This window comes from Nocardioides sp. Z24_21, from assembly GCF_058134345.1.
Map to the genome: position 1 here is coordinate 671,420 of NZ_JBYTTH010000001.1, position 445,251 is coordinate 1,116,670.

432 protein-coding genes, 4 tRNA genes and 1 riboswitch (2 of these 437 only partly in view) are annotated in these 445,251 nt (G+C 72.5%); of the genes, 170 read left to right on the plus strand and 266 right to left on the minus strand.

Annotated elements, in window-relative coordinates; all coding sequences use genetic code 11:
- The 3 genes in view from AC3X7Z_RS03270 to AC3X7Z_RS03280 are tightly spaced (at most 53 nt apart) and all read left to right on the plus strand, a layout consistent with a single transcriptional unit that may run on beyond the window.
- Window positions 1-541: the 3' portion of a GlxA family transcriptional regulator gene (locus tag AC3X7Z_RS03270; RefSeq protein ID WP_489974990.1), read on the plus strand. Its footprint begins 458 nt before the window's first position; only the last 541 of its 999 coding nucleotides appear in the window; the start codon falls outside the window, past its left edge; its stop codon occupies window positions 539-541.
- Window positions 542-594: 53 nt separating this feature from the next.
- On the plus strand, window positions 595-1,803 hold the full coding sequence (locus tag AC3X7Z_RS03275) for a DNA recombination protein RmuC (RefSeq protein ID WP_489974991.1): 1,209 nt from the start codon (window positions 595-597) through the stop codon (window positions 1,801-1,803).
- Between the two features lie 23 nt (window positions 1,804-1,826).
- Window positions 1,827-2,267, plus strand: coding sequence for a DUF6542 domain-containing protein (locus AC3X7Z_RS03280; protein WP_489974992.1), 441 nt, complete (start codon window positions 1,827-1,829; stop codon window positions 2,265-2,267).
- 15 nt (window positions 2,268-2,282) lie between these two features.
- Here the strand turns inward: AC3X7Z_RS03280 and AC3X7Z_RS03285 are convergent, their stop codons facing one another.
- Window positions 2,283-2,906: an L-threonylcarbamoyladenylate synthase gene (locus tag AC3X7Z_RS03285; protein ID WP_186340536.1), complete on the minus strand. Its 624-nt coding sequence runs from the start codon at window positions 2,904-2,906 to the stop codon at window positions 2,283-2,285.
- 13 nt (window positions 2,907-2,919) lie between these two features.
- Window positions 2,920-3,918: a 4-hydroxy-3-methylbut-2-enyl diphosphate reductase gene (locus AC3X7Z_RS03290; protein ID WP_489974993.1), complete on the minus strand. Its 999-nt coding sequence runs from the start codon at window positions 3,916-3,918 to the stop codon at window positions 2,920-2,922.
- A 70-nt stretch (window positions 3,919-3,988) separates the two neighbouring features.
- Between AC3X7Z_RS03290 and xseA the strand changes: the two genes are divergently transcribed.
- Window positions 3,989-5,242 carry an exodeoxyribonuclease VII large subunit gene (gene xseA, locus AC3X7Z_RS03295; protein ID WP_489974994.1) on the plus strand — a complete coding sequence of 418 codons (1,254 nt, stop codon included), beginning with the start codon at window positions 3,989-3,991 and terminating at the stop codon, window positions 5,240-5,242.
- Window positions 5,235-5,435 carry an exodeoxyribonuclease VII small subunit gene (locus AC3X7Z_RS03300; RefSeq protein ID WP_186340533.1) on the plus strand — a complete coding sequence of 67 codons (201 nt, stop codon included), beginning with the start codon at window positions 5,235-5,237 and terminating at the stop codon, window positions 5,433-5,435. Before xseA ends, AC3X7Z_RS03300 begins: the two co-directional genes overlap by 8 nt.
- A 43-nt stretch (window positions 5,436-5,478) precedes the next feature.
- Here AC3X7Z_RS03300 and AC3X7Z_RS03305 read toward each other — a convergent pair whose 3' ends face one another.
- Complete coding sequence (locus AC3X7Z_RS03305; protein ID WP_186340532.1) at window positions 5,479-6,015, minus strand: DUF4245 domain-containing protein; 537 nt, start codon at window positions 6,013-6,015, stop codon at window positions 5,479-5,481.
- A gap of 141 nt (window positions 6,016-6,156) precedes the next feature.
- On the opposite strand from AC3X7Z_RS03305, the gene AC3X7Z_RS03310 reads away from it, so the two are divergent.
- Genes AC3X7Z_RS03310 through glpX form a run of 5 tightly spaced genes read left to right on the plus strand, consistent with a single transcriptional unit; the run spans window position 6,157 to window position 10,078 of the window.
- Entirely contained in the window at window positions 6,157-6,564 is a 408-nt protein-coding gene (locus AC3X7Z_RS03310; RefSeq protein WP_206054412.1) for a TOBE domain-containing protein, read from the plus strand.
- Window positions 6,561-7,301, plus strand: a complete 741-nt coding sequence (gene modA, locus AC3X7Z_RS03315) for a molybdate ABC transporter substrate-binding protein (RefSeq protein ID WP_489974995.1) — start codon at window positions 6,561-6,563, stop codon at window positions 7,299-7,301. Before AC3X7Z_RS03310 ends, modA begins: the two co-directional genes overlap by 4 nt.
- Window positions 7,298-8,089 carry a molybdate ABC transporter permease subunit gene (gene modB, locus AC3X7Z_RS03320; protein WP_489974996.1) on the plus strand — a complete coding sequence of 264 codons (792 nt, stop codon included), beginning with the start codon at window positions 7,298-7,300 and terminating at the stop codon, window positions 8,087-8,089. The genes modA and modB overlap by 4 nt, the downstream gene beginning before the upstream one ends.
- Window positions 8,086-9,063, plus strand: a complete 978-nt coding sequence (locus tag AC3X7Z_RS03325) for a sulfate/molybdate ABC transporter ATP-binding protein (RefSeq protein WP_241005190.1) — start codon at window positions 8,086-8,088, stop codon at window positions 9,061-9,063. The genes modB and AC3X7Z_RS03325 overlap by 4 nt, the downstream gene beginning before the upstream one ends.
- A 10-nt stretch (window positions 9,064-9,073) precedes the next feature.
- A complete protein-coding gene (glpX, locus tag AC3X7Z_RS03330; RefSeq protein ID WP_186340530.1) occupies window positions 9,074-10,078 on the plus strand; it encodes a class II fructose-bisphosphatase in 1,005 nt (334 codons plus the stop codon).
- On the opposite strand, the gene AC3X7Z_RS03335 is transcribed toward glpX, so the two are convergent.
- On the minus strand, window positions 10,043-10,879 hold the full coding sequence (locus AC3X7Z_RS03335) for an alpha/beta hydrolase (RefSeq protein WP_186340529.1): 837 nt from the start codon (window positions 10,877-10,879) through the stop codon (window positions 10,043-10,045). The two genes, glpX and AC3X7Z_RS03335, sit on opposite strands and share 36 nt — an antisense overlap.
- Before the next feature lie 87 nt (window positions 10,880-10,966).
- Between AC3X7Z_RS03335 and AC3X7Z_RS03340 the strand changes: the two genes are divergently transcribed.
- The gene (locus AC3X7Z_RS03340; protein WP_489974997.1) at window positions 10,967-11,896 is read left to right on the plus strand and encodes an alpha/beta fold hydrolase; all 930 of its coding nucleotides are present in this window, start codon (window positions 10,967-10,969) and stop codon (window positions 11,894-11,896) included.
- A gap of 170 nt (window positions 11,897-12,066) precedes the next feature.
- On the opposite strand, the gene galK is transcribed toward AC3X7Z_RS03340, so the two are convergent.
- A complete protein-coding gene (gene galK, locus AC3X7Z_RS03345) occupies window positions 12,067-13,203 on the minus strand; it encodes a galactokinase (protein ID WP_489974998.1) in 1,137 nt (378 codons plus the stop codon).
- A 157-nt stretch (window positions 13,204-13,360) separates the two neighbouring features.
- On the opposite strand from galK, the gene AC3X7Z_RS03350 reads away from it, so the two are divergent.
- The 4 genes from AC3X7Z_RS03350 to AC3X7Z_RS03365 are packed head-to-tail and all read left to right on the plus strand — an operon-like array spanning window position 13,361 to window position 17,705.
- Window positions 13,361-14,647 carry an extracellular solute-binding protein gene (locus tag AC3X7Z_RS03350; protein WP_186340526.1) on the plus strand — a complete coding sequence of 429 codons (1,287 nt, stop codon included), beginning with the start codon at window positions 13,361-13,363 and terminating at the stop codon, window positions 14,645-14,647.
- The gene (locus AC3X7Z_RS03355) at window positions 14,644-15,594 is read left to right on the plus strand and encodes a carbohydrate ABC transporter permease (protein ID WP_489974999.1); all 951 of its coding nucleotides are present in this window, start codon (window positions 14,644-14,646) and stop codon (window positions 15,592-15,594) included. The genes AC3X7Z_RS03350 and AC3X7Z_RS03355 overlap by 4 nt, the downstream gene beginning before the upstream one ends.
- 1 nt (window position 15,595) lies before the next feature.
- On the plus strand, window positions 15,596-16,435 hold the full coding sequence (locus AC3X7Z_RS03360) for a carbohydrate ABC transporter permease (protein ID WP_186340525.1): 840 nt from the start codon (window positions 15,596-15,598) through the stop codon (window positions 16,433-16,435).
- Between the two features lie 7 nt (window positions 16,436-16,442).
- Entirely contained in the window at window positions 16,443-17,705 is a 1,263-nt protein-coding gene (locus AC3X7Z_RS03365; RefSeq protein ID WP_489975000.1) for an ABC transporter ATP-binding protein, read from the plus strand.
- A gap of 85 nt (window positions 17,706-17,790) precedes the next feature.
- Here AC3X7Z_RS03365 and AC3X7Z_RS03370 read toward each other — a convergent pair whose 3' ends face one another.
- From AC3X7Z_RS03370 to AC3X7Z_RS03380, 3 genes are all read right to left on the minus strand, one after another.
- On the minus strand, window positions 17,791-18,873 hold the full coding sequence (locus AC3X7Z_RS03370; RefSeq protein ID WP_186340523.1) for an ABC transporter ATP-binding protein: 1,083 nt from the start codon (window positions 18,871-18,873) through the stop codon (window positions 17,791-17,793).
- Between the two features lie 146 nt (window positions 18,874-19,019).
- Complete coding sequence (locus tag AC3X7Z_RS03375) at window positions 19,020-19,667, minus strand: DUF1707 SHOCT-like domain-containing protein (protein WP_489975001.1); 648 nt, start codon at window positions 19,665-19,667, stop codon at window positions 19,020-19,022.
- A 45-nt stretch (window positions 19,668-19,712) separates the two neighbouring features.
- Window positions 19,713-20,837, minus strand: a complete 1,125-nt coding sequence (locus AC3X7Z_RS03380; protein WP_186340521.1) for an NAD(P)-binding domain-containing protein — start codon at window positions 20,835-20,837, stop codon at window positions 19,713-19,715.
- A gap of 79 nt (window positions 20,838-20,916) precedes the next feature.
- Between AC3X7Z_RS03380 and AC3X7Z_RS03385 the strand changes: the two genes are divergently transcribed.
- Entirely contained in the window at window positions 20,917-21,687 is a 771-nt protein-coding gene (locus tag AC3X7Z_RS03385; RefSeq protein ID WP_489975002.1) for an isocitrate lyase/PEP mutase family protein, read from the plus strand.
- A 4-nt stretch (window positions 21,688-21,691) separates the two neighbouring features.
- Here the strand turns inward: AC3X7Z_RS03385 and AC3X7Z_RS03390 are convergent, their stop codons facing one another.
- The 4 genes from AC3X7Z_RS03390 to AC3X7Z_RS03405 form a co-directional block, all read right to left on the minus strand.
- A complete protein-coding gene (locus AC3X7Z_RS03390) occupies window positions 21,692-22,741 on the minus strand; it encodes an ABC transporter ATP-binding protein (RefSeq protein ID WP_186340519.1) in 1,050 nt (349 codons plus the stop codon).
- The gene (locus AC3X7Z_RS03395) at window positions 22,738-23,526 is read right to left on the minus strand and encodes an ABC transporter permease (protein ID WP_489975003.1); all 789 of its coding nucleotides are present in this window, start codon (window positions 23,524-23,526) and stop codon (window positions 22,738-22,740) included. Before AC3X7Z_RS03395 ends, AC3X7Z_RS03390 begins: the two co-directional genes overlap by 4 nt.
- The gene (locus AC3X7Z_RS03400) at window positions 23,523-24,284 is read right to left on the minus strand and encodes an ABC transporter permease (RefSeq protein WP_489975004.1); all 762 of its coding nucleotides are present in this window, start codon (window positions 24,282-24,284) and stop codon (window positions 23,523-23,525) included. The genes AC3X7Z_RS03395 and AC3X7Z_RS03400 overlap by 4 nt, the downstream gene beginning before the upstream one ends.
- Before the next feature lie 119 nt (window positions 24,285-24,403).
- Window positions 24,404-25,528: an ABC transporter substrate-binding protein gene (locus AC3X7Z_RS03405; protein WP_186340517.1), complete on the minus strand. Its 1,125-nt coding sequence runs from the start codon at window positions 25,526-25,528 to the stop codon at window positions 24,404-24,406.
- 251 nt (window positions 25,529-25,779) lie between these two features.
- On the opposite strand from AC3X7Z_RS03405, the gene AC3X7Z_RS03410 reads away from it, so the two are divergent.
- Both AC3X7Z_RS03410 and AC3X7Z_RS03415 read left to right on the plus strand, forming a co-directional pair.
- Window positions 25,780-26,208 carry a PLD nuclease N-terminal domain-containing protein gene (locus AC3X7Z_RS03410; RefSeq protein ID WP_489975005.1) on the plus strand — a complete coding sequence of 143 codons (429 nt, stop codon included), beginning with the start codon at window positions 25,780-25,782 and terminating at the stop codon, window positions 26,206-26,208.
- Window positions 26,209-26,219: 11 nt separating this feature from the next.
- Window positions 26,220-27,914, plus strand: coding sequence for a fumarate hydratase (locus tag AC3X7Z_RS03415; RefSeq protein WP_489975006.1), 1,695 nt, complete (start codon window positions 26,220-26,222; stop codon window positions 27,912-27,914).
- Between the two features lie 21 nt (window positions 27,915-27,935).
- On the opposite strand, the gene AC3X7Z_RS03420 is transcribed toward AC3X7Z_RS03415, so the two are convergent.
- Window positions 27,936-28,814 (minus strand): MerR family transcriptional regulator, encoded by an 879-nt coding sequence (locus tag AC3X7Z_RS03420; protein ID WP_489975007.1) that lies wholly within the window; start codon window positions 28,812-28,814, stop codon window positions 27,936-27,938.
- Window positions 28,815-28,925: 111 nt separating this feature from the next.
- Here AC3X7Z_RS03420 and AC3X7Z_RS03425 point away from each other — a divergent pair, with 111 nt between their 5' ends.
- The gene (locus AC3X7Z_RS03425) at window positions 28,926-29,174 is read left to right on the plus strand and encodes a hypothetical protein (RefSeq protein WP_186340513.1); all 249 of its coding nucleotides are present in this window, start codon (window positions 28,926-28,928) and stop codon (window positions 29,172-29,174) included.
- Window positions 29,175-29,178: 4 nt separating this feature from the next.
- Here AC3X7Z_RS03425 and AC3X7Z_RS03430 read toward each other — a convergent pair whose 3' ends face one another.
- The gene (locus AC3X7Z_RS03430; protein ID WP_186340512.1) at window positions 29,179-30,048 is read right to left on the minus strand and encodes a MerR family transcriptional regulator; all 870 of its coding nucleotides are present in this window, start codon (window positions 30,046-30,048) and stop codon (window positions 29,179-29,181) included.
- 139 nt (window positions 30,049-30,187) lie between these two features.
- Between AC3X7Z_RS03430 and AC3X7Z_RS03435 the strand changes: the two genes are divergently transcribed.
- Window positions 30,188-30,916 carry a spermidine synthase gene (locus tag AC3X7Z_RS03435; RefSeq protein ID WP_489975008.1) on the plus strand — a complete coding sequence of 243 codons (729 nt, stop codon included), beginning with the start codon at window positions 30,188-30,190 and terminating at the stop codon, window positions 30,914-30,916.
- Window positions 30,917-30,942: 26 nt separating this feature from the next.
- On the opposite strand, the gene AC3X7Z_RS03440 is transcribed toward AC3X7Z_RS03435, so the two are convergent.
- The 3 genes from AC3X7Z_RS03440 to AC3X7Z_RS03450 all read right to left on the minus strand — a co-directional run bounded on the left by AC3X7Z_RS03440 (window position 30,943) and on the right by AC3X7Z_RS03450 (window position 33,897).
- Entirely contained in the window at window positions 30,943-32,862 is a 1,920-nt protein-coding gene (locus AC3X7Z_RS03440; RefSeq protein ID WP_489975009.1) for a penicillin-binding transpeptidase domain-containing protein, read from the minus strand.
- Between the two features lie 109 nt (window positions 32,863-32,971).
- Window positions 32,972-33,514, minus strand: coding sequence for an SRPBCC family protein (locus tag AC3X7Z_RS03445; protein ID WP_186340509.1), 543 nt, complete (start codon window positions 33,512-33,514; stop codon window positions 32,972-32,974).
- Window positions 33,511-33,897 (minus strand): ArsR/SmtB family transcription factor, encoded by a 387-nt coding sequence (locus AC3X7Z_RS03450; protein ID WP_186340508.1) that lies wholly within the window; start codon window positions 33,895-33,897, stop codon window positions 33,511-33,513. The genes AC3X7Z_RS03445 and AC3X7Z_RS03450 overlap by 4 nt, the downstream gene beginning before the upstream one ends.
- A 93-nt stretch (window positions 33,898-33,990) precedes the next feature.
- Here AC3X7Z_RS03450 and AC3X7Z_RS03455 point away from each other — a divergent pair, with 93 nt between their 5' ends.
- Both AC3X7Z_RS03455 and AC3X7Z_RS03460 read left to right on the plus strand, forming a co-directional pair.
- Entirely contained in the window at window positions 33,991-35,382 is a 1,392-nt protein-coding gene (locus tag AC3X7Z_RS03455; protein ID WP_489975010.1) for a class II fumarate hydratase, read from the plus strand.
- Between the two features lie 20 nt (window positions 35,383-35,402).
- Window positions 35,403-35,993: a GNAT family N-acetyltransferase gene (locus AC3X7Z_RS03460; protein WP_489975011.1), complete on the plus strand. Its 591-nt coding sequence runs from the start codon at window positions 35,403-35,405 to the stop codon at window positions 35,991-35,993.
- 7 nt (window positions 35,994-36,000) lie between these two features.
- Here AC3X7Z_RS03460 and AC3X7Z_RS03465 read toward each other — a convergent pair whose 3' ends face one another.
- From AC3X7Z_RS03465 to AC3X7Z_RS03485, 5 genes are all read right to left on the minus strand, one after another.
- Entirely contained in the window at window positions 36,001-36,321 is a 321-nt protein-coding gene (locus AC3X7Z_RS03465; protein ID WP_489975012.1) for a hypothetical protein, read from the minus strand.
- A 422-nt stretch (window positions 36,322-36,743) separates the two neighbouring features.
- Window positions 36,744-37,775: a serine hydrolase domain-containing protein gene (locus AC3X7Z_RS03470; RefSeq protein ID WP_489975013.1), complete on the minus strand. Its 1,032-nt coding sequence runs from the start codon at window positions 37,773-37,775 to the stop codon at window positions 36,744-36,746.
- Entirely contained in the window at window positions 37,772-38,008 is a 237-nt protein-coding gene (locus AC3X7Z_RS03475; RefSeq protein WP_489975014.1) for a hypothetical protein, read from the minus strand. Before AC3X7Z_RS03475 ends, AC3X7Z_RS03470 begins: the two co-directional genes overlap by 4 nt.
- Before the next feature lie 286 nt (window positions 38,009-38,294).
- Window positions 38,295-38,597 carry a hypothetical protein gene (locus tag AC3X7Z_RS03480; protein ID WP_186340499.1) on the minus strand — a complete coding sequence of 101 codons (303 nt, stop codon included), beginning with the start codon at window positions 38,595-38,597 and terminating at the stop codon, window positions 38,295-38,297.
- A gap of 727 nt (window positions 38,598-39,324) precedes the next feature.
- Window positions 39,325-39,591 carry a DUF7660 family protein gene (locus tag AC3X7Z_RS03485; protein WP_186340497.1) on the minus strand — a complete coding sequence of 89 codons (267 nt, stop codon included), beginning with the start codon at window positions 39,589-39,591 and terminating at the stop codon, window positions 39,325-39,327.
- 145 nt (window positions 39,592-39,736) lie between these two features.
- Here AC3X7Z_RS03485 and AC3X7Z_RS03490 point away from each other — a divergent pair, with 145 nt between their 5' ends.
- A complete protein-coding gene (locus AC3X7Z_RS03490) occupies window positions 39,737-40,069 on the plus strand; it encodes a hypothetical protein (RefSeq protein WP_489975015.1) in 333 nt (110 codons plus the stop codon).
- Between the two features lie 197 nt (window positions 40,070-40,266).
- Here the strand turns inward: AC3X7Z_RS03490 and AC3X7Z_RS03495 are convergent, their stop codons facing one another.
- The 3 genes from AC3X7Z_RS03495 to AC3X7Z_RS03505 all read right to left on the minus strand — a co-directional run bounded on the left by AC3X7Z_RS03495 (window position 40,267) and on the right by AC3X7Z_RS03505 (window position 43,571).
- Window positions 40,267-41,004 (minus strand): aggregation-promoting factor C-terminal-like domain-containing protein, encoded by a 738-nt coding sequence (locus tag AC3X7Z_RS03495; protein ID WP_489975016.1) that lies wholly within the window; start codon window positions 41,002-41,004, stop codon window positions 40,267-40,269.
- A gap of 244 nt (window positions 41,005-41,248) precedes the next feature.
- Window positions 41,249-42,574, minus strand: coding sequence for an RNA 5'-3' helicase PhoH2 (gene phoH2, locus AC3X7Z_RS03500; protein WP_186340494.1), 1,326 nt, complete (start codon window positions 42,572-42,574; stop codon window positions 41,249-41,251).
- A 217-nt stretch (window positions 42,575-42,791) separates the two neighbouring features.
- Window positions 42,792-43,571, minus strand: a complete 780-nt coding sequence (locus AC3X7Z_RS03505) for an isoprenyl transferase (protein WP_186340493.1) — start codon at window positions 43,569-43,571, stop codon at window positions 42,792-42,794.
- An 80-nt stretch (window positions 43,572-43,651) separates the two neighbouring features.
- Between AC3X7Z_RS03505 and trhA the strand changes: the two genes are divergently transcribed.
- Entirely contained in the window at window positions 43,652-44,392 is a 741-nt protein-coding gene (gene trhA, locus AC3X7Z_RS03510) for a PAQR family membrane homeostasis protein TrhA (protein WP_489975017.1), read from the plus strand.
- Window positions 44,393-44,421: 29 nt separating this feature from the next.
- Here the strand turns inward: trhA and AC3X7Z_RS03515 are convergent, their stop codons facing one another.
- The 8 genes from AC3X7Z_RS03515 to AC3X7Z_RS03550 are packed head-to-tail and all read right to left on the minus strand — an operon-like array spanning window position 44,422 to window position 53,884.
- Window positions 44,422-45,345: a DUF1353 domain-containing protein gene (locus tag AC3X7Z_RS03515; protein WP_489975018.1), complete on the minus strand. Its 924-nt coding sequence runs from the start codon at window positions 45,343-45,345 to the stop codon at window positions 44,422-44,424.
- Between the two features lie 32 nt (window positions 45,346-45,377).
- Entirely contained in the window at window positions 45,378-46,649 is a 1,272-nt protein-coding gene (locus AC3X7Z_RS03520) for an FAD-binding protein (protein WP_489975019.1), read from the minus strand.
- A complete protein-coding gene (locus AC3X7Z_RS03525; RefSeq protein WP_489975020.1) occupies window positions 46,646-47,317 on the minus strand; it encodes a polysaccharide deacetylase family protein in 672 nt (223 codons plus the stop codon). Before AC3X7Z_RS03525 ends, AC3X7Z_RS03520 begins: the two co-directional genes overlap by 4 nt.
- On the minus strand, window positions 47,314-49,668 hold the full coding sequence (locus tag AC3X7Z_RS03530) for a beta-glucosidase family protein (protein ID WP_489975021.1): 2,355 nt from the start codon (window positions 49,666-49,668) through the stop codon (window positions 47,314-47,316). The genes AC3X7Z_RS03525 and AC3X7Z_RS03530 overlap by 4 nt, the downstream gene beginning before the upstream one ends.
- The gene (locus AC3X7Z_RS03535; protein WP_489975022.1) at window positions 49,665-50,693 is read right to left on the minus strand and encodes a LacI family DNA-binding transcriptional regulator; all 1,029 of its coding nucleotides are present in this window, start codon (window positions 50,691-50,693) and stop codon (window positions 49,665-49,667) included. Before AC3X7Z_RS03535 ends, AC3X7Z_RS03530 begins: the two co-directional genes overlap by 4 nt.
- A gap of 14 nt (window positions 50,694-50,707) precedes the next feature.
- Window positions 50,708-51,580, minus strand: a complete 873-nt coding sequence (locus AC3X7Z_RS03540; protein WP_489975023.1) for a carbohydrate ABC transporter permease — start codon at window positions 51,578-51,580, stop codon at window positions 50,708-50,710.
- A gap of 5 nt (window positions 51,581-51,585) precedes the next feature.
- A complete protein-coding gene (locus AC3X7Z_RS03545) occupies window positions 51,586-52,578 on the minus strand; it encodes a carbohydrate ABC transporter permease (RefSeq protein ID WP_206054415.1) in 993 nt (330 codons plus the stop codon).
- A 25-nt stretch (window positions 52,579-52,603) separates the two neighbouring features.
- Window positions 52,604-53,884: an ABC transporter substrate-binding protein gene (locus tag AC3X7Z_RS03550; RefSeq protein ID WP_186340487.1), complete on the minus strand. Its 1,281-nt coding sequence runs from the start codon at window positions 53,882-53,884 to the stop codon at window positions 52,604-52,606.
- A gap of 160 nt (window positions 53,885-54,044) precedes the next feature.
- Here AC3X7Z_RS03550 and AC3X7Z_RS03555 point away from each other — a divergent pair, with 160 nt between their 5' ends.
- Window positions 54,045-55,034: a YihY/virulence factor BrkB family protein gene (locus AC3X7Z_RS03555; protein WP_186340486.1), complete on the plus strand. Its 990-nt coding sequence runs from the start codon at window positions 54,045-54,047 to the stop codon at window positions 55,032-55,034.
- 22 nt (window positions 55,035-55,056) lie between these two features.
- Here the strand turns inward: AC3X7Z_RS03555 and AC3X7Z_RS03560 are convergent, their stop codons facing one another.
- The 4 genes from AC3X7Z_RS03560 to AC3X7Z_RS03575 are packed head-to-tail and all read right to left on the minus strand — an operon-like array spanning window position 55,057 to window position 57,507.
- Window positions 55,057-55,728 carry an HAD family hydrolase gene (locus AC3X7Z_RS03560; RefSeq protein ID WP_186340485.1) on the minus strand — a complete coding sequence of 224 codons (672 nt, stop codon included), beginning with the start codon at window positions 55,726-55,728 and terminating at the stop codon, window positions 55,057-55,059.
- Window positions 55,725-56,207: a PTS sugar transporter subunit IIA gene (locus AC3X7Z_RS03565; RefSeq protein ID WP_186340484.1), complete on the minus strand. Its 483-nt coding sequence runs from the start codon at window positions 56,205-56,207 to the stop codon at window positions 55,725-55,727. Before AC3X7Z_RS03565 ends, AC3X7Z_RS03560 begins: the two co-directional genes overlap by 4 nt.
- Window positions 56,204-56,437, minus strand: coding sequence for a PTS sugar transporter subunit IIB (locus tag AC3X7Z_RS03570; protein ID WP_186340483.1), 234 nt, complete (start codon window positions 56,435-56,437; stop codon window positions 56,204-56,206). Before AC3X7Z_RS03570 ends, AC3X7Z_RS03565 begins: the two co-directional genes overlap by 4 nt.
- 29 nt (window positions 56,438-56,466) lie before the next feature.
- Window positions 56,467-57,507, minus strand: coding sequence for an SIS domain-containing protein (locus AC3X7Z_RS03575; RefSeq protein WP_489975024.1), 1,041 nt, complete (start codon window positions 57,505-57,507; stop codon window positions 56,467-56,469).
- 95 nt (window positions 57,508-57,602) lie between these two features.
- Between AC3X7Z_RS03575 and AC3X7Z_RS03580 the strand changes: the two genes are divergently transcribed.
- From AC3X7Z_RS03580 to nagA, 3 genes are read left to right on the plus strand one after another with little or no spacing between them, the layout of a single operon-like run.
- Entirely contained in the window at window positions 57,603-58,382 is a 780-nt protein-coding gene (locus tag AC3X7Z_RS03580) for a GntR family transcriptional regulator (RefSeq protein ID WP_489975025.1), read from the plus strand.
- Complete coding sequence (locus AC3X7Z_RS03585) at window positions 58,382-59,632, plus strand: PTS transporter subunit EIIC (RefSeq protein ID WP_186340481.1); 1,251 nt, start codon at window positions 58,382-58,384, stop codon at window positions 59,630-59,632. The genes AC3X7Z_RS03580 and AC3X7Z_RS03585 overlap by 1 nt, the downstream gene beginning before the upstream one ends.
- A 1-nt stretch (window position 59,633) precedes the next feature.
- Window positions 59,634-60,764 (plus strand): N-acetylglucosamine-6-phosphate deacetylase, encoded by a 1,131-nt coding sequence (gene nagA, locus AC3X7Z_RS03590; RefSeq protein ID WP_489975026.1) that lies wholly within the window; start codon window positions 59,634-59,636, stop codon window positions 60,762-60,764.
- A 119-nt stretch (window positions 60,765-60,883) separates the two neighbouring features.
- Here the strand turns inward: nagA and AC3X7Z_RS03595 are convergent, their stop codons facing one another.
- Complete coding sequence (locus AC3X7Z_RS03595; protein WP_186340479.1) at window positions 60,884-61,810, minus strand: carbohydrate ABC transporter permease; 927 nt, start codon at window positions 61,808-61,810, stop codon at window positions 60,884-60,886.
- On the minus strand, window positions 61,807-62,058 hold the full coding sequence (locus tag AC3X7Z_RS03600; RefSeq protein ID WP_489975027.1) for a hypothetical protein: 252 nt from the start codon (window positions 62,056-62,058) through the stop codon (window positions 61,807-61,809). The genes AC3X7Z_RS03595 and AC3X7Z_RS03600 overlap by 4 nt, the downstream gene beginning before the upstream one ends.
- Here AC3X7Z_RS03600 and AC3X7Z_RS03605 point away from each other — a divergent pair.
- Together AC3X7Z_RS03605 and AC3X7Z_RS03610 are read left to right on the plus strand one after the other, a co-directional pair.
- Window positions 62,057-62,542, plus strand: a complete 486-nt coding sequence (locus AC3X7Z_RS03605; protein ID WP_489975028.1) for a GH36 C-terminal domain-containing protein — start codon at window positions 62,057-62,059, stop codon at window positions 62,540-62,542. The two genes, AC3X7Z_RS03600 and AC3X7Z_RS03605, sit on opposite strands and share 2 nt — an antisense overlap.
- A gap of 60 nt (window positions 62,543-62,602) precedes the next feature.
- A complete protein-coding gene (locus AC3X7Z_RS03610; RefSeq protein ID WP_489975029.1) occupies window positions 62,603-63,211 on the plus strand; it encodes a class I SAM-dependent methyltransferase in 609 nt (202 codons plus the stop codon).
- 24 nt (window positions 63,212-63,235) lie between these two features.
- Here the strand turns inward: AC3X7Z_RS03610 and AC3X7Z_RS03615 are convergent, their stop codons facing one another.
- Window positions 63,236-67,990 carry a 3-keto-alpha-glucoside-1,2-lyase-like domain-containing protein gene (locus tag AC3X7Z_RS03615; RefSeq protein WP_489975030.1) on the minus strand — a complete coding sequence of 1,585 codons (4,755 nt, stop codon included), beginning with the start codon at window positions 67,988-67,990 and terminating at the stop codon, window positions 63,236-63,238.
- A gap of 140 nt (window positions 67,991-68,130) precedes the next feature.
- Between AC3X7Z_RS03615 and AC3X7Z_RS03620 the strand changes: the two genes are divergently transcribed.
- The gene (locus tag AC3X7Z_RS03620) at window positions 68,131-70,287 is read left to right on the plus strand and encodes an MMPL family transporter (protein ID WP_489975031.1); all 2,157 of its coding nucleotides are present in this window, start codon (window positions 68,131-68,133) and stop codon (window positions 70,285-70,287) included.
- Between the two features lie 13 nt (window positions 70,288-70,300).
- On the opposite strand, the gene AC3X7Z_RS03625 is transcribed toward AC3X7Z_RS03620, so the two are convergent.
- Window positions 70,301-70,537, minus strand: coding sequence for a hypothetical protein (locus tag AC3X7Z_RS03625; RefSeq protein ID WP_186340471.1), 237 nt, complete (start codon window positions 70,535-70,537; stop codon window positions 70,301-70,303).
- Window positions 70,538-70,560: 23 nt separating this feature from the next.
- Window positions 70,561-71,475 (minus strand): mycothiol conjugate amidase Mca, encoded by a 915-nt coding sequence (gene mca, locus AC3X7Z_RS03630; RefSeq protein ID WP_186340470.1) that lies wholly within the window; start codon window positions 71,473-71,475, stop codon window positions 70,561-70,563.
- A 37-nt stretch (window positions 71,476-71,512) separates the two neighbouring features.
- On the opposite strand from mca, the gene AC3X7Z_RS03635 reads away from it, so the two are divergent.
- Window positions 71,513-71,911, plus strand: a complete 399-nt coding sequence (locus AC3X7Z_RS03635) for a DUF4307 domain-containing protein (protein ID WP_186340469.1) — start codon at window positions 71,513-71,515, stop codon at window positions 71,909-71,911.
- Between the two features lie 179 nt (window positions 71,912-72,090).
- On the plus strand, window positions 72,091-72,582 hold the full coding sequence (gene greA, locus AC3X7Z_RS03640) for a transcription elongation factor GreA (RefSeq protein WP_186341193.1): 492 nt from the start codon (window positions 72,091-72,093) through the stop codon (window positions 72,580-72,582).
- A gap of 260 nt (window positions 72,583-72,842) precedes the next feature.
- On the opposite strand, the gene ilvA is transcribed toward greA, so the two are convergent.
- From ilvA to AC3X7Z_RS03665, 5 genes are all read right to left on the minus strand, one after another.
- Window positions 72,843-74,054, minus strand: a complete 1,212-nt coding sequence (gene ilvA, locus AC3X7Z_RS03645) for a threonine ammonia-lyase (protein ID WP_489975032.1) — start codon at window positions 74,052-74,054, stop codon at window positions 72,843-72,845.
- A complete protein-coding gene (locus AC3X7Z_RS03650; protein ID WP_241005196.1) occupies window positions 74,051-75,424 on the minus strand; it encodes an AI-2E family transporter in 1,374 nt (457 codons plus the stop codon). The genes ilvA and AC3X7Z_RS03650 overlap by 4 nt, the downstream gene beginning before the upstream one ends.
- A gap of 5 nt (window positions 75,425-75,429) precedes the next feature.
- Window positions 75,430-76,851 carry a glutamate mutase L gene (locus AC3X7Z_RS03655; RefSeq protein WP_489975033.1) on the minus strand — a complete coding sequence of 474 codons (1,422 nt, stop codon included), beginning with the start codon at window positions 76,849-76,851 and terminating at the stop codon, window positions 75,430-75,432.
- Between the two features lie 3 nt (window positions 76,852-76,854).
- Window positions 76,855-78,015, minus strand: a complete 1,161-nt coding sequence (locus tag AC3X7Z_RS03660) for a cystathionine gamma-synthase (protein WP_489975034.1) — start codon at window positions 78,013-78,015, stop codon at window positions 76,855-76,857.
- Between the two features lie 81 nt (window positions 78,016-78,096).
- Entirely contained in the window at window positions 78,097-78,855 is a 759-nt protein-coding gene (locus AC3X7Z_RS03665; protein WP_489975035.1) for a hypothetical protein, read from the minus strand.
- A gap of 154 nt (window positions 78,856-79,009) precedes the next feature.
- Between AC3X7Z_RS03665 and msrA the strand changes: the two genes are divergently transcribed.
- Window positions 79,010-79,660 (plus strand): peptide-methionine (S)-S-oxide reductase MsrA, encoded by a 651-nt coding sequence (gene msrA, locus AC3X7Z_RS03670; RefSeq protein WP_489975036.1) that lies wholly within the window; start codon window positions 79,010-79,012, stop codon window positions 79,658-79,660.
- Window positions 79,661-79,689: 29 nt separating this feature from the next.
- Here the strand turns inward: msrA and AC3X7Z_RS03675 are convergent, their stop codons facing one another.
- Entirely contained in the window at window positions 79,690-80,703 is a 1,014-nt protein-coding gene (locus AC3X7Z_RS03675) for an NAD(P)-dependent alcohol dehydrogenase (RefSeq protein WP_489975037.1), read from the minus strand.
- Between the two features lie 193 nt (window positions 80,704-80,896).
- Between AC3X7Z_RS03675 and AC3X7Z_RS03680 the strand changes: the two genes are divergently transcribed.
- Window positions 80,897-81,631 carry an alkylmercury lyase family protein gene (locus AC3X7Z_RS03680; protein WP_489975038.1) on the plus strand — a complete coding sequence of 245 codons (735 nt, stop codon included), beginning with the start codon at window positions 80,897-80,899 and terminating at the stop codon, window positions 81,629-81,631.
- A 7-nt stretch (window positions 81,632-81,638) separates the two neighbouring features.
- Here the strand turns inward: AC3X7Z_RS03680 and AC3X7Z_RS03685 are convergent, their stop codons facing one another.
- Window positions 81,639-82,052 (minus strand): DUF6220 domain-containing protein, encoded by a 414-nt coding sequence (locus tag AC3X7Z_RS03685; protein WP_489975039.1) that lies wholly within the window; start codon window positions 82,050-82,052, stop codon window positions 81,639-81,641.
- 127 nt (window positions 82,053-82,179) lie between these two features.
- Window positions 82,180-83,244 (minus strand): FAD-dependent monooxygenase, encoded by a 1,065-nt coding sequence (locus AC3X7Z_RS03690; RefSeq protein ID WP_489975040.1) that lies wholly within the window; start codon window positions 83,242-83,244, stop codon window positions 82,180-82,182.
- A 169-nt stretch (window positions 83,245-83,413) separates the two neighbouring features.
- Here AC3X7Z_RS03690 and AC3X7Z_RS03695 point away from each other — a divergent pair, with 169 nt between their 5' ends.
- From AC3X7Z_RS03695 to AC3X7Z_RS03705, 3 genes are all read left to right on the plus strand, one after another.
- Window positions 83,414-84,964 carry a multicopper oxidase family protein gene (locus AC3X7Z_RS03695; RefSeq protein ID WP_489975041.1) on the plus strand — a complete coding sequence of 517 codons (1,551 nt, stop codon included), beginning with the start codon at window positions 83,414-83,416 and terminating at the stop codon, window positions 84,962-84,964.
- A gap of 61 nt (window positions 84,965-85,025) precedes the next feature.
- Window positions 85,026-85,400 carry a PaaI family thioesterase gene (locus AC3X7Z_RS03700; protein ID WP_489975042.1) on the plus strand — a complete coding sequence of 125 codons (375 nt, stop codon included), beginning with the start codon at window positions 85,026-85,028 and terminating at the stop codon, window positions 85,398-85,400.
- Window positions 85,401-85,477: 77 nt separating this feature from the next.
- A complete protein-coding gene (locus AC3X7Z_RS03705) occupies window positions 85,478-85,819 on the plus strand; it encodes a YciI family protein (protein WP_489975043.1) in 342 nt (113 codons plus the stop codon).
- 6 nt (window positions 85,820-85,825) lie between these two features.
- Here AC3X7Z_RS03705 and AC3X7Z_RS03710 read toward each other — a convergent pair whose 3' ends face one another.
- Together AC3X7Z_RS03710 and AC3X7Z_RS03715 are read right to left on the minus strand one after the other, a co-directional pair.
- Window positions 85,826-86,371, minus strand: coding sequence for a hypothetical protein (locus tag AC3X7Z_RS03710; protein ID WP_489975044.1), 546 nt, complete (start codon window positions 86,369-86,371; stop codon window positions 85,826-85,828).
- A gap of 82 nt (window positions 86,372-86,453) precedes the next feature.
- Window positions 86,454-87,083, minus strand: a complete 630-nt coding sequence (locus AC3X7Z_RS03715) for a GNAT family N-acetyltransferase (RefSeq protein WP_489975045.1) — start codon at window positions 87,081-87,083, stop codon at window positions 86,454-86,456.
- A 142-nt stretch (window positions 87,084-87,225) separates the two neighbouring features.
- On the opposite strand from AC3X7Z_RS03715, the gene AC3X7Z_RS03720 reads away from it, so the two are divergent.
- Both AC3X7Z_RS03720 and AC3X7Z_RS03725 read left to right on the plus strand, forming a co-directional pair.
- The gene (locus AC3X7Z_RS03720) at window positions 87,226-88,353 is read left to right on the plus strand and encodes a sensor histidine kinase (protein WP_186340454.1); all 1,128 of its coding nucleotides are present in this window, start codon (window positions 87,226-87,228) and stop codon (window positions 88,351-88,353) included.
- Entirely contained in the window at window positions 88,350-89,012 is a 663-nt protein-coding gene (locus tag AC3X7Z_RS03725; RefSeq protein WP_489975046.1) for a response regulator, read from the plus strand. Before AC3X7Z_RS03720 ends, AC3X7Z_RS03725 begins: the two co-directional genes overlap by 4 nt.
- 28 nt (window positions 89,013-89,040) lie before the next feature.
- Here AC3X7Z_RS03725 and AC3X7Z_RS03730 read toward each other — a convergent pair whose 3' ends face one another.
- The 3 genes from AC3X7Z_RS03730 to AC3X7Z_RS03740 all read right to left on the minus strand — a co-directional run bounded on the left by AC3X7Z_RS03730 (window position 89,041) and on the right by AC3X7Z_RS03740 (window position 92,182).
- On the minus strand, window positions 89,041-91,197 hold the full coding sequence (locus AC3X7Z_RS03730; protein WP_489975047.1) for an MMPL family transporter: 2,157 nt from the start codon (window positions 91,195-91,197) through the stop codon (window positions 89,041-89,043).
- Between the two features lie 177 nt (window positions 91,198-91,374).
- Window positions 91,375-91,842, minus strand: coding sequence for a hypothetical protein (locus AC3X7Z_RS03735; protein WP_186340451.1), 468 nt, complete (start codon window positions 91,840-91,842; stop codon window positions 91,375-91,377).
- 52 nt (window positions 91,843-91,894) lie between these two features.
- A complete protein-coding gene (locus tag AC3X7Z_RS03740) occupies window positions 91,895-92,182 on the minus strand; it encodes a DUF1905 domain-containing protein (protein ID WP_489975048.1) in 288 nt (95 codons plus the stop codon).
- A 206-nt stretch (window positions 92,183-92,388) separates the two neighbouring features.
- On the opposite strand from AC3X7Z_RS03740, the gene AC3X7Z_RS03745 reads away from it, so the two are divergent.
- Window positions 92,389-93,735 carry an ABC1 kinase family protein gene (locus tag AC3X7Z_RS03745; protein ID WP_489975049.1) on the plus strand — a complete coding sequence of 449 codons (1,347 nt, stop codon included), beginning with the start codon at window positions 92,389-92,391 and terminating at the stop codon, window positions 93,733-93,735.
- A gap of 49 nt (window positions 93,736-93,784) precedes the next feature.
- The gene (locus AC3X7Z_RS03750; RefSeq protein ID WP_186340448.1) at window positions 93,785-94,189 is read left to right on the plus strand and encodes a nuclear transport factor 2 family protein; all 405 of its coding nucleotides are present in this window, start codon (window positions 93,785-93,787) and stop codon (window positions 94,187-94,189) included.
- Here AC3X7Z_RS03750 and AC3X7Z_RS03755 read toward each other — a convergent pair.
- The 3 genes from AC3X7Z_RS03755 to AC3X7Z_RS03765 are packed head-to-tail and all read right to left on the minus strand — an operon-like array spanning window position 94,186 to window position 98,151.
- Window positions 94,186-96,183, minus strand: a complete 1,998-nt coding sequence (locus tag AC3X7Z_RS03755) for a VWA domain-containing protein (RefSeq protein ID WP_489975050.1) — start codon at window positions 96,181-96,183, stop codon at window positions 94,186-94,188. The genes AC3X7Z_RS03750 and AC3X7Z_RS03755 overlap by 4 nt on opposite strands.
- Window positions 96,180-96,749: a GNAT family N-acetyltransferase gene (locus tag AC3X7Z_RS03760; RefSeq protein ID WP_489975051.1), complete on the minus strand. Its 570-nt coding sequence runs from the start codon at window positions 96,747-96,749 to the stop codon at window positions 96,180-96,182. The genes AC3X7Z_RS03755 and AC3X7Z_RS03760 overlap by 4 nt, the downstream gene beginning before the upstream one ends.
- Window positions 96,742-98,151 carry a sigma 54-interacting transcriptional regulator gene (locus AC3X7Z_RS03765; protein ID WP_489975052.1) on the minus strand — a complete coding sequence of 470 codons (1,410 nt, stop codon included), beginning with the start codon at window positions 98,149-98,151 and terminating at the stop codon, window positions 96,742-96,744. The genes AC3X7Z_RS03760 and AC3X7Z_RS03765 overlap by 8 nt, the downstream gene beginning before the upstream one ends.
- 117 nt (window positions 98,152-98,268) lie before the next feature.
- On the opposite strand from AC3X7Z_RS03765, the gene AC3X7Z_RS03770 reads away from it, so the two are divergent.
- The 4 genes from AC3X7Z_RS03770 to AC3X7Z_RS03785 all read left to right on the plus strand — a co-directional run bounded on the left by AC3X7Z_RS03770 (window position 98,269) and on the right by AC3X7Z_RS03785 (window position 101,640).
- Entirely contained in the window at window positions 98,269-98,526 is a 258-nt protein-coding gene (locus AC3X7Z_RS03770; protein WP_186340444.1) for a hypothetical protein, read from the plus strand.
- 71 nt (window positions 98,527-98,597) lie between these two features.
- Window positions 98,598-99,530 carry an SPFH domain-containing protein gene (locus AC3X7Z_RS03775; protein ID WP_186340443.1) on the plus strand — a complete coding sequence of 311 codons (933 nt, stop codon included), beginning with the start codon at window positions 98,598-98,600 and terminating at the stop codon, window positions 99,528-99,530.
- A 72-nt stretch (window positions 99,531-99,602) separates the two neighbouring features.
- Window positions 99,603-100,043, plus strand: coding sequence for a pyridoxamine 5'-phosphate oxidase family protein (locus AC3X7Z_RS03780; protein WP_186340442.1), 441 nt, complete (start codon window positions 99,603-99,605; stop codon window positions 100,041-100,043).
- A gap of 16 nt (window positions 100,044-100,059) precedes the next feature.
- The gene (locus AC3X7Z_RS03785) at window positions 100,060-101,640 is read left to right on the plus strand and encodes a GAF domain-containing sensor histidine kinase (protein WP_186340441.1); all 1,581 of its coding nucleotides are present in this window, start codon (window positions 100,060-100,062) and stop codon (window positions 101,638-101,640) included.
- A 63-nt stretch (window positions 101,641-101,703) separates the two neighbouring features.
- Here the strand turns inward: AC3X7Z_RS03785 and AC3X7Z_RS03790 are convergent, their stop codons facing one another.
- Both AC3X7Z_RS03790 and AC3X7Z_RS03795 read right to left on the minus strand, forming a co-directional pair.
- Window positions 101,704-102,297, minus strand: coding sequence for a hypothetical protein (locus AC3X7Z_RS03790; RefSeq protein ID WP_186342514.1), 594 nt, complete (start codon window positions 102,295-102,297; stop codon window positions 101,704-101,706).
- Window positions 102,298-102,427: 130 nt separating this feature from the next.
- Complete coding sequence (locus tag AC3X7Z_RS03795; RefSeq protein WP_186342743.1) at window positions 102,428-103,078, minus strand: response regulator; 651 nt, start codon at window positions 103,076-103,078, stop codon at window positions 102,428-102,430.
- Between the two features lie 284 nt (window positions 103,079-103,362).
- Here AC3X7Z_RS03795 and AC3X7Z_RS03800 point away from each other — a divergent pair, with 284 nt between their 5' ends.
- Window positions 103,363-106,089 (plus strand): beta-glucosidase family protein, encoded by a 2,727-nt coding sequence (locus AC3X7Z_RS03800; protein WP_489975053.1) that lies wholly within the window; start codon window positions 103,363-103,365, stop codon window positions 106,087-106,089.
- Between the two features lie 47 nt (window positions 106,090-106,136).
- On the plus strand, window positions 106,137-107,591 hold the full coding sequence (locus AC3X7Z_RS03805; protein ID WP_489975054.1) for a right-handed parallel beta-helix repeat-containing protein: 1,455 nt from the start codon (window positions 106,137-106,139) through the stop codon (window positions 107,589-107,591).
- Here AC3X7Z_RS03805 and AC3X7Z_RS03810 read toward each other — a convergent pair.
- Genes AC3X7Z_RS03810 through AC3X7Z_RS03820 form a run of 3 tightly spaced genes read right to left on the minus strand, consistent with a single transcriptional unit; the run spans window position 107,577 to window position 109,193 of the window.
- Entirely contained in the window at window positions 107,577-108,095 is a 519-nt protein-coding gene (locus AC3X7Z_RS03810) for a GNAT family N-acetyltransferase (protein ID WP_489975055.1), read from the minus strand. The two genes, AC3X7Z_RS03805 and AC3X7Z_RS03810, sit on opposite strands and share 15 nt — an antisense overlap.
- Window positions 108,092-108,628, minus strand: coding sequence for a DinB family protein (locus AC3X7Z_RS03815; protein WP_186342739.1), 537 nt, complete (start codon window positions 108,626-108,628; stop codon window positions 108,092-108,094). The genes AC3X7Z_RS03810 and AC3X7Z_RS03815 overlap by 4 nt, the downstream gene beginning before the upstream one ends.
- Before the next feature lie 22 nt (window positions 108,629-108,650).
- Complete coding sequence (locus tag AC3X7Z_RS03820) at window positions 108,651-109,193, minus strand: hypothetical protein (RefSeq protein ID WP_489975056.1); 543 nt, start codon at window positions 109,191-109,193, stop codon at window positions 108,651-108,653.
- Window positions 109,194-109,245: 52 nt separating this feature from the next.
- Between AC3X7Z_RS03820 and AC3X7Z_RS03825 the strand changes: the two genes are divergently transcribed.
- Window positions 109,246-109,608 (plus strand): YchJ family protein, encoded by a 363-nt coding sequence (locus tag AC3X7Z_RS03825; RefSeq protein ID WP_489975381.1) that lies wholly within the window; start codon window positions 109,246-109,248, stop codon window positions 109,606-109,608.
- Window positions 109,609-109,658: 50 nt separating this feature from the next.
- Here the strand turns inward: AC3X7Z_RS03825 and AC3X7Z_RS03830 are convergent, their stop codons facing one another.
- From AC3X7Z_RS03830 to AC3X7Z_RS03870, 9 genes are all read right to left on the minus strand, one after another.
- Window positions 109,659-112,031, minus strand: a complete 2,373-nt coding sequence (locus AC3X7Z_RS03830) for a transketolase-like TK C-terminal-containing protein (RefSeq protein WP_241005198.1) — start codon at window positions 112,029-112,031, stop codon at window positions 109,659-109,661.
- A 42-nt stretch (window positions 112,032-112,073) separates the two neighbouring features.
- The gene (locus AC3X7Z_RS03835) at window positions 112,074-113,027 is read right to left on the minus strand and encodes a fumarylacetoacetate hydrolase family protein (protein ID WP_186342736.1); all 954 of its coding nucleotides are present in this window, start codon (window positions 113,025-113,027) and stop codon (window positions 112,074-112,076) included.
- A gap of 16 nt (window positions 113,028-113,043) precedes the next feature.
- Window positions 113,044-114,237, minus strand: coding sequence for a CaiB/BaiF CoA transferase family protein (locus AC3X7Z_RS03840; protein WP_489975057.1), 1,194 nt, complete (start codon window positions 114,235-114,237; stop codon window positions 113,044-113,046).
- A complete protein-coding gene (locus tag AC3X7Z_RS03845) occupies window positions 114,234-115,013 on the minus strand; it encodes an enoyl-CoA hydratase (RefSeq protein ID WP_186342734.1) in 780 nt (259 codons plus the stop codon). Before AC3X7Z_RS03845 ends, AC3X7Z_RS03840 begins: the two co-directional genes overlap by 4 nt.
- Window positions 115,014-115,033: 20 nt before the next feature.
- Window positions 115,034-116,536 carry a tripartite tricarboxylate transporter permease gene (locus AC3X7Z_RS03850; protein ID WP_186342733.1) on the minus strand — a complete coding sequence of 501 codons (1,503 nt, stop codon included), beginning with the start codon at window positions 116,534-116,536 and terminating at the stop codon, window positions 115,034-115,036.
- 3 nt (window positions 116,537-116,539) lie between these two features.
- Window positions 116,540-117,136 (minus strand): tripartite tricarboxylate transporter TctB family protein, encoded by a 597-nt coding sequence (locus AC3X7Z_RS03855; protein WP_186342732.1) that lies wholly within the window; start codon window positions 117,134-117,136, stop codon window positions 116,540-116,542.
- Window positions 117,133-118,101: a tripartite tricarboxylate transporter substrate binding protein gene (locus tag AC3X7Z_RS03860; protein WP_489975058.1), complete on the minus strand. Its 969-nt coding sequence runs from the start codon at window positions 118,099-118,101 to the stop codon at window positions 117,133-117,135. Before AC3X7Z_RS03860 ends, AC3X7Z_RS03855 begins: the two co-directional genes overlap by 4 nt.
- Window positions 118,102-118,145: 44 nt before the next feature.
- The gene (locus AC3X7Z_RS03865) at window positions 118,146-118,538 is read right to left on the minus strand and encodes a thioesterase family protein (RefSeq protein ID WP_489975059.1); all 393 of its coding nucleotides are present in this window, start codon (window positions 118,536-118,538) and stop codon (window positions 118,146-118,148) included.
- 61 nt (window positions 118,539-118,599) lie between these two features.
- Window positions 118,600-119,889 (minus strand): CaiB/BaiF CoA transferase family protein, encoded by a 1,290-nt coding sequence (locus AC3X7Z_RS03870; protein WP_489975060.1) that lies wholly within the window; start codon window positions 119,887-119,889, stop codon window positions 118,600-118,602.
- 235 nt (window positions 119,890-120,124) lie between these two features.
- Here AC3X7Z_RS03870 and AC3X7Z_RS03875 point away from each other — a divergent pair, with 235 nt between their 5' ends.
- The 9 genes from AC3X7Z_RS03875 (at window position 120,125) to AC3X7Z_RS03915 (ending at window position 128,385) form a co-directional block, all read left to right on the plus strand.
- Complete coding sequence (locus AC3X7Z_RS03875; protein ID WP_186342729.1) at window positions 120,125-120,922, plus strand: GntR family transcriptional regulator; 798 nt, start codon at window positions 120,125-120,127, stop codon at window positions 120,920-120,922.
- Window positions 120,922-121,362 (plus strand): FAS1-like dehydratase domain-containing protein, encoded by a 441-nt coding sequence (locus AC3X7Z_RS03880; RefSeq protein WP_186342728.1) that lies wholly within the window; start codon window positions 120,922-120,924, stop codon window positions 121,360-121,362. Before AC3X7Z_RS03875 ends, AC3X7Z_RS03880 begins: the two co-directional genes overlap by 1 nt.
- Window positions 121,359-121,766 (plus strand): MaoC/PaaZ C-terminal domain-containing protein, encoded by a 408-nt coding sequence (locus tag AC3X7Z_RS03885; protein ID WP_489975061.1) that lies wholly within the window; start codon window positions 121,359-121,361, stop codon window positions 121,764-121,766. Before AC3X7Z_RS03880 ends, AC3X7Z_RS03885 begins: the two co-directional genes overlap by 4 nt.
- Window positions 121,763-122,683 (plus strand): hypothetical protein, encoded by a 921-nt coding sequence (locus AC3X7Z_RS03890; RefSeq protein WP_489975062.1) that lies wholly within the window; start codon window positions 121,763-121,765, stop codon window positions 122,681-122,683. The genes AC3X7Z_RS03885 and AC3X7Z_RS03890 overlap by 4 nt, the downstream gene beginning before the upstream one ends.
- Complete coding sequence (locus tag AC3X7Z_RS03895; RefSeq protein WP_186342725.1) at window positions 122,680-123,222, plus strand: gamma carbonic anhydrase family protein; 543 nt, start codon at window positions 122,680-122,682, stop codon at window positions 123,220-123,222. The genes AC3X7Z_RS03890 and AC3X7Z_RS03895 overlap by 4 nt, the downstream gene beginning before the upstream one ends.
- On the plus strand, window positions 123,219-124,589 hold the full coding sequence (locus tag AC3X7Z_RS03900) for an FAD-binding oxidoreductase (RefSeq protein WP_186342724.1): 1,371 nt from the start codon (window positions 123,219-123,221) through the stop codon (window positions 124,587-124,589). The genes AC3X7Z_RS03895 and AC3X7Z_RS03900 overlap by 4 nt, the downstream gene beginning before the upstream one ends.
- 82 nt (window positions 124,590-124,671) lie before the next feature.
- On the plus strand, window positions 124,672-126,132 hold the full coding sequence (locus AC3X7Z_RS03905; RefSeq protein WP_489975063.1) for an NAD-dependent succinate-semialdehyde dehydrogenase: 1,461 nt from the start codon (window positions 124,672-124,674) through the stop codon (window positions 126,130-126,132).
- Window positions 126,129-127,163 (plus strand): Ldh family oxidoreductase, encoded by a 1,035-nt coding sequence (locus AC3X7Z_RS03910; RefSeq protein ID WP_186342722.1) that lies wholly within the window; start codon window positions 126,129-126,131, stop codon window positions 127,161-127,163. Before AC3X7Z_RS03905 ends, AC3X7Z_RS03910 begins: the two co-directional genes overlap by 4 nt.
- A gap of 1 nt (window position 127,164) precedes the next feature.
- Complete coding sequence (locus tag AC3X7Z_RS03915; protein ID WP_186342721.1) at window positions 127,165-128,385, plus strand: iron-containing alcohol dehydrogenase; 1,221 nt, start codon at window positions 127,165-127,167, stop codon at window positions 128,383-128,385.
- Between the two features lie 12 nt (window positions 128,386-128,397).
- On the opposite strand, the gene AC3X7Z_RS03920 is transcribed toward AC3X7Z_RS03915, so the two are convergent.
- Genes AC3X7Z_RS03920 through AC3X7Z_RS03940 form a run of 5 tightly spaced genes read right to left on the minus strand, consistent with a single transcriptional unit; the run spans window position 128,398 to window position 132,737 of the window.
- The gene (locus AC3X7Z_RS03920) at window positions 128,398-129,027 is read right to left on the minus strand and encodes a YigZ family protein (protein WP_186342720.1); all 630 of its coding nucleotides are present in this window, start codon (window positions 129,025-129,027) and stop codon (window positions 128,398-128,400) included.
- Window positions 129,024-130,091, minus strand: coding sequence for a YhjD/YihY/BrkB family envelope integrity protein (locus AC3X7Z_RS03925; RefSeq protein WP_489975064.1), 1,068 nt, complete (start codon window positions 130,089-130,091; stop codon window positions 129,024-129,026). Before AC3X7Z_RS03925 ends, AC3X7Z_RS03920 begins: the two co-directional genes overlap by 4 nt.
- A 35-nt stretch (window positions 130,092-130,126) precedes the next feature.
- Complete coding sequence (locus AC3X7Z_RS03930; RefSeq protein WP_186342718.1) at window positions 130,127-130,906, minus strand: TSUP family transporter; 780 nt, start codon at window positions 130,904-130,906, stop codon at window positions 130,127-130,129.
- A 14-nt stretch (window positions 130,907-130,920) separates the two neighbouring features.
- On the minus strand, window positions 130,921-131,328 hold the full coding sequence (locus AC3X7Z_RS03935) for a hypothetical protein (protein WP_186342717.1): 408 nt from the start codon (window positions 131,326-131,328) through the stop codon (window positions 130,921-130,923).
- 17 nt (window positions 131,329-131,345) lie between these two features.
- On the minus strand, window positions 131,346-132,737 hold the full coding sequence (locus tag AC3X7Z_RS03940) for a cystathionine beta-synthase (RefSeq protein ID WP_489975065.1): 1,392 nt from the start codon (window positions 132,735-132,737) through the stop codon (window positions 131,346-131,348).
- A 60-nt stretch (window positions 132,738-132,797) separates the two neighbouring features.
- Here AC3X7Z_RS03940 and AC3X7Z_RS03945 point away from each other — a divergent pair, with 60 nt between their 5' ends.
- Window positions 132,798-133,880: an SGNH/GDSL hydrolase family protein gene (locus AC3X7Z_RS03945; RefSeq protein ID WP_489975066.1), complete on the plus strand. Its 1,083-nt coding sequence runs from the start codon at window positions 132,798-132,800 to the stop codon at window positions 133,878-133,880.
- An 80-nt stretch (window positions 133,881-133,960) separates the two neighbouring features.
- On the opposite strand, the gene AC3X7Z_RS03950 is transcribed toward AC3X7Z_RS03945, so the two are convergent.
- Entirely contained in the window at window positions 133,961-134,845 is an 885-nt protein-coding gene (locus tag AC3X7Z_RS03950; RefSeq protein WP_489975067.1) for a Bax inhibitor-1/YccA family protein, read from the minus strand.
- A 188-nt stretch (window positions 134,846-135,033) separates the two neighbouring features.
- Between AC3X7Z_RS03950 and AC3X7Z_RS03955 the strand changes: the two genes are divergently transcribed.
- Both AC3X7Z_RS03955 and AC3X7Z_RS03960 read left to right on the plus strand, forming a co-directional pair.
- Complete coding sequence (locus AC3X7Z_RS03955) at window positions 135,034-135,249, plus strand: helix-turn-helix transcriptional regulator (protein ID WP_489975068.1); 216 nt, start codon at window positions 135,034-135,036, stop codon at window positions 135,247-135,249.
- Window positions 135,236-135,631 carry a hypothetical protein gene (locus tag AC3X7Z_RS03960; RefSeq protein WP_489975069.1) on the plus strand — a complete coding sequence of 132 codons (396 nt, stop codon included), beginning with the start codon at window positions 135,236-135,238 and terminating at the stop codon, window positions 135,629-135,631. Before AC3X7Z_RS03955 ends, AC3X7Z_RS03960 begins: the two co-directional genes overlap by 14 nt.
- 39 nt (window positions 135,632-135,670) lie before the next feature.
- On the opposite strand, the gene AC3X7Z_RS03965 is transcribed toward AC3X7Z_RS03960, so the two are convergent.
- From AC3X7Z_RS03965 to mfd, 11 genes are all read right to left on the minus strand, one after another.
- Window positions 135,671-135,747 (minus strand) — tRNA-Leu (locus tag AC3X7Z_RS03965).
- A gap of 17 nt (window positions 135,748-135,764) precedes the next feature.
- Complete coding sequence (def, locus tag AC3X7Z_RS03970; protein WP_489975070.1) at window positions 135,765-136,322, minus strand: peptide deformylase; 558 nt, start codon at window positions 136,320-136,322, stop codon at window positions 135,765-135,767.
- Between the two features lie 11 nt (window positions 136,323-136,333).
- Window positions 136,334-136,852, minus strand: a complete 519-nt coding sequence (locus tag AC3X7Z_RS03975; protein ID WP_186342711.1) for a glycine cleavage system transcriptional repressor — start codon at window positions 136,850-136,852, stop codon at window positions 136,334-136,336.
- Window positions 136,853-136,865: 13 nt separating this feature from the next.
- Window positions 136,866-137,699, minus strand: a complete 834-nt coding sequence (locus AC3X7Z_RS03980) for a uracil-DNA glycosylase (protein ID WP_489975071.1) — start codon at window positions 137,697-137,699, stop codon at window positions 136,866-136,868.
- Complete coding sequence (locus tag AC3X7Z_RS03985) at window positions 137,696-138,625, minus strand: Ppx/GppA phosphatase family protein (protein WP_186342709.1); 930 nt, start codon at window positions 138,623-138,625, stop codon at window positions 137,696-137,698. The genes AC3X7Z_RS03980 and AC3X7Z_RS03985 overlap by 4 nt, the downstream gene beginning before the upstream one ends.
- Before the next feature lie 44 nt (window positions 138,626-138,669).
- Window positions 138,670-139,209, minus strand: coding sequence for a DUF501 domain-containing protein (locus AC3X7Z_RS03990; RefSeq protein WP_186342708.1), 540 nt, complete (start codon window positions 139,207-139,209; stop codon window positions 138,670-138,672).
- Window positions 139,206-139,850: an FtsB family cell division protein gene (locus AC3X7Z_RS03995; protein ID WP_206054419.1), complete on the minus strand. Its 645-nt coding sequence runs from the start codon at window positions 139,848-139,850 to the stop codon at window positions 139,206-139,208. Before AC3X7Z_RS03995 ends, AC3X7Z_RS03990 begins: the two co-directional genes overlap by 4 nt.
- 19 nt (window positions 139,851-139,869) lie before the next feature.
- Window positions 139,870-141,147: a phosphopyruvate hydratase gene (eno, locus tag AC3X7Z_RS04000; protein WP_186339024.1), complete on the minus strand. Its 1,278-nt coding sequence runs from the start codon at window positions 141,145-141,147 to the stop codon at window positions 139,870-139,872.
- A gap of 639 nt (window positions 141,148-141,786) precedes the next feature.
- Window positions 141,787-142,215 (minus strand): MazG nucleotide pyrophosphohydrolase domain-containing protein, encoded by a 429-nt coding sequence (locus tag AC3X7Z_RS04005; RefSeq protein ID WP_489975072.1) that lies wholly within the window; start codon window positions 142,213-142,215, stop codon window positions 141,787-141,789.
- Window positions 142,216-142,219: 4 nt separating this feature from the next.
- Window positions 142,220-142,888 (minus strand): hypothetical protein, encoded by a 669-nt coding sequence (locus tag AC3X7Z_RS04010; protein WP_489975073.1) that lies wholly within the window; start codon window positions 142,886-142,888, stop codon window positions 142,220-142,222.
- 4 nt (window positions 142,889-142,892) lie between these two features.
- The gene (gene mfd, locus AC3X7Z_RS04015) at window positions 142,893-146,474 is read right to left on the minus strand and encodes a transcription-repair coupling factor (RefSeq protein ID WP_489975074.1); all 3,582 of its coding nucleotides are present in this window, start codon (window positions 146,472-146,474) and stop codon (window positions 142,893-142,895) included.
- Window positions 146,475-146,667: 193 nt separating this feature from the next.
- Here mfd and AC3X7Z_RS04020 point away from each other — a divergent pair, with 193 nt between their 5' ends.
- The 3 genes from AC3X7Z_RS04020 to AC3X7Z_RS04030 all read left to right on the plus strand — a co-directional run bounded on the left by AC3X7Z_RS04020 (window position 146,668) and on the right by AC3X7Z_RS04030 (window position 149,758).
- On the plus strand, window positions 146,668-147,381 hold the full coding sequence (locus AC3X7Z_RS04020) for a hypothetical protein (RefSeq protein ID WP_489975075.1): 714 nt from the start codon (window positions 146,668-146,670) through the stop codon (window positions 147,379-147,381).
- A gap of 87 nt (window positions 147,382-147,468) precedes the next feature.
- Window positions 147,469-148,146, plus strand: coding sequence for a hypothetical protein (locus AC3X7Z_RS04025; RefSeq protein WP_489975076.1), 678 nt, complete (start codon window positions 147,469-147,471; stop codon window positions 148,144-148,146).
- 79 nt (window positions 148,147-148,225) lie between these two features.
- Window positions 148,226-149,758, plus strand: coding sequence for a M28 family peptidase (locus tag AC3X7Z_RS04030; protein WP_489975077.1), 1,533 nt, complete (start codon window positions 148,226-148,228; stop codon window positions 149,756-149,758).
- Window positions 149,759-149,768: 10 nt separating this feature from the next.
- Here the strand turns inward: AC3X7Z_RS04030 and AC3X7Z_RS04035 are convergent, their stop codons facing one another.
- Window positions 149,769-150,179 (minus strand): VOC family protein, encoded by a 411-nt coding sequence (locus tag AC3X7Z_RS04035; protein ID WP_186339032.1) that lies wholly within the window; start codon window positions 150,177-150,179, stop codon window positions 149,769-149,771.
- A gap of 85 nt (window positions 150,180-150,264) precedes the next feature.
- Window positions 150,265-150,329, plus strand: a riboswitch (guanidine-III (ykkC-III) riboswitch).
- Between the two features lie 12 nt (window positions 150,330-150,341).
- Here AC3X7Z_RS04035 and AC3X7Z_RS04040 point away from each other — a divergent pair.
- Entirely contained in the window at window positions 150,342-150,656 is a 315-nt protein-coding gene (locus AC3X7Z_RS04040; protein ID WP_489975078.1) for a DMT family transporter, read from the plus strand.
- A gap of 41 nt (window positions 150,657-150,697) precedes the next feature.
- Here the strand turns inward: AC3X7Z_RS04040 and AC3X7Z_RS04045 are convergent, their stop codons facing one another.
- Together AC3X7Z_RS04045 and AC3X7Z_RS04050 are read right to left on the minus strand one after the other, a co-directional pair.
- Complete coding sequence (locus tag AC3X7Z_RS04045) at window positions 150,698-151,468, minus strand: 3'(2'),5'-bisphosphate nucleotidase CysQ (RefSeq protein ID WP_186339034.1); 771 nt, start codon at window positions 151,466-151,468, stop codon at window positions 150,698-150,700.
- A gap of 66 nt (window positions 151,469-151,534) precedes the next feature.
- The gene (locus tag AC3X7Z_RS04050) at window positions 151,535-152,413 is read right to left on the minus strand and encodes a helix-turn-helix transcriptional regulator (protein WP_489975079.1); all 879 of its coding nucleotides are present in this window, start codon (window positions 152,411-152,413) and stop codon (window positions 151,535-151,537) included.
- A 437-nt stretch (window positions 152,414-152,850) separates the two neighbouring features.
- Here AC3X7Z_RS04050 and AC3X7Z_RS04055 point away from each other — a divergent pair, with 437 nt between their 5' ends.
- The 6 genes from AC3X7Z_RS04055 to AC3X7Z_RS04080 all read left to right on the plus strand — a co-directional run bounded on the left by AC3X7Z_RS04055 (window position 152,851) and on the right by AC3X7Z_RS04080 (window position 159,900).
- Window positions 152,851-154,329: a sensor histidine kinase gene (locus AC3X7Z_RS04055; protein ID WP_489975080.1), complete on the plus strand. Its 1,479-nt coding sequence runs from the start codon at window positions 152,851-152,853 to the stop codon at window positions 154,327-154,329.
- Complete coding sequence (locus AC3X7Z_RS04060; RefSeq protein WP_186339037.1) at window positions 154,307-154,990, plus strand: LuxR C-terminal-related transcriptional regulator; 684 nt, start codon at window positions 154,307-154,309, stop codon at window positions 154,988-154,990. Before AC3X7Z_RS04055 ends, AC3X7Z_RS04060 begins: the two co-directional genes overlap by 23 nt.
- A gap of 349 nt (window positions 154,991-155,339) precedes the next feature.
- Window positions 155,340-156,806: an exopolysaccharide biosynthesis polyprenyl glycosylphosphotransferase gene (locus tag AC3X7Z_RS04065; protein WP_489975081.1), complete on the plus strand. Its 1,467-nt coding sequence runs from the start codon at window positions 155,340-155,342 to the stop codon at window positions 156,804-156,806.
- A 46-nt stretch (window positions 156,807-156,852) separates the two neighbouring features.
- Window positions 156,853-157,599, plus strand: a complete 747-nt coding sequence (locus AC3X7Z_RS04070) for a hypothetical protein (RefSeq protein ID WP_489975082.1) — start codon at window positions 156,853-156,855, stop codon at window positions 157,597-157,599.
- 4 nt (window positions 157,600-157,603) lie between these two features.
- Complete coding sequence (locus tag AC3X7Z_RS04075; RefSeq protein ID WP_489975083.1) at window positions 157,604-158,887, plus strand: MFS transporter; 1,284 nt, start codon at window positions 157,604-157,606, stop codon at window positions 158,885-158,887.
- On the plus strand, window positions 158,884-159,900 hold the full coding sequence (locus AC3X7Z_RS04080) for a hypothetical protein (RefSeq protein ID WP_489975084.1): 1,017 nt from the start codon (window positions 158,884-158,886) through the stop codon (window positions 159,898-159,900). Before AC3X7Z_RS04075 ends, AC3X7Z_RS04080 begins: the two co-directional genes overlap by 4 nt.
- Here the strand turns inward: AC3X7Z_RS04080 and AC3X7Z_RS04085 are convergent.
- The 6 genes from AC3X7Z_RS04085 to AC3X7Z_RS04110 all read right to left on the minus strand — a co-directional run bounded on the left by AC3X7Z_RS04085 (window position 159,897) and on the right by AC3X7Z_RS04110 (window position 167,223).
- Window positions 159,897-161,639, minus strand: a complete 1,743-nt coding sequence (locus AC3X7Z_RS04085) for a hypothetical protein (protein WP_489975085.1) — start codon at window positions 161,637-161,639, stop codon at window positions 159,897-159,899. The two genes, AC3X7Z_RS04080 and AC3X7Z_RS04085, sit on opposite strands and share 4 nt — an antisense overlap.
- An 83-nt stretch (window positions 161,640-161,722) precedes the next feature.
- Window positions 161,723-163,027, minus strand: a complete 1,305-nt coding sequence (locus AC3X7Z_RS04090; protein WP_489975086.1) for a DUF4082 domain-containing protein — start codon at window positions 163,025-163,027, stop codon at window positions 161,723-161,725.
- 323 nt (window positions 163,028-163,350) lie between these two features.
- Window positions 163,351-164,778 carry an AMP-binding protein gene (locus AC3X7Z_RS04095; protein WP_489975087.1) on the minus strand — a complete coding sequence of 476 codons (1,428 nt, stop codon included), beginning with the start codon at window positions 164,776-164,778 and terminating at the stop codon, window positions 163,351-163,353.
- A gap of 3 nt (window positions 164,779-164,781) precedes the next feature.
- Window positions 164,782-165,042 (minus strand): acyl carrier protein, encoded by a 261-nt coding sequence (locus AC3X7Z_RS04100; RefSeq protein ID WP_489975088.1) that lies wholly within the window; start codon window positions 165,040-165,042, stop codon window positions 164,782-164,784.
- Window positions 165,043-165,061: 19 nt separating this feature from the next.
- Complete coding sequence (locus AC3X7Z_RS04105; RefSeq protein ID WP_489975089.1) at window positions 165,062-166,351, minus strand: pyridoxal-dependent decarboxylase, exosortase A system-associated; 1,290 nt, start codon at window positions 166,349-166,351, stop codon at window positions 165,062-165,064.
- A 17-nt stretch (window positions 166,352-166,368) separates the two neighbouring features.
- Window positions 166,369-167,223 (minus strand): hypothetical protein, encoded by an 855-nt coding sequence (locus tag AC3X7Z_RS04110; RefSeq protein ID WP_489975090.1) that lies wholly within the window; start codon window positions 167,221-167,223, stop codon window positions 166,369-166,371.
- Between the two features lie 242 nt (window positions 167,224-167,465).
- On the opposite strand from AC3X7Z_RS04110, the gene AC3X7Z_RS04115 reads away from it, so the two are divergent.
- Entirely contained in the window at window positions 167,466-168,143 is a 678-nt protein-coding gene (locus AC3X7Z_RS04115) for a polysaccharide deacetylase family protein (RefSeq protein WP_186339046.1), read from the plus strand.
- A gap of 9 nt (window positions 168,144-168,152) precedes the next feature.
- Here the strand turns inward: AC3X7Z_RS04115 and AC3X7Z_RS04120 are convergent, their stop codons facing one another.
- The 3 genes from AC3X7Z_RS04120 to AC3X7Z_RS04130 are packed head-to-tail and all read right to left on the minus strand — an operon-like array spanning window position 168,153 to window position 171,351.
- A complete protein-coding gene (locus AC3X7Z_RS04120; RefSeq protein WP_186339047.1) occupies window positions 168,153-169,085 on the minus strand; it encodes a glycosyltransferase family 2 protein in 933 nt (310 codons plus the stop codon).
- A complete protein-coding gene (locus AC3X7Z_RS04125) occupies window positions 169,072-170,475 on the minus strand; it encodes an O-antigen ligase family protein (RefSeq protein ID WP_489975091.1) in 1,404 nt (467 codons plus the stop codon). Before AC3X7Z_RS04125 ends, AC3X7Z_RS04120 begins: the two co-directional genes overlap by 14 nt.
- Before the next feature lie 3 nt (window positions 170,476-170,478).
- Window positions 170,479-171,351 (minus strand): YveK family protein, encoded by an 873-nt coding sequence (locus tag AC3X7Z_RS04130; RefSeq protein ID WP_489975092.1) that lies wholly within the window; start codon window positions 171,349-171,351, stop codon window positions 170,479-170,481.
- A gap of 175 nt (window positions 171,352-171,526) precedes the next feature.
- Here AC3X7Z_RS04130 and AC3X7Z_RS04135 point away from each other — a divergent pair, with 175 nt between their 5' ends.
- Complete coding sequence (locus AC3X7Z_RS04135) at window positions 171,527-172,651, plus strand: glycosyltransferase (protein WP_489975093.1); 1,125 nt, start codon at window positions 171,527-171,529, stop codon at window positions 172,649-172,651.
- Here the strand turns inward: AC3X7Z_RS04135 and AC3X7Z_RS04140 are convergent.
- From AC3X7Z_RS04140 to AC3X7Z_RS04205, 14 genes are all read right to left on the minus strand, one after another.
- Entirely contained in the window at window positions 172,587-174,809 is a 2,223-nt protein-coding gene (locus AC3X7Z_RS04140; protein WP_489975094.1) for a glycosyltransferase family protein, read from the minus strand. The two genes, AC3X7Z_RS04135 and AC3X7Z_RS04140, sit on opposite strands and share 65 nt — an antisense overlap.
- Window positions 174,810-174,838: 29 nt before the next feature.
- Window positions 174,839-176,323, minus strand: a complete 1,485-nt coding sequence (locus tag AC3X7Z_RS04145) for an oligosaccharide flippase family protein (RefSeq protein WP_489975095.1) — start codon at window positions 176,321-176,323, stop codon at window positions 174,839-174,841.
- 107 nt (window positions 176,324-176,430) lie between these two features.
- Window positions 176,431-181,182, minus strand: coding sequence for a DUF4082 domain-containing protein (locus tag AC3X7Z_RS04150; protein ID WP_489975096.1), 4,752 nt, complete (start codon window positions 181,180-181,182; stop codon window positions 176,431-176,433).
- A 108-nt stretch (window positions 181,183-181,290) separates the two neighbouring features.
- The gene (locus AC3X7Z_RS04155) at window positions 181,291-182,256 is read right to left on the minus strand and encodes a glycosyltransferase (protein WP_489975097.1); all 966 of its coding nucleotides are present in this window, start codon (window positions 182,254-182,256) and stop codon (window positions 181,291-181,293) included.
- On the minus strand, window positions 182,253-183,371 hold the full coding sequence (locus AC3X7Z_RS04160) for a DegT/DnrJ/EryC1/StrS family aminotransferase (RefSeq protein WP_186339055.1): 1,119 nt from the start codon (window positions 183,369-183,371) through the stop codon (window positions 182,253-182,255). The genes AC3X7Z_RS04155 and AC3X7Z_RS04160 overlap by 4 nt, the downstream gene beginning before the upstream one ends.
- Window positions 183,368-184,042 carry a NeuD/PglB/VioB family sugar acetyltransferase gene (locus AC3X7Z_RS04165; protein WP_489975098.1) on the minus strand — a complete coding sequence of 225 codons (675 nt, stop codon included), beginning with the start codon at window positions 184,040-184,042 and terminating at the stop codon, window positions 183,368-183,370. The genes AC3X7Z_RS04160 and AC3X7Z_RS04165 overlap by 4 nt, the downstream gene beginning before the upstream one ends.
- Entirely contained in the window at window positions 184,009-185,160 is a 1,152-nt protein-coding gene (locus AC3X7Z_RS04170; protein WP_489975099.1) for a DegT/DnrJ/EryC1/StrS family aminotransferase, read from the minus strand. Before AC3X7Z_RS04170 ends, AC3X7Z_RS04165 begins: the two co-directional genes overlap by 34 nt.
- Window positions 185,157-186,164, minus strand: coding sequence for an NAD-dependent epimerase/dehydratase family protein (locus AC3X7Z_RS04175; RefSeq protein WP_186339057.1), 1,008 nt, complete (start codon window positions 186,162-186,164; stop codon window positions 185,157-185,159). Before AC3X7Z_RS04175 ends, AC3X7Z_RS04170 begins: the two co-directional genes overlap by 4 nt.
- Window positions 186,161-187,261 carry a Gfo/Idh/MocA family protein gene (locus tag AC3X7Z_RS04180; RefSeq protein ID WP_489975100.1) on the minus strand — a complete coding sequence of 367 codons (1,101 nt, stop codon included), beginning with the start codon at window positions 187,259-187,261 and terminating at the stop codon, window positions 186,161-186,163. The genes AC3X7Z_RS04175 and AC3X7Z_RS04180 overlap by 4 nt, the downstream gene beginning before the upstream one ends.
- A complete protein-coding gene (locus AC3X7Z_RS04185; protein ID WP_186339059.1) occupies window positions 187,258-187,899 on the minus strand; it encodes an acyltransferase in 642 nt (213 codons plus the stop codon). Before AC3X7Z_RS04185 ends, AC3X7Z_RS04180 begins: the two co-directional genes overlap by 4 nt.
- Window positions 187,896-188,738: a glycosyltransferase family 2 protein gene (locus tag AC3X7Z_RS04190; protein ID WP_489975101.1), complete on the minus strand. Its 843-nt coding sequence runs from the start codon at window positions 188,736-188,738 to the stop codon at window positions 187,896-187,898. The genes AC3X7Z_RS04185 and AC3X7Z_RS04190 overlap by 4 nt, the downstream gene beginning before the upstream one ends.
- A gap of 111 nt (window positions 188,739-188,849) precedes the next feature.
- On the minus strand, window positions 188,850-189,560 hold the full coding sequence (locus AC3X7Z_RS04195; RefSeq protein WP_489975102.1) for a hypothetical protein: 711 nt from the start codon (window positions 189,558-189,560) through the stop codon (window positions 188,850-188,852).
- Window positions 189,561-189,636: 76 nt separating this feature from the next.
- On the minus strand, window positions 189,637-190,230 hold the full coding sequence (gene pth, locus AC3X7Z_RS04200; RefSeq protein ID WP_489975103.1) for an aminoacyl-tRNA hydrolase: 594 nt from the start codon (window positions 190,228-190,230) through the stop codon (window positions 189,637-189,639).
- A 129-nt stretch (window positions 190,231-190,359) separates the two neighbouring features.
- A complete protein-coding gene (locus AC3X7Z_RS04205; protein ID WP_186339062.1) occupies window positions 190,360-191,031 on the minus strand; it encodes a 50S ribosomal protein L25/general stress protein Ctc in 672 nt (223 codons plus the stop codon).
- Window positions 191,032-191,266: 235 nt separating this feature from the next.
- On the opposite strand from AC3X7Z_RS04205, the gene pepN reads away from it, so the two are divergent.
- On the plus strand, window positions 191,267-193,687 hold the full coding sequence (pepN, locus tag AC3X7Z_RS04210) for an aminopeptidase N (protein WP_489975104.1): 2,421 nt from the start codon (window positions 191,267-191,269) through the stop codon (window positions 193,685-193,687).
- Window positions 193,688-193,765: 78 nt separating this feature from the next.
- On the opposite strand, the gene AC3X7Z_RS04215 is transcribed toward pepN, so the two are convergent.
- From AC3X7Z_RS04215 to AC3X7Z_RS04225, 3 genes are all read right to left on the minus strand, one after another.
- A complete protein-coding gene (locus AC3X7Z_RS04215; protein WP_489975105.1) occupies window positions 193,766-194,737 on the minus strand; it encodes a ribose-phosphate diphosphokinase in 972 nt (323 codons plus the stop codon).
- 109 nt (window positions 194,738-194,846) lie between these two features.
- On the minus strand, window positions 194,847-196,283 hold the full coding sequence (gene glmU / locus AC3X7Z_RS04220; protein WP_489975106.1) for a bifunctional UDP-N-acetylglucosamine diphosphorylase/glucosamine-1-phosphate N-acetyltransferase GlmU: 1,437 nt from the start codon (window positions 196,281-196,283) through the stop codon (window positions 194,847-194,849).
- Between the two features lie 45 nt (window positions 196,284-196,328).
- A complete protein-coding gene (locus AC3X7Z_RS04225) occupies window positions 196,329-197,729 on the minus strand; it encodes a glycosyltransferase (protein WP_489975107.1) in 1,401 nt (466 codons plus the stop codon).
- Between the two features lie 197 nt (window positions 197,730-197,926).
- On the opposite strand from AC3X7Z_RS04225, the gene AC3X7Z_RS04230 reads away from it, so the two are divergent.
- A complete protein-coding gene (locus tag AC3X7Z_RS04230) occupies window positions 197,927-199,417 on the plus strand; it encodes a DUF4389 domain-containing protein (RefSeq protein ID WP_489975108.1) in 1,491 nt (496 codons plus the stop codon).
- Here AC3X7Z_RS04230 and AC3X7Z_RS04235 read toward each other — a convergent pair.
- Together AC3X7Z_RS04235 and AC3X7Z_RS04240 are read right to left on the minus strand one after the other, a co-directional pair.
- The gene (locus AC3X7Z_RS04235; RefSeq protein ID WP_489975109.1) at window positions 199,414-200,007 is read right to left on the minus strand and encodes a uridine kinase family protein; all 594 of its coding nucleotides are present in this window, start codon (window positions 200,005-200,007) and stop codon (window positions 199,414-199,416) included. The two genes, AC3X7Z_RS04230 and AC3X7Z_RS04235, sit on opposite strands and share 4 nt — an antisense overlap.
- A gap of 47 nt (window positions 200,008-200,054) precedes the next feature.
- Window positions 200,055-200,133 (minus strand) — tRNA-Gln (locus AC3X7Z_RS04240).
- A 172-nt stretch (window positions 200,134-200,305) separates the two neighbouring features.
- Between AC3X7Z_RS04240 and AC3X7Z_RS04245 the strand changes: the two genes are divergently transcribed.
- Genes AC3X7Z_RS04245 through AC3X7Z_RS04270 form a run of 6 tightly spaced genes read left to right on the plus strand, consistent with a single transcriptional unit; the run spans window position 200,306 to window position 205,517 of the window.
- Complete coding sequence (locus AC3X7Z_RS04245) at window positions 200,306-201,265, plus strand: ABC transporter ATP-binding protein (protein WP_241005203.1); 960 nt, start codon at window positions 200,306-200,308, stop codon at window positions 201,263-201,265.
- The gene (locus AC3X7Z_RS04250) at window positions 201,258-202,151 is read left to right on the plus strand and encodes a diguanylate cyclase family protein (RefSeq protein WP_186339069.1); all 894 of its coding nucleotides are present in this window, start codon (window positions 201,258-201,260) and stop codon (window positions 202,149-202,151) included. Before AC3X7Z_RS04245 ends, AC3X7Z_RS04250 begins: the two co-directional genes overlap by 8 nt.
- Complete coding sequence (locus AC3X7Z_RS04255; RefSeq protein WP_186339070.1) at window positions 202,148-203,059, plus strand: ABC transporter ATP-binding protein; 912 nt, start codon at window positions 202,148-202,150, stop codon at window positions 203,057-203,059. Before AC3X7Z_RS04250 ends, AC3X7Z_RS04255 begins: the two co-directional genes overlap by 4 nt.
- 13 nt (window positions 203,060-203,072) lie before the next feature.
- The gene (locus tag AC3X7Z_RS04260) at window positions 203,073-203,771 is read left to right on the plus strand and encodes an ABC transporter permease (protein ID WP_489975110.1); all 699 of its coding nucleotides are present in this window, start codon (window positions 203,073-203,075) and stop codon (window positions 203,769-203,771) included.
- Window positions 203,772-203,808: 37 nt separating this feature from the next.
- Window positions 203,809-204,930 carry an ATP-dependent DNA ligase gene (locus tag AC3X7Z_RS04265; RefSeq protein WP_489975111.1) on the plus strand — a complete coding sequence of 374 codons (1,122 nt, stop codon included), beginning with the start codon at window positions 203,809-203,811 and terminating at the stop codon, window positions 204,928-204,930.
- Window positions 204,927-205,517, plus strand: a complete 591-nt coding sequence (locus tag AC3X7Z_RS04270) for a hypothetical protein (protein WP_489975112.1) — start codon at window positions 204,927-204,929, stop codon at window positions 205,515-205,517. The genes AC3X7Z_RS04265 and AC3X7Z_RS04270 overlap by 4 nt, the downstream gene beginning before the upstream one ends.
- A gap of 212 nt (window positions 205,518-205,729) precedes the next feature.
- On the opposite strand, the gene AC3X7Z_RS04275 is transcribed toward AC3X7Z_RS04270, so the two are convergent.
- Window positions 205,730-206,872 carry a sulfotransferase family protein gene (locus AC3X7Z_RS04275; protein ID WP_489975113.1) on the minus strand — a complete coding sequence of 381 codons (1,143 nt, stop codon included), beginning with the start codon at window positions 206,870-206,872 and terminating at the stop codon, window positions 205,730-205,732.
- Window positions 206,873-206,979: 107 nt separating this feature from the next.
- On the opposite strand from AC3X7Z_RS04275, the gene AC3X7Z_RS04280 reads away from it, so the two are divergent.
- Both AC3X7Z_RS04280 and AC3X7Z_RS04285 read left to right on the plus strand, forming a co-directional pair.
- Entirely contained in the window at window positions 206,980-209,736 is a 2,757-nt protein-coding gene (locus AC3X7Z_RS04280; RefSeq protein WP_489975114.1) for a stealth conserved region 3 domain-containing protein, read from the plus strand.
- A 120-nt stretch (window positions 209,737-209,856) separates the two neighbouring features.
- Window positions 209,857-210,240, plus strand: a complete 384-nt coding sequence (locus AC3X7Z_RS04285; protein WP_241005204.1) for an aromatic ring-opening dioxygenase LigA — start codon at window positions 209,857-209,859, stop codon at window positions 210,238-210,240.
- A 6-nt stretch (window positions 210,241-210,246) separates the two neighbouring features.
- On the opposite strand, the gene AC3X7Z_RS04290 is transcribed toward AC3X7Z_RS04285, so the two are convergent.
- Complete coding sequence (locus AC3X7Z_RS04290) at window positions 210,247-211,329, minus strand: DNA polymerase domain-containing protein (RefSeq protein ID WP_489975115.1); 1,083 nt, start codon at window positions 211,327-211,329, stop codon at window positions 210,247-210,249.
- Window positions 211,330-211,380: 51 nt separating this feature from the next.
- Here AC3X7Z_RS04290 and msrB point away from each other — a divergent pair, with 51 nt between their 5' ends.
- A complete protein-coding gene (gene msrB / locus AC3X7Z_RS04295; protein WP_489975116.1) occupies window positions 211,381-211,779 on the plus strand; it encodes a peptide-methionine (R)-S-oxide reductase MsrB in 399 nt (132 codons plus the stop codon).
- Window positions 211,780-211,781: 2 nt separating this feature from the next.
- On the opposite strand, the gene AC3X7Z_RS04300 is transcribed toward msrB, so the two are convergent.
- Genes AC3X7Z_RS04300 through AC3X7Z_RS04310 form a run of 3 tightly spaced genes read right to left on the minus strand, consistent with a single transcriptional unit; the run spans window position 211,782 to window position 214,742 of the window.
- A complete protein-coding gene (locus AC3X7Z_RS04300; protein WP_489975117.1) occupies window positions 211,782-212,627 on the minus strand; it encodes a hypothetical protein in 846 nt (281 codons plus the stop codon).
- Between the two features lie 38 nt (window positions 212,628-212,665).
- Window positions 212,666-213,385, minus strand: coding sequence for a hydrogen peroxide-dependent heme synthase (hemQ, locus tag AC3X7Z_RS04305; RefSeq protein ID WP_186339080.1), 720 nt, complete (start codon window positions 213,383-213,385; stop codon window positions 212,666-212,668).
- 4 nt (window positions 213,386-213,389) lie between these two features.
- Window positions 213,390-214,742 carry a protoporphyrinogen/coproporphyrinogen oxidase gene (locus AC3X7Z_RS04310; RefSeq protein WP_241005205.1) on the minus strand — a complete coding sequence of 451 codons (1,353 nt, stop codon included), beginning with the start codon at window positions 214,740-214,742 and terminating at the stop codon, window positions 213,390-213,392.
- A gap of 54 nt (window positions 214,743-214,796) precedes the next feature.
- Between AC3X7Z_RS04310 and AC3X7Z_RS04315 the strand changes: the two genes are divergently transcribed.
- Window positions 214,797-215,849 carry an NYN domain-containing protein gene (locus AC3X7Z_RS04315; protein WP_489975118.1) on the plus strand — a complete coding sequence of 351 codons (1,053 nt, stop codon included), beginning with the start codon at window positions 214,797-214,799 and terminating at the stop codon, window positions 215,847-215,849.
- 6 nt (window positions 215,850-215,855) lie between these two features.
- Here AC3X7Z_RS04315 and AC3X7Z_RS04320 read toward each other — a convergent pair whose 3' ends face one another.
- The 6 genes from AC3X7Z_RS04320 to AC3X7Z_RS04345 all read right to left on the minus strand — a co-directional run bounded on the left by AC3X7Z_RS04320 (window position 215,856) and on the right by AC3X7Z_RS04345 (window position 220,097).
- Window positions 215,856-216,200 carry a DUF202 domain-containing protein gene (locus AC3X7Z_RS04320; protein WP_186339082.1) on the minus strand — a complete coding sequence of 115 codons (345 nt, stop codon included), beginning with the start codon at window positions 216,198-216,200 and terminating at the stop codon, window positions 215,856-215,858.
- Window positions 216,201-216,226: 26 nt separating this feature from the next.
- On the minus strand, window positions 216,227-216,586 hold the full coding sequence (locus AC3X7Z_RS04325; protein WP_206054424.1) for a YidH family protein: 360 nt from the start codon (window positions 216,584-216,586) through the stop codon (window positions 216,227-216,229).
- Window positions 216,586-217,680 (minus strand): AI-2E family transporter, encoded by a 1,095-nt coding sequence (locus tag AC3X7Z_RS04330; RefSeq protein WP_489975119.1) that lies wholly within the window; start codon window positions 217,678-217,680, stop codon window positions 216,586-216,588. The genes AC3X7Z_RS04325 and AC3X7Z_RS04330 overlap by 1 nt, the downstream gene beginning before the upstream one ends.
- Before the next feature lie 157 nt (window positions 217,681-217,837).
- On the minus strand, window positions 217,838-218,440 hold the full coding sequence (locus tag AC3X7Z_RS04335; protein ID WP_186339083.1) for a flavin reductase family protein: 603 nt from the start codon (window positions 218,438-218,440) through the stop codon (window positions 217,838-217,840).
- Window positions 218,437-218,958: an NADPH-dependent FMN reductase gene (locus tag AC3X7Z_RS04340; RefSeq protein ID WP_186339084.1), complete on the minus strand. Its 522-nt coding sequence runs from the start codon at window positions 218,956-218,958 to the stop codon at window positions 218,437-218,439. The genes AC3X7Z_RS04335 and AC3X7Z_RS04340 overlap by 4 nt, the downstream gene beginning before the upstream one ends.
- Window positions 218,955-220,097 (minus strand): LLM class flavin-dependent oxidoreductase, encoded by a 1,143-nt coding sequence (locus AC3X7Z_RS04345; protein WP_186339085.1) that lies wholly within the window; start codon window positions 220,095-220,097, stop codon window positions 218,955-218,957. The genes AC3X7Z_RS04340 and AC3X7Z_RS04345 overlap by 4 nt, the downstream gene beginning before the upstream one ends.
- 299 nt (window positions 220,098-220,396) lie before the next feature.
- Between AC3X7Z_RS04345 and AC3X7Z_RS04350 the strand changes: the two genes are divergently transcribed.
- On the plus strand, window positions 220,397-221,377 hold the full coding sequence (locus tag AC3X7Z_RS04350) for a LysR family transcriptional regulator (RefSeq protein ID WP_186339086.1): 981 nt from the start codon (window positions 220,397-220,399) through the stop codon (window positions 221,375-221,377).
- Here AC3X7Z_RS04350 and hemE read toward each other — a convergent pair.
- Window positions 221,343-222,389 (minus strand): uroporphyrinogen decarboxylase, encoded by a 1,047-nt coding sequence (hemE, locus tag AC3X7Z_RS04355; protein WP_241005206.1) that lies wholly within the window; start codon window positions 222,387-222,389, stop codon window positions 221,343-221,345. The genes AC3X7Z_RS04350 and hemE overlap by 35 nt on opposite strands.
- A gap of 71 nt (window positions 222,390-222,460) precedes the next feature.
- Here hemE and AC3X7Z_RS04360 point away from each other — a divergent pair, with 71 nt between their 5' ends.
- Both AC3X7Z_RS04360 and AC3X7Z_RS04365 read left to right on the plus strand, forming a co-directional pair.
- Window positions 222,461-223,081 (plus strand): DUF3000 domain-containing protein, encoded by a 621-nt coding sequence (locus AC3X7Z_RS04360; protein ID WP_489975120.1) that lies wholly within the window; start codon window positions 222,461-222,463, stop codon window positions 223,079-223,081.
- Window positions 223,082-223,085: 4 nt separating this feature from the next.
- On the plus strand, window positions 223,086-224,420 hold the full coding sequence (locus AC3X7Z_RS04365; protein WP_489975382.1) for an HRDC domain-containing protein: 1,335 nt from the start codon (window positions 223,086-223,088) through the stop codon (window positions 224,418-224,420).
- A 23-nt stretch (window positions 224,421-224,443) separates the two neighbouring features.
- Here the strand turns inward: AC3X7Z_RS04365 and AC3X7Z_RS04370 are convergent, their stop codons facing one another.
- The 5 genes from AC3X7Z_RS04370 to AC3X7Z_RS04390 all read right to left on the minus strand — a co-directional run bounded on the left by AC3X7Z_RS04370 (window position 224,444) and on the right by AC3X7Z_RS04390 (window position 231,830).
- Window positions 224,444-225,856 (minus strand): ABC transporter substrate-binding protein, encoded by a 1,413-nt coding sequence (locus AC3X7Z_RS04370; RefSeq protein WP_186339088.1) that lies wholly within the window; start codon window positions 225,854-225,856, stop codon window positions 224,444-224,446.
- A 9-nt stretch (window positions 225,857-225,865) separates the two neighbouring features.
- A complete protein-coding gene (locus AC3X7Z_RS04375; RefSeq protein WP_489975121.1) occupies window positions 225,866-226,345 on the minus strand; it encodes a type II toxin-antitoxin system PemK/MazF family toxin in 480 nt (159 codons plus the stop codon).
- Between the two features lie 134 nt (window positions 226,346-226,479).
- Window positions 226,480-227,076, minus strand: coding sequence for a hypothetical protein (locus tag AC3X7Z_RS04380; RefSeq protein ID WP_241005208.1), 597 nt, complete (start codon window positions 227,074-227,076; stop codon window positions 226,480-226,482).
- Window positions 227,077-227,105: 29 nt separating this feature from the next.
- Window positions 227,106-230,972, minus strand: a complete 3,867-nt coding sequence (gene hrpA, locus AC3X7Z_RS04385; RefSeq protein ID WP_489975122.1) for an ATP-dependent RNA helicase HrpA — start codon at window positions 230,970-230,972, stop codon at window positions 227,106-227,108.
- 54 nt (window positions 230,973-231,026) lie between these two features.
- The gene (locus tag AC3X7Z_RS04390; RefSeq protein ID WP_489975123.1) at window positions 231,027-231,830 is read right to left on the minus strand and encodes a hypothetical protein; all 804 of its coding nucleotides are present in this window, start codon (window positions 231,828-231,830) and stop codon (window positions 231,027-231,029) included.
- Window positions 231,831-232,220: 390 nt separating this feature from the next.
- On the opposite strand from AC3X7Z_RS04390, the gene AC3X7Z_RS04395 reads away from it, so the two are divergent.
- The 4 genes from AC3X7Z_RS04395 (at window position 232,221) to AC3X7Z_RS04410 (ending at window position 236,066) form a co-directional block, all read left to right on the plus strand.
- Window positions 232,221-232,937 carry a response regulator transcription factor gene (locus tag AC3X7Z_RS04395; protein WP_277395300.1) on the plus strand — a complete coding sequence of 239 codons (717 nt, stop codon included), beginning with the start codon at window positions 232,221-232,223 and terminating at the stop codon, window positions 232,935-232,937.
- Window positions 232,934-234,370 carry a sensor histidine kinase gene (locus tag AC3X7Z_RS04400; protein WP_241005209.1) on the plus strand — a complete coding sequence of 479 codons (1,437 nt, stop codon included), beginning with the start codon at window positions 232,934-232,936 and terminating at the stop codon, window positions 234,368-234,370. The genes AC3X7Z_RS04395 and AC3X7Z_RS04400 overlap by 4 nt, the downstream gene beginning before the upstream one ends.
- A 20-nt stretch (window positions 234,371-234,390) precedes the next feature.
- Window positions 234,391-235,224, plus strand: a complete 834-nt coding sequence (locus tag AC3X7Z_RS04405) for an SDR family NAD(P)-dependent oxidoreductase (protein WP_489975124.1) — start codon at window positions 234,391-234,393, stop codon at window positions 235,222-235,224.
- A gap of 272 nt (window positions 235,225-235,496) precedes the next feature.
- Window positions 235,497-236,066 carry a ribonuclease FAU-1 family protein gene (locus tag AC3X7Z_RS04410; RefSeq protein WP_186339093.1) on the plus strand — a complete coding sequence of 190 codons (570 nt, stop codon included), beginning with the start codon at window positions 235,497-235,499 and terminating at the stop codon, window positions 236,064-236,066.
- Here the strand turns inward: AC3X7Z_RS04410 and AC3X7Z_RS04415 are convergent.
- Window positions 236,044-237,504: a threonine/serine exporter family protein gene (locus AC3X7Z_RS04415; protein ID WP_489975125.1), complete on the minus strand. Its 1,461-nt coding sequence runs from the start codon at window positions 237,502-237,504 to the stop codon at window positions 236,044-236,046. The genes AC3X7Z_RS04410 and AC3X7Z_RS04415 overlap by 23 nt on opposite strands.
- 79 nt (window positions 237,505-237,583) lie before the next feature.
- Between AC3X7Z_RS04415 and AC3X7Z_RS04420 the strand changes: the two genes are divergently transcribed.
- Together AC3X7Z_RS04420 and AC3X7Z_RS04425 are read left to right on the plus strand one after the other, a co-directional pair.
- Entirely contained in the window at window positions 237,584-238,717 is a 1,134-nt protein-coding gene (locus AC3X7Z_RS04420; RefSeq protein ID WP_489975126.1) for a glutamate--cysteine ligase, read from the plus strand.
- 103 nt (window positions 238,718-238,820) lie between these two features.
- Complete coding sequence (locus AC3X7Z_RS04425) at window positions 238,821-240,239, plus strand: WS/DGAT/MGAT family O-acyltransferase (protein ID WP_186339096.1); 1,419 nt, start codon at window positions 238,821-238,823, stop codon at window positions 240,237-240,239.
- A gap of 41 nt (window positions 240,240-240,280) precedes the next feature.
- Here AC3X7Z_RS04425 and AC3X7Z_RS04430 read toward each other — a convergent pair whose 3' ends face one another.
- Window positions 240,281-241,483: a site-specific DNA-methyltransferase gene (locus AC3X7Z_RS04430; protein WP_489975127.1), complete on the minus strand. Its 1,203-nt coding sequence runs from the start codon at window positions 241,481-241,483 to the stop codon at window positions 240,281-240,283.
- A 102-nt stretch (window positions 241,484-241,585) separates the two neighbouring features.
- On the opposite strand from AC3X7Z_RS04430, the gene AC3X7Z_RS04435 reads away from it, so the two are divergent.
- Entirely contained in the window at window positions 241,586-243,025 is a 1,440-nt protein-coding gene (locus AC3X7Z_RS04435) for a phosphodiester glycosidase family protein (RefSeq protein WP_489975128.1), read from the plus strand.
- 45 nt (window positions 243,026-243,070) lie between these two features.
- Here AC3X7Z_RS04435 and AC3X7Z_RS04440 read toward each other — a convergent pair whose 3' ends face one another.
- Entirely contained in the window at window positions 243,071-243,676 is a 606-nt protein-coding gene (locus AC3X7Z_RS04440; RefSeq protein WP_489975129.1) for a hypothetical protein, read from the minus strand.
- A 100-nt stretch (window positions 243,677-243,776) separates the two neighbouring features.
- Between AC3X7Z_RS04440 and AC3X7Z_RS04445 the strand changes: the two genes are divergently transcribed.
- Window positions 243,777-244,775: a GTP pyrophosphokinase gene (locus AC3X7Z_RS04445; RefSeq protein WP_277395301.1), complete on the plus strand. Its 999-nt coding sequence runs from the start codon at window positions 243,777-243,779 to the stop codon at window positions 244,773-244,775.
- 24 nt (window positions 244,776-244,799) lie between these two features.
- Here the strand turns inward: AC3X7Z_RS04445 and AC3X7Z_RS04450 are convergent, their stop codons facing one another.
- From AC3X7Z_RS04450 to AC3X7Z_RS04480, 7 genes are all read right to left on the minus strand, one after another.
- A complete protein-coding gene (locus AC3X7Z_RS04450; RefSeq protein ID WP_206054426.1) occupies window positions 244,800-245,627 on the minus strand; it encodes an ABC transporter substrate-binding protein in 828 nt (275 codons plus the stop codon).
- A 16-nt stretch (window positions 245,628-245,643) separates the two neighbouring features.
- On the minus strand, window positions 245,644-246,240 hold the full coding sequence (locus AC3X7Z_RS04455) for a GTP-binding protein (RefSeq protein WP_241005211.1): 597 nt from the start codon (window positions 246,238-246,240) through the stop codon (window positions 245,644-245,646).
- Entirely contained in the window at window positions 246,221-246,589 is a 369-nt protein-coding gene (locus AC3X7Z_RS04460) for a DUF742 domain-containing protein (protein WP_186339101.1), read from the minus strand. Before AC3X7Z_RS04460 ends, AC3X7Z_RS04455 begins: the two co-directional genes overlap by 20 nt.
- A 13-nt stretch (window positions 246,590-246,602) precedes the next feature.
- A complete protein-coding gene (locus AC3X7Z_RS04465) occupies window positions 246,603-247,040 on the minus strand; it encodes a roadblock/LC7 domain-containing protein (RefSeq protein WP_186339102.1) in 438 nt (145 codons plus the stop codon).
- Window positions 247,037-250,402, minus strand: coding sequence for a sensor histidine kinase (locus tag AC3X7Z_RS04470; protein ID WP_489975130.1), 3,366 nt, complete (start codon window positions 250,400-250,402; stop codon window positions 247,037-247,039). Before AC3X7Z_RS04470 ends, AC3X7Z_RS04465 begins: the two co-directional genes overlap by 4 nt.
- Before the next feature lie 342 nt (window positions 250,403-250,744).
- Window positions 250,745-251,428, minus strand: a complete 684-nt coding sequence (locus tag AC3X7Z_RS04475) for an AIM24 family protein (RefSeq protein ID WP_186339104.1) — start codon at window positions 251,426-251,428, stop codon at window positions 250,745-250,747.
- A 123-nt stretch (window positions 251,429-251,551) separates the two neighbouring features.
- Window positions 251,552-252,112, minus strand: a complete 561-nt coding sequence (locus AC3X7Z_RS04480; protein WP_489975131.1) for a helix-turn-helix domain-containing protein — start codon at window positions 252,110-252,112, stop codon at window positions 251,552-251,554.
- 65 nt (window positions 252,113-252,177) lie between these two features.
- Here AC3X7Z_RS04480 and AC3X7Z_RS04485 point away from each other — a divergent pair, with 65 nt between their 5' ends.
- Window positions 252,178-253,746, plus strand: coding sequence for a methyltransferase domain-containing protein (locus tag AC3X7Z_RS04485; protein WP_489975132.1), 1,569 nt, complete (start codon window positions 252,178-252,180; stop codon window positions 253,744-253,746).
- A gap of 11 nt (window positions 253,747-253,757) precedes the next feature.
- Here AC3X7Z_RS04485 and AC3X7Z_RS04490 read toward each other — a convergent pair whose 3' ends face one another.
- Window positions 253,758-254,276, minus strand: a complete 519-nt coding sequence (locus AC3X7Z_RS04490; RefSeq protein ID WP_186339107.1) for a gluconokinase — start codon at window positions 254,274-254,276, stop codon at window positions 253,758-253,760.
- Window positions 254,273-255,640 (minus strand): GntP family permease, encoded by a 1,368-nt coding sequence (locus AC3X7Z_RS04495; RefSeq protein ID WP_489975383.1) that lies wholly within the window; start codon window positions 255,638-255,640, stop codon window positions 254,273-254,275. The genes AC3X7Z_RS04490 and AC3X7Z_RS04495 overlap by 4 nt, the downstream gene beginning before the upstream one ends.
- A 168-nt stretch (window positions 255,641-255,808) precedes the next feature.
- Here AC3X7Z_RS04495 and AC3X7Z_RS04500 point away from each other — a divergent pair, with 168 nt between their 5' ends.
- Window positions 255,809-256,129: a hypothetical protein gene (locus tag AC3X7Z_RS04500; protein WP_186339109.1), complete on the plus strand. Its 321-nt coding sequence runs from the start codon at window positions 255,809-255,811 to the stop codon at window positions 256,127-256,129.
- A 51-nt stretch (window positions 256,130-256,180) separates the two neighbouring features.
- Here AC3X7Z_RS04500 and AC3X7Z_RS04505 read toward each other — a convergent pair whose 3' ends face one another.
- Window positions 256,181-256,936: an MOSC domain-containing protein gene (locus AC3X7Z_RS04505; RefSeq protein WP_489975133.1), complete on the minus strand. Its 756-nt coding sequence runs from the start codon at window positions 256,934-256,936 to the stop codon at window positions 256,181-256,183.
- 96 nt (window positions 256,937-257,032) lie between these two features.
- Here AC3X7Z_RS04505 and AC3X7Z_RS04510 point away from each other — a divergent pair, with 96 nt between their 5' ends.
- On the plus strand, window positions 257,033-257,764 hold the full coding sequence (locus AC3X7Z_RS04510; RefSeq protein ID WP_489975134.1) for a matrixin family metalloprotease: 732 nt from the start codon (window positions 257,033-257,035) through the stop codon (window positions 257,762-257,764).
- 50 nt (window positions 257,765-257,814) lie between these two features.
- On the opposite strand, the gene AC3X7Z_RS04515 is transcribed toward AC3X7Z_RS04510, so the two are convergent.
- The 10 genes from AC3X7Z_RS04515 to AC3X7Z_RS04560 all read right to left on the minus strand — a co-directional run bounded on the left by AC3X7Z_RS04515 (window position 257,815) and on the right by AC3X7Z_RS04560 (window position 265,570).
- Complete coding sequence (locus tag AC3X7Z_RS04515) at window positions 257,815-258,036, minus strand: hypothetical protein (RefSeq protein ID WP_186339112.1); 222 nt, start codon at window positions 258,034-258,036, stop codon at window positions 257,815-257,817.
- Window positions 258,037-258,166: 130 nt separating this feature from the next.
- Window positions 258,167-258,982 carry a carbohydrate ABC transporter permease gene (locus tag AC3X7Z_RS04520; RefSeq protein WP_489975135.1) on the minus strand — a complete coding sequence of 272 codons (816 nt, stop codon included), beginning with the start codon at window positions 258,980-258,982 and terminating at the stop codon, window positions 258,167-258,169.
- Window positions 258,983-258,989: 7 nt separating this feature from the next.
- Window positions 258,990-259,886, minus strand: coding sequence for a carbohydrate ABC transporter permease (locus AC3X7Z_RS04525; RefSeq protein ID WP_186339114.1), 897 nt, complete (start codon window positions 259,884-259,886; stop codon window positions 258,990-258,992).
- On the minus strand, window positions 259,883-261,181 hold the full coding sequence (locus AC3X7Z_RS04530) for an ABC transporter substrate-binding protein (RefSeq protein WP_489975136.1): 1,299 nt from the start codon (window positions 261,179-261,181) through the stop codon (window positions 259,883-259,885). Before AC3X7Z_RS04530 ends, AC3X7Z_RS04525 begins: the two co-directional genes overlap by 4 nt.
- 78 nt (window positions 261,182-261,259) lie before the next feature.
- Window positions 261,260-261,769 (minus strand): mycothiol transferase, encoded by a 510-nt coding sequence (locus AC3X7Z_RS04535; RefSeq protein WP_186339115.1) that lies wholly within the window; start codon window positions 261,767-261,769, stop codon window positions 261,260-261,262.
- Between the two features lie 4 nt (window positions 261,770-261,773).
- On the minus strand, window positions 261,774-262,013 hold the full coding sequence (locus AC3X7Z_RS04540) for a hypothetical protein (RefSeq protein ID WP_186339116.1): 240 nt from the start codon (window positions 262,011-262,013) through the stop codon (window positions 261,774-261,776).
- Between the two features lie 60 nt (window positions 262,014-262,073).
- A complete protein-coding gene (locus AC3X7Z_RS04545) occupies window positions 262,074-263,240 on the minus strand; it encodes an ABC transporter permease (RefSeq protein ID WP_489975137.1) in 1,167 nt (388 codons plus the stop codon).
- Window positions 263,237-264,412: an ABC transporter permease gene (locus tag AC3X7Z_RS04550; protein WP_489975138.1), complete on the minus strand. Its 1,176-nt coding sequence runs from the start codon at window positions 264,410-264,412 to the stop codon at window positions 263,237-263,239. The genes AC3X7Z_RS04545 and AC3X7Z_RS04550 overlap by 4 nt, the downstream gene beginning before the upstream one ends.
- 2 nt (window positions 264,413-264,414) lie before the next feature.
- Window positions 264,415-265,362, minus strand: a complete 948-nt coding sequence (locus AC3X7Z_RS04555) for an ABC transporter ATP-binding protein (protein WP_206054427.1) — start codon at window positions 265,360-265,362, stop codon at window positions 264,415-264,417.
- A gap of 61 nt (window positions 265,363-265,423) precedes the next feature.
- Window positions 265,424-265,570 carry a hypothetical protein gene (locus AC3X7Z_RS04560; RefSeq protein ID WP_186339119.1) on the minus strand — a complete coding sequence of 49 codons (147 nt, stop codon included), beginning with the start codon at window positions 265,568-265,570 and terminating at the stop codon, window positions 265,424-265,426.
- 55 nt (window positions 265,571-265,625) lie between these two features.
- On the opposite strand from AC3X7Z_RS04560, the gene AC3X7Z_RS04565 reads away from it, so the two are divergent.
- Window positions 265,626-266,306 carry a nucleoside/nucleotide kinase family protein gene (locus AC3X7Z_RS04565; RefSeq protein ID WP_489975139.1) on the plus strand — a complete coding sequence of 227 codons (681 nt, stop codon included), beginning with the start codon at window positions 265,626-265,628 and terminating at the stop codon, window positions 266,304-266,306.
- 27 nt (window positions 266,307-266,333) lie between these two features.
- Here AC3X7Z_RS04565 and AC3X7Z_RS04570 read toward each other — a convergent pair whose 3' ends face one another.
- The 5 genes from AC3X7Z_RS04570 to AC3X7Z_RS04590 form a co-directional block, all read right to left on the minus strand.
- Entirely contained in the window at window positions 266,334-266,573 is a 240-nt protein-coding gene (locus AC3X7Z_RS04570) for a type II toxin-antitoxin system antitoxin (RefSeq protein ID WP_186339121.1), read from the minus strand.
- A gap of 12 nt (window positions 266,574-266,585) precedes the next feature.
- Complete coding sequence (locus AC3X7Z_RS04575) at window positions 266,586-267,566, minus strand: SPFH domain-containing protein (RefSeq protein WP_186339122.1); 981 nt, start codon at window positions 267,564-267,566, stop codon at window positions 266,586-266,588.
- Between the two features lie 58 nt (window positions 267,567-267,624).
- A complete protein-coding gene (locus AC3X7Z_RS04580) occupies window positions 267,625-268,041 on the minus strand; it encodes a VOC family protein (RefSeq protein ID WP_186339123.1) in 417 nt (138 codons plus the stop codon).
- Between the two features lie 149 nt (window positions 268,042-268,190).
- On the minus strand, window positions 268,191-268,817 hold the full coding sequence (locus AC3X7Z_RS04585; RefSeq protein WP_489975140.1) for a VC0807 family protein: 627 nt from the start codon (window positions 268,815-268,817) through the stop codon (window positions 268,191-268,193).
- Window positions 268,814-269,404, minus strand: a complete 591-nt coding sequence (locus AC3X7Z_RS04590) for a TetR/AcrR family transcriptional regulator (protein ID WP_489975141.1) — start codon at window positions 269,402-269,404, stop codon at window positions 268,814-268,816. The genes AC3X7Z_RS04585 and AC3X7Z_RS04590 overlap by 4 nt, the downstream gene beginning before the upstream one ends.
- Window positions 269,405-269,579: 175 nt before the next feature.
- Here AC3X7Z_RS04590 and AC3X7Z_RS04595 point away from each other — a divergent pair, with 175 nt between their 5' ends.
- Entirely contained in the window at window positions 269,580-270,512 is a 933-nt protein-coding gene (locus AC3X7Z_RS04595) for an acyl-ACP desaturase (protein ID WP_186339126.1), read from the plus strand.
- A 10-nt stretch (window positions 270,513-270,522) separates the two neighbouring features.
- On the opposite strand, the gene AC3X7Z_RS04600 is transcribed toward AC3X7Z_RS04595, so the two are convergent.
- On the minus strand, window positions 270,523-271,542 hold the full coding sequence (locus AC3X7Z_RS04600) for a DUF2804 domain-containing protein (RefSeq protein WP_489975142.1): 1,020 nt from the start codon (window positions 271,540-271,542) through the stop codon (window positions 270,523-270,525).
- A 64-nt stretch (window positions 271,543-271,606) separates the two neighbouring features.
- Here AC3X7Z_RS04600 and AC3X7Z_RS04605 point away from each other — a divergent pair, with 64 nt between their 5' ends.
- Together AC3X7Z_RS04605 and AC3X7Z_RS04610 are read left to right on the plus strand one after the other, a co-directional pair.
- Window positions 271,607-271,993 carry a DUF2237 family protein gene (locus tag AC3X7Z_RS04605; RefSeq protein WP_489975143.1) on the plus strand — a complete coding sequence of 129 codons (387 nt, stop codon included), beginning with the start codon at window positions 271,607-271,609 and terminating at the stop codon, window positions 271,991-271,993.
- A 34-nt stretch (window positions 271,994-272,027) separates the two neighbouring features.
- Window positions 272,028-272,831, plus strand: a complete 804-nt coding sequence (locus tag AC3X7Z_RS04610) for an alpha/beta hydrolase (protein WP_489975144.1) — start codon at window positions 272,028-272,030, stop codon at window positions 272,829-272,831.
- A gap of 33 nt (window positions 272,832-272,864) precedes the next feature.
- Here AC3X7Z_RS04610 and AC3X7Z_RS04615 read toward each other — a convergent pair whose 3' ends face one another.
- Window positions 272,865-273,596, minus strand: a complete 732-nt coding sequence (locus tag AC3X7Z_RS04615) for a helix-hairpin-helix domain-containing protein (protein WP_489975145.1) — start codon at window positions 273,594-273,596, stop codon at window positions 272,865-272,867.
- Window positions 273,597-273,691: 95 nt separating this feature from the next.
- On the opposite strand from AC3X7Z_RS04615, the gene AC3X7Z_RS04620 reads away from it, so the two are divergent.
- Both AC3X7Z_RS04620 and AC3X7Z_RS04625 read left to right on the plus strand, forming a co-directional pair.
- Window positions 273,692-274,810 (plus strand): glycerate kinase, encoded by a 1,119-nt coding sequence (locus AC3X7Z_RS04620; protein WP_489975146.1) that lies wholly within the window; start codon window positions 273,692-273,694, stop codon window positions 274,808-274,810.
- 154 nt (window positions 274,811-274,964) lie between these two features.
- The gene (locus AC3X7Z_RS04625) at window positions 274,965-277,769 is read left to right on the plus strand and encodes a DEAD/DEAH box helicase (RefSeq protein ID WP_489975147.1); all 2,805 of its coding nucleotides are present in this window, start codon (window positions 274,965-274,967) and stop codon (window positions 277,767-277,769) included.
- A 294-nt stretch (window positions 277,770-278,063) separates the two neighbouring features.
- On the opposite strand, the gene AC3X7Z_RS04630 is transcribed toward AC3X7Z_RS04625, so the two are convergent.
- From AC3X7Z_RS04630 to nrdR, 3 genes are all read right to left on the minus strand, one after another.
- Complete coding sequence (locus tag AC3X7Z_RS04630) at window positions 278,064-278,492, minus strand: ATP-binding domain-containing protein (RefSeq protein ID WP_489975148.1); 429 nt, start codon at window positions 278,490-278,492, stop codon at window positions 278,064-278,066.
- Window positions 278,493-278,666: 174 nt separating this feature from the next.
- Entirely contained in the window at window positions 278,667-281,564 is a 2,898-nt protein-coding gene (locus tag AC3X7Z_RS04635) for a vitamin B12-dependent ribonucleotide reductase (RefSeq protein ID WP_489975149.1), read from the minus strand.
- A 124-nt stretch (window positions 281,565-281,688) separates the two neighbouring features.
- Window positions 281,689-282,165, minus strand: a complete 477-nt coding sequence (gene nrdR / locus AC3X7Z_RS04640) for a transcriptional regulator NrdR (protein WP_489975150.1) — start codon at window positions 282,163-282,165, stop codon at window positions 281,689-281,691.
- 353 nt (window positions 282,166-282,518) lie between these two features.
- Here nrdR and AC3X7Z_RS04645 point away from each other — a divergent pair, with 353 nt between their 5' ends.
- Window positions 282,519-282,860 (plus strand): hypothetical protein, encoded by a 342-nt coding sequence (locus AC3X7Z_RS04645; RefSeq protein ID WP_186339137.1) that lies wholly within the window; start codon window positions 282,519-282,521, stop codon window positions 282,858-282,860.
- A gap of 49 nt (window positions 282,861-282,909) precedes the next feature.
- Here the strand turns inward: AC3X7Z_RS04645 and AC3X7Z_RS04650 are convergent, their stop codons facing one another.
- The 4 genes from AC3X7Z_RS04650 to AC3X7Z_RS04665 form a co-directional block, all read right to left on the minus strand.
- Entirely contained in the window at window positions 282,910-283,407 is a 498-nt protein-coding gene (locus tag AC3X7Z_RS04650) for a hypothetical protein (RefSeq protein WP_489975151.1), read from the minus strand.
- 266 nt (window positions 283,408-283,673) lie between these two features.
- Window positions 283,674-284,192: a hypothetical protein gene (locus AC3X7Z_RS04655; RefSeq protein WP_489975152.1), complete on the minus strand. Its 519-nt coding sequence runs from the start codon at window positions 284,190-284,192 to the stop codon at window positions 283,674-283,676.
- Between the two features lie 201 nt (window positions 284,193-284,393).
- On the minus strand, window positions 284,394-284,747 hold the full coding sequence (locus tag AC3X7Z_RS04660) for a LysM peptidoglycan-binding domain-containing protein (RefSeq protein ID WP_489975153.1): 354 nt from the start codon (window positions 284,745-284,747) through the stop codon (window positions 284,394-284,396).
- 191 nt (window positions 284,748-284,938) lie between these two features.
- A complete protein-coding gene (locus tag AC3X7Z_RS04665) occupies window positions 284,939-285,757 on the minus strand; it encodes an SDR family oxidoreductase (RefSeq protein ID WP_186339142.1) in 819 nt (272 codons plus the stop codon).
- Between the two features lie 128 nt (window positions 285,758-285,885).
- On the opposite strand from AC3X7Z_RS04665, the gene lexA reads away from it, so the two are divergent.
- Window positions 285,886-286,608: a transcriptional repressor LexA gene (lexA, locus tag AC3X7Z_RS04670; RefSeq protein ID WP_489975154.1), complete on the plus strand. Its 723-nt coding sequence runs from the start codon at window positions 285,886-285,888 to the stop codon at window positions 286,606-286,608.
- A 1-nt stretch (window position 286,609) separates the two neighbouring features.
- On the opposite strand, the gene AC3X7Z_RS04675 is transcribed toward lexA, so the two are convergent.
- Complete coding sequence (locus AC3X7Z_RS04675) at window positions 286,610-287,491, minus strand: LysR family transcriptional regulator (protein ID WP_489975155.1); 882 nt, start codon at window positions 287,489-287,491, stop codon at window positions 286,610-286,612.
- A gap of 82 nt (window positions 287,492-287,573) precedes the next feature.
- Here AC3X7Z_RS04675 and AC3X7Z_RS04680 point away from each other — a divergent pair, with 82 nt between their 5' ends.
- From AC3X7Z_RS04680 to AC3X7Z_RS04700, 5 genes are read left to right on the plus strand one after another with little or no spacing between them, the layout of a single operon-like run.
- Window positions 287,574-287,987: an NAD(P)-binding domain-containing protein gene (locus AC3X7Z_RS04680; RefSeq protein WP_489975156.1), complete on the plus strand. Its 414-nt coding sequence runs from the start codon at window positions 287,574-287,576 to the stop codon at window positions 287,985-287,987.
- Window positions 287,988-288,004: 17 nt separating this feature from the next.
- The gene (locus AC3X7Z_RS04685) at window positions 288,005-288,391 is read left to right on the plus strand and encodes a hypothetical protein (RefSeq protein ID WP_489975157.1); all 387 of its coding nucleotides are present in this window, start codon (window positions 288,005-288,007) and stop codon (window positions 288,389-288,391) included.
- Complete coding sequence (locus AC3X7Z_RS04690; RefSeq protein ID WP_206054431.1) at window positions 288,388-288,747, plus strand: nuclear transport factor 2 family protein; 360 nt, start codon at window positions 288,388-288,390, stop codon at window positions 288,745-288,747. The genes AC3X7Z_RS04685 and AC3X7Z_RS04690 overlap by 4 nt, the downstream gene beginning before the upstream one ends.
- Window positions 288,748-288,790: 43 nt before the next feature.
- Complete coding sequence (locus tag AC3X7Z_RS04695; RefSeq protein WP_489975158.1) at window positions 288,791-290,008, plus strand: NAD(P)/FAD-dependent oxidoreductase; 1,218 nt, start codon at window positions 288,791-288,793, stop codon at window positions 290,006-290,008.
- Window positions 290,009-290,050: 42 nt separating this feature from the next.
- A complete protein-coding gene (locus AC3X7Z_RS04700) occupies window positions 290,051-290,782 on the plus strand; it encodes a sulfotransferase family 2 domain-containing protein (RefSeq protein ID WP_489975159.1) in 732 nt (243 codons plus the stop codon).
- A 160-nt stretch (window positions 290,783-290,942) separates the two neighbouring features.
- Here the strand turns inward: AC3X7Z_RS04700 and AC3X7Z_RS04705 are convergent, their stop codons facing one another.
- The 3 genes from AC3X7Z_RS04705 to secD form a co-directional block, all read right to left on the minus strand.
- Window positions 290,943-292,937: an ATP-dependent DNA helicase gene (locus AC3X7Z_RS04705; RefSeq protein WP_241005215.1), complete on the minus strand. Its 1,995-nt coding sequence runs from the start codon at window positions 292,935-292,937 to the stop codon at window positions 290,943-290,945.
- A gap of 56 nt (window positions 292,938-292,993) precedes the next feature.
- Complete coding sequence (locus AC3X7Z_RS04710) at window positions 292,994-293,125, minus strand: hypothetical protein (RefSeq protein WP_260988491.1); 132 nt, start codon at window positions 293,123-293,125, stop codon at window positions 292,994-292,996.
- 196 nt (window positions 293,126-293,321) lie between these two features.
- Entirely contained in the window at window positions 293,322-295,607 is a 2,286-nt protein-coding gene (gene secD, locus AC3X7Z_RS04715; RefSeq protein ID WP_489975160.1) for a protein translocase subunit SecD, read from the minus strand.
- A gap of 164 nt (window positions 295,608-295,771) precedes the next feature.
- Here secD and AC3X7Z_RS04720 point away from each other — a divergent pair, with 164 nt between their 5' ends.
- A complete protein-coding gene (locus AC3X7Z_RS04720; RefSeq protein ID WP_206054432.1) occupies window positions 295,772-297,931 on the plus strand; it encodes a M14 family zinc carboxypeptidase in 2,160 nt (719 codons plus the stop codon).
- 30 nt (window positions 297,932-297,961) lie between these two features.
- Here the strand turns inward: AC3X7Z_RS04720 and hflX are convergent, their stop codons facing one another.
- The 7 genes from hflX to miaA all read right to left on the minus strand — a co-directional run bounded on the left by hflX (window position 297,962) and on the right by miaA (window position 305,543).
- Window positions 297,962-299,491, minus strand: a complete 1,530-nt coding sequence (gene hflX / locus AC3X7Z_RS04725; protein WP_489975161.1) for a GTPase HflX — start codon at window positions 299,489-299,491, stop codon at window positions 297,962-297,964.
- A gap of 73 nt (window positions 299,492-299,564) precedes the next feature.
- A complete protein-coding gene (locus AC3X7Z_RS04730) occupies window positions 299,565-300,251 on the minus strand; it encodes an NYN domain-containing protein (protein WP_489975162.1) in 687 nt (228 codons plus the stop codon).
- A 191-nt stretch (window positions 300,252-300,442) separates the two neighbouring features.
- Window positions 300,443-301,219, minus strand: coding sequence for an SDR family oxidoreductase (locus tag AC3X7Z_RS04735; protein ID WP_186339149.1), 777 nt, complete (start codon window positions 301,217-301,219; stop codon window positions 300,443-300,445).
- A 65-nt stretch (window positions 301,220-301,284) separates the two neighbouring features.
- Window positions 301,285-302,082: a diaminopimelate epimerase gene (gene dapF / locus AC3X7Z_RS04740; protein ID WP_489975163.1), complete on the minus strand. Its 798-nt coding sequence runs from the start codon at window positions 302,080-302,082 to the stop codon at window positions 301,285-301,287.
- A gap of 28 nt (window positions 302,083-302,110) precedes the next feature.
- Window positions 302,111-303,982 (minus strand): gamma-glutamyltransferase, encoded by a 1,872-nt coding sequence (ggt, locus tag AC3X7Z_RS04745; RefSeq protein WP_489975164.1) that lies wholly within the window; start codon window positions 303,980-303,982, stop codon window positions 302,111-302,113.
- Between the two features lie 82 nt (window positions 303,983-304,064).
- Window positions 304,065-304,583, minus strand: a complete 519-nt coding sequence (locus tag AC3X7Z_RS04750) for a dihydrofolate reductase family protein (RefSeq protein ID WP_489975165.1) — start codon at window positions 304,581-304,583, stop codon at window positions 304,065-304,067.
- Between the two features lie 45 nt (window positions 304,584-304,628).
- Window positions 304,629-305,543 (minus strand): tRNA (adenosine(37)-N6)-dimethylallyltransferase MiaA, encoded by a 915-nt coding sequence (miaA, locus tag AC3X7Z_RS04755; protein ID WP_489975166.1) that lies wholly within the window; start codon window positions 305,541-305,543, stop codon window positions 304,629-304,631.
- 33 nt (window positions 305,544-305,576) lie between these two features.
- On the opposite strand from miaA, the gene AC3X7Z_RS04760 reads away from it, so the two are divergent.
- Both AC3X7Z_RS04760 and AC3X7Z_RS04765 read left to right on the plus strand, forming a co-directional pair.
- Window positions 305,577-306,086, plus strand: a complete 510-nt coding sequence (locus tag AC3X7Z_RS04760; RefSeq protein WP_489975167.1) for an NUDIX hydrolase — start codon at window positions 305,577-305,579, stop codon at window positions 306,084-306,086.
- 14 nt (window positions 306,087-306,100) lie between these two features.
- Window positions 306,101-306,406 carry a hypothetical protein gene (locus AC3X7Z_RS04765; protein ID WP_489975168.1) on the plus strand — a complete coding sequence of 102 codons (306 nt, stop codon included), beginning with the start codon at window positions 306,101-306,103 and terminating at the stop codon, window positions 306,404-306,406.
- A 119-nt stretch (window positions 306,407-306,525) separates the two neighbouring features.
- On the opposite strand, the gene AC3X7Z_RS04770 is transcribed toward AC3X7Z_RS04765, so the two are convergent.
- Together AC3X7Z_RS04770 and miaB are read right to left on the minus strand one after the other, a co-directional pair.
- A complete protein-coding gene (locus AC3X7Z_RS04770; RefSeq protein ID WP_489975169.1) occupies window positions 306,526-307,503 on the minus strand; it encodes a type IV toxin-antitoxin system AbiEi family antitoxin domain-containing protein in 978 nt (325 codons plus the stop codon).
- A 200-nt stretch (window positions 307,504-307,703) separates the two neighbouring features.
- Window positions 307,704-309,206 carry a tRNA (N6-isopentenyl adenosine(37)-C2)-methylthiotransferase MiaB gene (gene miaB / locus AC3X7Z_RS04775; protein WP_489975170.1) on the minus strand — a complete coding sequence of 501 codons (1,503 nt, stop codon included), beginning with the start codon at window positions 309,204-309,206 and terminating at the stop codon, window positions 307,704-307,706.
- A 90-nt stretch (window positions 309,207-309,296) separates the two neighbouring features.
- Between miaB and AC3X7Z_RS04780 the strand changes: the two genes are divergently transcribed.
- From AC3X7Z_RS04780 to AC3X7Z_RS04800, 5 genes are all read left to right on the plus strand, one after another.
- The gene (locus tag AC3X7Z_RS04780; protein ID WP_489975171.1) at window positions 309,297-309,794 is read left to right on the plus strand and encodes a 2'-5' RNA ligase family protein; all 498 of its coding nucleotides are present in this window, start codon (window positions 309,297-309,299) and stop codon (window positions 309,792-309,794) included.
- A 59-nt stretch (window positions 309,795-309,853) separates the two neighbouring features.
- On the plus strand, window positions 309,854-310,630 hold the full coding sequence (locus AC3X7Z_RS04785) for an amino acid ABC transporter ATP-binding protein (protein ID WP_489975172.1): 777 nt from the start codon (window positions 309,854-309,856) through the stop codon (window positions 310,628-310,630).
- Between the two features lie 102 nt (window positions 310,631-310,732).
- On the plus strand, window positions 310,733-311,617 hold the full coding sequence (locus tag AC3X7Z_RS04790; protein ID WP_489975173.1) for a glutamate ABC transporter substrate-binding protein: 885 nt from the start codon (window positions 310,733-310,735) through the stop codon (window positions 311,615-311,617).
- Between the two features lie 105 nt (window positions 311,618-311,722).
- Complete coding sequence (locus AC3X7Z_RS04795; RefSeq protein WP_186339160.1) at window positions 311,723-312,412, plus strand: amino acid ABC transporter permease; 690 nt, start codon at window positions 311,723-311,725, stop codon at window positions 312,410-312,412.
- Between the two features lies 1 nt (window position 312,413).
- The gene (locus AC3X7Z_RS04800) at window positions 312,414-313,280 is read left to right on the plus strand and encodes an amino acid ABC transporter permease (RefSeq protein ID WP_489975174.1); all 867 of its coding nucleotides are present in this window, start codon (window positions 312,414-312,416) and stop codon (window positions 313,278-313,280) included.
- A 72-nt stretch (window positions 313,281-313,352) separates the two neighbouring features.
- On the opposite strand, the gene AC3X7Z_RS04805 is transcribed toward AC3X7Z_RS04800, so the two are convergent.
- Together AC3X7Z_RS04805 and AC3X7Z_RS04810 are read right to left on the minus strand one after the other, a co-directional pair.
- Window positions 313,353-313,730, minus strand: coding sequence for a VOC family protein (locus AC3X7Z_RS04805; RefSeq protein ID WP_186339162.1), 378 nt, complete (start codon window positions 313,728-313,730; stop codon window positions 313,353-313,355).
- A complete protein-coding gene (locus AC3X7Z_RS04810; protein ID WP_489975175.1) occupies window positions 313,730-314,530 on the minus strand; it encodes a trans-aconitate 2-methyltransferase in 801 nt (266 codons plus the stop codon). Before AC3X7Z_RS04810 ends, AC3X7Z_RS04805 begins: the two co-directional genes overlap by 1 nt.
- Window positions 314,531-314,711: 181 nt before the next feature.
- Between AC3X7Z_RS04810 and AC3X7Z_RS04815 the strand changes: the two genes are divergently transcribed.
- A complete protein-coding gene (locus tag AC3X7Z_RS04815) occupies window positions 314,712-315,197 on the plus strand; it encodes a MarR family winged helix-turn-helix transcriptional regulator (RefSeq protein ID WP_186339164.1) in 486 nt (161 codons plus the stop codon).
- Window positions 315,198-315,296: 99 nt separating this feature from the next.
- On the opposite strand, the gene AC3X7Z_RS04820 is transcribed toward AC3X7Z_RS04815, so the two are convergent.
- The 8 genes from AC3X7Z_RS04820 to rsmI form a co-directional block, all read right to left on the minus strand.
- The gene (locus tag AC3X7Z_RS04820; RefSeq protein ID WP_489975176.1) at window positions 315,297-317,123 is read right to left on the minus strand and encodes an ABC-F family ATP-binding cassette domain-containing protein; all 1,827 of its coding nucleotides are present in this window, start codon (window positions 317,121-317,123) and stop codon (window positions 315,297-315,299) included.
- Window positions 317,124-317,214: 91 nt separating this feature from the next.
- A complete protein-coding gene (locus AC3X7Z_RS04825; RefSeq protein WP_186339166.1) occupies window positions 317,215-318,756 on the minus strand; it encodes a flotillin family protein in 1,542 nt (513 codons plus the stop codon).
- 57 nt (window positions 318,757-318,813) lie between these two features.
- Window positions 318,814-319,311, minus strand: a complete 498-nt coding sequence (locus AC3X7Z_RS04830) for a hypothetical protein (protein WP_489975177.1) — start codon at window positions 319,309-319,311, stop codon at window positions 318,814-318,816.
- Window positions 319,312-319,422: 111 nt separating this feature from the next.
- Window positions 319,423-320,442, minus strand: coding sequence for a 4-(cytidine 5'-diphospho)-2-C-methyl-D-erythritol kinase (locus tag AC3X7Z_RS04835; RefSeq protein WP_489975178.1), 1,020 nt, complete (start codon window positions 320,440-320,442; stop codon window positions 319,423-319,425).
- The gene (rsmA, locus tag AC3X7Z_RS04840) at window positions 320,439-321,323 is read right to left on the minus strand and encodes a 16S rRNA (adenine(1518)-N(6)/adenine(1519)-N(6))-dimethyltransferase RsmA (RefSeq protein WP_186339169.1); all 885 of its coding nucleotides are present in this window, start codon (window positions 321,321-321,323) and stop codon (window positions 320,439-320,441) included. The genes AC3X7Z_RS04835 and rsmA overlap by 4 nt, the downstream gene beginning before the upstream one ends.
- Before the next feature lie 29 nt (window positions 321,324-321,352).
- Window positions 321,353-322,492 (minus strand): resuscitation-promoting factor, encoded by a 1,140-nt coding sequence (locus tag AC3X7Z_RS04845; RefSeq protein ID WP_277395302.1) that lies wholly within the window; start codon window positions 322,490-322,492, stop codon window positions 321,353-321,355.
- Between the two features lie 288 nt (window positions 322,493-322,780).
- Window positions 322,781-323,692 carry a TatD family hydrolase gene (locus tag AC3X7Z_RS04850; protein ID WP_489975179.1) on the minus strand — a complete coding sequence of 304 codons (912 nt, stop codon included), beginning with the start codon at window positions 323,690-323,692 and terminating at the stop codon, window positions 322,781-322,783.
- Window positions 323,679-324,509: a 16S rRNA (cytidine(1402)-2'-O)-methyltransferase gene (gene rsmI, locus AC3X7Z_RS04855; RefSeq protein WP_489975180.1), complete on the minus strand. Its 831-nt coding sequence runs from the start codon at window positions 324,507-324,509 to the stop codon at window positions 323,679-323,681. The genes AC3X7Z_RS04850 and rsmI overlap by 14 nt, the downstream gene beginning before the upstream one ends.
- A gap of 190 nt (window positions 324,510-324,699) precedes the next feature.
- Between rsmI and AC3X7Z_RS04860 the strand changes: the two genes are divergently transcribed.
- Together AC3X7Z_RS04860 and AC3X7Z_RS04865 are read left to right on the plus strand one after the other, a co-directional pair.
- Window positions 324,700-326,280: a dolichyl-phosphate-mannose--protein mannosyltransferase gene (locus tag AC3X7Z_RS04860; RefSeq protein WP_489975181.1), complete on the plus strand. Its 1,581-nt coding sequence runs from the start codon at window positions 324,700-324,702 to the stop codon at window positions 326,278-326,280.
- A 156-nt stretch (window positions 326,281-326,436) separates the two neighbouring features.
- Window positions 326,437-326,664 (plus strand): hypothetical protein, encoded by a 228-nt coding sequence (locus AC3X7Z_RS04865; RefSeq protein WP_186339173.1) that lies wholly within the window; start codon window positions 326,437-326,439, stop codon window positions 326,662-326,664.
- A 35-nt stretch (window positions 326,665-326,699) separates the two neighbouring features.
- Here the strand turns inward: AC3X7Z_RS04865 and AC3X7Z_RS04870 are convergent, their stop codons facing one another.
- A complete protein-coding gene (locus AC3X7Z_RS04870) occupies window positions 326,700-327,311 on the minus strand; it encodes a hypothetical protein (protein WP_186339174.1) in 612 nt (203 codons plus the stop codon).
- A gap of 91 nt (window positions 327,312-327,402) precedes the next feature.
- On the opposite strand from AC3X7Z_RS04870, the gene AC3X7Z_RS04875 reads away from it, so the two are divergent.
- Both AC3X7Z_RS04875 and AC3X7Z_RS04880 read left to right on the plus strand, forming a co-directional pair.
- The gene (locus AC3X7Z_RS04875; protein ID WP_186339175.1) at window positions 327,403-328,011 is read left to right on the plus strand and encodes a sulfite oxidase-like oxidoreductase; all 609 of its coding nucleotides are present in this window, start codon (window positions 327,403-327,405) and stop codon (window positions 328,009-328,011) included.
- A 1-nt stretch (window position 328,012) separates the two neighbouring features.
- Window positions 328,013-328,720: an FAD-binding oxidoreductase gene (locus tag AC3X7Z_RS04880; RefSeq protein ID WP_241005217.1), complete on the plus strand. Its 708-nt coding sequence runs from the start codon at window positions 328,013-328,015 to the stop codon at window positions 328,718-328,720.
- A gap of 198 nt (window positions 328,721-328,918) precedes the next feature.
- On the opposite strand, the gene AC3X7Z_RS04885 is transcribed toward AC3X7Z_RS04880, so the two are convergent.
- Window positions 328,919-330,199, minus strand: a complete 1,281-nt coding sequence (locus AC3X7Z_RS04885; protein WP_489975182.1) for a S8 family peptidase — start codon at window positions 330,197-330,199, stop codon at window positions 328,919-328,921.
- Between the two features lie 182 nt (window positions 330,200-330,381).
- On the opposite strand from AC3X7Z_RS04885, the gene AC3X7Z_RS04890 reads away from it, so the two are divergent.
- Window positions 330,382-333,003, plus strand: coding sequence for a CHAT domain-containing protein (locus AC3X7Z_RS04890; RefSeq protein WP_489975183.1), 2,622 nt, complete (start codon window positions 330,382-330,384; stop codon window positions 333,001-333,003).
- Window positions 333,004-333,069: 66 nt separating this feature from the next.
- On the opposite strand, the gene AC3X7Z_RS04895 is transcribed toward AC3X7Z_RS04890, so the two are convergent.
- The 7 genes from AC3X7Z_RS04895 to AC3X7Z_RS04925 form a co-directional block, all read right to left on the minus strand.
- Window positions 333,070-333,145: transfer RNA gene (locus AC3X7Z_RS04895), tRNA-Ala, on the minus strand.
- Between the two features lie 157 nt (window positions 333,146-333,302).
- Entirely contained in the window at window positions 333,303-334,298 is a 996-nt protein-coding gene (gene sepX / locus AC3X7Z_RS04900; protein ID WP_489975184.1) for a divisome protein SepX/GlpR, read from the minus strand.
- Between the two features lie 60 nt (window positions 334,299-334,358).
- Complete coding sequence (locus AC3X7Z_RS04905) at window positions 334,359-334,916, minus strand: GNAT family N-acetyltransferase (protein WP_489975185.1); 558 nt, start codon at window positions 334,914-334,916, stop codon at window positions 334,359-334,361.
- A gap of 44 nt (window positions 334,917-334,960) precedes the next feature.
- Window positions 334,961-335,437: a MogA/MoaB family molybdenum cofactor biosynthesis protein gene (locus tag AC3X7Z_RS04910; RefSeq protein WP_186339179.1), complete on the minus strand. Its 477-nt coding sequence runs from the start codon at window positions 335,435-335,437 to the stop codon at window positions 334,961-334,963.
- 13 nt (window positions 335,438-335,450) lie between these two features.
- Complete coding sequence (gene moaC, locus AC3X7Z_RS04915; protein WP_186339180.1) at window positions 335,451-335,924, minus strand: cyclic pyranopterin monophosphate synthase MoaC; 474 nt, start codon at window positions 335,922-335,924, stop codon at window positions 335,451-335,453.
- Complete coding sequence (glp, locus tag AC3X7Z_RS04920) at window positions 335,924-337,153, minus strand: molybdotransferase-like divisome protein Glp (protein ID WP_186339181.1); 1,230 nt, start codon at window positions 337,151-337,153, stop codon at window positions 335,924-335,926. Before glp ends, moaC begins: the two co-directional genes overlap by 1 nt.
- Complete coding sequence (locus AC3X7Z_RS04925) at window positions 337,146-338,576, minus strand: UTP--glucose-1-phosphate uridylyltransferase (RefSeq protein WP_186339182.1); 1,431 nt, start codon at window positions 338,574-338,576, stop codon at window positions 337,146-337,148. The genes glp and AC3X7Z_RS04925 overlap by 8 nt, the downstream gene beginning before the upstream one ends.
- A gap of 22 nt (window positions 338,577-338,598) precedes the next feature.
- On the opposite strand from AC3X7Z_RS04925, the gene AC3X7Z_RS04930 reads away from it, so the two are divergent.
- A complete protein-coding gene (locus tag AC3X7Z_RS04930) occupies window positions 338,599-339,186 on the plus strand; it encodes a 5-formyltetrahydrofolate cyclo-ligase (protein WP_489975186.1) in 588 nt (195 codons plus the stop codon).
- A 24-nt stretch (window positions 339,187-339,210) separates the two neighbouring features.
- Here the strand turns inward: AC3X7Z_RS04930 and AC3X7Z_RS04935 are convergent, their stop codons facing one another.
- Window positions 339,211-341,859, minus strand: a complete 2,649-nt coding sequence (locus tag AC3X7Z_RS04935) for a penicillin acylase family protein (RefSeq protein ID WP_489975187.1) — start codon at window positions 341,857-341,859, stop codon at window positions 339,211-339,213.
- A gap of 120 nt (window positions 341,860-341,979) precedes the next feature.
- Here AC3X7Z_RS04935 and AC3X7Z_RS04940 point away from each other — a divergent pair, with 120 nt between their 5' ends.
- From AC3X7Z_RS04940 to AC3X7Z_RS04950, 3 genes are read left to right on the plus strand one after another with little or no spacing between them, the layout of a single operon-like run.
- On the plus strand, window positions 341,980-342,336 hold the full coding sequence (locus tag AC3X7Z_RS04940; RefSeq protein WP_489975188.1) for an FmdB family zinc ribbon protein: 357 nt from the start codon (window positions 341,980-341,982) through the stop codon (window positions 342,334-342,336).
- Window positions 342,337-342,388: 52 nt separating this feature from the next.
- The gene (locus AC3X7Z_RS04945; protein ID WP_489975189.1) at window positions 342,389-343,021 is read left to right on the plus strand and encodes an SAF domain-containing protein; all 633 of its coding nucleotides are present in this window, start codon (window positions 342,389-342,391) and stop codon (window positions 343,019-343,021) included.
- A 60-nt stretch (window positions 343,022-343,081) separates the two neighbouring features.
- Window positions 343,082-343,432, plus strand: a complete 351-nt coding sequence (locus AC3X7Z_RS04950; RefSeq protein WP_489975190.1) for an MscL family protein — start codon at window positions 343,082-343,084, stop codon at window positions 343,430-343,432.
- 40 nt (window positions 343,433-343,472) lie between these two features.
- On the opposite strand, the gene AC3X7Z_RS04955 is transcribed toward AC3X7Z_RS04950, so the two are convergent.
- From AC3X7Z_RS04955 to AC3X7Z_RS04965, 3 genes are all read right to left on the minus strand, one after another.
- Window positions 343,473-343,691 (minus strand): hypothetical protein, encoded by a 219-nt coding sequence (locus AC3X7Z_RS04955; RefSeq protein WP_489975191.1) that lies wholly within the window; start codon window positions 343,689-343,691, stop codon window positions 343,473-343,475.
- 13 nt (window positions 343,692-343,704) lie between these two features.
- Window positions 343,705-344,979: an LCP family protein gene (locus tag AC3X7Z_RS04960; RefSeq protein WP_489975192.1), complete on the minus strand. Its 1,275-nt coding sequence runs from the start codon at window positions 344,977-344,979 to the stop codon at window positions 343,705-343,707.
- A 206-nt stretch (window positions 344,980-345,185) separates the two neighbouring features.
- Entirely contained in the window at window positions 345,186-345,752 is a 567-nt protein-coding gene (locus AC3X7Z_RS04965; protein ID WP_489975193.1) for a hypothetical protein, read from the minus strand.
- Window positions 345,753-345,799: 47 nt separating this feature from the next.
- Here AC3X7Z_RS04965 and AC3X7Z_RS04970 point away from each other — a divergent pair, with 47 nt between their 5' ends.
- A complete protein-coding gene (locus tag AC3X7Z_RS04970) occupies window positions 345,800-346,246 on the plus strand; it encodes a MarR family winged helix-turn-helix transcriptional regulator (RefSeq protein ID WP_489975194.1) in 447 nt (148 codons plus the stop codon).
- Between the two features lie 230 nt (window positions 346,247-346,476).
- A tRNA-Arg gene (locus tag AC3X7Z_RS04975) sits at window positions 346,477-346,552 on the plus strand.
- 436 nt (window positions 346,553-346,988) lie between these two features.
- On the opposite strand, the gene AC3X7Z_RS04980 is transcribed toward AC3X7Z_RS04975, so the two are convergent.
- The gene (locus tag AC3X7Z_RS04980) at window positions 346,989-347,606 is read right to left on the minus strand and encodes a hypothetical protein (RefSeq protein ID WP_489975195.1); all 618 of its coding nucleotides are present in this window, start codon (window positions 347,604-347,606) and stop codon (window positions 346,989-346,991) included.
- 259 nt (window positions 347,607-347,865) lie between these two features.
- Here AC3X7Z_RS04980 and AC3X7Z_RS04985 point away from each other — a divergent pair, with 259 nt between their 5' ends.
- Window positions 347,866-348,666, plus strand: a complete 801-nt coding sequence (locus AC3X7Z_RS04985; protein WP_489975196.1) for a hypothetical protein — start codon at window positions 347,866-347,868, stop codon at window positions 348,664-348,666.
- A gap of 23 nt (window positions 348,667-348,689) precedes the next feature.
- Here the strand turns inward: AC3X7Z_RS04985 and AC3X7Z_RS04990 are convergent, their stop codons facing one another.
- The 7 genes from AC3X7Z_RS04990 to AC3X7Z_RS05020 all read right to left on the minus strand — a co-directional run bounded on the left by AC3X7Z_RS04990 (window position 348,690) and on the right by AC3X7Z_RS05020 (window position 354,909).
- Complete coding sequence (locus AC3X7Z_RS04990; protein WP_489975197.1) at window positions 348,690-349,580, minus strand: RNA polymerase sigma-70 factor; 891 nt, start codon at window positions 349,578-349,580, stop codon at window positions 348,690-348,692.
- A gap of 5 nt (window positions 349,581-349,585) precedes the next feature.
- Entirely contained in the window at window positions 349,586-350,167 is a 582-nt protein-coding gene (locus AC3X7Z_RS04995; protein ID WP_489975198.1) for a carboxymuconolactone decarboxylase family protein, read from the minus strand.
- Between the two features lie 69 nt (window positions 350,168-350,236).
- On the minus strand, window positions 350,237-351,010 hold the full coding sequence (locus AC3X7Z_RS05000) for an ABC transporter ATP-binding protein (RefSeq protein ID WP_489975199.1): 774 nt from the start codon (window positions 351,008-351,010) through the stop codon (window positions 350,237-350,239).
- Window positions 351,007-351,981, minus strand: a complete 975-nt coding sequence (locus AC3X7Z_RS05005; RefSeq protein ID WP_489975200.1) for a FecCD family ABC transporter permease — start codon at window positions 351,979-351,981, stop codon at window positions 351,007-351,009. The genes AC3X7Z_RS05000 and AC3X7Z_RS05005 overlap by 4 nt, the downstream gene beginning before the upstream one ends.
- Window positions 351,982-352,022: 41 nt before the next feature.
- The gene (locus AC3X7Z_RS05010) at window positions 352,023-353,012 is read right to left on the minus strand and encodes a FecCD family ABC transporter permease (RefSeq protein ID WP_489975201.1); all 990 of its coding nucleotides are present in this window, start codon (window positions 353,010-353,012) and stop codon (window positions 352,023-352,025) included.
- The gene (locus AC3X7Z_RS05015) at window positions 353,009-353,893 is read right to left on the minus strand and encodes a siderophore-interacting protein (protein ID WP_186339196.1); all 885 of its coding nucleotides are present in this window, start codon (window positions 353,891-353,893) and stop codon (window positions 353,009-353,011) included. Before AC3X7Z_RS05015 ends, AC3X7Z_RS05010 begins: the two co-directional genes overlap by 4 nt.
- Entirely contained in the window at window positions 353,890-354,909 is a 1,020-nt protein-coding gene (locus AC3X7Z_RS05020) for an ABC transporter substrate-binding protein (RefSeq protein ID WP_489975202.1), read from the minus strand. The genes AC3X7Z_RS05015 and AC3X7Z_RS05020 overlap by 4 nt, the downstream gene beginning before the upstream one ends.
- A 164-nt stretch (window positions 354,910-355,073) precedes the next feature.
- On the opposite strand from AC3X7Z_RS05020, the gene AC3X7Z_RS05025 reads away from it, so the two are divergent.
- Window positions 355,074-355,889, plus strand: coding sequence for a helix-turn-helix transcriptional regulator (locus tag AC3X7Z_RS05025; protein WP_489975203.1), 816 nt, complete (start codon window positions 355,074-355,076; stop codon window positions 355,887-355,889).
- Window positions 355,890-355,902: 13 nt separating this feature from the next.
- Here the strand turns inward: AC3X7Z_RS05025 and AC3X7Z_RS05030 are convergent, their stop codons facing one another.
- Together AC3X7Z_RS05030 and AC3X7Z_RS05035 are read right to left on the minus strand one after the other, a co-directional pair.
- Window positions 355,903-357,348: a DHA2 family efflux MFS transporter permease subunit gene (locus AC3X7Z_RS05030; RefSeq protein WP_241005221.1), complete on the minus strand. Its 1,446-nt coding sequence runs from the start codon at window positions 357,346-357,348 to the stop codon at window positions 355,903-355,905.
- A gap of 88 nt (window positions 357,349-357,436) precedes the next feature.
- A complete protein-coding gene (locus AC3X7Z_RS05035) occupies window positions 357,437-357,967 on the minus strand; it encodes a DNA-binding protein (protein WP_489975204.1) in 531 nt (176 codons plus the stop codon).
- Window positions 357,968-358,042: 75 nt separating this feature from the next.
- Between AC3X7Z_RS05035 and AC3X7Z_RS05040 the strand changes: the two genes are divergently transcribed.
- Window positions 358,043-360,043: a vWA domain-containing protein gene (locus AC3X7Z_RS05040; protein ID WP_489975205.1), complete on the plus strand. Its 2,001-nt coding sequence runs from the start codon at window positions 358,043-358,045 to the stop codon at window positions 360,041-360,043.
- A 31-nt stretch (window positions 360,044-360,074) separates the two neighbouring features.
- Here AC3X7Z_RS05040 and AC3X7Z_RS05045 read toward each other — a convergent pair whose 3' ends face one another.
- Together AC3X7Z_RS05045 and AC3X7Z_RS05050 are read right to left on the minus strand one after the other, a co-directional pair.
- Window positions 360,075-361,109: a serine/threonine-protein kinase gene (locus AC3X7Z_RS05045; protein ID WP_489975206.1), complete on the minus strand. Its 1,035-nt coding sequence runs from the start codon at window positions 361,107-361,109 to the stop codon at window positions 360,075-360,077.
- Between the two features lie 30 nt (window positions 361,110-361,139).
- Window positions 361,140-362,321 (minus strand): saccharopine dehydrogenase family protein, encoded by a 1,182-nt coding sequence (locus AC3X7Z_RS05050; RefSeq protein ID WP_489975207.1) that lies wholly within the window; start codon window positions 362,319-362,321, stop codon window positions 361,140-361,142.
- A 52-nt stretch (window positions 362,322-362,373) separates the two neighbouring features.
- Here AC3X7Z_RS05050 and AC3X7Z_RS05055 point away from each other — a divergent pair, with 52 nt between their 5' ends.
- Genes AC3X7Z_RS05055 through AC3X7Z_RS05065 form a run of 3 tightly spaced genes read left to right on the plus strand, consistent with a single transcriptional unit; the run spans window position 362,374 to window position 365,363 of the window.
- A complete protein-coding gene (locus AC3X7Z_RS05055) occupies window positions 362,374-364,233 on the plus strand; it encodes a beta-propeller domain-containing protein (protein WP_489975208.1) in 1,860 nt (619 codons plus the stop codon).
- Window positions 364,234-364,263: 30 nt separating this feature from the next.
- Window positions 364,264-364,530 carry a DUF2277 domain-containing protein gene (locus AC3X7Z_RS05060; protein WP_186339204.1) on the plus strand — a complete coding sequence of 89 codons (267 nt, stop codon included), beginning with the start codon at window positions 364,264-364,266 and terminating at the stop codon, window positions 364,528-364,530.
- Window positions 364,527-365,363 carry a Sir2 family NAD-dependent protein deacetylase gene (locus tag AC3X7Z_RS05065; protein WP_186339205.1) on the plus strand — a complete coding sequence of 279 codons (837 nt, stop codon included), beginning with the start codon at window positions 364,527-364,529 and terminating at the stop codon, window positions 365,361-365,363. The genes AC3X7Z_RS05060 and AC3X7Z_RS05065 overlap by 4 nt, the downstream gene beginning before the upstream one ends.
- Here AC3X7Z_RS05065 and AC3X7Z_RS05070 read toward each other — a convergent pair.
- Window positions 365,360-366,040: an iron-dependent transcriptional repressor DtxR gene (locus AC3X7Z_RS05070; RefSeq protein WP_186339206.1), complete on the minus strand. Its 681-nt coding sequence runs from the start codon at window positions 366,038-366,040 to the stop codon at window positions 365,360-365,362. The genes AC3X7Z_RS05065 and AC3X7Z_RS05070 overlap by 4 nt on opposite strands.
- Window positions 366,041-366,102: 62 nt before the next feature.
- Between AC3X7Z_RS05070 and AC3X7Z_RS05075 the strand changes: the two genes are divergently transcribed.
- Both AC3X7Z_RS05075 and AC3X7Z_RS05080 read left to right on the plus strand, forming a co-directional pair.
- A complete protein-coding gene (locus AC3X7Z_RS05075) occupies window positions 366,103-366,912 on the plus strand; it encodes a hotdog family protein (RefSeq protein ID WP_489975209.1) in 810 nt (269 codons plus the stop codon).
- A gap of 12 nt (window positions 366,913-366,924) precedes the next feature.
- Complete coding sequence (locus AC3X7Z_RS05080) at window positions 366,925-368,520, plus strand: glycoside hydrolase family 13 protein (RefSeq protein WP_186339208.1); 1,596 nt, start codon at window positions 366,925-366,927, stop codon at window positions 368,518-368,520.
- Window positions 368,521-368,541: 21 nt separating this feature from the next.
- On the opposite strand, the gene AC3X7Z_RS05085 is transcribed toward AC3X7Z_RS05080, so the two are convergent.
- The 7 genes from AC3X7Z_RS05085 to AC3X7Z_RS05115 all read right to left on the minus strand — a co-directional run bounded on the left by AC3X7Z_RS05085 (window position 368,542) and on the right by AC3X7Z_RS05115 (window position 376,694).
- Window positions 368,542-369,000 carry a MarR family winged helix-turn-helix transcriptional regulator gene (locus tag AC3X7Z_RS05085; RefSeq protein ID WP_489975210.1) on the minus strand — a complete coding sequence of 153 codons (459 nt, stop codon included), beginning with the start codon at window positions 368,998-369,000 and terminating at the stop codon, window positions 368,542-368,544.
- Window positions 368,997-370,583: an MDR family MFS transporter gene (locus tag AC3X7Z_RS05090; protein WP_489975211.1), complete on the minus strand. Its 1,587-nt coding sequence runs from the start codon at window positions 370,581-370,583 to the stop codon at window positions 368,997-368,999. The genes AC3X7Z_RS05085 and AC3X7Z_RS05090 overlap by 4 nt, the downstream gene beginning before the upstream one ends.
- A gap of 401 nt (window positions 370,584-370,984) precedes the next feature.
- Entirely contained in the window at window positions 370,985-373,009 is a 2,025-nt protein-coding gene (locus tag AC3X7Z_RS05095; RefSeq protein ID WP_489975212.1) for an ABC transporter ATP-binding protein, read from the minus strand.
- Window positions 373,006-374,739: an ABC transporter ATP-binding protein gene (locus AC3X7Z_RS05100; RefSeq protein WP_186339210.1), complete on the minus strand. Its 1,734-nt coding sequence runs from the start codon at window positions 374,737-374,739 to the stop codon at window positions 373,006-373,008. Before AC3X7Z_RS05100 ends, AC3X7Z_RS05095 begins: the two co-directional genes overlap by 4 nt.
- A 153-nt stretch (window positions 374,740-374,892) precedes the next feature.
- Complete coding sequence (pdxH, locus tag AC3X7Z_RS05105; RefSeq protein WP_489975213.1) at window positions 374,893-375,531, minus strand: pyridoxamine 5'-phosphate oxidase; 639 nt, start codon at window positions 375,529-375,531, stop codon at window positions 374,893-374,895.
- Between the two features lie 63 nt (window positions 375,532-375,594).
- Window positions 375,595-376,242 (minus strand): VldE C-terminal domain-containing protein, encoded by a 648-nt coding sequence (locus AC3X7Z_RS05110; protein ID WP_186339212.1) that lies wholly within the window; start codon window positions 376,240-376,242, stop codon window positions 375,595-375,597.
- Between the two features lie 86 nt (window positions 376,243-376,328).
- Window positions 376,329-376,694, minus strand: a complete 366-nt coding sequence (locus AC3X7Z_RS05115) for a thiol-disulfide oxidoreductase DCC family protein (protein WP_186339213.1) — start codon at window positions 376,692-376,694, stop codon at window positions 376,329-376,331.
- Window positions 376,695-377,119: 425 nt separating this feature from the next.
- On the opposite strand from AC3X7Z_RS05115, the gene AC3X7Z_RS05120 reads away from it, so the two are divergent.
- Window positions 377,120-379,279 carry a DUF5005 domain-containing protein gene (locus AC3X7Z_RS05120; RefSeq protein ID WP_489975214.1) on the plus strand — a complete coding sequence of 720 codons (2,160 nt, stop codon included), beginning with the start codon at window positions 377,120-377,122 and terminating at the stop codon, window positions 379,277-379,279.
- Between the two features lie 7 nt (window positions 379,280-379,286).
- Here the strand turns inward: AC3X7Z_RS05120 and AC3X7Z_RS05125 are convergent, their stop codons facing one another.
- Window positions 379,287-379,820 carry a GNAT family N-acetyltransferase gene (locus AC3X7Z_RS05125; protein ID WP_489975215.1) on the minus strand — a complete coding sequence of 178 codons (534 nt, stop codon included), beginning with the start codon at window positions 379,818-379,820 and terminating at the stop codon, window positions 379,287-379,289.
- 99 nt (window positions 379,821-379,919) lie between these two features.
- On the opposite strand from AC3X7Z_RS05125, the gene serC reads away from it, so the two are divergent.
- Window positions 379,920-381,041: a phosphoserine transaminase gene (gene serC / locus AC3X7Z_RS05130; RefSeq protein ID WP_489975216.1), complete on the plus strand. Its 1,122-nt coding sequence runs from the start codon at window positions 379,920-379,922 to the stop codon at window positions 381,039-381,041.
- A 24-nt stretch (window positions 381,042-381,065) separates the two neighbouring features.
- Here the strand turns inward: serC and AC3X7Z_RS05135 are convergent, their stop codons facing one another.
- From AC3X7Z_RS05135 to AC3X7Z_RS05145, 3 genes are all read right to left on the minus strand, one after another.
- Complete coding sequence (locus AC3X7Z_RS05135) at window positions 381,066-382,061, minus strand: DNA topoisomerase IB (RefSeq protein WP_489975217.1); 996 nt, start codon at window positions 382,059-382,061, stop codon at window positions 381,066-381,068.
- 66 nt (window positions 382,062-382,127) lie between these two features.
- A complete protein-coding gene (locus AC3X7Z_RS05140; protein ID WP_489975218.1) occupies window positions 382,128-382,637 on the minus strand; it encodes an O-acetyl-ADP-ribose deacetylase in 510 nt (169 codons plus the stop codon).
- Window positions 382,638-382,641: 4 nt separating this feature from the next.
- Window positions 382,642-383,988 carry a protealysin inhibitor emfourin gene (locus tag AC3X7Z_RS05145; protein ID WP_489975219.1) on the minus strand — a complete coding sequence of 449 codons (1,347 nt, stop codon included), beginning with the start codon at window positions 383,986-383,988 and terminating at the stop codon, window positions 382,642-382,644.
- A 219-nt stretch (window positions 383,989-384,207) separates the two neighbouring features.
- Here AC3X7Z_RS05145 and typA point away from each other — a divergent pair, with 219 nt between their 5' ends.
- Together typA and AC3X7Z_RS05155 are read left to right on the plus strand one after the other, a co-directional pair.
- On the plus strand, window positions 384,208-386,100 hold the full coding sequence (gene typA, locus AC3X7Z_RS05150; RefSeq protein WP_489975220.1) for a translational GTPase TypA: 1,893 nt from the start codon (window positions 384,208-384,210) through the stop codon (window positions 386,098-386,100).
- Between the two features lie 8 nt (window positions 386,101-386,108).
- A complete protein-coding gene (locus AC3X7Z_RS05155) occupies window positions 386,109-386,729 on the plus strand; it encodes a hypothetical protein (RefSeq protein WP_186339221.1) in 621 nt (206 codons plus the stop codon).
- A gap of 37 nt (window positions 386,730-386,766) precedes the next feature.
- Here AC3X7Z_RS05155 and AC3X7Z_RS05160 read toward each other — a convergent pair whose 3' ends face one another.
- Window positions 386,767-388,128 carry an MFS transporter gene (locus AC3X7Z_RS05160; protein WP_186339222.1) on the minus strand — a complete coding sequence of 454 codons (1,362 nt, stop codon included), beginning with the start codon at window positions 388,126-388,128 and terminating at the stop codon, window positions 386,767-386,769.
- Window positions 388,129-388,223: 95 nt separating this feature from the next.
- Here AC3X7Z_RS05160 and AC3X7Z_RS05165 point away from each other — a divergent pair, with 95 nt between their 5' ends.
- From AC3X7Z_RS05165 to AC3X7Z_RS05175, 3 genes are all read left to right on the plus strand, one after another.
- Entirely contained in the window at window positions 388,224-388,721 is a 498-nt protein-coding gene (locus AC3X7Z_RS05165) for a DUF1707 SHOCT-like domain-containing protein (RefSeq protein ID WP_186339223.1), read from the plus strand.
- 42 nt (window positions 388,722-388,763) lie between these two features.
- A complete protein-coding gene (locus tag AC3X7Z_RS05170; RefSeq protein ID WP_489975221.1) occupies window positions 388,764-389,924 on the plus strand; it encodes an acyl-CoA dehydrogenase family protein in 1,161 nt (386 codons plus the stop codon).
- A 76-nt stretch (window positions 389,925-390,000) separates the two neighbouring features.
- Window positions 390,001-390,525 (plus strand): type 1 glutamine amidotransferase domain-containing protein, encoded by a 525-nt coding sequence (locus AC3X7Z_RS05175; protein WP_489975222.1) that lies wholly within the window; start codon window positions 390,001-390,003, stop codon window positions 390,523-390,525.
- Window positions 390,526-390,528: 3 nt separating this feature from the next.
- On the opposite strand, the gene AC3X7Z_RS05180 is transcribed toward AC3X7Z_RS05175, so the two are convergent.
- Complete coding sequence (locus AC3X7Z_RS05180) at window positions 390,529-391,206, minus strand: dihydrofolate reductase family protein (protein WP_489975223.1); 678 nt, start codon at window positions 391,204-391,206, stop codon at window positions 390,529-390,531.
- 31 nt (window positions 391,207-391,237) lie between these two features.
- On the opposite strand from AC3X7Z_RS05180, the gene AC3X7Z_RS05185 reads away from it, so the two are divergent.
- Complete coding sequence (locus AC3X7Z_RS05185; protein ID WP_489975224.1) at window positions 391,238-392,140, plus strand: dihydropteroate synthase; 903 nt, start codon at window positions 391,238-391,240, stop codon at window positions 392,138-392,140.
- Between the two features lie 43 nt (window positions 392,141-392,183).
- Here AC3X7Z_RS05185 and AC3X7Z_RS05190 read toward each other — a convergent pair whose 3' ends face one another.
- Window positions 392,184-392,447, minus strand: coding sequence for a hypothetical protein (locus AC3X7Z_RS05190; protein WP_489975225.1), 264 nt, complete (start codon window positions 392,445-392,447; stop codon window positions 392,184-392,186).
- A gap of 69 nt (window positions 392,448-392,516) precedes the next feature.
- A complete protein-coding gene (gene galE, locus AC3X7Z_RS05195) occupies window positions 392,517-393,530 on the minus strand; it encodes a UDP-glucose 4-epimerase GalE (protein WP_186339229.1) in 1,014 nt (337 codons plus the stop codon).
- Window positions 393,531-393,570: 40 nt separating this feature from the next.
- Between galE and AC3X7Z_RS05200 the strand changes: the two genes are divergently transcribed.
- Together AC3X7Z_RS05200 and AC3X7Z_RS05205 are read left to right on the plus strand one after the other, a co-directional pair.
- Entirely contained in the window at window positions 393,571-394,551 is a 981-nt protein-coding gene (locus AC3X7Z_RS05200) for a GDP-mannose 4,6-dehydratase (protein WP_489975226.1), read from the plus strand.
- Entirely contained in the window at window positions 394,548-395,483 is a 936-nt protein-coding gene (locus tag AC3X7Z_RS05205) for a GDP-mannose 4,6-dehydratase (protein WP_489975227.1), read from the plus strand. The genes AC3X7Z_RS05200 and AC3X7Z_RS05205 overlap by 4 nt, the downstream gene beginning before the upstream one ends.
- A 173-nt stretch (window positions 395,484-395,656) precedes the next feature.
- On the opposite strand, the gene AC3X7Z_RS05210 is transcribed toward AC3X7Z_RS05205, so the two are convergent.
- Genes AC3X7Z_RS05210 through rfbA form a run of 5 tightly spaced genes read right to left on the minus strand, consistent with a single transcriptional unit; the run spans window position 395,657 to window position 399,772 of the window.
- Window positions 395,657-396,172 carry a hypothetical protein gene (locus AC3X7Z_RS05210; RefSeq protein ID WP_489975228.1) on the minus strand — a complete coding sequence of 172 codons (516 nt, stop codon included), beginning with the start codon at window positions 396,170-396,172 and terminating at the stop codon, window positions 395,657-395,659.
- Window positions 396,173-396,183: 11 nt separating this feature from the next.
- Window positions 396,184-397,959: an alpha/beta hydrolase gene (locus tag AC3X7Z_RS05215; protein ID WP_489975229.1), complete on the minus strand. Its 1,776-nt coding sequence runs from the start codon at window positions 397,957-397,959 to the stop codon at window positions 396,184-396,186.
- Entirely contained in the window at window positions 397,956-398,270 is a 315-nt protein-coding gene (locus AC3X7Z_RS05220; protein WP_489975230.1) for a hypothetical protein, read from the minus strand. Before AC3X7Z_RS05220 ends, AC3X7Z_RS05215 begins: the two co-directional genes overlap by 4 nt.
- On the minus strand, window positions 398,267-398,845 hold the full coding sequence (locus tag AC3X7Z_RS05225) for a hypothetical protein (RefSeq protein WP_489975231.1): 579 nt from the start codon (window positions 398,843-398,845) through the stop codon (window positions 398,267-398,269). The genes AC3X7Z_RS05220 and AC3X7Z_RS05225 overlap by 4 nt, the downstream gene beginning before the upstream one ends.
- Before the next feature lie 60 nt (window positions 398,846-398,905).
- A complete protein-coding gene (gene rfbA / locus AC3X7Z_RS05230) occupies window positions 398,906-399,772 on the minus strand; it encodes a glucose-1-phosphate thymidylyltransferase RfbA (protein WP_186339236.1) in 867 nt (288 codons plus the stop codon).
- A 74-nt stretch (window positions 399,773-399,846) separates the two neighbouring features.
- On the opposite strand from rfbA, the gene AC3X7Z_RS05235 reads away from it, so the two are divergent.
- Genes AC3X7Z_RS05235 through AC3X7Z_RS05245 form a run of 3 tightly spaced genes read left to right on the plus strand, consistent with a single transcriptional unit; the run spans window position 399,847 to window position 404,157 of the window.
- Complete coding sequence (locus tag AC3X7Z_RS05235) at window positions 399,847-401,730, plus strand: DUF4012 domain-containing protein (RefSeq protein ID WP_489975232.1); 1,884 nt, start codon at window positions 399,847-399,849, stop codon at window positions 401,728-401,730.
- A gap of 10 nt (window positions 401,731-401,740) precedes the next feature.
- Entirely contained in the window at window positions 401,741-402,739 is a 999-nt protein-coding gene (gene rfbB, locus AC3X7Z_RS05240; protein WP_489975233.1) for a dTDP-glucose 4,6-dehydratase, read from the plus strand.
- A complete protein-coding gene (locus AC3X7Z_RS05245) occupies window positions 402,736-404,157 on the plus strand; it encodes a sugar nucleotide-binding protein (protein ID WP_489975234.1) in 1,422 nt (473 codons plus the stop codon). The genes rfbB and AC3X7Z_RS05245 overlap by 4 nt, the downstream gene beginning before the upstream one ends.
- A 22-nt stretch (window positions 404,158-404,179) precedes the next feature.
- Here the strand turns inward: AC3X7Z_RS05245 and AC3X7Z_RS05250 are convergent, their stop codons facing one another.
- The 4 genes from AC3X7Z_RS05250 to AC3X7Z_RS05265 form a co-directional block, all read right to left on the minus strand.
- Complete coding sequence (locus AC3X7Z_RS05250) at window positions 404,180-404,473, minus strand: DUF2516 family protein (RefSeq protein ID WP_186339240.1); 294 nt, start codon at window positions 404,471-404,473, stop codon at window positions 404,180-404,182.
- Between the two features lie 111 nt (window positions 404,474-404,584).
- Complete coding sequence (locus AC3X7Z_RS05255; protein WP_489975235.1) at window positions 404,585-405,319, minus strand: hypothetical protein; 735 nt, start codon at window positions 405,317-405,319, stop codon at window positions 404,585-404,587.
- Between the two features lie 41 nt (window positions 405,320-405,360).
- Entirely contained in the window at window positions 405,361-405,939 is a 579-nt protein-coding gene (locus AC3X7Z_RS05260) for a helix-turn-helix domain-containing protein (protein ID WP_489975236.1), read from the minus strand.
- Between the two features lie 133 nt (window positions 405,940-406,072).
- Window positions 406,073-407,059 (minus strand): asparaginase, encoded by a 987-nt coding sequence (locus AC3X7Z_RS05265; protein WP_489975237.1) that lies wholly within the window; start codon window positions 407,057-407,059, stop codon window positions 406,073-406,075.
- A 41-nt stretch (window positions 407,060-407,100) separates the two neighbouring features.
- On the opposite strand from AC3X7Z_RS05265, the gene cysC reads away from it, so the two are divergent.
- The 4 genes from cysC to AC3X7Z_RS05285 all read left to right on the plus strand — a co-directional run bounded on the left by cysC (window position 407,101) and on the right by AC3X7Z_RS05285 (window position 411,297).
- The gene (gene cysC, locus AC3X7Z_RS05270; RefSeq protein ID WP_489975238.1) at window positions 407,101-408,279 is read left to right on the plus strand and encodes an adenylyl-sulfate kinase; all 1,179 of its coding nucleotides are present in this window, start codon (window positions 407,101-407,103) and stop codon (window positions 408,277-408,279) included.
- Complete coding sequence (locus tag AC3X7Z_RS05275) at window positions 408,272-408,808, plus strand: arsenate reductase/protein-tyrosine-phosphatase family protein (protein ID WP_489975239.1); 537 nt, start codon at window positions 408,272-408,274, stop codon at window positions 408,806-408,808. Before cysC ends, AC3X7Z_RS05275 begins: the two co-directional genes overlap by 8 nt.
- Window positions 408,801-409,811, plus strand: a complete 1,011-nt coding sequence (locus AC3X7Z_RS05280; RefSeq protein WP_489975240.1) for a sulfite exporter TauE/SafE family protein — start codon at window positions 408,801-408,803, stop codon at window positions 409,809-409,811. Before AC3X7Z_RS05275 ends, AC3X7Z_RS05280 begins: the two co-directional genes overlap by 8 nt.
- Before the next feature lie 97 nt (window positions 409,812-409,908).
- Window positions 409,909-411,297, plus strand: a complete 1,389-nt coding sequence (locus AC3X7Z_RS05285; protein ID WP_489975241.1) for a tyrosine-protein kinase domain-containing protein — start codon at window positions 409,909-409,911, stop codon at window positions 411,295-411,297.
- Between the two features lie 22 nt (window positions 411,298-411,319).
- On the opposite strand, the gene AC3X7Z_RS05290 is transcribed toward AC3X7Z_RS05285, so the two are convergent.
- Window positions 411,320-412,156 (minus strand): beta-keto acid cleavage family enzyme, encoded by an 837-nt coding sequence (locus AC3X7Z_RS05290; protein ID WP_489975242.1) that lies wholly within the window; start codon window positions 412,154-412,156, stop codon window positions 411,320-411,322.
- Between the two features lie 17 nt (window positions 412,157-412,173).
- Between AC3X7Z_RS05290 and dtd the strand changes: the two genes are divergently transcribed.
- On the plus strand, window positions 412,174-412,602 hold the full coding sequence (dtd, locus tag AC3X7Z_RS05295; RefSeq protein WP_489975243.1) for a D-aminoacyl-tRNA deacylase: 429 nt from the start codon (window positions 412,174-412,176) through the stop codon (window positions 412,600-412,602).
- Window positions 412,603-412,620: 18 nt separating this feature from the next.
- Here dtd and AC3X7Z_RS05300 read toward each other — a convergent pair whose 3' ends face one another.
- Window positions 412,621-413,802 carry a glycoside hydrolase family 16 protein gene (locus AC3X7Z_RS05300; protein ID WP_489975244.1) on the minus strand — a complete coding sequence of 394 codons (1,182 nt, stop codon included), beginning with the start codon at window positions 413,800-413,802 and terminating at the stop codon, window positions 412,621-412,623.
- A gap of 101 nt (window positions 413,803-413,903) precedes the next feature.
- Here AC3X7Z_RS05300 and cysD point away from each other — a divergent pair, with 101 nt between their 5' ends.
- The 4 genes from cysD (at window position 413,904) to AC3X7Z_RS05320 (ending at window position 418,614) form a co-directional block, all read left to right on the plus strand.
- Entirely contained in the window at window positions 413,904-414,818 is a 915-nt protein-coding gene (gene cysD / locus AC3X7Z_RS05305) for a sulfate adenylyltransferase subunit CysD (RefSeq protein WP_186339250.1), read from the plus strand.
- Complete coding sequence (cysN, locus tag AC3X7Z_RS05310; RefSeq protein ID WP_186339251.1) at window positions 414,818-416,119, plus strand: sulfate adenylyltransferase subunit CysN; 1,302 nt, start codon at window positions 414,818-414,820, stop codon at window positions 416,117-416,119. Before cysD ends, cysN begins: the two co-directional genes overlap by 1 nt.
- Window positions 416,120-416,314: 195 nt before the next feature.
- Entirely contained in the window at window positions 416,315-417,253 is a 939-nt protein-coding gene (locus tag AC3X7Z_RS05315; RefSeq protein ID WP_489975245.1) for a glycosyltransferase, read from the plus strand.
- Between the two features lie 554 nt (window positions 417,254-417,807).
- Window positions 417,808-418,614 (plus strand): O-antigen ligase family protein, encoded by an 807-nt coding sequence (locus AC3X7Z_RS05320; RefSeq protein ID WP_489975246.1) that lies wholly within the window; start codon window positions 417,808-417,810, stop codon window positions 418,612-418,614.
- A 1,306-nt stretch (window positions 418,615-419,920) separates the two neighbouring features.
- Here the strand turns inward: AC3X7Z_RS05320 and AC3X7Z_RS05325 are convergent.
- The 3 genes from AC3X7Z_RS05325 to AC3X7Z_RS05335 form a co-directional block, all read right to left on the minus strand.
- Entirely contained in the window at window positions 419,921-421,204 is a 1,284-nt protein-coding gene (locus tag AC3X7Z_RS05325) for a rhamnosyltransferase WsaF family glycosyltransferase (protein WP_489975247.1), read from the minus strand.
- Window positions 421,204-422,487 (minus strand): glycosyltransferase family 4 protein, encoded by a 1,284-nt coding sequence (locus AC3X7Z_RS05330; RefSeq protein WP_489975248.1) that lies wholly within the window; start codon window positions 422,485-422,487, stop codon window positions 421,204-421,206. Before AC3X7Z_RS05330 ends, AC3X7Z_RS05325 begins: the two co-directional genes overlap by 1 nt.
- A gap of 761 nt (window positions 422,488-423,248) precedes the next feature.
- On the minus strand, window positions 423,249-424,763 hold the full coding sequence (locus tag AC3X7Z_RS05335) for a sugar transferase (RefSeq protein WP_489975249.1): 1,515 nt from the start codon (window positions 424,761-424,763) through the stop codon (window positions 423,249-423,251).
- A gap of 320 nt (window positions 424,764-425,083) precedes the next feature.
- Here AC3X7Z_RS05335 and AC3X7Z_RS05340 point away from each other — a divergent pair, with 320 nt between their 5' ends.
- Entirely contained in the window at window positions 425,084-426,445 is a 1,362-nt protein-coding gene (locus tag AC3X7Z_RS05340; protein ID WP_489975250.1) for a helix-turn-helix domain-containing protein, read from the plus strand.
- A 63-nt stretch (window positions 426,446-426,508) separates the two neighbouring features.
- Here AC3X7Z_RS05340 and AC3X7Z_RS05345 read toward each other — a convergent pair whose 3' ends face one another.
- From AC3X7Z_RS05345 to AC3X7Z_RS05380, 8 genes are all read right to left on the minus strand, one after another.
- A complete protein-coding gene (locus tag AC3X7Z_RS05345; RefSeq protein ID WP_489975251.1) occupies window positions 426,509-426,631 on the minus strand; it encodes a hypothetical protein in 123 nt (40 codons plus the stop codon).
- A 285-nt stretch (window positions 426,632-426,916) separates the two neighbouring features.
- Window positions 426,917-428,410 carry a sensor histidine kinase gene (locus AC3X7Z_RS05350; RefSeq protein WP_489975252.1) on the minus strand — a complete coding sequence of 498 codons (1,494 nt, stop codon included), beginning with the start codon at window positions 428,408-428,410 and terminating at the stop codon, window positions 426,917-426,919.
- 174 nt (window positions 428,411-428,584) lie between these two features.
- The gene (locus tag AC3X7Z_RS05355; protein WP_489975253.1) at window positions 428,585-428,890 is read right to left on the minus strand and encodes a DUF1416 domain-containing protein; all 306 of its coding nucleotides are present in this window, start codon (window positions 428,888-428,890) and stop codon (window positions 428,585-428,587) included.
- 1 nt (window position 428,891) lies between these two features.
- Window positions 428,892-429,740: a sulfurtransferase gene (locus AC3X7Z_RS05360; RefSeq protein WP_186339262.1), complete on the minus strand. Its 849-nt coding sequence runs from the start codon at window positions 429,738-429,740 to the stop codon at window positions 428,892-428,894.
- Between the two features lie 85 nt (window positions 429,741-429,825).
- Window positions 429,826-430,299: a DUF4395 domain-containing protein gene (locus AC3X7Z_RS05365; RefSeq protein ID WP_489975254.1), complete on the minus strand. Its 474-nt coding sequence runs from the start codon at window positions 430,297-430,299 to the stop codon at window positions 429,826-429,828.
- Between the two features lie 286 nt (window positions 430,300-430,585).
- Complete coding sequence (locus AC3X7Z_RS05370) at window positions 430,586-431,068, minus strand: thioredoxin family protein (protein ID WP_489975255.1); 483 nt, start codon at window positions 431,066-431,068, stop codon at window positions 430,586-430,588.
- A gap of 115 nt (window positions 431,069-431,183) precedes the next feature.
- Window positions 431,184-433,382 (minus strand): carboxypeptidase-like regulatory domain-containing protein, encoded by a 2,199-nt coding sequence (locus tag AC3X7Z_RS05375; protein ID WP_489975256.1) that lies wholly within the window; start codon window positions 433,380-433,382, stop codon window positions 431,184-431,186.
- Window positions 433,383-433,491: 109 nt separating this feature from the next.
- Window positions 433,492-433,791: a MoaD/ThiS family protein gene (locus tag AC3X7Z_RS05380; RefSeq protein ID WP_186339265.1), complete on the minus strand. Its 300-nt coding sequence runs from the start codon at window positions 433,789-433,791 to the stop codon at window positions 433,492-433,494.
- 78 nt (window positions 433,792-433,869) lie between these two features.
- Between AC3X7Z_RS05380 and AC3X7Z_RS05385 the strand changes: the two genes are divergently transcribed.
- Window positions 433,870-434,586, plus strand: coding sequence for a response regulator transcription factor (locus tag AC3X7Z_RS05385; RefSeq protein ID WP_186339266.1), 717 nt, complete (start codon window positions 433,870-433,872; stop codon window positions 434,584-434,586).
- Window positions 434,587-434,607: 21 nt separating this feature from the next.
- A complete protein-coding gene (gene mshD, locus AC3X7Z_RS05390; RefSeq protein WP_489975257.1) occupies window positions 434,608-435,423 on the plus strand; it encodes a mycothiol synthase in 816 nt (271 codons plus the stop codon).
- 26 nt (window positions 435,424-435,449) lie between these two features.
- On the opposite strand, the gene ygfZ is transcribed toward mshD, so the two are convergent.
- The 3 genes from ygfZ to AC3X7Z_RS05405 all read right to left on the minus strand — a co-directional run bounded on the left by ygfZ (window position 435,450) and on the right by AC3X7Z_RS05405 (window position 437,399).
- Entirely contained in the window at window positions 435,450-436,397 is a 948-nt protein-coding gene (gene ygfZ / locus AC3X7Z_RS05395; RefSeq protein WP_489975258.1) for a CAF17-like 4Fe-4S cluster assembly/insertion protein YgfZ, read from the minus strand.
- Window positions 436,398-436,478: 81 nt separating this feature from the next.
- Window positions 436,479-436,898, minus strand: coding sequence for a Fur family transcriptional regulator (locus tag AC3X7Z_RS05400; protein ID WP_489975259.1), 420 nt, complete (start codon window positions 436,896-436,898; stop codon window positions 436,479-436,481).
- Window positions 436,899-436,904: 6 nt separating this feature from the next.
- Complete coding sequence (locus AC3X7Z_RS05405) at window positions 436,905-437,399, minus strand: heme-binding beta-barrel domain-containing protein (protein WP_489975260.1); 495 nt, start codon at window positions 437,397-437,399, stop codon at window positions 436,905-436,907.
- 22 nt (window positions 437,400-437,421) lie between these two features.
- On the opposite strand from AC3X7Z_RS05405, the gene AC3X7Z_RS05410 reads away from it, so the two are divergent.
- From AC3X7Z_RS05410 to AC3X7Z_RS05430, 5 genes are all read left to right on the plus strand, one after another.
- Window positions 437,422-437,784 carry a DsrE family protein gene (locus tag AC3X7Z_RS05410; RefSeq protein ID WP_489975261.1) on the plus strand — a complete coding sequence of 121 codons (363 nt, stop codon included), beginning with the start codon at window positions 437,422-437,424 and terminating at the stop codon, window positions 437,782-437,784.
- Between the two features lie 45 nt (window positions 437,785-437,829).
- The gene (locus AC3X7Z_RS05415) at window positions 437,830-440,007 is read left to right on the plus strand and encodes an RNA degradosome polyphosphate kinase (RefSeq protein ID WP_186339272.1); all 2,178 of its coding nucleotides are present in this window, start codon (window positions 437,830-437,832) and stop codon (window positions 440,005-440,007) included.
- Between the two features lie 106 nt (window positions 440,008-440,113).
- On the plus strand, window positions 440,114-440,731 hold the full coding sequence (locus AC3X7Z_RS05420; RefSeq protein WP_186339273.1) for a DUF47 domain-containing protein: 618 nt from the start codon (window positions 440,114-440,116) through the stop codon (window positions 440,729-440,731).
- A 5-nt stretch (window positions 440,732-440,736) separates the two neighbouring features.
- Window positions 440,737-441,732 (plus strand): inorganic phosphate transporter, encoded by a 996-nt coding sequence (locus AC3X7Z_RS05425; RefSeq protein WP_186339274.1) that lies wholly within the window; start codon window positions 440,737-440,739, stop codon window positions 441,730-441,732.
- A 258-nt stretch (window positions 441,733-441,990) separates the two neighbouring features.
- Window positions 441,991-442,617 carry a hypothetical protein gene (locus tag AC3X7Z_RS05430; protein WP_489975262.1) on the plus strand — a complete coding sequence of 209 codons (627 nt, stop codon included), beginning with the start codon at window positions 441,991-441,993 and terminating at the stop codon, window positions 442,615-442,617.
- A 67-nt stretch (window positions 442,618-442,684) separates the two neighbouring features.
- On the opposite strand, the gene pstB is transcribed toward AC3X7Z_RS05430, so the two are convergent.
- The 3 genes in view from pstB to pstC are tightly spaced (at most 37 nt apart) and all read right to left on the minus strand, a layout consistent with a single transcriptional unit that may run on beyond the window.
- A complete protein-coding gene (gene pstB, locus AC3X7Z_RS05435; RefSeq protein ID WP_186339276.1) occupies window positions 442,685-443,464 on the minus strand; it encodes a phosphate ABC transporter ATP-binding protein PstB in 780 nt (259 codons plus the stop codon).
- 37 nt (window positions 443,465-443,501) lie between these two features.
- The gene (gene pstA, locus AC3X7Z_RS05440) at window positions 443,502-444,674 is read right to left on the minus strand and encodes a phosphate ABC transporter permease PstA (RefSeq protein WP_489975263.1); all 1,173 of its coding nucleotides are present in this window, start codon (window positions 444,672-444,674) and stop codon (window positions 443,502-443,504) included.
- A protein-coding gene (pstC, locus tag AC3X7Z_RS05445) for a phosphate ABC transporter permease subunit PstC (protein WP_489975264.1) crosses the window boundary here: on the minus strand, window positions 444,671-445,251 show its 3' portion. The gene runs 370 nt beyond the window's last position; only the last 581 of its 951 coding nucleotides appear in the window; the start codon falls outside the window, past its right edge — the gene reads right to left on this strand; the stop codon is at window positions 444,671-444,673. The genes pstA and pstC overlap by 4 nt, the downstream gene beginning before the upstream one ends.

A 445,251-nucleotide genomic window follows, 5' to 3' on the forward strand; every position in this document is an offset into this window, starting at 1 on the left:
GGACGTGCTGTTCACCGACGACGGGCGGGTGCTCACCTCCGCCGGGCTGAGCGCCGGCATCGACCTGTGCCTGCACCTCGTGCGCCGCGACCACGGCACCGCCGTGGCCAACGCCGTCGCGCGCCACATGGTGGTGCCACCCTGGCGTGACGGCGGGCAGGCGCAGTACATCGAGCGCACCGTCCCGCAGCGCGCGGACGAGACCACCGCTGCTGCGCGCGCGTGGGCCGAGGCGCACCTCGACCAGCGCCTCGACGTCGCGACGCTGGCCGAGCACGCGTCGATGAGCGTGCGCACCTTCACCCGCCGCTTCCGGGAGGAGACCGGCCAGTCGCCCGGCGCCTGGGTGACCCAGCAGCGCGTCCGGCACGCCCTGCACCTGCTCGAGGCGAGCGACCTCGGCGTCGACGAGGTGGCGTCCCGCGCCGGGATGGGCACCGCGGCCTCGCTCCGCCAGCACCTCCGGGCCAGCGTCGGGGTCTCGCCCTCGGCCTACCGGCGCACGTTCCGAGGCGCACCTCCCGCGACCACGGACGCCTGAGCGCGGGCCCGACCTCGGCGGGGGTGTCGGTGCCGCGGTCCATGCTGGGGGCCATGGACACCTTCCCCCTCGTGCTCACCCTGGCGACCGTCCTCGCCGTCGGCCTGGCCCTGGGCGCCGTCATCGGTGTGCTGTGGTCGCGCAGCCGTCCTGCCGACGACCCCGCCATCGCGGCGCTCCAGCAGCGGGTGGCCGACCACGCGGTCGTCCAGGACGGGCTCGAGCGCCTCCAGGACCAGCTCAGCGACCTCGCCCACGACCGCACGGCATGGCAGGCCCAGCTGCACGAGCAGGTCGCCGACATGCGACGGTCCACCGAGACGCTGCGCCGCGAGACGACGACGCTCGCGACCGCGCTGCGCAAGCCGCAGGTGCGCGGGCAGTGGGGTGAGCTCCACCTGCGCCGTACGGTCGAGCTCGCCGGGCTGGTCGACCACTGCGACTTCGCCGAGCAGGTGCGCGTCGACGACGGCCGGCTGCGTCCCGACCTCGTCGTCACCCTCGCGGGCGGACGCACCATCGCGGTCGACGCCAAGGCGCCGCTGGCCGCCTTCCTCGACCTCACCGCCGCCGACGACCCCGACGAGCAGGACCGGGCCCTGGCCCGCCTCGGCCAGCACGTCCGCACGCACGTCGCCGACCTCGGCTCGCGACGATACTGGGAGGCGCTGGCCGGCACCCCGGAGTTCGTCGTGCTGTTCCTGCCCGGTGAGGCGATCCTCCAGGCGGCGCTGCAGGCGGTGCCCGACCTGGTCGAGCAGGCGGCGGCGCGCAACGTCGTGCTGGCCACCCCCTCCACCCTGATCGCCCTGCTGCGCACGGTCGCCCAGGGCTGGCAGCACGAGGTGCTCAACGCGCAGGCCGCGCAGGTGCAGCGACTCGGGCAGGAGCTGCACGCCCGCCTCGCCTCGATGGCCGGTCACCTCGACCGGGTGGGCCGCTCGCTCAACGCCAGCGTCGTCGCCTACAACCAGGCGATGGGCTCGCTCGAGGGCCGCGTGCTGGTCTCGGCCCGTCGCTTCGCCGACCTGGGCGTGACCACCGAGCAGCTCGACGGCCCGCGCCAGGTCGAGACGGTGCCGCGCTCGGCCGCCGCCCCTGAGCTGACGACCCACGAGACCGGGGCCGGCGACCTCAGCCTCCTCGACGACGTCCCCGGGGCCACCGGCGACCCCACCCTCGACGACCTGCTCGACGAGCAGCCGTCCGGCCCCGTGCCCGGCTCGGTCCCCGACGCGGCGCGCCGCGCGCGGGGCGCCTGAGATCGGTCCTAGGGTTGAGCCTCGTGACACGGGCCGGCGCGTTCTGGCAGGTCGGGCGGGAGCCGGGCCGGCAGGTGGCGTGCCTCGGGGTGGCCCTCACGCTGAGCGCCGTGGCCCTCGACGTGCTCGTGGCCGGGCGACTGACGATGTTCTTCGACCTGTGCTTCGTGGCGCTGTGCCTGGGCCTGGCCGCGCTGGTGCGCCGCCAGGACTTCTACCTGGTCGCACTGCTGCCGCCCGTGCTCATGCTCGCCGTGTTCGGGTTCGTCGCCCTCGTCGCGCGCGGCGCGCTCGCCGACCCCCGCGACAGCGTCCTGCAGGCGGTCGTCTCCGGGGTCGCGACCCACGGCATCGCCCTGTTCGCCGCCTACGCGGTGTGCCTGGGCTGGCTCGGCTGGCGCCTGCACCGCAGGGGCCACCTCGCCTCCGAGCTCGAGCGCGAGCTCGGGCAGTCGCCCGGCTGAGCGGCGCCCGCCCGCTCAGGCCTCGAAGCGCTCCGGGTCGCCCGCCCCGCGGCGTACGACGACGGGCTCGGGCCCCGACCAGTCGATGACGGTGGTCGGCTCGGCGGTGACCTCGCCCGACTCGACGACCACGTCGACGACGTGGTCGAGGTCCTCCTTGATCTCCCAGCCCATCGTGCGCGCCTCGGTCTCGCCGGGCAGGATCAGCGTGCTGGTGAGGATCGGCTCGCCGAGCTCCTCGAGCAGCGCGCAGACGAGCGGGTGCTGGGGGATGCGCACGCCGACGGTGCGCTTCTTGGGGTGCATCAGCCGCTTGGGCACCTCGCCGGTGGCGGGGAGGATGAACGTGTAGGGGCCCGGCGTGGCCGCCTTGATCGCCCGGAACGCCGAGTTGTCGACGTGGACGAACTGGCCGAGCTGGGAGAAGTCCTTGCACATCAGCGTGAAGTGGTGGCGTTCGTCGAGGTCGCGGATGCGCAGGATCCGGTCGCGACCGTCGCGGTTGCCGAGCCGGGCGCCGAGGGCGTAGCCGGAGTCGGTCGGGTAGGCGATGAGCTGGTCGTCGCGCAGCGCCTCGACGACCTGCCTGACCAGCCGCGGCTGCGGGTTGTCCGGGTGGATGTCGAGGTAGCGGGCCATCTCGTCGCTCCGGTCAGGCCCGCTGCGCCGCGCGGAGGTCGCGCCGCAGCTCGGGGGGCAGCGCGAAGATCAGCGACTCCTCGGCCGAGTGGACCGCCCGCGCGTCGGGGAAGCCCCGCTCGGAGAGGAAGGCGAGCACGCCCTCGACGAGGTCCTCGGGCACCGAGGCGCCGGAGGTGACCGACACGGTCTCGACCCCGTCGAGCCACGCCTCGTCGATCTCGGTGTGGTCGTCGACGAGGTAGGAGGCCTTGGCGCCGGCCTCGAGCGCGACCTCGACGAGCCGCACGGAGTTGGAGGAGTTGCGCGAGCCGACCACGATCACCAGGTCGGCGGCCGCGGAGATCTCCTTGATGGCGAGCTGGCGGTTCTGGGTGGCGTAGCAGATGTCGTCGCTCGGCGGGTCGAGCAGCAGCGGGAACCGCTCGCGGATGGCGGCGACCGTCTCGAGGGTCTCGTCGACGCTGAGCGTGGTCTGCGAGAGCCAGGCGACCCGTGCCGGGTCACGGACCTCGATGCGGGCCACGTCGGCGGGGCTCTCGACCAGCTGGATGTGGTCGGGCGCCTCCCCGGCGGTGCCCTCGACCTCCTCGTGGCCGGCGTGGCCGATCAGCAGGATGTCGTAGTCGTCGGAGGCGAACCGCTTGGCCTCGTGGTGCACCTTCGTCACCAGCGGGCAGGTCGCGTCGATGGTCTTGAGGCCGCGCTCGGCCGCCTGGGTGTGCACGGCGGGCGAGACGCCGTGGGCGGAGAAGACGACCGTGCGGCCCTCGGGGACCTCGTCGAGCTCCTCGACGAAGATCGCGCCGCGCGCCTCCAGGTCGGCCACCACGTGCTTGTTGTGCACGATCTGCTTGCGGACGTAGACCGGGGCGCCGTAGAGGTCGAGCGCCTTCTCGACGGTGATGACGGCCCGGTCGACGCCGGCGCAGTAGCCGCGGGGCGCAGCGAGCAGCACGTTCTTCGCGGTCTCGGGATCGAGGACGGGAGGAAGGCCGAGGTCGGTCGTCATGCGCCGAGTCTACGGGCCGCGCGAGGCCCGCCCGCCCGGCCGTGTCCGGGCCCTCCCCTATCCTCGCCGCGTGCCCTCACTCCGCGACGCCACGGCCGAGTCACCGGCCCCCGTGCGGGCCGTCGCCAACGCCGTCGCCCAGTGGATCGACCGGCTCGGGGGCGTGTGGGTCGAGGGCCAGATCGCGCAGGTCAACCGGCGCCCGGGCGTCAACACCGTCTTCATGACGCTGCGGGACACCGTCGCCGACATCTCGGTCACCCTCACGTGCGCGCGCTCGCTCTTCGACTCGATGAACCCGCCCCTCGTCGAGGGCGCGAGCGTCGTCGTGCACGCCCGGCCCACCTTCTACGCCAACCGTGGCTCGTTCTCGCTGGCCGCCCGCGAGATCCGCATGGTCGGCATCGGCGAGCTGCTGGCCCGCCTCGAGCGGCGCCGCCAGCTCCTGGCCGCCGAGGGCCTCTTCGCGCCCGAGCTCAAGCGCGACCTGCCGTTCCTGCCGGGCTGCGTCGGCCTGGTCACCGCGCCCAACAGCGCCGCCGAGCGCGACGTCCTCGACAACGCACGGCGCCGCTGGCCGGCGGTGCGGTTCGAGGTGGTCCACGCCGCCATGCAGGGCACCCGCTCGGCCACCGAGGTCATCGAGGCGCTGGAGCGGCTCGAGCGCCATCCCGACGTCGACGTGGTCGTCGTCGCCCGCGGCGGTGGCTCCATCGAGGACCTGCTGCCCTTCTCCGACGAGGCGGTCCTCCGCGCGGTCCACCGCATGCGTACGCCGGTGGTGTCCGCCATCGGCCACGAGCCCGACCAGCCGCTCCTCGACCTCGTCGCCGACGTGCGGGCCTCCACGCCCACCGACGCCGCCAAGCTGGTCGTGCCCGACATGGCCGAGGAGGTGCAGGGCGTCGTCTGGGCCCGCGAGCGGCTGCGTCAGCTGGTCACCCAGCGCATCGCGCGCGAGCAGGAGTGGCTGGCCCAGGTGCGCTCGCGCCCGGCGATGGCCGACCCGCGCAACCTGCTGACCGCCCGCTCCGACGAGCTCGACGAGCTGCTCGCCCGCGCCCGCCGCACCCTGTCGCACCGCCTCGACCGCGCCGCCGACGACATCGGCCACCAGCGCGCCCGGGCCCGGGCGCTGTCGCCGCTCGCGACTCTGCAGCGTGGCTACGCCGTCCTGCAGGACGCCGACGGCCACGTCGTCACCTCGGTGGCGCAGGCCGCGGTCGGCGCCACCGTGTCGGTGCGGGTCGCCGACGGCCGCATCCACGCCACGACGGACCGCGTCGAGGCAGCCACCCTGTCCGAGGAGGACCCCGATGAGTGACGCCCCCAGCTATGAAGAGGCCCGCGAGGAGCTCATCGAGGTCGTGCGCACCCTCGAGGCCGGCGGCACGACCCTGGAGGAGTCGCTCGCCCTGTGGGAGCGCGGCGAGGCCCTCGCCAAGGTCTGCCAGCAGTGGCTCGACGGGGCGCGCCAGCGGCTCGACGACGCCATGGGCGCCGAGACCGACGGCTGACGCCGCGTCGTCGCCCCCGCGGGAGGTGGTGGCGGCGAGACGGTCAGCGGGTGAGCAGGCCGATGAAGGTCTCGATGTCCTCGACCGGCGCGGAGCCGTAGACCAGGAGTGCGTCGTCGCCGACCTCGGTCGAGTAGCCGTGGTCCCCGCCCTCGTCCGACCACGTCTGCCACGTGTCGGTGACCTCCGAGTCGACGGTGGCGTCACCCTCGGGCTCGGCGTCCTCGTCGATGTAGCGCTCGACCAGGTCGCGCACCGAGGCGTCCTGCTGGCGGAGGCCGACGAACGTGCCGTCGTCGGTGAGCACGCCCATGCCCCAGCGCGGCTCGTCGCCGGCGACCAGGTCGGTGCTCGTCGCCTTCCAGCCCGCCGGCAGCTCGCGCGGGCGGACCACGTCGAGGTCGGCCCGGTCGGCGATCTCGACACTCTCCTGCCAGTCGACCGTGTCGACGGTGTCGTCGACGTCGGCGCGCCACAGCCCACGCCAGGCCACGAACGCCAGCACGGCGATGACGGTGACGATGAGGGCGCCGGTCATGCCGCTGAAGGAGCGGGTGTAACGGCTCGGCTGCTCACTCACGTCGACCATTCTCCCAGCCCGCCGGTCACCCCGCGTCGCCGGGTCGCGAGCTGTCACGCCGCGCATCGACGACGGGTGCGCCGGTTCCGCGCGTGCGGACGATGCTGTCCCGAACGTCCGCAGATGCGCCATACTCCCCGCATGACCACCTACCGAGTCGCGGAGGCAGCCGAGATCCTGGGCGTCAGCGACGACACCGTACGCCGCTGGGTGGACGCCGGTCGGCTGCCCGTGCAGCGCGACGGTGGGCGTGCCATGGTCGCCGGCCGCGACCTGGCCGACCTCGCCGAGCAGCTGGCGGAGTCGGGCGAGCTGGCCGAGCGCGACCGCACCCGGGCGGGCAGCGTCAGCGCCCGCAACCGGATGAGCGGCATCGTCACGCGGGTCAGGCGCGACACCGTGATGGCGCAGGTGGAGATGATCTGCGGCCCCCACCGCGTCGTGTCCCTGATGAGCAGCGACGCCGCCGACGAGCTGGGCCTCGAGCCCGGAGTGCGTGCCATCGCCAGCGTGAAGTCGACCAACGTGGTGGTCGAGGTGCCCCGGTGAGGCGGCTGGCCGCCCTCGCCCTGCTGCTCCCCCTCGCCGCCTGCGGGGGTGGCGACGAGGGGGACGCCGCGGACGGGGGCGAGCTGACCGTCCTCGCGGCCGCGTCGCTCACCGACGTCTTCGCCGAGCTCGCGGTGCCCTTCGAGGAGGAGCACGACACCGAGGTGGGCTTCTCCTTCGGCTCGAGCACCGACCTCGCCGGCCAGGCCGCCGACGGGGCGCCCGGCGGCGTGCTGGCCACGGCCGACGACGCCTCGATGGCCGTGGCGCAGGACGCGGGCGTCACCGGCGACGTGGAGACCTTCGCGACCAACGTCCTCACCATCGTCGTGCCGGATGGCAACCCCGCCGGCATCGCGTCCCTCGACGACCTGGCCGACGCCACGTGGGTGCGCTGCGCCGACGAGGTGCCGTGCGGCAAGGTCGCGGCGGCCGTGCTCGACGCGGCCGGGGTCGAGGCGGACCCGGTCAGCCTGGAGGACGACGTGCGGGCCACACTCGACAAGGTCGCCTCGGGCGAGGCCGACGCCGGACTGGTCTACGCCAGCGACGCCGTCGCCGCGGCCGACGACGTCGACAGCGTCGAGATCCCGGCCGCCGACGACGCGCTGACGTCCTACTCGGTGGCGACGCTGGACCAGTCGCAGGACCCTGCGCTGGCAGCCGACTGGGTGACGTGGGTGACCTCCGACGAGGCCCGCGCGATCCTCACCGACGCCGGCTTCGGCACCCCGTGAGGGACCGGCTCGGCCGGCCGCCGGCGCTGCTGGTCGCACCCGCGGCCCTCGCCACGCTGCTGCTCCTCGTCCCGCTCGTGGCGATGGTGGCCAGTGCCGACTGGCAGGCGCTGCCCGGGCACCTGACCTCCCGCACCGCCGTCGACGCGCTGCGGCTGTCGCTGGTGACCTCGACGGTCGCGATCGCGTTCTGCCTGCTCCTGGGCCTCCCCCTCGCCTGGCTCCTCGCCCGGGTCGACTTCCGCGGCCGCGGCGCGCTCCGGGCGCTCGTCACCGTGCCGCTGGTGCTGCCCCCGGTGGTCGCCGGCGTGGCGCTGCGGGCGGCGTTCGGCCGCGCCGGGCTGGTCGGCGAGCCGCTGCTCGACTGGACGGGCTTCGCCTTCCCCTTCACGACGTACGGCGTGGTGCTGGCCCACGTGTTCGTGTCGATGCCGTTCGTGGTGATCGCGATCGAGGGCGCGCTGCGCTCGGCGGACCCGAGGTACGACGACGCGGCCGCCACGCTGGGCGCGACCCGGTGGACCACCGTCCGGCGGGTCACCGTGCCGCTGGCACTGCCCGGCGTGATGGCCGGGACCGTCCTGGGGTGGGCGCGCTCGCTCGGCGAGTTCGGCGCCACCATCACGTTCAACGGCAACTACCCCGGCACCACGCAGACGATGCCGACGCTGATCTACGTCACCCGGCAGGCCGACCAGGACGCCGCCCTGTCGCTGAGCCTGGTGATGCTGCTCGTCTCGATCGGCGTGCTCGTCGCGCTGCGCGACCACTGGCTGGGGACGCCGTGAGCGCGGCCCCGAAGCAGCTGGTGGCCGACCTGCGGGTGGCCGACCGGGTCGAGGCCGCGTTCACCGCCGAGCCGGGCGAGGTGCTCGCGGTCATCGGGCCCAACGGCGCGGGCAAGAGCTCGCTGCTCCACGCGCTCGCGGGCCTCGTCGACGTCGGGGGGACCGCCCACCTGGCCGGCACCGACCTGCTCGCCCTGCCCGTGCGCGAGCGCCGGGTCGGTCTGGTGTTCCAGGGCCAGCTGCTCTTCCCGCACCTGTCCGCGCTCGACAACGTGGCCTTCGGCCCGCGCTCGCGCGGGGTGCGGCGGGCGACCGCGGAGGCGGTGGCGCGCGACTGGCTCGAGCGCTTCGGCATCGCCGAACTCGCCGGCCGCAGGCCGCGCGAGCTGTCGGGCGGGCAGGCCCAGCGGGTGGCGATCGCCCGCGCGCTGGCCACCGATCCCGACGTGCTGCTCCTCGACGAGCCGTTCACGGGCCTCGACGTCTCGGTGCAGATGGCGCTGCGGATCGAGCTGGGCCGGCACCTGCGCGACTTCCCCGGCATCGCCCTGCTCGTCACGCACGACGCGATCGACGCGCTGACCCTCGCCGACCGCGTGCTCGTGCTCGACGGGGGGCGGGTGGCCCAGGCGGGCCGTCCGGCGGAGGTGGCCGCCGAGCCGCGCACCCCGCACGTCGCGCGCCTCGTGGGCCTCAACCTGGTCGCCGACGGCGACGAGCTCATCGCCTTTCCCCCCGACTCCGTGGTGGTGTCGCTGCACGAGCCGGAGGGGTCGACGCGGCTGCGGTGGCACGGCCCGGTCGGCACCCTGGCCCCGCACGGCGACGCCGTACGCGTGCTGGTGCACGCCGGACCGGACCTGCTGGCCGACCTCACGCCTGCCGCCGCGACGGAGCTGGGCCTCCTGCCCGGACTCGACGTGTGGCTCTCGACCAAGGCGACCGCGGTGAGCCGCTACCCCGCCCGTCGATAGAGTTCCCGGCATGAGCACCAGTGCCCCGAAGCCCGAACGCAACCTCGCCCTCGAGCTGGTGCGGGTCACCGAGGCGGCCGCCATGGCGGCGGGCCGCTGGGTGGGCCGCGGCGACAAGAACGACGCCGACGGCGTCGCGGTCGAGGCCATGCGGGTGATGATCTCCACCGTCGAGATGCGCGGCACGGTGGTCATCGGCGAGGGCGAGAAGGACAACGCCCCGATGCTCTTCAACGGCGAGGAGGTCGGCGACGGCACCGGTCCCGAGTGCGACGTGGCGGTCGACCCGATCGACGGCACGACCCTCACCGCCAAGGGCATGAGCAACGCGGTGTCCGTGCTCGCGGTGTCGCCGCGCGGCACGATGTACGACCCGAGCGCCGTGTTCTACATGGACAAGCTCGCCACCGGCCCCGAGGCGGCCGACGTGGTCGACATCCGGCTGCCGGTGAAGGAGAACATCGCCCGCGTGGCCAAGGCCAAGGGCATCTCGGTCCACGACGTCACCGTCGTCCTGCTCGACCGGCCCCGCCACGCGCGGCTGGTGGAGGACATCCGCGAGACCGGCGCGCGCATCAAGTACATCACCGACGGCGACGTCGCGGGCGCGATCATGGCGGCCCGCCCCGACACCGGCGTCGACCTGATGCTGGGTGTGGGTGGCACCCCCGAGGGCATCATCACGGCCTGCGCGATGAAGGCCATCGGCGGCACGATCCAGGGCCAGCTGTGGCCGCAGGACGACGACGAGCGGCAGCGGGCCCTCGACGCCGGGCACGACCTCGACCCCGACTTCGTGCTCGGCACCGACGACCTGGTCACCGGCGACGACGCCTTCTTCGTGGCCACCGGCATCACCGACGGCGAGCTGATGCGCGGTGTCCGCTACCGCGGCGACGGCGTCACCACCCACTCGCTGGTGATGCGCTCGCGCAGCGGCACGGTGCGTTCGATCACCGCCGAGCACCGGCTCTCCAAGCTACGCGGTCTGTCCTCGATCAACTTCGACAGCTGACGCGGCGGCGACGCCCGGTCGCAGTGCGGCCGACACCGCGGCGATGACGACGGGGTCGAACGCCATCCCCACGTGGGACGAGCGCACCTCGACCGCCTGCGCGGTGGGGTCGAGGCAGGCGCGCCAGTCGACGATGCCGTCGCGCCGGGAGAAGATCGCGGTGAAGTCGACGCCCTCCGGCATCGGCGCGCGGGCCCGGTCGAAGCTCTCGCGGGCGCACGGCCCGGCGACGCAGTCCTCGGCCATCAGGCCGCGCACTCCGGCGCGGTGGAGCCGCACGAGCACCTCGACGCTGCGCGCGAGCGAGACGTGGTGGGCGCCGGGCGCCAGCACCGGGCTGCCCATGGTCACGATGCCCGCGACCAGGTCGGGGCGCCGGGCGGCCACTCCCCTGGCGAGCATCCCGCCGAGGCTGTGGCCGACGACGCGCACCCGCGCGCCGCGGCGCCGGGAGACCTCCTCGAGCCGCTCCTCGAGCTGGTCGGCGGCCGACAGCGTGCAGCCCACGTTGGCACGCACGTCGGCGCGGTAGGTGCGGAAGCCCAGGTGGCGCAGCGTCCGGCTCATCGGGCCCAGCGAGGAGTCGCCGGCCAGGAACCCCGGCACCAGCACCACCGGCTCCCCCGACCGCTCGGGTCGGGCACCCAGCGGCGTACGACGTCGCGCACCGCGGGCGCCCCAGGCCGACGCGGCGTAGCGGCCGGCCTCGGCGAGCGCGGAGCCCTCGCGCAGCACCGCCACCACCGGGGGCTGCGAGAAGCCCTCCGGGGTGAGGAAGGCGGCCAGTGTGCGCTGCGTCACAGTGTCGAACCTAGCCCACCCCGACCTGCGGGTGCGGGACGTCGGCGCCTCGCCTGCTCGTCGCGGGCCGTCGTGTTCACTGGGGCCATGTCCGAGCCCCGTCCAGACAGCACCCAGCCGCCCGTCGCGTCCGACGAGCTCCGCGCTCCGGTCGGCAACGAGGTCGAGCTCTGCTACCAGACCTTCGGCGACCCCGACGACGAGCCGCTGCTGCTGGTGATGGGGCTGAGCGGTCCGATGACGTGGTGGGACCAGTCCCTCTGCGAGCAGCTCGCCGCGGCCGGCTTCCACGTGGTGCGCTACGACAACCGCGACACCGGGAGGTCGACGCGGGTCGACGCGCCGGTGCACCCCGGCCAGCTCGTGCGTGCCTTCGTCACCGGGCGCGCGGACGCGCCGTACTCGATGTCCGACCTCGCCGGCGACGCCGTCGGGCTGCTCGACCACCTCGGGATCGACTCGGCCCACCTGGTCGGCGTCTCGATGGGCGGCATGATCGCCCAGACCGTCGCCGTCGAGCACCCCACCCGGGTCCGGTCGCTGACCAGCATCAGCTCCACGACCGGGCGGCGGACGGTCGGCTGGCAGCACCCCTCGCTCCTGCCGCGGCTGATCGCGCCCCGCCGGGCCGGGCGGGAGGCCTACATCGAGAGCAGCCTGGCCATGTGGTCGCTGATCGGGTCGGCGGGCTATCCCACCGACCCCGACGCGCTGCGCTCGCGCGCCGCCGAGACCTTCGACCGGGGCGTGAGCAACCCCGGCGCGCTCCGCCAGATGCTGGCCATCCTGACCCAGGACGACCGCACGCCGCGGCTGCGACGCGTACGCGTGCCGGCCCTCGTCATCCACGGCACGGCCGACAAGATGGTCCACGTCAGCGGCGGCCGCTCGACCGCCGCCGCGATCCCGGGCGCCGAGCTGCTCACCATCGACGGCATGGGCCACGACCTGCCCCCCGGCCTCTTCCCCACCTTCGTGGACGCCATCCGGCGCACCGCCGACCGCGCCTCGGCCTAGCCCGTACGCCCCCGCCTGAGGCCGGCGCCCGCACGCCCCCGGGGTCGGAGTCCCCGCTCGAGGCCGGCGTCGGAGTCCCCGCTCGAGCGGGGACTCCGACACTTGGAGGGGGTTGCAACGGCCTCCAGGTGTCGGACTCGCCCACCAAGTCGGGTGAGTCTCCCGGAGACTCAGCTGCCAAGGGCCCTACCGCGGACACCGCCGGGGAGGCGGTGGGCGCCGCGGGTGGGCCGGGCGGTGAAGAGGGCGGGCTCGGTGAACGCCGCGTCGGCGAACGCGGCGCGTACGGCGTCGGCGGCGCGCGCGACGTCGGGCCCGGGCACCAGCCCGATCACGCACCCGCCGAACCCGCCGCCGGTCATCCGGGCGCCCAGCGCGCCTGCGTCGAGCAGCGCGTCCACCGCCGTGTCGACCTCGGGCACCGTGATCTGGAAGTCGTCGCGCATCGAGGCGTGCGAGGCGGTCAGCAGGGGGCCGATGTCGGCGAGGCGGTCGTCGTCGAGCAGCCGCACCACCGAGAGCACCCGGTCGTCCTCGGTGACGACGTGGCGCACGTAGCGGCGCAGCTCGGCGTCGTCGAGGCGGGCGAGCGCGTCGTCGAGGTCGTCGACGGCGACGTCGCGCAGCGCGGGCACGCCGAGCCGGCGGGCGGCCTCCTCACAGCCGCGCCGGCGGGCGCCGTACTCGCCGTCGGAGTGGCGGTGGGGCGCGCGGGTGTCTGCCACGAGGACCGCCAGCCCCTGGCCGGCGAGGTCCAGCGGCACCGGGCGGGTGTCGTGGCTGCGCATGTCGCAGAAGAGGGCGTGCCCCTCCTGCCCGCGCAGGCTCACCAGCTGGTCCATCCCGCCCGTCGGCGCGCCCACGGCGTCGTTCTCGACGTCGCGGGTCAACGCGAAGAGGGCGTCGTCGTCGAGCCCGAGGCCGAGCTGGTCGTCGACGGCCCGGGCGACCGAGCACACCAGCGCCGCCGACGAGGACAGCCCCGCCCCGGTCGGCACGTCGGAGTCCACCTCGATCGCGAGCGGGGGGACGTCGACCCCGCGGTCGGTGAGCAGCCACAGCCCGCCGAGGACGTAGCGCGACCAGTCCGGCACCTCGGGGGCGTCTCCCAGGCCGGTGCGGGGCACCGTGACGGGCTGCGCCTCCTGCGCCGAGCGCACCCGCCACCCGTCGTCGCCGGACGCGCCCGCCGTCACCGTCGCGGTGCAGCCCACCTCGAGGGCGAAGGGTAGGACGAACCCGTCGTTGTAGTCGGTGTGCTCACCGACCAGGTTGATGCGCCCCGGGGCGCGCCACACCGACGTCATGTCGTTCCCCTTCCCCACCCTGCCCCAAGGAGTGGGATCTGTTGCCAAATGGGTCGTGGGCCACTAGACCAGAGACTCAGACTAGGCATGAGGAGGGGCGCGGATGTCACGAGCATCGTCGATCCGGCAACGAGGTCGGCCCAGGCCGATACGGAGAGTGGCATCGCTCGCCGCCCTCGCCCTCGCGGGCGGGCTGCTGTCCGCCTGTGGCGGCGACAGCGGGAAGGCGACGCTCAACTGGTACGTCAACCCCGACGGCGTGGACACGTTCCGCACCTGGGCGGAGAAGTGCAGCACCGACCAGTACGACATCGAGGTCCAGCAGCTGCCCTCCAGCGCGACCGACCAGCGCACCCAGCTGGCGCGGCGCCTCGCGGCCGAGGACTCCTCGACCGACATCATGAACCTCGACCCGGTCTTCGTCGCCGAGTTCGCCAACGCGGGCTGGCTGCAGGAGGTCCCCGAGGAGCTCGCCACCGAGATCACCGACGGCGGCGACTACCTCGAGGGCGCGGCCGACACGGTGGTGTGGGACGACACGGTCTACGCGATCCCGCTCTGGGCCAACACGCAGGTCCTCTGGTACCGCAAGTCGATGGCGGAGGCCGCCGGCCTCGACATGGACAAGCCGGTCACCTGGGACCAGATCATCGACGCGGCCGCCAAGGAGGGCGGCACCGTCGGCGTGCAGGCCAACCGCTACGAGGCCTACGTCGTGTGGATCAACGCCCTCATGCAGGGCGCGGGCGGCGCCATCATCACCGACACCGAGGCCGGCCGCGACGCGACCGTCGAGCTCGACACCGATGCCGGGCGCGAGGCCGCGGCGATCATCGAGAAGCTCGCCAAGAGCTCCGCCGCGCAGCCGGACCTCACCGTGTCCAACGAGGGCACCAGCCTCGGCCAGATGTTCCCGGCCGACGGGCCGGGCGAGTTCATGGTCAACTGGACGTTCGTCTACGCCAACTACAAGGGCCTGATCGGCAAGCCGGGCGGCCCCGCCGACGAGCAGGAGTTCGAGGACCTCGGGTGGGCGCGCTACCCCGAGACCGTCGAGGGCGAGCCGTCCAAGCCGCCGATCGGTGGCATCGACATCGGCGTCGGCGCCTACTCCGAGCACCCCGACTGGGCCATGGAGGCCGCGCAGTGCATCACCTCCACCGACGTCCAGGTCGATCTCGCCATCAACGACGGCCTGATGCCGTCGACCAACACGGCCTACGACGAGGTGGTGGCCAGCGGGGAGTTCCCCGAGAGCCTCATCGAGCTCTACCGCACGAGCGTGGACGAGGGCGGGCCGAGGCCGAAGAGTCCCTTCTACAGCCAGATCTCCAGCGCCGTGCAGTCGGTCTGGCACTCACCGACGTCGGTCAACCCTGACTCGACACCCCGGGAGTCGGAGAAGTTCCTGTCCGACGTCCTCGCCGGAAGGAGCCTGCTGTGACGCACACGACCGTGGCGCCCGACGACAAGCGTGACGTGCGGCGGGCCGAGAAGGCCGCCGCCAGCGACCGGTTCAAGGCGGAGAACAGCCTCGGGATGAAGCTGGTCGCGCCGGCCATCGTCCTGATGCTGCTGGTGACCGCGTTCCCGATGCTGCGCGCGATCTACCTCAGCCTCTTCAACTACAGCCTGACCGCCCCCGACGACCGCGAGTTCATCGGGCTCTCCAACTACTGGACCGCCCTGACCGACTCGCTGTTCTGGGAGACGACGCTCAACACCGTCTTCATCATGGTCGTGACCGTCGCGTTCGAGCTGGTGATCGGCTTCGCCTTCGCTATGGTGATGCACCGCGTGATCTTCGCGCGCGGCATCATCCGCACCTCCATCCTCATCCCCTACGGCATCATCACCGTCGTCTCGGGCTTCGCGTGGCAGTTCGCGTTCAGCAACAACAACGGCTTCGTCAACGAGTGGCTGCCCTTCGTCGAGGACGGCTTCAACTGGTTCGGCCAGTACGGCTCGGCGATGGCGGCGATCATGGTCTCGGAGATCTGGAAGACCACGCCGTTCATGTCGCTGCTCCTGCTCGCCGGGCTGGCACAGGTGTCGGAGGACATGCTCGAGGCCGCCAAGGTCGACGGAGCGACCTGGTGGCAGCGGCTGTGGAAGGTGATCCTGCCCAACATGCGCTCGGCGATCATGGTGGCGGTGCTCTTCCGCGCCCTCGACGCCTACCGCATCTTCGACAACATCTACGTCATGACGGCGGGCGCGCAGGGCACCGAGTCGATCTCGTTCCTCACCTACCGCCAGGTGATCGAGCAGTTCCAGCTGGGCATCGGCTCGGCGTTGTCGGTGCTGCTGTTCCTCTCGGTGCTGCTGATCGCCTTCCTCATCGTCAAGATCTTCCGCGTCGACCTCGCCGCGGCCCGACAGGAGGGATGACATGTCCGCGAAGAACAAGGTCGGCGTGGTCGTCGGCGCCATCCTCATCCTGGTGTGGTGCCTGCTCCCGGTCGCGTGGATCATCTCGCTGTCGTTCAAGAGCCAGGCGTCCATCACCAACGGCAGCCCGGGCTTCCTGCCCGCCGAGGGCGGCGGCGCGGGATGGCAGAACTACCGCGACGTGCTGGCCGACGACCAGTTCCTGCGCGCCATCCTCAACTCCGTCGGCATCTCGCTGATCGCGACGCTGCTGTCGGTCATCATCGCCACGCTCGCCGCCTACGCCATCGCCCGCCTGGAGTTCACCGGCAAGAAGTTCGTGCTGACGCTCGCCCTGGTGATCGCGATGTTCCCGGTGGTGTCGCTGGTCGGGCCGCTGTTCGACATGTGGCGCACCTTCGGCATCTACGACACCTGGCCGGGGCTGATCATCCCCTACATGTCGTTCACGCTGCCGCTGGCGATCTGGACCCTGTCGGCCTTCTTCCGCGAGATCCCGTGGGAGATGGAGCAGGCCGCCCAGGTCGACGGCGCGACCTCGTGGCAGGCGTTCCGCAAGGTGATCGTCCCGCTCGCCGCCCCCGGTGTGTTCACCGCGGCGATCCTGACGTTCTTCTTCGCCTGGAACGACTTCGTCTTCGGGATCTCGCTCACCTCGACCGAAGCCGCACGACCGATCCCGGCGGCCCTGTCGTTCTTCGTCGGGTCCGACCCGTTCAACCGGCCGGCGTCGCTGCTGGCCGCGGGGGCCGTCGTCTCGACGATCCCGATCATCGTCATCGTCCTGCTGTTCCAGCGCAAGATCGTCGCCGGCCTCACCTCCGGCGCAGTGAAGGGGTGATCAGCTCATGGCTGGCATTCAGATGAAGAACATCGTCAAGGAGTACGGCGACGGCTTCCCGGCCGTCAACGACGTGAGCATCGACGTGGACGACGGGGAGTTCCTGATCCTCGTCGGCCCCTCGGGCTGCGGCAAGTCCACCCTGCTCCGGATGATCGTGGGACTCGAGGACATCACCTCCGGCGACATGATCATCGGCGACAAGCGGGTCAACGACCTCGCCCCGCGCGAGCGCAACCTGGCGATGGTGTTCCAGAACTACGCCCTCTACCCGCACCTCACCGTCTACGAGAACATCGCGTTCCCGCTGCGGCTGGCCGGGAAGTCCGACGCCGAGGTCGACGAGAAGGTCCGCGCGGCGTCCAAGACGCTGGAGCTCGACGAGCACCTCGAGCGCAAGCCGGGCAACCTGTCGGGCGGTCAGCGCCAGCGCGTCGCCATGGGCCGCGCGATCGTCCGCGACGCCGAGGCGTTCCTCTTCGACGAGCCGCTGTCCAACCTCGACGCCAAGCTGCGCGGCCAGATGCGCACGGAGATCTCGCGCCTGCAGAAGCGGCTGGGGATCACCACGGTCTACGTCACCCACGACCAGACCGAGGCGATGACGCTGGGCGACCGGGTCGCGGTGCTCAAGCGGGGCGTGCTCCAGCAGCACGCGACGCCGCGCGAGCTCTACGAGAACCCCGCCAACCTCTTCGTCGCGGGGTTCATCGGCTCGCCGCCGATGAACTTCCTGCCGGCGAAGGTCGACGGCAACCGGGTGGAGCTGCCCTTCGGCACCGTGACGGTCCCCGAGGACCGGGCCACGCGCGCGCAGGGCAAGGGCCTGCTCATCGCCGGCATCCGCCCCGACCACTTCGAGGACGCCAGCGTCGTCGACAGCGACAAGGTGACCGACGAGGCGACGTTCAAGGCCACCGTCGACGTGGTGGAGTGGCTCGGCAACGAGGCCTACGCCTACATCCCCTTCGAGGCGCCGCCGGAGGTGCGCGAGCAGCTCGCCCAGCTCGAGAAGGACCTCGACGGCGAGTCGCTGCGCACCCAGCTGGTGGTCTCCCTCGACGGCTCGAGCCGGATCCAGGAGGGCGACGAGGCGACGATCTGGGTCGACGCCCGCAAGATCCACCTCTTCGACCCGGCCACCGGCGAGAACCTCACCATGGACGCCGAGCACGCCGGCATCATCCCGGGCGAGAACGCGATGGCGAAGGCGGAGCAGGTCGGGGAAGCGCAGGACGACGTGCAGCCCACTGCCGACCCCGCCACCTGAGCACGTCGGACCGAGCACGACAGAGCACGACAGAGGCCCCGGGAGCAGCGCTCCCGGGGCCTCCGTCGTTGGTCGGACTGGCCCGTCAGTCGGAGAGCCGCTCCCCCGACTCGGTGTCGAACACGTGCACGTGCTGGGGGTCGGTCGTGACGTGGAGCATCTCCCCCTTCTGCGGGTGCTGGCGCCCGCTCAGGCGGACGATCACGTTGGAGGGCGTGCCCTCCACGTCGCAGGTGCCGTAGACGAAGCTGTCGGCCCCGAGCTCCTCGACGACCGTCACCTTGACGGGAAGGCCGCCGTCGGCGGCGCCGACCAGGCGCCAGCTCTCCGGGCGGACCCCGACGGTGACGCGGCCCGACATCTTGCGCTCGGCGGCCGGGTCGACCGGAACGGTGTAGCCGCCGACCTTGACGTCGCCGTCGACCGCCACGCCCTCCATCAGGTTCATCTGGGGCGAGCCGATGAAGCCGGCGACGAACAGGTTGACCGGCTTGTCGTAGAGCGCGAGCGGGGTGTCGACCTGCTGGAGCACCCCCAGCTTCATCACCGCGACCCGGTCGCCCATCGTCATCGCCTCGACCTGGTCGTGGGTGACGTAGACCGTCGTCACGCCGAGGTCCTGCTGCAGCCGGGCGATGTCGGTGCGGGTCTGCACGCGCATCTTCGCGTCGAGGTTGGACAGCGGCTCGTCCATGCAGAAGACCTGCGGTGCGCGGACGATCGCGCGACCCATGGCGACGCGCTGGCGCTGACCGCCGGAGAGCGCCTTGGGCTTGCGCTGGAGGAACTCGGTGAGGCCGAGGAGCTCCGCGGCCTTCGCCACGCGCTCCTTGCGCTCGGCCGCGGGCACCTTGGCCATCTTGAGCGAGAACGCCATGTTCTCCTCGACCGACATGTGCGGGTAGAGCGCGTAGTTCTGGAAGACCATCGCGATGTCACGGTCCTTGGGCGGGACGGTGGTGACCTCACGGTCGCCGATGTAGATGTGCCCCTCGTTGACCTCCTCCAGCCCGGCGAGCATCCGCAGGGTGGTGGACTTGCCGCAGCCCGAGGGGCCGACGAGCACCATGAACTCGCCGTCCTTGATCTCGAGGTCGATGCCGGGCACGGCCGGCTCGTCGGTGCCGGGATACCAGCGCTGCGCCTTCTCGAACGTCACTGATGCCATTTTCTGCTCCTTCACCGGCAGGTACGTGCCGGACGATCCGTAGTGAAGTGACCCGGGTCACAGTAGGGGCCGGAGCAGGGTGGGGCAATCGAGCGTCCACGGGCGCTGCCCGCGGGCGTCGAGCGGCCGGGACGCGGCCGGGCGGCTCAGTAGGTGCCGAGGTACTTCTTCGGCGTGCCCGGGGCGGGCTGGCGCTGCACGGTGACCGAGCCCATCAGCGCCATGCCGCGCACCCGCACGATCGGCGAGCCCGGGCCGAGCTCGGCGGGCACCTTGTCCTTGGCCTGGCTGAACTCGCCCATGATCGGGGTGCCGTCGAGCACGACGTGCATGTCGGCGGGGACGATCACCTTGACCTCCCCCATGATCGCGCTGGCGTTGATGAGGGTCTCGTGGGCCGAGAGCTGGGCCTGCCGCAGGTCGATGACGACGGCACCCATCAGCGCGAACGCGCTGTGGTGCTCGGGCACCGCCCAGACCCCCTGGCGCGCGGTCTCGCTCATGATCGCGACCGAGGAGTTGTGGCCGACCGCGGGCAGCCCCGGATCCGGTCGGCGCACCGGGGACGCGGCGGCGTGCGGCGCCGGACCGGGCGCCTGCAGGTCGAGGGTGATCGGCACGAGCTCGCCGTAGGTCTTGGCCTGCCAGGTCAGCTCCAGGCGCTCCTCGAGCTCGTCGAGGTCGAGGCGACCGTCGCCGGCCGCGTCCCGCAGCACGTCGGCGACGCGCTGGCGGTCGGCGTCGGAGATGCGCATCTGCGACGGGTCGTGCGGGCGGTTCTCTAGCTCCCCCATGGGGCCAGCCTAGCGAGGTCGCGGCGCACCGACCCGTGACGGGCGTCAGGCCGCGACCGAGCCCAGGTGCCGCGACACCGCGAGCGCCGCCTGCCGGCCGGCTCGCGAGACGCCCAGCGTGCTGGCGGACGGCCCGTAGCCGACGAGCTGCACGCGCGGGTCACGTGCGGCCGTGGTCGCCGCCTGCACGTTGCCGGGCACGGGGACGAGCGCGATCCCGCCCGACGACGAGCGCAGGCCGAGCGGTGCCAGGTGGTCGACGGCGGGCCGGAACCCGGTCGCCCAGATGATCGCGTCGACGCGCTCGAACCGCCCGTCGGCCCACCGCACGCCGTCGGGCTCGATCCGCTCGAACATCGGCAGCCGGTCGTAGGCCCCGAGCCGGGCCGCCTCCTGCTCCTGGGGGCGCACCAGCAGCCCGGTCACGCTGACCACGCTCGCCGGCGGCAGCCCGCGGCGTACGCGGTCCTCGACGGCGGTCACGGCCGCGAGCCCGGCAGCGGAGTCGAAGTCGTCCTCGCGCCACACGGGCGGGCGACGGGTCACCCACAGCGTGTCGGTCACCGGTGCCAGCTCGCCGAGGTGCTGGACGGCCGACGCGCCGCCGCCGACGACCAGGACGCGCCGGCCGCGGAAGTGCTCGGCAGCGGGGTAGCGGGCGGTGTGCACCTGCTCGCCGCGGAACGAGGCGGCGCCCGGGTAGTAGGGCACGAACGGACGCGTCCAGGTGCCCGTGGCGTTGACCAGGGTGCGGGTGCGCCACACGCGCTCCCCCGCGTGCACCACCAGCAGCCCGCCCTCGCTGTCGACGCGGTCGACGCGGACGGGACGCACGACGGGCAGGTGGTGCCAGCGCTCGTAGCCGTCGAAGTAGTCGGGGACGACGAGGTTGGCCGCGCGGTCCGAGCCGTCGGGCGCGCTCGAGCCGGGGAGGTCGGACACCCCGTGCACGTCGCGCATGGTCAGCGACGCCCAGCGGTGCTGCCAGGCGCCGCCGGGCTGCGGGTTGGCGTCGAGGACGAGGTGGTCGATGCCGCGCCCGCGCAGGAAGTAGGACGTGGCGAGACCGGCCTGGCCGGCGCCGATCACGACCGCATCGAGCACCGGACCGGGCTCGACTCCGGCCTTCAGGACGGGCTCGGGGACGCGCGCGGTGTCAGGAGCCTGCATGCCGGGTGAACGCCCGCGGGCGCGAACCTATGCCCCCGCAGGCCTGTGCCGGGAGGCCCGCGCGTGGCAACCTCGGGGCATGGCCTCCGTCCCCGCCCTCGCCACCCGGCTCCTCGAGCTCCACCACACCGGCACGACGCTGGTCCTGCCCAACGTCTGGGACGCCTGGTCCGCGACGGTCGTCGCCGGCGCCGGCTTCGAGGCGCTGAGCATCGGCAGCCACCCGCTGGCCGACTCGCGCGGCCAGGGCGACAACGAGGACATGACGCTCGACGACGCCCTCGACGGCGTACGCCGCATCTGCGCGGCCGTGCCCGACGTGCCGGTCACCGCCGACATGGAGGCCGGCTACGGCGCCGAGCCCTCCGAGCTGGTCGAGCGGCTGCTCGAGGCCGGAGCGGTCGGGCTCAACATCGAGGACACCGTCCACTCCGAGGGCGGGCGGATGCGGTCGGTCGCCGAGCACGCCGACTACATCGGCGGCCTGCGCCAGGCCGCCGACGCCGCGGGCGTCGACCTCGTCATCAACGCACGCACCGACGCGTTCGTCGCCAAGGGCCGGTTCGACGACCCGGTCGCCGAGGCGATCACCCGGCTGCTGGCGTGCGAGGAGGCCGGCTCGCGCTGCAGCTATCCGGTCGCCGCGCCCGACGCCGACTCGCTGCGTCGCATCCTCGACGCGCTGTCCGGCCCGGTCAACGTGATCGCCGACCCACGACAGGGCTCTGCCGCGGGCTCGCTGGAGGACCTGCAGGCGATGGGCGTGCACCGGGTGACGTTCGGACCGCTGCTGCAGAAGGCACTGGCCCCCGACCTCGCCGCGCTGGTGACCCCCTGGAAGCAGCGCTGACGGCTCAGGCCACCACGAGCACCGCGGTGGGCGCGATGTCGAGGCGCACCGCGTCGCCCGGCGAGAGCCGCAGGGCGTCGGAGCTGGCGAGCTGGGCGACCACGTCGGTGCCGTCGGCCAGGGTGCAGGTGACCCGCGACGTGGCCCCGAGGAACATCACGGTCGCGACCCGGGCGTGACCGTCCGCGTCGGCGACCACCGAGACCGACTCGGGCCGCACCAGGGCGAGGCCGCGGTCGGTGGCCGATCCCGGCAGCACCGGCACGTCGTGGCCCAGCACCGAGGCGACCCCGGCGCGCACCTCGGCGGGGAGGCGGTTGCTGAGGCCGACGAACTCGCCGACGAACGGGGTCGCCGGCGCCTCGTAGAGCTCGGCCGGGGGCGCGATCTGCTCGAGCCGGCCGGCGTTGATGACCCCGACCCGGTCGGCGACGGCGAGCGCCTCCTCCTGGTCGTGGGTGACGAACAGGGTGGTGGTGCCGACCTCGATCTGCACGCGCCGGATCTCGTCGCGCAGCTGCACGCGCACCTTGGCGTCGAGGGCCGAGAGCGGCTCGTCGAGGAGCAGCACGGACGGCTCGACGGCCAGGGCGCGGGCCAGGGCGACGCGCTGCTGCTGGCCGCCGGAGAGCTGGTGGGCGTAGCGGTCGGCGTGCTCGGAGAGCCCGACGAGCTCGAGCATCTCCCCGGCCCGCGCCCGCCGCGTCGCGCTGTCGCGACCGCGGAGCTTGAGCCCGAAGGCCACGTTGTCCATGACCGTCATGTGGGGGAACAGGCTGTAGGCCTGGAACACCATCCCCATGTCGCGCTTGTTGGCCGGCACCCGGGTCAGGTCGCGACCGCCGACCGACACGGTGCCGGACGTCGGCTGGTCGAGCCCGGCGAGGATCCGCAGGGCCGTGGTCTTGCCGCACCCCGACGGGCCGAGGAGCGCGACCAGCTCCCCCGGCGCGAGGTGCAGGGTCAGCCCGTCGAGCGCCCGCACCGCGCCGTAGACGCGGGTCAGGTCGGACAGCTCGACGGCGAGACCCCGCTCGCCCGGGTGGTCGCTCATGAAGAGGCTCCTTGCTTGTGCCGGTCGCGGCCGAGGAACGTGAGCCCGACGAGGAGCAGGGCCACGAGGATCATGGAGGCGAGCGCGGCGGCCATCGCGGCCGGCCCGTTGTTCTTGTAGAGCGCGGCCATCGCGACCGGCAGGGTGTCGAAGTGCAGCAGCGAGGCGAAGACGTACTCGCCGAGCACGAGGGCCACGGAGATGAACGCCGCCCCCAGGACGCCGCCGGTGATGTTGGGCAGCACGATGCGCACGATGACGGTGAACCACCCCGCGCCCAGCGAGCGCGCCGCCTCGGCGAGGGTGGCGACGTCGATCGCCGACAGGGCGGCGTCGATCGCCCGGTAGGAGTAGGGCAGCACGAGCACCACGTAGGCGAACGTCAGCACCAGCGGGGAGTCGCCCAGCAGGTAGGTCACCCACGAGTAGACGTTGCTGATGCCGACCACGATCACCAGCGCCGGGATGGTCAGCGGCAGCAGGCACAGGAACTCGATCAACCGGCGGGCGCGCGGCACGCGCAGGCGCACCCACACCATCGTGGGGACCAGGATGGCGACCATCAGCACCACGGTGAACAGCGCCAGCAGCAGCGAGGCGATGATCGAGGAGCGCAGGTCCTCGTCGGTGAACATGAAGCGCCAGTTGTCCCACGTGCGCCCCGGCGCGCTGCCGCGCACCTGGGTGGAGAAGTCGAACATCGCGAGCAGCGGGACGAGGAAGTAGGCCGCGAACGCCACCAGCAGGACGGCGCGGGCGGTCCGGAAGCTCCGGGTGGGGGTCATCGCATCCACCTCGACGTCCGGCGCAGCAGGAGGTTGTAGGCCACCATCACCAGGGTCACCACGACGATCATCTCCAGCGCCAGCGCGAACCCGACGTTGGCCTGGCCGAGGAGCACCTCGCTCGTGATCGCCTGGCGGATGAGCAGCGGCAGGATCGGCTGGCCCTGGCTGACCAGCACGGCCGCCGTGGCGTAGGCCGCGAAGGCGTTGGCGAACAGCAGCAGCAGCGCGCCGAGGAAGGCCGGGGTGAGCAGCGGGAGCGCGACGTGGCGCCAGTAGTCCCAGGTGCTCGCGCCGAGGTTGACCGCCGCCTCACGCCACTGGGGACGCAGCCCCTCGAAGGCGGGGGCGAAGACGATCACCATGAGCGGGATCTGGAAGTAGGCGTAGACGACGACCAGGCCGGGCAGTGCGAAGAGCCAGCCCGAACCGTAGAGGTTGGCGCCGGCGAGCTCGAGCACCGCCTTGGTCACCACGCCCACGGGTCCGATGGTCGCGATCCAGGCGAACGCGAGGACCACCCCGCCGAACTGCGCGAGGACACCGCTGACCGCGAGCGTGGCGCGGCGCAGCAGGCTCTGCGGGGGCATCGAGACCACGAGGTAGGCCAGCAGCGCGCCGAGCACGGCGCCGATCAGCGCCGTCGACGCCGCGAGGATCAGCGATCCCCGCAGCGCGGTGAGCGCGGCGTCGCTGGTCAGCGCGTCCAGGTTGCCCAGCGTCGGGCGGCCGTCCCCGTCCTGGAAGGCGCCGACCACCACGGTCAGCGTCGGGATGACCAGGAAGATCAGGACGAAGACGAGGAACGGCAGCAGCGCGAGGGCCGGGCCGACGGAGAACCGTCGGGCCCGGCCTGCTCCGGTGACCGCCGCCGTGCTCAGCGGATGGCCTTGGACCAGTTCGCTGCGAGGTACTCGCCGGCGGCCTCCGTCTGGGCGTTGGTGGGGATCACCGGGTCGCCGGTGACCTCCGGTAGGGCGTCCCACAGCTCGGCGTCGATCGTGCCGTCCTCGGCCATCTGCTCACCGCGCACCGGGCGGGCACCCCCCGCGAGCCACAGGTTCTGGCCCTCGTCGCTGTAGAGGAACTCCTGCCACAGGCGGGCTGCGGCCGGGTGGGGCGCGTCGGCGTTGATGGCCTGGAAGTAGTAGCCCGCGATGACCGCCTCCGACGGGACGACGGTCTTCCAGGTGTCGACGTTGGCCGCCGCGGCCGCACCGAGGTAGTCCCAGTCGATGACGACCGGCGTCGTGCCCTGCTCGATGGTGGTCGAGTCGGGGTCGACGGTGAGGAAGTTGCCGGCCTTCTTGAGGTCGGCGAAGAAGTCGACACCCGGTGCGATGTCGTCGGCGGACCCGCCGTTGGCGACGGCCGCCATCATCACGCCGCTGAACGCGGCGCCGGCCTGCGTCGGGTCGCCGTTGAGCGCGACCTTGCCCTTGAACTCGGGCTTGAGCAGGTCGGCCACCGACGTCACGTCGGGGACGACCGCCGAGTCGTAGCCGATCGACATGTAGCCGCCGTAGTCGTTGACCCACGCCCCGTCCGGGTCCTTGAACTCGTCGGGGATGTCGTCCCAGGTGTCCACCTTGTAGGGCGCGAACATGTCGGTGTTGGCCAGGGCGACGGACTGGCCGAGGTCGAAGACGTCGGGCGCGCGCTCAGTGCCCTTGAGGTCGTTGGCCGCGTTGATCTCGTCCTGCGAGGCCGCGTCGGGCTGGGCGGAGTTGACGTCGATGTCGTACTTGTCCTCGAACGTCGAGATGATCTCGCCGTAGTTGGCCCAGTCGGGCGGCAGCGCGATCACGTTGAGCTCGCCCTCGTCCTGGGCGGCCTTGACGAGCTCCTCCATCCCACCGAAGTCCTCGGCGGTGGTGGCCGACGACGCGTCGACCCCGCTCTCGGTGGTGGTGTCGTTGTCCTTCTCCGGCGCGGCGCAGGCCGCGAGCGAGACGAGGGTGGCCGTCGCGGTGAGCGAGGCGAGCATCGTGCGGGTGTTCATCTGACCTCCAGGGGAGCGACTGCTGCGGGTCGGGGGGATGTCTCGCGCGCGAAGCCTCGTCGATCCCGTCCATTCGGAGGCTACCCCCGAATGGACGGGGCGCGTCCGGGGGGTGAGCACCTGTCGGGACGCCGCGCCGGTGCGGCAGGCGATCTGCATGCCCGCGCGTGCCCTCGCGCTACTCTCCCGACACGCCGGGTCGCGTCCCGTCGTCCGCGGCCCCGGCAGGGCCCACCTGCGGGGGTCCTGACGTGCGGATCGTGCTGTACCTCGTGCCTGTGGTGCTGACCGTCTACTGCCTCATCGAGGCGATCTCGAGCCGCGACGACGAGGTGCGCCACCTCCCCAAGCTGGGGTGGATCCTCCTCGTGCTGTTCTTCCCCTTCGTGGGCTCGATCGCCTGGCTCGTCGCGGGACGGCCCCAGCGCCGGCCGCGACCACGGGGCCCCCACGAGGGCAGCGCACGCGCGTTCCCGGAGTACGACCGGCCCGGGCGCTACGCCGCGTCCGACCCCGCTGCCGACGAGGCCTTCCTCAAGCGGGTGCGAGAGCGCGCGGAGGAGCAGCGCCGGATCGCGCGGGAGCAGAAGGAGCGGGAGGCGGCGGCAGAGGAGGCGGCGCGACCGGTGACGCCGCCGGACGCCGAGGCCGGATCGGGCGAGGAGCCCGACCGGGCGTAGCATCTGCGGCCGTGAGCGCCGCCGACTTCCACTACTCCGACCTCCTCCCCACCGCCGGGTCCAACGGCGCGCCGGCCACTCCCTACCGGCTGGTGACCACCGAGGGCGTGTCGACGGTCGAGGTCGGGGGGCGGACGTTCCTCCAGGTCGAGCCCGAGGCGATCCGGCGGCTCACCGAGGAGGCGATGCACGACATCAGCCACTACCTCCGGCCCGGCCACCTCGCCCAGCTGCGCAGGATCATCGACGACCCGGAGGCCTCGGGCAACGACCGCTTCGTCGCCCTCGACCTGCTCAAGAACGTCAACATCTCCGCCGGCGGCGTGCTGCCGATGTGCCAGGACACCGGCACCGCGATCGTGATGGGCAAGAAGTCCGAGGGCGTGCTCACCGGTGCCGACGACGGCGAGGCGATCAGTCGGGGCGTGTACGACGCCTACACCCGGCTCAACCTCCGCTACTCCCAGCTCGCGCCGCTGACGACGTTCGAGGAGAAGAACACCGGCACCAACCTGCCGGCGCAGATCGAGCTCTACTCCACCCCCGCGCAGGACGTGCCGGAGTACAAGTTCCTCTTCATGGCCAAGGGCGGCGGGTCGGCCAACAAGTCGTTCCTGTTCCAGGAGACCAAAGCAGTCCTCAACCCGACGCGCCTGATGGAGTTCCTCGACGAGAAGATCCGCTCGCTCGGCACCGCCGCGTGCCCGCCCTACCACCTCGCCGTCGTCATCGGCGGCACCAGCGCGGAGTTCGCCCTCAAGACCGCCAAGTACGCGTCCGCGCACTACCTCGACGACCTGCCGACCGAGGGCTCGATGAGCGCCCACGGCATCCGCGACGTCGAGCTCGAGGAGAAGGTCTTCGAGCTCACGCAGTCCTTCGGCATCGGCGCCCAGTTCGGCGGGAAGTACTTCTGCCACGACGTGCGCGTGGTGCGGCTGCCGCGCCACGGCGCCTCGTGCCCGGTCGCCATCGCCGTGTCGTGCTCGGCCGACCGGCAGGCACTCGGCAAGATCACGCCCGAGGGCGTCTTCCTCGAGCAGCTCGAGACCGACCCGGCGCAGTACATGCCGGACGCCGGGATGGCCCACGACATCGAGGGCGGGGCGGTCGTCCCGATCGACCTCAACCGGCCGATGCCCGACATCCTCGCCGAGCTGACGAAGCACCCGGTGAAGACGCGGCTCTCGCTGACCGGGCCGCTCGTCGTGGCGCGCGACATCGCGCACGCCAAGATCAAGGAGCGCCTCGACGCCGGCGAGGAGATGCCGGCCTACCTCAAGGACCACCCCGTCTACTACGCCGGACCGGCCAAGACGCCCGAGGGGATGCCGTCGGGCTCCTTCGGCCCGACCACCGCGGGGCGGATGGACTCCTACGTCGAGCAGTTCCAGGCGGCGGGCGGCTCGATGGTGATGCTGGCGAAGGGCAACCGGTCCAAGCAGGTCACCGACGCCTGCGGCACCCACGGCGGCTTCTACCTCGGCTCGATCGGCGGTCCGGCCGCGCGGCTCGCGCAGGACTGCATCCGGTCGGTCGAGGTCGTGGAGTACGAGGAGCTCGGCATGGAGGCGGTGTGGAAGATCGAGGTCGAGGACTTCCCCGCGTTCATCGTCGTCGACGACAAGGGCAACGACTTCTTCACCGACCCGTCCGGGACGGTGACCGTGCCCGTCTCGGGGATCCGCGTCCGCTCCGCCCAGTAGGCGCGAGCAGCCCCGGCGAGCTCAGTCGGCGAGCTCAGCCGGTGAGCCGGTGAGCCGGTCGGCGAGGCGGGCGGCCGCCTCCCCGATCCGGTGCCCGAGGGCGTCGGCGCCCTCGACGCGCGACTGGTGGGCACCGCCGAGCAGCACCGGGGCGATCGGGCGGATCGCCTGCGCCGCCTCGCGGACCGCCGGGAGGTCCTCCACGGTCGGCACGGCCAGCACCACGGCGTCGGGCAGCAGCGCGCGGACCGTGTCGATCCAGCTCTCCACCGGCAGGTCGGCACCGAGGTAGGTGACGTGGACGCCCCGGCTGCGCAGCACCATCGCGAAGGCCATGATGCCGAGCTCGTGGCGCGAGCCGCGGGCCAGGCCGACCATCACGTGGGGTGCATCGGGAGCGGGGTGCGGGAACTGGTGGAAGGCCTGCGCGAGCCGGCGCAGCACGGCCCCGCTGACGAAGTGCTCACCGGCGACGCCGACCGTACCCCGCTGCCACGCCTCGCCGAGGCGTACGAGGGACGGCATCAGCCACTCGTCGACCGCGACGGCGAGGTCGGCCTCGGCGAACGCCTTGGCGAGCATGCCCTCGAGCCGCACCACGTCGAAGTCCTCGCCGCACGAGGCGAGGTCGTCGATCCGCGTGAGCGGCGATCCCTCCGGCCCGGCCGGGGTCGTCGAGCGGTCCGGCTCGGCGAGCACGCGTCCCGCCGCCTCCCGCGGCGACCACCCGGAGTCCACGAGGTCGCGCATCACCGACAGGCGGCGGACCGCCTCGTCGTCGTAGAGGCGGTAGTTGCCCTCGGTGCGTGCCGGTGCCACCACGCCGTATCTCTGCTCCCACTTGCGCAGGGTCTCGCGTGGCACTCCGGTGAGCTGGGCGGTGCGTCCGACGGTGTACACACCCCGAGGGTAGCGAACTTTGGACAAACTGTGGACAAGGTTCTAGTCTCGGCATCACCACCACCAGTGGACAAACTGTGGACAAGCCGCAGGGGTGCCCCAGGAGGCCCGATGACGACGATGGCGATCACTGCACGGCCCTCCCCCCGGCCCGGCCTGCGTCGCCGCGACCGCACCGGCCGGCGCCTGCGCGTCATCGGGGTCACGGTCCTTGCCGCGGCGGCCCTCGGCTCCGTCCTCAGCGCCTCGCCGGCGGCGACCGACGCCCCGGCGACCGACACCGCGTGCCGGATGGACATCGTGGGCAGCTACTGGTTCAGCAGCGGGTGCGCGGACGAGTCGGGGCGCACGGCGCGCTGACGCGTCAGCTCACCGCGCCGAGGCGGGTGGCGAGCGCCGCCGCGGCCGCGCCGGCGGCGTGGCCCAGGTGCTCCCCGCCCGCGACCCGGTCCTGGAAGGCGCCGCCGAGCAGCACGTCGGTGAGGGGCGCGAGGGCGCGGACCGCCTCGCGGACGGCCGGGAGGTCCTCGAGCGTCGGCGCCGCCAGCACGGCCGCCGCGGGCCGGACGAGGCTGACGGCGCTCACCCACGCCTCGAGCGGGAGGTCGGCGCCGAGGTAGGTCACCGCGACGCCGCGCGAGCGGAGCACCGTGGCGAACGCGAGGACGCCGATCTCGTGGCGCGACCCGCGCGCGAGGCCGACGACGACGCGCGGGCCACCGCTGGGCGCGGGGGCCACCGACTGGAAGGCGAGCGCGAGGCGGCGGTGCACGGCACCGGTCACGAAGTGCTCCCCCGCGACCGAGACGAAGCCGCGCTGCCACGCCTTGCCGAGGTGGACCAGCGACGGCAGCAGCCAGTCGTCGACCACCGACACCACGTCGTTGTCACCGAAGCTCTCCTCGAGCAGGCGCTCGAGCCGGGGCTCGTCGAAGTCCTGGGCGCAGCCGAGGAGCGTCTCGAAGCGCTCCTCGTACGGCGGCTCCTGCGGTCGTACGACCTCCGCCTCGGCCGCGCTCGCGCTCTCCACCACGTGGCGGGCGGCCTCCTGCGCGCTCCACCCGGCGTCGACGAGGCTGCGCATGACGCTGAGCCGACGCACCGCCTCGTCGTCGTAGAGGCGGTAGTTGCTCGGCGATCGCAGGGGCACGACCACCCCGTAGCGCTGCTCCCACTTGCGGAGGGTGCCGGTCGACACCCCCGTCAGCTCTGCGGTGCGCCCCACGGTGTACACGGAGCCACCGTAGACGCGGACCGGGCGGCCGGGCGTCATTTCACCCAGCGTCTCGCCGCGGCGACCGTCCGGGCCCTGCCTCCGCGGCCGACCGGCAGCCCACTTCCATCGGCGCGGGCACGGTTGGCAGGATGGCGCCATGGCCGGCCCCCTCAGTCCCGAGAGCACGAGCACCGGGATCCCCGAGAGCCCCGAGAGCTCCGAGAGCCCCGAGATCGCCCGGGCGGAGTCGGCCCGCGGGGAGGTCGTGCTGCGGCGGCGCAGCTCCGGCGCCGGGGCCGACGTCATCGAGCTGCGGGTCAACGGCGTCTTCGTGATGGACACGCTGGAGACGACCAGCGAGATCGAGCTCGCCGCCCAGGCCCTCGACCTCGTCGAGCAGCCGGCCTCGGTGCTGGTGGGCGGGCTCGGGCTGGGCTTCACGCTCCAGCGGGTGCTCGCCGACACGCGGGTCGAGCGCGCGGTGGTGGTGGAGATCGAGGAGTCGCTGATCCGGTGGATGCGCGACGGGACGGTGCCGCACGGGCCCGCGCTGCTCGCCGACACCCGCGCGACCGTGGTCAACGCCGACATCGCGATGGCGATCGCCGAGGCCCGCTCGACCTACGACCTGGTGCTGCTCGACGTCGACAACGGGCCCGGCTACCTCGTGCACGAGCGCAACGAGGCGGTCTACGAGGAGGAGTTCCTCCAGCGGTGTCGCGCCGTGCTGTCGCCCGGAGGCGTGCTGGTCGTGTGGTCGGCGAGCGCCGCCCCCGAGCTGCTCGCCGCGCTGCGCACGGTGTTCGGCGCCGCCGAGGAGCAGGCCCACGACGTGCTGCTCCAGGACCGGCCCGAGGAGTACTTCCTCTACCTCGCGCACCGCTGAGCCGGCGCGCCGCGCGGCGGGCAGGCTCAGCGCAGGAACGCCTCGAGCAGCGGACCCGCGGTCTGGGAGCCGGAGACGCCGGTCTCGACGAACACCGCGACGGCGAGGTCACCGCGCGTCGCGATCATCCACGCGTGCGTCGGCAGCTCGCCCGACGCGTCCGGCTCGCCGTGCTCGGCCGTGCCGGTCTTGGCACCCACCCGGCCCGGCACGTCCTGGAGGAAGCGCCCCGACCCGGCGGTCACCACGCTGCGCATCAGCCGGCGCAGGGCCCCCGCCTCGCCGCCGGTGAGCGGCCGCTCGGGGGCGACCTGGTCGACCTCGTGGTCGGGCAGCAGGACCGGCAGCACCGCCCGTCCGGCCTGCACCGACGCGGCGACGGTGGCCATGGCGAAGGGACTGGCCAGGACCGTCCCCTGGCCGATCATGTCGGCGGCGGCCCCGGTCTCGGTCTCGGGCGGCGGCACCTGGCCGAAGTAGACCGGGAAGCCGAGGTCGTGGTCGGTGCCGAGGCCGAGCGCTCCGGCCGCAGCCGCCAGCTCACCCTCGGCCACCCGGTCGGCGTTGCCGATCAGCGCGGTGTTGCACGACTGGGCGATCGCCTGGGTGAGGGTGATGTCGCCCAGCGCGGCGGCCGGGTAGTCGTCGTAGTTGGTGAACGAGCGGCCGTCGACGACGGTCGAGGCCGGGCACGAGACCACGTCGCCCACACCCATCCCGCTGCGCAGCAGGGCGAGCGCGGTCACCACCTTGAAGGTGGAGCCGGGCGCGTACTGCCCCGTCATGGCCAGGTCGGCGCCGCCCGCCCCGGCCCCGTTGGCGCTCGCGAGCACCGCGCCGTCCGAGGGACGGATCGCGACGAGCGCCGTCGCCGGGGCCTGGTCGCCGAGGTCGCCGAGGACGTCCTCCGCCTTCTGTTGCAGCGCGGGGTCGAGGGTGGTCGCGAGGTCGGCCCCGTCGGTGGGCGCGACCTCGACGAGGGTGCGCAGCCGGTCGTCGGCGTCGCGGGCCACGATGGCCGTGCCGGGGACGCCCCGCAGCTGCTCGTCGTAGCGGGCCTGGAGCCCGGACAGGCCGACCTCGTCGCCGGCGGCGATGCGGCCGCCGGACTCCTCGACGAGCTCGGCGGTGGCCGGACCGACCCGCCCCAGCAGGGCCGCGGCGAACTCGCGGGTCGGGGCGAGCGGCAGCGTGTCGCGCACGGCGAGCGCACCGCGGATGTCGGCGAAGGCGGGCAGCACGTCGAGGGCGTCGTCCTCGCGCAGCACCACCGCCTCGACGAAGGCCTCCGGCCCCATCGCCTCCGCCCGCTCGACGAACGAGGCCGCGTCGACGTCGAGCACGCGGGCGATCCGGCGCGCACTGCGAGCGACCTGCGGTCCGCTGACCTTGGTCTTGTCGAGCCCGTAGCGCAGGACCGGTCGCTCGGTGACCAGCACCTGACCCTCGGCGCCGGTGATGTCGCCCCGGCTCGGCGGCAGGGTCCGCAACCCGAGGGTGTCGCCGTCGGCGAGGTCGGGGGCGAGCGCCCCCGGCGACCAGTCGACCACCCACCCGCTCCCCTCGCGTACGAGCGTGGCGGTGGTGTCGTACTCCCACGACTCGGCGTCGGTGAGCTCCCACCGCCACGCCAGGGTGGCGGTGGCGGTGACGCGGTCCTCGCCGGAGGCGGCGTCGCCCTCGACCTGCTCGTCCTCCTCGACGGCGGCGACCCGCACCGCGACGGGCACCTCGTCGAGCGGGGCCACCAGCTCGGCGAACGTCGCCCGGTCGGCCTCGTCGGTCAGCGGCACCTCCCCCAGCGAGTGTCCGGCGAGGGCGGCGGCGAGGTCGCCGGCCACGCCCTCCGGGGGATCGGCATCGTCGCCGCCGAGCACGGAGCAGGCCGAGGCGGCGACGAGCACGACGGCCGTCGCGCAGACGGACCCGAGGCGCAGTGGACGCATCGGACCATGCTGGCGAGCCGGGGCGCCGGAGCCAAGCCGCAACGCCGGGTCGGGCGGGACCAAGCCCGCTCAAGCGGGGTCAGGCACGCTCAAGCGGGATCAGGCACGCTCAGGTGAAGAGCCGCCGGTAGTGCGAGGACCCGCCGACGTAGGCCTCCCAGTCGACGGCGCCCACCGGGTCGCCGGACAGCGCGGCCCCCAGCCGGTCGAGGTAGTACTCCCAGCCCGGGCCCACGCTCGCGGCCATGTCGACGCGCGGCCCTCCGGGATCCAGCACCTGGACGAACCGGAGGGACGTGACGCCGTCGGCCTCCGTCAGCTCGAGCTCGAGCTCCCAGTGGGCCGTGTCCCCCGAGCCGTCCTCGCTGAAGGGCTGCGGGTCCCGGCCCCGTGCCACGAAGCGGCGCGGCGGCTCGCACACCAGCACGTCCCACTCCTCGCCCGCGACGTCGTCGCCCTCCGCGGTCATCCAGAACGTCACCGGACCGGCAGCCGGGTCGCCGCGCCACGTCCCGATCCACCGCTCCATGCGGGTCGGGTCGGTGCAGGCCGCCCACACGTCGTCGACGGGGGCCCGGAACTCCCGCTCGATCACGAGCAGGGTGCTCCCGTCGCGCTCCTCGCGCCGGCCGGTCATCACGGTGCTGCTCATGCGGTGTCCTCCTGCTGTGGGGTGGATGTGCCGGTCGCGGCATCGCCCGCCCGGCGGTCGCGTCCGGCGCGGCGGACCTCGAGGTCGAGCCCGTCGAACGCCGACTGGGCGAACCGCGGCGGCGGCGCGCCGGTGGGGTCGAGCGCCGCCAGCCACTCGGTGACGGCGGCCAGCCCGTCGGGCCGGAGGCGGTAGTGCCGCTCGCGCCCCCGGTCCTCGGCCTCCACCAAGCCCGCCTCGCCGAGCACCCGGAGGTGGCGGCTGATGGCCGGCCGGCTGACGTCGCGGCCGGCAGCCAGGTCGACCACCCGCGACGGCCCGTGCGACAACCGGGCCACGAGGTCGCGGCGCAGGGGGTCGGCGAGGGCGACGAACGGGTCCATGCCTCTATTGGTAACTGTTGGGTTACCAATTCGTCAAGGACCCCCCACCCCTCGCCCGTCGCTAGAACCCGGCGAACTGGGTACGGTCGGGCCGTGAGCGAGACACGCACCGAGCACGACTCCATGGGCGAGGTCGAAGTGCCTCGCGACGCCCTGTGGCGGGCCCAGACGCAGCGCGCGATCGAGAACTTCCCGATCAGCGGCCTGACGCTCCAGCCCCGGCACGTGCAGGCGCTGGCCCACGTGAAGGCCGCCGCCGCCACGGCCAACGCCGCGCTCAGCGTCGTACGCCCCGAGCAGGCAGAGGCCATCGTCGCGGCCGCCGACGCCATCGTCGCCGGCACGCACGACGCCGAGTTCCCCATCGACGTCTTCCAGACCGGGTCGGGCACCAGCTCCAACATGAACGCCAACGAGGTGATCGCGACCCTGGCCTCCCGCGCGGGCGTCGACGTGCACCCCAACGACCACGTCAACGCCTCGCAGAGCAGCAACGACACGTTCCCGACCAGCATCCACGTCGCGGCGACCCTCGCCGTCGTCGACGACCTGCTCCCCGCGCTCGACCGGCTGGCGACGTCGTTCGAGGGCAAGGCCGAGGAGTTCGCCGACGCGGTGAAGTCCGGGCGCACCCACCTGATGGACGCCACGCCCGTCACCCTCGGGCAGGAGATGGGGGCCTACGCCGCCACCCTGCGCCTGGGCGTCGAGCGCCTCGAGGCGGTGCTCCCCCGGGTGCGCGAGCTACCGCTCGGCGGCACCGCCGTCGGCACCGGCATCAACACCCCCGCCGCCTTCGCCGAGCGCGCGATCGCCGCGCTCAGCGACCGGACCGGGCAGGAGTTCACCGAGGCGCGCGACCACTTCGAGGCGCAGGGCACGCGCGACTCGCTGGTCGAGCTGTCCGGCGTGCTGCGCACCGTCGCCGTGGGCCTGACCAAGATCTGCAACGACCTGCGCTGGATGTCGTCCGGCCCCACCACGGGCCTCGCGGAGATCCGCCTCCCCGACCTCCAACCCGGGTCGAGCATCATGCCGGGCAAGGTCAACCCGGTGCTGCCCGAGGCGACGCTGATGGTCTGCGCGCGGGTCGTCGGCAACGACGCGACCGTCGCCTGGGCCGGGGCGTCGGGCAGCTTCGAGCTCAACGTGATGATGCCCGTCATGGCGCACGCGCTGCTCGAGTCGATCCACGTGCTGTCCACCTCGACGGTCCTGCTCGCCGAGCGGTGCGTCGACGGCATCACCGCCGACACCGAGCGGATGCGGCGCTACGCCGAGTCGTCACCCTCGGTGGTGACCCCACTCAACGCCCACCTCGGCTACGAGCAGGCGGCCAAGGTCGCCAAGAAGGCGCTCGCCGACGGGGCGACCATCCGGGAGACGGTCATCGCGATGGGCTACATCGAGCGCGGCGACCTGACCGAGGAGCAGCTCGATGCCGCCCTCGACGTCGAGTCGATGACCGGACGCCGATCGTCCTGATCTCGTCCTACCGTCACCGGATGAGCGACGACACGACGTACGAGGTCCGTCCCCTCACGCCGGAGACCTGGCCCGCCTTCGAGGCGCTGGTCGAGCGGCACAACGGCATCTTCGGCGGCTGCTGGTGCATCTGGTTCCATCCCGACGGCCCCGAGCGCGGCCAGGGGGCCGAGGCCAATCGCGCGCTCAAGAGGTCCTACGTCGAACGGGGCGAGGCGCACGCCGCGCTGGTCCTCGACGGCGACGAGGCGATCGCGTGGGCGGAGTACGGCACGCCGCTCGAGCTGCCCAGCCTCCACCACCGCAAGCAGTACGACGCCGAGAAGACCACCGATCCCGACTGGCGCATCACCTGCGTCTTCGTCGACCGCCGCCACCGCCGGCTCGGCGTCAGCGAGGTCGCGATCCGTGGGGCGCTGGACCTCATCGCCGAGGCGGGCGGCGGGGTCGTGGAGGCGTACCCCCACGACCTCACCGAGCAGACCAAGAAGATGTCGTCGTCGTTCCTCTACAACGGCACCCGGCGACTCTACGAACGGCTCGGGTTCGCCTACGACCGGCCCAAGGGACTCAAGAACTGCGTGATGTCGACCGTGGTGCGCCCCGCCTGACGCGTGCTCAGGGGTGTCCGGCCTCGCCCCCGACGGTCTCCTCGAGCACCGTGGCGAGGTCGTGGGGCGGCTGCTCGCGCAGCCGCAGCGCCAGCAGCGCCGCCGCCCAGACCAGCACGGCGGAGACCACGAGGCCGGCGTGCAGGCCGCTCGTGAACGCCTCGGCCGCCTGCGGCAGGCCGGGGATCGGGACTCCGGCCGACGCGGCCTCCTCCGTCCCGGCGGGCGCGGCGGTGCCGTGCAGCGAGGTCGACACCTTGCCGGCCACGACGGCCGACAGCACGGCGGTGCCCAGTGCGCCTCCGAGCTGGATGCAGGTGGTCTGCACGCCGCCAACGGCAGCGGCTGTGGCCTTGGTCGCACGAGCGACGGGCCTGTGGCCGCGGGCAGGCGGTGCGGATCAGGCGGTGCGGCGGCGAGGCTGCGCACACAAGCCGAGCCCACGGCGTTCTGTCGCCACCAGGACGACTCTCAGGGACCCGGGTTCGTCGGTTGGTCATTGCCCCGCAGCAGGAGCGCCCCGCTGATCGCAGCTGTGACTACCCCGATCAGCTGCACGATCTGGCCCAAGGCCACATCGGCACCGTTGCGGCCGAGCAGATTGTCGAAACCTGAGACCGAGCGGTGGCCTGTCGCTGTCAGTCCGAACGTCAGGGGGCGCGGCCGGTCCGACCCACCACCCCTGCGCCAGTGCGGCGACCTGACAGGACTTTCGGCACGGTGTGACGTTGACCATCTGGGACCGGTCGATCAGGCGACGGCGGCGACCGGGACGGTGTTGGGGCCTGGCCCGGAGTCGATGATCTGTTTGAGCAGATTAAGGCCGGGACGGTCCACGGATCGGTTGTTGGCGTTGAGGATGACGACCGCGGCGTGGTGTTCAGGAGCGATGGCCAGCAGGCTGCGGTAGCCGCCGGTGCCGCCGTTGTGGAACATGACTCGATGCTCGCTGCGGGGCGGGGTGGCTGCGATCCAGCCGGGATGGATCGCAGCTCTCGCGTTGATGCGGTGGGAAGTGGCCCGGTTGAGAGCGATGGCTTCCGCGAGCTCGTCAGGTGCTGAACCGAGGTGAGCACGCGCGAACTTGAGCAGATCGGGCACAGTGGAGTGCAGACCACCGGCGCCGGCGAGGGCGCCCAGGTGCCAAGGTGGGCGTGGGCGTCCCAGGCGGGAGTGGCCGGTTGCCAGTCGGGCCGTCCCTTCGGCGTCGAGCACCACGCGGGTATCGCTCATGCCCAGGGGCCGGCAGATCTCGCCCTGAATGAGGGTGTCGTAGTCGGTACCGATGTGGCGTGCCAGAACAAGTCCCAGTAAGCCGGCACCGAGGTTGGAGTAGTGAACGCGGACACCGGGCACCGATCGCAAACGGGTGCGCCGCAGTCCGTCCATCAGGAACTCGCCGGTGCATCCGGCGTAGGGATCTGATCGGAAGAGCCCCCGCGCCAGGAGTCCTTTGGGCAGGCCTGGAAGGCCAGAAGTGTGGGAGGCCAGGTGCCTCAGCCTGATGACCTCGCCGCCGCGTTCTGGGGCCGTGATGTCGCGCGGCAGAAGGTCGTTCAGCGGTTGGTCAAGTTCCACGACACCGCGCACGACGAGCCGGGCCAACGCAAGGGCGGTGAACGTCTTGGTGACGGAACCGATCTCGAACTGCGTGCCGGGATCTGCGCCGTGCACTGCCGACTGCCCGTGGTGTAACGCCCCCACCATGACGACCCCCCGCTGTGTGGCGCCGAGGCGTTCCGCTGATCGTCCCGCCAGATCATCGAGGAGCGAGTTCGTCACCGTCCTGCCTCCGTCCGCCCGAACAGGCGTCGGCCGCCGTACTTCTTGTGAACGGCCTGCTTCGTCACACCGAGCGCTTCAGCGATCTGCGTCCACGTGGTCCCTGACACCCGAGCGCGGTGCACCAGGACTTCCTCCTGTCCCTCCAGTCGGCGGCGCAGCGCGGTTGTATCGCGCAGGGCTTGGAGCGGATCAGCGTTCTCGGTGATGCGGGCAAGATCGACCTCTGTCATGCGGTCAACCGTAGTTGACTTCTCCCGTGATAGTCAACTCATGTTGACGCAACAGACGCCACTCTGCAGGGCAGCGGTCATGCGTCGAACTCTAGGTCGGCAAGCCGTTCTACGACGCGAGCGCAGCCCCGACGGGATCGTGCCGAGCTCTTGGCGCGTCGAACGCGCCCCACTGCACCTGGGGACGCGAACGCTGGCGGCCACCCCGCTCGCCCGGCGCCCTCATCTCGGCAGATCCGCACGCTCATCGCGGCAGATCCGGGCGTCTGGGCAAGTGATGTAGTGACTACGCGCCGCCCTCAGCATCTTCGTCGTCGGTCATCTCGAACGATCGGAGGGCATCGGGATCGTAGTCATCACTTGCCTGCAGCCCCAGGGCGGCGAGTGCCTCCGACGAGGGCAGTACATCGTCAAAGATCCCGACCGGGTGGCTCGGTTCCTCAGGCGTCCACAGCACCCCGTCGAGACGCCCGGCGCGCATTAGTTCCTCCACTGTGGCCCGGGCGAGACCGGTGCTTCGGCAGAAGTCCTCGATCCGCAACATGCCGCGACCACTGATAAGCGGCTTGGGACCTGAGGGCTCATCCATGGACGCAGCATGGCACCGTCAACCGCTCATCGGCAGATCCGCGCATGTCAGCGGCAGACCCCGGACGTTCTCCGTCAGCCGAGGTCTTCGTAAGAGTCAGGGTCATCGAAGCGGTTGGGCTCACGTTCGCGATGAGGCCCGTCGTAGGGCCGGTGCCCGACGAGCCAGTCGTAGCCCTTCCACTCGATGGTTCGATGCGCGGCTTCAAGGTTGCCCACGCAGAAGTGCAATCGACCACCGAAAAGAACGACTCCACGGCGCCACAGAACGCCCGGAAGCATGTCAGGCAAGCGGCTACGCGTGACCCATCTCGGAGTCAGGCGGTGACCGTTGTCAGTCCGCACTACTCCCCGCCAACCCATGGTCAGATTCTGGCGCATCGGCGTCAGGACATCGGTGTGGGCTCAGGCGGCATGAGCGGACGTTCGACGAAGCCAGTCGGGGTCGTCCGTGGACTTGGGCCGCCGCAGGAACTCAGCGCGTACGCCCGGTCTCAGCTGCCACCAACCGGCGACCAAGAAGGCAACCGCCAGGAAGAGGAGTGCCAGCCGGTGAAGGAGCGAGTGCCAGCCATCGCTCAGCAGTCCCGTCGTCATGAGACCCGAGACGGCTGCGCCCGGGGACTTCACGCGCAGCAGGTCAACGGTGACCACGCGACTGCAACAGCGGCCTGGGAGACGGACTCATCGACGTGAGCGGACGCACGGGTCGCGGCAGATGCGGGTGCCTACTCGTAGCCAGTGGCCGCGCGGACCATCTCGGCGAACAGACGCCCTGAGGGTGCCTCTTGGTCGTAGTCCACATCGGTCTCCACCGGAGCGGTTGAGAAGGCGGTCAACGCATCCAGAAGGCGTTCGACGGTCGAGTTCTCCCACTCGACGCGTCCCGCATCGACATAGTCGCGGAGCACCTCCTCCACGAACCATCCGAACTCGTCGCGCGTCGTCACAACGGACGGGTCGGCGATCGTGTCGCGCCCTGTCTCGTGTGCCATGGCCGCAGACTGTCATGCCCGACGCCGCGAGAACGCGTCCTCACATCGGCATGAGCCGCCCCCGGCCAGGGCATGTCAGGACGTCGAGTGCAGCCGCCGGCCGCGAGGTGCTCGTGCCGGCCGGCGTCTTGGGGTACGGGACCGGATGGCTGAACGTCACTGGACCCGCCTCGGCATCGTCGCGATCGCCGGTCACGTCTGCTACGAGCTCGTGGCGGGCGTCGCGGTGCCGCTGGCGCCACATGTCGGCGTACGAGCGGCTGCCGGGACGTTCGCGCTCTCCGCCGCTGCCGCGTACGTGCCCGCCGGTCGGCTCGTGAGCCCGCGCGGTGACCGTACGTACGCGATCGCGAACGGCTTGTTCCTCGCAGCGGTCGTCGGGCACTACAGCAGCTGGCCTCGCAGGTGGCGCGCCGGCCTGCCGTGGTTGACCGAGCACGAAGGGCTCGAGGGGCCGGTCGTCGGCCCTACAACGTGATCCTCCAGGCGCCGGCTGTCGCCGGGGTCGCGGGACTCTGGAGAACCGCAGCAAGTGGCGGTGGGGCGCTGTGACGGCACTCGCGGTGGCGCCCGTGCTGCGGTGGGCCACGCCTCGCGAGTACGCCAGGCTGCGGCAGCAGGCAGCAGAGCACCCCGGATGGTGGAACCGGCGGCTGGAGTCAATCGAACGGGGGATCAGTACCAGCCGTTGGCCTGCTTGAAGCTCCACGCGCTGCAGGGGGTGCCGTAGGTGTCGCGGATGTAGTCGAGCCCCCAGCGGATCTGCGCCTCGGCGGAGGTCATGTAGTCGTCGGGCAGGTCGTGCAGCTGCGTGAGGGCCTGCGGGATGCCGTAGGCCGAGGACGTCGGGTTGTCGGCGTCGACGCGCCAGTTGGACTCGCTGACGTAGAGCGAGTCCAGGCACGAGAACTGGTCGGCGGAGAAGCCGTAGGCCGGCAGCAGGGCGCGGGCGATGTCGCGCGGGTCGCCGTCGGACAGCTTCTCCGAGCGCGTCACCGCCGCACCACCGGACATCTCGAGCGCCGTGGCCTTGACGCGGTCGGTGCGGCGGGCCGCGCGCGAGACGACGGCCCGCGAGGAGCGCCGCTCGAGCTCACCGGCGCTCGACTCGGTGTCGGCGACCGTCTCGGCACCGTCGGTGGTGCCGCCAGCGGTGGTGGTGCCAGCAGCCGTGCCGGCGGTCGTGCCGGTGGCACCGGACGCGCCGGCCGCCGAGCTCGCCGGGTCGGCGGCGATCGGAGAGGGCACGCGCGGCTCATCGAGCGCGAGACCGCCGGTGACGCTCATGCCGGTCACGGCGACGGCCAGGCCGGTCAGCGCCACGCTGGTGCGCAGGGGTCGACGCGGGGCGCGCACGGACTTGTGCCGGCCGGGCGCGCGGTGCTTCGGGACGTGCTTGTCGGACTTCGACACGGGGGCTCACGGGGTAGACGACGGGGTGCCACGCCCCGGTGGAGCCGGGCGTGGAGCGACCGCGCGGACCCGGGCCCAACGGCCCAGGTCACGAAGCGGTCACGAGCCACCATGCAGGAGCCTCAGGAGCCGTGCAAACCAAACGCCACATCCGGTGCTGTCCCTTTCGTCACATGAGACACGCCTGACCTCAGGGGTCACACCAGCACCGGCACGCCGGTGTCTTCTCCGCCACAGCGCGAGGTCAGAGGGTGACGTCCTCCAGCATCTCGGTGACCAGGGCGGCGATGGGCGAACGCTCCGATCGGGTCAGCGTGACGTGGGCGAACAGCGGGTGGCCCTTGAGCTTCTCCACGACCGCCACGATGCCGTCGTGGCGCCCCACCCGCAGGTTGTCGCGCTGGGCCACGTCGTGGGTGAGCACGACCTTGGAGTTGGCGCCGATGCGCGAGAGCACGGTGAGCAGCACGTTGCGCTCGAGCGACTGGGCCTCGTCGACGATGACGAAGGCGTCGTGGAGCGAACGGCCGCGGATGTGGGTCAGCGGGAGCACCTCGAGCATCCCGCGGTCCATCACCTCGTCGACGACCTCGCGCGAGACCAGCGCGCCGAGGGTGTCGAAGACGGCCTGCGCCCAGGGCGACATCTTCTCCCCCTCCGAGCCCGGCAGGTAGCCGAGCTCCTGGCCGCCGACGGCGAACAGCGGCCGGAAGACGACGACCTTGGTGTGCTGGCGACGCTCCATCACGGCCTCGAGGCCCGCGCACAGCGCCATCGCGGACTTGCCCGTGCCGGCGCGCCCGCCGAGGGAGACGATGCCGACCTCGGGGTCGAGCAGCATCTCCAGCGCCACCCGCTGCTCGGCCGAACGCCCGTGGATCCCGAAGGCGTCGCGGTCGCCGCGCACGAGGTGCACGCGCTTGTCCGCACCGACGCGGCCCAGCGCCGTGCCGCGCTCGGAGAGCAGGACGAGGCCGTTGTGGCAGGGCAGGTCGCGCGCCTCGGCGAGGTCGATCACCCCGTCCTCGTAGAGCTCGTCGAGGTCGCCCGCGGGCACCTCGAGCTCGGCCATGCCGGTGTAGCCGGTGTCGGAGCTGCTGACGGCCTCGGCGCGGTACTCCTCGGCGTCGAGCCCGACGGCCGAGGCCTTGATCCGCAGCGGGAGGTCCTTGCTGACCAGGGTGACCCGGTGCCCCTCGTCGGCGAGGTTGCGCGCGACGGCGAGGATGCGGGTGTCGTTGTCGCCGAGCCTGAACCCGGACGGCAGCGAGTCGGCGTCGGTGTGGTTGAGCTCGACGCGGAGCGTGCCGCCCTCGGTGCCGACGGGCACCGGCTGGTCGAGGCGCCCGTTGACGATGCGCAGCTCGTCGAGGGCCCGCAGCGCGGAGCGGGCGAAGAACCCCAGCTCCGGGTGGTGGCGCTTGCCCTCCAGCTCGGTGATGACGACCACTGGCAGCACCACCTCGTGCTCAGCGAAGCGCTTGGTCGCGGCCGGGTCGGCGAGAAGGACGCTCGTGTCCAGGACGTAGGTGCGGCGGGTGGTGCTGGGTGAGGTCTTGCTGCTGGCCACGACTAACCCCTTGCTGCGGGTCGGCGCGCGCACTCCTCGCCCGGCCCGATGTCATTCAACGGACCGGAGAGCTCCCCTCTGAGTGCCCACGGTGTGCCTCCCGGTACAGCAGGCTTCCCCACCTGCCGATATCGCGAAAGTACGCTTGGTCACACCGCGATCCGGGTCGACACGCCCGAACGCGAGGTCACGACGAGGCAACGGCCGGGGGCCGCGGTCAGCCGCCGAAGCGGCGCTCGCGGGCGGCGTACGCGCGGATCGCGCGCAGGAAGTCGACCCGGCGGAAGTCGGGCCAGAGCGCCTCGCAGAAGTAGAACTCCGAGTTGGCCGACTGCCAGAGCAGGAAGCCGCCGAGGCGCTGCTCGCCCGAGGTGCGGATCACCAGGTCGGGGTCGGGCTGGCCCTTGGTGTAGAGGTGCTCGGCGATGTGCTCGACGTCGATGCTGTCGGCCAGCTCCTCGAGCGAGGTGCCCTTCGTGGCGTGGTCGGAGAGCAGCGCGCGGACCGCGTCGGCGATCTCGCGGCGCCCGCCGTAGCCCACGGCGACGTTGACCAGCAGCCCGTCGATGTCGCGGGTCGCCTCCTCCGCCGCCTTGAGCTTCGCGGCTGTCTCGGGCGGCAGCAGGTCGAGGGCACCGACCGGGTGGATCCGCCAACGGCGTGCCTCGGCCAGCGACTCGACCGCGCCCTCGATGATCGTGAGCAGGCCGGTGAGCTGCTCGGCGGGACGGTTGGTGAGGTTGTCGCTCGAGAGCAGCCAGAGCGTGACCACCTTCACCCCGACCTCCTCGCACCAGACCAGGAGGGGACGGATGTTGTCGGCGCCGGCCTGGTAGCCCTCGGCCGTGTCGAGACCGACCGCCTTGGCCCATCGCCGGTTGCCGTCGAGCATCACGCCGACGTGCTGCGGGATCTGGTCGTGGGGCAGGCGCTTCACCACCCGGGACTCGTAGGCCGGGTAGAGCACCCGTCGCACGACGTCCTTCACGTTGATCACGGACCGATCGTAACGCCGGGTGTGCCGGCGCTTGTCGCCGACGACTGCGCGCCTCTCGCCCTACGGGGTAGTTTTTCCGTATGGACCACCCCGCCATGACCCCCCGCGACCGCGTCGAGCACGCCGTGGACCGTGCCGGCGAGGTGATGGCCGACAAGATGGCCGAGATCAAGCCGCGCCTGCGCGGCTGGCTGCACGCCGCGACCGCTCCGATCGCCGGCGCCGCCGGCATCGTGCTCGTGGCGATGTCTCCGACCGCCTCGACCCGCATCGGATCGGCGGCGTTCGCCCTGTCCGCCCTCCTCGTCTTCACCGTCTCCGCGATCTACCACCGCGGCACCTGGTCGCCGCGCACGTGGGCCTTCCTGCGGCGCTTCGACCACGCCAACATCTTCGTGCTCATCGCCGGCACCTACACGCCCTACGCGCTGCTGTTCCTCGACGGCACCGCCCGCACGACACTGCTCGTCGTGGTGTGGTGCGCGGCCGTGGCCGGCGTGGTGTTCCGCGTGTTCTGGACCGACGCGCCCCGCTGGCTCTACACGCCGATGTACATCGCGCTCGGCTGGGCCGCGGTCTTCTTCATCCCCCAGTTCATGGAGGGCGCCGACCGGTTCAGCAGCGGCGTCGCGGTCGCGACGCTCGTGCTGGTGGCCGTCGGCGGCGTCCTCTACACGCTGGGCGGCCTGGTCTACGGCCTCAAGCGGCCCAACCCCTCGCCGCAATGGTTCGGGTTCCACGAGGTGTTCCACTCGTTCACCGTCCTGGCGTTCGCCGCGCACTACATCGGTGTGGCGCTCGCCACCTACTCGCTGCGCTGAGCGCGACCCAGGCCGAGTCCGGGTCGTGCTCAGCCGAGGTTGAGCAGCGCGAACAGCACCAGCGCGGCGCCGGTGACGGCCCCCGCCAGGGCCCAGGCCGCCACCGGCGAGCGGCGCGCCAGCCACTCCGCCGTCCGGTAGGTCGCCGCGATGGCGGCCAGGGCGACGGTGACGTGGAGCAGCACCGCCAGCATCATCCCGGCGATCGCGCCCGCCGTCCGCAGCCGTCCCCAGAGCAGGCTCAGCGCCAGCGGCAGCACCACGGCCCCGGCGAAACCGCCTGCGAGCTCGACCCACCACGTCCGCTCCCCCATCCACGGCAGGTCGACCGCGCCCCACCACGAGCGGTCGAGCAGGTCGCTCGTGGCGCTGTAGCCGAGGGAGACGATGACGGCGATCGTGAGGGCGGCGGCCACCCGGTAGGACCAGTGCCGAGCCGTCGACCAGGGCACCGCGCGGCCCACGAAGACGGTGGCCACGGTCACCGCCGACCACACGATCCAGCGCCGGACGACGCCCGTGCCGGTGTCGGCCATCGCGTCGCGGAAGACCCGGTCGGCCTCGACCCGGTCGACCACGTGGCCCTCCGTGGAGACGTAGGACGTCGGGTCGTCGCGACCCGCCACGAGGGCGTCGTGGAGCAGCGCGGCCGGCAGGTGGGCGCCCGTCTTGGGCACCAGCCAGGTGAAGAGGGCGGGCACGGACGTCAGGTCGGTGCGGAAGTCGGGGCGCGCCGGCACGAGCAGCTCGCCGAGGTGGCGGTCGCGGTAGGCCAGGCGTCGCGCCAGCGCGAACGTCTCGACCCCCTCGTCGGAGTGGCGCTCGAGCACGATGCGGGGGTCGGAGCCCGGATCGGGCGGCTCGCCGGGCCCGGTCGGCGTCGGCAGGGTGCCGCCGTCGTAGAACCTGCGCGGCTGCACCGCGACCTGTCCCCAGCGCTCCCGAGTGCCCATGGCCCCAGTGTGGCGCTGCCGACCGACAGGCGTCAGGGGTCGAGCAGGTCGTTGCGGAACGCTCCGGCGGGGTCGAGGCGCGCACGCAGCGCCTCGAACGCAGCGCGGTCGTAGGCGCCGCCGGGGTCGCGCAGCGCCGGGGTGGCCGTGATCTTGCCCCAGTGGGCGCGCGGCTCCCACGGCGCGAGCGCGTCCTCCACCGCACGCAGTGCGGGGCGCACCAGCGCCGCGTCGGGGCGCCACGTGAAGTGCGCGGCGACCGTGTCGCGGCCACGGAACGGGCTCAGCCACAGGTCGTCGGCGGCGATCGAGCGGATCTCGTGGACGAGGAGGGCCGGGGCGACCAGCGGGGCGATGGCCGTCATCGTCGGCAGCAGGTGGGGTGCAGCGGCCCTCGGCAGGAAGAGCTCGCTCTGCAGCTCCTCCCCCACGCTCGGCAGGTGCGCGGCCCGGAAGTGCGGCAGCCGCTCGTGCCACGGACCGGGCACGCCCTGCTGCGGCGACGTCGCGAGCGGGTCGACCCCCGGCACCGGGTGCAGCTCACGGTCGGCCGGGGCGCGTGAGGCCAGGCACGGCGCGAGCGCGCGAGGGCTGTCGAGGCGCTCCTTGACCCACACCGAGGTGACCCGCTCCGGGTCGGACAGGTCGGTGAACACGCTGACGCTGTCGCCGCTGGCCAGCACGGCCGGCAGCTGCTCGGCCACCTCGGCTGCGGGAAGGTCGGCCCAGACCCGCTGACGGACGTCGTAGGTGGGCTCGGTCCGCAGCCACAGCCGGGTCACCACGCCGAGCGCGCCGAGCGAGACCACGGCCCCGCGCAGGTCGGGGTCGTCGGCCCCGATGCGGACGAGCTCGCCGGCGGAGGTGACCAGCTCGAGCGCGGTGACCGCGGTCGCCAGGGAGCCGTTGTCGTCGCCGGACCCGTGGGTGCTGGTGGCGCAGGCGCCGGCCACGCTGATGTGGGGCAGCGACCCCATGGTGTGGAGCGCGCGGCCCGCGCCGTGCAGCACCGGCGCGACCTCGGCGTAGGTCGCCGCCGCCGGCACCACCGCGACCGGCCCGTCGGGGCCGTCCTCGATCTCCACCGGCAGCCCGAGGTCGCGGGCGCTGACGTGGAGTCCGTCGGTGTCGGCGACCGTCGAGAACGAGTGGCGCGAGCCCAGGGCACGCACCCGCATCCCATCGGCCGCGGCCGCCGCGACCACCTCCTGCAGCTCGGAGGTGCTGCCGGGCGCGACCAGCTCGCGGGCGCGGTAGGTGACGTTGCCCGCCCAGTTGATGCGGGCGGGGTCGGAGGTGGTCACGGGTGCTCCTCGGCGCCGCCACGCGGCAGGGTGAAGTGGAATCCGTCGGCGACCTTCTCGGCGACGACGAGGGCGACGGCGTCGACGGTCGTGGCCCGGTCGCCACCGCCGTCGTGGGCCAGGACGACGGCGCCCGGGGCGATCGCGGCGCGCAGGTGGTCCGCCAGGGTGGCCACGCTGCGATCGTCGCAGTCGTCCCAGTCGTGGATGACGTTGCCCAGCCCGAGCGGCTGCATCCCGAGCGACGCAGCCACCTGCCCGGTGCGGCCGAACGAGCCGTTGGGCGCGCGATACCAGGGCACCGCCGCGTCCGGGTCGCCCAGCGCCTCACGGATGATGCGGAGGGTGGCCAGCAGCACGGCGGCGGCCTCCTCCTCGGTGGCCGACCCGAGGTCGGCGTAGTCGAGCGAGTGGTTGCCCAGCGCGTGTCCCTCGGCCACGATGCGGCGCAGCAGCTCGGCCCCTCCGGGGGCACGTACGCGCTGTCCGACGACACAGAAGGTGGCCGTGACGCCCAGCTCGGCGAGCACGTCGAGCAGGCGGCCGGTCTGGCGGGGGTCCGGGCCGTCGTCGAAGGTCAGCGCGGCCACCCGGCCGGTGCCCCGCGCCGCCTCGACCGGGACGGCCGTCGGCGCGGTGGCCCCGCCCGGCACGAACCCGTCGCTCACGGTGCCACGTCGACCTCGACGACCTCGACGACCTCGGGCTCGAGCACGCGGTCGGGACCGACCGTCCGCTCGGAGCCGACCAGGCTCAGCGCCAGGACCGCCTCGTGGTCGGCGCTGGAGCGACCGACCCGCAGCTCGACCGCTCCGGGCTCGACGAGCCGGACGTGGTCACGGCCGGTGAACGACGTGAGGTCGGCGTGCAGCCGCAGGTCGAGTCGGCGACGTGCGCCGGGTGCCAGGTCGACCCGGACCGCCGCCACCAGGCGCTGGACCGGGCGCACCACTGAGGCGGCGCAGTCGTGGAGGTAGACCTGCACGACCTCCGAGACCTCGCGGTCGGTCTCGTTGGCCAGCTCGACGCGCACCTCGGCCACGCCGTCGGTGGGCCAGGTCGGCCCCGACAGCAGCTCCACGCCGCGCCAGGTCGCCCGCGCGTAGGCGAGGCCGTGCCCGAAGGGGAACAGGGGCGTCGGGTCGAGGGTGGTGACCTCGGTGCGGTGCGCGAGGGGCGAGCCGAGGTAGGTCGACGGCTGGACGGAGCCGGCGCCGGGGAAGCTCACGGGCAGCCGCCCGGACGGGTTGGTGCGGCCCGAGAGCACCTCGGCGACCGCCGTCGCGCCCTCCTCGCCCAGGAAGAACCCGCACACGACGCCGGCGAGCCGGTCGGCATACGCGCTGAGGTCGTAGGGCCGCCCGACGAGCAGGACGGCGACGACGGGCGTGCCGGTCTCCAGCAGCCGGCCCAGCAGCTCCTCCTGCCGCCCGGGCAGGTGCAGGTCGGCCGCGTCGCAGCCCTCGCCCGAGGTGCCGTTGCCGAAGAGCCCGGCCCGGTCGCCGAGCACCGCGACGCACACGTCGGCGTCGCGCGCCGCGGCCACCGCCGCCTCGAGGGCGGCCTCGGGGTCGTCCGGCTCGTCGTCGACGAGGCGCGCCACCCCCACCGCGCAGCCGCGCACGTGTACGACGTCGTAGGACCCGGCGAGCACGTCGCGCAGGGTCGGGATCGCAAGGCCCACCTCGGTGCCCGGGTGGTGGGCCAGCACGTGCATCGGGAAGGAGTAGCAGCCCAGCATCGCCTCGCCGGTGTCGGCGTTGGGCCCGACCAGCGCGACCCGGGTGCCCTCGGCGAGCGGGAGCGTGCCGTCGTTGGCCAGCAGCACGACAGAGCGCCGCGCCATGTCGCGCGCGAGAGCGCGGGCCTCCGGGGGGTCGAGGTCGACCGGACGCGCCGGGGCCGGCTCCCAGTCGGCGTCGAGGAGCCCGAGCTCGCACTTCTGCCGCAGCACGCGCCGCAGGGCGCGGTCGACGACCTTCTCGTCGACGCGGCCGTCGGCGAGCGCCTCCAGCAGCGGGGCGCCGTAGGCGTCGACCGTCGGCAGCTCGACGTCGATGCCGGCGTCCAGCGCGAGGCCGGCCGCCTCTCCGAGGTCGGCGGCCATCCGGTGCAGGGTGTGCAGGAACGCCACGGAGAAGTAGTCGGCGGCCAGCGTGCCCTCGAAGCCGAGCTGGTCGCGCAGCAGCGTGGTGAGCAGGGCCGGGTCGGCGGCCGACGGGATGCCGTCGATGTCGGTGTAGGCGTTCATCACCGAGCGGGCGCCCGCGCGCAGGGCCATCTCGAACGGCGGCAGCATCACGTCGTGGAGCTCGCGGGTGCCCATGCCGACGGGGGCGAGGTTGCGCCCGCCGCGGGACGCGGAGTAGCCGAGGAAGTGCTTGAGGGTGGCCACCACGCCGGCGGACTGCACGCCGCGCACGTAGGCCGAGGCCATCGTCCCGACGAGGTAGGGGTCCTCCCCCATCGTCTCCTCGACGCGGCCCCAACGGAGGTCGCGGGTGACGTCGAGCACCGGCGCCAGGCCCTGGTGGATGCCCAGCCGCGCCATCAGCGTGCCGATCTGCGCCCCCATCCGCTCGACGAGGTCGGGGTCGAACGCCGCCGCCCAGCTGAGCGGCGTCGGGTAGATCGTGGCGCCCCAGGCGTTGAGCCCGGTCAGGCACTCCTCGTGCACCTGCGCCGGGATGGCGAAGCGGTTGGCCGCCCGCACCTGGTCCTGCCGCTCGGCGAGCGTGCGGAGCCCGTGCTCGACCTCGACGGGCGCGGTCCCGAACGGCCGGGTCAGCTGGCCGAGGCCGTCGGCGACGATGTCCTCCCACGCCAGGTCGGGACCCGACTCGTGCAGCATCGGCGCCATCTCGCCGGCGTCGGCGGCGAGGAGCCACACCCCGGAGAGCTGGGCGACCTTCTCGGCGGGCGTCATCCGGGCCACCAGGTCGTCGACCCGGTCGTCGATGCCCACGGTCGGGTCGCGCCATGGCTCGTGCGGGTCGGTCGGGGAGAGCGGGGCGGTCACGGGGCGACACCTCCGGGGGCTCGGGTGGAACGCCGCAGCACCAGCTCGGTGCCCAGCGTGTGGTGGGGGTCTGCGGGCTCGCGGCCCTCGATCAGCCCGAGGAGCATGGAGACGGCGTCGCGTCCCATCTCGCGGATGGGCTGGGCGACCGTGGTCAGCGGCGGCTCCGACAGCGCCGACTCGGGGATGTTGTCGAAGCCCACGAGCGACAGGTCGCCGGGCACGTCGATGCCGAGCTCGCGGGCGACGTCGAGCACCGCGAGGGCCATCTGGTCGTTGGCGGCGAAGACCGCCGTGGGCCGGTCGCTGCGCCCGAGCAGCTGGTGCGCGACCTCGCGGGCCACGTCGGTCTCGAACGCGCCGCGCACGACCAGCGACTCGTCGACCGGGACGCCTGCCTCGCCGAGCGCGTCGCGGAAGCCCTGCTCGCGCAGCTGTGCCGAGACCAGGTCGGCGCGGCCCGTGACCATGCCGATGCGGGTGTGCCCGAGCTCGAGGAGGTGGCGTACGCCCGCGCTGGCGCCCTGCAGGTTGTGGGCGGTCACCGTCGGGATGGTGGTGCTGCCGGTGTGCGGGTCGATGGCGACGACGGGCCCGTCGGCGTCGACGTCGGTGACCGTCGGCGTCACCAGCACCGCCCCGTCGACCAGGGTGCCCATCAGCCGGGAGAGGTAGCGACGCTCCCACCCGACGTGCTCGTCGACCCGACCACCGGCGGAGTAGGCGACGAGCTCGAAGCCGGAGCCCCGGATGGCGTCGGCCGCTCCCTTGAGGACCTCGGTGCTGAAGGGCTCGAAGTCGGCGACCAGCACGCCGACCACGTGGGTGCGCTGGTTGCGCAGGCTACGCGCGACGAGGCTGGTCTCGTAGCCGAGCCGCTCGATCACGCCGCTCACGTGAGCGGCGGTCACCGCGGAGATGCCGTAGCGGCCGTTGATCACCTTCGACACGGTCGAGACCGACACCCCCGCCTCGGCGGCGACCTGCTGCATGGTCACCCGGCGGGCGGTCCGCTGCCCGGTCATCTCCACCATCCTCATCAGCCCTTCACCGCACCCTGCAGCCCGTTGACGATCCGACCCTGGAGGGCCAGGAAGAGTATGAGTGCGGGCAGGGTCGCCACGGTCGTGAACGCGAGCACGCCGGCCGTGTCGGCGGAGTACTGGGTGGAGTAGTCGGCGACGCCGAGCGGGAGCGTACGCATCTCGCCCTGCAGCAGGAGCAGCGGCAGCAGGTAGGAGTTCCAGGACCCGACGAAGGCCAGCACGCCGACGGTGACCAGGGCGGGCAGGCTGAGCGGCAGCGCGATCCGCCAGAACACGCCGACCCGTGAGGCGCCGTCGATCAGGGCCGCCTCCTCGAGCTCGCGCGGCAGCGCCATCAGGAAGGGGCGCAGGATCACGACGGTCACCGGCAGCGCGAACGCCGCCTGCGGCAGGGCCACGCCCCACCAGGTGTTGGACAGCTGGAGGTCGCGGCTGATCAGGATCGAGAGCGGGATGATCGCGGTGGCGAGGGGGAAGAGCAGGCCGAGCACGAACACCATGAACAGCGGCTCGCGCAGCCGGAACTCGTAGCGCGCCAGCGGGTAGGCCGCCATCACTCCCGCCCCGACCGCGACGAGGGTGGTCAGGGCCGCCACCACCAGCGAGTTGGTGGCGTAGCGCCAGAAGTCGGGGTTGGTGAGCACCGCGGTGTAGTTGTCGAGGCGCCACGGGCTCGGCAGCCCGGCGGGGTCGCTGGCGATCTGCTCGTTGGACCGGAAGCCGTTGAGCGCGCCGTAGACGACCGGGCCGACGCTCACCGCCACGACGGCGAGCGCGATCACGTAGACGGCGGGGTTGGCGCGGCCGATGGACCGGGGAGCCGCCCGGGGGGCAGCAGCACGAGGGGCTGCGCTGGGAGACGTCACGGTGCTCACCTCAGGTCTCGGGTGTCGCGCCGCAGCACGAGACGCTGGTAGAGCGCGGCCATGGCCACGCCGATGACGAAGAGCACGACGGAGGCGGCCCCGGCGATGCCGTAGTTGCCGCGCTGGGTGCCCTGGGTGACCAGGTAGGTCGCCATGGTCGTGGTGGCGTTGGCCGGGCCGCCGCCGGTCAGCACCCAGACCATGTCGAAGAGCTGGAGGGAGCCGATCATCGACAGGAAGCACCAGGTGCGGATGGTCGGGCCGAGCAGCGGAACGACCACGCGCCACTGGGTCTGCCACCACGACGCGCCGTCGAGCTGCGCCGCCTCGTAGACCTCCTCCGGCACCGACTGGAGCCCGGCGAGGAGGAGCAGGATCGCCAGCCCGAGGTACTTCCACGTGAGCACGGCCATGACGGCCCACAACGCCAGCCCCGGGGTGCCGAGGAAGCCCTGCTCCGGCGGGACGACGCCGACCCCGCCGAGCAGTCCGTCGACGACCCCGGTGTCGGGGATCATCAGCTGGAACCAGATGACGCCGGCGATGACCTCGGCGACGACGTAGGGGACGAAGATGAGCGTGCGCACCACCCCGCGCCCTCGCATCCGCCGGTTGAGCAGCAGCGCGACGCCGAGGCCCAGCGGCAGCTGGATGGCGATGCTGAGCACGACGATCACCAGGTTGTGGGTCACCGCCTGGGTGAACACGTCGTCGGTCAGCACCCGGCGGTAGTTGGCCAGGCCGACGAAGTCGTCCATCGGCCCGAACCCGCGCCACCGGTAGAGCGACATGCGCACCGCCGAGAGCACCGGCCACGCGACGAACAGGCCGAGCAGCACCAGGGCGGGCAGGACGAAGACCACGATCTCCAGCCGCTGGCGCGCGGTGGGTCGGGTCCCGCCCCGGGGGCGGGCCGACCGCACCATCTCGGCCCGATCCCCCGGGGCGGGGTCGCCGGTCCCCAGATCGGGGGCGGCGGTCAGTGGAGGCAGGGTCACGGAATCTTCCTGGCCGGCTTCCCGCTCAGCCCTGGTCGTCGGCGGCCTGCTGCATGGCGTCGACGACGTCCTGCGGCGTGGCCTTGCCGGCGAACATGAGCGCGATCGCGTCGTTCATCGCACCGCCCACGGACTCGCCGAACGCGGTGTCGAAGTAGAGCTGGACGTAGGGCGCGCTGTCGCGGACCTCGATCAGGTCGGCGAGGACCGGGTCGCTGACCGCGTCGGTCGCGGAGGGCACCGTCGGCAGGCCCATGTCGTTCTCGGCGAACTCACGCTGCACGTCCTCGCTGAGCAGGTGGGTGACCAGGTCGACGGCCGTGTCGGGCGCCCCCTCCGCGACGGCCCACGCGTCACCGCCGCCGAGGGCCGCGGCCGGGTCGCCGGCACCACCCTCGACCGCGGGGAACGGGAACCAGCCGGTCCGGTCGCCGAGCCCCTCGCCGCTGTCGGTGAGGCCCTGCATGACGCCGGGCTCCCAGTGGCCCTGCATCTCGCTGGCGACCTTGCCGGTGGCGAGCAGGCCGGACGCCGAGTTGGCCCCCTCCTGCGCCGGCGTCGCCAGGAAGCCCTTGTTGAACGGCTCGGTGGCGACGATGTCCTCGACCACCTCGCCGGCCTCGACGAAGCAGGGGTCGGAGAAGTCGAGGTCGGCGACCGCCTGGGTCAGGACGTCCTCGCTGCAGGTGCGCACGGCCGCGTAGTACCAGTAGTGGGCGGCCGGCCACTTGTCGCCGGCGCCGAGGGAGAGGGGCGTCATGCCGGCGGCCTTGAGGTCGTCGTTGGCCTGCTCCCACTCCGCCATGGTGGTGGGCGGCGTGACTCCGGCCTCCTTGAACTGCTCGGTGTCGTACCAGACGCCGACCACGCCGAGGGAGAAGGGAAGCGCGTAGGTGCGGCCGTCGACCTGCCACCCGGCGACCGAGCCGCCGATGGCCTCGATCTCCTCGGCGGCGTCCTCGGTCAGGTCACGGGTCAGGCCCGCGTCGACGTGGGCGGCGAGCTCCCCGCCGCCGCGCTCCATGTAGACGTCGGGGAGGTCGCCGCTCTGGAAGGCGGCGGCGAGCTTGTCGACCATGTCCTCGTGGGCCATCGCCGTGACCTCGACGGTGACGCCCGGGTTGTCGTCCTCGAAGTCGGACGCGACCTTCTCGTAGAAGCCCTTGCCCGGCTCGTTGTTGGAGTTGTGCCACCACGTGATGGTGTTGTCGTCCCCGTCTGCGGTGCTGTCGTCGGCGCCGCAGGCCGTCAGGGTGGTCCCGGCGCACAGCAGGGCCAGCGCTGCGACTCGTGTCTGCTTCCGCATCTCGATCGATCCTCTCCGACCCCGCCGCCTATGACGTGGATCACACCCGAGCAGGGTGCCCGAGGTGCATCTGCGGTGTCAATCGTTGTCGATAACGATTTCTTCGACCTGTTCCGGGCCGACAGGGCCGCCCCGCGGGTGGCCACCTAGGGTGCGGCGCATGACCACCGCGCGCACCGTGCCCGTCACCACGGAGATGGACGGTGACGAGCTCGACGCCCTCGACGCGTGGCACCTCGCCCGCGAGCACGGGCTGCGCCGGATCGCGGTGGAGTCGTTCGTGCGGTTCCGCTACGGCGACGGGTTCACCAACTCCCGGGCCCTCGCGCTGCAGGCGTGCCTCGCCGTCGTTCCCTTCCTGCTGGCCCTGACCGGCCTGGCCGCCGACCTCGACGAGGAGCGGCCCGCTGCGGTCGTGGCCCACGTCGTCGACTCGATCTCCCCCGGCGCCGGCGAGGGCGACGCGCTCGCCTCGGCGGTGGACGGGTCGGACGCCTCCGAGCTGGCCGGCGAGATCGCGCTGTTCCTCGGCCTGGGGTTCGCGCTCGTGTCGATGACCACGGCGATGGCCCAGGTCGAGCGCGGCGCCAACCGCATCTACGGCATCCGGCGCGACCGCCCGGCGCTCGCCAAGTACGGCCGCGCGGCGGTGCTGACGGCCGTGCTCGCCGCACCGGTCGGCATCGGCTTCGTGATGCTCGTCGGCGGTGGCGCCTTCGGCGACGCGATGGCCGACAGCTACGGCTGGTCCGATCGCACGGTCGACTGGTGGAACGTGCTGCGCTGGCCGGTCGGCATCGCACTGCTCGTGGTCGCGATCGCCGTGCTCCTCGACCACGCGCCGCGCCGCCGGCAGCCGGGCCTCACCTGGCTCGCGCTGGGGTCGGGCATCGCGGTCGTGCTGAGCGCGGTCGCCACGGCCGGGCTGGCGGCGTACGTCTCGCTGAGCGGGTCCTTCGGCAGCGTCTACGGCCCGCTCGCCGGCGTCTTCGCCCTGCTGCTGTGGGCGCTGCTGTCGTCGGTCGCGTTCTTCTACGGCACGGCCGTCTGCGCGCAGCTCGAGGCGCTGCGCGCGGGAGAGGTCGCGCCCGCCCTCGACGACCCGGGCCGCCCGCACGCGCGGACCGTGGGCGACCGGGGCGACCGCTGAACCGCGGCCGGGCGCGGGTGCCTCAGCCGCGGGCGACGAGCCCCAGCAGTGGACGCAGGTCGTCGTGCACCTCGGTGGCGCCCGCATCCTCGAGCCGGGCCGCGAGGTGGGTGGTCGCGACGCCCACCACGCGGCGTACGCCGGCGCCGCGCGCCGCGCGCACCCCGGCCGGCGAGTCCTCGGCTGCGAGGGCGTGGGCCGGATCGATGTGGAGCCGCTCGCAGGCCAGGGCGTAGCCGGCCGGGTGCGGCTTGCCGTCGGCGACGTCGCGGGAGGTGACGACGACGTCGACGCTGTCGAGGTCCAGCGCCATCGCGCGCAGCGAGCGCTCGACCCAGTCCGGACCGGCCGAGGTGACGATCGCCAGCGGCACACCGGTGGCGCGGGCGCCCAGGAGCAGGTCGCGGGCACCGAGCACCGGCGTGGGCGGCTCGTCCGGCACGAACGGCACCACCTCCCGGGCCAGCGCCACGGGGTCGTGCCCCGACCAGGGACCGGGCTCGACGGCGAAGACGTCCTCGGCGCGCCGCCCCGTGAACATGGCCAGGTCGGGCAGCTCCCAGCCGCGGTGGGCGAACCACGCCTCGTACGACGCCCGGTGCAGCGACTCGGAGTCGACGAGGGTCCCGTCGAGGTCGAGCAGGAAGCCCGAGAGGGCGGAGCCGGTCGTGGAGCCGGTCGTGGAGCCGGTCATGGAGCCACGAAGAGGAGGTCGCCCGCCGCGACCGAGGTGCCGATCGCCTCACTGGTGACCGAGCCCTTCGCCGCGTCCATCAGGACGACCGGCACGACCGGCGAGACGTCCTGCCCTCCCGCGCTGGCGGGAAGCGACGAGGGGTCCCAGGCGATCATCGGGTCGCCCGCGGCCACCTCGCTCCCCTGCGCGGCGAGGACGTCGAAGCCCTCGCCCTCGAGACGGACGGTGTTGATGCCGAGGTGCACCAGCACGCCGACGCCGTCGCCGAGCACGACGAACGCGTGCGGGAGCACCTTCACGGCGGTCCCGGCGATCGGCGAGACGACCGTCGTGGGTCCGCCGTCGGGCTCGATGGCCGGCTCGATGGCGATCCCGGGGCCGACCATCTCCTCGGCGAACACCGCGTCGGGCACCTCGGCGATCGCGACCACCCGCCCCGGACAGGGGGCCAGCACCTGCACGGACCCACCGCTCACATCAGGTCCTCGATGTCGTCGGCGAGGTTGTCGGCCTCGGGCCCGACGACGACCTGGACGACGGTGCCGCTGGCCATCACACCGTGGGCTCCGGCGGCCTTGAGGGCGGGCTGGTCGACGAGCGACCCGTCCTTGACCTCGGTGCGGAGCCGGGTGATGCACGCCTCGATCTCGACGACGTTGTCGGCGCCGCCGAGGCCGGCCAGGATCTTCTCTGCCTTGCTGCTCATGTGGATGTCCTTCGGTGGGTGGGTCGGGGTCAGCGGTCGGTCCGGGTGAGCTTGCGGAGTCCGCGGGGATTGTCGGGGTCGAGGCCGAGCCGGCGGGCCGTCTGCTCGACCATCATCTGCGCCGGGACGATGGACGCGATCGGCTCGAGCGTCTCGGGCAGGTCGGGCCCGGCGAGGTGCAGGTCGCACAGGTCGGCGAACGTCGGCGTCCCGCCGATGCCCAGGACACGCGCGCCCCGCTCGCGGAGATCGCGGACGAGGTCGGCCATCGGCTCGGCCAGCGGGCCGCTCGCCGAGCCCATCAGCACGGCCAGCAGCCCCTCCCGCACCACCGAGATGGGACCGTGGCGCAGGTCGGCGTAGGAGTAGCCCCGCACCGGCCGCAGGCAGGTCTCCTCCATCTTCAACGCCGTCTCCAGGGCGGTGCCCAGCAGGAGCCCGCGACCGGAGACGACGACCTGCTCGGCGGCGGCGAGAGTCTCGGCGGCCGCGGCCACGTCGGACTCGAGCAGCCGGGCCACCGCTGCGGGGACGTGGGCCAGGCCGTCGGCCAGCGCGTGGTCCGGTGCGAGGGCGTCGGCCAGCAGGGCGAGCGCCACGAGCTGGGTCAGGTAGGTCTTGGTGGCGGGCACCGCCGTCTCGGGGCCGGCGCGGGTGACCAGGCTGAGGTCGGCGGCGTCGGCGAGCGGTGACCCGTCGACGTTGGTGATGGCGACGGTCGCGGCCCCGCACGACCGGGCCCAGTCCTGGGTCTCGACGATCTCGGCGGTGGCGCCCGACTGCGAGACCGAGACGACCAGGCAGTCCGAGAGGTCGAGCCGCGAGCGGTAGTGGGTGGCCACGCTGGGGGCCGCCAGCGCCGCCGGCACCGCGGCGGCGACCTCGAGGAGGTAGCGGCCGTAGATCGCGGCGTTGTCGCTGGACCCGCGCGCGACGAGGAGCACGCGGCGCCTGTCCTCCGCGAGCTCGCGCAGGCGGGGCTGGAGCGGCACGAGGTGCTCGAGGGTGCGCGCCGCAGCCGCCGGCTGCTCGGCGATCTCGGCGGCCATGCGCGTCGGTGCTGTGCTCATGAGCGGTCCTTGACAACGGGGGCGCCGGGACCCATCCTCCCAACTGGTACGGACCAGACCGTACCAATGCAGGCGCCCGGCGTCGAGAGGTGGAGATGGCCCGCAGGATCGACGACGGCCCCCGGCCCAAGCACGCCCAGCTGAGCGACGTGCTGGCCGACCTGGCGACCCGCGAGCTCGGCCCTGACACGGCCATCCCGTCCGAGCGCGAGCTGATGGCGACGTACGACGTCTCGCGGGCGACCGTCCGCAGGGCGATCGAGAGCCTGGTGGCCGGCGGGCTGCTCCGCCGGATCCAGGGCAAGGGCACCTTCGTCGCCGCGCCGCGCGTGGAGAGCCACCTCCACCTGGCGTCGTTCTCCGAGGACATGCGCCGTCGCGGGCTGGTGCCCTCGACGCGCCTGATGCTCGTCGACGAGGAGCGGCCGCCCGGTGACGTGGTGGGCTCACTGCAGCTGGGTGAGAGGGGCACGGCATGGCGCATCGACCGCGTGCGCCTGGCCGACGGGCGCCCGATGGCGATCGAGCAGGGGTGGTATCCCACCGACCTCCTGCCCGGCCTCGACACCGCCGACCTCACCGGCTCGCTCTACACCCTCTTCGCCGAGCGCTACGGCCTCGTCATCGACAACGCGGAGCAGACCGTGTGGGGCGAGAGCGCCGAGGGGGCCACCGCGCGTCGCCTCGAGGCCCCCGTCCACACCCCGCTCCTGGTCTTCCGTCGCGTCTCCAGCGCCGCCGGGCGCCCCGTCGAGCACGTCGTCTCGCGCTACCGCGGAGACCACTACCAGGTCCACATGAGCCTCCGCGCGGATCCACGCGCGAGCAGCACCGACAGCACCACCGACAGCACCACGAGAAGGGAACGATCCTGATGACCACCCAGGAAGCCGCGTCGAGCGGCACCACGTCGGACAAGCGCAGGTGGAACCTCGCGCCGGTCCAGAGGTTCGGGCGCAGCCTGATGCTCCCGATCGCCGCCCTCCCCGTGGCAGCCCTGCTGCTCCGGCTGGGGCAGCCCGACCTGCTCGGGGCCGACGGCCTGGGCTGGGACAACGTCGCCGCGGTCATCGGAGCCGCCGGCAACGCCCTGTTCGCCAACCTGCCGCTGCTCTTCGCCGTCGGCATCGCGATCGGCATGGCCCGCAAGTCCGACGGCTCGACGGCGCTCGCGGCGGTCGTCGGCTACCTCGTCTTCAAGGGCGTCGGCGACGCGATGTCGCCGGTCATCCTCGAGGGCGACGAGCTGATCAACTACGGGGTGCTGGGCGGTATCGTCTCCGGCCTCGTCAGCGCGTGGCTGTGGCAGCGCTACCACCGGATCACCCTGCCGCCCTACCTCGCGTTCTTCGGCGGGCGCCGCTTCGTGCCGATCATCACCGCGTTCGCGATGCTGGTCGTCTCGGTCCTGATGAGCTTCGTCTACCCCGCCTTCGACGCCGGCATCACCGGCCTCGGCGAGTGGGTGACCGACAACGCCGTGCTCGGCGGGTTCGTCTACGGCACCCTCAACCGGCTGCTCATCCCGCTCGGCCTGCACCACATCCTCAACAACCCGCCGTGGTTCATCTTCGGCGAGTACTCCGCCAACGGCGAGGTCTACCACGGTGACATCGCGCGCTTCCTCGCCGGCGACCCCACCGCCGGTGCGTTCATGACCGGCTTCTTCCCGATCATGATGTTCGCCCTCCCGGCCGCCGCGCTGGCGATCTGGCACGAGGCGCGCCCGGAGAACAAGAAGCTCGTCGGCGGCATCATGCTGTCCGCCGCGCTGACCGCGTTCCTCACCGGCGTCACGGAGCCGCTCGAGTTCGCGTTCATGTTCGTCGCCTTCCCGCTCTACGTCATCCACGCCCTCCTCACGGGCACGTCGATGGCTCTCGTGAACGCCCTCGGGATCAAGGACGGCTTCGGCTTCTCGGCCGGCCTGTTCGACTACGTGCTCAACTTCAACATCGCGACCAGGCCACTGCTGATCATCCCGATCGGTCTGGCCTACGCGGCCGTCTACTACTTCGGCTTCCGCTTCGTCATCCGCAAGTGGAACCTCAAGACGCCGGGGCGCGAGGACGACACGGACCCCGCCAGCGGCGGGTCGATCCTCGTGCAGGACAACAAGGCCTGACGTGATCGTCAGCGCAGCCCAGGTGGTCACCCCGGCGCGGGTCCTCGCGCCGGGGTGGCTGCTCCTGGAGGGGGCGAGGATCGTCGAGGTGGGCGAGGGCCCGCCGCCCCGCTCCCCCGACGTCGCCCTCGGCGACGTCACCGTCGCGCCCGGCTTCGTCGACATCCACGTGCACGGCGGGGGCGGCGCGTCGTTCGACGCGGGCACGCCCGACGCCGCCGAGGTCGTCGCAGCCGCCCACCTCGCCCACGGCACCACCTCGATGGCCGCCAGCCTGGTCACCGACACCACCGACCGGATGGCGGCCGCCGTACGCGAGCTCGCCGGGGTGGTCAGGGCCGGCCGGCTCGCGGGGATCCACCTCGAGGGCCCCTGGCTCAGCCCGCGACGCTCGGGCGCCCACCAGCCCGGCGCCCTCGCGCACCCCGACCCCGCCGCGGTGGAGGCGCTGCTGGGCGCCGGCGACGGAGCCGTCCGGATGGTCACCCTCGCCCCCGAGCTGCCCGGCGGGCTCGACGCCGTGCGCCGGCTGGACGCGGCGGGGGTGGTGGTCGCGATCGGGCACACCGACGCGACGTACGACCAGGCGCGCGCCGCGCTCGACGCGGGCGCACGCCTGGGCACCCACCTCTTCAACGCCATGCGAGCGCTCCACCACCGCGAGCCCGGGGCCGCCGGGGCGCTCCTCGACTCGACCGCCGCCGTCGAGCTGATCGCCGACGGGGTCCACCTGCACCCCGCCGTTCTGCGCGCCGCCTTCGCGGCGGCGCCCGGGCGCTGCATCCTCGTCACGGACGCGATGGCGGCGGCGGGGGCACCCGACGGCGACTACCGCCTCGGCCCGATGGACATCGAGGTGCGCGACGGCATCGCCCGACTGGCCGACAGCACGGGCGACGGCGCGATCGCCGGCTCGACGCTCACCATGGACGCAGCGGTGCGGTTCGCCGTCCGGACCGCGGACCTGCCGCTGGTCGACGTCGTACGCGCGGCCAGCACCGTCCCGGCCGCCGCGTGGGGGCTCGACGACGTGGGCGCCCTCGCGCCCGGCCGCCGCGCCGACCTCGTGGTCCTCGACGCCGGGCTCGAGGTGGTCCGGGTGATGCGGTCCGGCGCCTGGGTGCGCCGCTGACCCGCTGACCCGTGCTGACGGTTCATCAAGGTATGCAGCCCAAACCGCACTTCCCTCGGCGAGCTCACCATGGGAGGTGCAGGTCCAGCGACATACCTTGATGAACCGTCGGAGGGTGGTCAGCCCTTGGTGGAACCCAGCGTCAGCCCGGACACGAACTGCTTCTGGAGCGCGAAGAAGACCACCAGCACCGGCAGGGCGACGATGATCGACCCCGCCGCGACCAGGTTGGTGTCGGTGAAGAACTGCCCGCGCAGGTTGTTGAGCGCCGACGTCACGGGCAGTTTGTCGCCCTGCTGGATGAGCACGGTCGCCCAGAAGAACTCGTTGTAGACCCAGGTGACCTGCAAGGTGGCCAGCGCGGCGAGCGCGGGACGGACGAGGGGCATCGTCAGCTGCCAGTACTGCCGCCACACGCTCGCCCCGTCGAGCTCGGCCGACTCGTAGATCTCGTGGGGCAGCGTCTTCATGTAGTTGCTCAGCACGAACGTGCAGAAGCCGAGCTGGAAGGCGGTGTTGACGAGGATGAGCGCCCAGAAGCTGTTGAGCATCGACTCCGAGTCGCTCATGAAGTAGGGCAGCGGGATCTCGCGGAACATTCGGAACACGGGGATGAGCAACGCCTGCGGCGGGAGCAGGTTGGCGGCGAGGAAGACGCCCAGCATCGCGAGGTTGAAACGATAACTGAACCGGGCCAGCACGAAGGCCACCATCGACGAGAGCCACAACGTCAGGACCACCGCCGGGACGGTGATGAGGAGCGAGTTGCGCATGTGCCGCCCGAAGTTGCCCTGCTCCCACGCCTGCTCGTAGTTGCTGGTGGTCCACCCCCCGAAGGACAGGTAGCCGTTGGCCTGCGTGTACTCGTACTCCCGGAACGAGTTGATGAGCGCCCAGAGCAGCGGGAACAGCCACACGAGGGCCAGGACGGCGACGATGACCGTCGCCACGGCACCGCGGCGCTTGCTGAACACCCCACCCTCCGTGCGGGCCGGCACGGACCCGAGCGGGGTGGGCGCGGTGGCGACCGGGGTCTCGTAGGTCATCGGGAGCGCTCCTCGCGGAAGACGGTCCGCAGGTAGAGGGTGATGAACACCGAGGAGATGACCATCATGATCACCGCGAGCGCCGAGCCGAAGCCGTAGCGCGTCGCCTCGCCGACGACGTTCTGCGCGACGAGGGCGCCGATGACCTCCAGCCCGTTGCGGCCCTTGTTGATCACCCAGACGAGGTCGAAGGCGCGCAGCGACTCGATGACCACGATGACCACCACGACCAGGTTGATCGGACGCATGACCGGGAAGATGACGTGGAAGAAGGTCTTCACCTCGCCGGCGCTCGGTGTCGAGTGGGACCTCACCCGCGTGGACGACGCCGGGCTCGCCGAGCTCCGGTCCTGGATCTCGTTGCACAAGCAGGTCCGCCCGCTGATCGGCACCGGCACGCTCGTGCACCCCGACCACCCCGACCCGTCGGTGATGGTGACGGGCGTGGTCGCCGCCGATCGCTCGGAGGCGTGGTACGTCGTGGCCACCGTCGGCGTGACCGCCACCCAGCACCTCGCGCCGCTGCGGCCGACCGGCCTGGACCCTGCCCGCATCTACCGCCTCACCGAGCAGCTCCCGCCACCGCCCGGTGGGGCGGACCTCACCGACGCCTGGGCGCCCGATGGTGTCGAGCTGCCCGGCAGGGCGCTACAGGAGGCGGGGGTGGCGCTGCCGGTGCTGGGCCCGGAGGAGGCGCGGGTGCTGCGGGTGGCGACCACGGTCGCTCGCTGACCGGGTGCTTCACGTGGCGGCCGCAGAAGACGAGAGGCCCGACGGATCTACGCTGACCCCATGGACGCACAGGCGTGGGACGAGCGGTACGCGGCCAGCGAGCTGGTGTGGTCACGCGAGCCCAACCGGCTCGTGGCGGCCGAGCTCGCCGACCTGCCACCCGGCACGGCCGTCGACCTGGCGGCGGGTGAGGGGCGCAACGCGATCTGGCTGGCGAGCCGCGGGTGGTCGGCGACCGCGGTGGACTTCTCGCAGGTCGCCCTCGACAAGGGCGCCCGGCTGGCCGAGGGCCTCGACGTGACGTGGGTCTGCGCCGACGCCACCACCTGGCAGCCGCCCGCCCCGGTCGACCTGGTGGTCGTGGCCTACCTCCAGCTCCCGGCCGCCGACCGCCGCCGGGCGGTGCGCAACGCGGTCACCATGCTGCGGCCCGGCGGGACGTTCCTCCTCGTCGCCCACGACTCGACCAACCTCACCGAGGGGACCGGTGGGCCGCAAGACCCGTCGGTGCTGATGACGGCGGAGGACGTCGTGGCCGACCTCGCCGGCTCCGACGTCCAGGTCCTGCGCGCCGAGCGGGTCGACCGCGAGGTGACCACGGCGGAGGCGCACCGCCGGGAGGAACGCCGCACGGCGCGCGACTGCCTGGTCCGGGTGGTCAGGCGCTGACCCGCGCCCGACCACCCGGCACGCTCACCGCGTCAGGCGCACCTTCACGCGCTGCGTGGAGCCGTCCTCGTGCCGGACCACGAGCACGGCCTTCACCGTCGCCTTCTTGCCCAGGAGCGCACGCGCCCGCTGGGTGAGCCGGAAGGTGACGGTGCCCTTCTCCCGCGCGTCCAGGTCGAACGCGCCGGCGCCGAGGCGCGTGCCCGTCGCGCCGCGGGTGCGCAGCACGACCTTGCCCTCGCAGGGAGCCGACCCGCAGCTCAGCACCATCCTGGCCCGGCGACGGTCGCGCGTCGCGTCGACCTTGCCGCCCTTCTTCACCGCGACCACGGGATCGACCGAGGGCGGGACGACGGGCGGGACGACGGGCGGGGTCGGCCGTACCACCTCGAGCCGGGTGCTGCCGCGCCCGGCGTCGACCGCCAGGTCACCGGCGTAGGACGCCACCAGCTCGACGGTGCCCGCGGCCTGGAAGGGGCCGACCTCGATGGTCGCCTTCCCCTCCTTGAGCTGCGCGGGCGGCAGGTCGCTGCCGTTGACGGACAGCACCACCTCGCCGGTCGGGACCTCCGGGGCGGCCGAGGACACCGCGACCTGGACCTGCGTCTTCCGTCCGGTCTCCACCTGCGCGGGTGCCGTCACCGTCACCGTCGACGGCACGTTCTCCGGATCGGCGAGCTCCTTGACCTGCACGTCTCGGTAGAAGACGTTCTCGCCGCCTCCGTGGTTCTGCAGCCCGAAGTAGCTGGGCCACGTCAGGCGGTTGTCCTCCGCCTCGGGGCTGGTGAAGTCGTTGACGAGCACGTCGTTGAGGTAGACGCGGATCCGCTTGCCCTCGACCCGGATCTCGTAGTGGTTCCACTCGTTGAGGCCCTTGAGCGCCGAGTCCCGCTGGGCGTTGGCGCCCTGGAACGTGTAGACGGCACCGGTCGTGCGGTCGGGCAGGTCGGAGGCGTCGATCTGGATCTCGTAGCCGTTGTCGACCGCGACCCACGGGTCGTTGCCGGGATCGGGGAACCCGACGAACACACCGCCGTTGTCGTCCTTGGTCAGCTTCCAGTCGAGCTGGAGGGAGTAGTCACCCTCCAACGGCTCCGAGTGCCACAGCAGCCCCATCCCGCCGTTGGTCTTCAGCGAGCAGTCGGCCTCGCGGGTGAACAGCCCGGGGCCGGCCATGTTCCAGTCCTCGAGGCTCTCGGCGGTGCCGTCGAAGAGCGTCCGGTATCCCGGGTCGGCCGTCGTCGGCTCGCAGGTGTCCGGCGCGACGACGGGGTCGCCGCTCACGCGGAACCAGTCGAACGCGCCGACCTGCCGGCCGGTGCCGTTGTAGGCGGCGACGCCGATGTCGGGGTCGACGAGACCGGTGGCCGGGTAGCCGGCGCCCATCGACGACCAGGTGGCGCCCTGGTCGGTCGACCACCGCGCCTGGATCGCGCTGCCGGTCGAGACCAGCTGCAGCTGCAGGTCCTCGGGAGCGGTCCCGCCGGGGAGGTCGGCGTTGGTGTAGACCATCTCGCCGTTGATCCGGCGGCCCAGCTCGAGCACCCAGTCGCCGTCGGGCGTCTCCATCGCCACGACCTTGGCGTAGTTGTCGGCGTCGGTCCACGCGACGAGGCCGCCCTGGAGGTAGTCGTCGGTGCCCGTCATCGTGAGCTGCGTGGTGGCGGCCCACGGTCCGTCGGCAGGCGCGTCCTGCAGCACCACGTTCCTGGCGTCGACGGCGCCACCGGACAGGTCGCCGGCCTGGGCGTTGATCCTGAGCCGGCCACCGGAGACCTCGAGCCCGCCGGGGGTGCGGTTGCGGATCGTGGTCCAGCGGCAGGCGTCGAGCCGGTCGCCGTCGAACTCGTCGTCCGACGCGACCTCGGCCTCGGGGTCGCAGACCTCGCCTGGCAGTCCGATGTCGAGGTAGTCGAGGTTGACGCGACCATCGGTCGGACCGCCCGCGGCGGGGACGGTGTAGGACAGCGTGTTGGCGCCCTCGTCGAGCTCGACGGTGTCCGTCGACGTGCTCCAGGCGTTCCAGGCCCCGGTGTTGGCGAAGGTGACCGCCTCGACCGGACCGTCGTTGACGGACAGCTCCAACGTCTTGGTGAGGCCCGGCGAGGGGTGCGGGCCGTTGGCGTAGCCCAAGGTGAGGGCGTGCTCCCCCGCCTCGGCGGCGTCGACGGTGAACGTGACGCTCGCCCCGGGCGTCTCGAGCCCGCCGACGTAGCCGGTGCCGCTGAACCCGGCGTGCTCGGTCTGCACATTGGCACCGCCGGACCTCCCCGCGGTCTCGGCCTCGTAGCGCCGCGTCGTGGGCTCGAGGACCTGGACGTAGTCGAGGTTGACGTGCCCGTCGTCGCCCGGGTCGCGGACCACCCGGAGGCTCGTCGGCCCGGCCGGGAGCTCGATGCGCCGGGTGATCGACCCCCAGGTCTTCCACGTGCCCGTCGAGGGCAGGGTGAGCTCGGTGCGCTCCCCGCCGACGTAGAGGCTCAGCGTCTTGTCGCCCTCGAACGGGTTGGGCCCGTTGGCGTAGCCGAGCGTGAGGTCGTACGCGCCGGCCTCGTCGACGACCACCTGCACCTCGGAGCCGGCGCCGTCCTCGCCCATCCCGGCGACGAAGCCGCTGCCGCTGTAGCCGGCGTGCTCGGTGTCGATCCGGGCAGAGCCGGACAGCTCGCCGTCCTCGAGCTCGTAGAGGCCGAACGGGGCGGGCGTCGGCGGCGGCTCGACGTAGCCGGGGTAGCTGTTGAGCGTGTACCAGGCCTCGGTGCTCCACAACGTCTGGCCCGAGGCCGAGTCGAAGGGCCGGGGCGAGCGCAGGTGCACGACGCGGTCGGGCTTCATGCCCTCGACCTGGAGGGTGACCGTGCGGCCGTCGTCGCTGGCCGTCGCGCTGGTGACCTCGAGGCTCTCCTCGTCGAGCTTGGGGCCGCCGTACTGCGCCGTGGCGCGGTAGCGCCACTGCTCGAGCTGGTACTTCGACGCCAGGTCGGTCAGGGTCTGCGCCGACAGCGGCTCGGTGTAGGTGATCTCGAAGCCGCCCTCGACGACGTCCATCGACGCCATGTCGAAGGGCACGTCACCGCTCAGGTCGAGCTTCTGCAGGCCGTAGCGCAGCTTGCCGGTCTGGCCCCAGTTGCCGCCGGCGCCGAGGCCTCCGACGATGAGTGAGCCACCCGGGGCGGCGAGGACGCGGCTGACGCCGGCCTCGAGTCCCTGGGTCATCCGGAACAGCGCGCCCTGGTGGCGGCCGTCCACCTTCTCCAGGTCGGCGCGCTGCAGGCCGCCGTAGGTCACGTCGCCGATGAACATCTGGCCGGCGTAGGGGCCCTCCTCCACGACGATGGGGGTGCTCGGGGAGTTGGCGATCTCGTTCTGCGGCATCCACAGCACCGGCTTGGTCACCGGCTGGTCGTCGAACCGACCCGGGCTGCCGTCCGGCTCGGTGGTGTAGTGGTTGTAGAACTCGCCCGGCTTGATCTCCAGCAGCTTGGACGCGGGCAGCCAGCCGCCCTGGTTGTCGGTCACGAAGATCTCGCCGTCGGCACCCCAGCCCATGCCGTGCGGGGTGCGGAGGCCACCGGCGACGACGTCGATCGCGCCGGTCTCCCTGTCGATGGTGATGTGGGTGCCGCGGTCGTGGGAGCCCTGGGGCACCGTGGTCGCGCCGCCGAGGTTGATCGACACCGACAGGTTCACGTGGAACTTGCCGTCGCGGTAGAGCATCCCGAAGCCGAACTCGTGGAAGTTGCCGTCGAACGGGTAGTCCGCGATCTCGTCCCGGGTGTGGAAGACGCCCTGGGGGTCCTCGCCGGTGAGCCTGACCAGGCCGGTCTTCTCCGAGACGTAGATCTCGCCGTCGACGACCGCGATGCCCTGCGGCTCCTTGAGCTCGCCGGCGATCCGGGTGCGGGTGACGTCGGCCGGGGAGGTCGCGTCCTCGACCCCCTCGAGGCGCCAGAGCTCGCCGAGCTCGACGTTGCCCTGGTCGTTGCCGTTGCCGCCCCACGTGAGGACGAGCAGGTCGTCGCCGTCCCACTCCAGGCCGGTGACCTGCGGCTCGAAGCCGGCGGGGCGCAGGTCGACGAGGTCGTAGGCGGGGTTGAGGCCGTCGAGCTGGAGCCCGTCGCCGGCGGAGTCGCTCTGGCCCTCGCAGTACTTGAAGCCAGGGGCCGTCACCCGCGTCACGTTGGCCTCGGTGCTGAGGGCGGAGGTGGGAACGACCGTGAAGCCCGGCTCGCCGGGCTTGCGCCACGACAGCGTCAGGCGCTCGCCGCCGCCGGCCTCGAAGTAGTCGATCCGCAGCGGGTGGGCCCCGGCGCCCAGGGTGATCGAGCCGTCCTTGGCCGTGTCGCCGTGCAGACCGTCGTGGTCGACGACGACCTGGTCGCCGATGGTGAGCCGCGAGCCGTCGTCGCTGACCAGCCGGAACTCGTAGGTCCCCGCCTCCTCGATGGAGAGGTTGGCCAGCACCTCGACGACGAAGTTGTCCTCGAGGCCCCCGAAGTCGGCCGGGCTCGCCCAGTCGACGACCGGCTCGAGCTGGTCGACGTTGGGGGTCTGCCCCGACTTGAGCGTGCACAGCTCGGAGATCGACTGGCCGAGCTGGAAGGCGCGCATGGTCACCCCCGCCTCGTCGCCCGGGGGCACCGCCGACGCGCTCGGCATCGCGGCCGTGAGGCCGGCCGCCACGGTGACGGCCAGGGCGCCGGCGCCCCAGCGGGAACGGCGACGTGAGCCGGTGCGGGCGGCGCGCGAGCGCGGGTGGAGCACGACGGACTTCGACACCGGGACCTCCTGGGCGCCCGACGGCACGACGCACGCCGGGAGAGCTGTGACGTGGCTCACCCTAGGGCGCATCCGACGCCTTGTGAACAACTTTTGACCGGCAATCGTCAGAAGCGCGGCGGGTGGCTACAGTCGCGCTCGTGCTCGCGGACCTCGGACGGCTGCTCCACCGGTGGCGACGTGTCGTCCTCGCGGCGTGGGCGGCCCTGGCCGTCGCGGGCGCGATCCTCGGGGGATCGGTCTTCGACCTCGCGCGGACCCCCGACCCGCTGCGCGCCGAGGCCGAGTCGGCGCAGCTGGAGCGGCGGCTCGCGGCCGACGACCCGGAGGGCGAGCTCGTGGTCGCCGTGCTGTCCGGGGCGGACATCTACGGCATCGACCTCATCGACCAGGCCAGCCGCGTCCTGCACGACGTGCGCGACCTGCCCGACGTCGTCGAGGTGCGCGACCCGTGGACCACCGGGGCCCAGGACCTGGTGGCGCCCGACCGCACCGGCACGGTCGTCACCGTGGAGATCGATCCCACGGTCGACGACGAGCGGGCCCGGGCGGCGGTCCAGCGGGTGGAGGACACGCTGCGGAAGGTCGCCGTGCCGGAGGTGCTCGTGGGCGGCCCACTGCTGGCCGAGGAGGCCTTCGCCGAGCAGGCGATCCGGGACGCCGCGCGGGGCGAGGGCGTCGCGGTGCTCGTGCTGCTCGTCGTGCTGGCGCTCGTCCTGGGCGGTCTCGTGGCCGGCCTGCTCCCGGTGGTCACCGCGCTCGGCACGGTCGCCGTCGCGTTGCTGGCGCTCGCCGGCCTGGCGCGGGTCAGCGCGGTGAGCGAGTACGCCGTCAACGTCGTCACGCTGCTGGGCCTCGGACTGGCCGTCGACTACGCCCTGCTGGTGCTCGGACGCTTCCGCGAGGAGCGGGCCGCGGCGCCGGGACGCACGGGCACCGCCGACCTGCTCGGCACCACCCTGGCCACGGCAGGACGCACCGTGCTCGTCTCGGGCCTGACGGTCGGCACGGCGCTGGCGGGCCTGCTGCTGGTCGGCGATCCGGTGCTCTCCCCCATGGCCGTCGGCGGTCTCGTCGCCGTCGCGGCGGCGACCCTGGCCGGGCTCACCCTCGCCCCCGCGCTGGTCGCGGTCGCCCACCCCTGGATCGCCGCCCCGGCGCCCCGCCGGGTGCTCGGCGGGACCCCGAGCGCGCACGCGCTCCTGCCGCGGCTGGCCCGGCTCGCGCTGGCCCGACCGTGGCCGGTCCTGCTGGGCGCCACGGCCCTGCTGCTCCTGCTCAGCACACCCCTGCTGTCGCTCGACCTGCGCAACTCCGACGCCCGCTCACTGCCCGCGGACAGCGAGCCGCGGCAGGTCCAGTCGGCGATCGAGCGCGGCTTTCCCGAGCAGGTCGCGACACCGGTCACGGTGCTGGTCGACGCGCCCTACACGTCCCAGGAGACGGCCGACGCGATGGCGCGCATCGTCGGCCTGCCGGGCGTGGCCGACGTGATGCTGCTCGACCCCGTGCCCGGCGACCTCAGCCGGCTGGTCGTGGAGCCGGAGCCCGACGGGGCCGGCGACTACGACGGGCCCCTCGCCCAGGACCTGGTCCGGCGGCTGCGCGCCGCCGACCTCGGCTCGGACGTCCTGGTGGGCGGTCCGACCGCTGAGCTCGTCGACACCCGCGACGCCCTCGCCGAGCGCGCGCCGCTGGCGGTCGCCGTGGTCGTGCTGCTCACGGCGCTCCTGCTCGGGCTGCTCACCCGCTCGGTGGTCGTGCCGGTCAAGGCGGTGCTGCTCAACCTGCTCTCGCTGTGCGCGACCCTCGGCGTGGTCGTCGCGGTCTTCCAGTGGGGGTGGGGCTCCTCCGTGCTCGGCTTCGAGCCGTGGGGCGCCCTCGACGTCACCACCCCGCTGCTGCTGTTCATGTTCGCGTTCGGGCTGTCCATGGACTACCACGTGTTCCTGGTCGCCCGGATCCGCGAGGCGTGGGACGCCGCCGCCGGGGAGCGTCCGACGCGCCGCCGCGCTCGGCCCGTCGACCCGCGCACGGTCACCGACCGCGCGGTGCTGGAGGGCATCACGGCCTCGGGCCCGGTCGTCACACTGGCCGCCGTCGCGATCGGCATCGTCTTCCTGGGCTTCGCGATGGGCGAGCTCGTCGCGGTCAAGGAGATCGGCGTGGGCATGAGCGTGGCCGTGCTCCTCGACGTGACCGTCGTACGCGGCCTGCTGCTGCCGTCGACGATGACCCTGCTCGGGCGGTGGAACTGGTGGCTGCCGAGCCGACGGTCGGGTCGGCGGCAGGGGTGAGCGGCCGGGTGGGTCAGCGCTCGTCGGTGGCGGCGGAGGAGTCCGTCGCGTCGCGCTGCGCGGGCTCGTCGCCGTAGACGCCGGCGTCCTTGGCCGCCTGCGCCTTGCGCAGCTGCTTGACCAGGCTGAACGCGATGACGACGACCGCGAGGATCATGAAGATCCACACCGCGAAGCCCAGCGGGCCGGCTTTGACCTCGGTCGGCTCGGGGGTGGGGTCTTCGAGGAGGACGATCAGCAGGTCGAGCATGCCCCCAGTGTCCCACCTCCCCCCTAGGGAGCGGGTGTCGGGATCCCCGCGAACAGGTCGTCCTCCGGCAGCGAGGTCTCGACCGTCGACTCGACCAGCTCGTAGTCCTCGGTGGGCCATACCTTCTGCTGGATCTCGCGCGGGATCGCGAACCACATGCCGTCGGGGTCGATCTGGGTGGCGTGGGCGAGCAGGGCCTGGTCACGCACGCCGAAGTAGTCGCCGCACGGCACCCGCGTGGTGATGCGGTCGTCCCAGTCGGGCTCGCGCTTCCACGTGGCCAGCCGCTCGGCGTAGGGCGACTCGAGGTCGTGGGCGAGCATCGCCTCGTGCAGGGCGTTGGTCTTCGCCCAGCTCCAGCCGTGGTGGTAGTAGAGCTTCATCGGCTGCCACGGCTCCCCCGCGTCGGGGAACCGGTCAGGGTCGCCGGCCGCGCGGTGGGCGGCCACCGAGACCTCGTGGCAGCGGATGTGGTCGGGGTGCGGGTAGCCGCCGCGCTCGTCGTAGGTCGTCAGCACGTGGGGGCGGAACTCGCGGATCAGGCGCACCAGCCGCTCGGTCGCCTCCTCCAGCGGCACCAGGGCGAAGCAGCCCTCGGGCAGGGGCGGCGGCGGGTCGCCCTCTGGCCAGCCGGAGTCGACGAAGCCGAGCCAGTCCTGCCGGATGCCGAGGATGTCGCGGGCGCGGTGCATCTCCTCGCGACGGATCTCCGTGATGTTGTCCCAGACCTCGGGGCGGTCCATCTTGGCGTTGAGCACCGAGCCGCGCTCGCCGCCGGTGCAGGTGACGACGTGGACGTCGACACCCTCTGCGACGTACTTCGCCGTGGACGCCGCGCCCTTGCTCGACTCGTCGTCGGGGTGGGCGTGCACGTGCATGAGTCGGAGACCGGCGCGGGGCGTCTCGCGGGGGTGCCGGTCTGCGGGGGGCTGGGCCATGCGAGGAGTCTAGGAGGGGGGACTTACCCTTCTGTGCGTGACCACCGACCTCACCGACCTCAGCGATCGCTATGGCGCGCCGGCCCGCTGGGGACGACCCGTGGCCATCGCGCTGACGGTCGTCCTGGCGGTCGTCGGGCTCACCTGGCTGGGGTGGGCGGCGTGGTTCCACGGCAGCCCCGACGTCCGCTCAGACGTCGTCACCTTCGAGGTGACCGACGACCACGAGGTGCGGGCCCGCGTCGACGTCGAGCTCGAGGACGGCGTGCAGGCGAGCTGCCGCGTACGCGCGCTCGCGGAGGACAAGACGGCCGTCGGCGAGCTGGCCTTCACCCCCGTCGACGGCGTCAACGAGGTCGTGATCCGCACCGAGCGCCGGGCGACGTCGGTCGAGAAGCTCGGCTGCACCGCGCCCGGCCAGCCCCGGCCGCGCTGACCGTCGGCCTGCACTTTTGCGCCAGTCTTGCTAACCTGAGCGTTCTGCCCGTCCGGGTGCGCTGGCCGACGTCCGTCGCCGCGCCCACTCCGATCGGACGGAAGACCCACCACACCGACCCCATGCAGGGCGGCTGAGGCACACCCTCGTCCAGTTACCACGTGAGCAGGAGCACCGACATGACCGACCAGGGCACCATCTGGCTGACCCAGGAGGCCTACGACAAGCTGCAGGCCGAGCTCGAGGACCTCAAGGGACCCAAGCGCCAGGAGATCATCGAGCGCATCTCGGCCGCCCGCGACGAGGGTGACCTCAAGGAGAACGGCGGCTACCACGCCGCCAAGGACGAGCAGGGCAAGCAGGAGGCCCGCATCCGCCAGCTCGAGGACATGCTGCGCAAGGCCGAGGTCGGCGAGACCCCGCCCAACGACGGCGTGGTCGAGCCCGGCATGGTCGTCACCGTCGACTTCGGTGGCGGCGACCACGAGAAGTTCCTCCTCGGTGCTCGCGAGAACCTCAGCGAGGGCGACGAGCTCGACGTCTACTCCCCGCAGTCCGCGATGGGCGCGGCGATCAACGGCCGCTCGCGCGGCGACGAGGTCACCTACACCGCGCCCAACGGCAAGGAGCTCAGCGTCACGATCGTGGACGCGGAGCCCTACAAGGCCTGAGCGCGTCGCCACCGCCCGCCACCCCGGCGCACCGAGGCGGGCGGTGGCGCGTACTCCCGTGGTGCCCGCTGCCGCGGCCCGGCCGCACTGCGGGCGTTGCTGCTGCGCTCCGCACGTGCTCCGGCCAGCTCCGTGGGGTAGTCCGACACCTGGAGGGGGTTGCAACCGCCTCCAGGTGTCGGAGTCCCCGCTCGAGCGGGGACTCCGACCGACCCACGCCGAGGAAAGACGCGGAGCCCTACAGGGCCTGACCGGCCCGCTCAGGAGTCGACGCGGTAGCCGCGCTCGCGCAGCCGTTGCACCAGGTGCGCGGCGTGCGGCTCGCCGCGCGTCTCGAGCTGGATGCGCACCTCCACCTCGTTGAGGTGCAGCGAGGGCGAGAGCCGCTCGTGCGCCACCTCGAGCACGTTGGCACCCTCGGCGCCCACCTCGGAGAGGAGGGACGCCAGGCCGCCCGGCAGGTCGGGGATGCACACGCGCAGGTAGAGGTAGCGCCCGGCCGAGGCGAGGCCGTGGCGGATCACCTTGCCGAGCAGGAGCGGGTCGATGTTGCCGCCCGAGAGCACCGCCACCGCCGGCGTCTCGAAGCCGGCCGGGTTGTCGAGCAGCGCGGCGACGGCGGCCGCGCCGGCCGGCTCGACGACCTGCTTGGCGCGCTCGACGAGCGCGAGCAGCGCACGCGAGAGTGACTCCTCGGTGACCGTGACGACCTCGTCGACGTGGTGGCGCACGGCCGCGAAGGTGATGTCGCCGGGCATCCCGACGGCGATGCCGTCCGCCATCGTGCTCATCGACTCCAGCGGCACCGGGCACCCGGCCGCGAGCGACCCGGGGTAGGCGGCCGCCCCCTCGGCCTGCACCCCCACCACCCGGACGTCGGGGCGCAGCGCCTTGATCGCGATCGCGACCCCGGCGAGCAGCCCGCCGCCGCCGGTCGGCACCAGCACCGTGCGTACGTCGGGCGCCTGCTCGAGCACCTCGAGCCCGAGGGTGCCCTGCCCGGCCACGATGTCGGCGTGGTCGAAGGGGTGGATGAGCACCGCCCCGGTCTCCTCGGCGAACCGGCGGGCTGCGACGAGCGAGTCCTCGAGGTAGCGGCCGTGGAACACCACCGCCGCGCCGTAGCCGCGGGTCGCGTTCTCCTTGGGGATCGGTGCCCCCTCCGGCATGAAGACGGTCGCGGGGATGCCGAGCTTGGCGGCGGCGAGCGCCACGCCCTGGGCGTGGTTGCCGGCGGAGGCCGCGACGACGCCGTTGGCCCGCTCCTCCGGGGACAGGCGGGCCATCCGCACGTAGGCCCCTCGTGACTTGAACGAGCCCGTGCGCTGGAGGTTCTCGCACTTCAGCGCGACCGGGCCGCCGACCAGCGCGGAGAGCCAGCGTGACTCCTCCATGGGCGTGGTCACGGTGACGCCGTCGAGCATCTCGCGCGCGGCGACGATGTCGGCGAGGGAGACCTGCGGGGCGGTCATGACGGGTCCTTCTCGTCGGGGTCGGGCGCTTCGGGGCCGGCGAGCGGGCTGTCGTCGTCGGGGACCTCGTCGGCCTCGGTGGGCGGTGGCCCGATGTCCTCGTCGAGGGCCTCGTCGTGGTCCTCCTCACCGATCTCGGTGTAGGACGCGAGGTGCTGGGCGACCGCGTTGCCGGCCGCGGCGAGGGGGACGGCGATGAGCGCGCCGGCGACGCCCGCGACCAGCACGCCGCACCCGATCGCCACGATCACGCCGAGGGGGTGCAGCGAGACGAAGCGGCCCATCAGGAACGGCTGCAGGACGTGGCCCTCCACCTGCTGCACCAGGATCACGCCGCCGAGCATCAGCAGCGCCGTCCACGGGCCCTGGTCGACCAGCGCGACGAGCACGGCGACCGTGCCGGCCACGGTGGCGCCGATCATCGGTACGAACGCGCCGAGGAAGACGAGCACGCCGATGGCCACGACGAAGGGCACCTGCAGGAAGTAGGCCACGATCATGATGCCGATGGCGTCGGCGAGCGCCACCAGCACCGTGGCCCGCACGAACTGCGTCAGCGACACCCAGGCGACCCGTCCCGAGGCGTCGACGCGCTCGCGCGCGGCCCGCGGGGCGAGGCGGACCAGCCACGACCAGATGCGCTCGCCGTCGGCGAGGAAGAAGTAGGTGGAGAACAGCACGATGAACAAGCCCGCGACGACGTGTCCGAGTGCCGTGCCGACCTCGGTGGCGCGGGTGACCACGCCGTCGGCGCCGGTGCTTCCGGAGACGGCGGACTGCACCTGCTTGATGTAGCCGTCGAGCTGGGAGTCGGAGACGTTGAGGGGCCCGGTGCGCAGCCAGTCGCGGACCTGGCCGAGGCCGGTGACGACCGAGTCGGCGAGGTCACTGGCGCCCTGCGCGACCTGCTGGCCGACGAAGGTGAGCAGCAGGGCGACGGTGCCGATCCCGACGATCATGACCATGCCCGTCGCGAGCCCACGTGGCACCCCGACCCGCCGCAGCCACACGACGAGCGGCGACGCCATCGCCGCGAACAGCAGCGCGATCGCGATCGGCAGGGTGATCACGGCGAAGTAGCGCAGCGTCCAGAGCAGGCCGAGACCGGCGACCACGATGACGATGAGGCGCCAGGACCACGCCGCGGCCAGGTCGAGCCCCCACGGCACCTGGGCGCGGCTGAAGTTGGACGGCCCGGTGGTGAAGGCGGGCTCGGACCGGCGCTCGGCGCGTCCCTGCGCCCACTGGCTGACGATGCGCTCGGCGAGACCGTCCTCCTCGCGAGCCAGCGCGGCGAAGAAGCGGCGTCGCCCCGACTCGACCTCGGTGTCGCCGGGGACGTCGGACGCGGGCCTGCCGTGATCGCTCACGTCGCTCACGCTACCGATCCCCCCGTGGCCCTGAGACCACCCAACAGTCGGTGTGCCGCGACCGGGTGGTCCGCGGCGAGCAGACCGGCGGCCGCGAGGACGTAGTCGTGGTCCACCACGACGCGTGGCGCGCGGGGCAGCTGCCAGCCGCCCTCGAAGGCGTCGCCGGTGGCCGGCACCAGCACGCGTCGTACGGCGTCGGGCCCGCCGTGGCGCAGCACCCCGCCCGAGCCGACGAGCAGGTCGACCTCGCGGAGGTCCTTCCCGCTGCGCTCGACCACCCGGCCCTCGGGGCTCACCACGACCTTGCTCCGCCCCGCGTGGCGCTCGAGCGCGATCCGGACCGCGGCCGCGGCGATGGCGAGGTCGGCCTCCTGCTCGGCGTCGCTGTCGGGCAGGAGGTCGGGGCGCTCGCGACGGCGTACGGCGGCTTCGTGCAGGTCGTCGCGGCCGGCCGCCTCGACCGTCGAGATCGCCGACCAGCGCATGCCGAGGTCGCCCTCGACCGTGCGGGTCACCGGGGTGGTCGCGACGACCTCGCGGGCCAGGCCGCTGTCCTCCGGGTCGAGCTCGACGACGCTGTGGACGTCGGTGGTCGCGCCGCCCACGTCGACGACCACGACGTCGCCGGCGCCCGGGTGCTCGTCGTCGAGGCCGCGCGCGAGCAGCTCGACGCCGGTGAGCACGACGTCGGGCGTGGCGCCGCGCACCATGTCGGTGAAGGTGCGCCCGCGCGCGTCGGTGCGGCTGCTGAGGTGCTTGCCGCCGATGACGTGGCTGAGGAAGATCTCTCGGATGGCCCGGCGCGCGCCGTCGGGAGCCAGGACCCCGATGCGCGGCACGACGTTGTCGGCGAGGACGTGGGGGGTGCCCGAGGCGGCGAGCAGCTCGGCGACCACCGGCTGCGACTCGACGTTCCCGGCCACCACGACCGGGCCCGGCCACGGGACGTCGGACAGGAACCGGGCGTCGCCCTCCAGCACCTCGGCGTTGCCGCCGTCGGTGCCGCCGACCAGCAGCACGACATCGGGCTCGGCGGCCCGGAGCCACTCGAGCCCGGTGGCGTCGAGGCCGCCGTGGAGGACGAGCACGACCTTGCCGCCGCTGGAGAGGGCGACCCGCCGGCCCGCCTCGGCGGTGACCAGCTCCTCGTTGCCCACGACCGCGATCCGCAGCCCGCCGCCGGCCGACGAGCAGGCGAGGACGTCGGCATCGATGGCACCGGGGTCCTGCTCGGCCAGCGCCGCCAGGCAGGCGTCGTAGCCGTCGAGGACGTCGCCGTCACCCCCGGCGTCGGGGAGGGTGGTGGGGTGGCTCGCGGTGGCGAGCAGCTCCCCCGTCGCGGCGTCGACCAGCGCCGCCTTGGTGAAGGTCGACCCGAAGTCGACGCAGACGACGCGGGTCTCCGCCGCGACGGGAGGGGGCACGCCTCAGCCCAGGGCGCGGTCGAGGTCGGCGAGCAGGTCGGCGACGCTCTCGATGCCGACGCTCAGCCGCACCAGGTCGTCGGGCACCTCGAGGTCGGTGCCCGCGACGCTGGCGTGGGTCATCCTCCCGGGGTGCTCGATGAGCGACTCGACGCCGCCGAGGGACTCCCCGAGGGTGAACACCTCGGCGCGCTCGCAGACCGCCAGGGCCCGCTCGACGCCGCCGGCGACGCGGAAGGAGACCATCCCGCCGAAGCGCCTCATCTGGCGGGCCGCGACCTCGTGGCCGGGGTGCGCGGCGAGACCGGGATAGATCACCTGGTCGACGCGCTCGTCGCCGTCGAGGAAGTCGACGATCCGCTCCGCGTTGTCGCAGTGGCGGTCCATCCGCACGCCGAGGGTCTTGAGGCCGCGGTGGGTGAGGAACGCGTCGAAGGGGCCGGCCACCGCACCCATGGCGTTCTGGTGGAAGCCGATCTTCTCGGCGAGCTCGAGGTCGCGCACCACCACCGCTCCCCCGACGACGTCGCTGTGCCCGCCGACGTACTTGGTCGTGGAGTGCACCACCACGTCGGCGCCCAGCGTCAAGGGCTGCTGGAGGTAGGGCGAGGCGAAGGTGTTGTCGACCACCAGCAGCGCGCCGGAGTCGTGGGCGACCCGCGCGAGCGCCTCGATGTCGCCGACGGTGAGCATCGGGTTGGTGGGGGTCTCCACCCACACCAACTTGGTGCGGCCGGGCTCGATCGCCGCGGCCACGGCCTCGGTGTCGGCGACCGACGCCGAGCTGTGGTCGGTGCCCCACACCTTGGCGACCTTGTCGAACAGCCGGTGGGTGCCGCCGTAGGCGTCGTCGGGGATGACGACGTGGTCGCCGGGCCGGGTCAGCGCCCGGATGATCGCGTCCTCCGCGGCGAGGCCGGAGGCGAAGGCGAAGCCCCGCTCGCCGTCCTCGACGGCCGCGAGCGCGCCCTCGAGTGCCGTACGCGTGGGGTTGGCGGAGCGGCTGTACTCGTAGCCGCCGCGCAGTCCTCCGACGCCGTCCTGCTTGTAGGTGCTGCTGGCGTAGATGGGCGGGTTGACCGCCCCCGTCATCGCGTCGGGCTCGTAGCCGGCGTGGATCGCACGCGTCTCGAACCCGGCCTTGTTGGCGCGTTCCTGGGTCACCCGGCGAGCGTAGTCCCCGCGCGGGGATGGGGCCCCGCCCGGGGACTGCGGAGCTGGGTGTGGTGCCGTCCTGCTGGTCGTTCAGGGAGCCGCGGCGTCGCCCTCGACGCCGCGGTTCACCGCTGCGGGCGCCGACGCAGCGAAGCCCGCGCTCACGACGGGCGAGCCCGGGCGCATCGCCCAGGTCCCGCGGAACCACGCCGTGGTGGCGCTGTTCGTCTGCGAGCCGACGATCGTCGCCCCGTAGGCGGCGGACCCAGCGGTCACGGTCCCCGGGTTGAAGACGTCCTTCCCGCCCACGTTGGCCGAGCCGCTCTCGAAGACGCACAGGTGGCCGGGCGCCGCGTTGGGGGCCGCCACGGATCCCGAGCAGCCTGCCGGCACCGGGGCCCCGACTCCGATGTAGTGCGCCTCCGGCGGAGTGGCGAGGGTGAAGCCGAAGTCGACGGACTGACTCAGCAGGGTCGTGCCCGGCGCGACCTGGTGCAGGTAGACGCCGCGGAGGAGGCCGGGCGCCGCGGCGTACCGCGCGTCGCTCTCCGCCTTCGTGTAGGACGCCCCCGCGCCGGCGTACCTGGCGTCGCTCTCACCCTTGGAGTAGCCCGAGCCGGCGGGCTCGTAGGAGCCCTTCGGCTGGTAGGCCGCGTCGCTCTGCTTCTTGGTGCGGTAGCGCTTGTCGGCCAGGGGCCGCAGCTCCTTCTTCCAGACCTTCTTCCACTGCGTGGCGACCGCGCTGCTGACCTCGGCGCCGGCCGGAGTGACGGCCATGAGGCCGCCCCCGACCAGGATCCCGGCCAGGACGGCGACGAGGAGCGGCCTGGCTGATCGACGTGACGACATGACGATTCCCTTCGGCGGGTGGTGCTGACGCCTCCACACCGTCCTCCGCCGCCACGGACCGCGCATCGGTGACAGCACGACGTCTAGACCGCGTGGAACTACGTACGCGGCTCCCCGGCCCGAGCGCGCTTGCCCGGCGCGCGACACTTGAGCCATGTTCGGATTCGGCAAGCCCACCACCCTCCCCACCCCCGACCAGGCGCTCCCGGGGCGTGAGCAGCAGCCCTGGACCCTGGGCGAGCACGTGGTGCTGCACACCCCCGTCGTCAGCGACGAGGTCCCCGAGGGGCACGAGGTCGCGATCCTCGGCCTGGGCTGCTTCTGGGGCGCGGAGGAGGTCTACTGGCAGATCCCCGGCGTCTGGTCGACGTCGGTCGGCTACGCCGGCGGCAGCACACCCCACCCGACCTACGAGGAGGTCTGCAGCGGACAGACCGGCCACACCGAGGCGATCCGCGTCGTCTTCGACCCCTCCGTCGTCTCCTACGCCGACCTGCTGAAGAGGTTCTTCGAGATCCACGACCCGACCCAGGGCATGCGCCAGGGCAACGACGTCGGCACCCAGTACCGCTCGGCGATCTACTGGACCACCCCCGAGCAGGAGCAGACCGCCCGCGAGCTGACCAAGGTCTACGGCGACGAGCTCGCCCGCCGCGGCCTGGGCGAGATCACCACCGAGATCCGCCCCGCCAGCGAGACGCCGTACTACTACGCCGAGGACCCCCACCAGCAGTACCTGGCCAAGAACCCCTTCGGCTACCGCTGCCACGCCAACACGGGCGTGAAGTTCCCCGAGACCGCCTGAGGAGCAGCTGCGGCGATCGACGCCGTGCCTCAGTCGTCGATGCGGAGGACGACTCGTCCCACCGGCTGGCCGGACATGAGGTGGCGCATCGCTCGGGCCGCCTGGTCCAGGGGGAAGGTCCGGTCCACCACCACCCGCAGCTGGCCCGCCTCCAGGTAGCCCGCGAGCGTGCCCATCAGCGCCCTCTTGTCGGGTGCTGCGAAGGACCCGCCGCGCAGCTGGGGGGACACCGCCGAGCGTGCCACCAGTCCGAGCACGCGCGGGATGCTGCCGAGCCAGCGGTGCTCGGTCGCGCCGAACGCGTCGTGCGCGATCAGGACGTAGCTGCCTCGCGGGTCGAGTGCGCGGCGGATCTCCCGGAAGGAGTGGTTTCCGGGCACGTCGAAGACGAGGTCCCACCGCTCGCCGCTACGCGTGAAGTCCTCGGACGTGTAGTCGATGACCCGGTCCGCGCCGAGGGAGCCCACGAGGGCGAGCTTGCTCGTGTGGTCGACCCCGGTGACGTGGGCGCCGTACACCTTGGCGAGCTGCACGGCCATCGCGCCGACGCCTCCCGCGGCGCCGTTGACCAGGACTCTCGACCCGGCCGGCACCCGACGTCGGGGCAGGTTGCTCAGCGCGATGAGGCCGGCGGTCGGCACGGCGGCCGCCTCCTCGAAGCTGACGTTGGATGGCTTGAGCGCCACCCCCTCCTCAGGGGCGGTGGCGTACTCGGCGAACGCCCCGCCGTTGCGCCACTGGACACCGCGAACGGTCTCTCCGAAGACCTCGTCGCCCGGCTCGAACCGGGTCACCGCGCTGCCCACGGCCTCCACCACCCCGGCGACGTCGGTCCCCGGCACCTGCTCGCGAGGCGTCCTGATCCCGGAGCCCATGAGGCGGAGCACCGCGGGTCGGCCGGCCACGACGTGCCACACGTCCGGGTGCACCGACGCCGCCCGGATCCTGACCAACACCTCGTCCGGGGCCGGCTCCGGCACCGGCACCTCGCCCAGGGTGAGGTCGTCGACAGATCCGTAGCCGCTCTGGACGATCGCTCTCATGCCCGGAACGTACTGGAACGGCCTCACCCCGGAACGACGAATGCCGAGGGCTGTCGGTCCCGACGAAGCGCGGGGACGCGCGGCTGCGACGCGCAGGTCGCCCCACGACGACTCCGGGAGTCGTGCGGACGACCTAGCGTCGGCGGGGTCGGCTCGTGAGACCGGCAACGACGACGAAAGCGCAGGACCGTCCATGGAGCAGCACCGTCGACCCGACCCGATGAGCAGCGCCGAGGGCCGCCGCCTGCGCCTGCTCGCGCTCGAGGCGTTCGCGCGGGAGGGGCGCGCCCCGACGCTTGCCGAGCTCGCCCGCAGCACCGCTGCGCCGCCCGGGCAGGTGCGAGAGCTGCTCGGCGACCTCGCGGACGCCCACCTGCTGGTCCTGGACGGGGCCGGCGACTCCATCCGGATGGCGCACCCGTTCGCCGCCTCCCCGATGGGGTTCGTCGTCACCCCCCTCGGCGAGGGGGACGACCGACGGTGGTGGGGCGGATGTGCGTGGGACTCCTTCGGGATCAGTGCCGCCCTCGGCCTCGACGTACGCGTCGACACGACCTGCCCGCACTGCTCCGCCTCCCTGTCCGTCCCGGCCGGCCCGGCCACCCCTCCCCCGGAGCACCTCGTGGTCCGCTTCCCGCGACCGGCGCCCGAGTGGTGGGACGACGTCGTCGCGACGTGCTCGGCGATCCGGATGTTCTGCTCGCGCGACCACGCCGACCGGTGGACGGTGGCCCACGCACCGGGCCGCGGACGGGTCGTGTCCGCCGTCACGGTGTGGGACCTCGCCCGCGACTGGTACGCCGACCGGCTCGACCCCGACTTCCGGCGGCCCACACGCGAGCACCAGCAGGCCCTGCTGGACGAGCGGGGGCTCGACGGGGACTTCTGGCGGCTCCCGCCCGGCCCCCGTCGGGAGGACGACGCCTGACAAGTGGCTACGACGCGGCACCCTCCCGCGCCCGGGCCGACTCCTCCTCGGTCGGCCGCCGCCGGGGCGACGGCTGGCGCAGGGCGACGACGAGCAGGGACACCATCACCACGGCGTTGAGGGCGTGCAGCCCGAAGAAGAGGCCGCCGCCGGCGTCGGCTCCCGCCGACTTGCCCAGGTGGACGAGCACCGGCTGCAGGAACATCAGGGCGAACGCGCCGGCGGTGCACGACACCGCGCGCCGGGGCGCCCGGGCCACCAGCCCCGCCACCGTCGTCACCAGCGCGAGCACCAGGACGCCGTAGGCGAACCCCCGGTGGGGCGCGAACGAGCCGGTGCCGATCCCGCGCCCGGCAAGGAAGATCTGGACGGCCACCGACCCGAGGAGGGCGGCGGACAGGATCCGGTAGGTCGCGCGCATCATCGTGCTCCTTCGTCATCGTGGGTGTGGAGGTGCTGGTCATCCATCACGGCACCGTAGGGAGGGCGCACCGACCCGGACCATCCACTGGGGAGGACGGACGTGACGCCGTGGATCGACTCCGCCGTCACGCCCAGCGCGGACTCACCGGGGCCGTGACGCGGAGCGCGAGGTCGCGCACCGGTGACCACCGCGGCGACAGCTGGAGCGCCAGCAGCCGCCTGGACCGGCGCACGAGCCGCTCGCCGACGGGCCGCTGCACCCGGTCGTAGCGCACGAGCGCCGGGACCACGTCGTCCTCGTCGAGGAGCCTGGCCAGGGTCAGGGCGTCGAGGACGGCCTGGCACGCGCCCTGGCCCAGGCTGGGCGCCATCGCGTGCGCGGCGTCGCCGACCAGGACGAGCCGGCCGCGCGAGTAGGCCGGCAGGGGCGGCAGGTCGTGGAGCGGGTGCCGCAGCAGGGCGGGCGGGTCGGTCCGGGCGACGGCGTCCCTGATCTCTGCCGGCCACCCGGCGAGCCGGTCCTGCAGGTCGCGGAAGGAGGACACGGGCGCGCTGTCGGCGACGGGCACGTACCAGTTGGTCCGGCCGGTCCCGGCCGGCGTGACGCCGGCGAACATCCCGCGCCCCCAGATCTCGCCCCAGTGCCCGACGGTGCCGTCGCAGGAGCCCCGCCACACCTCGGCTCCCAGGCTCCGCGGGCGCACGACACCCGCCACGTGACCACGTACGACGCTGTTGATGCCGTCGGCCCCGATCACCACGTCGTGGCCGGCGATCCGGTCGGGTCCGCCGAACGCCGTCCCGAGGGCGAGGTCGACACCTGCGGCCCGGGCGCGGGACACGAGCTCGGCCATCAGCGCCGGCCGCGTCACCAGGCGCACGGGCGCGCCGGCCCTCTTCTCGATGCGCCCGAGCGGCAGGTGGCCCATGACCCGCCCGTCCACCGAGCGGATGGTGGCGGCCCGGTAGGGGTGGGCCTCGCCGAGTCCGGGCGTGACGTGCACGTCCTCGAGGCCACGCCAGGCCGCCGGCCAGAGGCCCAGCGCGGCCCCGCGGGAGTCCACGGTGTCGCGCACGTCCTCCACGCGCACGTGCCAGCCGCGGGCGGCCAGGGCGACGGCCGCCGTCAGGCCGCCGACGCCCGCCCCGACGACGAGCGCGGAGCGCGAGGGAGTGGGTGCAGGGCTCATGGGGCGACGCTACGGAGCGGGAGCGGGCGGCGGAGTCCCCGCAGAGCGTGACCACGGACGCCGGGACGCGACGCGTACGGGACCCGCGGTTGGACAGTCGCCCGGGAGCGAGGCAGGTGTCGCCCCGGCCCGCATGGCCGCGGGCGCGGTCGTCCCTAGCCTCGAGGAGATGTCGCGTCCACACCGCCCCAGCCCGTCCCGTCCCCCTCGCCTCCCCGGCCGGCGGCCGGTCCGCCTGACCCGCCGGCGGCTGCTCGAGGCCGGGCTCGCGGGGTTCGCGGTGACGACCCTCGCCAGCGCGTGCGGCGGACCGGACGTCTGGGAGCCGCCCGTCGAGTTCGACACCCCGCTCCCGATCCCACCCCTGGCCGACTCCCGGCTGGAGGACGGGACGCGCGTCTTCTCGCTGACGATCCAGCAGGGCACCCACGAGTTCCGCCCGGGCGTGCGGACCCCGACGTGGGGCTTCAACGGCAGCTACCTCGGGCCGACGCTCCGGGCGGCCGTCGGCGAGGACGTGCGGGTGGACGTGGTGAACGAGCTCGACGTCGAGACGACCGTCCACTGGCACGGCATGCACCTGCCGGCGGAGATGGACGGGGGCCCGCACCAGCCGATCGCCGCCGGCGGCGGGACGTGGAGCCCGTCCTGGCAGGTCCGGCAGGCCCCCGCCACCCTGTGGTACCACCCGCACCCCCACGGGGAGACCGAGGAGCACGTCTACCGCGGTCTCGCCGGGCTGTTCGTCCTCGACGACGCGGGCGCTGAGGGCCCCGCGCTGCCCAGCACGTACGGGGTCGACGACGTCCCGATCATCGTGCAGGACAAGAAGATCGATGTCGACGGACGCCTCGTCTTCGACGACGGGGGCAACGAGATCGGCCTGCTCGGCAACCTCATGCTCGCCAACGGCGTCGCGGGCGCCACCTTCACCGTCTCCGCCGCCCGGACCCGGCTGCGGCTGCTCAACGGGTCGACCGCCCGCACCTACGACATCGGCATGTCGGACCGGCGCACCGTGCAGCTGGTCGCCTCCGACGGCGGCCTGCTCGAGGCGCCCGTCGCGGTGGAGACCGTCCGGCTCTCGCCGGGCGAGCGGGCCGAGCTGGTGGTCACCTTCGAGGCCGGGGAGACCGTGCACCTGCGCACGTTCGGGGCCGAGCTCGGCGACGTCGCCGCCCCCCAGGCGTTCGGGGCCGAGGACGAGGCCGACCTCGTGGAGTTCCGGGTGGCCGCCCGGCCCCACGCCGGGGTCTTCGTCCCCGGCACCCTGGCCGCGATCGAACGGCTGGAGGAGTCGAGTGCCGACGTCCGGCGCACGTTCGAGCTCGAGGGTCGTGACATCAACGGCCGGCAGATGGAGATGGATCGCGTCGACGTGACCGCCCACCTCGGCGCCGTCGAGGTCTGGAGCGTGCACAGCCGCAACCTGTTCCCCCACAACTTCCACGTGCACGATGTGCAGTTCCAGGTGCTCGCGATCGACGGCTCACCGCCGCCACCGGAGCTGGCCGGGCTCAAGGACACCGTCTACCTCGAGCCGCTGCGCACCTACGACCTGATCATGCGCTTCGACGACTACGCCGACCCCACCCGCCCCTACATGTTCCACTGCCACCTGCTCCTGCACGAGGACGACGGCATGATGGGCCAGTTCGTCGTGGTGGAGCCGGGCGACGACGACCGGGTCGAGCTCGGAGGCGCCGACCACGACCACTGAGCCCGGCGCCCACGCGCGCGAGGGGCGGGGATCAAGCGCCGGGTCAGGGGTACGGCGACACGTGACCCACACCCAGCACGACTTCCTGGCGACGGTCGGCGCAGACACCCCCGAGGCGACGGACGGACGCTCGACGCTCACGGTGGAGGCGGACGAGCGGCACCTCAACGCGGCCGGCACGGTCCACGGCGGCATGCTCGCCACCCTGGTCGACGCGACGATGGGCGCCGCGATCCGGAGCGCCGTCGACGGCGAGACCCCCGCCACCAGTCAGCTCACCCTCACCTACCTGCGCCCCGGCAGGCCCGGGCAGCTCGTCGTCACCGCCCGGGTGCGCAAGCGGGGGGACAGCCTCACCGTCTGCGAGGCCGACGTCGAGCAGGAGGGGAGGACGCTGGTGCACGCGCTCGCCACCTTCGCCCTCCTGGCGGACTGACGCCTGTCGATCTCGGCCCTGCTCGTCCGTCAGAGTGGTGACCGGCCGCACGGGGCGGCCGCAGGAGGAGGATCGACATGACGAAGTACGCCATCTACTTCCAGCAGCACTGGGTGGGCGACCACCCTGCCGAGTGGTTCCAGGGCCGGGTGGCGCCGAGCAAGGCGGTCATCGAGGAGATGAAGGACGCCGGGGTCCTGGTCTTCGCCGGCGGCCTCGAGGAGGACATGGCCGAGGCGTTCACTGCCGACGCCACCAGCGGCACCATCACCATCACCGACGGGCCCTACACCGAGAGCACGGAATACCTCGGGGGGATCACCATCGTCGACGTGCCCGACATCGATGCGGCCAAGCTGTGGGCCGGCAAGGTCGCCGAGGGGTGCGGCTGGCCCCAGGAGGTCCGCGTCGTCACGTAGCGCCGGCTACCGAGCGACCCAGTCGGTGAAGCTGCGCGGCTCGCCGAGCCAGTCCGTGCCGGCGTTCGAGCCGTCGTGGCGCGTCCCTGCCACGTGCACGGCGACGCGGACCTGATCCGGCGAGCCGAGCGCCGCGCGGGCGACCCGCATCCGCACCTGCTCGCGGTCGTAGTCGATGCGCAGCCGGTAGCTGCCCTCGACCGGCTCGCCCCACTTCTTGGCGGCGAAGCCGTCGACCGACAGCAGCTGGTAGTCGGTGCCGTCGAAGTAGCCGCTGGCGAAGACGTACTCGGGCCCCGGGTCGGCGGGGTCGGTGTCGAGGAAGACCGATCCCGAGGAGCCGCTGCGCCAGGTCTTGCGCAGGTTGGCGTGGGTGGTCGTCACGACGATGTTGCGCGCCTTGTGCTCGACCCGCACCGCGCGGAGGTCGACGCCGTGGCCGAGGTCGGCGGGGTCGGTGACGTCGATCACCGCGGCGCCGGCCGGGGCGAGCGGGCTGAGGGTGAGGGCGGCGACCGCCAGGGCCGCGGTGCTCAGGAGGGTCGTACGCATGGGGTGTCCGTTCTCATGTCAGGTGCCCGGGCGGGACGAGAGGGAGACGCACGGTCCGGCCCCGAGGTTGCCCCCCGGGAGGTCAGGCGGTCTGGACCGGCGCCGCGGAGGGGCGACGCATGAACCAGTTCTCGACCCCGATGACCGGGGCCGAACCCACCACCTCGAAGCCGCAGCCCTCGTAGAAGGGCACGTTGGCGGCCTTGTCGGTCTCCAGGTAGCCCGGCAGCCCCGAGGAGTCGAGCTCCGCGCAGACGGCCGCCATGAGGCGGGTGCCGAGCCCGCGTCCCTGCAGGTCCGGATGCACGGCGACGGGACCGACGTGCACGTGCGGCTCGCGCAGGTCGTGCCGGGACCACTCCCCGAGCCAGCCCGCCACCCGACGTCCGGCCCGGGGTCCCAGCCTCGCCAGGACCGGCAGCAGCCGGAGCCGTTGTCGCGCCGTGGGCCGGCAGCGACCGGCCGGGACCATCCCGGCGACCCCCACGACCCGGCCGCGGGACCTCAGCGCCAGGACCTCCAGCGCGTCCATCACACCGATGGCGCCGCCGACGAGCCTGCGGTGCGCGACGAGGCGCACGTCCGGGTCGCCGCCGTAGGCGGCCACGTGCAGCGGGTTGTCGACCATCGCTCGGGCGACGAGGTCGACGGCCGCGCTCCGCTCGGCCCGCGCGAGGCGTCCGACCGCTGGTGAGGCGGGGGATGGTTTCACGTCCCCCACCGTAGGAACGCCGAGGACGGGCGCCCATCGACGGGAGGCGACACCCGTCCGCTCGTGTCCATCGAGAGAGTCGCCTGCGAGCGACGCCGCGCGACGCGATGTCGTCCTAGCATCGAGCAATGGACGGTGCGAGGTGAACGCCCGCAAGGTCGACGTGCTGCTCGCCGTCGGGGTGATCGTCATCCTGGCCACGATCGTCACCTCGGGGCAGGGCGGCAGATTCACGGGACCGATCAACCCGTTGGCCTACGTGTGGACGGTGGGCCTCGGGCTGCTCATGCTGATCCGGCGGGCCCACCCGCTGCTCGTGCTGGTGCTGACGACGATCGGCTACTTCAGCTATCACGCGGCCGGATTCCCCGCCATGGGCGTCGCCGTGCCGGTCGCGGCCGCCCTCTTCTCCGCGGCCGAGATGGGGCACACGCGGGCCGCGGTGGCGACCGGCGCCGTGACCCTGCTCGGGTCCACCGGCTACCGGGTCGCCTCGAACCAGAACCTGGCCTACGTCCTCGCCTACGAGCTCGCGTCCCACGTCGCGCTCATGGCCGCGGTGATCGCCCTCGGCCACAGCCTGCGCACCACCCGCCAGCTGCGCCTGAGGCGCGACCAGGTGACCCGACTGCTGGCGCGTCAGCGCCACCTCGACGCGGAGGTGACGAAGCGCGACGACCGCCTCACGCTGGCCCGCGACCTGCACGACTCGATCGGTCACTCGCTGACGGTCGCGTCGATCTACGCGGGGCTGGCCCTCGAGCGCGACGTGGGACCCGAGCGCAGGGACCAGAGCCTCACGATGGTCAGGACGGCGGTCTCGGAGGCCCTGTCGCACCTGCGACGGACGGTCCGGGTGCTGCGCGAGCAGGACGCCAGCCTGGCCGGGCCGGGCCTGGAGGACATCCGTCACCTCGCCGAGGCACCGCGCGCCGCCGGCTACGACGTACGCGTCGACGTGCCGGACGTCGCCGTGCCGGTGCCCGTCGGCGCGGCGATCTACCGCCTCGCCCAGGAGGGGATCACCAATGCGCTCAAGCACTCCTCCGGCCGCCGCATCGAGGTCCGCGTCTCCTGCGCGGGCTCGCACACGGTGGACGTGAGCATCTGCGACGACGGCGCCGGCCACCGGACCGCGCCGGTCGAGCTGGGACACGGGCTGAGCGGCATGCGCGAGCGGGTCGCGGACCTGGGCGGCGTCCTGACCGTCGACACCGCGAGCAGCGGCTGGCGCGTCCACGCCACGATCCCCTGGGAGGCGGCGACGTGATCAAGGTGCTCCTGGTCGACGACCAGCGACTGCTGCGCGAAGGGCTTCGGGCCATCCTCGACGTGGCCGACGACCTGACCGTGGTGGCACAGGCCCGCAACGGGCGAGAGGCCCTCGCCCTGGGGCGCGAGCACTCCCCCGACGTGTTCTTGATGGACCTCCAGATGCCCACGATGAACGGCCACGAGGCGATCAGGGAGATCCGGAGGGACCCGTCCCTCAAGAGCGCGGCCGTGCTGGTCCTGACGACGTTCGACGAGGACGACGACGTCGTGGAGGCGCTCGCCGCCGGGGCCGACGGCTACCTGCTCAAGGACATCGACGCCGAGGATCTGAGGCGCGCCGTCCGGAGGGCGGCGGCCGGCGAGGCGGACATGGCGCCCGGCGTGCTGCGGCAGATGATGGACCGGATCGCGCGGCTCCCGACGAGGCGCAGCCGCGAGGAGCAGCTGGCGGGCCTGACCGAGCGCGACCTCGAGATCCTCACCCACGTCGGCCTGGGCCTGTCCAACGAGGAGATCGGGCGCGCCCTGTTCCTCAGCCCGGAGACCGCCCGCACCTACGTGAGCCGCCTGATGACCAAGCTCGGCGCGCGCGACCGGGCCCAGCTCGTCGTGCTCGCGCACCGCGCGGGCCTGGTCGACCCGACCGTCGACTGAGGGCGCACCTCGGGCACGGGGACGCCGGTCATGCCGGCTCCCCCTGCCGGGGCTCCGGCGGCTCGATGTCGAGCGTGGGCAGCACGCGGTCGAGCGGTCGCGGCAGCCACCAGGCCCGGTCGCCCAGCAGCTGCATCACCGAGGGCACGAGCACCAACCGCACGAGGGTCGCGTCGACGAGGACGGCGAAGGCCAGTCCGAAGCCGAACAGCTGCAGCTCCCTGCTGCTGCCGAGGACGAAGCTGCCGAAGACACAGATCATGATCGCGGCCGCGGCCGTGATCACGCGAGCCGTGCGGGCCACGCCTTCCACGACCGCTGCGGAGCTGTCGCCGGTGCGGTGACGCTCCTCCTTGATGCGCGACAGGAGGAAGACCTCGTAGTCCATCGAGAGGCCGAACACGATGGCGATCAGCATCATCGGTGCCCAGGCCTCCACCGGCGCGCTGGCCCCCAGGTCGAGCAGGTCCACCCCCCAGCCCCACTGGAAGACCGCGACCGTCGCCCCGAAGGCAGCGCCGATCGACAGGAGGTTCACGACGACCGCCTTCACGGCGACCGCGATCCCGCGGAACACCGCCACCAGGAGCAGGAGGGCGAGACCGAGCACCACGGCGAGGAACACCGGGAGGCGCTCGGCGGTGTAGTCGGCGAAGTCGACCGCCGCCGCTGTCGTGCCGCCGATGGCGACCTCCACGTCCTCCCCGGCGACGATCGAGGGGACGACGTCCTCCCGCAGGCGGTGGACTAGGTCGGTGGTGCGCTCGTCTCGCGGTCCCGTCCCGGGGACGACCTGGAGCACCGCCACGTCCCCGGCCTCCCCCACCGCCGGGGGGCTGACGGCGGCGACGCCGGGCGTGCCTGCCAGCTCCTCCCGCAGCTGGTCGAAGACCGCGGGCCCGGACCCCTCGCCGGTCCGGACCGCGACGACCAGGGGGCCGCTGGAGCCCGCGCCGAACCCTTCCGCCATCAGGTCGTAGGCACGCCGGGCGGTGTCGCTCGGCGGCTTGGTGCCGGCGTCGGAGAAGCCGAGGCGCATGTCGAGGACCGGGATGCTCATCACCAGCAGCACGGCGGTGGACGCCAACGCCCACGGCAGCGGGTGGCGCTGCATCCGCCGGCTCCACCTCCGCGCGATCGCTCCGTCGGCCGCTCCGTCCGCCGCTGCGCCACCCCGCCTGCGGAGATGGATCGAGTACCGGTCGATGCGGCGCCCGACGACGGCCAGCATCGCCGGCAGCAGCGTCACGGCGGCCAGCATCGTCAGGAGCACGGAGACCGCGATGCCCAGCGCCACCCCGGTGATGAGCTCGAGGCCCATCAGCACCAGGCCCAGGGACGCGATCACGACGGTGACCCCGGCGAAGAGCACCGACCGGCCGGCGGTGGCCTGCGCCGACACGACGGCCTCGGCCGGCTCCTCGCCGCCGGCGAGCGCCTCGCGGTAGCGCGTCACGACGAGGAGCGCGTAGTCGATGCCCACCCCGATCGCGATCATGGCGCTCACCGGTGCCGCGAAGCTCGGCATGTCCACCCACCGCGCTCCGATGCCGACGGCCGCGATGCCGCTCGCCGCCCCGATGACGCCCACCAGGATGGGCAGGCCCATGGCGATGACGGAGCCGAAGGCGAACAGCAGGATGACCACGGCGGCGAGGATGCCGATCAGCTCGCTCGGCGGGCCGCCCTCGGCCTCCTGCTCGACCGCGACCCCGCCGACCTCGAGGCGCAGGTCGGGTGAGGTCTCGCGGATGCCCGAGAGGGTCTCCTGCACGTCGGCGAGCTCCGCCGCGTCCATGCGGGGGAGGTCGACGGCGACGTAGCCGATCGCCCCGTCCGGCGAGAGCTGGCGGGCCCCCTCCGGCTCGTACGGGCTGACCACCCGCGCCTCGGGGACCTCGTCCCGGACCCGGTCGGCGATCGCGTCGACCTCGGCGCGCAGGCCCTCATCGTCCGCCTGGTCGACGCGGAACACCAGCTGTGCCTGCGTCCCGGCGCCCACGTCGAACCCGGCCTCCTGCAGGATCTGGGCGGCACGCTCGCTCTCCGAGCCCGCCAGGGCGTAGTCGTCGCTGGTCTCCCCGGCCACCGCTCCCGAGAGCACCGACACCGCCACCACCAGGACCACCCACGCGGCCAGCACCACGAACCGTCGGCGCGCACACGCTCGCGCTAGTCGTTCCACCTCACGCTCCTCCGCTCAGCTGCTCGAGCCCACGACGCTAGGCACGAGCCGGGACCCGCACAGGCCGCGGCAGGCGAGAGCAGCGTCGTCACCAGGCGACGGTCGGATCGGTGAGGAGGGACGGGTGCGCCCCGCGTGGGGCTCGGTGAGCCCGGCCGGCTGAGCGCCGGTCCGAGATCACGAGGACGACACCGCGCAGTCGTGGAGGAGGTGGTCCGCACGCCTGTAGACCCGCCAGCTCGGCCAGGGCTTGCCGGGGATCTTGACCTTCATCTCGACCACGATCCCGAGCGGATCCCTGGCCGGCGCGCAGGGCAGCGCGCCCTCGGTGGTGAAGATGAACTTCTCGCCGACGCCGAGCTCGACGACGTCGGTGTAGCGGTAGCGACTCCACCGGAAGGTGCCCGGCAGCTTGTGCCGCTCGCCCACCCGCACATGGCGCTGCCCCCGCCCACCGACCCGCCTGAACTTCACGCGGACGCGATGGTCGACGAGCGAGGGCTCGCTGACGCCGATCAGCACGCCCGAGTAGGGAATCACGCCGTACGGGATCGCGTCGCTGCGATCCTTCCGGGCCTGGGCAGGGGCGGGTGCGACCAGGGTGGCCAGCACCGCCACGACGACGCCGAGCACGAGTCGCTGCACCCGATCGAGGCTACGTGCCCCGGCGCCCCGGCGGCACCCCCGCGGCCGCGGCTCAGTCGCGGCCGACCTGCAGCCGCACCTCGACGACCTCCCCCAGCTCGATGCCCTCGGCGCGGCGGACGGCCACCTTCAGCGGCAGGAACCACGTGCCCTCTCGCGGGAACATCGCGGTGGCGAAGCCGGTGTCGCCGATCCGGGCGCGGACGGGGACCACGCCCCAGTAGACGACGTCGGCCTTCACCTCGTCGACGAGCCCGGCTGCGTCCGGAGGCAGAGCCGCGAACACGTACGGCGCAGGGCCGCGCCACTCGACCACCTCGCCGGCGAAGTCGATCTCCATCGCCCCACCCTGCCAGCAGTCCGGCCGTCCCGGGCCGAAGGTGGGGTGCGGGCGGGGGACCCCACGGCCCTCGCCCGCACTCCGCCACCGCCCCCCTGCCGCGGTGGCTTCCTCCTGACGGGTCGTGCTCTCGTCACCTGTGTCAACGAGCGGACCGGCGGCAGGTCACGGCGCAACGCGATTGCGCGGCCGGGGACAATGGGGGAATGACCGACCTCCCCCGCAAGGCCGCCGCCCGCACGGCCCGCCTCGCCGCACTCCCCCTCGGGTATGCCGGCCGCCAGGCGATGGGGTTGGGCAAGCGGCTCGGGGGCAAGCCGGCCGACGCGGTGCTCACCGAGGTGCAGCAGCGCACGGCCGAGCAGCTGTTCCGCACACTGGGCGAGCTCAAGGGCGGGGCGATGAAGTTCGGCCAGGCGCTCAGCGTGCTGGAGTCGGCCCTGCCCGAGGACGTCGCCGCGCCCTACCGCGAGCACCTCACCGCGCTCCAGGACTCGGCGCCGCCCATGCCCACCGCGACCGTGCGCGAACAGCTCACCACCAACCTGGGCCCCGACTGGTCCGACCGCCTCGTCTGGCTCGACGGCGCACCCACGGCGGCGGCCTCGATCGGACAGGTGCACCGCGGTCGCTGGCGCGACGACCCGGACGACGACGACATCGACGTCGCGGTGAAGGTGCAGTATCCCGGCGCCGGCGAGGCGCTCATGTCCGACCTGCGCCAGATCGCCCGCGTGGCGCGCGGCGTCGCGCCCGTCTTCCCCGGCATCGACGTCAAGCCGCTGGTCGCCGAGCTCCAGGAGCGTGCCGCCGACGAGCTCGACTACGAGCTCGAGGCGCAGGCGCAGGCGGCCTACGCCGACGCGTTCGCCGACGACCCCGACATCGTGGTGCCGGCCGTGGTCGCCGTGGGCACCGAGGTGCTGGTGACCGAGTGGCTCGACTCCGCCCACTCCCTCGCCCACGTCATCCGCGTGGGCACGCAGGAGGAGCGCGACCACTACGGCGAGCTCTTCGTGCGCTTCCTCTTCGAGGGACCGCAGCGCACCGGCATGCTCCACGCCGACCCGCACCCGGGCAACTTCCGCGTGATCCCGGCTCCCGACGGCGGACTCGGCCGGCTCGGTGTGCTCGACTTCGGCGCCGTCGCCCGACTCCCCCAGGGCCAGCTCCCCGAGGCGATGGGCCGGCTCATCCGCATCGCGCTCGACTCCGACGAGGCGTCGCTCGTCGCGGGGCTGCGCGAGGAGGGGTTCATCAAGGACGGGATCGAGGTCGACCCGGCGATGCTGCTCGACTACCTCGGGCCGTTCGTGGAGCCCGCGGCGCAGGAGCGCTTCGCGTTCACCCGCGACTGGATGCGCGAGCAGTTCGAGCGGATCAACGACTCCCAGGCCGAGTCCTTCTCGCTGGCCACCCGGCTCAACCTGCCGTCGTCCTACCTGCTCATCCACCGCACCTGGCTCGGCGCGATCGGCCTGCTCAGCCAGCTCGGCGCCACGGCGCCCTTCCGCGAGATCCTCGAGGAGTCGCTGCCGGGCTTCGACGACTGACGCCGCGCGATCGGCCCGGATCGCGTGACCGGGTGGCACCATGACGCGCATGGATGCCGCCGCCGCCCTCGCCCGTTGGCACGCCGTCGTCGAGAGTCGCGACCCCGCCGGGCTCCCCGGCCTCATCGCCGAGGACGCGGTCTTCCGCAGTCCGGCGGTGCACACGCCCCAGGAGGGTCGCGACACGGTCGTCGGCTACCTCACGGCCGCGTTCACCGTGCTGGGTCCGGGACTGACCTACGAGCGGGAGTGGCTCGGCGCGGACTCCGCGGTGCTCCAGTTCCGCACCGACGTCGGCGGCCTGCAGGTCTCCGGCGTCGACATCATCACCTGGGACGACGCCGGGCAGATCGTCGACTTCACCGTCATGGTGCGTCCGGCCAAGGCCCTGCAGGCGGTCATCGAGCAGATGGGCGCCGAGTTGCTGCGGATGCTGGAGGCCGCGGGCGGCTAGACCCAGAAGCCCCGCCCGCCGCCGTACCACTCGCCGAACTGCTCGCGGTAGGACGACCCGGGAGCCCGCGAGCCCAGGTAGGACCCGACCACCGCGGCCCCGAGGTCGTCGAGCTCGGGGCTGACCATCCGGCCGTCCACCCGGCGCGCCATCGAGTCGATGAAGCGCGCCAGTCCGGGGTCCTCGCCGAGGCGGAAGAACGTCACCTGGGCGCCCAGCCGGGCGGCGGCGTCGAGCTCGCGCACCGAGTGGGCGATCGTCAGAGGGTGGGGCGGGTAGGAGAACCACACCTCGCCGTCGGGCTCGAGGTGGGCGGTCGGCTCGCCGTCGGTGACGACGAGGAGCACCGGCTGGGCATTGGGGTGCTTGCGGAAGAACCGGTTGGCGAGCAGCAGCCCGTGGTGGAGGTTGGTGCCCTTGTCCCAGCGGGCGTCGAGGGCGGTGAGCTCCTCGATCTCCATGACCTGGGCGTGCCGGCCGAACGCGATCAGCTGGAGGTCGTCGCCGCGGAAGCGGGAGCGGATGAGCTGGTGCAGCGCCAGCGCGGTGCGCTTCATCGGCACCCATCGCCCGTCCATCGCCATCGAGAACGACGTGTCGACCAGCAGCACGACCGCCGCCTGGGTGCGCGCCTCGGTCTCGACCACCTCGATGTCGTCGACCTGGATCCGCACGGGCGACGAGCCTCCGTCACGCAGCACCGCGTTGGTGATGGTGCGCGGCACGTCCCACGGCTCGGTGTCGCCGAACTCCCAGCGCCGCGACGCGCCCGACGGCTCGCCGGCCAGGCCGGTCGTGCGCGTCTCGCGGGCGCCGGAGCGCCCGCTCATCCGCTCGGCCACGTCGCGCAGGAGCGCCTTGCCGAGCTGGCGCATCGCCTTGGGCGAGAGCCGCAGCTCGCCGTCGGAGCCGCGCTTGAGGTAGCCGCTGTCACGCAGCGCGCGCTCGAGCTCCTGCAGCGTCCTGGCGGCCACCGCCGCGTCGGGACCGAGCTGCTGGGCCAGCGCGTCGAGGTCGACGTCGTCCATCCGCGCGCCGTGGTGCGACTGGGCGAGCTGGTCGGCGAGCGCGTCGAGCTGGGCGAGGTCCTGCAGCGCGCCCGTGCCGTCGCCGAGGCCCATCCCCTCCTCGCCCTCGAAGCTCTCCGAGCCCGACCAGTCCTCGCCGGGGCGCAACGCCTGGAGGTTGGCGTCCATCCGCGCCAGCTGCTCCATCAGCTGCGGCGAGCCGAAGGCCTGCTGCGAGAGCTCCATCAGCTCCTGGCGCTGCTCGGGCGTCATCGAGTTGAGCATCCGCTGCGCCGCCGCGGCCCGCTGGGCGAGGGAGTCGAGCAGCTCGTCCATGTCCTGTGGGTCGTCGGGGAAGAAGTCGCCGTGCTTGTCCATGAAGTCGCGGAACTCGTCGTCGGTGACGCCGTCCGCGGCGTGCTTCTCGAGCAGGTCGTTGAGGTCGGAGAGCATCTCGTTGACCGCTGCCCGGTCGTCGTCGGTGGCGCCCTCGAGCGCCTGCTTCATGCCCGCGAAGCGCTGGTCGAGCAGCTCGCGACCGAGCAGGTCCTTGATCTCCTCGTAGGCCTCGCGCGCCTCCGACGACTGCCAGTCGTAGGACGACAGCTCGCTCACCGCCGCCGGCGTGGAGGTCGGCAGGTTGTCGAGCATGAGCTCGCGGAAGGCCCGGTCGCCGTCGTCCATGGTGATGTCGCGCGCCAGCTGGCCGCGCTCGGCGAGGACCGCCCGGTCGAGGAGCTCGCGCACCTCGCGCATCGTGCCGTCGAGGTCGTTGCGCTGCAGGATCTCGCGCCGACGCTCGGCCACCTTCCGGGCGAGCTCGTCGAGCCCGGCCCGGTCGGTGCCGCCGCGGCGCAGGAACTCACGCATCGCCCGTTCGGGCGAGTAGCCGGCCATCACGTCCTGGCCGATGGCGTCGAGCGCCTCGGCCAGGTCGACCGGCGGGGCCAGCGGGTCGCCGCCGTCGTACTTGCGGAAGCGGCTCACCGCGGTCCCCTGCCCAGCTCCTTGCGGAGCCACACGTCGTCGGGCCAGTCGCGGTCGGTGACCCGCTCGACCTCGGTGAAGCCGTGGGCGCGGTAGAAGTCGTGGGCCTGCTGGTTGCCGTCGACGACCTCGAGCCACAGCACGTCGCCCTCGACCATCGCCTCGACCTCGGCCAGCAGGCGGCCGCCGATGCCGCGACCCTGGTGGTCGGGGTGGACGTAGAGCTTCCACATCACCTCGCGGTCGCCGGTGACGTGGGGGAAGTCCCGGTGCGACTGCGAGAGCCGGCCGAACGCGGCCATCGCGACGACCTGGCCGTCGACCTCGGCGACGAGGTGCGCGTTGCGCGCCAGCGACCGCTCGAAGACCTCGGGCACCCACCACTCGTCGAGCATCCGCTGGGCGTACGCCGCGTCGATCGGGCCGTAGGTCGCCGGCACGACCGCCTCGCCGAGGGCGCGGAAGGCGGGGATGTCGGCCGTCGTGCCGGGGCGCAGCCTGATGTCGTGGGTGATGACGTGGGTGATGACCCCGTCGCCCCGCGTCTCGCCGGCCGCCTCACCCATAGACGGTCTCCCCGGCCTCGGTGTCCTTGCCGATCTTGCGCGCGAGGTAGAGGCCCTCGAGCGCCAGCTCGATCGCGGCGGCGCGCTCGCCGTCGTTGGTGGCCCCCAGCCGGTCGCACACCGCGTCGTAGAGGTCGGACTCCCCCAGCACGGGGAGACCGGCGAGGAAGTCGCGTGCCCCCACCCGGGCGCCGGTGCTGACCATCGCCCCCTCCTCGATGGCCTCGACGAGCAGGCGCAGGTCGATGCCGGCGAGGTGGGCGCGCACCGTCTCGGCGACCGCGGTGCGGAGCAGGTGGGTGAGGATCTCGGTCTCCCGGCCCTCCTCGCCGGTCTCGAACTCGATCTTGCCGCCGAGCACGTCGACCGCCGTCTCGAGATCGACGACGCGAGCCACGGCCTCGTCCTCGCCCTGCGTGGTGGCGCGGTGCAGGGCCGCGGCGGCGATGGTCTCGGCGCCCGCGATCGCGAAGCGCGCACTGACCCCGGAGCGCTGGTCGACCGACTGCGAGTCGCGCAGGTGGCGGGTGAACCGTGCCAGCACCTCGAGGAGGTAGGGCGGGACGGCGGCGACGAGGTCGGCCTCCTGCTCGATGACAGCGATCTCCTCCTCCACCTGCCGCGGGTAGTGGGTGCGGATCTCGGCGCCGAAGCGGTCCTTGAGCGGGGTGATGATGCGTCCGCGGTTGGTGTAGTCCTCGGGGTTGGCGCTGGCGACCACCAGCACGTCGAGCGGCAGCCGGAGGACGTAGCCGCGGATCTGGATGTCGCGCTCCTCCATCACGTTGAGCATCGCGACCTGGATCCGCTCGGCGAGGTCGGGGAGCTCGTTGATCGCCACGATCCCACGGTGGCTGCGCGGGATCAGGCCGAAGTGGATCGTCTCGGGGTCGCCGAGGTGGCGTCCCTCGGCGACCTTCATCGGGTCGACGTCGCCGATCAGGTCCGCCACCGACGTGTCCGGCGTCGCCAGCTTCTCGGCATACCTCTCGTCGCGGTGACGCCACGAGATGCGCAGGTCGTCACCGTAGGTCGCGACCGCCTGCTGGGACGTCACCGTGACCGGCTCGTAGGGGTGCTCGCCCAGCTCGGACCCGGAGATCACGGGTGTCCACTCGTCGAGCAGCGCCACCAGCGAGCGCAGCAGCCGGGTCTTGCCCTGGCCGCGCTCACCGAGCAGCACCATGTCATGACCGGCCAGCAGCGCCCGCTCGACCTGTGGGATCACCGTGTCGTCGAAGCCGTGCAGCCCGGGCCACGGGTCCTCGCCGGCGCGCAGCCGCGCGAGCAGGTTGTCGCGCAGCTCCTGGCGCAGCGGCTTGAGCCGGTGGCCGCTCTCGCGGAGCTGGCCGAGGGTGCTGGGCTCGGGGTGCTGGTTGGTCTGCTGGGCTGCGTGCGTCACGTCCTCCACGCTACGCAGGTCCGTCAACGTCGAGTGCGCTCGAAGACGCCCGGAAGAAGCTCCCCCGACCGGCGCGTACCGAGGGTCGAACCGGTCGCGACAGGGCAGGATGCCGCCATGCCCGCGGTCACGCTGCTCGTCCTGCTGGTCGTCGTGGCCGTGCCGGTGGCCTACTGGCTCGGTCGTACGTCGGCGCCCGCCGCGCCGCTCGCCACCGACCCGGCCGAGCTCGCCGAGCGCGACGCGTTCATCGAGCAGCTGCGCGAGCTCGCCTGGCAGCACCGCGACGTCTCCCCCGAGCTGTCCACCATCGTCATCGACGAGATCGCCCAGCGGCACCGCAAGGGCCGCGGCCTGCCCGGCCCGGGCGCCTGAGCCCCGGCTCGCCCACCCACCCACGCACGCACCGCCCGCCCATCGCCCACCCACCGCACCCAAGGACCGCCATGCCCTCCATCGCCCCCGTCTCCCAGCGTGTCGGCCGCGCCGGCAAGGTCCTGCTGGGCCTCGGGCTGGTCGTCGCCGTCCTGCTCGCGGTGCTCGTCGTCGTGCGGCCGACCACCGTCTCGACCGGCCCCGACCAGGTGGCGCTGCACTACAGCGACGGCGCCTTCACCCCCCGCCGGTTCCAGGACTGCGTGGAGAGCTCGCAGCGGGCCTGGCACGGACCGGGCGACAAGCACTACTCCTACCCGTCCTCGCAGCGCAACTACGTCTTCGGCCAGCAGGGCGACCGCGCTGCGGTGACGTTCGTGAGCAAGGACGGCATCGAGATGTCGGTCGACGGCGTCGCCGCGTTCCTGCTCAACACCGACTGCCGGACCCTGCAGAAGTTCCACGACCTCATCGGCAACCGCTACGCCGCCTACATGGACTCCTCCGACGGCAACGGCTCGGCGGGGTGGCTGGCGATGCTCAGCGTCTACATCAGCCGGCCCCTGGAGACCGCGATCGACCGCGCCAGCCAGAACTACACCTACACCGAGCTCTACACCGACCCCAACGTCAAGGCGCAGTGGGAGCAGGACGTCCTCGAGCAGATGCCCGACCTCGTCGGGCGCCAGATCGACGGCGACGAGGAGTTCTTCACCAACTTCGCCATCACCCTGCAGAAGCCGGTCCCGCCGGAGTCGGTGAAGGCGGCCCTGGTCGCCCAGCAGGAGGCGGTCGCGCGGGCGAAGGCCAAGGAGGCCGAGGCCGCGGCGCAGGTGAAGGCGGCGCAGGCGCAGGTCGAGGTCGAGCGCGCCGAGGCGGCGAAGATCGCCGAGCGGATCAAGGTGCTCGGCCGCGAGGGCTACCTGCGGCAGTACGCGATCGACAAGGGCCTCAACCCCTACCAGCCGACGACCGGCGCGCTGATCACCAACTCCGGACCCTGACGCGCGGGACCTTCGGCCCTGCTGAGGACGACCCGGCCGGGCGAGGCTGGGAGTCGAGCCGAAGGAGGACCCATGCACACCACGCACGACCTGTCCCGGGAGGACTGCACCCGCCTGCTCACTGCCGGCGTCGCAGGCCGGGTCGCGGTCACGACTCCGACCGGGCCGCACATCCTGCCGGTCAACTACGCCGTGGACCACGAGTCCATCCTGATCCGCACCACGGCCTACAGCCTGCTCGGCACCTACGGTCGTGACGCCCAGCTGTGCTTCGAGGTCGACCAGTTCGACTACGAGCTCAAGCGGGGCTGGAGCGTGGTGGTGCGCGGACGCGGACGATTCGTCGACGACCAGGACGAGCTCGCGGAGATCGCCCGGTCGTGGCAGCCGCGCCCGTGGGCCACCGGCCAGCGCAACCTCATCGTCCGGATCGCGTGGACCGAGGTGACGGGCCGCCAGCTCGGCGACGGATGGGACCCGTGGCAGCACCTGCCGGTACGCCGGCTCGCCTGACGGCAGACTGGGGCCCGTGACCCCCACCCCACCCTCCTCCGACCTCGGCGACGACGCCCGCTCGCTGCTCGAGGCCGTCACGGCCATCTCCAGCGACCTCGACCTCACGAGCGTGCTCACCCGCATCATCGAGGCGGCGACCGCGCTGACCGGTGCCCGCTACGGTGCGCTCGGCGTCCTCAGCAGCGACGGCGACCTGGCCGAGTTCATCACCACGGGCATCGACGAGCGCACCCGCGCCCTGATCGGCGACCTGCCCCGCGGACGCGGGATCCTGGGGGTGATCATCGAGGACCCCTCGGGCCTGCGGCTGGCCGACCTGAGCGCCCACCCCGCGTCGGTCGGCTTCCCACCCGACCACCCACCGATGAAGACGTTCCTCGGCATGCCCCTGCGCATCCGGGGCACCGTGTTCGGCAACCTCTACCTCACCGAGAAGGCCGGCAGCGGCCCCTTCACCGAGGCCGACGAGCGGCTCGTCGAGGAGCTCGCCCGCACCGCCGGCTACGTCATCAGCAACGCACGCTCGTTCGCCGTCAGCGAGCGTCGCCGGCAGTGGCTGGAGGCCTCGGCCGAGCTCGCCGAGCTCCTCCAGCCGCCCGTGGACCTCGACGCCGTGCTGCCGCAGATCGTCTCGACCGCACGCCAGGTCTCCCGCGCGCGGGCGGTGGCGCTGCTCTCCTCGCTCGACCCCGAGCACGACTCGATCAGCCTCGCGCCCGACGCCACGGCCGATGCCGACCGGATCACCGACATGATGTCCGCCGCGCGGGCGGCCGTCGAGCCCGGCAGCAGCGCCGCGGTCGTGACGACCGGCGCCGACGGCGTGCCCCTCGTCGTCGTGCCCCTGCGCTCCCACCTCGCCCCCGTCGCTGCGCTCGTCGCGGTCGCCGAGCCCGGCTCGAGCCTGCTCGACGTGCAGGAGCGTGACCTCTTCGCCGGGTTCGCCGACCAGCTGGCGCTGTCCCTCGACCGCACCCAGGCGCTCGCCGACCGTCAGGAGCTGGCGCTGATCTCCGACCGCGAGCGGATCGCCCGCGACCTGCACGACATCGTCATCCAGCGCCTCTTCGCGACCGGCCTGCAGCTGCAGGGCATCGCGGCGATGAACGGCGGCAGCGCGATCGCCGAGCGGCTGGACAAGTCGGTGGCCGACCTCGACGACACGATCAAGGCGATCCGCGGCACCATCTTCGAGCTCCAGGACCGGCGCGGCGACTCGCTGCGCGCCGCGATCCGCAAGCTCGTCAAGGAGTACGTCCCGGTGCTGGGCTTCACCCCGGTGGTCCGCACGTCCGGGCCCGTCGACACGGCCGTCCCGCCGGAGATCGGCTCCCAGCTCGTCGCCGTGCTCCGCGAGGCGGTCTCCAACGTCGCCCGGCACGCCCTGGCCGATGCCGCCGAGGTCGACGTGGTCGTCGCGGGAGACCGCCTCGAGCTGCGGGTGACCGACGACGGCGTCGGCCTGCCGGACGAGATGATCGAGAGCGGCCTGCGCAACGCGCGCCGCCGCGCGGCCGACCTCGGCGGCACGCTGGAGCTGTCCCGCGTCGGCGAGCGCGGCACGCTGCTGGTGTGGCGCGTGCCGCTGCAGTGACCCACACGCGAGAGGACCCGGCGCTGTGGGCGCCGGGTCCGGGTTGTGTGGTGTGGGTGGGTGTCAGCGGAGGATGGGGAACCTGCGGACCAGTGCGGTGTTGCTCCACCAGCGGCCCAGGCCCCAGGTCATGCCGGCCGCGCCGAGGGCGAGGACGACCATCACGATGACGCCGATGAGGTGGTCGTCGACGATGGGGTTGTTCTCCAGCGGGAGCGACGCGGCGTACATGAAGGCGTACATCAGGGCGCCTGCGGCGGTGCCGATGCGCATCCCGATCCCGAGCAGCAGGGCCAGGCCGATGCCGAGCAGGCCGGCCATGAAGAGCCAGTCGACCCAGGCGTGTCCGGCCAGGGAGGTGAAGAACCCGTGGAAGGGGTTGTCGGCCGGGACGGCGAAGGACAGGAATCCCTCGGTGGGGCTGCCGCCGTTGATCCAGGCGGCGGGGCCGAAGCGGTCGAGGTTGCCTGCCTGGTCGTAGCCGGTGTGGAAGCCCAGGGCGAAGGTCTTGTCGAGGAAGGCCCACAGGAAGGTCACTCCGAAGGCGATCCGCAGGACGGCGAGGGCGCGGGCGAAGCCCGGGCGGGTGACCTCCTCGGTCTCGGAGGTGGTGACGCCCTCGGTGCTGATGTGGTGCTGGCGGTGGATGACGCTCATCGTCATCTCCTCCTCGGTTCACGATTCCGGATGTCTTCCGGTACCTCTACTGTCCGCCGAGGGGCGGGGTCGCGTGGAGGGGAGGACGTCCATGATCGGCCGGGACCAAGGTCCCCACCACCCAGGGACCTCAGGGCGTGGCGCCACCGAGGAGCTTGGAGGCCAGCACGGCGGCCTGCGTCCGCCGCTCGAGGCCCAGCTTGGACAGGATGCTGGAGACGTAGTTCTTGACCGTCTTCTCGGCCAGGAACATCTGCTCGGCGATCTGCCGGTTGGTCAGGCCCTCGGCGATGTGGCCCAGCAGGATGCGCTCCTGGTCGGTCAGCGAGCTCAGCTCGTCGGGGGTGTCGGGGCCCTTGCGGATCCGCTCCAGCACGGTCGCGGTCATGGCCGGGTCGATGAGGGACCGGCCCGAGGCGACGTGGCGCACGGCGGTGACCAGGTCGGAGCTGCGGATCTCCTTGAGGACGTAGCCGGACGCGCCCGCCATGATGGCGGCGAAGAGCGCCTCGTCGTCGTCGTAGGACGTGAGGATGAGGGCGTTGATCGACGGGTCGACCGCCCGCACGGCCCGGCACACCTCGATGCCCGACCCGTCGGGCAGCCGGGCGTCGAGCACGGCGACGTCGGGCCGCAGGGCGGGGATCCGCGCGGTCGCCTCGGTCGCGGTCGCGGACTGGCCCACGACGACGATGTCCTCCTGCTGCTCGAGGAGGAACTTCAGACCCTCACGGACGACGTCGTGGTCGTCGAGGAGGAAGACGCGGATCGGCTCGGACATGCGGACATTCCACCAGATGCGCGGCGCGGACCACACACACGTACGCTGGCCGGACCCGTGAGCGCCGGGGCGACCCACCTCGACAGGATCCCCCCGCGAGTGGTTGAGGCAGCCTCGGCCTGCGTACTCCTGCGCCCGTGATGCCCAGTTTCCCACTGTCTTCCTGAGGTCACGGACGGTCTCCTCCGGACCGTGCCGGACGCTGCGGGGGCGTCCTTGTTGTCCCTCCGGGGCGGGCGCATGCTGAGTGATCCACGTCACGCCAACGATCGGGGACGTAGCTCATGAAGAAGACACTCATCAGCGCGCTTTCCGCGCTCGCCCTCGTGGTCGTGACCACGGGGGCCACCCTCGGCATCCAACGGTCGGCTGCGGGACAGGCGGACCTCCCCTGGATGAACACCGCGCTCTCACCGACGCAGCGCACCGAGCTGCTGCTGGACGCGATGACGCTCGACCAGAAGCTCCAGCAGATCTTCAACCAGCCCTTCTACAACGACGACCTCGACGACGGCGTCCCGGGCAACGGCAAGGGGTGCGACTTCACCCAGATCGGCCGCCACATCGAGGGCATCCCGGAGCTGGCGATCCCCGACTTCCGGATGGCCAACGGCGGCACCGGCATCCGCGGGGGCGACTGCCTCCCGGAGCCGACCGCGACGGCACTGCCCGCCCAGATCTCGTCGGCGGCGACGTTCAGCCGACCCCTCGGAGACCGTTGGGGCCAGGTGCTCGACCTGGAGCTGCGGGCCTGGGCCCACCAGGTGCTGTGGGGACCGGTGCTCAACCTGATCCGCACGCCCTACGGCGGGCGCAACAACGAGTTCTTCAGCGAGGACCCCTACCTGACCGGCGTGCTCGCGTCGAAGATCATCAGCGGCATCCAGGCGCGCGGGGTGAGCCAGGCGACCGCCAAGCACTTCGTCGCCAACGACTCCGAGTTCCAGTTCGAGCGGTGGACCGCGGCGATCCGGGTCCCCTCACGGGCGATGCACGAGCTCTACCTGCTGCCGTTCGAGATGGCCGTCAAGGACGCCAAGGTCGCTTCCGTGATGTGCGCCTACGGCTACGTCAACTTCAGCTACAACTGCGAGAGCGCGCCCCTGCTGCGCCAGACCCTGCGTGACGACTGGGGCTTCGACGGCTACGTGTTCTCCGACCGGCGCGCCCAGCAGAGCACGGTGCCCTCGATCCTCGCCGGCACCGACGTCGAGGTCGACGAGGCACCCGAGTGGTACGCGCCCGACCTGGTGAAGGCAGCGATCGCCGCCGGCCAGGTCACCGAGGCCGACATCGACGACATGCTCCGAGACCGTTACATCAAGATGTTCCAGTTCGGCGACTTCGACGACCCGGCCACGTCCTTCGGCTGGGACCAGCTCCAGGACGAGCTGGCCAAGGGTGGTCCGCACGCGCAGGTCGCCAAGGACGCTGCCGCGGAGAGCCTGGTGCTCCTGCGCAACGAGCGCAAGCAGCTGCCGCTCGACGCCAGGGCGATCGACTCGGTGGCGCTGATCGGCCCCAAGTGGTTCGCCGGCGAGGCGACCCTGCCGCCGCGCAGCGGTGACCGGACGCGCAACATCTCCGTCAACGCGCCGTACGAGGTCACGCCCCAGGAGGGCCTGCAGAACACGTTGCGCAGCCTCGGAGCCGGAGACGCCACGGTCACCTACAACAACGCCACCAACATCGGCAACGCCATCGCCCTGGCCCAGAGGTCCGACGTGACCATCCTGATGGTCGGCGACGTCGCCCGCGAGACGTGGGACAAGAACAGCAACTACCAGGACGAGAACCCGGGCGGCAACGTCTCGGGTGCCGGCAACGAGATCCCCGACCTGGACCTGCCCACGGTGCAGGGCACCGACCAGCAGGAGCTGATCCCCCGCATGCTCGACGCGGTCCCCGACACGGTGATGGTGCTGAAGACCCAGGGGCAGGTGAACATGCCCTGGATCAACAAGGTCGACACCCTGGTGGAGGCGTGGTACCCGGGCCAGGAGGACGGCAACGTCGTGGCCGACGCGCTCTTCGGGGTCACCAACTTCTCCGGCAAGCTCCCGGTGACCTTCGGGCGTACCGACCGCGAGGCGGCCTACCAGACCAAGGAGCAGTACCCGGGCTACCAGGAGGACACGGGAGTCGACGGCGGCATCGGTCGCGACCCGATCCCCGGGGCGCCGCAGCGGGTGGTCCGCTACACCGAAGGGCTCAAGATGGGCTACCGGTGGTACCAGGCGACCGGCACCCAGCCGCTGTTCCCCTTCGGCTACGGGCTGTCCTACACGACCTTCGGCTACAGCAACCTCGACGTGGCCAAGATCCGCCAGGACCGGCGTACGACCGGTCTGAGGGTCAGCTACACCGTGACCAACACCGGCAGCGTCGCCGGCAAGGAGGCCTCGCAGGTCTACCTGAGGCTGCCACGTGACGCCCACGAGAACTTCAACCGCCTCGTGGAGTTCCAGAAGGTCAGCCTCGCCCCCGGTGAGAGCAACCGCGTCACGGTGGTCCTGGACGCCAGGGCGTCCAACCACCCGTTCTCCTACTACGTGCCCGACGATCCCGACGACCTCAAGCTGTGGGCGGACGGCGAGTGGAGGACGCCGGACGGCGACTTCACGATCTTCGTCGGCGGCTCGTCCGAGGATCTCCCGCTGCGACGGACGGTGGATCTCCGCGACCTGGCCACCACCCCCTCGAGCACCAAGGCGCCGTCGCGGATCAAGAAGCCGACCGTGCGCCCGAAGCGGGTGACGACGAAGACCCGGGCGCGCATCAAGTTCGCCGTCGTCTCGGGCGGACAGCCCGCCGCAGGCAAGGTCCGCGTCCGGCAGGGCGGGGGCGTGATCGGGCGCGCCACCCTCGACCGACGCGGAATCGCGAAGGTCAGGATCTCGCGGCTCAAGGCGGGCAAGCGCAAGGTCAAGCTCGTCTACCTCGGGTCCGAGGTCTCGCAGCGAGCCACCCGGACGCTCGTGATCCGGGTCAAGAAGGCCAGGAGGAGGTAGTCGCAGAGGCCGGCGACGAGCGGGAACGAGCTGGGCCGGCTGTGCCGATGCGTCGCCGGTGCGGGATCGTCCTGGGGCTGCTCGTGCTCACCCTGAGCGCCTGCACCGGGGACGCTCCCGCACCCACGCGCCCGACGCCCGAGGCGACCACCGGCTCCCCGACGGGTCCGCGGGCCGGGCTGGTCGCCACCGACGGGACGCCCGTCGACGTCCCGGTGCCGGACCCGCCGACCGGATCGTCGTACGACGTCACGGAGCTGGACGCCGACCCGGAGCCGGGCACCGGTGACGACGCCCCGGCCATCCGGGAGGCGCTGGCCACCGCAGGGGCGGGCGACGAGGTCGTCCTCCCCGCCGGGGTCTACGACCTGCGGTCGACCGACCCCGACGACGCGGAGGCCAACCTGCTGCTCCCCGACGGCGTGCGGCTGCGCGGGGCCGGGCAGGGCGCCACCGTGCTGCGCACCTCGCTCGACGGCGAGGACGACAGCGCCGTCGTCCGTGCGATGGGCGTGCACGACGCCGCCGTCGCGGGTCTCACCATCAGCTCCGAGCACACCGGGGCGCTCGGCACCGACCCCGACGACGAGGGCCCGGGAGGTGGGCCCATGTATGGCGTGCAGATCGGCGACGGCAGCCGACGGATCCTGGTCGAGGACGTCTCCGTGGAGCTGTTCCAGCGCCACGGCATCACCCTCAAGGGCACCCGCGAGGTGACGGTGACCGGCTGCCGGGTCGCCGACGCCACCAGCGTCGGCCCGGGCGGGTCGGGCTACGGCATCGCCGTGGAGGGCATGGCCGACCAGCGCGACCCCGACGCCGGCGACGACTCACGGCACAACGTGGTGGTGGACAACCACCTGGACGGCACGCACCTGCGGCACGGCATCCTGCTGCAGTTCCCCACGCACAACAACCTGATCGCGGGCAACACCATCGACGGGGGTGTGCTGGACGCGATCGACCTGCACGGCGAGGGCGAGTACCTCAACGAGATCCGCGACAACACGGTCACCGACGTCCCCGCCGCCGCGGTGGCACTGGGCAACTCCGGAGGCGAGAAGCACCGGCACGACGCGAGCGGTGAGGGCAACTGGGTCCACGACAACAGGCTGGTGGGCAACCTCCAGGGGGTGCTCGTCATCCTCGGCACCCCGGACACCCTCGTCGAGGACAATGACATCGTCGGCAGCCGCGGCTCCGCGGTGGGCATCGAGCTGCGCAACGCACCCGGGACGGTCGTGCGCGACAACTCCGTCGCCGGGGGCGACGCCGACTTCTGGGCGATCGTGGTGACCGAGGACGAGGGCACCGACGGCCGGGGCGCCGGCGTCGCCACCGACGTGCTGATCGCCGGCAACCGGGTCACCGGCCCTGCGAACGGCATCGACGTCGAGGCCGGACGCGCGATCGAGGTCACCGGCAACTCGGTCGACGTCGACGGCACCCCGGTGCGGGTCTCCCCCGACGCCGAGGTCCGCGGCGTCTCAGGGACGCGATGACACGTGGGGCCGGGCCAGGTCGAGGTACATCACGTGGAGGCCGACCCTGCCGTGGCGGGCACTGTCGAAGGCACGCGGCACCGTGCCCACGACCTCGAAGCCGAGCTGCTGCCACAGGCGGACGGCGGCCACGTTGGTCTCGACGACCGCGTTGAACTGGATGCCGGCGAAGCCCTGCCCGCGGTGCCAGGCCACCATGTCGTCGGCGAGCCGCCGCCCGATACCGCGGCCGCGGGCCGCCGCGTCCACCATGAAGGACGCGGTGCCGACGTGCGCGCCGCGCCCCGGGCGGTTCGGGCCCATCTTGGCGGATCCGAGCACGCGATCGCCCTCCTCGAGGACGGTCACCCGGCTGCCGTCGAACCACCAGCCCCGCGCCTGCTCGGAGGTGGCGCCGAGCGGGTAGGCATAGGTCTCGCCGGCCTCGACGACCTCACGCCAGATCGGCCAGATCGCGGCCCAGTCTGCGTCGGTGGCCTCGCGGACGCCGGTGGGCACGCTCATACGTCGGTCGCGCCGTCGATCGACTGGCGGATGAGGTCGGCGTGGCCGGCGTGGCGGGCGTACTCCTCGACCATGTGCACGAGGACCCAGCGGATCGTGACGGTCTCGCCCTTCTCGGGCGGGCGCCGGCGGGCGACGGGGCGGCCCGGGTCGGGGTCAGCCGTGAGCGCGGCGTCGAGACAGGCGTCGGAGCGCCGGATGGCCGCGGCGAGCAGTCCGTCGAGCTCGGCGTGGGTCTGGCCGGCCGCGCTGTGCCAGTCCCAGTCGGGGTCGTCGCCCCACGGGGCGGTGTCCCACGGCGGAGCCGGCTCGTTGGCCGCGAGGTGGTAGGAGAGCCACCAGTCCTCGACGTAGGCCAGGTGCTTGAGCATCCCACCCAGGGTCAGGTCGCTCGGCGCCAGCGCCTGGTCGAGCTGCGCGTCGGTGAGCCCGCTGGCCTGCAGCCGGACCGTGGCGCGGAAGTGGTCGAGGAAGGACCGCAGCATCGTGGTCTCGTCGGCGCTGAAGGGCGGGTCGGGCCGCTCGATCGTCATGGCACGCGACCCTAGCGGCCGCTCAGAGCACCGGTCCCTCGCCGCGCAGCTTGTCGACCTCGGCCATCGCGTCGCGCAGCTGCTCGAGCCACTCCTCGGCGTGCTCGCCGACGAGCCGCACCGACCACGCGAGCGCGTCGGAGCGGGACCGGGCGACGCCGGCGTCGACGAGCGTGTCGAGCACGCGCCGCTCCGGCTGGCGCAGCCGGGTCATCACCGGCGCGGCGACGTGGGTGAAGAGCGCCTCGGTGTCGCCGATCCGCACCCCCCACGACACCTTGCGCTGGTAGCGGGCCTGGGCCTCGCGCGCGATCTCGATGCGCTCTTCCTTCGTCTCGGCGCGGAAGCGGCCGATGCGGCCCTCCGCCTCGGCACCGCTGAGGTCGTCGGCACCGGACAGGGTGCCGACGACGAGGATCTCCTCGCGGTCGACGGTGACGTCGACCGCGCTGAACCATGCCTCGGGCAGCCGCCCGTGGAACCACTCGGACGCGTCGGAGGCGTCCGGCAGGTCCGCGACCTGCCACCCGCCGCGGCGACCGCGACGGCTCTCATCGTTCTTCATGCATTACATGATTACACCGCAAGTCAAATGATGTCGATATCCTCGCGGCGTGCTGTCCACCCCCTGCCCCTGCGGGTCCGGAGCGACCTACGACGCCTGCTGCGGCCCGCTGCTCGCCAACGTCGCCCAGGCGGCGACGCCGGAGCAGCTCATGCGCTCGCGCTACACCGCCTTCGCCACCGGCGACGCCGACCACCTCTTCCGCACCTGGCACCCGCGCACCCGCCCCGACGACGTCCGTCCCGACCCCGGCACGCGGTGGACCGGCCTGCGGGTCGTGGCCGCCGAGGGCGACACCGTCGAGTTCGTCGCGACCTACGAGGGCGGGCAGGTGCACGAGGTGAGCCGGTTCGAGCGCCGGGCCGGCCGGTGGTGCTACGTCGACGGCGAGGTCGACCGGGACGTCACGCGCTGACGCCGACCACGGCGGGGGCGGCGAGCTGCGGAGGCGACGCCGCGTCGGCCCTACCTGCCGACGATGCCGAGGGCCGCGTCCACGATGTCGGACGTGTCGATCTGGTGCAGGGCGTACGCCTCGGCCAGGCTGCTCGACTGGCCGAAGTCCGTCACACCCAGGCAACGGATGCGGTCGCCACGCACCCCGGCGAGGAACGACAGGGTGTGGGGGTGGCCGTCTTGGACCGTGACCAGCGGTGCCGGGGCGTGCGCCGGGAAGATCTCCCCGACGATGTCGCCGTCGCCCGCCTCGCGGACACCGTGCTGCTGGAAGGACCTGAAGACCAGGTCCGGACTGGTCAGGCACACGAGGCCGGCGGTGACCCCACTGTCGGCCAGCACCTCGGCTGCCGCGATGACCTCGGGCATCATCGCACCCACGCCCACCAGGGTGACGTCGTCGCGACCGGCGGGGTGGGCGCTGAGGCGGTAGCCGCCCGCGATGGCCTGGCGTCGGCGGCGCTCGAGGAGCGACGGCTCCTCGGGCAGCCGGGCGAGCGCCGGGTCGAGCGGCCTGGTGGAGAGGCGGAAGTAGGACGAGGTCCCGCCGGGGATGCCGACCCGGCTGGCGGCGTGGAGGAACGTCCACTCCAGGTCGGAGGCGAACGCCGGCTCCCAGGCGATGCAGCCGGGCTGCTCCAGGCCGATGGAAGGCGTGGTGATGGACTGGTGCGCCCCGCCCTCCGGCGCGAGCGTGACTCCCGAGGGAGTGCCGACGAGGATGGACTGCCCGCCGGCATAGATCCCGTAGGACCACGGCTCGAGCGCGCGGCTGACGAAGGGGTCGTAGATCGTGGCGATCGGGATGAGTCGCTCGCCCCAGCGCGACCACGTGGTGCCCAGCTCGCCGAGGAGTCCGACGAGGTTCACTTCCGCGATGCCGAGCTCGATGTGCTGTCCGGCCTCGCTCTCGGACCACCGCAGCACGCGCTCGCGGTCGTCGGCGAACCAGTCATGGCGCTCCCGCACGGACCACACGCCGGTCTTGTTGATCCACCCGCCCAGGTTGGTGGACGAGGCGACGTCCGGGCTGCAGGTCACCATCCGGGCGGCGACGTCGGGGGCGTCGCGGACGAGGTCGGCGAGCAGGCGTCCCAGCGCCGCCTGGGTGGAGACCGGCTTGCGGTGCGGGTGCCCCAGCGAGGTCGGCACAGCGATCGCGGGGGTGCTGGCCAGCGCGGGGCGGCGCAGCTCGTCGGCACGCCGGGCGCACAGGCGGCCGGCGTCGGAGGTGCTGGGGAAGGTCGCCCAGGGGTCGGCGAGGTCGGTGCCGCAGGCCTCGGCGAGCTGCCGCATCTGCGGCTCGGTCAGCAGGGCGGAGTGGTTGTTGGGGTGGCCCTCGGTCGCCAGCCCGCGGCCCTTGATCGTGTAGGCGAAGACCACCGTGGGGCGGTGGTCGTCGGCACCGTCGAACGTGTCGACGAGCAGCGACAGGTCGTGCCCGCCGAGATCTCGGACGGCGTGAGCGAGGTCCTCGGGGCTCAGGCTCTCGACGAGGTCGCGCAGTGCCGGCGACTCCTGCGCGGCGAGGATGCGCTCGGCGACGCCGGTGTCCGGGACGCGCAGCATCCGCTGGTACTCCTCGTTCGGCATCGCCTCGAGTCGCTGTCGCAGCTCCTGTCCCCCGGGACGCTCGAAGAGCTCGGAGATGAACCGACCCCACTTCAGGGTGACGACCTGCCACCCGGCGGCGGCGAACATGCCGTGCAACCGCTCGATCTGGATGTCGGGCACGATCCGGTCGAGCGACTGGCGGTTGAGGTCGACGACCCACAGCAGCTCTCCGAGCGAGGCGACCTGGGGGTCGGCGACGGCCTCCCAGATGGCGCCCTCATCGAGCTCCGCGTCCCCGAGGAGGCTGACGAAGCGGCCTGCCTCGGGCGTGTCCGGGAAGTGTGAGCGCGCGTAGCGATGGGACACGGCCGCCCACAACGCGGCGGTGGCACCGATGCCGACCGATCCGGTCGAGAAGTCGACGGTGTCGGGGTCCTTGAGCCGGCTCGGGTAGCTCTGCAGGCCGCCCTTCGACCGCAGGGTCGTCAGGTAGGCCGGGTCGAGGTCGCCGAGCAGGTAGTTGATGGCGTGCAGGACCGGGGAGGCGTGGGGCTTCACCGAGACCCGGTCGGTGGGGCCGAGGGTGTGGAACCACAGTGCGACCATGATGTCGACGATGGACGCCGAGGATGACTGGTGCCCGCCGACCTTCACGCCGCTGCTGTTGGGCCGGCCGCGGTTGGCCGCGTCGACGATGGCGGCGGAGAGCCACAGCACGCGCTGCGAGATCGAGCGCAGCACGGCTGCCTGCGCGGCGTCCTCCCCCGGGGCCAGGGGCGCCTGCGCCGAGGCAGCGCCGGTCGTGCCGAAAGGCGGGGCCATGGTCATGCTGGTCTCCTCGGTCATCGTGCGTCGCGTGTCGTCAAGCGTTCAGTGCATCCGAGAAGCGTCGTCGCCACCACGTCCGGTGCGGCTCAGCGCCTCCCTGCGTGAGGGGTCGTCGGCGGCCGACGAGAGCCACTGGATCGTGGAGGACGGGGCCGTCGGGTTGCTGAGGGTGCCGATCTCGTCGATCGTGATCTCGACGAGGTCCCCGGGACGGAGCGTGAAGTCGAGGTCCGGGACGATGCCGGTGCCGGTCGCGAGCACCGCCCCGTCCGGGAGCGCGAGGGCCCGGCCCAGGTGGAGGACGAGGTCGTCGAGCCGACGGTGCATGCGCGCGGTGCTCGTGCGTTCGTCCAGCAGGGTGCGGCCGTCTCGCCGGACGACGAGGCGGATCCCCAGCGCGTGGGCATCGGGCACCTCCCAGGCCGGCCGGACGAGCGCCCCGATCGCGCACGAGCCGTCATACATCTTCGCCTGCGGCAGGTAGAGCGGGTTGTCGCCCTCGATGTCGCGCGACGAGACGTCGTCACAGATCGTGTAGCCCAGGATCTCGCCGCCGGCCGTGACGAGCATCGCGAGCTCGGGCTCGGGCACGGTGAGAGCGGCGTCGGGCCGGACGCCGATCGGCTCACCGTCGGTGACCGTGCGCCAGCCGGGGGCCTTGAAGAACAGCTCCGGCCGCTCGGCGTCGTAGACCCGCGCGTAGACGTCCTGGGACGCGGTGGTCTCCTCGATCCGGGCATCCATCGATCGCTCGTAGGTCACCCCCGCGGCCCACACCTCCATGCGGCCGTCGACCGGCGGGAGCAGCAGGACGTCGTCACGCGAGCAGGCCTCGCCGGCCGGCGGTCGGGTGACCAGGCTCTGGATCTCGGCCACCGGGCGCCGGAGCAGCTCGGCGAAGCCCGAGACGTCGGGCAGCGGCAGCACGTCGTCGTCGACGAGGACGCCGACGCGCTCGCGCCACGTGGCGCGCTCGGCGTAGCGGATCAGGTGCATGGGAGAGGTCCGTCCGTCACTGGCCGACCGAGGAGCTCTCGGCGGCCCAGGCGCGGATCGCGTCGTCGTGCTCGCCGAGCAGCGGGGGCGGGCTGTGGCTGGTCCGGCCCGCCGGCTCCCCCTCGGGGCTCTCGAAGCGGAGCGGGGGCCCGGGCAGCCGGACGGGTCCGAGCGTGGGGTGGTCCACCTCGACCACCAGGCCCTGGCTGATCGTCTGGTCCCATTCGTAGACCTGGTCGATCGTGCGGATCCGGCCCGCCGGGACGCCCGCCTCGTCGAGGCGGGCCAGCCAGGTGTCCGCCGGCGCTGTGGCGAGCCGTTCCTCGATCGCCTCGATCAGCTCCGGGCGGTGGTCGACGCGGAGCCGCGAGGTGGTGAAGCGCGGGTCGTCCGGGTCCAGGCCGAGGCAGCCCGCGAACACGCGCCACTGCTGGTCGTTGCCGACAGCGGCCTGGATCATGCCGTCGGCCGCCCGGAACGACCCGTACGGCGCGATCGCCGGGTGGTGGTTGCCACTGGCCTGCGGCACCTCACCCGCCACGGTCCACCGGGTCCCCTGGAAGGCATGGACGCTCACGATGGCCGCCAGCAGCGAGGTCCGGACCACGGTGCCGCGTCCGGTCCGCTCCCGCGCGGCGAGGGCGGTCGCGACACCGAACGCGCCGTTCATCCCGGCCAGCAGGTCCGCGATGGGTACGCCGACCTTGGTGGGGTGCTGCGGGTCCGGCCCGGTGAGGGACATGAGCCCGCCCTCACCCTGGGCGATCTGGTCGTAGCCCGCGCGGCCACCCTCCGGACCGTCGTGCCCGAACCCGCTGATGGACAGCACGACGAGTCGTGGGTTGATCTCGGCCAGGCGGGTGACCGGGAACCCGAGCCGGTCGAGCACGCCGGGACGGAAGTTCTCGATGAGCACGTCGGCCTTGGCCACCAACGCCGCCAGCGTCGCGCTGTCGGTCGGGGTCTTGAGGTCGAGGCGGACGGACTCCTTGTTGCGGTTGGCCGAGAGGTAGTAGGTCGACACCGGGTCGTCCTCCGGCCCGACGAACGGCGGCCCCCAGCCTCGGGAGTCGTCACCGGTCGCCGTCTCCACCTTGATCACCCGGGCCCCCATGTCGGCGAGCATCATCGCCGCATGTGGACCGGCGAGCGCCCGGGACAGGTCGAGCACCACGGTGCCGGCCAGCGGGCCGGCGACCTCGGTCGTCATCGGCCCTGCCACTCGACCTGCTCCTTGGCGGCGAAGGCCGCGACGGCACGGTGGAAGTCCTCGCTGGCGAAGGCGCGCGCGACGATGTCGTCGCCCTCCGGGATGGTCATCCGGCGGAACCGGCGGACCGCCTCCTTGGCCGCCCACATCGAGATCGGGGCGTGACCGAGCAGGGTCTGCACCACGCCGTCGGTCGCAGAGGACAGCTCGTCCTCGCCGCACAGCTCGGCCACGAATCCCGAGGCGTGCGCCTCCTCGCCCGTGAGCAGCCGCGCCCGCAGCAACAGGTCGAGGGCCACCGACGGACCCACCTGCTGGATCAGGATCGAGTAGTTGTTCATCGACAGGCAGTTGCCGAGCGTCCGGGCGATGGGCAGCCCGAACCGCGCCGAGGGGGTGGCGATCCGGAGGTCGCAGACGCTCGCCAGGCCGAGGCCACCACCGACGCAGAAGCCCTGGATGGCCGCCACGGTCGGGACGTCCACGTCCTCCAGCCGGTTGGTGATGCGAGCGATCTTCTCCTCGTAGGCGACGCCCTGCTCACCCTCGGTGAAGTCGGCGAACTGGCTGATGTCGGTGCCGGCGATGAAGGCCTTGTCGCTGCTGCTGCGCAGCACCATGACCCTGATCTCGGCGTCGGCGTCGGCGCGCTCGCACGCGTCGAACAGTCCTTCGTACATCTCCCACGTCATCGCGTTGCGCTGGCGCGGGCGGTTGAACGTGACGGTGAGGACGGGGCCGTCCTGCTCGACGAGCAGCTGCGGGGCGTCGTTCATGTCGGGGGGTACCTCCGGGGTCACTGGACGGATTCGGTGGCCGCCGCGCGGCGGCCACGGAGCAGACGGGAGAAGATGGCCGGCGCGACCACCTGGAGCAGTGCCAGGCCGAGGACGACCATGACGATCGGCCGCTCGAAGATGATGGCGAGGCTGCCGTCACCCATGGCGGAGGTCTGCACCAGCGCCTTCTCGAACAGCGGGCCGAGCACCAGGCCGAGCACCAGCGGCGCCATCGGCAGGTCCAGCCGCTTCATGAAGTAGCCGACGATCCCGAAGATCAGCACGACCCAGACGCTGAACATGCTGTTGGTGACGGAGTACGCGCCGATGAAGCTGGTGAGCAGGATCAGCGGGTACATGTACCCGTAGGGCACGCGCAGGATCTGCGCGAAGACCGGCGCCAGGGGCAGGTTGAGCAGCAGCAGGATCACGTTGCCGATGAAGAACGAGGCGATCAGGCCCCACACCAGCTCGGGCTGCTCGTCGAAGAGCAGCGGCCCGGGCCGGATGCCGTTCATCAGGAACGCACCGAGCAGCACGGCAGTCGTGGCACCGCCGGGGATGCCGAGGGTCAGCGTCGGCACGAAGTTGGCGTTCGCCGCGGCGTTGTTGGCGGCCTCGGGGGCGGCGACGCCCTCGATCGCGCCCTTGCCGAACTCGGCCTTGTTCTTCGACACGTTCTTCTCGATGCCGTAGGCCATGAACGAGGCGAGCGTCGAGCCGGCACCCGGCAGGACGCCGAACGCGAAGCCGAGGAAGCTGCCGCGGAGGATGGCGCCACGGGACCGCAGCAGGTCGGCCTTCGTGATCATCAGCTCCCTGAAGCCCGCCCGGATGGGCCGCGCGGCTCCTTCATGGATCTGGTTCAACACCTCGCCGACCGCGAAGAGACCGATCATCACCTCCACGAACGGGATGCCCGAGAGCAGGTAGATGGAGTCGAACGTGTAGCGGGCGGTGCCGCTGCCGGTGTCGACGCCGACGCAGGCGATGAGGAGTCCGACGAGCGCCATGAGCAGGCCGAGCAGGCGGTTGTCGCCGGCGAAGCTGATGATCGTCGCGAGGCCGAGGACCATCACGGCCATCATCTCCGGCGGGCCGAACTTCAACGCCCACTGGGCGAACGGCGGAGCCAGCAGGATGAGCAGCACGAGCGAGATGATCGCCGCGACGAACGAGCCGATGGCCGCGATGGCCAGCGCTGCTCCGGCGCGTCCCTGTTTCGCCATCTGGTAGCCGTCGAGCGTGGTCACCACGCTCGCCGCCTCGCCCGGTGTGGAGATGAGGACGGACGTGATGGTGCCGCCGTACTGCGAGCCGTAGTAGATGCCGGCGAGCATGATCACCGCCGTGACCGGCTCGAAGGCGAGAGTCAGGGGCAGCAGCACGGCGACGCCGGTGGTGGATCCCAGTCCGGGGAGGACGCCGATCACGGTGCCCATGAAGACCCCGACGAAGCACCAGAGCAGGTTCTCGGGGGTCAGCGCCGTCTGGAAGCCCAGCATGAGGTTGTCGAGCATCTGCTAACCACCTATCCCGATAGCGCCGGCTGGGAGGGGAACGTTGAGGACGACCGAGAACACGAGGTAGATCACCAGCACGGACACCGCCGAGATGATGACCGACGAGAGCCAGGGACGGCGCTCGACCACGATCGAGGCGAAGAGGCTGAACAGCCCCAGGGCGCCCAGGAGGCCGACCACGGGGACGAGCAGGAGTGCGACCACCAACGCCACGGTCACGATCTGCAGCTGTCGCATCCGTTGCGCCGCCGTCCGACCGAAGATGTCGACGCCACTGTCGGCACTCTCGACGTCGGACCCGGTGTCGGCTGCCGGCCCGGACGCGGGAAGGCTGTCCGGAGCCACCGACTGGGCGACCTCGGCCAGGCCGTGGTCGTGCCGAGTCCGGTGTCCGGTCAACGTCGAGACGAGCAGCCCGGCCGAGATCAGCGTGATGAGACCGCCGAAGACGGCCGGCAGGAGGCCCGGTCCGATCCGGTTGCCCTCGGTGAAGGCGGGGTAGTCGAACGCGGTCAACGTGGCGTAGCCGCCGATCGCGGTGAGGAAGCCGTACGCGACGGCCTCCTCGACCGCGATCCGGCGTGCTGGAGCGCTCACTCGCCCATGACCTCTGCCAGCTGGGAGCTGTTCTCCTCGAGGTAGGTGGAGAACTCGTCGCCACCGGCGGCGTTGGCCTGGAGGAAGTTGTCCTCGATGTAGGTGGTGTACTCGTCGGTCTCGATGGCCGCCTCCATCTGCTCGACCCAGTAGTCCTTGGCCGCGTCACTGATGTCCCCCGGGGCGAGCACGCCGCGGAACTGCGCGAACGACACGTCGATGCCCTGCTCGCTCGCGGTCGGGATGTCCTTCAGCTCGTCGTACTCGTAGCGCTCGTCGGCGTAGGCGCACAGGGCCTTGATGTCGCCGGACTCGAGCTGCCCGATCACCTCGCCCGGGTTGAGGGAGGCGATGTCGATCTGCTTGCCCAGCAGCGCGGCGGTGAGCTCTCCGCCGGACTCGAACGAGACCCGGTCGAACTCGACGTCGGTCTGCTGCTCGGTCAGGGTGAACACCACGTTGTCGAGGCCGGTGGCCCCGCTGATCCCGGCCACGATCCGGTCGCTCTTGGCCGCGTCGACGACATCCGCGCAGGTCTCGTAGGGAGCGTCCGCACGGGTCACCATCAGGGTGAAGTCGTCGGCGATCTTCATGATCGGCGTGAAGTCCTCGTAGGTCCACTTGACGACGCCGCTCAGCGGCAGCGCGAGCAACGCGGTCTCCGAGGCGAGGAGGTACTGCTCGTTGCCGGACTGACCCTGGAGCTGGGCGTACCCGACGGCGCCCGAGCCTCCGTCGCGGTTCTCGACGTTGATGTTGAGGTCGTCGTTGGCCGCCTCCATGGCGGCGGCCGTGGCACGGCCGGCAAGGTCGCTGCCGCCGCCGGCGGCGAACGGGATGAGCATGGTGACGTCGCCGTCGAGGGTGAACTCCCCCTCGGCGTCACTGCCGCCACTTCCGCCACAGGCGGTGAGCAGGCTGAGCACGGCGGCGGCCGCAAAGGTCGTACGGATGGTGGGCTTCACGTGGAGCTCCTTCAATGGGTGACGCTGAGAGGGTGGGGTGTTGTTTAGCCGAGTCGGGTGGACTTCTGCGCGAGCCGGTCCTCGAAACCGGGCACGTCGACGATGAAGCGCTCGTGCGTCCCCGTGCCGATCTCCTCGAGGTCGTCGACGACCTTGATCGAGAAGACGACGCGACGGCGGTCGACCTCGGTGACAGTGGCTGTCGCCGTCACCTTCTGCCCGAGCAGCGTGGCCGCGGTGTGTGCGACCTCGACCTTGGTGCCGACGCTGGCCTGGTCGTCGCGCAGGTAGGGCGCGAGCGCCTCGATCGCGGCCTCCTCGAGGAGGAGCACCAGGTTGGGGGTGGAGAAGATGTCGAAGCGGCCGCGCCGGGTGGTGTGCTGCATCTCGACGGTGCGCACCAGGACGCCTTCGGTGCCGGGGGCAAGCTCTGTCATCGGGTCGTTCTCCTCGTGTGGGTCTGGGCGTTGGTGCGGGAAGGTCGGTGCGTGTGGGGCATCAGTCGGTCGGCGGCTGCGGCGAGCCCGCCGGGCGGCGCGGCGGGGGGCCGGTGCGCGTCGGGTCGACGACCACGCCCGCCTCGGCCAGTGCGGTGACCTCGGCGTCGGAGAACCCCCCCACCTCCTCGAGCGCGGCGCGGGTGTCCTGGCCGAGGAGGGGCCCGGCGTTGCCGCGCCGTGCCGGTGTCCGAGACATCCGCATCGGTGACCCGAGCTGCCGGACCGATCCCATGACCGGGTGCTCGGCGTCCCAGAAGTAGCCACGCTGGTTGAGGTGGTCGTCGTTGAAGACCTGCTCGTAGTTCGCGATCGGCGCGCAGGGCACACCGGCCGCGTCGAGCCGCTCGATGACCTCGTCGGTGGTGAGGGTGGCGGTGACGGCCTCGATGGACGGGATGAGGGTGGGTCGGTGCGCGTGCCGGTCGGACGCGCTCGCGTAGCGCTCGTCCTCGAGCAGCGCGCCGAGGTCGAGTGCGCGGCAGAAGGCCTCCCAGGTCTTGGGAGTGACCGCGCCGACCGTGACGTGGCCGTCGGACGTGCGTACGGCCTGGTAGGGGGCGGTGCTCTGGTGGGCGGACCCCAGCGGGGCACCGACCTCGCCGGTCGCGAAGTACTTGCCCGCCTCCCAGATCGCGAACGAGACCCCGGCCTCGAGGAGCGAGACGTCGAGGTGCTGGCCCTCGCCGTCGATGTCGCGCTGCCGGAGGGCGGCGAGCACGGCCATCGAGACGTACATCGCGCAGACGAGGTCGCAGATCGGGACCCCGATCTTCACCGGGTCACCGTCGGCGGTCCCGGTGATGCTCATCAGCCCGCCGCGGGCCTGCGCCATGATGTCGAGCCCCGGCAGCATGGCCAGGGGTCCGTCCTGCCCCCAGCCCGAGGCGGAGGCATAGATGAGGCGCGGGTTGAGCTGTCGCAGCTCGTCGTAGCCGAGACCGAGCCGCTGCATCGTGCCCGGCCGCAGGTTCTCCACCAGGACGTCCGCGCCCTCGACCAGCCGGCGGAACGCCGCCAGCCCGTCGGGATGCTTCAGGTCGAGGCCGACCGACTCCTTGTTGCGGTTGAGCCGGGCGAACGGGGAGCTCTCACCGGCGACGAAGGGGCCGGTGGCACGCACCGGGTCGCCGCCCGTGGCCGGGTTCTCCACCTTCAGCACCCGGGCACCGAGGTCGGCGAGGTGCATCGTGGCGAACGGGGCAGCCATGAATGCCCCCACCTCGAGGACAACGATGCCGTCGAGCGGCCCGGATCCCTTCGTGGTGGGTGGTGATGCGGGGGTGGTCATCGGCTGTCCGATCTCTTCTGGAAGCGGCGGAATCCTGGCGTCCGGGTGTCCGACCGGCCCGCGAGAGGCCTTGCCTTGTCGACCCGCGACGGAATACTGTCTACAGAACATCAGCCGCTGTGGCAAGCATCACAAGGGAATTCATGTGAAGTGCCGCACTGCCGCGACCGTCGCGGCCGGGCTGCGGCACACGGTCGAACCGCCGTGCCGACCGGATCGTGCGAGAGGGTGAGTCATGAGTCCACACCAGGAACCTGCGGGCGCCGAACGGCGCATCGCCGCGCCACCCACGATGTCCGTGCTCGCCGCCGAGGCGCTCCGCTCCATGATCCTCAGCGGTGAGCTGCTGCCCGGCGACCGACTCCCGGAGAACACCCTGACCGCCCAGCTGGGCGTCAGTCGCTCGCCCCTGCGGGAGGCGATGGCCGTGCTCGAGCAGGAGGGTCTGATCGTGCAGGCGCCCCGGCGCGGTGCGATCGTCAGGCCGCTCACGGCCCACGACATCTACGAGATCTACACCCTGCGCGCCGAGCTCGAGACGCTCGCCGTCCAGCTCGGCGTCCCCGTGGTGGAGCAGAGCCGTCTGGACCGGCTGCGCGCCGCCTACGCCGACCTCGAGGCCACCACCGGCGTCGACCAGGAGGAGCACACCAGGCACGCGTTCGCGTTCCACCTCGCCCTCGTGGGGCTGGCGGGCCACAGTCGGATCGAGGAGACCTACCGGTCCCTGTCGTTGCAGATGCAGCTCTGCATGGCGATGAACCGGCGCGCGCGGGCCGGCCTGGAGTCCATCGCGGAGGATGCCGTCCGACACCGACCCCTGCTCGACCTCGCGGTGGCCGGGGACCGCGACGGGTTGCTCGAGGTGCTCCGCGACCACGGCCAGCGCACCTTCCTCCTCGATGCCGAGGAGCTCCTCGGCGGGAACTCGCCCCAGTCGGAGGCCTGGTTCGCAGAGGTCCGCGCGCAGCTGGAGTCGTCCGCTCAGGACGCTCCGGACACGCCGGACGACGCTCCCGGGCAGGGCGCGTGATGGCGGCCGGCAGGCCCGCGGAGGCGGGCACGGACAGTCCCGCGCTGACCCGGCTCCGCGAGGCCGTGGGCTGGCAGGGCCCCCAGCGCGTCGACGTGATCGAACGACGACACCTCGCCGACTACCGCCGCACCCTCGGCCTGGACCCACAAGGCACCGACGTCCCGTTGACGATCTGCGCCTGCTTCCTGTCCGAGCCCCCGCCGATGCCGGCGGCCGAGGCCTACGGGCTCGGCTGGATCAACGGCGGTGACCGCTTCGAGTACGCCGGGCCGCGGCTCACCCTCGGGGACGAGCTGCGCTCTCGCCTGACCTTCACGGCCGTGAGCGAGAAGCACGGCCGCAGCGGGACGTTGGCCGTGCTCACCTTCGAGACCGAGTTCGTCCGCCCGGACGACACGGTCGCCGTCCGCCACATCGGGACGAGGATCCGCCGATGACCGACGCCACGCCCGAGCGCTTCGAACGCGCCCACACCGCCTCGCTGCGCACCCTCGTCCAGTACGCCGGGTCCAGCGGTGACTTCTACGAGATGCACTACGACCTGCCCTTCGCGCACGAGCGCGGCCACCCCGAGCTGTCCGTCCACGGGCTGCTGAAGGCGGCATGGCTCGGACAGCTCGTCGACGACTGGTTCGCAGGCCGGGGCCGGGTCACCTCGTTCGAGGTCTCCTACCGCGGGATGGACTTCCGCGACCAGGCGGTGGCCTGCGGCGGCGAAGTGACTCGGCGGGAGGGCTCCACGGTCGAGCTCGCGCTCTGGACACGCAACGGCGACGGCGACATCACGACGACCGGCGCCGCCACGATCGAGCTCGACGACCCCTCAGGGAGCAACGCATGACCTTGGACCAGATCAGGACGCTGGTGGCCGGCCTCGGGCACCCGGTGGTGACCGGCGAGCCGGAGTCGGCGGGCCGGTTCCCCGACGGGCGCCGGTACCGCATCGAGATCCCGAGCTGTGAAGGGCCGGCCGTGATGGCGGCGGTGCTGGAGGAGGCCACCACCCGCGGGGTCCCCATCGACCGCATCTCCCAGGGCAGCGGCATCATGATGCTCACCGACGACGAGATCACCGCGATGGTGGAGCTCGCCCGCGACCACGACGTCGAGGTCTGCCTCTTCCTCGGTCCGCGCGGCGCCTGGGACACCGGCGCGCAGGCCAAGGTCTCGGCCGCCGTCGGTGGCGCCGCCCGCGGCAACGCGGCGGTCGGCGCCTCGCTGGCCGACGCCGTCCGCGCCTGCGACCTGGGCGTGCGCAGCCTGCTCGTCGGTGACCTCGGCGTCCTCGAGCTGCTCGGCCGGATGAAGGCCGCCGGCGACCTCCCGTCCGACCTGGTCCTCAAGACCTCGGTGCTGATGCCGCTGGGCAACGGACCCACGGCGGCGCTCTACGAGCGGGCGGGCGCCACGAGCCTCAACGTGTCCACCGACCTCACCATCGCGCAGCTCGCCGAGATCCGGGCGGCGACGACCGCACCCATCGACATGTACCTCGAGGTCCCCGACGACCAGGGCGGCAGCGTCCGGATGTACGAGGTGGCCGAGGTCGTGCGGGTGGCCGCGCCGGTCTACCTCAAGCTGGGGGTGCGCAACGCCCCCCACATCTACCCCGTCGGGGCACACCTCGCCCGCGTGGCGGTGGACCTGGGCCGGGAGCGGGTCCGCCGGGCCGAGCTCGTCCTGCGGCTGCTGGCCGAGCTGGCCCCCGACCTCCTCGAGCACCCCACCGCCCCCGCCGTCACCGGGACCCGCGCATGAGGGGCGGTCCGCTGCTGGTGACGCTGCGCGGCGTGGCGCCCGTGGTCGAGCCGGGCGCCTGGGTCGCGCCCACCGCGGTGCTCGTGGGCCGCGTGACGGTGCGCGCCGGAGCCAGCATCTGGTTCGGCTCCGTCCTCCGCGCGGAGGAGGGCACGATCGAGGTCGGACCGGACGCCAACATCCAGGACAACTCCGTCCTCCACACCGACGACGGGTTGCACCTCTCCGTGGGCCGCAACACCTCGGTCGGCCACGGCGTCGTGCTGCACGGATGCTCGATCGGCGAGGACGTCGTGGTCGGCATGGGCTCGCGGGTGCTCAACGGGGCGCGGGTCGGCTCCGAGTCGCTCCTCGCCGCGGGAGCAGTCGTGCTCGAGGGCCGGGAGACACCTCCGCGGTCCCTCCTCGCGGGTGTCCCGGCCAAGGTGCGCGGCGAGCTCGACGAGGAGAAGGTCGAGGGCCTGCGCGAGAACGGCCGGATCTATCAGCGGCTGCGAGACGAGTACCTCCTCGCCCTTCCGTGGGACGACGCCCGATGAGCGGCGCGGCGCTCGACGAGCTGATGGCGGCGCTGCCCGCCGACGTGGTGGTCGTCGAACCGGTGACCGTCGAGAACCATCGCCGCGACCGCGCGGACCTGTGCCCGGCCGGGACGCCGCTGGCCCTGGTGCGGCCACGGACGACCGAGCAGGTGCAGGTCGTCATGCGGTGGGCGACCCGACACCGCGTGCCCGTCGTCCCGCAGGGAGCGCGCACCGGCCTCTCCGGTGGCGCGAACGCCGTGGACGGCTGCCTGTTGCTCTCGCTGGCCCGGATGGACGCGATCGTCGAGATCGACCCGCTCGACCAGGTCGCCGTCGTCGAGCCCGGTGTCGTCAACGCGGTCCTGTCGCGTGCTGCCCTCGACGCCGGGCTCTACTACCCGCCCGACCCGTCGTCGTGGGAGGAGTCGACGATCGGCGGCAACATCGCCACGAACGCCGGCGGCCTGTGCTGCGTGAAGTACGGCGTCACCGGCGACTTCGTGCGCGGCCTCGAGGTCGTGCTCGCCGACGGTGAGGTCATCCGCACGGGCCGGCGCACGGTGAAGGGTGTGGCCGGCTACGAGCTGACCAAGCTGCTGGTGGGCTCGGAGGGGACGCTCGGCGTGATCACCCAGGCCACCGTGTCGCTGCGACCGGCTCCCGAGGACGCGCTGACGATGGTCGCGCTCTTCGACGCGGTGCCACCTGCGCTCGAGGCCGCCATGCAGATCATGTCGTCGGGCATCCGGCCCTCCCTGCTCGAGTTCCTCGACGGCCCCTCCATCGCCGCCATCCAGGCCTACCGGGACATGGGCCTGTCGGAGTCGGCGCAGGCCATGCTGCTGCTGCAGTCCGACCGCGGGCCGCTGGCCGCCGACGACGTCACGGCCATGGGCGAGCTGTGCGAGCGGCTCGGCGCCACCGACGTCGCCGTCGCGAGCGACGCGGAGGAGTCGGAGATGCTGCTCGCCGCGCGCCGGATGATCAACCCCGCGGTCGAGCACGTCGGGGCGAGCTTCGTCGACGACGTCGCCGTGCCGCGGGCCAGGCTCGTCGACCTGCTCGACGGCATCGCCGGGATCGCCGCCGAGCACGACGTCCGGATCCTGTGCCCCGGACACATCGGTGACGTCAACATGCACCCCCACGTGGTCTTCGACCGCGGCGATGCCGCGTCCGCAGCCCGGGCCGAGGCCGCGTTCGGCGCGATCATGCAGCTCGCGCTCGAGCTCGGGGGGACCATCACCGGCGAGCACGGCGTCGGGACCTTGAAGAGGCCGTGGCTCGAGCAGGAGATCGGCAGCGTCGGGCTGCGCCTGCAGCGGCGGGTCAAGGAAGCGTTCGACCCGCTCGGCCTCCTCAACCCCGGCAAGGTCGTGTGACCCGCATCCCCAGTCCTGCCCTGCCCCGGGTGACACCACCCGGGCACCCACGCACACCACCAGCACCTCACAGGAGACGGCAATGAGTGACCCCATGAACGTCCTGGCCGCCGAGCACCGGCGGCTCCGGATCGGCGACACCTGGCGCGACGCCGCCGACGGGGCGACGTTCGACGTCGAGGACCCGGCCACGGGCGCGATCATCGCCGAGGTCCCGGACGCAGGCCCCGAGGACGGCCTCGCCGCCCTCGATGCCGCGACGGAGGCGATGGCGGCCTGGGCAGCGACACCGCCGCGCAAGCGCTCGGAGCTGCTGACCGCGACCTACCAGGCCCTGACCGACCGGACCGAGGAGATCGCCCGGCTCATCACGCTCGAGATGGGCAAGCCGCTCGCCGAGGCCCGTGGCGAGGTGGCCTACGGCGCGGAGTTCTTCCGCTGGTTCGCCGAGGAGGCGGTGCGCGTGGAGGGCCGCTACAGCACCGCTCCCGCCGGGGGCTACCGCATCCTCACCGTGCCGAAGCCGGTCGGCCCGTGTGTCTTCGTGACACCCTGGAACTTCCCCCTGGCCATGGGGGCGCGCAAGATCGCTCCGGCGTTGGCCGCTGGCTGCACGACGATCACCAAGCCTGCCGGGCAGACGCCCCTCACGATGCTGCTCCTCGCCCGCATCATGGAGGAGGTCGGCGTCCCTCCGGGCGTCGTCAACGTGGTGACGACCGAGCGTTCCGGCGAGGTCGTCTCGGCGCTCCTCGCCGATCGGCGGACCCGCAAGGTCTCGTTCACCGGCTCGACCGAGGTCGGCCGCCTGCTGCTGCGTCAGGCGGCCGACAACGTGCTGCGGACCTCCATGGAGCTCGGCGGCAACGCGGCCCTGATCGTGTGCGCCGACGCCGATCTCGACGTGGCGGTGGACGGCGCGATGGTGGCCAAGATGCGCAACATCGGCGAGTCGTGCATCGCGGCCAACCGCATCTACGTCGAGGAGCCGGTGCGCGAGGAGTTCACGGCGCGCTTCACCGAGCGGATGGGCGCGCTGTCGATGGGCCACGGGCTCGAGGACGGCACGGACGTCGGGGCGCTGATCGACGAGGCCTCGGTCACCAAGATCGACGGCCTCGTCACCGACGCCGTCGAGCGCGGCGCCAAGGTCCTGGTGGGCGGCGAGCGCCCGGACGGCCCGGGGTACTTCTACCCGCCGACGGTCCTGGTCGACGTCCCCGAGGACGCCCGGCTGCTGGAGGAGGAGATCTTCGGCCCGGTGGCGCCGATCATCTCCTTCACCTCCGACGACGAGGTGATGGCGAAGGCCAACGACACCGAGCACGGCCTGGTCGGCTACGTCTTCACCCGGGACCTCCAGCGCGCGCTCCGCTTCACCGAGGGCCTGGAGACCGGGATGCTCGGCATCAACCGCGGCCTGATCTCGGACCCGTCGGCCCCCTTCGGCGGCGTGAAGCAGTCCGGGATCGGCAAGGAGGGGTCGCACGAGGGCATCCTCGAGTACCTCGAGGTCACCTACGCGGCGGTCGACCTGCCGTGACCGACCTGCTCCGGGTGCCCGTCAGCGAGCACCGCGACGTGTCCACGCGCGTCCTCACCGCCCTCGGGGTGCCGGAGGCGGCGGCGCGCGAGCAGGCGGAGCTGCTGCTGGAGGGCGACCTCCGCGGCCACGCCTCCCACGGCCTCCGCCGCCTCGACATGCTCGCCCAACGGCTGCGCAGCGGTGCCGCACGGGCGGACGCCCGGCCCACGAGCACCTGGGTCACGGAGTCGGTCCTCGTCGTCGACGGTGACGGCGGGCTCGGTCCCCCGATCGCCCGGCGCGCCACCGAGGAGCTGCTCGGCAGGGTCGCCGAGAGCGGGGTGGCGGTCGCCGCCGTCCGCAACGCCAACCACCTGGGCATGCTTGCGCCCTACGTCGAGGCGATGGCCGCGGCAGGAGTTGTCGGCATCGCGCTGACCACCAGCGAGGCCCTGGTCCACCCGTGGGGCGGGACCCAGGCACTGGTCGGCACCAACCCGCTGGCCGTCGCCGTGCCGGTGCCGGGCGAGGACCCGCTCGTCCTCGACATGGCGACCGGCCAGGTGTCGCGCGGCAAGGTCCTCGACCACGCCGCCCGCGGCCTGCCGCTGGCGCCCGGGGACGCTGTCGACGCCGACGGCGTGCCGACCACGGACGCCGCCGCCGCGGTCGACGGGGCGATCAGTCCGTTCGGGGGCCCGAAGGGCTACGCCCTCGGCGTCATGCTCGAGGTGCTGGTCGCGACCCTGACCCGCACGGCGCTCGGCCAGGACGTGCGCGGGACCCTCGACCCGACCGATCCGTCCACCAAGGGCGACCTCTTCATCGCCATGGACCCGGCGGTCTTCGGGTCCGGCACCGCTCCGGTCGCCGACTACCTCGCCACGCTCCGGCAGACCACGCCGGCGCCGGGGCACGACCGGGTCCTCGTCCCCGGCGACCGGGCCCGGGCCACCCGCGCCGCCAACCTCGCTGCCGGCGTCCCGGTCGCCCAGGGGACCTGGGCGACCGCCCAACAGATCGCAGCCGACCTCTCCGAAAGGCACTGACATGCTCGAGACCGTTCGTGGACCACGCCAGCTGATGGTGGGCGAGGGAGTCGCGGAGAACGTCCCGCGGGTGGTGGCCGAGTGCGGCTCGCGCGTCCTCATCGTGACCGACCGCGTCCTCCTCGCCCAGCCGCGGGTGGCCGAGCTGATCGCCGCCGTGCAGGCCAGGGTCGCCACGGTGGCGGTCTTCGCCGACGCGACGCCCGACGTGCCCCTCACGGACGTCGACCTCGCGGTGGCCGCCGCTGCCCAGGTCGACGCGGACGTACTGCTCGCCATCGGTGGCGGCACGGTCATCGACCTCGCCAAGATCGTCGGGGTCATCCACCGCTACGGCGGAGCGCCGCGCGACTACTACGGCGAGTCCCGGGTGCCCGGACCGACGATGCCCCTCGTGGCCGTGCCCACGACATCCGGCACGGGCTCCGAGCTCACCCCCGTGTCCGTGCTGACCGACCCCGAGCGCGAGCTGAAGGTCGGTGTCTCGAGCGTCCACATCGTGCCCGACTTCGCCGTCGTCGACCCCGAGCTCACCTACTCGTGCCCCGCGACCGCCACGGCGTACTCCGGCATCGACGCGTTCTGCCACGCGGTCGAGAGCTACATCGCCGCCCCCCGTGCCCACGAACCGCGCGACCTGGTGGAGCAGGTCTTCCTCGGCCGCAACCCGATCACCGACCACTACGCGCTCCAGGGCGCCGAGCGCATCGCCCGCAGCCTGCGCCGCGCCGTCCGCGACGGCAACGACGTGGTGGCCCGGGCGGACATGTCCTACGGGTCCGTGCTCGCCGGGCTGGCGTTCTCGCACGCAGGCAACGGCGCCCCGCACGCCCTGCAGTACCCGATCGGCGCAGCCACCCACACGCCGCACGGCCTCGGAGTGGGACTGCTGCTGCCCTACGCCCTGGTCGCGGCGCGCGAGGTGATCGGCGACCGGCTGGCCACCTTGTCGAGGGTGTGCGGACTGGAGGTGGACGGCTCCTCGGAGAGCGAGGCCGCGGACGCGTTCGTGCCCTGGCTCGTCCAGCTGCTGGCAGACATCGGCATCCCCGCCAGCCTGGCCGACATCGGCGTCGAGCGCGCCGACCTGCCGCGGTTCGCCGACATGGCCAGCGGGGTCACCCGGCTGATCCAGAACCACCCGGGTCCGACCGACACCGCCAGCCTGACGGCGTTGCTCGAGGCCGCGTGGCTCGGCGACCCCACCGCAGCGACTCGCTGATCGACCGGGACGTCACGCGCTGACGTCGACCCACCGCTCCCCCACCGCGACCGGGCGCACCCGGCCGCCCGTGGCCGCGGCGACGAGCTCGTCGAGGCGCTCGACCTCACCGGGCGGGGCGGCCAGCAGCAGCCGCACCTGCGCGTCGTACGTCGCGTCGAGGACCGCGACGCCCCGTGCGCGCAGCTCCCCCTCCACGCGGCCCGCGTCGGCGTGGTCGAGGTCGACCGCCAGCTCGGTCAGCAGCGAGCGGCGCAGCACCCCGGCCTCGGCCACCGCACCCCGCACGGCGTCGCCATACGCCCGGACCAGGCCGCCCGCGCCCAGCAGCGTGCCGCCGAACCACCGGGTCACCACCGCCGCGACGTCGCTCAGCCCGGCCCCGCGGAGCACCTCCAGCATCGGGGCGCCCGCCGTGCCCGCCGGCTCGCCGTCGTCGGAGGAGCGCTGGACGGCGGCGTCCGGACCGAGCACGAACGCCGAGCAGTGGTGGCGCGCGTCCCAGTGCTCGCGGCGCAGGGCGGCCACGAGCGCGCGGGCCTCGTCCTCGGTGGACACCCGGCGCAGCGTGCACAGGAAGCGCGAGCCGCGGTCCTCCACCATCGCGCTCGCGTCGCGCGCGATCGTGAGGTAGGACGTCACGCCGGGCGTTGCGACGGCTCGTCGGTCGTGTCGGGCTCGGCGGCGGGACTCTCGGTGGGACCCTCGGTGGGATTCTGGGTGGGACTCTCGGCGGGGCCGGGCTTCCAGCGCACCACCACCTCCTCGAACCCCTTGTGCCGCTGCATGCCTGCGTAGAGGGCGTAGGCCGTGCGGTCGGCATCGGTGAGCTCGACGTTGTCGGTGAACGGCGTGAGCAGGGCCCGCGGCCACAGCCGGCGCGAGAGCACCACGTTGATCTCGGTGGCCAGCACGGCCATCACCGCGCCGATCCACAGGAAGCCGATCAGGCCGAGGACGAGGCCGAACGTCTTGGTCATCGAGGTGGTGTTGACCAGCGTGCGGTCGACGTAGGCCGCGCCGCCGATCTGGAGCAGCTGCCACATCACCGCGAGGGTGAACCCTCCCGGCGCCGCCCGCCAGAACGAGTGCTGGCCGGTGGCGGCGAAGCGGAAGAGGTAGGTCAACCCGGTGCCGACCAGCAGCACGGTGAGCAGCGGGAGCAGCCCCTTCACCGCGCCGCCGATGACCTCGGTGAACAGGTCGGTGGTGCTGGCGATGGTCGACACGATCGTCACCGCGAGCAGCGAGAGGCCGGCGGTCAGGAGCAGCAGCAGCGTCTTGACCCGGGCGTAGAACGGGTTGGGACGGCTGTTGCGCGGCACCGACCAGGCGACGTGCTGGGTGTTCTGCAGCGCCTGGCCGAGCCCCATCGCGCCGTAGAGCGCGGCGAGCCCACCGACGACGACACCGGTGACCGAGCCCTGCAGCCCCTCGGGCCGGCCGAGCTCGTCGCCGATGATCGGGAACTGCGAGAGCGCGGAGTTGAGGATCGCCTCCTGCCACTGCGGCTCGTTGCGCAGGACCAGGCCGAGGATCGAGGTGCCGAGCAGCATCAGCGGGAAGATCGCGATGAAGGCGTAGTAGGTCAGCGCGGCCGCGAGGTAGGGGCCCTGGTCGTCGAAGAACTTGTAGACGACGGCGATCGGGAAGCCCAGCACGGGATGACGGCGTTGGAACCCGTCGACTGCCGAGACCGCTCCCACCTGATGGAGGCTACCGGGCGCATCCGCCGATCCCGTCACCACCAGCCGAGCAGCTGTCCGCCGAGTCGCACGACGAACCCCGACACCACGACGAGGAAGAACGCCCGGACGAAGCGCGCGCCGCGCGCCATCGCCAGCCGGGCGCCGCAGTAGCCGCCGGTCACGTTGGCAGCCGCCATGACCAGCGCGAGGTCCCAGATGACCGCGCCCTGGGGGATGAAGACGGCCAACGCGGCCAGGTTGGTCGCCCAGTTGGCGAGCTTGGCCTTGGCGGACGCCTCGAGGAAGTTGTAGCCCAGCAGCCCGACCAGCGCGAACACCAGGAACGAGCCGGTGCCGGGGCCGATGGCGCCGTCGTAGAACCCGATGGTCAGGCCGGTCAGGGCCACGACGGCGAGGTGTCGGCCCTGCTGGAAGCGCAGCCGGGTCAGCTCGCCGACGCTGGGGCGCATCAGGACGTAGCCGCCGACGACCACCAGCACCACGAGGATGATCGGGTCGAAGGCGCTGCGCGGCAGCATCGAGGCCACCAGCGCTCCCCCCGCCGACCCGAGGCCGGCGGCCAGCATCAGCGGCAGGAACGTGCGCGGGTCGGGCCGGATGCGCCGCACGTACGTCGCTGCGCTGATCGACGTGCCGCAGAAGGAGGCCAGCTTGTTGGTGGCCGCGATCTGGACCACCGAGGCGCCCGGCAGGCCGATCAGCAGGGCGGGCAGCTGCACCAGGCCACCGCCGCCGACGACGGCGTCGACGAACCCGGCGACCAGCGCCGCCAGCACCAGGAAGAGGACGACCTCGGCGGAGAGGTCACCCATGTCGAGCCCCCACGTCAGCTGGAGGTGGTGTCTCGGCTGAACTCCTGCACGACGACGGCGTCGTAGTCCTCGGGCATGGTGGCGCTCAGGCCGGGGCAGACGAACTCCTGCGACTGGTCGGGCTCCATGGTGGCGGCCGAGCAGTTGAGGGTCGCGACCGGCGCCCCGTCGGCGGAGAACACCATCTCGAAGAGCGCTGCCCGCTCCTCGTCCGAGGCGTTGGTGATCGTGCCCCTCACCTCGGGGGTGGTCACCTCCTCAGCGCCCGTCGACCGCTTGACGCCGGTGAGCTTCCAGCCCTCCTCGACGCTGAAGCCGTTCCAGGTGAAGGCCTCGCCGACCTCGACCTCGACCGGGTCGGTGCCGGTGTTGACGTCGTCGCCGCACGCGCCCAGCGCGCCGAGGCACGCGAGGGACAGCACGGTGGCAGCGAGCCGCCTCACGAGGAGGCCACGAACGTGAGCAGGTCCTGGCGGGTCAGCACGCCGATGGGCTTGCCGTCCTCCTGCACCAGCACGGCGTCGGCGTGCTCGAGGAGCTTGACGGCGTCGGCGGCGGCCTCGGTCGAGCCGATGGTCGGCAGCGCCTCCGACATGTGGTCCTCGACCTGGTCGGTCAGCTTGGCGTTGCCGGTGAAGAGCGCGTCGAGGAGGGTGCGCTCGGAGACCGATCCGGCGACCTCGGCGGCCACGATCGGCGGCTCGGCCCGGACGACGGGCATCTGGCTGACGCCGTACTCCTGCAGGATGTGGACGGCCTCGGCGATCGTCTCGCCGGGGTGGGTGTGCACCAGGTCGGGCAGCCAGCCGGCCTTGCCGTGCAGCACCTCGCCGACGGTGCGGTGGTCGGCCTGCGCGCCGGTGGCGAAGCCGTACTGGCCGAGCCAGTCGTCGTTGAAGACCTTGGTGAGGTAGCCGCGGCCCGAGTCGGGCAGCAGCACCACGACCACGGCGTCGGTGCGCCCCTCGGCGGCCAGCTCGTGGGCGACCTGGCGGGCGGCGAAGGCGGCCATGCCGGCGGACCCGCCGACGAGCATGGCCTCCTCACGGGCCAGGCGCCGGGTGAAGGCGAACGAGTCGGCGTCGGAGACCTCGATGACGCGGTCGGCCACGCCCCGGTCGTAGGTGTCGGGCCAGAAGTCCTCGCCCACGCCCTCGACGAGGTAGGGACGGCCGGTGCCGCCGGAGTAGACCGACCCGGCCGGGTCGGCGCCGACGACCTGGATGTCGGGGTTCTGCTCCTTGAGGTAGCGCCCCACCCCGCTGATCGTGCCGCCGGTGCCCATGCCGGTCACGAAGTGGGTGATCCGGCCGTCGGTCTGCTCCCAGATCTCCGGGCCGGTGGTCTCGTAGTGCGAGCGCGGGTTGTGGGGGTTGGAGTACTGGTCGGGCTTCCACGCCCCGGGCTGGGAGGCGAGGCGGTCGCTGACGTTGTAGTAGGAGTCGGGGTGCTCGGGCGCGACGGCGGTCGGGCACACCACGACCTCGGCGCCGTAGGCCTTGAGCACGTTGCGCTTGTCCTCGCTGACCTTGTCGGGGCACACGAAGATGCAGTGGTAGCCCTTCTGCTGGGCCACCATCGCCAGCCCGACGCCGGTGTTGCCCGAGGTCGGCTCGACGATCGTGCCGCCCGGCTGAAGCTCCCCCGACGCCTCGGCGGCCTCGATCATCCGGGACGCGATGCGGTCCTTCACCGAGCCGCCCGGGTTGAGGTACTCCACCTTCGCCAGCACCAGGGGGGCGGCCGCGCCCTCGGGGAGGTCGAGGGTCCGGCCGAGCCGGACGAGCGGAGTGTTGCCGATGAGGTCGAGGAGCGAGTTCACGTACTGCACCCGGCCAATCTAGCCCGCCGTTCGCCCGAGACCGTCACTGCCGTTGCGTAGCATCAGGGTGTGGGGGCAACAGGAGCAGCACGCAAGCTGGCATCGGCCGCCGCCCTGGGCGGTGGCGGGCTGTCCGTGCTCGGCGCCGGGCTCTACGGGGTCCTGGTCGCCGAGGCGAAGTTCGCGCGGCGGATCATCGGCAACGCGACCGACATCCCGCCCGACGCCACCGGCTGGTACGGCCGCGGCCGTCCCGGGCCGGCGATCCGCATCGCCCTGCTGGGCGACTCGGCCGCTGCCGGCTACGGCGTCGAGCGGGTCGAGGACACGACCGGCGCCCACCTGGCCACCGGCGTCGCCGCCCAGGCCGACCGCCGGGTCCACCTGCGCTCGTTCGCCGTGGTGGGCGCCCAGTCGAGCGCGCTGGGCGAGCAGGTCGACGCCGCGATCGGCACCCACCCCGACCTCGCCGTCGTGCTCATCGGCGCCAACGACGTCACCAACACCGTGCTGCCGTCCGCGTCGGTGCGCCACCTCGCGGAGGGCGTACGCCGCCTGCGCGAGGCGGGCATCGTGGTCGTCGTCGGCACCTGTCCCGACCTCGGCACCATCCGCCCCATCCCGCCGCCGCTCAAGCAGATCGCACGCGAGTGGTCGCGGCGCCTCGCGGCAGCGCAGACCATCACGGTCGTGGAGAACGGCGGCCGGTCCGTCTCGCTCGGCGACATCCTCGGCCCCGAGTTCGACGCCGCCCCCGCGGTGCTCTTCGGTCCCGACCGGTTCCACCCCTCGGCCGACGGCTACAAGCAGCTCGCGTCGGTGCTGGTCCCCTCGTGCCTGGCCGCCCTCGACCTGCTGCCCGAGGACGAGGCGATGCCCGAGCCGCGGCGTCGCGAGGGCATCCTCCCGGTCGCGGCCGCGGCCGTGCGTGCCGCGCGCACGCCCGGCACGGAGGTCGACGGCACCGAGGTCGGCGGCACCCAGCGCGGCCTGCGCGGTCGCTGGGTCGAGCTGCGGCACCGCCGGCGCCGCCCCACCCCCGACGCGGAGTCGCCGGGCGAGCACGAGGAGGAGGACACCGCCGGGGTCTCCCCCGCCGGCACCTCCCCCGCCACCAGCCGATCCGGCAGCAGCTCCGCCGGCCAGGACTGAGCCTCCGGACGCACCGCGGCCCGCCCGAGCTGTGCTCGGGCGGGCCGTGGTGTGTGGTTCAGGTGGTGCGGCTCAGCGGATCAGTCGCCACGCAGGATCGCGAGGATCCGGAGCAGGTTGGTGTAGATCCAGACCAGGCTGACGGTCAGGCCGAAGGCCGCGCGCCACGACTCGCGCTCGGGGAGGCCGGCGGCGACGCCGTTCTCCACGAAGTCGAAGTCGAGGATCAGCATGAAGACACCGAGCGTCAGGCCGACGATCGACATGACCAGGCCCAGGGTGCCGAAGCCGAACAGGCCGGTCTGGACGCCGAAGAGGCTGAGCACCAGGGACAGCAGGCCGAGGCCGACCATGCCGAGCATGCCCGCGACCACGAAGGTGCGGAACTTGGCGCCGACCTTGATGTCGAAGAACTTGTAGGCGGCCAGCGTGCCGATGAAGGCGGCGAAGGTGCCGAGCACGGCCTGGGTGACGATGCCGTCACCGAACTGGGCGTCGAACACCTTGCTGATCGCACCGAGGGCGACACCCTCGGCGGCAGCGAAGGCCAGGACCAGGGCGGGGCTGATCACGCGCTTGAAGCTGTTGACCAGCGACAGCAGGAACGCGCCGCCCGCGCCGAGCATGGCCAGCAGGCTGGCCTGACCCAGTGCGTCGCTGTCGGCCACGGTGCGGCCGAACGAGTCGGTCGTGACCATGTCGCCGATCCACCACCAGGTGAGGAACGCCGTCACGAAGACGAGGCCCACCGACATGGCGGTCTTCTGCACCACCGAGTCAACGGTCATCCGGCCCTGGTCGACCTGACCGGGCGCGCCGGTGCCCCACGTCGACGGGTCGGTGCCGGCGTCGCCGTAGCCGGGGTAGGCGGAGCCGCCGCCGGCGTGGGTCTGGTTGCCGTAGGCGTTCGACGAGGCGCGGTTGAACTCCTCGGAACGGGCGAAAACAGGGTTGTTGCTCTTCATGGTCTCTCCTTGGAGGCCGCCCCCGGAGCTTCCGGAGGGTGGGCGCCGTCGCGGTGACGACGCCTGTGGTGTCACGCCACTCTAGCCGGGGTGACATCGGTTGAAACGCGGGCACGGACCGCGGTGTTCCCCTCACAGCAACTTCTCAGGTTGGCGCGCGATGTCAAGCGACCTTGACAACTCCGGTCATGTCAAGCACCCTTTACGTCGTGCGCAACACCATCCGCGAGGTACGGCTCGAGCGAGGCCTGTCGCAGGCCCAGCTCGGGGAGGCGATGGGCGTCTCGCGTCAGACCATCATCTCGATCGAGACGGGGCGCTACCTCCCGTCCCTCCCGTTGGCCGTCAGCCTCGCCCGATTCTTCGACACCGCAGTAGAGGAGCTCTTCCATGACGACGACTGACGTCACGCAGCGCAGGCGCTGGACGATCCCGACCGTCGCAGTCGCGATCGGTGTGGCCTACCTCGTCGCAGGCCTCATGGGCGGCGACACGGCCTTCGCGTGGGGCGGCCTGGCCCTGATGACGGCGGTGGCCGTCGGGGCCTGGTTGCTCAGCATCCGCAGCGAGACCGTCGAGGGACTGCTCGATCGCCGGGACGAACGCATCAACAGCATCGACCGCGACGCGTCCCTCGTCAGCGGGATGGTCGTCCTCGTCGCGGTCCTGGTGGGATTCGTCGTGGAGGTCGCCCTCGGGCGGGACGGACAGCCCTACGTCACCCTCGGCGCCATCGGCGGACTGGCGTACGTCGCCGCGCTGGTCTGGCTCCGCTTCCGCCGGTGATCCGCCGCAGGCACGACCTGGAGCCCGATCGCGACCTGGTGGTGCCCCGGCTGGGGTTCGAACCCAGACTGTGCGGTTTTTAAGACCGCTTCCTCTACCGGTTGGGATACCGGGGCGGCGACCTGGAGCCAGGTCAGAGGTAGGTCTTGCGAGCGTAGACGGCGTGGGCGCCGGCGGCGCGATCGAGGAAGAGCAGCCCGTCGCAGTGGTCGATCTCGTGCTGCAGCGCCCGCGCCTCGAACGCCTCGGCCTCGATCTCGACCTCCTCGCCGGTGCCCGGCAGCTGGCCGCGTACGACGACCCGGCTGGGACGCTTGACGTCGCCGGTGAGGTCCGGGACGGACATGCACCCCTCGCGGGCCTTCTCGTTGCGGCTGCCCGAGACCACCTCGGCGTTGCACAGCACGAACGTGCCGTGGTGCGCCCGGGTCTTGGGATGCTCGGAGACGTCGACGCAGAACACCTTGGCGCCCACCCCCACCTGCGGCGCGGCCAGGCCGACGCAGCCGGGCGAGACCCGCATGGTGGCGACCAGGTCGGCGGCGAGCCGGACGACGTCGGGCGAGGTCGGGTCGACGCTCTCGCCGACCGTCGACAGCACGGCGGCGGGCGCGCGGACGACCTCGCGGAGCTCCCCGGCCACGCCGAGGTCGGTCTCGGTCCACTCCAGGACCCGGGTGTTGACGACCATCGCTCGCGTGCTCAGAGCTCGTCGGTGTCGGCGGCGCGGAGGGTGACCCCCACACCGAGGTCGGCCGCGACCCGGGAGAGCTCGCGCTCCACGGCGCTGGCGTCGGCGCCGGACGGGAGGTCGACCTCGGCGACGAGCAGGTAGAGGTCGCCGGCCAGCCGGGTGGTGAGGTCGGTGATGTTGCCCCCGACGCCCGCGATGACCGCGACGACGGCAGACACGATGCCGGGCCGGTCGCCGCCGTGGACCGACAGCACCCACGACGTGCCGTCGCCGGCCGCCCGGTGCTCGGTGGGGACCTCGCGGACCGTCACGGTCAGGCTGCCGTCGGCGGTGAGCGGCGCGAGCGCCTGCTCGATCTCGGCGTCGGGCGCCGAGCCCTCGCAGACCAGCATCATCGCGAAGTGGCCGCGCAGCAGGGTCATCGTCGAGTCCTCGAGGTTGAGGCCCAGCCCGGCGAGCCTGCCGGTGGTCTCGGCGATGATGCCGGGGCGGTCGTGGCCGAGGACGGTGATGGCGTGGAGGGTCACGCCGCGCATCCTCTCAGCCGGCGGCGTCGGTCAGCTCGCGGGCACGCTCGAAGACCTCGTCGGTCATCTCGCGGGTGAGCCGGCGGGTGTAGGTGTTGTGGGGCGAGGGGTGGTAGCAGCCGAGGAGGGTCACGCCGCCCAGCACCACCTCGGCACCGTGGCCGAACCGCGGGCGCTGCGCCGGCGCCGGCGCACCGGCCGCGACGAGCGAGCGCACCGCGCCGTCCCACCCGAAGCCACCGAGCGCCACCACCACCCGCACCGTCGGCAGCAGCGCCAGCTCGGCGGCGATCCACGGCGCGCAGGTGTCGCGCTCGACCGCGGTGGGCTTGTTGTCCGGCGGTGCGCAGCGCACGGTCGCGACCATCCGGGCGCCCAGCAGCCGCTGCCCGTCGCCGGCGTGCTCGCTCGTCGGCTGCGCGGCCCACCCGGTGCGGTGCAGGCTAGCGAAGAGCCAGTCGGCGCTGGGGTCGCCGGTGAAGATCCGTCCGGTGCGGTTGCCGCCGTTGGCCGCGGGGGCCAGGCCGACGACCAGGAGCGCGGGCTCCGGGTCGCCCCAGCCGGGGATGGGCCGCCCCCAGTAGGGCTGGTCGGCGAACGAGGCCCGCTTCGCCACCGCGACGTCCTCGCGCCAGGCGACCAGGCGCGGGCACGCGGAGCAGACGCTCACCCGGGCGTCGAGCTCGGCCAGCGGCACGTCGCTCGCGAGGCGGCGCACGTCGCCGGCGTCGCGCGCGACCGGGGTGTCGGGGGCGGCGGGGTCGTCGGGCCATCCGGTGCCGGGCGCGACCGGGCTGGAGAACGCGCCGCCCACGACGGGGTGCGGCAGGAGCACCGGCTCGCTCATCGCCCGATCGCCGCCGCCATGCCGTGGAGGATGTCGGCCTCGGACACGACGTGCTCGGTCACCGGCACCCGGTCGAGGATCCGGCTCCAGATCAGCGCACCGGCGCCGATCACGTCGGCACGACCGGGATGCATGTAGGGCAGCGTGCGCCGCTCGGCCACCGTCATCGCCACCAGGTCGTCGACGAACGAGGTCGTCGTGGCGTTGGGCAGCACCGCCCCGTCGAAGCCGTCGCGGTCGTAGCCCGCCAGGCCGAGCACGCCGCACGCGATCGTCTTGATGGTGCCCGAGGTGCCGATGACCGTGCGCGCCCGCTGGAGCGGGACGCCGCAGTCGTCGAGGTGCCGGTCGATGTCGGCGACGCAGGCGGCGACCTCGGCCGCGGTCGGGGGGTCGCTGTGGAGGTGGCGCTCGTGCAGGCGCACCGAGCCGATGTCCATCGACACCGCCTGCCGCTCCTCGCCCCCGCCCAGCACGAGCTCGCTGGACCCGCCGCCGATGTCGACGACGAGCACGGGCGCCGGCGGCACCGGGTCCTGGGCGGCGATCGCGCCGGCGTAGACCAGCGCGGCCTCCTCGTCGCCCGACAGCACCTCCGGCTCGACACCCAGCCGCGCGCGCACGCCGTCGGCGAACACGCCCGCGTTGGCGGCGTCGCGGGTGGCCGACGTGGCGCAGAAGCGCACCCGCTCCGGGGCCACGCCCTGGCCGCGGACCATCGCGGCCAGGTCGTCGATGGCGGCGAGCGTGCGAGCCAGGGCCTCGTCGGCCAGCACGCCTGTGCGGTCCACGTCCTGCCCGAGGCGTACGACGCGCGACTCGCGCAGCACCACGTCGAGCCGGCCGCCGTCGAGCACGCGTCCGACGAGCAGCTTGATCGAGTTGGTGCCGCAGTCGACGGCGGCGACGAGCCCGGGATCGGTCATGGCGTCATTGTGCCGCCCCGGATCGGGGCGTCCGGCGGCTCGCGTCAGTCGGCGCTCACGCAGGGCCCGGCCGACCACCAGTCGCCGAGGAGGTCGAGGACCTCGTCGCCGAGGGGGTTGACCCCGCGACCCATCGCCAGCGACTGCGCGGCGAGCACGTGCAGGCACTTGACCCGGTCGGGCATGCCGCCCGCGGTGATCCCCTCGATCTCGGGCACGTCGAGCCCGGCCCGCTCGGCGACCTCGGCGCGGGCCTCGAGGTAGCGCTCGTGCGCCCGGCGGTAGGCAGCGGCCAGCTCCTCGTCGGTGCCCAGGCGCGCCTGCATCTCCTTCATCAGGCCCGAGCCCTCGAGGGTGCCGATGCGCGAGGCAGCCCGCGGGCAGGTGAGGTAGAAGGTCGTGGGGAAGGGCGTGCCGTTGGGCAGCCGCGGCTCGGTGGTCACCACGTCGGGGTTGCCGCAGGGGCACCGGTGGCCCACGGAGTCGATGCCGCGGGGGCGGCGCTTGAGCTGGGCGCGGATGGCGGCCTCGTCGGCCGGGTCGATGCGCTGCTCGGGCGAGGGGGTCGGCGCGTCGTCGCTCACTGCTTCGTTCCGTCGGTGGTGCCGTCGACCAGGTCGGCCGGGCGCTGCTCGGGCGGGGGCGGGTTGCCGGCGAGCTCCATGGACTCCCAGGCGGTCGTCCACCAGGCCGTGGGCACCGTCTTGATCACGTCGTCGGGGTCGTTGAGGGAGGCCTGCGCCTCGAGCGGCCTGCCGTCGGGCCCGGTCACCTCGAAGCCGGCCTCGCCGGGCATCAGGTAGCCGAACCGGGCGCGGGCCTGGGCCTTGACGTAGGCCGGGTCGTCCCAGCGCTTCTTCTCGCGCTCGAGGTCGTCGATGCTGGCCTCCCGCTCGGCGATCTGCGCCTTGAGGTCGCCGATGTGGGAGCGCTGCTGCAAGTAGGCCCGCAGCGAGGACGCGTAGGACACGGTCAGCACCGCCAGCACGAGCACCAGCACCGCCGCGCGGCCGGTGAAGCGGGGACGCCGCGCGGCCGGCCGCGCCGGGCCCGGGCGCGCCGCGGCACCGCCCGGCTCGCCCGGGCGGGCGGACGTCGTCCGCGCCGCCGCGCCGCGCGGGCGCGAGCCGCGGGACCCGGGGCGCGTGCTGTTGCCCTGCCTCGGTCCGCGCGACCCGTTGCGGCCGCCGGGCCCGCCCCGAGGCGTACGGCGCTGGGAAGGCATGGCGCCCAGTGTGCCTGCTTCAGCCGCCGAATCGCGGGAAGGCACCCCGGCCGGCGTAGCGAGCCGCGTCACCCAGCTCGTCCTCGATGCGGAGCAGCTGGTTGTACTTGGCGACGCGGTCGGAGCGGGCCGGCGCACCGGTCTTGATCTGGCCGCAGTTGGTGGCCACCGCCAGGTCGGCGATCGTGGTGTCCTCGGTCTCGCCCGAGCGGTGGCTCATCATGTTGCGGAAGCCCGCGCGGTGGGCGAGCTCGACCGCGTCGAGGGTCTCGCTGAGCGAGCCGATCTGGTTGACCTTCACCAGCATCGCGTTCGCCTGGCCGCCGTCGATGCCTCGCTGCAGGCGCTCCACGTTGGTCACGAAGAGGTCGTCGCCGACCAGCTGCGTCCGGGTGCCCAGGGCCTCGGTGATCGCCTTCCAGCCGTCCCAGTCCTCCTCGTCGAGCGGGTCCTCGATGGAGACGATCGGATAGGCGGCGACGAGGTCGGCGTAGTAGTCGACCATCGCGTCCGTGGTCGTCTTCTTGCCCTCGAACGTGTAGGAGCCCTTGTCGTGGAACTCGCTGGCCGCGACGTCCATCGCGAGGGCGATGTCCTTGCCGAGGGTGAAGCCGGCGGCCTTGACCGCCTCGGCGATCAGGTCGAGCGCGGCGCGGTTGCTCGCCAGGTCGGGCGCGAAGCCGCCCTCGTCGCCGAGCCCGGTGGACAGGCCCTTCTTCTTCAGCACCGACTTGAGTGCGTGGTAGACCTCCGCGCCGTGCTGCAGCGCCTCGCGGAAGGTCGGCGCGCCGATCGGCGCGATCATGAACTCCTGGACGTCGACGTTGGAGTCGGCGTGGGCGCCACCGTTGAGGATGTTCATCATCGGCACCGGCAGCAGGTGCGCGTTGGGGCCGCCGACGTAGCGGAACAGCGCCAGCCCGGCCGACTCCGCGGCGGCCTTGGCGGTCGCGAGGGAGACGCCGAGGATCGCGTTGGCGCCGAGGTTGGCCTTGTTGGCCGTGCCGTCGAGGTCGAGCATCGTCTGGTCGACGAGGCGCTGGTCGTCGGCGTCGAGCCCGACGATCGCCCCGGAGATGGTGTCGAGGACACCGGTGACGGCCTTCTGCACGCCCTTGCCGAGGTAGCGCTTGCCGCCGTCGCGCAGCTCCACCGCCTCGAAGGCGCCGGTCGACGCCCCGCTGGGCACGGCCGCCCGACCGAACGCACCGTCCTCGAGCAGCACCTCCACCTCGACGGTGGGGTTGCCGCGCGAGTCGAGGATCTCACGGGCACCGACAGCAGCGATGATCGACATGGAGGACTCCTGGGGAACGTCGGTAGGGGAACGTCGGTAGGTGAACGTCGTGCTCGACCGCCAGCCTAGTCGCGCCCGACCCCGACGTCGCCGGGGCGTCCGAACGGGTGGCCGGCGTCGGCCGGGGGTGCCTACGCTCTGCGCCGAGGTCCTCGGCCGGGCCATCCTCGTCGCGCTGGGCACCGCCGTCGTGCTCTACCTGCTGGTCGCCCTGGCGCTGGTGCACGTCCTCGGCGCCGCCCTGGTCACGTCCGCGGTGCCGGTCGCCGACGCCACCGCCGCGCGACCTGCCCGGCCACCTGGCGTCCGTCGACCCGCGACACCGGGTCCCCGACACGGCGCAGGTCGTCATCGGTGCCGCCGTGGTCGCCCTGGTGCTGCTCGTCGACCTGCGCGGCGCGATCGGCTTCTCGTCGTTCGGCGTGCTCGTCTACTACGCCGTCGCCAACCTCGCGGCCCTGCGCCAGCCCGCCGAGCACCGCCGCTGGCCGCGCGCCCTGCAGGTGGCCGGGATGGCCGGCTGCGTCGCGATGGCCGCCGCGCTCCCCCTCGGCTCGGTCCTGGCCGGGCTGGCGGTCCTGGCCATCGGGTCGCCGGCCGCCTCGTGGCCCGCCGGCTCACCACCGCGCCCTGACTGGCCTACTCGGCCTTCTCAGCCGCCTTCTCGGCCCTCTCAGCCGCCTTCGCAGCGTTGTAGAGGCGCATCACCTCGGCGGTGTCGGTCGCGACGGCGTCGCCGAAGACGTGCGGGTTGCGGCGCTCCATCTTGGCGATCACCCCGCGAGCCACGTCGTCGAGGGTGAACTCGCCGGCCTCCTCGGCCATCACCGCGTGGATCACCACCTGCAGCAGCAGGTCGCCGAGCTCGTCGCACAGCGCGGCCGGGTCGCCCGACTCGATCGCCTCGACGACCTCCTCGGCCTCCTCGCGCACGTAGGGGATCAGCGAGGCGTGGGTCTGCTCGCGCTTCCAGGGGCACTCGCGCTGGAGCACCCGCATCTGGTCGGCGAATGCCTCCAGCGCGGAGCCCTCGGCGCCGTCGGTGCCCTGGGGAGCGCCGCCCGTCATGGCCTCAGCCGCAGCGCTGGTTGACCGGCAGCGACGAGGCGAAGGCCGGGTCGGGCTCGGTCGCGAGGCCCGACTTCGCGAAGTCGCCCACCGCCACGGAGGTGTTGGTGTCGACCGGCGAGAGCACCCCGTCGACGCTGCGCAGGCCGTAGCGCGGGTCGATCTCGAGGTCGTGGGTCTCGGGCCACGCGTTGAAGACCTCGATGCCGGCGTCCGTCGCCTGCTCGACGGACGGGTCCTCGGTGCCCTCGTCCTCGAGGACCTCGCGCCCGACCTGCTCGAGGACGTCCTGGGCGTACGCCGAGGCGGACGCCAGCTCGACGAAGTCGTCGCGGACCTCCTCGGGCTTGGTGGCGGCCGTGCCCTGGCGCTGCGCGACGTCGTTGTAGTAGCCCGAGCCCGGCTCGACGCCGTACTCGTCCGCGATCTGCGACACCTGCGCGCGCAGGGTCAGCAGCTGCACGACGTACTGGCGCACGAAGCCCATCGGCACCTCGGTGTCGAGGTCGCCCACCGCGGTGCAGTAGTTGGCCGTCACCCGGTCGACCTCGCGGGTCGTGATCTCCTCGTCGCCGACCTGCACGGCCACGCCGGGGCTGATCCCGCCGCAGCCGGTCAGCAGCAGTCCTGCGAGGGCCGTCGTCGCGGCCGTCATCAGGCGGGTCTTGCTCACGGGGTCACTCCTTGGTCGATGCTGCGGGGGCGGCGCCGCTGGCCGCGGGCGCGGGCGGGGCGACGACCTCGTCGATCACGCCTCGGGCCCATTCAAGCAGGGCCACGCCCGCCACCGGACGCACGGGGAACCCGGTGCCCTGCGGGCGCGGCACGAGGATCGTGCTGACGGGGGCCTTGACGACGCTGCGGGGGTAGAGCCGCTGGAGTCGTACGACGCGCGACTCGGGCAGGTCGACCGGCGCGAACCGGACGTACTTGCCGGCCACCGTGACCTCGCGGACGCCGACCTGGCGGCAGCGCGCCCGGAACCGGGCCACGACGAGCAGCGACTCGACCACCTCCGGCGGGGTGCCGTAGCGGTCGACCAGCTCGGCGCGCACCTCGTCGACGTCGGCGTCGGTGCGCACCTCGGCCAGCCGCTTGTAGATCTCGAGCCGCAGGCGCTCGCTGGGGATGTAGTCGTGGGGCAGGTGGGCGTCGACCGGCAGCTCGATGCGCACCTCGGCGAGCTCCTCCTCGCCCCCGCCCTTGAAGTCGGCGACCGCCTCGCCGACCAGCCGGACGTAGAGGTCGAAGCCGACGTCGGCGATGTGGCCCGACTGCTCACCGCCGAGCAGGTTGCCCGCGCCGCGGATCTCGAGGTCCTTCATCGCGATGGCCATGCCGCCGCCGAGGTCGGAGTGCTGGGCCAGGGTGGCGAGCCGCTCGTGGGCGGTCTCGGTCATCGGCTTCTCGGCGGGATAGAGGAAGTAGGCGTAGGCGCGCTCGCGCGAGCGGCCGACCCGGCCGCGCAGCTGGTGCAGCTGGGACAGGCCGAGGGTGTCGGCACGCTCGATGATCATCGTGTTGGCGTTGGACACGTCGAGGCCCGACTCCACCAGCGTGGTGCAGACGAGCACGTCGAAGCGCTTCTCCCAGAAGTCGAGCATGACCTGCTCGAGCTGGCGCTCGTTCATCTGGCCGTGCGCGGTCGCGACCCGCGCCTCCGGCACCAGCTCGCGGATGCGGGCTGCCGCCTTCTCGATCGACTGCACCCGGTTGTGGATGTAGAAGACCTGCCCCTCGCGCAGCAGCTCGCGCCGCACGGCCGCGACGACCTGGCGGTCCTCGTAGGCGCCGACGTAGGTGAGCACCGGGTGCCGCTCCTCCGGCGGGGTGGTGATCGTGGACATCTCGCGGATGCCGGTCACCGCCATCTCCAGCGTGCGCGGGATCGGCGTCGCGCTCATCGACAGCACGTCGACCGACGTGCGCATCCGCTTCATCTGCTCCTTGTGCTCGACGCCGAAGCGCTGCTCCTCGTCGACGATGATCAGCCCGAGGTCCTTGACCACGATGTCGGGGTTGAGCAGGCGGTGGGTGCCCACGACGATGTCGATCGAGCCGTCGGCGAGGCCCGCGGCGACCTCCTTGGCCTCCTTGTCGGTCTGGAAGCGCGAGAGGGCGCGGATCTCGACCGGGAAGCCGCTCATCCGCTCCGAGAACGTCGACAGGTGCTGGGTGACGAGCAGGGTCGTGGGCACCAGGACCGCGACCTGCTTGCCGTCCTGCACCGCCTTGAACGCCGCGCGGACCGCGATCTCGGTCTTGCCGTATCCCACGTCGCCGCAGACCAGGCGGTCCATCGGCACGACACGGCGCATGTCGGCCTTCACCTCCTCGACCGTCGTCAGCTGGTCGGCGGTCTCGGTGAACGGGAAGGCGTCCTCGAGCTCGCGCTGCCACGGGGTGTCGGGCCCGAAGGCGTAGCCCTTGGTGGCCTGGCGGGCGGCATAGAGCTTGATCAGCTCGGCGGCGATCTCCCGGACCGCACGGCGCGCCTTGTTCTTGCGCTTGGTCCAGTCGCCCCCGCCGAGGCGGTCGAGGCTGGGGTTCTCCCCGCCGACGTAGCGGGTGACCTGGTCGAGGGTGTCGGCCGGGACGTAGAGCATGTCGTTGGGGCCGCCGCGCTTGCTGGGGCCGTACTCCAGGACGAGGTACTCGCGCACCGCGCCGCTGATCTCGCGCTGCCTCATCTCCACGAAGCGGCCCACGCCGTGCTGCTCGTGGACGACGTAGTCGCCGGCCTTGAGCTCGAGCGGGTCGATCTGCTTCTTGCGCCGCGCCGGCATCTTGCGCATGTCGCGCGTCGAGGCCTTCTGCCCGGACAGGTCGTCGCCGGTGAGGACCGCGACGCGCGCCTCGTCGTCGACGATGCCGTGCACGAGGTGGCCGCACGTCACGGTGACCACGTGGGGCCCCGCCGTCTCCTCCTCCTCGACGAGGCGGGCCGCGATGTCGTTCTCGCCGAGCAGCTCGACGAACCGCTGCGCCGGGCCGTGGCCGGCGTGCACCACGACGACGTCGACGTCGTCGCTCACCCAGCCGCGGATGTCGTCGACCGCCTGCTGGAGGTCGCCGCGGTAGGCCTCGGCGGGATGCACCGGCAGGGTGCGGCTCGGCACCCCGGCGGTCGCGGCGTCGGGCACCACGTCGTCGGTGTCGATCCCGAAGGGGCTCACCGTCCACCACGCGTGGCCCAGCCCGAGCGCGTGCAGCCGGACGTCGGCGACCTCGCGGTAGGAGGCCGCGCCGAGGTCGATCGGCGCCGTGCCACCGCCGGCGGCCGCGGCCCACGAGGCGCCGAGGAACTCCTCGCTGGTCGCCACCAGGTCGTGGGCGCGGGTGCGGGCGCGCTCGGGGTCGAGCACGAGGACCGTGGTGTCGGCCGGCATCAGGTCGACGAGCAGCTCCATCGAGTCGACCAGCGCGGGCGCCAGCGACTCCATGCCCTCCACCGCGATGCCGGCGGCCATCTTGTCGGTGAGCTCGACCAGCTGGGGGTGCGCCTGGCCGAGCTCGGCGGCGCGCCGGCGTACGTCGTCGGTCAGCAGCAGCTCGCGGCACGGCGGCGCCCACAGCCGCTCGACGGTCTCGAGGGTGCGCTGGTCGGCGACGGAGAAGGCGCGGATGTCCTCGACGTCGTCGCCCCAGAACTCCACCCGCAGCGGGTGCTCCTCGGTGGGCGGGAAGACGTCGACGATGCCGCCGCGCACCGCGAACTCGCCGCGCCGCTCGACCATGTCGACCCGCGAGTAGGCCGCGTCGGCCAGGCCGCGCACGACGTCCTCCAGCGCCCGGGTGTCCCCCGGCGCCAGCTCGACCGGCTCGATGTCGGCGAGACCGGCGACCTGCGGCTGGAGCAGGCTGCGGATGGGGGCCACGACGACCTTGAGCGGGCCGTTGGCGACGTCGGAGCCCGGGTGGCGCAGGCGCCGCAGCACGGCGAGGCGGCGTCCGACGGTGTCGCTGCGGGGGCTCAGCCGCTCGTGGGGCAGCGTCTCCCAGCTCGGGTAGTAGGCCACGGAGGCGGGGTCGACGAGGTCGGCCAGCTCCTCGACGAGGTCCTCGGCCTCGCGCGAGGTCGCCGTGACGGCGAGCACCGTGCGCCCGCGCTCCACCAGCCCGTGCACCACGAACGGCCGCACCGCCGCGGGGCCGGTCAGGTCGAGCGCGGACTGCACCCCGGCGTCGGCCAGTGCTCCGCCCAGCGTGGGAGCGGCGACGACGCGCCGGGCGACGGCGGCGAGGGGCGTGGACGACACCGGAGATCCCTTCGAGAGCACGCGGAAGAGCCCCCCTGTGGTCCGAGAGGGGGGAGGATGAAAGTCTACGGGGGCTGCCGGACACGCGGACGGGGAGAGGGGTTTGTCCCGTACGCCCCACGGGTAGCAAGCACGTCAACGCCCGGCGTTGCCGGGCGTGTCAGCACTTCACCTGAGAGGAACACACGGGGACATGCGCATCACTCGTCTCATCGCAGGCACGGTCACGGCCGGCCTTCTCGGCCTCGCGCCCATCGCCGTCGCCGCACCCAGCAGCGCGACCGAGAACCTGACCGCCACGGTCACCGCCACGCCCAGCACGGACGCCGTCGAGTACGGCGACGACCTGTCCGTCAGCGTGACCGTCACCGGCTCCGACGGCCGCAGCGTCAGCTACGGCAACTCGACCCTCTACGCCCTCGAGGCCGGCGCGGCCGCGTGGGCGCCCGTCGCCACCGGCACCTACGCGTCGAGCTCCTTCTACGACGTCAAGCCGGCCGCCAACACCCAGTACAAGGTCGTCTACAACGGCTACGCCGCCACCTCGACCTACCAGAACAACTACGCGGCCGCCGAGTCCGCGCCCTTCACCATCGGCGTCGCGCGCAACGTGACCATCGGCAAGGCCAAGGCCCGCCTGACGATCAAGGGCAAGGTCAAGCCGGACTACAAGAAGAGCAAGGTCAAGATCCAGATCAAGAAGGGCAAGAAGTACAAGAAGTTCAAGACGGTCAAGACCGACAAGAAGAGCAAGTTCCAGGTCCGCCTGCCTGCTGCCAAGCGCGGCAAGCGGCTCTACTTCAAGATCACCGTGCCGGGGAACTCGAAGTTCCTCGCCTACAGTGAGGTCTGGTACACCTACAGCTACAAGGCTCCTCTCGCGCGCACCGTCGCCGAGCGGGCCTGACCGCCCAGCTTCACCACGTGAGCCAGCGTCGCCCGTCGAGGGCGGCGCTGGCTCGCGGCCCATCCCGAACCACCGAGGGGCGCGAGAATGTCCTCCCACCGCGGCACCGCCCGACTCCTCGTCACAGGAGCGCTGGTCGGCACGATGACCGCCGTCGCCGCCCCCGCCACCGCCGCTGACCCGGAGTCGACGACGACCGTCGCCGTGCCGAGCGAGACGGTGATCGATTTCGGGGACGTCATCGTCATCGACGTCGACGTCGACGTCGACAGCGAGTCGGGCTCCGCGCCGACCGACGGCACGACGACGCTCCTCGCCAAGCGGGCCACGTCCGACGAGTGGCGCGAGATCGCGACGAACTCCTCGCCCCTGCTCGACTTCACCGGCGTCAGGCCGCGGATGAACACCTCCTACAAGGTCGCCTACGACGGCGACAAGGCAGGTTCCTCCCAGGACGACGGCTACACCTCCAGCGAGTCGGACGAGTTCACCGTCCAGGTCGCCCGGTCCATCACCCGCCCCTCCGGCGGGTTCGCGATCACGGGCAAGGTCCGGCCCCGCTACGTGCAGAAGAAGATCGTCGTCAAGGTCTCGCGCAAGCAGTACTCCGGCTACACGCGCTACCGGGTCATCCGGACCGACGACCGCGGCAGGTACCGCCTGGACCTCCCCCGTCGCAAGGGGACGTGGTTCTGGTCGTTCCAGACCAAGGGCGACGCCGCCTACCTCCCGGCGAGCTTCCGCTGGCGCACCTGGGTCTCCTGACCCCCGTGCCGCGCCGTCGGGCGCGGATCGTGGATCGTGCCTTTACCGTTCGACTGTCGGACACATAGGTTCGCCTTCCATGAACGACTTCTCGGGATCAGACCAGTCCAGCCTGCCCACCCAGCCCACCCAGCCCACCCAGCCCACCCCGTCCGGCCAGCCCGCCGCGGCGCTGACGCGGCGCAAGCTCCTCGCCGGCGCCGCCGGAGGCGTCGCGATCGTCGCCGCGGGTCAGCCCGCTTGGGCCGCCGACGCCACCCGCCCCGGAGCGGTGCGCGGCCCCTCCCTCGCCGTCCGTGACCGCCTCGTCGTCAAGGGCATCCGCCCCTCCCGCGCGCTGTCCGACCTGCGGGTGCTCTCCGAGCGCATCGGCCCGCGGATCGGCGGCACCGCCTCGGAGCGGGCCGCCGCCGAGTTCGCCCTCACCTCGCTGCGCAGCGCCGGCTGCCGCGACGTACGCCTCGAGCCGTTCGCCGTCGCCGACAAGTTCCTCGCCGACATCGGCGACCCCGACCGCCAGCTGGCCGACGACATCAGCTGGCAGGCCGGCGCGTCCCCCGACGCCGGCCTCGACCGCGCCCCGGTCACCGGCCGCGTGGTCGACGTGAAGGCGGCGACCGCACCCGCGTGGCCCGCCGACCCGGCGGCGATCACCGGCGCGGTCGTGCTGGCCGACGACGCCCAGGACGCCACCCCCGCCACTCGCGTCGAGCTGCGCGCGGCCTTCGTGCTCGAGGCCCAGCGACGCGGCGCGGCGGCCGTGATCCTCCTGCCCGCCGACCTGGAGTATCCCCGCCGCGCCTCCGCTTCCTCGCCGCGGCTGGTGCCCACGACGGGGTCGAGCGCCCCGCCGTGGACGCCCGTCGCGACGATCCCGGTGCTGGGCGTCGCGCAGGTGCAGAAGCGGCTGCTGCGCGAGGAGCTCGCGGTGCGCCCGCTGCGCCTGACGATCCGCACGACCTCGCACCGCGGCCTGACCAGCAACAACGTCCTCGCCGACATCCCCGGTCGCGCCCGCGCCGGCGGCCCGCTCGTCTACATCTCCGCTCACTACGACTCGGTGATCGGCGCCCCCGGAGCCAACGACGACGGCTCGGGCACCGTGCTCACGCTCGAGCTCGCCCGGGTGCTGCGCAAGCTGCCCAAGGTCGACGCCACGATCCGCCTCGCGCTGTGGGGCTCGGAGGAGCAGGGCCTCATCGGCTCGCGCCACCACGTCGCCCAGCTCTCGGCGACCGACCGCGGACGCATCCGCGGCGTGTTCCAGAACGACATGGTCGGCACCAGCTGGAGCCCCGCCACCCGCTACTGGCAGCTGTCGTTCTCGGGCGCCGGCAACGCGACCACCGACCAGATCACCGCCGCCTCGCGACGGCTGGGCTACGAGCCGCAGATCTCGCCGGTGACCCAGCGCGGGGCCAGCGACCACCAGTCGTTCCAGGAGGTCGGCATCGCCTCGGCCAACTTCTCCTGGCGTGGCGAGGCGACGCCGGCCCTGCTCGAGCCGCCCTACCACTCGCCCGAGGACACCATCGACAAGAACATCAGCATGGACCGGCTGACGGTGAGCATGGAGATGATCGGCTGCGCGGCCTACGCGCTGGCCACCTGAGCCTGGTCGCTCACGCAGGCGGGGGTGGCGCGGCGTCCGCCTCCGCCTGCGAGCGCAGGATGCAGAACTCGTTGCCCTCGGGGTCGGCGAACACCACCCATCCGGTGCCCGGCCCCCACTCGCCGCGGTGGTCGGCGACCTCGGTGGCGCCGAGGCCACGGACCCGCTCGATCTCGTCGTCGCGGGTGCCGGTGCGCGGGCGCAGGTCGAAGTGGGTCCGCTTGGGGGGCAGGTCGGCGTCGGGCACCTCGAGGAACAGGATGCTGTGGCCGGTGTCGGGGTCGAGGATCATGCACTCCTCGTGGCCCGGCTCGTTGGGGTCGTCGGCCACGTCGACGTAGCCGAGCAGCGCCTTCCACCAGGTGGAGAGCTCGTAGGCGTCGTGACAGTCGACGGTCGTGTGCGAGACGAAGGAGGTCATGGGCGCCCACACTGGCAATGGGCGCGACCTCCCGCAACCGGCTTTCGGGGTGAGTTGCCCGCCTCGCCCCGGCGTGACACCGTGGGCCGTGCCCCGACCGCGGGCGACCGGACGAGGGAGCCGTACCCGGACAGCGACAAGACGGCCGTCGAGGAGATGGCCATGGCCTGGTTGGTGCTCGTCCTGTCCGGCGTCCTGGAGGCGGTGTGGGCCACCGCGCTCGGCCGCTCCGAGGGGCTCACCCGTCCGCTGCCCACCGCGACCTTCCTCGTCGCGCTCGCGATGAGCATGGCCGGCCTGGGCTACGCCATGCGCACCCTGCCGGTCGGCACGTCGTACGCCGTGTGGGTGGGCATCGGCGCCGTGCTGACCGTGGTCGTGGCGATGCTCACCGGCACCGAGTCGTTCTCGGTGGTCAAGGCCCTGCTGCTGGCCGGGCTGGTCGGGTGCATCGTCGGGCTCAAGCTGGTGCACTGACGCCCTCGATCCGATCGACCCCCTCGACCCGAGGCAGCGGGTCAGTCGGTGCCGTGGCGGCGGACGAAGTCGACGATCTCGTCGGCCAGCTCGGGGCGGCACACGATCAGGTCGGGCAGCGAGGTGTCGTCGGCGTTGTAGACCAGCGGCGAGCCGTCGACGCGGCTGCAGTGCAGGCCGGCCGCCCGCGCGACGGCGACCGGGGCGGCGTTGTCCCACTGGTACTGCCCACCGGCGTGGACGTAGGCGTCGGCGATGTCACGCACCACGCTCATCACCTTCACGCCGGCGCTGCCCATCGGCACCAGCTCGGCGTCGAGCTCGGCGGCCAGCGCCTCGACGAAGGCGGGCGGGCGGCTGCGGGAGACCGCGATGCGGGGACGCTGCGACGTGCGCGGGGGCACCACGCTGGGCCTGCCGGTGCTGAACGTCTCCCCCAGCGCGGGCTGGGCGACCGCGCCCGCGACGAGGTCGCCGTCCTCCCACAGCGCCACGTGGACCGCCCAGTCGTCGCGGGGCGGCTCGGAGAACTCCCGGGTGCCGTCGAGCGGGTCGATGATCCAGACGCGACGCGCGGTGAGGCGCGACTTGTCGTCGGCCGCCTCCTCCGACAGCACCGCGTCGTCCGGTCGGTGCAGGGTGAGGACGCGGTCGAGCTCGGCCTGGGCCGCGGCGTCGCCGGCGTCCTTGAGCGCCTTGCCCTCCAGCCCTTCGGCCGCCGCGCCGGCGCGCACGTCGAGCAGCACCGAGCCGGCGCGCTCGGCCGCCCAGGCGGCGAAGGCGTGGTCGTCGAGCGTGGCGGGGTCGATCATGCTGCGGCCCCCGCGGCGAGGGGGGCGGAGCGGTGCTCGACGTGGGGTGAGGTCATGGACCGAAGCCTAGCGACGGAGGAGCACCAGGGCCGGGGGCGCCCGGTCCGCAGTCCCCCGCCGAGGGTCCGGCACCGCCTCGACCGTGACGCGCACCTCCCCCACCGCTCGGGGCTCGGCGGCCGGCTCGGCTCGCGGCACCTCCCCCGAGTCCGAGCCGGAGTCCGAGTCCGAGCCCGAGTCCGAGCCCGACTCCGGCTCGCGCTCCGAGCCCGCGTTCGAGCCCGGGTACGACTGGTAGGCCTGGTGGAACGTCGCCACGGCCTTGAGCTGCGTCGACACGCCCAGCTTGGCGCGCAGCGCCTTGACGTGGCTGCGGACGGTGCCCTCCGCGACCCCCATCTCGACGCCCACCTCGGCCACCCGCCGCCCGGACGCGAGGAGCTCGAGGACGCGCCGCTGCTGGGGCGAGAGCGTCTCGAGCTGGGCGCGTGCCTGCCGGCGCCGGTCGAGGTCGTGGGCGTAGGCGGCGCGGAGCACCGCCCGCCTGTCCGGGTCCATCGCCGAGTCGCCGGCCACGAGTCGCCGTACGACGTCGGCGAGCTGGGTCACCGAGGTCGACACGGTCACCACGTCGACGGTGTCATCGGCCAGGAGTCCACCCCATCGCACGGAGGCCTCGGCGGAGGTCACCACCACGACCCGACCGGCTCGTCGGCGCGCCAGCGCCTCGACATGGGCGACGACCTCCGGATTGTCAAGACCGTCCACCACGGCGACGAACACCGCTGGACCGAGCTCCTCGGAGTCGTCGGAGGTCGCCTCTCTGTCCACGGACTCCCACCGGCGGGTGCGTGCAGGCACACCGACGGAGCCGAGCGCGGCGGTGATCGCCTGCGCCACCAAGAGGTGCGGGGACAGCACCCACACCGGACCCGCCACGCTCATGTACGCCTCCCTCGCGCTGGTCGCGCCTCCCAGCCTGTCCGGGCCGGGGCGAGGAAAGGTCCCTCGCCACCCAACGTGCACCGAATTGGGGAGGCGGGAAGCAGCGTGGGTGACGCCTACCCGCTTGAAGGGAAATCCATGCCCGCTGGATCCGCTCTGACGGCGACCTGAACGGCTCCTTGACGAAGCCTGCAGGACTCCTGCGAACGGCGGACCAGACCGGCGTTGCCCGATATGGGGGAGGGCTCACACAATCGTCGGACCCCCTCGCGCCACAGTCGCACTCTCGTGGAGGGAGTGCACTCACACACCAACCACGTCGATCTCGCAGGGCGCCGGGAACGCCCACCGTGATCGATCGGCGTGGACCGAAGTCGTATCGCAGGGGGAGCACGATGTTGGGGTTCTGCAGGGGGGATCTGCGTCACTGGGTCCGCATGGGGATCACGGGGCTCGCCTCGTTCCTGGTGCTGGTCTGGATCGGATCGGGGTCGGACCACCCGTGGTGGGCACCGCCGTCGGCGACGACGGTGCCGACGCTCGGGGAAGGCGTCGTCAGCGGCGTCTTCGTCGCCGCAGCCGGGTGCGCAGCCATGGTCACCTGGCGCAGGCACGCCGGGGCGGTGGCCGGGTGGATCGTGGCGACCGGGGCGCTCGTCGCCGGCCAGGCGCTCGCCGTCACGCTGATCGCGCTCCACGACCCGCCGCCGCACGGGTCGAGCATGCACCTCGCCCTGCTCGTCGCCGCGCTCGTCGGCATGCTCGGCGTCGTGGTGCCGCTCCTGGCACCCGAGCGGGTGCGGCGGGTGGTCGACGAGACGTTCGTCATCGGGCTGGGCCTCGGGCTCGTCGCCGCGGGTCACCTGCTGCTGCAGTTCCCGCGGATGCAGCCGTCGTCGCCGGCGATGCAGCTGCTCATCGGCGTGCTGATCGCCACGCACCTGCTCGCCGCCGTCCTGGTGCTCCAGCAGCGGGTCGCGTCCACTGCACTGCGCCTGCTGCTGCTGGCCACGGTCGGCGTGGTCGTCGCAGGCCAGCTGGTCCCGCCGGCCGGGCTCACCGGCGGTGCCCTCGACGCCGCCCTGTGGGCGGCGCGCACCGCCATCGGCGCCGCCTGGCTCGGGATCGCCTGGGCGCGGCTGCGCCGCAGCCTGGAGGACGAGCGGCGCCGCCTCGACTCCTTCGAGCACGTGCTCGTCGACTCCACCCGCGAGCAGCGCGAGCGGCTCCACGAGCTGCGGAGCACGGTCGCGGGCCTGGTCTCCGGGTCGGCCCTGCTCGACCGGGCGGACATCCCTCCGCAGACCCGCGAGCGCCTGTGGGCCTCGGTGCGCCGCGAGCTCGACCGGATGGAGCGGATGCTGACCGGCGCCGGCGACTCGACCGCCGACCTGCGCCTCGACGACGCGCTGGCCCAGATCCTCGACCTCCAGCGGCTCAAGGGCCGCCGCGTCGAGCTGCACGCGACGTCCGAGGTCGTCCGAGCGCGCTTCGACGCCCTCGCCGAGGTGCTCAACATCCTCGTCGACAACGCCGTCAAGCACGGCGGCACCGACGCCAGCGTCGTGGAGGTCACGCGCCGCGACGAGGACACCGTCGACATCACCGTGACCGACTTCGGCCGCGGGATCCCCCTCGAGCAGCGTCCACAGATCTTCGACTGGGGTCGCCGCGGCAAAGACTCGCGTGGCGAGGGCATCGGCCTCAACGTCGCGCAGCGGCTGATGACCGAGGCCGGCGGGTCGCTGCGGCTCGCCGAGCGCGAGGGCGCCGGGTCGTCGTTCGTGATCTCGCTGCCCGCGGCTCGCGGCTCGGCCGAGAACGGGCTGGCGAACGAACTGGCCAAGGACCTGACCAAGGGCCTGACCACGGACCTGAGGATGGAGGACGACCGTGCCGGGCGCATCTCGCGGTGAGCACCGCGTGCTGATCATCGACGACCACGTGCTGTTCGCGGAGTCGCTCGAGCTCGCCCTGTCGCTGGAGGGCTACGACGTACGCCGCCTCGAGCCCCCCGAGGAGGGCGGCTCGATGGCGACGCTGAGATCGCTGGCCCTGCGGGCCAACCCCCGCACGGTCCTGCTCGACCTCGACCTGGGGCGGTTCGGCGACGGGATGAACCTCGTGGCGCCGCTCGCCCGGGCCAACGCCAACGTGGTCGTGCTGACCGCGTCGGACGACATCGGCCGGTGGGGTGCGTGCATGCGGCTGGGGGCGCGCAAGGTGCTCTCCAAGAGCGGGGCGCTGCAGCAGGCGCTCGCGACCGTGCGACGACTGCACCAGGGGTTGCCGGTCGTCACCCGCGAGGAGCTCGAGTCGCTCCTCGAGGCCTGGGCGCGCGACCGCCAGGTGCACGACGACGTACGCCGCCGCCTCGACCTGCTCACCCCGCGCGAGCGGCAGGTGCTGGGGGCCCTCATCGAGGGCCGTACGGTGCGCTCGATCGCCCAGGACAGCGTGGTGTCGGAGGCCACGGTCCGTACGCAGGTCAAGTCGATCCTCGGCAAGCTCGAGGTCTCCTCGCAGCTGGCGGCCGTGGGCATGGCCAACCAGGTCGGCTGGAAGCTCGGCGCCTGACCCAGCAGACCCCCCGTGCGCGCGGTTGCGGCGGCCGAGGAGGGGGACCTCGGCCGCCGCCACTGGTTCGCTCGGTTCCAGGTGACGAAGCGTGGGGTTCCGCGTCACGCCAGCGGCCACCGGAGTGGCCAGTGCGGGGCTGGCCCGAGAGATGCGAACCAGTGCTGGTGCACCTCCTCGAGAGTAGGGCCGGCCCCGGCGCGGTGCCCATCCCTCCGAATGGGTATCTCCCGGGCGCGCACCGCTTTCGCTCATTTGCGGCATGCCCCTGGCGGCGGTCCTTCCTAGGCTCACGGGAAGGTCAGCAAACGGGGTGCCTTGGGCGGTGTCCCGGAGGGGGATGGTGAGCATGACGCAGGTCGTGTCCGACGTGGTCACACCGGACGGAGGCGTGCTGGCGAGGCCGGTCCCCCGCCCGCGCAGCATCGCCATGGTGCCGCCCCTGGCGGCCCCGGTCGCGGAGCCAGTCGCCGAGACGGTCCTCCGTCGGGCGTCGAGGCGTCGCTCGTGGCCGGCGCCGGCCCTGGACCTGGCACTCGGTGTGGCCCTCGCGGTCGGCTGGTCGGCCCTGGGCAGGGTCGGGCTGGGCGCCGCCCTGGGCATCGCGGTCGTGTGGCCGGCCGCGCTCGCGATGTCGGGCCGCTACCGCCACCAGGCCCTGGGCCACGCGCGGTCCGAGCGGCTCGCCGTGGTGCTCGGCGCCGGCGGTCGCACCGCCGTCCTCGCGCTGGCGGCGTCGCCGTGGCTCGGCGACGCCCACCCCACGTCCCTGGGCGTGCTCGTCGCGGGACTCACCGTCGCCAGTGCCGTCCCGTTCGTCGGCCCCGGACGCTCCCGGCCCCGCGTCGTGCTCGCGGGCAAGCCGCGCGCGGTCCGTGAGGCCGCGGCGCAGCTGCGGGCGAGCGGCACCCACGAGGTGGTCGCCGCCTGCCTGACCCGGGCCTCGGCGACACCGATCGAGGGCGACGTGCCCGTCTACGTCGGCCTCGAGTCGTCCTCGGCGGCCGCGGACGACCACCGCGCCGACGCGCTCGTGGTGCTGCCCGGAGCGCGCCTGTCACCCGTCGAGGTGCGACGACTGCACTGGTCACTGGGCAAGGTCGGCACCGAGCTCTTCCTGGGCACGGGCCTCCTCGACGTCGAGCCGCAGCGCACCCGCGTCATGTCGACAGCGGGCCTCGACGTGCTCCACGTCGGCAAGCCGGCGCTGCACGGCCCGCGCCGGGTGCTCAAGGACCTCGTCGAGCGCACGCTCGCCCTCGTCGCCCTCGTCCTCGCCCTGCCGCTGATCGCGGTCCTGGCCGTGGCGATCCGCCGCGAGACGCCGGGACCGGCGTTCTTCCGCCAGGAGCGCATCGGGCGCGACGGCGTGCCGTTCACGATGCTCAAGCTGCGCTCGATGGGGGTCGACGCCGAGTCGGTGCGGACCGGGCTGGCCGACGACAACGAGAAGGACGGCGTCCTGTTCAAGATCGCCCACGACCCGCGGATCACCCGGCTGGGCAGCCGGCTGCGCCGCTACTCCCTCGACGAGCTGCCCCAGCTGTGGAACGTCGTGCGGGGTGACATGTCGCTGGTCGGTCCCCGTCCGGCGCTGCCGTGCGAGGTCGCCCAGTACGACGTCGACCCCCGGCGCCGGCTCGTGGTCAAGCCGGGAGTGACGGGCCTGTGGCAGGTGTCGGGTCGCTCCGACCTCACCTGGGCGGAGTCGGTGCGCCTCGACCTGAAGTACGTCGAGAACTGGTCGCTGCGCCTCGACCTCTCGATCCTCGTCCGCACCGTGAGCGCCGTGCTCGGGCACCGCGGCGCCTACTGATCACGCGACCTTTCGTTCCACCAACGACCGTGGGGGTCGCCAGTCCATGAACACCAGACGATCGCGCAACGCCGGGCTCGGCGTCGCAGCCTGCCTCGTCCTCGTCCTCGTCCTCGGCGGCTGCGGCGCCGATGCGGCGTCTCCCGACGACGCGCCCGGCTCGTCCCCGGCCGCGACGGGCTCGGCCGGCTCGCCTTCGCCGTCCGCTGGCACGGCGGACGGGGAGTCGGGCGGAGGGCCGGGCGGCTCGGGGGCTGCCACGACCGGCGACAGCGACAGCAGCGTCGCCGGCGACGCCGGCGACGAGGCACCCGACCCGCCCGGAGACGGCGACGGCGACGGCGCGAGCCCCGGGACCGAGGGGCCGCCGGCGCCCGAGGCTCCGGTCACCGGCCTCGCCGAGCTCCTCCCGCCGGCCGACCCCGCGCCGCTCGTGACGTCGCCCCTCCCGCGGGCGGCGAGCGCGCGGGGACGCCTGGTGCGACGGTTCCCGGCCGCCCTGCGCCCCACCCGCTCCGCGGCGGTGCAGAGCAGCAGCGTCTCGCCCTCGGGCGACCGCCTCCAGGTCGGGCTGGTCGCGTCGACCGCGCTGTCCGCGTCCCAGGTGCTCCTCGCCTACCGCACCCGCCTCGCTCGCCGGGGTCTGGTCGAGACGGCCGCGCCGCCGGCCGTCGCCGGCTCGCAGGCGGCCGCCTTCCGGCGCGGCGGCAGCATCGTGACCGTGACGGTGACCCCGCGCGGGTCGGGGGCGACGTACTCGCTCCACGCCTCGCTGCGCGCCGGGCGCGGATGAGCCGGTGTACATCTCGCTCCGCGACCGGCCGGCGGCCGGCGCGACCACGACCGGCACCACGACCGGCACCACGACTGGCACCGCCACCACCCGGCCGCCGGTCGGCCGGGTCGTCGTCACGCTGGGGATCGTCTCGCTGCTGACCGACGTGTCGTCGGAGTCGGTCTCGGCGATCCTCCCGCTCTACCTCACGGTCGTCGTCGGCCTCACGCCCGTGGCGTACGGGGTCATCGACGGCCTCTACCAGGGCGTCAGCGCGCTCGTGCGCCTCGGGGGCGGGTGGCTGGCCGATGCCTCCGACCGTCCCAAGTGGGTGGCGTTCCTGGGCTACGGCCTCTCGGCGGTGGCTCGCGTGTTCCTGCTCTTCGCCAGCGGGGCGGCCGGGATCGCGGCCGTCGTGACCGCCGACCGGATCGGCAAGGGGATCCGCACCGCTCCGCGCGACGCGATGATCAGCACCGCGGCCCCGACCGAGCACCTCGCGCGGGCCTTCGGCGTGCACCGGATGCTCGACACGATCGGCGCGGCCCTCGGCCCGCTGATCGCGTTCGGCCTGCTGGTGCTCGTGCCCGACGGCTACTCGGTGGTGCTCGTGGTCTCCCTCGCGTTCGCCCTGGCCGGCGTGGCGCTGCTGGGGCTGCTCGGCCCCGACGTGCGCGCCCGGCGCGACGCGGCCCCGACCGGGCCCACGCCGCCGCCCTTCCGATGGCGCGACCTGACCGACCCGCGGCTGCGTCCGCTGCTCGCGGTCGCCGCGGTGCTGGGCCTGCTGACGGTGGGCGACGGGTTCATCTACCTCGCCCTGCTCGACCACGGCGGCATCAACGTCACCTGGTTCCCCCTGTTCTACGTCGGCACCAACGTGGCCTACCTGCTGCTCGCCGTGCCGATCGGGCGCCTGGCCGACCGGGTCGGGCGGGCCCGCACCCTGGTCGTGGGACACCTGGCCCTCGTCGGGGCCTACCTGTGCGCCGTGCTCCCGACCTCGACCGCCGCCGCCACCGTCGGCACGCTGGTCCTGCTGGGCACGTTCTACGCCGCGACCGACGGCGTCATCGCCGCGATCGCCGGGCGGCTCGTGCCCGTGCAGGCCCGCACCAGCGGCATCGCCGCGGCCCAGACCGTGGTGGCCCTGGCCCGGATGCTCGCCTCGGCCGGCTTCGGCGTGCTGTGGCTGCTGCTCGGCCCCGCAGGCGCCATGGCGACCGTCGCGGCGCTGCTCACCGTGGCCGTCCTCGCCGCCGCCACCCGCGTCGCGCGACTGGACGGCGCGGCGGTCACCTCGTGAGCGTCCGCGCGCGCGTGCTGGCGTTCGTCGCCCTGACGGTGCTCCTCGCGGTCGCCGCGTCCGGCTATGTCGTGGTCGAGCGGCGAGAGGTGCGCGCCGAGCGCGCGGCCGAGCCCGACGCCGAGCAGGCGCCGATCACGTCGGTGACCACGGGACCGCGGATCGTCTTCCGCCACACCGGCACCGACAGCGAGTACGGCGTCGTGGCGGTCGTGCCGCTCGACGACCCCGACGGACCCCGGGCGTTCACCGACGTCTCGTGCGACCGCGTCGCGGCGCGCAGCACCGGCGCGTCCTGCCTGGTCACCGACCCCGGCGTCACGACGTCCTTCGAGGCGCGCACGTTCGACGCGGACTGGCGGGAGGTCGGGCGCGAGGACCTGCCCGGCATCCCGAGCCGCACGCGGCTCAGTCCCGACGGGACGCTCGTGGCCACCACGGTCTTCGTGGCCGGGCACTCCTACATGTCGACCGGCTTCTCCACCGCCACCGAGGTGCACGCGGTCGACGGCGGCGCGCGGTGGGGCAACCTGGAGGACTTCCAGCTCGCGATCGACGGCCGCCGGGTCAACCCGGTCGACCGCAACGTGTGGGGGGTGACCTTCGCCGACGACGAGACGTTCTACGCGACCGTCGCGACGGGTGGGCGCACGTGGCTGGTCGAGGGCGACCTCGGCGAGCGCACCCTGACCTCGATCTCGTCCGACGCCGAGTGCCCCTCGATCTCCCCCGACGGCACCCGGGTGGCGTTCAAGGTCGACGTCGACCCGGGCAGCCAGGTCGTGTGGCAGGTCGCGGTCCAGGACCTCGCCACGGGCGAGCGGACGCTGCTCGTCGAGGGGCCGCGCGGGCTCGACGACCAGGTCGAGTGGCTCGACGACGACACGATCCTCTACGGGATGCCGCGCACCGACGAGCCCGGCGTGACCGACACCTGGGCGGTCGACACGACCCCGGACGCGACTCCGCGCCTGCTCATCGAGCAGGCGTGGTCGGCCACCGTCGTGCGTTAGCAGCCGGAGGCAGGCGGCAGCGTGGAGAGGTTGAGGACGTACGCCACGGTGCTGGGCGCCGGGTCCATCTCGCCGCCGACCAGCCGGTCGAGCCAGGGGTCGTCGAGCACCTGGTGCTCGCGGGCGGCGTCGAGCAGATCGGGATGTCGGCGCCAGTGCTCCACCACGCGCCTGGCCAGCACCACGCCGCCGGCGGGCGGCCGGGTGGTGCTCGACAGGCGCTGTCGCGCCTTGGCGACAGCCCTGCGGGACACCGTCCGCGCGGCTCGCGCCGTGGTGGCGAGCCCAGGTCTGGCGAACGCCTCCGGCGGTGGCCTGCCGTCGAGAGGCACCCTGCCGAGCTCGGGGTCGAGGGACATCTGGAGACGGGCGAGGAACACCGACCGCCGCTTGCTCGCCGGCGACATGGCCTGGGCGATGGCGATGAATCGGTCGTCCAGCATCGGGTTGGCCACGGACCGGTCCGTGCACACCGCGGTGTCGGTGACCCCAGCCCAGCGCTGCATGCGCTGCTCGAGGTAGAAGTCGTCGGTGGCGGCGAGCCATTCCTTGCCGGTGGCGGACATCAGTCGGTGGATCCGGTCGACGGCCACGTCCTCGGCGGCCTCGCGCAGCGGTGACACCAGGGCCTCGGGATCGATGCCCTCGTTGGCGAACATCCGCCACCCGGCCAGGCGGGCCACCCGCGCACGCGTCACTGCCGTGCTCCGCGAGGGCCCCAGGTAGTAGAAGCCGCGGGCCACCTCTCCCCCCAGCCCTGCGATGCGGTGCCCCTGGTCGAAGCCTTGCTCGACCACGGTCAGGGCCGCCAGCGCGAGCGGATCGGCCATCTCCTCGAGTCTCAGGCTCGCCTCGACCGCCAACGCGTGGGCCTCCTCGGCGCTCAGGCCGTCGAGGCTCTCCAGCTTCTCGACCTGGTGCCGGAGCCCGGTGCGGGCGGCGATCTCCCCAGCGATCGCGGCGTCGGGCGAGCCCGGCACGCCCAGCGTCATGGCGCGCAGCCCGCGGCGCAGCTCCGGCGGGACCGCGCTGAGGAGGATCCGGGAGTCCTGGCCACCCGTGAGCTGCAGCGTCGCGTCGGGATGATCGGTGACATAGGCCGTGAGGTGGGTGCGCAGCATGTCGGTGGCAGCGGCCACCCCATCGTCGAGGTCCAGGGGCGCGATCGGGGCCGGCCGGCCGTCCTTTAGCTCGACTCGCCCGGAACGGAGGCGTACGAGGTGGCCGGGGGCGAGCTTGGTGACCCCGGCGTACAAGGTGCCCTGACCGACCTGCCAACCGAGCAGGCTCTGGACGGCGAGCGCTTCCCGGTCCACGCCGTGCCCCCCCAGCGACCCCAGGACGCGAGCCGACGTGCTCAGCGCTGCGCAGCCGTCCCACTGCGCGTGGTAGAGGTGGCGGAACCCGAGCGCGTCGGTGACGGCCACCGCCTCGTCGTCCGAGATCCGGCGGAAGGCACCGAAGGGGGGCAGGATCTCGGCGAGACCCGCGAGGTCCTCGGCCTCGAGCAGGCGGACGACGTCGGCGTCGGTGAGCTGGCGCTCGCGCCGTCGTGCCACGCGGGCGAGCGCGGCGTAGCCGGTGCCGTCGAGGCGGAGGCCGCCCCACGTCGCGACGAGCAGGCCACCCGTCTCCTGGAGGTCCGCCTCGCCGATGCGCGCCACCGCGAGCGCCTCGCGCACCTCGCCGGCAGTGGGGGCGGCAACACCGCGCGACACGCAGAGGACCCCGGGCTGCATGCCGCCAGCCTAGGGCTGGATCGCCGCGTGCTCCTGCCCAATCCTGGGCAGGAGCACGCAGAGGTGGAGGCGGTCGGACGGGCTCAGGGTCGGGCTACCGCCCCGTCGTCGTAGGTGTTGCCCGTCCACTCGTTGCCGGGTGCGTTGCGGTCGAAGTCGGTGATTGGACCACCGCGTCCACACTTGCCGGTCGTGCCGCGCTCGAACACGTTGTCGATGAACCGGATGTTGCGGGCCTGGCCGGAGTAGGGCTTGCCGGCCGAGGAGCCGCCGTAGGCGCAGAACCACGCCGGGGTCGCCTTGAACAGGTTGTTCTGGATGAGGTTGTTCTGGACCGGACCGAAGTCGCCGTAGCCCGTCAGCGGGGCCGAGCAACCCGCCTCCGGCGGGACGTCGGGGGCGTCGCAGGCGATCGTGTTGTGGAGGATCTGGGAGTTCATCCCCATGCGGATCCCGGACTCGTGGTAGTAGCCCGAGAGGTCCTTGAACTGGCCGTGGACGTAGGAGTCCTTGACCGTGCAGTCCTCAGCGCAGTTGATCGATCGGTTGCCACCGACGATGTGCACGCGTTCGGCGACGAAGTCGGTCTCGCCGAGACCGGTGCCCTCCTTGTTGCCGGCGTCGATCATCGTGTCCTTGATGGTGAGGCTGCCCCCGGAGGCGACGCCCACGGTGCCCACGATGGAGGAGCGCGAGACGGTGACGTTGGGCGCGGCGACGGTGAGGCTGCCGGCGATGGTCTTGGCGTCGATCACCGCGCCGGCCTGGGTGATGGTCATCGGCCCGGTGTAGGTGGTCAGCGCCGTGCCCGCCGGCACGCCCGTGTTGGTGGCGTCGGGCCAGCCCGTGCTGGTGGGAGTCGGCGTCGGCGAAGGCGTGGGCGTGGGCGTCGTCTCCCCGGTGGTCGTCGGGCTGAACAGGACGTCGACCCAGTAGTTGGAGTGACGGTGGCTGCGCGTCGGGAACGTGGACTTCGCGCCGTAGCGATAGACGCTGCTTGCCTTGCGCACCGTGCGGAGGTAGTCGTTGGACCGCTGCTTCTTGAGTCCGCCCTTGGTCACGGCGTAGCGACCCTTCGGCGCGAAGACCGAGACCGTGTAGATGGTGCCGGGCTTGACGACGACCTTGCGCGGGAACTCCACGTCCACCCAGCCGGGGCCGCGACGGGGAGCGATGCGAGCCGTGGCGAGTCGCTCGCCGTCGGCGTTCCAGAGCGAGGCCCGCCTCGGGGTCGTCCCGGCGCCCTGGGCGATCTTGTAGACACGCGAGCCGGCGATCTTTCCCTTGCGGAGGACCTTGAACCGCAGTCCCAGCTCCACCGACCTGGCGTCCGGGTCCTTCGCGACCTTGGTCGGCGCCTTGGCACCGAACAGAGTGACGGGTGCCACGGCCCGGGGCTCCGTGCCGGGGACCGCCGGCGACGGCGTCGCCTCGACGGTCACCGCCGCAACGAGTGCCGCGACGAGTGCAGCGACAGCTGCGAGCGCCAAGGCCTCAGATCGGGTGCGGGCGTGCTGACGTTCGTGTCGGAACATGAAGCAACTTTCCGTGCGACAACGTGGACCATCCCCGTCCGGCCAGTAAGGCACACCCCGTGACCGCGACAAAGCCGCACACCATCAAACGGAGCACATACGTCACACCAGACCCAGGAGTGTGGCGGAATCAGTGATTTAGCCAGAATTTGGTATCAGATCGTTCCGCGAGTTCATCAAGAACCCGCGGCCGCGACCTCAGCCAGCCGCAGCGCGCCGGCGTGGTCGGTCTTGCCGTTGGCCAGCCGCGGTATCCCGTCGACGCGCACCAGCACGTCGGGGCGGGAGTCGGGAGACATGTGGGCGGCGAGCAGGTCTCCGACCCGTTCCTCGTCCACGTCACCGTCTCCTGCCGGCACCGCCAGGGTCACCAGCTCGCCGGTGCGGATCGCGACGGTGATGGCGTCCATCCCGGTGGTCTCGCGCAGCACCCGGTCGACGTCGTCGAGGTTGACGAACACCCCGCTGCGCTTGACCAGCCGTCCGGACCGCCCCAGGCAGACCAGGTCGTCGCCCGCCGTGCAGCCCAGGTCGCCCGTCACCACCCGGCCCGTCTCCCACCGCGGATAGAGGGGATCACCACCGAGGTCGTTCGAGGGACCGCCCAGCAGATACCCCTCACCCAGGTGCGGCGACCGGACGGCGAGCATCTCCGTCACGTCGTCGCCGTCGCCCTCCTGGACCATGGCGGTCCGCCACGGTCCGACCCTCCCTCGACCGATGGACACCGAGCCATGTCGCGACGTCAGGTGATCCGACCGATCGAACGCCGCGGCGCTGGCGAAACCGGCCGTCTCGCTGGTCCCGTAGGTGTTGACCAGCGTGGGCACACCGAAGCCGAAGACGTGCTCGGCCTGGCCGTGCGAGAGACGGTCGCCACCCGACCCCCACACCCGGAGCGAGACGGGGTTCGCCGAGCCGACCCGCTCCGCTCGGGCCAGGTCGATGAAGCGCGGCGCCACGCGGACGTGGGTGGCACGTGCCCGGGTGAGGAACGCCAGCGGACGCATCCGGTCACCCAGCGCGCTCGACACGACGAGAGAGGCACCGCTGGCCAGGGCCAGGAGCCAGTTGGTCATCGACAGGTCATAGGCGGGATGCGACGGCTCGGCGAGCCGGTCGCCCGGCCCGAGCCGGAGTGCGGCCGCGCCGTGGGGCGCGAACTCGGCAAGACACGACCACGTGGAGAGCACGCCCTTGGGAGCTCCGCCAGTGGAGCCGGAGGAGGTCGCGACGTAGCCTCCCGAAGCGGGGCCGTCGCTGGTCGGAGTGCGGCCCGTGAGCCCCTCCGAGTCGACCACCACGTCCGGGTCGAGAGCCGCCTCGATGGCCGAGACCCGCTCCGGGGCCGCGGAGGGGTCGACGAAGCAGAAGGTGAGGTCGCCGGCAACGGCGGCGAGGAGCACCTCCACCGCGTCGACCGATGCCGGCAGCCGCGCGACCACGACCGGGCGTTCGCGGACCGACAGGGACCGGATGCGCGCCGCCAGGTGCTCGGCGCCCTCGAGGACCTCGGACAGCGGGCGCACCTTCCTGCGGTCCGACACCGTCGGCGGTGCGGCGCCCGCCGCGGCGGCTCGCACGAGGCCGTGCAGCTCGACCATGCCTCAGGAGGTGCAGGTGTCGATGTGCCGCGCGAGCGAGTCGACCGTGCCGAACACCTCGGCGGTGATGTCCTCCTCGTCGAGCTCGAACTCGAATCTGTCCTCGATCGCGGTGATCAGCTCGACCAGGGCGAGCGAGTCGAGCTGCGGCAACGAGCCGAACAGCTCGGTGTCGGGCGGGTAGTCGGAGGGGCTGCCGCCGAGCAGCTCGGCGAGCATGCCGGCCAGCACGTCGGCCGTCCGGGTGAGCATCATGTCGGTCATCTCGTCACCTTTCGAGGGTTCACACCAGCACCTCCAGCGGTGCGGCGTGGCTGAGGAACTGGGTAGGGCTTGCGGTGAGCCCGTAGGCCCCGGCCTGGAAGAGGACGACCAGGTCGCCGACCTCGCTCACCGGCAGGTCGACCTTGTCGCCGAGCAGGTCCAGCGGCGTGCAGAGGCACCCGACCACCTGGACGGTCTCCGAAGCGGCCTGGTCCATCCGCGTCCCCACTGCGATCGGGTAGTTGCGCCGGATCACCTGGCCGAAGTTGCCGGACGCCGCCAGCTGGTGGTGCATGCCGCCGTCCACCACCAGGAACGTGGTGCCGCGGGAGACCTTCCGGTCGACGACGCGGGTCACGTAGACCCCGGCCTCGCCGACGATGTATCGGCCGAGCTCGAGCAGGACGCGGGCGTCCGGGAAGGCCGGTCGCAGCCGGTCGCGCATCAGCTGATGGAGGTTGTCGCCCATCGCACCGAGGTCGAGCGGCTGCTCCTTGCCGTAGTACGGGATGCCGAAGCCGCCGCCCAGGTTGAAGTAGGTCGGCGTCGCCGACATGGCCTCGGCCATCCGCATGACCAGGTCGACCGTCTCGCGCTGCGCCTTCATGAGGATGTCCGCATGGAGGTTCTGCGACCCGGCGAAGACGTGGAAGCCGCGCAGGTCGAGGTCCCGGACCTCGAGCTCGCGGACCAGGCTCGGTACGTCCTCGGCGTCCACCCCGAACTGCTGGGGGCCGCCACCCATCCGCATCCCGGAGCCCTTCACCTCGAAGTCGGGGTTGACCCGGATGGCCACGACCGGCCGGATCCCCATCCGCGCGGCGACGGCGGTGATCCGCTCGGCTTCGAGCCGCGACTCGATCTCGATGACGACCCCTGCGGCAACCGCCTGGGACAGCTCCTCGACGGACTTGCCCGGCCCGGCGAAGCTGACCGTCTCCGGCGCGGCCGGCGTGTCGAGGGCGAGCCGCATCTCGGCACCTGAGGCGACGTCGAGGGAGTCGACGATTCGGCTGAGGTGCTGCACCAGGGCAGGCATGGGGTTCGCCTTGACGGCGTAGCTGATCTCGAGGTCGGCGGGGAGAGCGGCCCGGAGTGCGGCGATGCGGTCCGTCAGCATGGCCCGGTCGTAGGCGAAGAACGGTGTGCTGCCGATGCGGTCGGCGAGGCGGCGTACGGGCACTCCTCCCACCAGCAGGTCCGGTCCTTGCGAGACCCGGGCGCTCGGCCGCACGGCGGGAGCCGGCTCCTTCGAGGGTGCCGCGGCCGCCGCCGGGGCGGGGAGAGCGGTGGCGGGCTGGGCAGTCACTGCACCGATCCCGTCCCTCACCACGCGAGGCATGTCAGCTCGCTGTAGAGGTAGTCGATGTGCTCCGGCGCCAGGGTCGGGCTGCGGAACATCTTGGGACGGGGCCGGGCCAGCTGCCGCCCGTGGCGCACGCTGCCGCCGGCGACCCGATGCTCCACCAGGGTCATCGGGATCCGGTGCCTGGTGAGCAGGTGGCCGGCGACCTGGCCGGCGGCCGTGCGGAACAGGTCCGGGTTGCTGACATGGAGGATCGTCCCGAACGCGCGCACGTTCTTGCGCCGGTCGTGGCGGAAGACCACGTGACAGTGCTCGCGGGGCGTGCTGACGAGGAGGTGCTTGGCAGCGGCTGCGCGCACGTGGTCGCGGTAGCGGTCGAGCTCCGCGGGCGTCAGCGTCTCGAGGAGATCCTGGGCGTCGCTCGAGACGCGGACCCCGTTCCGGGGCGTGGCCGGCAGGTTGGGGACCAGGTCGGTCGTGGTGTCGAGGTCGGCGAAGTGCAGCTTGCGGTTGAGCGGCACGACGTTGCCACTCGGCGAGAAGTCGGTGAAGTGGTAGCCCTCCTGCGCGAGCAGCCGGGTCAGGAGGCGCGTGCCGCGGTGCCGGTGACCCTCGAGGACACACCATGCTCCGAGGTTGCAGAACCGTTCGACCGAGCCGCCGACGACCCGGTCGGAGTAGTAGGCGAGGTAGGCGCCGACGACCTGTCCGTCCTGGCGGAGGTGGTAGCCATGGTTGGGCTGGTCCACCAGCCACGGCACCGCGAGCGCCTCGACCCACTGCTGGGGCGCGACGCGGGCGTTGAGGTGCTGGTGCAGGAACCGGCCGACCTCGAGAAGGTCACGAGACGTGATTGGCTCGACGTGCACCCCCACGCTGGCCCTCCTCGAGCTCGAGCGCCCGCGTGCTGATCCCACCCGCGGCGCTTCCCCACACCGAGCCCCGATCGGGACCGATGGCGATCACGCTAGATCCGTCCGGACCGCGGATGCGCCGTAGCGGACGCGCATACCCAACTCATGGGATGTAGGACCGGGAAGTCCCTCCGCGATCCCGGCGCCACGCTCGACTGGAGGTGCGCGGGCACCTGCTCGCGGTGGGTGAGGGGGGAAGCGTCATGCGCCGAGGATCGGCTGCCCGGGTCGTCCACCTCTGCTTCCACGGGATCGGTCGCCCGGCGCGCGACCTCGAGGACGGCGAGGAGCCCTACTGGATCACCGCCGACACCTACCAGCGCGTGCTCGACGAGGTCGCCGGCGACCCTCGGGTGCGGCTCAGCTTCGACGACGGCAACGCGTCGGACCTGGAGATCGGCCTGCCCGCGCTCGTGGAGCGCGGCCTCACCGCCACCTTCTACGTCCTGGCCGCCCGCCTCGACCGGCCGGGCAGCCTGGCGCGCGGCGACGTCCGCGAGCTGTCGCGCGCCGGCATGACCATCGGCTCGCACGGCATGGACCACCGCCCGTGGCGCGGCCTCCTGCCGGCCGGGGTGCGCCGTGAGCTCGTCGAGGCACGGGCGATCCTCGCCGAGGCCGCCGGGCAGCAGGTCGACCGGGCCGCGCTCCCGCTCGGACGCTACGACCGCCGCACGCTCGGTCACCTGCGGAGGCTCGGCTACGCGTCCGTCGCGTCGAGCGACCGCCGGTGGTCCACGGACAGCGCCTGGCTCCAGCCCCGGTTCAGCGTCCGCTCGCACGACACACCCCACTCGGTCCGCCGGGAGATGCTCACGCCCCAGCCCCTCGGCCAGCGGGTCAGGCTCGAGGCCGTCGGCCTCGCCAAACGACTGCGCTGATCGACGCGGTCACGCGCCCCACTCGGGTCCTCGGGCGGCCCGCAGGGTCGGCGGCGACAGCAAGGCGCGGACCGCCGCGCGCGACGTCTGCTTGCCGAGGACGCCCCGGCTGGTCTCCCGGGCGAGCAGCACCAGCCAGTAGGCGGCTGTGCGGACAGGGCCGTTGCGACGCGCGAAGAGCCGGAGCCGGTTGGCCACGAGCATCGACCACAGTCGTGGTGACGTCGTGGAGTCACCGCCGAGGTGGACCGCCGTCGCCGAGGGGACGTACCGGGTGAGATAACCGCGGTCTCGAGCCCGCAGGTGGTAGTCGGTCTCCTCGGAGTAGAGGAAGAAGCCTTCGTCCCACTCGCCACACGCCGCCCAGCACTCGGCACTGATCAGCTGGGTCGAGCCCTCGGCCCACTCGGTCGTCGCGGGACGGTCGTAGGCCGACGGGTCGGTCACCACCTCCCCGAGGGCACCCAGGCCACCGGCCCGGGTGGCCCCCAGCAGCGCGTCGGTCAGCGCCCGTGCGATGGTCGGCTCCCGGCGCATGGACGGGACCAGGCCCCCCTGCCCGTCGAGGAGCCGCGGCACCGCGACGCCCGTGCCGGGCAGCGCCAGCGCTTCCAGCAGGGCCGGCACGCACCCCGGCATGAGGCGTACGTCGGGGTTGAGCACGAGGACCGCGCGACCGACCCCGGTGGCGGCCACGGCCGCGTTGATCCCGGCGGCGTAGCCGGCGTTGCGCCCCACGGGCACGAGCACCGCGGCGGGCGCCAGCTCGCGCACGACCTCCAGTGAGCCGTCGTGGGAGTCGTTGTCGGCCACGGCCAGACGCCAGGGCACGTCGCCCATGCCCGTCGGCAACGACGCCAGGAGGTCGGCCACCAGGCTCGCGCTGTTGTAGGTGACGACGACGACGACGACCTCGTCATCGATCGGGTCACCGGCCGTCATGGGCAGCCGTCCGTTGCTGGCGGCTGAGCCGCCACGCGGCGGCCGACAGGCCGAGCAGCAGGAACAGGGCACCTGCCGTCATGGAGAAGACGAGGGCATCGAAGGTGCCGAGGGCGACGAACAGGCCCAGCAGGGACGCCGACAGGCACAGCCCGAGGTGTCGCGAGCGTTCGTCGGGCGCGCGCGAGCGCGCCGCGCGAGCCGAGAGGAAGCCGGTCACGAAGAGCACGATCGTGCAGAGGAGTCCCACGATCCCCAGCTCGAGGAGCAGGAGCAGGTACATGTTGTCGAGGATCCTGTAGAACTGCGGCACGAACGTGAAGAAGCCGCGACCGAGAACCGGGCCCTGGCTCCAGAGGAGGGACACCGCGTCGTAGTCGGTGGTCCGTCCAGAGATGCTCGGGTCGTTGCCGAGGTTGGCGAAGAGGGCGTAGATGGTGCCCAGCAGTCCTGGGAAGGCCCCACGCATGGCCACGATCGCGAACGGGAGCAGCACCAGTGCGCGGATCCTCCACTTGTTGGGCCAGCCGACCAGGATCACGACGAGCGCCACGATCGTGGACACGACCGCCGATCGGGACACCGACAGTCCCGCGCTCACCGCGATCAGGATGGTCGGCGTCAGGGCCCAACGATTGCCCCACTCGTACACGGTGCGGTGCAGCGACAGCGGCAGCAGGGCGGCCATGATCACCCCGAACTCGATCGGGTGCGCGGCCGTCGCGGACACCCGGTTGACCACCGACCGGGAGGCCACGCTGCCGAACTCGGAGTTCGCACTGAGCCCGGGGATGACGTAGAGCGAGGTGATGCTGAAACCCGTGAGGTACTGGACCAGACCCAGCACGGCCATGAAGGCGCCCAGCGCCGCGAGCCAGGTGATCACCCGCTCGAGCTCCTGCCAGGTCCTCAGGCCCTCTGCGGCGAGGAGCGTGATCCCCACCCAGGCGAACACCGCGACCAGCCCGCGGTCGGCAGCGCTCACCTGGACGTCCGCGAGCTCGGTGACCGAGGGGACCATGAGCGTCCAGTCGCTGATGCCCCGGCGAAGGTGGCCCGGCGAGTACCACCCATGGGCCATGGCAGAGGCGTAGCTCATCAGCACGGTGCCGGCGAACGCACCGACGACCACCCGATACCAGGTGAGTCCGCTGACGCGATTCTGTCCCCCCAGGGTCGCCAGCACCCACCACAACAGGATGCCCAGACCCCAGATGTTCGCCGGAGTCCCGGGCGATCCCAGGGGGGCGAAGATCAGCACGGACGGCAGCCCCAGCAGGAGCACGACGTACGCGCACAGGAAGTGGACTGCCGGGAGCGTGCGGCGAGCCCCCGTCACATCAGCAACGACGGGATCCGTGCCGACGAGCAGGTGCGGTCGGGTCGTCACGCGTCACCGTCCGCCCCTCGGCCGCGTCTGCTTCTTGCCACGCCCCGACCTCCCGGGCCGCGACGGCGGGTGAGCGGTGCCGGTGGCGTCGGCAGGATCGGGAATGGTGGCAGGTGTGTGCTCCACCGCCTCGGGTGCCGGGTCGTCGACCGGGTGGTGCTGCACCGCGTCGTCGGCACCGTCCTCGTCCACCACCGCGGCCGCTCGGATCGGATCATCGTCGGGACCGCTCGGCCCGGAGCCGGGCTCGTGCCCGGCACGCGCCGCGCGACGCTGTCGCCGGGTCAGGAGACGATCGATCACGAACACGGCCACCAGAAGGAGGACCAAGCCACCAGCGGCGGCTCCCGCCATCGCACGGAGCCGGCTCCCCGACAGCACCTCTGCGGTCGTCGTGACGCTGGTCTTGTTGGTCCTCATCAGCTGCGAACGCGGTGCGTCCACACTGACCTGGATGTCGACCAGCCTCTTGTCGATCCAGCTCATCACCGCGTCACGGGTCGCCACGGCGACGGCGGAGTCGGTGTCGGTCGAGGTGATCGTGAGCAGGGGTCCGGTGTCGGGGACGAGCGCCACGGAGTAGACGGCGTCGTATCCCTCGGCTGCGAGCGACGCGGCGACATCGTCGGAGACCGCTTCCGAGCCGATCAGCGAGGCGGTCGTCGTCAGGCCCGCCGGCAGGTTCAGGTAGGGGTTGACCCTCGTGTTGTCCCCCGGCGCGTCGGGCGGGAGGAGGAAGAGCATCAACCCGGAGGCCTGGTGCTGGACCGGGACCAGCGAGCGGACCACCATCACACCCGCCGCGACCAGCCCGAGCCCGATGAGGACGATCCACCATCGACGCCGCAACACCATCAGACCGTCAATGAAGTCCATACGAGCCGCTCTCCTCGGGGCGTGAACAATTCGATGCTAACGACGAGTGGCCCTCGGGTCGGCGCATTCGCCCCGACTCGGCAGATGCCGCCACTATCCTGCGGAGGGCCAGGTCCGCAGCTAGCGATCGCGAGCGAACACCGTGACCCCACCGCAACGTGCTCACCCCACTGAGGTGACCCTTGCGCTCGCCTACCACACGTGGGCGGACGGCCTGACCCGGCAGTTCGCCTGGTCCCCGGACCGCCTCGCGGTGCATCTCCTCGACGACACCTCGCTGGACAGCGTCGTCGTGGCCAACCCGCTGCGTAGCCATCTCGAGCGGCTTCGTGGCCGCGGGCAGGCGGCGGAGCTCCTCCCCGACCGACCCAGACGCCATCTGGTCCAGCCTCGGAGGTGGCGGCGTCAGGACTCCCCGTCCGTCGAGTCGTCGCTCGCGACCTACCGTCGTCTCGACCACTGGCTCGCCGCGGCGAGCCGGCGCCTGGGGCAGGAGCGTCCCGTGCTGGTGAGCTGCCACCCGCTGCTCGCGGCGGTCGCGGACGACCGGCACTGGAGCGACGTCGTCTACTACGGCTGGGACGACTGGCTGACCTACCCGAACCACGCGCACCTGACCGACCTCGTCGCCCACGGCTACGAGCTGATGGCCGAGCGGGAGGTCAACGTCATCGGCGTCACGCGCGCCATCGTGGACCGAGTCGGGTCGCCCCGTGGCAGCGTCGTGCCCAACGGCATCAACGGCATGGACCACGAGCCGGGGGGCGCTGCCGTTCCTGGCTGGTTCGAGGAGCTGGACGGACCCGTCGCCCTGTATGTCGGAGCGCTGCAGGAGCGGGTCGACATCGAGGCCGTGCGCCGCCTGGCCCTCGACCTCCCCGACTGGCAGGTCGTGCTGGTCGGCCCGCTCCAGGACCCGCCGCGCTTCGCCCGTCTCGCCGAGGTGCCCAACGTGCACGTGATGCCGCCTGAGCCGCGCCCGGTCGTCCTCGAGCTGATGGCGCGGGCCACGGTCTGCCTCATCCCCCACCGGCGTACGCCGATGTCGGAGGCCATGAGCCCACTGAAGCTCTACGAGTACCTGGCCTCCGGAGCGCGGGTCGTCGCCACCGACCTCGAGCCGATGCGTGGCGTCTCCGATCGGTGCCTCCTGGTCGAGGAGGGCACGCCGCTGGCCCCGGCGGTGCTCACCGCGTGTGAGGTGCCTCGCCCCTCCGCGGAGGAGCTCGCCGCCTTCAGGTCCGCGCATGACTGGTCCAGCCGCTACCGGGACTGGCGGATCGCGGCGTTCGGTCGCTGACCCCCAGCTGGTGGCGGAAGATGTAGTAGCCGCCACGGTCGCGGGACGCAGCGATGAGCTCGAAGCGACCGCTCCACGTGAGCTGCTCGGCCAGGCGGGTGACGGGGCTGCGCATCGCGTCCTCGAGGATCACGATGCGCGCCCGGTGGGCAGCGTCGCCCACGGCCGGGGTGATCACCGCGTGCCGGCCCACGTGCACGAGGGTCCGCTGGTCGGCAGCGTCGGGGCCGGTGCCGGTCGGCTCGTCCCGGCCGGCGGCCACGTCGGCGACCCGCGGCAGGCGGGGGTTGCGCGCCGCTGCCAGCCGCATGGACCGTTCCCGCAGGCTCAGGCGGGAGGCGCCGAAGACGAGCACCGTGTCGAGCGCCTCGCGCTCCACCACATCGGTCAGCGACTCCAGCCAGTCGTGCCCGACCCGACGTCGGGCGCTCTCGCGCACCCGCTCGGTCGCCTGCGCCGCGACGCCTCGCAGGCCCGTGGCGGCGCGACGCACCGCGGCCCCGACCGTGCCGGCCACCGACGCCGGCACGGCGGTCGACGGTCGGCGCACGGGGGCCGGGGCGAGCGGGGCGACGCCCACCGTCCGCTGGGGTGTCGCGCCCCGTCGCGGCTCCAGGTCCCTCGCGAGGGTGGCGACCTCGGCCGCGGCCTCGGCCTGGTCGTTCGCCCGGAGCATCGTGGCGAGGCGGTCGAGCCAGTGCGTCCACGAGAGCGGAGGCAGCGGGTTGGGAGACGGACGACCGATGGGCGCGGGGGGCACCGTCATGCCGGTGAGGTCCGCGACGACGGCGCGGGTCCGGTCGAGCTCGGTGTGGCCCAGGCCCGGGTGCTCCGCCGCCGCCACCTGGGCGCCCGCGAGGTCGCCGAGGCACAGGCGGGCCCAGATGAGCACCGCCCACTGGACCGGGTCGGGGCTGGTGGGCTCGTAGAGCCCGTCGACCCGCTCGAGCAGCTGCGTGACCGATGACAGCGCATCGGCGGCCCGGCCGTCGAGCAGCTGGGCCGTGGCCGTGCCGACGACCGCCTCGGGGACGTACTGGAAGCTGGCGGCGCCGGTGAACGCGCGCTCGGCCTCCTGGTAGCGCCTCCGCTCGACCGCAGCCCAGCCCTGGCGCAGGTAGACGCGGTCCTCGGCCGTCGACCCCGGAGCCGTGGACATGCCCGTCGAGGGGTTCGAGGAGGCCGACCGCACCGGCGCGAAGGGGTGGTCCTGGACCAGCGCGGCGGTCGAGCCGGTGCTCGTGGCCAGGTCGTACCAGTCGCGAAGCTGCCGACGCTGGTCGGCGGTGTGCCGCTCGAGGACGAGACGCCGCCCGGCGACCGTCACCGCGGCCAGCTCGTCGGGGTGGGTGACGAGGTGGTGCACCTTGTCGAGCACGTCGTCCTCGTCGGCCAGGACGCAGTTGACCATGTCGACGTAGCCCGCCGCGTGCATGGCGGGGGTGTCCTGGGCGATCAGGCAGGTGGCCGAGGCAGGGATCTCGAGGTGCTTGCGCACGAAGTCCTGCGTGAAGTTGCCGCAGCTCGGGGCGAACGAGGCGGAGTTGATCAGGCGCGAGTACGCCTCGCCCACCGGCATCGACCGCGTGCCGGCCGAGTCGGTCCACCCGAAGTGCGGCGTGGAGAGGACGGGGTAGTGCTGGGCGAGCACCTTGTTGACGCGGTTGCGCCACGGGTAGTGCCGCGCCTGGCTCCCGGTGAGCAGCACCGGCACGACCTTGGGCAGGCCGTGGTCGCGGTGGACCTGCGGGTCGACCCAGTTGGGCCAGTAGAAGAGCCGATCGGCGATCTCGGGGGTGTAGGCGCCCATCGCCACCGAGACGGTGAAGTAGGTCTCCACGCCCCAGTCGGCCATGTCGGCGAGGAACACTCCCCGCACCGGGTCGAACGCGTCCGAGTTGAGGAAGCCGATCCGCGGAACGTCTGCGTGGGTGTCGAGGCGGGTCAACCGGCGCGGTCCGACGTAGACGCCGGACTCGAAGAGGACGAGGTCGGGCCGGTGCTGGTCGCACAGGGCGTCGAAGTCGCCGTCCTGGTCGACCAGGGTCACGTCGAAGTGCAACGAGAGGCCGCGGATCTGCTCGGCGAGCTGGTCGTGGACGAACGGCGCCAGCCCCGGGCGGACCCAGCGGAAGAAGAGCAGACGCGGCTTCGCCACGGGCACCGTGGTGGCTCGAGGTCCGGCGTTCACGCGCCCCCTCCGCCGCGTCCGGACCGGGCGAGGTCGAGGAGCGCACGGCCCGCGACCGCGGTGTAGACCGCGCCGCCGGCCGCGGCACCGACCAGCAGCTGCCCGTGAGGGCTCTCGACCGTGCGCATGGCGAGGGCGGCGGCGACCGCCGCCAGTCCTGCGCAAGCCAGCGGCAGGACGATCGCGCGGCCCAGGATGCCGGCCAGCCCGTCGACGAGCGGCGACACCGCGAGCCCGTAGGCGGGCAGCACGACGAGGACTACGACGGCCACGTGGGCCCAGGCGACGCCATGGAGCCCGTCCATTCGCGCCCCGATCGCCATCGCGGGGAACAGGGCAACGAGCCAGGCCACCTGGATCACCAGCGCCCGCGACGTGCGCCCGGCACCGACGAGCAGGTTGGAGAGCAGGGAGACGAGGGCGAAGCAGCCGCCGTAGACCGCGAGGATCTCCAGCACCGGCGCCGCTTCGTCCCACGTCGCGCCGTAGAGCACCCGGATGAGCGGCTCGGCGAGCACGTAGGTCATCGCGGCGATGACGAAGGCGACCAGGCAGACCGCCCGGGTGGAGCGGCCGAGCGCGGAGGAGAGCTGCTGGCGGTTGCCCCACACCCGCGAGAAGCCGGGCATCGCGACGCCGTTGATCGCACCGCTGAGGACGGCGGTCGCCCAGGAGGACACGTTGAACGCGAGCATGTAGACGCCGAGGAAGGCAGCGCCGAACTGGTGTCCGACCAAGGCGTAGTCGGCGTTGACGAGGGCGTAGTTGACCAGGTTGGCACCCGCGAGCGGGAGCCCGAAGGCGAAGACGTGGCGCAGGTGGCGCGAGGTGATCCGCGGTCGGTAGACCCGGGCCACCGCGACCAGGATGAAGGCCCCCTGGAAGACGATGGCCGCGACCCGCGACCAGGCGAACGCCATCGCGCCGGCACCCTGCGTGGCGAGGACGACGAGCAGGATGCTCGAGGGGACGAAGCCCGCGACGGTCGCGGCGAAGAGCCGGCCCTGCTGGAACTCGCGCGCGAGCAGGGCCGTGGGCACGGCGATCACGCCGCCGACGACGAGGACGAGGGACATCACCCGGATCTCCTCGACCGCGGCGGGCGCCCCGAACATGTCCGCCAGCCGCGGCGCGGAGAGGCTGACCAGGACCGCCAGGACGACACCGCTGAGGATGGCGATCGCGGTGACGGTCGGACCCACCTCGTCGGGGTCGACGTCGCCGCGCACCAGGTAGGCCGCGACTCCCCAGTCGGCGAAGCCGCTCACGACCACCGACACCGTCAGCGCCGCGGCGAACACCCCGAACTGCTCAGGTGAGACGAGGCGGACCACCACCACCATCACTGCGATGTTGGCGAAGCGGATCGTCAGGTTGTTGACGACTCCCCAGGCCGCGCCCGACCGCACGCGCGCCTCGAGGCCGCGCCCCGCCTCCGGAGCGCGCCCGTCGAGGACCTGCCGTCCCCGAGTCCTGCTCACAGTGTCCCCACTCACGTCACGTCTTCCCCCTGCGTCGGCCAAAGCCGCCGGTCCCCCTGGTCCCCTGCATGCCCGGCCCGCACCCGGGCCGTCCGCGCGGTCTCGCCCTACGGCACCGCGTACTCGAACTCCAGGTCGACGAAGTAGTTGGTGGCGTTCCACGACGACACCGGGAACCCACCTCCCCATCCGTACACGTAGCGCCCGTTCTGGGTCGTCGCCGCGGTCAGCGGCCCGGAGGTGACGGCACTGGCGAAGAAGGCTCCGGTGTAGGAGAAGTTGCCGTTGGGTGCGTAGTAGGAGACGACGTAGGTCTCTCCCGGCGTCAGCGCCAGCGGCGTCGCCAGGGCGGCGGTCTGCCAGCCGCTGGCGGTCTCGTTGGTGAACGTCACCGTCGCGAGGCGAGTGCCCGCGGCGTTCCAGATCGACCCGGTGTGGGTCCCGGTGTTGCCGGGTCCCTTGTAGAACCTGATCGCCGTGGCCGTCCCGGCCTTGCTGGTCGTGAACGCCATGCCCAGCTCGATGTCGCTCGACTCGCCCGACGACAGGGTGGCGGGCGTCGCGGGGCCGATCAGGCTGGCCACCGCGGTGGCCGACGCCTTCGTCGTGAACGACCACGTCTGGTCGGCCAGGACCGCACCACGGGTCGAGACCACCCCGGAGACCGTCGCGGTCAAGGTCCTGCCCGGCGGTAGTCCCCCGCTGGGCACGAACGTCAGCGACCTGCCGTCGCCCGACAGCGTGGCGGTGCCCGGCACGGTCGTCGCGCCGTCCTTGACCGTGAAGGACCAGCCAGGCGACACCTGGGCCGAGAACGTCATGCTCGGCGACACCGAGGTGGCGACCTCGGTCGCCCCGGAGGACGGCGATCGGCCGGTCGTGGTGATCGTCGGGACGCCCCGCCGGTAGACCACGTCCACGAAGTAGTTGGTGGCGTTGTAGCTGTAGGCCGGGTAGCCGCCGCCGTAGACGTAGCGACCGTTGTTGGCCGCCGGCGCAGTGACGTCACCCTCGACCCACGCGGTGGCGAAGAACTGCGGCGACATGGAGTAGCGACCCTGCGGCGCGAGGTAGGAGACGACGTACTCCTGGCCCTCGGTCACGTTGAGGGGCGTCGCCAGCGTGGCCGTCTGCCACCCGGTCGCCGTCTCGTTGGTGAACGTCACCGTCGCGAGCCGCGTGCCGGTGGCGCTCCAGATCGAGCCGGTGTGCGTGCCGCCGTTGCCTGCTCCCTTGAAGAACCGGATGGCGGTCACCTTGCCGTCCGCGGCCGGGACGAACCGGGTGCCGACCTCGACCGACGAGCTGTCGTCCGCGGCCTGCACCTGGGGCACGAGGTCACCGAAGAGGCTCTGGGGGCGGGCCACGTCGTCGTCACCGGACGTGCGGAAGGTCCACTGCTGAGCCGGGAGCGTCGCGCCCTCGTCGGACACCACGCCGGTGAGGGACGCCGTGACGAGCACATCCTTCGGCAGCGGCTGGGTCGGTGTGAACGTCAGCTTGGTGCGGTCGGCGTTGGACGTGGTCGTGCCGGCGATCGTGCTGCCCGACTGGCTCAGCACGAAGGTGTAGCCGTTGGCGACCGGCGCGGACGTCCGGACCGAGACGACGCTCCCGCGGCTGACCCCCGTCGCTCCGTCGGCCGGGTCCTGCGACGTGACCGAGATCGACGGCTCGGGATAGGCGAAGACGGGATCCACGTAGTAGTTGTTCGACGAGCTCGACCCCGGGAAGCCGGTGCCGTAGGCGTAGGAACCCGACGTGCCGGTGACCGCAAGCGGTCCGCGGGAGTGGTTCTCGGCGAGGAAGCCGTTGGTCGTGTGGGAGAACAGGCCGGTCGGCGAGTGGTAGGACACGACGTACTCGGTCGACTTCGCGACCGGCACGGGCTGCGTGAACGTCAGCTCCTGCCAGCCGACCGTCGACTCACCGGCGAAGGTGCCCGACGCGAGCACCGCCCCGGCTGAGCTCCACAGCGTGCCGACGTGACTGCCGGTGTTGGCCTGCGACTTGTAGAAGCGGACGCCGGTGATCACGCCGTTCTGCGTGGTGGTGAAACGCGTGCCCACCGTGAGCGGCGACCCGTCGGTGGCCTGGAGCACCGTCGGCACCTCGGTCTCGTCGAAGAGCGTGCACGGGCAGACCCCCACCGCGGCCGCGGGCCTGGCGGTGCGGAACGACCAGGTCCTGCCGGCCGTCACCAGGCTGCCCTGGGTGTCGGTGCCGGAGACGGTGGCGGTGTAGCTCACGAAGCCGGCCAGCGGCTGGCTCGGCGTGAAGGTCACCGTGCGGGTCGAGGCGTCGTAGGTCGTGGCACCCGCGACGGTGGCGTTGTTGGAGTCCTTCAGCACCAGGCCGGCGCTGCCCGCGGTCAACGGCTTCGTGAAGCGTGCCGTCACCGTCGACGTGGTGGGCACGCTCGACGCGCCGGCCACCGGGAGCTGGTTGGTCGCCATCAGGGGCGACGCGTCCTCGGTGTTGAAGAGCACGTCCACGTAGTAGTTGCTGCCTCGGTAGGACTGGTTGGGGAAGGAGCCGGCGGGGCCGAATACGCCCGCCGACGCCGCACCGAAGCCGCCCTCGACGAGCAGGGCCCCGGTGTCGAGCGGCGCGGCCGCGAAGGCGTCGGCCTGGACCGCGTAGTGCCCGTTGGGCACCGTGTAGGAGACGACGTAGGTCTGGCCGGCCGCGACTGCCACCGGCGCGGAGAAGCTCGCCTGCTGCCAGCCTGACGCCGTCTCACCGGTGAAGGTGACCGAGGCGAGCCGCTCACCCGTGGCGCCCCACAGGGACCCGACGTGTGTCCCGGTGTTGCCGGCACCCTTGTAGAAGCGCACGCCCGTGATGAAGCCGTCGCCCCCGGCGACGAAGCGCAGGCCGACCTCGGCCGACGAGGCGTCGTCGACCGCGGGCGTGTCGGGCATGGACTGACCGAAGACGCTGCACGGGCACTTGGCGGTGTAGGAGCGGGTGACGGCGGCGCCGATGTTGGCGCTGTCGTCCATCGCCCGCGCCCGCACACTGACCGCGCCGACCCCGCGTTGCAGGGTCGTGTAGGACCAGGACGTCGTGCCCGTGGCGGCGTGCCAGGTCTCCCCGGCGTCGAGGGACACCTCCACGCCTGCGACCCGGCCCCCGACGTCGCCGGCGGTGCCGGTGATGGTCACCGACGCGCCGTTGTGCTGCTGGACGGTGGTGGCCGGCGCGGTGATCGCCACCGTGGGTGCCGTGGTGTCGGTGCTCCTGGTGGCGGGCACCAGCCCGGGGGCCAGGGTCGAGGGCTGGACGCCCATGTCGGCGAACAGGTTGACCTGGAACTGCCTCATCCGGGCGTCCTGCGGTCCCCCGACCCGGTCGTGGGTGTCGTCGAGCCCCCACGACCACTGGATCGTGCCGGCGCTGAACACGAGCGCGCCGCTGGGCGCCTTGTAGAGCGTGATGTGGTGCTCGGTCTTCCCGGGCGCCGTGGTGTTGCCGAAGTCCTGGAGGATCTGGGGCACGTCGCCGACCGTGGTCGACATCCGGATCAGTCCCGCGGGCCGGTGCCCGTTGTCGAGGTCCTCGTTGGACTCGTAGCCGATGGTCGCGTCGGACAGTGCGGCCCTGGTACCGGCCGGCAGTGTCGCCAGGGACGTGTTGCGCCACATGCGCAGCTTGCCCTCCTCCGAGCTCACCGTGATCGGGAGCTCGCTGAAGTTCGAGAGGTACGCCGTGCCGGTGAGCGCGTTCTCCGGCCGTCCACCGCCCTGGCTGCTCGGCGCGAGCCGGGGGTCGCGCCAGGTGCCGGTGGACTGGGGGGACGGATCGATCTTGGCGTTGGCCCAGGTCTCCTTGTAGGAGACGAGGGTGCGGTAGGGCGTGTGGCTGACGTCGGCGGACGGCGCGTAGCGGGTGCGCCAGTAGACCTCGTTGCCGCTGAGGAACTGCAGGTGGACACCGGCCGCACGCGCCGCTTCCACGTTGGCGCGCTGGGCGCCGCTCCAGTACTCGTCGTGACCCACGGACAGGAAGACCTCGTGGTTGGTGAGCAGGTGGCCCCTGCGGTCGGTGTCGACACCGGCGATGTAGCTGACGTCGTAGCCGTTCTGCTCCAGGAAGCGCACCATCGGGTACTCGTTGGAGAAGAAGAAGTCGCGCCCGCCGTTGTCGCCGCGCGTCATCATGGGGCGGTTGTAGGAGAGCTGGTACGCGCGACCGTTGGCGCCGCCCTGGTAGAAGTCCGAGCCGCCGTAGGTGTTGTAGGCCTGCCACGTCGGGTCGGAGGTCTGGAACACGACGTCGGAGGTGCTGGCGTCGTCTCGCACGATGAACGTGATGTGGCTGCGGTCGCCGTTGGAGCGCTTGAGCAGGGCGACGTAGACGCCGGACACGGCCGTCGACGGCACGTTCCACGACGCCGACACCGCCCAGTTGCCGCAGTCGTACAGCTCGGTGGTGCCGTCCTTGATGCAGTTGGGCTGGTCCTGGGGAAGGGACGCGCTGGGGCTGACCGAGGTGATGTAGCGAGCGCCGTAGCCCTGGTAGTAGCCGATCCGGTAGATCCCGATGGAGTAGGACGTCGCCGGCGTCTTGATCTTGAAGTCGATCCTCTGGCCGACGTTGACCGAGATGTCGGTCGAGAAGCCCTGGATGGAGTCCGAGCCGGCCCCGTCGATGTCCCAGACCTCGGCGTCGGTGCCCGTCTTGGCGTTCTCACAGGCGATCTTGTTGCCCGACGGGCCGCAGGGGTCCGCGGCACTGGCCGCCGACAGGGCCGGTCCCACCATCGCATTCAGTGCCGCGACCAGCGCGAGCACTGCCACCTTCCACGTCCACGCTCGCCCGAGACCCCACGTGCGATTCCCAGCAGTGCTGGCCATCTCTCCACCCTTCACGGCCCGCGACGCGGCGCCCCACGGTCAGATCCTGTCCACGCGGCACCCCGAGCGGGCAGCGGAGCGGTCGATATCCCCAATTTCACAGACGCGTCAGAGGCCGGCGGCGACCGCCTCCCGCGTCGCGCGGATGCGCAGCGGCGGCGGGTCGGGCACCTTGGTCACCGTGCGGCTGGCAGCCGCCACCAGGTCGCGCGCCTTGAGGCTGTCGGCATCGCGCGAGATGCACAGGTCGCGCAGGGCCAGCTCGAGCGCGATGGTCAGCTGGTGGTCGTCGACGTGCTCGCCGTGCATCGCGCGGCGGGGCACCAGCACCGGGCACCGGCCGTTCTCCAGCGCCATCAGCGCGATCCCGGTGCCGGCGTGCGCGACCACGACGTCGGCGGCGCGGATGGCGGCGGCCATCTCGGCCGACGGCACGCGTTCGCGCCCGTCGATCCCGAGACCGGTGACGTCGGTGCCCCCGGTCTGCCACAGCACCTCGGCGCCGGGCGGCACCAGGGCCACGAGCCGGTCGAGCAGCCGCCGGAAGCCGTAGCCCTCCTGCGTGCCGAGGCTGACCACCATCGAGCGCACCGCCCGCTCCTCGGTGGGCATGGTCTCGTAGAGCTCCCACGGCGAGGCGAGGTACTGCCAGTGGCCGCGGGTGAGGGAGGTCGACTGGCTGAAGGTCCTGATGCCGGGCACCAGCGCGAGCACGCGACCCGACAACGACGGCGCGTCCAGCCGGGTGGCGCTCTCGATGTAGACCGTCTCGATCCCGCGCAGCCGCGCCTGCGGCAGCAGGGCGAGGGCCAGCGCGGCGCCGGTGCTCACGACCAGCGACACGTCGTGGTCGCTGAAGAGCCGTCGGCACGCGACGGCGTTGCGCGCCAGCGCGCGGGTGTCGCGCGGCGGGCACGGCAGCGCCCAGTGGACCCGCTCCCCCGCGAGCAGCGACTCGGTCTGGGCCGTGCGGGGCGTCACCCACACCACGTCGTCGCCCACGCCGAGGCGCGGTCGCAGGGTGTGCAGCTGCATCACGTGCCCACCGTCGTTGGCGACGAGCAGGGTGGTCATCCGCGGATCCCGGCGACGGCGTCGGCCAGCACCGCGACGACCCGCTCCTGCTGGTCCTCGCTGAGGTGCGGGTGCATCGGCAGCGACAGGATCTCCCCCGCCGCCCGCTCCGCCACCCGCGCGGTCCCCGGGCCGAGACCCAGGTGGGCGTAGGCGCCGGTCAGGTGCACGGGGTAGGGGTAGTGGACGCCCGCGCCGACGCCCGCCCGGCCGAGCTCGGCCAGCACCCGGTCGCGCTCGGCGACCCGCACGACGTAGAGGTGCCAGACGTGCTGGCCCTCCGCTCCGAGCAGCGGGCGGCGTACGCCGGGCACGTCGGCGAGGAGCGCGTCGTAGCGGGCGGCCGCCCGCACCCGGAGCTCGTTCCACTTCTCCAGCCGGTCGAGCTTGGCGCGCAGGTAGACCGCCTGCACCGTGTCGAGCCGGGAGTTCATGCCGATCACGTCGTGGACGTAGCGGGTCGAGGAGCCATGGTTGCGCAGGCGGCGCACCTCCGCCGCGATCGTCGCGTCGTCGGTGGTCACCGCGCCGGCGTCGCCCGCAGCCCCGAGGTTCTTGCCGGGATAGAAGCTGGTGGCGGCGACCGTGCCGAGCCCGCCCGAGCCGCGCCCGTCGACCCGCGCGCCCTGGGACTGGGCGGCGTCCTCGACGAGGGGCACGCCGGCTGCGTCGCAGACCTCCGCCAGCCGCTGGATCGGCGCGAGCTGGCCGAAGAGGTGGACGGCCACCACGGCCTGCGTCCGGTCGGTGATCGCGTCCGCGACCAGGTCGGGGTCGATGAGCAGCCGCTCGTCGTCGCAGTCCACCAGGACGGGCAGCGCACCGATGCGCGAGACGGCCTCCGCGGTGGCGATGAACGTGTTGGCGGGGATGACCACCTCGCCGCCCGGACGCACACCGGCGGCACGGAGCGCGAGCTCGAGGGCGTCGGTGCCGTTGGCGACCCCGACGCAGTGGTCGACGCCGACGAACTCGGCGTACTGGTGCTCGAAGTCGGCGACGGGCGGGCCGTCGACGAAGGCGGTCGCGGCGAAGACGGCCGCGAGGCCAGCCTCCACCTCGGCGGCGATCTCCGCGTGCTGGGCGGCGAGGTCGACGAAGGGGACGTTGCTCATGTGCGGACTCCTGTCCGGATCGGTCGGGCGGGCACTCCCACCCAGGTCTGTCCTGCGGGGACGTCCTCGAGGACCACCGACCCCATCCCGACGGTCGCGTCGGCGCCGATGCGCACGCCTTCGCGCACGGAGGCGTTCATGCCGAGGTAGGCCGCCTCGCCCACCTCGACGCCGCCGCCGAGGGACACCCCGGCGCACAGGGTGGCGTAGTCGGCCACGGTGCAGCCGTGGGTCAGCGTGACGTGCGGCATGAGGACGACGTGCTGGCCGACCTCGACGTCCGCGGTGAGCACCACGCCGTCGAGGGCGATCGTGCCGGCGCCGACGTGGCAGCTGCCGGGCAGCACCAGGCGCGGGTGGAGCAGGGTGCCGTAGCGGGCCGGGTCGAGACCGACCATGGCCAGGCGCGTGGCGATGCGGCGGCGCAGGCGGCCCTTGCCGAGCGCCAGGACCACCTCGTGGTCGACGAGCTCGGTGACCAGGTCGACCCCGCCCAGCACCGGCACCAGGCCGTGGAGGGTGCCCCACCTGAGCGGGTCGTCGTCCACGACGTGGAGCGGCCCGTCGTGCTGCAGGAGCACGGCGACCGCGGTCGCCTCGCGCGCCAGGCCGCTGGCGCCGACCAGCACCAGCCCGGTCACGGCCGCCACGCCGTCCCGAGGGCGTCGCACACCCGCTGGTGCTCGGCGTCGCTCATCTGGTGGAACAACGGCAGCACCAGCGTGCGGTCGGTGAGGCGCTCGGTGACCGGCAGCGGCGCGTGCCCCCGCTCGCCGTGCGCGGGCTGGCGGTGGGCCGCCATGATGCCGCGGCGCGCCGAGATGCCGGCCGCGGCGAGGTGCTCCATCATCTGCTCGCGGTCCAGCGGGTGGTCGGGCAGGACCTCGAGCCAGCAGGACTGGAAGTTGGTGGTGCCCCATGCCGGGTCGCCCACGAGCCGCATCCCGGGCAGCACGGTGAGCGCCTCGGCGTACCTCGCGGCGAGCTCGCGGCGCCGGGCCACCATCTCGGGGAGCCGGCGCAGCTGGACCAGCCCGACCGCGGCCTGGAGGTCGGTCATCCGGTAGTTGAAGCCGACCTCGTCGAAGCTCTCCGGAGGCGCCAGCACGCTGGCGTGGCGCTCGGCGGCGGAGACACTCATGGCGTGCTCGCGCAGGCGCCGGGCGCGGGCCGCCCAGTCGGCCCGGGAGGTGGTGAGCATCCCGCCCTCCCCCGTCGTGAGGAGCTTGCGCGGGTGGAACGACCAGGTCGCGAGCTCGGCGCCGGCGCCCACCGGTCGACCGTGGGCCGTGGACCCGGCCGCGCAGGCGGCGTCCTCGACGACCGTGATCCCGAGCGGGTCGCACCAGGCGCGGATGGCCAGGAGGTCGAGCGGCACGCCGCCCTGGTCCACGGCGATCACCGCGCGCGTGCGCGGGGTGACCGCCGTGGCGATCGTGGCGGGCGTCAGGTTGCCCGTGTCGGGGTCGACGTCGGCGAAGACCGGGGTGGCGCCGACGTAGGTCGGCGCGTTGGCGGTGGCGACGAAGGAGAACGACGGCACCACGACCTCGTCGCCGGGACCGACCCCGGCGACGACGAGCGCCAGGTGCAGGGCGGTCGTGCAGTTGCTCAGCGCCACGGCGTGCGCGACGCCCTGCGCATCGGCGAACGCCGTCTCGAAGGCCGCGACGCGCGGGCCCTGGGCCACCCAGCCGGAGCGCAGCACCTCCGAGACGGCGGCCACCTCCTCCTCGCCGAGCCACGGCTGCATCACGTTGATGCGCGTGAGCTCCTGCTCGAGGCTCATCGGGCCACCGCCACGGAGCGTCCGGCGGCGATCTGCTCGCGCTGGGGACGCCACCACTCGACCAGCTGCCGCAGTCCGTCCTCGAGCCCGGTGGTGGCCGTGAAGCCGAGGTCGCGCCGGGCGGCGGAGGTGTCGGCGAGGCGGCGGACGACTCCGTTGACGCCCCGCTCCGGGCCGTGCTCGACGGGCAGCTCGGAGCCCATCACGCGCAGCAGCGTCTGCGCGAGCCCCAGCAGGCTGGTCTCCTCGCCGCGGGCGACGTTGTAGACGCCCTCGACGACGTCGGAGGACGCCGCCAGCACGTTGGCCCGGGCGATGTCGGTGGTGAAGACGAAGTCCATCGTCTGGCGGCCGTCGCCGAAGATGAGCGGCGGGAGGCCGTCGTCGATGCGCTCCATCCACCGCACCAGCACCTCGGTGTAGAGGCCGTGGACGTCCATGCGCGGTCCGTAGACGTTGAAGTAGCGCAGCCCGACGTAGTCGAGCCCGTGCATCGCCCGGAAGCTGCGCAGCATGCCCTCGTTGAAGGTCTTGGCGGCACCGTAGAACGTGTCGTTGTCGTAGGGGTGCTGGTCCTCCGGCGTCGGGAAGCGCTCCGCGAGGCCGTAGACCGACGCCGACGACGCCGCGACGAGCTTGTCGACGCCCGGCACGGACGCCGCGGCCTCGACGACGTTGAAGGTGCCGTCGACCAGCACCTCCAGCGCCAGCCGCGGCTCCTCGGCGCACTGCGTGATCCGGATGGCGGCCTGGTGGAAGACCAGGTCGCAGCCGCGGGTCAGGTCGTGCACGAGGTCGCGGTCGCGGATGTCGCCGCGCACCAGCACCAGGTCGGCGTCGCCGCGCCCGAGGGCGGCCTGGAGGTTGGCCTCCCGGCCGCGGACGAAGTTGTCGAGCACCCGCACCTGGGCGACGCCGGCATCGAAGAGCTGGTCGACGAGCGTCGAGCCGATGGTGCCGGCGCCGCCGGTCACCAGCGCGGTCGCTCCTGCGAGGGCGGTCATCGCGCCGCCTCCAGCACGCTCAGGCGGGGCGCCGGTGGGCCCGGAGGGACCGCCGACCCGGCGTCGTACGCCGTCCCGGACCGCTCGGCCAGCCGGTGCGAGGCCTGCTCGAGCACCTCGAGGACCCGCAGCCCGGCGCGGCCGTCGGTCACCGCCGGGCGGCCCTCGTGGATCGCGGTGGCGAACTCGGTCACCATCGCCCCGAGAGCCTCGCGCTCGGGCAGCGCCGGCGACCAGGTGTCGCCCAGCCGGTAGGACACGGTCGAGGCGGCGCGGTCGGCGCCGGCCACCGAGGTGCGGGCGAGGTCGACGCCGCGGTCGTAGATGCTGAGCCGCTGCTGGGGGTTGAGGTCGTCCCAGACCAGCGTGCGCCGCGACCCGCCGATCACCATCTGGCGGATCTTGGTGGGGCTGAGCCAGTTGACGTGCACGTGCGCGAGCCCGTCGTCGGGCAGCGGCAGCGTCAGGTGGCCGACACAGGCGCGGCCGGCGCCGATGGGGTCGGCTCCGGTCGCGCCGATGCCCGTCGTGGGCAGCCCTCCGGGCAGCACGAAGTCGAGGATGGCGAGGTCGTGCGGGGCCAGGTCCCACAGCACGTCGATGTCGGGCTGCACCAGCCCCAGGTTGATCCGCACCGAGTCGACGAAGTGCACCTGGCCGAGCTCGCCACTGCCGACGAGGTCGCGCATCCGCTGCACGGCCGGCGTGTAGCAGTAGGTGTGGTCGGTCATCAGGGTCAGGCCCTGGGCATCCGCCAGGTCGACCATGGTGCGGCCGCGCGAGACGCTGTCCGCGAGCGGCTTCTCCACGAGCACGTGCTTGCCCGCGCTGAGCGCCTGCAGCGCGAGCCCGTGGTGCGTACGGGCCGGGGTGGCGATCGCGACGGCGTGGATGCGCGGGTCGTCGAGCACCCGCTCCAGGCTGTCGGTGACCTCGACGTGCGGGCCGGCGACCCGGCGCGCCCGCTCGAGGTCGAGGTCGCAGACCGCCTCGAGGCTCCAGTCGGGGGACGCCCCGAAGTTGCGGACCAGGTTGGGGCCCCAGTAGCCGGCGCCGATGACGGCGATGCCCAGGGGGCCGGGTGTGCGGATGCTCATCGTGCTTCCTCCAGTCGGCCGTCGGCCTCCACGTAGACCTCTCCGGTGACCGGGCAGATCCACCGGTCGCGGTTGTCGAAGACCAGCGGGACGCCGCTGCGGCCCACCCATCCGATGCGTCGTGCGGGCATGCCCACCACGAGCCCGTGGTCGGGGACGTCGCGCGTCACGACCGCGCCGGCGCCGACGCTGGCCCACCGGCCGATCCGCACCGGGGCCACGCACACGGCGCGCGCCCCGACGGACGCGCCCTCGCCGATGGTGACCCCGACGGGCTCCCAGTCCTCGGCGCCCTTGCGCCGGCCGTCGGTCGTCACCGCGCGCGGGTAGGTGTCGTTGGTGAGCACCACCGCGGGGCCGATGAACACCCCGTCCCCGAGCACGGCCGGCTCGTAGACCAGGGCCTGGTTCTGCACCTTGCACCGCTCGCCGATCCGGGCGCCCGGGCCGACGTAGACGCCGCGGCCCAGGATCGTTCCGTCGCCGACCTGCGCCCCCTCTCGGACGACGGTCTGGTCCCACACCTGGGCGCCGCGACCGACGCGGGCGCCGTCCTCGACGGTCGCGGTGGGCGCGACGTGGGCGCGGTCGCGGGAGTGGGCGCGGGAGCGGGCACGCGCGCTGGACAGTGAGGTCATGTGCGGGAGCTCTCGTCTCGTTGCCAGGTGGTGAAGTCCCCGTCCCTCAGCGCCCGTCGGGCACCGAGCCGGGCGGCGACGTGGACGGCCACGAACACCGGGAGCCGGAGGGCGAGCCCCGGCCGCTCGGCGGCCAGGCCGAGCAGGGTGCGCGGGCTCGTGCGCGAGGCGGGACGGCGTACGCCGAGCTGCTCGGCCTGGGCGTTGCCCGTCGCGACCCGCACCCGACGGCGGACCAGGTCGCGCACGGTGCGAGGCGGGTGGACGACGGCGACGGCACCCGGCACGACGCGGCGCTCGTGGTCGCCGAACGAGTCGGACATGGCGAGGTCGTCGCCCATCATCCGCGGCAGCGCGCCCACGCGCGCCTGGGCCTCCTCGGAGAGCACCACGACCCCACGACCGAACAGGCCGGTCCGCACCTGCGGCAGCGCCTCCCACACGTCGTAGTACCACCGCACCCAGGGCGAGCAGCCCGTGCGCGGCACGGCGCGGCGCGGCGCAGTGGCCAGCACCTCGTCGCGAGCGATCGGCTCCAGGAGCCGGAGCGCCGCGACGCCGCCGAGCTCGATGTCGGCGTCGAGGTGGATGCGCGGGAAGACGTCGGTGGCGGCGTTGCCGACCCGGACGGCCTCGGCCTTGGACGGCTGCGCGATCTCGATCACGCGGGCCTGCGGGTCGGCCGCCCGGGCCACCTCGGCCGTGCGGTCGGTGCAGCCGTTGCAGACCACGACCACGTCGAGGTCGCCGCCGCATGTCCCGCCGCGCAACGCGGCCAGGTTGCGGCCGATCGTCGCTGCCTCGTTGTGCGCCGGGATGACGACACTGGCCAGGGCCATTCCCCACTCCCCCACGTCGCGTGCCGACCGATCGGCGGCACCCTCAGATCTTGGGCAAGGCGCTCGCCCCGGAGGAGCGCCCACGGGGGCTTTCGCCCATTTTGGGGAGCCCTACCCCGTCGCGTCCGCGAAGCGGATGTCGGCCGAGCGCAGGTCGCGCAGCTGGAGCACCAGGAGGTCGAGCTCGAGCACCGACCAGGTGTCGTCGACCGCCACGCCGGTCGCCGTCGTGCGCAGGGCGCGGTAGAGCAGGTGGGGCTGCTTGCGCAGCTCGGCGTGCAGGGTCCCCTCCAGGACCAGTCGCAGGTAGTCGTGCTGCACGCCCGGGGCCGACCCGTAGCGGTAGGTCGCGTCGACGTCGTTGTCGGCCGCCAGCTCGGCGAAGGTCTGCCAGTCGATCGCCACCAGGTGGTCGACCCGCCGCCCGGTCGACGACTCCACCGCCGCGACCACGGCGCTCGGCCCGTCCACGACCGGCGCGTCCGCGCGGACGGACACCGACTCGACGAGCGCGCTACGGCCGTCGGCGGGCACCTCCACGAGCATCATCGACTCGACGGACTGCTCGCCGGGCAGCCACGTCACGTCCTGCGTGCCGCCCGGGCGGGTGCCGACCAGGAGGATCGTGTCGCCGGCCGCCGGCGCCGGGCGCCCGGACAGCCCGTCGAACGCGCCGTCGATGCGGCCCATCCGGCTGGTGAGGCTGAGGTTGACGCACGCCGCGGCCGCGACGGCGAGCACCACGAGCAGCGCGACCACCGCCGCCGGGCGGCGCAGCCGCGTACGCCGGCCCGCCGGCCGGCCGGTCGGCCCTGGCGCCATCGCACTCCCCCGTCCGTCCCGTCGACGCTAGGCGCTCGCGGGCGCGACCTCATGCCCCAAACGGGGGACGGTGCGGTCAGGAGTTGAAGCGCTGCTGGGTCTTCTCGAGGCCGTCGGTGATCAGCGACTCGACCGCGTCGGCGGCGTCGGAGACCTGGAACGGCAGCTCCTTGCGCTCGACGGTCGAGTAGTTGGACAGCACGAAGTCGGCGACGTCCTGGCGCCCGGGCGGGCGGCCGATCCCGGCCCGCACCCGGTAGAAGTCGCCGGTGCCCAGCGAGGAGCGCATCGACTTCAGCCCGTTGTGGCCGTTGTCGCCGCCACCGAGCTTGACCCGCAGGGTGCCGAAGGCGATGTCGAGCTCGTCGTGGATCGCGATGATGTGGTCGGGGGCGACCTTGTAGAAGGTCGCGAGCGCCTTGACCGGGCCGCCGGACTCGTTCATGTAGCCGCGGCCGCGGGCGAGCACGACCCGCGGGCCGCCGAGCCCGAGGCGGCCCTCGACGACGTCGGCGCGGCCCGTCTTGTGCGCGCGGAACCTCGCGCCCATCCGGGAGGCGAGCTCGTCGGTGACGAGGTAGCCGATGTTGTGGCGGTGCCCGGCATAGGCCGGGCCGGGGTTGCCGAGCCCGACGACCAGCCAGACGTCCGAGGTCGGGGCGTCGCTCACGGTCCCATCCAATCAGTCGAGGCGGCGCATCCTGACGCCGAAATGGCGCCGAGTCGGCGCATCCTGCACGCGACGTGCGTCAGGATGCGCCGACTCGACGGGGTCTGGGCGCGAGGACGCGCCCCTTGGTCACTCGGAGTCGGAGCCCTCGGCGGCGTCGTCGCCGGACGCAGCGTCGTCGTCGGACTGCGGGGCGTCGTGCTCGATGCCGGCGTCGGCCTCGGCCTCCTCCAGCTCGGCCTCGAGGGCCTCGGCGGAGATCTGCTGGGTCACGTTGACGATGAGCAGGTCCTCGTCGGCGAGCAGGGTGGTGCCCGACGGCAGGTCGAGGTCCTTGGCGAGGATCTGGGTGCCGATGGCGGCGCCCTCGACCGAGACCTCGAAGAACTCGGGGATGTGGGTGGCCTCGGCCTCGACGGAGAGCACGGCGTTCTCGTTGACGACCAGGGTGTCGGGGGCGGCGTCGCCGATGACGTGGATCGGGACGTCGACGGTGACCTTCTCGCCGCGGCGCACGGCCACGAAGTCGACGTGCTCGATGACGCGGCGGATCGGGTCGATCTGGACGTCCTTGGTCAGGGCGAGCTGCTCGGAGCCGTCGACCTCGAGGGCCAGCAGCGCGTTGGCGCCACCGTGCTTGAGAGCCATCATCGTCTGGTGGCCGGGCAGGATGACGTGGATCGGGTCGTTGCCGTGGCCGTAGATGACGGCGGGGATCTTGTCCTCGCGGCGGATGCGGCGGGCTGCGCCCTTGCCGAACTCGGTGCGCGCCTCGGCGGCGATCTTCTCGGGGGCAGACATGGTGTTCTCCGTACGTCGTGGGCTGGTCGTGCGAGTGCGTGGTCGGTGGGCCTCGGGCCCGGAGACGACGAACGCCGCGCTCCGGATCGGAGGCGCGGCGCAAGGGACCGGCCCAGTCGATCACGGAGTCCGGGTCGTGCGGGCTCCCTCGCCGAGGCAACCCCAGAACTCTAGACCCCGGCCCGCGGCCGGGTCGAATCGCGGTCGCCTCCGGCGGGCTCACTAGGGTGGCCCGGTGCCCCTTCTGCTCCCCGAGGCGCGCGAGCGCGCCGTGCTGCTGACCGACGTCCACACCGAGGTCCACCTCGACCTGACCTCCACCGAGGACTTCGGCGTCGAGGCGACGATCTCGTTCGGCTGCACCCAGCCCGGGGCGTCGACGTTCCTCGAGCTCAACGGCGCCACGGCGGTGACGCTCGACGGGTCCCCCGCGCCGTACGCCGACGGGCGGATCGCGCTGACCGACCTCGCCGCGACCAACACCGTGCGGGTCACCGCGCGGATGCCCTACGTCACCGACGGCGACGGCATGACCGTGACCGTCGACCCGGCCGACGGCGAGCGCTACGTCTGCGCGCACACCTCGATGGACATCGCCCAGAAGGTCGTGCCCTGCTTCGACCAGCCCGACATCAAGTCGACCTTCACGGTGGGCGTCACGGCGCCGTCGCACTGGACGGTGCTGGCCAACGGCCCGCTGGAGGACCGCGCGAGCGGCGAGGGCGCCGACACCTGGCGCTTCGGCACCACGCCGCCGTTCTCCTCCTACCTCTTCACCCTCGTCGGCGGACCGTGGGTCTCGGTCACGTGGGACGAGCCCTACGCCCCGGCGCCGGGCGGGACGCTGCCGTTCGGCTGGCACGCCCGGGCCTCGCAGGAGCGCGAGCTGCGCCGCGACGCCGACGAGCTGCGTCGCATCACCAGCGCGTGCTTCCAGCACTACACGACGATCTTCGAGCCCGACTACCCCTACGCCGACTACCAGCAGGTCTTCGCCCCCGGGCTCAACTGGGGCGCGATGGAGTTCCCCGGCTGCGTGGTCTTCCGCGACCAGGCGCTCACCCAGGGCACGCCCACCGAGCTCGAGCGCGAGTGGCTGGCCTCGACGATCGCCCACGAGATGGCCCACATGTGGTTCGGCGACCTGGTGACGATGCGGTGGTGGGAGGACTCGTGGCTCAACGAGTCGTTCGCCGACTTCATGGGCTACGACGTCGCGGGCGTGGCGGCGGGCTACACCGACGCCTGGACGTCGGCCGCCATCACCCGCAAGCCGGCCGGCTACCGCGCCGACCGGCGGCGCTCGACGCACCCGATCGCCGAGGACACCGACAAGATCGTCGACGTCGACACGGCCTTCGCCAACTTCGACATGATCACCTACGCCAAGGGCAACGCCGCGCTCGCCCAGCTCGGCCACTGGCTCGGCGAGGACGACTTCCTGGCCGGCGTCAACCGCCACCTCACCGCCCACGCCTTCGACAACGCCGACCTGGCCGACTTTCTCGACTCGCTCGACGCGGCCACCGACAAGGACGTCCGGGCGTGGGCGGCGGCCTGGCTGCGCACCACCGGCTTCGACACCCTGCGGGTGAGCCGCGACGACGAGGGCGTGCCGGTCCTGACCCGCGCGGGCTCGCGACCGCACCGCCTCACCGTCTCGGCGTACGACGACGCGATGCGGCTCGTGGACTCCCGCGACGTGCACCTCGGGGTCGAGCCGGTGCGGCTCGAGGAGTTCGCCGGGAAGGTCGTCGTGCCCAACTCCGGCGACGAGACCTTCGCGGTCGTCCGGCCCGACGAGCAGTCCTGGGCCGCGATCACCGCCGGGCTGTCGTCGGTCGAGTCGCAGCTGACCCGTGCGGTGCTGTGGTGGACCGCGGTCGACCTGTGCGAGTCGCAGGTCATCGGCGTCGGCGAGCTGCTCGGGCTGGCCGAGCGGCACCTGCGTCCGGAGCGGCACCCCCTCGTCTTCGAGGGCGTGATGCGCGCGCTCCAGTCGGTCGTGCGCCGCTACGCCGAGCCGGGCGAGGTGGCCGGCCACCTGGCGGTGGTCGCCGACATCGCCCGCGGTGCGGTCGACGGCGCCGACCCGTCGCTCGCCCCGGGTGCGTCGCGGGTGCTGGCCCGGCTCAGCGCCGACCGCGACCTGCTCGTCGCGTGGCTGGGCCGCGACGGCGTCGACCCCACCGTGCGGTGGGCGGCGGTCCAGCGCCTCGCCGAGCTGGGCGACGACTCGTGGATCGCCCCGGAGGAGCAGCGCGACAGGTCGGTCGCCGGCCACCACGCCGCCCTCACCGCCCGAGCCGCCGTGCCGACGCCGGAGGCCAAGGCCGCCGCCTGGGCGCAGCTGATGGGGGGCGAGCTGGGCAGCCACGAGTTCGACGCCGTCGGCGCCGGGTTCTGGGGCTGGGAGCAGGCCGACCTCGTGCGTCCCTACCTCGCTCGCTACGTCTCCGACGGCCTGGCGCTGGCCCGGCGCTCGGGCCAGGCGATGGGCGACGTCATCGGCGACGCGTTCCCGCTCCTGCCGCTGTCCCTCGACGTACGTCGCGAGCTGCGCGCCGCGGTCGCCGTCGCCCTCGAGGGCGACGTGCCGACGGTGCTCGCGCGGGCGTGGAACGACGCGCTCGACGACCTCGACCGGACGCTCTGAGCGACCCGGCCGCGCGGTGGTCCGCCGCGCGGTCGGTCAGGCGCGATCGATCAGGCGCGATCGATCAGGCGCGGTCGGTCAGGCGTGGCCGTCGAACATCGACGTGACCGACCCGTCCTCGAACACCTCGCGGATGGCGCGGGCGATGAGCGGGGCGATCGAGAGCGTGGTCAGCTTGTCGAACTGCTTCTCGGACGGGATGGGGAGGGTGTCGGTGACCACGATCTCCATCGCCGAGCAGTTCTTGAGCCGGTCGACCGCCGGGTCGGAGAGGATCGGGTGGGTCGCGGCGATGACCACGCCGGCGGCGCCCTCGGCCATGCACGCCTCGGCGGCCTTCACGATCGTGCCGCCGGTGTCGATCATGTCGTCGGTCAGGACGCAGATCTTGTCCTTGACCTCGCCGACGACGCGGTTGGCGACGACCTCGTTGGCGACGTCGATGCGGCGCGACTTGTGGATGAACGCCAGCGGCGCCCCGCCCAGGCGCGCCGACCACCGCTCGGCGACCTTGATCCGGCCGGCGTCCGGGGAGACCACGGCGAGCTGCTGGTCGCCGTACTTCTCCTTGACGTAGTCGGTGAGGATCGGCAGCGCCATCAGGTGGTCGACGGGGCCGTCGAAGAAGCCCTGGATCTGGTCGGCGTGCAGGTCGACGGTGATCAGCCGGTCGGCGCCGGCGGTCTTGAACAGGTCGGCGACCAGTCGCGCCGAGATCGGCTCACGGCCGCGGTGCTTCTTGTCCTGACGGGCATAGCCGTAGAAGGGCATCACCACGGTGATCCGCTTGGCCGAGGCGCGCTTGAGCGCGTCGACCATGATCAGGTGCTCCATGATCCACTCGTTGATCGGAGCGGTGTGGCTCTGGATCACGAAGGCGTGGCACCCCCGCACGGACTCCTCGTAGCGCACGTAGAGCTCGCCGTTGGCGAACTCGTAGGCACTCTGCGGGACGAGCCCGGTCTCGAGGAGGTCGGCGACCTCGTGTGCGAGGTCGGGGTGCGCCCGGCCGCTGAAGACCATGAGGTTCTTCTCGGTGGTCCGCTTCATTCCGGTCACGCGACGCGACTCCTCGCTGTCCTGGTCGGCCTCGGGGGAAGGCTCGTTCGGAGGTGCTGGTCAAGTCTGACCCACATCCGTCCCACCACCAACCCCGGGGTCACTCCTCGGGCTGCTCGAGCCGCTCGCGAGCGGTGCGGGCGGCCTCGGCCTGGGCCGTGCCCGCGCGCTTGGCCTCGGCCCAGCCCTCGAGATTGCGCTGCTGGCCGCTGCTGACCGCCAGCGCCCCCGGCGGCACGTCGTTGCGTACGACCGTGCCGCCCGCGGTGCCCGCGCCGTCGCCGACCTCGACCGGCGCGACGAAGGTGTTGTTGGAGCCGGTCCGGGCGTGGCGGCCGATGACCGTGCGGTGCTTGGCCACACCGTCGTAGTTGGCGAAGATCGTGCCGGCCCCGATGTTGGTCCCCTCGCCGATCTCGGCGTCGCCGACGTAGGACAGGTGCGGCACCTTGGCCCCGTCGCCGATGGAGGCGTTCTTGGCCTCCACGAACGCGCCGATCTTGCCGCCGATCCCGAGCCGCGTGCCGGGTCGCAGGTAGGCGAACGGACCGACCGTGGCGCGGTCCTCGACGATCGCGAGCTCGCCGTGGGCGCGTACGACGCGCGCCCCGGCGCCGATCTCGCAGTCCTTGAGCGTCGTGTCGGGGCCGACCACCGCGTCCTCGCGGACCACCGTCGCGCCGAGGAGCTGGGTGCCGGGCAGGATCGTGACGTCCGGCTCGATCACCACGTCGGCCTCGATCCACGTCGTCGCGGGGTCCATGACACTGACGCCCTCCTTCATCCAGCGGGTGACGATGCGACGGTTGAGCTCGCGGCCGAGGTCGGCCAGCTGGGCGCGGTCGTTGGCGCCCGCGGTCTGCGCGACGTCGGCGATGAGGTGGGCGCCGACGGTGAGCCCGTCCTCGCGCGCGATGGCCACGGCGTCGGTGAGGTAGTACTCGCCCTTGGCGTTGTCGTTGGTGATCCGCTCCAGCGCCGACAGCAGGAACTCCGCGTCGAAGGCCAGGATCCCGGAGCTGACCTCGCGGATCTCGCGCTGCTCGGGCGTCGCGTCCTTCTCCTCCACGATCGCCTCGACGTCGCCCTCGTCGTTGCGCACGATGCGTCCGTAGCCGAAGGGGTCGGCGACCAGGCCGCTCAGGATGCTGACCGCGCGCTGGGCGGCGTGATGCTCCTCGGCGAACGCCCGGAGCGTGTCACCCTCCAGCAGCGGGGTGTCGCCGGCCGCGACGATGACCGTGCCCGAGGTGGTGCCGAGCGCGTCCATCGCGACCCGGACGGCGTGCCCGGTGCCCTCCTGCGTCTCCTGCACGGCCAGCACCGCCGAGGGCAGCAGCGCGGTGATGTGCGGCCCGACCTGCTCACGCTGGTGGCCGACGACCGCGACGACCTCGGTCGGCTCCACCGCCTGCACCGCGTGCAGGACGTGGCCGATCATCGAGCGGCCTCCGATCGGGTGCAGCACCTTCATGGTCTTCGACTTCATGCGGGTGCCGCCGCCGGCGGCGAGGACGATGACGGTGAGGTTGTCCATGCCCGCAGTCTGTCACCGCTCGCGGCCACCCCGGGAAACCGCCGCCTACGCCTCGCCCGCCTCGAGCAGCTCCCCGAACAGCTCGGCGTACTGGATGAGGTGGCGGTCGGCCAGGTAGTGGTCGCGCACCCGCAGGTGGGCAGCACGCCCCATCCGCTCGCACCGTTCGGGGTCGGCGAGCAGCGAGGCCAGGGCGCCGACCAGCGCCTCGCCGTCTCGCGGGTCGTCGAGCAGCAGGCCGCACACGCCGTCCTCCACCTGGTCGCGGATGCCGCCGACCGCGGACGCCACCACGGGCCGGCCCTTCCACATCGGCTCGGTGACGGTCAGGCCGAACCCCTCGGCGAGGCTCTTCTGGATCCCCACGGTCGCCCACCGCTGCAGCGCGTTGATGGTGCGCGCGTTCTCGTCGAGGTCGTCCATCGGCACCGAGAGGAGATGGCTGCGCTCACGCGCCGCCGCCGGCAGCGATTGCCACTGCTCGCGGCACGCGGCGAGCACCTCGACCGCCTCCGGGTCGTCGGCCACGCCGGTCGTCTCCGGTCCGGCGAGCACGAGGTGCACGTCGGACGGGAGCGCGTCGAGGTGCCGGGAGAAGGCGTCCAGCACGCCGCCCATGTCCTTGAGCCGGTCCCATCGGCTGACCTGGAGCACGACCCGCGCGTCGCGGGACGGCACCGGCCCACCCTCGACCACCATCTCCTCGCGGTGCACCAGCGCGTCGATCTCCTCAGCGCCGAGGCCGACGTTCTTGGGGCTGAACGGGTCGAGCGACGGCGGGATGATGCGCATCCAGCGCCGGTCGACCCAGTCGGGGGCGAACTGCTCGCGCGAGAAGACGCAGGCGTGCGCCGGCTCGACGAGGTCACGCAGGAAGGCCCACGCCTCGCGGGTCCACTGGTCGTGCTCGTCGACCCCGACGTGGCAGCGCCAGACGACCCAGACGCCCCTCCGGCGCAGCACCTGCGCGAGCCCGGCGGTCTGCGGGTCGTGGAGCAGCACCACGTCGCCCGGTTGCACCAGGTCGAGCACCTGCTGCTCCTGCGCGGCAAGCGTCGCGTCGTACGTCGCCCGCGCGGCGGCGTCGAGCGCGCCCCCGTCACCGGGCGAGCCGTGCAGCCGGTTGTGCAGGCGCTTGGTGACGGCGAAGAACTCCGGACCGCCACCCACGGTGAGCCACCGCACGGTGAGCCCGGCGCCGGCGGCGTACGCCACCAGCCCGTGCAGCATCTCCGCCACGCCCCCGCCGCGCGCCGTCGAGTTGATGTTCCACACGGTGCGACCGCCGAGCAGGCGGCGCACCGCGGCGACGTGGCGCCCGAGCTCGCCCACGCGCTCGGGCGCGAGCAGCGGGGTCAGCCGATCGAGCGGGACGGGGGCGACCCGGACCTCGACGACGCGGGCGGTCGAGGGCTCGGGCGGGCGGGGCATCGGGGCGTGGCTCATCACAGGCCTCCTCAGGTCTCGCCTCGAGTGTGGGTCAGGGCGCGCCTTCCCGGAAGGGTCCCGGGTCCGGGCCCGCTGCCGGCACGGGCCGTCCGGCCCTGTCGCTGGCCCCCGGTGCGGCGAGACGGTGGGGCCGACGCGGGGCCGTCGAGCCACCACCACCCGTGTCCCCGAACCGTCCAACGGCAGGAGACCCGATGACCACCTCGCCGGAGCAGGGCGGCCCTCCCGTCCCCACCTCTCCCGTGCCGTCCTATCCCGTCCACTCCTATCCCGTCCACGTCGATGCCGACCTCGACCCCAAGCTCAGCCGTGGCCTGTGGCTGGTCAAGTGGCTGCTCGCGATCCCCCACCTCATCGTGCTGGCGTTCTTGTGGATCGCGTTCGGGGTGCTGACCGTCGTCGCGTTCTTCGCCATCCTCATCACCGGCCGCTACCCGCGCTCCATCTTCGACCTCAACGTCGGCATCATGCGCTGGAACTGGCGGGTGGGCTACTACGCCACCAACGTCCTGGGCACCGACCGCTACCCGCCGTTCCGGCTTGCCGACGTGCCCGACTACCCCGCGCACCTCGAGATCGACTACCCCGAGCGGCTCTCGCGCGGACTCGTGCTCGTGAAGTGGTGGCTGCTCGCCTTCCCGCACTACCTGGTCGTGGGCATCTTCACGGGTGCAGCGGCCTACGCCGTGGCCGGCGCGGACGACTCCACCGATGCGGTCTGGGCAGGCCTCGGCCTCATCACCACGCTCGTGCTGATCGCCGCCGTCGCCCTGCTCTTCACCGGGCGCTATCCGCGGTCGATCTTCGACCTGCTCCTCGGCCTCAACAGGTGGGTCATGCGGGTGTCGGCCTACACGTCATTGATGACGGACCGCTACCCGCCCTTCCGGCTCGACATGGGCGGCCACGAGAGCACCGTCGTGGATGCACCCGGCGCGCGTGATGGCGCGGGCGCCTCGACCGATCCGGGCCCGGCGCACGTCTCGCGACCGTCGTCCACGACGCCGTCGCGCTGGACGGTCGCCAAGGTCCTCTCCGTCGTGGTCGGCTCGTTCCTGGTCCTGATGAGCCTCACTCTCGCGGCCGGCGCGTTGATCGTGGCCGCCGTCGGGCTGGCCGAGGACGACGGCTTCCTCACCAGTCCGCGCATCGACGTGGACAGCGCCACCCACGCGGTCATCTCCCAGGACGGCCGCCTCGACATGGGAGACGTGGGGTCAGACCTGCCCGACGGGCTGGTCGGCGAGGTGCGCATCAGCGCCGAGTCGGTCTCCGGCACGCCGCTGTTCGTCGGTGTCGCCCCGACGGCCGACGTGCGGCGCTACCTCTCGGGGGTGGAGCACGCGACGCTCGACGACGTCCACGACGATGACGCCCACCTCCGCACCACGCGCGGGGACGCTCCGGCGTCGCCTCCCGGCCAGGAGGACTTCTGGGAGGCGAAGTCGACCGGCGCCGACGCGACCCTCACGTGGAAGCTCGCCGACGGGGACTGGACCGTCGTCCTGATGAACGAGGACGGCTCGGCCGGCGTGTCGGCCCGGGTGGCCGCCGGCGTCCAGGTCCCCGGCCTCGACGAATCGGCGGCAGTGGTGCTCGTGCTCGCCGGGCTGGTCCTGCTGGTCGGGATCGTGCTCGTCGCCATCGGCGTCCTCACCGCGAGGCCGCGGCGCCACAGGACCTAGGGGCCAGCCGCGGCGATCACCACGTCCGCGCGCTCCGCCGGCCGCTCCACCCGCTCGTAGGCGTGCCCCTCCGGGATCCACTTCGTGTCCCAGAGGTCGAGCTCGTCGCGGCCGTCGCCCTGCGCGGCGTTGCGCACCTTCGCGCGGGCGCCGGCGGTGGCGGGGTCGAGGTCGATCCAGACGGCCAGGTCGAACCAGTCGCGCGTGCGGTCGCCGAACAGCCGGATGCCCTCCACGAGCAGGACGGCCGGCATCGGCTCGTCCACGACGCCCGTCTCCCCCGACGACCAGCGGTAGTCGAACCTCAGCCGCTCGCGGCCCCGCCGTGCGTCGTGCACGACCGACTCGACCAGCGCCCAGTCGTGCTGCTCCCACATCCCGGCGTCGCGGCCGCACGTGGCCGCCTTGCACCAGTCGGTCGCCACCACCTGCGCCTCCCGCAGACCGAGGTCGGCGGCCAGCCGGAGCCCCAGCGTCGACTTGCCCGCGCCGCCGTGACCGCTGATGCCGACGACCGGGATCCGACCCGTGGCGGGCACCAGGCCGCGCACCCGGCCCAGCAGGTCGTCGTACGTCGTCGCGGTGGGCATCACCGCGACCCTGCCGGGGTGCCGGGCCGCGGCGCCAGCGATTTTCGCTCCCCGGGTAGGAGTCGAACCTACGTCGCTAGTCCTGATTCAAAGTCAGGCGGGCCCTGCCGGCAGACCAACCGGGGATAGGCGCCCAAGCCTAGGGCCCGCCTCGGGCGGGACTGCCGAGACCCGGCAGACCAACCGGGGATAGGCGCCCAAGCCTAGGGCCCGCCTCGGGCGGTCTTCACGAGACCTCCACGCCGATCCCGGCCCGTCCGGGTGCGGCGTGGGGTCCCGGCCCGCTAGCGTGGCCGTCGTGACGGGGGAGATTCTCAGACGCCCGCCGGTCATCTCGACCGCGGGCCTCACCAAGCACTACGGGACGGTGCATGCGCTGACCGACCTCACCGTCGACGTCGGCGAGGGCGTGACCGGGCTGGTCGGCGCCAACGGCGCCGGCAAGTCGACGCTCATCAAGATCCTGCTCGGCCTGCTCGAGCCGACGGGCGGCCACGCCCACGTGCTCGGCCACGACATCGAGCAGGACAGCCAGGAGATCAGGCGGCTCGTGGGCTACATGCCCGAGCACGACTGCCTGCCGCCCGACGTGAGCGCCAGCGACTTCGTCGTGCACATGGCGAGGATGTCGGGACTGGGCGCCTCCGCGGCCCGCGAGCGGTCGGCCGACGTGCTGCGCCACGTGGGCCTCGACGAGGAGCGCTACCGGCCCATGGGCGGCTACTCCACGGGCATGAAGCAGCGCGCCAAGCTCGCCCAGGCACTGGCCCACGACCCGCGGCTGGTCTTCCTCGACGAGCCCACCAACGGCCTCGACCCGGCGGCACGCACCGACATGCTGCGCCTGGTGCGGCGCATCGGCAACGACTTCGGCATCGCCGTCCTCGTCACGTCCCACCTGCTCGGCGAGCTCGAGCAGGTCAGCGACCACGTCATCGTCCTCGACGGCGGCCACCTGCTGCGCAGCAGCGCCACCGGTGAGTTCCTGGAGCGCACCGGGAGCCTGCTGGTCGAGGTGGTCGGCACCGAGAGCGAGCGCGACCGGCTCGGTGAGGCCCTCGCCCAGCGCGGGCTCACCTGCCGCCCGCGCGGCACGATGGTCGCGGTCGACCCGCCCCCGCCGGAGCTCGCCGAGGGCACGGCCGTCCACGACCTGGTCCGCGACGTCGCCGCCGACCTCGGCCTGGGCCTGATGCGGCTCCAGCCCGACCGGCACCACCTCGAGGACGTCTTCCTCGAAGGAGGCACCCGTGTCTGAGCCCTCCGGCCCGGGACGCTCCGGCGTCATCCACGACCTCGGCTACCGCCACTACGAGGGCGTGCGCGAGGGCACCCCCGCCATCGCGCGCACCCTCTTCGCCACCGGACTGCGCCACGCCTACGGGCTGGGCCGGTCGGGCAAGTCCAAGGTGATGCCGTTCCTGTTGCTGGCGATGTCGCTGCTGCCGGCCACGATCGTGGTCGGCGTGGTGGTCCTCACCGGCCTGGGCGACCTTCCGGTGTCCTACGCCGACTACACCAACCAGACGCAGCTGCTGGTGAGCCTGTTCGCCGCCTCCCAGGCGCCGGTGCTGTTCTCCCGCGACCTGCGCCACCGCTCGATCGTGCTCTACCTCGCCCGCCCGCTCCCCGCGGCGGTCTTCGCGCTGGTGCGGTGGCTCTCCCTGACCGTCGCCGTCCTGCTCTTCACCGCGATCCCCACCGTCGTGCTCTACGCCGGCGCGATGCTCGCCGGGCTCGACAAGAGCGACCAGACGACGGCGCTCCTCAAGGCGCTCGTGCTCCAGGTCCTGCTGGCGATGATGATCGCCGGGGTCAGCGGCCTGATCTCGTCGATCTCCCTGCGCCGCGGCTTCGCCGTCGTCGGCTCGGTGATGGCGCTGATCGTGCTGACCGGCATCGTGACAGTGATGCAGAACATCGCCTACTACGAGGGCGACAGCGAGGCGGCCTCGGTCGGCGTCGGGCTGGTCTCCCCGTGGTCGCTGGTCAACGGCCTGGCCAACGCGTGGGACGCCGGCGTCGAGACGCCGGTCGACGTCACCGGCGCCTGGGTCCCGGCGTACGCCATCGTGGCCGTGCTGCTCGTCGCCGCCTGCCTGCTCGGGCTGGTCGCGCGCTTCCGGAAGGTGGGCTCGCGATGAGCACCCTGGTCCTCGAGTCGGCCTCGCGCTGGTTCGGCAACGTGGTCGCGGTCAACGACGTGTCGCTGTCCATCGGCCCCGGCGTGACGGGCCTGCTCGGCCCCAACGGTGCCGGCAAGACCACGCTGATGGCGATGATGTCGGGCTTCCTCGCCCCGTCTGCGGGCCGCGTCACCCTCGACGGCCGGCCGGTGTGGCGCAACACCGAGACCTACCGGCATATCGGCCTGGTCCCCGAGCGCGAGCTCAGCTTCGGCTACCTCACCGGACGCCAGTTCGTCCGGGCCAACGCCGACCTCCACCGGATCCCCGACCCGGGCGGCGCCACCGAGCGCATCCTCGAGGTCGTCGACATGGTCGAGCCGGCGAGCCGGCGCCTCGACACCTACTCCAAGGGCATGCGGCAGCGCATCAAGATCGCCGCGGCGCTCGTCCACGACCCGGCCGTGCTGCTGCTCGACGAGCCGTTCAACGGCGTCGACCCGCGGCAGCGGATGCACCTCATGGAGCTGCTGCGTCGCCTCGGCGACGAGGGCCGCACCGTCCTCTTCAGCTCGCACATCCTCGAGGAGGTCGAGCGGCTCGCCCGGCACATCGAGGTCGTCGTCTCCGGCCGGCACGCCGCATCCGGCGACTTCGGCGCGATCCGCCGGCTGATGGTCGACCGGCCGGTGCGCTACGCCGTCCAGTCGAGCGACAACCGCACCCTCGCCGCCGCGCTGATGGCGCAGGAGTCGGTGCGCGCGGTGCGCCTCGGCGACGACCACCTCGACGTCCAGGTCGACGACCTGGGCAGCTTCGCGGTGGAGCTGCCCGGCCTGGCCCGGCAGCACGACGTGACCCTGTTCGAGCTCTCCCCCAGCGACGAGTCGCTGGAGAGCGTCTTCGCCTACCTGGTGGCCCGATGATCAAGGACCCCTCATGAACGGGACGATTGCCAAGCTCGCGCTGCAGGCGCTGCTGGGGCGCCGCCGCTTCTACCTCCTGCTCGCGTTCCCGATCCTGCTGATCGGGCTCGTCGTGCTGGTGACCGCACTCGTCGACGGCGACGCCGCCTACCAGATCCTGCCCAACCTCGGCTACCCGCTCGTGCTGCCCCTCGTCGCGATCCTGGCCTCCTCCTCGGTGCTCGGCCCGGAGGTCGACGACGGCTCGATCGTCTACCTCCTCGCCAAGCCGGTGAACCGTCACGGCGTCGCGTTCAGCAAGTGGATCGTCGCGCTCGGCGCCACCTTGACGGCCGGGGCGCTGCCGATCCTGGTCGCCGCGCTCATCACCGGCGACAGCACCCGGGCGCTCGCGCTGTTCGTCGCTGCGGCCGTCGCCGGGACGGCGTACTCCGCGCTCTTCCTCGCGATCTCCGCGGTGACCCGGCACGCCGTCATCGCGTCGCTGATGTTCGTGCTGATCTGGGAGAGCCTGCTGGGCAACCTGTTCAGCGGCATCGCCTGGCTCAGCATCGGCCAGTGGGGCCTGCGCATCGGGCACGAGATCTCCTCCGAGCTGCCCGACCCGGCCAACCTGCCCTACGCGATCATCGCCAGCGTGGTGGTGACCGCCGCCGGCGTGTGGTTCGCCGGCGACCGCCTCCGCTCGTTCTCCATCAGCGGCGACGAGTAGCCGCCGCGGCCGGGCGGCGTCCCACTAGGCTCGCTGTGTGGACCTCCCCGTGATGCCGCCGGTGCAGCCGATGCTCGCCAAGAGCGTGAGCGGCGTGCCCGACCCGGCCAAGCACGGCGGCCTGAGCTTCGAGCCCAAGTGGGACGGATTCCGCTGCCTGGTCTTCAAGGACCGCGACGAGGTCGAGCTCGCCAGCCGCAACACCAAGCCGCTCACGCGCTACTTCCCCGAGCTCGTGGAGGCCGTGCGCCGTCAGCTGCCCGAGCGCGTCGTGCTCGACGGCGAGATCTTCGTCGGACTCGAGGGCGCCGGAGGCTGGCGGTTGGAGTTCGAGGCCCTGCAGGAGCGCATCCACCCCGCCGCGAGCCGGGTCGACAAGCTCGCCGTCGAGACGCCCGCCGGCTTCGTCGCCTTCGACCTGCTCGCGCTCGGCGACGAGTCGTACGTGCATCGGCCGTTCGCCGAGCGCCGCGCCGCCCTCGTGGAGGCGCTCGGCGACCTCGACGGCACCGGGCCGTGCTTCCTCACCCGCACCACCGAGGACCCCGGCGAGGCCGAGCGGTGGTTCGAAGAGTTCGAGGGCGCGGGGCTCGACGGCGTGGTCGCCAAGCCGCTCGGGGCGGCGTACGAGCCCAACAAGCGCACCATGCTCAAGATCAAGCACGAGCGCACCGCCGACGTCGTCCTCGCCGGCTACCGCGAGCACAAGACGTCCACGCCGGAGCAGCCGCTGATCGGGTCGCTGCTGCTCGGCCTCCACGACGACGCCGGCGAGCTGCAGCACATCGGCGTCTCGGCCAGCTTCACCGCCGCTCGGCGCGCCGAGCTGTGGCACGAGCTCCAGCCGCTCGTGTGCGACATCGCCGAGCACCCGTGGGGCCGGTGGAACGAGTTCCTCACCGCCAACCCCGACCGCGTCCCCGGCACCCAGAGCCGGTGGAGCGCCGGCAAGGACCTCGGCTTCACCGCCCTGCGACCCGAGCGGGTGCTGGAGGTGAAGTACGACCACATGGAGGGCCGCCGCTTCCGCCACACCGCCCACTTCGTGAGGTGGCGGCCCGACCGCGACCCCCAGAGCTGCGACTACTCCCAGCTCGAGGAGCCCGCCGGCTACGACCTCACTAGGATCCTCAGCACCCGACCCGGAGGCGAGTCATGACCGAGCACACCGACCACCCCACCACCGACGACTCGATCCACGACGGCAGGGGCAGCTACGACGTCGTGCTCCTCGTCGAGCAGGCGATCACGCCGGGCGACGCGAAGCGCGTGCGGTCGCTCCACGCCGAGATCGAGGACCCCGTCGTCTACCACGTGCTGCTGCCGCTCGAGGACGCCGCGGCGCGCATCGAGGCCTCGCTGGGCACGCTCGGCGCGGGCGACCTGATGGCCGCGCCGGCCCTGGCGATGAACGACGTCGACATCGAGGCGCTGCGCCGCGAGTGCGAGGAGCAGTCGTCCTCCGACCTCCAGCAGACCCTCGTGGCGCTGCGCGACGCCGGCGGCACCGCCCACGGCAAGATCACCTCCGAGCCGCCGGTCGACGCGCTCGCCGCGCTGGTCCGCTCCGTCGACGCGCGGGAGGCCATCATCTTGACCCGCCCCCACGTGGTGGCCGAGTTCTTCCACGTCGACTGGACCTCCCGCGCCCGCCGCAAGCTCGGCGTACCCGTCCTCCACCTCATCGAGCACGAGAACTTCGACGAGCAGTCCTCCGGCTCCGGCGAGGGCGTCAGCGGCCTCTAGCCGAGTCGGCGCATCCTGACCCCCGAACAACGTCGAGTCGGCGCATCCTGACACCCAAACAGCGTCGAGTCGGCGCATCCTGACGAGACGCCCGTCAGGACAGGCCGACTCGACGGCTTCCCGTTGTCAGAACGCGCCGCCTCGACCTCCTACCGTTGTCAGAACGCGCCGCCTCGACCTCCAACCGCTGTCAGAACGCGCCGCCTCGACCTTCAGCGGCGGGTGACGCGGCGTACGACGGCGCGGCGCAGGATGGCGGCCGCCTCGCGGCCGCCGACGACTGCCTGCTGGCCGCGGCGGGCCTGCTCGAGGTCGCGTCGCAGCTGCTGCACGGTGGCCCGCTGGGCCTCGCGCGCCTGGCGCGCGGCGAGCGTCGACTCGGCCTTGGTGTGGTCGAACGTGAGTGCGACGGCGTCGGCGTAGCGGGCGTTGTAGTCGGCGTGGATCGTGTCGAGCGCGGCCAGCGTGTCGGGGTCGTGCGGGGTGGTGGTGAGCACGCCGAGCAGCTGCCAGACCTCCTCGGCCATGTCGCGCAGCCAGTCGGGGGTGCGCACGTCGTCCCAGGTGAGCTGCGACTTGCGCATCGACGGCTCGATGAAGTCGTCGACCGGGTGGTGCTCGCGCTCGGAGGCGGGCGCCGACAGGTCGGTGTCGAAGGCGAGCTCGAGCTGCTGCTGCACCGGCGCGAGCGCCGCGCGCCAGTCGGTCAGCAGGTCGACGTACTTCACGAACGCCCGCTTGGAGCCGCGGCCGGCCTGCTCGGTGAGCAGCGCGGCGTGCACCCACCCGGCGACGTTGGACGTCTCCTTGGTCAGCCGCAGCTCGTCGGGCTGGCTGGAGAGGTAGGCGATGTCGCGCGAGCCGACCACCTCGGCCGGGTGCCGCAGCGCGGTGAGCCAGCGCAGGTCGGCGCCGAGCTCGGCGCTGACGACCTCCCACACCTGCGCGAACCAGAACGCGTGGGGGTCCTTCACCACGACCTGGTCGCCGGGCTGGCGCTCGGCGAGCTGGCCGGCGAGCCACTCGTGCAGCTCGCCGGTCGGGACGCCGGTCTCGACGTAGCGGGCGACGATGTCGACGGCCGCGGGGCGGCTGTCGATGTTGAAGAGCGCGAGCTCCTTGAGGTGCCGCTTGTGGAAGTCGATGACCCACTGCGGCTCGTAGAACCCGCGCGGGTTGGTCTCGGACGCCTCCACCTCGGGCTGCGGCACGTGGAGGCCCAGCCGCTTCAGCGTGCCGGCGAGCGAGCTCGTGCCGCTGCGACCGGACCCGGAGACCAGCACCAGCGGGGTGCCCGGCTGCGTGTCGGGCTGCGCGTGCGAGAGGGCGTCCGGCTGGACAGGGGACGTCGGCATGGCGTCACCCTATCGGCCGGACGCACGCTCCCTGCCCGCCCACCGGGGCGGCCTCTAGGATCGTCGCGACCCTCCGCCGCCCACCTCGAGAACGGGACTGACGACACGTGGCACTCACCGACAGGCTCGGCGGCAAGGTGCGCTCCGCGATGCGCCGCGCGCGCCGCGACGGCCCGCTCGACGTCGTCTACGTCCTCTTCAACGCCGACGGCATGGGCGGCACCGCCCGCTCCGGCATCGAGCAGGCCAACGCCCTCCTGAGCCTCGGCGAGGGCCACCGGGTCCGCATCCTGAGCGTCACGCGCAGCGGCGACGCGACCCACTATCCGCTGGTCGACGGGCTCGAGGTCACCTACCTCGTCGACGTACGCCCCGAGCGCCCGGTCGCCGTCTCCGGCGACCACCCCGCCGAGCTGGCCCAGCGCGAGTCGACGATCGTGCCCCGCAGCTGGGACGCGCTCTACAACGCCCTGACCGACGCCACGATGCGTGAGGCGCTTGCCGGCATCGACGCCGACGTCCTCGTCACCACGACCCCCGAGCTGCTGGCCGCGGTGGCCCAGCTCGCGCCCGCCGACGTGGCGCTGGTGCACCAGGAGCACCGGGCGTCGTCGAGCCGGGTCAACGACCTCGGCGCGCTGCTGCAGTTCGCCCCGCGCGCCGACGTGGTCGTCTCCCTGACCGAGTCGATGTCGCGCTGGCTCGCCGGCCGGCTCGGCGGGGCCGCGCCCGAGCTGCAGGTGATCCCCAACCCGCTCCCCGCACACCCCCAGCCCCGCTCCCCGCTCGACCAGGGGACGTTCGTCACCGCCGGCCGGCTCGCGCCGGAGAAGCAGTTCGAGCACGTCGTCGACGCCTTCTGGCGCGTCCACGAGCAGCTGCCGGGCTGGACCCTCACCATCTGGGGCGACGGGCCGCGCGCGGACAACCTCGCCGCCCAGGTGCGCAAGCTCGGCCTCGAGGACCGCGTACGCCTGCCCGGCTCGACCGACGACCTCGCCGCCGAGTGGGCGCGGGCCAGCGTGGCCGTGCTCGCCTCGCGCGGGGAGGGCTACCCGCTCGTCCTGCAGGAGGCGATGTCGGCCGGGGTGCCCCCCGTGACCTACGACTGCCCGTCGGGCCCGCGCGAGATGATCACCCACGACGTCGACGGACTCCTCGTGCCGCCGGCCTCCAAGGCCGCGCTGGCTGCCGCCATGCTGCGGATCGCCGCCGACGACGACCTCCGCGGCCGACTCGGCGCCGCCGCCCTCGAGCGCTCGCGCTCCTGGGACGGGCAGGTGCTGGCACGCCGGTGGGTCGAGACGTTCCGCACCGCCGTCGCCCGCCGCGCCGACCCGCTGGCACCGCGACGGGTGCTGCACGGCCTGCGACCCGGCCCGCTCGGCGACCTCCCCGAGACCTCGGGCGCGGCCGGCGTCACCCCCGCGCAGGCGCGTACGACGGCGCTGCGGGCGCTGACCGCGGCCGCGGACGCCGCCGGCGAGGGCTGGTTCGTGGTGCCGGCGCGCGGCCTCGATCCCCACCCGGTGGTCGTCGTCCCGTCCTCGCGGCGCGGCGCGTTCCTCGCCGCCTTGGCCGCGGGGTCGTTGCCCGACTGGCTGTCGGTGCGCGACCCGGCCGAGCGCGGCTGGCCCGAGCGCCGGGGCACGGTCGCGGTCATGGCCGACGAGCTCGCCCGCACCCGCACCGCCACGCTGTTCCTCGAGCCGTGGCCGATGCGCGGCGGCCACGACGGACTCCTGGCCGAGGGCGTCGAGGTCGGCGTGCAGTTCTGGGAGGAGGCGCCCGACGGCGACCTGCTCGCACCCGGACCCAACCGCTACGGCGACCGCGTGCCGGCCGGCACCCCGCGCACCACGACGACCGTCGAGGGCGTTGAGGTGCCGACGCTCGAGGTGATGGCGCTGCCCACCGTCGACGACTGCCGCTTCGACGTCGACGTCGTCTACACCTGGGTCGACGGCGACGACGAGGCCTGGCTCGCCGCCCGCGACGAGCGGATCCGCGAGCTCGGCGGCACCCCGAGCGCCCGCGCCGGTGGCGCGTCGCGCTACCGCAGCCGCGACGAGCTGCGCTACTCGATGCGCAGCATCCACCTCTTCGCGCCGTGGGTGCGGCGCATCCACCTCGTGACCGCCGGGCAGGTGCCGTCGTGGCTCGACACGGGTCACGACCGGGTGCGGGTCGTCGACCACCGCGAGATCCTGCCCGCGTCGGCACTGCCGACGTTCAGCTCGCACGCGATCGAGACCCGCCTCCACGCCGTGGCCGACCTCGCCGACCACTTCGTCTACGTCAACGACGACGTCTTCCTGGGCCGCCCGCGGCGCCCCGAGCACTTCTTCTCCCCTGGCGGCCAGTACGCCGCGTTCGTCGCCGACCACCGCGCCGTCGGCCTCCCCGGCACCGACGACCGGCCCTACCTCTCGGCGGCGCACAACAACCGTCGCGTGCTCGCCGACGCCTTCGGGGTGGCGCTGACGCACACGATGATGCACAGCCCGCACCCGCAGCGGCGTACGACGCTGGAGGAGATCGCGGCCCGCTTCCCCGACGAGGTCGAGCGCACCACGCACGCTCCGTTCCGCTCGGCGAGCGACCTCTCGCTGCTGTCGTCCTTCGCCCAGAGCTACGGCCTGATCACCGGCCAGGCGTACCGGGCCGGCGCCCGCCACGGCTACGTCGACCTGGGCCACCAACAGCTCCCGGCCCAGCTCGGCCAGATGCTCAAGCGCGACCGCGACTTCTTCTGCATCGCCGACAACCTGCTCGCCGCCTTCGACGAGGAGCGCGCCGACGGGCTGCTGCACGACTTCCTGGAGCGCTACTTCCCGATCCCCGCGCCGTGGGAGAGGTCCTAGCCACCGGGTTGCGCCCTGTCTCCCCCGGGGTCACGCTGGACGGGCGTGCAGACGTACGCGCCGTCGGCGCCGCGCGCCGGCCGGGCAGGAGGGAGCAGGCTCATGCGCAAGGTTGCAGCGTTGACATCCATCGTGGTCGGGGTCGTCATGGCGATCGCCGGGGTCGTGGTCTGGATCGTGGTCTCCACGACGTTGGCCGACCAGAGGATCACCGTGTCCGACGACGCCTCGTGTGCCGCGGGAGACGGGGTCAACGGCCCCCTGTCGGCCTACTGCCAGGCCGACGTCATCGACAAGCACACCCTGGAGATGACGGGCGGCAAGACCTACGCCGAGCTCGACCGCGAGGACCCCAACCGGGAGGTCGCCATGGACTCGGCGTTCCTGCAGGCGTCCTTGTTCACGTCGGTCGTCGCCTTCGGGGTCTCGGCGATGGCGTTCGTGCTCGGCATCGTGCTGGCCCTCATCGGGCTCGCGCTCCGCGCCCCGGCAGAGAGGGTGTGAGCGCCCTCAGTCGGCGATCCGGTTGCCGTCGGCGTCCCAGTGCGACTCGACCTTCTTCGACGGCTGCACCCGCGGCGGCTCGCCGGGCATCTTGGGGTGGTCGGGCGGGAAGTTGAGCTCGACCGGGTGCTCCTCCCACAGCTCGAGCAGCGGCTGGAGCGAGTGGTGCACGTCGTCGATCGACGCCCACGGGTCGCCGTCGACGGCGAGGCGCGAGGGCACCGAGAAGAGGTTGAGGTCGGCCGGCGAGGTGAGTGAGGCCAGCTCGTCCCACGCCAGCGGCGTGGAGACCGGGGCGCCGGGCAGGGGACGCAGCGAGTAGGCCGAGGCGATGGTGCGGTCGCGCGTGTTCTGGTTGAAGTCGACGAAGATCCGCTCGCCGCGCTCCTCCTTCCACCACGCGGTGGTCACGCCGTCGTCGCGCTTCTCCAGCTCGCGGCCGAACGCGATCGCGGCGTGCCGCACCTCGGCGAACTCCCACCGCGGCTCGATGCGGACGTAGACGTGGATGCCGCGGTTGCCCGAGGTCTTGGCGTAGCCCGTCATGCCGAGGTCGGCGAGCAGCTCGCGGGCCACCCCGGCGACCCGCACCGCGTCGGCGAAGGTCGTGCCGGGCTGGGGGTCGAGGTCGATGCGCAGCTCGTCGGGGTGGTCGACGTCGTCGCGCCGCACCGGCCACGGGTGGAAGGTCAGCGCGCCCATCTGCGCGCACCAGACGGGCACCGCGATCTCGGTCGGACAGATCTCCTCGGCCGTGCGCCCGGAGGGGAAGGTGATCGCGACGGACTCGAGGTAGTCGGGCGCGCCCTTGGGCACCCGCTTCTGGTAGAACGCGTCGGCATCGCGGTCCTGGGGTCCGGTCGCCAGCTTCATGCCCGGCCGCACGCCGGACGTCCACCGCTCGAGCGCCGTCGGCCGGTCCCGCAGGGCCCGCATCAGGCCCTCCTCGACGCTCGTGAAGTACTCCGCGACCATCAGCTTGGTGACCGCCGGCGTGCGGTCGGTCGCCTCGTAGATCACCCGGTCCGGCGAGGAGATCCTGACCTCGCGCTCCCCCGCCCGGACGTACGCCTCCGACGCCTTCGCCATGGGCCGACCCTAGCCGGGCCGCCGGCTGGATCGCCTCCGTAGACTCGCCGCATGGCCTACGACGTGCAGAAGACCGACGAGCAGTGGCGCGAGGAGCTCACCCCCGAGGAGTACGCCGTGCTGCGCCAGGCGGGCACGGAGCGCGCGTTCACCGGCGAGTACACCGACACCGAGACCGAGGGCACCTACTCGTGCAAGGCCTGCGGGTCGGAGCTGTTCACCAGCGACACCAAGTTCCACTCCGGGTGCGGGTGGCCGAGCTTCTACCAGCCGATGACCGACACGGTGGAGTACATCGAGGACGACTCCCACGGCATGAAGCGCGTCGAGGTCCGCTGCGCGACCTGCGGCTCGCACCTGGGTCACGTCTTCCCCGACGGCTTCGGCACGCCGACCGGCGACCGCTACTGCATCAACTCGATCAGCATCACGCTCAACGAGGAGAAGTAGCCTCAGTCGACCTGCTGCAGCGCCGAGGTGACCGTCACCAGGCCCTCGCCATAGGTCTCGTCCGCCCACGCCTGGATCGAGCCGTCGTCGAAGACGACGTCCGCGTCGAGCGAGTCGGGCGCGGTCGAGCCGCTGGTCAGCAGCTGCTCGCCGAGCGCGGCCTGGAGCTCCTGGCTGATGGTGTTGAGGTCGGCGTCGGTGCGCTCGACGGTGGTCACGCAGAGCAGCCCGCCCCACGTCTTGCGCAGCTCGGCCTCGGCGGCCGCGGCGTCGCCGGTGACCGCGACGCTGATCGTGCCGTTGCTCAGCCATGCGCTGGCGTACGTCGGCAGCGCGGAAGCGGCGGCGAGGGTGGCGTCCATGTCCTCGGGAGTGGCCTTGTCCGGGTCGGTCGTGGTGGCGTCGTCGCAGGCCGGCTCCAGGCCGCCGGCGCCGGCCTCGACGTCGCCCATCGGGTCGTAGAGCGCCGCCGGGGTCGCCTCGGTGACGGTGAACGTCGTGCCGTCGAAGGTGCCGGTGACGGCGTACTGGCCCCAGGTCACCCCGCCGGCCTCCTCGGCACCGACGTCACCCCACTCGAAGCCCTCCAGCGTGGGGCCGCCGCACTGCGGCGGGTAGGACTCGGCGACCGCACCCAGGCAGAGCTCGGGCCCGCCACCGGAGTCGAGCACGGTCACCAGCCCGCGGGTGCGCACCTCCCCGTCGGGCACCGGCGTCGGCGGCCCGTCGGACGACGCGGACGGCTCGCCCGAGCCGGCGGAGTCGACGGCCCGCATCTCGGCCTCGGTCGAGCAGGCGGTGGCGGCACCCAGGACGGTCAGCACGGCAGCAGCGGTGAGGATCCTCATGATCCTCCGACGCTACTGCGTCCCGGGCCGTTCCGGGCTCAGGGCAGGCGCTCGAGCAGCTCGGCCGGCGTCACGCGGGCGCCGGTGTAGAACGGCACCTCCTCGCGCACGTGGCGACGCGCGTCGGACGCGCGCAGCTCGCGCATCAGGTCGACGATCCGGTGCAGCTCGTCGGCCTCGAAGGCGAGCATCCACTCGTAGTCGCCGAGCGCGAAGGACGCGACGGTGTTGGCCCGCACGTCGGCGTAGCCGCGCGCCTGCTGGCCGTGCTGGGAGAGCATGCGACGACGCTCGGAGTCCTCGAGGAGGTACCACTCGTAGGACCGCACGAACGGGTAGACGCACACGTGCGCGCGCGGCTCCTCGTCGGCGAGGAACGCCGGGATGTGCGACTTGTTGAACTCCGCCGGACGGTGCAGCGCCATCTGCGACCACACCGGCTCGAGGCGGCTGCCGAAGGAGGTGCGTCGGAACGCGTTGTAGGCGCCCTGCAGCTGCTGGGAGTCGGCGGCGTGCCACCAGACCATCAGGTCGGCGTCGGCGCGCAGGCCGCTGACGTCGTAGAGCCCGCGCACCACGACGTCCTGCTCGGCGAGCACCTCGAAGAGGGCCTGGACGTCGGTCGCCTCGGCCGCGCGGTCGGCGTCGCCCAGGACGTCGCGCAGCTTGAAGACCGACCACATCGTGTAGCGGATCGTGTCGTTGAGATCCCGCGTGCGGGCGGCGTTGGTCTGCGTCTCGGTCGACTCGGTGCTCATGACCTCATTCTGCCCGTGTGACCGAGGCCACGGCCTGCCGGGCCGACCCGATCACCGCGGGGATGCCGACGCCGTCGTACGCCGCCCCGCACACCGCCAGCCCCGGAGCCCCCGCCACCGAGGCGCGGATCCGCGCCACCCGGTCGAGGTGCCCGACGGCGTACTGCGGCAGCGCGCCGCCCCACCGCTGCACGTGGGTGTCGACGGGGCGCGCGGTGATGCCGGCGATCGTCGCCAGGTCGGCGAGGGAGACCCGCACGAGGTCGCCGTCGCCGGCCTGGAGGGTGGCCTCCTGGCGGTGGCGCCCGAGCGAGGTGCGGAGCACCACCACGTCGGGGTCGAGGTCGCGCACCCACGCCCACTTGGCGAAGGAGAAGGTCGAGGCCTTGATCGCGCGGCGCTCGACGGGCGGCACGAGGAAGCCGGAGCGGTCGAAGAGCGCCTCGGGCACGTCCCGGGACCGGAAGGCCAGCGTGACCACGGCGACGCTGGCCGCCTCGATCGTCCCCAGCTCCGCCGCGGCGTCGGGGAGAACGTCGCCGAGCAGGCGGGCGGTGGGCGCGGCCGGGGTGGCCAGGACGACGGCGTCGGCCTCGACGGTCTCGGCGCTCGTGGTGGGCCCGACGGTGAGCGCCCAGCCCGTCGGCGTGCGCTGCAGCGCGCGGACGGTGGCCGAGGTGCGCGCCTCGAAGCGGCCGCCGTCGACGACGAGGCCGGGCAGCCGGCCCATCCCGCCCGGCAGCGCCGCGAAGACGGGCGCGACGGAGGCGGGCACCGAGGCGGCCTGGTCGAGCAGGCGGCCGCGGCGGGCCATCGCGAGCAGCTGGGGCACGGCGGCGGCCGCGGAGATGCGGCGCGCGTGGCCGGCGTAGACCCCGCCGAGGAGCGGCTCGACGAGCCGGTCGACGAGCTCGTCGCCGAGGCGGGCGGCCACCAGGTCGCCCACGGAGACGTCGTCGGAGGTGACGGGGACGTCGGCCTCGGCGCTCGCCCGGGCCAGCCCCTCGGGGCTGAGGACCCCGCTGGCCGCGAGCTGGTCGAGGTCGAACGGGACACCCATCAGCGAGCGGGGCATGGTGCGCAGGGCCCCGCGCGACCAGACCGCCGACGTCGCCGGCGTCGGGTGCACGACCTGCGCGCCGACCTCCTCTGCGAGCGCGAGCCCCTCGAGACGGCGGGCGAGCATCGCCTCGGCACCGACGTCGACCCGCAGCCCGGCCACCTCGCCGGTCCGCAGCTTGCCGCCGACCTGCGGCGAGCCCTCGAGGAGCAACACGTCGCGTCCGGTGGCGGCGAGCCCTCGCGCGGCCACCAGCCCGGCGATCCCGCCACCCACCACCACAGCGTCACGCCTCACGCCTCCAGCCTGCCAGAGCGCTCCCCCGCCCGTGCGGGGACCTAGGCTGCGGGCATGGACTCCTCCCCAGCAGCCGACCGGATCGCCGTGATGATCGACGCCGACAACACGCGGCCGTCCTACGCCAACGAGGTGCTCAGCGAGGTCGCCAAGTACGGCAACCCCACGATCCGGCGGGTCTACGGCGACTGGACCAACGCCCACCTCACGCAGTGGTCGCGCAAGCTCAACAGCCTCGGCCTGCGGGCGATGCACCAGAACGCCTACACGTCGGGGAAGAACTCGACCGACCTCGCGCTCGTGATCGACGCGATGGACCTGCTCTACGACGGCAACGTGGAGGCGTTCGCGCTGGTCACCAGCGACAGCGACTTCACCAGCCTCGCCCACCGCCTCCGCGAGTCGGGCAAGTGGGTCTACGTGCTCGGCGAGAGCAAGGCTCCGGAGTCGCTGCGCAACGCGTGCGACAAGTTCATCGACCTGGCCGTCGTCGCCGACCAGACGGACGACAGCGACGACGACACCGCCGTCGATGCCGACACCGACGACACGGCCGGGGCGACCACCCCCTCGATCAACCTGCAGAGCGCGCTCACCCGGGCGGTCAACGCCGTCTCCGACGACGACGGCTGGGCGCTGCTGCCGGCGCTGGGCAACCAGCTGATCCGCACCCACCCGTCGTTCGACGCGCGCAACTTCGCCGGTCCCGGGGCGAGGTTGAGCACCCTCGTCACCGCTCAGCCCTATCTGGAGACCTCGGGCACGGGCAACGCGATGCTGGTCCGGCTCAAGGGCCACAAGCCGGCGACGCAGAAGACGACGCAGAAGACGACGCAGAAGACGGCCCAGAAGACGGCCCAGAAGCCGGTCGGCCGGAGGTCGGCGGCGAAGAAGTCGGCGGCGAAGAAGTCGGCGGCGAAGAAGTCGGCGGCGGCGCCGACGAGCGAGAAGGCCGCTGAGAAGGCCGCCGAGAAGGCCGCCGAGAAGGCCGCCGAGAAGGCCGCCGAGAAGGCTCCTGAGAAGGCGGCGGAGAGGGAGCCCGAGACCCCCACCGTGAAGGCGACGGTGAGGACGACCACGCGGAGGGCGTCGGCGAAGCGGTCCTGACCCCGGTCACCGGGCGACCATGTGGACCAGCTCGGTGGCGGCGGCCAGTGCGGTCGTCGCGGCGAGCACGAGGGTCGGCCCGCCGATCGCGCGGTAGTGGCGGCGGTCGCGGCGGTCGGCGCCGTAGCGGCGCCACCCCTCGGCCAGGACCCACAGCGTGAGCACGGTCAACCCGGCGACCGGGACCAGGGCGGCCGGCCCCAGGATCGACCAGGTGTGGCGGGCGGTGGCGACGGCCACCACCAGCAGGGCCATCGCCGTGCGCTCCCACGCCAGGGTGGTCTTGATGTCGTCCTCCTTGCGCCTGGCGCGACGAGGCGTCTCGTCGCCGGGATGCTCCGTGCTCGTCATGGCGTCGCCCTCACCCTCACGACCCGTCACCACAACAGGGCGAGCAGGACGGCGCACACCCCGACGATCACCAGCGTGAGCAGCGCCCCGAACCCGAGGGGCGGCAGCGACGCGCCACGGCGCATCGACCGCTCGGCCAGCCCCCACCGCAGCCAGGTCAGCGCCGCGGCGACCAGGGCGAGGACGATCAGGGCGAGGGCGATGGCGCGCTGGGCGCCCGCGGGGATGGAGAGGTCGACCACGTCGAGGGCGACCCCGCCGGCGAGCAGGGCCAGCGCGGTGCGGATCCAGGCCAGGAAGGTCCGTTCGTTGGCGAGGCTCGCGCTGTAGTCGGGGTCGTCGCCCTCGCCGTAGACCCACCGGGGGCGGCGGCTGCGCCCGGCCACTAGGCGGGATCCCGGTTGGCGACCAGCGGGGACAGCCACCTGCTGGCCGGGTCGGCGTCGACGAGGAGTGACCGGACGAGGATCGAGAGCGGCACGGCCAGGATGGCGCCGACGGGCCCGATCACCCCGGCCCAGAAGAGCAGCGAGAGGAACGTCAGGGTGGAGGTCAGCCCGACCGAGTTGCCGACGACGCGGGGGTGGATCACCGAGCCGATCACGAAGTTGACCGCCAGGTAGACCGCCACCACCGTCACGAACAGGCTCGGGCCACCCTCGAGCAGGGCGAGGACGGCCGGCGGCACCAGTCCGATGACGAAGCCGATGTGCGGGATGTAGCTGGTCAGGAAGGCCAGCAGTCCCCACACCAGCGGCGCGGGGAGGTCGAGGAGGGTCAGGGCGATGGTGTCGAGGACGGCCGCGAGGAGGCCGAACGCCGTGGAGACCAAGAGGTAGCGACGCGTGTCGTGGGCGAAGTTGCGCAGAGCGGCGACCAGGTCGGGCCGGTCCGTGGCCACGGCGTCGAGCTGGTGCCCGAAGGACCTGCCGTCGGCGGTCATGAACAGCACCAGCGCGAGCATGAAGACCAGGCCGGAGACCAGGCCGTAGACGTCCGACAGGGCGTCGGTGGCCAGGCCCAGGAACTTGCCCAGGTCGAGGCCGTCGAGGACGTGGCGGATCTGCTCGGTCGAGACACCCACCCGTTCGAGGACCCCCATCGCGTCGGAGAGCGCCTGGTTGAAGTCGTCCTTGTACTGCGGCAACAGGGTCGCGAACCTGGCGACGGCCACCACGATCGACGCCGCCAGGCCGATCGCGAGGACGGCGACCAGCAGCACACACAGTGCGGTCGCCAGCCATCCCCACAGGTGACGGTCGAGCCACACCCGGAGTGGATGCACGGCGATCGTGAGGACCAGGGCGAGGAAGGCGGACCCGATCAGGCTCGACGAGGCGCGCATGCCGGAGATCACCACGAACGCCGCGGCCAGGCCGAGCAGCACGATCAGGCCGCGCGGCAGCGCGCCGTTCCACGAGGCGCCGGCACGCCGCCCGGGTCGGCCCCGCTCGTCCGCGTCTGCGGCTGGAATGGGCACGGGGCTCCCTCCGTCCGGGACGCCGAGACGTCCCGGGGCTGCTCCGGCTCCACGAGACTCGGGCCCCCCGGCGCCGGTGGCGACGGACCCCCTACCGCTCTCGACCATACGCCTGCCTCAGGCGCTCGCGTGCAGCCGAACCTCGCGATTCCCGGCCTCAGGCCGCGTCGCTCCCAGCGTCGGCGCGGGCGCCGCGATCCACCTCGGCGCCGTTGATCCGGCCGTCGAGGCGGGCGGGGTCGAGGTCGTCGCGGTGCAGCTTGGCGAAGGCCGAGCGGTGGAAGACGAGGGGGTGCTCGCCGTCCCCGGCGCCGACCTCGTGCACCTCGAGGAGCACGATCACGTGATCGCCGGCCACGACCTCCTCGTGCAGCGAGCAGTCGTAGGTCGCGACCGCCTCGTCGAGCAGCACGGCCCCGTCGCCGGTGACCCGGAAGGGCAGGCCGGCGAAGCGCTCCTCGCGCGGTCCGGCGAGCTGGCGGCACACCGCGTCGTGGTGGTCGGCCAGCACGCTGATGCCCAGGCGACCGGCCTCACGCAGCTGCGGCCAGGTCGAGCTCGTCGTCGCGATCGAGAACGAGACCAGCGGTGGGTCGATGCTCACCGAGGTGAACGACGACGCGGCGATGCCGGCGAGGCTGCCCTTGACCGACGCCGCGACGGCGACGACCCCGGACGGGAAGGCCCCGAAGGCGTCGCGCAGCGTGCGCTGGTCGAGGGCGGGGACGGGTGCAGGGCAGGAGCTGGTGGACGCCGTCATGCGGGGCTCGCTTCCAGGGCGTGGGCGGTCGGGGCGGGGAGCGTGGGCAGGAGCTGGTGCGCGGCCGCGAACCAGGCGTCGTAGGTCTCGGGACGGTCGTGCTCGGAGTCGAGGACGTAGAGGCCGCGGGTCGGCACCGACGCGCCGAGCTCGACGAGGAGCGGGCGGAGGGAGTGCTCGGTCGCGAGCGAGTGGGCCGGGGACGCGCCGAGCATCAGGGGGATCGCGGTCACGCCGCTCAGTCCCTGGTGGGGGAAGCGGTCGAGGAAGGCCTTCAGGAGGCCGGTGTAGGTCGCCTTGTAGGTGGGGCTGGCGACGACCACCACCAGGCTGCCTGCCACGGCCTCGACCAGGTCGGCGACCCGCCCCGCCGCGGGGTCGAAGATCTCGGACGCGTGGTCGGCCAGGTCGACCACCAGGTCGGCGCCGCCGAGCCGGTCGGCGACGGCGAGCGCCGACGCGTGGGTGCGCGAGCGCGGCGTGGGGTTGCCGACGACCACGGCGACCCGGGCGCTCACGACGCCGCCCGGTGCGCGCCGAGGGGCACCGACGCGCGGGCCGCCACCGGCGCGGGGGCGGCCCAGAGGCCGCGCCGCTCCAGCACGGGCAGCACGCCCTCGCCGAAGTGGTAGGCGCCCTCGAGGTGGGGGTAGGCGGAGAGCACGAACTCCTCGATCCCGAGTGCGGCGTACTCCTCGATCCGGTCGGCGACCTCCTCGTGGCTGCCGACGAGCGCCGTGCCCGCCCCGCCGCGGACGAGGCCGACGCCGGCCCACACGTTGGGGTGGATCTCCAGGCCGTCGCGCGAGCCGTTGTTGAGGGCCAGCATGTTCTGCTGGCCGACCGACTCCGACTTCTTGAGGCCCTCCTGGACGCGGCGGATCTCGGCGTCGTCGATGCCCTCGATGAGCCGGTCCGCCTCGGCCCACGCCTCCTCGGAGGTGTCGCGGTTGATGGTGTGCATCCGGATGCCGAAGCGCATCTCGCGGCCCTGCCTCTCGGCGAGCTCGCGGATCCACGCGATCTTCCTCGCCACCGCGGCCGGCGGCTCGCCCCACGTGAGGTAGACGTCGGCGTGGCGGGCGGCGACGAGACCCGCGGCCGGCGACGACCCGCCGAAGTAGACCTCGGGGATCGGGTCGGGCAGCTGCTGGAGCTGCGCCTGCTCGACGCGGAGGTGGCGTCCGGCGAAGGTGACCCGGTCGCCGGTCCACAGCCGCCGCACGATCTCGAGGAACTCGTCGGACCGCTCGTAGCGGGCGTCCTTGTCGAGGAAGTCTCCGTAGGCGCGCTGCTCCTGCGACTCGCCGCCCGTGACGACGTTGAGCATCAGCCGGCCGCCCGACAGTCGCTGGAAGGTGGCGGCCATCTGGGCGGCCAGGGTGGGCGAGGTCATCCCCGGCCGGAAGGCCACCAGGAACTTGAGCCGCTCCGTGAGCGGGGCGAGCATCGCGGTGGTCAGCCAGGCGTCCTCGCACCAGGCGCCGGTCGGGGTGAGCGCGGCCTCGAAGCCCAGCTGCTCGGCGCTGCGGGCGATCTGGCCGAGGTAGGCCACGCTGGCGGGCCGACCTCCGGAGCCGTGCGAGACGCCGTGGCCGCCACTGACGACCTGCCGGCCGTCACCGCCGTTGGTGGGGAGGAACCAGTGGAACAACATGTCGATCCTTTCGCGGGGTGCGCGCCGGCGCGGAACGTCCGAACCCGATGTCATTATCTCTATCGATCTTGTAGACAAAGTAGCAGCCCGCCCTCCCGCCCCGGGCCGCCGCGCCGCGCCGGGACCGCGTCCTCGCGTTTTGTCTAGTTATTCACTAGACTTTACGGAAGGACGGCGGCACCCGACCACGCCCCGGTGGCAGGTTCTGCCGGGCGGGCCGCAGGCCCTCCCCTTCCCCGTCACCCCTCCCCCCTTCACCAGACCCTCGGGCCCCGTCCCGGCACACGGCAGGAGCACACGTGCGGATCGAACAGCTGGAGTACCTCGCCGCGGTGACCGAGCACGGCTCGCTGCGGCGCGCGAGCGAGGCCATGCACATCTCCCAGCCGGCCCTGAGCGAGGCGGTGACCAAGCTGGAGAAGGAGCTGGGCACCACCCTGCTCGACCGGCGCCGCACCGGCTCGCGGATCAGCCGGCAAGGGCTCGACCTGCTGCAGAACATGACGGAGGTCCTCGAGGCGGTCGACCGGCTGCGCCAGGCCGCCGGCCAGCAGTCGGTGCGCCGGCGCGACCTCCGCATCGGCACGGTCAACACCGCCTCGTCCAGCCTGCTCGCCCCGGCGCTGCGCGACCTCCACGCGCGCCACGGGTCGGGAGGCGTGGAGGTGGTCCACGGGCGCCAGGTCGACATCCACCAGGGACTGGCCGAGGGGTCGCTCGACCTCGGCCTGGTCAACGTGCTCCCCGGCGACGAGGTGCCGCCCACGCTCGTCGCCGACCGCCTCCTCGACGGCACCCCGGTCGCCTGCCTGCCCGTGGCGCACCCGCTGACCGCCCGGAGCCGGGTCACCGTCGACGACCTGCGTGCGGAGCCGCACGTCCTGATGCGGCCGGGCTTCGTGATGCATCGCTACGCCCATCGCCTGTTCGGCGGCTCGCTGCCCGGCACGACGTACGCCACCGACGGCGCCGAGATGGGCAAGGCCATGGTGGCCGCGGGGCTCGGGATCTCCGTCCTGCCCGACTTCTCCATCGTCGCCGATCCGCTCGTGCGGGCCGGCGTGCTCACCACCCGGCCGATCGAGACCGACCAGACCACCGTGACGCTGCTGATGGTGCGCCGCCGGGCCGATCGGGTGCCCGAGCCGCTGCGCGACCTGCAGCGCGCGCTGGTGCGACAGGCCCGGGCCTACCGGGAGTCGGCGGTGGCCGCGCCCGCCGCGGACCTGACCCCGGTGACGCCGATCAGCAGCCGTGCACGAAGTCTGTCAGCGCCGTGAGCTGACCGGGGTCGGTGGACGGGATCACCCCGTGGCCGAGGTTGAAGATGTGGCCCTTGGCCCGGCGACCCGCCTCGACGACCTCGGCGGCCCGGGCGGTCATCACCTCGGTCGGCGCGAAGACCAGGGTCGGGTCGAGGTTGCCCTGCACGGCGCGGTCGCCCACGAGCGGGATCGCCTGCTCCAGGGGCGTACGCCAGTCGACACCGACCACGTCGGCGCCGGCCTCCGCCATCAGGCCGAGCAGGCTTCCCGTGCCGACACCGAAGTGGATCCGCGGCACGCCGAGCTCGCCCGCCGCGGCGAGCACCCGCCGGGAGTAGGGCATCGCCGAGTCGCGGTAGTCGGTCGGGGTGAGGGCGCCGGCCCACGAGTCGAAGAGCTGCACCGCCGACGCGCCGGCCTGCACCTGGATGCGGAGGTAGGTCGCGGCGATGCCGGCGATCTTGCTCATCAGCGCGTCCCAGACGTCGGGGGCGCCGAACATCATCGCCTTGGTCTTGGCGTGCTCCTTCGACGGACCGCCCTCGACGAGGTAGGAGGCGACGGTGAAGGGCGCTCCGGCGAACCCGATGAGCGGCGTCGCGCCGAGCTCGGCGACGAGCTGGCCGACGGCCTGCACGATGGAGGGCACGTGCTCGGGAGTCAGGTCGGGGATGGCCTCGACGTCGGCGAGGGTGCGCACCGGCGACGCCACGACGGGGCCGATGCCGGCCTTGATGTCGAGGTCGACCCCCACCGCCTTGAGCGGCAGCACGATGTCGGAGAAGAAGATGGCGGCGTCCACGCCGTAGCGGCGCACGGGCTGCAGGGTGATCTCGGTGACGAGGTCGGCGTCCATGCACGACTCGAGCATCCCGATGCCCTCGCGCACCTTGAGGTACTCCGGCAGCGACCGGCCCGCCTGTCGCATGTACCAGACCGGGGTGTGGGACGGCACCTCTCCGCGCGCGGCCGCGAGGAACGGGCTCCGGGCCAGTCCGGGATGGGGCGTGCGGGGGGCGTCGGTCACCCCTGAATTCTCGCAGGTGAGGCGGCGTGGCGGCACATCGGCGAGGGCCGGCGCTGGCCTACTCTGGCCACATGGTGGCCCGTCACGAGACCCACCCGGGCAATGCTGCCGCGGCTGGGCCCGCGGAGTTCCGCTCGGCCGTGGAGTCGATGCGTCGGGCGTCGCTGCGCCCGGAGGTCTTCTGCGAGGAGATGCCGGCGCCCCAGCGCATCGCGCCCTGGTCGTCGGCCCTCAGCGCCGACATCACCGTCGACGAGGAGGACCTCGGCACCGGCCGCCTGATCCTGCTCCACGACCCGGCCGGCAACGACGCCTGGGACGGCACCTTCCGATGCGTGGCCTACGCCCGCGCCGACATCGACCCCGAGCTCGGCGCCGACCCGATGCTGGCCGCGGTCGGCTGGTCGTGGCTGGTGGAGGCCCTGGACGCGCACGGCGCCCGAAACCACGCCGCCTCGGGCACGGTCACCTGCGTCACCAGCGAGAGCTTCGGGGGCATGGCCGAGGACGCGCGCACCGCCCAGGTCGAGATCCGCGCGTCGTGGACGCCCGAGGTCGACGACGACGGCGACCTCGACATGACGGCGCACGTCGAGGCCTGGGGCGAGCTGATGTGCACCGCGGTCGGCCTGCCGCCCGTGCCGGAGGGCGTCACCGCCATCCCCAGCCGACGCGGACAGCGTGGCACCTGACCCGATGGCCGACGAGCCCCAGACCACCCCCGCCGAGGTCACCCCCGAGGCCATCCCCGCGGCCACCTCCGCCGACGAGCCCGAGGCGCCGGCGGCACCGCCCGCCCCGCTCCTCGAGCTGCGCGACGGCCTGCCCGCGGTCGTCGACACCGATGCCGGCCTGCTGGAGGCGTGCGCGGCGCTGGCCGCGGCGACCGGGCCGGTGGCCATCGATGCCGAGCGCGCGTCCGGCTACCGCTACTCCAACCGCGCCTACCTCATCCAGCTGCGCCGCGAGGGCGCCGGCACCTGGCTCGTCGACCCGATCGGGATGACCACGCTCGCCCCGCTCCAGGAGGCCCTCGAGGGCACCGAGTGGATCCTCCACGCCGCCACCCAGGACCTCCCCTGCCTGCGCGAGGTCGGCCTCACCCCGACCAGCCTCTTCGACACCGAGCTCGCCGGCCGCCTCCTCGGCTACCCCCGCGTCGGCCTCGCCACGCTCGTCGAGACCGTGCTGGGCCAGCGGATGCGCAAGGAGCACTCCGCGGCCGACTGGTCGACGCGCCCGCTGCCCGAGCCGTGGCTGGAGTACGCCGCGCTCGACGTGGAGGTGCTCGTCGAGCTGCGCGACCACATGGCCACCGAGCTGGAGCGCGCCGGCAAGGCCGAGTGGGCGCGCCAGGAGTTCGACCACCTGCTGGGCTTCGAGCCTGCCGTGCGTGTCGAGGCGTGGCGGCGTACGTCCGGGGTGCACCGGCTGCGCGGGCGTCGCGCCCTCGGTGCGGCCCGCGCCCTCTGGGAGGCCCGCGACGCCATCGCCGCCGAGCGCGACGTGACGCCGGGGCGGATCCTGCCCGACGCGGCGATCGTGGCCGCCGCCACCGCGATGCCGTCCGACCGCCGGGCGCTGCTGGCCACCCCCGGCTTCCACGGCCGAGGCGCGAGCCGCTACGCCGCCTCCTGGGTCGACGCGCTGCAACGGGTCCGTCAGATGGACGAGAGCGAGCTGCCCACCCGCGCACCCCGCGGCGACGGACCGCCCCATCCCCGCACCTGGGCCGATCGCGACCCGGTCGCCGACCGACGCTTCAAGGCCGCGCGCGAGGCGATGCTCAACCTGGCAGAGGCGCACCACCTGCCGGTGGAGAACCTGCTCACCCCCGACTACCTCCGGCGCCTGATGTGGGCGCCCCCGGCGACCCGCGAGCCGGCCGAGCTCGCCCAGCAGGTCCGTGCCCAGCTGGCGTCCTACGGCGCCCGGCCGTGGCAGGCCGAGCTGGTCACCGGGGCGCTGGTGGGCGCCATCCTCGGAGCCGAGCAGGATCCCGAGCACCCCGGGGCGGCACCCGAGGAGTAGGAGGCCGCTCCTGCTCCCCTGGCCTACTCCTCGGTCGGGGTCTCCGTCGGCTCCGGCGACTCCGACTCCTCGTCCTCCGGGGCGAGCACCGTCTGCGAGACCAGGTCGATCTGCTCGGTCGTCGCGTCGAGGTCGAGCACACCGGGCGCGGTCACGAGCCGGTCGAGGAGGGGGGTGACCGCCTCCTCGAGCTCCTCACGCCGGTCGATGAACGGCGGCACCACCATGTAGCGGATGCTGGTGTTGTAGACCTCCGCGTTGGCCGGCTCCTCGCCGGGCGCCAGGAACTCCGGCGACGCGGCGACCGAGGTGTTGGCCGGCACGATGAAGCCCGTCGCGGCGACCGTGGCGATCGCCGCGTCGGACACGGCGTAGGCGATGAAGTCGGCCGCGTCGCCCGTCACGTCGGAGTCGGCGGACAGGCACAGGCCGCTGATGTCGCCGACGGTCGCGCGGGTGTCGATGACCGGCATCGGCAGCACGTCGAAGTCGAGGTCCTCGGCCTCACGCATCTCCGGCACGAGGTTGCGGAAGCCGGCGACCATCGCGAGCTCTCCGCGCTTGAACAGCTTGACGGGCGTCGCGCGCGCCAGCTGGGCGTTGGTCGGCGTGATCGTGGGGTCACGCAGGATGGCTAGCGTCTGGCTCAGCGCCTCGCGGGTGGAGTCGTCGGCGAAGGCGAGCGAGGTGGGCTCGCTGTCGTCGTTGAAGACCTTCCCGTCGCCGGAGTAGATGAACGGCGCGAGACCCTGCAGGGTCGGGTCGATCCACACGCCGCGCCGGTCACCGCGCCGGCTGGCGAACTGCGCGGCCGCGCCGAACTCGGCGAGCGTCCAGCGCTCGCGCACCCCCTCGTCGTTGGTGCTGGGGACGTCGAGGCCGCGGCGCTCCATCTTGTCGAAGTCGACGAGGCGGGTGTTGTAGTAGATGACCATCGGGGAGACCGAGTAGGCCATGCACTGCAGCTCGTCGTCCATCGCGAAGGCGTCGACGGCGTCGCGCGAGAACCGGTCGCCGAAGTCGACGCCGCGCTCGTCGAGCAGCAGGCTCACGGGCTGGAGCGCACCTGCCTCGACGAGCTGGTCGAGGTCGATGCGCGAGGTGAGGAACACGTCGGGCGCGTCACCGGCCAGCACGTCGGCCACGGCGGCCTCGTGGTCGGGCCACGACTCGAGGACGACCCGGCGGTCGGTGGAGGAGGCGTTGAAGGAGTCGACGACGCTCTGGAACGCCGCCACCTCCTCCTCGCTGCCGTAGGCGCCGAAGGTGACCTCGCGGGGCTTCGCGGCCGTCTTGGTCGGATTGCCGGACTGCCCCGCCGAGGGGGTCGGGCGCGGCTCGGGCTCGTCCTCCCCGGTGCAGGCGGCCGTCGTCAGCGCGACCGCGAGGGCCGTGGCGAGCAGGGCACAGCGACGCAGGGAAGGGGTCCGGGACACGGCGAAACCCTATCGGGACAGTTCACGGCGGGCCGCCAGCACGGCAGTGAAGATCGTCTCGTCGAGCGCGGCGCCCTCGCGTCGTACGCCGCCCCGCTCGAGGTGGATCAGCCGGTCGAGGCGCACCTCGCTGGGCCGGCCCCGGGAGTCCCACCCACCGGTGCCGACGTCCATCCAGTGGCGCCCCCACCTGGCCTCGTCGGCGGCGTCACGGTCGTGGTCCTGGCTGCTCAGCATCAGCCCCACCCAGCCGTCGTGCTCCTCCCCGGCGGTGTCGATGACGAGCACGGGCCGGTCCTTGCCGCGGCTCGGGTCGTCCTCGTAGGGCACCCATGCCCACACCACCTCACCCGGGTCTGGCTCGCCGTCACGCTCGGGCGCGTAGGTGCCCTCGCCCGGCGAAGTGGGCGCCGACGGCACAGGGGGCGCCGTGGACGAGGGGGACCCGACGCGGGACAGCAGGCCGGCGACACGGCTGCGGAGGCTCATGACCCGAGCCTAGGCCTGCGGAGCAGATGAGTGCGCCGGACCGGGAGCGCCTCACGGCGCGTGGCCGCTCGTAGCGGCTTATTTTGGGACCCGGGGCTGCCACGGCCCGACGCACTCAGGGACATTTTAACGCCTCAGGCGAGGCTGCCGCGGATTTCCACCTGACCAGCGGCCTCCAGCTGCTCCGACAGCGCGAGCATGCGGGTGATCTCCTCGTGCGAGGCGCTGCCGAGGGCGGCGCGGCCGGCGGCGACGATGCGCGCGAAGGCGGCCGCGCGGAACAGGGTGACCGCGAAGTCGCCGCGGGTGATCCCGCGCAGGACCTCGTCCACCATCCGGCGCAGCTCGTCGGGGCCGGGAGGGTCGGCCACGCCGGCGACCACCCGCGCCACGTCGACGCGGCGCTGGCCCGCCTCGTAGTCGTCGGCCACCCGGTCGGGGTCGGCGTGCACCCACGAGCGCAGCAGGAACAGCCGCCACAGGCTCCCCGCAAGCGTGTCGGCGGGCGCCCCCGACCACACCTCGGCGAGCGTCTCGAGGCCCTCGGTGTCGGCGAGGTGGACCACCCGCTCGGCAAGCGCGGGATCGGCGGACCGGCGCGCGCCGCGCACCAGCACGGTCGCGGCGAGGTCGCCCGCCTCGCGCAGCTGCGCGGGGTCGGCGCCCCCGGCGATGTCGGCGAAGAAGGCGTCGCCGGGGGTCATCGGGCGGTGGTGCTGGCGACCGGTCACCGGGCCAGCCTAGAACGGCCCGGAACGGCTCAGCCAGCCGTTCCCATCACCTTGCGGATGCGCTGGTCGCTGACCTTGGTGGCCGTGCCGAGCTGCTGGGCGAACAGGGACACGCGGTACTCCTCGAGCAGCCAGCGGGCCTCCCGGAGGCGCTGGGGCATCGGCTGACCCTCGGGCAGCGCCGCGACGGCGTGCAGCCACGCCTCCTGCAGCCCGGACACCTGGTCCATCAGCTGGCGGTCGCGGGCGACCTGGCCGTCGAGGCGCTCGCGCCGGTGGGTCACGGCGGCGAGGTAGCGCGGGTAGTCGCGCAGCCGGCGCACCCCCGCCTCCCCGATGAAGCCGGGGGCCATCAGCCGCTCGACCTGCGCGCGCATGTCGGTGAGGGCCGGCAGGGTGATCAGGTCGGCGCGCCCGGAGATCGCCCGGTCGGTGGTGCGCCAGGCCTCCAGCACCCGCATCACCTCGTGCACCGCCGGGCCGAGGCCGGAGGCGACGGCGTCGCGGGCGTCCGCCACCACGGCGTCGTACGCCGCCTCGTCGCGCACCGTCGGGTGCCGGTCGACGACCTCGCCGACGATGCCGGCGCGCAGGTCGTCGACGAGGTCGGCCACCGACGGGTAGGGCGAGCCGACCAGCGCGAGCTTGGCGCGCTGGTCGAGCCCGGCGGCGGCGAGCACGTCGTCGACGGGGTCGGCAGGCCCGAGCGCGAGGAGCACCAGGCGTCGTACGCCCAACCGGTGGTGCGCGGCGGCCTCCTCGGCCGTCGCGAGCACCCGGAGGCCCACCGTCGGGCCCTCGTCGACGAGCGCGGGGAAGCCGCGCACCTCGTGGCCGGCGCGACGCTGCACGAAGGACTCCTCGACCGTGCCGAACGTCCACGTCGTGCGGCCGGTGGCGCTCACGCCGGAGTCGGACGCCACGTCGGCCATCGCCTGCTCGAACGTCGGTCGCAGCGGCTCCTTGAGCGCGTCGAGGTCCTTGCCGCGGGCCGCCTCGGCCCCCTCGTCGGTCACCACCCGGTAGGTCGGGCGGAGGTGGGCCGGCACCTTCGACCAGTCCCACGCCTCGCGGGGGATGACCAGGCTGCGGGTGCTGCGGGCGAACCGCTCGAGCGCGTCGAGGAGCGGCTCGGCGCCCGGCGGCGTCGCGGCGAGGAACTCGCGCGCGGTGTTGGGCGCGGGCACCATCGCGACGCGGAGGCTCTTGGGCAGCGAGCGGATCAGCTCGGTGACCAGCTCCTCGCGCAGCCCCGGCACCAGCCACGAGAAGTCGTCGGCATCGATGCGGTTGAGGGTGGCGACGGGGACGTCGATGGTGAGCCCGTCGTCGGCGGCGCCGGGCTCGAAGTGGTAGCTGATCGGGAAGGTCAGCCCCGCCTCGTCGCTGTCGTGCCACTGCGTCGGGAAGTCGTGCGCGCGCACCTCGCCGGCGGTGTCGTGCGTGAGCATCTCGGGGTCGAACGTGAGCAGGTCGGGCTGCTTCTGCCGCGCCCGCTTCCACCACTGGTCGAAGTGCTGGCCGCTGACGACGTCGGCGCCGACGCGCGCGTCGTAGAACTCGAACAGCGTCTCCTCGTCGACGACGATGTCGCGGCGGCGCGCCCGGTGCTCGAGCTCCTCCGCCTCCTCGAGCAGGCGGGAGTTCTCGGCGAGGAAGCGGTGGCGGGAGTCCCACTCGCGCTGGACGAGGGCGTGGCGGATGAAGAGCTCGCGCGCGAGCGGCGGGTCGACCTTGCCGTAGGACACGAGGCGGTCGGCCACCAGCGGGACGCCGTACAACGTGACCCGCTCGCGCGCCATCACGGCGGCGCGCTTGCGCGACCAGTGCGGCTCGGAGTAGGTGCGCTTGACCAGGTGGGCGCCGATCCGCTCGGCCCACTCGGCCTTGATGGCGGCGTTCTGGCGCGCCCACAGGCGCGAGGTCTCCACCAGCTCGGCGCTCATCAGGAAGTCGGGGTTGCGCCCCTTCAGCACGCTGCCGGGGAAGATCGCGAAGCGGGCGTTGCGCGCGCCGACGTACTCCCGCATCGGGCGCCGCTCCCCCGGCCGCGACTTCTCCCGCTCCTCGAGCGCGCCGACGTGGCTCAGCAGGCCGGAGAGCAGCGCCTGGTGGATGCCGTCCTCGTCGTAGGCCGCTCCGCCCTCGCTGCTGCCGGTGCGGCCGAGGTCGAGCTTCATCTCCTTGCACACCTGGCGCAGCTGCGACTCGTAGTCCTGCCACTCGCGGATGCGCAGGTAGTTGAGGTGCTCGCGCTTGCACATCCGGCGGAACGCGCTGGAGGACAGCTCGCGCTGCTGCTGCTTGAGGTGGCGCCAGAGGTTGAGCCAGGTGAGGAAGTCGCTGGACTCGTGCGTGAAGCGGGCGTGCAGCTGGTCGGCGTGCGCCCGCTGCTCCTCGGGCCGCTCGCGCGGGTCCTGGATGGACAGCGCCGCGGCGATCACCAGCACGTCGCGCAGGCAGCCGAGGCGCTCGGCCTCGAGGATCATCCGGCCCAGCCGCGGGTCGATCGGGAGCCGGGCCAGCCGCCGGCCGACCTGCGTCAGGCGTACCCCCGGCCGGGACGTCATGGACCTCTGCGGTCCGGACCGCGGACTCTCCTGACGTCCGGGGTCGGCGGCGGTCGAGATCGCGCCGAGCTCCTCGAGCAGGTCGGTGCCGGCCTTGATGTTGCGGCGGTCGGGCGGCTCGACGAAGGGGAACCTCGCGATGTCGCCGAGGCGCAGCGAGGCCATCTGGAGGATCACGCTCGCGAGGTTGGTCCGCAGGATCTCCGGGTCGGTGAACTCGGGGCGGGCCTCGAAGTCCTCCTCGGAGTAGAGCCGGATCGCGATGCCCTCGGACACGCGCCCGCAGCGGCCGGAGCGCTGGTTGGCCGAGGCCCGGCTGATCGGCTCGATGGGCAGGCGCTGCACCTTGGTGCGCACCGAGTAGCGGCTGATCCGCGCGACGCCGGTGTCGACGACGTAGCGGATGCCCGGCACCGTCAGCGACGTCTCGGCGACGTTGGTGGCCAGGACGACGCGCCGCACGGTGGAGGGGTGGCTGGAGAAGACCCTGTGCTGGTCGGCCGCGCTGAGCCGGGAGTAGAGCGGGACGATCTCGAGCCGGTCGCTGCCGAGGGCGGAGAAGGCGTCGGCGGTGTCGCGGATCTCGCGCTCGCCGGGCAGGAACACCAGCACGTCGCCCGGTCCCTCGGCCGAGAGCTCGCGGACGGCGTCGAGGATCGCCTCGGTCTGGTCACGCTGGACCGGCTCGCCGTCGTCGTCGTTCTCCGGCAGCTCCAGCAGCGGTCGGTAGCGGACCTCGACGGGGTACGTACGCCCCGACACCTCGACCACGGGGGCGCGGAAGTGCTCGGCGAAGCGGTCGACGTCGATCGTCGCGCTGGTGATGATCACCTTGAGGTCGGGCCGGCGCGGCAGCAGGCGCTTGAGGTAGCCGAGCAGGAAGTCGATGTTGAGGCTGCGCTCGTGGGCCTCGTCGATGATGATCGTGTCGTACTTGCGCAGGTCGCGGTCGCGCTGCAGCTCGGCGAGCAGGATGCCGTCGGTCATCAGCTTGACCCGGCTGGCGCGGCTGGTGCGGTCGGTGAAGCGGACCTGGTAGCCCACGACGTCGCCGAGCTCGGTGCCGAGCTCCTCGGCGATCCGCTCGGCGACGGAGCGGGCCGCGATGCGCCGCGGCTGGGTGTGGCCGATCAGCCTGCCGTCCTCCGCCGCCCCGAGCCCCCGGCCGAGCTCGAGGCAGATCTTGGGCAGCTGGGTGGTCTTGCCCGAGCCGGTCTCGCCCGCGACGATCACCACCTGGTGGTCGCGGATGGCGGCGGCGATGTCGTCGCGGCGCGCGGAGACCGGGAGCTCGGCCGGGTAGGTGATCTTCACAACGGGCGCCATTCTCGCCCACGGTGGCAACCCGTGCGGAGGCGGTGGCGCCCGTTGCGGAGCGGGTCAGGACTCCGAGTCGTCCTTGCTGTCCGGAGCGTCGCCCTCGGGCGGGGACGGCATCTCGCCGTCGGGCGCTCCGGGGCCGCCGAAGCTCGGCCCGCCGCGCTCGTCGTCGCGCTCGTCGTCGCGCTCGCCGAAGTCGCGGTCACCAAAGTCGCGGTCACCGAAGTAGCGGTCACCGTGCTCGTGATCGCCGAAGTCGCGCTCGTGACCGAAGTGGCGCTCGTCGTCCTCGCGCTCGCCCTGGTAGCCGGGGCCGCCCTGGTAGCCGGGCTCGCCCTGGTCGCCGGGCTCGCCCTGGTCGCCGGGGCCGCCCTGGTAGCCGGGGCCGCCCTGGTCGTGGCGCTCGATCCAGCCCGAGTCGCCGGGGCCGAGGTCGTCGTCGGCCGAGGCGCTCACGGCGACCCCGCCGAGGCCACCGACGATGAGGCCGGCGATCGCGGTCCCGGCGAGCGCACCCGTGCCGAAGCGGCGGCCGCGGCCGCCGTTGGAGGGGCGCATCCCGCGCAGGCGCTCACGCATCCCGCGCTTGCCCTCCGAGCCGGGGACGGGGCTGGGGCCGGGGTCGGCGGGTGCGGTGGTCGTGGGGTCGTGCTGTGCGTTGGTCATGGGCTCGTTCTGGGAGTTGGTCATGGCATCAGGAGTGGGGTCGGTGGGGGAGTCGGTCGTGGGACCGGTCGCGGGACCGGTCGCGGGACCGGCCGTGGGTGCCCCCGGGTCGGGGTGCGGTGTGGGGTCGGGGGCGGCGCCAGCAGGACGCATGGGCTGCGTCTCGTCGGGCTGCCGGCCCAGGTTCTCGTTCGTCATGTGACCAGCGTGCGGCGCACACCTGTGGCGCACCTGTGCCCAGCCCCTGCGGCCGCTCAGAGATCTCGGACCCGGTCGGCCCGTCGACGTCGAGGGCGCCGCGGCGGCTCCGTCCCCGGGGTGGACGCGGCGACAATGGGCCGCACCTGACCAGGAGACCGATCCTGCCGAAGTACCTGCACCTCCAGCACCATCGCGGCGCCCCGGTGGCCGTGACCGACGTCCCGATCGACCAGTGGGCCCCCGAGGAGGTCGACGCCCACATGGCGTTCGTGGACGACTTCGGCAGGCGCCTGGAGGCCGACGGCGAGCTCGTCGACCGCGGCTCAACTCGGCGCGCTGACAGGAAGGACACAGCGGTCCCACAGGAAACGGAGGCACGATGGTCTCGTGCAACAGCTCACCCGACCCGATGGCTCGCCCGTGCGCGTCCTCGTCGTCGACGACGAGGTCAACATCGCCGAGCTCCTCGCGATGGCCCTGCGCTACGAGGGCTGGGACCTGCGGATGGCGCACACCGGCAGCGAGGCGGTGGCCACCGCGCGCGAGTTCCACCCCGACGCCGTGGTGCTCGACATCATGCTCCCCGACTTCGACGGCCTCGAGGTGCTCCGCCGCCTGCGCGCGGACGGCAACGACGTGCCGGTGCTCTTCCTCACCGCCAAGGACGCCGTCGAGGACCGGGTCGCCGGCCTGACCGCCGGCGGCGACGACTACGTCACCAAGCCCTTCTCGCTCGAGGAGGTCGTGGCCCGGCTGCGCGGACTGATCCGCCGCGGCGGCACCGCGGCGCAGGCCGACGCGGGCAACGTGCTGGTGGTCGGCGACCTCACCCTCGACGAGGACAGCCACGAGGTGCACCGCGGCGGCGACGAGATCCACCTGACCGCGACCGAGTTCGAGCTGCTGCGCTTCCTCATGCGCAACCCGCGACGGGTGCTGAGCAAGGCGCAGATCCTCGACCGGGTGTGGCACTACGACTTCGGCGGCCAGGCCAACGTCGTCGAGCTCTACATCTCCTACCTGCGCAAGAAGATCGACGCCGGCCGACCCCCGATGATCCACACGATGCGCGGAGCCGGCTACGTCCTGAAGCCGGCGTCGTGAGGCGCCCGCTCCACCGGCCCGTCACGCTCACCGCGCGGCTGGTCGCGGTGGTGGTGCTGCTCGTCGCGCTGACCGCGGCCGTCATCGGCACCGTGACCACGCTGGCGATGCAGCGCAACCTCGACAGCCAGCTCGACGGCGACGTCCGGGTGGCCCTCGAGCGGACCATCCGCGGCTCGGACGGTCCCGGCCGCGGGCCGGGTCGCGGCGAGGAGGGCTTCGGCCCGGGCCAGCAGTTCGGCTCCATCCAGGCCGTCGTCCCTGACGACGGCACCGCGTCGGGTCTGGTGCTGTCCGAGCAGGACGAGGACAGCTGGGGCGCCGCGACCGCGCTCAGCGACGACCAGCTCGACGTGCTCGCCGACGTCCGTGCCGACGGCGACGGCCCCGAGCTCCGCACCGTCTACGTCCCGGACCTCGGCCGCTACCGCGTCGGCGTCAGGGAGGTCCCGGGCGGCCGGGTGGTCGCCGGGCTCCCCCTCGCCGACGTCGACGACACCGTCGGCGACCTCGTCCGCCTCGAGCTGCTCGCCACCCTCCTCGGCGTGGTGGCCGCCGCGGCGGTGGGGACGGTCGTCGTACGCCGCCAGCTCGCGTCGTTGCGCGAGGTCTCGGCCACCGCCCGCCGGGTCGCCGAGCTGCCGCTGGCGTCCGGGGAGATCGAGATGGCCGAGCGGGTGCCGGCGCGGCTCACCGACGAGCGCACCGAGGTCGGACAGGTCGGCTCGGCGCTCAACGCGATGCTCGACCACGTCGAGGACTCGCTCGACCGGCGCTACCGCAGCGAGCAGCAGGTGCGGCAGTTCGTGGCCGACGCCTCGCACGAGCTGCGCACGCCGCTCGCGACCATCGCCGGCTACACCGAGCTCGCCCGGCGGCGCCCGGAGACGATGCCCGCGGCGCTGACCAAGGTCGAGAACGAGTCGGCGCGGATGACCGCCCTCGTCGAGGACCTGCTCCTGCTCGCCCGGCTCGACGCGGGGCGTCCGCTCCAGCGCGAGCCGGTGGACCTCTCGCGGCTGCTGCTCGAGGCCGTCGACGACGCGCGCGTGGTCGACCCCGAGCACCACTGGCGGCTGTCGCTGCCGGACGCGCCCCTCGTCGTGGAGGGCGACGCCGCCCGCCTGCACCAGGTCATCACCAACCTGCTGACCAACGCCAGCCGCTACACCCCGCCCGGCACGACCGTGACCGTCACCGGGAGCGCGAGCGGCTTCTCCGTCCACGACGACGGCCCGGGCTTCGCGCCGGACCTCGCGCCCCACGCGTTCGAGCGCTTCACCCGCGGGGACGCGGCCCGCAGCCGCGGCGGGGCCGGGCTCGGGCTCTCGCTGGTCGAGGCGATCGTCCGCGCCCACGGCGGCACGGTGGCGCTCGCCAGCCGCCCGGGCGACACCACGATCACCGTGGCGCTCCCGACCGTGCCGGCGTAGACGCCGGTTACGGTGGCGGGGTGAGCCTCAGCACCGTCGCCGACAAGGTCGTCGTCATCACCGGCGCCGGATCCGGGATCGGCCGCGCGCTCGCGCTGCGCTGCGCCCGGGCGGGTGCACTCCTCGCCCTCGCCGACTGGGACGCCGGGCGGCTCGCCGAGACCGTGGGGCTCGTCCGGGAGGCCGGTGCGACCACCGTGTGCCACGACCTCGTCGACGTCTCCGACCGTGCCGCGGTCGCGGCGTGGGCGTCCGCGGTCGTCGAACGGCTCGGGCGGGTCGACCTCGTCGTCAACAACGCCGGCGTGACCGCGACCGGCGACTTCACCGACCTGACCTACGACGACCTCGACTGGATCGTCGGCGTCAACTTCTACGGGGTGGTCCACGGGTCCAAGGAGTTCCTGCCCCACCTCATCGCGAGCGGCAACGGCGCCCTGGTCAACATCTCCTCGCTCTTCGGCCTCGTCTCCGCCCCCGGGCAGTCGGCCTACAACGCCACCAAGTACGCCGTGCGCGGGCTCACCGAGGCGATCCGCGAGGAGATGCTCATCGCCGGGCACCCCGTCACCGTGACCTGCGTCCACCCCGGCGGCATCCGCACCGGCATCAGCCGCCACGGCCGCAAGGCCGCCGGCCTCGACGGCGCCCGCATCGACGCGCTGTTCGACGACAGGCTCGCGCGGATGTCGCCCGACCGCGCCGCCGAGATCATCCTCGCCGGCGCGCTCGCCGGGAAGCCGCGGGTGCTCGTCGGCCTCGACGCCCACGTCATCCACCACGCCGCCCGGCTCCTCGGCGCGCGCTACCAGGACGTCGTCGCCCGCCTGCACCGTCGAGCCGGCGCATCCTGACCGCTCATCACCGTCGAGCCGGCTCATCCTGACGGCGAATCACCGTCGAGGCGGCGCATCCTGACCGGGAGTCGGCGAGGATGCGCCCACTCGACCCCGTCTACCTGCGAGAACGCGCCGACTCGACCCCGTCTACCTGCGAGGACGCGCCGACTCGACCCCGTCTACGTGCCAGAACGCGCCGACTCGACCCGGTAGGCGCGCGAGAACGCGCCCACTCGACCCCGTAGGCGCGCCAGGTCGCGCCCACTCGACCTGATAGGGATGGGCGTATGGAGCCCGGGACCCCGATCCGCTGCGAGATGACCAAGTGGGGCGACCGGCCGCACTGGCAGCTGGTCGGCACCTACCTCGGGGCCGACGAGCACGGGGAGTGGCTGGGCTTCCCCGCCGGCACGCACAACCATCGCCCGGGCCACGAGTTCCACGCCGCCGTCGACTCCGTGACGCTCGTGCAGCCCGAGGGGTGGCACCTCGCGACCTTCCAGGCACCGGGGATCTGGTGCGACCTCTACATCGACGTCACCACGCCCCCCGCGTGGGACCGCGACGTGCTCCGAGCGGTCGACCTCGACCTCGACGTCATCCGCCTCCCCGACCCGCTTCCACCCGTGGACAGCGCACCGTGGGACGTCGCCCCGGCCGGTCCGGGTGAGGTGTTCGTCGACGACGAGGACGAGTTCGCCGAGCACCAGGTGCGCTACGGCTACCCCGCCGACGTGGTTGCCCGCGCGCAGGCCTCGTGCGACGCGCTGGTCGTCGACGTCCGCACCGGCCGCGCACCGTACGACGGCGCGCACCGGCGGTGGCTCGCCGAGCTCAGTCGCCTGACTTCCTCCTGAGCGCGCGCCGCTCCGCGCGCGACAGCGCCCGGAACGGCCCGACGAGCCGCGGCCCGGACAGCCGGCTCTCCAGGCGGCGCGCCTCCCGCTTGAGCGGCTGCGCGACGTACTCGCCCAGGATCACCCCGGACGCCAGCGCGATCGCGACCGAGAGCGCCGTCATCAGCGCCAGGATGCCCCGCGAGATGAAGGGCCCGCCCTCGGCGAGGAAGGTCAGGCCTCGGTAGATCGACAGGCCGGGGAGGAAGGGCACGATCGCCGGCACTGCGACCACCAGCGGGGGGATCCGCACCCGCCCCGCCACCGCGTAGGCGACCAGACCGATGAAGAAGGCGCAGGCCGCGGCGGCTGCCGCGCGCCCGAACCCGGCCGCCGTGACGCCCTGCGATACCGCCGCCGCCCCCGCCGTGATCAGCGCGATCGGCACCACGGCGCGGCGGGGCGCGTACGACGCGACGCTGAACGCCGCCGCCGACACGGCGGCGCCGCCGAGCACCGCGGGCAGGTCGGCCAGCTCGACCTTCCCCGGCACCAGCTGCCCGAGCTCGAGGCCCACGCCCCCGGCGAGCGAGATGCCCATCGCGACGCCGGCGATGATGCCGGCGGTCGCCATCATCGCCTCGATCAGTCGGGCGCTCGAGGTGAGGTAGAAGCCGGTGAGCGCGTCCTGCACGGCGCCCATCAGGCCGATCCCGGCCAGCAGCAGGATGATGTTGGCCGTCACGACCACGGACGGGTCGACCTCGACCGGGCCTGCCGCGACCACTGCGGCGAGGACCGTCGCGATCGCGCCGCCGGCGACCTGTTGGTAGAAGAACGGCAGCCGGCGCCGGGCGAGCACGATCTGCACCCGGTCGATCAGGGCCGCCGCCACCGCGGCGACCACCGCCACGACCGGCCCGCCGCCGAGGAAGATGCCGACCGCGGCGGCCATCACCATCCACGCCAGGGTGACCGCCCAGCGCGGGAAGGCGTGGCCCATCGAGACGATCGTGGCCATCCGCGAGCGCGCGAGGTAGACGTCGGCCCGGTCGGTGAGGATGTCGCGCACCAGGTGGTCGACGGCGGTGAGGTGCTCGTAGTCGATGACTCGCCGTTGCACGTGGCGCATCATCAGCGTCGGTACGTCGTCGCCCGAGCGCTGGTGGCTCATCGACAGGGCGGTGAAGGTGACGTCGAGCTCGGCCGAGCGCAGGCCGAGGTGGTCGGCCACCGAGCGCATCGTCGCCATGACGTCGGCCGCGCCCGCACCCGAGGACAGCAGCATCTCGCCGATCCGCAGGCAGAGGTCGATCGTCAGGTTGTCGAGGGTGCGCTGCTCCGCCGCGGCGCGCGCCGCGTCGTGGTCGGGATCGTGGTCGGGATCGTGGTCGGGATCGTGGTCGGGATCGTGGTCGGGGTCCCCCGGCGTGCGCGTGCGTCCGTCCTCGCGGTCCATCCGTCCATGGTGGCAAACCCGGGCCGGCACCGGTCGGAGGGGTGAGCCTCACCGCCGGTCGCCTACCTAGACTCGCCGCATGCGCATCGACTTCCACGCGTCGCCGGAGCCGACGCTCGGGGTGGAGTGGGAGCTCGCGCTGGTCGACCGGGCCAGCCGCGACCTCGTCAGCGTCGCGTCCGAGCTCCACGAGCTCGCCGGCGGCCGGCTCGACCGGCCCGAGCGGCTCCACAAGGAGCTGTTGCGCAACACGATCGAGGTCGTCACCGGCGTCTGCGACACCGTCGAGGAGGCCGTCGCCGACCTCCGCGGGACGCTGTCGGTCGTCGCCCCCGCCGCGGCCGAGCTCGGAGTCGACCTCCTCGGCGCCGGCTCCCACCCCTTCGCCGACTGGTCGCACCAGCAGCTCACCGAGGGCCACCGCTACGCCGAGCTGATCAACCGCACGCAGTGGTGGGGTCGCCAGATGCTGATCTGGGGCGTGCACGTGCACGTCGGGATGCCCGAGCGCGACCGGGTGATGCCGGTGCTGGAGTCGATGCTCACCACCTACCCCCACCTGCTGGCGCTGTCGGCGAGCTCGCCGATCTGGGCGGGCCAGGACACCGGCTACGCGTCCAACCGGGCGCTGATGTTCCAGCAGCTCCCGACCGCCGGCCTGCCGTTCGCGTTCGAGACGTGGGCCGAGTTCGAGAAGTGCATCGCCGACCAGACGACCACCGGGATCATCGACTCGATGTCGGACGTGCGGTGGGACCTGCGACCCGCCCCCCACCTGGGCACGCTCGAGCACCGCGTGTGCGACGGGATGTCCGACCTGCAGGAGCTCGGCGCCCTCACGGCGCTGGTGCACTGCCTCGTCGTCGACCTCGACTCCCGGCTCACCGCCGGCGAAAGGCTGCCGACCCTGCCGCCGTGGCAGGTGCAGGAGAACAAGTGGCGGGCCGCGCGCTACGGCCTCGACGCCATCGTCATCGTCGACGACCACAACCGCGAGCGGCTGGTCACCGAGGACCTCTCCGACCTGCTCGAACGCCTCACCCCCGTCGCCCGACGGCTCGGCTGCGAGGCCGAGCTGCGCGCCGTCGCCGACATCCCCGTCCGCGGTGCGTCCTACCAGCGCCAGCGGGCGGTGGCGCACGAGTCCGGCGGCGACCTCGTCGCGGTGGTCGACGCCCTCGTCGCCGAGCTGGCCCACTCGCTGAAGGCCTGAGCCACCCAGGACCTGATGCCCTTGTGGCACCGGGCGGGGGGCGAGAGGATGCCCGGACCTCCTCGCCCCGCGAGGAGGGGTGGCCGAGACGGAGGAGCAGCACGTGGCGGACGTGATCGACCCGACGGCGACCGGCTTCCTGCTCGCCGAGAACCGCAACATGCTGATGCACGTCGGCGGCCTCCAGCTCTTCGAGAAGCCCGCGGGGGCGGGCCGCGGCTACGTCCGCGAGATGTACGAGAAGATGCGCGACGTCGAGCAGGTCGCGCCGCTGTTCCTCAAGCACCCGCACCGCTCCGCGCGAACGGCGGGTCAGCTGGTGTGGGTGCCCGACCAGCAGTTCGACATCGATCACCACGTCCGGCACAGCGCCCTGCCCAAGCCGGGACGCGTCCGCGAGCTGCTCGACCTGTGCTCACGGCTGCACGGCACCCGCCTGGCCTGGGAGCGGCCGCTGTGGGAGGCGCACGTCATCGAGGGCCTGCACGACGGTCGGGTCGCGATGTACACCAAGACCCACCACTCGCTCGTCGACGGCCTCTCCGCGATGCGGCTGATGGCGAGCGTGCTGTCGACCGACCCCGACGAGCGCGACATGCCGGCGCCGTGGGCGGTGCGGCCGCGCCCGCCGGGCCCAGCGCACGAGGAGCCCGACGGCACCTCCGAGGCGTCGCTGTCGGACCTCACCGCGGCCACGGTGCGCTCCACCCTGGCGATCGCGGCGGAGGCCGCCGGGATGCCCGGAGCGCTGCTCCGCACCCTGACCAGGAGCGTGCGCAACGAGACCTCGGCGCTCTCGCTCCACGCCCCGCGCACCATCCTCAACCAGGGCATCACCGGCTCGCGCCGCTTCGCCGCCCAGGACTGGCCCGTCGAGCGGCTGCGTGCGGTCGGCCGGGCCACCGGCACGACGATCAACGACGTGGTGCTGGCGATGGTCAGCGGCGCGATGCGGACCTACCTGATCGAGCTCGACGCCCTTCCCGACACGACACTGATCTCGATGGTGCCGGTCGCGCTCAGCGCCAAGCAGGCGAAGCTCACGGCGGGCGGCGGCGGCAACGCGGTCGGCTCGGTGATGGTGCAGCTCGGCACCCACCTGCCCGACCCGGCCGACCGCCTCGCGGCGATCCACCGCTCGATGACCGACGGCAAGGCCAGCCTGTCGGCGATGACGCCGACCCAGATCCTCGCGATGAGCGCGATCGGGCAGGCGCCGGCCATCCTCGGGCCGCTCCTGCGGATGCAGGGTGTCGTGCGCCCGCCCTACAACCTCATCGTCAGCAACGTCCCCGGCCCACGCACCACCCACTACTGGAACGGCGCCCGGCTCACCGGCACCTACCCGCTGTCGATCCCGATCAACGGGATGGCGCTCAACATCACCTGCACCTCCTACGACGAGAAGATGTGCTTCGGCCTCACCGGGTGCCGGCGCACGGTCCCCCGCCTGCAGGTGCTCCTGCAGCACCTCGACGAGGAGCTGGCGGCCCTCGAGAAGGCCGCCGGCGTCCAGGTGTGATGCGTGGTTGTGATTCCGGGTGTGATGCCTGGGCGTGATGCCTAGCCGACGACGTCGAGGCCGCCGCCGACCTGCTCGGCGACGGCGGCCAGCCGCGCACGGGTGATGTCGGCGACGGTGTCGAGGCCGGCGAGCCGGGCGTTGGAGCCCTCCCGGGTCGGCTCGGCGGAGTTGATGCTGATGCAGCGACGGGTGCCCCCGTCGGCGGCGTTGGCCAGCGCGACCGCGTGACCGGTGGTGCCGCTGCCGGCGAACGGGTCGAGCACGACGACGTCGTCGGGCAGCGTGGAGAGGATCCGGCGCACGAGGCCGGTGGGCTTGGGCGACTCGAAGACGTGGCCGACCAGCGCCTTGAGCTCGGCGACCGCCGTGTCCGTCGAGCCGATCTCCTCGGCCAGCCAGATCGTGCGCAGCTTCTTGCGGCGCCCACCGTCGCGGTGCAGCCAGTCGCGCTGGAAGATGTCGGCGCGCTCGCCGGCACGGCCGCGGATCACCCGGCACTCCAGGTCGTCGGGACGCTCCTCGACCCGAGGCCTCGACCACCGCCACACCGCCGGCCGACCGTCGCCGAAGACGGGCGTCAGCTCCCTGCTGCCGTCGAACTCCGCCACCGACACCCGCCCGGTCACGGGGTCGCCGTGGAGCGGGTAGTGGAGGGTCGGCGTGCTCACCGGGTTGAACTTCTTGTTGGTGTTGCGCAGCGGGAGGTAGCGGAACCGGCGCCCGTCGGGCGCGGTGAGCGGGAAGTCGGCCTCGTCCACGGCCTCGGCGCTGGTGCCGTCGACCAGGCAGTCGGGCAGGTGGCGGGCGTACGCCAGGACGTACTCGTGGCTGGTCGCGAACCCCCGGCCGAGCTGGCGGCCCTTGGGGTTGAGGTTGACCACGACCTGGGCGAGGAAGTTGGCCTCCCCGAAGATCTCGTCCATCAGCAGCCGCAGATGGGCGACCTCGTTGTCGTCGATGCTGACGAACACCGCGCCGTGCCGGGCCAGCACCTCGTGGACGGCCACGAGGCGCGGACGCATCATCGCCGTCCAGGCCGCGTGGCGTCCTGCGTACGGGTCGGCGTGGGAGTCGTCGCGGAAGCGGTCGGCGTAGGCGAAGTCGTTGCCCGTGTTGTAGGGCGGGTCGGCGTAGACCACGTCGACGGACCCCGCCGGGAGCCGGGGCAGCACGTCGAGGTTGTCACCGACGTGCAGCGTGTTGCACGCGGCGCCGGGACGGGGCGCGGGCTCGACGGGCACGCGCGCCAGCCTAGGCGGTGGCCCGGAGCCCCCGCCGCGCACGACCGACCCGCACACCACAATTGTCCCACCGGCCCCACGACGTCCTTTACTCTGGAACGCGTGCCTTCCTCCTCGCGCCGCTCCCACTCGTCCGCCCGCCGTCCCGCGCCCGCCCGCGCGCGCGCGCTGACGCTCGCCACGGCCGGCGTGCTCGTCGCCGGGCTCGCGCTCAACGTGGGCGCCGGACCGTCGGTGGCCGACGACCGCGACGGCGTCGACGGCCGGGGCCTGACGTCGGGTGCCGCCGACGGCTACCGGGGGCGCAACCAGACCTCGGACGGCAAGCCCGGCATCGTCGTCGGCCCGCCGGTCAACGCCCGCGGGCGAGCCGTCCAGGTGAAGAACGACGTCAGCTACGAGATCGCGCCCGGCGTGGTGCTGCGGGAGTGGGACCAGGTCGACGGGCGCCAGCCGGTCGGGCAGGTGCGGATGAACCTGGTCACCGTCAACCTCGACGCGCCCAACCTGTCCTTCGAGGAGCTCTCCCCCACGTTCGTCACCAGCCGCAAGAAGGTCAGCCAGCTCGGCGGGTGGAACGACGCGCTCGCCGCGGTCAACGGCGACTTCTTCGACATCGGCCGCACCGACGCCCCGCTCGGGGTCTCGATCGACCGCGAGGAGGGCGTCCTCACCGGCTCGCGCGAGGGGTGGATCCCCGGGGTCAACTCGTCCCTGTGGTTCGACGACTCCGGGCCGCACGTCAGCCCGCTGAGCCTGGAGTACACGATCCGTCAGCGCCGCGCCTGGACGGTCAGCGGCATCAACCACCCGAGCATCCCGCCGGGCCAGATCGGCGTGTTCACCTCCGCCTGGAACCGCACCGAGGGCTACCAGGTCACCTCGGGCAAGAAGCGGGCGCGCGAGGTGGTCCTGCGCAACAACCGGGTCATCTCCAACCGGCCCAAGCTCTCCAGCGGCCGCAAGATCCACCGCAAGGAGCGCGTGCTGATCGGCACCGGCAGTGCCGCCGGCAAGCTGAAGAACCTCAAGCGCGGCAAGAAGATCACTCTGTCGCAGCGCATCGTCGGCGGCCGGCCGACCGTCGCGATCAGCGGTGACCGCCCCCTGCTCGTCAACGGCGTGCGCACGGTCGTCAACAACACGATCGCCCACCCCCGCACGGCGGTCGGCATCGACGCCGACGGCCGCCGGCTGCTGATCCTCGTGGTCGACGGGCGCTCCGCGGTGAGCCGCGGCTACACGATGGTCGAGCTCGCCGACATCATGACCGCGCTCGGCGCGGAGAACGCCATCAACCTCGACGGCGGCGGCTCCTCGGCCATGTACAGCCGCACCGGCAGTGGAGCGTTCGGGATCGTCAACGAGCCCTCCGACGGCTCAGAGCGGCTCGTGCCCAACGGGTTCGGCGTGGTCTACCACGGCGACCTGCCGCCGGTCGTGCCGATCCTGCCGCCGCCGACCGTGACGCCGACCCCCACGCCGACCCCCACCGTCACGCCGCCCCCCACGACGCCGCCGGTCACCCCGCCCACCCCCTGACGCCGGCGCAGTGCCGGCGTCCGGTGTCCGCCCCGCTTCGAGGGCTCAGGCGTCGGGGGCCGCGAACAGCACGACGTAGGTGACCGGGGCCAAGCACTGGACGGTGCTCTTCGGCAGGGCCGGCACGACCTGGAAGCCGGCCTCGCCCGCGTCGATGGCGACGCTGCGTGGCGGCTCGCACCCGGTCGACACCACCGCCCCGTAGGGCGTCGCGTCGGGCGAGCGGTCGCGGAGGTCGGCCGCGACGGCCGCCACCTGGTCCGGCAGGCCCGCAGCGAGGTCGGCGACGAAGTCGGCGACGGCCCGGTCGGTGTCGAGCGCGAACGCCATCGTCGAGGGCGACCCTCCGCCCTCCGTCGCGCCGATGACGACGGCCTCGGTGACCCCGGCGGACCCCACGACGTCGATGGGCTCGGCGCCGGCCGGCACGTAGGGCGACTCCGACGGGGGCTCGGACGGTGACTCCGACGGCGACTCCGACGGGGACGTCGTGGGCTCGGACGGGCTGGGGGTGCTCGAGGCGCCGGCCGGGTCGGTCGCGGTCTCGTCGTCGGACCCGCAGGCGGCGAGCGACGTCGAGAGGGCCAGGGCGGCGAGGAGGGCGGAGGCGGACCGGGTGCGGGCGCCCGAGCGACGCGGTGAGGTTGTCATGGTCCTCCGACGATATCGACGCGGGTCCCGCTCCCCCGGCAGGCTCGCACGCGGGACGCCGCGTCGACGCCGTGGCGCCTGCACTGGCAGGCTTGGCGCCATGAGTGGCCCCGAGACCCAGGCCGAGCCGGTACGCGAGGCCGTGCGCGCCTACGCCGCCCGACAGCCGCAGCTGGCCGCGGCGACCGCCGGGTGGGTGACGCTGATCCGCACCCTGCTCGACGACGCGGGCATCGACTACCTGAGCGTCACCGGGCGGACCAAGAGCGTCGCGTCGTTCGCGGCCAAGGCCAACCGGGCCCTGGACGGCCGGCTGGTCTATCCCGACCCGCTGGAGCAGGTGACCGACCAGATCGGCGTCCGGGTGATCACCTACGTCCACAGCGACGTCGCGGCCGTCGCGGAGCTGCTCGACGACGAGCTCACCATCCTCGACGACCGCGACCTGGGCGAGGAGACCGCGCGCGCGGGCCGCTTCGGCTACGCCAGCCGGCACCTCCTCGTGCGCACCGACGCGGCCGAGGAGCACCCCGAGCTCGTCGGCGAGCGCGCCAGTGTCCAGGTGCGCACGGTGCTCCAGCACGCGTGGGCCGAGTTCGAGCACGACATCCGCTACAAGGGCAACGTGCCCGAGGACGCCGCCGCCGACCTCGACCGCCGCTTCACGCTGGCCGCCGGCCTGATCGAGCTGGCCGACCGCGAGTTCGCGACGATCCGCGAGCGGATCCAGGCGGCCGCGCCCGGCAGCACCGCCGAGGCCGACGCCGACCACATCGTCGGCCAGGAGCTCGCCACCTTCCTCGCCGGGCACTACAGCGACGCCGGCTGGTCGCACACCGACCACTACGACTGGATCGCCGGCCTGCTCGCCGAGCTCGGCATCGACAGTGTCGACGACCTCGACGACCTGCTCACGTCCGTCGACGCCGACGCGGTGATCCGCCGGATGGGCTACCGCTACCCCGCCGGCGCGGTGCGCCGCCTCGACGACGCGCTGCTCGCGATCTTCGGCGAGCAGTACGTCACCCTCGAGGGCAACAGCCACCGCGTGCCGCTGCTGCGCGCCCGGCTGGAGAAGCTCACCACCCCCGAGGGCTGAGCGGGCAGCGACCAGCCGGAGCCGTCAGCTGAAGTAGGTGGCGTAGATCTCGTCGTAGGTGCCGTCCTCGCGGAGCTCGGCGAGCGTGCGGTTGATCGTGCGCAGCAGCGGGATGTTGCCGTCCTTCTTCACCGCCATGCCGTACTGCTCGCCCGTCTCGAACTCGCGGGCGAGCTTGAGCCTGCGGTTGGAGGTGACGAACTGTCCGGACACCGTGTTGTCGAGCATCGCCGCGTCGAGCGAGCCCGCTGCGAGCGCCGCCTCGAGGCCGGCCGCGTCGTCGAAGGTGACGATCTGGGTGGAGTCCGGGGCGAAGTCCTTGAGGTAGGTCTCGCCGGTGGTCTCCTTCTGCGCGCCGACCTGCATGCCGGCGAGCTCGGGGAGCGAGTCGAGCCCGGAGCCGCGCGGCGTGATGAGTGCCTGCTTGGCGTCGAAGTAGGGGCTGGAGAAGTCGAGCACGCGGGCGCGCTCGCCGGTGATCGTCATCGCCGAGATGGCGAGGTCGCACACGTCGTTGTTGAGCGAGGTGCCCGAGGTGATGTCGTCGAACGACACGTCGATCACGTCGAGCTCGGCGTCGAGCTCGTCGGCGACCTTGCGGACCAGGTCGATGTCGAAGCCGGTGGGCTTGCCGTCCTTCTCGTACTCGAACGGCGCGTAGGGCATGTCGCTGCAGACGGTGAGCGCGCCGCTGAAGACCAGCGACACGTCGCTCAGCGCGTCGGCCTCGTCGGCGTTGGCGCTGCCGCCGCAGGCACTCAGGGTGGCCATCAGGGCCACCGACGACAGGGCGGCGAGCGCGGTGCGGGCGGGGCCGGCGCGTCGAGGGGTGCGGGTCATGGTGCGGGTCATGCTGCGGGTCATGGCGTCAGTTCGCATTCACGGTGAGCGACTCGCGCAGTCGCATGAGGGCGTATTCGGTGATCTTCACGAGCGCGCCCTTGGCCTGCTCGCGGTCGCGGGCGTCGAGGCTGATGATCGGCACGTCCGCGGGCAGGGCCAGCGCCGCGGCGATCTCCTCGGTGGGGTAGCGCGGGACGCCGTCGAACTCGTTGACGGCCACGATGAACGGGATGCCCTTGGACTCGAAGTAGTCGAGCGGGGAGAACGACTCGTCGAGGCGAGCCACGTCGACCAGCACGATCGCGCCGATCGCGCCGCGGCACAGGTCGTCCCACATGAACCAGAAGCGGCGCTGCCCCGGCGTGCCGAACAGGTAGAGGACGAGGTCCTCGGCCAGGGTCAGGCGGCCGAAGTCCATCGCGACGGTCGTGGTGGCCTTGGTGGGCACCGCGGCGAGGTCGTCGACGCCCTCCGACTCGTTGGTGACGAGTGCCTCGGTGCGCAGCGGGTCGATCTCCGAGACCGCGCCGACGAGCGTCGACTTGCCGACCCCGAAGCCGCCGGCGATGACGATCTTCGTCGACGCAGCCGCCCGCTGTGCCTTAGTAGTTTCGAAGTCCACGGAGGGTCCTTTCGATGAGCTCGAGACGCTCATCTGTCGACGTGCTGTCGGTGATGGTGGCCTGGATGCGGACCAGGCCCTGCTCGATCAGGTCGCCCAGCAGCACCCGGGTGACGCCGATCGGCATCTTGGTCAGAGCCGACACCTCGGCCACGGAGCGCCGGTCGCAGACCTCGAGGACCTGCGCAGCCGACGGTGACAGCACCGGGGCCTCCACCCCTGCCTGCAGGCGGAGCGTGGCCTCCATGGCCAGCTCGACCTTGGCGGCCGTCCTGCCTGCGGTGAGGGTGTAGGACCGGATCAACCGGGGGCGGTAGCCCTCGGCGTCCGGGTCGTCTGGAGGCGTCACGGCACGAGCCCGCTCAGCCGCCCGTACCGACGCGGGCCTGGGCCTCGACGGTACGTCCCACGCGGTCCACCAGCAGGGCCATCTCGTAGCCCACCTGGCCGATGTCGGCCTGCTCGGTCGTCAGCACGGTGAGGTTGGACCCGTCGCCGACGCTCATCAGCATCAGGAAGCCCATCTCCATCTCGACGATGGTCTGCATCACCGACCCGCCCTCGAAGAGCCGGGCCGCGCCCACCGCAAGGCTGGCGAGGCCCGACGAGACGGCCGCGACCTGCTCGGCGCGCTCGCCCGGGATGCTGGTGCTGGAGGCCATCAGGAGACCGTCGGCGGACACGAGGATCGCGTGCGCCGCGTCGGGCACGTCGTCGACGAATCGCGACATCACCCAGTCGAGGTCTCGGTCGTCACCAGCCGTGCTGGCGGCGGGGGCAGCGGAGGTGTCGTGAGTCATGAGGGTCCTGCTTCCGTGTGCTGGGTGGAACTCTGGGCTGCGCGTCGCCCGCGGGAGACTCCCGCGGTGTGTGCCTGGAGGCGCCGGCGGATCGCTTCGGGGTCGCGCGTCTTGGCCGCCGTGGGGGGCGTCACGCTTCCGGGGACGAGGCGCTCGCCGGGTGCGCGTCGCGGAAGGCCGGCAGGTGTCGACTCGGCGACCGGAGCCGGCTCGGTGACCTGCTCGGCGAGCTCCCAGCCGCGGTCGACCTCGGTCTGGTGCCACTCGCCCTCGCCGTCACCGGCCAGCCAGCCCGAGCGCATCGACTTGAAGATGGGCGACTCGCCGCCGGAGCGGGCCGGCTCGGCGCCGCGGGTCGGCAGGCCGAGGCCGCCGCCGGTCGGGTGGCCGTCGGCGGTGTGGCCGTCGGCTCGGTGCCCGTTGGCGCGGTGGTCGGCGCCCTCGGTGAGGAGCGCGGCCGCGTCGTAGGGCGCCACCGGCTCGGGCTCCGGCTCCGCGACCGGCTGCCGCCGGGCGGGGGTGCCCAGGCCGAGCGGGTCGTCCGCGTCGACCTCCACCTCGCGGTGGTGCTCGACCAGGGCAGCGGGTGCCGGGTCGGCCGAGTAGGGCTCGGCGGGGGTGGGCTCGGCCGCGAACGGCTCTGCGGCGAACGGGTCGGCCGAGTACGGCTCGACGGGGGCAGGGTCGGCCGCGAACGGCTCGGCGGCGGACGGCCCAGGGTCGGACCGCTCGGGGGCGAACGGGTCGTCGAACGCGCCGGCGGGGAGCGGGTCGGACAGCGGGTCGTGCGCCCGGGGGTGCTCGACCGGCTGCTCGACCGGTTGCTCGCCCGCGATGTCGGCGGAGGTCTCGTCCTGCGCGGAGGTGTCCGCGGAGGACGCCGCCGGCGCCTCGAAGTGCGCCGCCTGCTCGGCCTGCGCCCGCTGGCGCGAGGCGAGGGCGGTGATCGGGACGACGCGCGCGACACGCTCGGCGCGCTCGGCGGGGGAGCTCCCGGCGGCGGCCGCGTCGGGCTTCGCGCCGGAGGGCTCGGGACGCTTGCCGAAGAGCGGTCCGGTGGCGCCCGAGGTCTCAGGCGGCGTGAACGCGTCCGCGCCGGTGAGCGGCATGTTGGCGCCGGGGGCGCGGCGCGGGAGCAGGGTGCCGAGCGGCGGTCGGTCGGGGGTCGGCTCGGACGAGGCGGACGCAGCCGGGGCGGACGCAGCCGGGGCGGGGGTGGGAGCAGGCGCTGGGCTGGCAGCGGGGGCGGCAGCGGGAGTGGGCGCCGGGGTGGCAGCGGCGTCGGTCCCAGCGGACGTCGTACCCGTCGCGACGGGCTCCAGGTCGGCCTCGGCCCTGGCGGCCCTGGCTGCGGCCTTGGCCTCGGCGGCGGCGGCGCGCTCGGCGGCCTTGGCCTCGGCCTTCTCAGCGCGGGCCCGGTTGCGCGCCTCGCGCTTGGACAGGACCGGGGCGTCGCCGGACGCGGCGCCGACGAGGTCGGCGCCGACCCTCGGCGAGGGGGCGGTGCTGCTCGCCTCGGCCGTGGGCGCCGGGGCGCCCGCCGGTGCCAGGTCGGGCAGGATCGACAGCGGGAGGTGGACGGTGGCCGTCATGCCGCCGCCCGGGTTGCGGGCCAGATGGGTCCGGATGCCGTGACGCTCGGCGAGGCGGGACACCACGAACAGGCCCATGCGGCGGGCGGTGTCGGGGGTGGCCTCGGCGCCGTGCTGCAGGTCGTTGTTGAGCTGCTCGAGCTCGGCGGGCGGCACGCCCAGGCCGGCGTCGGTGATCGTGATGCTCACCCCGTCGGGGCTCTCCTTGGCGGCCAGCCTGACGGGCTCTGCCGGAGGCGAGAAGCTCAGCGCGTTGTCGACCAGCTCGGTGAGGAGGTGGACGACGTCGGCGGCGGCCTCGTCGCCCACGCGGGTGCCGAGGTTGGAGAGGATCTGCACGCGCTGGTAGTCCTGCACGCCGGAGGTCGCCGCCTGCAGCGCCTCGCCGACGGTCAGGCTGAACTGCCCGGCGGCCCGGTTGGGGGCGTCCGCCAGGATCAGCAGCGAGTCGGCCGTGCGCCGCATCCGCGAGGCGAGGTGGTCGAGTCGGAACAGCGACTCGAGGCGCTTGGGGTCCTCCTCGTCGTGCTCGAGGCGCTCGATCTGCGCGAGCTGCTGGTTGACCAGGGAGGTCGAGCGGCGCGAGAGCGTGACGAACATGGCGTTGACGGTCTGGCGGAGCTGGGCCTCGCCGGACGCGAGGTGGATGGCCTGGCGGTGGAGGTCGTCGACCGCCCGGGCGACCTGGCCGACCTCCTCGTCGGTGTGGACGTCGATGGGCCGGATCGGCTCGGGCTCCTGGCCGGCGCGGATGCGGGAGACGGCGTCGGGAAGGCGGTGGCGGGCCACGGCCAGCGCACCGTCGCGGACCCTGCCGATCGGGTCGAGGAGGCTGTGGGCGATGAAGAACGCGAGCGCGATCGCCGCGGCGAGGGCCAGGAGGGTGAGCACGGCGCCGACGAACGCGTTGCGCTGCGCGGCTCCGGCCGCGTCGTCGAGGGTCGCGGTGACCCCGCTGACGAGGCTCTCGGTGATCGCGTCGTAGGGGGCGTACGCGTCACGGCCGTCGAGGTCGGTGGCGGCGTCGTCGCGGATCTGGCCGGCGTGGCGGGTGTTCTGCGTGCGGAGGAGGGCGGTCTGGTCCTTCACGCCCTCCACCGACCCGGCGAGACGGTCGATGGCCGCGGCCTCGACGCCGATCTCGGAGAAGAGCTCCTGCGAGCTCGACTGGGACAACGTGGTCGCGAGCAGGCCCTGCTGCAGCGCGAGGGACAGCCGCCCGCTCATCGCCTGCGAGAGCTGCTCGAGGCGCGGCTCGGGCGTCTCCTGCGCGGCGTTCACGCTGGTGATGAGCTGCGAGACGCTGGACTCGAGCTGCCGGACGAGCGCGATCCAGGTGGCCGGGCCGAGTGTCTCGGCACCCTCGCCGCGCATCGCCTGGCTGAGGTCGAGCAGGGCGTTGACGTGGGCGGCCTGCAGCTCGTCGAGGTCGGCCTCGTCACGGGCGCGCACCAGCGCCTCGGCGTTCTCGGAGATGTCGCTGATGGAGTCGATCAGGTCGCCCTGGCTGGCAGCGCTGTCGGACTGTGCGGCCACCATCGCGGTCTCGGACGCGGTGAGGTAGTCGATCGCGGGCTGGATGACGGTCACCTGCTGCGCGCTGCGCGCAGCCTGACGCGAGTCGCCGTAGTCGCCGGTGACCCGCAGGCCGCTGAGCAGGGCCGCGAGCAGCAGCGGGATCGCGAGGGCCAGGGCCATCTTCCGGCCGAGCGGCCAACCGGCGACCGAGTGGCCCACACCCTTCCGGGTCTGGGCTGCGTCCTGAGTCATGTGTGCCTCGCCTGTGTGAGCCCTACGTCGAAGTCGAGAACGCACCGGCATGACCGGCGCAGGCTCAACCTAAGGAGTTCGGCGACATTCCGTGGCGTTTTCGCAGAACCAGGGTCGCGGGGGTGTATGGGAGCCGTGAGAGGCACGGCCCGTCCACCGTCGACCGGGATCGCGAGACGCACCGTGGTGGAGCCTCACCGACCCGGTCGACGCGTCCGAGATGCACCGCGACGACCGGCCAGATCCTCGCCCAGCGGCAGGAGAACCGCAACCCTTTCCTCACCCGTCAACGGCGGGCGCCCGCGGCCCGGTGCGGCGATCCCGTCCGCGGCGTGGGGCGCGTCAGCCGCCGGAGCCGTGGTTGTGGGGCGGGACGACCGGGCCCTCCGAGGGCTGGACGACGACGAAGCCCGGGCCCTGGAAGGCGTACTGGAACGCCTCGCCCGTGCCGCCGCGCACCAGTGAGCGCACGTTCATCGAGCTGACGACCTGCGGGACCAGGCTGGCGGACCAGCACACCGCGGCGTTGACGTCGACGTAGGTCGGGGACTGCGAGCAGTCGAGGATCAGCGGCTGCCCGTCGCTGGTCAGCGCGACGGTGCCCGCACCCTGGATGAGCGTGTTGAACATCCCGCCACTCATCATCCCGGCACCCTTGACGCGATGGACGTCGTAGTCGAGCGTGGCGTCCATCGCGAGCAGCGAGGTGCCGTTGACCGAGAGCCCGTCGCCCTCCAGGTGCACCAGGAAGATGTCCTTGGCGCTGTCGGCGAAGAACACCTCGCCCTGTCCCGACACTGTCATCAGCGGCGTGTCCTCGGTCGTCACCAGCCGGCGCATCATCTTGCCGAGCGACCCGGCCGACTTGTGCTCGAAGGTCACCTGCCCCTGGTAGGCGACCATCGAGCCCTTGGCGGCCAGCACCGGCTCGCCCAGCACCGCCCGCAGCGTCTTGCGGTGGTGCAGGCTGAAGCGCTCCGTGGTCGCGTTCTCCTGGTTGGTCTGGTCGAAGAGCTCGCTGCGCATCGTTCCCCCGGCGTTCGAGATGGTGGTCGGCGGCCGCTCCCGGTCGCCTCGCGAGGCACCCTACCGACAGCCGCGGCGAGGCCCCGGCACATCCGACCGCGCTCCGCGGCGCCGCCCCACCTCTCAGGAGCGGACGTGCATCCGCTCGCCCTGCGGCCCGAAGATCGCGAGCACCTCAGCCGGCGTCGGGCCGGGGTTGCCGATCCAGTGGGGCGTACGGGTGTCGAACTCCACCACCTCGCCGGGCTCGAGCAGCATGTCGCGGGTGCCGAGCACCAGGCGCACCCGGCCGCTGAGGACGTAGAGCCACTCGTAGCCCTCGTGGGTCTGCAGGGTCGGGCGGGGGTCGCGCTCGACCGGCAACACCATCTTGAACGACTGCAGCCCGCCGGGTCGGCGGGTGAGTGAGATGAATGTGCGGCCGTGGCGCACGACGGGCTTCGAGCGGATGCGCGGGTCACCGGTCTCGGGCGCGTCCACCAGCTCGTCGAGCGCGACGCGGTGGGCGCGCGCGAGCGGCAGCAGCAGCTCGAGGGTGGGCTTGCGCTGGCCCGACTCGAGCCGCGACAGCGTGCTCACCGAGATGCCGGTCTCCTCCGCGAGGTCGCTCAGGGTCGCCTCGCGCTCGAGCCGCAGCTGGCGCAGCCGGGTGCCCACGCCCCGCAGCACCTCCTCGTCGCTCACGACGCCACTTTGCCACTCCGGCAAGGATGTTTGTCAATCAGACACGGCGAGCGCATGCTCGCCGCATGAGCGAGAACGAGACGTACGACGTGGTGGTCGTCGGCGGCGGCGCCGCCGGCCTGAGCGGCGCGATGGCGCTGGGCCGGTCGAGGCGGTCCGTCCTGGTCGTCGACGCGGGCGAGCCGCGCAACGCCACCGCCGCCCACGCCCACAACTACCTCGGGCGCGAGGGCGTCGCGCCACTGGAGCTGCTCGAGGACGGCCGCGCCGAGGTCGCGGCCTACGGCGTCGAGGTGCTCGCCGACCGCGTGGTCGGCGTGTCCGGCGAGGCCGACGCCTTCCTGGTCACCACCGAGGGCGGACGGCGCTACGGCGCCCGCCGGGTGCTGGTCACGGGCGGGACGGTCGACGAGCTGCCCGACGTGCCGGGGCTGGCGCAGCGGTGGGGCCGCGACGTGCTGCACTGCCCCTACTGCCACGGCTGGGAGGTGCGCGACAGGCCGCTGGCGATCCTCGCGACCTCGCCGATGGCCGGCCACCAGGGCCTGCTGTTCGGCCAGCTCTCCGACGACGTCGTGATGATCGTGCACGACGGCGTCGAGCTGGCCGACGACGAGCTGGAGAGGCTGGGCGCGATCGGCGTACGGGTCGAGCACGGCACGCCGCAGGAGGTCGTCACCGACGGCGAGCGGCTCGTCGGGCTGCGCCTGGCCGACGGCTCGGTGCTCGAGCGGGAGGCGATCGTGGTGGCGGCGCGCCCGCACGTGCGTGCCGACCACCTCGCCCCGCTCGGCATCGAGCCGCAGCCCGTCGAGATGGGCGGCGCCGTCATCGGGTCAGTGATCGGTGTGGAGCCCACCGGCGCCACGACGGTTCCCGGCGTCTTCGCCGCCGGCAACGCCACCGACATCTCGATGACGCTGATGGCCTCGGCGGCCCACGGCACCCGCGTCGGTGCGTGGATCAACGGCGACCTCGCGTCCGCGGACGCTGCTCGCGCGGTCGAGGCGCAGCGGGCGGGGATGTTCGAGCGCCCGGCGTGGGAGGACCGCTACGCCGGCGAGCGCGTGTGGAGCGGTCGGGTCAACGCCCAGCTGGAGGCCGAGGTCGCCTCGCTGGCGCCCGCCCGCGCACTCGACGTCGGGTGCGGCGAGGGCGGCGACGCCGTCTGGCTGGCCCGGCAGGGGTGGGACGTCACCGCCATCGACTTCGCCGACGCCGCGCTGGCCCGCACCTCCGAGCACGCCGCGCAGGCCGGCGTCGGCGAGCGGGTCGCCACCCGCCGCGTCGACGTCCGCACCTTCGACGCGGCGGGCGAGACGTGGGACCTGGTCTCCTCGCAGTTCATGCACCTGCCGGACGGCGCGATGCCCGAGCTCGTACGACGCCTCGCCGCCGCGGTCGCGCCGGGCGGCACGCTGCTGGTCGTCGGGCACCACCCCGGCGACCTGGCCACCGGCATGAGGCACGGCCACCACTCGTTCCTCTTCACCCCCGAGTCGCTGCTGCCGGGCCTTCCGGACGGCTTCGTGGTCGAGACGTGCGAGACCCGCTCCCGCACCCAGGCGCACCCCGGGTCGGGGGAGCAGATCGCCGTCAGCGACTCCGTGCTCCGGGCGCGGCGGGTCGGCTGAGGCCCGCCGGGTCAGGGCAGGTCGAGCCTCGCCAGCACCATCGCGGCGAGCCGGTCGACCGGCAGCGCGGGGTCGATGTCCATCCCGTGCTCGTCGGGCTGCAGCGGCTCGAGGGTGTCGAGCTGCGACTCGAGCAGGCTCGGCGGCATGAAGTGGTCGCGGGCGCTCATCCGCTCGAGCAGCATGTGCTTGTCGCCGGTGCTGTGCACGAAGAAGGTGCCCTCGCCGCCGCGCCGCAGCACGTCGCGGTAGGCGCGGCGCAGGGCGCTGCAGGTGATGATCGTCGGCTCACCGCGGGCGTCGCGCTCGGCGGTCCAGGCGGCCAGCGACTCCAGCCATCCCCAGCGGTCGGCGTCGGCCAGCGCGATCCCCTCGCGCATCTTGGCGACGTTCTCCGGGGGGTGGAAGTCGTCGCCCTCGGCGAACTCCCAGCCCAACCGCTCCTGCACCGCACGGCCCACCGTCGACTTCCCCGACCCGGAGACGCCCATGAAGACGAGGTGGCGAGGAGCCGCCTCGGACGCCGTCATCCGACGGCCCAGATGCCGAGGGCGAGCACGAAGATGCTCACGCCGAGCGTGGTCTCGAGCACCGTCCACGTCCTCAGCGTGGTCCGCACGTCCATCCCGAAGAAGCGGCCGACCAGCCAGAAGCCCGAGTCGTTGACGTGGGACAGGACGGTGGCGCCCGCGGCGATCGCCAGCACGAGTGCCACGAGCTGCAGCGACGAGGGGTCGGCGTCGGCGACGCCGGCCGAGATCAACCCCGCGGTGGTGGTCAGGGCGACCGTGGCCGAGCCCTGCGCGACGCGGAGGATGGTGGCGATCACGAAGGCCGAGACGATCAGCGGCAGCCCGATGTCGGCGAGCGAGTCCGAGAGCGCCTCGCCGATGCCGCTGTAGCGCAGCACGCCGCCGAACATCCCGCCCGCACCGGTGATGAGGATGATCGCGCAGATCGGGCCGAGCGACTCGTTGAGCAGGTGCTCGGTCTCGCCGCGCGAGTAGCGACGCACGGCCAGGGTGTAGGTCGCCACGAGCAGCGAGATGAGCAGCGCGACCGGGGTCTGCCCGGTGAAGATCAGCGCGTCGACGAGCACGCCGTCCTCGGCGATGGAGCCGTTGGTGCGCAGGGTGGTGAAGATCGTGTTGGCGGCGATGAGGAGCACCGGCAGCAGCAGGATGCCGAGCACGTGCGCGAAGCCGGGTGGGTTGGCGGTGTCGGCCTCGCGGCCGCCGGTGAGCACCGAGTCGTCGATCGGGACGTCCACCTTGCCGAGCCAGGCGGTGGTCACGACGTAGACGCCGACGATCCAGGCGACGACCGCCACCACGACACCGACCAGCAGGGTCAGACCGATGCTGGCGTCGATCTCGGTGGCAGCGGTGACCGGGCCCGGGTGGGGCGGCACGATCGCGTGCATCGCGGCGAACGCTCCCGCGGCCGGGAGGGCGTACATCAGCACCGAGCCACCGAACCGCTTCGCGACCGAGAAGATGATCGGGAGGAACACCACGAGCCCGGCGTCGAAGAAGATCGGCATGCCGAACAACAGGGCGGCGACGCCCAGGGCGAGCGGGGCGCGCTTCTCCCCGAAGCGACTGACCAACGTGTCGGCCAGCACCTGCGCGCCACCCGTCACCTCGAGGATCCGCCCGATCATCACGCCCAGCCCGACGAGCAGGGCGACGTTGCCGAGCGTGCTGCCGAAGGCGGCGATCGATATCGCCGGCACGTCCGCCAGGGGCACGCCGGCCGCGACCGCGGTGCCCAGGCTGACCAGCACCAGCGCCACGAAGGCGTGCATGCGCAGGACGATGATCAGGAGCAGGAGCACGGCGACGGCGAGGGCGGCGATCGTCAGCAGCGTGCCCGCGCCGTAGGCAGGGGTCATGGTGTCCACGTGGGCCTCCGAGGTGGGCGGTGGGCGGTGGGTCGGTCCAGAGTAGGACCTCGGGCGGGCCGTGGGCAGGCTCGCTGTTGGGCAAGGGTGCGTCACGGTTCCGTCTAGGTGTCGTCAAGTGGGGTGTAACCGGGGGGACCGGGTGGGTAACGACCCGCAATGATCATCTCGGGCCACCTGCACCACCACCACCGTCCCAAGCCGTCGGCCGACTCCTCGCGCCTGGCCGCCCGCGTCGCCGAGATCGACGCGCGACGACGCGACGCAGAGCTCAGCGTCGACAGGCTCGTCGTGGCGTGGCAGGGCGGTGCGGCCCTCCACCGGGGCTCGCACTGGGACCGGTGGGACACCGCCGCGCACGACACCATCGACGCCCTGGGGGCCCTCCTCGGCGCCCTCGACCTCGCTCGCCGAGAGCTCGCCGACATCGACCGTGGGCCCGTGGTGCCGCGCCAGGCCGACCGGCGCGTCGGTCACTGACGGCTCACTCGAGGGCGTGCTCGACCAGCTCGACGCCGCCCCAGCGACAGGTCAGCCGGTGACGACCCGGCCCGGGCGCACGCAGCCCGCGTAGACCCCCAGCATCGGCTCGCCGGCACCGTTGACCGGACGCTCGCGCGCCAGCGCCTTCAGCAGCCGCACGTCCCGCTCCCCTGTCACCGGGTGGTGGTCGACGACGGCACACCGTGGCACCGGGCCGCCTATCCGCACGGTCGCGCCACCCACGACCAGCTCCCGTCCTGTCCACGAGTCCTCGACGTAGGGATCCTCGGTCTCGACGACGAGCGTCGACCGGCAGCGCGCCGCCTCGGCGACGAGCCCGGCGTGCCCGACCCGGCCGGCGAGGTCACGCAACGAGGCGGTGCCGACGACGGTGAGCGGCTCGCCGAACACGACTCCCCCGCGCGGCGCGGCCGCGAGGCGCACACGCACGGCGAGCCAGTCGGACAGGAGCTCGGCGTGGGGACCTTCGGTGAGCTCGAGGAGGACCTGCCGGCCCCAGTAGTCGCACGTGACGCTGCGGCCGCTGGGGACGACGGGAGCGGAGAGCGACTCGCCCGTGGGGAGCGTGAGGTCGAGGAGGTCGTCGGCGACGCGCGCGACGACACCGATCAGCGACGGGTGCTGCACCGTCCTGAGGACCCGCGCGCGGTCCACGTCGACGAGACAGAGCGAGCGGTCACCCAGGGCGCCGTGCGCGTCGAGGTCGATCGCCGGGAGGGACAGGTGGCGCATGCCCTTGACCGGCGCGAACCCGGCCTGGCGTACGACGAGCTCGGCCGGCATGCGGCCATGGTGGCACGTCGCTCACGCGCGCCGCGGACAGCGGCGCATCTGACGTGATCCCCTGTCCCCGCGCCACCCACCGGCCACACTGGGCAGGTGTCCCGCTCCTCGACCTGGCTCGCGATGCTCCTGACCGCGACCATGCTCGCGGCGGTCGTGGCGTGGCACCCGGCCGAGCAGATGGAGACTCTGCGCCGGGCGATCGGGATGGAGGCCCAGCGGCCGCTGTCCGCGCCCCGCGTCGTCGGGCAGGGCGGTGCGTTCACATGGGCGATGACTCAGCGCGGGACCGGCGACCCGGTCGGGTGGGACCCGTGCGAGGAGATCCGCTACCGGATCAACCCGGCCGGCGAGCCGCCGGGCGGACGGCGGCTGGTGGACGGGGCGATCAGGCGGATCAGCGCGGCGACGGGCCTGGCGTTCGCCGACGAGGGTGAGACCGACGAGCGTCCGTTCCCCGGTGGCGGGAGGCTCTTCGGCCGGCCGGACCCGGTCGTCATCGGCTGGGGTGACGACACCGAGTACGCCGACCTGGCCGGTCAGGTTGCGGGCGTGGGCGGGGCCGTCGCCGAGCGCGGGTCGGCCGGACACCTGACCTTCGTCAGCGGCAGCGTCGTGCTGGACCTGGATGCCTTCACGCCCGCGGCGGTGGCCGAGCAGCCGCGCACCATGGAGGCCATCGTGCTCCACGAGCTGGCCCACGTGGTCGGCCTCGGCCACGTCGAGGAGCCGATGGAGCTGATGTACGCCGACAACACCGGGCAGGTGGAGCTCGGTCCCGGCGACCGGGAGGGTCTGGCCCGTCTGGGCTCGCTGCCCTGCCGCTGACCGCCGTCACGGCGCGCGGTCGCCGCGTCGCGGCGCCAGCCGGAAGCGCCTCAGAGGTGGTGCAGCTTGGGGTAGGGGTGCGCGATCCGCACCGACTTCGACCCGAAGTCGACGGTCACCGCGTGGCTGTCGAGGTGGGTGACCTGCCCGAGCCCGTAGAGGTCGTGGGTGACGCGGTCACCGACCGCGAACACCTCGACCACGGGCTCGACCGCAGGCTTGAAGGGGCTGCTGGGGAGGTGCTTGGGCCGTCGGCCGCTCTGAGAGGTCATCACCCCTAAGTATGCCTCGCCGACCCGCATCCGGGCCCATCCACGTCCTCAAGATGCCGTCATGATCGCTCACGACACCCGCTCGCTCGGCGCCGCGTCGTCGGCTCCGGAGCCGACGGTGGAGGGGACGTCAGCCGCGCACCGAGCCGGCGGTCAGCCCGGCGACGAAGTAGCGCTGGAGGAAGACGTAGGCCACCACCAGGGGCGCCGAGGCGACCAGCACGCCGGTGAAGAGCAGCGGGTAGTTGGTGAGGAACTCGCCCTGGAAGTCGAGCAGGGCGAGCGGCAGGGTGCGCTTCTCCGGCGTCTGGATGAACAGCAGCGGGTAGAGCAGGTCGTTCCACTGGATCACGACCAGGAAGATCGCGGTCGCCGCGATCGACGGCAGCGACAGCGGCAGCACGATGGACCACAGGGTGCGCCAGGGCCCCGCTCCGTCGAGGGCCGAGGCCTCGTAGAGCTCCGGCGGCAGCGTGCGCATGAAGCCGGCGAGGATGAAGACCGCCACGGGCAGGCACACGACCGTCTCGATCAGCACCAGTCCGAGGAGGCTGTTGAGCAGGCCGAGCTGGTCGAAGAGGACGTACTGCGGGATCATGTTGGCCTGCGCCGGCACGGCCATCCCCAGCACCAGGAAGCCGTGGATCGCCCACCCGCGCCAGCCGGGGATGCGCGCGACGCCGTACGCCGCGAGGATCGCGAGCAGCAGCGTGAGGGCGACGCCGCCCGCGGTGACGAGGGCACTGTTGCGCAGCGCGGTGGACATCGCCTGGTCGCCCAGCACCGTGCGGTAGTTGTCGAGGCTCAGCGAGCCCGGCAGGCCGAACGGCGAGTCGAAGAGCTCGGGGGTGGTCTTGAAGCTGCCGGTGAGGACCAGCGAGAGCGGCAGGAGGATGAGCAGGGCGTAGAAGCCGAGCAGCGCCCGGCGGCCCAGGGTGGCGGTCACCGGGTCCTCACGCTCCCCTCTGGGTGAGCTTGAGCGCACGGCGCTGCAGGAACGTCACGGCGAGGATGATGGCCATGAAGATCAGCGACTCGGCCGCGGCGTAGCCGAACTCGGCGTTGGTGAACGTCGTGTAGATGCGCGTCGACAAGATGTCGAGGGAGCGGCGCGGCGGGTTGCCGCCGAGGCCGAGGATCAGGTCGAAGGCCTTGAACGACTGGATCGTGGTGTAGGCGACGACGATCGTCGTGGTCGGCGCCACGAGCGGCCAGGTGACGTGCCGGAACTGGTGCCAGCGACCGGCTCCGTCGAGGCGGGCGGCCTCGTAGAGGTCCTCGGGGATCTGCTGCAGCCCGGCGATGAAGATGACCATCAGCTGGCCCGCGTGGGCCCACACCTGGGTCATCGCCACCCAGTAGATCGCCTGGTCGGGGTTGCCCAGGAAGCCCGACTGCAGCTGGTCGAGCCCCACGGCGCCGAGGGCCTGGTTGACCGGTCCGACGTTGGGGTCGTAGACGAAGCGCCAGATGAAGGCGACCGACACCGAGGACAAGATGGTGGGCAGGAAGTAGACCGAGCGCAGGAACACCGACGCCTTGGTGGTGCGCAGCAGCATCAGCGCCAGACCGAGCGAGAGCAGCGTCTGGAGCACGACCACGACCAGCAGGAACTTGAGGTTGTTGGTCAGCGCGGTGGTGAAGAGCGAGTCGCCGCCCGTCGCCAGCTTGACCAGGTTGTCGGCGCCGACGCGCTCGAAGTCGGGGCTGAAGCCGTCCCAGTCGGTGGTGGCGTACTGCACCGCCTGCACCGTCGGGATGACGAAGAAGACGACGTAGAGGGCGACGGCGGGCAGGGGGAAGAGGTAGAGCGCCGGGTGTGGTCGCCCGGGCCCGTCGGGCTTCCTCATCCGATCTGCTCGTCGACGATCTTCTGTGCCTCCTCGGCCGCCTGCTCCGGCGACTGGCCGCCCACGACGGCGACGCACGCCGCCTCGACCGCGGCCTCCACGTCGAGGTCGAGGAACTGGTAGCGCGGGGCGAGGGCGGTGTTCCTCGACAGCCAGGGCTCGATCCGCTTGAGGTCGGGGTTGGTGTAGTCGACCCCCTCGACCGTCACGTGCTGGGCGGTGCCGTTGGCGTACTCGCCGGCCACCTCGGGGTCGGAGAGGTGCTCGAGCCACGCGACGGCGGTCTCCTGCTTGTCGGAGCTGCCGTTGACGCCGAGGATGAACGTGGCGTTGTGCACCCCCTCGTAGCGCGCCTCGCCGGCCGACGTGGTGATCGGGGCGATGAGGTCCATCGCGAACTCCGCGCCCAGCGCCCGGGTGGCGGCGATGTGGTAGCTCCCGGTGGCCAGCATGGCGGCCTTCTGCTCGGTGAAGAGCTGCTGCAGCGGCTCGGGTGCGCTCCCCGTGGCGTTCTTCTGCATGTAGGGCGCCAGCTCGGCGTACTGACCGAGCGTCTTGAGGAACCAGTCGTCGGTGCACTTGTAGTCGCCGGACTCGATCTTCGTGCCGAAGTCGTCGGACGGCGCGTTGTTCATGGTCATCGCGTTGAACAGCTGCGCGGCGTTGCCGGCGTCGCCGCCGGGCCAGGCGATCGGGGTGACGTCGGCCGAGCGCAGCTGCTCGCAGAGTGCCAGGAAGCCGTCCCAGTCCTGCGGCAGCTCGGAGACTCCGGCCTTCTCGAAGAGGTCGACGTTGTAGATCGGCATCAGGAACACGACCTGGTAGGGCAGGCCGTACTGGGTGCCGTCCTTCTGGCCCACGGGGGTGAAGCGGTCGCTGTAGCGGGAGACGAAGTCCTGGTCGCCGAGCTCGGCGAAGAGACCGGCGGAGACCATGTCCTCGAACTGCGCGCCCCGGAAGGCGGTGAACGCGTCGCCGACCTCGCCGCCGCGCAACCGCTGGATCGCGCTGGACTGGTAGTCCTGCGACGGCGAGATGTCCTGCTTGACCCCGGCGTCGGCGTGGGCATCGGCGAAGCCGGTGATGATCGAGTCGAAGACCTGCTGGTCCTCGGCGCGCCAGTGGGCGAACGAGATGGTGTCGGTGGCCGATCCACCAGAGGGAGCCGTGCCACCACCACCGGACGTCGAGCCGGGCCCGGCGCAGGAGCTGGCGGCGTACGCGATGCCGGCGGCGCCCACCAACCCCATGAAGCTCCGGCGGTCGATGCTGATCGGTCGGTGGGAGAAGGGCATGGCGATGTCCTTTCGGATTTGGCGACTAACTCGACTACCTTAATCAGGTTAGGGGTTGGCCCCGACCTCCCCCCTGTGTCAGGAGGAGCGCGACCCGAGAAGTCCCTTCACGTAGGCCGCCTGCCCCAGGTGCTGGAGGCAGTCGGCCTCGATGCTGATCAGGCGTACGCCCGCGGTGACCGGCGGGTCCCACCGCTGGTCGACCTCCCGCTCGAGCTCGGCCTCGTCGACGGTCTGCAGGTAGCGCGCGGTCGCGAGTGTCACCTCGTGGTGGTAGTCCACGAGCAGGGCCGGGTCCTCGATGCGCAGGGCGTCGACCTGCTCGCTGGTGTGGCCGTAGCCCACGTCGTCGGTGCCGTTGGGCAGGCCGAAGCGGTCCTGGAACCGCTCCCAGACCTGCCGCTCCCCGGCGAGGTCGGCGATGTGGTCGTCCTGCACCCGGGCCAGGTGCCACAGCAGCCAGCCGATGGGGTTGCCGACCCCGTCGGGGCGGTGGTGCAGCGTCTCGTCGTCGAGGCCGTCGGCGATCCCGTCGTAGATCTCGGTGATCCGGCCGAAGCCCTCGGTGAGCACTCCTCGCACGTCCATGACGTCACTCCACCGGGGTCGCGGACCGGACCTGGGGGGCCGAGGACTGCTCGTCCTTCATGGCGTCGATCTCGGTGAGGATGCGCGTGCGCTCGTCTGCGCTGAGCGAGACCTGCGCCTTGGCGAGCCCCTCGTCGAGCTGCTCGGCGATGGTGCTGTCCTCGGCGCTGTACTGCCAGGAGGAGACCTCGTCGACCACTCGCTGCGCGGCCTCGGTGGCTGCCTGCTTCACCTCGTCAGTCATGCGGACCACGGTAGTGAGGCGGTCAACCGTCCGTCGGGGTGTGCCGGCGGGCCGAGCCCGTCACATCGCGCGGGCCAGGCTGCGCCGCAGCGACCAGGCACCGAGGGCGCCCAGCAGGACCCCCATCCCCGCCAGCACGGCGAGCTCCGGCAGCACGTCGACCAGGCCGGCGCCGCGGCGCTGGACGTCGGCGAGCGCCTCGTAGGCCCACGCGTGCGGGGTGAAGCGCGAGATGGTGCGCATCGTGTCGGGGAAGAGCTCGAGCGGGAACATCGACCCGCCCAGTGCCGCGAGGACCAGCCCGATCCCGATGCCGGCGCCGTTGGCCGCCCCCTCGTTCTCCAGCAGGGTGCCCAGCAGGATCGCGGCCCCCGCCGCGACGAGGCTGAAGAGCACCAGCACGAGCAGGGCGACCGGCAGGCTGCCCCAGGCCACGCCGAAGATGAGGCTGGTCGCGAGCATCAGGTAGCCGCCCTGGAACAGGCCGATCGCCCACCGGCCGAGCACCTGGCCGGCGATGAGCTCACCGGGCGTCACGGGCCCGGCCAGCATCCGCGACACGACACCGAGCCGACGGGCCTGGATGAGGGTGGCCGACCCGCCGAGGCAGGCCAGGAAGACGAAGAGCAGCAGCTGCCCCGCGGCACCGAACTCGAACTGGCCCATCGCGTCGAACTCCTCGCTGACCCGGTCGACGCTCGTCACCTCGAGGCGCGGGGCGCCGACCTCGCGCTCGGCGGCTGCGAGCGCTGCGGCGGCCCGATCGGCCGGCACCCCGGCGGCCTCCAGGGCGAGCTGCTGCCCGCGTCTCGATCGCAGCGCCTCGACGGCGGTCCGCACGTCCTGCTCGACGACCTGGGCGGTGCCCGAGGAGCCGCGCACGACCTCCAGCGTCACGGGCCCGCCGGCGTCGTACGCCGTCCCCGCGTCACCGTCGACGCGCACGGCGGCGTCGAGCCGGCCGCGGGCGAGCAGCGCCAGCGCCTCGTCCCACGCGGCGTCGTCGCTGACCACGACGTCCTGGGTCTCGAGCTGCTCGACCAGCGCGGAGCGCAGCAACGAGTCCGGGCCGCTGACCGCCACACGGCCCGCGGTCGCGTCCTCGCCGAACTGCAGGCCGATCATCAGCACCAGCAGCAGGGGGAACACGAAGACGAAGAAGAGGTTGGAGCGGTCGCGCAGGAAGAGCCGGAGCTCGGCGCCGGCCACGGTGAGGGCGTTCCTCATGACAGCGCTCCCCGGTCGGGGACCAGCCGCGAGACGACGAGCATCGCGACGGTGAAGCCCAGCATGACGGCCACCGGCGCGCCGAGGTCGCCGATGCCTCCGCCGGCGGAGGTGGTGCCGAGCCCGCGCAGCAGCGCCGACACCGGGTTGAGGTCGAGCACCCGCGAGAGGGGGCCGCTCGCGCCGACCGGGAAGAAGGCGCCGCCCCCGATGCCCAGCACCAGCGCGACGATCGAGGTCGCGATGCCCGCCTGCTCGGTGGTGCGGGCGACCCGGACGACCAGGAACATCACGGACGTCCCGGCCGCGGCCGCGCAGAGCACGAGCAGGGCGACGGCCGGGACCGAGCCGAAGTGGGCGTCGAAGAGGTAGCCGCCCAGCGCCAGCAGGATGCTCGTCGACACGACGCCGAGCACGAAGCTGACCAGCGCCTTGGACGCGATCACCACCCACCGCGGGATCGGCATCGAGCGCAGCCGGGCCAGCGTGCCCGCCTCGCGGTCGACCAGCAGCCCGCTGACGCCGAAGCTCACGGTGAAGAGCAGGAAGAGCCCGGCCTGCCCCGCGACCAGCGCCGCACCCGCGCCGAGCTGCTCGTCGGACGCCTCGCCGCGCACGAGGTCGTACGCCGGCGCGTCGGCCGTGGCCTCCTCCACCAGCGCGGCGACCTGGTCCTGCGGCACGCCCTCGGCCAGGGCCGCGCGGGTGGTGGCCGCGCCGCCGGCCAGCTGCTGCAGCGCCCCGTCGACCACCGACAGCACGATGTCGGTCTCGACCCCGGCCTCGTCGCCGCGCACGGCGGCGACGGTGACGGGCGTCCCCTCCCCGGCCGCCTGCCCGAAGCCCTCGGGGACGAGCAGTGCCAGCCCGGCGTCCCCGTCCTCGACCTGCCGCCGGGCCGTCTCGTCGTCGGTCTCGACGACGGTGACGTCGAGCTCGTCGGCGTCGTCGAGCGAGCGGACCACGCCGACCAGCACCTGAGCGACGTCGTCGGCCGCGGGAGCGCTGACCGCGACGGTGACCGGGGCGAGGTCGACGTCCTCGGCGGCGCCGAAGACCAGGTTGAAGACCGTCATCAACGCCAGCGGCACGACCAGCGCGAAGATCAGGACCGACCGGTCGCGCAGCCGCTGGAGCAGGTCGGCACCGGTGAGGACGAGGAGCTGGCGCATCGTCAGTCCCGCAGGCCCTTGCCGGTGAGGTGGAGGAAGACGGACTCGAGGTCGGGCCGGGAGATCTCCACGTCGGCCAGCGTGACGCCGTGCGCCGCCGCCGTGCCGACGACCGGCGCGACGAGTGTCGAGGCGTCCTTGACGGTCAGCGTCGCCGCGCTCCGGTCGGCGTCGACGCGCTCGACGCCCGGGATGCGGCGCAGCTCCTCGGCGGCGTCCGCCAGGTCACCGCTGCTGGCGCCGAGCCGGATCGTGTCGACACCGCCGATGAGCCGGATGAGCTCGGCGCGCGTGCCCTCGGCCTCCAGGCGGCCGGCGTCGATGATGCCGATGCGGTCGCAGAGCCGTTCGGCCTCCTCCATGTAGTGCGTCGTGTAGAGCACGGCCATGCCCTCGACCGACAGCGCCTCCACCGACTCCAGGATCGCGTTGCGCGACTGCGGGTCGACGCCCACGGTGGGCTCGTCGAGGATCAGCAGGGTCGGCCGGTTGAGCAGGCCGACGCCGATGTTGAGTCGGCGCTTCATGCCGCCGCTGTAGTGCTTGCTGCGGTCCTTGGCCCGGTCGGCCAGGCCGATCAGGTCGAGCACGTCGTCGACGCGCGCCTTCAACGCCGCACCGCGCAGGCCCTGCAACCGGCCGAAGAGCATGAGGTTCTCGCGACCCGTCAGGTCGGGGTAGATCGCGAGCTCCTGCGGCACCAGCCCGACGTGCCGCTTGGGGTCGGTGGTCCGCGGGGTCATCCGCTCGCCGGCGACGGTCACGGTGCCGTGGTCCGCCGCGATGAGGCCGGCCACCATCGAGATCATCGTGGTCTTGCCCGCCCCGTTGGGCCCGAGCAGGCCGTAGGTCTCGCCCGGCGCGATGCGGAACGAGACGTCGTCGACCGCCGTCAGGTCCCCGAACCGGCGGACCAGCGAGTCCACCACCAGCACGTCGTCGGTCACCACGGCCCCCTTCCTCCTCGCCCCCACGCTAGGGACCGCGGGCGAGCTCGGGGAGGGCCGAACGTCACGCGTGCGGCGGTTGATCGGCGCGGGTGCGCAGCACCCGCGGCTCGGCGAGCTCGGGGAGCAGCCGGTCGCGGGTCATCGGCGTCCCCGTGGAGCCCCGGCTGCCGCGGGCGACGACCTCGACGTCGTCGTCTCGCGCGAGCACGCCGTCGGCAGCGCCGACCTCCCGCGATGGACGCGCTCACCCCTACGCTCGCGGCATGGACCACGCGGCGGACCCCGACCGGCGCACGCCGCCGGGATACCCCACCCTCTCTGCGCTGGTCGGGCGCGCCGCGCGCCTCCTCGACCGGCCGGGTCGCGCGGTGCTCGGCATCGTCGGCCCGCCGGGCGCGGGCAAGTCGACGCTCGCCGAGCGGCTGCTCGCGCGACTGGCCGACGACCTCGGCCACGACGCCGTCGCCCACCTGCCGATGGACGGCTTCCACCTCGCCGACGTCCAGCTCGGCAGGCTCGGCCGCCGCGACCGCAAGGGCGCTCCCGACACGTTCGACGTCGACGGCTACGTCGCCGCCCTGCGCCGGCTCCACGCCGAGCCCGACCGCACCCTCTACACCCCCGGCTTCGAGCGCGACCTCGAGCAGCCCGTCGCGGCGGCGATCGCGATCGAGCCGACGGCGCGGCTCGTCGTGACCGAGGGCAACTACCTCCTGCTGCCCGACGGGGGGTGGGACCGGGTCCGCCCCCTGCTCGCCGAGGCGTGGTACGTCGACCTCGACCCCGGCGTACGACGCGAGCGGCTGGTGCGCCGCCACGAGCGGTACGGCAAGTCCCCGGGGGCCGCGCGGTCGTGGGTCACGCGCGTGGACGAGCCCAACGCCCAGCGGGTGACGGCCACCCGCGACGCCGCCGACCTGGTCGTCCGGCTCGACGGGCCGTGACCGCGGCGTCCGTGACGGACCCCGCGGTCACTCGTCCCGGGTGGCGGGTGGGCGGCCGCGCCTGGGCACCGGGCCGGCGTCGCGCGGCGCCCGGCCGGCGGCCCGGAGCGCGTCGCGGATCACGATCTCGATCTGGGCGTTGACGCTGCGCAGCTCGTCGGCCGCCCACCGCTGGAGGGCGGCGTGCACGGCGGGGTCCAGGCGCACCAGCACGGGCTTGCGCTCCGGACCCCGTCGGGGAGCCGCCGGCTCCGTCTCCTCGCCCATGGCCGGGCCCGCTCAGGTGTAGAGCGACCCGGCGTTGACGACGGGTGTCGTGCCCCGCTCCGAGCAGAGCACCACCAGCAGGTTGGACACCATGGCCGCCTTGCGCTCGGCGTCGAGGTCGACGATGTCCTTCCTCTCGAGCTGGGCGAGGGCACTCTCCACCATGCCGACCGCGCCCTCGACGATCTTCTCGCGCGCGGCGATGACGGCCGACGCCTGCTGGCGCTGCAGCATCGCCTGGGCGATCTCGGGGGCGTAGGCCAGGGCGGAGATGCGCACCTCGATGACCTCGAGGCCGGCGAGCGCGATGCGGGCGGCCACCTCGGCGGCCAGCTCGCCGGAGATGATCTCGGTGTCGCCGCGCAGGGTCACCTCGTTGGCGGCGTGGTCATAGGGGTGGCTCATCGCCACGTGGCGCAGCGCGGACTCGGCCTGCACCGCCACGAAGTCCTCGTAGTCCTCGACCGCGAAGGTGGCCCGGGCCGTGTCGGCGACCTGCCACACGACGATCGAGGCGATGTTGATCGGGTTGCCGTCGGCGTCGTTGACCTTGAGCTCGTGGGTCTCGAAGTTGTGCACGCGCACCGAGACGTTGCGGCGCGTGGTGAGGGGCACGAGCATCCGCAGGCCCGGCTTGCGCACCGTGCCGACGTAGCGGCCGAAGAACTGCACGACCCGGGTCTGTCCCGGCGCCACGATCGTCAGCGACGCTGAGAGCACCAGCCCGAGGAGCACCACGGTCGATCCGCCGAGGATCTGGCCGATGCCGCCACGCCCGGCGTCGGCGTCGATGATGCCGAGCACGACCAACCAGCAGCCGAGCCCGATCAGCGCCAGCGAGACCGCGAGGCCCGCGAAGCCGTCGACCGACCACGCCACGCGCTCGGTGACGTCCACCCGCGTCCCCTCGTGCCCGACCGGCCGGCCGGCGGGGGTCCCGCCCTCCGACTCGTCGACGTGTCCGGCGTCCTTGACCTGCTGCTCACCGCTCATGTGCACCCTCCGTCAGAATGTGATGGCAAAGTGATATCACATTCTGCGAGCGGCGTCGTCACCCGCGTCGGGCCGCCAGCACCTCGAGGTAGTGCGGGTTGTGCATCACGCCCAGCACGTTGCCGAACGGGTCGACCACCGAGGCGGTCGCGAAGCCGGCCTCGCGCTCGGTGAGCGGCTCGTGCTCGACGGCGCCCATCCGGAGGAGGGTGGCGAGGGTGCCGGGGAGGTCGTCGACGTGCCAGAACATCACCGCGCCGCCCGGCCCGTCCCCGGCAGAGCCGGGGGCGTACCTGCGGTCGATGATCCCCAGCTCGTCCTCGTCGTCGCCCACCCGGAACTCCACGTAGGCCGGCTCCGCCGGAGCCGGCGGGAACGAGTAGTAGGGCTGCACGCCGAGCAGCTCGGCGTACCAGGCGCTCGCCGCACCCAGGTCGTCGGCGGTGAAGCTGATGGTGGCGAAGCCTCGGAACATGCTCACTCCTCTGGTCAGGCCCCGGCGGGGCGTCACCACGCCGATGCTCCCGGCCGGGTGCTCGCCGTGCTACCGCTCCGTGCGGACAGCCCAGTAGGTGTGCGGCGACCGGCGGCGAGCGCCCGTCGGACACGCTGGTCGTCGCGCGCTCAGCCCGTCGTCGCCCGGCCCCGACGCGCTCGCCCCACGGCGCCGGCGCGGACGTAGACGACGGCCGTCACCACGTTGAGCACCACCGCCGTGGCGACGTACATCGCGAGGTTGAGCCCGGGCACCGCGTCGGCCGGGAGCGTGTAGGCCATCACGACGCGGGCGACCGCGTCGAGCAGGGTGCCGGCCGCCCACAGCGTGCTCGAGGTGCGCCACATCCGCCGGAACCAGGGCTCGCGCTGCCACAGTCCCTCCCAGTCGCGCGGCCAGCCGAGGCGGCCCTCGACCATGGGCCTGGCGAACTGGTAGGCGAGCGGGCGCTCGGCCCACCACAGGCTCGCGAGGAACCAGAAGCCGACGCCGCCGGTGACGAGCGCGTCCTTGGCGAGGAGGAACCGCTCGTCCCCGGGCAGCAACGAGATCGCGAGGCTCGCGAAGAGCAGGACGGTGAAGAACGCCTCGAGCCCGCTGGGGCGGTGGCCGCGCAGCATCGCCAGGCAGGCCGGCACGAGCGACAGCACCGCGCCGACCACGAGGGCGGCGTAGACGCTGACGCCGGCCTGGCGCATCAGGTAGTAGAGCGCGGTCGAGCCCACGATGCCGAGGACCGGTCGCAGCAGGGTCACGGGTCGGCGCTCGTGGCGCGGTCGAAGAGCTCGACCAGCTCGGCGGCGTACGCCGTGCAGTCGAGGTCGGGATCGGCCTGCAGCTGGAACGGGACGGCCTCGACCGCGCGCTGGACCGTGCTCGCCACGACGAGCGGGTCGAAGCCGCGCAGCTCCCCCCGCTCCTGGCCCTCGCGCAGGATCTGCTCGAGGTGGCTGACGTCGCTGGGCCCGGCCCCGGCCCGGCCCCACGCGCCGGACATGACCACCTGGAGCAGCGCGGCCATCGGCGCGCGGTGGGTGTCGGCGTAGCCGACGACGCCCTCGATGTAGGCGCGCAGCCGGCCGCGAGCCGTGTCCTGTCGCATGACCAGCGGGCCGACGTACGCGCCGATCCCGGCGACCACGTGCTCGACCAGCGCCGCGACCAGCTCGTCCTTGCCGGCGAAGTGATAGCTGATCAGCCGGGTGCTGGAGAGGCCGGCGCGCTCGGCGATCCGGGCGAACGACGCCCGCGCGAAGCCCTCCTCGGCGACCACCGCGATCGTCGCCTCGAGCACCTGCGCCCGACGGGCCTCCGACGTGACCGAGCGGGAAGTTACCTGCATGGATAAAAAGTAACTCAGATGAGTAATCCCCGCCACCGGCTCGTCCGCCCTATCCAGCGGACCCCCGCGGGTGTAGGCAGGGAGGGTGAGGCCGTCCGTCCTCGCGTCCGCCCGACGAGGAGCCCCACGAGGAGCCCCACGAGGAGCCCCACGAGGAGCCCCACGAGGAGATGGCATGGCCGCACTCGAGAGCACCCAGCTGCTGACCGAGCTCGAGCCGGTGGTGGAGGACAACCTCAACCGGCACCTGTCGATGGCCGACGAGTGGATGCCCCACGAGTACGTCCCGTGGAGCCTGGGCCGCGACTTCGCCGACCTCGGCGGCGACCCGTGGGAGGTGGCGCAGTCGCAGCTCTCCCCCGTCGCCCGCACGGCCCTCGAGGTCAACCTGCTCACCGAGGACAACCTGCCGAGCTACCACCGCGAGATCGACCGCGCCTTCGGCCGCGACAGCGCCTGGGGCACGTGGGTCAACCGGTGGACGGCCGAGGAGGGTCGTCACGCGTTCTGCATCCGCGACTACCTCCTCGTCACCCGCGGCGTCGACCCCGTCGAGCTCGAGCAGGCGCGGATGGAGACGATGGAGACCGGCTACGAGGCGATGGACAAGTCGCTGCTCAACGTGTGCGCCTACGTGTCCTTCCAGGAGCTCGCCACCCGGGTCTCGCACCGCAACACCGGCCGCTACACCGAGGAGCCGATCGCCGACCGGCTGCTCGCCCGCGTGGCCAAGGACGAGAACCTCCACATGATCTTCTACCGCAACCTCGTCACCGCCGCGCTCGAGCTCACGCCGAGCCAGACCATGCGCGCGATCACCGAGGAGGTCGTCGGGTTCGAGATGCCCGGCAGCGTCATCCCGGGCTTCTCCCGCAAGGCCGTGCAGATGGCCAAGGCCGGCATCTACGACCTGCGCATCCACCACGACGACATCGTCACGCCGCTCCTGCGGCAGTGGGGGGTGTGGGAGCTGACCGACCTGGACGCCGACGGCGAGGCGGCCCGCGACGAGCTGGCCGCGGCCGTCGCCGCGCTCGACGGGGAGGCGACCCGCTTCGTGGAGCGGCGCGACGAGGCGGCGGCGAAGAAGGCGGCGCGAGGCGCCTGACCCGCCGCCCTCACCAGCGGTTGCGGACGTCCTCGGCCCAGCCGACCAGGTCGTCGACGCGGATCCACTCCCCCGCCTCGTCACGCACGCGCCCCGACCAGTGGCCGAAGCACTGGTGCGTGCGCGAGGAGAAGACCTTGAGGTCGGTGACCGAGCGCTTGAGGTGGAACGGCGTGAACGTCAGGTCCGCGGCCTCGCCGACCACCCGCCACGGCGCCATCCAGTCGTCGGTGTCGTAGCGCCAGTCGAGCTCCTCGCTGATCTTGGTCAGGCGGCCGTCGACGACCAGCGCGTTCTCACACATGCCGGTGCCGTCGGTCCACCTCGCGCCGACCTGGAGGCCGACCACGCGTCCGTCGGTGCGGCCCGAGCCGGCTCCCCAGTTCCAGTGCATCGCGTAGGGCCACCGCCCGCGCCCGTGGTCGAGCACCGCCCACGACTCGCCCGCCGGGACGTCGTGCTCCTCGCCGTCGACCCACACCGTGCCGACGGCCGGACGCGCGACGTCCTTGACGGTGTACTGGAAGAGCCGGTCCGACCACGGCACGACGACGCCCAGGCTCTCGTGCCCGGGCGGGCGCTCGGCGGTGACGTCGACGCGCACCCGGCTCCCCTCCGCGCGCAGCCGGGTGCCGCCGTCGACCTCGTCGAGGTCGATGCTCACCTTCCTGGTGCGCGCCCGGGCCGGTCCGCGGCCGAGGGTGCCGGGCAGGGTCGCGCTGCGTCCGAGCACGCCGATGGCGTCGTGCGCGACCTCCTCGCCGGTGCGGCGGTCGAGCACCCAGATGCTGTGCACGGCGGCGTAGTCGATGTCGGAGACGACGAGCGCGACCACATGGGTGGGCGTGGTGACCCCCCAGTACTCCCAGCGCTTGTTGCGCCCGCGCCCCACCCGGCCGCGCCCGATCCCGTCGGTGGTGATCAGCGGGGTCCGGGTCCAGCCGACGGCCTCGCGGTTGAGTCGGCCGTCGGGCAGGGTCAGGGACGTCGCGGCCGTGATCTCGCGTTCGCGCAGCTGCTCACCACTCATGGCGCAACCCAACCACCGGCCCCGCCCCGGGCGCCCGTCAGGTGGCAGGCGCGATGATCACCCCATGACGGAGCGCAACGTCCTCGGCGGCGAGCTCGACCCCTGCGGCACCGACCCGGTCACGGGCTTCCACCGCGACGGCACCTGCACGGTCGGCCCCCAGGACGTCGGCCTGCACGCCGTCTGCGCGGTGATGACCGAGGAGTTCCTGGCCCACCAGGCCGCGGTCGGCAACGACCTGTCCACCCCGCGTCCCGAGTGGCACTTCCCCGGTCTCGTCCCGGGCGAGCGGTGGTGTGTCGTCGCCGTCCGCTGGCTCCAGGCGTACGACGCCGGGGTGGCCGCCCCCGTCGTGCTGTCGGCCACGTCCGAGCGCGCACTCGACGTCGTGCCCCTCGAGGTGCTGCAGGCCCACTCGGTCGACGTGCCGCCCGACCTCAGCGGGCTCTGACCCGATGACCCGTCGTCTCGGCAGGAGGATCCTCATGGCGGTCGTGGTCGTGCTGCTCGTCGGCGGGCTGGCCCTGGCGGCCGTCTGGGGACTGCAGCGGCAGCTGATCTACTTCCCCGACGCGAGCGACGTGCCGCCTGCGGACGAGGTGCTCCCCGGCGCCCGTGACGTCACCCTGCAGACGTCCGACGGGCTCGAGCTGGGTGCGTGGTACGTCGCGGCCGACGCCGCGAGCGACACCGGGATGGCGGTGCTGGTGGCGCCCGGCAACGGTGGCAACCGCGCCGGACGCGCCGGTCTCGCGCGGCAGCTGCTCGATCGTGGATTCAGCGTGCTTCTGGTCGACTACCGCGGCTACGGCGCCAACCCCGGCAGGCCGAGCGAGAAGGGACTGGCCGCCGATGCCGACGCCGCGGTGCGCGCCCTGGGCGACCTCGGCCATCGGCTCGACCGCACGCTCTTCTTCGGTGAGTCGCTGGGCACCGGCGTGGTCGCAGGCCTGCAGCAGCGGCACCGTCCGGCCGGCATCGTGCTGCGGTCGCCGTTCACCGAGCTCGCGGACGTCGGTCGCCACCACTACCCGTGGCTGCCTGTGCGCACGCTGCTCCGCGACCGGTTCCCCGTGCTGGAGCCCCTGGCCGCCAGCGACGTCCCCGTCACCGTGATCTACGGCGACCGCGACAGCGTGGTGCCGACCGAGCTCAGCGCGCGGGTCGCCGACGGCGCGCCGGCCCTCGTCGAGCGCGTCGTGTTCGAGGGCGCCGACCACAACGACGCGGTCATGTTCGGGCGGCGGGTGGCCGAGGCGGTCGCCCGGCTCGCCCGCGAGGTGCGCTGAGCTCCGTCCACCCACCGTCAGCTGCTCACCTCGTCACAGCAGGATGATCCGGTCCTTCACGCTGTCGAAGGCGGCAGGCTCGAGGCCGGCGAGGGTCATCAGGTCCTCGGGGTGCTCGAACCTGCTCAGCTGCTGGCGTGACTCTACGATGCCCGTGGCCTGGTCGGGAGTGAGCCCGAGCGACTGCTGCAGGACCTCGGCGGGCGCACTGTTGACGTCGACCAGCCCGCCGTCGTCGTACTGCCGGGGCAGGTCGGGCCGACCGATCCGCAGGTCGCGGGCCATGGCGGGATCGCGCCTCGCGAGGGCGCGCGCCTCCTCGCGCTTGGCGCGCTCGGCCTGCACGAGGGCCACCGCGGCAGCGTTGGGGTCGTACGACGGAAGGGGCGCAGCCACCGGCACGTAGCTCACCTGGGCAGGCCCAGGGACCTTCCCGCCCATGACGAGCGCGTAGACGACGGAGCCGATCCAGGCAGCGAAGTAGAGCGTGAGGCCGATGTCGGAGCCCAGGCCGTCGCTGTCGTCGGCGGCGACGAGCATGAAGCCCACGAGCCACGAGGCGCCCAGGCCGCCGGCCCACGTCCATGCCTGCCGGGTCCTCGACTTGGTCGCGATGGCGATCAGCGGCACCACGGCCAGCAGGCCCATCGAGAAGGCGGGGAACACCCACAGCCATCGCAGCGGCTTGCGGCTGTGGTGGACGGCGGGCGGGCCGGGCCGCATGTGCTCGCCGCCGTAGGGACCTGCGGGTGGGCTGGGCTGCATGCGCGCGATCGTATGTCGTCGGCGCGCGCGTCGCGGCAGAACGACGCGTGGGATCCGCGTGCCGGACGCGCCGACGCACGCCCTAGGTTGGCGCCATGACCCGCGTCCTCCTCGCCCCCGACAAGTTCAAGGGCTCGCTCACCGCGACCGAGGTCGCGGCCGCGCTCGAGCGCGGGCTGGCGGGCGTCGCCGGCGACGTCGAGGTGGCGGTCTCCCCGGTCGCCGACGGTGGCGACGGGACGCTCGACGCCGCCGTCGCGGCTGGCTACGAGAGGGTCGACGTCCGCGCGAGCGGGCCGACCGGCGAGCCGGTCGACACTGCGTGGGCACACCTCGCGGGCACTGCGATCGTGGAGATGGCCGACGTGTCGGGGCTGGTGCGACTGCCCGGCGGGCGGTTGGAGCCGATGACCGCCACCAGCCGCGGCACGGGCGAGCTCATCGCGGCGGCGCTCGACGCGGGCGTGCGACGCATCGTGCTCGGCGTCGGCGGCAGCGCCTGCACCGACGGCGGGGCCGGCCTGCTCCAGTCCCTCGGCGCGCGACTCCTCGACCCGTCGGGTGCCGAGATCGGCGACGGCGGCGGCGCCCTCGCCGCGCTGGCGGCCGTCGACCTCGGCGGGCTCCACCCGCGGCTGCGCGAGGTCGAGGTGGTGGTGGCGTGCGACGTCGACAACCCGCTCACCGGCCCGCACGGCGCAGCGGCGATCTACGGGCTCCAGAAGGGCGCGAACGAGGCGCAGGTGGCCGAGCTCGACGCGCACCTGGGCCGCCTCGCCGACCTGGTGTCGGCCGCGACCGGCCGCGACGTCCGCGACTCCCCCGGCGCCGGAGCAGCGGGCGGCGTCGGGTTCGCCGCGATGGCCGTGCTCGGCGCCACGCTCCGGCCCGGGATCGACCTCGTGCTCGAGATGGTCGGCTTCGAGCAGACCCTGGCGGGCGCAGACCTCGTCGTCGTCGGCGAGGGCGCTCTCGACGGGCAGTCGCTGCGCGGCAAGGCGCCGATCGGCGTGGCCCGGCTCGCGCGGGCCGCCGGCGCCCGGGTGGTCGCCGTCTGCGGGGTCAACCACCTGACCCCATCCGCCCTCGCGGCGGCGGGCATCGACGCGGCCTACGCCGTCGTCGACCGCGCGCCGAGCACCGAGTCCGCGATCCACGACGCGGCGACGCACCTCGAGCAGCTCGCTGCCGACGAGCTGCCGCGCCACCTCTGACTCACACCACTCGCGGGCGTCCGTGGCCTGGCGGCTGGTGCCGGCCTCTCCGAGACGGTGGAGGTCGCGGCCGCGTGGCAGCATTCACCGACACACCTGCAGCGCACGGCGGCTCGCCAGGTGAGTCCCCCGAGCCGACCAGGAGGCGTCCACGGTGCCCGATCCGGACACGTCCGCCGTGCCGCCGCTGCGCATCCACCAACGTGAAGCGCTCGAGGCTCTCACCCGCGCATGGGCCGACGCGGATCACCCACGCGCATGGGTCGTCCTGCCGCCCGGCGCAGGCAAGACGCGCGTCGGACTCGAGGCCGTCTCGGGCGAGCTCCGGGCACACCCCGACACCCGCGCCGTCGTGCTGGCCCCCAACACCGCCATCCAGTCCCAGTGGATCGCCGAGGCCCGGACGTTGGGGCTCGACGCGAGCGACGACAAGTCCCTCCTCAGCCCGCTGACCTGCCTGACCTACCAGTCCCTGGCCGTCTTCGACTCCGAGGCCGCCGACGTGGACTCCACGACCCCGGTCGTCGACCGGCTGCACCCCAACGGCATCGCCCTCTTCGAGCGGATCCGCACCCAGCCACGCCTGGTGCTCGTCCTCGACGAGTGCCACCACCTGCTCGAGGTGTGGGGGCGGCTCCTCGCCGAGCTGCTCGACGCCATCGGTCGCGCGCACGTCCTCGCGCTGACCGCGACACCGCCCGAGAGCCTCGCCGGCGAGCAGCGCGCCCTCGTCGACCGGCTCTTCGGAGAGATCCGCTACCGCGTCTCGGTGCCGGCGGTGGTGAAGGAGGGCCACCTCGCGCCGTTCGACGAGCTCGTGTGGCTGACCACCCCTACGGCCACCGAGGAGGACTGGCTGACCGGCGAGGCGCTGCGCTTCACCGAGCTCACCACCCTGCTCACCACCCCGGGCTTCGGGTCGGTCGGTTTCTACGAGTGGCTCACCGCCCGGTTCGTCGAGCCCGTCCCCGCCACGACCACCTGGGCGGCGCTCGCCGAGCGCGAGCCCGATCTGTGCGACGCCGCTCTGCGCATGCACCACGCGGGCCTGCTCGCCCTGCCCGTCGGCGCCCGGCTGCGGGAGGGGCACCGGCACGCCCCGTCGGCCGAGGACTGGGTCCGGCTCCTCGGTGACTGGCTGCTCCACCACGTCGCCGAGTCCGCCGACCCGGCCGACGCCGAGGTGCTCGCGGTGGTGAGGGCCGCGTTGCCGTCGGTGGGCTACCAGTGGACGCGTCGCGGCGTACGACGCGGGCGCTCCACCGTCGACCGCGTGCTGGCCAGGTCGTACGCCAAGCCCGGCGCCGCCGTCCAGATCATCGCGTCCGAGCACGCCGCGATCGGCGAGCGGACCCGGGTGCTGGTGCTGTGCGACCACGAGCGCGCGACCGCGACCGTGCCGTTGACCCTGGACGGGGTCCTCGACGCCGAGGCCGGGTCGGCGATCGCGGCGCTGGAGGCCCTGCTCGCAGACCCGAGCACCGCCCTCCTGCACCCGATGCTGGTCACCGGCTCCGTCGTCGCCGCCTCCGAGGCGACGCTGCGCGACCTCGTCGCCTTCGTCACCGACCGCGACCCCGACCTGGCCTCGCGCCTGCACGTCGAGACCGCGGATGGCCCGGTCGCGACGTGCGCGTCCGGATGGACCTCGCGCGCCTGGGTCGGCCACGTCACCGCGTTCTTCGAGTCCGGCCGGACCCAGGTCCTCGTCGGCACCCGCGGTCTCCTCGGCGAGGGGTGGAACGCCCGCCGCGTCTCCTCGCTCGTCGACCTGACCACCGCCACCACCCTCACGGCCGTCGTCCAGACACGCGGCCGGGCGCTGCGCACCGACCCGACCTGGCCGGACAAGGTCGCCACCAACTGGACCGTCGTGTGCGTCTCGGAGTCACACCCCAGGGGCGACAACGACTGGTCCCGGCTGGTGCGCAAGCACCAGGGGTTCCACGGCATCGACGCCGACGGCGACATCGTCGACGGGGTCGCCCACATCGACGCGTCCTTCTCCCCCTTCACCCCGCCACCCGTCGACTCGTTCGACGCCCTCAACGCACGGATGCTGATGGCTGCCTCCGCGCGAGACGCCATCCGCGAGGCCTGGAAGGTGGGTGAGCCCTACCAGGACGTCACGCTCGCGTCGCTGCGCGTACGCCGCCCCGCCGTCGACCTCGCGCCACCCGACGAGGTCGTCACCCTCACGCCGGTCCCTCCGTTGTGGCGGCTGACCTCGGACGGCATGACGACCGAGGCCCCGGTCCCCGCGACGAGCTGGCGTACGTCCCTCGCGCTGGGCGCGGCGGCTGCCGGTGTCGGCGCCGCCTCCCTCACCGTCGGCGAGTGGGCGCTCGTGGCCGGCGCAGTGGGCGGGCTCGCGACCCTCGGCCGGAGCGCCGTGACCGCTCGATCGCACGCGGACGACCTCGCCTCGTGGGTGCGAGAACAGCTCGCCCTGACGGCGGGCGTCCCACCGCTGGAGGCGGTCGCGGCGGCAGTCGCGGACGGCCTTGCTGCGGCCGGGCTGACGACCATCGGCGCGTCGGCGCTCGCGGTCGACGTCCACCCGGGCGGGGAGTACCGCTTCCGCCTCGTCGGCACCGAGGACGACGCCGAGGTGTTCGCAGCCGCGTTCGACGAGGCGATCGCCCCGGCCGGCGCCCCGCGCTACCTCGTGTCGCGTTACACCGACGCGCACCTGCCCGACCGCGCGATCCGTACGCGCCGGGGCGCGCGCTCAGCGCTGCGTGCCGCCCGGGCCGCCGGCGAGGCCTGGCATCCGGTCCCGACCGTCCTCGGCCGCAACGCCACCAACGCCCGCTGCTACCTCGACGCCTGGCGCAGGTGGGTCGGCGAGGGCCGGCTGCTCGCCACCGCGAAGCCGGAGGGAGCCGGCGTCGCGACCGCGGTGTCGGGCGAGGACCCGTTCGCTGCGACCACGGTGATGCGCCGCCACTGGTCGTGAGGGCGGACCGAACGGGCCCCGTCGCGATCAGCATGCTGCGAAGGTTTGCCGGTCAGGGGTGTGACATGGGTGATCCCCGGACGAGCGGCGCGTGCAACCTCGCCGGACGTCAGTCGCCCGACCACCCGCGACCCTCCTGCTCGGCGCGGCGTGCGACTCCTTGTTGCCGGCCGCTGGGAACGACGACCGCTGCCCGACGCCGACCGCCTGTCGAGCCCGACCTCACTGGTCGTCCTCCGTTCACGCCGCGGCCTGGGTCGACGCGGTCGCCCTCACCTCGCGGCTGGAGTGGTGTCAGAGCCCTAACCGCTTCGCCACGTCCGGACCACCGACGCGCCGCACGGTCTCCGGCTCGCCCACGACGACGAGCTCGTCGGTGGCACGAGACATGCCGACGTACAGCCGCTCCCGCGCGCGGTCGCGCGAGCCGTCCTCGTTGAGGCACAGCACGACGGCGCGGCGCTCGAGCCCCTTGCAGCCGAGGACGTGGCCGTAGAACACGTCGACGTCCCAGAAGGTGCGCCAGTAGCCCTCCTGGTCGTGGAAGTCCGTCCGCTCGATCTGCACCGGGTGGCGGTGACCGGTCGTGAGGAGCGCGACGTGACGTGGCTCCCAGCCCGATTCGAGCAGCCCGTCGACCGCGTCGTCAGCGGACTCCAGGGCGTCCTCGGCCGAGGTGGGCACGAACCGGACGGCCGGGCCGTCCCCGCCGCGGGCGTACATCCGGCTCGGCGCCAGCGGACCGAAGGACTCGTGGATCTGGCGGGTGTTGCGGAGGGACTGGTGTACGGATAGGTGACATCTTGACCTGTCCGTGCAGCAGTCCCCTGGCCTCTCGTGGCAAACGAAGTGGGCTCGAGGCCGATGGCGTCGAGCCCACTTCATGCGTCGATCAGGTCAGCTGCAGCCGCTAGTGGACCCGCAGCCCTCGCACACGTAGCACGAGCCGGCGGGGCGCATCTTGGTGCCGCAGGTCATGCAGAGCGGGGAGTCGACGGCGGTGCCGGTGAGCTTCTCGAAGAGCTCGGCGGTGGTCTTCGCCTCGCCGGTGGTCACTCGGGCCGGGACCTCGCGGGCCTCGGCGCCGTGGGTGTCCTTGGTCTCGAGGTCCTGGACCTCGACGACGTCCGCGGACGCCGAGGAGGACGCGGCCGACGTGAGCTCGGAGGCCGAGCCCGTCTCCTCCACGAGCGGCTCGTAGGAGCCGGTCTCGAGGTGGCGCTGGCGCTCCTCGGCGGAGTAGATGCCGAGCTGCGAGCGCTCCTCGAAGGACAGGTAGTCCAGGGCGAGGCGACGGAAGATGTAGTCCATGATCGACTGCGACATCCGCACGTCGGGGTCGTCGGTGAGGCCGGCGGGCTCGAAGCGCAGGTTGGTGAACTTCGAGACGTAGGTCTCCAGCGGGACGCCGTACTGCAGGCCGATCGACACCGCGATCGAGAAGGCGTCCATCACGCCGGCGAGGGTCGAGCCCTGCTTGCCGAGCTTGAGGAAGACCTCGCCGAGCTGGCCGTCGTCGTGGGCGCCGGAGGTCATGTAGCCCTCCGCACCGCCGACGGTGAACGACGTCGTGCGGGAGACGCGCGACTTGGGCAGGCGCTTGCGGACCGGGGCGTAGACGACCTTCTCCACGACCTTGGTCTCGACCTCGGCGGAGGCCGCGGCCTTGTCGGCGGCGTCCTTCTTGGCCTTGCCGCCACCGTCGGACAGCGGCTGGCCGACCTTGCAGTTGTCGCGGTAGATCGCGGTCGCCTTGAGGCCGAGCTTCCACGACTGCAGGTAGACGTCCTCGATCTCCTCGACCGTGGCGTTCTCGGGCAGGTTGACCGTCTTGGAGATCGCACCGGACAGGAACGGCTGGCAGGCCGCCATCATCCGCACGTGGCCCATCGGCTTGAGCGAGCGGGCGCCCATCGCGGTGTCGAAGATCTCGTAGTGCTCGGTCTTGAGGCCGGGGGCGTCGACGACGTGGCCGTGCTCGGCGATGTAGGCGACGATCGCCTCGATCTGCTCGGCCTGGTAGCCCATCTTCTTCAGGGCCCGCGGGATCGTCTGGTTGACGATCTGCATGGAGCCGCCGCCGACGAGCTTCTTGAACTTCACGAGCGAGAAGTCGGGCTCGATGCCGGTGGTGTCGCAGTCCATCATGAAGCCGATGGTGCCGGTGGGCGCGAGGACGGACGCCTGCGCGTTGCGGAAGCCGAACTTCTCACCGACCTTGATCACGTCGGCCCACGCCTTGGTGGCCAGCTTGTGCACCCGGCCGTCCTCGGTGTGCAGCACGCGTACGACGTCGTTGGCCGCCTGGTGCTTGCGCATCACGCGCTTGTGGGCCTCGGCGTTGCGGGCGTAGCCGGCATAGGGGCCGACGATCCCGGCGAGCTCGGCGCTGCGCTTGTAGGACGTGCCGGTCATGAGCGAGGTGATCGCGGCGGCCATCGAGCGGCCGCCCTCGGAGTCGTAGCCCAGGCCCATCGCCATCAGCAGCGCGCCGAGGTTGGCGTAGCCGATGCCGAGCTGGCGGTAGTCGACGGTGGTCTTGCCGATCGCCTCGGTCGGGAAGTCGGCGAAGCAGATCGAGATGTCCATCGCGGTGATGATGAACTCGACGGCCTTGGCGAAGAGCGCGGCGTCGAAGGTGTCGTCGTCCTTGAGGAACTTCAGCAGGTTGAGCGAGGCGAGGTTGCACGAGGAGTTGTCGAGCGACATGTACTCCGAGCACGGGTTGGACGCGGTGATGCGGCCGGTCTCGGGGTTGGTGTGCCAGTCGTTGATCGTGTCGTCGTACTGCAGGCCCGGGTCGGCGCACTCCCACGCGGCCTGGCTGATCTTGCGGAACAGGTCGCGGGCGTCGACGGTCTCGATGACCTCGCCGGTGCCGCGCGAGCGCAGGCCGAACTCGGTGCCGTCCTCGACGGCGCGCATGAACTCGTCGCTGACGCGCACGGAGTTGTTGGCGTTCTGGTACTGCACGGAGGTGATGTCGGCGCCACCCAGGTCCATGTCGAAGCCGGCGTCGCGCAGCGCGCGGATCTTGTCCTCCTCGCGCGCCTTCGTCATCACGAACTCCTCGATGTCGGGGTGGTCGACGTCGAGGACGACCATCTTGGCCGCACGACGCGTCGCGCCGCCCGACTTGATGGTGCCCGCGGACGCGTCGGCGCCGCGCATGAAGGAGACGGGACCGGACGCCGTACCGCCGGAGGAGAGCAGCTCCTTGGAGGAGCGGATGCGGGAGAGGTTGAGGCCGGCGCCGGAGCCGCCCTTGAAGATGAACCCCTCCTCCTTGTACCAGTTGAGGATCGAGTCCATCGAGTCGTCGACCGAGAGGATGAAGCAGGCCGAGACCTGCTGCGGCGACGGGGTGCCGACGTTGAACCAGACGGGCGAGTTGAAGGAGAAGTACTGGTTGACCAGCAGCCAGGTCAGCTCGTGCTCGAAGATCTCGGCGTCGGCGTCGGTGGCGAAGTAGCCGTTGTCGATGCCGGCCTTGGTGTAGGTCTTCACGACCCGGTCGATGAGCTGCTTGAGGCTCCACTCGCGGACGTCGGAGCCGACGGCGCCGCGGAAGTACTTGGTGGTGACGATCGTCGAGGCGTTGACCGACCAGAAGTCGGGGAACTCCACGCCGCGCTGCTCGAAGACGGTCTCGCCGGTCTTCCAGTTCTGCTGGAGGACGTCGCGACGCTCCCACGTGATGGCGTCGTAGGGGTGCGTGCCCTCGGCGCTGAAGACGCGCTCCATCTTCAGGCCCTTGCCCCTCGCCTTGGCGCGGGTGCTCACCGTCTCGGTCATGGAGTTCCTCTGTCCCTCGTATATGGATGGTGCGGGTGGTGGTGCGTGCGCGAGTCGACTCGCGGGGGGTTTGGTGAGGCCCGGCAGGCAGCTTCCCCACTACCTGCCGGGCCCGTCTGGGGGGTCAGCCGGTCTGCACGGGCTGATCGTCGGCGGCTCGCTCGAGCCGCAGCATCTTGATCTCGGCGTCGAAGTCGTCGACCGACTCGAACGCGCGGTAGACGCTCGCGAAGCGCAGGTAGGCCACCTCGTCGAGCGCCCGCAGCGGGGCCAGGATCGCGAGGCCGACGTCGTTGGCGTCGAACTCGGCCTGACCGCTCAGGCGCAGGGCGTCCTCGACCTCCTGGCCGAGGCAGGCGAGCTGGGCATCGGTGACCGGGCGGCCCTTGCAGGCCTTCCGGACGCCGGCGATCGCCTTGTCGCGGTTGAACGGCTCGGTCGCGCCGGAGCGCTTGAGCACCGTGAGCTGCATCTTCTCGACCGTGGTGAAGCGGCGGTCGCATGCGGCACACGTACGCCGCCGGCGGATCGAGGCGCCGTCGTCGGCCACCCGGGAGTCGAGGACCTTGGTGTCCTCGTTCTTGCAGTTGGGACAGTGCACGGCGGTCCTCCTCTCGAGCGGTGGGCGCGCGTCATACACCCACATAACGGGGTGTCGGCTGGGGATGTTCCTGTGGACAACTAGCCTCGGGCTGTGTGGTTCGCCCTCTGGCCTGTGCACCAGATGTGGATAACTACAGCGGTGTAAGTACTAGATGTAGTGGTAACCGTACGCCCCGACCACAACGCCTGGCAAGCGAACGCGAATCCTCGGCCGAGGTATTTCGCCGGCTCGACAAAACCGCAGGTCAGTGCGCGGCACCGCACCTAGGGGGCGGTCCTGGACGGCGTGTCGGTCGGCGCCAAACTCGTCGAACCCCTGCCCCATGAGGCCCCATCCGCCACAATGACGGGGTGTCCACAGCGGGGAAGCGAGCAGGTGCGCGGAGAGGCGCGCGGCCCCCGCGGACCCTCGACCGGACCGCCCTCGTCCTCGGTGCCGCGATCACCCTGTGCGTGGTGGCGTGGGGCTACCTCGTCTACGCCGCCATCGACTTCGGCACGGCGGCGCGCAGCTCCTCCGGCGGCTCGGCCTGGCTGTTCATGGCGCTGGCCTGCCTCGGCGCGATCGCCTGCCTGTTCGCAGGGCTGATGCTCGTCGCCCGGCTGATGCGGACCCTCGGGATCACCGAGGCGCCACCCCCTCCGGACGACGCTCCCCCGCGCCCCGTCGGCGGGAAGCGCGCCGCTCGCTGACCGTGGAGGTTCCGAGCCGCCCACTGGCTCGGAACGTCCACGATCTTCGCTACTCCAGGACGAGCTGCGGGAGCGCCTCGACGATCTCGAGGTCCTCGCTGGCGCCGGTGACGGTGAGCGTCTCGTCGATCGCCGTCCAGGCTCCCTCGCCGATCCGGTACTCGCCGGCGTAGGTCGTGTCCACCCGTACGACGACGTCGCCCGTGCGCGCGTACTCGTGGGTGATCTCGAGGTCGGGGTGGGGACTCCCGGGGCTGGCCGTCGTCGTGCTGGTGTCGTCGCCGAAGTAGTAGGTGTAGGAGACAGGCACCGCCCGGATCACGACCGACTGGCCAGCGATCGTCACGGACTGGTCGATCTGACGGTGGTCGGGGGTGTAGAAGTTGGTCTGGAAGTTGACCAGCGTCCGGCCGCCGCGCGGCTGCACGACGAGCTGCGACCCCGGCCACTGGATGCGTCTGAACTCGCGGAGGATGAGCTTGGCCAGGTCGACCTCCTGGACCGCGTCCTCCGGGACGCACACGTCTCCCACGTCCGTGCCGTCCATGTAGACGTCGTGGACGAACCCGGCCGCTCCGCCCTCAACACACTCCACTTGCTCCGAACAGATGCCGCCGTTGCCGCACTGGATCGCCACCACCCACGTGTGTTCGTCAGCCGAGCTTGAACTCGAGGAGTACTCAGCGTATGTCCACTGGCATTCGGCGTTGACGGAGTCCAGACCGCCAGCCACGGCGCAAGGTCCATCCGCTGCGGACGCCGGAAGTGCATAGAGCGCGGCCGCGGCGAAAATGCCTAGGGCCATCGCGACCCTCATGCCGTCGTCCTCAGGAAGTTCTTAATGCGCCAGTCGCGCCCGACCCGCCCCAGGAAGACGTTCAGGACTTCCCGTCCACCGGCGAAGGACTGCTCCTCTTCGCCCTGGGCGTTCAAGACTCTGGTTGGGCCAAGGACGCGGATGAGCCTGTACTGGTTCGCGCCTCCGGCCGACTGAACGCTGGCTACTCGGAGACTTGCCAGCTCAACTAGGCCACCTTCGGAATAGATCTGATCCACTTGATCCGCGAAGTCGGAGCAGGGCTTGCACTGTGGCCCGAATGCTCGATAGGCGCTGGTGTCCCCGGTGTTCTGAGCCGCCAGCGCCGCCGCTTGCCACCTCCGAATGAAGTCCTCCGGACTCTCGACGGCGACCGTCTCGGTCTCCGTGGGTGTCGGGGTCGGCGAGGAGCTGGTGGGATCGGGGATCTTGGGCTCGGGGGCGGGTTCGTCGGAGCACCCGGCCACAAGGAGCGGGACGGCGAGGGTGAGGGCGAGTGCGCGGGGCAGGTGCATGAAGTGCCTCCCGAGAACGACATCAGCACGCTGAAACTACCCATTCCCGCGCCCCCGCAACCACCCCGGCGACGAAACCTGTGGACGACGCCCCAGCGGGGCCGGGATGGAAATGCGCCGAGGGGCGGGCCCGTGGGCCCGCCCCTCGCCTTCCCCTGGTCCACCAGCCGGGGTCGAAGCGGCTGATGGAGGCCTCGCGCGTCAGTCGGAGACGACCGGGACGCGGAGCTTCTGGCCGGCCGCGAGGCCGGCGGACTCGAGGGCGTTGAGCCGCTCGATCTCGGTCATCACCGCGCGGACGTCGCCGTCGGTGGCGATGTCGCTGGCGATCCCCCACAGGGTGTCGCCGGGCGCCACCTGGACGATCTGGGTCGGGGCGGGCTGGCCGGCCTCGCCGGTGCCGACCGCGCCGCCGGCGAGGACGAACGCCACGGCGAGGGCGAGGAACAGCGAGGTCAGGAAGACCACGAGCCGGCCACGGCGGGTCAGCCGCACGGTGGAGCGGCACTGGGCAGCAGCCGGGGCGAAAGCGGGGGAAAGGCTGAGGGTGCTCATGGTGGCCTCCTGGGGAAGAATCAGCCGGTCGTCTCTGTCGAGCGAATGTCTAGTCGGGCCCACCGACAGTGGCCTCGGCCACCGGTGGTCGATCAGACGTTCGATCGAACATGTGTACGACGGTAGAGCACGTGTTCGAACGACGCAAGCACCTCGTCGAACAAATGTTCGGGGCTTCCCAGGTGGAGACGTCAGCGGCGCTTCATGGCGCGCCGGCCCTGCGCGGCGAAGAGCCCGGCCGCGTGCTGCATCAGCCCGGGAGCCAGCGCCGAGCCGCGCACGACTCCCCCGCGCCACCCCGGCACGGCACGCACCACCCGGCTCGACCCGACGAGCTCGACCGCGGCCGCCGCGACGTCCGCCACGGCCAGGATCGGGCCTCCCGAGTAGACCAGCTGCGACCCCAGGCCGTCGGGGTCCTGCGCGGCGAGCATCGCGGTGTCGACCCCGTCGGGGCACAGGGCGTGGACCCGCACCCCGCGCGGCGACTCGGCGTTGACCGACGTCGACAGCGAGACGACCGCGGCCTTCGTGGCCGCGTACACGCTGTATCCCGGCACCGGGCCGAGGCCGGCGAGCGAGGCCACGTTGACGACGTCGCCACCCGCTGGGCCGAACGCCGCGAGCGCCGCGCGGGTGCCCCACATCGTGCCGAGCAGGTTGACCTCGACCAAGCGGCGCACCTGCTCCTCCGCCAGCTCGGCGAGCGTGCCGTCGTCGCCGACGCCGGCGTTGTTGAACCACGCGGTCAGCTCGCCGTGGCGAGCCGCCTCCTCCGCCACGAGCCGGTGCGACGCAGGGTCGCGTACGTCCTGGGCCAGGCCGGCGACCGCGCCGATCTCGTCCGCGGTGGCGGTCGCCGCGGCGCCGTCGAGGTCGCCGATCAGGACCCGGTGGCCGCGGGCGATCATCAGCTCGGCGATGCCGCGACCGATCCCACGCGCACCACCCGTCACGACGCTCACGGTGGGGGTCCCGGTCGAGGAGGGTGTCGAGGAGCGTGTCGTCATGGCGGGACCCTAGCGACACGCGGCTTCGAACAGGTGTTTGATCCTGACCTGCCGGGCGGTCTACGGTGGGCGCACCAGCTCCTCCCTGACCAGCCGTGGACGGAGGGGGCAACCGCACTGGAGGACGCATGGCCAAGCAGGACGACAAGAACGTCATCGAGATGCCCGACGGACCCCCGGACGCCACCGGCCTGACCCCGCGCCAGCAGCGGGTGCTCGCCACGATCAAGGACTCCATCGAGACCAAGGGCTACCCGCCGTCGATGCGCGAGATCGGCCGGGCCGTCGGCCTCACGTCGTCCTCGAGCGTCGCCCACCAGCTGCGCGTGCTCGAGGGCAAGGGCTTCCTCAAGCGCGACCCCAACCGTCCCCGCGCCCTCGAGGTGTTCCTCCCCGAGGTGATGGCCGCCCGTCGCAGCATGTCGAGCGGCGAGGAGACCTCGATCGACGAGACCGGCATCGGCGACGCGATGCCGACGGCGATCAACATCCCGGTCGTCGGCCGCATCGCCGCCGGTGGCCCGATCCTCGCCGAGGAGCAGGTCACCGACGTCTTCCCGCTGCCCAAGCAGCTCGTCGGCGACGGCACCCTCTTCCTCCTCGAGGTCTCCGGCGACTCGATGGTCGACGCGGCGATCTGCAACGGCGACTACGTCGTGATCCGCCAGGAGCAGACGGCCACCAACGGCCAGATCGTCGCCGCGCTGATCGACGGCGAGGCGACCGTCAAGACGTTCCAGCGCAAGGACGGCCACGTGTGGCTGCTCCCCCACAACGACGCCTACGACCCGATCCCCGGCGACGACGCGACGATCCTCGGCGTGGTGACGGCGGTCCTGCGCAGCCTCTGACCTACCGCGCGGAGCCGGACGCGGCGGCGACCAGCGCCGCCGTCAGCTCCTGCACGCCGGTCCGCGGACGACGCTCGCGGCTCAGCGCGTAGACGGTGCGGGTCGGTGGCGCGACCAGACGGCGTACGGCGACGCCCGCCGGCAGGCCCGGCACCAGCATCGCCGGCACGAGGGCGACGGCGAGCCCGGCCGCGACGAGTGCCACCTTGCCGAGCAGGTCGCCCGCCACCAGCTCGACCCTGGGCTCGAACCCGACCCGGCCCGCGGCCCGCTCGAGCAGGCTGCCCGAGCCGGGGTGGTCCTCGGCCCAGATCTCGTCGGCGAACGACGTGAGCCGCACGCGCCGGCGGCCGGCGGCCAGGGCGTGCCCCGCGGCCAGGACGACGCACATCTCGTCCTCGAGCAGTCTCGTACGTCGCACCTCGGGGTCCGTGGGCAGGCCGGGTGGATAGTCGGTGACCACCGCGACGTCCACGTCGCCCGTGCGCACCCGCTCGTGCAGCCGGGCCGAGCCGTCCGAGCGCAGCGCCACCCGCGGACCCTCGGCCGGGAGCGACCGCAGCGTGCGGGGCACGAGGTCCACGGAGGCGGAGGGCACGGCGCCGAGGGTGAGCGGCACCGCGTCGCCAGCGCGGGCGCGACGTACGGCGTCCCTCGCCCGGGCCGCCTCACCCACCAGCAGGCGCGCGTGCGGCAGCAGCGCTTGCCCTGCGGCCGTCGGCCGGACCCCGCGCGGCAGGCGCTCGAGCAGGGCCTCGCCGAGGTCGTGCTCCAGGCTCGCCACCTGGCGCGAGATCGCCGACTGGGTGTAGCCGAGCTCGTCGGCCGCGGAGGAGCCGGCCTCGCACACCGCCACGAAGGTCCGCCACGCCGTCAACGCCATGCAGAGAAGTATGCGCAGACCGCATGGAGCGATGCGACACCTCCGCTTGTCGCAGGCCGCTGCCGGTTCCATGGTCGTAGGCATGAACGAACACGTGGTGGTGCTGGGGCTCGGGCGGATGGGCCGGGCGATGGCAGAGACCCTTGCCTCCGCGGGCGCACGGGTCGCGTCGTGGAGCAGAGGCGGCGGCGGGACGGCCGGCACGGCCCCGGAGGCGTTGGCGCGCCCGGGGCCGGTCATGCTCGCCGTCTACGACGGGCCTGCCTGTCGCGCGGTGCTCGCCCAGGTCGCCGAGCACCTCGCCGGGCGACTGGTCGTCGTCACGAGCACGGTCGGAGTCGACGAGGCCGACGCGCTGGCGTCGATCGTGTCCTCGGCGGGCGGCCGATACGTCCACGCGCCCGTCGTCGGCTCCGTGCCGGCGGTCCGGGCCCGCACCCTGCGCCTCCTGGCGGGCGGACCGGCAGCCGACTCGAGGAAGCGGTCACGGCACTGACACCGGTGCTGGGCGGCGTGAGCCGGTTCGCCACCCCGCGCGAGGCCGCGGCCGCCAAGCTGGTCGCCAACGCGTCGCTGGCCGCCGCGCTGCTCTCCGTGCGCGACTGCCTGGCCGGCGCAGCGGCGCTCGGGCTCCCGCTCACCGCGGCGCTCGACGTGCTGGCCCTCGGGCGGCTCGGCGACACCGTGGGATCGCTCCGCCCTCGCCTCGAGCGCCCCGACCAGACCGCGCACTTCACCGTCGACGCGCTCGTCAAGGACCTCGGGCTCCTCGCAGCTGCGGGAGGACCCTCGGCCCCGCTCGACCGGCTCTCCCGCCTCGTCACGACGGGTCGGTTGACCGGAGCCGACGACGTGTCGGCCGTGGCGCTCTCCGCCTCCACCCGGACGGCCACGTCGTGACCGGCATCGACGACGTGCGGGCGCCGCTGCACGCCTATGCCCGCGGGCACGCTACGGGGGACCCGTCGTGGTTCCGCACCGCGTTCCTGCCCACCGCGCACGTCGAAGGGCTGCGTGAGGGCACCTTCACCTCCTGGTCGATGGACGACTACTGCGCGTTGTTCGACGGCACGCCGGCGCCCGACGAGGCGGACCGGAGCAGGACCGTCGACCAGGTGTGCGTCGAAGGGACCGTCGCCACGGCGACCATGACGCTGCGCCACGGGGAGTCCGTCTTCACCGACATGTTCGTCCTGGTGCGGGTCGACGGCGTCTGGCGGATCGCCAACAAGGTCTACCACCGGCACGCGTCCTGACGCGGACCGGTGCACCTCAGGGTCCGGCGGGCACGATGGCTCCATGAGCCACCTCGAGCAGTCCTATGACTACGTCATCGTCGGTGCGGGGGTCGCTGCGGCGAGCGCCGCGAAGGGCATCCGCTCGCGTGACGAGAGCGGCCGCATCGCCGTCATCGGCTCCGAGCCCGACAAGCCCGTCTACCGACCGGCGCTGTCGAAGGACCTCTGGCTCAAGGACGACGAGACGCTCGAGGGGGCGTCGCTGGCCTACGACCTCGACGACGACGACGCGGTCGACCTCGCCACCGACACGACCGTGACGGAGATCGACCCCGGCGCCCATGTCGTACGCCTCGCCGACGGGAGCACCGTCGGCTACGGCAAGCTGCTGCTGGCCACCGGTGCCGAGCCCCGCCAGGTCCCCGTCGACCCGGGCCCGCGGGTCGTCTACTACCGCACCGCCGCCGACTACCAGCGGCTGCGGACGATCGCGACCGAGGGCAGCCACGTCGTCGTCGTCGGTGGCGGCTACATCGGCTCGGAGATCACCTCCGCCCTGGTGCAGAACGGCGTCGAGGTGACGCTCGTGCTCGACCGCGAGGACGTGCAGGAGCAGATGTTCCCGACCGCGCTGGCGGCCACGGTGACCAAGGCGCTCGCCGACCGCGGCGTGCGGCTCGTGCACGGCTCGGTCGAGCGCGGCACCGAGCACGACAGCGGCGTCCGCATCCGCCTCGCCGACGGCACCGACGTCGCGGCCGACGCGGCCGTCATCGGAGTCGGGGTGCTGCCGCGCACCGGCCTCGCCGAGTCCGCCGGCCTCGAGGTCGAGGACGGCGTCGTGGTCGACGAGCACCTGCGCACGAGCGACCCCGACGTCTACGCCGCCGGCGACGTGGCGTCCTACCCCGACGCGCTGCTGGGGCGCCGACGCGTCGAGCACGTCGACCAGGCCGAGAAGTCCGGCGAGCACGCCGGCAGGGCGATGGCGGGCGCCGACGAGGCGTACGGCTACACGCCCTTCTTCTGGTCCGACATCCTGGACTTCGGCTACGAGGCCGTCGGCGAGACCAGCAGCGACCTCGACCTGGTGGAGGACTGGAAGGACGGCGAGATCGGCACCGGCGTCGTCTACTACCTCCGGTCCGGGCTGGTGCGCGGCGTGCTGCTGTGGAACGTCTGGGACAGCGTCGACCGGGCCCGCGAGGTGATCGCCGAGACGGCGAAGCAGCCGGTGGCCGACCCGGAGTCGCTGCGCGGGCGCATCCCGCTCGGCTGAGCGCGCCCGGGCAGGGCGCGGCGCCGGTGTAGCCTCGCGCCGATGTCATCCTCCGGCCCCCACCCTCCCCCTCCGGGGCTCTTCCGCACCCGCCCGGGCAACCGACGGCGGTTGACGCCGGAGGCGCAGGAGGAGGTCGAGCGGCTGGCGGGCGCGGCCGAGGCGTCCGCGTGGCTCAGCCCGCTCGCGTACAACCTCACCATCAGCCACAGCCACCGGTTCGTCTGGTATCGCGTGGCCAAGGTCGCCACCCGCACGATCCGCCACCACTGCGAGACCCACGGCGTGAGCATGGACGTCGACCACGCGATGCGGGTGCGCTATCCCCTGGCCAGCTTCGCCGACTACTTCACCTTCGCCTTCGTGCGTGACCCGCTCGACCGCTTCGTCTCGGCGTGGCAGGACAAGGTCGTCGACCACAACTACTACGGCTTCGACCCGGCCACCCACGCGCGGATGCAGGCGATCGAGGAGTTCGCCCGCTGGACCGCGGGCCACGACCTGGCGGCCGTCCCGGGCACCGACCAGCACCTGACGCTGCAGAGCCGGATGATCGACCTCAACCGGGTCGACTTCGTCGGCCGGCTCGAGACGTTCGACCGCGACTTCGCCGAGGTGTGCGAGCGCATCGACGCCCCGGCGGTGCCGACCGCGCCGAAGAACCAGACGGCGCCGGGTGGCCGCGACCGGCGGGTGTCGCCCGAGCTGGGCGAGCTGGTCGGGCGGATGTACGCCCGCGACTACCAGGTGTTCGGCTACGAGCCGCCGGCGTGAGCCCCCTGGGCGGCGACCACCATGAAGGCAGTTCGCATGCCCGGCACCCCGGTGCCGAGCGTGACGGTGGCCCGTCCCCGGCCGAACTGCCGACATGGTGTCCGCCGCAAGGGTCGACCGACCGTCCTGACGGCAAACCGCAACAAGCGGGACCAGGGGCCTAGGACTGCCCGAGCCGCTTGAGCGCCTGCCGCACGAGCGCGGGATCGGTGGTCGACCACATCGGCGGCAGGGAGGCCTTGAGGAACCGGCCGTAGCGCGCGGTCTCCAGGCGCGGGTCGAGCACGGCGACCACCCCGCGGTCGGACGTGGTGCGGATCAACCGCCCGGCGCCCTGCGCGAGGAGCAGCGCGGCGTGGGTGGCGGCGACCTGCATGAAGCCGTTGCCCCCGGCCTGGTCGGCGGCCCGCTGGCGCGCCGACATGAGCGGGTCGTCGGGGCGCGGGAAGGGGATGCGGTCGATGATCACCAGCTGGCAGGTGTCGCCCGGCACGTCGAGGCCCTGCCACAGCGACAGCGTGCCGAACAGGATCGTGTGGGGGTCGTCGACGAACTGCTTGGCGAGCTCGGGCAGCTGGGCGTCGCCCTGGGCGAGCGTCGTGAGGTGGGGCAGCCGCGCGCGCACGGCCTCGGCGGCGGTCTCGGCGGCACGACGGGAGGAGAACAGGCCGAGCGTGCGGCCGTCGAGGGCGTCGACGAGCTCGCAGATCTCGTCGAGCTGCGCAGGCCCGAGCCCGTCGCGTCCGGGCTGGGGCAGGTGGCGGGCGACGTAGAGGATGGACTGCTGGCCGTAGTCGAAGGGCGACCCGACGTCGATGCCCTTCCACGGCAGCGCCGTGTCGGGGTCGGCGGGGGCGACCTGCGAGTCGACGCGCTCGGTGGGCTTGAGGCCGAGCGAGGTGGCGACAGCGCCGAACTCGCCGCCCAGCATCAGGGTCGCGCTGGTGAAGACGACCGTCTTGTCGCTCAGCAGCTTGTCGCGCATCGGGCCCCAGACCTGGAGCGGGGCGACGTGGAGCCGGGCCGGGAAGCGGTCGCGCGCCTCGCCGAGCCACAGCACGTCGGCCTGCGAGCCGGCGGCCATCCGCTCGGCGTTGACGAAGACCTCCTGCACCATGCCCTTGGCCTGGGTGCGGCCGGCGTCGCCCTCGCCCTCGCCGCCGGACTCGCGCGGGAACGCCGACAGGCAGGCGCGGGCAGCGTCGCGGACGAGCACCAGTGCGTCGGAGAGCTGGGTCGACATCTGGTCGATGCGGCCGGGGGGCGTCGCCTCGAAGGCCTCGGCGAGCTGCTGCGCGGCGTCCTCGAGGTCGCCGCCCGGGTCGCCGTCGGCGGAGTCGGTCCACCGGCTGGCGCGGCGGGCGGCGCGCTCGATGTCGGGCACCGCGAGCTCGTCGGTGGCCGCCTGGGTCACCCGCGCGGTGAGCTCGTGGGCCTCGTCGATGACGACGGTGTCGTAGTCGGGGATCATCGGCACGTCCTCGATCGCATCGATCGCGAGGAGGGAGTGGTTGGTGACGATCAGGTGGCTGCGGTGCGCCTTCTCGCGGGCGAGCTCGGCGAAGCACTCCGCGCCGAACGGGCACTTGCTGGCGCCCAGGCACTCGCGGTGGTTGACCGAGACCTGGCGCCACTCGCGGTCGGTGTGCCGCGGAGCGTTGTCGCGCTCGCCGCTGCCGCCCTGCTCCGACTCCTCCTCCGCCCACGCGCGCAGCTCGAGCACCTTCTCGGCCAGCGAGCCGGTGGGCACGTCGACGAGCGTGCCCTGGTCGTCGGGGACGCCGGCGCGGATGCGGTGGAGGCAGGCGTAGTTGGAGCGCCCCTTGAGCACCGCGTAGGACGTGTCGAGCCCGGGCACGTCCTTGACCGCCTCGACCAGGCGGGGCAGGTCGCGCTCGACGAGCTGGTGCTGGAGGGCGAGGGTCGCGGTGGCCACCACGACGCGCTTGTCGTGGAGCATCGCCGGGACGAGGTAGCCCAGCGACTTGCCGGTGCCGGTGCCGGCCTGCACGAGGAGGTGGCGGCCCTCCTCCATCGCCTCGGCCACCTCGGTGGCCATCTGCACCTGCCCGTCGCGCTGCTGGCCGCCGAGCGCGGCGACCGCGGTGCTCAGCACCTCGCTGACGGGCGCGGGGGCGGTGGCGGTCTCAGGCACCAGAGCACCCTACGTGGCGGCGCCGACGCTCCGTCGTACGCCGTCCACAGAGCCGCTCAGTAGTTCTTCTTGCGCCCGATCTGACGCTCGATGCGACGCTCGGGCTGGCCCAGCACCTTGGCCAGGATCTTGAACCGGAAGCGGTAGGCGACCACGCCCAGGACGACGATCAGCAGGATCCACAACATGGGGCGAGCGTACGCCGTCCCGCCCAGCCGGTCCCGGTTATCCGGACGGCCGTCCAGGCGCGCCGACCCTCGACCTGGAGGGGAAGTCCGACACCTGGAGGGGGTTGCAACCGCCTCGAAGTGTCGGAGTCCCCGCTCGAGCGGGGACTCCGACCAGACGAGAAGAGCGGAGAGAGGCGCCCAGGCGCCCGGCGGGTCAGACGACCGCGCCGGAGTCCTCGCGGGCCCGCTCGACCTTCTCCTTCTTCACCCGGCTCATGGGCCACTTCTCGTTGAAGTAGGTCAGCAGCGGGGTGGCGACCACGACGGAGGAGAAGGTGCCGACGACGAGGCCGACGAGCAGCGCGATGGCGAAGTCCTGCAGCGAGTCGCCGCCGAGGAAGACGAGCGCGGCCAGGATGAACATCGAGCCGAGGCCGGTGTTGACCGTGCGGGGGATCGTCTCGACCGCCGCCTTGTTGGAGATGTCGATGAACTTGTCGTCGGGCTTGGAGCCCCACCACCGTTCTCGGATGCGGTCGAAGACGACGACGGTGTCGTTGACGGACAGACCGACGATGGTCATCGCCGCGGCCAGGAAGATGCCGTCGATGGGCTTCTGGAGCCACGCGAAGAGCCCGACGACGAGGATCACGTCGTGCGCCATCGCGAGCACCGCGGCGACACCGAAGGTCCACTTGAAGCGGATGGCGAGGTAGAGCAGCTGGGCGAGGAACGCGACGCCGAAGGCGATGAGCGCGTTGTTGCGCAGCTGCTCACCGAGCGAGGCGCCGATCTGCTGGTCGTCGACCTTGTCGACCGTGCCGCCGACCTTCGCGAGCTCCTCCTCGATCCGCTGCTCCTCGGAGTTGGAGATCGCGCCGGTGCGGACGGTGAAGTCGGCCGTGTCGGCGGACTGGACGACGGCCTCGGGGAAGCCGGCCTCGGCGACGGCCTCGCGCGCCTGGTCGACCGTGAGGTCCTTGCTGACCGAGTAGTCGAGCTGTCGGCCGCCGGTGAACTCGACGCCGAGGTTGAGCCCCTGGGTGACGATGCCGGTGACGGCGAGCACGAGCGCGGCCGCGGAGATGCCGAGCCAGGTGTTGCGGCGCTTCATCAGCTGGGGGTTCTTGCGGTCCAGCCACTCGCGGACCTTGCCGACCGAGCCCAGCCCGCTGACGGCCGGGTGACGCCCGACGGCCTTGTTGGAGACGGCGACGTCGCACAGCACCCGGGCGATGATCAGCGCCGAGACCATCGAGGCGATGACACCGATCGAGAGCGTGACACCGAAGCCCTTGATCGGGCCGGAGCCGAGGAAGAACAGCAGGCCGGCGGCGAGGAGCGTGGTGATGTTGGAGTCGATGATCGCGCTCCACGCCTTGTTGAAGCCCACCTGGAGCGCCCGCCTGAGCCCTGCCGAGGGATAGGCCTGGTACTCCTCCCTGGCTCTCTCGAAGACGAGCACGTTGGCGTCGATCGCCATGCCGATGGCGAGCACGAATCCTGCGAGGCCGGGCAGCGTGAGCGTCGAGCCGAGCCCGACGAGCATGGCGTAGGCGAGCAGGGCGTACGACGCGAGCGCGAGCGTCGCGGCGAAGCCGACGAGCCGGTAGACGAAGATGATGAACAGGCCGGTCAGCGCGATGCCGATGATGCCGGCCTCGATCGAGGCGTCGATCGCCGCGGCACCGAGGGACGGTCCGACGAGGCGGTCGGAGATCGCCTTGAGCTCGAGGGGCAGCGCGCCGCCCTCGATCAGCGCGGCCAGGTCCTTGGCCTCGGTGGAGGTGAAGTTGCCGGTGATGTCGGTGGAGCCGCCGCGGATGCCGACGTCGCAACCGACGTCGGTGTTGACCTCTGGCGAGGAGATGATCTCGCCGTCGAGCACGATCGCGATGCGGCGCTTGGGGTCGCCGGCCGGGTTGCAGGCGGCCTTGCCGGTGATGTCGGCCCAGGTGCGCCCGCCGGGGCCGTTGAAGTCGATGGCCACCACCCACTCGACGCTCTGGTCGCGCTGCACGGCGCTGGCGCCGCTGATCTCCTCGCCCTGGATGACCGTCGGACCGACCTCGAGCGTGTCGCCCTGGTCGGAGGGCAGGACGAGGTTCTTCTTCTTGCTGGGCTTGGCGTCGGGCTGCGCGGTCGCGAGGACCTCGTGGATCGTCAGCTTGGCCGTGGTGCCGATGCGCTCCTCGGCCTCCTGGGCCTCCTCGTCGTTGGTGACGCCCGGCAGCTCGACGAGGATGCGGTTGTCGCCCTGGCGCACGAGGGTGGACTCGGCGACACCGAGGGCGTCGACGCGCCCGCGGAGGACCTGCAGCGTCTTGTCGACGTTCTCGGCGTTGGCGGGGGTCTGCTCGGTGCCCTCCGCCTCGAAGACGAACTGCGCGCCGCCCCGGAGGTCGAGACCCAGGTTGGGCTTGACGTTGATGGCGAGCGCCGCGCACCCGGCCAGGAGGCCGAGCACCAGGATGAAGCGGATCCAGACACCTCGTGACATGCGCGACATCCTCCACCACGAGACTTCGAACGCCCCAATCAGGGCCCGGAGGGGTCAACGCGCGGCCCCGGACGAAGGTTCCGAGCCCTCTCGACAGGGGTCGCCGCACGGGTGTTGTGTGGTCAGACTGCGGCCGATCCACGGCCGCGCTCTCGGGAGGGCACATGTCCACACGCAGGAGAACGACCAGTGGCGTACGGCTGGCGGCCGTCGGCGCGCTGGTGGCAGCAGGGTTGGCCGCAGGGGCAGGGGTGGCGAGCGGGGCGGGAGCGCCGGATCGCGACGACGGGCGCCGGGAGGTCGCCCGCACCGCGTCCGACGACACCACCAAGATCGTGATGGTCCGGGCGCCGGAGGTCGAGGACCGCAACGAGGTGATCGCCCTGGGCCTCGACGTCACCGAGCACGCCACCGAGCGGGGCATCGAGGTCGTCCTGCACGACGACAAGGACGCCGAGGCGCTGCGCGACGCGGGCTTCACCTGGACGGTCACCGTCGACGACCTCGAGGCGCTCACGCGCGCCAACCGCCAGGCCGACCGGGCCTACGACGCCCGCGTCGAGACCTCGGCCCTGCCCAGCGGCCGGACGTCGTACCGCACCTACGACGACTACCAGCGCGACATGGCCCGGCTCGCCCGGCTCTACCCCACGCTCACCAAGCCGCTCACCCTCGAGAACCCGACGGTGCTCGGCGAGCGCATCCGCGGCCTGGAGATCAGCGTCGGCGCCACCGACGTCCGCGACGGCAAGCCCGTCTTCCTCCTCATGGGCGCCCACCACGCCCGCGAGTGGCCCAGCGCCGAGCACACGATGGAGTTCGCCTTCGACCTGCTGCAGTCCTACTACGCCCGCGACCGCGACGTCCGCGACCGGGCCCGCCGCGTGCTGGAGGACTCGCGCGTGATCGTCGTGCCGATCGTGAACGTCGACGGGTTCAAGATCTCGCGAGGCGCGGCGCCGCTCGGCGACTTCAGCACCTTCGACTACGAGATGAAGCGCAAGAACTGCTCGATCTCGGCGGCCACGCCCGCGCAGTACCGGACCGGGACGTGCGACGACAACCCCGCCGGCCGGCTCCGGGGCACCGACCTCAACCGCAACTACCCCGGCTTCTGGGGAGGAGGCGGCGCGAGCCCCACCTGGTCGAGCGACACCTTCCGCGGTGACGGGCCGGGCAGCGAGCCCGAGTCGGACGCCGTGCGCAAGCTGATCTCGAAGCGCTCGGTCACGGTCATGATCTCCAACCACACCTACAGCAACCTGGTGCTCCGCCCGCCGGCCATCGCGGCCACCGGCCTGGCGCCGGACGAGCCGGAGCTCAAGGCGCTCGGCGACGCGATGGCGGCGCAGAACGCCTACACCAGCCAGGCGTCGTACCAGCTCTACGACACCTCGGGCTCGACGGAGGACTGGAGCTACTGGATCACCGGTGGCCTCGGCTACACGATCGAGATCGGCGACGAGGGCTTCCACCCCGCCTACGAGGAGGCCGTCGTCGGGGAGTACCTCGGCCAGGCCCCCGCGGACAGCGCCGGGCTCGGCGGCAACCAGGAGGCCTACTGGCTCGCCGCGGAGGCGGCGGCCGACGACGGGCTGCACTCCCGCATCCGCGGCACCGCGCCGGCCGGGCGCACGATCACGGTGTCCAAGCACGTCGTGTCCCCGACCTCGCCGGTGATCCAGACCGACGGCACGGTCGGCGAGCCCATCCTCTACGAGGACACGCTCGTCACCGAGTACGCCACCGACCGCGGCGGCCGGTTCGTCCTGGACGTCAACCCGTCGACGCGCCCGCTGGTCGCGGGCCGCTACGGCCGCTACCCCGAGGCGCCGCCGCAGGCGCCGGTCACGCTCGTCAACCCCGCCGGCGTCCCGGCGGTCGGCAGCAGCGAGACCACGACGTTCGAGGTGCAGGGCCTGCCCGCGGCCGACAACGGCTATGCGGTGGTGACCGTCGGCTGGCCGTCGGACGACGCCGAGGCCTACGACTGGGACTTCACGCTCATCGGGCCCGACGGCACGCCGGTGGGCTCGGGCGCGACGCTCGGCAACCCCGAGGTGATCCGGGTCCCCGACCCGCAGCCGGGCACCTACACCCTCGTGGCCGACAACTACGCGGGAGGCGACGCCGCCCACGACTGGACCGGGCAGGTGACGTTCGAGAGCCCCGACCCGCCGATCGACACCGGCGTCAAGGAGGCGTGGGTCGTCTCCTGCACCGACCGTCGCGACCGCGTGCTCGGCACGCGTGAGGTCGTCGTCGACCGGGGCGAGGTCGTCGGCGTCGGCGACGTCTGCCGACGCGGCCGGCTCAAGGACTGAGGTCCGCGCCGCGTGCGCCCGCTGACGAGCTCAGCGGGCGTACGCGGCGAGCTCGCCGGCGAGGTCGGCGTTGGCCCGGCCGACCACGAGCGTGCCGTCACCGGTGTGCTCCATCGAGCCGATCTCGGCCTCCTGGTGGATCCGGTTGACCAGGTCGCCGCGCTCGTAGGGCAGCAGCACGTCGAACTCGACCTGCGGGCGCGGCAGCTCGGACTCGACGGCGCGCAGCGCCTCCTCGATGCCCTCACCGGTCTTGGCGCTCACCACGACGCTGTGCGGCTCGCGCGACCGCAGCCGGCCGATCACCAGCGGGTCGGCCGCGTCGGCCTTGTTGATCACGATGATCTCGGGGACCTTGGTCGCCCCGATCTCGGCGAGCACCTCGCGCACCGCGGCGATCTGGCCCTCGGGGTCGGGGTGCGAGCCGTCGACCACGTGGAGCAGCAGGTCGGCGTCGGCGACCTCCTCCAGCGTCGAGCGGAACGCCTCGACCAGGCCGTGCGGCAGGTGGCGGACGAACCCGACGGTGTCGGACATCGTGTAGATGCGGCCGTCGGAGGTCGTCGTACGACGCGTGGTGGGGTCGAGGGTCGCGAAGAGCGCGTCCTCCACCAGCACGCCCGCGTCGGTCAGCCGGTTGAGCAGCGACGACTTGCCGGCGTTGGTGTAGCCGGCGATCGCGACGCTGGGCACGTGGTTGCGGCGGCGCGACTGGCGCTTGACCTCGCGGGTGCCGCGCATCTCCTTGAGCTCGCGGCGCAGCTTGGCGATCTTGGTGTTGATGCGGCGCCGGTCGGTCTCGATCTTGGTCTCACCGGGGCCGCGGCCGCCGATGCCGTCACCGCCGGCAGCGCGGCCACCGGCCTGGCGCGACAGGCTGCCGCCCCAGCCGCGCAGGCGCTGCTTCATGTACTGCAGCTGGGCCAGCTCGACCTGCGCCTGGCCCTCCTTGCTCTTGGCGTGCTGGGCGAAGATGTCGAGGATCAGGGCGGTGCGGTCGACCACCTTGACCTTGATCTTGTCCTCGAGGTTGCGCAGCTGGCTGGGGGCCAGCTCGCCGTCGCAGATCACGGTGTCGGCGCCGGTGGCCTCGACGATCTCGCGGATCGCCTCGACCTTGCCGCGGCCGATGTAGGTGGCGGGGTCGGGCTTCTGGCGGCGCTGGAACACGGCCTCGAGCACCTCGGAGCCGGCCGTCTCGGCGAGCGCCGCGAGCTCGGCCATGGAGTTCTCCGCGTCGGTGACGCTGCCCTCGGTCCACACGCCGACGAGCACGACCTTCTCCAGGCGCAGCTGGCGGTACTCGACCTCGGTGATGTCCTCGAGCTCGGTGCGCAGGCTGGCCACGCGGCGCAGCGCGTGGCGCTCGGCGAGCTCCTGCGCGCCGACGGTGAGCTCCTCGGGGTCGGGCTCGTCCCAGGCGTCGGACGACGCGTCGTCGGCATAGCCGGACTCGACGTCGTCGGCGAGCAGCTCGTCGTCGAGCTCGATGGTCTCGTCGTCCCAGGCGCGGGTGGCGTCGAGCGCGTCGCGCAGGTTGAAGTCAGGTGCGTTCGTCATATGCCGTCCAGCCTAGGTCGCACCGCCTCACCTGCGCGAACGGTTTCGCGCAGGGCTGACGGCGGGGTGGGCCTCAGGCGCGGTGCCGCCCGGCCGAGGCGGCGGGAGCCGGCCCGGTGAGGGTGCCCACGTCGACGAACTCGTCGCAGGCGGCGCGTACGTCGGAGGGCGTGTGCGGCGGCCCGGCCACCACGACCCTGACGCCGGCGGCGTGCAGGCGCTGGAGCAGGGGGAGCATCGAGGTCATGTCGCCCGCGACGACCACCTCGTCGACGGCGGACTCGCGGGCGATGTCGACGGCGTCGATGGCCAGCGCCACCCGGGCCTGGTCGTCGTCGTCGGCGAGCTGGTGGAACGAGTGCAGCCCCTGGCGGCGCAGGTGCTCGACCCACGAGCCGAGGTCGGAGCGGCTCCAGTCGGCGTAGGCGCGGCACACGGTGACCGAGCCGCGGCCCTCGAGCCGCTGCAGCAGCCCGGCGGCGACCTCCTCGGGGATGCGGCGCGCGTCGATGAGCACGGCCAGCCGGCGCGCCTGCACCGGGTCGGGCCCGGCGGGCCGGCGCGGGAGGACCCGCGCCGCGGGCGGGGCCGGGACGGCGGGACGCAGCGACTCCGCGGCGGGCGCGCGTGCCGGCGGTGGGACGGAGCGCGGTGTGCCTCCACGGCGCGCGCCCACCCATCGGCGTACGAGCGAGGCGAGCTCGCTGTCGTCGCTGTCCGCGCCGGCTGTCGCCGGGCGCGGCTCGATCAGGTTGGTCATCGTGAGCCCCCCACAGGCTGTCCTGGACGTTCCGTCCAGCACGATCCTCCATCGCGGGCCGCCGCGGCGGCGATCGGCCGAATCGGGGCCGTCGGTCTGGACCAGCCGGAGCCGGGCGTCAGTGGGGCGGTCAGCGGGCCAGACAGCGGCCCGGTCAGAGGCCGGACAGCGGCCCGGTCAGCGGGCCGGCATCACTTGGGGGGCATCCGGATGCCGCCGTCGACGCGGATCGTCTCGCCGTTCATGTAGGAGTTGGTCAGGCACTCCACGACCATGCCGGCGAGCTCCTCGGCCCGACCCAGGCGCTTGGGGAAGAGCACGTTGCGACCCAGGTTGGCCTTGAACTCCTCGGGCTCGGGGAAGGCGTCATAGATCGGGGTGTCGATCAGGCCGGGCGCCACGGTGTTGAGCCGGATGCCGGCCGCGGAGAGGTCGCGCGCGACCGGGAGCGTCATGCCGACCACGCCGCCCTTCGAGGCGGAGTAGGACGCCTGGCCGATCTGGCCGTCGAAGGCGGCGACCGAGGCGAGGTTGACGATGGCGCCGCGCTGGCCGTCGGCGTCGGGCTCGTTGCGGCTCATCACCGTCGCGGCCTGGCGGGTCATGTCGAAGGTGCCGATCAGGTTGATCTCGACGACCCGGCGGAACGCGTCGAGGTCGTGGGCCTGCTCGAGGAGTCCGTCGCGGCCGATGGTGCGCTGCGCCCAGCCGATGCCGGCGGAGTTGACGCACGCGCGCAGCGGGGCGATCTCGGCGGCGGCCTCGACGGCGGCGGCGACCTGGTCGGTCCTGGTCACGTCGACCGGGGCGAAGACGCCACCGATCTCCGCGGCGAGCGCCTCGCCCTTCTCGGCGTTGAGGTCGGCGACGACGACCACGGCGCCCCGCGCGGCGAGGGCCCGGGCGACGGCGGCACCGATGCCGCTCGCGCCGCCGGTGACGATGGCGGAGGATCCGGTGATGTCCATGCGCCGGATGCTATGCCAGTCGGGTGCGGGGCCCGGAGGCGGCTGCGACGGGCCGGGCGCTCGACTCAGAGGTCGGTCTCGCCGCGGGCGACGAGCACCGCGGGGCCGGTCATCAGCACGCGGTCGTCCTCGGTCCACACGACGTGGAGGGTGCCGCCGGGCACGTCGACGCGGTAGCTGGTGCCGCGCGGGGCGTCGTCGGCCAGCGCCGTGGCGACCGCCACCGCACAGGCGCCGGTGCCGCACGAGCGGGTCTCCCCCGAGCCGCGCTCGTGGACGCGCATCGTGACGTGGCGCTCCCCGCGGCGCACGACGAACTCGACGTTGACGCCTTCGGGGAAGACCGCGTCGTCGTGCTCGGGCGGCTCGATGAGCGGGCCCGGCTCGGCCAGGTTGTCCACGGAGGCCACCGCGTGGGGGTTGCCCATCGAGACGTGGCGCGCTGGCCACGTCCGGCCCATCACCGACACGCTCGTCTCCCCCAGCACCTCGGGGGCGCCCATGTCGACGGTCAGCTCGTCGCCGGACCGGTCGACGACCTTGACGCCGGCGCGGGTGAGGATCCGCATCGGGAACGGCTCGCCCTCGACGTCGTGGAGGTAGCGGGCGAAGACGCGCACCCCGTTGCCGCACATCTCGCTGACCGACCCGTCGGCGTTGCGGTAGTCCATGAACCACCCGCCGTCGCGGCGCACGGCCCGCAGCACCCCGTCGCCGCCGATGCCGGCGCGACGGTCGCAGAGGGCGCGTACGCGCGCAGCGTCCATCTCGCCGTCGGCGTCGCCGTGGACCGTGCCGTCGGGGTCGGGCAGCACCACGAAGTCGTTCTCGGTGCCGTGTCCCTTGAGGAAGGGGTAGCTCACGCCGCCAGTGTGGCAGGCGGGACGAGCCTCAGCGCGGGTCGACCACCTTGGCCGACCCCTTGCCGCGACGGCTGGGCTCGGCGACCGCCGTCATCCGCCTGCCGGAGCCGAACTCGATCGCCGTCGCCGCCCCGATCTCGGCGGCGCTGGTGAACGCGTCACCGGCGGGCGCCAAGGTGTGGCCCAGGGCCGTGAGCGCGGGGCCGTAGGCCGCGATGAACTCCGGCTCGGCCGTGACGCTGGCGGTGTTGCGCTGGGCGGCGCGCGGCGCGGCGATGGCCTCCTCGATGGTCATGCCGAGGTCGATCCGGTTGACCAGCATCTGCAGGACGGTCGTGATGATCGTCGATCCGCCGGGCGAGCCGAGCGCCAGGAACGGCTTGCCGTCCTTGAGCACGATCGTGGGCGACATCGAGCTCCGCGGGCGCTTGCCGGGCTGGATGCGGTTGGGGTCGGCGGCGTCGTAGACGGTCGAGAAGTCGGTGAGCTCGTTGTTGAGCAGGAAGCCGTGGCCGGGCACGACCATGCCCGAGCCGCCGGTCTGCTCGATGGTGAGGGTGTACTCCACGACGTTGCCCCACCGGTCGGCGACCGTGAGGTTGGTGGTGGAGATGTTCTCGGTGTCGGCGTCGGTCGTGCCCTTGGCCGACGACGGCGAGCACACGCCGTCGTAGGACGTCACGTCACCGGCGGCGACCGGCTTGGTGGCGGCCTTCGCGGGGTCGAGGGCGCAGGCACGCTCGGCGGCGAACCGGTCGTCGAGCAGGCGCTTGACCGGGACGTCGACGTAGGCGGGGTCGCCGACGTGCTTGCCGCGATCCGCGAAGGCCAGCGCGCTGGCCTCGAGGTAGTGGTGGAGGGCCGACTCGGCCGTCATCGCGGAGAGGTCGTAGCGCTCGAGGATGTTGAGCGCCTCGCCGACGGTGGTGCCGCCGGAGGACGACGGCGCCATGCCGTAGACCTCGTGGCCGCGGTAGGTCGTGCGGGTCGCGCGCTGCGAGCGGACCTGGTAGTCGCGCAGGTCGCGGGCCGTCAGCCAGCCGGCCGGCACGGGGAGCTCGGTGCGCTTGGTGGTGCGCGGCTTGCGGACCACGTCGGCCATCAGGCGGGCCAGGCGGCCGCGGTAGAACGCCTTCGGGCCGCGCTGGGCGATCAGGTCGTAGGTGTCGGCGAGGTCGGGGTTGCGGAACACCGAACCGACCCTGGGCGCGTCGCCCTGGGGCAGGAACAGCTTCTTGGTGTCGCGGAACGCCGCGAAGCGCACCTCGTTGTCGAGGGTCTGCTGGCGGAAGGTCTCGTCGACCTTGAAGCCGCGGCGCGCGACCTTGGTGGCGGGCGCGAGCGCCTCGGCCAAGGAGAGGGTGCCCCAGTTGGCGAGGGCCTTGTCCCAGGTCGCCAGGGTGCCGGGGGTGCCGACGCTCGCGCCGCTCGTGACGAGGTCGGGGGTGAAGGTGTAGGGCTTGCCCGTGGCAGGGTCGATGAAGGCGTCCTGCGGCATCTTGCGCGGAGCCGTCTCGCGACCGTCGAGCGTGCGGACCTTGCCCGACTTGGCGTCGTAGTGCACGAAGTAGCCGCCGCCGCCGATGCCCGCGCTGTAGGGCTCGGTCACGCCGAGCGTCGCCGCCGCGGCCACGGCGGCATCGACCGCGTTGCCGCCCGCCTTGAGCACCTTGAGCCCGGCCGCGCTCGCCTCGGGGTCGACCGTGCTGATCGCGCCGCCCTTGCCGACGGCCGTGGGGTCCTTGACCGTCGGTCGGAGCTCGGAGGTCGGCGCCGGCGCGGTGGAGGGCGCCTGGGCCGCCGGCTGCGCGGGCACCGGCGAGGCGACGAGCGACGCGGCGACCGCCAGTCCGCTGGCGGCAGAGAAGGTGGCGGTGACGCGACGAGCGAGGTGTGGCATGGGTTCCTCTCGGGAGACGGTGCCCCCAACCCTGCCCCCGCCGCTACGGCTTGTCCAACACCCCACCGGGTGCGTGCCGACGTCAGCCCACGACGGTGTAGCGCCCGCACAGGAAGTCGCGGTTGCGACCGACCTCCTCGAGCCGGAGCTCGACGTGGCGGGGCAGCACGGGCGCGCCGCCGCCGAGGGTCACCGGGGCGTACTGCAGCCACACCTCGTCGAGCAGCCCGGCGTCGTGGAACTGACCGACGAGGTCGCCGCCGCCCACCACCCAGAGGTCCTTGCCGGCGGCTGCCTCGGTCATCTCGGCGTGCACGCGGCGCACGTCGTCACGGTCGAAGCGCACGCTCGGCGGCGCGTCCGGGAAGGTGCGGTGGGTCAGCACCCACGTCGGCAGGGGTCCCCACGGGTCGTCGTCGTGGTCGAGGATCCACTGCCAGGTCGACGCCCCCATGACGCACGCGCCGAGGCGCTCGCGGAAGCCGGGATAGGCCATCGGCCCCTCCTCGTCGATGTCGCGCGAGGTGAGCCAGTCGAGCGAGTGGTCGGCGGTCGCGATGAAGCCGTCGAGCGTGCAGCCGGTGTAGTAGATGGTCGCCATCGGTCCACCTTGGCACCGCCCGCCGACACCGCGCCCCGGGCGAGCTCAGCCCAGCAGGGCCTCGACCGCCCCGACCGCCTTCTCGACGCGGTCGGGGTCGTCGTGGGCGACCCACACGATGCGCGGGTCCTTGCGGAACCAGGCGTCCTGGCGGCGGGCGAAGCGCCGGGTCGCGACGATCGTCTGCTCGATCGCCCGGTCGAGGCTGCGGTCGCCGGCGAGGTATCCCATCACCTCCCGGTAGCCGATGGCCCGTGAGGCGGTGCGGGCCTCGGCGAGGCCGCGCTCGAGCAGCGCCTCGACCTCCTCGACGAGCCCTCCGGCGAACATCTCCTCGACGCGGTGGGCGATCCGCTCGTCGAGCGTCGGCCGGTCGATGTCGACGCCCACCTGCACCGTCAGCGGGTCGACGTACTCCAGCCGTGGGAGGCTGGCGCTGAACGGGCGGCCGGTGAGCGCGACGACCTCGAGCGCGCGTACGACGCGGCGCCCGTTGTCGGGCAAGATCTGCGCGGCCGCCTCCGGGTCGACCCCCGCCAGCCGCTGGTGCAGCGCGTGGCTGCCCACGCGCTCGAGCTCGGCCTCGAGCTCGCGGCGCAGCGAGTCGTCGGTGCCGGGGAACTCGAAGCGGTCGAGGATCGCGCGGGTGTAGAGCGCCGACCCACCCACCAGCACCGGGGTGGCGTCGCGACCGCGGATCTCGGCGATCGCCTCGCGCGCCCAGCCCTGGAACAGCGCGACGGTCGCCGGCTCGGTGACCTCGTAGAGGTCGAGCAGGTGGTGCGGGATGCCGCGCCGCTCCGACTCGGGCAGCTTGGCGGTGCCGACGTCCATCCCGCGGTAGACCTGCATCGCGTCGGTGTTGACCACCTCTCCCCCGAGCCTCTCCGCGAGGTCGAGGCTGAGCCCGGTCTTGCCCGAGGCCGTGGCCCCCACGACGGCGACGACAGGACGGGGCATGAGCCGATTGTCGCAGCGCCCTACGGTGGGCGGGTGAGCGACCACTTCGCCCTCGTCCCGGCGTCCTACGTCTACCTGCTCCGCGAGTCGCCCGGCGGGACGGAGGTGCTGCTCCAGCGGCGCGGGCCGGTGCCCTACATGCCCGGCCACTGGGCGGCGGGCGCCGCGGGCCACGTCGAGCCCGGCGAGACGGCGTACGACGCCGCCCGGCGCGAGGCGCTCGAGGAGCTCGGCATCACCGACCTCGAGCTCGACTTCGTGCTGACCATGCAGCGCAGCCAGTTCGGCCCGGCGATCGAGGAGCGGGTGGACTGGTTCTTCACGTCGCGGTCGTGGACCGGCGAGCCGCGCATCGTCGAGCCGGAGAAGTGCGCCGAGCTGCGCTGGTGCCGCCTCGACGACCTGCCCGAGCCGATGGTGCCGCACGAGGCGCACGCGCTGGCGCACCTGTTCTCCGGGGTCGGCTACCTCACCTTCGGGTGGGACGCCCCTCCGCCCGGGGGTGGCCCGGGCGGGACGGGCGAGGCAGGATCACCCGGATGACAGGGAGGGAATCGATGACCGACGAACAACTGAGCCCGATGCCCGAGCCGTACTCCGAGGAGCCGCAGCTGGTCCCCGGTGGGATCGACGCGCTGCAGGAGGACCCCGCCGACGCGGGCCTCGCGCGCGACCTGGACCCGGACGAGAACCCGGCCGTGGACGACGTGCTGCCCGACGAGATCGCAGAGCCCGACGAGAAGCCGCAGGCGCCTGAGGGCGAGGCGGAGGACAAGGAGTCCGACACCCCGCGTGAGGAGGCCTCCGGGGAGCCCACCGCCGGCCAGCAGGCCGAGGACGGGTCCCCCGAGCCCCCCGCCTGACCACATCGTGGAGGATCCGAGTCACCTGGTGGCTCGGATCCTCCACGCTCCTGTCGGAGTCCCCGCTCGAGCGGGGACTCCGACAGACCTCGACAGACCTCGACAGACAGGCACCGCGCTCATGCCGCCCGCTCGAGCGCACATCCACCGCCGCACGACCTGGCCGGCGGCCATCCATCCCGCTCCAGCAGCGCCGAGACCTTGGCCGCGGTCGAGCACGGCCGGCCGACGACCTGCCCCCACGTGAGGCGTACGGTGTCGCGCCCCGCGACGGCCGCGTCCAGGTCGCGCTCGAAGTCGCGGTCGCGCTGCTCGGCGGTGTCGTGCCACAGGCGTCCGTCGAGTTCGAGCAGGCGCAGGCCATAGGACGCGTCGCGATAGACCACGCCCGTGACGGTGCCCGCGCGCTGCTGTCGTTCGGCGCGCGGCAGCCCGTGGGGACGTTCGACGCGGGTGACGAAGGCGTGCTCCAGGACCGAGCACGACCCGTCGGCCACGTCGCGCAGGACGGCGTCGAGGAAGTCGCGGCGCGGGGCCCGAGCGCGGTGGGCGAGGGCGTGCTGCAGGCGTACAGCCGTGGTGTGGCGACCCTGCACCGCGCGGGCGACCGCTCCGACCGCCGCGAGATCGCCGACCGTGCCCAGTGCGACGTCGAGCGCCGCCTCCTCGTAGCGCAGTCGAGGCGGTCCGAGGTTCCAGCCGACCCGGTCGCGGAGCAGGAAGGTGCGCGTGACGCGTACCCCCTCCGGCGCGACCACCCGTCGGCTGCGCGGGACCACGACGTGGATCGGGCCGGCGTCGCCGTCCGGACGCCCGGGGCCGTCCGCCGCCCGCATCGCTGAGACACCCGCCAGCGCCGCGCCGAGCTCGACGCCCGCGACGCCGCGCGGACTCGCGCAGGCGAGCACCGCGCCCCAGGCCCGCTGGACCCACACGGGGTCGCCGGTGTGGGCGACGTACACGCCGGGGTGCAGCGGCGCCAGCTCGCGGCGGCGCACCATCCGGCGCAGGTCGTGCGGCAGCATGCCCGCGCCCAGTGCCTGCGCGCGGGAGACGACCCCGTCCTGGGAGGCGAGCAGGGAGTCCAGATCGATCACCCGACCACGCTCGACGACCGCGCTCCTCGGCGCGACCCCCTCCGCCGGATCTGTGGATGAGGCGATCGTGGAGGATCCGGGTCACCTGGTGGCTCGAATCCTCCACGCTCCTGTCGAAGTCCCCGCTCGAGCGGGGACTCCGACAGACGACAGCCGACAGCCGACCAGACGACAAGCGGGCGGGCGAGCGGCGGGCGGGCTCAGCCGCAGGCGGGAGCGGGGGGAAGCGGGGCGGGGACGCCGACCGCGGGCATGCCGAGCCCGACGGAGGCGGGAGCCGCGGGGGCGGACGTACGCCGCTCCCAGGCGTCGCCGGCGCGGGTGCGGCGCACGGAGCGGATCGGACCGTCGGCGACGAGGTGGTGGGGCGCGGCGTAGGTGATCTCGACCTCCACCATGTCGCCGGGGCGGACGGAGTCGTCGGGCACGGCCGAGAAGTCGGCGGCGAAGTGGACGAGCCGGTTGTCGCGGGCGCGACCGGACAGGCGCTTGGTCGCGACGTCCTTGCGGCCCTCGCCCTCGGCGACCATCAGCTCGACGGTGCGGCCCACGATCGCCTTGCTCTCGGCCCAGGCGACCTCCTCGACCACCTCGATCAGGCGCTGGTAGCGGTCCTTGACGACGTCCGGCGGCACCTGGTCCTCGAGCACGGCGGCCGGGGTGCCGGGGCGCTTGGAGTACTGGAAGGTGAAGGCGGCGGAGAAGCGGGCGGCGCGGACCACGTCGAGGGTGGCCCGGAAGTCCTCCTCGGTCTCGCCGGGGAAGCCCACGATGATGTCGGTGGTGATCGCGGCGTCGGGGATCGCGGCGCGCACGCGCTCGATGATGCCGAGGTACTTCGACTGGCGGTAGGAGCGGCGCATGTCGCGCAGCACCTTGTCGGAGCCCGACTGCAGCGGCATGTGCAGCGACGGCATCACGTTGGGCGTCTCGGCCATCGCCTCGATGACGTCGTCGGTGAACTCCGCCGGGTGCGGCGAGGTGAAGCGCACCCGCTCGAGCCCCTCGATCGAGCCGCAGGCGCGCAGCAGCTTGGAGAACGCCTGGCGGTCGCCGAACTCCACGCCGTAGGCGTTGACGTTCTGGCCCAGCAGGGTGATCTCGGTGACGCCCTCCGCGACCAGCGCCTCGACCTCGGCGAGGACCTCACCGGGGCGGCGGTCCTTCTCCTTGCCGCGCAGGGCGGGGACGATGCAGAAGGTGCACGTGTTGTTGCACCCGACCGAGATCGACACCCAGGCGGCGTACGCCGACTCGCGCTTGGTGGGCAGCGTCGAGGGGAAGACCGACAGCGACTCGAGGATCTCGACCTGCGCCTCCTCGGCCACCCTGGCCCGCTCGAGCAGCACCGGCAGCGAGCCGATGTTGTGGGTGCCGAAGACGACGTCGACCCACGGCGCCCGCTGGGTGATGGTGTCGCGGTCCTTCTGCGCCAGGCAGCCACCGACGGCGATCTGCATGCCCGGCCTGGCGGCCTTGACCGGGGCGAGGTGACCGAGGTTGCCGTAGAGCTTGTTGTCGGCGTTCTCGCGCACCGCGCACGTGTTGAAGACGACGACGTCGGCCTGCTCGTCCGCCGCGGCGCGGACGTAGCCCGCGTCCTCGAGCAGGCCGCTGAGCCGCTCGGAGTCGTGGACGTTCATCTGGCACCCGTGGGTCTTGACCTCGTAGGTGCGTGCGGGGGTCTCTGCGACGGTGCTCATGACCGTTCAAGGGTACGGCGGCGCGCGGGGGCGGGGGCAATCGCGACGAGGACCCCGCGCCCGCCGCGGCACCGTGCCTAGGCTCGCGGCATGCCCCGCATGCACGCGCTCGAGCTGCTGCCGGACGAGACCGGTCGCGAGGCCGTACGCCGGGACTGGCAGGCGCTGCGCGACGCCGGGCTGCCGTCGCAGCTCGACCACCGCGGGTCGACCAACAGCCCGCACGTGACGGTCGTCGCGGCCCCGGCGCTCGGCGGGGACGACGAGCAGCGGGCCAACGACCTCCTCGGGCCGTTGCTGCCGGTGGAGGTCCGCGCCTCGGGGCTCGCCCTCCTCGGCGGCAGCCGGGTCTCGCTGGTCCGGGTCCTCGACGTGCCGGACGCGCTGGTGCGTGCCGTGCTCGACCTGCGCTCGCGGGTGCGTGACGTCCAGCACGTCGGGTGGCTCCCCCACCTCACGCTGGCGCGGCGGATGGCACGAGCCGACGTGGGCCGCGCGGTCGGCGTGCTGGGCCACGAGGACGTGGTGGTGACCCTGTCGTCGCTGCGCCGGTGGGACCCCGACGCGGGAATCGTCACCACTCTGTGATGGTCCCCGGGGGCCATGCCTGATGGTCCGCGCGGGCCACCTGCCGATAGGTTGCCCCCATGACCGCGCAGCAAACGGCCACCGTCAGCGCCGGCCGGGGCGAGCCCCTCGTCGTGCTGAAGGGCGTCCAGAAGTACTTCGGGCAGCTCCACGCACTCCGCGACATCGACCTCACCGTGACGCGCGGCGAGGTGGTCGTCGTGATCGGCCCGTCCGGGTCCGGCAAGTCCACCCTGTGCCGCACGATCAACCGGCTCGAGACCATCGACGAGGGCACGATCACCCTCGACGGCTTGGACCTGCCCCAGGAGGGCAAGGCGCTCGCCGCACTGCGGGCCGAGGTCGGCATGGTCTTCCAGAGCTTCAACCTCTTCGCCCACAAGACGATCCTCGAGAACGTCACCCTTGGGCCGATCAAGGTGCGCGGCATGAGCCGGGCCGCGGCCGAGCAGAAGGCCCGCGAGCTGCTCGAGCGGGTCGGCGTCGACCACCAGGCCAACAAGTACCCCGCCCAGCTCTCCGGCGGCCAGCAGCAGCGCGTGGCCATCGCCCGCGCCCTGGCCATGGAGCCGAAGGTGATGCTCTTCGACGAGCCGACCTCCGCGCTCGACCCGGAGATGATCAAGGAGGTCCTCGACGTCATGGTCGACCTCGCCGAGCAGGGCATGACGATGATCGTCGTCACCCACGAGATGGGCTTCGCCCGCACGGCCGCCGACCGCGTCGTGTTCATGGCCGACGGCGCGATCGTGGAGGAGAACACCCCCGAGGAGTTCTTCATCCACCCGCGCTCGGACCGCGCCAAGGACTTCCTGGGCAAGATCCTCAAGCACTGAGGCCCTCCCCGCCCTTCCCCGCCCTTCCCCGCCCCTCCCCCGCAGCTCCCCACCCGGAACCCACCGACGGCCTCGGGGCCGCGAACCAAAGGAGAACAACGCATGAGATTCATCAGGACGAAGGCGGTCATCGCCACGGCGGGACTCGCCCTGTCGCTGGCCGCCTGCGGCGACGCCGGCGAGGACACCGAGAGCGCCGAGGTCGAGGTGACCGAGAACGCGGCCGACAACTTCGACGACGGCACCCGGATGAAGGAGCTTGCCGAGGACGGCAAGATCAAGATCGGCGTCAAGTACGACCAGCCCGGCCTCGGCTTCAAGGACGCCGCCTCCGACGTGCCCACCGGGTTCGACGTGGAGATGGCGAAGGTGCTCGCCGCGAGCCTCGGCATCGACCCGGAGACCGACGTCGAGTGGGTCGAGACGATCTCCGACAACCGTGAGCCCTTCCTCGAGGACAACACCGTCGACCTCGTGCTGGCGTCGTACTCCATCACCGACGAGCGCCGCCAGGTCGTCGGCCAGGCCGGCCCCTACCTCGTCACCGGCCAGCAGCTGCTGGTGAAGGCCGACAGCGACATCGACGACGTCGCGGACGTCAAGGGCAAGGAGGTGTGCTCGGTCACCGGGTCCACCTCGCTCGACAACATCGAGGCCGAGGGCGCCAAGCCGGTCGGCTTCGACACCTACTCCGAGTGCGTCGAGAAGGTCCTCGACGGCACCGTCGAGGCGATGACGACCGACGGCACGATCCTCGCCGGCTACGCCGCGCAGAACGAGGGCGAGCTCAAGGTCGTCGGCGAGGAGTTCTCCGAGGAGCGCATCGGCGTCGGCTACTCCCAGGACTACCCCGAGATGTGCCAGTGGATCGTCGACACGATCACCGAGGCCCACGAGGACGGCACGTACGAGGAGGCGTTCAACGCCACCCTCGGCCCCTCGGGCGTCGAGGTGCCCGAGCTGCCGGAGATGGACTCCTGCGAGTAGTACCCACCTGACCGGATCCCGGGCCCGCCGTCGTCGGCGGGCCCGGGGCCGTGTCCCCCACCCGGGCCCCGAGCAGGGGCCGGGCCCGACCGAGAGAGGAGTGGCGTGAACGCCGTCCTGGACAACTTCGACCTGGTGCTGAGGGCCTTCGGCTACACGATCTTCCTCTTCCTGGTCTCCGCCGTGCTCTCGCTCGCGCTCGGCACGCTGCTCGCCGCCATGCGGGTCGGCCCGGTCTCGGTGCTGCGCATCTTCGGCACGGCCTACGTCACGCTCGTGCGCAACACCCCGCTGGTCATGATCTTCCTGTTCTTCCAGCTCGGCGCCGGCAAGATCTTCGACGCCCTCCGCTTCACCTGGGTCGACATCCACATCGGCCCCTTCGACTTCACCTCGTTCTTCAGCGCCGCGGTCGCCTCCCTCAGCCTCTACACGGCGGCCTTCGTGTGCGAGGCCATCCGCTCCGGCGTCAACGCGGTGCCCCTCGGGCAGGCCGAGGCCGCCCGCGCGATCGGCCTGCCGTTCACCGGGGTGATGTCCCAGGTCGTGCTGCCCCAGGCGATCCGCGCCTCGGTGCCGCCGCTGGCCAGCACCCTCATCGCCCTGCTCAAGAACACCTCGGTCGCCGGAGTCTTCGGCGTGATCGAGGCAGTGGGCCGGATGAAGGGCTTCACCAACGACTACGCCGACCAGCGCTGGGGCATCTTCATCGCCTTCGCGATCGGCTACGTCATCCTCGTCGAGATCATCTCCCTGGTCTCGACGATGCTCGAGCGCCGTTGGAAGGTGGCCTGACATGAGCACCGGAGTCCTCTTCGACGCCCCTGGGCCCGCCACCCGCGCGCGGCACCGCACCTACAGCATCATCGCCGGCGTCGGCGTCGTCGCCTCCATCGCCTTCGTCGTGTGGCGCCTCCAGGCCGCCGGCCAGCTCGAGTACGACAAGTGGGAGCCGTTCCTCACCCCGCGCTACATCGAGGCGATCCTGGTCGACGGCCTGCTGGTCACCCTCCAGATGGCCTTCAGCGCCGTCATCGGCGCCGTCGTGTTCGGCGTGCTGTTCGGCGTGGGCAAGCTGTCGGACCACGGCTGGGTGCGCTGGCCGTGCTGGCTCGTCGTGGAGTTCTTCCGCGCGGTGCCGGTCATCATGCTGATGATCTTCTGCTTCTACGCGATCTTCGGCGGCATGGACGAGCTCAGCCGCCGCACCTACTGGTCGGTCGTGCTCGCGCTCACCCTCTACAACGGCGCCGTGCTCGCGGAGGTCTTCCGCGCCGGCATCAACGCCGTGCCGAGGGGTCAGGCGGAGGCGGCGTACGCCATCGGCATGCGCAAGACGCAGGTCATGACGATCGTGCTGCTGCCGCAGGCGGTCAAGATCATGATCCCCGCGATCATCAGCCAGATGGTGGTGGCCCTCAAGGACACCAGTCTCGGCTACGCCGTGGCCGGCCTCGGCCTCACCCGGATCGCCAAGCCGATCTACCAGAGCTTCGGCAACCACGTCCCGACGATCATCGTCATCACGGCGATCTACGTGGTCGTCAACCTGCTGCTGACGTGGCTGGCCACCTGGCTGCAGCACAAGTTCGTCGGTGAGAAGAAGGTCCTCGAGGTCAGCATGGTGGGCGAGTCGACGGCCGAGGCCAAGCCACTCGCCTAGCCACCTGAGTGCGCCCGCCAGCGCCGTGCGTCCGCGGATCGGCGGAGGTGGCCCGATCCCGGGGACATCGGCTCAGCGGCGCTGGAGCACCTCGACGCGGTTGCCGTGACCGTCGCGGGTGTGGAGGCGGACGTGGCCCGGGAACGAGTCGCGCTCCCGCTCGTCGACCTCGAAGCCGAGCCCCTGCAGCCGTGCGGAGACCTCGGCCAGGTCGTCGACGACGAAGGCCGGGTGCGCCTTGCGCGCCGGCGCGAACGGGTCCTCGACGCCGACGTGCAGCTCGGCCGCCACCGCGCCCGCGTCGTCGTACGCCCGGAACCAGCAGCCGCCGCGGGCGACGAGGTCGGCCGGCTTGTCGACCTCGCTCATGCCGAGCGCGTCGGCGTAGAACCGACGCGCCGCCTCCTCCCCTCCGGGCGGGCAGGCGACCTGCACGTGGTGCAGCCGCATCAGACCAGCACCCCCGGAGCCTTGCGCGCGACCACGAAGATCCGGCGGAACGGCAGGATGACGCGGCCGGAGTCGTCGGCGGGGTAGGCCGCGCGCAGCAGCGCCTTGAACTCGTCCTCGAAGTGCGAGCGCAGGTCGTCGGGCAGCGCCAGCAGCGTCGGCCTGGCTCCGGTGCCCGAGACCCAGTCGAAGACGGGGTCCGGGCCGGTGAGGACGTGGAGGTAGGTCGTCTCCCACACGTCGACCTCGCAGCCGCGGTCGAGCAGCACCCGGGCGTAGTCGTCGGGGTCGTGGCTGGCCGGCACCCGCACCCCGCGCACGTGCTCCGCGTACGGCGCTCGCGCGGCGAGGTCGGCGCGCATGGTGTGGCTGGGCTCGTCGAAGTTGCCCGGCACCTGGAACGCGAGCCACCCCCCGGGCTGCACGCGGTCGAGCAGGCCCGGAAGGAGCTCGAGGTGGTCGGGGATCCACTGGAGCGTGGCGTTGGAGACGAGCACGTCGATCGGCTCGCGCAGGGCCAGCGGGTCGGGCTGGGCCCAGTCGCGGAGGTCGCCGACCTCCCACTCGATGCCGTCGAGGGCGCGGGCGGCGGCGATCATCTCGGGGCTGCTGTCGACGCCGATGACGCGGGCGCCGGTCCACCGGTCGGCCAGCAGGGCGGTGAGGTTGCCCGGCCCGCAGCCGAGGTCGACCACGACATGGGGGTTCTCCGCGGGCACCCGCGCAAGCAGGTCGACGAACGGCCTCCCGCGCTCGTCGGCGTACGCCAGGTAGCGGTCGGGGTCCCAGCTGTGGCTCATGTCGTGTGTCCTCCTCGCTCGAACGCCGGGCGTCCAGTGGCGAAACGGATCGCCCGCCCGCCCGACCGTCCCATACCCGGCGGATCTCGTCCGTAACATATCTTGATGTCGAGATATTTCACCCTCTCGCCCGAACAGTCTCGATGTCAAGATTCTCGACCGATCTGGCACGATGTCCTCCATGCGTGACGAGGTGGACGACCTGGTCGAGGCCTGGGGCCGCGAGCGCGGCGACCTGGACCTCGCGCCCGTCGAGGTCTTCTCGCGCATCAGCCGGCTGGCCCGCCACCTCGACCTGGCCCGCCGCGACGCCTTCACCGCCCACGGCATCGAGTCGTGGGAGTTCGACGTGCTGGCCGCGCTGCGCCGCGCCGGCCAGCCCTACGAGCTCTCCCCCGGCAGGCTGCTGCGCGAGACGCTCGTGACCAGCGGCACGATGACCAACCGGGTCGACCGGCTCGCCGGCCGCGGCCTGGTGGAGCGGCTCCCCGACCCCCACGACCGGCGCGGCGTGCTCGTGCGGCTGACCGCCGACGGCAAGGCCGCCGTCGACGGGGCGTTCGAGGCGCTGCTGGCGGCCGAGGCCGACCTGATGTCGGACCTGTCCGACCGCGACCGCACCGAGCTCGCCGCTCTGCTGCGCTCGCTGCTCGCGCCCTTCAGCTGACCTGGTGGGGAAGTCTGACACCTGGAGGGGGTTGCAACCGCCTCCACGTGTCGGAGTCCCCGCTCGAGCGGGGACTTCGACAGGAGGGCCCGGACCCGGCTACTCCACGACCTCGGAGGCCTCGAGCCACTCCAGCTCCAGCTCCTCCTTCTCGGCGGCGAGCTCGCCGAGCTGGGCGCCGACGCGGGCGAGGAGGTCGTAGTCGGACAGGTTGGCCTCCATCTCGGCGTGGAGCTCGGCCTCGCGCTCGGCGATGCGCTCGAGCTGCTTCTCGACCCGGGCCAGCACCTTGCGGGCGGCGCGGTCCTCGGCCGAGCCGGGCCGGGCCCTGGCAGCGACGTCGGGCGAGGGCGTACCGGCGGGTGCTGACGAGGACCCAGCAGAGGACGCAGCGGAGGACGCAGCGGTGGACGGCCCGGCCGACGGGGCCGCCGGGAGGGCCGCGCGGCGCTCGAGGTACTCCTCGACCCCCCGGGGCAGCATCGAGACCTGGCCGTCGCCGAGCAGGGCCCAGATCGAGTCGGTGACCCGCTCGAGGAAGTAGCGGTCGTGGGAGACGACGACGAGCGTGCCGGGCCACGAGTCGAGGAAGTCCTCGAGGACGTTGAGGGTGTCGATGTCGAGGTCGTTGGTCGGCTCGTCGAGGAGCAGCACGTTGGGCTCGCTGAGCAGCAGCTTGAGCAGCTGGAAGCGTCGCCGCTCGCCACCCGACAGGTCGCCCAGGCGGGCGGTCAGCCGGTCGCCGGTGAAGCCGAAGCGCTCGAGCAGCGAGGTGGCGGTGACCTCCTGGCCGTCGAGGGTCTTGCTGACGCGGCGGATCGACTCCACCGTCGGCAGCACCCGCGCGTCGGGGTCGATCTCGTCGAGCGCCTGGGTGAGGTGCTGCATCTGCACCGTGCGGCCGTGCTTGACCCGGCCCACGTCGGGGGCGAGGGTGCCGGAGATCAGCGAGAGCAGCGAGGTCTTGCCCGCGCCGTTGACGCCCACGATGCCCACCCGGTCGCCGGGACCGATGCGCCACGTGGCGTGCTCGAGCAGGCGCCGGTCGCCGCGGGACAGGTCGACGTCCTCGATGTCGATGACGTCCTTGCCCAGCCGCTGGCTGGCGAAGCGCTGCAGCTCGATGCGGTCGCGCGGCGGGGGCACGTCGTCGATGAGCGCGTTGGCGGCCTCGATGCGGAACTTGGGCTTCGACGTACGCGCGGGTGCGCCGCGGCGCAGCCAGGCGAGCTCCTTGCGGGCGAGGTTGAGCCGCCGCGTCTCGGTGGCTGCCGCCTGCCGCTGGCGCTCCGCCTTGGCCAGCACGTAGGCCGCGTAGCCGCCCTCGTAGGCGTCGACCGCGCCGTCGTGGACCTCCCACGTGGTCTGGCAGACGGCGTCGAGGAACCACCGGTCGTGGGTCACGACGATCAGCGCGGACGGGAGCTGGACGAGGTGCGCGGCGAGCCAGGCGACGGCCTCGACGTCGAGGTGGTTGGTCGGCTCGTCGAGCACGATCAGGTCGTGGCGCGAGAGCAGCAGGGCGGCCAGGGCGCACCGACGGCGCTCGCCGCCGGACAGGCCGACCACGGCGCGGTCGAGGGTGACGCCCGCCAGCAGCTCCTCGACGACCTCGCGGGTGGTGGCGTCGGCGGCCCACTCGTGGTCCTGCCGGCCACCGAGCACCGCCTCGCGGACGGTGTGGGTGTCGACGAGCTCGTCGCCCTGGTGGAGGTAGCCGATCTCGATGCCACGGGTGCGCGAGACGCGTCCGGAGTCGGGCTCCTCGAGGCCCGTCATCACCTCGAGCAGGGTCGTCTTGCCGTCACCGTTGCGGCCGACGACGCCGACGCGCTCGCCCACCGAGATACCGAGGGAGACGTCGTCGAGCAGGGGCCGTACGCCGTAGGACTTCGAGACGCGCTCGAGGTTGATCAGGTTCGCCATGTCCGGGCGATCCTCTCAGGTGCACCCCGCTCGGCACGGATCGGCGCACGCCCCCCTCCCGGGCGCTGCGTGAGGGAGACGCCCGACGGCGTCAGGAGTCCGACTGGCCGCCGGCCGCGGAGGACCCCTCGCCCAGGGTCGGCGTGGCCGAGCCGTTGGTGCCGGAGTACTTCTGTATCAGCGACTCGACGTCGAGGCCGGTGGTGGCCTTGAGCATCTCCATGGTCTGCACGAGGTTGTTGGTCACCTGCTTGGGCAGCTCGCCGGCGCCGTCGGCCGAGATGACCGTCAGCTTGTCGATGTTGCCCATCGGGCGAGCCAGCTCGGCGGCCACCTTGGGCATCACCTCGATGAGCATCTGGAGCACGGCGGCCTCGTTGTAGCCGGCGAAGGCGGCGGCCTTCTTGTCCATGGCCTCGGCCTCGGCCTGGCCGGCGGCGAGGATGGTGGCGGCCTGGGCCTCACCCTCGGCACGGAGCGCGTCGGCCTCGGCGACGCGACGGGCCTTCTCGGCCTCACCGCGCTTGGCACCCTCGATGGCCTCGGCCTCGGCGAGCGCCGAGCGACGCGACTTCTCGCCCTCACCGGTCAGGCGGGCCTTCTCGGCCTCGGCCTCGGCGTTGGCGATCGACGACGCCTTGCGGGCCTCGGCCTCGAGGATGGCGGAGGCGCGGCGACCCTGCGCCTCGGTCTCGACGCGGTAGCGCTCGGCGTCGGCGGGCTTGCGGACCTCGGTGTCGAGCTGGCGCTCCTTGAGCGCCGCCTGGTGGACCGCGACCTTCTCCTGCTCGAGCAGCACGGCCTGGTCGCGGTCGGCCTGGGCGAGCGGCCCGGCGGCCGCTGCCTGGGCGTTGGCGGCGTCGGTCTCGGCCTTGATCTCGGCGTTCTTGAGCGCGAGGGCGCGCTGGGTGACCGCGATCTCCTGCTCGGCGGCGATGCGCGCCTGCTCGGCCGCCTGGCGGGCGTTGGCCTCGGCGATGGAGGCGAGCTGGTTGAGCTTGGCGGCCTCGGGACGACCGAGGTCGGCGAGGTAGGAGCCGTCGTCGGTGATGTCCTGGATCTGGAAGGTGTCGAGCACCAGGCCCTGGCCGGTGAGCGAGGACTCGGACTCCTCGGCGACGCGCTGGGCGAAGGCGGCGCGGTCGCGGATGATCTGCTCGACCGACATGGAGCCGACGATCGAGCGCAGCGCGCCGGCGAGGACCTCCTGGGTGAAGGTCTCGATCTCGCCCTGCTGGCTGAGGAAGCGCTGGCCCGCGGCGCGGATCGAGTCCTCGTTGCCACCGACCTTGACCAGCGCGACTCCGTCGAGGTTGAGCTTGATGCCCTGTCCGGACACCGCGCCGCGGATCTGCACCGAGATCCGGCGCGAGGACAGGTCGAGCGTCGCGAGGCGCTGCACGAAGGGGATGACGAACACGCCCCCGCCCATGACGACCTTCTGGCCGGACAGGTCGGTCGAGATCTCACCCGTCTCCGGGTTGCGCACCTCCCCCTTGCCCTTGCGTCCGGTGACGATGAACGACTCGTTGGGCCCGGCCACCTTGTAGCGCGTGGTGACCAGCAGCGCCAGCAGCACGAGGAGGACGACGAGGCCGATCACTGCGGTGATCACCGGGGACAGTCCGAACATGGGCAGGGCTCCTAGGAGGGCGTGAGGTGGGGTGGTGCGAGACGAGAGGGGCTGGCTTCAGGGAAGGAAGAGCGGCTCGACCTGGACGGCCGTGGGCGAGATGACCTGGGTGACGCTGACCTGCGTGCCGGCCGGCAGGGCGACGCTCGAGCGGGCGTTGAGGCGGGTGAGGTGGCCGCCGACCGTCAGCGAGACGACACCGAAGCCCCCCTCGGGGATCGCGCTGACCACTTGGCCGATCCGCTCGAGCATGTCGGAGGTGCGCACCGAGTCGCCCTCGCCGTCGCCGTGGAGGAACCGTGACGCCCGGGCGGCGAGCCAGCCGAGCAGGACGCCGAGCACGAGGCCGACGACGACCGCGAGCGAGGTCGACCCGGTGGTCTCGAGGGCGATCGCGCCGCCGAAGCCGAGGGCGCCGAGGAAGCCGGCGAGGGCCTCGGTCGAGAAGAGTCCCGCGCTGAGGCCCTCGAGGGCGCCGTCGAGGACGTCGCCGAGGACGAGCGTCACGAGCAGCAGCAGCACGCCGACGCCGCCCACGACAAGGAACACGGTCACGATGCCTCCCCCAGGCGATCAGTGCGACGTCGTCGACGTTGCGCACACCATAGCGACATACTTCCCCGCCCACAGCGGTTCGCGCCATCGGGTCAAGACCCCATCCCTGACCTACCGCAGGCCCGTCCCGACCTGGTGCGTGTCGACGACGTGCGCGCCCGCGACGGGTCCGACGGCGCTCAGCACCACGTCGTACGACGCCGACAGCGCGGCGAGCACCTCCGCCGAGCCCTCCTGCGAGTCGCAGAGGAAGACGCACGTGGGGCCCGAGCCGCTGACCATGCCGCGCAGGGCGCCGCCGGCCTCGCCGCGGTCGATCAGGTCGCCCAGCTCGGGGCGCAGGTCGACGGCCGCCTCCTGCAGGTCGTTGTGCAGCGCGCGCGCCAGCCGGACGGGCTCGCCGCTGGCCAGGGCGGCCAGGAGCTCGGTCGGCTCGGCGGGCTGCGCCGGCGCGTCGGGGTGGAGCCGGTCGAAGTGGCGGTAGACCTCCGGCGTGGAGAGGCCGACCGCGGCCGGGACGACGACCCACCACCAGGTGCCCTGGTCGACGATCGGCTCGACGACCTCGCCGCGGCCACGGCCGCGCGCCGTTCCTCCCACGAGTGAGAACGGGACGTCGCTGCCGAGACGGGCGGCCTGCGCCAGCAGCACGTCGTCGGGCTGGCGCAGGTCGTGCAGCCGGTCGTGCGCGAGCAGGGCCGCCGCCGCGTCGGCGGAGCCGCCGGCCATGCCGCCCGCGACCGGGATCTGCTTGGCGATCTCCACGAGGTGGGCGCCCCCGCACCGCGCCTCGTCGAGCGCCCGCAGCGCGATGTTGGTGGCGTCGGTCGGCACCCCGGCCACGTCGACGTACGACGAGCCGGAGACGGACAGCGAGTCCTCGGCGACGGTGGAGCTGACCGTGGAGTTGGGGGTGGAGCTGACCGTGGAGTTGGGGGTGGAGCTGACCGTGGAGTTGGGGGTGGAGCTGGCGGTGGAGTTGGGGGTGGAGCTGGCGGTGGAGACCGTGACGTCGTCGTAGAGCGAGATCGCCTGGTAGACGGTGTCGAGCGGGTGGAAGCCGTCCTCGCGGGGCGCGCCGACGCCGAGGTGGAGGTTGATCTTCGCGGCCGCCCGGACGGTGGTGCTCACTCCGCCGCCCGGTCCCGGGTGGCCGCCAGCCCTTCGGCGATCCGGGCGAAGTCGCCCACGTCGAGCACCTCGCCGCGCGCGGTGGGGTCGACGCCGGCCGCCTCGAGCGCGGCGGTCGCCGCCTCGGCCGAGCCCGCCAGCCCGCGCAGCGCGGCGCGCACCTGCTTGCGCCGCTGGGCGAAGGCGGCGTCGACGACGGCGAAGACCTCCTCGCGGGTGGCCGTCGTGCGCGGCGGGTCCTGCCGGGTCCAGGCGACGAGCCCGGAGTCGACGTTGGGGGCGGGCCAGAAGACGTTGCGGCCGATCGTGCCCGCACGGCGCACGTCGGCGAACCAGGCGGCCTTGACGCTCGGCACGCCGTAGGTCTTCGACCCCGGTGGCGCGGCGAGGCGGTCGGCGACCTCGGCCTGCACCATCACCAGGCCGCGCTCCAGCGAGGGCAGCAGGGTGAGGAGGTGGAGCAGGACGGGCACCGAGACGTTGTAGGGCAGGTTGGCCACCAGCGCGGTCGGCGGCGGCCCGGGCACCGACTCCACGCGCATCGCGTCGGCCAGCACGACCTCGAAGCGGTCGGCCTGGTCGGGGGCGTACGCCGCGATGGTGGCGGGCAGCCGCCCCGCGAGGAGCGGGTCGACCTCGATGGCGATCACCCGGCGGGCGACCGCGAGCAGGGCCAGCGTGAGCGAGCCCAGGCCCGGGCCGACCTCGACGACGACGTCGTCGGCGGTGATGGCGGACTCGCGCACGATCCGGCGCACGGTGTTGGCGTCGATGACGAAGTTCTGGCCGCGCTGCTTGGTGGGGCGCAGGTCGAGCTCCGCGGCCAGCTGACGCACCTCGGCCGGCCCGAGGAGCCTCGGGCCGGCCGGGTTCGTGGTCATGATCGCGAAGCCTAGTGGGGGGTCCCCGATCAGCGCGGCAGGCCCAGCTTGGCCGAGCAGGACGGCCACGAGCCGTAGCCGCCGGTGGCGTCGCGCAGGCGCGTCGCGACCGCGATCTGGGTCTCGCGGGAGGCCTGGTGCGGGTAGCCGGTGCCGCCGTAGGCGCGCCAGGTGCCGAGGTTGAACTGGAGGCCGCCGTAGTAGCCGTTGCCGGTGTTGATGGCCCAGTTGCCGCCCGACTCGCACTGCGCGAGCGAGTCCCACACGGTGCTGCCGCCGGCGAAGTTGGCGGCCAGCTCCTCGGGCTCCTCCTTGGTGCCGACCCGGACGACCCGCGGCTGGGCCTTCACCTTCACGTCGGCCTTGACGACCGTGCGGGCCCGGAGCTCGCCGTTGACGAAGCGCAGGCGGTAGGTGACGTTGCGGACGCCGTCGCGACCGGCGCGCACGACCTCCTGCTTGCCCTCCAGCATCGAGGAGTCCTCGCGCTCGACGACCGGGGCCTCGACCACCTCGCGGGCGACCTTCCTGGTCACCACCCGGATGTCGGTGACGACGATCTTGTCGCCGTCGGCGATCTCGGTGGTCAGCGAGGGACGCACCTTGTCGTGCCGGTCGACGTCGAAGCCGGCGTCGTCGAGCACGTCGGCGACCGTCATCGCGGCCAGCTTGCGCTTCTTCAGCTGCTTGCCGCCCAGCTTGAGGTGCACCACCTTGGGGGTGACGACCTCGAGGGCGAGGCCGTCGCGACCGATCGCCGAGCTGCGGCTGGCCGACAGGTCGGCGCCGGCGAATCGGCGCCCGATCTCACCGAGGGCACTGGCCACGTCGGTCGAGTTGACCCAGTAGGTGTGCGCCGTGCCGTCGACCGAGAGCTCGAGCGGTCGCCCGAACTGCACGGCGATGGCCGAGCCGTCGCTGACCGGCTCGTCGAGCGCTGGAGCGACCAGGTCCTTGTCGGTGAGCTCGACACCCTCGGCCTCGAGGACGTCGCCGACGGTGCCGCCGATGGCGCTGACCTGCCGAGGGTCCCCGTCGAGGGTGAGGGTCACGTCCTTGGTGAGGGCGGCGTAGCCGACCGTCGTTCCTCCGACGGCTGCCACGACGAGCGCCCCGAGGGTCGCCAGGACGGTCTTGGACCTGCTGAGCTGCGCGAGACGAGAGCGCACGATTCTCCGAACGTCGTTCTGTCCGGGCCTCGGGGGCAGCACCCCCCGGTCGAGCGTGCGCGGCATCCACGGGAAGAGCCGTGGGAGTCGTGCGACGTGCGAGCGGGGGTCTCGCAGGACCGGCCCGAACCGGTCCTCCTGCTGCCGGACATCGCTCCCGATCCCGGCCAACAATCACAAGACGATAACGATGACGGGCGACGACGCAAACTCCTGAGGGCGGATTTCTGGGGAGACCCTCCCCACGTCCACCCGCGGGGAGGGCACGCCCGCCCGTCGACGGACCGGCTACCAGGGTCCCCCGAAGGCCACCTCGGTGGTGGCGTCGATCGCCCGGCAGAGGTGCTCCAGGTCGGCCTGCAGCACCTCGGCCATCGCCCGCACGGTGTGCGGCACCAGGTAGGACGCGTTGGGTCGTCCGCGCCACGGCGTCGGGGTCAGGTAGGGCGCGTCCGTCTCCACCAGCACCCGGTCGACGGGCGTGATCGCCAGCGCCTCGCGCAGGGGGGCGGCGTTCTTGAACGTCACCGTGCCGGCGAAGCTGAGGTGGGCCCCGCGGTCGAGGCACCGGCGCGCGAACGAGGCGTCGCCGGAGAAGCAGTGCATCACCCAGCGCTCGGGGGCACCCTCCTCGTCGAGGACGCGGAGCACGTCGTCGTGGGCGTCGCGGTCGTGGATGACCAGCGTCTTGTCGAGCCGCTTGGCGAGGTCGATGTGGCGGCGGAAGCTCTCCTCCTGGGCGGTGCGGCCCTCCTCGCCCGTGCGGAACGTGTCGAGCCCGGTCTCACCGATGGCGCGCACCTTCGCGTGCGACTGCGCGAGCCGCTCGATCTCGTCCAGCGCCTCCTCCAGCCGCCCGGCCTCGGCGAGCCGGGGCGCCTCGTTGGGGTGCAGCGCCACGCCGGCGACCAGGGCGTCGTGCTCGGCCGCCGCGGCCACCGCCCAGCGGGCGCCCGGCAGGTCACAGCCGATCTGCACGATCCGCGGCACGCCGACGGCCGCCGCCGCCGCGATCGCGTCGGCGGTGTCGAGCCAGTCGCCGTCGGCGATGTCGAGGTGGCAGTGGTTGTCGACGACGGGGTGCGGCAGCGGCTCCGGCGCAGGCGGGCGCTCACGGTCGCGCCGGGCTCCCGACCTCTCCTCGGTGGCGGCGCGGCTGCGGGTCGGCCCCGGCTCCGATGCCTGGTCACCGGTGGACAACGTCGTACACCTCCCGCTTGGGCAACCCGGCCCGACGGGCGACCTCGGCGATCGCCTCCTTGCGGGTCGAGCCGGAGGCCTCCAGGCCCGCCACGGCCGAGCGGATCGAGCCCGGGTCGGTGTCGACGGCGGGGGCGCCGCTGGAGCCCTCCACCACGATCGTCACCTCGCCGCGGACGCCGTCGGCGGCCCAGGCGGCCAGCTCGGCCAGCGGCCCCCGGCGCACCTCCTCGTGCGTCTTGGTGAGCTCGCGGCACACCGCGGCCGGGCGGTCGTCGCCCAGCGCGTCGGCCATCGCCGCCAACGCGGCCTCGGTGCGGTGCGGCGCCTCGAAGAAGACCATGGTCCGCTCCTCGGCGGCCAGGGCGGCCAGGCGACGCCCGCGCTCCCCGGCCTTGCGGGGCAGGAAGCCCTCGAAGCAGAACCGGTCGACCGGGAGGCCGCTGACGGCGAGCGCGGTGAGCACCGCGCTCGGCCCCGGCACCGCCGTGACGCGCACGTCGTGCTCGACCGCGGCCGCGACCAGCCGGTAGCCGGGGTCGGAGACGCTGGGCATCCCGGCGTCGGTCACCAGCACGACCCGCTCGCCGGCGAGCAGCGCCTCCAGCAGCACGGGCGTGCGCGCCTGCTCGTTGCCCTCGAAGTAGGACACCACCCGCCCGCGCAGCGTGATGCCCAGGTCGGCGCAGAGCCGCTTGAGCCGCCGGGTGTCCTCGGCGGCGACCACGTCGGCGCCGGACAGCTCCTCCGCCAGCCGCGGTGGCGCGTCGCCGGCCTGCCCGATCGGGGTGCCCGCGAGGACCAGGACGCCAGTCAAGCGGGGTCCCCGCGGCGTTGTTCGGAGGAGCGGAGCGGAGGAGAAGAACGTCGGGGGGTGCTCATGGGTTCACCGTAGATGTTCGCCGCGGGGGTCCGGCTCCCGGCTCCGCCGCGGTCGGCGACGACGCGGTCGCGCCCGGCCGTGCGTACGCCCGTGGCCTCGCGCGGGTCTGGCTAGAGTGCCTCGCGTGACTCCGACAGCGGCCGAGCGCAATCGCCCGCGCTGGCGATCGGAGGACCCGGTGCTCGGGTGGGCGGGCGCGCTCTGCCTGGCCGCCCTCGCCTTCTTCCTGCGGCGCTGGCACCTCGGCACGCCCCACGCGTTCGCCTTCGACGAGACCTACTACGCCAAGGACGCGTGGTCGCTGCTCAACCACGGCTACGTGCGCGACTACGTCGAGGACGCCGACAAGACGATCCTCAACGGCAGCCTCACCGGTTTGTTCGAGGACGGACCGTCGATGATCGTGCACCCCGAGGTCGGCAAGTGGCTGATCGCCGCGGGGATCAAGGTCTTCGGGATGGACCCCACCGGGTGGCGCACGGCGTCGGCGGTGGTGGGCGCGCTCATGGTGCTGCTGATGTGCCGGTTCGTCCGTCGCGTCACCGGCTCCACTGTGCTGGGTCTCGTCGGCGGGCTGCTGCTCTCGATCGACGGCCTGCAGCTCGTGCTGTCGCGGCTGGCGCTGCTCGACATCTTCCTCGCGTTCTTCACCCTCTGCGGCGTGCACTGCGTGGTCGCGGACCGCCAGTGGCTGCGCGACCGGCTGGCGTCCGGCGGCGGCCGTCGCGGTCTCTTCTGGTGGCGCCCGTGGCTGGTCGCCGGAGGCGTCGCGTTCGGGCTCGCCTGCGGCACCAAGTGGTCGGCCGTCTACGGCCTGGCCGTCTTCGGTCTGCTCGCGTGGCTGTGGAGCGCCGGCGCCCGCCGCGCGTTCGGCCAGCGCCGACCGCTGCTGCGCTCGGTCGTCCTCGACGGCATCCCGGCGTTCGTCGCCCTCGTCGGCGTCGCGCTGGCGACGTACGTCGCGTCGTGGACGGGCTGGCTGATCCATGCCGACGCCTACGAGGAGGCCTTCAGCAACACGCAGTACACGTCCTACGGCGGCGGCGAGCCGTGGCCCACCGCGAGCGAGCCCGACGCGGAGGGGCTGGGCGAGGTGGCCCAGTCGCTGCGCTCGCTGTGGTCCTACCACCAGGACGTCTACACGTTCCACAGCCACTTCCTCGACGACTCCTCCCACGTCTACGCCTCCAAGCCGTCGACCTGGCTGGTGATCGGCCGTCCGGTCGGCGTCGACGCCCAGACCGACATCCAGCCGGGGTCGCAGGGGTGCGAGGCACCGTCCGGCTCGAGCTGCATCCGGCAGGTCCTGCTGATCGGCAACCCGGTGATCTGGTGGGGCGGCTGCCTGGCCATGGTCGCCTCGCTGCTGCTGTGGATCGGCGCCCGCGACTGGCGACACGGGGTGGCCGTCGCCGGCCTCGCCAGCACCTGGCTGCCGTGGTTCGCCTACGACGACCGGCCCATCTTCTTCTTCTACGCGATCACCGCCCTGCCCTTCCTGGTGCTCTCGATCGTGCTCGCGATGGGCCACCTCATCGGCACCTCCGACGTCCCGACCCCGCGCCGCACGTTCGGCGTGGTGGTGGCCGGCAGCTACACGGTGCTCGCCCTGATCGCGTTCGCGTGGTTCTGGCCGATCTGGACCGACGCGCTGCTGACGAAGTCGGAGTGGAACGCCCGCATCTGGTTCCTGCGCTGGATCTGACGCCCGCCCGCTCGCCCCGAACCCGGCACGAATTGTCGCGGTTGTCTCAAGATGGTCCGCACTTCCGCGCGTGCCCATTCTCTTTGCGCTCGCGTCCGATGACGATGGGCCGACCCGGGCTGCTGCCGGGTGTCGACGCGAGGAGGGGGCGTTGCGATGGACTCGACGATGATTCATGTCTGCCTGCAGACCGAGGGAGCGCCCAGGGGCGACGACCACGAGCTCGGCGAGCGCTGGGTGTGCGGGTGCGGCGACAACTTCGTCTACCGCGAGGGCTTCAACCGCGCCGGCTACGTCTGTGTCGAGTGGTGGCCCGCCCCCGCGATCCCGCGGCCGCGTCGCTCGATGCGTCGCGGACTGCTCTTCGGCCAGCGCAAGGGCTGACGCCGCAGGTCGTCACCAGGTCGTCACCAGGTCGGTCACCAGGCGCCCGGGAACCTCGTCGACCCGACGATCGCGAACAGCGAGACCACCAGCGAGACGACGACGGCGATCAGCGCCGCCTCCCCGACCCACCGCCGACCGGGCACCGCCAGCAGCACCAGGCCGGCGACCCCGACGACGGCGGGCAGCACCCAGAACGACAGGACGGCCGACAACAGCCCGGCCAGCACCGCGAGCCCCACGCCGGCGACGGCCGCCCAGAGCAGCGGCACCGGGCGCGCCCCACGCGGCAGGCCGACCTCGGTGACGGGTCCGGACGCCGGCAGCTGGTCGGGGGCCAGCACCCGCAGCAGGAGCGTGATCGTCGCCGGGTCGGCCACCACGACCACGTCGCGGAAGCGGTCGGCGACCGCGTGGCGGCGTACGACCTCGTCGAGCCGGTGCCCGCGGTCCACGCCGGGGAAGCGCACCGGCGCGAGCAGCACCTCGGGATGGGCGGGGCGTCCGAGCGCCTGGACCACGCGCTTGCCCTCGACCGTCGGGGCGGTGACGACGGTCGCGGAGGAGCCGAGCCCGGACCGCACGCGCGCGAGCTCGTCGGCGCCGGCCTGCGTGCTGACCACGAGGATCCGCTGGTAGTCGGTCACGCTCAGACGGTAGTCCGCCCCACGGGGTCCCACGACCGGCGCCGCGGCGGCAGACTGTCGGACGAGTCCCCTGATCCCTCTGGAGCAGACCATGCCCGTCACCCGAGGCTTCCACCGCCGTCGTCCCGAGCCGCAGCACGGCCGCCTGCCACCGGGGCAGTACGACACCGGGTCGTCGTGGCCGGTGCTGAGCGCCGAGGCCACCCCGCAGCAGCCGGCCGAGACGTGGACGCTGAGCGTCGACGGGCTGGTGGCGTCGCCGCACACGTGGAGCTGGTCGGAGCTGCACGCCTTCCCCGGGTCGACGTTCTTCGGCGACATCCACTGCGTCACCACCTGGTCGAAGTTCGACACCACCTTCAGCGGCGTCAGCGTGGACGACCTCCTCGACGTCGCGGCGCCCGAGGGCTCGGCCGGCTACGTGATGGCGCACTCGATCACCGGCTACACCACCAACCTGCCGCTCGCCGACGTCACCGGCGGCAAGGCGTGGGTGGTGTGGAGCTTCGACGGCGAGCCGCTCCCCCGCCAGCACGGCGGGCCGCTGCGGCTGCTCGTGCCGCACCTCTACTTCTGGAAGTCCGCCAAGTGGCTCTCCCGGCTCGAGCTGATGGCCGAGGACCGGCCGGGCTTCTGGGAGCAGAACGGCTACCACGACCGCGGCGACCCGTGGCTCGAGCAGCGCTACCAGGGCGACTGACGTGGCCCCGGCGCCCCTGGCGGCCTGGACCGACGGCCGCATCATCGCCAAGGACATGCCGACCCCGACCACGGTGCGGCTGCGGATGCACGTCGAGGGCCGGCCCCGCCACCTGCCCGGGCAGCACTACCTGGTGCGGCTGCGTGCCCCCGACGGCTACACGGCCCAGCGGTCGTACTCCCTGGCCTCCGACACCGACGACCCGCTCCTCGAGCTGCTCATCGAGCGGCAGCCGGACGGCGAGGTCTCGGAGTTCCTCGCCGACGTCGCCGAGGTGGGCGACGTGCTCGAGCTGCGCGGGCCGATCGGCCGCTGGTTCGTCTGGGACACCGAGACCCCCGTCCTGTGCCTCGTCGGCGGCACCGGGGTCGTGCCCGCCGTGGCGATGGCGCGCACGGCACGACGGCTGGGCCGCACCGACCTGCTGCGCATCGCCGCGGTGGGCCGCAGCCGCGAGGAGCTCCCCTATGCCGCCGAGCTCGAGCGTCACGGCGCCACGATGGCCTGGACCCGCGCCGACGTGGACGGCCGGCCCGCCGGACCGTTCACGGTCGAGGAGCTCACCCCGCTGCTGGACGGCGTCGAGCTCGGCTTCGTGTGCGGGTCGGCCCGGTTCGCGGCGTACGCCGAGGAGCTGCTCGTCGCGTGCGGCCTCGCCCCCGCATCGATCCGGGTGGAGCGCTTCGGGCCCACGGGCGACTCGGCCTGAGCCGGGGGCGCGGGGGCCGGCCTCGGCGTCCGCGCCCCGACTCAAGCGGTCACATGCCCGCTCAACCACCCGGATCCGGGTGTCCTAGCGGGGACGAGGGTGTCTTGGCTGGCCCGCCCTGAAGGCTCGGGGCAGGCCCAGCGTGGGAGGCGCCGATCGTGTCGCCACCCGAACGACCGACGTGTGCGAGCAGTACGGCTAGGCGTCGTAGGGCTGGCGCAACCCCTGGAGCGGCCCCACGGCAGGGTCGGACATGTACGCGCTGGTCGCCAGCACGGCCTCTGCGGCGTCGGCGGCCGACGAGCCCGACGCGTAGATCTCCCGGGCGATCAGGCCGGCGACCACCGGTGCGGAGAACGACGTGCCGGACCACCGCGCCATGCCGGTGTTGAAGACCCGGACGTCGCCCTTGCTGGGCGTCTCCTCGCAGGTGAAGGTGCCGTCGGGGAACGCGTTGACGATGTTGCGTCCCAGGGCGTAGACGTCGGCGGAGACGCCGTAGTTGGAGTAGCTCGAGACGCGGCCGTCATGGTCGAGCGACCCGACGCCGATCGCCCACGGGGCAGCGGCCGGCCAGAACGGGGCGGGCGACGCGTCGTTGCCCGCGGCCGCGACGAGCACGCAGTCGCGCTCCTTGAGCAGGGTCTCGTAGAAGACCTCGAAGGCGAGGGAGGGGAGGTCGTCGTGGGTGCGGCAGCCCGCGGAGAGGTTGATGACCTTCGGGTCACGGGCGAGGGCCTCCTCGAGCTGGTCGACGATCCGCGACTCGAGGATGCCCCCGCCGCCGGCGCCGCCGATGCAGAACCCCTCGACGTAGATGTCGGTGTGGGGGGCGAGGCAGCGGATGATGCCCGCGATGAACGTGCCGTGCCCGGCGTACTCGCGAAGGTCGGGCCCGTTGAGCTCGTCGTCGCCCTCGACGCCCGCCAGCCACGGGGTGCGCGGGTCCGTCGCGGCCGGCGGGTGCCAGCCGGAGTCGACCACCGAGACCCGCACCGGCTTGCGCTTGCGCCTGCGGGGCTCGCACTGCCCCGGCCACGGCTCCTTCAGGCCCGTCTCCTCCGGCTCGATCGCCGGGCAGAGGGTGCCGCCGCCCGGCGCGACGTGGATCCAGTGGTCGAGGGTCACGTCGCCCGGCGGGAAGTCGCCGATGCGCCGCAGCTCGGTCACGACGTCGGGAAGCGACAGCCCGGCGCGGCGGGGTGGGAGCCGGTAGCGGACCAGCCGGCCCTGGACCGACTCCTCGGCCCGCGTGAGCTCACCGTCGAGCAGCTCGTCCTTGGTGGCCGCGACGGCCCGCTCGAACGCCTCCACGGCGCTCGTGCGCACCAGCAGGTGATCGGGGTCGAAGAGGAAGGTGAAGTCAGCGGGAGCCTCGGTGTTCCACGCCACGGCATCGCCGTTGGCCTCGTGGAAGTTCAGCACTTGGTCGGTCAGCTTGCGACGGGCGTCGTCCTTGATCTCGTGGTCGTGAGCCATGCTCGGACACTAGACCCACTCGGGGGCGGCGAGGACGGTTTGCCGCGGTCGGGTTTCACCGCGCGGAACGGCCTGCGCGCACCGGCGCGTCCACGTGGCGCCGAGCGTGCCTGGGGAGCGGCGTACGTCAGTAGGATCCCGGTGGGGCGCGCATCGGGGGTGCACCCGCGAGAGGGGGCCTGTTGACCGACCGGTCCGTGCGCGCCAAGCAGTCGCAGGACGAGGCGGCCGAGCTCCTGCGCGGGATGTTCGTCGACCTCGCCGGCGCACGGGCGCGCGCCCACGACCTGGTGCGCAGCAGCAGCGACCCGATCACCCTGTCCTACGCCCGTCAGGTCCTCGGCATCGCGCACCGTGAGCAGGGCGACCTGCCGCGGGCGCTGCGCGAGCTGCGCACCGCGATGCGCCTTGCCGAGGAGGCGGGCAGCCGCACGCGCCGGGCCGACGTCCAGGCCACGCTCGGCGGCACCCTCGCCACGGCCGGACGGACCCGGGAGGGCCTCGAGCACCTCGACGCGGCCATCGCGGTCCTTCGCGGCACGGAGCGCGCGACTGCGCTGACGCGGCGCGGGTGGGTCTACATCACGGCGCAGGGCCGCTTCGACGAGGGCGCCGCCGACATGACCAGGGCCGTCGAGCGGTTCGCGGCCGAGGGCGACCAGGTGTGGCACGCACGGGCGCTCAACCTGCTGGGCTACGCGTGCCTGTTCCGCGGCGCCCTCGAGGCCGCCGACCGGCACTTCGCCCTGGCCGGACGCATCAGCACCGAGCTCGGCGACGACTTCACCCACGCCGTCACCGTGCAGAACCACAGCTACGTCGCCTACCTCGCCGGCGACCTGCCCCGCGCGTTCGCCCTGCTGGGCGAGGCCGCCGAGGCGTTCGCCAAGACGGGCGCGACGACAGCCGACCTCGTCATCGACCGCAGCACCGCCTACCTCACCGCCGGGCTGCTGCCGGAGGCGCGCGAGAGCGTCGCGTCGGCGCTCGAGGAGGGATCGTGGCCTGCCAAGGAGCAGGCCGACCTGCTCAGCGTCCAGGCCCGCGTCGCGCTCGCCGCCGGCGACCACGACCGTGCGGAGTCGACGGCGTCTCGCGCCGCGCGGATCCTCACCCACCAGGGACGCGAGTGGTTCGCCGCACGCGTGCAGCTGGTGGCCCTCACCGCCCGGCACGCTCGCAGCCGACGCACGTCGCCGGCGCTGCGGCGAGACGCCCTCGCGTTGGTCGAGCGGTCACGGCGCCTGCGCATCCCCGAGCACGTCCAGGTGCTGCTCCTGGCGGCCACCATCGTCGGGGACGCCGAGCCCGGCCTCGCCGACGAGCTGCTGCGCGAGGCCGAGCGTGCGAAGCGGCACGACGCGGCCCTGACCCGGGCGCTCGGATGGCTCGCCACGGCCCGCCGGCAGATGGCTGCCGGGCGCACCGCGGCCACCCTGCGCGCCTGCGAGCGGGGGCTCTCGGCCATCGCGGAGCACCAGATCCTGCTGGGGAGCGACGAGCTGCGCGCCCTCGCCTCCGCGCGCGGGCAGGAGCTGGCCACGCTCGGCCTCCGCTCGGCACTGGCCGCGGGCCGTCCGCGCCAGGTGCTGCACTGGACCGAGCGCTGGCGGGGCACCGTCGTGGACGCGCCGAGCGTCGTGCACCGCGACGACGACACCGCCCGTGACCTGGCCGCCCTGCGGTCGCAGACCCAGCAGGCCAACTCCGCCCGCGACGCCGGACAGCCCACCGCGCACCTCGAGCGCCGCATCGCCGAGCTGGAGCGCCGCATCCGCGAGAGGCACCTGCTGCGCAGCGGACGGGCGTCGGGTGCCCACGACCCGGCCGGTGCGGACGGTGCGCGCACCGAGGTGTCCGAGCTGCTCGACACCCTGGCCGAGCACGACACGACGCTCGTCGAGCTGTTCACCCTCGACGGCGACCTCCACGCAGTGGTGGCACACCGCGGGCGCGCCCGGCTCGTGCACGTCGGCGACCTCGCCAAGGCGGTGCAGGCCCAGGAGTACGCCCGGTTCCTGCTCACCCGGGCCGGGCGGGGGCAGTCGGTCGCACTGGCCCAGGCCGGCGCCCGCCTCCAGGCCGCGCTGCTCGGCGACCAGGCGGTCCCCGGCTCGGGGCCGGTGCTGGTCTCGGCCACCAACCAGCTCCAGCGCCTCCCCTGGGCGCTGGTCCCGGCGCTGACCGACCGGGCCGTGTCGAGCACGCCGTCGGCGCGGCTGTGGCTGCGGGCGTCGCGCCGACGTCCGGCCAGCGACCGGCGCAGCTTCATCGTCGGCCCGGGGCTGGCCTCCGGGGGCGCCGAGGTCGAGACCCTCCGACGCCACGACCCGGACGCCGCCCACCTGGCCGGCGACACCGCGACGGTCCAGGCCTGCCTGGCCGGCATCGACGGCGCCGCGCTCGTCCACATCGCGGCGCACGGCAGCTTCCGCAAGGACAACCCGCTGTTCTCCTCCATCGAGCTCGCCGACGGTCCGCTGATGGTCCACGACCTCGAACGGCTCGCCCGCCCGCCGCACCGGGTGGTGCTCTCGGCGTGCGAGACGGGCGACATGCAGCCCGTCGGCGCCGACGAGCTGCTCGGCCTCAGCGTGAGCCTGCTGGCGATGGGCAGTGCCGGCGTCGTCTCGAGCCTGGTCAAGGTGCACGACCACGCGACCGCCGAGGTGATGACGCACCTCCACGCCGCGCTGCGAGACGGCGAGAGCGGTGCCGCGGCGATGCTCCTGACTCGCCAGGCCGTCGCGGACGACCAGCTCCTCCTCGCGACCGCGGTGAGCTTCACCGCCCTGGGGACCTGACCCCGCCGCAGACGCAGGACCGCCCGCCACCTGTGCGGGCAGGTGACGGGCGGTGCTGTGCGTACGTGGTGGAGCTGAGGGGATTCGAACCCCTGACCTTCTCATTGCGAACGAGACGCGCTACCAACTGCGCCACAGCCCCAAACGCCTCACGGCGCGTCGCAAAGATACACGAGCGCGTCGGCGCCCACCCAATCCCCCCGGCGGGACGTCATGCGGGCGCCCGGTCGGGACCGGGGATTCCCCTGACGTCCGGGTGGGATGGGGGTGGGACGGGGCCGGGAGGGGTCAGGGAGGGGTCAGGCGCCGCTGGCGCGGCGGGTCTCGGCGGCGTCGCGGGCCGACTTCTCGGACTGCTCGGCGGAGCGGGCCAGGGCGGAGTCGCCGTCGTGGTGGCCGCTGGACCACACGCCGGTGGAGTCGAGGTCGATCGTGGAGACGGTGCGCCGCTGCACCGCCGGCTTGCCGACGTAGGTCGGCAGCGTGGTGGGCACCATGTCCCAGCCGCCGACGACCGGCACCTCACCGGTGAGCACGGCCGGGGCGTCCGCTGCGGCGGGGGTGTCCCCCGCCTCGCCAGGCTCGACGGTCTCGACGGTCACGTCGGGCGTGCGCGGCGAGGGCGGCGTCACCGCGATCTCACCCGTGGCGTCGAGCTCCTCCTCGACGACCGGCGGCACGCCGACCTCGAGGGCGGAGCGGGCGGCGCGCTGGCGCCGCTCGGCGCGCACCGAGACCCGGCAGGCGACCAGCCAGGCGACGAGGACGCCGGCCGGGACCGCGACCCACGGCCAGGCGACGACGCGGGCTGCGGCCAGCCCGATGACGACGAGGTTGGCGAGCAGCACGACGGCGAGCACGGTGCGGCGGCGCTTGGCGGCGCGGCGTGCGGACGCCCGCTCGGCGGCCGGTGACGGTCGGCGCGAGGGCGTACGACCGGGGACGGCCGCGGCCGCGGAGGAAGAGGAGGGGGACGAAGTGGCGGTGACCTCGCGCGTCACCTCGGTGGTGATCGAGGTCGACACGACCGCGGACGCCGCGTCGGCGTCGGGGAAGGCCTGGGTGCGGGCCTTGGTCTCGACCGGCGGCCGCAGCCCGGTGCGGATCGGCGAGACGACCAGCCGGGCGTTGCGGCGGTCGACGGGCTCACGGCGGGCCAGGACGCGCATGGTGTGGGAGAACTTCTCGACCGAGCGGCTGCGCACCACCTCGTCGTGGTGCTTGAGGGCCTTGGGGATCAGGTAGACGGCCCACGCCACGGCAAGGGCGACGAAGATGAGAGCGCTCAGGTCCACAGTCGAAGCGTATGAGCGTGGAGCGCGACCGGGACGGATGTCAAGTGGTGTGTCGCAGAACTACTGGTGTGACTGGTGTGTTCCGAGCCGCGCGAGCACACCCTCCGGCGCCTCCTCGGCGGTGATCGCGAAGATCCGGTGGTCGCGCCAGTCCCCGTCGATGTGGAGGAACCGCGGGGCGTAGCCCACCTGGTGCAGCCCCAGCTTCTCCACCACGCGCAGCGAGTTGGTGTTCTCGGGCCGGATGCAGATCTCGAGCCGGTGCAGGCGCACCGGACCGAGGCAGTGGTCGATCACCATGCCGACCGCACGCGGCGCCACTCCCCGGCCCGCGACGTCGGCGGAGACCCAGTAGCCGATGGAGCCCCACTGCGCCGAGCCGCGAGCGACGTTGCTGACCGTCACCTGACCGGAGAACCGGCCGTCGACCTCGATCACGAACGGCAGGCACAGGCCCTGCCGGGCCTGGTGGAGGAGGGTGCGGGTGACGACCTTGTAGGACGAGGGGCGCGGCGCGGAGCCCGGCGGGACGGTCGCGTCCCACGGGCGCAGCCAGTCGTGGTTGCGGGCGCGCACGGCCTGCCAGTCGTCGGCGTCGCTCCGGCGCAGCGAGCGCACGACGATCCCCTCCGACTCCAGGCGGGCGGGCCAGCCCGGGGCGCTCAGTGGTCGCTCCCCACGACCTGCTCGACGGCGTGGCGCACGACGGGCTCCAGCACGCCGAGCCCGTCCTTCACGCCGCCGCGCGAGCCCGGGAGGTTGATGACGAGGCACTGCCCGGCGATGCCGGCGAGGCCGCGGGACAGCATCGCGGCCGGTACGCCCTGGGCCACGCCCGCGGCGCGGATCGCCTCGGCGATCCCGGGCACCTCGCGGTCGAGCAGCGGCGCCGTGGCCTCGGGGGTGCGGTCGGTGGGGGTGAGTCCGGTGCCGCCGGTCGTGAGGACCAGGCGGGCCCCGGCCGCGACGGCTGCGGCGATGGCGTCGCGGACCGGGTCGCCGTCGGGCACGACCGCCGGCTCGCCGCAGTCGAAGCCCTGCTCGCGCAGCCACGCGACGATCACCGGGCCGGTCTCGTCGGCGTAGGCGCCCGCCGCGGCGCGGTTGGACGCGACGACGACCGCGGCCGGGAGGCTCACCGCTGCCACCGCGTCACCGGGTCCACGAGCCCGACCGGCCACCGGTCTTGGTCTCGACGCGGATGTCGGTGATCGTCGCGGCCTTGTCGACGGCCTTGACCATGTCGACGACGGTGAGCGCGGCCACCGACACGGCGGTGAGGGCCTCCATCTCGACGCCGGTGCGGTCGGTCGTGCGGACGGTCGCGGCGATCTCGACCGCGTCGTCGGCCACCTCGAGGTCGACGGTGACGCCGGAGATCGCGAGCGGGTGGCACAGCGGGACGAGCGCGGGGGTCTGCTTGGCCCCCATGATCCCGGCGATCCGGGCGACCGCGAGCGCGTCGCCCTTGGGCACGCCCTCACCGCGCAGCAGCTCGACCACGGCCGGGCTGACCAGCACGCGGCCGCTCGCCGACGCCGTACGCGTCGTGACGGGCTTGTCGCCGACGTCGACCATGCGGGCGGCGCCGTGCTCGTCGACGTGGGTCAGCCGGGGGTCGTCCATCAGAACTCCTCGTCGAGGCGGCGGATGGCGACCATCTCGCCGGCCGGGATCGCGGTCGTGGCGGCCGGCACCTCGATGAGGCAGTTGGCAGCCGCGAGGTCGCCGATCAGGTGCGAGCCGTGGCCGCCGACGGGTGAGACGAAGGCACCACCGCGGTCGGTCTCGTAGAGCCCGCGCACCAGCTGCACCTTGCCGTCCGGGGAGGACAGCCCGTGGGTCAGGCGGGCGCGGCCGGCGGGGCGGACGTAGGGCAGCTTGCCCATCATCCGGCGGATCGCCGGCAGCACGAACATCTCGAAGGAGACGTAGGAGGAGACCGGGTTGCCGGGGAGGGTGAAGACCGGGGTGTCGTCCTCGCCGACCGTGCCGAAGCCCTGGGGCTTGCCGGGCTGCATGCCCACGCCTCCGAACCACATCGACCCGTGGTGCGACAGCGACTCCTTGACGACGTCGAAGTCGCCCTCGCTCACGCCACCGCTGGTGACGACGAGGTCGGCGCGGACGAGCTGGTCGCTGAGCGCCTCGGTGAAGGCGTGCGCCTCGTCGGGGACGATCCCGACCCGGTAGGCGATGGCGCCGGCGGCGCGCGCCGCCGCGGCGAGCAGGTAGGAGTTGCCGTCGTAGATCGAGTCGCGACCGAGCGGGGTGCCGGGGTCGCGCAGCTCGGAGCCGGTGGAGATCACGACCACCCGCGGACGCGGGCGCGTACGCACCGTGGAACGACCGACGGCGGCGAGCATCCCGAGGTGGCGCGGCCCCAGGACGGTGCCCTCCTCCAGCAGCATGTCGCCCTCGGCGATGTCGTCGCCGGTCGGCCGGATGTGCTGGCCCGGAGCCGCCGCGCGGGTGATGCGCACGGACGCGACGCCGCGGTCGGTCCACTCGTAGGGCACCACCGCCGTGGCGCCGGCCGGCACCGGTGCGCCGGTCATGATCTTCACCGCCGAGCCGGGCGAGATCGCCAGGATCGAGGACCGCCCGGCGCCGATCTCGCCGACGACGGGGAGCGTGACGGGAGCGTCCTGGCTCGCGCCGGCGACGTCCTCGGCGACCACGGCGTAGCCGTCCATCGAGGAGTTGTCGAAGCTCGGCAGCGAGATCGGGGCGACCACGTCCTCGGCCAGCGCCAGGCCGAGCGCCTCCATCAGCGGCTGCGGGAACGCGGGAAGTGGGGAGACCGTGGCCAGGATGCGCTCGACGTAGTCGGCGACGGGCAGCAGGTCAGCCATCGCTGCCCTGGTCGTCGGGCCGGGTGCCATCCGGCTGCTCGCCGAGCACCGCGCCGGCCTCGACCCGCTGGGCGGCCGGGGCCGCGAGCGACACGTCGCCGACGACACGGACGCCGGGGCCGAAGGTCCAGTCGCCCTCGACCGTGAACGACCCCGCCTCGCGCAGCGACGGCGCGCCCTCGGGGAAGCGCTTGTCGAAGTCGCGCACGAGCTTGTAGAAGTCTCCGTCGAGGGAGACGAAGGGCACCTGCTCACCCGCCTGGTCGAGCACGTAGTCGCGGCGCAGGTCGTAGACGTCGGAGCGCAGGACCAGCAGGTCGTCGGTCGTCTTGACCGGCACGAAGCGGTCGCGACCCACCTCGATGGTGCGGGCCCCCTCGAACACCTCGATCGCGGCGCCCATCGCGGTCTCGATCTGGATGACCTCCGGCGTGGAGGGGTCGGCCGGGTCGAGGTGCTTGACGTTCTTGATCAGGGGCAGGCCCAGGATGCCGCCACGCGCGTCGAGCGCCTCCACCATCGCCTGCAGGTCGAACCACAGGTTGTTGGTGGAGCAGTACTGGTGCCGGCTCAGGTCGGCGAGCGCCTCCCTGTCGGCGTCGAGCGTCTGGGCCGACTCGCGCAGCACGATGCGGCCGTCGGCCTTGCGGCGCGCGAAGTGGCCGCCCTTGCGGTCCGACGGCGTACGCCGCACCGCCTCGATCGCGAACGGCGCTCCGCTCTGCGCGAACCAGCCCGCCACCCGGGCGTCGGGCACGGCTCCGAGGTTGTCGGAGTTGGAGACGAAGACGTGGCGGTAGCCGGCGTCGAGCAGCCGGGCCAGCAGCCCGGTGCCGCGCAGCGCGGTGTAGATGTCGCCGTGGCCGGGCGGGCACCACTCGAGGTCGGGATCCTTGGGGTAGGCCGCGGGCATCAGGTCGGCGGCCAGCAGCTTGGGCTCCTTGTTCTGCAGGAACTCCAGCGGCAGGCCGTCGACCGGCAGGTCCTCGTAGCGCGCCAGCGCCGCCATCGTGTCGGCGGAGGTGCGGAAGGAGTTCATGAACATCAGCGGCAGCGTGGCGTCGTGCTCCTTGCGGAGGTGCAGCACCTGCCGGGCGATGATGTCGAGGAAGCTCAGGCCGCGGCGCACGCACAGCAGCGACTTGGCGCGGTCCATCCCCATCGAGGTGCCGAGCCCGCCGTTGAGCTTGATGACCGCCGTCCTGCGGATGGCCTCGGCGCCGACCTCCTCGGGGACCTCGACGTCGTCCAGCGACTCCATGTCGAGGGGCTCGATCGAGGCCTCGGGGATCATCCCGGTCTCGCCGTGCTCGAGGAGCCGGTAGTAGTGCGCGAACGTGTCGATCGCGACCTCGTCGACGCCGGCGTCGCGCATCTTCTGGCGCGCGAGCTGGAGGCCCTGCGCACTGCCCTTGCTTGCCATGGATCGATCGTAGGCTGCGGGTGTGGGAGCAGGACACTCGGCGGCCAAGACCGCCCTTCGCGACCAGGTCCTGGCGGCCCGGCGGCGTCGTCCGCTCGAGGCCTGCGCCGCGTTCGCGGCCTCCGTCGCGGAGGTCGCGCGGTCGTGGGAGCCGGTCCGGCACGCCGGCACCGTCGCGGCGTACGTCTCGGTGGGCAGCGAGCCCGGCACCGGGCACCTGCTCGACGCACTCCTGGCCGCCGGCACCCGGGTGCTGCTGCCCGTGCTGCGGCCCGACAACGACCTCGACTGGGCCGTCCACACCGGGGAGCACGGCCTCGTCAGGGCCGCCCGCGGCCTCTACGAGCCGGCCGGACCACGGCTCGGCGTCGACGGCGTGCGCACCGCCGACGTCGTGATCGTGCCGGGGCTCGCCGTGTCCCGGACCGGCGACCGCCTCGGGCGCGGCGGCGGCTCCTACGACCGCGCGCTGGCGCGGGTGCCGGCGGGCACGCCCGTCGCCGTGCTGCTCCACGACGACGAGGTGGGGCTCGCCGTGCCGACCGACCCCCACGACGTCCCGGTGGGCTTCGCGCTCACGTCGAGCGGGGTCGTCCGACTCACCCGGTGAGCCGTCTCTCGGCGCGCCCGGGCGTCAGTCGGCCGCGGGGACGAGCGTCAGCCGGTGCTCGGTCGCGGTCTCGACGGCCTCGCGGCTCCACGCCCACGGCAGGGTCTGGCCGTCGACGTAGAGCTCGGTCTGGTCGGTGTAGTGCGACGAGGTCGGGTGGCCGGAGACGCCGGTGAGGTTGATCCACCGGGAGTCGTCCCAGTCGGCGAGCGAGATGACCATGCGCATCGACGGGGCGGCGGTGACCTCGAAGCCGTCGACGGCGTTCCACGACGTGGCGTCGACGATGGACGAGCCGCCGCCGACCTCCCAGCCGTCGCGGTTGAAGAACCGCTCGACCGGCGCGACGCCGGAGTCACCCAGGGTGGCGTGGCGGAGGTTCATCCGGTGCAGGCGGCCCCACTCCCACAGCCGGGGGTCGCGCGACTGGCGCCGGGTCATCTCGTCGCGGGCCTCGATGAGCGCCGCGCGCAGGATGTCGTCACGCGTCTCGACCCGGTCGTCGGTGCGGGCGTCGTCCCACCACGGCCCGGCAGGCTCGGTGAGCATGTCGCTCACCACGCGGAACCAGCGGTCGCCGCCGTCGGGCCAGGTGCGCTGGCGCAGGTCGTCGTGGAAGGTCCGCTCGAGGATCGTGCGCCACACGACGTTGTAGTAGGCGGCGGGCGCGCTGTCGGCCGGGGAGGTGAAGTCCCAGTCGCGCAGCAGGTTCTGCGCGTTGCGGTAGTAGGGCGAGGGCAGCCGCTCCACGTCGAGGAGGTAGGGCACGAGCGTCTCGGCCATCGGGTCGGCCGAGTCGAGCTGCAGGTCGGCCATCTCCGCGACGGAGAGCTCGCCCTCGGACTCGAGCACCTCGCGGATCCGTGTCGAGCGGTAGCCGTAGTCCCAGTCCTTCGTCAGCAGGTAGGGGTAGCGCTCGTCGATGACGGCCTGGTTGGCCGTGACGAGGTAGCCCTCCTCGGGGTCGAGCACGCTGGGCAGGCCGTCGAAGGGGATGTAGTCGCCGGTCCAGTCGTTGGCGCTGATCCAGCCCTCCACCGGCATGGTGCCGTCGTTGCCGCCGCGCCGGATCGGGATGCGGCCCGGGGACTGGTAGCCGATGTGGCCCTCGCGGTCGGCGTAGACGAGGTTCTGCGCGGGGACCGCGAAGTCGGCGGCGGCCGCGCGGAACTCGTCCCAGTCGGAGGCGCGGTTGAGGGCGAGGATCGCGTCGGCGGTGGGGGCGGGGTCGAGGGCGGTCCAGGCCAGCGCGACGGCGTAGCCGCTCCCCCGGTCTCCCGGCTCGTCGGTCGGCGCGTTGGCGCCCACCGTCGCGAACTCCGAGGACACGTCGCTGATCAGCGGGCCGTGCACCGTCTCGCGCACCCGCAGCTCGACGTCGTCCTCACCGCGCACCCCGATGGTCTCGGTGCGCACCTGCAGCGGCACCGTGGCGCCGTCGCGGACGTAGCGGTCGTCGCCCTCGGTCTGCTCCAGGAACAGGTCGGTGACGTCGGGACCGAGGTTGGTGAAGCCCCAGGCGATGTCGGCGTTGTGGCCGATGATGACGCCCGGCACGCCGGAGAAGGTGAACCCCGAGGTGTCGAGCGTGCAGTCGGCGGCCTCCTCGCGGCAGTGCAGGCCCATCTGCATCCAGACGCCGGGCTGGCTGATGCCGAGGTGCGGGTCGTTGGCCAGGATCGGCATGCCGGTGGCGCTGTGCTCGCCGTCGACCACCCACGAGTTGCTGCCGATGCCGCGCCCCTTGCCCATGAGCGCGGGCATCGCGTCGAGCCGGTCGCGGACCCGCTCGAGCGCGTCGACGACGGCCGGCGGGTAGGCCGGGCGGCGCGGGTTGCGGGTCGCGTTGCCCGACGCGTTCTGCTCGAAGACCCCGTCGACGACGCCGCCGCCGCTGACGATCGGCGGGTGCTCGTCGAAGGGGTAGTCGGGCCAGAGGGCGGCGACCTCCTCCGCGGTGTGGTCGAGGGAGAGCAGCACCCGGTCGACCTCGGCCTCCATGTTGCCGCGCAGGTCCCACGCCATCGCCTTGAGCCAGGCGAGCGAGTCGATCGGGTCCCACTCGGCGGGGGTGTAGTCGAGGCCGGTGAGGCCGAGCACGCTGTACTCCGCCGCGAGCTGGGACGGGCGGCGGTCGCCGATGTAGGCGTTGACACCGGCGGCGTAGGAGCTGAGCGCGTCACGGGTGGCCGGCTCGAGCAGGGCCCACTCCCGCTCGGCGACCCTGCGCCAGCCCATCGTGCGGATGAGCCTGTCGGTCTCGAGCGTGTCGGGGCCGAAGATCTCCGAGAGCCGGCCAGCGGTGACGTGGCGCCGGAAGTCCATCTCGAAGAAGCGCTCCTGGGCGTGCACGAACCCCTGGGCGAACATCAGGTCGGCGTCGGTGTCGGCGTAGACCTGCGCGATGCCGTGCTCGTCGCGCAGCACCTCGACGGAGGCCGACAGGCCGGGCACCTCGATCTCGCCGTCGGCCTGCGGCAGCGGGCGGCGTACGACGACCACCGTGACGGCCGCGAGCGCCACGAGCAGCACCACGAGGCCGAGCGCCGTCCACGCCGTCCAGCGCACCGCCCTCGGGGCGCGGCGGAAGGACTGCCAGCGCGAACGCCGGGCCGGCTCGGGGGACGGCTCCGTGGCGGCCGTCGGGTCGGTGGGGGGTGCAGGCTCGCTCATGTCCGGGCCATTGTGCCGTACCATTGGCAGTCGAAGGGCCCGAGTGCCAGCGCGTCGCGCCGGCCCGGCCGATCACCGCACCACCGTCGCTCCACCCCGTCGCTGTCAGAGGACCCACACATGCCGACCTACCAGTACGCCTGCACCGAGTGCGGCCACTCCTTCGAGCAGTTCCAGAGCTTCAGCGAGGACGCGCTGACCGTCTGCCCCGAGTGCCAGGGCCGGCTGCGCAAGCTCTACAACGCCGTGGGCGTGGTGTTCAAGGGCTCCGGCTTCTACCGCACCGACAGCCGCACCGACAACCGCACCGACGGGTCCGCCTCGACCACCGCGGCGTCGTCGAGCCCGTCCGACTCCTCGGGCTCGTCCGACTCCGCGTCCTCGAAGACCACGTCGTCCGGATCGCCCGCGTCCTCCACGTCGTCCACGTCCACGTCGTCCTCGTCGACGACGTCGTCGTCCTCGTCCTCCGACTGACCCCTGTGGACAGGCCCGGCGCGAGCCGGGCGTTCCGGCCTAGCGTCGGAGCATGTTCCCGGGACTCCCGCCGGCACGTCGCCGGCTGCGCGCCGTACGCCACCAGCTGCGGCGCCGCCGTCGGCTGATCGCCGCGACACTCACGGCCGTCGCCGCCCTGGCGGCGGTGCGCACGTGGGCGCCGCCGCCACCCGAGACGGTCGAGGTGCTCGTCGCCGCGCGTGAGCTCCCCTCGGGCACCCGGCTGGGTGCCGACGACCTCGCCGTGCGTGCCTATCCCGCCGGCCTCGCCCCGGCCGGCGCGGCGAGCGCGGCGGCCGGGCGGGTGCTGGCGGCGCCCATCGGCCGCGGCGAGGTGGTGACCGACGTACGCCTCGTCGGTCCCGGGCTGGCGCGCGCGCAGCCCGGCCAGACGATCGTGCCGGTGCGCCTGCCCGACGCGGGCATGGCCGCGCTGCTGCGCGCCGGCGACGAGGTGGACGTGCTGGCGACCGATCCGGGCACCGGCGAGGCGACCCTGGTCGCCGGCGACGTCACGGTCCTGGCGACGCCGAGGGGCCTGCCCGACGGTCCGGCGGGAGGCTCGGGCGGGGCGCTGGTGGTCGTCGGCGCGAGCGCCGAGGAGGCCGTGCGGATCGCAGGCGCCGCGCTCACCCAGTTCCTCACGGTGTCCTGGGAGGGCTAGCGTGGAGAGCATCCACCCGTCAGCGGCCCTACCCGCGGCCTCAGCAGAGGGAGATCCGGCATGAGCGGCTTCAAGGCATTCATCCTCAAGGGCAACCTGATCGAGATCGCCACCGGCCTGATCATGGCGCTCGCCTTCTCAGCGGTGGTCACCACCTTCACCGAGTGGCTCACCGGCCTGCTGCCCGACACCGACGACTTCTTCAGCACCGAGACCGGCACCTTCGGCGCGTTCCTCAACGCCCTCATCGCGTTCCTGATCATGGGCGCGGTCGTCTACTTCTTCATCGTGCTGCCCTACACCAAGGCCCGCGAGCGCTTCTTCCCCACCGAGGAGGCCGGAGCCGCGCCCGACGTCGCCCTGCTCGAGGAGATCCGCGACCTGCTCCGCGCCCGCGGCGGCGCGGTCTGACCCACCCGTCCCGCTCACCCCGCGCGAGGCGGCGCGCCCCTCAGCCGTGGTGGGGCGGCACCTCGGCGCGATACCAGTCATCACCCTTGCCCGGGCGGTCCTCGCGGGGGTCGCGGTCGTCGCTCGTCTGCTCGGGCGGGCCCTCACCGAAGACCGCCGCGAGGCGTCGGCGACGCTTCCACTCCGGCTCGGGCGCCGGGCTCGAGCCGCCGGCGGCAGCGCCGCCGGTCTGGTGGTCGGAGTCGTCGTCGGGATGCACGGCGGGCTCGGGCCTAGGCGCAGACACCCGGGATGGGGTCGGGCTCCGTCGTGACCGGGGGCTCGGGCGCGGTGGTCTCGGTCGTGCTGTCCGGGCTCTCCGACTCCGGGCTCTCCGACTCCGGGCTCTCCGACTCCGGGCTCTCGGACTCCGGGCTCTCGGACTCCGTCTCGCCGCCGGGCGACGCGGTCGACGCCCCGGGTGGCCCCTCGGCGCTGACGGAGGTCCCCTTGATCAGCTTCGGCGGCAGCAACTTGTCCTGGTTGAGCAGCTCCCAGATGCGATCGGCCGCCGGCGTCCAGTAGACCTTGCCGCGGAACTCGGAGTCGCTGGCGTAGTACTCGGTCGGGAGCGTGACGAACTTGACCTGGTCGAGACCGATGTTCTGCACCTGCATCGCGACCTTGCCCAGGCGGGTCACCGAGGCGAACTCCTCGTCGGTCTGCAGCGACTTGGTCGCGGCGTCGAGGAAGCGCACGACCTTGTCGAGGCGGGTCAGCGTCCCCGCCGACATCACCTCGCGCACGAGCGCGCCGATGAACTCCTGCTGGCGCCGGATGCGCGAGATGTCGTTCTGCTGGACCAGCTCGCCGACGTAGCGCGCGCGGACGTAGTCGAGGGCCTCGTCGCCGGTGAGGACCGACGGGTTGCCCTTGGGCACGAAGATCTGGTGCGGCTTGTCGACGAGGTCCTCGGGCACGCACACCGGCACCCCGCCGACGGCGTCGACCATGTCGCCGAAGCTGGCGAAGTCGACCACCACGAAGTGCTCGACGCGGATGCCGGTCATCTGCTCGACCTGCGCGAGCGTGCACACCGGCCCACCGACGGCGTAGGCGGCGTTCCAGATCACGTCGGTCTGGGCCGGGGAGTCGCAGCCCTGCTCGGGCCGGTCGACGATCGAGTCGCGCGGGATCGACACGGCGTACGCCCGGGAGCGGTCCGCGGACAGGTGCACCAGGATGGTGGTGTCGGAGCCGCCGCCGCCCTCCGAGTCGAGGTCGCAGCCCTCGCAGTCGCGGGAGTCCGAGCCCATCACGAGGATGTCGAGGGGCTCGCCGTTGCCCGTGTAGACCTCCTCGGGACGGTCGTCGCCGAGGGCGTCGAGCGAGAGCCCTTCGATGTTGCCGTTGAGGTGGCGGATGAAGTAGACCGTGCTCAGGCCCGTGACCAGTGCCAGCACCACCGCGCTGATGAGGATGACGCGGCCGACCGTGTGCTTGCGCGGGGCCTTGCCCCGGCGTTTGGGCGCACCCGAGGGAGGCTCCGGACGCGACTCGTCGGACACGGGCTCACCTTCGAAGGGGCGGAGGGACTGATCGAGACGGAATCTACTTCACTTCCGCAACTTTTCGGGCCTCCGTGACGCCCTCCGGCCCGGCGGTGGTGCACGCGCACCCACCACGCCACCCGGCTGGCCCGGAGCGAGCCGACACGACCGGGCCCGCCCGTATGACGCAACCGGCATGAGGCGAGCCGGCGAGCCTCACGGGATCAGGCACGGTTCTCGGGGCCCGACTCGACCGTGAGCACGTCCTGGCGCATGCGGGTGCCGAACCACGCCGCCGCGAAGCAGATGACGAGATACATGCCGATCGCCTGCATCGCGTAATTGGTGTAGTCCAGCACCCACCCGCCCGCGGGGTCCCGCCAGATGTAGGGCGCCAGCCAGGCGAGGTAGCCGCCCACCAGCTGTGAGGCGAGGAACCATCCGAACGCCTCGCCTGCGAGCCGCCACCACCTCCCGGGTCGCCGCCGACGCAGGTCGCGGGACCTGGCCCACGCCGTGCGGGGACGCCACCGACCTGCCGCGCCGGCCACGGCAGCCGACACGACGACCGACGCCAGGACGGCGAGCAGCGAGAGCACCTCGAAGCCGACGATGCCGATCCATGAGCTGCCCCCGAACCAAGCGACGCGGCTGCGCATGAGGCCGGGGGTCAGCAGGAGCGCGAGGAGCGGGGCGGCTACGACAAGCATGGCCGCGTAGGTGCGGATGAGAGCCGAGACGAATGGCCGCGGTGCCGCGCTCGGAGCGGGGTGCGCGACGATGGGCGCCATGCAGGGACGGTAGCATTTGTTTCACGAAAGTGAAGTAAGGAGAGATGGTGAGCACCGGCGACCAGCTCGGGTCCGACCTGAGCCTGCGCGTGATCATGTTCCACGAGGCGATCGCGCGACGCCTGGGGATCACGAACAGCGAGCACAAGCTGCTCGACGTGGTCGCACAGCATCCCGAAGGAGTGAGCCCCAGTGACTTGGCGTCGCGGACGGGGCTCAGCAACCCGGCCATCACCAAGCTGGTGTCGAGCCTCGAGGCTGCGGGATACGTCTCACGACGACGAAACGAGGCGGACGGCCGATCGGTGCTGGTGGAGCTCGCCGGCGGCTACGAAGTCACCATGCGGCCATCCACCTCTCGAATCTCCGAGCGCATCCACGCCCTGAGCTCCACGTTCAGTCCCGAGGAGGTCGCCGCCATCGAACGATGGCTCACCGGGGTGATCGACGTGCTGAAGGCCGAGACCCAGCTCTTGGAGGCCGCCACCGAGTGACGAGGGCGGGTCGGGCCGGGCGACTGCCAGCCTCCCGCCGATGGTCGTCGGGCGGCTCGTCGTCGAAAGCGTCCATGTCCTGGGTAGTCGTGCTGCCCCGACAACCCCCTGGGTCCCAGCGGTGAGCCGCGAGAACCCGTCAGCGGGGCGCATTCGTCTCATCAAGCGAGGGCTGACAAGATGTCCGCCAGCAGTGGACGCATTCTTCGACACGAATGTGCACATGGCCCGCCCCAGTAGCTCAGTGGATAGAGCAGCCGCCTCCTAAGCGAAAGGTCGCAAGTTCGACTCTTGCCTGGGGCACCACAGGAAACATGCAGGTCAGCGCCACAGGCGCAGGTGAGAGCCGTTTCGTCCTTGCGGACTCATGGATACGGGTTGGCACGGATTGGGCCGTGTGAGTTCGTGGCAAACGGCTGCGTCGTCTCTTGGTGTGAAATCTCCCGCGGCATCCGGTTGCGTGCCAGCCGTGATCGAACACCTGTTCTATTCTTGAGCGGTGCCTCGTCAGCCGCCGTTCCACGTGTGGGTGGACCTGACGGGCAGGTGGTCGGTGCCGGCGCCTGGCGTCCTGCTCGCTTGGCGGCACTCTGATCGACGCGGCTGGGAGGCGTGGGTGGTGCGCGTGGAGTCGTACTCGACTGGCACGGGTTCCGAGGTGCACATGTCGCAGTCGTGGGTGTCAGCCGCCTTGGTGCGCCCAGCGGACGGCGAGAACCGACTGTGACAAGGGCTGAGAGCGTCAGCTCACCTTGATGGTGCGCGACCTCGACCCTTTGAGCGAACTCGTCTTCCGCATGACTGCCCGGAACCGGCCGCGGTTCTGCTTCATCGTCACCTTCACGACCGCTCGCCCCGCTCGCCGCGTGTCCAGGTACACCGCGCCGCGCGTGAGGTGGCGCCACGCACCCGACCGGTACTGCTGCAACCGAACCGTCGCACCGCTGGTGGGGAAGTACCCGGTCGGCCGTTCGTCGCGGACCGTCATCACGAACTCGTAGCAGTCGGTGATGTTCGGCGTGCACGCGAGCACGTCGACGGTCCCCGCGTAGGCGCCAGGCTCACCGCTGCAGATCTGCACCTCGCTGCTCCCGCTTACCGCCGTCGACGTGACGCTGTCACGACCGGCCTCCAGGCCGTCAGGGGCAATGACCTCCAGGTGCGCATCCTCGAGCTCGTAGCCGGGGCGCAGCGTGTACGCATACGTGTACGGCACGTCGATGCACGGGAAGTCGTAGTACACCGAGTTCGGCACGGTCACCGTGCCCGTCGTGACCGACGCCGGCGATCCAGCGGTCACAGCCACCGACCCAGCAGCGAGCACCGCCGCCGCAGCGGCTCGAACGACCCGTCCACCCATGCTGGAGAGCAGACGCGCTCTACGCCCGCAGTACTCCACCCGAAGGAAGGACAGCCGGGCTGCCGCGTGCTCGCGAACGCCTCTGTCGGGTCGTCGCCGCGCGAGCGGGTGCTGGCGCCGTTGTCCAGTGCTGGCACCGTTGTCCAACTGGTGCGCCACACCGGCGGAGACGACCCCGAAGCCATCACTCTCGGGCACGCCGCCCCTCTCAACCGGTTCTCCACACGCCGATGTCCGCGGTCGCGGCGAGCGTCCGGACATGACCACCGCCGACGGACCCGACAACGACCCCAACGGCCAGCCCGCCGCAGCGGACGCGGTTGACGTTGACGCGCTGCGAGCCGAACTGGCTGAGGCCAAGCGCATCGGCAGGTGGCTATACGACCGTGCGCCTGCTCTGCGGCTCTTCCTCGCAGACGTGAGCGAGTGGCCCTGGCTCCTTGAGCCGGACCCAGCCGGGGAGCCTGCGCCGGCGCGGCTGACCGAGGCGGACCAGGACCGGACCGTCCTTCGAGCCTTCGCCGTCATCCAAGCGGCAGGCGAAGACCCCTACGACGCGGAAGACGTCGCCGGTGCGCTCGGCTTCTCTGTCGATGAGTTCGACCGGTCCCTCTACCGACTCATCCACACCGGCCTTGCGACAGGCGGCCGGCTGTCCGCGCGCTCGTTCGTCGAGACCGTCACCGACACGGGTATGGCCGCCGCCAGGATGCTCGACCGCGACGGGCAGCCCCTCCATGTCCTCCGCGCCGACCTGGCCGGGTTCACTGGGGGCGGACTAGGGCACCGTCTGTGTCCCCGACGGCGCGTGGCCTGCTCGCCGGCAGCGACGAGTCGTTGGGCGGGGGGTCCCTGCTTCCGTCCCTCGCACCTGTGGTCGACGTCGCGGCGTACCCTCTCGCGGTCAGGGTGGGCGCCGCGGCACAGGCGGCCAGACACGGTGAGTTCGGCGGCGACGACGCCTTCGGGTTCGGTCTCGAGTGCTCCCTGGACGGCGTCGATGCCCTCATGGAGCGACGACGCGCCGAACGGACCTAGATGTACCTGGCCATCAGGTTGACCTGGACGGCACGGATCGATCGCTCAGCGCACCTGGCGGGTGAGCGTCGCCTCGACGTCGATCCGGCTGAGCTTCGCGGGGTTGCGGACGACGTAGATCCGGGTGATCCGCCGGTCGTCGACGACGAACATGACGGCCGTGTCGTGACCGTCCTCGAGTCCGACGATCCTGACGCCCGGGGACCCGTTGAGCAGGACCGGCACGACGGTGGCACCCGCCCCGAGCTTGGGGAAGGCCCGCAGCAGGTTCGCCACCTTCTTCGCGCCCGCGACGGGATGGGCGATCGCCTGGGCGATCCCGCCGCCGTCCGCCACCAGCACCACGTCGGGGGCGAGGACGGCGAGCAGGCTCTGCAGGTCGCCGCCGGCGACCGCCGCGAGGAACCGACCGACGACCTGCTCCTGCTCACTGCGGCTCACCTCCATCCGCGGTCGCCTGGCCGCGACGTGCTCCCGAGCCCGGTGGCCGATCTGGCGCACTGCCGCGGCCGACTTGTCGACCGCCTCCGCGATCTCGCCGTAGGGCACGTCGAACACCTCGTGCAGGACGAAGACGGCGCGCTCGGTCGGGGTCAGCGTCTCGAGCACGGTGAGCATGGCGAAGGAGACGCTCTCGGCCAGCTCGACGTCGTCGGCGACGTCCGGTGCCGTCAGCAGCGGCTCGGGCAGCCACTCGCCGACGTACTCCTCACGCCGTCGCGCGTCGGCCCGGAGGCGGTCGAGCGCCTTGCGCGTGACCATCCGCACCAGGAACGCCCGCGGATGCCTGACCTCGGAGCGGGCATCCGCGCCGATGGCGTCCCAGCGGATCCAGGTCTCCTGGACGACGTCCTCGGCCGCCGAGGCCGATCCGAGCATCTCGTAGGCGACGGTGAAGAGCAGGCCGCGGTGGGTGACGAACGGGTCCTCCGGCACGGTCGTCACCCTACGGCGGCGCGCCGGGCCAGCGGCTCGAGCCCGCACGCCTCGGCGAACCCGTCGGACTCGATCCCCAGCGCGACGTTGGAGCGCGTCGTGGCGTTCGCGAACGCGATCACCGCGGTGAGCTCGATCAGCCCGGGATCACCGAGCTGCTCCCGCAGCGAGGCGACCATCGCGTCGGTCACGGTCGGCTCGGTCGCCGTCATGGCCTCGGCGTAGGCGAGCACCTCGCGCTCGAGCGGGGTGAAGGCGTCCGACTCGCGCCAACGCGGCAGCTCCCGCGCCTTGGCCGTGTCGAGGCTCCTGTTGTCGGCCTCGAAGTAGTGGAAGTCCAGGCACCACGTGCAGCCGACCATCGAGGCGACGGCCATGTGCGCGAACGACGTGAGCTGGGCGTCGCAGGTGTCCCACTTCTTGACCTTGCGTCCGACGCCGGCCATGTCCATCAGCACCCTCGGGTTGTTCCAGAGGACGCCGATCGAGCTCGGCACCTGACCCAACGTCCTCCTGGCGAGGCGCTTGATCAGCAAGCCCTTCACTCCGGAGATCTCTGCGGCGGGGATACGGGTCGTTCCGGTCATGTCACCCTCCTGAGGTGGTCGGTCGACATCAAGACGCCGCCGAGCACCCCCGTGTGACACCCAGGCGACTCAGCGCGCGGGCACGACCATCGGCGTCGCGGTCACCGGGTCCGGCACGACCACGCAGTCCATGTCGAACACGTCGTGCACCAGGTCGGCGGTCACGACCTCCGACGGCGCCCCGCTCGCCACGATCCGGCCGTCGCGCATCGCGACGACGTGGTCGGCAAAGCGGCAGGCCTGGTTGAGGTCGTGGAGGACCACGACGACGGTGCGTCCCTCGTCGACGAGCCGGCGCAACAGGCGCAGCAGGTCGTACTGGTGGGCGATGTCGAGGAAGGTGGTCGGCTCGTCGAGGAGCAGGTAGGGCGTCTCCTGGGCCAGCACCATCGCGACCCACACCCGCTGGCGCTGCCCTCCGGAGAGCTCCGCGACCGGCCGGTCCGCGAGCGTCGCCACCCCCGCCGCGTCCATGGCCCGGCGGACCGCCTCGTCGTCGGCGGGCCGCCAGGCCCCCAGCACCGACTGGTGCGCGTAGCGCCCGCGCCGCACGAGGGCCTCCACCCGGATGCCCTCCGGGGCGACGGTGGCCTGCGGCAGGAACCCGACCTCGCGCGCGAGGTCCTTGCTCCTCCAGTCCTTGACCGCCCGGCCGTCGAGCTCGACGGTGCCGGAGCGGGCGGGGAGCAGCCGCACGAGGGCCCGCAGCAGCGTCGACTTGCCGCACGCATTGGGGCCCACCACCGCGGTGAACGCGTGGTGCGGGACCGCGAGGTCGAGGGCGTCGACGACCAGGCGGTCGCCGTAGCCGAGGGTGAGGCCGCGGGCCTGCAGGCGTGTCACGAGCGGATCTCCTTCGTCAGCAACCACAACAGGTAGAGCCCGCCCACCCCGGTGGTCACCACGCCCACCGGCAGGGCCTGCGGGGCGAGGATCCACTGGGCAAGCAGGTCGGAGGCGGCGAGCAGGAACGCCCCCGTGAGGGCGGCGGGCAGCAGCGGCACGCCCGCCGCGCGCGCCAGGCGGCGCCCGATCTGCGGAGCAGCGAGCGCGATGAACGCGATGGGGCCGGCCATCGCGGTGACGGTGGCCGAGAGCCCGACGCCCACCAGCACGAGCAGCAGGCGGAGTCGTCGTACGTCGGTCCCGGACGCGACGGCCACGTCGTCGCCGAGCGCGAGCTGGTGCATCGGACGGGCGAGCAGGGCGAGCAGCACGCCGAGGACGGCGATCACGACGACAGGCAGGTCGACGTCGGACCAGTCCAGGCCGTTCAACGATCCGGCCTGCCACACGCTGGCCGCGATCGCGAGGTCGAGCTCCGCGCGCAGGATGATCCACGAGTTGACGGCCGTGAGGACGGCCTGCACCGCGATCCCGATCACGACCAGGCGCACGCCGGAGAAGCCGGTGCCCGTGGAGAGCAGGTAGACGACCAGCGCCGCGGCCAACCCCCCGCCGACCGCCGCGGACGTGATGGCGAGCTCCGTGGCCGTGGTGAGGGTGAAGACGAGCAGCACCCCGGTGTAGGCGCCGGCATCGAGGCCGATCACGTCCGGCGACCCGAGCGGGTTGCGGGTCAGGTTCTGGAAGACCGCGCCCGCCAGCCCGAGGGCCGCACCGAAGACCAGGGCGGCCAGCACCCGCGGCATCCGCCACTCGGTCACCGGGATCCGGACCGGGCCGGCGCCCCGCAGCGCGTCGACCACGTCGCCGGGGCTGTCCCACCCGTCGCCGAAGCAGAGGGCTGCGAAGGCGACGGCGAGCGCGGCGACCACCAGGCCCGCCGACACGTACGACGTGCGTCGGTCCACCCGGAGCACCTGCCCGGACCCGAGCGGGATCGACACGCTCCTCACACGCCCACCGCCCCGTAGCGCCGGACGACCCAGATGAGCACCGGGCCGCCGATGACCGCGGTCACGATCGCGACCGGCACCTCCCCGGTCGCCAGCAGCACCCTCGCCAGCACGTCGGAGAGCACCATCAGGAGCGGGCCGAAGACCACGCACAGGCCGATCAGCCAGCCGATCGAGGCACCCGCGAGCCGGCGGACGGCGTGCGGCACGATGAGGCCGACGAACACGATCGGCCCGGCGACGGCCGTGGCGGTCGCGGCCAGCACCGTGGCCACGAGCAGGGTGAGCACCCGGGTCCGCACGACGGACGCCCCGAGCCCGTGGGCGACGTCGTCACCCAGCGTCACCGCGCTCAGCGACCGGCCCAGCAGCAGGGCGGCCGCCAGCGCGACGACCAGCACGAGGCAGGGGACGAGCAGCGGCGCCTGCTCGCGACCGGCGAGGGAGCCGACCGACCAGAAGCGGTAGACGTCGAAGGTGGCGGGGTCGGTGAGCCGGATGCCGATCGACAGCCCTGCCAGCACCGCCGTCAGGGCGACCCCGGCCAGCACCAGGCGCAGCGGATCGGACCGGCCCACGGCGTAGACGAGCGCCGCCGCCAGCGCCGCGCCCACGAAGGCCAGCACCAGCGTGACCGCCTGCCCGGAGGCGCCGAGGCGCGTCGCCACGACCACCGCGAAGGAGGCGCCGCCCGTGACCCCCAGCAGGCCGGGCTCGGCGAGCGGGTTGCGGGTGAGGGTCTGCACCAGGGCCCCGGAGACGGCCAGTGCGGCGCCCACCAGGACGGCGAGCAGCGCGCGCGGCAGGCGTACGTCGAGGACCGTGATGTGCGCGTTGTCGCCCGGGTCGTGGTCGACGACGGCGCGGTAGGCCTCCGCCACGGTGACCGCGCCCTGGCCGACCGTCAGGCTGAGCATCACCGCCGCGCCGAGCAGCAGCAGGCCGGCGGCGAGCGCGTACGCCGGAGCGCCCTGTCTCGCGCTCACTCCTCGTCGTGATCGTGGTCGTCGTGATCGTGCTCGTCGTGGTCGTCGTGCTCGGTGGCGCCGCGCTTCCAGTAGCCGGTCACGAGCGCGTCGACCCCGCGGTCCTTCGCCCAGCGCCGCAGCGGCTTGATGTCGCCGGCCTCGCCGGCCGCGAAGAGGAAGACGTCGGCGGGGTCGTGGCCGCCGAGGTCGAGTCCGGTGACCACCTCGGCCAGCCGCGACCCGCCCGCGCGGGGGAGCCACTCCACGTGCACGCCCGGCCGCTGGCGCAGCGGGTATCGCGTCTCGTCCGGGTGGTCGTGGTCGACGACGACCTGGACGGAGACGCCGCGCTCCTCGAGCCAGTCGCCCTCGTCGAGCCAGCGTGCGAGCGCGGGGATCGCGGTGGTGTCGACGGCGAACACGTAGTGGTCGTAGGTGTGGGGGAAGGCGAGCGCGCCGGGCGGTCCGGCCAGCACGACCTCGGCGCCGACCTCGGCCTGCGAGGCCCACGCGGAGGCCAGGCCGCCGGGGTGGAGCACGACGTCGAGGTCCAGCTCGCCGGTCTCGGTGTCGAGGCGCCGGATCGTGTACTTGCGCATGGGCGGCTGGGGGGACCGCCAGTCGAGCATCTGCCGCTCGGGGTCGTGGACGGGGTCGTTGCGGGTGCCGTCGGGCAGCGGGAACACGATGCCGACGTGGTCGTCGCAGGCGTGGGTCACCACGTGCTTGACGGCCGGGGACGCCACCGTGAGGCGCAGCATGTGGGGGGTGACCTGGGTGCGGGCGACCACCGTGGCGGTGCGGATGCCGATCGGATAGCCCACGCGGCGGGTCCCGCGCCCGTCGAGCTGGTGGGCGCGCACCCGTGGGCCGGGGTGCGAGCGGTCGATCGCGGTCACTCGAGCTCCTCGGCGAACGCCTCCTCGAAGGCCGCGTCGAGGGCGTCGAGGGTCTGCATCGCCGAGGCGTAGGTGGCGGCCTCGGTGTGGCGCACGCCGACCGCCATGCCGTCCTCGACGGCCGGGAGGTTCTTCCAGAGCGGGGAGTCCAGGACGTACTGCACGGCCTCCACCGGGGTGCCGTCGCCCTGGACGCTGTAGGTGATCACGTCGGCGTCGCCGAGGCTGTCGGGCAGCTCCTCGATGGAGGGGTACTCGCTGACCTCGGCCGAGCCGCCGTCGCTGGGGTCCTTCACCTCGCCGTAGTAGGTGACGCCGATGTCGGTGGCGATGTTGGTGCCCCACGACCCGGCGAACTCGCGGTGGAACTGCCCGGCGGTGACGTCTCCGTAGGAGCCGACGTGGCCGAAGTCGAGGCCCTCGAGCACGTCGGCGTACTTGTCCGTGAGCTCGGCGGCGCGCGCCTCGTAGGCCTCCTGGCTCTCCGCGTACTGCTCCGACGCGCCCGCGGCCTCGCTCTGGCGGGCCCCGAGGTCCTTCCAGTCGTCGGGGCGGCCCGGGCCGAGGACCACGACGGGCGCGATCGTCTCGAGCCGCTCCATGTTGACGTCGCCGAGCACCGGCAGCGGCACGCCGAGGATGATCACGTCGGGCTCGGCCGCCGCGACCGCGTCGTAGTTGATCGAGTCGGCGCTCTCCCCCATCACCTTCGGGGTCTCCTCGTAGGTCGCCAGGTCCTCCTCGGTCATGAGCGCCGTGCCGCGACCCCACTCCGAGATGCCGACGAGCGGCGCGTCGACCTCGAGGAGCACCGGCACGGCGTAGCCGGTGGCGACGACGCGCTCGGGGTCGGCCGGGATCTCGATCTCGCCGTTGTCGGCCGAGAAGGTGACGGTGTCGGGCCCGTCCTCGGACTCGGCCGCACCGTCCTCGCCGCCGCACGCGGCGAGGACGAGGGAGAGGGCGGCGGCACCGGCGAGCACGGTGGCGCGACGGACGGGGCTGTGGCGGCGCATGGGGGTTCCTCGGGTGGGTCGGGGGGTCGGTGGCCGCCGGCTGGCGGCGGCGGTCGCGGCGCACCGCCTGCCGCGGGGCGCGCTCGTGGGGGCCCGAGCCGGACCCACGGTGAACTAAGGGTAGCCTTACCAATCCTGCGAGGTTGTCGTGAAGGAGACAGATGGTGTCGTCGATCGGACACCCGCCGTGGGGCGCTCCCACCGCGACGGCGGCCGGCGCCATCGCGGTGGAGGAGTACGGCTACGGCCTCGGGCCGCCCACCGGCGTGCTGGTCCTGCGCTATCCCCCGCAGGCCGCCGTGCCCGACTTCCCACCCGACCGCGACGACTTCGTGCACCAGCTCTTCTGGTCGCCCGACGGCATCCTCGCCGTGCACCGGGGCGACACCTCGCGCTTCCTCTCCTCCGCCGAGATGCTGTGGGTGCGCCGGGGCGTCGTGGCCGAGGTCCACGGGCTCGGCCGGCAGACGGTCCTGCGGGTGTGCGTCCGCCAGGCGCCGGCCTCCCTGACCGCGCTCGAGGCAGGGGTGCTCGCGCCCGAGGCCGAGGTGGGCGGGCGGCTCCTCGAGATCGCGCGCCCCGGCGTCGAGGAGCAGGACGGACTCCGGGCGCGGCACGACGTCCTCGAGGCGCTCGCCGGGTGCCGGGCCGTGCACCTGGGCCACGTCGACGGCGGCGCCGGCCCGGCGCACACCGTTGCGCAGGCCCTGCTGCACGACCCGGCGGACCCCACCAGCCTCACCGACTGGGCGGCCCGGCTCCACGTGAGCGACAAGACGCTGCAGCGCCACTTCGTGCGCGAGTTCGGCACCACCTTCACCGCCTGGCGTACGACGACCCGGTTGCGGGCCGCGGCCGCCATGCTGCGCCACCTGTCGGTCACCGAGACGGCGCACCGGGTGGGCTACACGAGCGTGTCCGCGTTCACCGCCGCCTTCACCCGGGAGTTCGGGACCAGCCCCGGGCGCTACGCCGGCTGAGCGCGCCCCCGGCTCAGTGCGCCGCGGGCTCGCCCGGGCGCCGCACGAGCAGGGCGACGAGCACCGCCGCGGCGGAGATGACGCCGCCGTACATGAGCGCCGCGTGGACGCCGTCGGCGGTCGCCTCGACCAGGGCGGCACCCTCCTCGGTCCGGGCGACCGTCACGCGGGTCATCACGGTGACGAAGAGCGCGGTGCCGGCAGCGCCCGCGACCTGCTGGAGCGTCGAGACGATGGCGCTGCCGTGGGAGTAGAGCTGCGGCGGCAGCGAGCCCAGCGCGGAGGTGAGGAGCGGGGTGAACATCAACGCGAGCCCCACGCTCATCAGCACGTGGAGTCCGACGACGGTGGCCTGCCCGGTCCCGGCGTCCAGGGTCGTCATCCCCCACAGCGCGGCGCTGACGAGCGCGGCGCCCGGCGCGACCAGCGGCCGGGGGCCGACCCGGTCGAACAGGCGCCCGACGATCGGGGCGAGCAGCCCCATGGTGAGGCCGCCGGGGAGGAGGAGCAGGCCGGTGTTGAGCACCGACAGGCCCAGCACGTTCTGCAGGTAGAGGGGGATCAGGATCAGCGTGCCGAAGAGCGCCATCATGCTGACCGCGACCAGCAGCACGGCGACGCTGAACGCGCGCACCCGGAAGGCGCGCAGGTCGAGCAGCGCCCGGTCGCGCAGCCGCAGCTGACGGGCGACGAAGGTGACGAGCGCCAGGCCGCCGAGCACCAGCGGCAGCCACACGGGCACGGGGGTGTGGCCGGTCGCGCTCTCGCCGATGCTGCTCAGGCCGTAGATCAGCCCCCCGAACGCGAGCGCGGACAGCACGACGGAGAGGACGTCGACGGGCACGTCGCGCGGCTCGGTCACGTTGCGCACCCAGGCCGCGCCGAGGGCCAGCGAGAGCAGCGCGATCGGCAGCACGATCCAGAACATCCAGCGCCACGACAGCTGGTCGAGGACGATCCCGGAGATGGTCGGGCCGATGGCCGGGGCGACGGAGATGACGATCGAGATCGTGCCCATCGTCTGGCCGCGCCGGCGCTCGTCGACGACGTTGAGGATCGTGGTGATGAGCAGCGGCATCATCAGGGCGGTGCCGACGGCCTGGACGACGCGGCCGGCCACCAGCATCGGGAAGACCGGCGCCAGGGCGGCCACCAGCGTGCCGGTGCTGAACGACGCCATCGCCGCCACGAACACGGTGCGCAGAGGGAAGCGCGTCAGCAGCCAGCCGGTGATCGGGATGACCACGGCCATGGTGAGCAGGAAGGCCGTGGTGAGCCACTGAGCCGTCGTGGCCTGCACGTCGAACTCGCGCATCAGGTCGGGCAGCGCGACGCTCATGATCGTCTCGTTGAGGATCACCACGAAGGCGGACGCGACGAGCAGCCCGATCAGGCGGCCGTGCCCGTGGGGCGACGCGGTCCCGAGGTCGGGAGGTGTCGGCTGGGCGGTCGTGGTCACGTGCGGCGTCCTCCGGGTCTGCGGTCGCGGCATGCGTCGTCGCGGCCGCGGTGTGTGTCAGTGACCGTCAACCCGGCGCGAGCGGGCGCTATTCCTCCGGGCCGGACGGGCGCCGGGTGATCCGGGTCAACCCGTCGAGGTGGGCCCGCACCTCCTCCGGCGAGCCGGTGCCGTGCACGCGGATGAGCTCGGCGAGCGCCGGGTGCTCGGCGGCGAGCAGGCCGGCCGCCCGCAGCAGGTCCTGGCCGGAGGCCACGGTGCGCAGCAGCTCGGCGGTCGTCGGCTCGGCCGGCGGGCGCGCGGCAGCGCCGGTCAGGGTGGTGGAGTCCTGCTGGCGGATCTCCTCCAGGCGCACAGCGACCTGGCTGTGGGCCAGCCCGGACGCGACCTCGTCGGCCAGCTCGACGAGCGCGCTCAGCCGCTGGACCGCCAGCGGGTTGCCGATGGTGGTGCGCCGCCCGCTCGCCAGCTGCGAGAGCATGGGCGCGCTCACGCCGATCGTGCGCGCGACGGCCGCCTGGCTGAGCCCGAGCGCCGCGGTGACCCGGTCGAGGACGTCGCCGATCGCGGCGCCGTAGAGCTCCTGCTGGCGCCGACGGCTCTGCGACTGCCCGACCATGGCCCGATGATAACGCACGCACATGTTATGTTTGCGATTGCTAATGCCGGGTAGGACCGTCGCAGGAGGTGCCCCATGACCCACCGGATCCGGACGATCCCCCACCACGCGACGACGGCGCTCGCCGCCCTCGCCGCCCTGACCATGCTGGTCCTCGTCGCCGCGATGGGCGCGAGCAGCCCGGCCGGCGCCACGAGCGGCGAGACCGACCCGCCGGCGAGCGACGCCGCCGACACCGAGCCCGATGCCGCGCCCGAGACCGACTACGCGCGGATGGTCCTGGTCCTCGACGCCTCAGGGTCCATGGCGGAGCCGGCGGGCGGCGGGACCACCAAGATCGACGCCGCTCGGCAGGCGCTCGGCACCGTCGTCGACGGGCTGCCCGACGAGGCCTACGTCGGACTGCGGGTCTACGGCGCCACGGTGTTCTCCCGCGACCAGAAGGGCGCCTGCACCGACTCGCAGCTCATCGTCGACCCCGGCACCGACAACCGCGACGAGCTGCGGGCGGCGCTGGAGTCGTACGAGCCCTACGGCGAGACGCCGATCGGGTACGCCCTGCGCCAGGCGGCCGGCGACATCGGTGGCGAGTCGACCCGGTCCATCGTGCTGGTCTCCGACGGCATCGCCACCTGCGAGCCCGACCCCTGCGTCGTGGCGGGCGAGCTCGCCCAGCAGGGGATCGACCTCCAGATCGACGTCGTGGGGCTGAGCGTCGACGCCAAGGCCCGCGCCCAGCTGCGGTGCGTCGCGGCGAAGGGCAACGGCACCTACTACGACGCCGACGACGCCGACGAGATCGTCGCCAGCCTGGAGACGGCGGCCGACCGTGCCGTGCGTCCCTTCGCGCTCGACGGCACGCCGCTGGCCGGCGGCGGCTCCGACGACCCCACTCCGATCGAGGCCGGGCTGTGGAGCGACAAGGTGGGCACGACGCCGCAGGACTCCGAGCGCTGGTTCTCCTACACGCGCACGATGCCCGGCTCGACCGTCCGGGTCGGCCTGTCCAGCCTCGGCGGCGACCCCGACGAGTGGGACACCGTGCAGCTCGAGACCAGCACGCCGCTCGGGGACTCCTGCGGCATCGACAACAGCTTCAAGAACGTCAACTCCGCCGAGCTCCTCGGGGCCGAGGTCGCCGTGGGCGAGCCCCAGAGCAACGAGGACTGTGTGACCTCCGACGAGGTGCTGATCATGGTGTCCCGCTCGCTCAGCAACATGGGTCGCGGACAGTCGCCGTTCAGCCTCCAGGTGGTCGAGGAGCCACCGGCGGACGGCACGTCGCTCGCCGAGGAGGGCTCCTGGAGCGGAATCGTCCTGGACCCGCCGGACGTCTCCGGCACGCCGGAGGCGGTGACGGGCGGCGACTCCTTCGCCACCGCGCCGGTCCTCACCGACGGCGTCTACAAGGGCACCATCGTGCCGGGCGAGACGCAGGCCTTCCGGGTGCAACTGGCCTACGGCCAGAAGCTCAGCGCGCGGCTGCGCACTCCCCCCGCCTCCCCGGCGCTCCACGAGCAGATCGGCCACCAGGGCCCGTTCGCCTCGTTCCTGGTCTACAGCCCGATGCGCGGGAACGTGCCGATCAGTGGGGAGGGGATCAACACCCACGGGTTCGCGGCCACCAGCTCCTCAGGGGTGTTCGGCGTGCAGACCCCCGAGGTCCGCTACAACAACCGCGTCAGCTCGGTCACCGTGGGCACCAGCCTGCCCGGCTACTACTACCTCGTCTTCGCAGCCGACTCCGACCACCGCGGGGAGTCCTACGAGATGCCCTACCGGCTCGAGCTCGAGGTGCGCGGCGAGGAGTCGGGCGCACCGGAGTACGCCGAAGGGCAGGCGCTCCTGACCGGCACGGACGCCCCGCTGGGCGCGCCGATCAGTGCCCCGGCCGAGCCGGACGAGCCCTCCGACGACGGCGCGGACGACCCGGCGGACGACTCCGGGCAGGCGGCGCCGAAGGACGAGGCCGAGCCCCTCTCCGCCGGCACCCTCGCCGCTGCCGGCGCCCTGGCCGCGGTGGCACTCGGGTGCGTGGCGGTCGCGGTCAACCTGCTCCGGGGACGTCGCGGCTGAGGGCACCATGCGGGCCCGGCCGGCGCGACGGTCACCCCAGGAGCAGCCAGACCGCGCCGCACAGACAGGCAGCGGCCAGCACCAGCAGCAGCACGGCCAGCCCGCGCCGGTCGGCCGGGACATCGGGCCCGCCGCGTGACTGGCTGCCAGAGCCAGAGCCAGAGCCAGTGCCGCTGGCCGGACCGCTGCCCGGACCGCTGGCTGCGGTCGCCACGGCGGTGCGGGTCTCGGCCCCGAGCACTCCCGCCAGCTGGTCGAGCACGACCACCGGCTCCACCGGCGCCGGGGCGCCCGACAGGTCGAGGGCGGCGAGCCGCTCGCGCAGCGCGGCGGCGCTGGTCGGTCGCGCGGCGGGGTCGGTGCTGACCGCCTCGAGGAGCAGCGCGGCGAGCGGCTGGAGGCCCGGCTGGTCGACGACCAGTGCGGCGACGGCGTCGGTGGCGTGGGGCGGGCGGACGCCGGTCAGCATCTCCAGCCCGACCATCCCCGCGGCGTAGACGTCCTGGGCGACGGACGGGTCCGCCCCGGCCAGCTGCTCGGGCGCCATGTAGCCCGGCGACCCGATCACCTGGCTGGCCCGCGTGAGCCGGGGGTCGTCGGTCCGGGCCGAGATCCCGAAGTCGGTGAGCAGGAGGTGGGGGCGCGCGGTGCCGGTCGCCCGGAGCAGCAGGTTGGCCGGCTTGACGTCGCGGTGCACGATCCCGGTCGCGTGTACGACGTCCAGCGCGGTGAGCAGCTGCACGAGCAGCTCGCGCACCCACGTCGCCGGCAGCGGGCCGTGGTCGCCGATCAGGGTCGCGACCGAGCCCCCGCGCACCAGCGGCATCGTGAACAGGACGCGATCGTCCTCCCCCGCCCACGACAACGGCGTGACGACGTGGTCGTGCGGGATGCGGGTGCCCTGCTCGCGCATGAACCGCACCAGCGACGCCGAGTCGGACTGGCGCAGCACCTTGCCGGCGTAGACCTCTCCGTCGCGGCGGTCGCGGACGACCCAGACCGAGCCCATGCCACCGTCGGCGATCGGCTCCAGCAGCTCGAACCGTCCCGCGAAGACCTCACCCACGGTCGTGAGCCCCCCGGCGCGAGGCGGCCCTCACAGCGTCTCGAAGCGCATGCCGGCCTTCTGCAGCCGGATGAGCAGCGCGTCGCCCATCGCCTGCGCGGGCGTGACCTGACCGGCGGTCCGCGGGTTGTGGTCCAGGGCCAGGCAGAGCGCTGCCTCGGAGAGCATCTTGGCCGTCTCGGTGTAGCCGGGGTCGCCACCGGAGACCCGGGTGCGGACGGCGCGTCCGCCTGCCTCGCCGACGAAGTCGACGGTGAACCAGGACCGCTCGCGCTTCTCCGATGAGGGCCCCGAGCCCTGCGGCACCTTGGACTTGAGGAGCTCGCGCACGGGCCCGACCTGCGCGGCCAGGCCCAGCGCGCCGACACCCACGGCGCCGCCGACGGCGTAGGGCAGCGTTTTGGTGCCGGCCCAGTGCGAGTAGCGGAACTCCGGGCCGTACGACGCCAGCGCCGCCCCGGTGCGCGCGACGACGATCGGGTCGATGGTGGGCAGCGGGAGGAGCCAGTAGCCGAGGACCGGGTCACGGTGCGGCCGTCCGCGCACGGCACGCGACGAGCGCCCCTCGGGCCGCGCCTCGGCGCGCCGGCGGGCGGCGTAGGCCTGTTTCATCTGCGTGGCCCGGGCGAACTGGTCGAGTGCGGAGTGGAAGGTGCCGCCGGAGAAGGTGCCACCGGAGCGGACCACGCCACGCAGCGTGATCGGCTCGTCGGACGGCAGCTGCTGCACGGTGAAGTAGGCACCCAGGTCGTGTGGGATCGAGTCGAAGCCGCAGGCGTGCACGAGTCGTGCGCCCGTGCGTACGGCGGTCTGGTGGTGCTCGAGGTACATCCTGTCGACGAACTCCGGCTCGCCGGTGAGGTCGAGGTAGTCGGTGCCGGCCTCGGCGCACGCGCCGACGAGGGGGGCGCCGTGCCGGAGGTAGGGACCGATCGTGGTGGCGACGACACGGGTGCGTCGGGCGACGTCGGACAGCGCGGCGGCGTCGGTGGAGTCGGCGACCAGCACCTCGACGTCCACGCCCCGCTCCGCGGCCAGCCGGCGGCGTACGTCGTCGAGCTTGTCGGCATTGCGGCCGGCGATGGCCCACCGCAGTCCGGCGGGCGCCGCGGCGGCGAGGTAGTCGGCGGTCAGGCCCCCGGTGAAGCCGGTGGCCCCGAAGAGCACGAGGTCGAGATCACGGTCGGGACGGCTGTCGAGGGGGGCGCTCACCGCGCCATCGTGCCACGCGGAACCCCGCCCCGGGATGCTCCGTCCGACCGCCATGCGCGCTCGAAGGATCGTCACCTCGCTCACCGTCGTCACCAGTCTGGCCGCGGCGCTCGGCATCGGCTACGCCCTGGGCGACGACCCCGGCGCCCGGCCCCCGGCCGCACCCCCGATCACGCTGGCCAACGCCGACCTCACCGTCGCCTCGAGCTGCGCCGACCTGCTCGACAGCTACGTCGAGCGCGCGCTCGCCGAGGTCGGCCCCTACGGATGGGGCGACACGGTCTACTCCGAGGCGATGTCCGGGGCCGACGCGGCCGCGCCCGCCGACGCCGCTGAAAGCGCTCGCTCGACGGTCAGCACGTCGCGGAGCACCAGCGCGGAGTCGGGCACCAACGTCCAGGAGGCCGGCGTCGACGAGTCCGACGTGGTCAAGGTGGCCGGCAGCCTGCTGGTGCGGCTCCGCGAGGGAGAGCTGCTGGCCTACGACGTCTCGGGCGAGGAGCCGAGCCTGCTGTCGGCGACGCGACTCGACGACGCCCGCGGCAGCAACGGCTGGGTCGGCGACCCGGGAGGCGAGCTGCTGCTCGTGGACGGCCGGGCCGTGGTGGTCGGGACGTCGGCCGGCGCGTCGTCCACGACGATCACCACGGTCGACCTCGCCGACCCGACCGCGCCGGCCGTGGTCGACGCCACCACCGTCGGCGGCCGCGCCTCCGCGGTGCGGCTGCACGGCGACGTCGTCCGCGTGGTGGTGCACAACAGCCTCCCGCAGCTCGACTTCGCGATGCCCGAGGGGACGCTCGGCGAGCTGCGCGCCCGGATGCGCAACCGGGCCCTGGTGCGCGACACCACGCTGGCCGACTGGCTCCCCACCGTCGCCGGCGACCCGGTGGTCGACTGCGCGGACGTGGCCGTACCGGAGGACAGCGAGGTCGCCGTCGGCACCACGACCGTGCTCGCCCTCGACCCCGCCGACCCAACCGCCCTCACCACGAACGCCGTGGCCACCGACTCCGACATCTCCTACTTCTCCACCGACCGCTTCTACCTGGCCGCGGCCAGCCCGCAGTGGGGCTGGATTGACTGCATGGACTGCCGCCCCGGCGGCATGCCGATGCCCGACGGCACCACCCCGCTGTTCGCGTTCGCGCTCGAGGGGACCGACACGACGTACGTCGCCTCCGGCGAGGTCGAGGGCACCATCGCCGACCGTTGGTCGATGGACGCCGTCGGCGGGTCGCTGCGGGTGGCGCTCGGGCCGAGCAGCGAGACCGGCGACTTCAACTCGGTCGTCATCCTGCGCGAGGAGGGTGCCGACCTGGTCGAGGACGGTCGTGTCGACGGCCTCGGTGTCGGGGAGGAGATCAAGTCCGTGCGCTGGTTCGACGACCTCGCGATCGTGGTGACCTTCCGCCAGACCGACCCGCTCTACGCCGTCGACCTCTCCGACGCCACGGAGCCGCGACTGCTCGGCGAGCTCAAGATCCCCGGCTTCTCCGACTACCTCCACCCGCTCGGCGAGCGCCGCCTCATCGGCATGGGCCAGGACGCGTCCCTGCGGGGCGTCACCCGTGGCGCCCAGGCCGCGCTGTTCGACGTCACCGACCTCGCCGACCCGCGGCAGATCGACGTGGTGCGCTACGACGACGGCACGTGGGCCGCGGCCGGCGGCGACCCGCGACAGTTCGCCTGGCTGCCGGACCGGCGGGTCGCGCTGACGGTCGTCTCGCGCAGCGGCAGGGTCGGGATGACCGGCTGGGTCTCGGTCCTGTCGCTGGCCGACGGCTCGATGGACAACCGGATGGTCGAGGTGGAGCACGGCACGGACGTCGACGCCGTCCGCCTGGTGCCGCTCGCGTCCGGCGAGGTCGTGCTGGTGACCGGCGACGACGTGACGTTCTTCGACCTGTGACACGCGCGCGGCGCGTCGTAGGCTCGCAGCATGTGCCGCAACATCCGCCCGCTCAACAACTTCGAGCCGCCGGCGACCCGTGACGAGGTGACGGCGGCCGCCCTGCAGTACGTCCGCAAGGTGGCCGGCACCACGAAGCCGTCGCAGGCCAACGAGGCGGCCTTCCACGCAGCGGTGCGGGAGATCGCCCACATCACCGAGCACCTCCTCGACGAGCTCGTCACGACCGCGCCGCCGAAGAACCGCGAGGTCGAGGCCGCCAAGGCCCGCGCCCGGGCGCAGGCGCGCTACGCGTGAGCCTCCCCGCGTCCGGCCCCGCCGAGGAGGAGGCCCTCGACCTGCTCTGCTCGCGGCCCCTGGTCGTGCTGACCGGCGCCGGACTCTCCACCGACTCGGGCATCCCCGACTACCGCGGTCCGGGCGCCCCGGTGCGGGCGCCGATGACCTACCAGGAGTTCGTCGCCACCCCGCAGGCCCAGCAGCGCTACTGGGCGCGCAGCCACCTCGGCTGGCAGCGGATCGGCCGGGCGCAGCCCAACGCCGGGCACCGCGCCCTCGCCGCGATCGACCCCGAGCTGCTGATCACCCAGAACGTCGACGGCCTCCACGAGGCCGCCGGGTCACGTCGGCTGGTGGCACTGCACGGACGGGTGGCCGACGTGGTGTGCCTGGCGTGCCGCACCACCTCCTCGCGCGCGGCGCTGGAGGCCGAGCTCGACGCGCTCAACCCCGGCTGGCTGGAGCGGCACGGCTGGGTCGCGTCGCGCCCCGACGGTGACGTCGACCTCGACCACACCCACGACTTCGTGGTGCCGCGCTGCCCGTGCGGCGGCGCCCTCAAGCCCGACGTCGTGTTCTTCGGGGAGAACGTGCCGCCCGACCGGGTGGCACGCTGCTACGCCGCCGTCGAGGGTCTCGGCGGCGCCGGTGCGCTGCTGGTGGCCGGCTCGTCGCTCACCGTGATGAGCGGGCTGCGCTTCGTCCGGCGTGCCGCCCAGGGAGGGACGCCGGTCGTCATCGTCAACCGCGGCCTGACCCGCGGCGACGCGCTGGCGTCGTACAAGCTCGACGTGGGGTGCAGCGAGTTCCTCGGCGAGCTGGCCGCGCGGGTGGCCGATCAGGACACCTAGCGGCGGACGAAGATGTGCTCGGCCGCCTCGACCACGAGCTCGGCGGTCTCGCCCCCGGAGCCGATGAGGATGCCCTCCTCGGTGCGGGCGATGGTCACGGTCTTGCCCGGGACCGCGCCGACGCGGCGCAGCAGGCCCATCAGCTCCTCGTCCTTCTGCATCTCCTCGGAGATCCGCTTGACGTGGACGCGCTGGTCCTCGGCACCGGCAGCGCCGGAGAGCGGCTCCACGTTGTCCATGAAGTCCTCGCCGGCCCGGTCGCCCAGCTCGTCGAGGCCCGGGATCGGGTTGCCGTAGGGCGACTCCGTCGGGTGGTCGAGCAGCTCGAGCAGGCGACGCTCGACGGTCTCCGACATCACGTGCTCCCAGCGGCACGCCTCGGCGTGCACGAGCTCCCAGTCGAGGCCGATGACGTCGGTGAGCAGCCGCTCGGCGAGCCGGTGCTTGCGCATCACCCGCGTGGCCAGGCGCCTGCCCTCCTCGGTGAGCTCGAGGTGGCGGTCGCCCTGCACGGTGACCAGCCCGTCGCGCTCCATCCGGGCCACCGTCTGCGAGACCGTCGGGCCCGACTGGTGAAGCCGCTCGGCGATGCGCGCACGCAACGGCGGGATGCCCTCCTCGACGAGCTCGTAGATCGTGCGGAGGTACATCTCGGTGGTGTCGATCAGGTCGCTCACGGGCTCATTGTGTCCCATCCCCCAACCGCCGCACGCACACGAGTCGTGGCACAGTGAGGCCGGTGACAGCGCTGATCGTGCCCCGCCGCTTCTGCGGCCCGCCCGACTCCGGCAACGGGGGCTGGACGGCCGGGTCCCTCGCCGCGCTGGACGAGACCGACGCGCCCGGTGACCACAACCGCAGCTGGCCGCCGATCGAGGTCTCGCTGCGCCGGCCGCCGCCGCTCGACACCCCGCTCGGCGTCTCGACCGACGCCGGCGTCACGACCGCGTCGTACGGCGAGGCGCCGGTCGCGACCGCCCACCGCGTCGACCGCACGCTCACCGACGTCGAGCCGGTCGACCCCGCGGCGGCCGCCGCGGCGACGGCGGGCTACCCCGGTCTCACGTTCCACCCCTTCCCCACCTGCCTCGTCTGCGGCACCGACCGGGAGGAGGGCGACGGGCTGCGGATCTTCCCCGGACCGGTCGGCGGGGAGCCCGAGGGCGGTCGGGTCGCCGCGCCGTGGACGCCCCACCCGAGCCTCCAGGAGGACTGGCACTCCTACGTCGACGACCACCCCCGCGCGAGCGTGGCCGCGACCTGGGCTGCGCTCGACTGCATCGGCGGCTGGGCCGGCGACCTCACCGAGCGGCTGATGGTGCTCGGCCGGATGACCGCGCGGGTCGACGCCCTCCCGGTCATCGGCGAGACCCACGTCGTCGTCGGCGAGGGCCGCGGTCGCGACGGCCGCAAGACGTTCACCGCCTCGACCCTCCACGACGCCGACGGCCGGGTCGTCGCCACGGCCGAGCACACCTGGATCGCCGTCGACCCGCAGCAGTTCGGCGGCCGCTCACCCGACGGCCGGGGAGCCGCTGGGGCCGTTTGAGAAGATGCCCGCATGGCTGATGTGAACGATCCAACGACGTACTGGTGGCGCAACGCGGTGATCTACCAGGTCTACGTCCGCAGCTTCGCCGACAGCGACGGCGACGGCGTCGGCGACCTGCCCGGCATCACCTCGCGCCTGCCCTACCTCGCCGACCTCGGCGTCGACGCGCTGTGGATCACGCCGTTCTACACCTCGCCCCAGCACGACCACGGCTACGACGTCGCCGACTACCGCGACGTCGACCCGCTGTTCGGCCGGCTCTCCGACGCCGACGACCTGATCGCGCGCGCCCACGAGCTCGGCCTGCGCGTGGTCGTCGACCTCGTGCCCAACCACACCTCCGACCAGCACGAGTGGTTCCGGGCGGCGCTGGCCGCCGGTCCCGGCAGCCCCGAGCGGGCGCGCTACCTCTTCCGCGACGGCGACGACGGCACCCCGCCCAACAACTGGCAGTCGGTCTTCGGCGGACCGGCGTGGACCCAGGTCGAGGACGGCCAGTGGTACCTCCACCTCTTCGACTCCTCCCAGCCCGACCTCGACTGGCGCAACCCCGAGGTCCCGGCCATGTTCGAGGACGTCCTGCGCTTCTGGCTCGACCGCGGTGTGGACGGCTTCCGCGTCGACGTCGCGCACGGCCTGTTCAAGGAGGCCAGCCTGCGCGACCAGGTGGTCGGGGAGGGCGAGCGGCCGAGCTCGGGGCAGGTCAACACCGACCACTCGATGGTGTCCCGCGAGCTCAAGGACGAGCCGATGTGGGACCAGCCGGAGGTGCACGACGTCTACCGCGCCTGGCACCGCGTGCTCGACGAGGCCGGACCCGACCGGATGGCCGTGGCGGAGGCGTGGACCCAGACGTCGGAGTCGATGGCGGCATTCGTGCGTCCCGACGAGCTCGACCAGGCCTTCAACTTCGCGTGGCTGCTGGCCGACTGGTCGGCCGACGACTTCGCGCGGGTCGTCACCGAGACCCTCGCGGCGGTCGAGCCGGCGGGCGCCTCGCCGACGTGGGTGCTCAGCAACCACGACGTCGTACGCCACCCCACCCGCTACGGCGGCGGCGAGCGGGGCCTGGCCCGGGCGCACGCGGCGACGCTGGCGATGCTCGCCCTGCCCGGCTCGTGCTACCTCTACCAGGGCGAGGAGCTCGGCCTCGAGCAGGTCGACGTCGCCCCCGAGGACCGGCAGGACCCGGCCTACCTGCGCACCGGGGAGGTCGGCCGCGACGGCTGCCGCGTCCCGATGCCGTGGGGCGGGAGCGAGCCCCCGTACGAGTTCGGTCCCGGCACCGGGCAGCCGTGGATCCCGCAGCCTGCCGACTGGGCGGGACTGACGGTCGAGGCGCAGACCGGCGCCGAGGGGTCGAGCCTCGAGTTCTACCGCCGGGTGCTGGCCGCGCGGCACGAGTTCGCGTGGACGGCCGGCGAGAAGGTCGAGCTTCTCGACCTCGCCCCCGACGTGCTCGCGTTCCGCCGCGGGCCGCTCACCGTCGTGCTCAACTGCGGCTCCACCGCCGTCGACCTCCCCGACGGCGAGGTGCTCGTGGCCAGCGCGCCCGTCGACAACGGCCGGCTCCCCGCGGACGCCTCCGTCTGGCTGCGGCGCTGACGGCTGCGCCGTGTCGCTCGCTCAGTCGTCGCCGAGGGCGCGGTTGTAGTTCGCCAGCTGGGCGCCGAAGGCGGCGAGCTCCTCGTCGCTCCAGGCCGAGAGCCGCTCGTCGAAGCGGTCGCTGCGGGCCCGGAACATCGCCTCGAGCCGCCGGCGGCCCTCCGCGCTCGCGTCGAGCAGGATCGCGCGGCGGTCGTCGGCGGCGGGCTGGCGCTCGACCAGGCCGAGGTCGACGAGCGTCTGCACCTGGCGGCTGACGCCGCCCTTGTCCATCCCGTACGCGTCGGCCAGGTCGGCGGCACGGAGCGGGCCGTGCTGGGCCAGGTGGCTCAGGATGAAGTAGGTGATGGGGTGCAGGTCGGGGTGGACCTCCCGGGCCCGGTCCGCCATCACCCGCTTGACCCGGCGGATCAGGATGCCGACCTCGGCCTCGATGAAGCGCAGGTCGTCCTGCCTCGTGGTCGTCGCGCTCGTGCTCATGACCGGGGCTCCTGCGCCAGGAGCTCGTCCTCGCGCATCACCGAGGTGCGCAGCGGGGTCTCCTTGATGAAGAGCACCGCGATCAGCGCCCCCACCGCGAACGGCAGGGCGACCAGGAAGATGTGGCCGGTCGCGTCGCCGAACGCGCTCTCGAAGATCGCCCGCACCGGAGCCGGCAGGTCCGAGACGTCGGGGATGCTGCCGGTGTCGTGCGAGACCGCGGAGGCGTACTCCGGGTGGATCGCGAGCAGCTTCGTCAGCCCCGACTCGACGGCCGCGGCGACCTGATGGGCGAGCACGGCACCGAGCGCGGCGATGCCGACGGAGCCGCCCAGGGAGCGGAAGAAGGCGACGACGGAGGAGCCGGCTCCCATGTCGGAGAGCGCGATGGTGTTCTGCACGGCGAGGACGAGGTTCTGCATGGTCGCGCCGAGTCCCAGCCCCAGGACGGCCATGAAGAGGCCGGTGCGCCACAGCGGGGTGGAGGCGTCGATCGTGCCGAGCAGAGCGATGCCGGCGATGACCGCCACCATGCCGCCGACGAGCCAGCGCTTCCAGATGCCGGTGTGGGAGATGATCCGCCCGCTCACGATGCTCGAGACGAGCAGCCCGCCGACCATGCAGATCGACATCAGGCCGGCCTCGGTCGGGCTCATGTCCTTGGCGCGCTGGAAGTAGAGGCTCAGGTAGACCGTCGAGCCGAACATCGCGACGCCGATCAGCACCGACGCGACCGTGGCGAGGGTGAGGGTGCGCTCGCGGAACAGGCGCAGCGGGATCATCGGGTCGGCCGCCACGTTGGCCTCGACGTGGATCGCGAGGCCGATCACGACGATGGACGCGACGATCATCAGGCCGCTGGTCCAGGAGATCCAGTCGAAGTTGTTGCCGCCGAGCGAGACCCAGACCAGCAGGATGGACACGCCGCCGACCAGCAGGGTCGCCCCGAGGTAGTCGATCGAGACGTCCCGCTTGACGACGACGGGCAGGCGCAGGGTGCGCTGGAGGACGACGAAGGCCAGCAGGGCCACGGGCAGTCCGGCGAAGAAGCACCAGCGCCAGCCGATGGTGTCGACGAGCACACCGCCGACGAGCGGACCGCTCACCGTGGCGAGGGCGAAGACCGCGCCGATGTAGCCGCTGTAGCGGCCGCGCTCGCGCGGGGAGACCATCGTGGCGATCACGACCTGGACCAGCGCGGTCAGGCCGCCGACGCCGAGGCCCTGGACGAAGCGGGCCCCGATCAGGACCTCCATCGACGGCGCGAAGCCGGCAGCCAGCGACCCCACCGAGAAGATCACCAGCGCGCTCTGCACCAGGGTCTTCTTGTTGAACAGGTCGGCGAACTTGCCCCAGATCGGCGTGGTCGCCGTCATCGCGAGCATGGTGGCGACGACGACCCAGGTGTAGCCGGTCTGGCTGCCCTCGAGGTCGTCGACGATGGTCGGCAGGGCGTTGCTGACGATCGTGCTGGAGAGCATCGCGACGAACATCGCGAGCAGCAGGCCGCTGAGGGCCTCGAGCACCTCGCGGTGCGTCATCTCGCCGCTCTGCTCGGCGGTGATGGGGGGAGCCTGGGTCACTACGGTCCTTTTCGGTTGCTCAGAGCAATAGTTGTTTTGCACAACCATAGTCGCGGCCCGGATGTTCCCCAACCCGGCGTACGCGCCCCAGGACGGCGTCAGGACGCGCCGACTCGACGTCGTTCGGGCGTCAGGATGCGCCGACTCGACCTGCCCCGACCTGCCCCGGACATGCAGCGACCCGCAGGCCTGCTGCCCCTCGGGGAGGGGCCCCGGGGGATGACACCGGGAGCCTGCGGGTCGGGTGGCTGCAGTGGATTCGCCGGCAGCTGTCGGCGATGCGGGCTGCCTAGCTGGCAGCCACCTCACTCATCCGAAAAGAACTCATTCCTCGGATCACCTCCCTTCTGTGTAGGACCACCGTACGTCGCCGGGTGGGCCCGCTCAACGGGTTAAGCCGCTCACCCCACGACGTCCTCGGCCGCCGCCTCGGGCGCCCCCTCGAACTGGGAGCGGTAGAGCCGCGCGTAGGCCCCGCCCGCCCCGAGCAGCTGCTCGTGCGAGCCCTGCTCGACGATCGAGCCGTCCTCCATGACGAGGATCAGGTCGGCGTCGCGGATGGTGGAGAGCCGGTGGGCGATGACGAACGAGGTGCGGTCGGAGCGCAGGGCGGCCATCGCCTGCTGCAGCAGCAGCTCGGTGCGGGTGTCGACGGAGGACGTCGCCTCGTCGAGGATCAGCAGCGCCGGATCGGAGAGGAACGCCCGCGCGATCGTCACCAGCTGCCGCTCGCCGGCCGAGAGGTTGGAGCCGTCCTCGTCGATGACGGTGTCGTAGCCCTCGGGCAGCGAGTGCACGAAGCGGTCGACGAAGGTGGCCCGGGCGGCCTCGAGGATCTGCTCCTCGCCGGCGTCCGGCCGACCGTAGGCGATGTTGTCGCGGATGGTGCCGGCGAACAGCCAGGTGTCCTGCAGCACCATGCCGATGCGGCTGCGCAGCACGGCGCGCGGGATCGAGGTGATGTCCACGCCGTCGATGAGGATGCGCCCCGACTGCGGGTCGTAGAAGCGCATCACCAGGTTGACCATCGTGGTCTTGCCGGCGCCCGTGGGGCCGACGATGGCGACGGTGTGACCGGGCTCGGCGACCAGCGAGAGGTGCTCGATCAGCGGCCGCGCGGGGTCGTAGGAGAAGGAGACGTCCTCGAAGCGCACCTCGCCCCGCCCGCGCTCGGCCGGGCGGCCGGACGCGTCCGGCGACTCCTCGGGCGCGTCGAGCAGCTCGAAGACCCGCTCGGCCGAGGCGACGCCCGACTGCAGCAGGTTGAGCATGGAGGCGACCTGCGTCAGCGGCTGGGTGAACTGGCGGGAGTACTGGATGAACGCCTGCACGTCGCCCAGCGACATCGTGCCGCTGGCCACCCGCAGCCCGCCGAGCACCGCGATGACGACGTAGTTGAGGTTGCCGACGAACATCATGATCGGCATGATCAGGCCGCTGACGAACTGCGCGCCGTAGGACGCCTGGTAGAGCTCCTCGTTCTGCTCGGCGAAGACCCGCTCGGCCTCGGCCTGGCGACCGAAGACCTTGACGATCGCGTGGCCCGAGAAGGTCTCCTCGATGTGGGCGTTGAGCGTGCCGGTGCGCCGCCACTGCTGGATGAACATGCCCTGCGAGCGCTTCATCACCGCGCCCGTGACGGCCATCGAGATCGGCACCGAGACCAGTGCGACCATCGCCAGGAGCGGAGAGATCCAGAACATCATCGCCAGCACCGCGAAGACGGTCAGCAGCGAGTTGAGCATCTGGCTCATCGTCTGCTGCAGCGTCTGGCTGATGTTGTCGATGTCGTTGGTGACGCGGCTGAGCAGCTCGCCGCGCGGTTGCTTGTCGAAGTAGCCCAGCGGCAGCCGGTGCACCTTGTCCTCGACCTCCGAGCGCATCCGCAGCACGGTGCCCTGGACGACGTCGTTGAGCAGGTAGCCGGCCAGCCAGGACAGCAGCGACGCGCCGACGTAGATCGCCAGCACGACCATCAGCACGTCGGCGACCGCGGAGAAGTCGACGCCGTCGGTGAGGTCCATCGACGCGACCATGTCGGCGCGGTCGTCCTCGCCGCTGGCGCGCAGCGACTCCACGGCCTGCTCCTTGGTGCCCCCGGAGCCCAGCACGTCCCTGCCGATCAGTCCGGCGAAGACCAGGTCGGTCGCCCGGCCGAGGATCCACGGGCCGACGGCGGTGGCGATGACGCTCAGCAGCGTCAGCACCACGACTGCGTACGCCTTGTGGCGCGCGGGGTGCAGCCGCGCGAGCAACCGCCTGAGGGAGGGCCAGAACGTGTCGGCCTTCTGCCCGATCATCCCGCCACCCATCGGCCCGCGCCCGGGGCCGCTGGACTGGATCCGCTCGGTCTCCTTCAACGTGCCGGAGGCGGCCGGGGAGTCGGCTGACCCGGTGGTCGGGCCGGGCTGCTCGCGGGTGCTCATGCCACCTCCTCCGGGGTCAGCTGCGACGCGACGATCTCGCCGTAGGTCGAGCAGGTCTCGAGCAGCTCGTCGTGGGTGCCGGTGCCGACCACGGCGCCGTCCTCCATCACCACGATCCGGTCGGCGTGCCGGATGGTCGCCACGCGCTGGGCGACGATCACCACCGTCGCGTCGCGGGTCGCCGGGCGCAACGCCGCGCGCAGGCGGGCGTCGGTGGCCAGGTCGAGCGCGGAGAACGAGTCGTCGAAGAGGTAGATCCCGGGCCGGCGGATCACCGCGCGGGCGATCGCCATCCGCTGGCGCTGGCCGCCGCTGAGGCTGGACCCGCCCTGGGCCACCTCCGACTGGAGGCCGTCGGGCATGGCCTCGACGAACTCGCGCGCCTGGGCGATCTCGAGCGCCGCCCACATCTCGGCGTCCGTCGCGTCGGGCTTGCCGTAGCGGAGGTTGTCGGCCACGGTGCCGCGGAAGAGGAACGCCTTCTGCGGCACCAGCCCGAGGCGCGACCACAGCGTGTCGAGGTCGAGGTCGCGCACGTCGACCCCGCCCACGCGCACCGCTCCCCCGGTGGCGTCGAACAGCCGCGGCACCAGGTTGACCAGAGTCGACTTGCCGGCGCCGGTCGAGCCGACGATCGCCACGGTCTCACCCGGGGCCGCGCGCAGCGAGACCTCGCGGAGCACGGGCTCGTCGGCGCCGGGGTAGGCGAAGCTCACGCCGTCGAGCTCGAGGCCCAGCCGCTCGGGCAGCGCGGTGACCGGGACGGCGGGCGGGACGACGGAGGAGTCGGTGTGGAGCACCTCGGTGATCCGCTCGGCGCACACCGCCGCGCGCGGCACCATCATCAGCATGAACATCGCCATCATCACCGACATCACGATCTGCATGAGGTAGGCGATGTAGGCGGTCAGCGCGCCGACCTCCATCTGCCCCGCCTCGACCCGGTGCCCGCCGAACCACAGCACCCCGACGGTCGCCACGTTGGCCACGATCATCACCGTGGGGAACATCGCCGCCTGCCACCGTCCGGCCCGGATCGCGACCTCGGTGAGCTGGGCGTTGGCGTCGGCGAAGCGGGCGGTCTCGTGCTTCTCGCGCACGAACGCGCGCACCACGCGCACGCCCGTGATCTGCTCGCGCAGCAGCCGGTTGACCTCGTCGATGCGCTCCTGCATCAGCCGGAAGCTCGGCACCATCTGGCGCACGATGAGGCCGATGGACAGGCCGAGCACGGGCACCACGGCGAGCACCAGCCACGACAGGCCGAGGTCCTCGCGGGCGGCCATGACGATGCCGCCGACCATCATCATCGGCGCCGCCACCATGAGCGTGCCGCCCATCAGCACCAGCATCTGCACCTGCTGCACGTCGTTGGTCTCGCGGGTGATCAGCGAGGGCGCCCCGAACTGCTGCACCTCGCGCGCCGAGAACGACCCCACCCGGTGGAAGATCGCGGCGCGCAGGTCACGGCCGAAGCCCATGGCGTTGCGGGCCGAGAACCACACCGCCGTGATCGAGCAGGCGACCTGGACGAGCGACACGGCGAGCATCAGCCCGCCGTGGCTCACGATGTAGCCGGTGTCGCCGGTGACGACGCCGTTGTCGATGATGTCGGCGTTGAGGCTCGGCAGGTAGAGCGCGGCCAGCGTGCCGGCGAACTGGAGCCCGACCACGGCGGCCAGCGGCGCGGCGTACGGGCGGAGGTAGGTGCGCACGAGTGCGAGGAGCATCAGGAGTCCCTACCGGTCGCGGTCGTCGGCGAGAGGACCCCCCGGAAGCGCACCCGGCCAGCATAGGTCGGCGCCCACCGGCCCACCAACGCCTTTGCGGCCACGCCCGACGACGCAGCGAGGGCCGACGCGTGCGACCTCGGACGGCCCGACTCAGGGGGCGAGCCGCTCCACGGTCCAGCCCGCACCGTCGCGGCGGTAGACGAGCCGGTCGTGCATCCGGCTGGGGCGTCCCTGCCAGAACTCCACGGCCTCCGGCACCACGCGGTAGCCGCCCCACTCGGGCGGGACCGGGATCGGTGCGTCGTCTCCGAAGCGCTCCTGCGCCTGCGCGTAGGCCGCCGTGAGGTCGGCGCGCGAGGCGACGGGGCGCGACTGGCGCGACGCCCACGCGCCGAGCCGGGCGCCACGGGGCCGGGTGTGGAAGTAGGCGGCGACCTCGTCGTCGCCGAGCACCGACGCGGTCCCCTCGACGCGCACCTGCCTCTCGAGCGGGTGCCACGGGAAGAGCAGCGCGCAGCGCGGGTCGGTGGCGAGCTCGGAGCCCTTGCGGGAGGAGCGGTTGGTGAAGAAGACGAACCCGTCGGGGCCCACGCCCTTGAGCAGCACCATCCGGCTCGACGGGCCGCCGTCGGGCGACGCGGTCGCCAGCACCATCGCGTTGGGCTCGTGCAGCCCCGCGTCGACCGCCTGGCGCATCCAGCGGCCGAACATCTCGAGGGGGTCGTCGGCGAGGTCGGGCAGGTCGAGCCCGCCGCGGCCGTACTCCTCACGCAGCCCGGCGATGTCCATGTCGCCGACCCTAGTGCCGGTGCGCAACGCGAGCCCGCGTCGAGACCCCCTGTCGCGGGCCGGTCAGGGCAGCGTGGCCGCCTGGGCGGCGTACCACGACGTCCTGGCCTTGGCGCCCTTGCGCGTCAGCGAGACGTGCAGGTGGTCGCGGTGGCGCAGCGTCGGCGAGCAGGTGCGGCGCGTGCGGCAGCCCGAGCTGAGGTAGCGCTTGGCGACGAAGCCGTCGTAGGAGGCGTACATCGTGTCGTCCCAGATCAGGTACATGATCCCCATCCGGCGGGCCAGGGCGTGCGGCTGGCCGGTGTCGTCGGGCGCCAGGACCTCGTCGATCAGGGCGGCGGCGAGCGCGGCCTCGGCAGGGTCGGTGGCGTCGAGCAGCCAGTCGAACGCCCGCGACTCCTTGTGCTCGCTGCGGCTCGACCCGGCGCACGAACGGCTGATCGGGCCGTAGCCGCCGCCGCGGGCGACCAGCCAGTCGGCGAGCATGAGCACCCCCGCCTTCGGCTTGCGTCGGCAGGTGGTCTGCGGCTGGTAGCCCGAGTAGGGCTCCATCGGCATCAGGAACGGCGCCGACGACGTGACGGTGCCGCGACGGCTGGCGGGCTCCTGCGCCGAGGCTCCCGGACCGCCTGCGAGCAGGCCCAGCAACAGGCCGAGCAGCAGCACGCCCGTGGCCGCGACCCGCGCGCCGACCCCCGCTGATGACTGCATCGAACGTCCCACCCTCCCCTGTGACCACATCCGGCACAGGGACCGTAGGCGCGCCCGCGCGCCGCCGTCAGGGGTTCGTCAGAACATCACCGCTGTAGTTCGCAGGCGGGCGTCCCGCCGGGCAGCCGGTGCCGGTGGGCGGCGACCCAGGCGTAGGCGCGGCGGGCCACGGGGTCGACGCCCGGCGCGGTGATCAGGCGCCCGGCGAGCCGGGCCGGCAGCGGCCCCGTGCGCAGGATCGAGGCGAACGCGCGGTGGCCGTAGTCGACGCGACCGTCGGGGTGGACGTAGGGCATCTCGACGACGGCGCGCTCGGGGTCGACGCCGAGCTCCTCGAGGTCGGCGGCCTGCACGGTCGAGCTGTCGACGTCGACGCCGAGCCGCGGCACCAGGCGGGCCGTGCGCATGCAGAAGCCGCAGTCGGCGTCGTTGAGCATGAGGCCTCGGTCCACGGCACGAGCCTACGTCGCGTGGCGGCAGCGCACGCTCCGCAGTGGCGCGCGGGTGGGGTTGAGCGGGGGCGTCCCCGCTCAACGGCCCGGATCCGGGTGTCCTAGCGGGGACGAGACGTGTCCAGTGGTCGCCGGACGCGCGGGCGTCGTTCAGCCGGATCGAGGCGCCGGGACGTACGCGCGCGCCGGGGGTTGAGCGGGGACGTCCCCGCTCAACGGCCCGGATCCGGGTGTCCTAGCGGGGCTGAGACGTGTCCAGTGATCCGCGGGACCCGTGGAAGGTCGTTCTCAGCGTCAGCAGTCTGTCCGCCTTGGCGGGGGCGCCATCCTGGCCAGCCGCACCCCACCGACGGGCCGGGACGCTACCCGCACCCCGCCGACTCTGGGAGAATCCCCCCACCTGGCCGACCGGCGGATGGGGCGACGTGGCAGGCGACGCGGGATCGAGGCAGCGAGCGCGTCGTACGACCGCCGTGGCGTGCCTGGCCGTGGTGCTCGCCCACGGGGTCGCGTTGGCGATGATCGCCCGGAGCGCCGATGCCCAGGAGCCGCACCGGGTCCCGCTGCTGGTCGCCGCACCGGCGGTGGTCGCGTCGTCGCTCGCCGACGACGCCGACACCATGGCGGGCGCGCCGTTCGACGCCACCTGGACCGACGACGAGGACGAGGCCCGCAGCGCCGTGCACGACGGCACGGCCGTCGCTGCCGTGCTGGTCGACCTGCGCACCACCCGGGACGTCGTGCTCGTCAACGCACGGGCCGACGCGGCGCTCAACGACGCGGTCACCGACCGGCTCGAGACCATCTCGGCCTCCAGGGACCGGACCTTCGCCGTCGAGGAGCTCGCCGTGGAGGACTCGGACGCCGCAGAGCGGGTCCGCTGGTTCGTCCTGCTGGCGGGCGTGCTGGGACTCGGCGTCGCGCTGGTGCTCTCCCTGGTGCGGGGCCGGGCCGGCGGGTCCGACCGGTCGCGCCTGCTGCCGGCAGTAGTCGCCCTCGGTGGGGTCGCCGTCACCGGCGCCGCGCTGCTCCAGCTCGCCCCCGCGACGCGGCTGCCCGGCGACGACCCGGCCGTCATCGGCATCGGCGCGCTGTACGTGTTCACGATGGGCGCGGTCGTCCTCGGTGCCGAGGCGCTGGCAGGAGTGGTCGGGCTGGCCACCGCCACGGCGGCGCACTTCGTGCTCGCCACGCCGCTGCTGTTCGCCACCGACCCCTACCTGCTGCCCCCCTCCTGGGCGGCCGCGACCGGGTGGATGCCGACCAGCGCGGCGCAGGGGGCGCTCGCGGAGGTGGCCCGCGTCGAGCCCGCAGCGCGCCAGCACGTGCTCGCGATCGCCGCCGCTGCGGCGGTCGCCCTGCTCGTGCTGGCGCTCGCCCACCGGATGCGCGAGCGATCCCGGGAGCCAGGGGCGGCGATGCCGGTGCGGCACTGGCGGCTGTGGGTGCTGGGTGCCGTGGCGCCGCTGGCGGCGGTGCTGGGACTGGTGACCGCCTTCGTGCCGGCCGACGTGCTCGGCGCCGCGTCACTGCCCAGCGTGGCGACCCGGACCACGTGCGTCGATCGTGGCGTCCGGCCCACGACCGTGACCCAGCTGAACGCCCAGGTCGCAGACCTGCAGGGGGTCCCGGCGTTCCAGGGCGGCGACGTGGGGGCCGACGTCCAGCTCGGCGACGGCCGGTTCCTCGTCGTCTTCGGCGACACGCTGCGTGCCCCGGCCTTCGACGGACCGCGGCTTGTGCGCAACTCGATGATGCTCTGGCAGGCCGACTGCGTCTCGGTGGTGCTCCCGCCCTCCCGGGGCGCGCTCATCCCCGACCGCCGCGACGGGGTCGGCTACTGGCCGATGTCGACCGCCGTGTCCCACCGCCCCGGCTACGACCTCGTGCTGGTCTCGACCCAGCGCGTCGCCGCCACCGGAGCCGGCTCGTTCGACTTCGCCAACCTCGGGCCGTCCCTGGCGGTGTTCGTGGTGGCCGACGGCGCGACGCCGCAGCTCATCGAGGTCGAGGACATCGGACCCGACGACCCGCGGCGGAGCCCGCCGGAGTGGGGGGCGGCGATGGCCGTCGCCGACCGGTGGCTCTACCTCTACGGGACCGCCAACCCCGACCAGGAGGGCGTCTTCGGATTCTCCCTCCGGGTCGCGCGCGTGCGCCCCAACGACGTGCTCGACGTCTCGCGCTGGCGCTTCTGGGACGGCAGCGCCTGGCAGCGCGACGCCGGCGAGGCGGCCCGGCTCATCCCTGCCGCCGGAGGCGTGTCGCAGACGCTGAGCGTCTTCCGCCGCGGTGGGCGCTGGTACGCCCTGAGCAAGCTGGACGGCGACCTCGGCGACCAGCTGGTGCTGTGGACCGCCCCCCGTCCGACCGGACCCTTCACCCGGACGGCGCCGGTCGCGTCGTTGCCCGTCGACCCCGACTCCGGCGCGATCACCTACATGCCGCTCGCGCACCCGCAGCTGTTCCCCCGGCCCGGGACCGTGGTGGCGTCCTACAGCAACAACAACGTCGACGCCCGGAGGATCACGGAGGATCCGCGCCTCTACCGTCCGACGTTCCTGCGCGTCCGGCTGCCGGGGTGACGGGACGTCAGATGCGCCGGCCGAAGCAGCGGCTGAGCTCGGAGCCGCAGTAGTGGCCGAACCCGGGGATCGGCTCGTAGCCCGAGGACAGGTAGAGCTCGATCGCCTCCGGCTGCTTGATCCCGGTCTCCAGCACGAGCACCTCGATCCCGGCGTCGGCGGCGGTCGCCTCGAGGTGCGCGAGCATCCGCCGCGCCAGGCCGCGCCGCTGGGCCGCGGGCACGACGTACATCCGCTTGACCTCGGCGCTCACCTCGGCGCCCAGCGCCGTCACCGAGCTGCGCCGCCACGCGCCGGTGGCGACCGGGACGCCGTCGAGGTAGCCGACGAAGAACTGCCCGAGCGGGTCCTCGAAGTCGGCCGGGTCGACCGGCGACTCGTCGCGACCGCCGTAGCGCGCGACGTACTCCTCCTGGACCGCCTCCACCAGCAGCTGCGCGTCGCGGTGGGTGATCGGGAGCCGCTCGATGCGCAGCCCGGACGCCGCGGCCCCGGTCGCCGCCGCCGCTGCAGGGCCGGAGGACGGCGAGCCGTGGTCCATCGAGATCCCCGATCGTGAGACGTGTGCGAGCGGGTGCCACAATAGACGCGCTGACAGCGTCGTCAGGACCGTCCTTCCGCACCACACGTGAGGCTTCCCATGACCGACGCCCTGAAGATCCCCGCCGAGCTCCTCCCGGCCGATGGCCGCTTCGGCGCGGGTCCGTCCAAGATCCAGACCAGCCACCTCGACGCGCTCGCCGCGACCGGCTCCTCGCTGATGGGCACCTCCCACCGGCAGGCCCCGGTGAAGAAGACGGTCGGCCGCGTCCGCGAGGGCCTCGCCGCGCTCTTCGACCTGCCCGAGGGCTACGAGGTGGTGCTCGGCAACGGCGGCGCGACCGCCTTCTGGGACATCGCCTGCTTCGGCCTGATCCGCGAGAAGAGCCAGCACCTGTCCTTCGGTGAGTTCTCCTCCAAGTTCGCCACGTCGGCCAGGAAGGCACCGTGGCTGGCCGACCCGACGGTCATCACCAGCGAGCCCGGCTCGCGTCCCGACGCGGTCGCCGAGGAGGGCGTGGACGCCTACGCCTGGGCGCACAACGAGACCTCCACCGCCGTGATGGCGCCCGTACGCCGTCCGGCCGGGGCGGCCGACGACGCGCTCGTGCTGGTCGACGCGACCTCCGGCGCCGGCGGCCTGCCGGTCGACCTCGACCAGGTGGACGCCTACTACTTCGCACCGCAGAAGTGCTTCGCCTCCGACGGCGGCCTGTGGATCGCCCTCATGTCACCGCGCGCCCTGGCCCGCGCCGAGGAGATCGCCGCGAGCGGGCGCTACGTCCCGCCGTTCTTCGACCTGCCGACCGCGATCGACAACTCCTCGAAGAACCAGACCTACAACACCCCGTCGGTCGCGACCCTCTTCCTGATGGCCGAGCAGCTCGACTGGATGAACAGCCAGGGTGGGCTGAAGGGGATGGTCGAGCGCACGACCGCCAGCTCCGACGCGCTCTACGGATGGGCCGAGCGGACGTCCTACACCACGCCCTACGTCGCCGAGCCGGCCGACCGCTCGCTCGTGATCGGCACCATCGACTTCGACGACTCGATCGACGCGGCCGCCGTCGCTGCCACCCTGCGTGCCAACGGCATCGTGGACACCGAGCCCTACCGCAAGCTCGGGCGCAACCAGCTCCGCATCGCGATGTACCCCGCGGTCGACCCGGCCGACGTGGAGAAGCTCACCGCCGCGATCGACCACGTCGTCGCCCACAGCTGACGACCCGCGCCGGACGCGTCGTGCTCAGGCCGCCAGCAGCTTGAGCACGGCGCGCTCCATCGCCGCCTGCCGGGCGTCGTCGGTGTCGTAGGACCCGCGCACCGTGATCGTCCTGCCGCGCTCGTAGGCCTCGACCACGCGCGGGTCGACGTAGGCCCTCCGGGCGAGGGTCGGGGTGTTGCCCAGGAACTCCGAGACCTCCTTCATCGCCGCGGACACCGCCCGCTTGCGCGACGCCTTCGTCGCGCCCGGCTCGTCGGAGTCGGCGAGGACGGCCGCCGCGATGACCGTGGCGTGCCAGGTGCGGAAGTCCTTGGCGGTCGCCTCGATGCCGAAGCAGCCACGGATGTAGTCGTTGACGTCGGAGGAGGACAGGTCGCGCCAGGTGCGGCCGTCCTTCCAGGCCAGGAGCTCGTCACCGCCACCACGGCGACGACGCATCACCTCGAGGGCGCTCACCGCCGACGGGTCGTCGATGTCGATGCAGTGCTCGACGCCCGACTTGCCGGTGAAGCAGAAGCGCATGCCGCCCCGGTGGCGCGAGACGTGCTCCTTGCGCATGGTGGTGAGGCCGAAGGAGCCGTTGGTGTCGGTGTAGACGTCGTTGCCGATGCGGAAGTAGCCGAGGTCGAGCAGGCGCACGGCGACCGCGCACGCCCGCTCCTGCGACATGCCCTCGGCCCCGATGTCGGCCAGCACCCGCTCACGGGCCCGGGAGAGCGCCTTGCCGAACAGGAGGATCCGGTCGAACTTGGCCGCGTCGCGGCTGGCCCGCCACTGCGGGTGGTAGAGGTATTGGCGGCGCCCGGCGTCGTCGGTGCCGACGGCCTGGAGGTGGCCGTGGGGGTGGGGCGTGATCCACACGTCCTTCCACGCCGGCGGGATGACGAGGTCCTTGCAGCGCTGGACCTGGTCGGGGTCGAGGCGCTCGCCGTGCTGGTCGAGGTAGACGAAGCCCTTGCCCGCCCGGCGCCGGGTCCAGCCGGGCTGGTCGGGAAACGTGCGCCTCAGTCGCGGCATGGCGCGAACCTAGCGAACCCCTCCCCGCTCCGCGGCCACCCTGAGGGAGGTCCGGCGGCCTGGCGCTCAGCCCGGCGGCCGGCTCGACAGCGCGGCGCGGATCTCGTCGTACGCCGTCGCGCCGAAGGCCACGAGCCGGGCCTCCTCCACCGAGGTCGGCGTCGCGCGCAGCGTGTCGACGGCGGCGGCGATCGCGTCGTCGCGCGGCCACCCGTAGACCCCGGCACTGACGAGGGGGAAGGCCACCGAGCGGGCTCCGAGCTCGTCGGCCACCGCGAGGGCTCCGGAGTAGCACGACTCGAGCAGCGACCGGTCGCGCTCGCCGGCGTTCCAGTTGGGGCCGACCACGTGGATCACCCAGCGGGCGGGCATCCGGCCGGCGGTGGTCCAGCCGGCGGCGCCGGTGGCGAGGCCGTGGGGGAAGCGTCGCCGGCAGTCGTCGAGCACCTCCGGGCCGCCCGCGGCGTGGATCGCCCCGTCGACGCCTCCGCCGCCGCGCATCCGGCGGTTGGCGGCGTTGACGACGGCGTCGACCTCCTGGGTGGTGATGTCGCCCTCGACGACGGTGAGCCGCACCGGCTCAGCCCTCCCGTCCGGCGTCGGCGCGCAGGACCCGGCTGGCCAGCTCGGCCTGGCTGGCGGTCAGCAGGTGCTCGGGCACCCGCACCGGCGCCCGGTCGTCGACGGCGAAGGTGTAGACGAACATGTCGGGCCGCGGCGGGCCGTCAGCGGTGGCCGCGCCCAGCACCGCCTCGGTCACCAACCGGCCGAGGTCGGGGTCGGCGGGGTCGAGGTCGACCTCGGCCGCCTCGGTGCGGCCGGCGAAGCCGCCGCTGCGCTCGACGCGGAGCCGCCCCCCGGCGACGCCCGGCTGGGGCTGGCGCCCGGGCTCGGGCTGGGTGGATGCGGCGGCACCGGTGCGGGCCGGCTCGACGCCGACCCGGGCCCACGCCTCGCGGACCGCGTCGGCGTGCTCCCCGGCTGCGGCCACGGTGGCCGCGGCGAAGGTCGCGAAGGTGGCCCGAGACGGGACATCGCCGCCGACGAGTGCGTCGTACCAGATGCGGCCGGCACCCTCGACGGCCCGGCCGCCGATCGCGACGGCGGCGAGCTGGAACGCCTTGTTGGGGATGCCGGAGTTGAGGTGGACGCCACCGCTGTCGTCGGTGGTCTCGACGTAGTCGTCCAGGTGGCCCACCTGCGGGTCGGCGCCGATCTCCGGGTCGTCGTAGGCGGTGCCGGGAGCAGCCAGGTCACGCAGCGCCCGGGCCCGCACGCGCGGCAGGAAGATGCCCTCGCCGATGAGCCAGTCGCCCTCGGCCGCGTCCTGGCCGAGGAGGCGCTGCTTGAGGCAGGAGGCGAAGGCGTCGGCCACCGACTCGTTGAGGGCGCCGGGCTGGCCCTCGTAGGCCAGTGCCGCGGTGAGCTCGACGACGGCGTGGGAGAACTCGTGGGCCAGGACGTCGACGGGCTTGGTGAAGCGCTCGAACACGCGGCCGTCGCCGTCGCCGAGGACCAGCTGGATGCCGTCCCAGAACGCATTGTTGTAGCGCGAGCCGAAGTGGACGGTCAGGCTGACGGGGGCGCCCGCGCCGTCGTAGGAGTCGCGCCCCAGGTCGTCGCGGAACATCAGCAGCGTCGCCTCGATGCCGGCGGCGGCCTCGTCGACCGCCACGTCACCGGTCGCGGGCTCGCCCGCGCTCCGGGCGGGAGTGCCGGGGAGCGAGGTGGTCGACCCGGCGTCGTGCACCGTCCACGCCGCGGTCGCGACCGCGCCCCCGATCGGGGCGGGCTCCGGCCGGACCCCGCTGCGTGCGGCCCGCTCGCGGCGCAGCGCCTCGTCGGCGGCGGCGCGCTCGGGGCCGTCGACCCGCTCCACGAGCCAGGGTGGGATGAAGGTGCAGCGCGCGGCCCGAGACGTGGTCATCGCCCCTGTCTACCCCGCGCCACCGACAGGGGGAAGGACTCGACGTGCCGCCGCGTGGGTGCCGTGCCGTGCGCGAACTGTCTCCCCACCCGGGGGGTGAGCGTCGGAATTGAACGCCTCGGCCGTGCCGCCGGTAGCCTTGTCGCGCGATCCACGCCTTCGCGCGTGCGGCTGCTCAGCCGCCTGTCGCCACCCGATCACCGCCCGGAAGGCCCCTGCATGTCCCTCCAGTCCCGCTCCGACCTGCGCAACGTCGCGATCGTCGCACACGTCGACCACGGCAAGACCACGCTGGTCGACGCGATGCTCCGCCAGGCCGGTGCGTTCACCGCGCACCAGGCCGAGAGCGTCGCCGACCGCGTCATGGACTCCGGCGACCTCGAGCGCGAGAAGGGCATCACCATCCTCGCGAAGAACACCGCGGTCCACTACGCCGGTCCCGCCGGCGGCGGCCAGCCGATGGTCATCAACATCATCGACACCCCCGGCCACGCCGACTTCGGTGGCGAGGTCGAGCGCGGCCTGTCGATGGTCGACGGCATCGTGCTGCTCGTCGACGCCTCCGAGGGTCCGCTCCCCCAGACCCGCTTCGTGCTCCGCAAGGCGCTCAACGCCGACATGCCGGTGATCCTGGTCGTCAACAAGACCGACCGCAGCGACGCCCGCATCACCGAGGTCGTCGAGGAGTCCTACGAGCTCTTCATGGACCTCCTCGACGAGTCGCACAGCCAGGACGCGCTCGACTTCCCCGTCGTCTACGCCTCCGGCAAGGCCGGCATCGCCTCGCTCGAGCAGCCCGAGAACGGCTCGATGCCCGACGGCACCGACCTCGAGCCGCTCTTCAAGACGATCCTCGAGACCATCCCCGCCCCGCAGTACGACGACGAGGCGCCCCTGCAGGCCCACGTGACCAACCTCGACTCCTCGCCGTTCCTCGGTCGCCTCGCGCTGCTGCGCGTCCACCAGGGCACCCTGAAGAAGGGCCAGACCGTCGCGTGGATGAAGCGCGACGGCACCGTCAAGAACGTCCGCATCACCGAGCTGCTGGTGACCGAGGGCCTCGAGCGCAAGCCGGGCGAGTCCGCCGGCCCCGGCGACATCGTCGCCATCGCCGGCATCCCCGACATCACCATCGGCGAGACCCTCGCCGACTCCGACAACCCCGTCGCGCTCCCGCTCATCCACGTCGACGAGCCGGCGATCTCGATGACGATCGGCACCAACACCTCGCCGCTGGTCGGCAAGGTCAAGGGGTCCAAGGTCACCGCGCGCCTGGTCAAGGACCGGCTCGACTCCGAGCTGGTCGGCAACGTCTCGCTCCGCGTCCTGCCGACCGAGCGCCCCGACGCCTGGGAGGTCCAGGGCCGCGGCGAGCTCGCCCTGGCGATCCTCGTCGAGCAGATGCGCCGCGAGGGCTTCGAGCTCACCGTCGGCAAGCCGCAGGTGGTCACCCGCGAGATCGACGGCAAGGTCCACGAGCCCTTCGAGCGGCTGACCATCGACGCCCCGGAGGAGTACCTCGGCACCATCACCGAGCTCCTGGCCAGCCGCAAGGGCCGCATGGAGGGCATGACCAACCACGGCACGGGCTGGGTCCGGATGGACTTCGTCGTCCCCTCCCGCGGCCTGATCGGCTTCCGCACCGAGTTCCTCACCGAGACCCGCGGCACGGGCATCGCCCACCACATCTCCGAGGGCTACTTCCCGTGGGCCGGTGAGATCCGCTCGCGCAACAACGGCTCGCTGGTCGCCGACCGCGCCGGCGCGGCGACGGCGTACGCGATGACGTCGCTGCAGGAGCGCGGCGTGCTCTTCGTCGAGCCCGCCACCGAGGTCTACGAGGGCATGATCGTGGGCGAGAACTCCCGCGCCGACGACATGGACGTCAACATCACCAAGGAGAAGCAGCAGACCAACATCCGCTCCGCCACCTCCGACAACTTCGAGAAGCTGATCCCGCCGAAGCGGCTCTCGCTCGAGCAGTGCCTGGAGTTCTGCCGCGAGGACGAGTGCGTCGAGGTCACGCCGGAGCAGGTGCGCATCCGCAAGGTCGTGCTCGACGCCAACGCCCGCGCCAAGACGGCGTCGCGGGCCCGCAAGGCCAACAAGTAGGTCAAGCGGTGGCCGACCTCGGGACCGAGCTCGCGGCCTGGCTCGACCGCCTCGGCCTGAGTGGCCAGCTGGCCGCGGCCGGGCTGCCGACGTTCGAGCGCGACGGCGGCGCGGTGCGCTGGCGCGACCCGGCGAGCGGCGACGAGCTCGATGCCGAACGCGTCGCCGAGCTCGACCGCGCCCTCCGCTCGGTGGGCGACGACCCGGCGCACGGCGTACCCGTCGAGCTGGTGCGGCTGCGCCGCGACGCGGAGGTGCGCCAGACGCTCCTCGACGGCGGCTGGCTCGACTACGCCGGCGTGGCCCGCCGGCGCGGGATCTCGGAGAACGCCGCGCGCTTCGCCCTGCACAAGGCGGCCGAGCGTCGCGGTGTGCTGCTCGTCCAGCACGAGGGCGGCACGCTGGTGCCGGCCTTCCAGCTCGACGACGCCGGCGAGGTGCGCGAGGAGCTGCTGGCGGTGCTCGAGCCGCTGCTCGCCGCGGGCGTCGACCCGTGGCGGGCATGGATCTGGCTCACCACCCCGGCCGCGCTGCTGGGCGGGGCGGTGCCGAGCGACGCCGCCCGCGACCCCGAGGAGCAGCCGGTCGTGCAGCGCGCGGCAGTCGCCCTGGCCGAGCGCTCCCGCTAGGCGTCGGGCTGCCCGTCCTCCCGGCCGCGGGTCGCTGTCAGTCGGTGACGACGGGCTCGACCAGGTCGGGCCGCAGGGTCGGGGCCAGCACGACGAGCCCGAGCAACGGCAGGAGCGCGAGCAGGAGCAGGCCGAGCGGCATGCCCAGCGGTCCGCTCACGCCGGCCACGACGGCCGAGCCGACGCTGCCGCCGATGAGGAACAGCAGCGTCGAGACGCCCAGCGCCACGCCCCGCACCTCCTCGTGCACGGCGTCGCCGACCACCGCGCTCAACGCGGGCTGGCCGACGCCGAAGGCGAACGTCACCAGGACGATGCCGACCACCAGCACGGTGGCGCTCGTCCAGTGGGCTCCCGCCGCAGAGACCAGCAGCGCGGCCGAGGCCACCAGCGCGGCGACGGCGAGCGAGCGCCCGGCCCCGATCCGGGTGAGCATCGGACCGGAGACCTGCGGGACGAGCAGCGCCACTGCCGCGCTCGGCACCATGGCCAGGCCGACCTGCCACGCCTGCCAGCCCTCCCCGAGCAGCACGGCGGGCACCGCGATGAGCATCGCGAACCACGAGGCGGGGACCGCGGAGGCGGCCACGGCGCTCCGCACGACGGTGGCGTTGCGGATCACCTCGACCGGCAGGAAGCCGTCGGGGCGACGACGTACGGAGGCACGGACCGCGGGGACGCCGAGGACCAGCAGGGTCGCGCCCACCGCCGCCACCACCAGGCCCGCCGACGGCGACTGGACGAGCAGCACCATGCCGGCGGCGGTGAGGGCCACGACGACAGCGCCGACGACGTCGAGGCGGGCCCCGCTCCCGCCGGTCGGCAGCGCACGCCACAGCAGCGGCACGACGAGGGCCCCGAGGATGGGCAGGGCCATGACCGCCCGCCAGCCCCAGGCCGCCTCCACCAGGCCGCCGATCAGCGGGCCCAGGCAGCTGACGGCGGCGGCGACGCCGGCGAGGCGACCGAACGCCAGGCCGCGCACCTCGCCGGTGTACTTCGCGGACAGGATGGTGACGCCCAGCGTCGGCACGGCGGCGGCGCCGGCGCCCTGCAGCAGCCGCGCGCCCAGGAGCACCTCGAACGTCGGGGCGAGCGCGGCGACCAGCGCCCCCACCGACATCAGCACCAGGCCGGCCAGGAGCGGCCCCCGGACGCCGACGAGGTCGGAGATCCGGCCGTAGAGCGCGGTGGTGACCGCCAGCATCAGGACGTAGAGGCTGATGACCCACGCGGCGAGCCCCGCGCTCACACCGAGGTCCTCGCCGAGGAGGGCCAGCGCTACCGCGGCGCTTGACGAGCCCATGCCGGCCAGGCCGAAGAGCAGGCCCAGCAGCATCGAGACCCGGCGGGAGTCGTCCGGGGCCTCGGCGTCGGGGCGTGCGGACGTGGAGGGCATCACCTGGCGACAACCCCTGCACGGTGCGCCTCATTCCCCCGACGATCCCGGAGAAGGCGACGTCCCACGCATCGCGGGGCCCTACCCTGTCGCCCATGAGCATGCCGCCGCACCACACCCCATCGGCTCCGGGCGACGACGCCTACGCGCGGTGGCGGCGCCTGCAGGAGCAGGCCGACGCCGAGCGCGACGCCCTCTTCGTCTCCGACGCCGAGCGGGACCAGGTGTGCCGCCGGCTGTCGGCCGCCTTCAGCGAGGGCCGCATCACCGCCCCCGAGCTCGACGAGCGCACCTCCCTGGCCCTCGCTGCGCGCACCTACGGCGACCTCGAGGACGTGATGGCGGGGCTCGAGGCTCCTGCCATGCCGGTCCCCCACCCGCTCGTGGCCGCACCGCCCGCCCGCTCGCAGAGCATCGTGCCCCGGCTGCTCTTCTGGGTGGTCGGGCTGTTCACCGCGCCGTTCATCCTCGGCGGCAGCGGCCTGCTGCTCTTCGGCGACGGCCCGGGCTCGTGGATCGCCGGCATCGTGATGCTCGTGCTGTTCCTGCCGGGCCTGGTCGCGCTCTACCGCTGGGCGCACCCCCGCCGCTGACCGGCCGAGGACGGCGCCCCACGCGCGGGTAGCCTCCGCTCCATGACCGCTCGCCGCCACCTGCCCACCGACGAGTCCCGCGACCTGCTCGCGCTGACCCGCGAGATCGCGACCAAGGAGCTCGCCCCTCGCGCGGCCGAGGCGGAGGCGACCGAGACGTTCCCCCGCGACGTCTTCACGATGCTCGGCCGGGCCGGCCTGCTGTCGCTGCCCTACCCCGAGGAGCAGGGCGGGGGCGGGCAGCCCTACGAGGTCTACCTCCAGGTGCTCGAGGAGATCGGCGCCGTGTGGTCGTCGGTCGGCGTGGGGGTCTCGGTCCACGCCCTGTCGTGCTTCGGCCTCGCGCACTTCGGCACCGACGAGCAGCGCGCCGAGTGGCTTCCCGACATGCTCAGCGGCGACCTGCTCGGCGCCTACTGCCTCTCCGAGGCGCATGCCGGCTCCGACCCCGCCGCGATGCGTACGACGGCACGACGCGACGGCGACTCGTACGTCATCAACGGAGCCAAGGCCTGGACCACCCACGGCGGGCACGCCGACTTCTACAAGGTGATGGCCCGCACCTCCGACGACCGCAACGGCATCTCCTGCTTCCTCGTGCCCGCCGACGCCGAGGGCCTCAGCGCCGACCCCCCGGAGCGCAAGATGGGCCTCACCGGCTCGGCGACCGCCACGATGCGCTTCGACGGCGTACGCGTCGACGCCTCGCGCCGCCTCGGAGCCGAGGGCGAGGGACTCCGCATCGCGCTGGCCGGCCTCGACTCGGGTCGTCTCGGCATCGCCGCCGTCGCGGTCGGCCTCGCCCAGGGTGCGCTCGACGCGGCCGTGGCCTACGCCCGCGAGCGGGAGACCTTCGGCACGCGCATCATCGACCACCAGGGCCTGGCCTTCGTGCTCGCCGACATGGAGGCCGCGATCGTCTCGGCACGCGCCACGGTGCTGCACGCCGCCCGCCTGCGCGACGCGGGGCTGCCGTTCTCGCGCGAGGCCTCGATCGCCAAGCTCGTCGCCACCGACAACGCCATGTCGGTCACCACCGACGCGGTCCAGGTGCTCGGCGGCTACGGCTACACCCGCGACTTCCCGGTCGAGCGCTACATGCGCGAGGCCAAGGTCATGCAGATCTTCGAGGGCACCAACCAGATCCAGCGGATGGTGATCTCCCGGTCGCTGGCCAAGGACGACGCCGGCGCGATCGGCTGACGTCGATTCCGAGCGATCGCCCGGACCACCCCAACGTGTGTTGTCCGCCCCCGCGTCGCGAGCAACCGTGAAGGGCATGTCCAAGCGCATCGCATTCCTGACCGCGACCGAAGGCGTCGAGGAGGTCGAGCTCACCAAGCCGTGGCAGGCCGCGACCGACGCCGGCCACACCGCCGACCTGCTCTCCACCGACGAGGGCGAGGTCCAGCTCTTCCAGCACCTCGACAAGTCGAGCACCCAGCGGGTCGACCGGCGCGTCTCCGACGTGGCCGTCGCCGACTACGACGCGCTGGTCCTGCCCGGAGGGGTCGCCAACCCCGACGCCCTCCGCATGGACGAGGAGGCGGTCGCCTTCGTCCGCGACTTCGTCGACTCCGGCAAGCCCGTCGCCGCCATCTGCCACGCCGCGTGGACCCTCGTCGAGGCCGACCGCGTGCGCGGCAAGCGGGTCGCCAGCTGGCCGAGCCTGCAGACCGACATCCGCAACGGCGGGGGCGAGTGGGTCGACGAGGAGGTCGTCGTCGACGGCAACCTCATCACCAGCCGCAACCCCGACGACATCCCGGCCTTCTCCCAGGCGCTGCTCGAAGCGCTCGGCTGAGGCTCACTCCACCAGCCAGCGCCCCAGCAACGTCCCGTCCTGCTCCAGCAGCAGGGTGGGGCGCAGGGGCACATCGACCTCTGCGCCAACGGCGATGCGTACGGCGTCGCCGCCGGTCAGCAGCGGCACCACGGTCCAGCACAGCTCGTCGACCACCCCCGCGGCCAGCAGGTCGGCGAAGAGCGACGGCCCGCCCTCGCAGAGCTGCTCGGTCCAGCCCCGCTGGGCCAGCGCGGCCTTGAGCGCCGCCAGGTCGATCTGCTCCTCCCCGAGCACCAGCACGCAGTCGTCGCCGAGCCGCTCGCGCGCCCGCTCCAGCCCGGCCGAGGTGGCCACGGTCGCCATCAGCACCCGCCCGGGCGGCGCCGCGGCCAGGCTCGGCGGCACGTCGGCCGAGCGGCTGACGACGACGATCGGCACCCGCGGGACGTCGTACTCCTCCTCGCGCACGGTGCCGGCCCCGACCACGAGGCAGTGCGCCCGTCGCCGCAGAGCGTCGAAGACCCGCTTGTCGGCGGCGTTGTTGATCGTGCCGCTGAGCCCGTCGGAGCCGGTGGCCGCGCCGTCCACGGTGCTGACGAAGTTGACCCGCAGCCACGGCTCGCGGAGCGGTGTGTAGGCGGCCGCCAGCTCGTCGTCGGTCAGGTCGGCCAGGCGCTGCAGCTCGAGGGGCTCGGTCACGGCCTTCATCCTGCCGCCTACCCTGACGAGGGTGATCACCCTTGCGGACCTGGCCACCCTGCACGCCGAGCACGCCGGTGCCTGGGACAGCCCCGTGGCGCCGGTCGTCCTCGACGGTCCGAGAGGGCCGGTGTCGATCGGCGACGGCGCCGTCACGCTGATGGGCTGCATCAACCTCTCCCGCGACTCCACCTACCGCGAGAGCGTCGCCACCAGCCCTGCCGACGCCGTGCGCATGGGTCGCATCCAGGCCGCGCAGGGCGCCGCCGTGATCGACCTCGGCGCGGAGTCGAGCAACGCCGGCACGGCGCGGGTGACGCCGGCCGAGCAGATCGCCGGTCTCGTGCCCGCCGTGAAGCAGCTCGCGGCCGAGGCGGTCGTCTCGGTCGAGACCTACGAGCCCGAGGTGGTCCGGGCCTGCCTCGACGCCGGTGCCCGGGTCCTCAACATGACCGGTCGCGAGCACGAGGACCGGATGCTCGCCCTCGCCGCGGAGTACGACGCCGCCGTGATCATGTGCTTCGGTACCACGGCCAACGTGCGCGACATCGACGACGTGCCCCCCGGCTCAGATCCGATGCCGGTGCTGCTCGACCACTTCGCGCCCCGGCTCGAGCACGCCCGCTCGCTCGGGGTGGACAAGGTCGTCGTCGACCCCGGCATGGGCTTCTACTACGGCAACCTCGTCGACCCGATCCCCCGCGCCCGCCACCAGGCCCGGGTGCTGGCCCAGACCTTCCGCCTCCGCCCCCTCGGCGTTCCCGCGTGCAACGCGCTGCCGCACACCTACGACCTGTTCGGCGACGAGTTCCGCAAGGCCGAGGGGTTCTACGGCGTCTTCGCCGCACTGGGCGGCGCCCACCTGCTCCGGGTTCACGAGGTCGCGCACCTGCGGGTGGTGCTGCGGGCGATGGCCGAGCTCGAGGTCCGCTGACCACCACCCTGCAGGCAGTTCGCGCGGCGGGTGCGCCGCACGCTCAGGCGACCAGCCCGTGGCGCCCCACTGCCTGCATGGCGCGCCACCGGACCACGTCCTCGAGCGACGCGCGCACGTCGTCCGGGCGGAACATCACGTCTGGCCAGGAGAACCGGAGCACCACGAGCCCCGCCCGCGCCGCCGCGGTGTAGCGGTCGACGTCGCGCTGGAGCCCCACCCTCGACCAGTGGTGCTCGAACGACTCGGCCTCCACCACGATCCCCAGCACGCGGTCGAGCAGGTCGACGAAGCCCCCGCCCGGCACACGACCCTACGGGACGTCGCGGTCGACGACTCCTTCCCGGAGCGCCGAGTCGGCCACGCGGCAGGGTGGTCAGCCGGCGTAGCCCTGCGGGTTCTGCGACTGCCAGCGCCACGTGTCGGCGGCCATCTCGTCGACCGACTTCGTCGTGCTCCAGCCGAGCTCGCGGTTGGCCTTGGAGGGGTCGGCGTAGGAGACCGCGACGTCACCGGGGCGCCGGGCGACGACCTCGTGGGGCAGCTCGCGACCGACCGCCCGCTCGAAGGCGCGCAGCAGCTCCAGGACGCTCGTGCCGTGGCCGGAGCCGAGGTTCCAGACGTTGACGCCGTCGCTCGTGGTGGCGAGCGCCTCGAGGGCGGCGACGTGGCCGGCGGCGAGGTCCTCGACGTGGATGTAGTCGCGCACGCCGGTGCCGTCGGGGGTGTCGTAGTCGTCGCCGAAGACGAGCAGCTTGTCGCGCTTGCCGACCGCCACCTGGGCGATGAAGGGCATCAGGTTGTTGGGGGTGCCCGAGGGGTCCTCGCCGATCGTGCCCGACTCGTGGGCGCCGACGGGGTTGAAGTAGCGCAGCAGGGCGAAGCGCATCTGCGGCGCCGCCGCGGCGACGTCGCGCAGGATCTGCTCCTGCATCACCTTGGTCCAGCCGTAGGGGTTGGTGGCGAAGGTGGGGCGGTCCTCGGTGGCACCGGCCTGGTCGGTGCCGTAGACGGTCGCGCTGGAGGAGAACACCAGCTTGTCCACGCCGTGGCGCTGCATCGCGCGCACGAGCGAGAACGTCGAGCCGAGGTTGTTCTCGTAGTAGTCGAGCGGCTTCTCGACGCTCTCCCCCACCGCCTTGAAGCCGGCGAAGTGGATCACCGCGTCGAACGCCTCGGCCGCGAAGAGGTGCTCGGTCTTGTCGCGGTCGCACAGGTCGAAGGAGTGCAGCGTGAGCGCCGTGCCGGTGAGCGACTCCATCCGACCGAGCACCGTCGGATGGGCGTTGCTGAAGTTGTCGACGATGACGACGTCGTGACCTGCAGCGACGAGCTGGACGACGGTGTGCGAGCCGATGTAGCCGGCACCGCCGCTGACGAGGATCTTCATGGCGCCACCCTAACGAGGAGCGTGCTGACACAATGCCGGGGTGCCGAGCGCTCTCATCACCGGAATCACCGGACAGGACGGTCTCTACCTCGCCGAGCTGCTGATCGAGAAGGGCTACGACGTCCACGGCCTGATCCGCGGCCAGAACAATCCGCGCCGCGCCCTGGTCGAGGACCTCGTCCCCGACGTCACGCTGCACCACGGCGACCTGACCGACCTGTCCAGCCTGATGCGGGCGATGCGCGACTCCGAGCCCGACGAGGTCTACAACCTCGGCGCGATCTCGTTCGTCGCCTACTCCTGGGAGAACGCCTTCGTCACCAGCGACGTCACCGGCATGGGCGTGCTCAACATGCTCGAGGCGGTGCGCCTCCACGCGGGCGACGACCCGTCCTCCATCCGCTTCTACCAGGCCTCGAGCTCGGAGATGTTCGGCAAGGTGCAGGAGGTCCCGCAGTCGGAGCGCACCCTGCTGTGGCCGCGCTCGCCCTACGGCGTGAGCAAGGTCTACGGCCACTACATGACGATCAACTACCGCGAGTCCTACGGCATGCACGCCTCGTCGGGCATCCTGTTCAACCACGAGTCTCCGCGCCGCGGCCCCGAGTTCGTGACCCGCAAGATCAGCCAGGCGGTCGCCCGGATCCACCTGGGCCAGCAGGACTCGATGGCCCTCGGCAACCTCGACGCCCGCCGCGACTGGGGCTACGCCGGCGACTACGTCGAGGCGATGCGGCGGATGCTCCAGCAGGACACCGCCGACGACTACGTCATCGCCACGGGCGAGACCTGGTCGATCCGCGACTTCCTCGACCTCGCCTTCGCGCATGTCGGCATCGACGACTGGGCCCGCTACGTCACCCAGGACCCCCGCTTCATGCGCCCGGCCGAGGTCGAGCTGCTCATCGGCGACGCCAGCAAGGCCAGGGACAGGCTCGGCTGGACGCCGAGCGTCTCGTTCGCCGAGCTGGTGGCGATGATGGTCGACGCCGACATCGCCGCCGCCAAGGCGGGTTGGTGACCGCAGCCGCCCTCATCACCGGCATCGGCGGGCAGGACGGCACCTACCTCGCCGAACGCCTGGTGGCCGAGGGCCTCGAGGTGCACGCGCTGGCGCTGGCGGGCGACGGCCACCCGGAGCACTGCCCGGCCGAGGTGGTGCTGCACACCGGCGACCTGGCCGACGTCGAGGGCACCCGACGGCTGGTGCGCGAGGTCGCGCCACGCGAGGTCTACAACCTGGCCGCGATCAGCTCGGTGGCCCAGTCGTGGGACGAGCCCGACCGCACCGCGCAGGTCAACGGGCTGGCGGCGGTCGCGCTGATGGAGTCGGCGCGCCAGGTGCACGGCGTACGTCTGGTGCAGGCCTCGAGCGCCGAGATCTTCGGTGAGGCCGCCGACTCGCCCCAGACCGAGGACACCCCGGTGGCGCCGGTCAACCCCTACGGCGCATCGAAGGCGTACGCCCACCTGTCCGCGCGCGTCTACCGCCAGCGCGACCTGCACGTCTCGAGCGCGATCCTCTACAACCACGAGTCGCCGCGCCGGCACCCGCGGTTCGTGACCCGCAAGATCACCTCGACGGTGGCCGCCATCGCCCGCGGCGAGGCCGACGAGCTGGTGCTCGGCAACGTCGACGTGCGCCGCGACTGGGGCTGGGCGCCCGACTACGTCGACGCCATGGTGCGCGCCGCCCGTGCCGACGAGCCCGGCGACTACGTCGTCGCGACCGGCACGGCCCACTCGGTGCGCGACTTCGTGGCTGCCGCCTTCGACGCCGCCGGCATCGGCGACTGGGAGCCGCTGGTGCGCCAGGACGCCGCGTTCTTCCGCCCCGCCGACCCGACCGAGCTCGTCGGCGACGCGAGCCGGGCGCACGAGGAGCTGGGGTGGGCGCCGACGGTCGACTTCGCTGAGATCGTGCGGCGGATGGTGGCGGCCGACCTCGCCTGACCGACCGTCGAGTCGGCGCATCCTGGCCCCCTGACACCGTCGAGTCGGCGGATCCTGGCCCCCTGACACCGTCGAGTCGGCGCGAGGATGCGCCGACTCGACGAGATTTCGGCGCGAGGATGCGCCGACTCGACGAGATTTCCGGGCGAGGATGCGCCGACTCGACGAGGGCGTCAGTCGAGCGGGATGTCCACCGAGTTGTCGCGCTCGACCGGGTCGGTGTCGCTCGGCACCTCGATCTCGCCCTCCTGGTCGAGGCTGAGCACGAGCTCGCGCTCGCCCACCTTCGTCCAGCCGATCGTGGTGCGGAAGTCGTCGCGCTCGAGCTGGGCCCACGGCTCGGAGGCATCGAGGCCATCGGCCGTGCGCGTCCACCCCGCCTCCTCGAGCGCCGTCGCCGCCCGGTCGACCTGCTCGCCCTCGGCACCCTCTCCGACGACGACCGCGGAGGCCTTGTAGTCCTCGGCGCGGTAGGTCGACATGCCCTCGCTCTCGACGCGACCCTTGGCCCGCTCCAGGCTCAGCCCACTGTCGGAGAGCACCCCCGCCATGTCGCGCAGCTCGGAGTCGACCGCGCTCTTCATCGACGCCAAGTCGTCGGCCGCCTGCTCGGGGTCGGGATCGCCGCAGGAGCCCAGACCGACGGCGAGGGTCAGTGCCAGCAGCAGGCGGAGCGGGAGCAGCGTCATGCGCCCCATCCTCACCGGTCGGGGCTCGTGTCGGAGCGGCCGGGCTGCCCCGCGGTCGGGTCGCGGTCCCACTCGGGGTCCTGCGGCGGGCCCCACCACGGGTCGTAGCTCTGCGCGGCCTCGTTGATCTGGTCGCCGTGCCCGTCGACGATCAGGCCGATGTTGTAGAGCGACTCGGTGTCCGGGTCGAGGTAGGAGCTGTGCGCGTCACCGGTGTTGCGGATCCAGCTGCGGTCGACGTCCTCGGCCTCGAACCGCTGGGCGCCGAAGTCCTCCGACGACGGGTCGGTGCCGAGCCCGAGGCCGAGCTTGCCGACCCACCCCTCGTCGCCCAGCACGGCGACGAGGTCGCGGCTGTCGCGGCCGACGTAGACGTGGTCGGACCCGGGCCCCAGGTCGTCGGCGTGGTCGGCCGGACCCGCGCCGGGACTGCCGATGAGCACCACCTCGTCGACGTCGGAGGCGTCGCCGTGCGTGGCGTACGCCGTCGTGGTGGAGCCGTAGCTGTGGCCGACGGCCGTCAGGTGGGCCGGGTCGTCGGGTCGCGAGGCGCGCAGGCCGTCGATGGCGTCGGCGAGGTTGCGCCCGCCCTCCTCGGCCCGCCCCTCGCTCAGCGTGGCGAGGTCGGTGGGGCCGTCGGGTGCGTCGTAGCCGAGCCAGAACATGGTCGCGACGCTCGACCCGTCGCCGTTGTAGCGCGTCGACTCGTAGAGGTTCATCATCCGGTCGGTGTAGGCGGTGGTGTCGCCCATGTCGGTGGTGATGCCGGGGGTGAACACCGCGACGTCGTCGGCGTGGTCGAGGTCGCCCACGGCGACCGCCACCCGCCCGTCGCCGTCGTAGGCGGCCGGGTCGTAGAGCCACAGCGTGCCGCCGGGACGCAGCGCCGGGTCGAGCGGATCGGTGTAGGCGTCGGCGTTGGCGAGCGCGTCGCGCGCCTGGCCGGCGTTGGCGAGCACCCGGCGCTCGAGCGGCGAGATCGTTCCGTCGTCGTCCTTGGCCGCGAGGCGGGCGAGGTCGTCGTCGAGCAGCACGCGGTTGGCCTGATCGCGGGCGTCTGCGGGCAGTCCGTCGCCCTGGCCCACGCGCTCGGGGTAGGCCGCGATGACCGCCTCCCGCTCGGCCTCGCTGAGGCCGTCCCACCACCGCTGCACCTCCTCGGGCGTCGCGCCGCTGCCGGGGGCGCCGGGGCGGTTCATCGCCGACTCGGCCATCGGCGGGACGCCCCCGTCGGCGGAGAGCGACTCCGGGAGCGAGTCGGCGGCCTGGAAGACCTGGCGCAGCAGCGTCTCGTTGTCGCGCACCCGTCGCTGCAGGTCGTCGTCGTCGGCGACCAGGTCGGCGTAGTCGGCGCGCAGGTCGCGCGCCCGCTCGCGGAAGGCGGCGATCTCGGCGTCGGTGACCTCGGTCGCGGCGTCGATGTCGGCGATCAGCGCGGTGCGCCGCCCGTCCAGCGAGCGCTTGCGCTCGAGGAGGTCTTCGTGGGCGCGGAGCAGGTCGCGCAGCGTGTCGGCGAACGCGGTCACGCCGCGCCCGACCCGGCGCACCGTCGTCGCCATCGCGGAGTGCTCGCCGGACGCCACGCCCGACGCCTCCTTGTAGGCGTCGTAGGCGACGCCGGCCCAGCTGCCGAGGTCCTGCAGCTCGCGGCTCCTGTCGGCGAACTCCTCGTAGCGACCGGCCGCGGCGTAGATGGTGGTGGCGAGGGCGTCGGCGCCGCCCGCGTCGCCTTCGGGCTTCTTGATCTGCGCCGGGACGGAGGCCGGCACCTCGATGGTGACCGTCATCGCCGCGAGCCCAGCCGCGCGTCGAGGTCGCTGAACTGCCGGTCGGTCGCGTCGTCGGTGGTCGTGTAGTCGTCGGAGGTCGCGCGCAGCGCGCCCACGAACCCCTGCGCGATGGCGGCGCTCTCGCCGGCATAGCCGGCCCACCGGGACAGGAACGTCGTGGCCGCGCCCTGGACGCTCGGCGGAAGCGCGGACGCCGAGGCGCCGCCCAGCTCGCGCGACGAGGTGTCCATGAGGGCCTGCTGCGCCTCCCACCCCTCGGTGCCGCGGCGCAGGGACTCCATCTGCCAGACCAGCGGCTGGTCGCTCATCCCGCATCACCACCGACGGCCGCGGCGGCGGCGTCCTCGCCCACCACGACCAGCGCGGAGCGCACCCGCACCACCACGCGAGCGGTCGTCGGCACGAGCACCTGCACGTCCTCGCGACCGAAGCGGCCCGGCCGTCCGGCCAGCACCCGGGGAATGCCGTCGGGCGGGGCCAGCACGTGCCAGCCGTCGGCCTCGGCGAGCAGCTGCTGCGCGCGCCCGAGCGCGGCCGAGGCGACGACCGGGTCGAGGTCGTCGAAGGTCGCGGTGCCCTGCCAGCGCAGCGTGCCCGGCTCGGACCCGGCGAACCAGGTGTCGTCGAGGTGGGCCGGCTCGCCCTCGAGGCCGAGTGCCGCCCACAGGGCGGCCATCCGGGCCCGCTGGTCGTCGCGTGCGGCGACCGGGTCGACCGCCGGCTCGTCGGCCGGGACGTCGGCCCGACGGGGCGGCTCGGGCGGCAGCACCACGAGGTCCACGTCGCCGTGGCGCCTCATGACCGTCGCCCAGAACGGGTCGAGGGCGACCGCGCGCGTGGCCCGAGGGCCCTGGGCGAACTCCAGACGTGTCGGCTCCGGCACCCGCTCCTCCTCACGTCGTCTAGGTGTCATGTCCCCCGACGACGGGGAGTCGAAACGCGATCAGCCGTGCCGGAGCAGACCGAGCAGGTATTCGCCGTAGCCGCTCTTGCGCAGCGGCTCGGCGCGGGCGGCGAGCTCGTCGTCGGACAGCCACCCCATCCGCCAGGCGACCTCCTCGGGGGCGCCGACCTTGAAGCCCTGCCGGCCCTCGATCGTGCGTACGAAGTTGGAGGCGTCGTTGAGCGAGTCGAACGTGCCGGTGTCGAGCCACGCGGTGCCGCGGGGCAGCACCTCGACGTGCAGGCGGCCCTCCTCGAGGTAGCGGCGGTTGAGGTCGGTGATCTCGAGCTCCCCGCGCGCCGACGGCTTCAGCTCGGCGGCGTACTGGACCACGTCGTTGTCGTAGAAGTAGAGCCCCGGCACCGCGAAGTCGCTCTTGGGGTGCTCCGGCTTCTCCTCCAGCGACAGCGCGCGGCCCTGGTCGTCGAACTCCACGACGCCGTAGGCCCGCGGGTCGGCGACGTGGTAGCCGAAGACCGCGGCGCCGTCGAGCTCGGAGAAGCGCAGCAGCTGCTGGCCGAGGCCGGAGCCGTAGAAGATGTTGTCGCCGAGCACCAGCGCGGAGCGCTCGTCGCCGATGTGGTCGGCGCCGATGATGAACGCCTGCGCGAGGCCGTCGGGGCTGGGCTGCACCGCGAAGGTCAGGTCGATGCCGAACTGCGAGCCGTCGCCGAGCAGCCGGTGGAAGCCGTCGGCCTCGTGGGGCGTGGTGATGATCAGGACGTCACGGATGCCGGCGAGCATCAGGGTCGAGAGCGGGTAGTAGATCATCGGCTTGTCGTAGACCGGCACCAGCTGCTTGCTGATGCCCTGCGTGATCGGGTGCAGTCGGGAGCCGGTCCCACCGGCCAGGATGATTCCGCGCATGGCTGCACCCTAGGGCGTACGGGACGGGTGCCGGGATTCTCCAGGGCCGGCGCAGGTTTGGCACGATGTCGCGCATGCCGTCCTCCCGCCGCGCCACCCCGCGGCGGATGATCCGGCCGGCGACGGTCGCGGGCGCGCTGCTCCTGGTGCTGGTGGGCCTGGCCCTGCTGGCCATCCCGTTCCTCTCCGCGCCGGGGCACGCCGAGGATGCCCGCGCCGAGCTGATGGCGGCCAAGGAGGCCCTCGACGCCGGCGACATCGACGACGCCGTCGCCGCCGTCGAGCGGGCCCGCTCGGAGACCGACGACCTCCAGGCGGCGGTGCAGGGAGTCGGCGGCGACGTGTGGAGCCGGGTGCCCGTCGCCGGCGGCGCACTGCGCGACGTGCGACGCCTCGGCAACGCGCTGGACCAGCTCGTCGGCGTGGCCGAGACCGGCGTACGCGTCCTGCCGCAGGTGCGCGGCGAGGAGTCGACCCTCCTCGACGGCGGCAACGTCGACCTCGACGTGCTCGAGTCGGTGATCGCCGACCTGCGCGCGGTCGGCGCCCGGCTCTCCGACGCGCAGGCCGAGCTCGACGCGGTGGCCGACACGCGCCCGCTCGTCGGCGAACGGCTCGCCGAGGCAGCCGCCGACGCCCGGGCCGAGGTCGACCCGCTGGCCGACGGGCTCGACGCCGTCGACCCGCTGCTCACCCACCTGCCCACGATGCTCGGCCGCAATGCGAGTCGTCAGTACCTCGTGGCGTTGCTCAACCCTGCCGAGATGCTCTACTCCGGCGGCACCCCGCAGACCTTCGTGACCGTCGACCTCGACCGCGGCCGCCTGTCGATGGGCGAGACGCTCGACCTCTCGACCGCCCCGGGCGCGGCCCAGCCCCGCTACTGGCGCAAGGTCAAGGGCAACCCGCTGCACCGTGGGCAGGTGAAGCCGGCGCTGGCCACGATGGCGCCTGACTGGGCGGTCTCGGGCAACGAGCTGGCCAACGCCTGGCGCAGCCTGCGCGGGCGCCGGATGGCGGGCGTCGTCGTCATCGACGTGGTCGCCGTCTCGCGGCTGCTGGACGTCTCGGGCCCCCTCGAGGTGCCGGCCCTCGGCACGCTCACCGGTGACAACCTCGTCGAGAAGCTCATCGGCAGCTACGACGACTACCCCGAGCCCGCACAGCGCAAGGCCGTCAACCGCGCCCTCGCCCCGGTGTTCGTCGACCGGCTCCTGTCCGGCAACGACCCGGTCGGCACCGGCCGGGTGCTCGGCGAGGCAGCCGACCAGCGGCGCTTCGCCGTCTACCTCCGCAGCCCCGACGAGCAGGCGGTCGTCGACGACCTCGGGCTGACCGGCCGGCTCTCCGACACCGAGCACGACTACCTCGGCGTCTTCACGCAGAACAAGGTGCCCAGCAAGTCCGACTACTGGCAGCGACGCACCGTGAGCACCGACGTCGCGATCCGCGAGGACGGCAGCGCCCGCGTGCGGATGGAGATCGAGGTCCACAACGACTCCCCGCCCTACGCCCAGCCGCTGCCCGACCCTCGCGAGGGCTACTTCACCCGCTGGAACACCCTCAGCGTCGCGCCGTTCCTGCCGAAGGGCGCCACCTTCGACTCGGTGCAGGTGGACGGCGTGCCCCGCGAGGTCTCGCCGCGCAGCTTCTACGGTCGCTACTTCATCCGCCCGGAGATCGAGTTCGCCCCGCAGGCGCGCCACACCCTCGCGGTGACCTACGTCGTGCCCGCCGCCGCCGTGGACCGCGACGGCGCGCTCGCCTACCGGCTGGCCATCGACCCCCAGGGCATGGTCGACCCCCAGGACGTGCGGGTCACGGTGCGCTTCCCGCGCGGCTACGCCGTCGACGCGGAGCTGCCCGAGGGCTGGTCGAGCGCCGGCGACAGGGTGGCGCGCTATCGCAGTGACGCGCTCGAGAGCGTCGAGTCGTACGAGGTCCTCGCCCACCCCTAGACTCCGCCGCATGGAACGCCTACTCGTGACCGGAGGCGCGGGGTTCATCGGATCGAACTTCGTGCACCACCTCCTCGAGCACACCGACCTCACGGTGACCGTGCTCGACAAGCTGACCTACGCCGCCTCCAAGGAGTCGCTGGCCGGGCTGCCCGAGGACCGGGTGCGGCTCGTCGTCGGTGACATCGCCGACGCCGACGTCGTCGACCCGCTGGTCGCCGACCACGACGCGGTCGTCCACTACGCGGCGGAGTCGCACAACGACAACTCGCTCAACGACCCGAGCCCGTTCGTCCACACCAACATCCTCGGCACCTTCACGATCCTCGAGGCCGTGCGCCGGCACGACAAGCGGCTCCACCACGTCTCGACCGACGAGGTCTACGGCGACCTCGAGCTCGACGACCCCAAGCGCTTCACCGAGGACACCCCCTACAACCCGTCGTCCCCCTACTCCGCCTCGAAGGCCGGCTCCGACCACCTGGTCCGCGCGTGGGTCCGCAGCTTCGGCGTCCGCGCGACGGTCTCCAACTGCTCCAACAACTACGGCCCATGGCAGCACATCGAGAAGTTCATCCCGCGCCAGATCACCAACGTGATCGACGGGATCCGGCCCAAGCTCTACGGGTCGGGCGAGAACGTCCGCGACTGGATCCACGCCGACGACCACTCCTCGGCCGTGCTGACGATCCTGGAGAAGGGCCGCATCGGAGAGACCTACCTGATCGGCGCCGACGGCGAGAAGAACAACCTCGAGGTCGTCCGCCTGATCCTCAAGCTGATGGGCCAGGCCGAGGACGCCTTCGACCACGTCAACGACCGCGCCGGGCACGACATGCGCTACGCGATCGAGTCGGGCAAGCTGCGCCACGAGCTCGGCTGGACGCCGCAGTTCCAGGACTTCGAGTCGGGCCTGGCCGACACCATCGAGTGGTACCGCACGCACGAGGAGTGGTGGCGCCCCCACAAGGACGCCACGGAGGCCAAGTACGCGGAGAAGGGCCAGTGACCCTCCCCTCCCTCGAGACCACCCCGATCCCGGGCCTCGTCGTCGTCCGCCTCGACCGGCGCGACGACGAGCGCGGGTTCTTCAAGGAGAACTGGCAGCGCGAGAAGATGCTCGCCATCGGGCTGCCCGACTTCGGCCCGGTCCAGAACAACGTCTCCTTCAACGGCGACCGCGGCGTGACGCGCGGCATCCACACCGAGCCGTGGGACAAGTTCGTCTCGCTGGCCACCGGCCGCATCTTCGGCGCCTGGGTCGACATGCGCGAGGGCGACACCTTCGGCGCGACGTTCACGCTCGAGATGGACACCTCGGTCGCGGTCTTCGTGCCGCGCGGCGTCGGCAACAGCTACCAGGTGCTCGAGGACGCCACGGCCTACACCTACCTCGTCAACGAGCACTGGCGCCCGGGCATCTCCTACCCCGCGCTGTCCCTTGACGACCCGACGGTCGCGATCCCGTGGCCGATCCCGTTGGCCGAGGCGATCGTCAGCGAGAAGGACCAGCACAACCCGGCGCTGGACGCCTCGACCGCGATCCCGCCCAAGAAGACGCTCATCGTGGGCGCGCTGGGCCAGCTGGGCCGGGCGCTGCACGCCGCCCACCCGGACGCCGACCGGGTCGACCTCCGCGAGGACGAGGGCGTCACCGCGCTCGACCTCACCGACGCCGAGGCCGTCGCGGCCTGGCCCTGGCACGACTACGCCGTGGTGATCAACGCCGCGGCCTTCACCGCAGTCGACGCGGCCGAGACCACCGAGGGCCGGGTGGCCGCGTGGGCCGCCAACGCCACCGGGCCCGCCACGCTCGCCCGGCTCGCCCGCGAGCACCGCTTCACCCTGGTGCACCTGTCCTCGGAGTACGTCTTCGACGGCACCGCGCCGCTCGACCCCGGCCACACCGAGGACGAGCCGCTGTCGCCGCTGGGCGTCTACGCCCAGTCCAAGGCCGCCGGCGACCTCGCGGTGGGCCTGGCCCCGCGCCACTACCTGCTGCGCACGTCGTGGGTGATCGGCGAGGGCAACAACTTCGTGCGCACCATGCGCTCGCTCGCCGAGAAGGGCGTCTCCCCCAGCGTCGTCGACGACCAGGTGGGCCGGCTCACCTTCACCGACGAGCTGGTGCGCGCCATCGGCCACCTGCTCGACTCCGACGCCGCGTTCGGCACCTACAACGTCTCCAACGGCGGGCCGGCGATGTCGTGGCGCGAGATCGCCCAGGCGGTCTTCGAGCGGTCCGGCCGCAGCGCCGACGACGTGTCCGGCACGAGCACCGAGGCCTACGCCGACGGCGTACGCGCGCAGGGCAAGCCCTTCGCCCCGCGTCCGCTCCACTCGGCGATGTCGCTCGCCAGGATCCGCGCCACCGGCTTCGAGCCCGAGGACGCCATGGCCGCCCTCGACCGCTACCTCGCCACCTGAGCGGCGAGACCGGGCGTGGGGCTCAGCGGCGCGAGGTGACCTCGGCGAGCGCCGGGCGCACGTCGGCCAGGTAGACGAGCGAGGCGATCGTGAAGACGAGGTGGATCAGCCCGAGCGGCGAGGAGCCGATGAGGATCAGCTGGGCCGCGAAGCCGAGCCCCGTGATCGCGCACCACGCCGGCTTGGTCAGCTTGCCGGCCGCCTCGTAGGCCTCGGCGGAGTAGGTGAGGGAGTTGATGAACGCGAAACCCTTGATCGCGAGCAGGGCGAGGAGCACCACCAGCATCAGCGTGCTCTCGAACGCGTAGATGTTCACCCGCTCAGCCTAGACGCCCGAGGCACGCCTGCGGAACGAACGAGGCCCCCGTCCCTGACGGACGGGGGCCTCGGCTCAGAACAGCAGCAGCTGCTCGTGGGGGTGGTCCCTTCAGTCGCCGACCTTCTCGGCCGCGTCGACGACGGCCTTGGCCGCGTTGGACGCCGTCGCGGTGGCGGCGGTCGCGGTGGCCTTGGCGCTGGCCTGCGCGGTGGCGCTCTTCTTCGCCGCGCTCTTGCGGGCGGTGGTCGCGGAGGCCTTCTTGGCCGCGGCCTTCCGCGTCGCCTTCTTGGCGGTCGGCCTGGGCGTGGGGGCGACCTTGGTGGCAGCGGTCTTGTCGGCCGCAGCCGTGGTGGCCTCAGCGGCCTTCTTGGCCTGGGTCGCGGTGGTCTTCGCCTTGGCGACGGTGGTGCGCGCCGACGACACGGTGGCCCGGGTCGACTCCTGGCCGCGGATGCGGCCCACGAGCGACTCGCCGCGCTTGACGAGGTCGGCGTAGGCGGCGTTGGCCGCGGAGACGTTGCCGTCGACCAGCGTGGTGACCTGCGCGGCGACCTGGGTGGTCACCCGGGCCGGGTAGGCCAGGGCCTCGGCCTGCAGCTCGGCGACGCGGGCCTCGACGGCGGCGCGGCGGGCCTGGGCCTGCTTGCGCAGCGCCTGCGGGTCGGTCGCGGTCCGCTGCACCTCGCTGACTCGTGTGGTGACGTCCTTCTGCACGGCGGCGACCCGCTTCTGCACGTCGGCCACCGCCTCACGGACGGCCTCGACGGCCAGGTCGGTGACGCCGACGCCGGCCAGGACGGGCTTGAGGGCTTCGCTCTTGAGGTCGCGCTTGGTGGTGGCCATGGGGCTCTCCTTGGGGTGGGTGCTGCCGGTGGTCTGCGGGCTCACGACTCGTCGGTCTCGTCGACGGGCCGTGTCGGTGCGTCTGGCTGTGCGTCTGCCTGGACTTCTGCCTGGACTTCTGCCTGGACTTCTGTCGGTGCGGTGGCGGCGTCGCGCTCGTTGAGGGCGAGGAACGAGGCGTAGACGTCGAGGAGCGAGTGCTTCTGCCGCTCCGTCAGCGCCGTGTCGGCGAGGATCGCGAGCTCCACCGATCCGGCCTGGCCCGGGTCGGGATGGACGATGCCCGCGCGGACGTAGAGCTGCTCGGCACTGACGCGCAGCGCCCGGGCGAGCTGCTGGAGCACCTCGGCCGACGGCTTGCGCAGGCCACGCTCGATCTGGCTCAGGTAGGGGTTGCTCACGCCCACCTGGTCGGCGAGCTGGCGCAGCGACAGCTGGGCGCCGACCCGCTGCTCGCGGAGGTAGTCACCCAGCGTGCCGATCGAGTCGACGACCGCCTTGCTGGTCTTGGTGGTGGCCTTCGTGGTGGCCGTGGTCGTGGCCTTGGTGGCCCTGCGTGCGGTCGCGGTCGTGGCGGCGGTCTTCGAGGCGACCCTCGTGGTCTTCTTCTCCTTCGCCATGCCTCCAGTGTGCTAACAGGAGTTAGCAGAAACAAGCCCGATGGAGGTGAGTCCCCTCACAGAGTCCTCGACCCATGCGGCTTGTCGGCGCTAGCCACCTGTTCGCAACGGTGCCGGCGGACCCCGCTCGACCTCAGAAGACGGCGCGGATCTCCCCGACCGGGACCCCGCCGCCGAGAAGGTCGACGCGCCCGGTCGTGCGCACCGCCGCGGCGTCCACCCCGTCCTCGTCGAGCACCCCCGAGCGCCGCAGCGCCTCGGCCATCAGCACGGGGCGCACCCGCGCCGCGCCGTCGTCGGTCTTGAGCGCCCAGGCACGACCGTCGGGGAGGGCGACGGCGTAGCAGGACTCGGCGCCGGCCTTGCCGATGAGTCCCGGCACCGCCCGGTGCAGGGCGAGCTCGTCGCGGGTGGTGCCGCTGACGTGCTCGGGGTGGCGCCGGATCGCGTCGGCGACACGGCGGGCCGGGCCGTCGTCCGCGGTGGCCAGCGCGGCGAACGCCCTCGCCAGGCCGGTCAGCGACGTGGAGAGCAGCGGCGCGCCGCACCCGTCGACCGCGACCGCCGCGATGGGCTCGCCGGTGAGCCGGGCGAAGGTGTCGGCGATCGCCACCTGCAGGGGGTGGGCCGGGTCGAGGTAGGTCTCGGTGTCCCAGCCGCGCAGGACGCAGGTCGCGAGCATGGCGGCGTGCTTGCCCGAGCAGTTCATCAGGATCGGCGCCCGTCCACCCCCGGCGCGTACGACGGCCTCCCGGGCCGCGTCGTCGAGCGGGTAGTCGGCCGGCGTCCGGAGCGCCGACTCGTCGAGGCCCGCGCTCGCCAGCGTGCGGCGTACGCCCTCGACGTGGAACTCCTCCCCGGAGTGCGAGGCGCACGCGAGTGCGAGGAGCTCGTCGGGCAGGTCGAGGCCGAGCTCGACCATCGCGAGCGCCTGGACCGGCTTGTTGCTCGAGCGCGGGAGGACGGGGACGTCGACCGCGCCCACCGACCAGTCGACGGCGCCGTCGGCGGTGAGGGCGACGATCGAGCCGTAGTGGTGGCCCTCGACGAAGCCCGAACGGACGATCTCGGCGACGACCGGCCGACCGGCCGGCGTGGTGGTGGAGGCGGCAGACGACATGTCCCGCAGGCTACTCACCGCGGCTCTGAGAGGATGCGCGGGTGATCCAGCACTGCCCCACGCCGACAGAGCTCGACGACCTGGAGCTCCTGGTCTCCGGCGCCTACGCCCCGCTGACCCGCTTCAACGAGCCGGACAGCGTGGTCACCCTCGACCTGCCCGACGGCGTGGACGACGCCGAGCTGGTCGACCCCGAGGGCCTGCCACTGGCCCGCGTCGCGGCCGACGGGTCGCTGGAGCCGCTGACGCACGCCCAGTACGGCCCCTTCCGCCGGCTGCACCTCACCCCCGCGCAGGTGCGCGAGCAGCACGCCGGCGCGACGTTCGTCCCGGTCGTCGATGCGCTGAGCGAGGCCGACCTCGACGAGCTGCGCGGTCTCGGCCGCGTGGTGCTGCTGGCGCTGTCGGGCACCGGCACCTCCCCCCTGTCCCCCGTCGCGCTGGTCCGCGCCACCCTCGCCGCGGCCGACCTGCTGCCGGACGCCGCGGTCGTCGCGGTGCCGCTGCCGGCCCACGGCGACGCCGAGGCCGACCACGCCCTGGGCGCCCGGGTGGTGCAGACCTACGCCGTCGACGACCCGGTCCACGCCCTCGCCGAGACCTCCGGCGACCTCCCCGCCGCCGTCGCCGCGATCGTCGACGAGGACCAGCCGGCTCCCGAGGATCAGGGCCTCGTTCTCTTCTTCACCGGGCTGTCGGGCAGCGGCAAGTCGACGCTCGCCCGCGCGCTGGTCGACCTCCTGCTCGAGCAGGGCGGCCGCACGGTCACCAGCCTCGACGGCGACGTCGTACGCCGCAACCTGTCGGCCGGGCTCACCTTCAGCCGGGCCGACCGCGAGACCAACATCCGCCGCATCGGCTGGGTCGCCGCCGAGATCGCCCGCCACGGCGGCGTCGCGGTGTGCTCGCCGATCGCCCCGTTCGCCGAGACCCGCGACCAGGTGCGCGAGATGGTGGAGGCCGCCGGCGGCGCGTTCTTCCTCGTCCACGTCGCGACCCCCCTCGAGGAGTGCGAGCGCCGCGACCGCAAGGGCCTCTACGCCAAGGCCCGTGCCGGCGAGATCCCCGAGTTCACCGGCATCTCCTCGCCCTACGAGGAGCCCGACGACCCAGCCGTGCGCGTCGACACGACCGGGCGCACCGTCGAGGACGCGCTCGACGACGTCCTGGTCGCGCTCGACGAGGCCGGCTACCTCCACCTGCGGGGCACCGATGGGTGAGCCGCTGAAGGTGCTCTTCGTGTGCACCGCCAACATCTGCCGCTCGCCCTTCCTCGAGCTCACCGCGCGCCGCCTGGCCGGGCCCGACTCGGGTGTGGAGTTCTCCAGCGCGGGCACGCACGGCTTCGACAGCCACGCGATGGACGACGTCATGGTCTCCACCCTCGCCGAGGACACGTCGTCGGGCTTCGCGAGCCGCCGCCTCACCGCGCCGCTCATGGCCGAGGCCGACCTGGTGCTGACCGCGGAGTCCACCCACCGCGGCTTCATCCTGGAGGAGTTCCCCCAGCACCTCCGCAAGGTCTTCACCGTGGGCCAGTTCGCCGCCGCGGTGGAGGAGCACCCCGACCTCACCGGTCGCGAGCTGGTCGCGGCCGTCGGCGCCCGCCGTACGGCGGCGCGGCCCGAGCACGACATCGCCGACCCCTACCGGCGCGGGCGATCGGCGGCGGACACCGCGGCCGACACAATGTCGAGAATGCTGAGCGTGATCGTCCCCCGGCTGGCCACAGGAGGCTCCGATGGCTGAGCTGCTGACCCTCACCGCCCTCTCGATCCTCGTCGCCGGCTTCGTCGTCGGCGTCGTCGTCGGTCTGACCGGCATGGGCGGCGGCGCCCTGATGACCCCCGCCCTGCTGTTCCTGGGCGTGGGAGAGGCCGCCACGGTCGTGACCGCCGACCTCACCGCGGCGGCCGTCTACAAGACCGGCGGCGCGATCGTGCACAAGCGCGAGGGCTCGCCCAACATGCGCCTGGCCATGTGGCTGATGATCGGCTCCATCCCGATGGCGCTGCTCGGGCCACACCTGGTGGCGTGGCTCACCGACGACACCGAGCAGCTCAACCACGTGCTGATCATCAGCATCGGCTTCGCCCTCCTGCTGGCGGCGGCGACCTACGCCCTGCGCCTCTACGTCAACCTGCTCCGGGTCCGCTCGGGCACCCACGTCCACGACGACGACCCGACGATCCGCGTGGTCCCGACGCTGCTGGTCGGCATGCTCGGCGGACTGCTGGTGGGCATCACCAGCGTCGGCTCCGGCTCGGTCATCATGATCGCCCTGCTGATGCTCTACCCCGGCCTGTCCGCGGTGAAGCTCGTCGGCACCGACCTGGTCCAGGCGGTGCCGCTCGTGCTTGCGGCCGCGATCTCCAACATCGCGCTCCACGGCATCGACTGGGGGATCCTGATCCCGCTCGTCATCGGCTCGGTGCCCGGCACGATCATCGGCGCCCACCTCGCCCCGCGCGTGCCCCAGTCCTTCATCCGCCGGGGCATCGTCATCGTGCTGACGATGAGCGGCGTCGCGCTGCTCGACAAGTCCGGCTGGGCCCCGCTCGGCGTCGAGGAGACCCACCCCATGCTGATCGCCGGCATCGGCCTGGCCGTGCTGGTGGTGCTTCCCATCGTGTGGGGCTTCCTGCGCAAGCAGCAGGGGCTCCCGATGTTCGGCTCGCCGACCATCGCCCAGCTCGACGACCCCGACTACCGTCCCGGGCTCGTGGGGATGAAGAAGGTCGACCGGGAGTAGAGCAGGCGACGTCCCCGCTGCACGCCACGATGACGGGCGAGGACCACACAACCCCTATTCTTTGCGAGGTTTCGTTGACAACAGGGGGAAGTGAAGCGTGGAGCTGCAGGACTACTGGCGCACCGTCCGACGGCGGTGGCGGCTGGTTCTCGGGAGTGTTCTGATCGTCCTGGCGGTCGCCGCGGCGTGGACCTGGTCGGTGACCCCGACCTATGCCTCCACCACCCGGATCTTCGTCTCGACCAGCCAGACCGACGAGAACAGCGCCTACACCGGCAACCTCTTCGCCACCCAGCGCGTGGCGTCCTACGCCGACCTGGTGACCAGCAACCAGCTCGCCGAGCGCGTGGCCGCCGAGCTCGGCGACACCGACGCGATGGACCTGCGCGAGCAGGTCACCGCCTCGGCCGTCCCGGAGACGGTGCTGCTCGAGATCGAGGCCGTCGACGCCGACCCCGAGCGCGCCCGCGACATCGCGCAGGTCTACGCCGAGCAGCTGCAGATCCTCGTGGAGGAGCTCGAGACGCCCCGCGGCGAGACCGCGGCCGTCGTCAAGGCGACCCTCATCGACGACGCCCAGGTCGCCCGCTCCCCCGTCGCGCCGCAGCCGCTGCGCAACCTGGCGCTCGCCGGCATCCTCGGGCTCCTCCTGGGTGTCGGCCTGGCCGTGGCGCGCGAGCTCCTCGACACCAGCGTGAAGGGCGCCGACGACGTCGCCGAGATCACCTCGGCCCCCGTCCTCGGCAACATCTTCCAGGACAACGACGCCAAGCGCTCGCCCCACGAGGTGCTGTCGACCGCGACGCCGTGGGCCGAGGCCTTCCGCGTGCTGCGCACCAACATGCAGTACGTCGACGTCGACAAGGAGCAGAAGGTCTTCGTGATCACCAGCTCGCTGCCGGGCGAGGGCAAGAGCACCACCGCGGTCAACCTCGCGGTCACGCTCACCCAGGCCGGCCAGCGGGTGGCGCTCGTCGAGTGCGACCTCCGCCGCCCGCTCATCGCCGACCGGCTCGAGCTCGACGACGCCATCGGCACCACCAGCGTCCTGATCGGCAAGGTCAGTGCCGAGGACGTCATGCAGCAGTACGCCGACACGTCGCTCGACGTCATGGTGTGCGGCCAGATCCCGCCCAACCCGTCGGAGCTGCTGCAGTCCCAGGCGATGGAGATGCTGCTGCTCGAGCTGCGCACGCGCTACGACGTCGTCATCCTCGACGCCCCGCCGCTGCTGCCGGTGACCGACGCCGCGCTGCTCGCCACCCGCGCCGACGGTGCGGTCGTCGTGGTCAGCCACGGGCGGACGACCCGCGACCAGCTGGCGACCGCGATCGAGCGCCTCGACTCGGTCGGCGCCACCACGCTCGGCGTGGTCGTCAACCAGACGCCGGCCAAGGCCGCCTCCAGTGGCTACGGCTACGGCTACGGCTACGCCCCGCTCGACGACGCCGTCGCGGCCGGGGGCGGCAAGCGCCGCAGGCGCTGACCGCCGGCAGGACCCGGACGGCTCAGGCGAGCCCGAGCAGCTCGCGGCACTGGGCGGACGTCATCGGCGTACGCTGCGCGATCCGGCCGAGGTCGACCGCGCGCTCGACGAGCTGGGCGTTGGACTCCACCGGCACGCCGCGGCTGATGGTGAGCACGTCCTCCATGCCCACGCGGAGGTGCCCGCCCATCGACAGCGAGGCCATCGCGACCGCGAGGGTCGAGCGGCCGATGCCGGTGGCCGACCACGACGTGACCTCCGACGGCAGCGCGGCCACGCCCGCGACCAGCGCCGGGGCCGTGCCGGGCATGCCGCCGGGCACGCCCATGACGAAGTCGACGTGCACCCTGCCACCGGCCGGGACGCCGTACTGCCGGATCAGCCGGCCGAGGGCGTGCACCTGGCCGAGGTCGAACAGCTCGAACTCCGGGGCGACCCCGCGCGCGAGGGCGAGCTGGTAGAGGTCCTGGACGAAGGGCCAGGGGTTGAGGAAGACGTCGTCGCCGAAGTTGGTGGTGCCCATCGTCAGCGAGCACGAGTCGGGCTCGGCGTCGAGCACCTTCAACCGCTCGTCGAGCGGGTCGTGCACCGAGCCGCCGGTGGAGAGCTGGACGACGAGCGAGGACGACTCGCGCACCGCCGCGACCCACTCGCGCAGCAGCGCCTGGTCGAGCGTCGGCTGGTGGGAGGAGTCGCGCACGTGGAGGTGGATCATCGCCGCGCCGGCGGCCTCGCACTCGGCCGCGGTGCGCGCGATCTCCTCCGGGGTGGTGGGGAGCTGCGGGCAGTCGGCCTTGGCGGTCTCGGCCCCAGTGGGGGCGACCGTGATCAGCAGGTGGTCGGCGGGTGAGGCAGGCATGGCGGCATCCTTGCACCATGCGTGCGGTCATCCAGCGGGTCCTCTCCGCCAGCGTCCGGGTCGACGACGAGGTGGTCGGCGAGCTCGACCGACCCGGGCTGCTGGTCTACCTCGGCGTGACGCACGACGACGGGACCGCCGAGGTCGCCTGGGTCGCGCGCAAGATCTGGGACCTCCGCCTGCTGCGCGACGAGCGGAGCGCCAGCGACGTCGGCGCGCCGGTGCTGGTGGTCAGCCAGTTCACGCTCTACGGCGACGCGCGCAAGGGCCGCCGACCCACCTGGCAGGCCGCCGCGCCGGGCCCGGTCAGCGAGCCGCTCTACGACGCCGTCTGCGCCGAGCTCGAGCGGCTCGGCGCGCACGTCGAGCGCGGCCGCTTCGGCGCCGACATGCGCGTCGCGAGCGTCAACGACGGCCCGGTCACGCTCGTCCTCGACTCGCCGTAGGCCGCCGACCCGTGGGCGCTACCGCTTCGGGCCGGTCTCCCAGACCCGCACCCAGTCGACCTCCATCGTCTCGGGCAGCTCGCCGTCGAAGCGGGGCAGCTCGTAGTCGGAGGACAGCAGGCTGAGGATGAGGAACTCCGGGCGCCCGGCCGTCGGCCCCTCGAGCCGCTGGGTGACCCGGTCGTCGATGCGGAACACGTACTCGTCGGGCGTCCACTCCAGCGAGAACACGTGGAACTGCTCGGCCCAGTCGTCGCCGAGCTCCTTCGCGTCCGGGAGCCAGCCACCGACGGTCTGCTTCTTCCCGGCCTTGTCGAGGTAGTAGGTGAAGCTGGTCAGGCCGCCCTCGGGGTGGCCGCCGCCGAAGTACTCGATGACGTCGATCTCGGCGCCGCCCTTCTTGGGGCCCCCGCTGCGCTGCCCGCCGACGGCCTGCATCCAGAACGCCGCGTGCTGACCGCGAGCCGCCTGGGTCTTGATGCGCGCGGCCGCGAAGCCGTAGGTGAAGCCCACGGTCCCCTCGGTGCCGACGTGGCCGTTGAGGCGGTAGGGGAACTTCTTGCGGCGCCCGGGCAACGTGCACTCGTCGCCCTTGCGGTCCGGGTCCTCGAGCACGCTGAGCCGCAGCACGCCGTCGGTCACCTCGGCGGCGTCCGAGCTGGCGCGCGAGCAGGTGCGTACGCCGATGTAGCCCTGGTCGCGGGTCACCCACGTCGCGCCCTCGACGTCGACGGAGTCGTCGTCGAAGTCGTCGGTGAACGTCGCCGCGGGGGCGTCGTCGGTCGAGACCTCGGTGCCGATCGCGTCCTCGCCCTCCCCGACCACCACGTGCAGGTCACCGGACGCGCGGCTGGTCAGGGAGACCCACCCCGTGGCGTCGGTCTCCTCCTCGTCGACCTCGGTCCAGCCGTCGTCGGTGCGGGCGACGAGGGTCACGGTCGTCCCCTCGTCGACGTCGGCGACGGTGGCGTCGACCAGCCACGCCGCGTCGGCGGCGGCCTCGACGTCCTCGCCGTTGGCCGCGAGCTGCGGCAGCACGTCCGCCGTCACGTCGTCGCTCCGCTCGTAGGACGGCGGCGCGGCCTCGCCGTCACCGCTCGAGGAGCAGCCGGCGGTGACGAGCGCCACGCCCAGGGAGCAGGCGACCAGGGCGCGCCCCCGCGTGCGTGAGCGGGGAACGAGTCGGGGAGTGCGGCTCATCCTCCGAGTCTGTCCGACCGTGCCCGGCAGTGCGAATCGTCCCCCACGCCGCCCGTCGCTACGATGATGGCTGCTGTCCCTAGAGAGGTCCCTGCAACGCCATGACCAACACCCACGTCGACTACCAGCTGAGTCAGCTGGACCAGCTCGAGGCAGAGTCGATCCACATCTTCCGTGAGGTCGCCGCCGAGTTCGAGAAGCCGGTCCTGATGTTCTCCGGCGGCAAGGACTCGATCGTCATGCTCCGCCTGGCGGAGAAGGCGTTCTTCCCGGCGAAGCTGCCGTTCCCGTTGCTGCAGGTCGACACCGGCCTCGACTTCGAGGAGGTGCTGACCACCCGCGACTCGTGGGTCGAGCGGCTGGGTGCGCGGATGATCGTGGCCACGATCGACGAGGCCATCGCCGCGGGTCACGTGGTCGACGACGGCAAGACCAGCCGCAACCGCATGCAGATCGGCACGCTGCTCGGCGCGATCGAGGAGCACGGCTTCACCGCCGCGTTCGGTGGCGGGCGTCGGGACGAGGAGAAGGCCCGCGCCAAGGAGCGCGTCTACTCCCACCGCGACGACTTCGGCCAGTGGGACCCCAAGATGCAGCGTCCCGAGCTGTGGAGCCTCTACAACGGGCGCATCCACGCCGGTGAGCACATGCGGATCTTCCCGCTGTCCAACTGGACCGAGCTCGACATCTGGCACTACATCCACCGTGAGCAGATCGCGATCCCCTCCATCTACTTCGCCCACGAGCGCGAGGTCGTCGAGCGCGACGGCATGCTGCTCTCCATCGGCCCCGAGATCCAGCCCAAGCGCGGCGAGACGGTCGAGAAGAAGATGGTGCGCTTCCGCACCGTGGGTGACCGCACCCAGACCGGCTGCGTGGAGTCGGTGGCCACCGACACCGCCGCCATCATCGACGAGATCGCCATCGCCCGGGTGACGGAGCGAGGCGCCACGCGAGGCGACGACCGCTTCTCCGAGGCAGCCATGGAAGACCGCAAGAAGGAAGGCTACTTCTGATGGCCAGCACCCCCCAGACCTCCGACGCGCACACCGCCGCCCAGGGCGAGATGGACCTGCTCCGCTTCGCGACCGCCGGCTCGGTCGACGACGGCAAGTCCACCCTCATCGGGCGCCTGCTCCTCGACTCCAAGTCGATCTTCGAGGACCAGCTCGAGGCGGTGGAGTCGACCAGCCAGTCCAAGGGCTACGACTACACCGACCTGGCGCTGCTGACCGACGGGCTGCGCTCCGAGCGCGAGCAGGGCATCACCATCGACGTGGCCTACCGCTACTTCGCCACGCCCGCGCGCAAGTTCATCATCGCCGACACCCCCGGCCACATCCAGTACACCCGCAACATGGTCACCGGCGCCTCGACCGCCGACCTGGGCCTGGTGCTCGTCGATGCCCGCCAGGGCCTGACCGAGCAGTCCCGCCGCCACGCGGTGCTGCTCTCGCTGCTGCGCGTGCCGCACCTCGTGCTGGCGATCAACAAGATGGACCTCGTCGACTGGTCGCAGGAGGTCTACGAGAACATCCACAAGGAGTTCACGAACTTCGCGACCAAGCTCAACATCCCCGACCTCGAGGTCATCCCGATCTCGGCGTTGCAGGGTGACAACGTCGTCAATCGCTCCGAGAACACCCCGTGGTACTCCGGGCCGACGCTGATGCACCACCTCGAGCACGTGCACGTCGCCTCCGACCGCGACCTGGTCGACACCCGCTTCCCGGTGCAGTACGTCATCCGCCCCAAGTCCGACGCCTACCACGACTTCCGCGGCTACGCCGGCCAGGTAGCCGGTGGCGTGCTCAAGAAGGGCGACGAGATCGTCGTGCTGCCCAGCGGCATGACCTCGACCATCTCCAAGGTCGAGCTCTTCGACACCGAGATCGCCGAGGCGTTCCCGCCCATGTCGGTGACCATCCACCTCGACGACGACGTCGACGTCTCCCGCGGCGACATGATCGCCCGGCCCAAGAACGCGCCCAAGCCCAGCCAGGACATCGACGCGATGATCTGCTGGATGACCAACGAGCCCCTGCGCCCGCGCCAGAAGCTCGCCATCAAGCACACCACCCGCACGGGCCGTGCGATGGTCAAGGACATCCAGTACCGCCTCGACGTGAACTCGCTGCACCGCGACCAGGAGGCCGGCGAGCTCGGGCTCAACGAGATCGGCCGCGTCCAGCTGCGCACCACCGTGCCGCTGCTGTGCGACCCCTACTCGAAGAACCGCACCACGGGCTCGTTCATCCTCATCGACGAGGCCACCGGAGTCACCGTCGGCGCGGGCATGATCAACAGCGCGAGCTGACCGGGTACTGAAATGGGCGCGTAATCGCCACAGAGACGACCCGCCAGACGGTGCTCTTTGACCGTCGCCAGCGGTCACCTTCGACAGCCAGCACCAAAGGTTGTGGGGGTTCACCAACGGCACTTAACGTTCATGCCGAAACTAGACCATTAAGTTCCAACGGCCGCAGTACGCGGGGACTGAGAGGTGGTGGCTGTGGTCGCAGAGGACGTGATCGTAGGCATCGTGTCGTTCAACCCCGATCTAAGGCGCCTACACCAGAACCTTGAGGCGATTACGCCGCAGGCCCCGCGTGTGGTCATCTTTGACAACGGGTCGCGGAATGCTGCCGAACTTGAAGCCATGTCCAAGGAGTGGCCCAACGTCAAAGTGGTGCTCAACGGGCGAAACGACGGAATTGCCCACGCTCTGAACGAGCTGCTGGCCACCGGGGGTGCGGTTGGTGCGGACTATCTTTTGTCCCTCGACCAAGACAGTGTCGCCACGCCCGGCATGGTGGATGAACTGCGCGGCCTGATGAGCACGCGGGTTGCGATGTCAACCCCACTCATAGTCGATCGCAACAAACTTGAGATTGCGATGTTGGATGCACGACTTCCTCCCGTCGAGCGCTATACCCACCCTGCGTGGCGTGGCGCACTCACCTCGGGCGCCTTGGTCTCCATAAGCGCGGTCACCGAGGTGGGCGGTTTTGATGATCGCCTCTTCATTGACTACGTCGATTATGACCTTAATGCCCGGCTCATGCTCGCTGGATACGAGATCCTGCGCGCCAACTCCGTGACGCTGCTCCACGAAGTTGGGAATGCACGACGCACGTGGTTGTTCACCCCCCGCCGGACGTTGAGTGGGTCCTGGCGTATCGAGCGATTCCACTCCTTCGGCCATAGTCCGTTTCGCTGCTACTTCAAGGCCCGCAACCGCGTCATCTTCACTAAGAAGTACGGCAGACGCCTTGGCCTCACCCATGAAGGCGTCTGGCAGATCCCCCAGCAAATCGTCCTGACGATCCTCTTCGAGGATCACAAGCTTGCGAAACTGGTTGCTTTCGCCCGCGGCATCCGCGATGGCATCCGTTTTCGTGTCGATCCCGCCCCCAGCAAGTGGGCGCCTACCCAGAGCCCGCGACCGTGACTCCTGCCCCCCCCACGCTCACAGCTGGGACCGTCGTTGTGGCGGTCGCATTCGCGTTCATATCGCTCTTGATAGTTAACCGGTCCAGTCACCCCAGGGCACACGCTGTGGGACTAATGGTAGGAGCGAGCACCTTCGTCCCGATCGTCTCCTCTCCTGTCGAGCTCGTGCTCTTGTTCCTTGCCGCGTCCGCAACTCTGTCAATGTTTGTCAGCCTAAAGGTCCCTGTACGCGCATCGACTTCCAACTTCGCATCGCTCGCTATTATCCTGCTTCTCTATATGGAGCTCGTCCGGCTAACGGGGGGCCAGACCACCGCGCAGGACATATGCATAGCCAGCACCGCACTTCTCGTAGTGGTCCTTTCCTGCAAGTTGAATCGAACTGACCTCGAGCCCCTAGCGCGCACGCTGTCGGCTTTTCTCGGATTCCACTTCGCCTTTGCCATAGGAGAACTCGTACTTGAACTTCCCCCGATTTGGCCCATGGGCAACGGCCTTACTGATTTAGCATTCAGACCCAACTTCCTTCTGCCTAACCTACCTGGACGTCCGATGACCTCGTTCGCCCATCCAATTCCATTGGCGACGTTCGCCGCCATGACTGGGCTTCTAACCTGCTACGTTGCATTGCAAAATCGCAGATTCAGATTCTGCATGGTCACGCTAATGGCACTCGCACTGATTGCTCTCAGCGGGACCCGCAGCGCAGTGATCGCTATGGCAATTGGTACGGCCGTACTGCTGCTCAGTCACGGATGGTCAGGCGCGGCATTGAAGGTCAATGTGGTAGCGATCGGCGGCGTCGTCGCAGCTTGTCTTGCTATGTACCCGTCTACCGTCCTTGGCATTATCGGGCTAAGCGGCGGATTCAAAGAGTCAAACTCGTTTCAGTACCGAATGTCCATCTTAGGAAGCGCTACCCGCATTCTTGACCAACCAGTCGTTCACGTTCTCTTCGGTTGGGGGGCAAACCGCGAAGAGGTTTTTAGCCGCGGGATTGTCGACGGGGCGGGGTACGGCGTTCTTTTCTTCGATAACCAGTTCGTCGCGATGGCAGCGCTCTTTGGCCTAGTAGGTTTCACGCTCCTGTTGGTCGCGTTTGTTGCGGTCGCGCTTCGTGGCGACGCTCTCGCTAAGGGCATGCTTGCGTCGTTCGCCGTGATGGCTTTTGGTTTTGACTTTCTCCAGTACCTCACCCCGGCCCTGCTCTTCTTTGTTGCACTTGCCGTCGCGGGCATCGGTCGAACTGAATCTTGTCTTGATGAAGTTGCTGCTCAAAAGGCTCCGCCGATGGTCGACCTTGTCGACCCGTCTTCCCTACCGGCGGTTGATCCTGGCCGCATGACACAACGGCTGTAGTTGCCGTGGACCCGTATTACGGACACGGTATGGCGCCCCGGCTTTTCGGTCGCGCAGGCTTGGCCTACGGTCTTGATAGGCGGGAAGCGAAGTATAGTGTTGGCTAGCGAACGGCCCGTCTGACAAAGATTGCCTGGAGGGCGACACCGACCGTCTCGGCCCCCAGAGCAGCCAGAAGCCCCCCGTTGGCCCCCAATGTTGGAACAGCGGAGATAGCGATAACCAGTCCTGCGGCAGCAGCTGCGACGTTCGCGTAAGCAATCATGTTTGCGCGGCGCCCAGCGACTAGGGCCAGTCCCAGCCCGCGCGAGATGCAGATGGCGGCCACCAAAGACGAGCCGAGAGCCGCTGTGCTAACAGGGATTGTGACTACTCCGCCGAACAACAACTGAGCAGCCGGGTCTGCGACCGCGAAGAAGACAGCCGCAGCGCAGACACCCAGTGCGAAGTTCGCCAATACGGTTTGCATACTACGGCGTCGTAGTTCGGCTCCCTGCGCCGTCCCGAGCCAACTTTGCAGGCGCGCAGGCACTCCGGCCAAGACGAGTAGGCCCATCCGCAACAATCGGTCCGTCGCGGCATACACGGCAACCGCACCCGGACTCAGGGCCCCAGTAATCGCAGTCAACGCTGTTGTGTACACAACGCTCACGGATCGCCCGGCCGTCAGAGGTAGATGGCCGCGCGCCGATCGCGAGACACTTCGGAAGTCTGCGAACCGCGGCCAAGACGAGAATCGGGCTGTACGCCCCGCCACTGCCAACGCGAAGGGGACACTCAGCACGTTGACAAGAGCAATTGTGGCCAAGGGAGCACCGACGGTGATTGCCAGCGCTGCTGCAACATTGAGCGCTACACGCGGTACTACGTCGACGACCACGATGAGGCCTGGTCGGTTCAAGCCGACCAAGACCCAGACGGGACTCAGTGCCGTCAGACTCATCGAAGCGGCAAGCACCGCAGCGGCGAACCCATGGTCGGACGCGACGGCCAGAGCAACCATCGATGCTGCTGGTCCGCCGACTGCCAGGGCCACTGCTTTGCTTGCCATCGACGCGCGATGTGTCGCAGAAACCTCTTCCGGCGTGCTTCTGGCAATTTCTTGCGGTCCAACGACGCTCCACCCGAGTTCGCAGACCACTGCAGCCGTCGCACCGGCGGACTGCGCGATCGCCACAGTGGCGAACCCCGCCGCTCCGTACTCGGACGTGATAGCTGGGTATACGAGCAGGGGGGCCAGCGCACCCAGCCCGGGGATCAACAGGAAAAGGAGGAGGGACCCCCCTCGCCGGCGGCTTGCATTCACCTAGAGGCTCACGTCGTCCACGAGTACGTCCATCACGTCATTCACGTCGGCGCCGAGCTTGCCGAGCAGCTCCGGCGAGAACTCTGCCGGTCGCGGACCATGCCGAACTTCGGCAAGCGCCACCGCTAGCGCCTCGCTGAGGTCCCTCGGATCCGGTGGACAGGCGACTAGTCGAGGATGCAAGTCTCTGCGCGTCGAGTCCATATCATTGGTGACGGCCCAGCCCCCCGAAACGACGGCATCCAGTGGCGGGTGAGATGGGTGCGGGCTGTGCTGGAGCGAGAGAACCACGTCCGAAGACGCGAGCACTTTGAAGTAGTGCCCCCAGGGGACTTTCCCAAGCACGTCGATCTGGCCTAGCGGGCCGGACCGCGGAACGCCGTGATGCGCGCCCGCCGTGCGGATGAACAGCTCACGACCCGACCTCGACTCTTTGATCGCGGTGAGAGCAAGCGCCGACATGCCGAGAGCGAAGAGATTTCGTGGCTTGTCCGGGCGGGCGTAAAACAGGATGCTTGCGCACGCGTCAGGCCCCCGTTGTCGTCGCTCGTCGGCGGTCTGCCTCAGACGCTCCAAGTCCAAACGGGGACGGAAGATCAGTCGCGGATCTAACTCAACCTTCTCTGCAGTTGTCACATAGTCATAAAGCGGTCGCGAATTTACCACCGTACGAAAACCAGCATGGTATGTCGCGCGCGAGATCGCATAGTCTGTTGACCAAGGATTAAACCCCGGCTCGTAGTCCTGCACCAAGTATATGACATCTGCGGGGTCGACGACTTGTAGACGGGCGGCGACATCGAGAGTATGCGCGGTTGTCCAGTGTGTAGCCATCCACAAGTCGTGTCTGCCGAGGGCCGCCTTAGGAAGGTCCGTGGCCGACAAGACCGTTGTGATTGAACCAGCGAGTTCGCCGAACTCTTCATCGAGATAGGCACGTACTTGCCGAACTTTACGTCGAGTGAGGCCGCCAGTTAACGCGACGATCCTAAGTGGGCGCTGGAGTCGGGAACTGAATATCAAAGCGAATTCGATAGCGGTGCGAGTCCCTGCGAACACGGCCTTGAGACTGACCTGCGGAAGAATGAGATTGATCGCGGGAGGCATGTCCGATGGCCGTATAGACGCAACCCCCAAGCTTTGAGGATGCAGGCCATCGAAAGCAGGCGCGATCTCGAGATGCTCAGTCGCGCCCCGGAAGGCTAAAGAGGCCCGGTAGTCACGCGCGCCGAGGGCGCGATCATTCAATTCCCGCGCCTTGAGCAGCGCCTTAGATATGGCCATCAGGGCGACTCCCAGTACGGCGCACCCAGAACCGCGCGCGAGCACGCGCTCTCGAACCTCGGCGCCAGCGCCTCAACTGTGAACTTTTGCTGCGCCCTCAGGCGTGCCGCACTCCCAAGGCGTTCCCGCGCACCGGGGTCTGTTAGCCGGCCGAGCGCAGACTTCAACTCGTCGACCGAGCCGGCGCGGACGACCACGCCCGCGTCGCCGACCGCCCACGGCATGGGATCGACATCAGTCACGATCACTGCGCGCGCTAGCAGCATCGCATCAATCAGCTTGGCTGGGAGTTGGCCTTCGGACTGCCTCGTGCGAAGACTCGGAATAGCGACGATATCGGCACTGCGCACCAGCTCCACTCCTTCCTCAAGGCTCGTGGATCCGGTCCACGTCTCCCATGGCCTCGCGTCCTTCGGCGGATCGTCCGTCACGATGAGCGAAAAGCCAGACGCTCGGAGACTCGCTACAGCCGCACGAAGCACCGATACGCCCTTGTGGGGCCGATCCGTCCCGACGAACGCCAGCTTAGGAGTCGTCGAGCCCGAGGTGAATCCGGCTCCGACATCAGCCCGTGCATGCGGAATGACCGTTCCGCCATACCGTGCCTGCAGCCAAGGGTTGCTGACGATGCACGGGAGTCGCATGGCCTCGCGTCGCAGTCGTAAGTCCCGCGCGGTTCTCCCCGGTCGACGAACGGAGCGAGCCACGCGCCCAAAGGGTCGCCCAACTCTAAGTAGAGCTTCGAGGTCAGGATCATCGACGTCCACCAGCAGGGGGAGTCGCCGCTTCCGGCTGGCGGTAATTGCCGCCCCAAGCGAGTCCTCAAGGGGCTTGCACGCAATAATGAGGTCCGTTTCCGGGTGGATGGTGCTGGCAGCCTGTTCTGGCGAGACGCGATCGCAATCATCCGCAAACGGCGTCCCTCTCAACGGTTGCCACATCCGATCGCCTCGAGTCGTGAGGACCTGAGTTGACCAGCCCAGTCGCAGCGCGAGTAGCCAGAGTGAATAGGTCCGCCCAAGAGAATTGCTATTCAGTGACTCGGTAAAAAAGGTCACTCTCATGAATTTGTAGACCTCATGGCTTAGCGTCCGGTCCGAGCGTCGGGAGGGGCTTCCCCATCCGTTCCAACATACGCGCTGCCCGCCGGACGTGTGGCTGGGAACGCAAAGCATCGGCAAATCTGAGTGGAACGGAGCGGGCTGGCGGCCGCCACGCCTGCACGGACCGGTTTCGAGATATCTGCGGGACGGGAACCCACCGATGAAACACCGATTCCGCATTGTCGATGTCCAGGACCTGCGTGACTAGGGGAACCTTCAATAGGGCCGCATGTACGGACAACTGATCTCGGCGAGAACCAATCAGGATACTGTCCATCCATAGACGCATACACTCGGCTACACGGTCATTCCTACGCCTAAATAGAATTCCCGTCCATAAAGGTCGGGCGCCGAGGTCAACACCACATGACTTCGCCGAGGAATATGTGCTGCGCACTCGAGCTGGGTCGTCATAACCCGACGCGATCACTTCGGCGTACTCGTCACGGATCGAGGCGCGACCAGAGTGGTGGGCCAGAACCATTTCGTACCGATCCAGTAGCCCCACTAGGGTCAACGCTTCAGGTTTGAGGACCACTCTATTGTCAGCCCAAACCGTGCAATCGTACTGGTCAAGTTCGGGGTGACCGACGGTCTTGAGGAACCGGGCACTGCGGACGGGGTCTGTCGGGAATCTTGGATCAACCTTCACGACGTTCCAGGGCGACGAGGCCTCGAACTTAGAGGGCGTGTCTGTAAACATGACCATCTCGATACCTGCGCTTCGTTCCAGGATCTGTGGAACTGGTCTCTCGTACCCGCCGATCAGCGCCGAGTAGATAACCGTCGTCATACCTCCAGCCTTTCTGTTGCACCCGTCTCGACAGGTCACCAAAGCCGTGAATCCCGGGCAAGCCGGGAATTGGCGAATCCGGGAACGATACGATCCGAGTCGGTCGTCAGCCAGCCAGCCAGCCACCCTACTTCGCGGCTCCGCCCGCCTAGTACGCACCCGAGGAGGCAACGACGGCACGAGCGGTTCGCCAAAGGATCGACAGGTCAGTCATCATCGACCAGTTCTCCACGTAGTGGATATCCAAGTTGATTGCCTCGGCGTACGCGAGGTCCGAGCGACCCGAGACCTGCCAAAGTCCCGTCATGCCGGGCCGGACGGTAAGTCGCCTCTCGGCGAGGCGGTCGTACTGCGCCACCTCAAAGTCGCGCTGCGGCCGCGGACCCACCAGGCTCATGTCGCCCTTGACGACATTGATCAGTTGCGGGAGCTCATCGATCGAGAAGCGACGAATGAAGGAACCCACCCGGGTGACACGCGGGTCCTTCGTCAGCTTCGGCAGCTCAGCGAGCGACTTTCCCTCCGCCGCGAGCAAGGCGGCGAGTTGGCTGTCGGCATCGGAGCGCATCGAGCGAAACTTGATCATCCCGAAACGCTCGCCACCTCGTCCGATGCGCTCCTGCCGGTAGAACACGGCCCCCGGGCTCGAGAGCTTGACCGCGAGAGCCGTGGCGATGAACAAGGGGGCAGACGCGATCAGCAGGATCGACGCTCCGATCGTGTCGAAGAGACGCTTCGTGAGGCGAGTGGCCCCGGCGTACTGGGGCTCGCTCACGTGAAGCATCGGCATGCCGGAGACGTCCTGGAGGAAGAGGCGGGACGACGACACGTTGAGGACGTTGGGCGAGAGGATGAGGTCGACGTTCGACCCCTCGAGCTGCCACGCGAGGTCGCGGAGCGACTCGTGACCGAGGTGCTCGGTGTCCGTCACCACCACGGTTGTCGCGCCCGACCGGGCGAGGGCCGTCGTGAAGTCGGTGCCGGAGGACATCACCGGGACGCCGCGCGGCGCGTCCCCCGTGATGGCAGCCAGTGGCTGACTCTCGTCCGGAATCCACACTCCGCACACGTCGTAGCCGGCGGTCTTGTGCTTCGCGAACCACGTCGCGAGCTCTGCCGCAGCGCGCTCACCTCCGATGACGAGGACCTTCTCGGCAGCCTCGCCCTGGACCCGCGCACGGTGGAGGCTGACCCGCGCGAGCTTCCGCTCGACGAGCAGGCCTACGAGGCCCAGCGGGAACGCGGTCGCAAGATAGAGGCGGGAGGCGTCCATATGGAGGGCCACCGACACGATCGCCAGGACTGCGAACACACGGAAGGTAGCGACGATGACCCGTCGATACTCCTCCCACCCGTGGCCGACGACCCTCGGGCTGCGGACCTGGTGGACCTGCAGCGAAACCCACCAAGCAACAGCCAAAGCCGCACCAAGCACGGCGTAGGACGTCCCCAGCCCACTGACCTGGCGGTCCGGCGTGGCACCGAAGCGGACCACCTGGGCGATGCCGAGTGCGACCGCCAGGACGAACAGATCGCCGAGGAGCAGGGCCCGGGCGTGGCGCCGACGCCACTCGGCGGCTCCCTCAGCCTCACGGGAGACGGTGTGGATCGAACGATGCAACGCCTTGGGTGGAGGCTGGGCAGCCTCGGGCGCGCGACTCACTACGGACATGCATCCCCCACGGATGGCTAGAACAACACACCGAGACAAGCCCCCGGACGAGCGTCAGCCAACCCCTGACCGACTTTTGGAAGGTTAAGGGACAAAAGCCGTGATCGTGGAAGGTTGAACAAAGATGGGACCTTGGTAGGGCGTCCTGTGGCTCACTTGTTGATGAGTCCCATCCTTATGGACGTCCGATCGCGCGCGAACTGCCTGGGCTCGAGGGCGTCACGGCCCGCCGGTCGGATCCGCAGGCCGGGCGACGAGCGTGTTTTGCCAGAATTCAACAACTCCCCTCCCCCAACCCGCACAATGTTCGTATGGACGCACGTCAAGCCGAACTGCTCGCCGGGGCCGACGCCCACGAACTGGGGCGTCGCCTCCGCTCGATCCGGCTCGCCAAGGGCATGACCCAGGGCGAGGTGGTGGGCGACACGATGTCGGTTGCCTACCTCTCCCGCCTCGAGACCGGCGCGCGCAAGCCGACGGTGAAGGCGCTGACCTCGCTCGCCGGCAGGCTCGACGTGTCGATCGACTCGCTGCTCGCCGTGGAGCCGGGGCGCGATCCTGACGAGGTCCGGCTGGCGCTGGACTATGCCGAGCTCGCCCTCGAGTCCGGCGAACCGGCCGAAGCCGCCCAGCACCTCGACGCAGCCTTGAGCCGCGTGGACGACGTGCCCGGGAGCGGCATGCGCGAACGCGCCAGGCTCCTCCACGCCCGCTCGTTGGAGGCCGGCGGACGCGAGGACGACGCCATCATCGAGCTCGAGACTCTCCTCGAGGACGACACCGTCAGCGGCGTCAGCCGCATCAAGGCGGGCATCGCCCTCAGCCGCATCCACCGGGAGACCGGCGACCTCGGCCGCGCGATCTCCTGCGGGGAGGACGTGCTCGCGCAGCTGCGCGCCGCCGGACTCGCCGCGAGCGACGAGGCCGTCCAGCTCACCGTCACGGTGGCGGCCGCCTACTTCGAGCGCGGCGACACGGCCCACGCCGTCCGACTCTGCGCCAAGGCGATCACGCAGGCCGAGACCCTCGACTCGCCACGCGCCCGTGCGTCGGCCTACTGGAACGCGAGCGTGATGCAGGCCAACCGGGGCGACATCACCGCGGCCGTCCCGCTCGCCGAGCGCGCCCTCGCCCTGCTGGGAGAAGGTCAGGACGCCCGCAACCTGGCTCGCCTGCGGACCGAGGTCGGCCGACTCCAGCTCGAGCTCGACCCGCCCGCGGTCGACGAGGCTCGTGACCACCTGACCCAGGCGGTCTCGGAAATGGAGTGGAGCAGCGCGTCGCCCACCGACCGCGCGTGGACGCTGCTCGGACTCGCCCGGGCGGCGTACCTGTCCGGCGACCTCGACCAAGCGCGCGAGCTGATCGGGGAGGTCGAGGAGACCTCGGCTGGCCACGCGCCCCTCGCCGAAGCGGAGGCGCTCACCCTCGCCGGGCGCACCTGTGCCGCCGAGGGCCGGATCGACGACGCGGCGGCGTTCTACAAGAAGGCCGTGCTCCGCCTGTCGGCCATCGGTGCCGACAAGGCAGCGGCTCAACTGTGGTTCGACCTGGCCGCCCTGCTCGAGGACGTCGGCCTGGCCGAGACCGCGCGCGACGCGTATCGCCGCGCGGCGGCCTCGACCGGGCTCCGCACCCGTTCGACGACGACCGTGTCGCCTATCCGCGTGTGACGTGCCGCGCGGCTCGTCCGCCCCAGGGCGGGGCGGACGACGAGTGCGAGAAGGTGTCGCGGATCAGCAGCACCACACGTTGCGCTGCATCTCCACGTCACGAGGCGCCGCGGTGGCGGGAGCCGCCATGCCGGCGATGCTGACGAGGGCGGTGGCGGCGACGGCGAGGCGAGCGAAGGTCTTCATGGGTGGCTCCTTGTGGGGTGTGGGCTGACCGAGCGGCACCGCGAAGACGGACGCTCGCGGCGATTGTGTCAAAACCGAGGCGCGGGCGCCCCCTCTCTGGCAAGATCTGGCAAGACACACTTGGCAAACCCCCCGGCCGAGATGTCGCCCGACGGCGTCCCCCGCGTCGTCGGTTCGAGAGAAAGTGCGCTTCCCCCCGAGGCGCCTGGTCCCCCGCGCCCCACACGCGGGGGGCCGTTCTCGTTCCGCGTCGCAGGCACGACGCCCTCGCGTGACGGCGGCGGTTCAGCGCGGCAGCAGCGCGCAGACGCTGGTGCCCTCGCCGGGCGTGCTCTCCAGCGAGACCACTCCGCCGTGCGCCTCGACGATGCTGCGGACGATGGTGAGACCGAGCCCCGTGCCGGGCACGTGCAGGCGACCGGCGTTGGCGCCGCGGTAGAACCGGTCGAAGACCGCCTCCACCTCGTCGGCGTCGATGCCGATGCCCTCGTCGGTGACCGTCAGCACCGTGTGCTCCCCGCGGACGCCGAGGTCGACGGTCACGACACCGCCCGGGCGGCTGTAGGAGACGGCGTTGTCGAGCAGGTTGTCGAAGACCTGGCGCATGCGCATGCCGTCGACGAGCGCCGGCAGCGTCTCCGGCACCCGGCACTCGACCCGCACGCCCACGCCGTCGGCGTGCAACGACGCCGCGTCGACCGCCTCGGCCAGCAGCAGCGCCAGGTCGACACGGTAGGGGTCGACGAGCGGCGAGCCCGCCGAGACGCGCGTGGTGAAGAGCAGGTCGGCGACCAGGTGCGAGAGCCGGAGCATGTTGCGCCGCGCGGCGCTCACCTGCTCGCGGCCCTCGGGCGTGACATCGGCCGAGTCGTCGAGCAGCTCGAGGTAGGCCAGCGCCGCCGTGAGCGGGGTGCGCAGCTCGTGGGAGATCGCGGAGACGAACTGGTCCTTGACGCCCATCGCCCGGACCTGGTCGGTGACGTCGTGGTAGGCCAGCACGGCGCCCGCGGGGGACCCGGAGCGGTCGAGCACCCGGCGGGCCGAGACCGACAGGGCTCGCCGCGTGTGCGGGTCGTGGCCGACCCAGAGGCGCAGGTCGTCGAACTCCTCGCCGCGAGCGGCGCGCGCCGACGGGACCTCGTGGGCGGCCAGGGGCTGCTCGTCGATGCCGAAGGCGAGGCCGGTCTGGCCGGCGACGCCGTGGTGGCCGCCGGGGAAGGCGAGATCGACGAACTCCCGCAGCCGCGTGTTGGTGAGGAGGTAGCGCCCGTCGGCGTCGATCTGCAGCAGCCCGACCGCGACGCCCTCGAAGACCGCCTGGGCGGTGCGCCGGTCGGCGTCGGCGGCCGCCTCGGCGGCGTCGAGGCGCTCGGCGAAGGCATGCCGCTCGCTGAGGTCGGCCACCTGCGCGATGAAGTGGACCGGGGCGCCGTAGGAGTCGCGCAGGAGGGCGACGGACAGGTCGCCGACCAGGATGCTGCCGTCGGCGCGGACGTAGCGCTTGGTGATGCGGTAGGAGCTGATCTTGCCGGCGAGCGCCTCCCCGAACAGGCGGAGGTCGACCGCGAGGTCGTCGGGGTGGGTGAGCTCGTGGAACGTCATGGTCGCGAGCACGTCGGCGTCGTGGCCGAGCATGTCGCAGAGTGCGCCGTTGGCGGTCGTGAAGCAGCCGGCCGGCGACACGATCGCCATGCCCACCGGCGAGTGCTCCATGGTGAGTCGCCAGAGCTCGTCGGTCGCGAGCACGGGTGTCGGGACAGGGGTCGTCTCAGCGACCATCCCCCCACCTCCCCCTTGACGACACAGCCCGTGTGCGACGTACGACCCGAGATCCCAACGTAAGGCCGAGGCGACCGGCCCGTCCGGGGTCGAGACGAACCGTGGCGAAAATGAGGGGAACGCTCCGTGCTCGGGGCACGGAGCGTCCTCCGGTGGTCTGGACCACTGGTGCGATCAGGCGCTGACGAGCACCTGGACCTCGGAGACCGAGCCGGTCGCGGCCACCACGCGGGTGTCGACGGGCTCGGCCTTGGGCGCCAGCGTCCGCAGGGTCCACTCACCGTCGCCGGCGAAGAAGCGGAAGTGCCCGGTGGCCGAGGTGGGCACCTCGGCGGTGAACTCGCCGCTGCGGTCGAGCAGGCGCACGTAGGCATTGGCGACCGGCTCGTCACCGCTGCGCAGCACCTGCCCCTGGATGACGGCCTCCTTGGCGACGTTGACCCCGTCGAGGGAGAGCCCGCCCTGCTTGGCTCCGCACATGTCAGGCCTCCCCGGGCTCGTCGCCGAGGGCGACCGGCACGCCGACCAGCGAGCCGTACTCGGTCCACGACCCGTCGTAGTTCTTGACGTTCTTGCGCCCGAGCAGCTCGGTCAGCACGAACCACGTCAGGGAGGAGCGCTCGCCGATGCGGCACAGGGCGATGGTGTCCTTGTCGGCGTCGAAGCCGACCTCGTCGTAGAGTGCGGCGAGCTCCTCGTCGGACTTGAACGTGCCGTCGTCGTTGGCGTTCTTGCTCCACGGCACGTTGACCGAGGTCGGGATGTGACCGGCGCGCTGCGCCTGCTCCTGGGGCAGGTGGGCCGGGGCGAGCAGCCGGCCGGCGTACTCGTCGGGGCTGCGCACGTCGACGAGGTTCTGCGTGCCGATCGCGGCGACGACCTCGTCGCGGAAGGCACGGATCGAGGTGTCCTGCTCGGTGGCGGTGTAGGTCGTCGCGGCGCGGGTGGGGAGGTCGTCGGTCAGCTCGCGGGAGTCGAGCTCCCACTTCTTGCGGCCGCCGTCGAGGAGCTTGACGTCCTGGTGGCCGTAGAGCTTGAAGTACCAGTAGGCGTAGGCGGCGAACCAGTTGTTGTTGCCGCCGTAGAGCACGACGGTGTCGTCGTTGGAGACGCCCCGCTCGGACAGCAGCGCCTCGAACTGCTCCTTGTTGACGAAGTCACGGCGGACCTGGTCCTGGAGGTCGGTGGTCCAGTCGAGCTTGATGGCGCCCCGGATGTGGCCCTTGTCGTAGGCGGTGGTGTCCTCGTCGACCTCGATGAGGACGACGCCGTCGGTGTCGAGGTTGTCCTCGACCCACTGGGCGGTGACGAGCGAGTTCTCGCGGCTCATGGGTGATGTGCTCCTTGGGTGTGTGCGGCGGTGAAGATGTGGGTGAAGATGGGGGTGAAGATGTGGGTGAAGATGTGGGTGGAGATCAGACGGTGGCGATGAAGCGGCGGACGAGCAGGTAGACCTCGCATCCCAGGCAGAAGGCGAAGGCGGCGTTGAGCAGGGCGGCCACCAGGGCGAGCCCCACGGCGACCTGGGCGAGGACGGTGGCGCCGGCCGCGAAGCCGACCAGTCCGACGAGCGCGAACGCGAGGCCCACGGCCTGGGCGAAGCGCGGCGGCTCGGGGGCCTCCCACTCGGCGGGCGGGGCCAGGCGCGGTCGCACGAGCCGGCGGAACAGCCATGCGTACGGCGTGGCCTGCACGCCGCGCACGGCGCCCACGGCGAACAGCGCCGCCTGCACGGCGAGCAGTGCGACGGCGTACGGCGTGGGGAGCAGCAGGACGCTCGCCAGGACGACGGCGGTCACGGCGGCGGCGAGCTGCGGGCCGCGTGGGTCGATCAGCCCGTCAGGGCGGGCGGACCCCGCCGGACGGGGCGTCGCAGTGGTGCTGGTCATGTCTCTCCTGTGGTCGGTCGGCGCGGCGGGGCCGGGCGCGCTGGGACGGGGCCCGGCACGCGGGTCCCACCGACCGAGCACGGTCCAGCGACGACGGCTGGACGACAGGACTCAGAGAGGCGGCGGGACCGCTACGACATTCGACACAGCGCCGAGTGCACGCGGCAGTGGTCCACTGCGCGGCGCTTGGTGAGCATGGTCGAGGACATGACGACGACACTAGGCCGTCCGACGGCGTGGGCTCCGCTTCGTCTCACCATGTGAACCACGCATCCATATCCTGAGATCAGACCCGGGCCAGGGCGGTCAGCACCTGGTCGCGCGTGGGCGCTCCGCTCGCCCGGACGACCTCCGCGCCCGACGCGTCGAGCACCACGGTGGTCGGCGTGCGCAGGATCCCGAGGGCGCGGGTCGCCTCGAGGTGGTGCTCGGCGTCGACCTCCACGTGGGCGACGCCGTCGACCAGGCCGCTCACCTCGTCGAGCACCCGGCGGGTCGCGCGGCACGGCGCGCAGAAGGCGCTGGAGAACTGCAGCAACGTCGCGCGCTCCCCCAGCTCGCGGCCCACCGCGGTGACCACCTCGGCGCCGGCGAACGCCTGCGTCGGGGCGGCTGCACCGGCGGCTCCCTCGTCGGTCCGTCCCTCGGCGGGGGAGGTGGGACGCGCGGCGCGGGTCTCGCGGAACCGGCCGTCCATGGCCAGGCGCCACAGGCCGACCCCGAGGGCCAGCACGACGGCGGCGACGACGATCCCGGCTCCGGTGCTCACCTCCGCCCAACGACGCCACTCGCCGGATTTGTTCCGGGCCCGGAGACGGGGCGAGGCCCCGGGACGGATCCCGGGGCCTCGCTCGTGGTGCGGGTGCTGCAGGTGCTGCGTCGGATCAGCGCTTGATCTTGTACTTCTTCTGGATGTCGCCGGAGCCGACCTTGCCCTTGCCCTTCACGGTGAAGACGAGCTTGTGCTTGCCCTTGCCGAGCGGCTTCTTGAAGGTGACGACACCCTTGCCCTTCTTGATCTTGGCCTTGCCGAGCTTCTTGAGCTTGTCGTCGCCGTTCTTCTTGACGCCGACGATCTTGAAGACGGTGACCGTGGCCTTGACCTTCTTGGCCTTGAGGGGCTTGACCTTGAGGGTGATCGCCGCGGACTTCTTGGTGACCTTCGCCTTGACCTTCGGCTTGTAGCCGACCTTGGCGGTCGCCTTGGTGATCGCCTGACCCTGGGTGAACCCGGCGTCGTTGGTCACGCGGCCGGTGATCTTGTCGCCCAGGTGCTTCTTGGTGATCTTGAGCGACGGACCGGTCGCGACCACGGTGCCCTTGACCAGCCACTCGTAGGTGAACTGGGTGCCGGCCATCGCCGTCCACACGCCCTTGTCCATGCGGATGGTCTTGCCGACCCACGCGTCGCCCGTGACGCTCGGGCGCTCGACGGCCTTGACGTCCTTGGCGAGCGCGGCCGAGATGCCGGTGAGCACCTCGCCCGGCTTGACCGTGATGGTCTTCGCCTCTCCGGCGACAGCGTCGTTCCACCACTCGGGGACGTGACGCGCGCCGCCGAACTGGACGGTGTAGTCGCCCGGCCAGAGGTTGCGGGTCTCGTAGGCGCCGTTGGCCTGGAACTCGGCGTAGGAGCTGGCGTAGTTGTCGTCGGCGTCGACGAACGCGACCCAGGGCTCCTCCGGCGCGCCACCGGCCTCGCTGGTGACGGCGCCCGCGACGCCGCCGGCGACCGGCTGCACGAAGTCGATGACCTGCGGCGCGGCCGTCACCGCTGCGGCGGTGTCGTAGCCGAACTTCTGACCGGTCCAGATGGTGCGGCGAGCGAAGTCGTTCCGCTCGCGGGCCGCCTCGCCCTCGACGACGATCTTGAACTCGGTCTCGCCGCCGACGCGGTCGAGCGTGGTGAACGCGTAGCCGCCGGCGCGGTTGGAGATCGTCCGCGCGACGATCTTGCGGTCACGCGGGTCGGCCGGGGTGTCGTACGCGAGGACGTTGTAGCCCACGCCGAGCCCGCCGACCTGGTCGCGGACGGTGCCGCTGATGTCCACCCCGGTGGGAGCGGGCTTGGACTTCGCCGCGAGGGCGGCGTCGATGCCCGCGACCGCCTGGCCGGGGGCGACGTTCACGACCGCCGGGGAGCCGACCGGGTCGCCGTACTCGTCGACGGCGACGTTGTTGTAGTACTCGCCGGCGAACTCGTCGATCGGGTCGGAGAACTCCACCACGTGGGCACCGGTCTGGACGCCCTCGATGGTGTAGACGCCGTTGGCGTCGGTGGAGTCGCAGTAGTCCTCGGTGCAGGCGAGCGCCCGGTGGAGCGGAGCTCCGGCCTCACTGGTGACACGGCCCGAGATCGAGCCGCCGGGGGCCAGGGTGATGGTCCCGAGCACGGCGCCCGGGGCGACGGCGTCGGCCGAGGCGAGGTCGGACTTGTCGGAGTAGTACTCGGTGGCCAGCGCCTTGCCGGTCACCGAGTCGTAGCCCGAGAAGCGCAGCTTGACGGCCTCGTCCGCCCCGATGCGGAAGGCACCGGACGAGTCGGTCAGGTCGCCGGCGAGGAACATGCCGTCATCGGCCGCGTAGGCCTCGACCCGCGCGTTGCGCACGGCGCGGCCGTCGGTCGTCGCGACCGTGCCGGTGACCGTCGCGGCGGAGTCGATGGTCCACGCCGGGAGCACCTGGGCGGCGCCCGCGACCGTGACGAAGTCGGCGCTCGCCAGGTCGGCCTTGTCCCGGTAGTACTCGCTCCGGTACTCGTCGGTGCCGGAGGAGGGGTAGAACTGGAGCTTGTAGAGGCCGTCCTCGAGGTTGAGGTCGAAGGCACCACCCTGGGTGCTGACCCCAGGAAGGAAGTCGTACTCGGACGACTCGACCGTGCCGTCTCCGTCCTGGTCGGAGTAGTGGTAGATCGAGATGAAGCCGTCGACGTAGTTGCCTGCGGCGTCGATCGTGCTGCCGCTGATCGTGACGGCCGCGTGGGCAGGCGTCGCCAGCCCGATCGCGAGGCCCGCGCACGCCATCGCGGCGGCGGTGCCACCGGCGAGAAGGCGCGCGAAAGCTCCCCCTTGTGTGCTTCTCATTGAGTTGTGTCCCCCTTGGACATCAGTCGGCACATCCGTGCCCGAAGCGCAGGCCATCCCCCGTGGACGCCTGTCGAGGGAAGTTCTATCGCAAAATCGCCGCGCGCACTCAGCCTCCGGCAAAAGGAGGCAGCATCTCGACCACCGTGCCCGGGCGTACGACGACCGTGTCGGGGTCCTGCGAACGGACCGGCTGGTCGCCCACCAGCACCGAGCAGACCCCCACCGTGCGCGCCATCTGCTCGCCCGGGTGCAGCTCCAGCACGCGGGCCACCACCTCGGCCAGGGTCAGCTCGCCGGTGGTCGCCAGCACGTCCTCCGCCGTGCCCGCCGCCGCGCGGGCGCCCGCCCAGTAGCGCACGGTCACGGTCGTCTCACCACGTCGCTGCAGATCCGTCGAGGGGCCCATGCGGGCTATCCTTCCTCATCCCCGGCTGTGGCTCCGGCTGCCGCCGGACCGATCCGCCGGCGCCCGAGGAGGTCCGCGATGAGCGCACTGCTGCTGCTCACGAGCGCGCTGCAGCCCTCCGCCGAGGTGCTCCCGGGGCTCGCGCTCCTGGCCCACTCGGTGCGCATCGTGCCGGCGCAGGGCAGCGCCCTCCTCGACGCCCCGGAGGCCGACCTCGTGCTCGTCGACGGCCGCCAGGACCTCGCCGCCGCGCGCGACCTGTGCCGGCTGATCCGCACCACCGGCTCCGACGCGCCCGTGCTGCTCGTCGTCACCGAGGGCGGGCTCGCCGTCGTCGCCCACGACTGGGGCATGGACGACGTCGTGCTGCACACCTGCGGTCCCGCCGAGCTCGACGCGCGCATCCGGCTCGCGATCGGCCGCGCCAGCGCCGCCACGCCCGACGACCCGGCCGCCCACGTGATCCGGCGCGGCGAGGTCGTCGTCGACGACGCCACCTACACCGCGCGCATCGGCGGGCGCTCCCTCGACCTGACCTACAAGGAGTTCGAGCTCCTCAAGTACCTCGCCCAGCACCCCGGCCGAGTCTTCAGCCGCGAGCAGCTGCTGCAGGAGGTCTGGGGCTACGACTACTTCGGCGGCACCCGCACCGTCGACGTCCACGTGCGCCGGCTGCGTGCCAAGCTCGGCACCGAGCACGAGCACCACATCGGCACCGTCCGCAACGTCGGCTACCGCTTCGTCGTCCCGAGCCGCGACGCGGTCGCGACGGAGACCTCGGCCAGCTCGTCCTGAGCCCCCACTAGGGTCGTCGGCATGGACGCCACCGCCTCGCTGGTCGACGACATCGCCCGGGCGGCCGCGGCCGCCGACGGCGCCGACCCGCTCGACGAGGCGACACGGATCGCCCTCGCCGACGGCGAGGTCTCGCTGATCGCCGAGGACGACGCCTTCGCGCTCCTGCACGCCGGCGACCTCTCGCTGGTGGTCCGGCCGGCGGCCCGCCGCCGCGGGCTCGGCGCCGCGCTGCTCACCCGCGCCGAGTCGTCGTACGACGGCCCGCTGACGGCGTGGTCGCACGGCAACCACCCCGCCGCCGCCCGGCTCGCCGCGCGCCACGGGTGGGAGCGGGTGCGTGACCTGTGGGTGATGCGCCGGCCGACGGCCGACCCGCTCCCGCCGCTGTCCCTGCCCGACGGGGTGCAGATCCGGTCCTACCGCGACGGTGACGCCGACGACGTCGTCGCGGTCAACGCCGCCGCCTTCGCCGAGCACCCCGAGCAGGGGGCGATGGACGCCGCCAACCTCGCCCGCCGGATGGCCGAGCCGTGGTTCGACCCGGCCGGGCTCCTCGTCGCCGAGGACGCGTCGGGAGTCCTCGGCTTCCACTGGACCAAGCAGCACGACGCGCGCCTCGGCGAGGTCTACGTCGTCGGGGTCGCGCCCGCCGCGCAGGGGCGTGGGCTCGGCCGGGCGCTCACCCTGGCCGGGCTGCACCACCTCGCCGGCGCCGGGGTCGACGAGGTGCTGCTCTACGTCGAGTCCGACAACGCCCCCGCCGTCGCCCTCTACTCCCGCCTCGGGTTCGGGCACGCCCAGGCCGACACCCACGTGCAGTACCGCCGCGGCTGACCGGCCTCCGCCGGGATGCCCGACCCTCAGCGGAGAGGGCGGACGTGCAGGCCGACCTCGGGGTCGACGACGACCTCCTGGGCGGCCGGCATCTCGTCGACCGTCAGGGTCGCGTCGACCGGGACGTTGCGCTTGACCAGGGCGAGCGCGATCGGGCCGAGCTCGTGGTGGCGGGCGCTCGAGCCGACGAAGCCGATGTCGCGGCCGTCGTACGACACCGCGGACCCGGCGGGGGGCAGCCGGTTCTCCGAGCCGTCGAGGTGGAGCAGCACCAGCCGGCGGGGCGGGCGGCCGAGGGTGTGCACCCGCGCGACGGTCTCCTGGCCGCGGTAGCAGCCCTTGTCGAGGTGCACCGCCGAGCCGATCCAGCCGACCTCGTTGGGGATGGTGCGGTGGTCGGTGTCGAGCCCGAGCCTCGGCTCGCCGCGCTCGATGCGCAGCGCCTCGAAGGCCCAGAGCCCACAGGCGGGCCCGGCCGCCTCAGCGTACGCCTCGAGCCGGTCGCGGGGCACGAGGTCGTAGCGGCCACCCGGTCGTGACGGGCCGTCCGCCGGACGCCACATCACGGCGAGGTCGTCGACGAGCGAGACCTCGACGCGGGTCATGAACTTCATCCGCTCGAGCCACTCGACCAGGGCCGGGCCCGCGCCCGGCTCGGTGTGGGCGACGAACGCCTCCCCGTCGTCGACGCCGGTGAAGGCGTGCTCGACGTGGCCCTGCGGGCTCAGCACCAGTGCCTGAGTCCAGACCCCCGGTGCCAGGCCCTCGAAGAACTGGGTGGTCAGGCTGTGCAGCCACGACAGGCGGTCGGGACCGGCGATGCGTACGACGTCGCGGTGCGACAGGTCCACGAAGCCGTCGCCGCGCGCCAGGCTGCGCTGCTCGGTGTTGAAGGAGCCGTAGTGGGCCGCCACGGGGGCGTCGATCCCGTCGCCTGCGACGGCTCCGGGCAGGGAGAGGAGCGGGGACTGCATGCCTCGAGCCTACGCGGCGACCGCCCGCGTCCCCAGCGGCGTCGAGGCGCCCGACTCGGGGGCCTTGAGTCTCCGAGAGACTCAGGGGGCAGCGGCGGAGCAGTCGGCGCAGGTGCCGAAGATCGCGAGGTGCCCGACGTCGACGGAGAAGCCGTCCGCCCCGAGCGCCGCGACGAGCGGGCGCACGATGTCGGGGTCGTAGGAGCGCACCGAGTGGCAGCCGCGGCACACCACGTGGACGTGCTCGTGCTCGCCGGTGGAGTGGTAGGTCGGGGAGCGGTCGCTGAGGTGCGTGTGGCGCACCAGGCCGAGCTCCTCCAGCACCTCGAGCGTGCGGTAGACGGTCGAGGCGTTGACCGAGCTGACCTGCCCCCGTACGTGGGCCAGCACCTCGTCGGGCGTGGCATGGCGCAGCTCCTCGACCGCGTGCAGGATCAGCTCGCGCTGCGGGGTGAGGCGCAGCCCCTGCTCGCGCAGCCGGGTGGCGAGGTCGTCGCTCATGGGGGCTCAGGCCCTCTTCAGCCGCGCCCAGAGGTGCGGCTGGAGCTCCTGGCCGACGGCCGCCATGTCGTAGGCGTAGAGCAGGTCGCCCTCGACGTTGCCGTACATCCGCGAGCCGGCCGTGACCTCCTTGGCGGTCTCGGTGTAGGACACGCCGGCGGTGTGCATCTCGAGCTTGCCGCCCTCGGCCGCGCCGTACCAGATCTCGGTGAAGCCGATGTTGTGCGCGAGCAGCAGCTCGATCCTGCCCGGCTCGGGGCACCGCAGGAAGCCGGTCTCCATCGCCGCGTCGCGGACGAACTCGCCCCGCTCGTCGACGATCCACGAGCGCGACATGTAGTGGAAGAACGGGCGGCCGTCGTGGGTGAAGATCAGCTCCTGGCCGAACTGGAACGGCTCGATCGTCGGGTAGTCGCCGTGGCCGTTGCCGTGCCACGTGCCGAGCAGCCACGCGACGGGGCCGCAGTTGGGATGCAGGTTGTCCGGCAGCTCGAAGGGCATGGGTTCACTCTAGTGTGGGCGCATGCCCCGCCCACTGGTCGTCAAGGTCACCTGCGGTGCCGAGGACCCCGAACGCCTCAACCAGGGCTTCACGGTCTCCGCGGCCGCCGCGGCGTCCGGCGCCGAGGTCTCCCTCTGGCTGACCGGCGACGCGGCCTGGTTCGGCGTGCCGGGCCGCGCCGAGGAGTTCGAGCTCGACCTCGCCACGCCCCTCGACCAGCTGATGGCCGCCGTCCTCACCAACGGCACGATCACCGTCTGCTCGCAGTGCGCCGCCCGCCGGGGGATCGTCGCCGGCGACCTCCGCGAGGGTGTCACGATCGCGGGAGCCGCCGTCTTCGCCGAGCAGGTCCTCGGCGACGGCGTCCAGGCGCTCGTCTACTGACGCGAGCCTCACCCGGCGTTCACCTTCCGGTGCCACACTGGCGACATGTCCGACCCGGCCACCCTGACCAGCGCTGTGTCCCCCTCGGCGGAGGAGGGACCGGTCACCCAACCGTTCGGGCACCCCACCGACACCTTCGACGTCGAGCCGCCCTACCGCCCCGACGCCGAGGCGATCCAGGCCGTGGAGAAGTTCGACGACCGGTTCATCGACCGCGAGATCTCCTGGGTGCGCTTCAACCAGCGCGTCCTCGAGCTCGCCGAGGACCCCGCCCTGCCGCTGCTCGAGCGCGCCCGCTTCCTCGCGATCTTCGCCAGCAACCTCGACGAGTTCTTCATGGTCCGCGTCGCCGGCCTCAAGCGCCGCATCGCCGCGGGCGTCGCCGTACGGGCCGCCAGCGGGCTGATGCCGCGCGAGCAGCTCGAGCGGCTGTGGGTCGAGAGCCGGCAGCTGATGGAGCGCCACGCCCGCGCGCTCGGCGACCTCCTCCCCGAGCTCGGCGCTCAGGGCATCGAGATCCTGCGCTGGTCCGAGCTCGACCGCGACGAGCAGAAGGTGTGCAAGAAGCTCTTCAAGGACCGGATCTTCCCCGTCCTGACCCCCCTCGCGGTCGACCCGGCCCACCCGTTCCCCTACATCTCCGGGCTGTCGCTCAACCTCGCGGTCGTCGTACGCCACCCCGAGACCGGCACCGAGCACTTCGCGCGCGTCAAGGTGCCGCCGACCTTCGGGCGCTTCGTCGGGCTCGGCAACCAGCGCTTCGTGCCGATCGAGGACGTCATCGGCGAGCACCTCAAGAAGCTGTTCCCCGGCATGGACGTGCTCGGCTCGCACACCTTCCGGGTCACCCGCAACGAGGACCTCGAGGTCGAGGAGGACGACGCGGAGAACCTCCTCAAGGCGTTGGAGAAGGAGCTGCAGCGGCGCCGCTTCGGCCCGCCCGTGCGCCTCGAGGTCGAGGAGTCGATGGACCCCAAGGTCCTCGACCTGCTCGTCTCCGAGCTCGGGGTCGGCCGCGGCGAGGTGGTCTCGCTGCCCGGCCCGCTCGACCTCACCGGACTGCACTCCATCGCCGACCTGCCGCGCGACGACCTCAAGTACGCCGCGTTCCTGCCCACCACCCACCCGAGCCTGGCCGAGGTCGAGTCGTCCTCCCCCGTCGACGTGTTCGACGCGGTGTCGCGCCGCGACGTGCTGCTGCACCACCCCTACGACTCCTTCGCCACCTCGGTGCAGCGCTTCCTCGAGCAGGCGGCCGCCGACCCGCACGTGCTGGCGATCAAGCAGACGCTCTACCGCACGTCCGGTGACAGCCCGATCATCGAGGCGCTCATCGACGCCGCCGAGGCCGGCAAGCAGGTCCTGGTGGTCGTCGAGATCAAGGCCCGCTTCGACGAGCAGGCCAACATCCGCTGGGCGCGCAAGCTCGAGCAGGCCGGCTGCCACGTCGTCTACGGCCTCGTCGGCCTCAAGACGCACTGCAAGCTGTCGATGGTCGTCCGCGACGAGCCCGTGGGCATCCGGCGCTATGTCCACCTCGGCACGGGCAACTACAACCCCAAGACCGCCCGGCTCTACGAGGACCTCGGCCTGCTGACCGCCGACCCCGAGATCGGCGAGGACGTCGCGCTGCTGTTCAACAACCTGTCGGGCATCAGCCGCAACCGCACCTACGACCACCTGCTCGTCGCGCCCCACAGCGTGCGCGACGGCCTGATCGCGCAGATCCACCAGGAGATCGCCCACCACCAGGCCGGCCGCCCAGCCGGCATCCGGTTCAAGGCCAACTCGGTGGTCGACGAGGCGGTGATCGACGCGCTCTACCTCGCCTCGCAGGCGGGCGTACGCGTCGAGATGCTCATCCGCGGCATCTGTGCCCTGCGACCCGGCGTGCCCGGCCTGTCCGAGACCGTGCGGGTGCGCTCGATCCTGGGCCGGTTCCTCGAGCACAGCCGCATCTTCTGGTTCGACAACGGCGGCGAGCCGGCGGCCTGGATCGGCTCGGCCGACATGATGCACCGCAACCTCGATCGCCGCGTCGAGGTGCTCGTACGCCTCAGCGACCCGCACGTCGTCCAAGCCATCCGGAGCCTGCTCGACCTCGCCCTCGACCCCGACACGACCGCATGGGAGCTCGGGTCCGACGGCGAGTGGGTGCTGCACCGTGGCCGGCGCCACCTCCAGGACGAGCTCATCGCGCGCCAGCGCGCCCGGCGGCGCTGAGCGCCGCGTCACACCAGCCCCCCGACGGCGGCCCGAGGTTGCGTTCTCGACCCGATCACCCCCTAGCATGAACCACGGTTCATCCGCCCCCCGTTCGGAGTTCACCGTGCGTCTGAAGTTCCGCCCTGTCGACAGTTCGTTCTACGACCTCTTCAGCGAAGCCGCCAACCACCTCGTCCTCGGATCCCAGCTCCTCAGCGAGATGCTGTCGGTCGGCAACTCGAAGGCAGAGATCGCCCAGCGCATGCGCGAGGCCGAGCACGCAGCCGACGAGACGACCCACTCGATCATCCGGCGGGTCAACAGCACGTTCGTCACCCCGTTCGACCGCGAGGACATCTACTCCCTCGCCTCGGCGCTCGACGACGTGATGGACATGATGGACGAGGCCGTCGACCTGGTCCTGCTCTACGAGGTCACCTCCCTGCCGCCGGAGACCACCCAGCAGGTCGAGGTGCTGCAGCGCTGCGCCGAGCTCACGGCCGCCGCGATGCCGCAGCTGGAGTCGATGGGCTCGCTCGACGAGTACTGGATCGAGATCAACCGTCTCGAGAACACCGGTGACAAGTCCTACCGCCGGATCCTGGCCAACCTGTTCAGCGGCGAGTACGAGGCCCTCGAGGTGCTCAAGCTGAAGGACATCGTGGAGTCCCTCGAGGGGGCGATCGACGCGTTCGAGAAGGTCGCCAACATCGTGGAGCAGATCGCCGTCAAGGAGTCCTGACCCTGATGGAGATCGGGATCATCATCGCGGTCGTCGTCGTCGCCCTGGTTTTCGACTACACCAACGGCTTCCACGACGCGGCCAACGCGATCGCGACGTCCGTGTCGACGGGCGCCCTCAAGCCGCGGGTGGCCCTCGCCATGGCGGCGGTCATGAACTTCGTCGGAGCCTTCCTGGGCCAGAAGGTCGCCCACACGGTGTCCGACACGATCGATCCGGGGCCGGGAAGCCACGGCCTGGTGATCGTGATGTGCGGCCTGCTCGGCGCGATCACCTGGAACCTGATCACCTGGTACTACGGCCTGCCGTCGTCGTCCTCGCACGCGCTCATCGGCGGCCTCGTGGGCGCCGCCGTCGCGGCCGGCGCGAGCGCCAACTGGACCATCGTGCTGGAGAAGGTCGTCATCCCGATGTTCCTCTCCCCGCTCGTCGCGTTCAGCCTCGGCTTCGCGCTGATGATCGGCATCATGTGGGCCTTCCGCAACGCCAACCCCGGGCGCGCCAACCGCGGCTTCAAGGTCGCCCAGACCGTCTCGGCCGCCGCCATGGCGCTCGGCCACGGACTGCAGGACGCCCAGAAGACGATGGGCGTCATCTTCCTGGCGCTGCTCACCGGCGGCTACGTCGCCGAGTCCGACGGCCTCCCGCTGTGGGTGATCTTCGCCGCGGCCGGCGCGATCTCGCTCGGCACCTGGTCCGGCGGCTGGCGCATCATGCGCACCCTCGGGCGCCGCATCATCCACCTCGACCCGCCGCGCGGCTTCGCCGCCGAGTCGGTCGCCGCGTCGGTGCTCTACACGACGTCCTACGTCTTCGAGGCCCCGATCTCGACCACTCACACGATCACCTCCGCGGTCATGGGCGTCGGCGCCACCAAGCGCCTCTCCGCCGTCCGCTGGGGCGTGGCGAAGTCGATCCTCACCGCCTGGGTGCTGACCTTCCCGGCCGCCGCCCTCGCCGCCGCGATCTGCTACTGGGTGGCTCACCTCTTCCTCCCCTGACGCGGCCTCCTCTGGCTGCTCCCTGTGGGGGCGGTGGGTGGTGGTGGTAGTGAGGGACGGTCCGTCGGAAAACCGGTCCCCGGCCACCCATTGCGTCCCTCACTACCCGGACATGGAGCCGTTGGGCCGGCGGGGCCGTACGCCGCGCGCAGCCGAGCGACGAACGCGTCCCGATCGGCAAGGTCCCCGGCCTACGACCGTCGCAGGGCAACTGGCCCTAGGGTGTCGTCGGCACGCCCGTCCGACCGAGGAGACACCATGCGCCCGCCCACAGCCGTCACCGCCCTCATCGCCATCGCTGTCGCCGCAGGGATGGCCACGCCCGCCCGCGCCGCACTCCCGGCGCAGGACCCCACGGCGCTCTACCCCCTGACCTCGGGGGCCATCGGTGCCTACACCTACGACGCACAGGTAGGACCGGGGATCGGATTCCTCGACGAGCCCGCACTCTGCACCCGGATCGTGTTCACTCACACCACTATCGCGGAGCCGTCGGTGTCCGAGGACTGTCGGCGCCTCTACGGCGACTCCGTGCTGCGCAAGGGCTACGTGCTCGTGGATTCCGGGGCCCTCTTCGCTGCGGGAGATGACCCCAACTTCATCAACTACGACTTCTACGCCACCGCGCCCAAGGTCCAGCGGGTCGTCTTCAAGAGCAAGGGCCGTGGCACGGTGAAGCTCTCGCGCCGCAACAGCGTCGTCCACTCGATCAACGGGGAGCGTGTGCGCTTCTTCCCCGACGCCTTCTCGGTCCCCGAGCCCTACAAGGGCACGGACGTCAAGGGCCAGGTCAAGAAGTGCAGGACGGTGGTCGTCAAGGGGAAGAAGAAGAAGCGTTGCTCGTGGAAGACGGTCGCTGGACAGTCGTTCTTCCTGCTGCCCTGATCGACCGTCGGGGCGGCGTGTTCGCGAACCCGACATGCTGACTCCCCCCGGGCCCCGGGGCACGGCCTCAGCCGAAGCGGCCGGAGATGTAGGCCTCGGTCGCCTCGTTGTCCGGGTTGGCGAACATCGTGGGGGTGGCGTTGAACTCCACGAGGTGACCGGGCTTCCCGGCCGCCTTGAGGTTGAAGAAGCCGGTCTCGTCGGAGACGCGGGCCGCCTGCTGCATGTTGTGGGTGACGATCACGATCGTGTAGTCCGCCTTGAGCTGGTGGATCAGGTCCTCGATGGCGGCGGTCGAGATCGGATCGAGGGCCGAGCACGGCTCGTCCATCAGCAGCACCTGCGGCTCGACGGCGATCGCGCGGGCGATGCACAGGCGCTGCTGCTGGCCGCCGGAGAGGCCCATGCCGGGCTTGTCGAGGCGGTCCTTGACCTCGTTCCAGAGGTTGGCGCCCTTGAGCGAGCGCTCGACGATGTCGTCGGCCTCGGCCTTCCTCATCTTCTTGGAGTTGAGCCGGTTGCCGGCCAGCACGTTCTCGTAGATCGACATCGTCGGGAACGGGTTGGGCCGCTGGAAGACCATCCCGATCTGGCGGCGTACGGCGACCGGGTCGACCGCGGTGTCGTAGAGCGACTGCCCGTCGACGGTCACCTTGCCCTCCACCCGCGCGCCGGGGATGACCTCGTGCATCCGGTTGAGCGAGCGCAGCACGGTGGACTTGCCGCAGCCGGACGGGCCGATGAAGGCGGTCACCGAGCGCGCCTTGATGTGCATGGTGACGCCCTCGACGGCGAGGAAGTCGCCGTAGTAGATGTCGAGGTCGGACACGTCGATGCTCTTGGCCATGGTGGGGAGCTCCTTGAGGGCTGCGAGGGCCGACCGCTCAGCGGCCGGTCTTGGGGGCGAACGCCCTGCCGACGACCCTCGCGAGGAGGTTGAGCGACATGACGATGAGGATGAGGAACAGGGCGGCGCCCCAGACGCGGTCGGTCCAGATCTCGCCGTACTTGAAGTGCGTCGTCTGGCCGAGCGACTGGAAGATGTAGACCGGCAGGGTCTGCACCGCCCCGTCGAAGGGGTTCCAGTTGGCGACCCGCGAGGTGCCCAGGATCAGCAGCAGCGGCGCGGTCTCGCCGGCGACGCGGGCGATGGCCAGCGTCACGCCGGTGACGATGCCGGCGACGGCCGTCGGCAGCACGACCTTGACGATCGTCCGCCACCGCGGCACGCCGAGGGCGTACGACGCCTCGCGCAGGTCGTCGGGCACGAGCTTGAGCATCTCCTCGACCGAGCGGATGACCGTCGGCAGCATGAGCAGCGCGAGCGCGACCGACCCGCCGATGCCCAGGCGGGGCAGCGGGTCGCCGGTGACGACGATGAACAGCGCGACCGCGAAGAGGCCAGCCACGATCGAGGGGATGCCGGTCATCACGTCGACGAGGAACGTGATCACCTTGGCCAGCCGGTTGCCCTTGCCGTACTCCACCAGGTAGATCGCGGTGAGCAGGCCGATCGGGACGGCGATGACCGCCGCGATGCCGGTCACCAGGATGGTGCCCATGATCGCGTGGTAGATGCCCCCGCCGACGCCGAGCAGCGCCCGGCCGCTCATGTCGTCGTGGAGGAACTGCGGCGTCAGCACGGGCGCACCGCGCGCCACCACGGTCCACATCAGGCTGACGAGCGGCGCCATGGCCACCACGAACGCCGTCCACATGAACGTGCGCAGGAGCGTGTCGGTGGCCTTGCGCGGTCCCTCGACGGCGCGCGTCCAGCCGTAGAGCCAGCCGGTGTGGGCCACCCACGCCACCAGCAGTCCGCCGATCGGGCCGAGGCCCAGCAGCACCGCCAGCGCGCCCAGCGCGAGCGAGCACACGCCGACGAGGAACGGGGCGACCCGGGGCAGCGTGCCGCCGGTGAGCGGGCCGAGCCGGTCGACCGGGCGCGCCCCGTCGGGACCCTTGTCGAGGCCCTTGTCGAGGCCCTTGTCGAGGCCCTTGCCGGGACCCTTGTCGAGGTCGTCGAGGCCGTCGTCGAGATCGGTCGTCAGGCTCATCCCTTCACCTGCCCGCGCGTCGCGACCCAGCGGCCGAGGAAGTTGACGGCGAACGTCAGGACGAAGAGGGCCAGGCCGGCGAAGATCAGCACGTTGATCTTGAGTCCGGCGGCGTTCGCGTAGTTGTTGGCGATGCTCGCCGCGATGGTGTTGGGGTTGGTCGAGGAGATGACGTCGAAGCTGATGATGGCGCCAGTGGCCGAGAGCACCATCGCCACGGCCATCGTCTCGCCGAGGGCGCGGCCCAGGCCGAGGAGCAGCGCGGCGACGATCCCCGACCGGGCGTAGGGCAGCACCGCCAGTCGGATCATCTCCCAGCGGGTCGCGCCGAGGGCGAGGGCGGCCTCCTCGTGCATCGTCGGCGTCTGCGCGAAGATCTCACGCAGGATGGCGGTGACGATCGGCAGCGCCATCAGTGCCAGCACGATGGAGGCGGTGAGCAGGGTCCGCCCCGAGCTCGACACCGGTCCGCCGAAGAGCGGGATCCAGCCGAGCCAGTCGTTGAGCCAGTCGTAGATCGGCACCAGGCGCGGCGCCAGCACCGCGATGCCCCACAGGCCGAAGACCACCGACGGGA

Excerpts from the sequence above, each read along its gene's own strand:
- AC3X7Z_RS05410 (WP_489975261.1), top strand. The coding sequence starts at position 437,422 with ATGCCCCGCCCACTGGTCGTCAAGGTCACCTGCGGTGCCGAGGACCCC.
- AC3X7Z_RS03810 (WP_489975055.1), bottom strand. The coding sequence starts at position 108,095 with ATGAGCGTGCCCACCGGCGTCCGCGAGGCCACCGACGCAGACTGGGCC.
- AC3X7Z_RS03360 (WP_186340525.1), top strand. The coding sequence starts at position 15,596 with ATGTCCGCGAAGAACAAGGTCGGCGTGGTCGTCGGCGCCATCCTCATC.
- AC3X7Z_RS03275 (WP_489974991.1), top strand. The coding sequence starts at position 595 with ATGGACACCTTCCCCCTCGTGCTCACCCTGGCGACCGTCCTCGCCGTC.
- ilvA (WP_489975032.1), bottom strand. The coding sequence starts at position 74,054 with ATGACCGCCCCGCAGGTCTCCCTCGCCGACATCGTCGCCGCGCGCGAG.
- AC3X7Z_RS04505 (WP_489975133.1), bottom strand. The coding sequence starts at position 256,936 with ATGCCGGCCGAGCTCGTCGTACGCCAGGCCGGGTTCGCGCCGGTCAAG.
- AC3X7Z_RS05175 (WP_489975222.1), top strand. The coding sequence starts at position 390,001 with ATGTCCAAGCGCATCGCATTCCTGACCGCGACCGAAGGCGTCGAGGAG.
- AC3X7Z_RS04235 (WP_489975109.1), bottom strand. The coding sequence starts at position 200,007 with ATGCCCACCGCGACGACGTACGACGACCTGCTGGGCCGGGTGCGCGGC.
- AC3X7Z_RS04130 (WP_489975092.1), bottom strand. The coding sequence starts at position 171,351 with ATGGACTTCATTGACGGTCTGATGGTGTTGCGGCGTCGATGGTGGATC.
- AC3X7Z_RS03380 (WP_186340521.1), bottom strand. The coding sequence starts at position 20,837 with ATGCAGGCTCCTGACACCGCGCGCGTCCCCGAGCCCGTCCTGAAGGCC.
- AC3X7Z_RS03985 (WP_186342709.1), bottom strand. The coding sequence starts at position 138,625 with ATGACCGATCCCGGGCTCGTCGCCGCCGTCGACTGCGGCACCAACTCG.
- AC3X7Z_RS04515 (WP_186339112.1), bottom strand. The coding sequence starts at position 258,036 with ATGACCTCTCAGAGCGGCCGACGGCCCAAGCACCTCCCCAGCAGCCCC.
- AC3X7Z_RS03555 (WP_186340486.1), top strand. The coding sequence starts at position 54,045 with ATGACCACCGCGCGCACCGTGCCCGTCACCACGGAGATGGACGGTGAC.
- AC3X7Z_RS05165 (WP_186339223.1), top strand. The coding sequence starts at position 388,224 with ATGAGCATGCCGCCGCACCACACCCCATCGGCTCCGGGCGACGACGCC.
- AC3X7Z_RS05135 (WP_489975217.1), bottom strand. The coding sequence starts at position 382,061 with ATGCCGCGACTGAGGCGCACGTTTCCCGACCAGCCCGGCTGGACCCGG.
- AC3X7Z_RS03865 (WP_489975059.1), bottom strand. The coding sequence starts at position 118,538 with ATGACAGAGCTTGCCCCCGGCACCGAAGGCGTCCTGGTGCGCACCGTC.
- AC3X7Z_RS04595 (WP_186339126.1), top strand. The coding sequence starts at position 269,580 with ATGGCCGCACTCGAGAGCACCCAGCTGCTGACCGAGCTCGAGCCGGTG.
- AC3X7Z_RS04225 (WP_489975107.1), bottom strand. The coding sequence starts at position 197,729 with ATGAGCCACGCCCCGATGCCCCGCCCGCCCGAGCCCTCGACCGCCCGC.
- AC3X7Z_RS03790 (WP_186342514.1), bottom strand. The coding sequence starts at position 102,297 with ATGAGCGTCATCCACCGCCAGCACCACATCAGCACCGAGGGCGTCACC.
- miaA (WP_489975166.1), bottom strand. The coding sequence starts at position 305,543 with ATGCCCCGTCCTGTCGTCGCCGTCGTGGGGGCCACGGCCTCGGGCAAG.
- AC3X7Z_RS04525 (WP_186339114.1), bottom strand. The coding sequence starts at position 259,886 with ATGAGGAAGCCCGACGGGCCCGGGCGACCACACCCGGCGCTCTACCTC.
- AC3X7Z_RS03795 (WP_186342743.1), bottom strand. The coding sequence starts at position 103,078 with ATGTCCGAGCCGATCCGCGTCTTCCTCCTCGACGACCACGACGTCGTC.
- AC3X7Z_RS03675 (WP_489975037.1), bottom strand. The coding sequence starts at position 80,703 with ATGAGAGCGATCGTCCAGAGCGGCTACGGATCTGTCGACGACCTCACC.
- AC3X7Z_RS04190 (WP_489975101.1), bottom strand. The coding sequence starts at position 188,738 with ATGGCCCTGGCCAGTGTCGTCATCCCGGCGCACAACGAGGCAGCGACG.
- AC3X7Z_RS05290 (WP_489975242.1), bottom strand. The coding sequence starts at position 412,156 with ATGCCTGCCTCACCCGCCGACCACCTGCTGATCACGGTCGCCCCCACT.
- AC3X7Z_RS04030 (WP_489975077.1), top strand. The coding sequence starts at position 148,226 with ATGAACGACTTCTCGGGATCAGACCAGTCCAGCCTGCCCACCCAGCCC.
- AC3X7Z_RS04530 (WP_489975136.1), bottom strand. The coding sequence starts at position 261,181 with ATGCCCTTCTCCCACCGACCGATCAGCATCGACCGCCGGAGCTTCATG.
- AC3X7Z_RS05100 (WP_186339210.1), bottom strand. The coding sequence starts at position 374,739 with ATGCTCCTCGCACTCGTGCGCACCTACCTCCGCCCGTACGCCGCGCCG.
- AC3X7Z_RS04260 (WP_489975110.1), top strand. The coding sequence starts at position 203,073 with ATGAACGGGACGATTGCCAAGCTCGCGCTGCAGGCGCTGCTGGGGCGC.
- AC3X7Z_RS04185 (WP_186339059.1), bottom strand. The coding sequence starts at position 187,899 with ATGACCTCACTGTCCAGCGCGCGTGCCCGCTCCCGCGCCCACTCCCGC.
- AC3X7Z_RS03880 (WP_186342728.1), top strand. The coding sequence starts at position 120,922 with ATGGCGGCCGGCAGGCCCGCGGAGGCGGGCACGGACAGTCCCGCGCTG.
- AC3X7Z_RS04445 (WP_277395301.1), top strand. The coding sequence starts at position 243,777 with ATGAGTGGCCCCGAGACCCAGGCCGAGCCGGTACGCGAGGCCGTGCGC.
- AC3X7Z_RS04025 (WP_489975076.1), top strand. The coding sequence starts at position 147,469 with ATGTCCTCCCACCGCGGCACCGCCCGACTCCTCGTCACAGGAGCGCTG.
- AC3X7Z_RS04300 (WP_489975117.1), bottom strand. The coding sequence starts at position 212,627 with ATGAGGATCCTCACCGCTGCTGCCGTGCTGACCGTCCTGGGTGCCGCC.
- AC3X7Z_RS04150 (WP_489975096.1), bottom strand. The coding sequence starts at position 181,182 with ATGGCCAGCACTGCTGGGAATCGCACGTGGGGTCTCGGGCGAGCGTGG.
- AC3X7Z_RS05405 (WP_489975260.1), bottom strand. The coding sequence starts at position 437,399 with ATGCCCTTCGAGCTGCCGGACAACCTGCATCCCAACTGCGGCCCCGTC.
- AC3X7Z_RS05255 (WP_489975235.1), bottom strand. The coding sequence starts at position 405,319 with ATGGCCACCACCAAGCGCGACCTCAAGAGCGAAGCCCTCAAGCCCGTC.
- AC3X7Z_RS04600 (WP_489975142.1), bottom strand. The coding sequence starts at position 271,542 with ATGAGTGGTGAGCAGCTGCGCGAACGCGAGATCACGGCCGCGACGTCC.
- AC3X7Z_RS03480 (WP_186340499.1), bottom strand. The coding sequence starts at position 38,597 with ATGGATGAGCCCTCAGGTCCCAAGCCGCTTATCAGTGGTCGCGGCATG.
- AC3X7Z_RS04115 (WP_186339046.1), top strand. The coding sequence starts at position 167,466 with ATGCGCCGAGGATCGGCTGCCCGGGTCGTCCACCTCTGCTTCCACGGG.
- AC3X7Z_RS05170 (WP_489975221.1), top strand. The coding sequence starts at position 388,764 with ATGACCGCTCGCCGCCACCTGCCCACCGACGAGTCCCGCGACCTGCTC.
- AC3X7Z_RS04020 (WP_489975075.1), top strand. The coding sequence starts at position 146,668 with ATGCGCATCACTCGTCTCATCGCAGGCACGGTCACGGCCGGCCTTCTC.
- hemQ (WP_186339080.1), bottom strand. The coding sequence starts at position 213,385 with ATGAGCACCGAGTCGACCGAGACGCAGACCAACGCCGCCCGCACGCGG.
- AC3X7Z_RS05125 (WP_489975215.1), bottom strand. The coding sequence starts at position 379,820 with ATGGACCACGGCTCGCCGTCCTCCGGCCCTGCAGCGGCGGCGGCGACC.
- AC3X7Z_RS03625 (WP_186340471.1), bottom strand. The coding sequence starts at position 70,537 with ATGCTCGACCTGCTGATCGTCCTCCTCGAAGACCCCACCCCCGAGCCG.
- AC3X7Z_RS04170 (WP_489975099.1), bottom strand. The coding sequence starts at position 185,160 with ATGAGCCTCGAGCAGGAGCTCACGCGCATCAACGTGATGCAGCCGTGG.
- AC3X7Z_RS04005 (WP_489975072.1), bottom strand. The coding sequence starts at position 142,215 with ATGACGGGCGGCGCTCCCCAGGGCACCGACGGCGCCGAGGGCTCCGCG.
- miaB (WP_489975170.1), bottom strand. The coding sequence starts at position 309,206 with ATGAGCACCGTCGCAGAGACCCCCGCACGCACCTACGAGGTCAAGACC.
- AC3X7Z_RS05235 (WP_489975232.1), top strand. The coding sequence starts at position 399,847 with ATGCCGTCCTCCCGCCGCGCCACCCCGCGGCGGATGATCCGGCCGGCG.
- AC3X7Z_RS04320 (WP_186339082.1), bottom strand. The coding sequence starts at position 216,200 with ATGACGAGCACGGAGCATCCCGGCGACGAGACGCCTCGTCGCGCCAGG.
- AC3X7Z_RS04485 (WP_489975132.1), top strand. The coding sequence starts at position 252,178 with ATGAGCGAGAACGAGACGTACGACGTGGTGGTCGTCGGCGGCGGCGCC.
- trhA (WP_489975017.1), top strand. The coding sequence starts at position 43,652 with ATGGACCACCCCGCCATGACCCCCCGCGACCGCGTCGAGCACGCCGTG.
- cysN (WP_186339251.1), top strand. The coding sequence starts at position 414,818 with ATGGCCAGCACCCCCCAGACCTCCGACGCGCACACCGCCGCCCAGGGC.
- AC3X7Z_RS04935 (WP_489975187.1), bottom strand. The coding sequence starts at position 341,859 with ATGAGCGAGCCTGCACCCCCCACCGACCCGACGGCCGCCACGGAGCCG.
- cysD (WP_186339250.1), top strand. The coding sequence starts at position 413,904 with ATGACCAACACCCACGTCGACTACCAGCTGAGTCAGCTGGACCAGCTC.
- AC3X7Z_RS04175 (WP_186339057.1), bottom strand. The coding sequence starts at position 186,164 with ATGACCGCCCTCGCAGGAGCGACCGCGCTGGTGACCGGCGGCGCCGGC.
- AC3X7Z_RS04575 (WP_186339122.1), bottom strand. The coding sequence starts at position 267,566 with ATGAGCGGTGAGCAGCAGGTCAAGGACGCCGGACACGTCGACGAGTCG.
- AC3X7Z_RS03445 (WP_186340509.1), bottom strand. The coding sequence starts at position 33,514 with ATGAGCAGCACCGTGATGACCGGCCGGCGCGAGGAGCGCGACGGGAGC.
- AC3X7Z_RS03450 (WP_186340508.1), bottom strand. The coding sequence starts at position 33,897 with ATGGACCCGTTCGTCGCCCTCGCCGACCCCCTGCGCCGCGACCTCGTG.
- AC3X7Z_RS03395 (WP_489975003.1), bottom strand. The coding sequence starts at position 23,526 with ATGACCCCCACCCGGAGCTTCCGGACCGCCCGCGCCGTCCTGCTGGTG.
- AC3X7Z_RS04335 (WP_186339083.1), bottom strand. The coding sequence starts at position 218,440 with ATGACGGCGTCCACCAGCTCCTGCCCTGCACCCGTCCCCGCCCTCGAC.
- AC3X7Z_RS03960 (WP_489975069.1), top strand. The coding sequence starts at position 135,236 with ATGACGACGACTGACGTCACGCAGCGCAGGCGCTGGACGATCCCGACC.
- AC3X7Z_RS04950 (WP_489975190.1), top strand. The coding sequence starts at position 343,082 with ATGAGCGGCTTCAAGGCATTCATCCTCAAGGGCAACCTGATCGAGATC.
- AC3X7Z_RS04615 (WP_489975145.1), bottom strand. The coding sequence starts at position 273,596 with ATGCAGCCCAGCCCACCCGCAGGTCCCTACGGCGGCGAGCACATGCGG.
- AC3X7Z_RS03515 (WP_489975018.1), bottom strand. The coding sequence starts at position 45,345 with ATGGGCACTCGGGAGCGCTGGGGACAGGTCGCGGTGCAGCCGCGCAGG.
- AC3X7Z_RS04495 (WP_489975383.1), bottom strand. The coding sequence starts at position 255,640 with ATGACCCCTGCCTACGGCGCGGGCACGCTGCTGACGATCGCCGCCCTC.
- AC3X7Z_RS04800 (WP_489975174.1), top strand. The coding sequence starts at position 312,414 with ATGAGCACCGGAGTCCTCTTCGACGCCCCTGGGCCCGCCACCCGCGCG.
- AC3X7Z_RS04390 (WP_489975123.1), bottom strand. The coding sequence starts at position 231,830 with ATGACGAACGAGAACCTGGGCCGGCAGCCCGACGAGACGCAGCCCATG.
- AC3X7Z_RS04590 (WP_489975141.1), bottom strand. The coding sequence starts at position 269,404 with ATGCAGGTAACTTCCCGCTCGGTCACGTCGGAGGCCCGTCGGGCGCAG.
- AC3X7Z_RS03840 (WP_489975057.1), bottom strand. The coding sequence starts at position 114,237 with ATGACGACCGAGGTCGCCGGCCCGCTGGCCGGCACCGTGGTGCTCGAC.
- AC3X7Z_RS03425 (WP_186340513.1), top strand. The coding sequence starts at position 28,926 with ATGACGACGATGGCGATCACTGCACGGCCCTCCCCCCGGCCCGGCCTG.
- AC3X7Z_RS05220 (WP_489975230.1), bottom strand. The coding sequence starts at position 398,270 with ATGAGCGACCAGCCGCTGGTCTGGCAGATGGAGTCCCTGCGCCGCGGC.
- hrpA (WP_489975122.1), bottom strand. The coding sequence starts at position 230,972 with ATGGCGCCCGTTGTGAAGATCACCTACCCGGCCGAGCTCCCGGTCTCC.
- AC3X7Z_RS03950 (WP_489975067.1), bottom strand. The coding sequence starts at position 134,845 with ATGAAGAGCAACAACCCTGTTTTCGCCCGTTCCGAGGAGTTCAACCGC.
- AC3X7Z_RS03550 (WP_186340487.1), bottom strand. The coding sequence starts at position 53,884 with ATGCGGAAGCAGACACGAGTCGCAGCGCTGGCCCTGCTGTGCGCCGGG.
- AC3X7Z_RS04450 (WP_206054426.1), bottom strand. The coding sequence starts at position 245,627 with ATGACCCGCACCATGACCCGCACCCCTCGACGCGCCGGCCCCGCCCGC.
- AC3X7Z_RS03310 (WP_206054412.1), top strand. The coding sequence starts at position 6,157 with ATGACCACCTACCGAGTCGCGGAGGCAGCCGAGATCCTGGGCGTCAGC.
- AC3X7Z_RS05355 (WP_489975253.1), bottom strand. The coding sequence starts at position 428,890 with ATGTGCGGAGCCAAGCAGGGCGGGCTCTCCCTCGACGGGGTCAACGTC.
- AC3X7Z_RS04500 (WP_186339109.1), top strand. The coding sequence starts at position 255,809 with ATGATCATCTCGGGCCACCTGCACCACCACCACCGTCCCAAGCCGTCG.
- AC3X7Z_RS05330 (WP_489975248.1), bottom strand. The coding sequence starts at position 422,487 with ATGCGGAATCGGTGTTTCATCGGTGGGTTCCCGTCCCGCAGATATCTC.
- AC3X7Z_RS05040 (WP_489975205.1), top strand. The coding sequence starts at position 358,043 with ATGACCCACCGGATCCGGACGATCCCCCACCACGCGACGACGGCGCTC.
- AC3X7Z_RS05095 (WP_489975212.1), bottom strand. The coding sequence starts at position 373,009 with ATGAGCACCCGCGAGCAGCCCGGCCCGACCACCGGGTCAGCCGACTCC.
- msrA (WP_489975036.1), top strand. The coding sequence starts at position 79,010 with ATGTTCGGATTCGGCAAGCCCACCACCCTCCCCACCCCCGACCAGGCG.
- AC3X7Z_RS03885 (WP_489975061.1), top strand. The coding sequence starts at position 121,359 with ATGACCGACGCCACGCCCGAGCGCTTCGAACGCGCCCACACCGCCTCG.
- AC3X7Z_RS03285 (WP_186340536.1), bottom strand. The coding sequence starts at position 2,906 with ATGGCCCGCTACCTCGACATCCACCCGGACAACCCGCAGCCGCGGCTG.
- AC3X7Z_RS04415 (WP_489975125.1), bottom strand. The coding sequence starts at position 237,504 with ATGGACCGCGAGGACGGACGCACGCGCACGCCGGGGGACCCCGACCAC.
- AC3X7Z_RS04695 (WP_489975158.1), top strand. The coding sequence starts at position 288,791 with ATGAGCCACCTCGAGCAGTCCTATGACTACGTCATCGTCGGTGCGGGG.
- AC3X7Z_RS04270 (WP_489975112.1), top strand. The coding sequence starts at position 204,927 with ATGACCGAGCACACCGACCACCCCACCACCGACGACTCGATCCACGAC.
- AC3X7Z_RS04375 (WP_489975121.1), bottom strand. The coding sequence starts at position 226,345 with ATGAGCCTCCGCAGCCGTGTCGCCGGCCTGCTGTCCCGCGTCGGGTCC.
- AC3X7Z_RS04945 (WP_489975189.1), top strand. The coding sequence starts at position 342,389 with ATGTTCCCGGGACTCCCGCCGGCACGTCGCCGGCTGCGCGCCGTACGC.
- AC3X7Z_RS04315 (WP_489975118.1), top strand. The coding sequence starts at position 214,797 with ATGGACTCCTCCCCAGCAGCCGACCGGATCGCCGTGATGATCGACGCC.
- AC3X7Z_RS04735 (WP_186339149.1), bottom strand. The coding sequence starts at position 301,219 with ATGGACATCACCGGATCCTCCGCCATCGTCACCGGCGGCGCGAGCGGC.
- AC3X7Z_RS05265 (WP_489975237.1), bottom strand. The coding sequence starts at position 407,059 with ATGTCGTCTGCCGCCTCCACCACCACGCCGGCCGGTCGGCCGGTCGTC.
- AC3X7Z_RS05375 (WP_489975256.1), bottom strand. The coding sequence starts at position 433,382 with ATGAGAAGCACACAAGGGGGAGCTTTCGCGCGCCTTCTCGCCGGTGGC.
- def (WP_489975070.1), bottom strand. The coding sequence starts at position 136,322 with ATGGTCGTCAACACCCGGGTCCTGGAGTGGACCGAGACCGACCTCGGC.
- AC3X7Z_RS03340 (WP_489974997.1), top strand. The coding sequence starts at position 10,967 with ATGTCCGAGCCCCGTCCAGACAGCACCCAGCCGCCCGTCGCGTCCGAC.
- AC3X7Z_RS04665 (WP_186339142.1), bottom strand. The coding sequence starts at position 285,757 with ATGACGACACGCTCCTCGACACCCTCCTCGACCGGGACCCCCACCGTG.
- AC3X7Z_RS05210 (WP_489975228.1), bottom strand. The coding sequence starts at position 396,172 with ATGACGCTGCTCCCGCTCCGCCTGCTGCTGGCACTGACCCTCGCCGTC.
- ggt (WP_489975164.1), bottom strand. The coding sequence starts at position 303,982 with ATGCCACACCTCGCTCGTCGCGTCACCGCCACCTTCTCTGCCGCCAGC.
- AC3X7Z_RS03440 (WP_489975009.1), bottom strand. The coding sequence starts at position 32,862 with ATGCGTCCACTGCGCCTCGGGTCCGTCTGCGCGACGGCCGTCGTGCTC.
- AC3X7Z_RS04700 (WP_489975159.1), top strand. The coding sequence starts at position 290,051 with ATGTCATCCTCCGGCCCCCACCCTCCCCCTCCGGGGCTCTTCCGCACC.
- AC3X7Z_RS05430 (WP_489975262.1), top strand. The coding sequence starts at position 441,991 with ATGCGCCCGCCCACAGCCGTCACCGCCCTCATCGCCATCGCTGTCGCC.
- AC3X7Z_RS04570 (WP_186339121.1), bottom strand. The coding sequence starts at position 266,573 with ATGGGCGAGGAGACGGAGCCGGCGGCTCCCCGACGGGGTCCGGAGCGC.
- AC3X7Z_RS03705 (WP_489975043.1), top strand. The coding sequence starts at position 85,478 with ATGACGAAGTACGCCATCTACTTCCAGCAGCACTGGGTGGGCGACCAC.
- AC3X7Z_RS03900 (WP_186342724.1), top strand. The coding sequence starts at position 123,219 with ATGAGCGGCGCGGCGCTCGACGAGCTGATGGCGGCGCTGCCCGCCGAC.
- AC3X7Z_RS03780 (WP_186340442.1), top strand. The coding sequence starts at position 99,603 with ATGCACACCACGCACGACCTGTCCCGGGAGGACTGCACCCGCCTGCTC.
- AC3X7Z_RS03300 (WP_186340533.1), top strand. The coding sequence starts at position 5,235 with ATGAGTGACGCCCCCAGCTATGAAGAGGCCCGCGAGGAGCTCATCGAG.
- AC3X7Z_RS03930 (WP_186342718.1), bottom strand. The coding sequence starts at position 130,906 with ATGGGTGACCTCTCCGCCGAGGTCGTCCTCTTCCTGGTGCTGGCGGCG.
- AC3X7Z_RS05110 (WP_186339212.1), bottom strand. The coding sequence starts at position 376,242 with ATGCAGTCATCAGCGGGGGTCGGCGCGCGGGTCGCGGCCACGGGCGTG.
- AC3X7Z_RS04780 (WP_489975171.1), top strand. The coding sequence starts at position 309,297 with ATGCCCCGCATGCACGCGCTCGAGCTGCTGCCGGACGAGACCGGTCGC.
- AC3X7Z_RS05340 (WP_489975250.1), top strand. The coding sequence starts at position 425,084 with ATGGACGCACGTCAAGCCGAACTGCTCGCCGGGGCCGACGCCCACGAA.
- AC3X7Z_RS03830 (WP_241005198.1), bottom strand. The coding sequence starts at position 112,031 with ATGACCATGGCCCCGCCTTTCGGCACGACCGGCGCTGCCTCGGCGCAG.
- AC3X7Z_RS04965 (WP_489975193.1), bottom strand. The coding sequence starts at position 345,752 with ATGGCGCCCATCGTCGCGCACCCCGCTCCGAGCGCGGCACCGCGGCCA.
- AC3X7Z_RS04720 (WP_206054432.1), top strand. The coding sequence starts at position 295,772 with ATGTCCACACGCAGGAGAACGACCAGTGGCGTACGGCTGGCGGCCGTC.
- AC3X7Z_RS03775 (WP_186340443.1), top strand. The coding sequence starts at position 98,598 with ATGCCCTCCATCGCCCCCGTCTCCCAGCGTGTCGGCCGCGCCGGCAAG.
- AC3X7Z_RS03890 (WP_489975062.1), top strand. The coding sequence starts at position 121,763 with ATGACCTTGGACCAGATCAGGACGCTGGTGGCCGGCCTCGGGCACCCG.
- AC3X7Z_RS05060 (WP_186339204.1), top strand. The coding sequence starts at position 364,264 with ATGTGCCGCAACATCCGCCCGCTCAACAACTTCGAGCCGCCGGCGACC.
- AC3X7Z_RS04995 (WP_489975198.1), bottom strand. The coding sequence starts at position 350,167 with ATGACCGGAACGACCCGTATCCCCGCCGCAGAGATCTCCGGAGTGAAG.
- AC3X7Z_RS04420 (WP_489975126.1), top strand. The coding sequence starts at position 237,584 with ATGCGCATCGACTTCCACGCGTCGCCGGAGCCGACGCTCGGGGTGGAG.
- AC3X7Z_RS04605 (WP_489975143.1), top strand. The coding sequence starts at position 271,607 with ATGACGGAGCGCAACGTCCTCGGCGGCGAGCTCGACCCCTGCGGCACC.
- AC3X7Z_RS04545 (WP_489975137.1), bottom strand. The coding sequence starts at position 263,240 with ATGAGGAACGCCCTCACCGTGGCCGGCGCCGAGCTCCGGCTCTTCCTG.
- AC3X7Z_RS03485 (WP_186340497.1), bottom strand. The coding sequence starts at position 39,591 with ATGGCACACGAGACAGGGCGCGACACGATCGCCGACCCGTCCGTTGTG.
- AC3X7Z_RS04630 (WP_489975148.1), bottom strand. The coding sequence starts at position 278,492 with ATGTACGCCCGCGGCGGGGACGGCCCGGCCGTCCGGTTCGTGCCCACC.
- AC3X7Z_RS04660 (WP_489975153.1), bottom strand. The coding sequence starts at position 284,747 with ATGAGCACCCTCAGCCTTTCCCCCGCTTTCGCCCCGGCTGCTGCCCAG.
- AC3X7Z_RS05300 (WP_489975244.1), bottom strand. The coding sequence starts at position 413,802 with ATGAGCCGCACTCCCCGACTCGTTCCCCGCTCACGCACGCGGGGGCGC.
- AC3X7Z_RS05085 (WP_489975210.1), bottom strand. The coding sequence starts at position 369,000 with ATGAGCACGAGCGCGACGACCACGAGGCAGGACGACCTGCGCTTCATC.
- AC3X7Z_RS03800 (WP_489975053.1), top strand. The coding sequence starts at position 103,363 with ATGAAGAAGACACTCATCAGCGCGCTTTCCGCGCTCGCCCTCGTGGTC.
- AC3X7Z_RS03955 (WP_489975068.1), top strand. The coding sequence starts at position 135,034 with ATGTCAAGCACCCTTTACGTCGTGCGCAACACCATCCGCGAGGTACGG.
- AC3X7Z_RS05145 (WP_489975219.1), bottom strand. The coding sequence starts at position 383,988 with ATGACCACGTCTCGGGCCGCGCGCTGCACCTTCATCCCACCCTGGCTC.
- AC3X7Z_RS05035 (WP_489975204.1), bottom strand. The coding sequence starts at position 357,967 with ATGGTCGGGCAGTCGCAGAGCCGTCGGCGCCAGCAGGAGCTCTACGGC.
- AC3X7Z_RS03460 (WP_489975011.1), top strand. The coding sequence starts at position 35,403 with ATGAGCGACGACACGACGTACGAGGTCCGTCCCCTCACGCCGGAGACC.
- AC3X7Z_RS04655 (WP_489975152.1), bottom strand. The coding sequence starts at position 284,192 with ATGCACCTGCCCCGCGCACTCGCCCTCACCCTCGCCGTCCCGCTCCTT.
- AC3X7Z_RS03290 (WP_489974993.1), bottom strand. The coding sequence starts at position 3,918 with ATGACGACCGACCTCGGCCTTCCTCCCGTCCTCGATCCCGAGACCGCG.
- AC3X7Z_RS04820 (WP_489975176.1), bottom strand. The coding sequence starts at position 317,123 with ATGGCGAACCTGATCAACCTCGAGCGCGTCTCGAAGTCCTACGGCGTA.
- AC3X7Z_RS05215 (WP_489975229.1), bottom strand. The coding sequence starts at position 397,959 with ATGACGGTCACCATCGAGGTGCCGGCCTCCGTCCCGGCGCAGATCAAG.
- msrB (WP_489975116.1), top strand. The coding sequence starts at position 211,381 with ATGGCCTACGACGTGCAGAAGACCGACGAGCAGTGGCGCGAGGAGCTC.
- lexA (WP_489975154.1), top strand. The coding sequence starts at position 285,886 with ATGGCCAAGCAGGACGACAAGAACGTCATCGAGATGCCCGACGGACCC.
- mshD (WP_489975257.1), top strand. The coding sequence starts at position 434,608 with ATGGACGCCACCGCCTCGCTGGTCGACGACATCGCCCGGGCGGCCGCG.
- AC3X7Z_RS03805 (WP_489975054.1), top strand. The coding sequence starts at position 106,137 with ATGCGTCGCCGGTGCGGGATCGTCCTGGGGCTGCTCGTGCTCACCCTG.
- AC3X7Z_RS03870 (WP_489975060.1), bottom strand. The coding sequence starts at position 119,889 with ATGACCACCCCCGCATCACCACCCACCACGAAGGGATCCGGGCCGCTC.
- AC3X7Z_RS04540 (WP_186339116.1), bottom strand. The coding sequence starts at position 262,013 with ATGACTGACGAGGTGAAGCAGGCAGCCACCGAGGCCGCGCAGCGAGTG.
- AC3X7Z_RS04290 (WP_489975115.1), bottom strand. The coding sequence starts at position 211,329 with ATGGCGAAGGCGTCGGAGGCGTACGTCCGGGCGGGGGAGCGCGAGGTC.
- AC3X7Z_RS03895 (WP_186342725.1), top strand. The coding sequence starts at position 122,680 with ATGAGGGGCGGTCCGCTGCTGGTGACGCTGCGCGGCGTGGCGCCCGTG.
- AC3X7Z_RS03915 (WP_186342721.1), top strand. The coding sequence starts at position 127,165 with ATGCTCGAGACCGTTCGTGGACCACGCCAGCTGATGGTGGGCGAGGGA.
- AC3X7Z_RS03690 (WP_489975040.1), bottom strand. The coding sequence starts at position 83,244 with ATGAGCCCTGCACCCACTCCCTCGCGCTCCGCGCTCGTCGTCGGGGCG.
- AC3X7Z_RS04980 (WP_489975195.1), bottom strand. The coding sequence starts at position 347,606 with ATGGGTGGACGGGTCGTTCGAGCCGCTGCGGCGGCGGTGCTCGCTGCT.
- AC3X7Z_RS03375 (WP_489975001.1), bottom strand. The coding sequence starts at position 19,667 with ATGGGGGAGCTAGAGAACCGCCCGCACGACCCGTCGCAGATGCGCATC.
- AC3X7Z_RS05360 (WP_186339262.1), bottom strand. The coding sequence starts at position 429,740 with ATGAGCCGCGAGAACTCGCTCGTCACCGCCCAGTGGGTCGAGGACAAC.
- AC3X7Z_RS03575 (WP_489975024.1), bottom strand. The coding sequence starts at position 57,507 with ATGAGCACAGCACCGACGCGCATGGCCGCCGAGATCGCCGAGCAGCCG.
- AC3X7Z_RS05275 (WP_489975239.1), top strand. The coding sequence starts at position 408,272 with ATGGGTGAGCCGCTGAAGGTGCTCTTCGTGTGCACCGCCAACATCTGC.
- AC3X7Z_RS04120 (WP_186339047.1), bottom strand. The coding sequence starts at position 169,085 with ATGACGGCCGGTGACCCGATCGATGACGAGGTCGTCGTCGTCGTCGTC.
- AC3X7Z_RS04470 (WP_489975130.1), bottom strand. The coding sequence starts at position 250,402 with ATGACTCAGGACGCAGCCCAGACCCGGAAGGGTGTGGGCCACTCGGTC.
- AC3X7Z_RS03665 (WP_489975035.1), bottom strand. The coding sequence starts at position 78,855 with ATGTCGTCACGTCGATCAGCCAGGCCGCTCCTCGTCGCCGTCCTGGCC.
- AC3X7Z_RS04550 (WP_489975138.1), bottom strand. The coding sequence starts at position 264,412 with ATGCGCCAGCTCCTCGTCCTCACCGGTGCCGACCTGCTCCAGCGGCTG.
- AC3X7Z_RS03980 (WP_489975071.1), bottom strand. The coding sequence starts at position 137,699 with ATGAGCGAGCCGGTGCTCCTGCCGCACCCCGTCGTGGGCGGCGCGTTC.
- rsmA (WP_186339169.1), bottom strand. The coding sequence starts at position 321,323 with ATGACCACGAACCCGGCCGGCCCGAGGCTCCTCGGGCCGGCCGAGGTG.
- AC3X7Z_RS03605 (WP_489975028.1), top strand. The coding sequence starts at position 62,057 with ATGACCGGGAAGATGACGTGGAAGAAGGTCTTCACCTCGCCGGCGCTC.
- AC3X7Z_RS03365 (WP_489975000.1), top strand. The coding sequence starts at position 16,443 with ATGGCTGGCATTCAGATGAAGAACATCGTCAAGGAGTACGGCGACGGC.
- AC3X7Z_RS03570 (WP_186340483.1), bottom strand. The coding sequence starts at position 56,437 with ATGAGCAGCAAGGCAGAGAAGATCCTGGCCGGCCTCGGCGGCGCCGAC.
- AC3X7Z_RS04710 (WP_260988491.1), bottom strand. The coding sequence starts at position 293,125 with ATGTTGTGGATCCTGCTGATCGTCGTCCTGGGCGTGGTCGCCTACCGC.
- AC3X7Z_RS05280 (WP_489975240.1), top strand. The coding sequence starts at position 408,801 with ATGGCTGAGCTGCTGACCCTCACCGCCCTCTCGATCCTCGTCGCCGGC.
- AC3X7Z_RS03385 (WP_489975002.1), top strand. The coding sequence starts at position 20,917 with ATGGCCTCCGTCCCCGCCCTCGCCACCCGGCTCCTCGAGCTCCACCAC.
- AC3X7Z_RS03490 (WP_489975015.1), top strand. The coding sequence starts at position 39,737 with ATGGCTGAACGTCACTGGACCCGCCTCGGCATCGTCGCGATCGCCGGT.
- rfbB (WP_489975233.1), top strand. The coding sequence starts at position 401,741 with ATGGAACGCCTACTCGTGACCGGAGGCGCGGGGTTCATCGGATCGAAC.
- AC3X7Z_RS03905 (WP_489975063.1), top strand. The coding sequence starts at position 124,672 with ATGAGTGACCCCATGAACGTCCTGGCCGCCGAGCACCGGCGGCTCCGG.
- AC3X7Z_RS05320 (WP_489975246.1), top strand. The coding sequence starts at position 417,808 with ATGACCTCGTTCGCCCATCCAATTCCATTGGCGACGTTCGCCGCCATG.
- AC3X7Z_RS04610 (WP_489975144.1), top strand. The coding sequence starts at position 272,028 with ATGGCGGTCGTGGTCGTGCTGCTCGTCGGCGGGCTGGCCCTGGCGGCC.
- AC3X7Z_RS05325 (WP_489975247.1), bottom strand. The coding sequence starts at position 421,204 with ATGGCCATATCTAAGGCGCTGCTCAAGGCGCGGGAATTGAATGATCGC.
- AC3X7Z_RS04365 (WP_489975382.1), top strand. The coding sequence starts at position 223,086 with ATGGCCGACGAGCCCCAGACCACCCCCGCCGAGGTCACCCCCGAGGCC.
- AC3X7Z_RS04810 (WP_489975175.1), bottom strand. The coding sequence starts at position 314,530 with ATGAGCCACAGCTGGGACCCCGACCGCTACCTGGCGTACGCCGACGAG.
- moaC (WP_186339180.1), bottom strand. The coding sequence starts at position 335,924 with ATGGACGACCCCCGGCTGACCCACGTCGACGAGCACGGCGCCGCCCGC.
- AC3X7Z_RS03835 (WP_186342736.1), bottom strand. The coding sequence starts at position 113,027 with ATGCACCTGATCCGCTACGCCGAGCGCGCCACGTGGCGCGAGCGCGTC.
- AC3X7Z_RS04475 (WP_186339104.1), bottom strand. The coding sequence starts at position 251,428 with ATGCGCAGCGAGCTCTTCGACCAGACCAACCAGGAGAACGCGACCACG.
- AC3X7Z_RS04805 (WP_186339162.1), bottom strand. The coding sequence starts at position 313,730 with ATGCGGCTGCACCACGTGCAGGTCGCCTGCCCGCCCGGAGGGGAGGAG.
- galK (WP_489974998.1), bottom strand. The coding sequence starts at position 13,203 with ATGACGTCGGTGTGGCGCGCCCCGGGGCGCATCAACCTGGTCGGTGAG.
- AC3X7Z_RS03845 (WP_186342734.1), bottom strand. The coding sequence starts at position 115,013 with ATGAACGACGCCCCGCAGCTGCTCGTCGAGCAGGACGGCCCCGTCCTC.
- AC3X7Z_RS04925 (WP_186339182.1), bottom strand. The coding sequence starts at position 338,576 with ATGGCAAGCAAGGGCAGTGCGCAGGGCCTCCAGCTCGCGCGCCAGAAG.
- AC3X7Z_RS05425 (WP_186339274.1), top strand. The coding sequence starts at position 440,737 with ATGGAGATCGGGATCATCATCGCGGTCGTCGTCGTCGCCCTGGTTTTC.
- AC3X7Z_RS03585 (WP_186340481.1), top strand. The coding sequence starts at position 58,382 with ATGACCACCCAGGAAGCCGCGTCGAGCGGCACCACGTCGGACAAGCGC.
- AC3X7Z_RS04940 (WP_489975188.1), top strand. The coding sequence starts at position 341,980 with ATGCCGACCTACCAGTACGCCTGCACCGAGTGCGGCCACTCCTTCGAG.
- glpX (WP_186340530.1), top strand. The coding sequence starts at position 9,074 with ATGAGCACCAGTGCCCCGAAGCCCGAACGCAACCTCGCCCTCGAGCTG.
- pstA (WP_489975263.1), bottom strand. The coding sequence starts at position 444,674 with ATGAGCCTGACGACCGATCTCGACGACGGCCTCGACGACCTCGACAAG.
- AC3X7Z_RS03580 (WP_489975025.1), top strand. The coding sequence starts at position 57,603 with ATGGCCCGCAGGATCGACGACGGCCCCCGGCCCAAGCACGCCCAGCTG.
- pdxH (WP_489975213.1), bottom strand. The coding sequence starts at position 375,531 with ATGGACATCGCCGGGCTGCGTGAGGAGTACGGCCGCGGCGGGCTCGAC.
- AC3X7Z_RS04635 (WP_489975149.1), bottom strand. The coding sequence starts at position 281,564 with ATGACCGAGACGGTGAGCACCCGCGCCAAGGCGAGGGGCAAGGGCCTG.
- AC3X7Z_RS04045 (WP_186339034.1), bottom strand. The coding sequence starts at position 151,468 with ATGATCGACCCCGCCACGCTCGACGACCACGCCTTCGCCGCCTGGGCG.
- galE (WP_186339229.1), bottom strand. The coding sequence starts at position 393,530 with ATGAAGATCCTCGTCAGCGGCGGTGCCGGCTACATCGGCTCGCACACC.
- AC3X7Z_RS04985 (WP_489975196.1), top strand. The coding sequence starts at position 347,866 with ATGACCACCGCCGACGGACCCGACAACGACCCCAACGGCCAGCCCGCC.
- AC3X7Z_RS04050 (WP_489975079.1), bottom strand. The coding sequence starts at position 152,413 with ATGAGCGTGGCGGGTCCGGTGTGGGTGCTGTCCCCGCACCTCTTGGTG.
- AC3X7Z_RS04360 (WP_489975120.1), top strand. The coding sequence starts at position 222,461 with ATGGTGGCCCGTCACGAGACCCACCCGGGCAATGCTGCCGCGGCTGGG.
- AC3X7Z_RS03770 (WP_186340444.1), top strand. The coding sequence starts at position 98,269 with ATGCCCGCGGTCACGCTGCTCGTCCTGCTGGTCGTCGTGGCCGTGCCG.
- AC3X7Z_RS03815 (WP_186342739.1), bottom strand. The coding sequence starts at position 108,628 with ATGACGATCGAGCGGCCCGACCCGCCCTTCAGCGCCGACGAGACCACG.
- greA (WP_186341193.1), top strand. The coding sequence starts at position 72,091 with ATGACCGACCAGGGCACCATCTGGCTGACCCAGGAGGCCTACGACAAG.
- AC3X7Z_RS04160 (WP_186339055.1), bottom strand. The coding sequence starts at position 183,371 with ATGAGCAACGTCCCCTTCGTCGACCTCGCCGCCCAGCACGCGGAGATC.
- AC3X7Z_RS04750 (WP_489975165.1), bottom strand. The coding sequence starts at position 304,583 with ATGGCGACCATCTACTACACCGGCTGCACGCTCGACGGCTTCATCGCG.
- AC3X7Z_RS05260 (WP_489975236.1), bottom strand. The coding sequence starts at position 405,939 with ATGGCGAAGGAGAAGAAGACCACGAGGGTCGCCTCGAAGACCGCCGCC.
- AC3X7Z_RS04095 (WP_489975087.1), bottom strand. The coding sequence starts at position 164,778 with ATGGTCGAGCTGCACGGCCTCGTGCGAGCCGCCGCGGCGGGCGCCGCA.
- AC3X7Z_RS05380 (WP_186339265.1), bottom strand. The coding sequence starts at position 433,791 with ATGGGCCCCTCGACGGATCTGCAGCGACGTGGTGAGACGACCGTGACC.
- AC3X7Z_RS05345 (WP_489975251.1), bottom strand. The coding sequence starts at position 426,631 with ATGAAGACCTTCGCTCGCCTCGCCGTCGCCGCCACCGCCCTCGTCAGC.
- AC3X7Z_RS03370 (WP_186340523.1), bottom strand. The coding sequence starts at position 18,873 with ATGGCATCAGTGACGTTCGAGAAGGCGCAGCGCTGGTATCCCGGCACC.
- glp (WP_186339181.1), bottom strand. The coding sequence starts at position 337,153 with ATGGCTGACCTGCTGCCCGTCGCCGACTACGTCGAGCGCATCCTGGCC.
- AC3X7Z_RS04100 (WP_489975088.1), bottom strand. The coding sequence starts at position 165,042 with ATGACCGACATGATGCTCACCCGGACGGCCGACGTGCTGGCCGGCATG.
- AC3X7Z_RS03595 (WP_186340479.1), bottom strand. The coding sequence starts at position 61,810 with ATGACCTACGAGACCCCGGTCGCCACCGCGCCCACCCCGCTCGGGTCC.
- AC3X7Z_RS04825 (WP_186339166.1), bottom strand. The coding sequence starts at position 318,756 with ATGTTCGGACTGTCCCCGGTGATCACCGCAGTGATCGGCCTCGTCGTC.
- AC3X7Z_RS04885 (WP_489975182.1), bottom strand. The coding sequence starts at position 330,199 with ATGGCTCACGACCACGAGATCAAGGACGACGCCCGTCGCAAGCTGACC.
- AC3X7Z_RS03850 (WP_186342733.1), bottom strand. The coding sequence starts at position 116,536 with ATGCTCGACAACCTCATGCTGGGCTTCCAGACGGCGCTGACCCCCGAG.
- AC3X7Z_RS04490 (WP_186339107.1), bottom strand. The coding sequence starts at position 254,276 with ATGACGGCGTCCGAGGCGGCTCCTCGCCACCTCGTCTTCATGGGCGTC.
- AC3X7Z_RS04345 (WP_186339085.1), bottom strand. The coding sequence starts at position 220,097 with ATGTTGTTCCACTGGTTCCTCCCCACCAACGGCGGTGACGGCCGGCAG.
- AC3X7Z_RS04565 (WP_489975139.1), top strand. The coding sequence starts at position 265,626 with ATGGACCACGCGGCGGACCCCGACCGGCGCACGCCGCCGGGATACCCC.
- AC3X7Z_RS04815 (WP_186339164.1), top strand. The coding sequence starts at position 314,712 with ATGCGTGACGAGGTGGACGACCTGGTCGAGGCCTGGGGCCGCGAGCGC.
- dtd (WP_489975243.1), top strand. The coding sequence starts at position 412,174 with ATGCGTGCGGTCATCCAGCGGGTCCTCTCCGCCAGCGTCCGGGTCGAC.
- AC3X7Z_RS04680 (WP_489975156.1), top strand. The coding sequence starts at position 287,574 with ATGAACGAACACGTGGTGGTGCTGGGGCTCGGGCGGATGGGCCGGGCG.
- AC3X7Z_RS04620 (WP_489975146.1), top strand. The coding sequence starts at position 273,692 with ATGACCCGCGTCCTCCTCGCCCCCGACAAGTTCAAGGGCTCGCTCACC.
- AC3X7Z_RS04085 (WP_489975085.1), bottom strand. The coding sequence starts at position 161,639 with ATGCAGCCCGGGGTCCTCTGCGTGTCGCGCGGTGTTGCCGCCCCCACT.
- AC3X7Z_RS04035 (WP_186339032.1), bottom strand. The coding sequence starts at position 150,179 with ATGACCTCCTTCGTCTCGCACACGACCGTCGACTGTCACGACGCCTAC.
- AC3X7Z_RS04255 (WP_186339070.1), top strand. The coding sequence starts at position 202,148 with ATGAGCACCCTGGTCCTCGAGTCGGCCTCGCGCTGGTTCGGCAACGTG.
- AC3X7Z_RS04410 (WP_186339093.1), top strand. The coding sequence starts at position 235,497 with ATGGAGCCCGGGACCCCGATCCGCTGCGAGATGACCAAGTGGGGCGAC.
- AC3X7Z_RS03710 (WP_489975044.1), bottom strand. The coding sequence starts at position 86,371 with ATGCGTACGACCCTCCTGAGCACCGCGGCCCTGGCGGTCGCCGCCCTC.
- eno (WP_186339024.1), bottom strand. The coding sequence starts at position 141,147 with ATGTCGATCATCGCTGCTGTCGGTGCCCGTGAGATCCTCGACTCGCGC.
- AC3X7Z_RS04675 (WP_489975155.1), bottom strand. The coding sequence starts at position 287,491 with ATGGCGTTGACGGCGTGGCGGACCTTCGTGGCGGTGTGCGAGGCCGGC.
- AC3X7Z_RS03600 (WP_489975027.1), bottom strand. The coding sequence starts at position 62,058 with ATGCGTCCGATCAACCTGGTCGTGGTGGTCATCGTGGTCATCGAGTCG.
- AC3X7Z_RS04790 (WP_489975173.1), top strand. The coding sequence starts at position 310,733 with ATGAGATTCATCAGGACGAAGGCGGTCATCGCCACGGCGGGACTCGCC.
- pstB (WP_186339276.1), bottom strand. The coding sequence starts at position 443,464 with ATGGCCAAGAGCATCGACGTGTCCGACCTCGACATCTACTACGGCGAC.
- AC3X7Z_RS04065 (WP_489975081.1), top strand. The coding sequence starts at position 155,340 with ATGACGCAGGTCGTGTCCGACGTGGTCACACCGGACGGAGGCGTGCTG.
- AC3X7Z_RS04440 (WP_489975129.1), bottom strand. The coding sequence starts at position 243,676 with ATGACAACCTCACCGCGTCGCTCGGGCGCCCGCACCCGGTCCGCCTCC.
- AC3X7Z_RS03435 (WP_489975008.1), top strand. The coding sequence starts at position 30,188 with ATGGCCGGCCCCCTCAGTCCCGAGAGCACGAGCACCGGGATCCCCGAG.
- ygfZ (WP_489975258.1), bottom strand. The coding sequence starts at position 436,397 with ATGCAGTCCCCGCTCCTCTCCCTGCCCGGAGCCGTCGCAGGCGACGGG.
- AC3X7Z_RS04865 (WP_186339173.1), top strand. The coding sequence starts at position 326,437 with ATGGACTCGACGATGATTCATGTCTGCCTGCAGACCGAGGGAGCGCCC.
- AC3X7Z_RS03695 (WP_489975041.1), top strand. The coding sequence starts at position 83,414 with ATGTCGCGTCCACACCGCCCCAGCCCGTCCCGTCCCCCTCGCCTCCCC.
- AC3X7Z_RS04230 (WP_489975108.1), top strand. The coding sequence starts at position 197,927 with ATGACCACCTCGCCGGAGCAGGGCGGCCCTCCCGTCCCCACCTCTCCC.
- AC3X7Z_RS05020 (WP_489975202.1), bottom strand. The coding sequence starts at position 354,909 with ATGCGCCGCCACAGCCCCGTCCGTCGCGCCACCGTGCTCGCCGGTGCC.
- AC3X7Z_RS04730 (WP_489975162.1), bottom strand. The coding sequence starts at position 300,251 with ATGACCAACCTGATCGAGCCGCGCCCGGCGACAGCCGGCGCGGACAGC.
- mca (WP_186340470.1), bottom strand. The coding sequence starts at position 71,475 with ATGGCCCAGCCCCCCGCAGACCGGCACCCCCGCGAGACGCCCCGCGCC.
- AC3X7Z_RS03995 (WP_206054419.1), bottom strand. The coding sequence starts at position 139,850 with ATGCCTTCCCAGCGCCGTACGCCTCGGGGCGGGCCCGGCGGCCGCAAC.
- AC3X7Z_RS04070 (WP_489975082.1), top strand. The coding sequence starts at position 156,853 with ATGAACACCAGACGATCGCGCAACGCCGGGCTCGGCGTCGCAGCCTGC.
- AC3X7Z_RS03745 (WP_489975049.1), top strand. The coding sequence starts at position 92,389 with ATGACCGACCTCCCCCGCAAGGCCGCCGCCCGCACGGCCCGCCTCGCC.
- AC3X7Z_RS05055 (WP_489975208.1), top strand. The coding sequence starts at position 362,374 with ATGCGCGCTCGAAGGATCGTCACCTCGCTCACCGTCGTCACCAGTCTG.
- AC3X7Z_RS03535 (WP_489975022.1), bottom strand. The coding sequence starts at position 50,693 with ATGACCGGGCAGCGGACCGCCCGCCGGGTGACCATGCAGCAGGTCGCC.
- AC3X7Z_RS04785 (WP_489975172.1), top strand. The coding sequence starts at position 309,854 with ATGACCGCGCAGCAAACGGCCACCGTCAGCGCCGGCCGGGGCGAGCCC.
- AC3X7Z_RS03750 (WP_186340448.1), top strand. The coding sequence starts at position 93,785 with ATGGATGCCGCCGCCGCCCTCGCCCGTTGGCACGCCGTCGTCGAGAGT.
- AC3X7Z_RS03875 (WP_186342729.1), top strand. The coding sequence starts at position 120,125 with ATGAGTCCACACCAGGAACCTGCGGGCGCCGAACGGCGCATCGCCGCG.
- secD (WP_489975160.1), bottom strand. The coding sequence starts at position 295,607 with ATGTCACGAGGTGTCTGGATCCGCTTCATCCTGGTGCTCGGCCTCCTG.
- AC3X7Z_RS03560 (WP_186340485.1), bottom strand. The coding sequence starts at position 55,728 with ATGACCGGCTCCACGACCGGCTCCACGACCGGCTCCGCCCTCTCGGGC.
- AC3X7Z_RS04055 (WP_489975080.1), top strand. The coding sequence starts at position 152,851 with ATGGGGATCACGGGGCTCGCCTCGTTCCTGGTGCTGGTCTGGATCGGA.
- AC3X7Z_RS05160 (WP_186339222.1), bottom strand. The coding sequence starts at position 388,128 with ATGCCCTCCACGTCCGCACGCCCCGACGCCGAGGCCCCGGACGACTCC.
- AC3X7Z_RS05400 (WP_489975259.1), bottom strand. The coding sequence starts at position 436,898 with ATGAGCGACGACCTCGCCACCCGGCTGCGCGAGCAGGGGCTGCGCCTC.
- AC3X7Z_RS04155 (WP_489975097.1), bottom strand. The coding sequence starts at position 182,256 with ATGACCACCCTGCTCGTCGCCAACGACGGTGGGCACGTGATGCAGCTG.
- AC3X7Z_RS03685 (WP_489975039.1), bottom strand. The coding sequence starts at position 82,052 with ATGCGCGCGACCTACCGGATCCTGTCCGCCGCCCTCCTCGGGTCGGTG.
- AC3X7Z_RS05080 (WP_186339208.1), top strand. The coding sequence starts at position 366,925 with ATGGCTGATGTGAACGATCCAACGACGTACTGGTGGCGCAACGCGGTG.
- AC3X7Z_RS04650 (WP_489975151.1), bottom strand. The coding sequence starts at position 283,407 with ATGGACGGCACGGACGTGGGAGACGTGTGCGTCCCGGAGGACGCGGTC.
- AC3X7Z_RS04875 (WP_186339175.1), top strand. The coding sequence starts at position 327,403 with ATGCCCGTCACCCGAGGCTTCCACCGCCGTCGTCCCGAGCCGCAGCAC.
- AC3X7Z_RS05385 (WP_186339266.1), top strand. The coding sequence starts at position 433,870 with ATGAGCGCACTGCTGCTGCTCACGAGCGCGCTGCAGCCCTCCGCCGAG.
- AC3X7Z_RS03760 (WP_489975051.1), bottom strand. The coding sequence starts at position 96,749 with ATGGGTGAGGCGGCCGGCGAGACGCGGGGCGACGGGGTCATCACCCAC.
- AC3X7Z_RS04580 (WP_186339123.1), bottom strand. The coding sequence starts at position 268,041 with ATGTTCCGAGGCTTCGCCACCATCAGCTTCACCGCCGACGACCTGGGT.
- AC3X7Z_RS03390 (WP_186340519.1), bottom strand. The coding sequence starts at position 22,741 with ATGAGCGACCACCCGGGCGAGCGGGGTCTCGCCGTCGAGCTGTCCGAC.
- AC3X7Z_RS03475 (WP_489975014.1), bottom strand. The coding sequence starts at position 38,008 with ATGACAGAGGTCGATCTTGCCCGCATCACCGAGAACGCTGATCCGCTC.
- rfbA (WP_186339236.1), bottom strand. The coding sequence starts at position 399,772 with ATGCGCGGAATCATCCTGGCCGGTGGGACCGGCTCCCGACTGCACCCG.
- AC3X7Z_RS04180 (WP_489975100.1), bottom strand. The coding sequence starts at position 187,261 with ATGAGCATCCGCACACCCGGCCCCCTGGGCATCGCCGTCATCGGCGCC.
- AC3X7Z_RS04765 (WP_489975168.1), top strand. The coding sequence starts at position 306,101 with ATGACCGACGAACAACTGAGCCCGATGCCCGAGCCGTACTCCGAGGAG.
- AC3X7Z_RS03740 (WP_489975048.1), bottom strand. The coding sequence starts at position 92,182 with ATGGAGATCGACTTCGCCGGCGAGGTGGTCGAGTGGCGCGGCCCTGCG.
- AC3X7Z_RS04535 (WP_186339115.1), bottom strand. The coding sequence starts at position 261,769 with ATGGACGTGCGAGGAGTGCTCACCGAGGGCTTCGGCCGGATCACCGAG.
- AC3X7Z_RS03680 (WP_489975038.1), top strand. The coding sequence starts at position 80,897 with ATGGAGCAGCACCGTCGACCCGACCCGATGAGCAGCGCCGAGGGCCGC.
- AC3X7Z_RS03820 (WP_489975056.1), bottom strand. The coding sequence starts at position 109,193 with ATGAAGAACGATGAGAGCCGTCGCGGTCGCCGCGGCGGGTGGCAGGTC.
- AC3X7Z_RS04195 (WP_489975102.1), bottom strand. The coding sequence starts at position 189,560 with ATGGCGCCAGGGCCGACCGGCCGGCCGGCGGGCCGGCGTACGCGGCTG.
- serC (WP_489975216.1), top strand. The coding sequence starts at position 379,920 with ATGACCGACGCCCTGAAGATCCCCGCCGAGCTCCTCCCGGCCGATGGC.
- AC3X7Z_RS04205 (WP_186339062.1), bottom strand. The coding sequence starts at position 191,031 with ATGTCTGCCCCCGAGAAGATCGCCGCCGAGGCGCGCACCGAGTTCGGC.
- AC3X7Z_RS03405 (WP_186340517.1), bottom strand. The coding sequence starts at position 25,528 with ATGAACACCCGCACGATGCTCGCCTCGCTCACCGCGACGGCCACCCTC.
- typA (WP_489975220.1), top strand. The coding sequence starts at position 384,208 with ATGTCCCTCCAGTCCCGCTCCGACCTGCGCAACGTCGCGATCGTCGCA.
- AC3X7Z_RS05350 (WP_489975252.1), bottom strand. The coding sequence starts at position 428,410 with ATGGTCGCTGAGACGACCCCTGTCCCGACACCCGTGCTCGCGACCGAC.
- AC3X7Z_RS04465 (WP_186339102.1), bottom strand. The coding sequence starts at position 247,040 with ATGACTCACGACACCTCCGCTGCCCCCGCCGCCAGCACGGCTGGTGAC.
- AC3X7Z_RS04275 (WP_489975113.1), bottom strand. The coding sequence starts at position 206,872 with ATGCCGACGTCCCCTGTCCAGCCGGACGCCCTCTCGCACGCGCAGCCC.
- AC3X7Z_RS04215 (WP_489975105.1), bottom strand. The coding sequence starts at position 194,737 with ATGAAGCGGACCACCGAGAAGAACCTCATGGTCTTCAGCGGCCGGGCG.
- glmU (WP_489975106.1), bottom strand. The coding sequence starts at position 196,283 with ATGGACAACCTCACCGTCATCGTCCTCGCCGCCGGCGGCGGCACCCGC.
- hflX (WP_489975161.1), bottom strand. The coding sequence starts at position 299,491 with ATGACGAACGCACCTGACTTCAACCTGCGCGACGCGCTCGACGCCACC.
- AC3X7Z_RS05365 (WP_489975254.1), bottom strand. The coding sequence starts at position 430,299 with ATGACCAGCACCACTGCGACGCCCCGTCCGGCGGGGTCCGCCCGCCCT.
- AC3X7Z_RS04040 (WP_489975078.1), top strand. The coding sequence starts at position 150,342 with ATGGCCTGGTTGGTGCTCGTCCTGTCCGGCGTCCTGGAGGCGGTGTGG.
- AC3X7Z_RS05415 (WP_186339272.1), top strand. The coding sequence starts at position 437,830 with ATGTCCGACCCGGCCACCCTGACCAGCGCTGTGTCCCCCTCGGCGGAG.
- AC3X7Z_RS03610 (WP_489975029.1), top strand. The coding sequence starts at position 62,603 with ATGGACGCACAGGCGTGGGACGAGCGGTACGCGGCCAGCGAGCTGGTG.